The organism is Streptomyces dioscori (assembly GCF_003024195.1).
Taxonomy (GTDB): domain Bacteria; phylum Actinomycetota; class Actinomycetes; order Streptomycetales; family Streptomycetaceae; genus Streptomyces; species Streptomyces dioscori.
The window spans coordinates 227,599-581,910 of the sequence record NZ_KZ679042.1; the positions used below are offsets into that span (position 1 = coordinate 227,599).

Sequence of the window (354,312 nt, forward strand, 5' to 3'; positions counted from 1 at the left end):
AGCCAGGACAGTGGGAGGACTCGGGGGCCCGAGCGTCAGGCCAGGCCTGCCGCGATGGCCCGGCGGACGGCGTCGGGGCGGTCCCGGATACCGGCCTTGGCGAACAGGTTGTTGATATGGGTCTTGACCGTGGCCTCGCTGATGAAGAGCTTCTCGGCGATGGCCCGGTTCGGCAGGCCCTGGCCGATGAAAGTGAGCACTTCGCGTTCGCGCGGGGTCAGGTCCGGCGGAAGTGCCTGGTCCGTGGCCGACGGACGGGCTCGGGCCGTGGCGAGGAGACGGTCCTGGACCTCGCGGTCGAGTACGGACTGTCCCGCGGCGGCGGCGCGGATCGCACGGACGATGTCCTGGCGTCCCGCGTTCTTCGTCAGGTAGCCGCGGGCACCGGCGCCCAGTGCGGCCAGGATCGACTCGTCGTCGGCGAAGGTGGTCAGCACGACCACGGCGACTCGGGGGTGCTCCTCGCTCAGTCGGCGGGTCGTCTCGATGCCGTCCATCACGGGCATGCGCAGGTCCATCAGGACGACGTCCACCGATGCGTCGGCCACGGCGGCGAGCACTTCGGTGCCGTCCGCCGCGGCGGCGACGACCTCGATGCCCTCGGACATGCCGAGCACCGCGGCGAGGGGCTCACGGACGGCGGCCTGGTCGTCGGCGACGATCACCTTCAACCGCTGCGGTTCGTCGGTAGAGTCGTTCATCCCGGGATCACTGCCTCCACCTGCCAGCCGCCTTGGTCGGGGCCCTCGGTGACCGGGCCCGCGGTAATGGTGCCACCCAGCAGGGCGACGCGCTCACGCATCCCGATCAGCCCCATTCCGCTGCCGACGCCCGGGGGCACCTCGGCGGTCGCGGGTCCGTTGCGGATCCTCAGCGTCGTCGACGCGGTGTCGAACGTCAGCTCCACGCCGGCGTCACCTCCCGGGGCGTGCCGGGCTGCGTTGGTCAGCGCCTCCTGGGCGATGCGCAGCAGGTTCTGGGTGACCTGGGGCGGCAGTTCACGGACGGTGCCGGTGACGGTGAGGGCGTCGCGCCGGCCGGAGGACTCGACCATCGCGCTCAGGCTGTCGAGCAGCGGAAGAGAGTCCTCCCGCAGGGCGTGCACCGTCCACTGGGCCTGCTTCAGGCTCTCCTTGACCATGCTGTGTGCCTTGTCGTTCGCCTCGCGGACCTTTTCCAGGTCGCCGGTGTCGATCAGGGCGTCCGCCAGTTCCAACTGCATGTTGATCCCGGCCAACGAGTGTGCCAGTACGTCGTGGACGTCCCGGGCGATGCGGCCGCGTTCGGTGAGGACGGCGGTACGGGCCTCGGCGCGGGCGGCCCGCTCGGCGGACTCGGCGGACGAGAGCATCGCCTCCATGGCGCGCTGTCTGCTGCGGCTGAGGATGCCCGCGACCACCGGAGCACCGATGGTGAGACCGAGGGTCCAGGGCAGTGCCTCATGGCCGGGGCCGAGGCGGAGGTACAGGACTCCGGTGCACAGGAGGCTGGTCAGAGCCGCGAGCGAGAGAGCCTGCTTCAGGGGGAGCCGGTAGCCGATGTGGCCGACGAGGAAGTAGGCGAACAGGTAGCCGGAGCCGGTGCGGCTGACCCCGATCAGGGCGGCGGCGGCCACGACACCCGCGGTCAGCCAGACGAACGCGACGCGCGGCGGAAACCTGGCCTCGGGAAGGTGCCGAGCCAGCAGGGCCACGGAGTTGACCACGAGCAGTGCGCCCACCACCAGACCACGGCCGCTGTAGTCCAACGGCCGGACGGTCACGAACGCGGCGGCCACCACCGCCAGGGTGATGGCCCACTGCAGCCGGGGATCCTGGCGGGGCACGGCCCGCGGGCCCGGCTCCCGGTCGGGGGCCGGCCCGGGGTGCGGGGCACTCACGGATGCGGACACGCCGCGACCATAGCCCACGGTCAGACGGTGCGGTCGAGGGCTGCGGCGGCGGGCCGCGGGCCCACGGGGAGCTGCGGCTCGCGGAGCGCCAGACGGCTCCTGACGAAGATCGTCGCCAGGCGCGTGACCACCTCGGTGAGCGCCATCAGCACGAACGCGGCGACCCAGGCCTCGCTGGTGGTGATGTCGTGGGTGGCGCTGAACCGGCCCACGTCGTCGGCGCCGCCGTGGTCGACCCACACCTGGAATCCCATGCGCGCACCCATGCCGAGCACCCACAGGACCGCCGATATGGCGCCTGCCTTGATGAAGAGGTGCCCGTCGACGCCACGGATCCGGGTGTAGACGCCACCCGCGACACCGAGCGCCGCGCCTGCGCCGACCAGCGCTCCGATCAGCACCAGGTCGTTGCCCGCGACGGGGACGGTGTGCAGGTACTGGGAGGCCACGAAGGCCACGATCCCCAGCGGGATCAGATAGGACCTGAGGTCCAGACGGCCTTCCCGCAACTGCCGGAAGACAACGAGCACGAGGGCGATATCGGTGATCCAGTCGGTGGTGGTCATGCCCTCAAGACTGACGTTTCCGGGCCTGGAACACCTGGACCCACGGGTGGAAGTACGGGTGGAGTTCGGGCTCGCGTCTCCTCCACCCGCGACAAGCGGTGCCCCCGCGGCCGTCCCCGCCCGGAGCGGCGAAGCGCGTCAGTCGTCCTGTTTCCACGAGCCGGTGGGGCGGCCGTCCGTGCAGCGCGCGCGGAGTTCGACCTTGCCCGCGGTGCCCTCGAACTTCACCTCGGCGTGTTCGTCGTCGGGGCCCGGGTCGGCGCTCTTCACTCCGTACCCCTGGGCGGGGGCCCATGAGAGCAGCCGTACGGTCGCCCCTTCGCACACGGCGATGGCCGTGCCGCCGGGAGTGGAGAGTGTCTTTCCTCCACCGGTCCCGCTCCCGGCGGCGGCGGTGGGCGTGGACGAGGAAGTCGGCGTGGAAGCCCCGGTGTCAGGAGTCGCGCTCGGTGTCGCGGTGGCCGGTCCCCCGCCGGGGCCGGACGGCGATGTGGCGCTCGCCGCGTCGAGTTGCTGCTCCACCTGCTCCGAGCTGAGCGTCCCGCCGTCGGAGGAACCGGTGATCCCGTCCCCGATGATCTCGACGGCGGCCAGGCCGGTGAGCGTGGCGGCCACGGCGGCGGCCGTCCAGCCGGCCAGGGCGAGGAACGTACGGGATGGCATGCGTACGACTATGCCCGGGCCGTCGATAAGGCGGGCGCCGGGGAACCCTAAGGGATGGTTAACAGCGCGGACCTGTCCGACTGCTCGGATAGCGTGCCTGCTGTGGTTCACCTCCTCATGGTCGAAGACGACCCGACGATACGGACGCCGTTGCTCCGCGCCCTGCGCGAGCGCGGTCACGCCGTCGCCGCCGCGCACACCGCGATGGGCGGACTGCAGACCGCGCTGGACGAGCGTCCCGATCTCGTGGTGCTCGACCTCGGTCTGCCCGACCTAGACGGCATCGAACTGCTGCGCATGCTGCGGGCGGTCAGTGCTGTCCCGGTGATCATCGCCACGGCCCGGGACGACGAGGCGGAGATCGTCCGGGGGCTCGACGCCGGCGCCGACGACTACGTGGTGAAGCCGTTCACCGCCGCCCAACTGGACGCCCGGATCAGGGCGGTGATGCGGCGCGGCACCAACTCCCGGGAGCCCGCCGCCGCCACCGTCGTGGGCGAACTGCGCATCGACCCGGGCACGCGCGAGGCGAGCCTCGCCGGCACCGTACTCGACCTCACACCCCGCGAGTTCGACCTCCTCCACCATCTCGCCGGCCGGGCGGGGCAGGTCGTCAGCAAGCGGGAACTGCTCACCGAGGTGTGGCGGGTGCCGTACGGAAGCGCCGACAAAACCGTGGACGTACACCTGTCCTGGCTGCGCCGGAAACTCGGCGAGAGCGCGCAGGAACCCCGCTACCTGCACACCGTACGAGGTGTCGGGGTCAGGCTGGCCGCGCCCACGGACCACGTATGAGACGCCGGCTGACCCTGCTCGTCGCGGCGACCATGTGCCTGGCGCTGCTCGCGTTCGTCGTGCCCCTGGCCCTGCTGCTGCGTACGGTCGCGCAGGACCGTGCCACCGTCTCCGCGAGCGCGGACGCGCAGAGTCTCGTCCCGCTGGTGGGGACCGCGGACCCGAAGACCCTGCGCTCCAGCGTCGAGCACGTGGCCGCCACGGCCCGGGGGCCGCTCACCGTCTTCCTCGCCGACGGGTCGGTCCTGGGGACCCCGGTGGCGCGGACCAGCGCAGTACGGCTCGCGGGCCTGGCCGGGGTCAGCCGGACCGTGGAGCGGGCCGACGGACGCGAGATCGTCGTGGCCGTGCTCGGCCGCCCGGACGGTACCGCGGTCATCCGCGCCTTCGTGCCCGCCGCCGAACTGACCCGTGGGGTCACACAGGCCTGGCTGGCACTCGCCGGTCTGGGCCTCGCACTCCTGCTGCTCGGCCTCCTCGTGGCCGACCGCCTCAGCCGCGCCCTGGTGAGCCCCATCTCGGATCTGTCCGCCGTGTCCCACCGGCTCGCACGGGCCGACCTCACGGCCCGCGCCCGCCCCGACGGGCCCCCGGAACTGCGCGAGGTGGCCGGCGCCCTCAACCATCTCGCCGACCGGATCCAGGAACTCCTGCGCGAGGAACGCGAACAGGTCGCGGACCTCTCCCACCGGCTCCGGGCGCCCCTCACCTCCCTGCGACTGGAGGCGGAGTCACTGACCGGAACCGACGCCACCCGGATCACCGCCCGCGTGGACGCCATGGAACGGGCCGTCACCGGCCTCATCAGCCAGGCCCGCCACCGCCCGGAGGCGGACGCGCACGCGCGGTGCGACGCGGCCCCGGCGCTCCGCGAGCGGGTGGCGTTCTGGACCGTACTGGCCGAGGACACCGGGCGGGCCGTCACCCTGGACGTCACGGCGGAGGGCCCACTGCCGGTCGGTGTCCCGGCGGACGAACTCGCCGCCGCCGTGGACGCGTTGCTGGGGAACGTGTTCGCCCACACCCCCGACGGGACCGCGTTCTCCGTCACCCTGTCACCCCGCCCCGGCGGTGGAGCCGTGCTCACGGTGGCGGATGACGGCCCCGGACTGTCCGCGGACCTGGCCCGGCGCGGCGCCAGCCTCGGCGGGTCGACCGGCCTGGGCCTGGACATCGCCCGCCGGGCCGCCCGGTCCAGCGGTGGCCACATGGCCTTGACGACCGGCCGGTCAGGGGGCGCCCACGTGACTCTGGAACTGGGCCCACCGACACCTCCCGCCTCCCCCGCACCTCCCCGATGACCGCCTTAGCGCGCTGTTAGCACTGCCGCAGCGCGGCCCTATCCCGGCCCGCGCGAACCTCTCCTCAACACCAGCACCAGCACTGGCACTGGCACTGGCACTGGCACCAGTTATTCACAGGAGGTTCGCCATGAAGCGCGCATCACTCGTCCTGCTCACGTCGGGAGCACTGGTCGCCGCGATCACCGGTACGGCGTTGGCGGGCGGGAGCGACGACGCGTCGCACTCCCGCACTGCGTCGTCGGCCTCGGCCACCGCATCACCCGGAGCGGCCTCCGACACACCGAGCGCGTCGCCGTCCTCGTCCCGGTCGGGGCCGGAGTCGGAGTCGGAGTCGAAGTCCGTGGCGTCGACCACGGCTCCGACAGCCGACGACGACACGGCCGGACCGGCCACGGCCACGGCGACGCCCATGCACCCGAGTTCGCCGACGGGCAGCCGTCGCGCCGAGCAGATCGCGCTCGCCCACATGGGCGGCGGAACCGTCACCGAGGTCGAGGCCGAGACGGAACACGGCCGCGCGGTGTGGAGCGTGAAGATCCTCAAGAACGGGAGCCGGTACGAGGTCCACGTCGACCGGGGCAGCGGCGAGATCACGCGGTCACGGACCAAGTCCGACGACGACCACGGTGGCGCCCAGGACGGCGGCCGTCACGGTCGCCATGGCAGCCACCACGACTGAGCCCGCCCCTGACGCGTCGGGGCCGTCTCGACGGCCCCGCCACGTGCGTGCGAGCGTGCGGGTGATGCCGGTGGCAATGGTCGTGGCCGGCACCCGGCCCGCGGCGATCAGCGTCGCCGCGAACCGCCGCCGCCAGGGATGCCTGCGTAGTCGCCCCAGTTCCTCGGAACAGGCTGGAACGGTCAGGCGCGCCGCGCGGGAAAGGCATGACAGGCGGGGGGTCGGCCGGGTTCACTGTTCGGGACACGAGTCCGGGGCGAGGGGCCCCGGGACCCGTGGGAGCACCTGCCTCAGGTGCCTGGGACGGCGGGCGCGGCACCTTGAGCGGCGGAGGAACCACCCGCCTCAGCGACGGGAGGTCGCCATGCCCACGCTCTACAAGCCTTTCCGAGGCAGCCATGGAATCAGCCGGGGTTTCACCGGGCGGGACTACCGCACTCAGCACACCGGGGTCGACTACCGCACCCCGAGGCGCACGCCCGTCCTCGCGTCCGCCGCCGGAGTGGTGGTGAGGTCCGTGGACCTGACGGTGTCGTACGGGCGGTACATCATCGTCGCCCACTCCGGCGGGGTGTTCACCCTCTATGCCCACCTGGACGAACGGCAGGCCGGCGAGGGTGTCCGTGTCGCGGCCGGCCAGCGGATCGGACTGTCGGGCAGTACGGGCAGGTCCACGGGTCCGCATCTGCACTTCGAGGTACGGAAGGGACGCAACAGCTCGGCAGCCACGGTGAATCCGGTGCCCCTGCTGAAAGGCAGTCCGCCGACGGCAACGGAGCTGACGGACCCGGCGGAGGTTCCGGAAACTCCGGAGGTTCCGGAGGTCCCGGAAGCCATCGGGACGGCTGTGCTCGCCGCGACCGAGGCCACGCAAGCCACCGGAGCCACCGGAGCCACCGACGAGCCGGACACCCGCGAGGCCGTCGAACCGGGTGAGGTCGACGACCCCGGCGAGGTCAGCGAGCCCGGCGTGGCACCTGACCGGTAGCGGGTGCCCTCCCCTTGCCGATCCCTTGCCCGATCCCCTGTCGATCCCTTGTCGATCCGCCTACCACCGTCCCCGGGCCGTCGCGGGGGTGCGGGCAGGCAGTTCGAGTCCGAGGTTCTCGCGCAGGGTGGTGCCGGTGTAGTCGGGGGCGACGATCTTCCGTTTGCGCAGTTCGTGGAGGAGGCCGTTGACGGCGAAGTCGTGCTGCTGCGGGTCCGCGAGGCCGCCCAGCGTGATCACGTCGAGAACACCTGCCCGGAACCGTTCCTCGACGGCGTCGGCGAGCTGCTCGGGCGTCCCCGCGGCGGCCCAGTGCCCGGTGTCCTGCGCGGCGATGACGAGTTGTCGCAGGGTGTAGCCCTGGCGCGCGTAGCCCGTGAAGATGTCGACGCGGCCCCGGCGGCGGTTCACCGAGGTGATGTCGGGCAGCAGGCTCTCCGGCAGCTTCGCGTCGAGCGGGATCTCGGAGAGGTCGACGCCGCCGCCGAGCATGTCGGCCACCTGGGCACGGCCGCGTTCGAAGTCGATCGACTCCCGCCTCTCGCGTACGAGCCGCTGTGCCTCCGCCTCGGTCGAGCCGTAGGTGGCGTGCAACGAGCTGAAGATCAGGGGCAGTCCGCCGGCCCGTCCGAACCGTTCGGCCTGGCTCCGGATCTTCCGGGTGAAGTCCACCGCGATGTCCAGGGTCGGCAGGGAGGTGAAGACGATCTCGGCGTACCGGGCGCCCAGCGCCTGCCCCGCCTCCGACTGGCCGGCCTGCATCTGTACCGGGCGCCGCTGCGGCAGCGGAGGGATGTTCAGCGGGCCCGCCACGGTGAAGAACGGGCCCGAGTGGTCGATCGGATGCACCCGGTCGCGGTGCAGCACAGCCTTGCCGTCCGCGCCGACGGTCAGCGCGTCTGGTTCCCAGCTGTCCCACAAAGCGTTGACCACCTCCAGGGCCTCCGCGGCGCGCGCGTAGCGCTCCTCGGGGCCGGGCAGGTCGCCGGGGCCGAAGTTCTCCTCTCCGATGGAGGAGGTGACCAGGTTCCAGGCGGCCCGTCCGTTGCTGACGTGGTCGAGGGTGCCGAACAGCCGGGCGAGGTTGTACGGATGGTGGAATGTCGTCGAGACCGTGGCGATCAGGCCGATCCGCGAGGTCACCTGGCTCAGCGCCGAGACGAAGACCAGCGGTTCCTGCGAGCCGATCGGGCCCTGGGCGCCGAAGCTGAGCAGGTCGGCGGTGAACAGGGCGTCGATCCTCGCGGCCTCGGCGAGTCTCGCCACGCGCACGGCGGTGTCCAGCGTCGACCGGGTCGGGTCGACGGCCAGGTCGTAGGTCTCGGACGTGCCGCCCGCTCCGGTCACGGTCTTCAGCGTCCTGGGGCGTTCTGCGCTCACGAATCGTCCATTCCCACCGGTCCGGCGGCGATGCCGATGCCGGTGTCGACGCTTGGGTCGACACCGACGGCGACACCGACACCAGCGCCGGTGACGTCTGAGGGCGGAGGAATTCCGGCGGCGCGCGTGGGCGTCGTCCGGACCTGCCGGACACACCGGATCGAACGCGACCGGGCGAGACTGCGGCAACACGCGATCCACACGGACACATGAGGGCGCGGGGCACGCGGGACACATGGGACATGCGTGCACGCGCGTTTGCCGGAGGAGGGCGGAGGAGGGAGAGAGCCGGAACCGAGGTCGGTCAGCCGAGGTCGGTCCCGGATGATGGGTCAGCTACAGAGCGCGCCATGCGTCCGGCACAGGTCCACGTGCCGACGCTTCGTCCAGACCGGCAGCGTCACCGCGCTGCGGACCGGCCTGACGTGTGACGCCCTCAAGGTGACTCCCGCGCTAGGTGGTTGCGCAATGAACGTACGTTGCGGGGGTGCGTCCTTGTCAAGGGTGCGCCCCCGCGCGCCGCACCCCGTACCCCGGCCCGCACCCCGGCGCCCCACCCCGACGTCCTCGACCGCCCAACTCCCCACGTTGCCAGCACATTTCGCGGAACGATCTTTCCGGGTAACCCCTCCCGCAACAGTCATCGGATGGCTAGTGTCCAGCCGTCCGCTTCACCATCGACCGTCCGCTTCTCCATCGACTCGATCAAGGACGCCCGTGCGACTGATGCATCCCGGCAGACACCGACTGCTGGCCATCGGAACGGCCCTCGTGGCGCTGACGGCAACCCCGTCCGCCGTCGCGGCCGACCTGGACCTGTCCACCCACACCGACAACGTTGCCATATCCGGCGGTGCGGCCACCGCCGCAGGGGCCGAAGCCCGCGGCAAGAGCCACACCGTCACACTGCTGACAGGTGATCAGGTCACCGTCACGCCGGGTGGCGCCGGTCCCGACACCGTCTCCGTGCAGGGGCCGGACGGTCTGCGTGCCGACGCGCGGATCACCCGGCAGGGCGACGACACGTATGTGTACCCGTCGTCCGCCGACACCTATGTCGGCTCCGGTCTGCTCGACCCCGAACTCTTCAACGTGACCCGTCTGTTGGCCGAAGGGTACGGGGACACCCACGCCGACGGTCTGCCTCTCATCGTCAGTTACGCCTCCGCCGCCCGGCGCAAGTCGGATGCGACGTCGTTGCCCGAAGGAGCCACCGGGGCAAGGGCGTTGAGCAGCATCAACAGCACCGCGCTCGTCCAGGACCGTAGCCGGGCGGCAGCCTTCTGGAGCGACCTCACCACGCCCGCGGCCAAGACCGCGACCACGGCCACGACCACGAGCGCCGCCGAAAGCGCCCCGAAGTTGGCCGGCGGCATCCGGAAGGTGTGGCTCGACGGCAAGGTCGAGGCCGAACTCGCGGACAGCACCGCGCAGATCGGCGCGCCCGAGGTCTGGGCGAAGGGCAACACCGGTGCGGGTGTCGACGTCGCCGTCCTGGACACCGGCTACGACACCGGGCATCCGGACCTGAAGGACGTCGTCGACTCGTCGGAGAGCTTCGTACCCGGCGAGGACGTCACGGACCGCAACGGACACGGCACCCACGTGGCGTCGACCATCGCCGGCAGCGGCGCCGCCTCGGAGGGCGGCGTCGAGAGGGGGGTCACGCCGGGCGCGAGGCTGCACGTGGGGAAGGTTCTGAGCGACGCGGGCAACGGTTACGACTCCTGGATCATCAGCGGCATGGAGTGGGCGGCCCGTGACGCCAAGGCCAAGGTCGTGAGCATGAGTCTCGGCTCCAACGGCCCCTCCGACGGCAGTGACCCGATGAGTCAGGCCGTGAACCGTCTCAGCGCCGAGACCGGCACCCTGTTCGCCGTCGCGGCGGGCAACGCCGGACCGTACGACCACACTGTCGCCGCTCCCGGCGCCGCGGACGCCGCGCTCACCGTGGGCGCCGTCGACGCGGACGACACCGTGGCGGAGTTCTCCAGCCGCGGTCCCCGGCTGCGGGACGACGCCCTGAAGCCCGAGATCACCGCGCCGGGCGTCGGCATCCTGGCGGCGCGTTCGCAGTACACGTCGGGGACCGGCTCGTACACGGCGAAAAGCGGTACGTCCATGGCGACACCGCATGTGGCCGGTGCGGCCGCGCTGGTCGCCGCCGCGCATCCCGGCTGGACCGGCTCCGAGATCAAGGACGCGCTGGTCAGCAGGTCGAAGGCCACGCCGGACAACCCGGCCGACGCGGGCGGCAACGGCCGGGTCGACACGGTCGCCGCCACCGAGGGCACGCTGTTCGCCACCGGCACGATCGACGCCGGTATCCACACCACCAGCGAGCCGGGCGAGACCGTCGAGAAGACGGTCACGTGGCGCAACGACGGCGCCGAGCCGGTCACGGTCGACCTGTCCGTGGCCGCCACGGAGACGGCGCCCGCCGGTCTGTTCACCGTCGCCGACAAGCAGCTCGTCGTTCCCGCGGGCGGTTCCGCGTCGACGACCGTGACCACCCACCTCGACCGTGCCGCGAGCGAACAGCGCTACACGGCGCAGCTGACCGCCGAGGCCTCGGGCAGGACGCTGACCAGGTCGCTCCTCGGGGTCAGCACGTACGAGGAACCCTTCCATCTGCGTGTCCATGTGACCGACCGCGCCGGTGCTCCGAGCCCCTCGCTCGTCTTCGTCAACTGGCAGCGGCAGGGCGACGAGTACAGCCAGTCCGCCAACGCGGCCGGCGGCGCCCTCGACGCTCTCGTACGGCCCGGTACCTACACGGTCTGGGTCTGGGCGCCGGTCGAGGGAACGCACGGCGAGTCGTCGCGGGGCCTGGCGCTGCTGAGCGCGCCCACCGTGGAGGTGCGCGGCGACACCGACGTCACGCTCGACGGAACGCGTCTGGTGCAGACCCGTGTGGTGACACCGAGGGCGAGCACGGACAGCGATGTCCGGGTCGACTTCCACCGCACCTTCGGTGACGACTCGCCTCCGGTCGTCGACTCCTGGACGGTCGGCAGCGGGTACGACAGCCTGTGGGCCCTGCCGACCGCGAAGCCCGCCTCGGGCGAACTGACCTACACGGCCCGCTGGCGGATGCAGCAGCCCCTCGTCAGCCTGACCTCCGGAAAGCAGGACTTCGACGACCTGTGGGTCCAGCCCGGATCCGCCGACCCGGCCGAGGGCGACCGCACGCTGCGTGCCGTCCACGCGGGTGCCGGTCTGACGGAGGACTACGAGGGCCTGGACGCCCGGGGCAGGATCGCCGTGGTGAACTACCTCCCGGAGGACGAGGAGGAGGACGGCGGGGACGACAGGGACCTCGCGGTCGGCAAGGCAGCGGCAGCGGCCGCCGACCAGGTGCAGTCCGCCGAAAAGGCCGGCGTCGCGCTGCTGGTGATCGTCAACGACGTCGACGGCAGGCTCCGCGAGCCCGTCCGCAAGACCCCGCTCACCGTCGTGGGCCTGTCCCGCACCGAGGGCACGGCACTGATCGACCGCATCAAGGCGAGCCCGGACGGTTCCGTCGCGATGCGCACGGTCACCCACGCGAAGACGGGCTACCTGTACGACCTCGTGCGTTCCTGGCACGGCACGATCCCCACGAAGCCGACGTACGCGCCGACCGAGCGGCAGCTCGCCCGCGTCGACGTCGACTTCCGCAACGATCCGGCGAAGGAGGTCGACGAGTTCCGCTACGACATCCAGCCCTACCTCGGCGTGAAGATCGGCATGCAGCGGCTGTCCCACTCCGGGGCGCGGCGCACCGACTGGGTGACCTCCGACCGTGAGGTCCGCTGGATGGAGGAGGCGACGACGGCCTTCGCGACGCAGAAGTCCGGCGTGCTCACCTACCCGGCCGGGCGGAGCACGTACGTGCAGTGGTTCGGGCCCGTGCAGCGGCCCCGGGTCAACGTCAGCGAGACGCTGCCGCGGCGCACCGGCGACACCGTCGAGGCGTACGTGCCGGGTTGGGGTGACGGTACGAACGGTCATGTGAGCACGTACGGAACCGGTACCACCTCGCAGCGGACCGAGCTGTACCGGGGCGACACCCTGGTCGCGGGCGGCGACGGCTACTCCGTGGAGGGCCAGGTACCGGCGGCCAGGGCCGGTTACCGCCTGGTGACCACGACGGAGCGCACCGAGGGGTTCCCGTACTCGACCTCCACCCGTACCGAGTGGGGCTTCGTTTCGGGAACTCCCAAGAAGGGCGAGAGCGGTCTGCTGCCGCTGGTGCAGCTCGACTACCTGATCCCGACCGCGGCCGACGGTACGGCCGAGCGGACCGCGTCCGTGCTGGTCACGGCCTCGCATGTGCCGGGGGTCTCCGTCGCCGCGGCCCGGGTCGACAGGGTCGAGGTGTCGTACGACGACGGGCGGAGCTGGCAGCGGGCCTCGCTGTCCACGTCGGCCGAGGGCGCGCTCGCCCATCTCGCCGCTCCGCGGAAGGCCGAGTTCCTCTCGGTGCGGGTCCATGCGTCCGATGCGCGGGGGAACTCCGTCGTGCAGACGATCGTGCGGGTGGTGGGGGTCGGCTGACCTCAGCCGACCGCTTACGGGGTTGCTGCGGCGCCTGATTCCTGGGCGCCGCGGTGGCCCCCTGGGGCGCGGGGTCCTCCGGCGTAGGCCGCCCTCCGGGGCGCGGGGATCCGACGTGCGGCGGCTGCCGGTCGGCGGTGGCTGAGCGCGCCGTTCCCCGCGCCCCTTCCGGGCACTCGTCCCCGGCCGCCCGGAAGAGCCCCCCGGGGCACGGACATCCGACCTGTGGCGGCTGCCGTCGGCGGTGGCTGAGCGCGCCGTTCCCCGCGCCCCTTCCGGGCACTCGTCCCCGGCCGCCCGGAAGAGCCCCCCGGGGCACGGGCATCCGACCTGTAGCGGCTGCCGGTCGGCCGTGGCTGAGCGCGCAGTTCCCCGCGCCCCTTCGGGGCACTCCTCCCTCCCTGGGTCTTGACCGCACGCGGAACCCCCCCCTAAAGTCCTCGCACTTCCGCAGGTACATCGATTAACCACTCGTTAACCGCCTTGGTTGGAGACACCCCGCTGTGCGCTCACCGCTGACTCGGCGCGGCTTCCTCGCCGCCGGTTCCGGCCTCACCGCCGCGACCGCCCTGCCCGCTCTGTCCGGCTGTTCCGCGCTGGCCGCGGCGGACTCCGATCCCGACACGCTCGTCGTCCACAGCCAGCTGGGCACCACCGCGCCGGGATCGCCCACCTATCTGGACTCCCTGGACCGCTTCCGCAAGGAGAACCCGGGGCTCAAGGTCAAGAACCTCGTCAACGGCGACGACCTCGCCCAGGTCTACGAGACCTCCCGGCTGGCCCGTAAGGAGCCGGACGTCGTGATGGTCAACCTCTACGACAAGACCCTGGCCTGGACGGACGTCGGCGCCACGGTCGACGTGAAGGACTACCTGGACGACTGGGGGCTGCGCGAGCGGGTGCTGCCCGTGGCCCTGGACGCCTGGACCGACGGCAAGGGCAGGCTGCGGGCCTTTCCCTACTTCGCCACGAACTGGCCGGTCGCCTACAACCGCTCGCTCCTCGACAAGGCGGGCGTGGACGAGATCCCGGTGACCGGCGACCAGCTGATCGCCGCGGCCCGCAAGCTGCGGGCCAAGGGCATCGGCCCCGTCACCACCGGCGGCAACGACTGGACCGGGCAGAAGCTCCTCGCCCAGGTCATCCAGACCTTCCTCAGCGAGGACGAGGCCCGGCACGTCTACTCCACCGGAGACTTCAGCGGCAGCAGGGGCGCGAAGGAGGGCATCGAGTACTTCGTGGCGCTGCGGGACGCCGGGGTGTTCGTCGACAAGGCGCAGGGGCTGACCTCCGACCTCATGACCACGCAGTACAACACCCAGTCCGCCGCCATCCAGTCGGCGATGTCGTCGGCGCTCGCGAAGGTGCCCGAGCCCGTCGCCCGTCACACGGAGGTGGGTGGCTGGCCGCTCGCGGAGGGTGCCGCGCACAAACTGCCGACGATCCTGCGGACGTACACGCTGATCGGGTTCTGGATCAGTCCGAACGGTACGAAGAAGATCGACGCCGTCGAGAAGTTCCTCCGGTTCATGTACCGCCCCGAGACCGTGTCCCGGTTCATCAAGGAAAGCGGCCGTGACATGGCACTGCGCTCCAGCACGGTCAGTACGGACTTTCCGCTGGTCGCGGCGGCCCAACGGCTGGGGGACGACGTCAGCCAGGTCCTGCTGCCCGATGTGTACGTGCCGCCCGCGGCGACCCAACCGCTGATCACCGCGACCAGTACGTCCTTCACCCGGGGCATCGGCGCCGCCAGGGTCCGCGCCTCGCTCGAAGCCGCGTACCGCTCCGCATGAGCCTCGCCCCGGCCCCTCCCCCGTGTCCCCCGCGTCCCTCGCCCCAGTCCATCGGAGTCACCGCATGACGACGTTGACGCCCACACCGGGCGACACCACGGTCCGCCGCCCCGGCCCGCCGTCCGCCACCGCGGGACGGCGCCCGCGCCGGCAGGGCGGCACCGTCCTCGCCGTGCCGGCCCTGATCTGGTACCTGGTCTTCATGGTCGGGCCGATGGTCGCGATCTTCGTGGTCGCGGCCCTGCACTGGCCCGGCATGCTGCAGCCGGTGTCGTTCGCCGGCCTCGGCAACGTGCGTACGGTCATGGACGACCCGGTCTTCTGGGACGCGGTGCGCAACACCGCCGTCCAGCTCGCCGCCGCCCTGCCGATCATGATCGTGTGCGCGTACATGCTGGGCTACTACGTGGCGCAGAAGCCGCCCGGGCACCGGGTCATCCGCTATCTGCTCTTCATCCCGGGGCTCATCTCGACCCCGGCGAAGGCCATGGTCTTCTACGCCGCTCTCTCCCCGGACGGGCTGGCCAACGGCGCCCTGGAGTCCGTGGGTCTCGGCTCGCTGACGGACGCGTGGCTGGCCTCGCCGTCCACCGCGCTGGCCTGCCTGATCGCGCTGGACGTGTGGGCGGGAATCGGCTTCACGGCCGTCCTGTTCGCGGCCCGGCTCGGCAGCGTGCCCGACGAACTCGGCGAGGCCGCGCAGCTCGACGGCGCCGGGCACTGGCGCACGATGTGGCTCATCCACTTCCCCGTCATCCGCGACTACGTCGGTGTCGTGACGATGCTGCAGTTCCTGTGGACGCTCTTCGGGTCCGCCCAGCACGTCCTCCTGCTCACCCAGGGCGGACCGGGCAGTTCGTCCACCACCCTGTCGTTCCTCGTCTACCAGAAGGCGTTCATCGCGGCCGACCTGGGCTACAGCCAGACCGTCGGCGTCATCCTCTTCCTCGCCGGGCTCGTCGGACTGCTCACCATCCGCCGCGCATTCCGCCAGAACTACTGATCGGAGCCGCTCACCATGAAGCTCGGCAAGCGCTGGCTGCCCGCGCACATCCTGGTGTGGTCCTACGCGGTCCTGCTGATCGTGCCGCTGTACTACTTCCTCGCCTCCGCCTTCAAGACGAACGACGAGATCTTCGCGCACCCCTTCGCCCTGCCCACCTCGTTCGGGTTCGGCAACTTCCGTACCGCCTTCGACAGCGCCGACCTGGGACTCGCCGTCGTCAACTCGACGCTGGTGACGGTCCTGGCCCTCGTACTGACCCTGGGGCTGGCGCTGCCCGCCGCGTTCGCGCTCGCCCGGTCCACCGGCCGGCTCGCGTCGGTCATGGAGAAGGTCTTCTCGCTCGGCTTCCTCATCCCCACCTTCGCCGCGCTCTTCCCGACGTTCCTGCTGGCCGCGGCGACGGGCCTGTTCCACACCCGTACGTTCATGGTGCTGTTCCTGCCCGCGACCGCGATGCCGCTGTCCGTCGTGATCCTGGTGCAGTTCATGCGGACCATCCCCAAGGAGATGGAGGAGGCCGCGCGCATGGACGGCGCGTCCACGTTCGCGGTCCTGCGGCACGTGTACATCCCGATGTGCATGCCCGGCATCGCGACGGTCCTGCTGCTGAACTTCCTGACCTTCTGGAACGAGTACCTGTACTCGCTCGTGATCATCGGGCCCGATCCCGCCCAGCGCACGGTCCAGGTCGCCCTGCCCACCCTGAAGTCGATCACCGGCACCGACTACGGCGTCCTCACCGCGGGCACGGTCCTGACCCTCGTACCGGTGTGGGTCGTCTACACCGTGCTGCAGAAGCGCATGCAGCAGGCGCTCGTCAGCGGGGCGGTGAAGATGTGAGCACGTCGACCGAAGAGTCCGGTACGCCGGACAGGGCAGGGCGGCGGCCCACCATCAAGGCCGTCGCGGCGGCCGCCGGTGTGTCGACCGCCGCCGTCTCCCAGGCCTTCAACGACAAGGGGCGGCTGTCCTCGACGACCCGCCGCCGCATCCTGGACACCGCGCTGGAACTGGGCTGGTCGCCGAGCGCGCCCGCCGCCGCCCTGCGCAGCGCCCGCACGCGCACATTGGCCTTGGTCGTCCGGCGCCCCACCGACGTGCTCGGCGCTGACCCCCATTTCAGCGAGCTGATCACCGGTATAGAGGGCGAACTCGCCCCGCGCGGTTACGGGTTGCTGCTGCACCTGGTCGCGGGCGCGCAGGAGGAGAACGTCCTCTACGAGCGGCTGGCCGCCGAGGGCCGGGTGGACGGCGCGGTACTCACCGACGCGCGTGCCGTCGATCCCCGCCCCGCGCTGCTGGCCCGCCTCGGCCTGCCCGCGGTGCTGCTCGGCGCTCCCGACCGCGCGGCGGCCGTGCCGAGCGTCGGCCTCGGACAGCAGGGCGCCGGCGTCGAGGAGGTCGTCGCCCACCTGCTGAAACTGGGCCACCGGCGTATCGCCTATGTGGCGGGTCCCGAGGAGTTGCAGCACACCAGGCTGCGGCACGGCGCCTTCGACACGGCCCTGCGGGAGGCGGGGGTGCGGCCGGTCGCCGTGCTGCACACCGACTTCTCGGAGGTGTCGGCCGTCGCCGCGACGGTCGCGCTCCTCGACACCGCCGACCGCCCCACGGCCATCGTCTACGCCAACGACTCGATGGCCGTCTGCGGCATGGGCGCCGCCCAGCGCGCGGGCCTGCGCGTGCCCAAGGACCTCTCGGTCGTCGGCTACGACAACCTGCCGCTCGGCCGTTGGCTCCATCCGCGGCTGACCACCGTCGACCAGCAGGTGCAGCGGGTCGGCGCGGCTGCCGCGCGGGTCCTGCTCGCCCGGTGCGGCGAGGACGTCGAGGCCGAGCGGCTCGACGACCGGCCCCGCCTGGTCGTACGCGAGTCGACCGGCCCGGCGCCGCGAAGACCCGCCCCCTGACCCGGCCCCGGCCCCGGCCCCGGCCCCGGTGTGCCGTACGCCCGCACCTGCCACCGCACCACCGATCGATCCGAGAAGGACCATGCGACGCCACAGCGCCCACCTGACCCACGACTCCGCCGTACTGCCCTGGCTCGGCGCCAACTTCTGGTCCCGCACCGGCGGTCCCCTGATGTGGCGCGACTACGACCCCAAGACGGTCCGCGAGGAACTGGAAGTGCTGCGCGAGCACGGTCTGACCATGACGCGCTCCTTCTTCTACTGGCCCGACTTCCACCCCGAGCCGCACCGGATCGACGAGACCCTGTGCGAGCGGTTCGCGGACTTCCTCGACGCCCACACCGAGGCGGGCATGGGCACGGTCCCCACCTTCATCGTCGGACACATGTCCGGCGAGAACTGGGACCCCGTCTGGCGCGGCGGGCGTGACCTGTACGAGGACGTGTGGATGGTCGGCCGCCAGGCCTGGTTCGCCTCGCAGATGACCCGCCGCTTCAAGGACCACCCCGCGGTCACCGGCTGGCTCATCACCAACGAGATGCCGGGCTACGGCCGCGTCTACCAGGAGAACCCGCCCTCCTCCGACGTCGTCACCGCCTGGGCGCAGGCCATGTGCAACGCCGTACGGGCCGCCGGCGGCACCCAGCCCGTCTCCCTCGGGGACGGCGCCTGGGGCATCGAGGTGACCGGCCGCGACAACGGCTTCTCACTCCGCGACACCGCCGAGTACGTCGACTTCGTGGGCCCGCACGTCTACCGCTCGGACACGGACCGGCCCCGCCAGCACTACCGGGCCGCCTTCGAGTGCGAGCTGGCCTCGGTGACACAACAGCCCGTCGTGCTTGAGGAGTTCGGCCTCTCCACCGACACCGTGTCCGCCGAGAACGCCGGGATCTACTACCGGCAGACCCTGCACAACAGCCTGCTCGGCGGCGCCACCGGCTGGATCGCCTGGAACAACACCGACTACGACGACCTGTGGGACCGCTCGCCGTACGACCACCACCCCTTCGAGATGCACTTCGGCATCACGGACAGCGAGGGAGCACCGAAAGCTCCGCTGCTCGAACTCGCCGCCTTCGCCGACGTGTTGGAGGCGGTGGACTTCCCACGCTGCCGCCGGGCCGACACCGACGCCGCCCTGGTCGTGCCCGCGTTCCTGGAGCGCGGCTACCCCTACAGCAGGCCCGCCGACCGACCGCTGATCTTCACCTCGCTGCACCAGGCGTACGTCGCCGCCCGCGCCGCCGACCTGCCCGCCGGACTGGTCCGCGAGGCCGACCACCTCCCCGGCCACGCCAAGCTCTATCTCCTGCCCGCCACAAGGCAGTTGACCGCCCGCACCCGGCGCGAACTGGCCCGCCGCGCTGAGGAGGGGGCGACGGTCTACCTGTCGTTCTGCTCCGGTGAACACCCCGGCACGCGCGGACCGTGGTTCGACGACCTCGACGGCCTGTTCGGGGTCGAGCTGCAACTGTCGTACGGGGTGGCCGAGCCCATCACCGACGACGTGCTGGAGATGACCTTCACCGAGGACTTCGGCCCGCTCGCGGCCGGGGAGACCCTCACCTTCCCGGTGGCGGGCAACGAGGACAGCCGCGCCTATCTGCCGGTGGTCCCGCGCGACGCCCGGGTGGTCGCCGTCGACGGGCACGGCCGCCCCGCCCTCCTCGTGCGCGAGACGGGAAGCGGACGCACGGTCCTCGCGACCTACCCGCTGGAGCACATGGCCGCCCGCACCGCCCGGGTCAACCCCGAGCAGACCCACCGTCTGTACGCGGCGCTCGCCGACCTCGCGGGCGCCGACCGCCCGGTGACCGTCGACAGCCCCTTCGTGGGCGCCGACCTGCTCGTGCACGAGGACGGACGGCGCTTCGTGTGGCTGGTCAGCCAGTCCGCCGAGGAACTGACCGTACGCCCGCGGGCGGTCGGCACCCTGCACGACGTGACGTCCGGCGAGCAGGTGACGGACGTGCGGCTCGCCCCGTACGGGGTCGTCGTCCTGGAGCTGACATGACCGGCCACGTCTACCGGGACCCGGACGCGCCGGTCGAGGACCGGGTCCGGGACCTGCTGGGCCGCATGACCCTTCAGGAGAAGGTGGGCCAGGTCAACCAGCGTCTCTACGGCTGGGACGCCTACGAGCGGACGGCGTCCGGCGAATACCGGCTCACCGACGCCTTCCGGACCGAGGTCGCCGACGGTGACGGCATGGGCGCCCTTTACGGGCTCCAGCGCGCCGACCCCTGGTCGGGGGTCGGGTTCGCGGACGGCATCACGGCGGCCGACGGCGCCCGCGTCTCGGACGACGTGCAGCGGCATGTCGTCGAGAACACCCGCCTGGGTGTCCCGGTGCTGTTCGTGGAGGAGGTACCGCACGGCCACCAGGCCCTCGACGGCACCCTCCTGCCGGTGAACCTCGGCGTGGGCGCCACCTGGGACCCGGACCTGTACGAGGCAGCCGCCGAGGCCGCGGGCGCCGAACTACGGGCCCGCGGGGGCCATGTGGCACTCGTGTCGGCCCTCGACCTGGTGCGCGACCCGCGCTGGGGCCGCGCCGAGGAATGCTTCGGCGAGGACCCGTATCTGGCGGCCCGGTTCACGGAGGCGCTGGTACGCGGCATGCGCAGGGCGGACACCGCTGTCGTCCTCAAACACTTCGCAGGACAGGGCGCGACGATCGGCGGACGCAACAGCGCGGCCACCGAACTCGGGCCCAGGGAACTCCACGAGATCCACCTCGCGGCGGCACGCGCGGGCGTCCGGGCCGGTGCGGCCGGGGTGATGGCCGCGTACAACGAACTCGACGGCCTGCCCTGTGTCGCGAACCGGCCCCTGCTCACCGGGCTGCTGCGCGAGCAATGGGACTACGACGGGATCGTCATGGCGGACGGCGGTGCCATCGACCGGCTGGTCCGTCTCACCGGTGACCCGGTGGCAGCGGGAGCCATGGCATTGTCAGCGGGCTGCGACCTCAGCCTGTGGGACGCCTGCTTCCCGCGGCTGGCCGAAGCCGTCACCCGTGGGCTCGTTCCCGAGGCCACGCTCGACACCGCCGTCGCCCGCGTCCTCACGCTCAAGTTCCGGCTCGGCCTCTTCGAGCGGCCGTACGCGTCCGGGCGCCCCGCTCATGAAACGCCCAATCCCGTCCGGGAGTTGAGCGAGCGGATCGCCAGAGCCTCCGTCGTCCTGCTCGAACACGACGGAGACACCCTGCCGTTGGGCCCGGCCGCTCGGCGGATCGCCGTCCTCGGGCCCGACGCCGACTCCGTACCGCACCAGATCGGGGACTACACCGCGCCCCAGCGGCCCGGGACCGGCGTCACCGTGCTGCAAGGCATCCGCGAAGCCGCCCCCGACGGCGTCGAGGTCACCCATGCCGCCGGGTGCGCGCTGACGGGCGCCGACCTGTCCGCGCTCCCCGAAGCGGTCGCCCTGGCCGCCGCGTCCGAGGTGGCCGTGCTGGTACTGGGCGGTTCCAGCGCCCGCGACGGTGAGACGACGTTCGACGACAACGGGGCCGCGCAGGTCGGTTCCGCCACGCCGAGTGGCATGACCTGCGGCGAGGGCGTCGACCTGGCCGAACTCTCACTGCCCGTCGCACAGTTGCGGCTCATCGACGCCGTGGCCGACACGGGTACACCGGTCGTCGTGGTTCTGGTCCAGGGGCGCCCGCACGCGCTGCCGGACCTCTCCCGCACCGCGGGCGCCGTACTGAGCGCCTGGTATCCGGGGCCGTGGGGTGGACGCGCGGTCGCCGACGTCCTCTTCGGCCGGGCGGAGCCGGAGGGACGGCTCCCCGTGTCGGTGCCGCGCTCGGCGGGCCAGCTGCCCGTCTTCTACAACGGCAAGGACCACCGCTACCGGGGATACGTCGATCAACCGGCCTCCGCCCGACACCCGTTCGGCCACGGCCTGTCGTACACGACGGTGTCCTACGGCGAGCCGAAGCTGTCACGTACGTCCGTGTCCCTGGACGCACCCGCGCTGACGTGCGCGGTCACCGTCACGAACACGGGACGGCGACCGGTGCGCGAGACCGTGCAGTTGTATGTGCGGCGACTGTCGGGCGGCTCCTCATGGCCCAGGACGAGAGAGCTGCGCGGGTTCACCCGGGTCCGGCTCGCCCCGGGCGAGAGCGCGGAAGCCGTGTTCGACGTCGACGCGGACATGCTCGGTTCGGTGACGCGCGACCTCACCGTGGGGGTCGAGGCGGGCGAACTCCTGCTGGAGACCGGCCCGTCGTCGGACAGGACCAGTGGGACACCTCTCACGGTCGGGCCATGAGCTGCCGGCGCACGCGGTACGTGCCTACTCCACGCCTGCCGTGACGTCACCGTTGACGGTGGTGAGCGTCATGCTGCGGTCGTCGTCCTCGTCACCGGTGGGGACGGTGACCGAGGGGCGGCCGTTGTCGGTGGTCGCCGCGATCCGGTAGGCGGGCGCGTCGTGCGGCAGCACGACCCGGACCGAGCCGTTGGTGGTGCGGGCGCCGACGCCGCCCGGCGAAGTGGCGCAGTCGAGCGTCACGTCACCGTTCACCGTCTCGGCGTGCAGGTCGTCGGCGCGCAGGGTGCCCGCGCGTACGGATCCGTTGCGGGTCTCCAGCCGGACGGCGGCGTCCTTCCGGCCGGACCTGGTCACGGTGACGTCGCCGTTGACGGTCGTGAGGTCCAGGGCGGCCGAGACACCGGCCACGTCGATACCGGCGTTACGGGCGGAGACGGTGACGGACGTGCCCTCCGGGACGTTCACTTCCGGCATGCGGTCGCACTCCTGACCGGATCCCCGGCCCGCCTCCTGGCCCGACTCCCGGCCGTCGTCGTCCCGCTTCGGGCACGACAGGTCGAGCACCCAGGTGTCGTCCCGGTGGGACCACTCGTGCCGGATGTGGCCTCCGACGCCGACCCGGTCACCGTCGGCGGGGCGCAGCCGCACCCCGTTGTCGGTGGTGATCACCAGGTCGGCGCCCCGGGCCACGGTGGGCTGGGCCGCGGCTCCCCAGGCGCCCTCGTCGTCGTTCCCGTCGTGGCCTCCGCCGCACGCCGCGACGAGGGGGACCATCGCCATCAGGGCGACCAGGCTCCGTGCGCGCGTCGTTGTCGTTGCGTCCATGCCCGGTCGGTTTCCCCCTGCCCGCGCATCCATGACTCCTGGCGCGCCGCCGAACCGGGGTGTGTCAGGCCACCGCCTCGGCGGCCGCCCCCGCCCGGTCCGCCTCCCCGACGACATGGCGGCGCCGGCCGGGCAGGCCGAGGGTCGGGTTGGCGACGCCCCAGACCGCGCCCTTGCAGACCAACTCCTTGTAGACGGCGGCAAGTCGGCCGGTCAGGGCCGCGTCGACGGCCCGGTCGTCGGCGGTGACGTACTGGATCAGGCCCTCCTTGCGGCCCAGCGAGACGCACTGGTTGTAGTACCGAACCGCCGACTTCCGGAGCTTTCCGCCGGTCAGGCGTGCCGCGATGGTGTCGGCGGCCAGCCACGCGGCGGGGGTGCCCGAGGCGCACGACATCCGCAGCGGCTTGTCGCCGGGGCCCATCGCCATGGCCGCGTCGCCGACGACGTACACCTCCGGGTGGGAGTGCGAGCGCATCGTCCCGTCGACCACGATCTGGCCGGTGCCGGTGGTCTCCAGGGTGGTGGCCCGTGCGATCGGGTGGACCGCGAAGCCGGTCGTCCACACGGTGACCGCGGCGGGGATCGCCCCGCCGTCGGCGGTGGTGATCCGGTCTGCCTCGACTCCGGTAACCGCCGCGTTCTCGTGCACGGTGATGCCGAGGTTGCCGACGACCTTGCGCAGGTGCGCGCGGCCCTTGTCCGAGAGCCGGTCGCCGAGGCCGCCGCGGGCGACGAGGGCGACGGCGAGGTCCGGGCGGCTCTCGGCCAGCTCCGTCGCGGCCTCCACGCCGGTGAGACCGGCGCCGACGACGGCCACGAACTGTCCGGCCTCCAGAGCGGCCAGCCGCTCGCGCAGCCGGAGTGCTCCTGGCCTGCTCGCGATCTCGTGGGCGTGCTCGGCGGTACCGGTGACGCCCTGGTCGTTCCAGCCGCTGCCGAGGGCGTACACGAGGGTGTCGTACGGCAGTTGTTCGGTGCCGGCGGGCTCACCGGGGCCTGCGTTCGCCGGGACGACCGCGACCGTCTTCCGATCGACGTCGACGCCGGTGACCTTCGCGATCCTCAGCTCGACGCCGGTGCCCTCGAACATCTCGCTCAAGGGGCGCGGTGTGAGGTCCTGGCCGACCGCGAGCTGGTGCATCCGGACGCGTTCGACGAAGTCGGGCTCGGCGTTGACGAGGGTGATGGCGACCTCGTCGCGGTGCAGCCGCCTGGCGAGGCGGCCGGCCGCGATGGCTCCGGTGTATCCGGCGCCGAGAACGATGATGCGGTGCTGCATGGCGGTGACTCCTGTCTGGGCGGGTCCGGCCCGTGTCGAGCGCGGTTACGGCCCTTGAACCGGACAGCACGCCGATCCCTGACAGGTACACCGTGTGAAGCAGCTCACATCGGTGTCAGAAGGCGTGGAACAGCGGTTCCCCATGGTCGGCCGCCGCCCACAGCCCGGTCGCCCGCTCCAGCTTGTCGGGGTTGGCCTGGCTGCGGAACGCGGCGATGCCCTCGGCGGTGACCTCCACGCACGTGATGCCGACGACCCTGCCCTCGACGACGGCGACGACGGCGAGGCCGCCGTTCACCGTCGTCAGGTGGATCTCGGCCGACCCGCCGATCAGGGCACGCTTGGCCGGTGCCGGCTTGAACAGGCCCCGCATGAACCTCGCGACCGCGAGGGCGCCCGCGACCGGTGTGGTCCGGGCCGGGATCTTCCCGCCGCCGTCGCCGATCGAGACGACGTCACCGGTGAGCAGCCGTACGAGGGGCTCGGTCCTTCCGGTGGTGGCGGCCGACAGGAACTCCTCGACGATCCGCCGGGCGGCGGCCCCGTCGATCTCGGCGCGGGCCCTGCCGTCGGCGATGTGCCGCTTGGCACGGTGGAAGAGCTGCTGGCTGGCCGCCTCGCCGATGCCGAGGATCTCGGCGATCTCCCGGTGCGGGTAGTCGAAGGCCTCCCGCAGCACGTACACGGCCCGCTCGTTGGGAGACAGCCGCTCCATGAGGGTCAGGACCGCGTACGAGAGCGACTCGCGCTGCTCGGCGGTGCCCGCGGGGCCGAGCATCGGGTCGCCGTCGAGCAGCGGCTCGGGAAGCCACTGGCCGACGTACCGCTCACGCCGTACGCGGGCCGAGGTGAGCTGGTTGAGGCACAGGTTCGTGAGCACCTTCGTCAGCCAGGCCTCCAGGACCTCGATGCGCCCGGTGTCGGCGGCCTGCCACCGCAGGAACGTCTCCTGTACGACGTCCTCGGCCTCGCTCGCCGACCCCAGGAGGCGGTAGGCGATGGCTTCCAGACGAGGCCTCAGCGTCTCGAACCGGTCCACGTCTTCCAGGGTCAGCGGCATGACCCGGATCCTAACCGGCCTGCTACCGCGCGGTGTTGGCCTCCCCCGTGGTGAACCAGACCGTGGCGTCCGGAGGCACGTCGGCCGTCACCGGCTCGGACGCGGCCAGGACATGCGCTCCGGGAGGCAGCGGGACGGGCTGCGCGCCGAGGTTGGCGACGACTTCGACAGAACCGTTGGCGAGGTGCAGGACGTCGTCGTTGCCGGGGTGCGGGATGTTGTCGCCGGGGTGCACGCCGGCGTCGGGAGAGGTCACCCACTTGAGGGTCCCCTCCCCCAGCCGGTACCGGCGGCGCAGGTCCAGCAGGGTGCGGTACAGCTCCAGCGTCGACCCCGGACGGCCCCGCTGCGCGGCCACGGCGTACGAGCCGTAGTCGGACGGCTGGGGAAGCCAGGTGTCGACGTCGGCGGCGGTGCCGAACCCGAAGGCGGGGTCCGCCTCGGTCCACGGCAGGGGCACGCGGCAGCCGTCGCGTCCTCGGATGCGGTGTCCGGACCGTTCCCACACGGGGTCCTGGCGGGCCGCGTCGGGCAGGGCTGTCGCCTCGGGCAGGCCCAGTTCCTCCCCCTGGTACAGATAGGCGGACCCGGGCAGGGCCAGCATCAGCGCGGTGGCCGCTCGTGCCCGGCGCAGTCCCAGCGGCCGGTCGGGCTGCGGGTCGTCGGCGCCCACGCCGTGTTCCAGCTCGACGTGTCCGTCGTACCCGAAGCGGCTCGCGTGCCGCATCACGTCGTGGTTGGACAGCACCCAGGTGGTCGGCGCGCCGACGCCGTCGTTGGCCGCCAGCGACTCGGCGACGACGTTCCGCAGCGGGGTTGCCTGCCAGGGCGTCTCCAGGAAGCGGAAGTTGAAGGCCTGGTGCATCTCGTCGGCGCGGATGATCCGCGCGGCACGCTCCGGCGGCAGCCATGCCTCGGCGCACAGGATGCGCCGGCCGTCGTAGGTGTCCAGCAGCCGGCGCCAGCTCCGGAAGATCTCGTGGATGCCCTCCTGGTCCCACATGGGAGGCATCACGCCGTCGACGGGCTCGATCACCCCGTGGGTCGGCCGGGGCCAGTCGGGCAGCCCCGGGGCCTTGACGAGGGCGTCGCACACGTCGACGCGGAAGCCGTCGACGTCACGGTCGAGCCAGAAGCGGAGCGTCCGCTCGAAGTCGTCCCGGACGGCGGGGTTGTCCCAGTTCCAGTCGGGCTGGGAGGGGTCGAACAGGTGCAGGTACCACTGCCCGGGGCGGCTGTCGGCCTCGGTCACCCTGGTCCAGGCGGGCCCCTCGAACATCGACGTCCAGTCGTTGGGCGGCAGGGAGCCGTCCGGTCCGCGGCCGTCGCGGAAGTGGAACAGGGCCCGCTCGTCGCTGCCGGGGGCGGCGGCCAGCGCGGCACGGAACGCGACGTGCTCCGAGGAGCAGTGGTTGGGCACGAGGTCGACGATGACGCGGATGCTCAACTCGTGTGCGCGTGCCAGGAGTTCGTCGAAGTCGGCGAGCGTGCCGTAGCGCGGGTCCACCGCGCGGTAGTCGGCCACGTCGTAGCCGCCGTCGCGCTGCGGCGAGGGATAGAAGGGGGACAGCCACAGGGCGTCGACGCCGAGGTCCGCCAGGTGGTCGAGCCGGCCGGTGATACCGGGCAGGTCGCCGGTGCCGTCACCGTCGCCGTCGGCGAACGAGCGCGGGTAGATCTGGTAGATGACGGCGGTCCGCCACCAGTCGTCGTCGGCCGCCCCGGACGGCGGACCGGCCTGTGCGGCTACGGCTGCGGGGGTGGAGTCTGCTGTGGTCATAGCAGCGGGGTCTCCTGTGTGTAGATGTCGGGCCGGCGGTCGCCGAGCAGGTCGTTGTGCGGGGAGATGGCCTTGTCGCGGGACAGATGGAGGAAGAGGTCGGCCGCGGCCCGTTGCTCCGAGGCTGTTTCGGAGGTCGCGGTGGGTGGGGCCGTCGTGAGCCAGCCGAACTGGTCGATGACCGCCGTCCCCTGTGTCCATTGCTGTCCGCGCTCGACGCCGCTGCGGTCCGCGCACGCGATGAAGACACCGTTGGCGCGTGCGGCGGACTGGGCCTGGATGATCTCCGCCGGATACTGGCCCGCCGGATGCTCGACCAGCGGCCAGTTGGTCGGAACGGCTATCAGGTCCGCGCCGGCGAGGGCGAGCCGCCGGGGCATCTCCGCGAATTCGAGGTCGTAGCAGATCAGGACACCGATACGGCCGTGGGCCGTGTCGACCACCGGAGGGGTCCGGTCACCGGGGGTGAAGAACAAGGTCTCCCGGTCCCACAGGTGGGTCTTGCGGTAGACGGCCCGCACACCGCTCGCGTCGACCACGGCGGCGCTGTTGTACAGCGCGTCGTCCGTGTCGCCCGTGTCGCCGGTGTCGTCCGCGCGCTGGCAGAAGCCCAGCACGACGACACTCCGCGTACCGGCGAGCACCGCGCTCAGGTCGGCGAAGAAGGGGTCCTCGACGGTGATCGCGGTGGTCCTGGCCTCCTCGGCGGTCTCGAAGACATAGCCGGAGGTGACCAGTTCGGGCAGGACGACGATGTCGGCCCCGTCCGCGAGGGCGCGTCGGACGGCGTCCAGGGCCAGCGCCTTGTTGTGGGTCAGATCGCCGACGCGTGGCGCCAGTTGCTCGCACACGACACGGGTCACCCCGGTCTTCGCGGCGGCGGATGAACGGCCGGCGGTCATTTCACCGCTCCTTCCGTGAGGCCGGAGATCAGGCGCCGTTGCAGGACCGTGTACGCCAGCAGCACCGGAAGGGCCACGAGGACGGCGGCCGCGGCGGTGACCGCGGGGTCGCTGGAGCGGGCGGCCCCGGAGAAGAAGGACAGCGCCAGCGGAACGGTCTGCACCGCCGCGTTGTCGGGGACCAGGATGAGGGCCAGCAGGAACTCGTTCCAGGTGAACAGGAAGAGCACGGTGCCGAGGGTGGTGAGGGCGGGTCCGGCGATGGGCAGCACGACCAGCCGCAGGGTCTGGAACCGGCTGGTGCCGTCGATGCGCGCCGCTTCGAGCAGTTCCTGCGGGACCGAGGCGAAGAACGTACGCATCCAGAGCACCCCGAGCGGGACCGACAGGGCGATCTGCGGAAGGATCAGCGCCCAGTAGGTGTCGATGAGGTTCCAGCCCGCGAGCAGTTCGTAGAGCGGCAGCACGGTGACCTCGTACGGGAGGACGAGTCCGAGCAGGAGCAGGCCCAGGATGACCTTGCCGCCGGGGACGCGCATGGTGGCCAGCGCGTAACCCGCCAGGCTCGCGAGGATCACGGTGACGACCACGACGGTGACGGACACCAGCGCGCTCGACAGGAGGGCGGAGCCGAAGCGGCCCTGGGTCCAGGCCGTCGAGTAGCTGGACAGGGACAGTCCGCCGGAGGAGCCGTCGAACGAGGAGACGACGATCGACACCAGCGGGAAGACGGCGACGACGGCCGCGAGGACGAGCAGCGCGTGCGTGGTGACGCTCTCGGTACGGGCGATCCTCATGGCTGTACCTTCCTGGCCGGCCGGGCGGTAGCGCGTCGCAGGGGGCCGCGGCCCGTGCCGTCGCGTTCCCGCAGGAGGAGCTGTACGGCGACCACGACGGCGAGGATGACCACGGTGAGGACGATGGCCAGGGCGGAGGCCCGGCCGAGCATGCGGTTCTGGAACGCGTCCTGGTAGACGTACAGGCTCGGCACGGTGGTGGAGGTGCCGGGTCCGCCGCGGGTGGTGTTCCAGATGAGGTCGAAGTTGCGCAGGGCGAAGGTCACCGTGAGGATCAGCGCGATCGAGATCTGGGGGCGCAGGGCGGGCAGGGTGATGGAGAAGAACTCCCGCACCGCTCCGGCGCCGTCGAGGCGGGCCGCCTCGTAGGTCGAGCGGTCGATGGCCACGATGCCGCTGAGGAAGAGCACCATGCACAGGCCGTACTCGACCCAGGTGCCGACCACTCCGATCGAGGGCAGCGCGGTGTCGAAGTTCCCGAGCCAGCTCGTCGTGAAGCGGCCGAGGCCCACGGCCCGCAGCACCGCGTTGACCGGGCCGTCCTCGGCGAGGAGGTTCCGCCAGGCGACGGCCACCACGACGCTGGAGAGGATCTGCGGCACGAACAGCACCGCACGGAACAGCGTCAGGCCGTACACGCGGATACGGGACATGGCTCCGGCGAGCAGCAGGCCCACGGCCACCGGCAGGGCGGCGTAGAAGAACAGCAGGACCAGGGAGTGCAGCAGGGCCGCGCGCAGGTCCGGGTCGGTGAAGACGGCCGTGTAGTTGTCGAGGCCGACCGGCGTGCCCTCGGTGAGGCCGTCGTACGCGTAGAACGAGTACCAGACCGAGATGCCGATGGGGTACAGCACGAAGACGGCGAAGAACGCCAGGGCCGGTGCCACGTACAGCAGCGACGACCAGGAGAGGGAGGTCAGGTGGCGGCGCGGCCGGCTGAATCGGCGTATGCCGGCCGGTGTGGGCGCGGTGTCGCGTTCCCGCGCGGGGGCGACGGTGCTCACTCGGACTTCCTCGCCTTCTGCCAGGAGTCCTGGACCGCCTTGGTGAAGGCGGCGCTGCTCGTGCGGCCCGCCATGACCTCCTGGAGCTTGCCGCCCATGACGGAGAGCATGTCGGTGGCGCTCCAGTCGTAGTAGCCGACCTGGGTGCCCGCGGCGATGGTGCGCTTGAGCACGTCGAGGGTCTGGCTCTGCAGACTGTTCGCGCCCTTCACGCCGTCGGTGACGACGGGCAGGCGGCCGGTGTCGAGGATCTCCTGACCGGCCTCGGGGGTGTGGAGGGCCGCGAGGAAGGCGACGGCGGCGGGGGTGGCCTTGGAGGAGGCGGCGATGTGCCACGGCGAGGCGGTGGCTCCGGCGCCGCCTGTGGTGAGGGCGCCGAAGCCGAACTTCTCGGGGTCGAGCTTGGCGCCGTTCCAGGAGCCGCCGACGAAGAACGCGCCCGAGCCCTTGGCGAACCGGGCGATGGCGTCCTCGTTGCTGAGGCCGTCGTAGCCGGAGCCGAAGTAGCCCTTCTTCGCCCAGTCGGCCATGGTGTCGGCCGCCTTCTCGTTGCCGTCGGTGGCGAAGGTGGTGCCCGCCTTGCCGCCGATCCAGTCGCTGATGGAGGCGGGGCTCTGCTCGGTGACGGCGAGGTCGGAGAAGATGTGGGTGGCGGCGTACTGGTCGCTGTTGCCCAGCATGACGGGCTGCTTGCCCGCCGCCTTCACGACCGGCAGGTCCTTCTCCAGGTCGCTCAGGGACCGCGGCGGTTCCAGGTCCAGGGATTTCAGCAGGGCCTTGTTGTAGTAGATGCCCTGGACCTCGCTGATCGGGGACATCCCGTAGAGGTTCCCGTCGCCGAAGGCGGTGCCCGCGCTGTTCCAGCGGGCCGGTGCCAGGGTGCTCGCGCCGGTGCCGGTGAGCCAGCCGTAGGTGGCGGCCACGTCGTCGAGGGGGCGTACGAGCTTGGCCTTGACGAGGGCGCCGTCGACCGCGTACCCGATGTTGCCCTGGAACAGGTCGGGCGGGGTGCTGCCGGAGGCGGCGTTGACGACGGTGGCGATGAGGTCGTCGAAGCTCTTGTAGGTGATGTCGACGGTGACGTTCGGGTACTTCTTCTCGAAGGCCGGGACGACCGACTTCATCAGCGGCTTCTCCGCCTGGTCCGCCCACATCCGCAGGGTGACGTCACCGAGGGCGGCGACCTGCTCGGTGGTCACCGGCTCGGTGATGAAGGACTGCGTCCCGGCGGTGGCGGACTTGCCCGCGCCGGGCGCACTGCACCCGGCGCAGGCTAGGACCGCGGCCAGCGCGACGGCCCCGGCGGTACCCCAGGCACGACGGGGCGCGCCCGCTCTCCCGCCCGCTCTCCCGCCCGCTCTCTCACGGAGTACGCGACGGCGTACCTCACGACGTACGGATTTCATCCGGTGCACCGTTCCTGTGTGGGCCTGTAGTGGTCTGTAATTGCTTGTATTGGGTTCTATTGGTTTGTATGCGTCTTCTTCGGTCTGTACGGACCTGTGCGGGAGGGGTCAGCCGGCGTAGGAGCGCAGGCGGAGGGTGGCCGTGGCCTGGTGGGCGGTCATGCCCTCGCTGGCGGAGATGACCTCCACCGCCTCGGCGAGCGACGGCGTGGCCGCACGGCTGATGCGCTGGTACGTGAGGGGCTTGAGGTAGCGGGAGACGGACAGACCGGCGCTGTGCTTGGCGCCGCCGGCGGTCGGCAGGGTGTGGTTCGTACCGGCCATGCCCTTGTCCGAGTACGCGACCGTGCTCCAGTGGCCGAGGAACAGGGAGCCGTAGTTGCGCAGGGTGTCGTGGTACCAGTCGTCGTCGGCCGTGTGCACCTCCAGGTGCTCCGGGGCGAGTTCGTCCATGACCGCGACCGCGTCCTCCTTGTTGCTCACGAGGATCACGGAGCCGAAGTCGTGCCAGGCGGGTCCGCAGATGTCCTGGGTGGACAGGGTCGGCAGCTGGCGCTCGACGGCGGCGATCACGTCACGGCCGAGCCGCTCGGAGGTGGTGACCAGGGCGGCCGGTGAGTTGGGGCCGTGCTCGGCCTGGCCGAGCAGGTCCGCCGCGACGGCTTCCGCGTCGGCCGTCCCGTCGGCGATGACGGCCACCTCGGAGGGCCCCGCGAGAAGGTCGATGGCGACCGTGCCGAACAACTGCCGCTTGGCTTCGGCGACATAGGCGTTGCCGGCGCCGACGAGCATGTCGACGGGCGCCCGGCCCAGCAGCCCGAAGGCCATGGCCGCGAGTGCCTGGACCCCGCCGATGACGAAGAGGTGGTCGATGCCGGAGAGGTGGGCGGCGTAGGTGACGGCGTCGTTGGCGCGTCCGTCCGGCTGGGGCGGGGTGCAGCCGATCACCGTGGGTACGCCCGCGACCTTGGCCACGCCGACCGTCATGAAGGCGCTGGCGGTGAGCGGGAAGCGGCCCGCGGGAAGGTAGGCCCCGACGGCGGAGACCGGCACGTACCGCTGGCCGACCACCAGGCCGGGGGCGATCTCCTCCTCGAAGTCCGCCAGGTGGTCGCGCTGCAGGATGGCGAAGCGCTGGGTGCGCTCGGCGCCGAGCTCGATCGCCGCCCGCAGGTCCTTCGGCAGCCGGTCGCCGCTGCGCGCTGTCTCCTTCGCGTCCAGCTCGATCGCGCCGTCGGACTGACCGTCGAGGGTGCGTGCGTAACGGCGGACGGCGTCGAGCCCATCGCGCTCGATGTCGGACAGCATGCGGCTGACCGTCTCGATCACCTCGGGGTCGCGCTGGGCGGGCGGAGCGTCGACCGCGGGAGCCTTCAGCAGGGTGTAGCGGTCGGAGAAGCCAGCGGTGAAGCGGGAGCTCAATTTCATACTGCTGAGCCTGAAGGACGGTTTGCCCCGGGACAACCTCGAATTGTCCTCGCCACCCCATAGGGCGCCCCTATGGCAGAGTGGTCGGCATGCCTCCTTCGTCCACTCCGGCGATCACGCTCAACCAGCTGCGCGCCTTCCTGGCCGCCACCCGGCTGGGCACGTTCTCCGCCGCCGCGGCGGAGCTGCGCACGACCCAGCCCTCGGTCTCGGAGCTGATCAAACGCATGGAGGAGCACTACCGGGTGCCGCTGTTCACCCGAGGGGCGCGCCGGCTCGTCCTGACCGCGGCGGGCGAGGAACTGCTCCCCTACGCCGAGCAGGCGGCGGAGGCGGCCGAGGGCGCCGACCGGGCACTGCGCTCCCTCACCTCGCTCGACGGCGGGGTGGCCACCTTCGGCCTGCTGCGCAACGCCGACTACTACCTGCTGTCCGACCTGCTCGAAACGTTCCACGCCCGGCATCCCCGGGTACGGCTGCGGATCGTGGGCCTGAACTCGGTGGAGGTCGCCGAGGCCGTCACCGCCGGGGATCTGGAGGCCGGTCTGGTCGTCCTCCCCATCGACGCCGAGGGCCTCGACATCACGCCCCTCATGCGCGACGAGGTCGTCTACGCCTCGGCGGACCCGGAGCGCACCGCCCGGCCCGTGACCATGACGGACCTCGCCGAGGCGCCGCTGATCCTGTACGACGCCCACTACGGCTGGCGGGACCCCACGCGGCGCCAGCTGGCCGAACGTGCTCAGGTGGAGGGCATCACGCTGTCGCCGGTGGTCGAGGTCGAGCAGGTCGACTCCGCGCTGCACCTGGTCGCCCGGGGCGCGGGCGACACCATCGTGTCCCGGGCGGTCGCGGGCAGCCGTACATTCCCGGAGAACCTGCACACCGTCGGTTTCGCCGACCCGCTGTACGACACCATCGCCGTCGTCCGGCGCCAGGGTGCCGTCCTGTCACCCGCGACCCGGGAGCTGGCCCGGCTGGCCCGCCGGATGCTGCTCGAACACTGACCTGGACATCAGCCTGGACCCCGACTTCGACATCGGCCCGGAGATCGGCCCGAACACGGACCGGGCCCCTGGGGCAGAAGGTGTCCCGTACCGGCCTGTGCGTCGGTGCGCTGTCCGCTGCCCCGGTCCGCCCGCCGTGCGCCGCCGCGCCGGGCACCCGCGCCCCTCTACGGTGTGAGCAGTGGCAGGTACCCGTGCTGACGGCCCGCAGGGTCACCGCGCCGCTCGGCTCCCGGACCCCGGGCCGCTCAAAGGAACAGGCAGAACGGCCGCGAGACGGCCGGGGCCCTCAGATCCTCGCAGCGGACACCGGGGCCCCGGCACATCGTCCTCCCTCGTCCCGGAGCGATTCCCGCTCGCTCCGGCAGGGGAGGACAACCGGCGCGGGGACACCTACGGATGGGGAGCCGCTGTGCCCCCGCGTCGGCACGGCACACCAGCGGGCTTCGGCCTCGCGCTGCCGCCGCCACGGTTCTACGCCGCCAGCGTCTCGTCCTCCTGCGCGACGCCCTCCCGGGTCGCGCGGTACTGCTCGATCAGCAGGTCGGCCGTACGCAGCGCCTCCTCGGCGGTGCGCGAGGCGGTCATGACGCACAGCGTGTAGGTGACGTCCTCCAGAGCACGGCTGGTGCGGCCGGTGGGGCGCACGTCGTGCTCGATCCGCACCTCGGCGAACTGGGCCAGGACCGTACGCAGTTCCTTCTCCGCCGGCACCATCATGGTGATTCCTCTCCCACACACAGCACAGCTCGCATGTGGGCAGACGCCACCGCGAGAATCCGGACTCCATCAGTGGCGTCGTTGTCACTGGGCGACACCGAGCGGTGTCGTGTACACCCCTGGTGCCCCGTCGCGGTGGGTCCATACCTGCTCATCTCCCACTTCCACCGCACGGGTCCGCGGGCGCGGCTCCCGTACGGTGGCGAGCCGTCTCAGTGCTCGCCCCCTCCGTCCGGCAGGATGCCCGTGCGGGTCACATCGGCGTACCACCGCGCGCTGGCCTTCGGGATGCGCCGGCCGGTCGGATAGTCGACGTAGACGGCACCGAAGCGCTTGCTGTAGCCGTAGCCCCACTCGAAGTTGTCCAGCAGGGACCACAGGAAGTAGCCCCGCACGTCGACGCCGTCCTTGATCGCCCGGTGCACCGCGGCCAGATGGCCGCGCAGGTAGGCGATGCGCTCGGGGTCGACCACCTCGCCCTCCGGGTTCACGTAGTCGTCGAACGCCGCCCCGTTCTCGGTGATCATCAGGGGCATGGCGGGGAAGTCCGCCTTCAGCCGCAGCAGCAGGTCGTACAGGCCGCTGGGGTCGACCGCCCAGCCCATCGCGGTGGTGCTGCCCTCCGGACGGTGGAAGGCGACCTCGGCCCCCGGCCAAGGGCTGTGCTCACTCTGCCCGTGTCCGTCGGAGCCGTGGCTGGCCTCACCCGTGGCGGCGGAGACGACGGTGGGCGTGTAGTAGTTGACGCCCAGGAAGTCCAGCGGCTGGTGGATCGCGGCGAGGTCGCCGTCCTGCACGAAGGACCAGTCGGTGAGGCTCGCCGTGTCCTGGAGGAGGTCCTGCGGGTAACGGCCCTCCAGCTGCGGGCCGGTGAAGACACGGTTGGCCAGCGCGTCGATCCGGCGGGCCGCGTCCACGTCCTCGGCGGCCTCGGTCAGCGCCCGGACGTGGTGGATGTTGAGCGTGATGGAGGCCCGCGCGTAGGACGGCAGTTCGGCGCGCAGTGCCTGTACGGCCTTGCCGTGGGCGAGGTTGAGGTGGTGCGCCGCGCGCAGGGCGGCCACCGGGTCGGTGCGGCCGGGGGCGTGCACACCGGAGCCGTAGCCGAGGAAGGCGCTGCACCAGGGCTCGTTGAGGGTGGTCCAGGTCTTCACCCGGTCTCCCAGCGCACGGGCCGCGAGCGTCGCGTAGTCGGCGAACCGGTCGGCGGTGACGCGCTCGGGCCAGCCGCCCGCGTCCTCCAGCTCCTGCGGCAGGTCCCAGTGGTAGAGGGTGACGACCGGTTCGATGCCCTTCTCCAGCAGGGCGTCGGTCAGGGCGCGGTAGAAGTCGAGTCCCTTCTGGACGGCCGGGCCGCGGCCGGTCGGCTGCACCCGCGACCACGACAGGGAGAACCGGTAGGCGCTCACGCCGAGGTCGGCCATGATCTCGACGTCCTCGCGCCAGCGGTGGTAGTGGTCGGTGGCCACGTCACCGGTGTCGCCGTTGCGCACCCTGCCGGGTGTGTGCGAGTAGGTGTCCCAGATCGAGGGGGTGCGGCCGTCCACGGTGGCGGCGCCCTCGATCTGGTAGGCGGCGGTCGCCGTGCCCCAGGTGAAGTTCTGCGGGAACCGGACGGCGGTGGAGTGTTCCGGGGTGGGCGCGACACGTCGGGTAACGGTGGTCACGTGAGTCCTTCCAGAGTGCTGCGGGACGGGAGGGGCGAAGCGGGGGCGCGGGCGCCGGAGGACCCCGGCACCAGGGGAACTGCGGGTCGGTCATCCCTTGACCGCGCCCTGCATGATGCCGCCGACGATCTGACGGCCGAAGACGATGAACATGGCGAGCAGGGGCAGCGTGCCGAGGAGGGCGCCCGCCATGATCAGCGACTGGTCGCGCACGTATCCCGCGCTGAGCTGGGTGAGGGCGACGGGCACCGTCGGATTCGACATGTCGAGCACGATGAAGGGCCAGAAGAAGTCGTTCCAGGCGTGCACGAACGTGATCATGAACAGGACGGCCATGGGAGCCCGGGCGATCGGCAGCACGATGCTCCAGAAGATGCGCAGGGAGTGCGCGCCGTCCACCCGGCCGGCCTCGACTAGTTCGTCGGGCAGCGCCTCGCTGAGGTACTGCCGCATGAAGAACACGCCGACGGCGCTGACGAGCGTGGGGAAGATGACCGCGGGCAGCTGCTGGCCCCAGCCCAGCTCGGTCATCATCATGAACAGCGGGACGACACCGAGTTGGGGCGGCACCATCATCGTGCCGATCACGAGCATCAGCAGGATGTTGCGGCCCTTGAAGCGGAGTTTGGCGAAGGCGAACCCGGCGAGGGTGGCGAACAGCACCGTGGACAGGGCGATCACACCGGCCACGATCAGGCTGTTGAGCATGGCCTTGCCCAGCGCGGCGTCCTGCCAGGCCTTGCCCAGGTTCTCCAGCAGGTGGGGGCCCGGCAGGAACGGCGGGGGCGTCTGGGTGACCCGTGTGTTGTCGGTCGAGGCCGCCACCATCGTCCAGTAGAGCGGGAAGAGGGAGAAGAGCGCCGCGATCCCCAGCAGGATGTAGGCGACGGGGCCCGCGTGGTGCTGGCGTCCGGCACCCGGGTGCCGGAACAGCTGCCGGTTCCGGCCGCCGGGCGGGGCGTTCTTCCGTGTCTTCTTCTGTACGGTCCCGGGGCGCGCGTCCGCCGTCTCGACCGGGATGCTGTCTGTGGTCATGGGGATCTCCCGGTCAGGCCCTGCGCGCCAGGACGCGCTTGACGAGTCGTTGGACGACGAAGAGGACGATGAGCAGCAGGAACATCGCCCAGGCGACCGTGGCGGCCCGGCCCATCTGGTAGTTCTTCCAGCCCTCCTCGTACAGGAGCAGACCCAGCGTCTGGTACTGGTTGTCCGCTCCCCCGGTGATGCCGTTCGGGCCCTGGCCGAAGATCAGGGGCTCACCGAAGAGCTGGGTGGCGCCGATGGTGGACAGCACGATGGTGAACACGATGGTGGAGCGGATCCCGGGGACGGTGACCTTGAGGAACTGCTGCCAGCGCGAGGCGCCGTCGATGGCCGCGGCCTCGTAGCGGTCACGCGGGATCGCCTGCATCGCCGCGAGGTAGAGCAGGGCGTTGTAGCCGGTCCAGCGCCAGATGACGATCGTCGAGATGGCCGTCTGCGCGGCCCACTTGTTGTTCTCGAAGTCGATGTTGTCGATGCCGACCAGGCTCAGCATCCAGTTGATCATGCCGAAGTCGCGTTCGAAGAGCATCGTGAACACGAGGGCCGCGGCGCCCACCGAGGTGGCGTACGGGGTGAGGGCGGCGACGCGGAAGAACGTCGAGCCCCGCAACTGGTAGTTGAGCAGGTGCGCGAGACCGAGCGCCATCAGCAGCTGCGGCACGGTCGACAGGACACCGATGGTGAACGTGTTGAGCAGCGCGTTCCAGAAGCGGTCGTCTTCCCACAGGGCCGTGTAGTTGTCGAAGCCGACCCATTCCATGACGTTCAGGGTCGACAGTTCGACGCGGTGCAGCGAGATCCACGAGGTGTAGACGAGCGGGTAGAAGCTGAAGGCCGCGAAGACGATGAAGAACGGGGCGACGAAGGCGTACGGGGCGCCGCGCACGTCGAGGCGGTGGAGCAGCGTGCTGCGGCGTTCGGCGCCGGCACCGGTCCCGTCCGGCGCGGCGGTGCCGGGCGCACCGTCTGGGGGTGTCGAGGTGGAGATGGCCACCGGAAGGCGTCCTTCCTGGAGGGTGAGCTGGGGGGGGCGGGCAGGGGCCCGGCGGCCCACACGGGCTGTGCCGTGGGACGCCGGGCGGCTGCGGAAGCGGGCAGTGGAGCGGTCAGCGGCGGCCCTGAGGTCAGCCCGCGGCCTTCTCGATGCGCTTGTCCGTCGTCTTCCACGCCTCGTTCGGGCTCTTGCCCTGCGCCTCGATCAAGGTCAGACCCTGCGAGAAGATGTCCTTGATCGTGCCGTCCTTGCGGCCGAGCACCTGCTCGTCGGGGATCTCCTTGGCCGCTGCACCGAAGATCTGCCCGATGGGCGCGCCGGCGAAGTAGTCGGACTTGGCGTCGACCACTTCGGGCATCTCCAGCGCCGTCTGCGACGACGGGAAGTTGCCGATCTCCTTGAACAGGTAGGCCTGCTGCTCGGGAGCGGTCAGCCAGGCCACGAGGTCCTGCGCCTCCTTCTTGACCGGGCTCTTCTCCATCACCCCGAGGAAGGAGCCGCCCCAGTTGGCGCCCTGGGGTGCCTTGGCCACGTCCCACTTGCCCTTGTTCTTGGGTCCGGCCTTCTCACTGATGTGCGCGAGCATCCAGGCCGGGCAGACGGTGGAGGCGAAGGTGCTGTTGGCCAGGCCGGGGTCCCAGCCGGGCTGGAACTGGCGGAGCTTGGCGGTCAGATCGGAGGTGGCCGCCTCGGAGGCCAGCTTCCACGCGTCCTTCACGACGGGGTTCGTCTCGTAGATGAGCTTGCCCTGCTTGTCGTAGAACTGCTGCGAGTTGCCGTAGATCATCGCGTTGAACAGCCCGCTGGAGCTGTCCATGAAGGCGACCTTGTCGTCCTTGGAGTCGGCCTTGAACTTCTTGCCCGCCGCGACGTACTTCGACCAGTCGCCCTCCCACAGCTTGGCGACCTCCTCGCGGTCGGTGGGCAGCCCGGCCTGCTCGAACAGGTCCTTGCGGTAACAGACGGCCATCGGGCCGATGTCGGTCCCCAGGCCGATGACCTTCTTGTCCGAGGTGGTCACCTGGCTCTGCTTCCACGGCAGGAAGTGGTCCGTCCCGGCCGCCCCGGCCAGGTCGACGAACTTGTCCTTCTGCGTGTCGGACAGCTCCTTGGCCCTGCCGATCTCTATGCCCTGGATGTCCTTCAGCCCGCTGCCGGCCGCCAAGTGGGTCTGCAGCGCGGTGTAGTACGTCTGCTCGTCGCCCGCGACGTCCGCCTTGATGACGACATCCGGGTGCTCCTTCATGTACTTGTCGAGCAGACCGGTCTCCTTGAAGCCCATCACGCCGAACAGGCCCATGGTGATGGTCGTCTTGCCGTCCTCCTTCCCCCCACCCGTCCCACCGCTGTCACTGCCTCCGCAGCCCACGACCAGGCCGAGAGCCGACACAACCGATACGGCGGCCACGGCTCGTGTACGCAACTTCTTTCGGACCTTGCCCATTTCGTCCTCCTAGCGGCGGCGCTGACGCACCGGAGTTCGAGCCCCGCGGTCCGCTCCGCAGGCCCGATTTGTCCGGTGGGTACGTTCCCAAACGACGATGGGAACGTGCCCACTCGGTGGCCCAGAGCGTGGCCGCCGTCACAGGGTCCTGTCAAGAAGTTGAAACCACTTCGTTGCCGGAAGATGTCGCGCAGCCGCGTCCGGACCCTTCGGACGCTCCGCGCGGGTCTGGCACAATGCGCAGGTGGCGGCCGTTCGGGCGGCGTGCGGACGAGGAGGCGACATGCGGGGCAGGCAGCGTCCGACCATCAAGACCGTGGCCGCGCGCGCCGGTGTCGGACGCACCACGGTTTCACGAGTCATCAACGGCTCGGAGCTCGTCAGCGAGAAGGCCAGGGCCGCCGTGCTCGCCGCCATCGCCGAGCTGAACTACGTGCCGAACTCGGTCGCCAGGGGCCTGGTGACGAGCCGGACGAACTCCGTGGCCCTGGTGATTCCCGAGTCCGAGAGCAGGCTGGGCTCCGAGCCGTACTTCTCGGCGGTCATCCGCGGAGTCAGCACCGCTCTCGCGAAGACCCGTACACAGCTCCAGCTCGTCCTCGTACGCGACCAGGCGGAACGCGACCAGCTCACCGAGTCCGTGGCGGAACGCCGTGTGGACGGGGTTCTCCTGGTCTCGGTGCACGAGCACGACCCGCTGCCGGGCCTGCTGGAGGACATGGGGCTGCCCACGGTGCTCGCCGGACGCCGCTCCGTCACCGAGTCGCTCAGCCACGTGCACTCCGACAACGCGGGCGGAGCCGCGACGGCCGTCGGCCATCTGCTCGCCCAGGGCCGCCGGACCATCGCCACGATCAGCGGCCCCCTCGACATGGACGTGGCACGCAGCCGCCTCCAGGGGTGGCGTGAGGCACTGGAGAAGGCAGGACACGAAGCCACGGACCGACTCGCGGCCTCCGGCGACTTCACCGAGGAGGGCGGCGAGGCCGCGATGCGTTCACTCCTTGAACAAGTCCCCGCGCTGGACGCCGTGTTCATCGCCTCGGACGTGATGGCCGCGGGCGCGCTGGTGGAGTTGCGCAGGCAACGGCGGAGCGTGCCGGACGACGTGGCGGTGGTCGGCTTCGACGACTCCATCATCGCCCGGCACACCAACCCGCCGCTCACCAGCGTGCGTCAGCCCGTGGAGGAGATCGGCGAGACGATCGCCCGCCTGCTCCTGGAGGAGATCGGCAACCCCGAGGAACCACGCAGGCACGTCGTGCTGCCCACGGAACTTGTCGTGCGCGAATCGTCCTGAGTCCTCGGCCTGTACGAGTCCGTACTGGCCCGTACCGGCCCGTACTGGCCCGTTAGGACCGCGTACTCCGTGCCCGTGCGGTCCGTGCAGGTGCCGTGCGGCCGTGGGCTCCGGGCCCGTGCGGGTGCCCGTGCGACCTGGGGCCGTGCGGGCCGTGTGCTCCCGGCCCGCGCGGTGCATGCCATGAGGCCCGCTACCGCTGCGACAGCAGGTCGGCGTCTCGGCCCGGACGACCGTGCCTGGCCCGTTCGACGAGAGAGACGGCGGCCCTCCCCCACTCGGGATGTGCGAACGCGAACCCGGCCGCGCCCAGCCGGCCCGGCACCACCCGGCGGCTCTTGAGCAGCAGTTCCGTGTCCGAGCGCAGCGCGAACGCCCCCAGTTCGGCCATCCACCGTGTCGCCGGCAGCCCTGCCGGGACACGCCACGCGGTGCGCAGCGCCCGCATGAAGTCGCGGTGCGGAAGGGGCTCCGGCGAGGCGAGGTTCACGGGCCCCTCGATGTCGTCCCGGTCGATCAGGAACTCCACCGCGCGCACGAAGTCCTGGTCGTGGATCCAGGAGACGTACTGCGCGCCGCCCGCCACCGGCCCGCCCAGTCCGAGTCGTACGAGCCGCGACAGCACGTCGAAAACACCGCCCCGGTCCGGACTCATGACCATCGCCGAGCGCAGGGCCACCTTGCGGGTCGCGGGGGTCGGCGCCTCGGCCTGCGCCCGTTCCCAGTTCTTCGCGATCTCGACGCTGTACGCCCAGTGGTCGGGCACGCCGGCCTCCGAGCCGCCGATCGCCCCGGTCGCCTCGTCGTTCGCCGTGTCGAAGCTGTGGGCGTAGACCGTGGCCGTGCTCATCTGCAGCCAGACGCGCGGTGGCCGTGCGGCGGCGGCGATCGCCTCGCCGACCACGCGCGCCGAGTCCACCCGGGAGTCCATCATGGCCCGCAGGTTCTTCTCGGTGTAACGGCAGGAGACGCTGCGTCCGGCCAGGTTGACGACGACGTCGCAGCCGTCGACCGCCTCGGCCCAGGGTCCGAGTGCGGTCCCGTCCCAGCGGAGGTCGTGCGGTCGCGACGGGCTCCGGGTCACCACTGTGACCTCGTGGCCGGCCGCTGTCAGCGCACGGTCGAGTATCGCGCCCACCTGTCCGGTTCCCCCGGGCAGCACTACCTTCATCCGAACCCCCTCGACTTCGTTCGACGACAGCGTATCCCTCATTTTTGAACATGTTCAACTAGGGGGTGGAGGTCGACTGCGGGCATCACGGGCCGCGACCTGCTCGGTTCCTGGTTCCCTGGACTCATGATCTCTGTGACATCGACGCTCGGCGGGGCCCGGGTACGCGTCTTCGCCTGCCAGGGCCGCACATCATGACCGGACCTCAGGGCTCCCCGGCCTCGGGGCAGGTGGCCCCGGGCGCCGCGGGCCAGGTGGCCTCGGGAGCAGCGGACCGGAGGGCCGCGGGCTCCCTCGGCGCCGCGCGGACGGTGCCGCCGCTCGATGCCGAACTGGCCGCCGCTCTCGCCACCTTGGGTGACCTGTCCGAGACCCGGCTCACCGCGGACAACCTCGCCGTCCAGCGGGCGCGGGACACCGCGAGCAGGCCCCGGCCCACCGCGGCCCAGCTACGGGCCGACGGCCGGTTCGCCGTCGAGGAGCTGTGCGTTCCCGGCTCGGAGGGGCGACCGGACGTGACGCTGGTCCACGCGCGGCCCGCCGACGCCACCGGACCTCTGCCGGTCCTCTTCTACCTCCACGGCGGCGGGATGATCATGGGCAACGCCTGGTCCGTCCTGCCGAGGATCCTCCGCGACTGGTCCGGCCCGCTCGGCCTGGCCGTCGTGTCCGTGGAGTACCGGCTCGCCCCGGAGACGCCCTACCCGGGGCCACTGGAGGACTGCCACGCGGGCCTTCTGTGGACCGCCGACCGGGCGGACGCGCTCGGCATCGACGCCGGGCGCATGGTCATCGGGGGCAAGAGCGCCGGAGGCGGGCTCGCCGCGGCCCTGACGCTGCTCAACCGGGACCGGGGTGACGGGCCGGCACCCGTCGGGCAGCTCCTGCTGTGCCCGATGCTCGACGACCGCCTCGACAGCCCCTCCGCCCACCAGTTGACCGGCGTCGGTCCGTGGGACAGAGCCTCGACCGCCGTCGCCTGGCAGGCCTACCTGGGCGACAGGTACGGCGCATCCGACCTGCCGCCGTACGCCGCTCCGGCCCGCGCCACCGATCTCGGCGCACTGCCGCCCACCTACATCGACGTCGGCTCGGCTGAGACCTTCCGCGACGAGAACGTCGACTACGCCCGCGGGATCTGGCAGGCCGGCGGTGACGCCGAACTCCACGTATGGCCCGGCGCGTTCCACGGCTTCGACTCCGTCGCCCCGGGCGCGTCTCTCTCCCGCGCAGCCCGCGACGCCCGGACCCGGTGGCTCGGCCGCACGCTCGGACGGGCCCGTCCGGAACGAGGCGGCGGAGGCAGCACTGTCCCCGCGACGGCGGGCGAGGACGTCCTGCCGGCCTGAGCGGCAGACCGGACGCCGGTGCGTGGCCGGCGCCCGTCACGTGCCGGTGACTCCGTCGATTCCCTCCCGGATGAGATCGGCATGACCGTTGTGACGCGCGTACTCCTCGATCATGTGCACCAGGATCCAGCGCAGCGAGACCCCCTGGTGGCCGACGTGCTCCGCATCCTGTGCGGACAGGCGGCCGGAGTCGTCCAGGGCCGCGTGGGCGATCAGCTCACGACCCCGGGCGATCTCCGCCTGCCAGACGGCCGTCACCTCGGCGAGGCCCCGGTCCGGCTCAAGGGCGAAGCCGTCGTGATTGCCCTGCCCGAAGACAGGCGGCACGTCCTCCCCCGCGAAGACGCGTCGGAACCAGTTGCGCTCCACCTCGGCGAGGTGCTGGACGAGGCCGAGCAGCGTCATCGACGACGGCGCCGCCGCGGCCAGTCGTAACTGGTCGTCCTCCAGGTCCGCGCACTTCAGGGTGAGGGTGGCGCGGTGGAAGTCCAACCACGCTTCCAGCATGGCGCGTTCTCCGGCATGGGTGGGTGGGATGGGCCGTCCGTCGGGTGTCGTCCTCATGGCCACACCCTCGCAGGGCCGGCCGAAGGCACACAGCCTTGTGCCGGTCAGGGAACGAGCGCGACGGCGGCGACCGCCTCACCGCGTCGGCCCGCTCGGCGGCACGGGGGCGCAGAATCCGACGTTCCAGCCGGCCGGGCCGTCCGCCCGGGGACACCGGGGCACCAGGGGCACCGGGGACACGGCAGGCAGCGGTTGTCATCGACCGGCATCGCACGCGAACCTTTATGCCCTGATATGCGCTTTTCCGTGAACCGTCCTAGCCTGGCGGATATCGCTCGGGGCGACGGCCGGTACACCCGGCGGAGGGTGAGCTTCCATGGCTGAGCGACGTATACGGTCCGGTCTGGTCGGCGAGTTGTCGGCCGAGTTCGCGGGCACACTGATCCTCATCCTCTTCGGATGCGGTGTGGTGGCCCAGGTGTCCGCGGGAGGCGCTCTCACGGATCCCGCGGGCGGCCTGGGTGACCACGACAGCATCGCCTGGGCGTGGGGCCTCGGCGTCACCCTGGGGGTCTACGTGGCCGCCAGGCTGAGCGGCGCCCACCTCAACCCCGCGGTGACCGTCGCACTCGCCGCGTTCAAGGGGTTCCCGTGGCGCAAGGTGGCTCCCTACGCGCTGGCCCAGACGGCCGGCGCCTTCGTGGCCGCCCTCCTGGTCCGCTGGAACTACAGCGAGGCACTGGCGAAGGCCGACCCCGGGCACACCATCAAGACGCAGGGCGTGTTCTCGACCCTGCCCGGCAACGGCAACCCCGCGCTCCCGGTCCATGAGTGGGGCGCGTTCCGTGACCAGGTCATCGGCACCGCCATCCTGCTGCTGCTGATCATGGCCATCACGGACATGCTGAACACGCCGCCGGGCGCGAACCTGGGCCCGTTCGTCATCGGCCTGGTCGTGGTCGCGATCGGCATGGCCTGGGGCACGAACGCGGGGTACGCCATCAACCCGGCCCGTGACTTCGGACCACGGCTGGCCAGCTTCTTCACCGGCTACGGCGGAGCGTGGCGGGATCAGTACGGGAACCTGTACTTCTGGGTGCCGATCATCGGCCCGCTGATCGGCGGCCTGCTCGGCGCGGGTCTGTACAAGGTCCTCATCGGCCGCTTCCTGCCGTCCGCGGAACCCGAGCCGCCGGGACGCATCCCGGCATCCAAGGACTGACCGACCGGCCGGAGAGGCGGAAACCCATGGCGGACTTCATCGGCGCGGTGGACCAGGGAACCACCAGCACCCGATTCATGATCTTCGACCACGGCGGCAACGAGGTGGCGAAGCACCAGCTGGAGCACGAACAGATCCTGCCGCGGTCGGGCTGGGTGGAGCACGACCCGGTGGAGATCTGGGAGCGCACCAACTCGGTCATCCAGAACGCCCTGCGCTACGGCGGCCTGACCGCGACCGACCTGGCCGCGATCGGTATCACCAACCAGCGCGAGACCACGGTGGTCTGGGACCCGCGCAACGGCCGCCCGTACTACAACGCCATCGTGTGGCAGGACACCCGCACCGACGGGATCGCGGCGGCCCTGGAGCGTTCGGGGCAGGGCGACGTCATCCGCCGCAAGGCCGGGCTGCCACCGGCCACGTACTTCTCCGGGGGCAAGATCCAGTGGATCCTGGAGAACGTCGACGGTGTGCGCGAGGCGGCGGAGCAGGGTCACGCACTGTTCGGCAACACGGACGCGTGGGTCCTGTGGAACCTCACCGGTGGCCCCGACGGCGGTATCCACGCCACCGACGTGACCAATGCCAGCCGCACCATGCTGATGAACCTGGAGACCCTCGACTGGGACGACGAGCTGCTGGGCTTCTTCGGCGTCCCGCGGGCCATGCTGCCGGCCATCAAGCCCTCGTCGCACCCGGAGGCGTACGGCGTCACGCGTGCCTCCCGGCCGCTGCGCGCGGCCATCCCCATCGGGGGCGTGCTCGGCGACCAGCAGGCGGCGACCGTCGGACAGGTCTGCTTCGCGCCGGGCGAGGCGAAGAACACCTACGGCACGGGTAACTTCCTGTTGCTCAACACCGGCACGGAGCTGGTCCGCTCCGAGCACGGGCTGCTCACCACCGTGGCGTACAGGTTCGGCGACGAGCCGGTGGTCTACGCGCTCGAAGGGTCCATCGCGGTGACCGGCTCCGCCGTGCAGTGGCTGCGCGACCAGATGAAGATCATCAAGACCGCCGCCGAGAGCGAGGATCTCGCCCGCAGCGTCGAGGACAACGGCGGTATGTACTTCGTGCCGGCCTTCTCGGGTCTGTTCGCGCCCTACTGGCGCTCCGACGCGCGCGGGGCGATCGTCGGTCTCGCCCGGTACAACGACAACGCGCACCTGGCACGGGCGACCCTGGAAGCCATCTGCTACCAGAGCCGCGACGTCGTGGACGCGATGGAACAGGACTCCGGAGTCCACCTAGACGTGCTCAAGGTCGACGGCGGGGTCACCGCGAACGACCTCTGCATGCAGATCCAGGCCGACGTCCTCGGCGTCCCCGTGAGCCGTCCCGTCGTCGCCGAGACGACCGCGCTGGGTGCCGCGTACGCGGCGGGGCTCGCCACCGGATTCTGGCGGGACACCGACGAACTGCGCACCCACTGGAACGAGTCGAAGCGCTGGGAGCCGCAGTGGTCCGAGGACCAGCGTGCCGAGGGCTACGACGGGTGGAAGAGGGCCGTGGAACGCACCCTCGACTGGGTGCGCGTCCCCTGACGGCGCGTGTGACGGCGCGTTCGCTGAGCGCGGCATCGGATGTGTCCGGTGCCGCGCTCCGGACTGTGCACGGTGCCCGCTCCGGACTGTCAACGATGCCCCGCTCCGCCGCCGCTGACCCCCGTTGACAGCGGCGACGGGCGAAGCCCCACAACAGGTTCGAATCCGTGTCGAACCTGCGGCTGATCCGGTTGACCGGCCCGGCGTGAAGGGGGGTCCGTTCGCCGGGCCGGCCAACCGGCTGTCCGAAGACTGCAAGAGGGACCTTGTGAAAACCTTGCCGGGCCCTCGGGCATCCCCCGGACCTGCCGGGCGTCCCCGGTCCGGGCCGGGATCACAGGGCGTACCGGAACCATCACCATGACGGCACCACCGGCCCCGCATGTGTGGAATCCTGGGCAAGATCGGGGGAGTTCGTGAAATACAGAGCGGCCGATCGTGGGTGGGGACGTGGATCTTCGATTACTGGGCTCGTTGGAACTGTGGGCCGACGGCCGTCATATCGAGCTGGGACAGCCCAGGCAGCGCATGGTCCTTGCGGCGCTGGCGGCCAACGCGGGCCGGCTGATGACCGTGGACGCCCTGGTGGACCGGGTCTGGGACGACACCCCTCCGGACACGGCCCGTTCGACGCTGTACTCCCATGTGAGCCGCGTCCGGCGCGTGCTGGACGACGCGGCGCGCGGCGAGGACGGGACGGCGGACCATCCGCCGCTCCAACTGGCCCGGGTATCAGGGGGTTACCTTCTGCGGGCGGCGGACGACAGCATCGACCTCCTGCGATTCAGGGCGCTGGTGGGCCGGGCCCGTGGACTGCGTCCGGACGACGCCGAGTGCGGCCGGCTCCTGGCCGACGCCCTCGATCTGTGGCGGGGCTCCCCGCTGGCCGACCTGCCGGGTGCCTGGGCCGAGCGGACCCGGACGGCCTGGCTGAACGAGCGGCTGGAAGCCGCCCTGCAGTGGGCCCGGTCCGAGGCCGCGACGGGACACGCCTCGCAGGCGATCGGCCGGATCCGGGCCCTGTCCGACGAATTCCCCCTGGCCGAACCCCTCGCCGCCCTGCTCGTCAGATCCCTGGCCCAGGCCGGCCGGACCGCCGAGGCCCTGGACCACTACGCCGAGGTCCGCCGCCGGCTCGCCGACGAACTGGGTTCGGTGCCCGGGGTGGAACTGCGCACGGCCTACAAGGAGGCGCTGCGCGACCGCCCCCTGCCCGGCACCGGCACGGAGCCGGGACCCGCTTCGGGCGGCACGCGGACAGCGCCCTCCCGGCCCGCGCAACTGCCCTTCGACGTACGGGCGTTCACGGGCCGTAAGGAACAACTGGACGAACTGTCCCAGCACTTGCTCTCCAGCGGAGAAGGGACCGACGCCACCAACACGGTCGTGGTGTCCGCCGTGTCCGGCACCGCCGGAGTCGGCAAGACCGCCCTCGCCGTCCACTGGTCCCACCGGGTGCGCGAGCAGTTCCCCGACGGCCAGCTCTACGCGGACCTGCGCGGCTACGACACCGACGAGCCGGTGTCCGCGGCCGACGTCCTCACCGGGTTCCTCGTGGCCCTCGGAGTCCCGGGCCCCGAGATCCCGCTGCGTCCCGACGACCGCTCCGCCCGCTACCGCACCGAGCTGAGCGAACGCCGCATGCTCGTCGTGCTCGACAACGCCTCGTCCAGCGAGCAGATACGCCCGCTGCTGCCCGGCGCGACCCGGTGCAGGACCGTCGTGACGAGCAGGGACGTCCTCAGCTCCCTGGTGTCCCTGCACGGCGCCCACCGGCTCGTCCTCGACGTGCTCCCCCCGGCGGACGCCGTACACCTGCTGAGCAGGCTCATCGGCCCCCGGGCCGCAGCCGAGCCCCAGGCCGCGGCCGTCCTAGCCGAGCAGTGCGGACGGCTGCCCCTCGCCCTGCGCATCGCGGCGGAGCTGGCACTCGCCCGTCCCGCGTCGCCCCTGAGCGCCCTCACCGCCGAACTGGACGACCGGCGCAGCCGGCTGGAGCTGCTGGACTCGGACGACGATCCCCGGGCGGCCGTACGCGCCGTCTTCTCCTGGTCCTACGACCGCCTGCCGCCGGAAGCCGCCGCCGCCTTCCGGCTGCTCGGACTGCACCCGGGACCCGATGTGGACGCGTACGCGGCGGCCGCCCTGTGCGGACGACCCGTCGACGAGACCCGGCGGACACTGGACCTGCTGGCCCGCAGCCATCTGATCCAGCCCACCCGCCCCGGCCGCTACGGCATGCACGACCTGCTGCGGGTGTACGCGGCCTGGCAGGCCGAACGGCACGACGGGCCGGCCGACCGCGAGACGGCGCTCGACCGTCTGCTGACCCACTACCTCGCGGCGTCCTGCGCCGCCATGGACGTGCTGTTCCCGGCCGAGAGACATCTGCGGCCCCGGATCCCGGTCCCCCGGACCGAACTGCCGCCGTTTCCCGACGAGGCCCACGCCAAGGAGTGGCTGGCGGCCGAGCACGCCGTGCTCACGGCGGTCACCGCGACGGAGGCCGGGCGTGGCAGGGCCGAGCACGCCGTCGGCCTGTCCACCACCCTGCACCGCCACTTCGACAGCCGCGGGCTCTTCACCGACGCGCTCGTCATCCACGGCAACGCCCTGCGTGCGGCTCGCGCGGCGGGCGACCGGCGCGGCGAGGCCGAGGTACGCACCTGTCTGGGCACCACCCACCGGCGGCTGGCGCAGTACGACGAGGCGGTCCGGCACCATACGGAGTCACTCGCCCTGTGCCGGCGGATCGGGCTGCCGGTGACCGAGGCCCGCAACCTCACCAACCTCGGTGTCCTGCACGAACTGCGCGGACAGTACCGCGAGGCCGCGCAGCGGCACGGCGAGGCGGTCGTCCTCTTCCGGAAGGTCGGGGACATCGGCGGCGAGGCCGACACGCTCAACAACCTCGGCATCGTGCACGAGCTGCTCGACGACTACGAGACCTCGGCGGAACAGCACCGGCAGGCACTCGCCCTCTTCCGTTCCCTCGGTCACGCCTTCGGGGAGGCCAGCGCACTGGGCAATCTCGGCATCGTGCTCTCCCGCCTCGACCAGCACGCGACGGCGGCCGAGCACTTCGAGCAGGCCCTCGCCCTGTTCCGGCGGCTCGGCCACCGCGGGGGCGAGGCGCACGCCCTCAGCAATCTGGGTGACGCCCACCACCGTCTCGGCCACCACCAGGAGGCGGCCACCCGCCAGCGGGCGGCTCTCGCCCTGTTCCAGCGGACCGGGGAGCGGTACGGCGAGACGGGCAGCCTCAACGGTCTCGGCGAGGCCCTGCACGGCTCGGGGCAACCGGACGAGGCCGCGACCGCACACCGCGCGGCCCTCGCACTGGCCATGGAGATCGAGGAGAAGGAGGAGCAGGCCCGCGCCCACATCGGCCTGGCCCGCATCCACCAGGACAGCGACGACCTGGCGACGGCCCGAGGACACTGGCAGGACGCGCTCGCCCTGTACAGCGCCATCGGTTCACCGCGCGCCGCGGGCGTGAGCGAGTCGCTGGCCACCCTGGAGACACGGCAGCAGGAGGACACGCACAGCCCCGACTGCGCCTGAGCCGGTGTCCGCCCTCTCCGTCGTCCGTTGACAGCGGAGAGGGTGCCTCCCACAATGATCAGCATGACCTGGCACTGTTGCGACGCGATGACGGGGCCTCTGCGCGCCCCGAATCGGACCGGGTGCGAACGCTCCGGTCGATAACCGGTTATCTGCTTCACCGCCGAACCGAGCCGTACCACTCTCGCCGCGCCGCAGTCCGGTCGTGCTGGTCATCTCCTCACGTCCCGTGCCTGCCGCCCGACGGCCATCGAGCCATGCGAACGAGGAGCATCTTCATGACGGTCACCATTCCGCAGACGGACGTGCCGCCGCTGCGCGCGGCACACGTGCCGACGGGCGGTATCTACGAGGGCGCCCGTGAGCTGCGGCGCCTGCCCGAGGGCGTGCCCGACCGCCCCTACGGCCTCTTCGAGCTGATACCGCAGGGGAGCACGATCGGGGCCGAGATCCGAGGTCTCGACCTGTCCCGCCCGGTGGGCCCCGCCCTGCGCGAGGAGCTCAACCGGGCCCTGCTGGAGTGGAAGGTGCTCTTCTTCCGCGCCCAGCACCTCACGTCCGAGCAGCAGAGCGGCTTCGCCCGCAACTGGGGTGAGCTGGAGACCAATCCCCTGCTCGCCCGCGGCTCCAGCGCCGACGTGGTGCGCTTCGACAAGGGGGCCGGCGCCACACCGACCTTCGAGAACGTGTGGCACGCGGACGTCACCTTCCGGGAGCGGCCCGCGCTCGGTGCGGTGCTCCAGCTGCGTGAGGTGCCGCCCTTCGGCGGAGACACCATGTGGGCGGACATGGCCGCCGCGTACGACAACCTGTCGCCGGAGGTGAAGGACCGGATCGACGGGGCCACCGCCGTGCACGACTTCATCCCCGGCTTCGCGCGCTTCTACGGGCCCGAGCGGCTCGCCCCGTTCCAGGACGCCTTCCCGCCGGTGGAGCACCCGGTCGTGCGCACGCATCCGGAGACGGGCAGGAAGCTGCTGTTCGTCAACACGTCCTTCACCACCCGTATCACCGGCCTCGCCCGCGAGGAGAGCGATCAGCTGCTGCGCCACCTCGTACAGCAGGCGCATGTTCCGGAGTACCAGGTGCGCTTCCGCTGGCAGGCCGGGGACGTGGCCTTCTGGGACAACCGGGCCACCCAGCACTACGCGGTGAACGACTACGGCTCGCACCGCCGCGTGGCGGAACGCGTCGCCATCGCCGGCGACCGGCCGTACTGAGGCGGGAGGCCGCCCGCGGCGACCACGTCACCCGGCCCCTGGACGAGAACGGTCCAGGGGCCGGAGGTGTGTCTCTTCCCCACTGTTCTTGTCATGCACCTGTACAGATCTTCGGTGTCGTGCTGTCATGCCAACCATCACCCTTTCCAACGTTGTACAGGCTGGGACGGCGAGCCGCCAGCCTTCTCTCCGTACGTGTACGTCCTTGCCCCCGACACCCAAGGAGTCACGATGCGCAGCACCACCCCGGCCCCGCGCCCCTGGACGGTCTGGCTGAGACAGCGGGCGAGGCGGATCACCACCGTGCTCGCCACCCTCGCGCTGGTCTGCACGGCCGCCCTGACCGCCACGGGCACCGTGCAGGCCGCACCGGCCGCGTGGACACCCAAGCCCTCCCCCATGACCACCCCGTGGACCAACCAGGTCTCGGTCGACAATCCGCTGCCGGAGTATCCGCGCCCGCAGCTCACCCGGCCCGACTGGGCCAATCTCAACGGCATCTGGGACTTCGCGGTCACCTCGGCGGACGCGGGCCAGCCCGCGTCGTTCCCCGAGCAGATCCGGGTGCCGTTCGTCGCCGAGTCGGCGCTGTCCGGGATCCAGCGCAAGATCACCCAGAACGACAAGCTCTGGTACAAGCGCACCTTCACGGTCCCGGCGGGCTGGAACGGCCGCCGCGTCCAGCTCAACTTCGGTGCCAGCGACTGGCGTACGACGGTCTGGGTGAACGGCAGCCAGGCCGGCGGCACGCACAGCGGGGGCTACGACTCCTTCTCGTACGACATCACCTCTCTGCTCAACGGCGGCACCAACACGATCGTCGTGTCCGTCTGGGACCCCAGCCAGACGGGCATCGGGGCGGTCGGCAAGCAGCGCATCAACGACGTGGCCCCGCACCCCGGGGGCGGGATCTTCTACACCGCGGCCTCCGGCATCTGGCAGACGGTCTGGCTGGAGCCGACGGCGGCGGCACACGTCACGCGCCTCGACATGGTGCCCGACCTCACGAACAACACCCTCAAGGTCACCGTCAGGGGTGACGGTGTCTCCGGGCAGAGCGCCCGGGTGACCGTGTCCTCCGGCTCGACCACGGTGGGCACCGCGACCGGCGCGGTCGGCAGCACGATCACCGTGGCGATCCCGAATCCGCATCTGTGGACCCCCGAGGATCCGTTCCTGTACGACGTGAAGGCCGATCTGCTCTCCGGTTCGACGGTCGTCGACTCCGTGGGCAGCTACAGCGGGATGCGTTCCGTGGGGATCGCACGGGTCGACGGCGTCCTGCGTCCCGTCCTCAACGGCAAGTTCGTCTTCCAGACCGGCACGCTCGACCAGGGCTACTGGCCGGACGGCATCTACACCGCACCGACCGACGACGCCCTCAAGTACGACCTGCAGAAGCACAAGGACCTCGGCTTCAACATGGTGCGCAAGCACATCAAGGTCGAGCCGCAGCGCTGGTTCTACTGGGCGGACAGGCTCGGGCTGCTGGTCTGGCAGGACATGCCCGCGATGGACACCCGCACCCCCGACAGCGCGGCCCGCACCCAGTGGGAGGCCGAGTACGACCGGATCATCGACCAGCACCGCAGCTCACCGTCGCTGGTGATGTGGGTCGACCAGAACGAGGGCTGGGGGCAGTACGACCAGGCCCGTATCGCCGACCATGTGAAGGCGTACGACCCCTCGCGGCTGGTGAACAACATGAGCGGTATCAACTGCTGCGGCGCGGTCGACGGCGGCAACGGCGACGTCCTGGACCATCACGTCTACGTCGGGCCCGGGACGACCGTGCCCAGTGCCACCCGCGCCGCCGTCCTCGGTGAGTACGGCGGTCTGGGCTTCAAGGTCGCCGGTCACGAGTGGTATCCGGGCGGCGGCTTCAGTTACGAGGACCAGGCGGACCAGGCCCATCTCAACAACCGCTTCGTGGGGCTCCTCGACGCGCTGCGCGAGGTGCGGATGCCCGCCGGACTGTCGGCCTCCGTCTACACGGAGATCACCGACGTGGAGAACGAGGCGAACGGGCTCCTCACCTACGACCGGCAGGTCGTCAAGGTGGACGCGGCCCGTGTGCAGGCCGCCAACCGCGCCCTCATCGACGCCTCGCGCGCCGCGCCCTCCCCCGTCACCCTGCCCACGAACCAGTACAGGTCCCTGCGGGTGACCACCCCCGGCTACACGAACCGCTATCTGCGGCACCGCGACGGGGCCGCCTACACCGATGTGGTCGACGCGAACAGCGCCGCCCTGCTCAAGAGCGACGCCACCTGGAAGGTCGTACCGGGACTCGCCAACAGCGCCTGCTACTCGTTCGAGTCGCGCAACTACCCCGGCCAGTATCTGCGGCACCGTGAGTACCGCGTCTACAAGGAGTCGGGCAGCGGAGCCGTGTTCCAGGCCGACGCGACCTTCTGTGCCGTGCGCGGCGCGAACGGCGCCGTCCGGCTGTCCGCGTCCAACTTCCCCGAGCAGTATCTGCGGCACTACAACGCCGAGTTGTGGCTGGCCACACCGGGCGGCTCCCACGCCTGGGACAACCCCGCCTCCTTCACCGAGGACACCACCTGGGCCGTCGACGCACCCTGGGCCCCCTGACCGCGCGCGAGGGACGGTGACCGCTTCCGGCCACCGTCCCTCGCTCCGCCCGCGCTCACGAGTCCGATTCGGCCGCCCGGTGCGGTGGCGCGGCCGGACGGCGCACGGTCAGACTCTCGACGGCGTACGACATCTCCTTGGTCCCGGCTTCGGGACGCGGGTGGTAACGCCCGGCGCTCACCGAGAGGTTGACGATGAGGTGGGCGTGCCAGTTCTTCCCCACCCCGCGCCGGTCGGCGAAGATCTGTGTGCCGTTGAGCCACCAGATCACCGAGCGGGCGCCGAACTCCACCCGCAGGTCGACATGGCCGCCGGGGCGCACGGCCTCGTCGTGGTGGTAGAGATGCCCGCCGCGCACATGGTTGGAGAACTCCAGCAGATCGGGGTTGTCCGGGTGGTACTCGAACACGTCGATCTCCTGGCCCCCGTCCCGCCAGGTCCAGATGGCCGGCCAGGCTCCGGTCTCGGTGGGCAGACGTACGCGTGTCTCCAGTACGTCCCCCGCACGCAGGAGGAAGTCGTCCTCGCTCCCCTCGGTGGTCAGCAGGCCCGCGTTCCACAGGCCGTCCTTGCGGCGGGTGGCGCGGAACGTGCCGGTACGGGAGTACGCCGGGTCGGAGACCAGGTGGTCCAGTTTGTTGTCGGTCGGATTGACCGGACCGCCCTCGGGATAGGCCCAGGAGCGGCCGGCCACCCACTGCCTTCGCGAACTGAAATCGGCTGTGAAGACGACGTCGGACACAGTCCGGCTCCTTGCGGTGGAGGAACAGGGACACCTGCGCGCAGTCCGTTTCTCCCCGGCCGGCCGGCGCTCATGCGCCGACCGGTCCCACCCGCCGTGCAAACAACCCGCCCGGGTGAACTCCCGGACCGGGCAGGGGTTACCGGGCGGACAAGGGCTGCCGCCCGGTCTCAGGGGCGGGCGGGCCGGCTGCCCCAGTCGAGGCGGAGCACGGCCAGGTCGTCGGAGTGCCGGCCGGCGTTCAGCGCATGGGTCTCCTTGATGAGGAGGTCGACATGGGCGGCCGGGTCCGCCGCAGGCAGCTTCCCTATCAGCGCGAGCAGCCCTTCGACGCCGAGCCGCTCCTCCTTCGTCCCGTTGTGCCCTTCGGTGAGGCCGTCGGTGTAGAGGGTGAGCGCGCCGGTGGCCGGGAGCGGGACGACCGTGGAGGGCCAGCTGTGGACGCCGGGGAAGATACCCAGCGCGATGCCGTGCGCGGCGGTCACCTCCCAGGTCCCCTCAGGTGCGGTGAGGAGGGGTTCGTGGTGCCCGGCGAGGTGGAGGGTCGCGGTGGCGGCCTCCTGGTCGAGGGTGAGCAGGGTGCAGGTCGCGAACAGCTGCTGGCTGCCGCGTTCGGCCATGAGGATGCGTTCCATCAGGTGCAGCAGGTCGTCCCCGCGGTGCCCGCCGAGGACGAGGGAGCGCCAGGCGATGCGCAGGCAGACACCGAGTGCGGCGGCGTCGGGGCCGTGACCGCTGACGTCTCCTACGACGGCGTGCAGCAGCCCGTCGTCCCCTTCGACCACATCGAGGAAGTCCCCGCCGAGCAGGGCCATCGTGGCGCCCGGCAGATAGCGGGACGTCACTCTGACCGTGGACGTGTCGAGGATCGGCTGCGGCAGCAGACCGCGTTCAAGACGGGCGTTCTCCTCCGCCCGCAGCTGCGCGGCCTGGGCCGCGGCGCTCGCACGTTCGGTCTGGCTCCGGTAGACGGCGTAGCGCAGCGTCCGCTGCAGGAGGTCGGCCTCGACCTTTCCCTTGACGAGGTAGTCCTGTGCTCCGGCCGCCATGGCGTCGGTGCCCGCCCGGTCCTCGGACAGCCCGGTCAGGACGATCACCGCGGTGTGCGGGGCGAACCCGCGGACGGCCGTGACCGCGTCGATGCCCGACACGTCGGGCAGGTGCAGATCGAGGAAGATGCAGTCGATCGAGTGGGCGGCCAGCTCGGCGCGGGCCTCGGCCAGCGTGGTCCGGACGGTCAGCTCGAACCCCAGCCCCGTGTCGTGCAGGAGTTCCTCGACGAGCAGCGCGTCGCCCGGATCGTCCTCGATCAGGAGTATGCGGTACATCGGCTTGTCGGAGGCCGCGCCCGGGGCGGCCGTCGTGGGTCCGGTCATCGTGCCTGCTCCGCCTCCGCGCGGGTGGCCTCGGGTGTGATGCCCGCGCCTGGGCTCTCCGGCGGCCGGGGCGCCAGGGTGAAGGTGATGCGGGCGCCGTCGTGGTAGGCCGGGTCGACGGAGATGGTGCCGCCGTGGAACTCGACGATCTTCTTGCACATCGCGAGGCCGATACCGCTGCCCGAGTAGGTGTCCTTGGTGTGCAGCCGCTGGAAGATCACGAAGATCTTGTCGGCGTACTCCGGTGCGATGCCGATGCCGTTGTCGGTGACGGTGAACCGCCACAGGTCGCCTTCCCGCTCCGCCGTGACGTGGATCTTCGGCGTCTCGCCCGGGCGCCGGAACTTGACGGCGTTGCCGATCAGGTTCTGCCAGAGCATGCCCAGTTGGGTGGGGTCCGCGACCAGGGTCGGCAGCGGGTCGTGGGTGATCGTCGCCCCGGCCTCCTCGATGCCGACGCTCATCGTGGACAGGGTCCGTTCCAGCACGTCGTCCAGGTCGACGCTCTGGTGGGCGTTGTGCAGCCGCCCGACCCGGGAGAAGTCGAGCAGGTCGTTGATGAGGATCTGCATGCGGTTCGCCCCATCGACCGCGAAGTCGATGTACTGGTCGGCCCGGCTGTCCAGCTGCCCTCCGTAGCGGCGCTGGAGGAGCTGGGTGAAGCTGGAGACCTTGCGCAGCGGCTCCTGCAGGTCGTGGGAGGCCACGTACGCGAACTGTTCCAGCTCGGCGTTGGAGCGCTGGAGGTCGGCGGTCTGCGCGTCCAGCCGCAGCCGTGTCTCCTCGCTGACGGCCAGTTCCCGGACGAGCCGCCGGCGCATGAAGTCGATCTCGCTGCTCAGCCGCCGGAGGTCCGCGGGACCGGTCGGGGTGATGGGGTGCTCGAAGTCACCTCCGGCGATCGCGCGGGCGTCCGCACCGAGCTGTTCGAGAGGCCTGTTGATGCCGCGCCGCAGCCCCTCGAAGATCAACGCCGTGAGGACGACGATGACCACCGCGATGGCGCTGAACACCCAGTTGCGCAGGGCCATCGTGGACATCAGGTCGTCCCTGGCCTTCACCCGGTCCGCGCGCAGCCGTTCCTGCTGGCCGCTGAGGGCGGTACGAACGTCGTCGAACAGGGCCTTGCCCTCCGCGGCCCGTTCGGTGGCCAGCGGTGAGGGCGAGCCGGACGGCTCGGCGGCGACGGGCCGGGCGATCCTCTCCTGCCACCTCGTCACGGCGTCCTGCACGGCTTTCAGGTCCTTCAGCCGTGCGGGGTCGTCCCGAAGCAGCGTGGCGAGCTGCTTGCGGTTGGCCTCCTGCTCGGTGACCCCCTCCTCGTAGGGGGTGATGAACGCCTTCGTGCCGGTGAGTCCGTAGCCGCGGATCCCGGTCTCCTGGTTGAGGACGGCCGCTTCCAGGCGTATCGAGACGGTCAGCGCGGGCGAGCGCACGTCCACGAGGTCGCTGCTGAGCGTCTCGGTCCGCCCCAGGACGTAGGCGCCCGCCGCCCCCAGCACGGCCAGAACCACCAGGGACGCGGCCACCCCTACACGAAGCCACCGCCTGGTCGTCCACGCGGTAAGCCCTCGCGCACGCGATTGCCTCTCATCGCCGGTCATTCTGCTGGCTCCTCGTCGTGTCTGTCGCCTTGCTTGTTTGGCCAGCACACTTTAGAGGGCGACAACCCTTGTTGTCGCGGGGCACCTCGGGGACCTAGAGTGCCGGGTATGCCAGGCAAGGACTTCGCGCTGCGGATCACTCCGCAGGAGACGGCCACCATCGCGGACGCGACGGTCGGCGATCTCGCGCAGCGCCTCGCCCGCCGGCTGGTGGAAGCCCCGTCGCACCCCGCGTCGGACGACCCGGCACAAGCCCTTGCCCTGCTGCACGTGCTGGATCATCTCAAGCAGGCCGCTGAACGACTCCAGCAGGACGCGGCCGTGTCCGCCGCACGCGCGGGTGCCGGATACCCGCAGATCGGCGCCGCCTGCGGGATGACCCGGCAGGGAGCCCGGCGCCGCTGGCCCGGACTCTTCCACCACTCCCACGAGAAACCCACGGAGCAACCGACCATGACCACCCCCGCCCGCCCCTTCGACGTCCTGCTCGTCGAGGACGACATGGCCGACGCCATGCTCATCGAGGAAGCCCTTTCCGAGCGCGGGGCACGCAATCTCGTCCAGGTCACCGACGGGGTCGCCGCGCTGGAGCACCTGCGGACGCCGGGCACCCCGCGCCCCGACCTCATCGTGCTCGACCTGAACATGCCGCGGATGAACGGCCGCGACCTGCTGAAGGTCCTCAAGACCGATGACGACCTGCAGTCGATCCCGGTGGTCGTCCTGACGACGTCCACCGCTCCGGACGACGTGACGGGCGCGTACAGCAGTCACGCCAACGCCTATGTGACCAAGCCCGTCAACCTCGACGAGTTCGAGCAGGCCGTCCAGAGCATCGACGCCTTCTACCTCGACACCGCCACCCGGCCCCGCCCCTGAACCGCGGGACGCGTCACGACGGCCGTGCCAGCCGTGCGAGCACCGTGCGCACCGCCCTGGACACGGCCTCACGTGAGGCGTCCGTCGGTTCGTCGGTCTCGAAGCCGTGGCGGCCGTGCGGGACGTCGATGATCTCGACCGGGGCGTTCGTCTCCTGCGCCGCGGTCACGAAGTCCCCCACGGTGGCGGCGATCTGCGGTGTCTCCAGGCCCGCCCGGGTGAGGACGACGGGCGGCAGGGTTCCGGCGGCGGCGCGGAGCGCGCCGACCGGGTCGAAGCGGGGGCCGACCGCGCCCCAGCCCGGCAGCGGGGCCAGGATCGGGTAGGTGAGCGCCAGGCAGCGCAGCCACGGCGGAGGCGCGGTGATCCAGTCCGCGGCGAGCAGTCCGGCACCGGAGAAGATCCACAGGGCGATGCGATCCGCGTCGACCCGCGGGTCGGCCCGCAACAGGCCGACGGCCTCCGCCACGTCGTCCGCCGCGCGCGCGTAGTCGGTGAGGCCGTGCAGCCGGTGCTCCACGACGGCACCCACCGCGCCGAGGCTCGCCGTGTATCGGGCGTAGCCGAGGTAGAAGGGCGAGTCGCGCGGCGCCGGGACGAGGTCCGCCGGCACGGGCCCACCGTGCACGAACAGCACCGCGGGCCAGGACTCTTGTGCTTCTTCCGCCGCCCCTGCCTCCCCCGCTTCGGTCTCCGGCAGGTGCAGGTCCACGCGCCCGTCGCGCACCCGCGGACGCTCCGGAGCATCGAGCAGAAACGGCCGGGCGTACGAGGACCTCGCCTCGGGTACGGTCAGCCGGCGCCCCTCGTCGGCCGCCGCGCGGAGCAGTGTCCCGGCCAGTTCGTCCGGGCAGGAGAGCATCGGCCAGTGGCCGGTGGCCAGTTCGAAGAAGCCCACCCTCGGATCGGCCAGTTTCCGCAGATGCGGCGGACCGGTGCGTACCAGCGCCTCGACCAGTTCCACGGTCGTCCCGCCGGCCGTGCACAGGATGCCGGTGGTGGGCACGGCCGCGGCGGCGCCGGTCAGGCGCAGGGGCCGGGTCAGCGTGCGCGCCGGCTGCGGGGCGGCCGACCGGCTCAGCAGGTCCAGGTGCTGTACCGACAGGCCTTCCGTGCTGCCCCAGCGCTGCCATTGCGCCGGCTCCGGCGGCGGGACGGGCCTGGTATCGCCGTTCGCGCGCAGCAGTTCGTGCACCGACGGGTCCGGCACCAGGGTGAGAGCCGTGTCGCCGTCCTGCGGCATCCCGGCGTCCAGGTGCACGACGCGTGCGACCTGCTCGGGGCGGCGGTCCGCCGCGCCCAGGACGGGGTGGACGGCGTAGTCGTGGCCGACCAGTACCACCTCCCCCGGGGGCTCGGGGGAATCGGACAGATCGAGGGAGTCGATCAGCCGGACCACGTCCTCGATGTGCGTCTCCAGATCGGCCTCGGGCTGCCTGCTCAACGACACCGGGTGCGCCTGCGCGCCCGACTCCCGGAGCCGCCCGACGACTTCGCTCCAGATTTGTCCGTCAGTGAACGGGCCGGAGACCAGGACGAACACGGACATCGGTACCTCCAGGGTGGGTTCGGGACGGCCGACCGTCCTGGCCGGCCACCGTCCTGGCTAACCTAGGAACTCCCCCTGAGGGAGGTTCAACCCTTGCCACCCGACATCCCGAGCGGCGTGAGCGGCATCGAGGGCGTCAACGACGTCGACGGCACCCTGAGCATCGGCGAGCTCGCTGCGCTGGCGCGGACCACGGTCAAGACCGTCCGCTTCTACTCCGACCGGGGCCTGCTGCCCGAGGCCTCCCGCAGCGGCGGCGGCCACCGGCGCTACGGTCCCGGGGCGCCGGAGCGGCTGCGCATGATCCGCTCGCTGCGCTCGCTCGGCGTACCCGTCCCGGAGATCGGGCGAATCCTCGACCGCGGCGACACCCTGGAGGCCGTGGTCGCACGCCGGTTGGCCGACCTCGGCAGCGAACTCACCGCCCTGCGCTGGCGCGAGGCCGCACTGCGGGCGGTGCACGACGGCGACCCGGAGCAGCTCGCGGAGCGCCTGGAGCTGATCGGGGCGGTCGGTGTCCCGCCCAGCACCTCGGCCCTCGCGCACTACTGGCGCCGGGTGCTGCCGGTCCGCCTCTCCGCCCGGATGCGCGGTGCCGTCACCGAAGCCGCCGTCCCCGAGCCCTCGGCCGACCCGACTCCGGACCAGGTTTTCGCCTTCGCCCGTCTCCACGCCCTGGCGACGGCCGCCACCGATCACTGCCTCGTGTCCCACCGGCCCGCCACCACCGCACACCCGGACCTGCTCTACGGCGGTCTGCACGAGGCGTATCTCCTGGTGGTCGCCGCCCTGCGGGCCGGCCGCGCTCCCGGCCCGGGTGAGGCACTGGACTGTTACGTCGCCGCCCACGCCCGCGACTCCGGAACCCGGGACAGCCCCGCCTTCCGTCGCGCCCTCACGGTCCGCCTCGCCGCGGCGGACCACCCGGTGATGGCCCGCTACTGGCAGCTGGCGGCGGAGTTGACGCCCCGTCCGACCCTCGGCGGGGCGGACTCCTGGCTCCGTGAGGCGTTGGCCACCGGCGTGGCGGCGGCCTGATCCCCGCGCGCCGTGGTGCGCCGCGGCGTTCTGGAGGAAGCCGACACCGGGGTGGGGGTCATGGACGCGGTCATACGGGCCCATGGACGTCGGACACATGAGCTAACTCTTGTATCGGAAGGCCTGATCCGGCGACAGGCTGGCCGTGGCAAACGTCAACTCCCTAAGATGTAGTTCCTGTTACGGATGCAGCTGGTGCCGATCGAGCCGGGGGAACCATGAACACCGACAGGCCGCTGTCCAAGAAGATCGACGCCACTGTTCCGACCGCCGCCCGCATGTACGACCACTATCTGGGCGGCAAGGACAACTACTCCGCGGACCGCGCGGCCTGCGAAGAACTCGACAAGGTCGTGCCCAGCACCCGTCGGCTGGCTCTCAACAACCGGCGCTTCCTGCAGCGGGTCGTCAGGACACTGGCGACGGACTACGGGATCCGGCAGTTCCTGGACCACGGATCCGGCCTCCCCACCCAGGACAACGTGCACCAGGTCGCCCAGAGCATCGACCCCGACTCACGCGTGGTCTACGTCGACAACGACCCCATGGTGCTCGTCCACGGCCGGGCGCTGCTGGACCAGAACGACCGCACGGCGGTCATCCACGCGGACATGCGGAACACCGAGGAGATCTTCGCCCATCCCGACACCCGGCGTCTGATCGACTTCTCGCAGCCGGTAGCCGCGCTGTTCAACTCGGTCTTCCACTGCATCCCCGACAGTGACACCGACGGCCCGCAGGCCGTGGTGGGGCGCGTCGCCGAGCGGCTCGCACCCGGCAGTTTCATGGTGATCTGCCAACTGGTCAGCGAGGATGCCGAGGTACGGGCCTTCGTCACCGACTTCATGGACCAGGCGACACAGGGCCACTGGGGACGCGTACGCCAGGAGAAGGACGTGGCGGCACTGTTCGACGGCATGGAGATCCTGGAGCCGGGGCTGGTGGAGGTCTCCACCTGGCGCCCCGACACGGAGGTGCAGACGCGTCAGCTCTCCCAGGAATGGATCGAGTTCGGCGGCCTGGGCCGGCTTCCCCAGGTCTGACGACTCGGTCCAACGGCTCGGTCCGACGACTCGGTCCGACGATTCTTGTCCGCCGCGCGCGGGTCACTCGGACCCGTAGCGCTGCTCCATCGTGGTCCCCAGCATCTCCAGGGAGTCGCGCGGTGTCAGCGCCTCGTCGGCCAGCCGGTCGAGCGTGAGGCGGTACTCCTCGGTCTCGTCGCGGTCCTCAAGGAAGTGCGCGCTTCTGATGTGTTCCAGGTAGACGACGTCCGGCAGGTCGAGTCCGCCGAACCGCAGATAGGTGATCGGTATGGCGGGCGCCGAGGCGTTCGTCACGTCCAGCGGCACGATCTGCAGGACGACGTGGGGCCGTTGAGCCATCTCGACGAGGTGGGCGAGCTGCTCACGCATGGCTTCCCGGCTGCCGAGGACACGCAGCAGCACGGACTCGTCGATGATCGCCCACAGTTGCGGGGCGTCCTCGCGATGCAGCAACTGGGCGCGGCGCATCCGCAGTTCGACCCTGCGGTGCACCTCGGCGGCCGGTGCGTTCGGCAGGCCCCGTTCCACCACGGCCCGGGTGTACGCCGGCGTCTGCAGCAGGCCGGGTACGTACTGGATCTCGAAGGTCCGGATGGCGGCGGCCGCCTCCTGCAGGCCGACGAGCCGCTCGAACCATTCGGGCATGAGGCGCTTGTCGTACCGCTGCCACCAGCCCGGCTCGCCGGCCCGGTGCAGCAGTTTGAGGAGCACCGAGCCCTCGTACTCATCGGTGCCGTAGAGCCGTAGCAAGGCGCGTACATCGGTCTCGGTCGGTGGCTTGCGGCCCTTGCCCGACTCGATGCGGGAGAGCTTGGCCCCGCTGAAGCCCAGGGAGCGCGCGGCCTGGTCCTGAGCGAGGCCGGCGTCCTCCCGGAATCCCGAGAGCTGGACGCCGACCAGCATCTTCAGCAGAGTCGGAGCCGGCTCGGCACGCTCCAGATAGGATTCGAGCCGTGCGACGCGCGGCGACTCGGCGACCATCTTCGACTCCCCCGCAATCCGGCACAAGGACGGCAACAGTATCGCACCGGACCGCCCGGCATCCCATCCCCCGTCAGTGGTCGGGGAGTTGGGCGGCCGATCTGCGGCTCACAGCAGGTGGTCGAACTCGCCGTCCTTGGCTCCCGCCAGGAAAGCCGCCAGTTCCGCGGACGTGTAGACGAGCGCGGGCCCCTCAGGATCACGGGAGTTGCGCACGGCGATGCCCCCGTCGATCCGGGCGACCTCGACGCAGTTTCCCTCGGCATTGCTGTGGCGGCTCTTGGTCCAGCTGACGTCCAGCGAGCTGGCCCGTATCCCGTTCTCCACCTGTGGCACCGCTTCTCCTTGCCGTTCCCGTTGTTGCCCTGCGCCGCATCGGTCCGGCAGCCCGGCTGCCATCGACCAAGCGTCTTCGGCCAAACTTCACGCAATTTCGCGTGCAATTGCACGCGACCGTGTTCAGTGTGGATAATAACTGCAGCGCCGACAACCCCAGCCAGGACATTGCGTCCTGACGTCACTTCAGGGAGATGACGTGTTGTCACCTGCGCGTCCGGAGTCCTCGTCGCTGCGGCCGACCGCAGCGCCGGCAGAAGGCCTGGGCAGGTTCACCGGGCTTTTGGCGCGACCGCCTCTGATGGCCGGCGGGGCAGTCGCGTCGGAAGTCGCACACATCCGTGAACAACCGGGGCGCGGTACGTCCCTTCGGATCCCCGCTCCGGACGGATGCGCCGCCCTCGCCAGTCAACCGATACGACACGCCGGAAAGGCCTGACGCCATGCATAGCGTTCCGCCGCAGCAGCCGAGGACCGGGCAGCGAGGGCACGAACTGGCCCGGACAGGAGCGGCGTCGACCACGCCGCTGACCGCCATGAGCCACATCGCGTGGAGCGAGATGCGGGACTCCACGGGCTGCGCCACCGCCATCCCCCTGCTCCTCAGCAGTGTCGCCTGGGGGGACGCGGAGACCGCGGCGGCGGCGCTCAAGGAACTGCGCGAACGGGTCTGCCAGTACGGCTTCGTCGTGGAGCAGGCGACCGCCGCCACGGTCCCCTTCCTCTGGGAACTCGCACAGCTGCCCCAGGTGACGTGCCGGGCGTCGATCCTGCAGCTGCTCAAGAACATCGCCGACACCCGGCAGTGGGAGAGCATCGCGGACGCCTATCCGAAGCTGCTCAACCACCGCGAGAACCCCGCCGCGTGGGAGCGCGCGGCGCGAGAAGCCGTCCATGCCCATCAGGACGCGCTCGACGTGCTGGAGTCCGAGGACGACACGGAGATCGCGCACGCCACGACGGAACTCGCGCGCACGCTGGGCAGACAGACCTGCTGAACGGGCGGCTCGCTCGGCGGTCAGGTGTACTTCCGGGCCGCCTCGCGTCGCTGCCGCTTGCCCAGCGGGGCCTGTGAGAGGTCCTCGGCGGTGGACCGCAGGTTCTTGAAGCCGTATCCGCGTGCCGTCAGCCACGCCTCGGCCGCCGTCTCGGCCCGTTCGCTCGCGTCGAGGATGTCCTCCTCCTCTTCCCCCGTGTCCACGAAGCGGAAGGTGAAGGCGGACCGGGCGGCGATGTCGTAGCTCAGATGCCCTTCCGGGGTGAAGGCCGCGCGCAGCACGTCGTGCTCGGCGGCGTCGGCCAGCAGGGCGGCCCGCTGATCGGCGCCGAGCCCGTCGAAGACGCCTCGAACGGTGATACGGAAGGTACGAGTGCTCATCGGGCGACCTTAACGAGCCGGGCGGGCAGCGCTCCACCGCATTTTCCGAGCGCTGCCCGTGACGTCCGCGGACTCAGGAGGCCTCCACGGCCGCCTTGATGCGCTGTCCGAAAGCAGGGGCGTCCTTGCGCGCCGCGCCACCGGCGAGAGGCAGCAGCAGCTTGCCGATGCCGTGCCCCTCCAGCACGTTGAAGATACGGACACGGGTTCCGCCGCTCGGCGTCGCTTCCAGGTCGTAACCGCCGTCGGCCGCGGTGACCAGGTTCCGCGACCGCTCGCTCCAGCGGATCCTGCTCGGGGAGACGAGTTCGGTGATCTCGAACTCCCGGCCCGTCTTCATACCGGCGTCCTTCACGGTGCTGCGGAAGACCGTGCCGACGGCCGTCGGGCCTTCCGGCTTCTTCTCGATCTTCTGTACACGGGGACTGAACTTCGGATCGTTCGTGCCGTCGGCGAGGAAGGCGAAGACCTCGTCGATCGGACGGTCGATGTCGACAGTGGCCTCGAACTGGGTACCCATGGGCTCTCCCGGGAATGTCGGTGGCCGGCGGCAGGTGGTCGGCGCTGCCGGGGCCGCGGGTCCACACGTCAGAACAGGCGAACCAACCATACGCCGCCGCGCACGACCAGGCAGGCACAACAGGACAGGCATGTCCTTGTCATTTCTCTGGACAGCCGCCGTACGCCGTGCTGTGATGCCGCAAGCCTACTTTCCAACGTTGTACAGCCTCTGTTCCGCCGCTCACGGCCGACGTCCGAGCATCCTCCACGGCAGCCGTCGGTGGCCACTTCCTCTCCCCCAACAGGAAGCAGTGACATGCCGATCAACAGACGCCACCTGCTGCGCACCGGCACCCTCGCGCTCGGTGCGGGCGCACCCCTGATGAACACCGGACCCGTCGCCGCCGCGCCCCGGGCAGCCGCCGCCACATCTCCGGGGACCGCCGGCGCGGCCGCCGAGGTGACCGCCGACGCCTTCCTCCGGCTGAAGCCGGGCAGCATCGTCCCGCGCGGCTGGCTGGCCGGTCAGCTGCGGCTCCAGCTGGACGGACTCTGCGGCCGCCTCACCGAGAAGTCCCACTTCCTGGACTTCGCCACCAGCGGCTGGGTCCACCCCGAGAACAACGCCTGGGAGGAACTGCCGTACTGGCTGCGCGGTTACGTGCCGCTGTCCGTCGCCACCCGGGACACCGCCGCGCTGGACCGGGCGCGGCGCTGGATCGACGCGATCCTCACCACCCAGCAGAGCGACGGCTTCTTCGGGCCGCGCGCACTGCGGACCGCACTCAACGGCGGCCCCGACTTCTGGCCCTTCCTTCCCCTCCTCCAAGCACTGCGCAGCTTCGAGGAGTTCACCGGCGACACCCGTGTCGTGCCCTTCCTCACCCGGTTCCTGCGGTACATGAACACGCAGGGCAAGGGCGCCTTCGACACCAGCTGGGTGTCGCAGCGGTGGGGCGACTGCATGGACATCGCCCTGTGGCTGTATCGCCGGACACCCGAGCCCTTCCTCCTCGACCTGGTCGACAAGATGCACACATGGGGTGCCGACTGGACCGGTGCGCTGCCGAACGCTCACAACGTCAACATCGCGCAGGGGTTCCGCGAACCGGCCCAGTACGCGCAGCGCTCCGGCTCGGCCGACCACACCCGCGCCAGCTATCGCACGTACACGGAACTCCTCGCGGCACACGGCCAGTTCGCCGGTGGCGGCTTCGCCGGTGACGAGAACATCCGTCCCGGTTTCGGCGATCCACGGCAGGGCTTCGAGACCTGCGGGGTCGTCGAGTTCATGGCCAGCCACGAACTGCTCACGCGCGTCACCGGCGACCCCCTGTGGGCCGACCGGTGCGAGGAGCTGGCCTTCAACATGCTGCCCGCGTCCCTGGACCCGGACGGCAAGGGCGTGCACTACGTGACCAGCGCCAACAGCGTCGACCTGGACAACTCCCGCAAGACGCAAGGGCAGTTCCAGAACGGCTTCGCCATGCAGTCCTTCCAGCCCGGCATCGACCAGTACCGCTGCTGCCCGCACAACTACGGCATGGGATGGCCCTACTTCGCCGAGGAACTCTGGCTGGGCACACCGGACGGCGGCCTCGCCGCGGCCATGTACGCCGCCTGCCAGGTCACGACGGAGGTGGCCGGGGGCACCTCCGTCACCGTCACCGAGACCACGGACTATCCGTTCGGCGAGACGGTCGACTTCACCGTCTCCACACCGCGTTCCGTCCGCTTCCCTCTCCTGCTGCGCATACCGGGCTGGTGCGCGGCGCCCCGGCTCCAGGTCAACGGCAAGAGCGTGCCGGCGCGGAGCGGACCGGCCTTCGTACGGGTGGACCGCACCTGGGCCGACGGCGACCGTGTCTCCCTGCGCCTGCCGCAGAGCACGACCGTGCACACCTGGCCCGGAAACCGGGACTCGGTCAGCGTGAGCCACGGTCCGCTCACCTACGCGCTGCGCATCGGTGAGCGATACGTCCGCTACGGCGGCGACACGACCTTCCCCGAGTACGAGGTCCATGCCACGACCCCCTGGAACTACGGGCTGGTGCCCGGCGGAGGTCTGGTGGTGAAGCGCGCTTCGGGGCCGGTGTCCGCCAACCCGTTCACGCAGTCGGCCACTCCCGTCTCGATCACCGCCGACGCACGCCGTGTCCCCGAGTGGATCGCCGACGACGAGCACGTGGTGGCTCCGCTGCAGCAGAGCCCGGCCCGGTCGGCGGGTGCGGTGGAGCAGGTCACGCTGATCCCCATGGGCGCGGCCCGGCTCCGCATCGCGTCGTTCCCGACCGCCTCCCCCGACGGGACACCCTGGCAGCCCGAGGCCCCGTACCGGCGGATCCGTAACAAGCACAGCGGGAAGGTGCTCGCAGTGGACGGCATGTCCACCGAGAACAGCGCCCACGTGGTGCAGTTCGACAACTCGGGGACCGGGGACCATGCCTGGCAGGTCGTGGGCCGGGGTGACGGGTGGTCCCTGATCCGCAACGGCCACAGCGGGAAGGTTTTGGGCGTCGACCTGATGTCGACACAGAACAGCGCGCACGTCGTCCAGTTCGAGGACAACGGCACCGACGACCACCTGTGGCAGTTCGTCGACGCGGGGAGCGGCTGGTTCCTGATCCGCAACAAGCACAGCGGGAAGGTATTGGGCGTGGACGGTATGTCCACCCAGAACAGCGCCCATGTCGTCCAATTCGAGGACAACGGCACCGACGACCACCTGTGGCAGTTCGCCTGACCGGCACACCCGCCGATTCCGAGCGGTTCAAAAGAGAACCGCTCGGCTCCGCGCGCCGTCTTGATGGTCGAGGCGGAACTGAGACGAGAGATGACTCGTGGGGCCGCCGAGGCACATGTGTGTTCACAGGAAAGGCTGTTGAGTGGTGTTAGTGGATCAGAGGACGAGACGGATCAGCTCGATCGCGGGAGCGACGCTGGCGGCGGTCGTGGCTCTCGGAGGATGTTCGAGCGACTCGGACTCCGACTCGAAGAAGAAGTCGAACGCGAGCGCGTCGCCCGCGGCCGACGAGAAGAAGCCGGACTCGGACGCCTCGGCGTCGTCACCGGCCTCGGCCGCCGACCAGTCCACCCCCGAGGGAGCTGTCGCCGCGTGGGTCACCGCGGTCATCAAGCAGCAGCCCAAGGAGGCCTGCCTGGTGATGGCGGAACCGGCCGAGGGCTCGACGCCCGCCAAGGTCGGCAGTGAGGAGACCTGCGGCGACGGCGCGCCCGACCGGAAGCAGATCGACGCGACCGTCAAGCAGCTCGGGGAGTCGTTCACACCCGAGCCGCCCTCCGTGGACCCGAAGGTGGAGGTCGCCAAGGCCGAGGTCACCGGCGACACCGCCGAGTACCCCGCCGACAAGATCACCGTCGACGGACAGACCCTCGAAAAGATCGTCCTGTCCCACTCCACCGGAGTGACGGCGGACCAGCTGGACATCAAGGTCCAGTCCAGCAGGATCGAGGACTCCTGGTACGTGACGAACCTCGACTTCGACATCGGCTAGGACCTGTCGGGCCCACCGTGTGCCCGCCTCATGCCCGCGCCTCCGGTGGCGGGTGCGAGGCGGGCATGCCCGTCTCGTGGAGGCCCCGCGAGGACGGGCGTGCCGCCGAGCCGTGCGGCGGATTCCGTGGGAGCCGGTCCACGACTACGCGATGGCCGATGCGGGAAGGTCGCTTCTGGACAACTGCCCTTCGGAGAAGGAGCACAGGATGCACAACCGGCCCGAAGACATCCCGGCGCAGCCCGAACCGCAGGCGTCGCCTCCACCCGGTTCCACTGCTCCGCCGGCGGACCAGCCGCAGCCGCAGGCACAGGTGCCGCCTCAAGATCAGGCACAAGTGTCGCCTCAGGCACAGGCACACGCACAGGTACCGCCTCAGGCACAAGCACAGGCACACCAGTCGCAGGCCCAGCACCCGCCGTCCTCGCCACCTTCCCCGCCTTCGCCGTCTTCGCCGCCCAGACCCGAGCCCACGATGGTCCCGTACCAGGGCGCACAGCCCCAGAGCGCACAGCCGGCGAACAGCTACGGCTACGGGCCGCCTCCCGCCTTTCCCCCGGCCCAGCAGTACCCGTACGGACCACCACCGGGGTCTCCCCCGCCGCCCGGCGGCAAGGGCACCGCGGGGCGCGCGGTGCTGTGGGCGGCGGTGGGTGCGGTCGTCGCCTCGGCGCTGTGGGCCGGCGGACTCTTCCTCTTCGGCCCGCTCGGCGGTGACCCGGACCTGGCGGGATACCGGGCCAGGGCCAACCTCTGCTCCTCGGTCGACTACGACTCGCTCAGAACCGAGTACACCGAGGAGGACAGCGCGCCCACGCACAACGCGCTGAAGCACAAGGCCATCGATCAGAGCTACTGCAGCATCTCGCTGAAGAAATCCTCGACCTCCTCCTATGCGGACGCGTATCTCTCCGTACAGGTGGATCTCCACAAGGAGACCGACCCCTCCGCCGAGTTCACCGCTCTGTGGTCCGAGTACGGCCAGCGGTACGACGACTACGAGGTGGCGAAGGTGTCCGGCTTCGGTGACGAGGCCTATCTGGTGACCGAGGACACCACGACCGGCTCGGGGGTCGGCGGCAGCCGGGCGGTGATTCTCGCGGTGCGGGACGGCTGGATGACGTACCAGATGAGCTGGAACGTCTACACGACCTCGTACGAGACGAATTCGCCGCCCGAGATAGCCGAGGTCTCGCGGTGGGTGAAGTCCGACACCCGGTCGACCCTGGAGAACCTGCGGTCCGACTGACCGGACGGCGTGCACCATGCGAAGCAGAGTGCTGAACCGGCAGCCCGCGGGGCCTGGTCGCGGCGCCGAGCGCACCGGGCTGCGCGGCGATCCGGGCCCGGCGTTCCGCTCCTGGCGGCCCGGCCCCTTCGCCCGCCTCGCCCAGGCCGGATTCGCCGTCGCCTGCCCCGGCTACCGGCTCAGCGGCGAAGCCGTGCACCCGGCCCAGGTGGACGACCTGTCCGCCGCGCTGGCCTGGCTGCACGTACGGTCCGGTGAACTCGGTCTCGACACCGCCCGAACCGTCCTGTGGGGCGAGTCCGCGGGCGGTCACCTGGCCGCCCTGCTCGCGCTCACCTCCGCCCGCCGCGGCCCCGCCGTCCCGCCCGTGACCGGCTGTGTCACCTGGTACGCCCCCACCGATCTCCTCGCACCCGCCAAGGACCCGGCGGACGGGCACACCTTCGAGGCGATGCTGGTCGGAGGTGCCCCGGCCGACATGCCCGAACGCACCCGGGACGCCAGTCCCGTCCACCATGTCACCGCCGACGCGCCACCCTTCCTCGTCCTGCACGGGACCGAGGACCACATCGTCCCGAGCGACCAGGGCGTACGGCTGGCCGATGCGTTGCGGGAGGCCGGAGTGCCCGCCGACCTGCGGCTGATCGACGGGGCCGATCACCTCTGGCACGGCCTTGCCGAGGCCGAGGTCGAGCGGTGTTTCGCCCTGTCGCTGGATTTCAGCCGGGAGTGCTCCGCCCCTCCGTCCCCCTGACCGCCAGGAGGGGCGGGTTCATCCCTCCGGCCGGGAGGGGCCGGCGGTGTCCGTCCACCCGGCCGACTGCGGCATGAACCTGTTCCCGGCCGCGTGGGCCGCCATGCGGGCGTTGCGGGTCCGCGCCTCGGGGCCGTCCGGCAGGTGGAACTCGTCGCCCGCCCGCGCGGCCCCGGCCTGCACGTTCGTGGCGGTCGCCAGCCGTCGGCGTACGTACCGGTCGAGGGCGTCGGGCACCTCGGCCGGCGTCGCGTCCTTGAGTACGTCGCCGAGCACGGCCGCGTCCATGACGGCCTGGGCCGCGCCCTGGGCCAGGAACGGCACCATCGCATGGGCGCTGTCGCCCAGCAGGGTCACGCGTCCGACGTTCCACCGCTCCAGCGGGGCCCTTGTGTAGATGCCGTAGCGGAGCATCTGCCCGGCTCGTTCCAGGACGCCGAGCACCCGGGAGTCCCAGCCCTCGAACTCGCCCAGTTGCTCGCCCGGTTCGGCCCTCGCGGTCCATGACTCCTGCGTCTGGTCCGCCTCGTCCGCCGTGTGCACGGCCACGACGTTGAGCAGTTCCCCACGACGTACCCAGTAGTGGACGAAGTGGCGGCCCGGTCCCATCCAGACGGCGAGTTCCGGCAGGTCCAGATCGGCCACCTCGGCGGCCGGGAGCAGTGCCCGGTAGGCGGCGGTCTTCGAGAAGAGTGCCTTGTCCGCGCCGAAGAGCCATTGACGGGCCGCGGAGCGGATTCCGTCGGCCGCCACGACCAGGTCGGCGCTCAGGCGTTCGCCGCTCGCCGTGGTGACGTGGGCGGCCCGGTCGTCCTGGTCGATCCCGACGACCGCGGTGTCCAGGCGCACGGAGGCGGACGGCACCGCGGCGGCCAGCGCCTCGTGCAGATCGGCGCGGTGGAGGAGCAGGTAGGGCGCCCCGAACGCGTCCTCGACCTCGTGTCCCAGTCGGTAGCGGCAGACGTCGGTCCCGTCGGACCAGGTGCGGAAGCACACCTCGGAGGGCCGGTACGCCCGCGCGGCGACCTCGTCCAGCAGGCCCAGCCGCCGCAGTACGCGGGTGGCGTTGGGCGCGAGCTGGATACCGGCGCCGATCTCGGTGAACCGCGGTGTCTGCTCGACCAGCGTCACCTCATGGCCGGCCCCGCGCAGGCTCAGCGTCGCCGTCAGTCCGCCGATACCCGCTCCCACGACGATCGCCCTCACGCCAGACCCCCGCCTCGGCCCACTCGTCCACGATGTTCGAAGTGGTCCCATTCAAGCGTCAGTTGACGGCCCGTCATAGGGGAAATTCGTTGGACAACGCACCGGTCGGCGGCGACCGTTGGCGGAATGCAACAGGCAAAGATCTGGGACGCCGCCACCGCGCGGCGCTACGACACGCCCGGCACCGGTATGTTCGCGCCTCAGACGCTGGGGCCGACCGTGGACCGTCTCGCCCACCTCGCGGGGGAAGGGGCGGCTCTTGAGTTCGCCATCGGCACGGGCAGAGTGGCCGTCCCGCTCGCCGAGCGGGGAGTCCCCGTCACCGGCATCGAGCTGTCACCGCCGATGGTGGAGCAACTGCGCGGCAAGGCCGACGAGGCGACGATTCCCGTGGTCATCGGGGACATGGCGACGACCGCCGTGCCGGGTGAGTACAGCCTGGTCTATCTCGTGTTCAACACGATCTCGAACCTCCTCAGCCAGGCGGAGCAGGTCGAGTGCTTCCGCAATGCCGCCCGCCATCTCACACCCGGCGGGCGGTTCGTGATCGAGCTGTGGGTACCCGAGCTGCGCAAGCTCCCGCCGGGGCAGGCGGCCACCGTCTGGCAGGCCAGCTCCGACTACATCGGCCTGGACACGTACGACGTCCTGCGTCAGCACGTCGTCTCGCACCACTTCCGGTTCGACGAGAGCGAGCAGGCGCAGCTGTTCCGCAGTCCGCACCGTTACATCTGGCCGGCCGAGCTCGACCTCATGGCCCAACTGGCCGGTTTCGAAATGGAGTCGAGGCACGCGGACTGGGACGGCACGGAGTTCACCGCCGACTCGCGCTCCCATGTCTCCGTGTACCGGCTCCCGCCGTCCCGGTAGATACCGCATCGCCCCCGTACCGCCCCTGACAGGTGTCAGGGGCGGTACGGCCGGGTTGCCTTCTAGCCTTGCGCGCGTCATGACCGGCGGTCCAGCCGGTTCAGCCGGTCCAGCCGCAAGGAGCTTCATATATCTGCACACCCGTACGGCCGACGACATGCAGAAGAACCCGCACCACGCGGAACCCGGGCCTCAGCAGTGGTTGGAGACGTTGCCCGTCTCGTTGCCCTGAAGCAGTCCGCCCCAGATCCAGTTGTCGTCCGACAGGAGAACCCACTTGTCGTGGTAGACGCCGTTGGCGTTGACGAAGCCGCCTTCGCTCCAGCACACGGCGGTGAGGTTCTGATTCGCCGCGACGGCGTAGGCGATGCTGTAGCCGGTGCTCGGCCCGATCCGCACATTGCCGTTGATCCAGGTCGTGACCGTCTGGGCCTGGACGCCCGCGCTCTGGGAGGTGGACCGCTCGACCGGCCGGTGTTCCGCCGCGAAGGCCGGAGCGGCCATGCCGGCCATCGCCATGACCCCCGCCGCTGCCACGATCATGAGCTTGGTCATCGGCCGCGAACTCTGCTTCTGCATTTCCTTGTCTCCCTCATCTGCACCGGGAGTCCCCCGGGGCGGGTGGCGTCCCTCGTGATCTCAGCGTCGCCTGCCGTGGGCCGGCTCTCCAGCTCTGCGAACTTCTTCGAAACGTCGATGGACACGCCCGCCGTGCGGTATCGGCTTCGGGAGGGACGGTCGGGCCGGCACGGGAGCGTCACGGCACATCGGTACAGGACGGTCGTCGTTCCACAGGAGGTCCTCGTTGGCGGGCAGTCGTCTCTTTCTCGGCCCCCTGGACCAGGTGCACGTCGAGGTGGGGCGAGTCCCCGGTGCCTCTGTCTTCCCCGTGCTGAGCGAGGTGCTGGGCGGCGCACGGCACGGCGTGCCCAGGCGCTGGCGGGACGCGGTCGGTTCCTCCCTCCCGCCCGCGGCGGACACCCTGCGTCCGCTGTTCGGTCCCGGATCCGGCTGGATCCCCGACCTCCTGACGCTGACCGGCGACGTCCGTGCCACGGACATGCGGTCGGTGCTCACCGAGTTGCGGGAGGCCGACGGGCGGAGTCTCGCGGCCGAGGTGGCGCTGCACCACGGCGATGCGGTGCCCCGGGGCTGGCAGCGGGTGCTGGACGACCCCGCGGGGTTCCTCGGCACCTACCTGGACGTGGTGCAGGCGGCCTGGCGGCAGCTCGAACCGCTGTGGGTCCGGGCCGACGCGCTGCTGGGCAAGGAGACGGAACGGGTGGGTTCCGCGGTGGTCAGCCGGAACCTCGACGGGGTGCTGACCGGGCTGAGCCCGAGGATCGGTTACGCGGACGGGGCGCTGGAACTGCCGTCGTGCGGGGTGGAGCGCTTCGAACTGGGCGGCCGGCGCCTGGTGCTGATCCCCGTGGTCTGCGGCACCGCGCCCTCCCTGTACAGCCTCGACCGGGACGACGTGGTGTGGTTCGGTTACCCGTTGCCGGGAGCGGGGCGACTCGGGCCGCCGGAGGTGAGTGCCCCGTGCAAGGACGACCTGGTTCAGTTGCTGGGACCGGTCAGGGCGGGCGTGCTCCGCTCGGTGCAGCCGCCCGCGACGGTCAGTGAACTGGCCCGGCTGCTCAACATGGGCGCCAGCACCATCACCTACCACTGCGAGCAGTTGAAGGCGGCGGGTCTGTTGCAGCGGGAGCGCTACGGCCGGGAGGTGCGCCAGCGGCTGACCGGCCGGGGCGCGGCACTGGTGGACCTGCTCTCCCGGCCCGCCGCGTGACCCCTCCGGGCCGGCTCACGCCTTCAGGGGTTCCTGAGCCGCCAGGGCTTCCCGGACCGCCGGACCGTCAGGGATTCACCAGATGCAGTTGGGTTCCCGAGGCGCGTACGCCCTCGGCCGCGGCGTCGGCCAGCGCGCTGTCCGTGATGATCGTGTCGAAGGCGCTGAGGGCGGCCACCCGGTACTTGCCGAAGGTGCCGAACTTCGAGGAGCCCGCGACGAGCACGGAGGTGCCCGTGCACTCCATGGCCGTCTGTTTGACCTCCACCTTGAGGTCGGAGGGAGTGGTCACACCGCGCAGGAGGTCCCAGGAGCTGGTGCTGATGAAGGCCAGGTCGAGGGCGAGTTGGCGCAGGACGGTGGCGGCGAGCCGGCCGACGCTGGAGCGGTTGGCGGACTCCACCTTCCCGCCGACGTGGATGAGGTCGAGGTGGGGAGCAGCGGCCATCAACTGGTCCACGGTGGTGAAGTCGTTGGTGACGACGGTCAGTGCGGTGTGGTCCACGAGGAAGGGGACCATGGCCGACAGGGTCGTACCCGCGTCGAGGTAGACGGTCATGCCGTCCTCGACCAGGTGCGCGGCCTGGGCGGCCATGGCCTGCTTCTCGGGCTGCTCGATGAGCGTCTTGGCCTGATGGCTGGGTTCGCTCTGCAGATGGCTGGCGATCCGGGCGCCGCCCGGTACGGAGAAGACCTGTCCCTGGCGCTCCAGTTCGGCGATGTCCCGGCGGACGGTCATGTGCGAGACACCGAGGAGCTGGGTGATCTGCTGGACACTGAGCACTCCGTCACGGCGCAGGTGCTTCAGCAACTGCTCACGCCGCTGGTCGGGAATCAGCGGGAGGGAGCGGTCCTCGGCCATCGTCGATGGTCCTTCCTGTCGTCCACCAAGACTGGTCTCACCGGCTCGCCCGTCAGCTGCCGACGAACGTGCTCAGGAGCAATACTCCACCCAGGCTGAGCAGTGACTGCAGGGACAGCATCAGTGTCCAGGTCCGGAAGGTCTGGGACACCGAGAGCTGGAAGTACTCCTTGAAGAGCCAGAAACCCGAGTCGTTGACGTGGGACAGCATCACGGCGCCGGATGCGCTGGCCAGCACCATCAGTTCGGGAGAGAGCCCCGGGTACGCGCCGAGCAGCGGCGCGACGATACCGGTGGCCGCGGCGGTCGCGACCGTCGCCGAGCCCAGGCAGATCCGCAGCAGCGCGGCGACGAGCCAGGCGAGCAGCAGCGGGGGTATCGACCAGTCCACGGCGTAGTCCGAGATGAGCTTGTCGATGCCGGTGGCGGTCAGCATGGCCTTGAGGCCGCCGCCCGCGCCGAGGATCAGGACGATGCCGCCGACCGGGCCCAGGCCCTTGCCCGCCATCTTCTGGAGTTGTCCGAGGCCGAAGCCGGAGCGGACGCCCAGGGCGAAGAAGGCGAACACGACGGCTGCCAGCAGGGACAGCACGGAGGAGTCGCAGGCCTCGAAGAACGCGTACGGCAGGGTGCCCTCGGCCGTGTGGGAGGTGCCGACCGTGCCGATGAGCATGAGGACCGGCGGCAGGAGGACCGTGATGAGCGCCAGGGTGAAGGAGGCGGGCCTGCGCTGGTTCTCGGGCAGCGGCTCGGGTTCGGGTACGGGGCCCTTGTCGAGGTCGGGGGCGGGTCCGAACCAGCGGCTGGCGACCTTGGTGAGCAGCGGCCCGCTGATGACGGCGATCGGGATGCCGATGATCAGGCCGTACATGATGGTCAGGCCGGTGTTGGCGCCGTAGGCGGAGACGGCGAGGGTCGGTGAGGGGTGCGGGGGCAGCAGGCCGTGCGAGATGTAGAGGCCGGCGGCCATCGGCAGTCCGACGTACAGCAGATGGGTGCCGGTGCGCTTGGCGACCGCGTACACCAGCGGTACGAGCATCACGAAGCTGACGTCGAACAGGTGCGGCATGCCGATGAGGAGGGCCGCCGCGGTGATCGCGGTGGGGATCCACTTGACCGGGCGCGCCCCGATGAACACGGTCGCGATGCGGTCGGCGCCGCCGGAGCCCAGCAGGATGCCGCCGAGGATGGTGCCGAGGCCGATGGTGGGGCCGGTGCTCTTGAGCGCGTCGCCGAAGCCGGTCTGGAAGAACTCGACGGTCTTGCCAGGACCGATCCCGGCGGCGAGTCCGAGGCCGAGCGCGGAGATGCTCAGCGCCAGGAAGGGGTGCAGTTTGGCCTTGGTGATCAGCACGATCAGGACGGCGACGGCCGCCACGCCGAGGAGCAGATGCTGGATGTCCGTGTCCATCAGCCGACCCTCCCGGCAGGCGTGGTGTCGGTGGCGCGGGAGGCGCGGGAGGCGCGGCCCAGGGTCCAGGCCGCCAGCAGGTCCTCGTCGGCGTCGGCGAGGTCGGCCAGGCGGATGAGTTCACCTGCGGCGACCGGGCGGGCGAGCGTGCAGTGGGCGGCGAGGTAGAGCGGGGCGACGTCGGCGGGGGTGTCCTCGTCGCGCAGCAGCACTGCCTGTACGTCGGTCACGTCGTGGTGGTGGCCGCCCATGGCCAGGACGGTCCCGGCGGGCAGGTCCTGCTGGGCGCGGCCGGCGAGCGCCGCGTGGGCGCGCGGGTCCGTGCCTCCGGAGGGGCGGTGGTGCAGGACCGCGGACAGCAGGGAGACCGGGGTCTCGACGCCCATGAGGTGGTAGGGCAGGTAGATCGCGGCGTAGCGGCCGTCGCGGCTGACGACATGCCCCTTGCCCCGCAAGGTTTCCCAGGTGACCTGGTCGCCGGTGCGGACCACGACGAACACGCCGCCGGCGAAGGACGCCTCATCGGGCAGCCGCAGCGCGCTGAACACGTCGACGGCTCCGGCGCGGTGGAGCAGTCCGCCGTCCTCGCGCAGGGCGTAGACGTCGGCGAGTTCCGCGATGCGGGCGACCGGGTAGTGCAGGCGCTCGACGTCGGGGCGGAAGCCGGTGTTCGTGGCGACGACGGCCATCTCGCAGTAGTCGGCGGTGGCACCGACCGGCAGCGCGGACACCGCCTGTGCGCGGGCGGCGAGGGTGGCACGCGTGTCGTCGCCGAGGGAGAGGAGCGCGGCGAGTTCCGGCGCGGGAACGGTGGTGTCGAGCTGGGTGACCGTGCCCCGGTCGGGGTCGAGGACGAGGTCGTACTCGCTGGACTTGCCGATGGCCACGATGTCGAGGCCGAGCAGCTCGGCCCAGGTCACGAGGCCGATGAGGTTGGCGGGCTGGTCGCCGTCCGCGGTCGTGTAGACGACACCGTTGTCCTTCGCCAGGTCGGCGAGGTGGAGGCCCGCGACGGAGTCGACCTCCTTGCTGACCATGGCGACGTGCCGGCCGTCGGTGAGCGCCTCGCGTGCCATCGCGTAGCCGTCGGCGGGGCTGCCGGTGGCTTCGACGAGGATGTCCCAGGGGGCGGCGGACAGCAGTGAGCCGCCCTGGACGAGGGCGATGTGCCCGGCCCGCGCGGCGGCGGCCACCTCGTCCGCCGTGGTGCAGACGTCGAGGTCGGAGGCGCTGTATCCGAGCTCCAGGAGCATCGCGTGCAGCCGGGGTACGTCGCGGTCGCACAGGACGGCGGGGTCCAGCCCGGGGATGCGGGGCGTCTGCGCCAGCAGGGTCCGGGCGAAGCCGCCGCCCGCTCCGGACAGTGCGTAGCGCACGGTCCGGCTGCCGGTGTCGGCGAACAGATGGTGCAAGTTCATGGACCCTCCTGGATGACGAGCGCGATGCGCTGCTCGTTAACAAGATGTATCAGCAGATCCCATCCACGTAAAGTCTGTTAACATTTTTTCACAAGCCCTGGTCACGACCACCGGTCACGACCCCTGGTCGCGTCGAACAGGGAACCCGCCCACCCCTCCCAAGGAGCCTGATGCCGACCCTCGGGGCCATCGCCGACGACTTCACCGGAGCAACGGATCTCGCCACGATGCTGGTCGCCCGCGGCTACCGCACCGTGGTGGCCGTCGGCTCCGACAGCATCGCCGACGAATCCGGGCGCACCGCGGTGGACGACGCGGACGCGGTCGTCATTGCGCTCAAATCGCGTACAGCGCCGGTCGCCGAGGCCGTGGGCTCCTCACTCGCCGCGCTGCGCGCCCTGCGGGCGGCCGGCTGCCGGCGCTTCTACTTCAAGTACTGCTCGACCTTCGACTCGACGGCGGAAGGCAACATCGGCCCGGTGGCCGACGCGCTGCTGAACGCGATCGGGGAACGGCGCGCCGTCGTCGTACCGTCGTTCCCGGCCACCGGCCGCACCGTCTATCGCGGCAGGCTCTTCGTCCACGACGAGCTGCTCGACGAGAGCCCGATGCGCCACCATCCGCTCACCCCGATGCGCGACGCGCACGTGGGGCGGCTGCTGACACCGCAGACCACACATCCGGTACGGCTCGTGGGCCTGGACACCGTACGGGCCGGGGCCGCGGCGCTCTCGGCGGCGCTGGACGATCCCTCTCTCGCCGACGCGCTCGTCGTGGTGGACGCCACCGAGGACGAGGATCTGCGCACCATCTCGGCGGCCACCGCGCACCACCCGCTGGTCACCGGCGCCGCGGGACTGGCGCTCGGCCTGACCGGCCCGCGGCCGGGGGCCGCACGCGTGGCAGCCGTCTCGCGTCCCGGCGATCCGGCCGTCGTGCTCTCCGGCAGCGCGTCCTCGGCGACCCGCGCCCAGGTGGCGCACGGCCGCGCCCACCTGCCGCACCGCAAGCTCGACCTCGCCGCGCTGCGGGCCGACTTCGACGCCGCGGTCGACGACCTGGTCGCGTTCGCCCGCTCGTGCTGGGAGCAGGACCCGCAGCGGCCACCCCTCCTCTACGCCGTCGGCGACCTGAGCGACCTGGACGACTCCCCCGCCGCGTCGGCGCTGGTGGAGCGGGCGCTCGCCGCCTGCGCCGCGCGGCTGGTCGCGGCCGGCGCACGACGGCTGCTCGTCGCGGGCGGGGAGACGTCCGGCGCGGTGGTCACCGCGCTCGGCGTACGCACGCTGACCATCGGGTCCCCCATCGCCCCGGGTGTCACCTGGGCCCGCGCCCAGGTGACTGTGCCGACCCAGGACGACGGGCACAACGCCAACGGCCGTACCGAGGACGGCCACCTCGTCGACGTGGCCCTCAAGTCGGGCAACTTCGGCGCCACGGACATCTTCACCGAGGCTTGGAGCGCGCTCGTATGAACGACCCGCGACAGAGCTATCCGCGGACCGAACTCGCGGCCGCGGGCGCCCACCTGGCCGCGCTCGGCCTCAGTCCCGGTTCCTCCGGCAACCTGAGCGTCCGCGAGGACTCCCGGATCTATCTGACCCCCACCGGTACGGACCTGTCCCGCGTCGATCCCGGCGCGCTCAGCGTCCTCGATCTGTCGGGCGCGCACCTCGATGGGCCGAAGCCGTCCAAGGAGTTCCCGCTGCACACCGCGTTCTACCGGCGTGACGCGTCCGCGCGGGCCGTCGTCCATCTGCACTCCCGCCACGCGGCGGCCGTGTCGTGCCTGCCCGCCTGGGGCGAGCACAGCGCCATACCCCCGCTGACGCCGTACTTCGTCATGCGCGTCGGCCAGACTCCCCTGCTGCCCTACGCCGCGCCCGGCGACAGCGGTCAGGCCGACCTCATGGAGTCCCTGCCGTTCCCCTTCCGGGCCGCCCTGCTGCAGAACCACGGCCCGGTCGTCGCGGGCCGCTCGATGTCCCAGGCGGTGGAGTCGGCGGTGGAACTGGAAGAGGTCTCCGCGCTCCTCCTCGCACTCGGCGAACGCGCTCCGCGACTCCTCTCGGCCGAGGAGATCGCACCGCTGGCGCGCAAGTACGGCTCCCCGTGGACCGTGGCGCACTGACCTCGCCGGGCCGCCATGCCGCGGTCACGCTCCGAGCAGCCGGGTTCCGAGCGGCCGGGCTCACCGACCCCGGAGGCGGCGCGACGGGTGCGGCTCCGGTGGGGGCTGGGCGCGCAGTTCCCCGCGCCCCTCGACGCGGCCTTCGCCGTGCGGCGTTGCAGCGTCGGGCGTGTGCGGCTCCGGTGGGGGCCGAGCGCGCCGTTCCCCGCGCCCCTGGCGGGGCGGGCACGCCCGCAGCCCACGGCCCGTCCCTTCGATGCGCTCAGGGCGTGAGAATCCGGTCCTGCTCCGTCGGGGGCGTTCCGCTGTACCAGGGCAGGACCTTTCCGAAGCGGACCAGTTCGCCGTAGTGGTCGGGCTCGACCTGCTCGGCCAGGACCAGGTCGAGCACCGCGCGGGCGGCCCGGGAGGGTGACTGGGCGTGGCTGTAGTCGCTGAACCAGGGGCGCGACGTGGCGGTGTCGACCATGCCGGGGCACACGGACGCGATCAGGGTCCCGTCGGCGCGATCGCCCTCTCGGCGTTCGGCGGCGACCGCGCGGACGGCCGCGACCTGGGCCACCTTGGACGGCACGTTCAACCAGCCCGGCCAGCCCGCTTCTGCGGCGGTTCCGGCGTGGACGGCAGCGCGCCAGGACTCGACGGCGTACTCGACCTCGTCGAGGCTCGCGCCGTCGAACAGGTGGTGCAGCCGCGGGTCGAGGTGGCCGAGGGTGCCCAGGGTGCTGGCCACGACGAGCAACCGCCCGCCCGTACGCAGGACGGGCCCGAAGGAGCGCAGGATCGCGTGCGTGGCGGTGTTGGAGACGTCGATGAACTCGTCGGCCCGCCCGGCCTGTGAGTCCTCGGGCAGCAGTCGGGCGATGGCGTTGGAGATGACGATGTCGACCCCGCCGTGGCGTGTGCTCAGTTCACCGGCGAGGCGGCCTATGGCTTCGCGGTCGGAGACGTCCAGGACCCGGCCCTCCACCCGGCTGCGCGTACCGTCGGCCCGCGCCACCTCACGGGCGGCCTCCGAGACACGCTGCTGACTGCGCCCGGTGAGCAGGACCACGTCCTGCGGGCCCAGACGGGCCGCCAGTCCCTCGACGAGAGCGCGGCCGAGCCCTTGGTTGGCCCCCGTGACGAGGGCGATGCGTGAAGCGGTCATAGGACAACGCTAGGAAGGTCTGCGGCATGCGTCCAACGAGAGTCGCGCACACCTGGTATGCGTATTCCTCATGGACTTCACGCAGGTGTCACTGACCGCACTCCGCGTCTTCCGCGCGGTGGCGGAGCAGGGGACCTTCACCGCGGCGGCGGTGTCGCTCGGCTACACCCACTCGGCCGTTTCCCGGCAGATCGCCTCCGTCGAACGGGCGGCGGGCAAGGAGTTGCTGGAGCGGCGGCGCGACGGGGTGCGGCTGACCGCCGCCGGCCATGTCGTGATGCGTCGGGCGACGGTCGTTCTCGACGAGATCGACGCGACCGCGCGTGAGCTGTCCGGTCTGCCCGGGCAGGCGGGGACCGTCCGACTGGGCTGGTTCCCCAGCGCGGGAGCGGTGCTCCTGCCCGAGGCGCTGTCGGAACTGCGCCGCACCGACCCCGGCCTCCACGTCGTCAGTCGGGAGGGCAGCACCCCAGCTCTGGTACGGGCGCTGCGTGCCGGCAGTCTGGATCTGGCGCTGCTGGCGGCGGCGCCCCCGTTCCGCCCGCCGGACGCGGAGTCGCCTGCACTGGAACTGGAGACCCTCACGGAACGCGCGCTGTGTCTCGCGGTGCCCGCCGCCCATCCGCTGGCTCGCGGCGACCACATCGACGTGACAGCTCTGCGGGGGCAGCGCTGGATCGCCGGATCCGCCGCGGGAGGGGACCGGTTGCTGGGGGTGTGGCCCGGCCTGGACGAGCGTCCCGACATCGCCCACACGGCCCGCGACTGGCTGGCCAAACTGCGACTCGTCGCCGCCGGCTGCGGACTGACCACGGTGCCCGCCTCACTCGCCGCCGCCGCACCGCCGGGAGTACGTGTCCTGCCCGTGCGCGGCGGACCGCAGGAGCAGCGGCGTCTGCTGCTGGCCCGCCTTCCGCATCCGCCGGCCGACCCCGTCACGCGGGTGGCGGCAGCGCTCCGCGCCGCGGCGCGGGCGTGAATCTGGCGCAATCGAGTGTTGCCATTCCGTTTCGACGCGCCGAGCCTGGGTGGCGCGGGAGCGCTCCCACAGCACAGCGAAGCACTCCCGCACCCGGTGCACACACGGTGCACACCCGAAGAGAACTCATCCGAGAGGGGCACACCTTGACTTGTCATGCACGCGCCATACGATCGCGCGCGACCCTCGTCCTGAGCCTGTTCGCCGCCGCGCTGCTCTGTCTGATCCCCTGGAGCGCACCGGCCCACGCCCATGGCTCGGTGGTCGACCCGGCGTCCCGCAACTACGGCTGCTGGCTCCGCTGGGGAAGCGACTTCCAGAATCCCGCCATGGCGCAGGAGGACCCCATGTGCTGGCAGGCCTGGCAGGCGGACCCGAACGCCATGTGGAACTGGAACGGGCTGTACCGCAACGGTTCCGCCGGGAACTTCGAGGCGGTCGTCCCCGACGGGCAGCTGTGCAGCGGCGGCCGGACCGAGGGCGGCCGCTACAACTCCCTCGACACCGTGGGCGCCTGGAGGACGACGGACATCGGCGGCAACTTCACCGTGAAGCTGTACGACCAGGCCAGCCACGGCGCCGACTACTTCCTCGTCTATGTCTCCCGCCAGGGCTTCGACCCCGCAACCCAACCGCTGACCTGGGACGACCTCCAACTGGTCGCCCGGACGGGCACGTACGCCCCCAGTCAGAACTACGCCATCGACGTGAGCACTTCGGGCCTCAGTGGCCGCCATGTCGTCTACACGATCTGGCAGGCGTCGCACATGGACCAGACGTACTTCCTGTGCAGTGATGTGAACTTCCGCTGAGGACGACCGTCCGGGAGTGGCCGCCGCACCCTCACCGCGTCTGCTGCAGCGGCAGGCACAGGTGGAGTTCGTAACCGCCGTCGGCGGCGGGGCCCGCGATGACGGTGCCGCCCAGCAGCTCGGCTCTCTGGCGCAGACCGGCCAGGCCGTGATGGGCCCCGGGCAGCAGCAGGGCGGGCCGGGTGGGCGCGGTGTTGGTGACGGCGGCCCGTACCGTCCCCTCGGCGAGCTGTATACGGATGGCGGCCCTGGCGCCGGGGGCGTGCTTGCGGACATTGGTGAGGGCCTCCTGCACGGTGCGGTAGACGGCGCGCTGGATGGTCGCGGGCAGGGCGTCCGGCAGGTCGGTGTGCAGCTCGGTCTCGATACCGCTGGTGTCGACCAGCCGCTGCAGATCGGCCAGGGACGGCTGCGGGGTCAGTTCCGTGGGGCGGCTGCCGGCGGCGCGCAGCACGCTCACCATGTGCCGCAGTTCCTCCAGGGTCTGCACGCTCAGCCGTCTGATGGTGGCCGCGGCCTCCCGCGCCATCGGTTCCTGGCTGCCCACCTGCAGCGCTCCCGCACGGACCGCGATCAGACTGACCTGGTGGGAGACCACGTCGTGCATCTCCCGGGCCAGTTGCGCGCGCTCCTTGGCCAGCACGCTCTGGGCCAGCAGTTCGCGTCCGTGCTCGCGTGCCTGCGAGATCTCGGCCAGCCGCAGCGACAGTTCACGGCGGGCCTGGACGAGTTGACCGAGGAAGACGGGCGCCGCCGCGGTGGCCAGGCTGTAGGTGACGTTGATCAGGTCGGACGAGTCGGAGAAGTCGGCGAACGTCGGTGAGGGCCACATCCACCAGGTGATGTCACAGGCGGCGAACATCAGTGCGCAGACCACCAGGAGCACCCGGCTGCGGCTCAGCGAGGCGAGCGCGTACAGCGCGGCCAGGGTGGCGAACACCGCGTCGCTGACGAGGGTCGCGGGCAGGGCGCACAGGAAGGCCGGCAGCGGAAGACGGCGGCGCAGCGACAGCGCGGCCGTGGCCAGCAGCGCGGCGGCTCTGCGCTGCGGTTCGTCGTCCTCGATGTGCACCCAGATGTCCAGCAGGGAGATGCCGATGAGCAGGGCGTCCATCACGGGGCCCGGCACGCGCCGGGCCGCGACCCATCTCCGTGGGCGCGTGGCACACTTCGCCCAGTCCTCCGGGTGCGTGGCGGAGTGCGGACGACGTCCCTCGTGCGCGCGGGATTTCACCCTTCCTCCTGGACGCTCGGCGGTTTGAGCAGCCCCGCGCGTTCGGCCAGCAGGGCGGCCTGGACCCGGCTGCCCACGCGGAGTTTGGCCAGTAGGGCACTCACATGATCCTTGACCGTGCCCGTGCTCAGGTGCAGTTGGGCGGCGATGGCGGCGTTGGGCAGCCCTTCCGCGATGAGGATCAGGACGGCCTTCTCGCGTCCGGTGAGCTGGGCGACGCGGCGCAGGGCGGCCTGCTGGGGGCCGTTGTCGAGATAGCCGTTCACGACGGTGCGGGTGATGGAGGAGGACAGCACGACTCCGCCCTGCGCCAGCGTGCGTACCAGCACGGGCAGTTGTACGGGGTCGGTGTCCTTCAGCAGGAAACCGGACGCTCCCGAGCGCAGGGCGGCGGCCACGTACTCGTCCATGTCGAACGTCGTGAGCATCGCCACCACCGGCGCCGCCGGCAGAAGCCGCAACTGGGCCAGCACGCTCAGCCCGTCCACGTCCGGCATCCGGATGTCCAGCAGCACCACGTCGGGCGTCAACCGCCGTGCGGCCGCCACCGCCTGGCCGCCGACGACCGCTCCGACCACCTCGATGTCGTCGGCCGTGGACAGGATGTGCTCGAAGCCCGTGCGGATCAACGCTTCGTCGTCGACCACCAGTACGCGAATCACGTGCGCCCCTATCGACGTGGACCGCTTGAGGTTTCGTACCACGCGGGAGACTGCCCGGGGGTTCCTTCGGTGACGTTTCCGGCTGGGCGACGGAGGGCTTCCAGCCGGTCGGCTGGACGATGGCGGCCACTTGCCGGATGGGCCCGGACCGGTCTGCGACGTCAGCCTGAAACCCATGACACACGACGCGCCTTCAGCCTCCGCACCGGCCCTTCCACCGCCGGTCCCGCGGCCGAGCCGGCCGGCCGGCGTCCCCCTCACGCCTTCAGCCGGCCGGCTCATCGGTCTGGATCTCGCCCGCGGCCTGGCGGTCTTCGGCATGTACGCCGCCCATGTGGGCCCCGAGCCGACCGTGGGCGGGCCGGTGGGCTTCCTCGCCGAGCTGGCCCGCGGCCGGTCCTCCGCCCTGTTCGCGCTGCTCGCCGGATTCTCCCTCGTCCTGATCACCGGCCGCCCGCAACCGCACACCGGCCGGGCCGGACGGCAGGCGGTGGGCCGGATCGTGCTGCGCGCGCTCATCCTGATCGTCATGGGCTACGCGCTCACCGCCCTGGACACCGACGTCGAGGTCATCCTCGCCTTCTACGGGCTGATCTTCCTGCTCGTCCTGCCGCTGTACCGGCTGCACGCCCGTACCCTGGCGCTGCTCGCCGCCGCGAGCGCCCTGCTCATGCCTTTGCTGCTGTACGTGATCCAGCAGGCGATCTACGGCGGCGACTGGGCCGACACGGTCGTCGCGGCGGATCCTCTGGCGCGCGTCAGCGACACCGACGGCCTGCTCGAACTGCTGTTCACCGGCGAGTATCCGGCGCTCACCTGGATGCCGTTCATGATCGCGGGCATGGCGCTCGCCCGCCTCGATCTCGGCCAGGCCCGGACCCGTACCCGGCTGGCCCTGACCGGCGGCGGGCTGGCCGTGCTCGGCTACGGGGGCTCCTGGCTGGCCCTGCACCTCGTCCCGGGCGCCCTCACCACGATCGCCGCGGCCACGGACGGCGGCGGGGCGGCCTCGGCCTGGTGGTCGGACAGCGTCGGCTACCTCATCGACGACACCCCGGCCGTGTGGCTGCTGGTCGGCGCGCCCCACAGCCAGACCACGTTCTCCGTACTGGGCAACACCGGGGCCGCCCTGCTCGTGGTGGCCGCCTGCGTCTCCGTCGCCGCCCGGATGCCGCGTCTGACCCGGCTGGTCCGGCCGGTCGCCGCCGTCGGCATGATCGCGTTGACCGCCTACGTCGCGCACATCCTCGCCGTGTACGAGGTCGGCATGGAGGAGGAGCCCGGTCCGGCCCTGGTCGCGCTGCTCTCCTTCGTCGCGGCGGCCACCCTGCTGGCGACCGTCTGGACGCGGTACTTCCGCCGCGGTCCGCTGGAGTACGTGCTGTACCGCGCCACCCGCATCACGCGTCACATCAGGTAACACCCGTTACAACCGGCCAGGTTCGGCCGGGCCGGGGACGCGACCGGATACGGCGGCCAAGGTGACGGCATCGAAGATCACTCGTTTGACCGTACTGACAGTTCTTCCTCGTCCCCCGAAAGAGCTAAGCGATCATGTTTGTGCGCTGGCAGACACCCTCGGACAGCGACCTGCGTGTGCTCGATGTGCGGCGCGCGGAAGCCGCGCTCATGGAGCACTACGCGCGGCTGGTCCGGCTGGTCTACGTCACCCTCCCCCGCTCGCCGGGCCGCCACCGGCGGGTCCTCGCCGCCCACGGCCTCGTCCAGCGGGCGCTCCCCCACCGCGAGCGCGCCATACCGGCCCGGCGCCGCACGGGCGACAGCCGGGACGCGGCCCCGGACGAGTACGGGGCCCTGCGGACGTCCGTACTGCGGGCGGCCATGGCCCAGGACGCGCGGCGCGGTCCGTTCCCCCGGTCGTGGGGGCGGTGGGCGGGGCGCCCCGCGCTGCCGGCGGTGTGGGGGCTGCGGGTCTTCCCCCAGTCGGGTGGCGCCGAGGAACTGCTGCTGGACCGTGCCCTCGCGCAGGCCGGCTGGCCGGTGCGGGCGGCCGTCGCGCTGCTCGTCCTGGAGAAGCTGTCCGTGGACGAGGCGGCTGCCGTCCTGCGTGACACGGGCGTGGCCGAGCCCGGCGACGCCCTCCGGGCCGCCCGGCTGCTGGTCGACGGGAGCGGCCCGCACCCCTCGGTCACCGGCGGCGGCACAGGTACGGCGGAGACAGCCACCGGAGCTGGGCCGGCGACGGTGACCGGCGGCTCCGGCACCCCCGTGTCCGCCCTGCTCGCGCCGGAGTTCGACCCCTGTCTGCTGCACGCACGGCCGACCGATCTGCTGCGCCGCAGACACCGGATGCGCACGGCCGTGACCGGCGCCCTGCTGGCCGCGTGCGTCGGAGCCGCCTCCCTCTCCCTGACGGGCGACAGCGGTGTCCCCGCCGAGAGCGGAGGCCCATGGACGGCGTCGAAGGCGACGGACGCCGCGCTGCTGCGCCACACGCCCGCCGCCGTCTGGGCGGACACCGCCCGCGTCGACTTCACGGCCTGGCCCGCCCGCGGCGCACGGACCGGCGACCGGGCGCTGCTGGAGCGTGCTCTGCGGGCCTGGTCGGACCCGTCCTGGCGGGGACGGCGGTCACAGGAGGCGGGAGCGGCGTCCACCGGTACGGGCCGGGCGCCGCATCTGCTGTTCGCCGACGACGTCGACGGACGCGCGGTCGTCGTCCTGCACGACGACCTGACCACCGTGCGCTACAGCGAACCGCTGGACGGCGACGGCGCACCCGAGCTGGTGTCCGCCCTCACGGACGGCGCCGGCGTGACGACCGCCGCCGCGGTCGTCGTCTCCCGCACCCCCGAGACCGTCCGGATGCTGCTGGCGCCGTGGATCGCCGAGGCGGGCACCCGCGATCTGCTGGCGCCCGACACGCCCGCCCGGGAGGTGTCCCGTTCCCGCACGGGTCTCACCGAGCCCCTGCCGGTGCCGTCGGCCGGCGGCGACTGCCGTGCCTGGCCCGTCGTGCAACTGCGGTCCTCGACCCGCATCGTGGAGAAGCACGCGTTCCTGCTCACCGACCTCGGCGGTCTCTCACCCGTCCATCTGACCTACATGCCGCCGCCGGAGCCGGGTGAGCGTCCGCGCCCGCCCCGGGAGGCCACCGGCCCTGACGCGCTGCGGGGCTGGGCACGCACCGCCTGCCGGCTGGACGGCATGCGCGGCCAGGGGGTGCGCGCGGTGAACCACTGGGTCTTCGCCCGGCAGGATCTGCCCGAGCGCGCCGGACGGGCCACCTGGGTCTGTGCCCGTGCCGACACCTGGCGCGGCCCCGGCCGCGTGGAGTACCTCTTCCTCGGCCCCGGCACCGGACCCGCCCGCTCCGCCGGTGTCCGCGCGAACACCGCCGAGTGCAGCCGGTTCGGCCAGCACGTGCTGGCCGACGTCGACTGGCGGGCCCCTTCCGGATCCTCGTACCTGCTGGCCGCCGGGAGCAGGTCCGTCGGCAGCATCGAGGCGTCGGGGCCGCTGCGCGCCGAGGCCGACGGACGCTTCCTCGCCGTCCGTGCGCCGAAGAACACCGACGCGAAGGTCGTCGGACAGCTCCCCGAGCGGGCCGAGGTCCGGGCGCCCTGACGCGGCGGGCGCCCGGTCAGCGCTCGTTGCTCAGCTCACTGTTGAGGGCATGGAGGAAGTCGGCGATCGTCTCCAGCTGCTCGGGGGTGAACTTCTGGCGCGCGGCCTCCGTGCTGCGCGCCAGAGGGCTGAAGTACTCACGGGCGAGCGCACGGGCACCCGCGTTGTAGGTGAGGTGGACCACCCTGCGGTCGGCGCTCTCGCGGGTGCGGCTGATGTGTCCCGCGCGTTCGAGCCTGTCCAGGCAGGCCGTGACGGCTCCGGAGGTGAGGTCGAGGCGCTCCCGCAGACGCGAGGGCGTCATCGGCTCCCCGTCGGTCGCCGAGGCGTCCAGGATCGCGGCCAGCGCGTGGACGTCCGTGGCATGCAGCTCGTTGGCCTGGGCAAACGAATGGGCGATCCGGTTGAACTCGCTGTTCAGCGCACGCAGCAGGACGGCGTAGGCCTGGAGATCACTGGCGGGGCCCTCAGGGCGGTCCGAACTGTTGGGCTGCATGGGACAAGGATAATATCTCTCAACGGTTGAGATACTTTCTCTTTGAGATATCTTTGCCCTCGACCCCTGTCTGGCCCCTGTCCTGCGCCACGCCTGTTGGGAAAGCTCTTGAGAAAGTCCATGAACACCGCGCGTCGACCCGCCCGATGGCTGGTCCCCCTTGTGCTCGTCGTCGTCTGGCTCGGTCTCGGCGGGGCGTTCGGCTCCTACGCGGGCAAGCTCGGCGACGTGTCGACGAACGACCAGGCGGCCTTCCTGCCGCAGAACGCCGAGTCGACCAAGGTCATCGAGCAGCAGAAGGCCTTCGCCGAACGGGAGACCCTGCCCGCCGTACTCGTCTGGACCGCCGACGGCGGCGGTGAGGTCTCCACGGCCCAGCAGGACTCCGCGACCCGGATCCTGGAGTCCCTCGCCGACATGGAGGGCGTCGAGAGCAGGCCCTCACCGGCCTTGCGCGCGCAGGACGGAGCCGCGCTGCAGGGCGTGGTCCCGCTGCGCCCGGATCTCGGGGAGAAGCTGACCGAGGTGCTGGACGAACTGGAGCGGGCCGCGGCGGACGTCTCCGGGACCCGCGTCCAGATCGCCGGACCCGCGGCCACGCAGGGGGACCTCGGCGAGGCCTTCGCGGGCATCGACGGGATCCTGCTGGGCGTGGCCCTGGTGGCCGTGCTGCTCATCCTGCTGCTGGTGTACCGCAGCGTCCTGCTGCCCTTCATGATCATCATCAGTGCCGTCTTCGCCCTCGGCATCGCCTGCGCCATCGTCTATGTGCTGGCCGACCACGACATCGTGCGCGTGGACGGCCAGGTGCAGGGCATCCTCTCGATCCTGGTGATCGGCGCCGCCACCGACTACGCCCTCCTGCTGACGGCGCGTTTCCGTGAGGAACTCGCGCGCAGCGACGACCGTTTCCAGGCCGCGTGGAAGGCACTGCGCGACTCCTTCGGCGCGATCACCGCCAGCGCCGCGACCGTGGCCCTGGGGCTGCTCGCCCTGCTGCTCAGCGACCTCACCAACAACCGTGCGCTGGGGCCCGTCGGGGCGATCGGCATCGTGTGCGCCGTACTGACGACCCTGACGTTCCTGCCTGCGGTGCTCGCCCTCATGGGCAAGGTGGCCTTCTGGCCGGCCAAGCCCCGCTCGGCCGACGCGGAGACGGGCGGACACGGCATCTGGCGGCGCGTCGCCCACTGGGTCGACACCCGCCCCCGGCGGCTCTGGATGGCCTCCGCCGCCCTGCTCGTGGCGGGTGCGGCGTTCTTCCCCGCGCTGCAGTCGAAGGGTGTGCCCCTGGACGAGCTGTTCGTCAACGACGCACCGTCCGTCGCGGCGCAGGAGACCCTCGGCAGGCACTTCCCCGGCGGCTCCGGCCAGCCCGTCGTGATCATCGCGGACGCGGACCGGCGTACGGAGGTCACGCGCGCCGCGGCCGCGACGAAGGGGGTCGCCGAGGCGCAGGCGGTGACCTCGTCGGGCCGGCCGGGCGGTGAGCCGCTGGTCAAGGACGGCCGGGTGCGCATCGACGCCGTCCTGGACGCCGCTCCGGACAGCGACTCGGCGAAGGACACGGTGCAGAAGCTGCGCGACCGGCTGCACACGGCCGACGCCGACGCCCTGGTGGGCGGCTACACCGCGCAGCAGTACGACACACAGCGCACCGCGGAGCACGACCGGACCCTCATCATCCCTGTGGTCCTGGCGATCATCCTGCTCATTCTCGTCGTCCTGCTGCGCTGCCTCCTGCTCCCGGTGATCCTGGTGGCCACCGTGGCGTTGAACTACCTCGCCACGCTCGGGATCGCGGGCCTGGTGTTCCGGCACGGCTTCGGCTTCTCCGGGACGGACGCCTCGGTGCCGCTGTACGGGTTCGTGTTCCTCGTGGCGCTCGGCGTCGACTACAACATCTTCCTCATGTCACGCGTGCGGGAGGAGACCCTACAACTGGGCACGCGGCAGGGCATGTTGCGCGGACTGATCGCCACCGGCGGTGTGATCACCTCCGCGGGGGTGGTGCTGGCCGCCACCTTCGCGGCCCTGATCGTCATCCCGCTCGCGTTCCTCGCGCAGATCGCCTTCATCGTCGCCTTCGGCGTACTGCTCGACACGATCGTGGTGCGCTCGCTGCTGGTCCCGGCCCTCGTACGGGACATCGGCCCGGCCGTCTGGTGGCCCGGCCGCCTCGCACGCCGGCCGTAACCGGCGCAGGCGGCGGCTGTCGGGGGCGCGGCGGTCGCGGCCCTCGGGAGCGCGGCCGTCGCGGGCGTCGGAGGCGTCGGCAGCGCGGCCGTCGGAGGCCATGAAGAAGGCAAGGAGTCGTGTGCTCCTTGCCTTCTTCAAGCTATAGCGCACCGGGGGGCTTGCCGCAAGACCCCGGTCGTGGCGCAGAATCACCGGCCGAAGCCGGAAACCACCGGACCGGCTTCGGGGTTTCTACGTAGCTGAGTTGGGGTTTCGATGATTGACGTGATCGTTGTGGGCGCGGGACCGACCGGTCTGATGCTGGCCGGCGAGTTGCGCCTGCACGGTGTGCACGTGGTGGTGCTGGAGAAGCTGACCGAGCCGACCGCGGAGACCCGGGGCCGCGGGCTGCACACGCGCAGCGTCGAGATGATGGATCAGCGCGGGCTGCTGGACCGGTTCCTCGCGGTCAGTGAGAAGTTCCAGGTCGGCGGGTTCTTCGGCGGCATCATGAAACCGTGGCCGGACACGCTGGACACGGCCCACCCGTACGGCCTGTCCACGCTGCAGCCGGTCACCGAGCGGCTGCTCGAAGAGCGGGCCGTCGAACTCGGCACCGAGATCCGGCGCGGCCGTGAAGTGGCCGGGCTGAACCAGGACGAGGACGGCGTGAGCGTCGGACTGACGGACGGTGAGCGTCTTCGTTCGCGCTATCTCGTCGGGTGCGACGGCGGCCGCAGTGTGGTGCGCAAACTGCTCGGCGTGGGCTTTCCCGGCGAGCCCGCCACGGTAGAGACGCTGCTCGGCGACATGGAGCTGACCGCGGACGCCGCCTCGGTCGACGCCGTCGTCGCCGAGGTCCGCAAGACCCAACTGCGGTTCGGCACCATCCCCAACGGGGACGGAACGCACCGCGTCATCGTGCCCGCCGACGGGGTGGCCGAGGAGAAGGCGACCGCGCCGACCCTCGACGAGTTCAGGCAGCGGCTGCGGGACGTCGCGGGCACCGACTTCGGTGTGCACTCGCCGCGCTGGCTGTCCCGGTTCGGTGACGCCACCCGGCAGGCCGAGCGCTACCGGGTCGGGCGGGTGCTGCTGGCGGGCGACGCGGCGCACATCCACCCGCCGACCGGCGGCCAGGGGCTCAACCTCGGTGTCCAGGACGCCTTCAACCTCGGCTGGAAGCTGGCCGCCGCGGTCGACGGCTGGGCGCCGGACGGACTCCTGGACAGCTACCACGACGAACGGCACCCGGTGGGCGCCCGCGTGCTCGACAACACCCGGGCGCAGATCACACTGCTGGGGACGGACGCGGGTGCGGTCGCGCTGCGGGAGCTGTTCTCGAAGCTGATGGACTTCGAGGAGGTGAACCGGTACGTGACCGAGATGATCACCGCGGTCGGGGTCCGCTACGACTTCGGCGAGAGCCACGACGACGGCCACGACCTGCTCGGCCGCCGGATGCGGGACATCGAACTGAAGCGCGGACGCCTCTACTCGCTGATGCACGAAGGCCGCGGTCTGCTGCTCGACCGGACCGGCGGCCTCTCGGTGTCGGGCTGGTCGGACCGGATCGACCACGTCGTCGACGCCGGCGGGCAACTGGACGTACCGGCCGTTCTGTTGCGCCCTGACGGCCATGTGGCCTGGGCAGGCGAGGACCAGCAGGCCCTGCTCGCCCAGCTGCCCAAGTGGTTCGGAAGCGCGGCCGGTTGAGCGTCCCGCGCCACGTCCCGACGGGACCGGGAACGCGACGGTGACCGCGTCAGCGCGTGCCGGGTCCCGTGGGCCCGGTGGGCTGCTCGACGGCCTCGTGTGCCCCGGCGTCTGCGCCGGCACTGACCAGTCCTGTCTCGTAGGCGACGATGACGGCCTGGACACGGTCGCGGAGCCGGAGTTTGGCGAGGATGCGGGCGACATGCGTCTTGACGGTCGTCTCGGCCAGATGGAGGCGGGCGGCCAGTTCGGCGTTGCTCAGCCCCCGGGCCAGCAGCCCGAGGACTTCCACCTCGCGCGGGGTGAGCGGGGCGAGGTCGCGGTGCAGGGCGGCGGTGTCGCTGCCGCGCCGGGTGAACCTCTGCACGAGACGGCGGGTGATGGCGGGTGCCAGGAGAGCGTCGCCGGTACGGACCGTACGGATGGCCGCGGTCAACTGCTCGGGGGTGACGTCCTTGAGGAGAAAGCCACTGGCCCCCGCGGACAGCGCCGCGTAGACGTACCTGTCGAGGTCGAAGGTGGTCAGGATGATGACGCGCGGTGCCCCGGGAGCACCGGGAGCACCGGGAGCACCGGGAGCACCGGGAGCACCGGTGAGGATACGGCGGGTGGCCTCCAGGCCGTCCATCTCGGGCATCCTGACGTCCATCAGCACCACGTCGGGACGTGTACGGCGGACCGCTTCGACCGCCTCGGTTCCGTTGACCGCCTCGGCGACGACGTCGATGCCGTCGGCGCCGAGGATCAGCCGGAATCCCGTACGGACCAGGGTCTGGTCGTCCGCGAGGACCACCCGTAGCGGCTCGGTCACGGTGTCCACGGTGTCTCCAAGGGGACTGTCTCCAGGGGGATCTGGGCCTCCACACGGTAGCCGCCGGTCAGGCGCCGGCCGGTTTCCAGGGTTCCGTCGTGGACGGCGAGGCGTTCGCGGAGGCCTATGAGACCCCGGCCGCTTCCGGCGGTCGCGCCCGTACCCGGCTGTCCACCGGTGTCGGTGACTGCCACCCGGAGCCTCTCCGGTTCGTATGCGACGGTGACGGCGGCGGTGGCGCCGGACGCGTGTTTCACGGTGTTGGTCAGGGCTTCCTGGATCACGCGGTAGGCGGCGAGTTCGAGGCCGGGCGGGAGGGGGCGGGGCGGTCCCGTCACGGTCAGGGAGACGGGCAGTCCGGCGTCCCGGACCCGGCCGACCAGCTTGTCCAGCTGGTCCAGGCCGGGTTGCGGGGCCAGCTCAAGCTCCGCCACCGTGGCGGCCCGGTCCGCACCTCCGTCCGTACCCTTGCGCCCGCCCCCGCCCCCGCCCTCGCCCTCGCCGTCACCCTCGTCCTCGCCTTCGGCGGCCATGGTGAGGAGGCCCATGACATGGCGGAGTTCGGTCATGGCGGCCCGTCCGCCCGCCTCGACGGCGAGCAGCGCCTCGCCGGCCTGCTCCGGCGCGGTCTTCATGATCTTGCGGGCGGCGCCCGCCTGGATGATCATCACGCTGACGTTGTGCGTGACGACGTCGTGCAGTTCACGGGCGATCCTGGCCCGCTCGTGCTCGACCGCCCGGCGCAGCGCGCGGGTCTGTTCGCGTTCCAGGGCGGAGAGCCGGGTGCGGCCCTCGTCGGTCCGGAGTTTCCAGGTCCGCAGGCCGACGGCGGCCACGGCCATGGGGACCAGGATCAGCAGTGCGATGTACTCGTTGGGGACGATCGGGGTCACCGAGTTCCCCGCGGTGCCGACCAGGACGACCGACACCGGCAGTGCCACCAGGGTCGCCACCCGGTACGGGCTGTACACGGCGGCGCTGTAGACGGCGATGACGTACGCGTAGAAGGTCAGCCGCAGAACGCTCTGCGGTGTCGCCAGGGTCGCGGCCGTCACGACGCACAGCACGGCGAGCGGGTAGCGGCGGCGCAGCGCCAGGGCACCCGAGGCGACGGCTGCGAGAGTCACCATCAGGGCCATGCCCGCGGGGCCGGCAGGACGCGGTATGACCCGCACCACGCCGGGTGCGATCTCGCGGATCACGACGTTGTCCGCGTTGTCGATGCCGTAGTAGACCGTGGTGATGCCGAGCACCAGGGCCGTCAGCACGTCGAACTGCCAGGCGCGCCGGGTGGGCCGCAGCCGGGGACCGCTCGGCAGCCGGACGTCGTGGACCGCCCGGCGGGCGGCCTGCCACAGCCGCGCCGGCTGCGTACGCATGTCCGTCACCGGTTCCACGTCCCTCACCGGTTCTGCGTCCCTCACCGGTTCATTGTCGCCGTCGCCCGGATCCGCGGAGTCCGTCCTGATGGTCATTCTCACCGCACCCGATACATCGCCCGCCTACATCGCAGGGATGACCTTCGCAGGCCTCGTCCCAGCGCGGTACCGCATGGGGTTCGGGCGGGCGATGTGTACGGACCGGTCCCGCTCCTAACGTTCACGCAGTCAACTCCCCCAGCGCAAGGAGCATTTCGTGAGCGTGCCGGTGATCGAACTGCGGGAGGTGAGCCGCCGCTACGACGACGGCCCGCCCGCTCTGCACGAGGTGTCGCTGACCGTACGGCCCGGCGAGGCCGTCGCGGTCCTCGGCCCCTCGGGCAGCGGCAAGTCCACGCTGCTCAATCTGATCGCCGGCCTGGACCGGCCCGACACGGGGACCGTCACCGTGGACGGGGTGCGGGTGGATGGGCTGGGCGAAGCCGGATCCGCGCTCTACCGGCGGTCGAAGGTCGGCATGGTCTTCCAGTTCTTCAACCTGCTCGACGATCTGACCGTCACCGACAACGTCGCTCTGCCGGCACGCCTCGCGGGTATGGCCCGCGGCGAGGCGGACCGCCGAGCGGCGGAGCTCCTGGAACTGCTGGGCCTCGACCGGCACGCCCGCGCCCACCCGGGGCGGCTCTCCGGCGGCGAACGGCAACGCGTGGCGGTGGCAAGGGCGTTGATGAACCGGCCGGCACTGCTTCTGGCCGACGAGCCGACCGGGGCCCTGGACACGGCAGCCGGACAGGACGTCAGCAGGCTCCTCCGCGACCTCAACGCCGAGGGTCAGACCCTTGTCGTGGTCACGCACGACCTGGCCCTGGCCCGGTCCTGCACGAACCGTACGGTGCGGATCGCCGACGGCCGGATCGTCGAGGACGTCCGGTCGGACGCCGTCGCGACGGGTGCCGCCACCTTGCGAGCCGTCGCTTCCGGGACCGTCGCTTCCGGGACGGCCGCTTCGGGGACCGCCGCTTCGGAGGCCGGTCGATGAGCGCCCTCGGCAAGGTGGTGCGCTCGGGGGTGCGACGCCGCCGTGTGCAGACGCTGGTGATCGGGCTCGCCACGATGATGGCGGTGGCCGTCTCCGTCCTCGGCGGATCGCTGCTCGTGGTGTCCGGCGCGCCCTTCGACGACGCCTTCGCCAAGCAGCACGGGGCGCATCTCTCCGTGCAGTTCGACGCGGGCAAGGTGAGCGCCGGGCAGTTGGCGGCGTCCGAGGACGCCGAAGGAGTGAGCGGTGCGGCCGGGCCGTTCCGTACGGCGACGGTCACCCCGCGGTCGGACGGAGCGGGCCCCGGCGGGCCGTTGACCGTGGCCGGCCGGAGTGATCCCGGCAAGGACGTGGACGCGGTGGCGCTGTTCGACGGGCGGTGGCCGACCCGATCCGGCGAGATCGCGCTGTCCGCCGATTCCCCGCTCATCCCGACCCTGGGCATGAGGATCGCCTTCCCCGACCTGCCCGGCGGTCCGGAACTGGCGGTGGTCGGCGTGGCCCGCTCGGTCACACGGACCGCCGACGCCTGGGTGGTCCCGTCCCAGATGCCGGCACTGACCGCGCCCGGCAGCGGCGGCCACCAGATGCTCTACCGCTTCACCGACGCGGGCACCGCCGCGCAGGTCACCGCGGGCGGCAGGGCCGTGACCCGGTCCCTGCCGCCCGGGGCGACCCTGGGCCAACAGTCCTGGCTCGCCGTCAAGGAGAGCGCCGAGCGCGAGACCGCCGTCTACGTGCCGTTCCTCATGGCGTTCGGAGCCCTGGGTCTGGTCATGTCGGTGCTGATCGTCGGCAACATCGTCGCGTCGGCCGTCGGCACCGGCACGCGCCGCATCGGCATCCTCAAGGCGGTCGGTTTCACCCCGGCCCAGGTCGTACGGGCTTACGTGGGCCAGGCGCTGGTCCCGGCCGCTGTCGGCACGGCGCTCGGTGTCGTCGTCGGCCATCTGCTCGCCGTCCCCGTCCTGGCCGAGACCGGGGAGGTCTACGGCACCTCGTCCCTGGCCGTCGCCCCCTGGGTCGACATGACGGTGATCGCCGGGGTGCTCGGCCTGGTGGCGGTGACCGCGTGGGCGAGCGCCTGGCGGGCCGGCCGGCTGCGTACGGTCGACGCGCTCGCCACGGGGCGTACCGCCGCGGCGAGGCGCGGCCGGTGGGCGGCCCGCCTCGCCGGACGGCTGCCGGTGCCGCGGCCGGTCGCCCTGGGCCTGGCCCGGCTCTTCGCCCGGCCCGTGCGCGCGCTGGCCATGGGTACGGCGATCCTGTTCGGCACGGTCGCCGTCACCTTCACCGTGGGGATGGGTGCCTCGCTCGGCGAGGTGATGAAGGCGAAGTCCCACGACGTCGCCGATGTGGTCGTGCCCGCGCCCTTGCCCGACATCGGCCTCCAGGGCCCGCCGGGTGCCGCTCGCAGTCCGCAGGGCTCCCGAAGCCCTCAGGACTCCGACGCCGGGAAGGGGCCCGAGGGCGAGGCCGATCCCGCCGCGGTCGCCTCCGCCATCAGGGCCGCCGCCGGAACCGGTGAGTACTACAGCGCCGCGACGGTACGGGCGGCCGTGTCCGGCCTGACCGGCACCGTCGACGTGGTCGCCTTCACCGGCGACGCTTCCTGGGGCGGCTACACGATGGTCTCGGGCCGCTGGTTCGACGGGTCCGGCACCGACGCGCGCACCACTGGCGGGTCCGACACCGGCGGGCGCGGTGACGGCGGATCCGACACCGGCGGGTCCAATGCCGGCGGACGCGGTACCAACGGGTCCGATATCGACGGATCAAATACCGGCGGGTCCGATACGGGCGAGCGCGGTGACGGCCGGCGCGGTGACGGTCGACCCGGTGACGTCCGACCCGGTGACGTCCGGCCCGGTGACGGTCGGCCCGGTGAGGCCGTGGTTCCGACCCCCTTCCTGGACGCCACCGGCACCCGGATCGGCGACACCGTCACCCTCGACGGGCTGGCCGAGCCGGTCACGGTCAGGATCGTCGGTGAGGTCCTCGACCCCCGCAACGACGGCATGCAGGTGTTCACCGACGTCTCGACGCTCACCGGCGCACATCCCGACCTGACGGAGACGAGCCACCACATCGCGGTCGCGTCGGGTACCGAGGTGTCCGGCTATGTCGAGGCGCTGAACAAGGACCTGGCACCGCTGGGCGTCACCGCCCGGACCGGTGGGCTCGGCGCCGGCGGCGACATGGTCGTCACGCTCAACGCGCTGTCCGCGATCCTCACGCTGATGCTGGTCGCCGTCGCCGCGCTCGGCGTGCTCAACGGCGTCCTGCTCGACACCCGCGAGCGCGTCCGGGAGATCGGGATCCACAAGGCGCTCGGCATGACACCCCGGCAGACGGTCACGATGGTCCTCACCTCGGTCGTCGTGACCGGACTGGTCGCGGGCGCCCTGGGCGTGCCGCTCGGCGTGGCCCTGCACGGCCGGGTCCTCCCCGCGATGGGCGCCAGCGTGGGACTCCGCCTCCCCGATTCCGTGATCGCCGTCCACCACGGGGCCGAACTGCTCCCCCTCGTACTCGGCGGCCTGCTCATCGCCGTCCTGGGCGCGCTCCTGCCGGCCGGCTGGGCCGCGAGGGCCCGAACGGCCACGGCTCTGCGCACGGAGTAGGCGCGTCGCGGCGCGAGGTCGCCGGACCTGCCGGGTACGGCCGACCGGGTACGGCCGTGGGGCCGAGCCGTACCGCGCGGATCCTCGTTCCCCACGGATCCGCGATCCGCGATCCGCGATCCGCGATCCGCGATCCGCGATCCGCGATCCGCGGAGAACGTCCCTGGGTCCCCGGGTCCCTGGGTCCCCGGGTCTCCGGGTCTCCGGGTCTCCGGGTCTCCGGGTCTCCGGTCTGCGAGGATGTTTCGTATGGATGTGCGGCATAGGAACCATGTGACGGTTTCCGGGCGGCCAGGCGGGCCCGTGGTGATGCTGGCGCACGGGTTCGGTTGCGACCAGAACATGTGGCGTCTGGTGGTGCCGGCGCTGGAGCGCGACTTCACCGTCGTGCTCTTCGACCACGTGGGCGCGGGGAACTCGGATCTGTCCGCATGGAGTCCGGACCGGTACTCGACGCTCGACGGCTACGTGGAGGACGTACTGGAGCTGTGCCGGGAGCTGGCACTCGGTCCCGTGACGTTCGTGGGGCATTCCGTGAGCGCGATGATGGGTGTGGTGGCCGCCGTCCGGGAGCCCGAGGCGTTCGCCGGGCTCGTCCTCCTTGCACCCTCGCCGCGGTTCGTCGACGACCCCGAGACCGGTTACCGGGGCGGGTTCGACGCCGAGGACATCGATGAGCTGCTGGGATCGCTGGACGCGAACTATCTGGGCTGGTCGGGCGCCATGGCCCCGGTGATCATGGGCAATCCGGAGCGACCGGAACTGGGCGAGGAGCTGACCAACAGTTTCTGCCGCACCGATCCGGACATCGCCCGGGTCTTCGCCCGCGTGACGTTCCTGTCCGACAACCGGGAGGATCTGGCCCTGGTGAAGGTCCCCACCCTGGTGGCCCAGTGCGCCAGTGACGCGATCGCTCCCCGGGAGGTGGGCGAGTTCGTGCACGCCCGGATCCCGGGAAGCCGCCTGGTGACGCTCGACGCCACCGGACACTGCCCGCAGCTCGCCGCTCCGGAGGAGACCACGGCAGCGATCACCTCGTTCGTGGAAGCACTCGCCTGATGGGCACGTCCGGCGACGAGGAAAACGGGGTGGCCGGCCTGGGCCGCCCGGGTGGAACAGGCCAGGTGGCGGGCGGCTGGGGCAACGGCGACCTCGGCTCCTCCGACGACCGTGCGCAGTTCTCCGCGTTGCTGGAGGACAGTGTCGAGGACCTGTACGAGCATGCGCCCTGCGGTTATCTGTCGACCCTGCTGGACGGCAGGATCGCGAAGGTCAACACCACGCTGCTGGACTGGCTGGGCTACGAGCGGGACGACCTGCTGGGCCGCAGGCACTTCTCCGACCTGCTGACCGTGGGCGGGCGGCTCTACCACGAGACCCACTTCGCCCCGCTGCTGGGAATGCAGGGCGAGGTCAGTGGCATCGCCCTGGAACTCAAGGCCGCCGACGGCTCCCGCCTGCCGGTCCTGGTCACCTCGACCGTGCGGACGGGCAGGGACGGGCGGCCACTGCTGATCCGTACCACCCTCTTCGACGCGCGCGACCGCCGCGCCTACGAGACCGAGCTGCTGCGTGCCCGCAAGGAGGCCGAGCGGGAACGCGAACGGCTCCAGCGTTTGGCCGCCACCCTGCAGAAGACATTGCTGCCGCCGACCCTGGCCAACGTTCCTGGGCTGGACGTGTCCGCGTACTACCACATCGCCTCCGTCGACGAGGTCGGCGGCGACTTCTACGACCTGTTCCCGCTGGCCGAGGGCACCTGGGGACTGTTCCTGGGCGATGTGTGCGGCAAGGGGGCCGCCGCGGCGGCCGTCACCTCGCTGACCCGCTACACCCTGCGGGCCGCAGCCGTGTACAACCCCGACCCTGACGCCGTCCTCCGCAACCTCAACACGGTCCTCAACCACGAGTACAACGGCGCCGACCCCCGCTTCTGCACGGTCATCTTCGGGCTGCTGACCCCGGACCCGGACCGGGGCGGCTTCCACATCACCCTGGCCAGTGGCGGGCATCCGCCGGCCCTGCTGATGCGCGCCGACGGCACCACCGACTACCTGCCCACCCCGGGTGGGCAGCTCATCGGTGTCCTGGCCGACGCCCACATCGCCACCACGGCCGTCCGGCTGGCCCCCGGCGACACCCTGCTGCTGCACACCGACGGACTCACCGAGGCCCACGTCAACGCCGTCGACGGCGTCGACCGCTACGGTGACGACGCCCTTCTCGATTTCGCCCGCACGCTGGCTCCCACCACCGCATCGGCCACCGTCGACGCGATCCGCGACCTGCTCGACACCTTCGGCAGTGGAGTGGACGACGACACCGCCGTCCTGGCCATCCATGTGCCCCGACCTCCCAGTGAAGAGCTCCAGTGACGCAGCGCCTGACCCTCCGCACCCGCACCGCTCCCGCCGGAGCGGTCATCGAGCTGGCCGGGGACCTGGACCATCACAGCGCCCCCGAGGTACGCGCCGCGCTGCCGGGGCTCGACCTGCGTCCGGGCCAGCAGCTCGTCCTGGACCTCGGCGACGTCACTTTCTGCGACTCCAGTGGTATCACCGTGCTCATCGCCGCCCGCAACCACGCCCTGACGGCCGGTGCGGGCATCGCCCTGGCCGCCGTCCCCGATCCCGTCAGCCGGATCTTCCGCATCTGCGGCCTGGACCAGGTCTTCCCCGTCCACCCGACGGCCCTGGCCGCCGAAACGGCCTGGCGCCCGACCGCGGGCTGACACCGGGTCCCGGGTGCCGGGCGCACTCCCGGAGGGAGACCGTCCCGCCGGGGCGTAGCGTTCAGCTGGTGCCCGCGTCGTCGCCCGGCGCGAGAAGTCCTCGAAGACGTTCCAGGGCTCCGTCGTCGGGACGGGCGTCCTCCAAAGCCGCAAGAAAAGCCCGTCGGGCCACCGGACCACCCTCGCCGTAGAGGTACCGGGCGATCTCCCGCAGGTGGTCGCGCGCCACGTTGAGGTCCGCGATGGGTGGCAGGCCGACCGAACCCATACGCTGACGCATGTCCAGCAGGATCGACCCGCGGAAACCATGGCTGCCCATGTCCTGCAGGGCTTCCAACGCCTCCACCAGTCCTAGCTCGGCCTCGACGGTGGCGGGATCGGACGTCACAGCGCCCCCGGCAAGGATTCCGACCACCTCATCGAGATCGGCCGGCGTCCATGTCGCGGCAAGGCACCGTGCACGGGCCGCAACGAGCGCGGATCGAAGATTCAAACGAGTGGGGAAGTCGGCTGTGAGGATCCTGAGGTGGCTGACCGCCTCCGGAGTACCGCGACGGCTCAGCGTCGCAGGCAGTGACTCGCGCCAGTCCAGGGCCTCCATCTCCGGAGTCATCGTGTACACGCCGAGCGGACGGCTGCTCCCCTCCTGGGGGAAGACTGCGCTGAGCCATCGGTACAGCGTGCTCAGCCCTGCTTCATCCGCGCAGACCTCGACATGCCCGTGCTCGGAACGCCCACCGCATTTCAGCGCGAGCGCTCTGCTGAAACGATCGGATGCGTCGATCAGTCGCTCCAGTCGTGGCCATGCCTCGAAACCGTCGGCTTCCAGAAGCAACGCAGCGGCAAGCGCGGGAAGATCCATATCTGTGTCAACGCCGTCCTGCTCCACCGCTGACAGGGCTGACTCGACAGCCGACCGTGCGAGCCCGCTGTCCACAGGGAGCAGACGGGTGAGGAGACGGCACCAAGTCTGGATCAGCGCCGCTCGACCGTGCTCCTTCTCGAACGCCGCCGCCGAAACGGACCACGCATCCGCCGCGGGAGCGGAATTGAAGTCGGGAAGCAGTACCGCGGAGAGCGCGGCCAAGGAGTTCTCCCACAGTTCTGTGACCAGGGGCGACCAGTTCGCCTCCACGCGCTCCAGCACGAGCGGCGGAATACCTTCGTTCAGTTGTGCTCTCGCGGCCACAGCCATTGCACGGGCGATCGCTTGCGCATCGTTGGCCAGGGCCCTCTGCAACAGCAGGCTCCATGTGGTGGACGAGGTCACGTACCAGGGATCGGCGATCGCGCCGGCCCACACGCTCCAGCGGTCGGCGTCGAGGTCGTCCAGTCGGTCCTCGCGGTCGAGCAGGATCAACGCAAGCAGACCGGCCCAGGCACGTTTGTCCCGCTTGCCCAGTCCGAGCCATTCATCGGCATGATCGTGCTCACGGCGCAGGAACTCCAGGGCGCAGCCGGGGAGATGGGCGAGTTCGTCCGCCGTGAATACGGCGTAGCCGGGCCAGTCGCGGATGTCGTCTTCAAAGCGCTGCTGACCTCGGCCGGTGTTCGGATCGAACTGCATGTTCCAGAGCAGCAGCCAGAAGGCGTCCGTGTCGTGCAGGCGGGCCCGCTCCAGAAGTCTCCGTTGCGCCGCGATGTGCTTCGCCTTTTCCGGCCACGGCTCCGGAGAGTCGGACCGGTAGCTCATGCGCCACGCTGTGGCCAGTTCACCGTCGATCCGGATGGGCTCGTAGAACCAGCTCAGGTACGGCCAGGCCGGGTTGTCCTGGTTCCGATAAGCGAGTTCGAAGTGTTCTCCGCCCTGTGGAGCGAACAGGAGACCCACCAGCCGGGCGTACACGTCCGCGAGTTCGGGACTGTCGGCGAAGTCGGCCGCGTTCCGAAGAGCCCAGGTGAAGTCATCTGCGCCGAGCAGCATGTGACGATCGCCGTGAGGGTCGTGTTCCTCCGCGAATCCCCGTCGGCGGGGCTCCCATTCACGCACGACGAGCAATGCGAAATAGGGCATGGCCTGTCCCTCGCTCAGGCCGTGGACGAGTAGTGCGTGGGCAAGCGCGTGTCGCAGTTCTCGAACCGCGGTCGGCTCCAGCCCGTCCGGTGTGACCGGGTTGAGGGCGTGCGGGAACTCCACCTTCTCGTGACTCAGTATGTGCACGGTGATGATCCGGGCCAGTTGCGGAAGCATCGATTCGGCGTCGGGGACGCTCAGCGCCCGGTCGACCGTGTCCGATACGAGCCTGCCCTCCGTGAACCTGTGCGTCTTGCCGGAGGCCCCGGCTGCGTCCTCCTGCACGACCCGCGCCAGCCAGGTCACGAGTTGGGGCACTTCCGCATCAGGACAAACTGTGGGCAGAGTAGCGACGAAGGACTCGTACATCCCGTAACGGTCGCTGCTCGGTGGCTCGCTGAGAGCGTCGAGCACGGTCGCCGTGTCGAGGTATCGGGGCCAGAGGAGGCGCAACAGAACACCCCTGAGGTCACGGCCCGGGTCCATCCCCGTTTCCGGTGCGAGCGTCTCCAGCACCGCGCTCAGGGCTGGTGCGGCCAAGGTCTCGTCGCAGACGAAGGCGGCCTTGGCGGCGTGCGCGCGACTGCCTGCGGGCCACCGGGCGTCCGCCGTCACCTTCAGCAGCAGTGGTGCCAGGTCCGGTGAAGGGCACTGCTCCGCGAGCCTCAGCGCCACCTCGACCTTCGCCCGGGTCTCCCAGTCCTCGAAGTCCTTCGGATCCAGCGTGAGCACAGGGGCGAGCTGACGGCCCAGACCGGGATGTCCCAGCACCCAGCGGGTCAGTTCCCAGCGGGCCTCGCCGAATTCGACATCGGCGGCCCTCTCCAGCAGGCGACGGACGATCAGTTCCCTGACATTGTCGGAATCGACAAGTCCGCTGTGCACCGTCAGGCTCTCCGGGTCCGCCGAGGCGAGCCACTGGATACGGTCGGGAGCCAGGGCAACCAGCCACGCGGCGGTCTCCCGGAGCGACACGGGGATGCCCGCCGTCTCCTGATCCGGCGTTCCGACCAGGAACAGTCGGCGGAGTGCGGCGTCGGGGACGGAGCGGGAAATGAGGTGCTGAGCAGCGAGGAACGCGGCGAGCGACGAGTGCCGGAAAGTGGATCTGCGGTTTCCGCTCGCCGTGAACAGCCCCGTGGAGAGCACCTCTTCGATGACGGCCGCGGTCACTTGGAAAGGCTGACAGCCCGAGGTTCTCTCGGTGCCTCCGGCGAGGGTTCCGACGTCCAGGTCGGTCGTGCTCGGTCGCCCTTCCAGCAGGCTTCCGTGCCACAGGGTGCGCCGCCCCGACAACACGAGCCTCGCAGCCATGCGTCCCGCGACTTCCAGACGCTGCTGCCATGTCGTGGCCGGGGCGGACTTGGGGCGCCGGAAGAAGTCGTACTCCTGGGTCAGCAGCCGGACCGCGTCCTCGAAGAGTTCCTTGGCACTGCCTCTGAGCGTGCGACTGACCCGGTACTCACGAACGATGAGTTCCAGGGTGAGAGGCACACTCGCAAGGGCTCCGGCACGCCGGGCGACGAGTTCGGAGATCAGCTGCTCGCCCTCGACGCCGGCGCTGTCGACGAGCGTCACCGCGTCGGCCCGTGACAGCGGGGCGAGGTCCACCAGAGAGCACCTGCCGAAAGCGTGTTGGAGGACACGCGTCAGATCGGGTGGGTAGTCCCCCGTACGACAGGCGACCAGCAGCTTCAGTTTCCCGACGTCCTTGCCCCTCAGCCCCAGCTTGAGGTAGGTGGGCAGGCTGTTGCAGATCTCACTCTCGTCGGCCTGGTCGATCACCACCGTCACGTTTCCCGTGCTCGACGACGGGTTCTGCCCCGCGGCCACGCTCGGCAGCCCGGCGAGGTGCCGGCCCAGGACCATGTCCCAGGTGGCCGCTGTCACATCCGGACCGTCGACCCACACACAGAAATCCGCACCCTCGCCAAGTGCCAAGTCGTCCCACGTCGGCAGCCCCTGCACCAGAGACCTGAACACCGTGCTCTTTCCGGCGCCTGGCTCGCCCAGCAGTACCGTCGCCCCTTCACCCGACACGCCGTCCGGGGTGACAAGCGCACCTGGCACTGCCTCGGCCCCGGGTGGCAGCACCAAGTGCCCGCCGCTCAGGAATCCATCGTTGTCGAGCGGGAACAGGTCCCCGTCGAGCGAACTGTCAGCGCGTACGCGGCACAGCCGTGGGACTTGTACCGTGAAGATTCCGTTCGTCATCACACCAACCGGGCCAGCCGCTCCAGCGCCGCATCGTCAGGACGGGCGAATTCAAGAGCGGCGCGGAGCGCCCTGCGCGCGGCCGGAGGATCCCGGTAGTCGTTCATCCGTCGGACGATCTCGCGCACGTGATCACGGGCCATGGGCAGTTCCGCAGCCATGAACGCATGCGACAGGCCAAGTTCCCTCCCCATGTCGGAGAGAAGGGCCTGCCGAAAATCCGCCTTCGACATGTCGCCGAAGGCCATCAGAGCGTTGACCCAATCAGTGTCCCGCACAACAACCGTCGGGCCAGTGAGAGCGTTTCCCGCGGTTGCCCTCCCGCCCTCTCCTGCCGTCGTCGTGTCGCGCCGTGGGGGCAGGTCCGGTCGCAGGCCGAGAGGGGGCACGGTCTCGTAAGGCTGATCGGTGAGGTAGCGCAGGAGCTTCTCCGCACCGGTGGAATCGATCGGATCGACGGTGTAGTGGGTGACGGTGTGACCACCGAGAAACGCCGGCAGGTCCTCGCGGCTGCCTCCAGGAAGCACAACGCGCAGGATCCGCTTGTACCACGTGGCGAGATCGACATAGACGTAGTTCTTGATCAACCTGGCTTCCCAGGCAACACCTTCCCCGGTTCCAGGCTCCTCCGTCCCCTCAGCACGACGCTTGTAGGCGGGCGAGGCGATGGTCAGCACATAGTCGGCCGCCTCGAACTCCCGTTGCATCCAAGCCGCCCAGTCCTGGGGCTGTTCCGCAGCCGGGCGATCCAGCCGCGCGTCGATGCCGTGCTCACGCAGGAGAATCCACAACGCCCGTACCCCCTCGGCATGCGTACCGCCGTCGGACTCGTGGGCGTAGGAGATGAACACGCGGGGGCCCTCGGCCGGCTCCATGCCGGTGTCCGCCCCTGCTGAAATGTGCGTCATTCTGCGATCCCGTCACCGGCCACCCGTGGTTGCGTGCACACCGCGGCCGGTGTGAACGGCACATGCCGCTGACCTCGCACCACCCCGCAGCATCCCCATCATAGGTAGTGGGTCGCTGCGTCCGAGTCGGCATCTGCGGGGAACCGACCGGTTCGCCGGCCCACGAGTGATGCCACCCGTGGGCCGGCGGTTCACAGGCCGAGGTAGATCCGGCGCACCCGCGTGTCCTGGCTGAGTTCCTCGGAGGTGCCCGTCATGGCGACGCTGCCGTTCTCCATGACCAGGCAGTGACTCGTCGCGCCGAAGGTGAGTTTGGCGTTCTGCTCGACGAGCAGCAGGCTCAGGCCGTCCTCGCGCAGGCGTTTCAGCGCGCTCAGGATCTCCCCGACCAGCTTGGGCGAGAGCCCCATGGACGGTTCGTCGAGGAGGAGGATGCGCGGCCCGGCCATCAGGGCGCGGCCGATGGAGAGCATCTGCTGCTGTCCGCCGGAGAGCGCGCCCGCCAGCCGCCCGCCCATCTCGCCCAGTACAGGGAAGAGTTCGTGCACCTCCGCCAGCGTGGCCCGGGTTCCGGCGTCCCACCGGCGGGCGTACGCGCCGAGCAGCAGGTTCTTCTCCACGGTCAGGCCGGGGAACACATGCCTGCCCTCCGGTACGTAGCCGATGCCGTGCCGGACCATGTCGCGGGCCCGCACCCGGGTCAGGTCGCGCTCGCCCAGGGTGATGCGTCCGCCGCCCCGCGGTACCAGTCCCATCAGGGCCTTGAGCGTGGAGGTCTTGCCCGCGCCGTTGGCGCCGATGATGCCCACCGATGCCCCGGGCGCCACGCTGAAGCTGATGGAGCTGACCGCGCGGACCCCGCCGTAGTGCACGGACAGGCCGTCGACGGCGAGGGTGGCCGGTGTGCCGGGGCCGGGTGCGGTCGTTCGCCGGAACGGGATCGTCCTCATCGGGTCGCCTCCTTCGAAGCGGGAGGGGGTGAAGCGGGAGGAGGCGGGGCGGGTGGAGGCGGGGCGGGTGGATGGTCCGGCGCCGAATCCCCTAGATACGCCTCGATGACCTCGGGCGTGGCCACCACCTCGGCCGGTGTGCCCTCCGCGATGACCCCGCCGCTGGAGAGCACGGTCACGCGCTCGCACAGCGACATGACCAGACCCATGTTGTGCTCGATGAGGACGACCGTCGTGCCGCTGTCCCGGATGGAGCGCACGATGTCGGCGAGTTGCCGTACCTCCTCGCCGTTCAGTCCTGCGGCCGGTTCGTCGAGCAGCAGCAGTCGGGGCCGGGCGGCCATGGCGCGGGCGATCTCGATGCGCCGCTGGATGCCGTAGGGCAGGGAGCCGGGCGCGGCCTCGGCGAAGTCGGCGAGGCCGAAGCGGTCCAGGAGTTCCTGGGCCCGGCGGCGCAGGCGCCGTTCGCGGCGGACGACTCCGGGCTGCCACAGCGCGTACTGCCAGATGGTGTGTGTCTTCGTGCGGTCGAGGGCGACGAGGATGTTCTCCCGGACCGTCAACTGGCCGAACAGGCGCAGGTTCTGGAAGGTGCGGGCCACGCCGAGGAGGGAGAGGGTGTAGGGGCGGGCGGTGGTGGTGGCGCGGCCGGCGAACCGCACCTGGCCCGAGGTGGCCCGGTAGAAGCCGCTGATCACGTTGAACAGGGTGGTCTTGCCGGAGCCGTTGGGGCCCACGATGCCGCGTATCTCGCCGGGGGCGACGGTGAGGGAGACATCGTCCAGGGCACGCAGTCCGCGGAAGTCCTTTGTGACGGATTGGATTTCGAGGAGGGGTACGGCGGCGGAGGCAGGGGACTCGACGGGCTCGTACGGCTGGAAGGGGTGGAGCCGGGCACGGTCCTCGCCCGGCCTCCCCCGCAGTCGCCGCCGGTTCACGAACTCCTTTGCGCGGGAGGGGATTCCGGCGAGTCCGGTCGGGGCGAAGACGACCATGAGGACAACCACCACGCCGTATCCGAGCTGTGCGTAGGTCGAGAAGTCGGAGAGCCACTCGCGGATCAGGGTCAGCCCGATCGCGCCGACCACGCAGCCGACGAGGGAGCGCCGGCCGCCGATGACGACCATGGCGAGCAGGATGAACATGTTGCCGATGGAGAAGGTCTCCGGGGCGACATAGCGGATGAGGCCCGCGTACAGCACTCCGGCCAGTCCCCCGTACAGGCTGGCGAACAGGAACGCGGTCATGCGCAGCAGGGGGATCTCCGCGCCCATGGCGCCCGCGGCCAGGGAGTCGTCGCGCATCGCGCGCAGCCGTCGCCCCAGGTGCGTACGGACGACGAAGAGTCCGAAGCCGAGGCCGACCGCGCAGACCACCAGCTCCAGGTAGTAGTAGAGGTATTCGCTGGAGAGGTCGATGCCGGGCAGGGTGGGCAGCGGGATGCCGGAGATCCCGTCGGCTCCGCCGGTGACGGAGGCGTTGGTGATCCAGTTGATGAAGCCGAGTGCCAGGCCGAGGGTGACGATCCCCAGGTAGTGGGACTGCATGCGCAGGGCGGGGATGCCGACGAACAGGCCCGTCGTCACGGTCGCGAGCACCGCGAGCACGGCCGCCGCCCAGAACCCGTATCCGGAGTCGGTGGTGAGGATGGCGAGGGTGTAGGCGCCGACGCCGAAGAAGGCGACCTGGGCGAGGTTGATCTGCCCGGAGATGCCCATGGCCAGTCCCATGCCGATGGCCAGCAGGGCATAGATGAGGGCGATGTTGACGACGTGGATGGAGTAGCCGCCGAGGCCGTACGGCAGCAGCCAAGCGGCGACGGCCAGGGCTCCGAGGGTTGCGGCACGGAACTTCACGCGCGGCTCACCGTCCTCTCCCCGAAGACACCCATCGGGCGGATCATGATGGCGGCGGTGAAGACCAGGAAGGTCACCAGCACCGAGTAGCCCTGGAAGTGGCCGGCCGCGTAGGAGTCCAGGACGCCGATCGCGAGGCCGCCGACGACCGCGCCGGGGATGGAGCCGAAGCCGCCGAGCATGGCGGCGGCGAAGCCCTTGATGCCGAGGGCACCGCCGAGTGAGGCGTCGACGTACAGCATCGGTCCGACGAGACCGCCCGCGAGCGCGGCGAGGCCCGCGCCGATGGAGAAGGCGAGGGCGTTGCTGCGGCCCACGTCGATGCCGACGGCGGTGGCCGCCTCGTGGTCCATGGCGACGGCCTGCATGGCGGCGCCGCGCTTGGTGCGTGCGAGGAACCAGGCGAGACCCAGCACCGCGAGGGCCGCGACGGCCATCACCAGCAGGTCGTACGTGCGTACGCGCACCCCGAACACATCGAGCGGGGCGGCCGGTACGGGTGAGCGGACCGCCCGTCCGGTGGTGCCCCAGATCAGGATGGCGACGGCCTGGAGGACGATGCCGAAGCCGATCGTGCCGATCAGCATCAGGTCGAAGTCCTTGTTCTCCAGGGGCCGCAGGACTCGCTCGATGACCAGGCCGATCGCCGCGGTGACCGCGATGGCGACGACCATGGCGACGGCGAAGGGCAGTTTGTAGGTCAGGTAGAAGGTGGAGGCGGCGTAGGCGCCGATCATGGCGATGTCGGCGTGCGCGAAGTTGACCAGGCCCATGGTGCGGTAGACCAGGGAGAACCCCATGGCGACCAGGGCGTAGACCGCCCCGAGGCTCAGGCCTCCGACGAGTGTCTGCAGTGTCTCCTGCACTTCGGTGCTCCCGTGTTCCCAGTGCTCCCGATGCCTACTGCTGCGGGACGAGTTCGCCGTCGCGGATGACTCCGATCGTGGTCTTGGTGATGCCGACGCCCGACTCGTCGTACTGGAAGTCGCCGAGGAGACCCTTGTACCGGGTGTCGCGGATGGCGTCCGCGAGTTCCTGGCCGCTCGCGCCGTTGCTGGTCTTCAGCGCGGTGAGCAGGATGTTCGCCCCGTCGTAGGCCTTGGCGCCGTGCAGTTCCGCCTCCTTGCCGTACGCGTCCTGGTACGCGGCGGCGAACTTCTTCGAGGCGGCGCTGACGTCGTTGCTCAGATAGGGCGAGCTGACGATGGTGCCTTCGACGGCGGCCTTGCCCGCGGTGTCGATGAAGACGGGGGTGCCCTGGGGTGCCGCGCCGGCGAAGGGGGCGGTGATGCCCAGGTCCCGGGCCTGCTTGACGATCAGCCCCGCCTCGACCTCCTCCGAGCCGATGAAGATGACCTCCGGCTTCGTGGACCGGATCTTCGTCAGGGCCGCGCTGAACTCCTTCTGGTCGGTGGTAACCACCTGGTCGGTCGACGGGGTCACACCGAGGTCCTTCACGGCTTTCAGGAACGCGTCGTGCTCGCCCTTACCGAACGAGCCGTTGTTCGTGATCATGGCGATCTTCTTGTAACCCTTGTCCTTCACCAGGTGCTGGGCGAGCGTCGAGTCGTAGGTGGTGCTGGTCGGTCCGTTGAGGAAGAGGTACGGGCTCTTCAGCGCGACAAGCCCGTCGGACTGGCCGGAGGTGATGTTCGGGATCTTCGCCTGCTGGAGCACGGGGCCCATGGCGATGGTCACCGCGCTCTCCGCCGTGCCGATCATGGCGACGTACTTGTCGCTGACCAGCCTGCGGGCGATGTTGGTGCCGGTGGTCGGGTCGCCCTGGTCGTCGAAGAGCTTCAGCTGGATCTTGCGGCCGTCGACCCCGCCCTTCTCGTTCCACTCGTCGACGGCGAGCTTGGCGCCCTTGTACTCCCAGTCGCCGAGCGAACTGAGCTGCCCGCTCTGCGCGTTGACGACGGCGACCTTGATGGGTCCTGAGGACGCCTTGGTGTCGTCGTCCGATTCGCCGGGCGCGCTGCACGCGGTGAGGGCGACGGCCAGCGCGGCGGCCGTGCAGACGGCGGTTCGGCGGGTGGTGGCGCGCGTACCGGTGCGTGGTCGTGGGGTGCTGCTGCGGGTCATGGGGTCACCTCGTTGTGAGCGAGCGGTGAACGGACAGGACGGTGTGGGGGGGGTGGCGGTCAGTCGGCGAAGGACCCGCGGTAGATGTCCTTGATGTTCCAGTGGCCCGGCGTCGGCACGGGTTCGTTGACCATCGGTACGTCGATGACGGCGGGCCTGCGCCGGGCGAGCGCGTCGGCGAGGGCCTTGGAGAGGTCGGCGGGAACGGTGACCGTGTGTCCTTCGGCGCCGCAGGACCGCCCGAACGCCGCGAAGTCCGGGCTGTAGGGCAGTCCTTCGGCATCGGTGAACTCGCAACCGTAGGACCGGCCGAACGACGAGGCCTGGAGGTCGGCGATGGTGCCGTGGGCCCGGTTGTTCATCACCACGAAGACGACGGGCAGGCCCTGTTCGACGGCCATCGGCACCGCGGGCAGCTGCGCGCTCATCCCGCCGTCGCCGATGAGCGCGACGACCACGCGGTCCGGCTGGGCCAGTTGCACGCCGACCGCCGCGGCCGGGCCGAAGCCCATGGTCGAGGCTCCGCCGGGGGTGATGAAGCGCCCGCCTTCGGGGAGTTCGTAGCACTGGGCGACGCCGTTCTTGTTCCAGCCGACGTCGGTGACGAGCACCGCGTCGTCGGGCAGCGCGTCGCGCAGGTCGGCGAGGATGCGCTGGGGCCGCAGGGGGAAGGTGTCGCTGCGGCCGTCCTCGCGGGCGGTGTCGAAGACGGCCCGGCGGGCGGCGGCGACGGTCTCACGCAGGCCCTCCCGTGCGAAGGGCTCCGGCCTGGCGGCCCGCACCGCGGCCCCGATGGCTCGGACCGCGTCCCCGACATCGGCCACGGCGCCGATCTTGACGGGATAGTTGCGGCCGATCTCGGCGGGGTCGATGTCGATCTGGATGAGCCTGCTGGGTGGACTGTGCTCGTCCCCGGCCGGGCCGCTCCTGCCGCCGGACGAGCCGTGCCCGTCGCCGGGTGCGCCGGGCCCGTGGCCGGACGAGCCGTGCCGGGCGCCGAAGGTCCAGGTGTACGCCGGGTCCCATGAGCTGGCGTCCGTCTCCGCGAAGCGGGTGGCCAGCGCGAGGACCACATCGGCGCCCCTCGTGTACTCATGGGTGGTCTCCAGGCCCCAGAAGCCGGGCATGCCGAGCAGCAGGGGGTGGCTGTCGGGCAGGACGCCCTTGCCCATCAGGGAGTGCGCGAGCGGGATGTCGAGGTGCTCGGCGAGGGCCGCCAGCGCCTCGCGGGCGGCGGGTTCACGCAGTCCGCCGCCGAAGTAGATCAGCGGGCGTTCGGCGTCCAGCAGTGCTCGGGCGATGCGTTCGGCGGTGCCCCGGTCGAGACCGGGGAGCGCGGCGCCGCCGGGCAGCGGGTACGTGTCGGCGTACTCCTCGACCTGGCGGCTGAGCAGGTCCATCGGGATGTTGACGAGCACGGCCCCGGGCCGGCCGGAGGTCGCGGTCCAGAAGGCCCGCTCGGTCGTACGGGCCAGATCCTGGACGCGGCGCACATGCCAGGTGCGTTTGGTGAGGGGCCGGTAGATGGCGGTCTGGTCGGCGTCCGCGTGGAGGTTGACCTCCTGGTGCGGGTGGCGGCCGGAGTAGTAGGAGGGGATGTCGCCGGAGATGACGATCAGCGGGATCGAGTCGAGTGCGGCGGTGGCCACGCCGGTCACGGCGTTCATCATGCCGGGACCGACGTGCGTGAGCAGGACGCCGGGCTTCCCGGAGGCACGGGCGTAACCGTCGGCGGCGTGTGCGGCGGCCTGCTCGTGGCGGGCGATCACGAAGTGGATCGGGCTGGGGCCGAGCGCGTCCAGCAACGCGATGTTGGTGTGGCCGCAGGTGCCGAAGACGTACTCGACTCCGTACGACTCCAGTTGGGCGACCAGGGCTTCGGCGGCGGTCACGGTCATTCGGTGCTCTCCCCGTCGATGGATGTCGTGTCGCCCCAGACGGACAGGCCGCGGAGCATGAGGGTCTTGACGACCGTGTAGTCGTCGATCATCGAGCGGGGTGTCTCGCGGCCGAAGCCGGAGTCCTTGACCCCGCCGAAGGGGACATGGTCGAGACGGTGGTTGGAGGTGCCGCCGACGATCAGCGCGCCGGTCTCCAGCTCCCGCCAGGCGGTGACGACACGGCCCAGGTCCCGGGTGAACAGCCCTGCCTGCAGCCCGTAACGACTGGCGTTGCAGAGGTCGATGACCGCGCTGAAATCGTCGTACGGGAGCACCGCGACCAGTGCCCCGAAGACCTCGTGGACCACGACCGAGGAGTCCGGCGCGGGGTCCGCCACGACGGTGGGCGCCGCGGTGGCGCCGTCGCGGGTGCCGCCGCGCAGGACGCGGGCGCCGGAGGCGGCGGCCTCGGCGGACCAGCGCACCACGCGTTCGGCGGCTTCCTCGTCAACCATCGAGCCCACGTCGGTGGCCGGGTCGAGCGGGTCGCCGACCTTCAGGGTGTCGACGGCAGCGGTGAAGGCGTCGAGGAACGTGGCGTAGCGGGAGCGGTGGACGTAGACGCGCTGGACGGAGACGCAGCTCTGGCCGGAGTTGCTGTATCCGGTGCGGGCGCACTCCTTGGCGGCCTGCCCGATGTCGGCGTCTTCGCAGACGATGGTGGCGGCGTTCCCGCCCAGTTCGAGGACCAGTCGCTTGGCTCCGGCCGCGCGGGCGACGGCCCGGCCGGTCTCGGCACTCCCGGTGAAGCTGATGACGGCCACCTCGTCGGCCGCGCACAGCACCGCGCCCACCTCGCCGCCGCCGTGCAGCAACTGCACGCCCTGCGGGGGCATACCGGACTCCAGGAGGAGTGCCACGATCGCGGCGGTGGAGGCCGGCGCCTGGGGCGGGGCCTTGACCAGGGTGGTGTTGCCCGCGGCGAAGGACGCGCCGAGTTTGTGCGCGAGGAGGTTCGCGGGGGCGTTGAAGGGGGTGATGGCGAGGGCGACCCCGGCCGGGGCGCGGTAGGTGAAGGCGGTGTTGCCGACGCCGCGTGCCCAGCCGGCGACGGGCAGGGTCTCGCCGCCGATGTGCCGTGCCTCCGCGGCGCACACGGCGAAGGTGTCCGCGACCCGGTCGATCTCGCCGAGCCCGTCCTTGACCGGCTTGCCCAGTTCCAGGGCGAGGAGGCGGGCCAGCCCCTCGCGGTGGGCGGACGCGGCGCGGGATGCTCGGTCCAGGACGTCGGCGCGCAGGGCGGGGGCGAGCCCGGCCACCGTACGGGCCGAGGGGCGGGCCCAGGCCAGGGCGCGGGAGATCTCGTCCCCGGTCGCCGTCGAGGTCCGGCTGACGACATGGCGCAGGTAGGGGCCTGTTCGGGTCGACGCGGGTCCGCTGCCACCCCAGTGGCCGGCGACGTAGGGAGGCGCTTCGGCCACTGCCGCGTCCCTGCCGGCTTTGAGAAGGGAATCGAGCATGAGATCTCCCAGGAAACCGCTCAGTGGTACTGGTGGACTGCTCTGTGGGTCGGCGTGTAACGTACGGGCGCCAACTCGCGGTGACAAGAGGGCCGTTCGAGGAAGTTTCGAAGCAGAGGGGGAAGGCGCGTGAGCGGGACCGACCATGAGGGGGCGGCGGCCGAGGCGACCGGGGTGCGCAGTGTGCGCAGGGCTCTGGACATCCTGGGACTGCTGACCGAGGACCAGCCGACGGTCACGCTGAGGGAGATCGTCGACTCCACCGGCCTGGCCAAGACCACGGTGGTCCGCATGGTGCAGACCCTTGAGCAGTGCGGCCTGCTCTGGGACACCCCGGCCGGCTACACCGCGGGTCCCGGCCTGTGGCGCTGGGCCCATCTCGCGCACACCAGCTGGGAACTGCCCCGCGAGACCCGCAAGTTGATGCGCGAACTGGCCGAGGAGCAGCAGGAGACGGTCAATCTCTTCATGCTGCGCGGCCTGTCCCGCGTCTGCGTGGCCCAGCAGGAGAGCCCGCAGCCGCTGCGTCATGTCGTACGGGTCGGTGACGAACTCCCGCTGTGGGCGGGTGCCTCGTCGAAGATCCTTCTTCGTACGGCTCCCGACTCCCTGCTGCGCCGGATCGCCGCGGGCTCGCCGCACGGCGAGGGGCATGCCAGGCAGTTGCGGGTGTGGGCGGATCTGGCGGCGGAGCGGGGCTTCGCGGTCAGCCGGGGCGAGCGCGACGAAGGGCTGACGGCCGTCGCCGTGCCGGTCGTGGGGCGCAGTGGGGCCGTGGTCGCCTCGCTCTCGCTCAGCGGTCCGAGCCACCGCTTCCCCGAGTCCGTCGTCGAGCGCTTCGCCACCGCGCTCGCCGAGGTCTCCCGGCGGATGTCCGAGCAGGGCTTCGACCACCCGCTCAGCCCGACGAAGTGAACCGACGACTCACAGAACCCGCCGGCCCCGCAGAACGAGCAGAACCCGCTGGACCCGCTCGAACCCGATGGAACCCCTGAACCCGATGGACCCACTGAACCCGATGGACCCGCTCGAACCGCTGTGACCGCAGAAGGAGCCGGTGCATGCCCGAACGACCGCTCTCAGGAATCCGCGTACTCGATCTCACCAATGTGCTCGCAGGGCCGTACTGCAGTTACCACCTCATGCTTCTCGGCGCCGAGGTCGTCAAGGTCGAACAGCCGGGCAGGGGCGACCTCGCACGGAGTCTCGGCCCCGATCCCGAACTGAACCGGTCCGGTATCGGCGCGTCCTTCCTCGCCCAGAACGCCGGCAAACAGTCCCTCGTACTCGACCTCAAGGACCCCGGCGACCGGGCCGACTTCGAGGAGCTGCTGTGCGGCGCGGACGTCCTCCTGGAGAACTTCCGAGCCGGGGTGCTGGCCCGGATGGGGTACGGGGCCGACCGGCTGCGGGACCTGAATCCGCGACTGGTCAGCTGCGCCATCAGCGGCTTCGGGCAGTCGGGGCCGATGAGTGCAGCGCCCGCCTACGACCAGATCATCCAGGGCCTGTCGGGAATGATGAGCATCACCGGTACGACCGACACCGCCCCGCTCAGGGTGGGTTTCCCGGTGTGCGACTCGCTGGGCGGTCTCGGCGCGGCCCTCGCGATCAGCGCGGCCCTGGTCGGACGGGAGAGGACCGGGCAAGGGGCCCGGCTGGACGTCTCCATGCTGGAGGTCTCCCTCTCCGCGATGGGCTGGGCCGTCTCCAACTACCTGGTCAGCGGGGTGGATCCGGAGCCGATGGGTGACCAGAACGCCACCGCGGCGCCTTCGGGGACCTTCGAGACCGCCGACGGGGGGCTGAACATCGCGGCCAACCGGCAGGAGCAGTTCGTCACGCTCTGCCGTCTCGCCGGGCTGCCCCAGCTGATCGACGACCCCAGGTTCGCCGAGCGGGAGGCGCGGAAACGGCACCGCACGGAGCTCAACTCCGAACTCAACGCGGCCCTGCGCCAGAAGACCGCCCTGGAGTGGGAGGCCATGCTGTCCGCGGCCGGGGTCCCGGCGGCCCGCGTCCTGACCGTCCCGGAGGCCGTCGAGCTGGAGCAGCTGGCGCACCGCGGCTTCTTCACGGATCTGCCCTATCCGGACGGCTCCGGCCGCACGCTGAGGGTCAGCGGCAACGGCGTGCTGGTGGACGGCGAGGCGCTGTCGCCGGGCACCCCGCCTCCGCTGCTCGACGAGCACGGCGAGGAGCGGGAACGGCTGATCGCCCGCTGGCGCGCGCACCGCCACGCCGCCGGGGCCCGGGCGTCATGACGGCGGCCGGGCCGCAGGACGGTCTTGTCGCCCAGTGGTGGGCCACCGCCGTCAGCCGGGTCGAGCCGGGCATCATCGAGCTGCGCGAACATCCGGTGCAGGACCTGATCGGCCACGCGACCTTCGTCGAGACGATCTGGCTGATGCTGCGCGGTGAACTCCCCCGGGCCGGGCACGCCGGACTCCTGGAGGCCGCCCTGGTGGCCGGTGTCGACCACGGCCCGCAGGCGCCCTCGATCGCCGCCGCCCGGATGGCCGCCACCTGTGGGGTGGGGCTCAACAGCGCCGTGGCCACCGGCGTGAACATGCTCGGCGATGTGCACGGCGGGGCCGGTCAGCAGTGTGTGGAGTTGCTGAGCGAGATCGTCGAACGGCACGGCGGCCGGGTTGCCGCGCGACCCGGCCCAGAGGCCGAACAGGACACCCGAGAGGCCGAGCCGCCCAGCCGAGATATCGAACAGCCCACCCCGGACGCGGAGTTCGAGCTCGCCGTCGCCGAGGTCGTCGGCGAGTGGCGGGCCCGCTCGCGCTATCTGCCCGGTTTCGGCCACCGTTTCCACCCACGCGATCCGCGCCGCGACCCGCTGCTCGCGCTGGTGGAACGGGCCGTGGCGGACGGCCTGGTGGAGGGCGCCCATCTGCGGGCGGCCCGTGCGGTGGAGGAGCTGCTCAACCGCGGGCGCGAGGGCAGGAAGCCCGTGCCCATGAACATCGACGGCGCGACGGCCGTCATCTACGCCGAACTGGGCTTCGCAGCGCCCCTGGCCCGCGGCCTGTTCGTGCTCAGCCGCAGTGTCGGCATCCTGGCGCACGCCTGGGAGGAGACCGGGCAGGGGCGCCGCAACAAGAGCCCCATGCCGCCGTCCATGGTGCCGGTCCACCTGGTGGCACCAACAGCGCGCCCGTAGGGCCCTGTTGACCCTCAGGTTCGAAAATCCCCGTCGCGTGTCTTGTCATGGACGCACAGCTGTCCCTAGCGTGACCTCCCATCACACGAACCCATTGTGTGGCTCGCACAAACCATCTAGCGGACCTTGATCGAATCGAGGGAACTCGGCGATGGAAAGACGGACCTTCCTCCTGACGGCCGCGGCGGGCAGTGCGGTCGGCGCCTCCACCGCGGCGTCCACCGCGCACGCGGCCCCGGACCTCGCACTCCCGGTCCCCCGGCAGTCCGCCGCGCTGGGCACCACCGGCGCCGACTGGCCCAAGGTCGGCGGCAACTACGGGAACCAGAACCACTCCACGCTCCAGGACATCACCCCGAAGAACATCAAGCGGCTCGGTGGCGCCTGGCACATCAACCTGGAGGGCGGCTCCACCGGCGCGTACCAGCAGTGCACGATCGTCGTGCAGGACGGCGTGCTGTACGTCGAGACCACCCAGCAGAACGTCTTCGCGATCGACGGCAGGACCGGCGAGGTGATCTGGAGGACCAGCCTCGGCACCGAGACCACCAACATGCGGGGCGTCGCCGTCGCCGAGGGCAAGGTCTTCACCATCTCCGGCGCCAACATCGTGTACGCGCTCGACCGGAGGACCGGCGCGATCGTCTGGCAGAAGCCACTCATCGTCGACGACAACGGCGGCGACGACGGCTGCGACAACGACAGCGGCCAGTGCGGCGGCAACAGCGGCGGCCTCGCGGGCGCGGTCGTGCACTGGGACGGCCTGGTCTACATCGGCACGGAGGGCTCGACCGCCGGCGCCCGCGGACGCGGGTACGCGCTGGACGCCCGGACCGGTGACGTCCGGTGGACCTTCTGGGGTCCGCCCGGACCCGGCGAGTACGGGCACGACACCTGGGAGGGCGACTCCTGGAAGACCGGCGGAGCGGTCCCCTGGATCCACCCGGCCGTCGACCCCGAACTCGGCCTCGTCTACTGGACGTTCGGCAACCCCTACCCCCGTACGGACGGGTCCTCGCGCGGCGGCGACAACCTCTTCGCCAACTCGATCGTCGCCATCGACGCCAGGACCGGCAAGCGGCGCTGGCACTTCCAGTCGGTCCACCACGACATCTGGGACGCCGACAACGTCATGGCGCCGGTGCTCGCCGACCTCCTCGTCGACGGCAGGAAGCGCAAGGTCGTCGTCTACGGCTCGAAGACCTGCTGGTACTACATCCTCGACCGCCGCACGGGTGAGGCCGTGCACGGCATGGAGGAGCGGCCGGTCCCCCAGCACACCCTGCAGAAGACCTCCCCCACCCAGCCCTTCCCCGGTGGCGAACCGTTCGTGTCCCCGTACCCGGAGCTGGACAAGACGACCCGGCCCGTCCCCTTCTATCCGACCGGCGGCCTGTACGAGGTCTTCTGGGACCGGGCCACCATCCTCTTCCCGGGAGCGGGCGGCGGCGCCGACTGGGGCTTCCCCTCCTTCAGCCCCCGCACCGGATACGTCTACGTCGGCTACGGGCTCGTCAACTCCTCCTACTCCAACACCCGCGGCGGCCGGGTCAACACCGCCCGGCCCCTCGGCGAGCTGTTCGGCGGCGGCCTGGTCGCGATGGACCCGCGCACCAACACGGTCGCCTGGCGCAAGGAGGGCCCGTGGTCGCTGGCCCACGGCAACGGCATCCTCACCACCGCCGGCCGCCTCCTCTTCCAGGGCCGCCCGGACGGCGTCCTCGAAGCGATGGACGACACCGACGGGAAGACGCTGTGGACCTGGCAGTGCGGCGCCGGAGTCAACACCGTCCCGGTCTCGTACGAGATCGACGGCGAGCAGTACATCGCCGTGCTGGCCGGAGGCAACGGGCTCCCCTTCCCCGACATCCCGCGGGGCGACCACCTCTGGGCGTTCAAGCTCGGCGGCAAGGTGGGCCAGGCTCCCGCGCCCACTCCCCCGGCCCGCCGCAACCAGATCCGTACCGCCGCCGTGAGCGGGACGACGGCACACGACACCGTCACGCTGGGTCGCGTCTGGAACACCTCCACGGGCGCGCCCGCAACCACCGAGAACACGGTCGCCCAGAACGCCATGGCACCCCAGCACCTGACGGTCCCGGCCGGCACCGCCGTCACCTTCACCAACCCCGCCGACAACACCCAGGCCCATGGCGCGGTCGCGTTCTTCGACGCGGAGTTCGACACCGGGCTGCTGATGCCGGGCCAGTCGTACACGTACACCTTCGGCAGGCCCGGCGAGTACTTCTACAACGACCCGGCCTTCCCCCAGTCCACCGGCAAGATCGTCGTCCGGTGAGTCGCCGTCCAGCACATCACCGTTCAGCGGATCGCCGTCCAGGGAGAGGGCCCGTCACCATGACATCCGGAGCACGTGCGGCGCGTACAGCCGTGTCCGTGGTCGCCGCCGTCGGTGCCACGCTCCTCATCGCGCTGGCCGCCTTCTTCGGCCTTCAGCAGCACGGGGACGCGCGGAGCGAGGGCGCATCGGCAGATGGCCGGCATACACGGAGCGCCGAGGAGCTGGGCAGTCCGGACTACGGGGTGTGCCGTGGCGTGAGTGCCAAGTGCTACCACGACTGGGGAAACTTCTCCCCGGGCACCGACGGCTATCGGGTGCTCCTCTACACGCGGACCGCCGGGCCCCGGCATGCCAACCTCGGCCCCGCGCTCGGGGGTGGACTCAACCCTGCGCTCGCCGACAGCAATGTCGTCCAGAAGGCCCTGGTCGAGATGGGCAGGAAGCACGGCTTCACCGTCGACTGGACCGAGGACGTCACACAACTCGCCACACCCGCGCGGCTGTTCCGGTACAACGCCGTCGTCTTCTACTCCACCAGCCGCGACGCCCTCGACGACGCCGCGCAGACCTCCCTCCGCCAGTACATCCGCGGCGGCGGGGGTTTCGCCGGGATCCACAACGCGTTCGGCACGGAGTACAACTGGCCCTGGTACGAGGGTCTGCTGGGCGGCGCCAACTTCTACGACCACGGCCCCGCGCAACCGGGCAAGGTCGTCGTACAGAACCGGCGCGACTCCTCCACCGCCGGGCTGCCGGCCCGCTGGAACTTCTCCGACGAGTGGTACAACCTCGTCCCGGCCCCTTCCAAGGTCCGTGTCCTGGCCACCGTCGACGAGTCCACGCTGGCCGAAGGCGTCACGGGCAATCAGGGGCACCCCGGCCACGGCAGGAACCACCCCGTCGCGTGGTGCCAGTACTACGACGGTGGACGGGCCTGGCTCACCACCCTCGGCCATGACGCCGCGGCCTTCTCGACGGACGGCTCGTTCCCCGGTGCCGAACAGTTCCAGCGCCTGATCCTCGGCGGCATCGAGTCCGCGATGGGCAGGGAGCCGTTCTGCCGGGCGGGCTGACTCACTCCTGAGCGGTACCGGTTGACCCATTCGCCGAATTCCCGTGCATCCTGCAAGGAAAGCGTGGAAGAAGGCGAAGATGAGATCTTCCAAGGATGACGGGATCGTTGCCGACTTCTACGACTTCGAGTCCGCGCTGTCGGACGAGGAACGCAAGATCCTGCTGAAGACACGCGCGTTCATGCACGACGAGGTCAAGCCGCTGGTGAACGAGAACTGGGCCGCGGGCACCTTTCCCAAGGAGCTGATCACCAAGTTCCGGGAGAGCGGTCTGGTGGGGCTGTCGTACGAGGGCTACGGCGAGCACGGTCCCGCGGTGAGCCATCTGCTGACCGGGATGATGGCGCTGGAGATGAGCCGGGTGGACGCGTCGGTCGCCACGTTCTTCGGCGTCCACACCGGCCTCGCCATGTACTCCGTGCACGCCGGTGGCAGCCAGGAGCAGCGGGACCGCTGGCTGCCGGGCATGGCCGCCATGGACACGATCGGGGCCTTCGCCCTGACGGAACCCCTCGACGGCTCCGACGTCGCGGCCGGTATGGGCACCACGGCCGAGCGGCAGGGCGACACCTGGGTCCTCAACGGCGCCAAGCGCTGGATCGGCAACGCCACCTTCGCCGACCACGTCGTGGTCTGGGCGAGGGACCTCGCGGACGACCAGGTCAAGGGGTTCATGGTCGGCAAGGGCACGCCGGGCTTCACCACGGAGAAGATCGCGAACAAGATCTCCCTGCGGATCGTCGAGAACGCCGACATCACCCTGACCGATGTCAGGGTGCCGGAGGCCGACCGGCTCCAGAACGTCGAGTCGTTCCGCGATGTCGCGGAGGTGCTGCGCGCCACCCGCAGCGGCGTCGCCTGGCAGGCGCTGGGCGTGATGATCGGCGCGTACGAGCTGGCGCTCGCCTATGCCACCGAGCGCGAGCAGTTCGGCCGGCCGCTCGCCGGTTTCCAGCTGGTGCAGGACCTGCTGGTCAAGAGTCTCGGCAACATCACCGCCTGCTGGGGCATGCTGCTGCAGCTCGCGCGGCTGCAGGACTCGGGCGTGTTCAAGGACCAGCACTCGTCGCTGGCCAAGGCCCATGTCACGGCACGTATGCGCGAGGTCGTGGGCTGGGCCAGGGAAATCTTCGGCGGCAACGGAATCGTGCTGGACTACGACGTGGCCCGCTTCTTCTCCGACGCGGAGGCCATCTACTCCTTCGAGGGGACCCGGGAGATGAACACGCTGATCGTCGGAAAGGCGGTCACGGGCGAGAGCGCGTTCGTCTGAGGCCTGGTGCCGCAGGTCCCGATGGTCCGAGGCCCGCCCGGCGTCACGGGGCCTGGTGTGAGGACGACGATCTCCTGCCTGTAATACTCGGCTGATGAACCGGAGCATTACAGGCAGGAGTGGCCCGGTCTCGGTGCGCCGGGCCACCGCGCGGGACGCCAAACGGCTCACGCGGCTCGTGCGCGGTTCACGCGCCTACGAGGGCCAGTACGCGGCAATGGTGGCGGGCTACCGGGTCGGCCCGGACTACATCGAGACCCACCGAGTGTTCGTGGCCGTCGCCGCCAACACCGTCATTGACGCCGCGGAGGGACACGAAGGCCAGGTGCTCGGGTTCTACTCCCTGGTCCTCGCCCCGCCGGAACTGGACCTGATGTTCGTCGCCGACCAGGCGCAGGGGCGCGGGGTGGGACGACTGCTTGTGGCGCACATGACGTCCGAGGCACGGGCGGCCGGGCTCGACCGGGTCCGCGTGGTGTCGCATCCTCCCGCCGAGGGTTTCTACCGCAGCGTGGGCGCGGTGCACGTCGGGACCGCGTCGGCGACACCGCCCGCGGTGGTGTGGGACCGGCCCGAGCTGGAGTTCCGGATCCCTACTTGCCAGTAGACTCTTCGGTACTGTCCGGTAACTTCTGCGCCCACGGAGAGAGTGCCCATGCCCCGCACGTTCACCGTCACCCGTAACATCCTGGTCGAGGCGTCACCGTCGACGGTGTACGACCAGGTCAGCCGACTCTCGCAGATGGGCCGCTGGAGCCCCGAGAACCTCGGCGCGACAGTTCCGGGCGGGGACGCGCCGGCCCAGGTCGGCATGGTCTTCGAGGGTCACAACAAGCGCCACGGCTTCCGCTGGACGACCCGCTGCACGGTCACCACCGCTGATCCCGGCAGCCGCCTCGCCTTCCGCGTCCACGCGATCGGAATCCGGCGTCCCCGCCTCAAGGCGCCCATCGCCACGTGGGAGTACCGGTTCGAGGCGGCGGGCGACGGCACCCGGGTGACGGAGACCTGGACCGACGACCGGCGCTCCTGGCCCACACTCGTGGCCAACGCCTTCGACCGCGTCGCCACCGGCGGCAAGACCTTCGCCGTCTTCCAGGTCGGCAACATCGACAGGACCCTGCGCAACCTCAAGCGGGAGCTGGAGGCACCGGCCCACTCCTGAGAAACCTCAGGCGTTCTCGTCACGTGCGGCGCGGTGGCGCAGCCAGAGGGGCAGTGCGTACCAGCACACGGCGAAGTACAGCATCACCCCGGCGACGAGGAACTCCGCGATGAGGCCCGGCAGGACGACACGCAGGATGAGCAGCAGCGTCGAGCCGATGGTGAGGGCGAGCAGGACCATCCCGAACATCATCAGCCGGTGGGCGGTCTCCACCAGCTCGTTCTTCATCCGCTGACCGGACAGGAAGCGGTGGATCGAGACCGGGGCGATGAGGGAACCGGTGGCCGCCGCACCGAGGACGACGGTGACCACGTAGATCGTCCGGTCGATGGTCCCGAGGTCCCGGAACCCGGCGGTGAAGGCCACGCTGAGCAGGAAGCCGAAGAGGATCTGTACGCCGGTCTGCGCGACCCGGGTCTCCTGGAGTATTTCGTTCCAGCGACGGTTCGCCTGTTCTCTCGGCGCCTCCGCGTTCTCTCGGGCGTCCCTGGATTCCGTGACCCTGGATTCCGTGACCCCGGAATCCGAGACCCCGGAGTCCAAGGCCTCGGAGGAGATCGTGGGGGCGGGCGGGTCCGTCACGGCCATGATGTCCTCCACAGGTATGAGCACGAGTCCGGGTACGCGTACCAGTTCGGTGACGGGCCGTGTGCGGCACGCCGGGAAATGCCGGATACCCCGCACGGCCTGCGTCAAGCCCGTTCTCCCTGGGGGCAGTTGGCACACCGGTAAGGCACGGCACCGGGCGGGCCCGCCGGCCGGCCGAGGGGGCCGGTCACTCGTCGCGTGTGGGAGGGCGGCGCGCGGGTATCCGGGCCCTGCCGATCCGCCCGGACCGGCGCCGAACCGACCACGAAAGGCGGCCCCCGTGTCCGCATCCCTGGTGGAGACCGTCGACATCCAGGCCCCCGTTTCCGTCACCTGGGCCCTGTGGAGCGATGTGACGAGGTGGCCGTCCTTCCTCAGTCACGTTCGGCTGGTGGAGCCCCTGGACGAGCGGCGTTTCGCCTGGCAGCTGTCCCTGCCCGGCGCGGACAAGAACTTCGTCGCCGAGCTGGCCGAGGTGATTCCCGAGGAGCGGATCGCCTGGCACACCGTGGAGGGGGTGCACCACGCGGGAGTCGTCACGTTCCATCACCTCAGCGACACGTCGAGCCGCGTCACCCTGCAGATCGAGTACGACCCGAAGGGTTTCGTCGAGCGTCTGGGCGCCCTGACCAATCTGGACTCGGCGCTCGCCAACTACGACCTCGGCGAGTTCCAGAAACTCGCCGAGACCGCCGCGTCGGCCTGACTCCCCCGTCCGGCCCCCGGTCCGGCGCTCCGCCGGCCGGTGTCAGGCGCTGTACTGGTGTGCCGGATAGGTCAGGTATCCGGCGTCGCCGCCCTGGTAGTAGGTCGCCTCGTCGACAGGGGCGATGGGAACCCCCGTGCGCAGGCGTTCCACGAGGTCGGGGTTGGCGATGAAGGCCCGGCCGAAGCTGATGAGGTCGGCGCCCAGGCCGAGCCAGTGGTCGGCGTCCGACCGGCCGGTCTGCTTGGGCCCCATGGGCAGGACCGGGTTCATGACGAGAGTGCCGGGCCAGGCGCGGCGGAGCTCCAGCAGCACCTCTTCGTCCGTGGTCGCCTCGATGTGCACGTACGCCACGTCCAGCCGCGCCAACTCGCCGAGCAGAGCGGTGTACAGCTCCGTGACCTCCTTCTCCTCCACTCCCCAGAAGGTCCCGCCCGGCGAGAGCCGGATGCCGGTGCGCGCGGCGCCGACGGCTTCGACGGTCGCGGACACCGCCTCGACGGCGAACCTGATCCGGTGGGCCACGGAGCCGCCGTAGCCGTCCGTACGCAGGTTGGCGTTGGAGGAGAGGAACTGCGAGATCAGGTAGCCGTTGGCGCCGTGCAGTTCCACGCCGTCGAATCCCGCGTCGACGGCCCGGCGGGCCGCGTCACCGTACGAGCGGGCGTGCTCCGGAATCTCCGCGGTCTCCAGTGCGCGGGGCACCGGCGCGGGCCGGGGCCCCGTCGGTGTGAACACGTCGCCGACCGCGGCCACGGCCGACGGTCCGACCGGCCGCGTGCCCGTGGTGTCGGGGTGCGAGACGCGCCCGCCGTGCATGAGCTGGGCGAAGATCCGTCCGCCGTTGGCGTGCACGGCATCCGTCACCGGCCGCCACGACGCCTGCTGCTCATCGGTGTGGAGGCCCGGTGTACCCGGGTTGGACTGCCCGATCAGGCTGGGCTGGACGCCCTCGGTCACGATCAGACCGGCGCTCGCCCGCTGAGCGTAATAGGTGGCCATCGACGGGGTGGCCAGACCGCCGGCCGCGGCCCTCACCCGGGTCATGGGGGCCATCACCACGCGGTTTGGCAGCGTCAGGGCACCGAGGTCGTAACGCTGGAACAGGCTCGTCACTTGCGAACTCCTTCGCGATCCGCGGCCCGGGTACCGGGCACAGCGGTTACGCTAAAACCTGACATTGACGTCAGGGGCAAGTTCTGTGACCCAGGTAACAGCGGCACGCGGGGAGAGCGGGGACAAGCACATGCGTATCGGAGAGCTCGCCGAACGGGCCGGTGTCAGCGTCCGGTCGCTGCGCTACTACGAGGAGCAGAAGCTGCTCACCAGCACCCGCAGCGCAAGTGGACAACGGCACTACACGGAGTACGAGATCGAACGCGTCAGGTTCATCCAGAACCTCTACGCGGCCGGGCTGTCCAGCCGGACCATCGCCGAGCTGCTCCCCTGCGTCGACTCACCCAGCGAGGAGAACTCGGACGCCGCCCTCGACCGCATGAGCGAGGAACGCGACCGGCTCACCATGCACATCGCGGAACTCGTCCGGACCCGCGACGCCCTCGACCAGCTGATGACGTCGGCCCGGGCCTACCGCGACCAGCTCCAGACGGCTGCGGCGGCCTGCGTCTGACGCTCGCGCGCACCTGCGCACACCTGCACGCCCGCGCGGAACGTCACTTGGACTCGATCCGGCCCAGCGGGGTGGCACCGGGGGGTGCGGCACCTTCGGCGAGCGCCTTGCGCACCGCCGTCCAGCTGTCGTCCTCGATGCCGAGCGCGTGGCGCAGGTAGGCCCAGGTGACCCGCTGCAGCAGGGCGACGCGCTCGGGGTTCTCGTCCGTCGTCTCCTGGACCTCGTATCCGGCGATCCCGCCGAGCGAGTGCTCCGCCCCGAACAGGGTGAGCAGACTCTTGTCACCCGGGCTCAGGAAGTACGGGTCGGCGAGCCACTCGGGCCCCCGGACGGACAGCGGGGAGTCGTCACGGTCCCCGGCGACCACGAGGGCCGGCGTGGTCATGTTCTCGAAGTCCGGGTTCATGAACGGGAAGTGCTCGGCCGCGTACGGCGTCAGGTCGGCGCCGCCCCTCCCCGCAGTGGCGAGCAGCACGCCCGCCTTGATCCGCGCGTCGGAGAGATCGACTTGCTCTTCGCTCACGGGATCCAGGACCCGCAGGCCCAGCAGGTTGCCCGCGGTCTGACCGCCGAAGGAATGTCCGGCCGCGGCGATCCGGGTCCGGTCGAGGCGACCCCGCAGACCTGGAACCGCCGCTTCCAGCAGATCGAGCCGGTCGAGAACCTGCTTCATGTCCTCGACGCGGTGGCGCCAGATCCGCGGCGTACGGGGATCGTCCTGGGCCAGGCCCACCGTGCGGGAGTCGAGGTGGGTCGGCTGGACGACGACGAAGCCGTGGGCGGCCCAGAAGTCGGCCAGCGGGCCGTAGCCGTCGAGCGACGACCCGTAGCCGTGCGAGAGGACGACGACCGGCAGTTCGCTCCCGGTCACCGGGGCGGAGATACGCACCCGGAGGTCTTCGCCTCGGCCTGGCGCTTCCAGCACCACCGGCTTCACCGAGACGACGGGGGTGGGTGCGAGTTCGGATTCGGTTGCGGCTGCGGCTGCGCTTGGTGCAGTCATGGGGATTCCTTCTCCTGACCGTTCGAGGTGCTGACTGTGCGCGGTTGGCCACCGGCTCCCCCACCTGCCATGATGGGGAAACGGGACACTGTCCCGCATTGACTTCGAACATACGGGACAGCGTCCCGTTTAGTAAAGTCGGCGGCGAGAGTCGGCTGTGGGAAGGACGGTGCGGTGAGCGGAAGCGAGCAGGGCGCGGGACGTACGGCACGCCCCAAACGGGCGGACGCGCGCCGCAACGAAGGGGTCCTGCTGGACGCGGCCGCCACGGTCTTCGTCGCGTCGGGTGTCGAGGCGCCCATCCGTGACATCGCGGCCGAGGCAGGCGTCGGGACAGCCACCATCTATCGCCACTTCCCCACTCGGGCGGACCTCATCGTCGCCGTCTACCGGCATCAGGTGGAGGCCCTGGCCGAGGCCGGTCCCGCGCTGCTGGCGTCCGGCCCGCAGCCGTACGCCGCGCTGGCCAGGTGGATCGACCTGTTCGTCGACTTCGTGGTCACCAAGCAGGGGCTCGCCTCCGTGCTGCAGTCCGACGACCCCTGCTACGACCCCCTGCACTCCTACTTCCTTGAGCGCCTTGTGCCCGTGTGCGCCGAACTCCTCGACGCCTCGGCCGCTTCGGGGGAGATCGACCCCGGCATGGATCCGTACGCACTCATGCGCGGCGTCGGCGGGCTCTGTGCGGGCGCGGGCAACAACCCTCGCTACGACGCACGTCGACTGGTGGAGATCCTCGTCGCGGGCCTGCGCCGCCGGCCTTGAGAGCAGCCCATGGGTGATTGCCGATGGGTGACTGCAGTTGGCGATTGGCTCGAAAGCGACTGAGGTCGCCGCCGGCCGGGCCGGGTGGCCTCCGGAAGGGCGTTGTCAGTGGTCTCACCTAGAGTTCTCCGCACTTGATCAGTGAAGTGCGGGGAGGCACATATGGGGTGGGTCACGGCCGGCGATTACGAGGTCGGCCTCGACGGCGGAAAGGTGGTGTGCCGCAACGCCGCGGGACGGCTGTTGAAGTCCGTACCGCCCAAAATCGCGGAGGATCCCGCGGTCATGGGACTGCGGCAGCTCGCCGAGTGGCTGGAGCGGCACGAGCGCCAGTGCCTCACCGACGTCGAGAAGTGGATGGTGCGCTCGCTCCCGGTGCCCTTCGCGGTCATCGCGCGGGTGTGGCCGGATCCCGCCTGGCAGAGTGCGCTCCGTGATCTCGTCGTCACCGGCCCGGACCACGAAGTGGCCGGATTCCTGCGGGACGTCGACCTCGACCGCGGTCTCGGTCTGGTCGACCTCGACGGAGACAGCGTGCGCATCACCCCCGAACTCGTCCACCTCCCCCACCCCGTCCTCCTGGACGACCTGGAGGAACTGCGGGAGTTCGCCGTCGAGATCGGTGTCGAGCAGCGCGCCCAGCAGCTCTTCCGCGAGGTGTGGCACCGTCCCGCGGCCCTCGACGCCGAAGCAACCACCGTGGAGGACTACGCGGGCGGCGCGTTCAAGCAACTGCGCTTCCTGCAGGGCCGGACCACCCAGCACGGCTACCGCGTGCGCGGCGGCAACGCGGTCTGCTCCGTGCGGGAGGACTCGCGCGGCGTCGAGGCCCGCGTCTGGATCGGCGACTACGACAGTTACGAGCAGACCGAGACCGGCCCCCTGATGTGGACGGACGGCGCCGGCAAGGTGCTGAAGCTCGGTCAGGTGGGGCCCGTCGCCTGGTCGGAGGGCATGCGCATGGCGGCCACCCTGTTCGCCGGGCGTGACATCGAGGACGAGGAGCAGGCAGCATGACCACGTACGCGCACACCGACACGGCCGCGCTGCTCGAAGCCGGCGCCGTCCTGCCCCCGGGCACCCACACCGGCGACGACGCCGACACACTCACCGTGCGGACCTACAGCCACCCCGCACTGGACGGCCGGGTGGCCGTCCGTCTCGTACCGGGCACGCTCGGCGAGGCCGAGGACCTGGCTCTGGAGTTCCTCGGTCTGGTCCGTGAGCCGGAGGCGCCCGAGGTCGGGCAGGTCCTCCGCGAGACCCTCGGCTTCCCGGCCTGGGCACTGGTCAACGACCCTGCCAACGGACACCACGCACTGGCGCTGGTCAAGGACGTCGAACGGCTCGCGCGCCAGGCCAAGTCCCGCCCCGGCACGGCCAAGGAGGGCTTCGAGGCGCTCGGCGAGCGGCTCGGCCGGGCCGTGCCGCACTTCCTGCCGACCTTCTACGAGCAGGCCGCGCGGGTCTTCCTCCAGCACGAGAACACGACGTACGGGGCCACCTTCTTCGGCAAGGCCCGCGAGGCCGAGCGGGTGCACGCGCTCACCGTCGACGAGGAGCGGCAGCGTGCCGTGTTCCTGGAGTTCGCCTTCGCCGGGGCGCTGACGGTCAAGGCACTCAAGGAGCATGTGAAGGATCTGGCCCACCGGCTCGACCCTGCCACGGCGTGGGCGCAGTTCCGGCAGCTGTGCGTGGAGCGCTGCGCGGCCGGCATGCCGCCGTACGCGTCGCTGCCGCAGGACGCCCGCGGTCTGATCAAGGCCGCGGGGCTCGACCGGGTGACCGAGGAATGCGCCTTCGTGGCCGACCTGGTCGCCTCACCCGCCGCGGTGCGGGCACCCGCCTCCTTCTGGACCGCGTACCGAGCCACCCTCGCCGTCCTCACCGAGCGGCAACCCGCCGTACGGGCCCGGCTGCTGGAGATCATGCCGACCGGCCTGGGACGCGATGTCGAGAACGACGAGTTCTGGCTGACGCTGCTCACGGAGAGCGGCGCCGACCGCCTCCTCACCGGCGAGGACGGCGTGGGCGAGGCGGGTGCCGCAGGTGCCGCAGGTGCCGCAGGTGCCGCAGGTGCCGCAGGTGCCGCAGGTGCCGCAGGTGCCGCAGGTGCCGCAGGCTATCCGGGTGATGAGGTCGGCGCGGGTGGCGCGGGCGGCTCGGTCGGCGGCAACGTCACGGCCGACGGCGTCGACGCGGCGGACTGGCTCAGCCGCTGGGCCACCCACCGCAAGCACGGCGCCACGGTCAGCGGGCGCTCCCCGCTCACCCTTCAGCTCGTCGAACGGATGGCGCCCCGCCTGCGCGCCGACGGCCGGACCGTGGACCTCTTCACGGGCCGCTGGTACGCGGGTGCCGACCTCGACCTGCTGGACCTGTGCGTGGCGCAGGGCATCCCGCTCGCGATGCCCGCCGCGGACAAGGACGTGCATCTGGCCCTCGACCGCTGGCTCCGCGAGCGCCGGCCCGGTGGCCGCGACCTGGCCGCCACCGCCGCGGACGCACGCTGCCGCCCGCTGCTGCACCGCGCCATCGGGACGCTGGGCAACGACCGGTCGCTCTCCGCCGAACTGCTGACGAGCCTGGCCGACCACCCCGTACTGCACGACGTGCTGCGCGAGTGGCTGGACGACGCGGCCGAGACGTTCGGCGCGTCGACGGGCCTGCCCGGCGCCCGCGCCGCCCTCCAGCGTCTGCGCCCCTTCCGCCCGGTCGCCGCCCGGGTGAGCCCGCGAGCGGTCGCACGCGTCGCGGGCCACGAGATCGCGCCGCTGCTCGGCCGCACCCTGCGGGCCGGCATCCCCGACGAGCTGGGCTGGCCCGCCCTCGACGAGGCGCTGCGGCTCATGGACAACGAGACGGGCCGCAACCAGGACGACCAGCTGCGCCTCACGGAGGCCTGGCCCGCCCTGATCCTCTCCCGCGGCCACAAGGCGGTCGTCGTCGGCCCGGAGGAAGTACTCCTCGACCACGAGGTGCGGCTGCCCGTCGAGCTGGACCGCTGGACGTATCCGCGGTTCCGCTACACCGACGGTGAACTGCTCGTGATGTGGCGGCACGACAACAAGCAGTTCGGCTACTGGTCGGCCCGGCCGTCCGAGGTGTTCACCCTCGGCGGCGAGCAACTGCCGTACTGGTACGGCAGCGAAGCCACGGATCCCTCGCTCCCGCTGTCCGGCGGCGGCCGTGCCACCGGCGGACGCACCCTGCACGCAGGCGACACCGTCCTGCCCGCCGACCGCCCCGTCATCGGTGACGGCACGACGTGCTGGCGCCAGGGCAGGCAGGGGCTGCAGCAGGTCTGGCTGGAGTACGACCCGGCCACCGGAACGCACGGCCGTGCGTCCCTGCCCGCCTTTCTCCGGTCGGGCATCCGTGAGGACACCACGCTCCTGCAGCACCACTGCCAGGTCCTGCCGCTGCAACCCGGCCTCGAACGGAGCCCGTTCGGCACCGACGGCACGGTTCTCGGCCGCTGGGTGCGCTCGGAGGGCACCGGAGCCGAGGCCCGGACGACCACGGGTACGCCGGACGGCCGGACCGTCACCCGGCCGGCGGCCGACGGCCGGCCGGGGGGCTTCCCCCTGGGGGCGCTGCGGCTGCCCGGCGGCGCAGAGCCCGTCGCGGCACAGTTCCACCAGCAGGTCGCACTGTTCGCCGCCGGGGACACCTCGGACTCCGGCGAACTCGGCCGGGTGACACCCGGTCAGGGCGGCGGGGAGTTCGCGGCCGGTACGCGGCTCGTGCCGCCGGTCGCCTTCTGGCACGCGCTGCGCCCCCGTGACGAACGGGCGTCCGCCGTGCTGCGCGCGCTCACCGACAGGACGGCGGCCGAGATCCTGGCCGCCGCGGACCGAGCCCTCGTCAAGCGGCAGGCACAGATCCTCAAAGCCGGTGACACCGTCCTCGGCACCGGCGACGCGGCCAGGACCACCGCCGACGGCAGGCCCGTCGTGGCGTCCGCGGACGACGTCGTCCGGCGTGCCGTGTCCAAGGTCCTGCCCCGCCTCACCGACGAGCGGCTGCTCACCGGTGCGTCCGCCCTGGTCCGTGCGGCGCTCCGCGTCGTCGGGTCGGTCGGCACGTTCGTCGAGCCGCCGGTCGAGCGTCCGCAGGCCGACCGCCGGCGGACCGAGGGCATGTTCCCCGACTACAGTCCCGTGCACGGCGACGACCGGTCCGTACGCACGGCCGTCGACGGCCTCGCCGAGATGTGGGGAGGCTGGGGCAGCGAGTCCCAGTGGACCACTCTGCGCCAGATCCGGTCCGTGAACCATGTCCTGTCCGGACGGCCCGCGGAGGGCAAACCGCTGCCCGACCTCGCCCGGACGGGCGCTGTCGGCGACGGATGGCGGAGCGAGGAACACACGATCCCCGGCATGGGGAGCGCGTGGACGTCCCTGCTCGCCGCGCTGCGGCCGCTGGCCTACCGGGCCGCCATGCCCGTGGCGAGCGAGGCCGAGCGGGAAGCGCTGCTCCTGCTCTTCGAGGCGATCGCCGAAGGGCCGATCGCCGCACCCGGCGGCGCGCTGCGCGAGATCGTGCTGTGCGAGCCGCACACCAGGCAGCAGCGTGTCGGTCAGGTGCTCCGCCGCAAGGGCCGGACCGTGGTCGTCCTCGGCTGCCAGAACGTCGACACCCAGCATTCCCGGGTCAGTTGGCTCGCCCTCGACCACGACCCCTCCGGCGCGTTCGGTGCCGTCGCCCACTTCACCCTGGAGAAGGAGACCCCGGTGGTGCAGGCGTTCCCGGAGAACGGGCTCGCCGCCGTCACCCGGCTGGTCCGGGACAAGGGGGCCGCCCCGTGGCTGCCCGAGGCGCCCGCCGCGTTCGCCGACGCGACCGGCGGCGGCCTGGGCCCCGTCCAGGCCACGGTGCTGCTCGCCGCGCGCCCGCAGAATCCCGAGGCCGACGCCCTCGCGACGATCGGACTCAAGCCCCGGCAACTGGACCTGGGCAACGGCCGTCTGTCGTCACTCGGCCGGAAGGACCGGTCCGCGCTGCTGAGCGCCCTGCTGCCCGAGGACCCCGCGGACCTGTGGACCACCGGCCCCGACACGGCGGCCGCGGGCCGGGTGTGGGCCGAGCGGCTCGGTTCCGTCGTCCGCCTGCCCGAGGACCTCGCGGTCGATCTCGCCGGGCTGCCCGCCGGTTCCGCCGAGTCCGTGCTCAATCCGGGGCTCACCCCCTGGATCAGCCGCACCACGGTGCAGCGCCCGGACAAGGACGGCAACTTCGTCGCGGCGGACCCCGCCGCCCTGCCCGGGGCGCGCGATCTGACCCGCGCGGTGGCCGCGCTGGCCTCACTCGCCTACGCACTGCCGTACGGACACCCGCTGCGCGCGCTCCTGCCCGAGGGCCTCGCCGCCCTGCGGCAGCGCCTCACCGACCCCGAGCTGCTGCTCGGACTCGATGTCATGTGGACGGAGAAGGGCGGTTCGACGGCGGTCGAGCTGCGCAAGGCGTACGGGCTTCCCGCCACCGGGGGCGCCGACGCGTACGGCCTGACACCCGTCGGGGACGCCCTCGCGCTGCGGCCCTGGTACGCCGAGCGCGAGACGGTCCTGCTGCGCCCCGCCGCCCTGACCGGTCCCGACGACGCGGTCATCGGGCTCCTCGCGGGCCTGGTGGGACCGCAGCGAGACGCCGATGTCCAGTCCCTGCGGGCGATCCTCGACGACGAGCTGGCCCACGCGCTGAAGGCCGGCACGGACCCCGAAGGCCCCGCCGGATACGCCCAGGACCCGACCGTCTCCGCTCCCGCACTGGTCGCCGAGGTGGCCGCGGCCCACGGTCTGGGCGAGGACGCGGCGACGCTCTACCTCCAGCTGCTGGCCCTGCCCGATCCGACGGACCGCAACTGCGCCCGCTGGACCGGCTGGAAGCCCACCCGGCTGAAGAAGGCCCGCGCCGAACTGGCCGCCACCGGCCTGGTGGTGGAGGCGAAGCGGCCGCGCGCCGGGCGCACCCTCTTCCTGCCGTGCGGCTGGCGCGACCTCAAGTCCCCCGCCCTGCCGGTGGAGACCTGGAAGGAGAGCCTCTACCCGATACGTGAGAACACGCGTGCCGTGCCGCTCCTCCCGGTGCCCGACCTGTTCGCGCGCGCCTGGCGGCGCGTCCAGGACGGGGACGCGCCCGCCTACGAGCAGCTCACCACCCGCGCCACCCGGAAGGGCCGCCGATGAGCGCCCGCAAGGCGACGCCCCGTCTCCCGATGACCCCGCTGCCCCACCGACCCCACCGGACGGACCACCGATGACCACCACCCTGGCCTCCGCCCCGGGCCGCCAGATCACCCCGCCCGAGGACCGGTACGCCACCGAGCTGGCCTTCCTGGCCGCGTACGACGACGGGCCGCGGCCACCGGCGTGGCGGCTCACGCCCCGCGCCGTCGTCACGTTCGTCATGGGCAGCGACGGCCGGGCCCTGCGGCTGCCCGACGGCGCCCAGGTGCCCGAGGGCGTGCCGCGGCGCCTGGTGGTCGAGGGGAAGTTCGTCGGCGACCGTGCCCTGGTCGAGCGGTGTGTCGTCACGCTCGCCGGTGAGCGCGGGCTGCTGCTCGTCGGCGAGCCCGGCACCGCCAAGTCCATGCTGTCGGAGCTGCTGTCCGCCGCGGTCTGCGGCACCAGCGGCCTGGTCGTACAGGGCACCGCGGGCACGACGGAGGACCAGCTGAAGTACGGCTGGAACTACGCCCTGTTGCTGGCCCAGGGGCCCAGCCGACAGGCCCTGGTGCCGTCGCCCGTCCTGACCGCCATGACCAGGGGGGCCGTCGCCCGGGTCGAGGAGGTCACCCGCTGTCTGCCCGAAGTGCAGGACGCCCTGGTGTCGTTGCTCTCCGAGCGGCGCATCGCCGTGCCCGAACTGGCGGGCACCGAGGACGCCCTGGCCCACGCGGCGCCCGGTTTCACCCTCATCGCGACCGCCAACCTGCGCGACAAGGGCGTCTCCGAGATGTCGGCCGCGCTCAAGCGCCGCTTCAACTTCGAGACGATCGGACCCATCGCGGACCTCGACGCCGAGACCGCGCTCGTCCGCAGTCAGGCCCGTGCCTCGGTCGAGCGGGCCGGGGCACCCTTCAAGGTCGACGACGCCGTGCTGGAAGCGCTCGTCACGGCCTTCCGGGACCTGCGGGAGGGCCGGTCCGCGGAGGGCTGGGAGGTAGAGCGGCCCTCCACGGTGATGAGCACCGCGGAAGCCGTGTCCGTGGCGGGCGCCCTCGGACTCGCCGCCGCCTACTTCCCCGGCGACCGCGATGTCCTCGGCCTGCTGCCGGGGCATCTGCTCGGCGTGGTCCGCAAGGACGACCCCGCCGACGCGGCCCGCCTCCGCGGCTACTGGGACGGTCCTGTCAGGCGCCGCGCCGAGCAGGGCTCCGCCACCTGGCGCACCCTGTGGGACCTGCGCACCGTCCTGGAGGACTGACCACCGTGCCCCTCTCCCCCGAGGAAGCCGTCGCGGCTCTCACCGACCCGGCGGCGCCCTATCTCATCGGCGTACGGCATCACGCGCCCTCACTGGCCGCGGCCGTGCCCGCACTGCTGGACGCGGCCGGGCCGGACGTACTGCTCGTCGAACTCCCCGACGAGATGCAGGAATGGCTGCCGTGGCTCAGCCATGAGGAGACGCGGGCACCGGTCGCCCTCGCCGCCGCTCCCCGCGACGGGGGCGGCGGCCGGGGCCCGGCCTTCTATCCGTTCGCCGACTTCTCTCCCGAACTGGCCGCCGTGCGCTGGGCCGCACGGCACGACGTGCCGGTCGTCGCCTGCGACCTGCCGCTCGCCGACCGGGCGTGGAGCACCGGCCGCGAGGACACGGACCGCCCCTCGGCCCCGCTGCCGACCGGCAGCCCCGTGCCTGCACCTTCGCCTTCGCCTGCTCCGGTGCCGGCACCGGCCATCCAGGCCGCGGCCGCCCACGCCACAGCCGGCCTCGCCGGCGCCCTGCGCGCCCGGTTGACCGGTCGTACCGGTGACGACCTGTGGGACCGCCTCGTCGAGGCCGCCGCCCCGGGGTCACCTCCCGAAGCGCTGCGGCGCGCCGCGCTCCTGACGGGCTGGGCGCTGCGCGAGGAGGCGGCGGCCTCGGGAGGCGTGCCCGCGCTGGACCTTCGACGCGAGGAATGGATGCGCGCCCGGCTGGCCGCCGCCACCGCGAACGGCGAACGGGCCGCCGTGGTGGTCGGCGCCTTCCATGCCCCGGCGCTGACGTCACAGGCGTCCTCGGCCGCACCGGCGCCGCCCGACTCCCCGGTGGCCTCCCCATCACCGGTGCCGTCCGGCTCACCGGTGCCGCCCGGCTCAGGTGCGGGAAGCCCGGCGGCCTCTCCCAAAGGCACCGCCACCGCCGCTCCGGCGGCTTGGACGACCTCGCTCATCCCCTACACCTACGCGCTTCTCGACGAGCGGTCCGGCTATCCGGCGGGGATCCGGGACCCGGAGTGGCAGCATCTGGTGCTGCGCGCGGCAGGCGATCCGGCCGCGCTGGAGGAGTCCCTGACGCGCGCCGCCGTACAGGTCTGTGCCGAACTGCGCTCCATGGGCCATCCGTCGGGCCCCGCCGAGGCCCGGGAGATCAGCCGCCTCGCCGGAGACCTCAGCCGGCTGCGCGGCCTCCCGGCGGCGGGCCGGGGCGAGCTGGTCGAGGCGGTGCAGACGGTCCTCACACAGGGCGAACCGTACGGGCGCGGGCGGGCCGTGGCGCGGGCCATGGAGCGGGTGCTCGTGGGAAAGCGGAGTGGCCGTCCGGCACCCGGCGCGCCCCGCAGCGGCCTGGCTCCGGCGGTGGAGGACGAGTTGGCGGCGCTGCGGCTGCCCGGCCCCGACAGCCAGGGCGGCGACGCCACTCGGGAACTGCGGCTGGACCCGCTCCGTTCCGACCTGGACCGCCGCCGCGAACTGCTGCTGCACCGGCTGACCGTGTGCGGTGTCCCCTATGGAGAGCCCAGGGAATCCGTGGGCGCCGGCGGCACGGAGGCGCTGACCTCGCGCTGGGAGGTGCGCTGGACACCGGCCACCGCGGCCATGCTGACCGCGGCCGGCGTCCGGGGAGTCACCGCCGCGCAGGCCGCCGAAGGTCTGCTGCGTGAACGGCGGCGGGCCGAGCAGGACGACGGCGGTCCCACGGCCGCACAGACCCTGCGGGGGCTCCGGCAGGCGGCGGAGTGCGGCCTGCCGGCCCTCACCGACGAACGTCTCACCGAGGTCCGCGATGTGCTGCCCCGGTCCGCCACGCTGCCGGAACTGCTCGACGCCCTAGCCCTGTTGGACCGGCTGCGGACGGGGCACGTCGCGGGTCTCGACGCCGACGGGGAACGTGACGCCACGGTGGCCGCCGTGGCCGAGTTGCTGACCGCCGCGGCGGTGCGGCAGGTCGACGGCCTCACCGGCTCCGAGGAACCCGCCGACGCACACGCACTGGTCGAACTCGCCCATCGCGCCGACCTGTTGGGGGGTATACGGCTCGTCGACGCGCTCGCCCGGCTGGCCGCCGACGGTTCTCCGCTGATGCGCGGCGCCGCCGGAGCCGTACGGGTGCTCCTCGGACACGAGGATCCGCACGCTCTCGGCGATCGGATCGCCTCCTGGGTCGACGGGGCCGCTGCCCCCGAGTCCAGAGCCGCCCTCACCCATCGTCTCGTCGGCGTACTGACCGCCGCCGGTCCGCTGCTGGAGGCGGCGGCGCCCGCCCTGGAGCCCCTGCTCGACCGGGTGGCCGAGATGCCCGACCGGGACCTGCTCGATCGGCTGCCCGCGCTCCGGGGTGGTTTCGACGCGCTCAGTCCGGCGGCCCGCGACCGGCTGCTCGACATCGTCGAGGAGCGTCTCGCCACCACGCGGCTGAGCGACACGGGGGGCGTCGACCCCGTCGTGCTGGCCACCTGGACCCGCGCGGACCTCGCGGCCCGGGCCGCCCTGCGCACGCTCGGGCTGCTGCCGCCGCCCTCCGCGGACAAGCTCGTACCGCCGACGGAGAACCCCGCACCGCACACGTCCGAGGAAGGTGAGCCCGAGGATCACGTCCTCGGGGCCGCCGACCGCTGGCGGCTCGTGCTCGGCCGCCGTACGGATCAACTGCCGGCCTCGGCTTCGGCGCTGGCGACCGCGCTGGACGAGCTGTACGGCAGCGGACGCGGCGAGGGCAGCAGGGGCGGGCTGAACGGACCGGGCTCGCGCGGCGGCCGCGAGGCCGCGTACCCGGGTGTGCGCGAGTGGTCCGAGGAACTGGCCGCCCTGTTCGGCCCGGGCATCCGGGAGGAGGTGCTGGCGGCCGCCGCCGCGTCGGGCCGCAAGGACGTCCTCGCGGAACTCGATCCGGCGAGCGTGCGGCCCTCCGTCGACCTGCTGCGTACCGTGCTCCGGCACGCGGGAGGACTGCCCGAGGCACGACTGGCCGCGCTGCGCCCCCTGGTCCGCCGGCTGGTCGAGGCACTGACCCGGGAGCTGGCCACGCGGCTGCGTCCCGCGCTGCACGGCACGACCCTGCCGCGCCCCAGCCGACGGCCGGGCGGCGGACTCGATCTGGCCCGCACCCTGCGCGCCAACCTCGCGACGGCACGCCGCGGCCCGGACGGGGCCGTTCAGGTCATTCCGGAGCACCCCGTCTTCCGCTCGCGCGCCAAACGCGCCGCGGACTGGCGGCTGATCCTCGTCACCGACGTGTCCGGGTCCATGGAGGCCTCGACGGTCTGGGCCGCGCTCACGGCGTCGGTCCTGGCGGGCGTGCCGACCCTGTCCACGCACTTCCTGGCCTTCTCCACGGAGGTCATCGACCTCACCGGCCATGTCGACGATCCGCTGTCGCTGCTGCTTGAGGTCAGTGTGGGCGGCGGCACGCACATCGCCGCGGGGCTGCGCCATGCCCGCGAGCTCGTCACCGTGCCGTCCCGCACCCTCGTCGTGGTCGTCAGCGACTTCGAGGAGGGCTATCCCATCGGGGGGCTGCTCGCCGAGGTCCGCAACCTCGTCGGGGCGGGCTGCCATGTCCTGGGCTGCGCGAGTCTCGACGACACCGGCCGCCCCCGGTACTCGACCGGCGTCGCCGGACAGCTCGTCGCCGCGGGCATGCCCGTCGCCGCCCTCAGCCCGCTCGAACTCGCCCGCTGGGTAGGGGAGAAAGTCTCATGAGCCTCGACCTGCCTCCGGTCGCCCCGTCCGTGACCGCCGCGCTCGTGCAGGGGCTCACCCCCCGCCTCCGCAAGCGGCTGGACGCCGGCATCACCAAGCTAGCGGACCGCCCGTGCGTCCGCGACGGCGACACCGTACGGATCGCCGTCGACGACGACACCCACCTCGAACTGCACGCTCCCGGCGGCAGCGTGACCAGCGCGGACGCGATCCGTTGCGGCTGCCTGCTGGCACCGGACTGCCTGCACCGCGCGGCCGCCGCCTCGGCCGCGCCGATCGCCGAGGCGGAAGCCGAAGTCGACTCCGGGTCCGAAACCGACGCCGGGCCCGAAGCCGACTCCAGGTCCGAGACCAAGACCGGACCCAAGCCTGGCCCCAAGGCCGGGTCCGAGACCGGACCCGAGACCGGACCGGATGCTCAGCCGGAGCCGGAGCCTGAGCCGGTGCCGGGCTCCTCGTCCGGCTCGGACACCGGCGCCGGGTCTCCGCCCCGATCGGCCCCTGTACCGGCGGCGGAGTCCGAGACCGTCACCCCCGGGCAGCGCACCGCCGCGCTGGCCATGTACGCCGCCACGGCCGCCGTGCTCGAAGCCGGTACGGACGGGGCCGGGGCCGTGCTGCAGGCGGAGTTGCTGCGCGCCGCGCACACCGCGCGGATCGGTGGGCTGCCCCGGGTCGCCGCGTCTGCGGTCTCCGTGGTCACCCAGCTCCGGGCCGCTCGCAGCGCCGATCCGGCGTACCGCCTCACCGATCTCACCGCGGCTCTCCGTGACGTCCTCATGACGGCCCACCGCCTTCCGGACGCCACCGGTGCCGAACTCGCCGACCTGCGCGGCACCGCACGGCAGCCCTACGTTCCGGACGGGTCCCTGCGGTTGTACGGGCTGTTCTCCGAGCCCGTCCTGACGGCGACCGGTTACGCGGGAGCGGTCACCTGGACGGCCGACGCCGACGGCAGGCTCTGCACGGTCTCCGATGTCGCCCCGGGCGGTTCCGGCCGGGCCGTGGGTGCGGCCGGCCGGGCCGTGCGGGTCGGGGACACGGCTCTCACCCACCGGGAGCTGTCGCGGGCCGGGCTCGCCGTGTCCGGCGCGACCGTCTCCCCGACGGGCCGACTGGGCGCGGGTGCGGGCGTGCGGGCCGTACGTGCGGCGGGCGCCGCCTGGAGCGAGGCCCCTCTCGACCGCCTGTGGCGGGTACCGGTCGCCGAACAGGTGTCACGCGCCCTGACCGGCACCGGCGGGGACGGACTGCTGTTCCTCGATGTGACCCTCACCGGCACGGTCCGCGAGGCCGCGGGCGACTGTCTGCTCGCCGACTGCGACGGCCTGACTCTCCGTCTGGCCGCCGCGCACGACCACCCCGCGCTGCCCTACCGCGACAACCTCCGTCTCCTCGCGACCGCTCCGGGCATCCGCTTGCGCGTCGTCGCCCGCCTCGACCCCTCTCCCGTACCCCGGGCGCTCCTGGTAGCCGCGGAACACCCCGGTGACGCCAGGTCCCATGTCGACCTGGGCCTGGACCGCCTCCAGCACGCGGACCTGCCCGCTCCCGCGACGGACTCCACGGGGCCGGCCGCCGGTTCCTCGCCCGTCCTCCTGGACGAGGCGCCGCTGCATGTGCTGCGACGCCGTGTCCACCAGGCGGCCTCGGCGGGCCGTCGCGTGCTCGCCTTCCCCGGTGACAGCGCCGCCGACAGCCGTCGTCTGAGCCGTAACGGCTTCGCCTGCGCCGGAGACCTCCTCGACGAACTGCACGCGGCTGCCGCGGACCGGTCCCGCGATGTCTTCGGCCGTCTCGTCCCCGCCGACCTCGGCCGGTTCGCCCGAGCCTGGCTCGCGGCGGCCCACTACACCGAGGAGGTGGACCGGTCGCTGTGCGCCGCGGCGTGGGGCGCCTCCTGAGGCGGGCGCCCGGACGGGCCCTTCAGCGTGCCAGGAACTCGGCCAGGCCCGTCAGGAACCGCTCGATGTCCTCCGCGCTGTTGTAGGGGGCGAGGCCGATACGGAGGCCGCCGGTGTCGCCGAGACCGAGACGCCGGGAGGCCTCGATCGCGTAGAAGGACCCCGCCGGAGCGTGGACATCGCGCTCCGCGAGAAAGCTGTACGCCTCCGCCGTGGACCGGCCCTCGAAGGTGAGCAGCACGGTGGGGGTGCGGTCGGCCGCCTTGGAGTGGACCTGGACGCCCGGGAGGGCGGCCAGTCCCTTGTCGAGCTGTGCGCGCAGGGTCTGCTCGTGTGCTTCGAGTGCCGTGAAGGCCGCGGCGAGGCGCTGCCGCCGCGTCCCTGTGGCGTCGGGGTCCAGTCCGGCGAGGAAGTCGACGGCCGCTTCCGTGCCCGCGAGGAACTCATAGGGCAGGGTGCCCAGTTCGAAGCGTTCGGGGACCACGTCGGTGGAGGGCAGGAGCTTGTCCGGCCGCAGTGTCTCCAGCAACTCCGGCCGGGCCGCGAGCACTCCGTGGTGGGGACCGAAGAACTTGTACGGGGAACAGACGAAGAAGTCCGCGCCCAGCTCCTCCAGGTCGACCAGCGTGTGGGCCGCGTGATGGACGCCGTCGACGTAGGTGAGCGCTCCGGCCTCGTGCGCCAGGCCGCAGATCTCGGCGATCGGAGGGCGGGTGCCGATCAGGTTGGAGGCGGCGGTGACGGCCACCAGCCGGGTCCGCGGGGACAGTACGGCACGGATGTCGTCGGCGGTCAGTTCCCCGGTGGCGGGATCGAAGTCGGCCCAGCGCACGGTGGCACCGGCCTGTTCGGCGGCCTGGACCCAGGGGCGGATGTTGGCGTCGTGGTCGAGCCGGGTGACGACCACCTCGTCACCGGGCGACCACGCCTTGGAGAGGGTGCGGGAGAAATCGTAGGTGAGCTGAGTGGCACTGCGGCCGAAGACGATCCCCGTCGGCCGCGCTCCCAGAAGGTCGGCCAGGGCCTGTCGGGTCCTGGTGACGACGGCCTCGGCGTTGCGCTCCCCCGGTGTCATCCGGCCCCGGATCGACAGCGGCTGCCCCATCGCGTCGGCGATCGCCCGGATGACGGGCTGCGGGGACTGGGTGCCGCCGGGGCCGTCGAAGTGGGCGATCCCTGCGCTCAGCGCCGGGAACCGGGCGCGGAGGGCGGTGATGTCGTACGTCACGAATGCTCCTGTCGGTGCCATGCCGGGCGTACCGGCTGTGCTGTGGGCCGGCCCTGCCCGTCGAGCCCGGCCGCCCCTGCATCGTGATCGTTCGCCCCGCCTGCCACAAGGGGCCCCTCCAGAGCCACATTCGGGATATCGATTGATTTTCGATCGACATCAATCGATAATCGATACATGCATCAACTCTTCATTGCCGTACTCCGGGTGGGCATCCTCACGACGGTCGCGGTCGGGCTCTTCGGCCAGATCGTGGTCATTCCGACGACGGCGGCCGACGAGGTCGAGCGTTTCCCGCCCTACGCCCCGTTCGAAACGCCCTATGTGACGCTGGCGATCATCGGCGTCGCCTGTGTCCAGGTCGCCCTCTTCGCGGTGTGGATGCTGCTCGACATGGTCCAGCGTGACGCGATCTTCACGGCGCTGGCCTTCCGCTGGGTCGACATCGTCATCGGGTCCTCGGTCGTGGCGACGCTGCTGGCCGGCGGGGTCGCCGTGCATGTCCTCCTGGCCGACATCCCCACTCCGGACGACGGCATGGAACTGCTCGGAGTCCTCGGGGCCACGGTGATGGCCGTCGCCGTGGGAGCGGCGTTCGCGATGCTCACCGTCATCATGCGAGGACTCCTGCGCAAGGCGACGGACCTGGAGACCGAGATCGCCGCGGTCGTCTGATGCCGATCATCGTCGACCTCGACGTCCAGCTGGCCAGGCACAATCTGTCGGTCGGTGAGTTCGCCGCCGCCGTCGGCATCACGCCCGCCAATATCGCCGTACTCAAGAACGGCCGCGCGAAGGCGGTGCGGTTCACCACCCTCGACGCGATCTGCCGCACGCTCGACTGCCAGCCCGGCGATGTGCTGCGGTGGGTGCCTGACGACGACACCGACACTCAGATGTGATCCGTGCCGGTCCGCGTGAACGCGAACCTTGTGCGTTCCCCATACGTTGTCCTGTTGGGCCGCCCCTGGTCGGCCCAGCCGCGTTCGGCCGGAGTCGGGTGAGGAGGGGCAGGTCATGACAGAGCGAACCCGCGTGGCCTCGCCGACTGCCGGGCACCGGGCTCCCGTCACCGGCGTACTGCTGGCGGCGCTGTTCACGCTCCTCGGCGTACTCGGCCTTCAGGGCAATCCCGCAGCGGCCTCCTACGACGCACTGACCTCGGTCACGGTCGCCGCACACGACAGCCGTGCACTCGCGACGGCAACCGCACCAGCTTCAGCGACAGCGACAGCGACAGCGACAGCCCAAGCCCAAGCCGACACCCGCCAAGCCGACACCCGCACCGGCGTCGACGACACCTGCACCACCGTCTGCGGTCAGCCGCCCCGTGCGGGCCGGGTCACTGCGGGCGAATGGCACGCGTCGCCTCCCGGCGGGGTGCCTGTCCCGCCCGGCCTCGTGGTCCCCCTGGCGAAACCAGGGCTGCCACTGCCGACCGCACTCGGCGCCTTCACTCCTTCACAGCATTCCGAGCAGCACAGCGGGCGCGGCCCGCCGCCTCCGACCGACATCTGACGTCACCAGTCGACAGTCGACAGTCGATCCCCACCGCGCCCGTTCCCCGGGCGCGGTATGCCTGTTGGAGGCACCCTTGACGCGCGCCATCCGCGTGCGGGCGTTCTTCGCCCTGGCCGTTCTGGCCCTTTCTCTCTACGTCACCCTGACCGTCCCGGTCCGCCTCGGGCTCGACCTGCGCGGCGGAACCCAGATCGTCCTGGAGACCCGCGACTCCCCCACCGCCGAAGCCGACTCCGAAGCCACCGACCGCACGGTGGAGGTACTGCGCCACCGCATCGACGCGCTCGGCGTCTCCGAGCCCACCATCGCCCGTTCCGGGGACAACCGGATCATCGTCGAGCTGCCCGGCGTCCAGGACCCGCGCGAAGCCGCCGACGTCCTCGGCCGCACCGCCCAACTGACCTTCCACCCCGTCCTCGGCACAGACCCAGCCACAGAGCCGGGCACAGAGCCGGGCACGGTCGACTCCGACGAGTCCGGTAGTCCCGTACGCCTGGGTCCGTCCGCGCTCACCGGCGCGGACGTCGACAGCGCCGAGGCGCGTGTCGATCCGCAGAGCGGTACCGGCTGGTTCGTCGGCATCGAGTTCAAGGGTGCGGGCGACGCCTGGGCCGAGCTGACCGGCAGGGCCGCGTGTCATCCGGCCGGCGACCCCGCCCGCCGCGTGGCCATCGTCCTCGACGACAAGGTCATCTCCTCCCCGCAGGTCAACTCGTCCGTGGCCTGCCGTACGGGCATCGCCGGAGGGTCCACCCAGATCACCGGTTCGTTCAGCCGGGAGGAGGCCCGCGAACTGGGCCTCCTCATCAACGGCGGAGCCCTGCCGGTACCGGTCGAGACCGTCGAACAACGTACCGTCGGCCCCACCCTGGGCGCCGCGGCCATCGAGGCCAGCGCCTGGGCCGCCGTCGTCGGCACCGCGCTGACCTCGCTGTTCATCATCGCCGTCTACCGGCTCCTCGGCGCCCTCGCCGCCGTGGCGCTGGCCTGTTACGGGGTCATCTCGTACGCGGCCCTGGTCGCACTCGGCGCCACCCTCACCCTCCCGGGGCTCGCGGGGTTCGTCCTGGCCATCGGTATGGCAGTGGACGCCAACGTGCTCGTCTTCGAACGGGCCCGTGAGGAGTACGCGGCCCGCCGCAAGGGCCTGCGTCCGGCCCTCACCGCGGGATTCCGCAATGCCTTCAGTGCCATCGCCGACTCCAACATCACGACCCTCATCGCCGCCGGACTGCTCTTCCTCCTCGCGTCCGGGCCGGTGAGGGGCTTCGGCGTCACCCTGGGCATCGGCGTACTCGCCTCCATGCTCAGCGCCCTGGTCATCACCCGCGTCCTCGCCGACTACGCCGTCGCCCGGCGGTCCGTACGACGGCGTCCCCGGCTCACCGGTATCGCGGACACCGGGCGGGTCCGCGACTGGCTCACCCTGCGCAACCCCGACCTGATGCGGCGCGGACGCACCTGGCTGGCCGCATCCGCCGTCGCCCTCGTCCTGGCCACCTCGGGCATCGCGGTCAAGGGGCTGAACTTCGGCGTGGAGTTCACCGGCGGACGGCTCATGGAGTACGCCGCCTCCGCCCCCGTCGACGCCGACCGCGCCCGTGCGGCCCTGGCCGACGCGGGTCTGCCCGGTGCCGTCGTGCAGACCTCCGGCGACGGCGGTCTCACCGTACGCACCGATCAGCTGAGCAACGCCGAGGCGGCGAAGGTGGACAAGGCGGTCGGCGGGCTCGCGGGCGGTGCCGAGAAGGTACGGGACGAGCTGATCGGCCCCAACCTCGGGGACGAGCTGCGCCGTGGGGCTCTCATCGCCCTAGCCACTGCCCTGGTCGCGCAACTGCTGTATCTCGCGGTCCGCTTCCGGTGGGCCTTCGGGGCGTCCGCGGTCGCGGCGATGGTCCACGACACCCTGATCCTCGTCGGTGTCTTCGCCTGGCTCGGCAAGCCGGTCGACGGAGTCTTCCTCGCCGCATTGCTGACGGTGATCGGCTACTCGGTCAACGACTCCGTCGTCGTCTTCGACCGGATCAGGGAACTGTCGGCCGCCAACCGGACCGACGACCCCGGCAGTCCCAACGGCCCGGACGGCCCAGACGGCCCCGGCGGCCCCCGAAAGAAGGTCCCCTTCCCGGTCCTCGCCAACACGGCGATCCTGCAGACCCTCCCCCGGACCGTCAACACCGGTATGGGAGCCGTCTTCATCCTCGCCGCCCTCACCCTGCTGGGCGGTGACTCCCTGACCGACTTCGCGCTCGCGCTGCTCATCGGCATCGTCGTCGGCACGTACTCCTCGATGTTCACGGCCGCGCCCCTGGCCATCGAACTGCACGCCCGCAGCAACCCGCCGCCGTCCGGCACACAGGAACAGCGCTCGCGGTAGGGACCGGACCGCGCGGTGGCGCCACTGCTATCGTCCTGGCCCACCGAAACGGGCGGGCGGGACGAAGGAGTGCTGCACCATGCGAGTCCTCTTGGTCGGAGCAGGGGGCGTCGGCACCGCGATCACCAGGATCGCGGCCCGTCGCCTCTTCTTCGAGCACATGGCTGTCGCCGACTACGACCTCGCACGGGCGGAGTCGGCCATCGCGGCGCTCGGCGAGGACGGGCACCGGTTCGCGGCGGTGCGGCTCGACGCCTCGGACACCGACGGCGTACGGGCCGCGCTCGCCGAGCACCGCTGCGACGTCCTGCTCAACGCCACCGATCCGCGTTTCGTGCTGCCGCTCTTCGACGCGGCGCTCGCTCATGGCGCGCACTACCTGGACATGGCGATGTCCCTGTCCCGGCCGCATCCGACGCGCCCCTACGAGGAGTGCGGCGTCAAGCTGGGCGACGCGCAGTTCGAGCGGTCCGCCGAGTGGGAGGCGGCGGACCGGCTCGCGCTGGTCGGCATGGGGGTGGAGCCGGGCCTGTCCGACGTGTTCGCCCGCTACGCCGCCGACGTCCTCTTCGACGAGATCGAGGAGATCGGCGTCCGTGACGGCGCAAACCTGGTCGTGGACGGCTACGACTTCGCCCCCACCTTCAGCATCTGGACGACGATCGAGGAATGCCTCAACCCACCGGTCGTCCACGAGGCCGACCGGGGCTGGTTCACCACACCGCCCTTCAGCGAGCCGGAGGTCTTCGACTTCCCGGCGGGCATCGGGCCGGTGGAGTGCGTCAACGTCGAGCACGAGGAAGTCCTGCTGATCCCCCGGTGGTTGAAGGCCGGCCGGGTCACCTTCAAATACGGTCTCGGCGACGAGTTCATCGGCGTCCTGCGGACCCTGCACAAGCTGGGCCTGGACCGCACCGAGCCGGTCACCGTGGACGGCGGCGGGAACAGGGTCGCGGTCTCCCCACGGGACGTCGTCGCCGCCTGTCTCCCCGACCCGGCCGGCCTCGGCGACCGCATGCACGGCAAGACGTGCGCCGGTACGTGGGTCAAGGGCACCAAGGACGGCCGGCCGCGGGAGGTCTACCTCTACCACGTGGTCGACAACCAGTGGTCGATGCGTGAGTACGGCTCCCAGGCCGTGGTCTGGCAGACCGCGATCAACCCCGTGGCGGCCCTCGAACTCATCGCGTCCGGCGCCTGGCACGGCAGCGGAGTGCTCGGCCCCGAGGCGATGCCTCCCCGCCCGTTCCTCGACCTGCTCACGGAGTACGGGTCGCCGTGGAGCATGCGCGAGGAGACCGCTCCCACCGCGGAACCGGACGCTCCATAAGCCTGGGCGGCGCGGCGTCACGCGTTCCGTTCGGCTTCCTGGGCCGCCCGCTCAAGCCTGCTTCGGTACTCCTCCCACCACGCCGAATCACCCGGCGCCATACTGCCGTTGGTCTCGTTCATCCCGACCGCCCCGTCCATGAGTTCGCGGAGGATGTCGGCATGGCCGGCGTGCCGGTGCGTGTCGGCGATCACGCGCACGACGGCGTGATGCAGGGTCACCTCGTTCTTATCGGCCGGCCACCACGGCACCCGGCCGACCGTGTCCAGGGCGAGCGCGTCGATCGTCGCGTCCGCGTGCGCCCAGGCCCGGCGGTAGAGGCCCACGATGTGCTCGCGTGACTCGTCGGCGGTGGCCCACATGTCCGCGTTGGTCTCGGCGTCGGCCTCAAGCCAGGGCAGCGACTCCCCGTACGGCCGTCCGAAGGTGTCGCCGAGGTAGCCCGACTCCACCCCGGCCGCGTGTTTGACCAGGCCCAGGAGGTTGGTGCCGGTCGGCGTCGACGGGCGGCGGACGTCGTACTCCGAGAGCCCTTCGAGCTTCCACAGCAGGGCGTCACGGGCCGACTGCAGGTAGAAGTGCAGGTCGGCCTTGGCAGCGGTCTCGGGAGCGGCCTCGGGATCGGGATCGGGATCGGTGGTCCGGTGACCGGCGGCGGGATCCGATGTGTTCATGGGGCCAAGTCTGCCGCTCTCCCGATGATCGCGGACAGCCCGAACTCGAAGCGTTCGTCGAACGATTGCGCGTCGAGGTGGTGGAGGACCCGATGGAGGGCGGGGTGGGCCGTCCTGGAAACCGCGTTCGCCAGACCGTCGTTCAGGGGAGCGCGGGGCACCGCCTGTTCCTCCTGGGTGAGGCCGAGGGCGAGGTAGATGACCGTCCAGGTGGTCCAGGCGGCGTCCCGGTCGTCGAGACCGCCGTCCAGCAGCGCGGTCACCAGCGCTTCGGCGAAGGCCAGGGTGTGCGGTTCGGCGGTGTACGTGCCGACCACGAGCGCGGCGCCGTCGCGGTGGGCGAGCAGGGCGCGGCGGTAGCGGCGGGCGAGTTCGCGCACGCGGTCGTCCCAGTCGGCGGGAAGCCCGTCCAGCGGAGCCTCGCCGACGACGGCGTCCGCCATCAGCTCCAGCATCCGGGCCTTGGTCTTCACATGCCACAGCACGGTGTTCATGCGTACGCCGAGCCGGTCGGCGACCGCCCGCGTGGACAGCGCGTCCAGGCCCTTCTCCTCCAGCAGGTCCAACGCGGCCCGGACCACCGTCGCGGGGTCCAGCCGAGGGGCGCGGCCCTCACTCACTTGCCTATTGGTCATTGACCTAGTTTACTGCGGGCACGTTATTGGTCAGTGACCTAGGAGGATGCGTGGAACAGCAGGTTGTCATCGCGGGCGGAGGGCCGGTCGGGCTGTGGCTGGCCGCCGAGCTGCGGCGGGGCGGGGTATCGGTCACCGTCGTCGAGGAACGGACCGACGTCGATCAGCGCTCCAAGGCGCTCACCATCCATCCGCGGACCATCGAGATCTTCGCCTCGCGTGAGGTGCACAAGCCCTTCCTCGCGGAGGGGCTGCGAATACCGGCCGGGCATTTCGCCATGCTCGACCACCGGCTCGACTTCAAGGAACTGGACACCCCGTTCCCGTACACGCTCGCGCTGCCCCAGGCCCGTACCGAGGAACTGCTGGAGGAGTACGCGCTCGCGCTCGGTGCCACGATCGTGCGCGGGCACCGCGTCAGCGGGTTCGCCGAGGACACCGGGTCGGTGACCGTGCAGGTGCAGGGGACCGACGGGCCGTACGAGCTGCGGGCGGCGTACCTCGTCGGGTGCGACGGCACCCGCAGTACCGTGCGCACCGCCGCCGGGATCGACTTTCCCGGTACGCCTTCCACGGTTCTGGGCTGGCTCGGCGATGTCGTGCTCGACCGGCCGCCACGACCCGGGTTCGGCGTCTTCGGGCTCCGGGGCGCGCTGATGGTCGCGCCCCTGCCGGGCGGACTGCACCGTCTCGTCGGTATCAGCCCCGACAGCCTCACCACCGAGTCGCCGCAGGACCTCACGCTGGACGAGCTGCGGGCCAAGGCCGTCGCCATCACCGGTGAGGACTACGGGATGCGCGACCCCGTGTGGCTGTCCCGTTTCGGCAACGCCACCCGGCTGGCCGCGGAGTACCGGCGCGGCCGGGTCCTGCTCGCCGGGGACGCCGCCCACCAGCACTTCCCGACCGGAGGCGTCGGTATGAACGTCGGCATCCAGGACGCGCACAACCTCGGCTGGAAGCTCGCCGCGACCCTCGACGGCCGGGCCCCGGACGGTCTGCTCGACAGCTACCACTCCGAGCGTCACCCCGTCGGCGCCCAGCTGATGGAGCACAGTCGCGCCCAGACGGCCCTGATGACCGGTTTCACTCCCGAGGGCATCGATCTGCGGTCGTTCCTCAGCGGGATGATCGCCACGCAGCCGGACTTCGGCAGGGCCCTGTCCGAACGCCTCACCGCGCTCGCCGTCGCCTACCCGGCCCCCGAGACGACCGCCCACCCGCTCACCGGCGGCCGCGCCCCCGACCTGGCCTTCACCGACTCCGGGAGCGGCCTGCACGGGCGGGTGCGCGCGGACGGCTACCTGCTCCTCGACCTGACGGGCGGCGCACCCGTATCCGTATCCGTATCCGTACCCGTACCCGTATCCGTACCTGGTCAAGACGTCCGGCCCGAGGGCGTCCGGCCGGAAGGCGTCCGGCCGGAAGGTGTCCTCGCGGACCGGGCGCGCCCGGGGCTCACCGTGCACACCGCGGCCCTCGACCGGCCCCCGGCCGCCTGGGCCGCGGTACGTGCCGCCCTGATCCGCCCCGACGGCCACGTCGCCTGGGTCGGTACGGACCCGGACGACACCGCGCTGGCCGCCGCCGCGGACCGGGCGCTCGCACTCGTACACGGCCCCGCGGCCGGCTGACCGCGCCCGTCACCGGCGCGGGGCCGCCGCACCACGGAGCCAGCCGCGAGAACGTACGGTCAGTCGCCCACGTACGCCGCGAGGTGTTCGCCCGTGAGGGTGGAGCGGGCGGCGACCAGGTCGGCCGGGGTGCCTTCGAAGACGATCCGGCCGCCGTCGTGGCCCGCGCCGGGGCCGAGGTCGATGATCCAGTCGGCGTGCGCCATGACCGCCTGGTGGTGCTCGACGACGATGACGGACTTGCCGGAGTCGACGAGCCGGTCGAGCAGGCCGAGCAGCTGCTCGACATCGGCGAGGTGGAGGCCGGTGGTCGGCTCGTCGAGGACGTACACCCCGCCCTTGTCGCCCATGTGCGTGGCGAGCTTGAGCCGCTGACGCTCGCCGCCGGAGAGGGTGGTGAGCGGCTGGCCGAGGCTGAGGTAGCCGAGCCCGACATCGGCGAGGCGTACCAGGATGCGGTGCGCGGCCGGGGTGCTCGCCTCGCCGGCGCCGAAGAACTCCACGGCCTCGGTCACCGACATCGCGAGCACCTCACTGATGTCACGGCCCCCGAGGTGGTACTTGAGGACCGCGGCCTGGAACCTCTTCCCCTCGCACTCCTCGCAGGGAGTGGCGACGCCGGCCATCATCGCCAGGTCGGTGTAGACGACGCCCACGCCGTTGCAGGTGGGGCAGGCGCCCTCGGAGTTGGCGCTGAACAGGGCCGGTTTCACGTCGTTGGCCTTGGCGAACGCCTTGCGGATCGGGTCGAGCATGCCGGTGTACGTCGCCGGGTTGCTGCGCCTGGAGCCGCGGATGGCGCCCTGGTCGATCGACACCACGCCCTCGTCGTCGTGGATCGATCCATGGACGAGCGAGCTCTTTCCGGAGCCGGCGACGCCGGTGACGACGGTGAGCACCCCGAGGGGGATGTCCACGTCGACGCCTTGCAGGTTGTGCGCCGTGGCGCCGCGGATCGCCAGCGAGCCGGTGGGCTCGCGCGGCGTCTTCCTGAGGGTGGCCCGGTCGTCGAGGTGGCGGCCGGTGACCGTGTCACTGGCCCGCAGCCCGTCCACGGTGCCCTCGAAGCAGACGGTGCCGCCCGCCGTGCCCGCGCCGGGGCCGAGGTCGACGACGTGGTCGGCGATCGCGATCGTCTGCGGCTTGTGCTCCACGACGAGCACGGTGTTGCCCTTGTCGCGCAGCCGCAGCAGCAGGTCGTTCATCCGCTGGATGTCATGGGGGTGCAGGCCGATGGTGGGTTCGTCGAAGACGTAGGTGATGTCGGTGAGCGAGGACCCGAGGTGGCGGATCATCTTGACGCGCTGCGCCTCGCCGCCCGACAGCGTGCCCGCGGGCCGGTCGAGCGAGAGATAGCCGAGACCGATCTCCACGAACGAGTCGAGGGCCTGCTGCAGCGCGGCGAGCAAGGGGGCCACCGACGGCTCGTCGAGACCGCGGACCCATTCGGCCAGGTCACGGATCTCCATCGCGCAGGCGTCGGCGATGGAGACTGTGCCGATCTTCGACGACCGGGCCCCTTCGCTGAGCCGGGTGCCGTCGCACTCGGGGCAGGTCGCGAAGGTGACCGCCCGGTCCACGAACGCCCGGATGTGCGGCTGCATCGATTCCTTGTCCTTGGACAGGAACGACTTCTGGAACTTCGGGATCAGTCCTTCGTAGGTGAGGTTGACGCCGTTGACCTTGACCTTGAACGGCTCCCCGTAGAGGAAGTCCTGCAGTTGCTTCTTCGTGTACTCGCGGATCGGCTTGTCCGGGTCGACGAGGCCGGACTGGGCGTAGACCTGCACGGTCCACTGGCTGTCGGACTTCCAGCCGGGGATGGTGAACGCGCCCTCGGAGAGGGATTTGGAGTCGTCGTAGAGCCGGCTGAGGTCGATGTCGGAGACCGAGCCCCGGCCCTCGCAGCGCGTACACATGCCGCCGGTGCGGTTGAAGGTCGCCTTCACCGTCTTCTTGGCACCGCGCTCGACGGTGATCGCGCCGCTGGCCCGGACCGAGGCGGTGTTGAAGGAGTACGCGCTGGGCGGGCCGATGTGCGGTGTGCCGAGGCGGCTGAAGAGGATGCGCAGCAGCGCGTTGGCATCGGTGGCGGTGCCCACGGTCGAGCGCGGGTCGGAGCCCATCCGCTGCTGGTCGACGGTGATCACGGTGGTCAGCCCGTCGAGGACGTCGACCTCGGGGCGGGCCAGGGTCGGCATGAAGCCCTGCACGAAGGCGCTGTAGGTCTCGTTGATCATCCGCTGCGACTCGGCGGCGATCGTGTTGAACACCAGTGAGCTCTTGCCCGACCCGGAGACACCGGTGAACACAGTCAGGCGGCGCTTGGGGATCTCGATGCTGACGTCTTTGAGGTTGTTCTCGCGTGCGCCGTGCACGCGGATCAGGTCATGACTGTCGGCGGCGTGCGGCGCGGACGACCGCGTGTCCGTCCTCGGGGCCATGCTCATCATGTCTCCATCTGTTGATCTGTCGCTCTGTCGACCTGTTGACCTGTTGACCTGTTCACCTGCTGCGCCCGCCGGACCGTTCAGCGCCGCTCCTGGATGCGGATCATGTTGCCCGCGGGATCGAGGAAGGCACAGTCCCGGACGCCGTACGGCTGCTGGGCCGGCTCCTGGAGGACCTGGCCGCTGCCCGCCGCCCGTATCCGCTCGAAGGTGGCGTCGAGGTCGGGGGTGGCCAGGAGGATGCCCGCGTACGCGCCCTTCGCCATCATCTCCGCGACGGTCCGGCGCTCGTCCTCGGTGACGCCGGGGTCGGTGACCGGCGGCTCCAGGACGAGGGACGGGCCGGACCGGCCGGCGGCCCCGACCGTGATCCGACGCGTCGCGCCGTGGCCGACGTCGTCGCGGACCTCGAAGCCGAGGGCGTCCCGGTAGAAGGCCAGGGACGCGTCCGGATCGGTGTGCGGGAGGAAGCTCGCGTACAGGGTGACGTCCATGGCAGTCACGCTAGACGCGGCACCCGGGTCGGCGCTTCTCGATTCCTGATCGATCCGGCGCCGCGCGCCCAACCGGCGTCCCTACCTGCCAGGAGTGGTGATGCGGGTGATCGCCTCAAGGGTCAGGGCACGGTCGTGGGGCTCGTTGTCCAGGGCCCGGTGGAGGGTCAGCCCCTCGATCAGGGCGTCGAGTTGGCGTGCGGTGTCCGGGTCGAAGTGCTTCTCCAGATGGGTGCGGCTGCGGCCCATCCACTCATGGGTCAGCTCGCGGTAGACCGGCCGGCGTGCGGCGAGGGTGTACAGCTCCTGGGTGAGGACGAGATCGCGCTGGCTTCCCTCCGACAGCACATGGACCAGGTCCGCCACCGCCTGTCGCGCCTGGTCACGGTCGGCCGGGGCGGCGAGGTGGGCGTCGAAGACGGCGACGATGTGGTCGGCGAAGCGGGTGAACGCGTCCCGGAGCAGCTCGTCCATGCCGCTGAAGTGGTACGTCATCGACCCCAGGGGGACAGCGGCGCGGGCAGCGATCTTCCGGTGGGAGACGCTGGCGATCCCCTCCTCGGCGATGAGGTCGAGGGTCGCGGCGATGATGCGTTCGCGGCGCTGCGGGTCGGTGTGTCCGGTGGCCATGGCGGAAGCCTTCAGAGGGTACGGACCGGGCGGGCGGGGTTGCCGACGGCGACGACACCGGCGGGCACGTCCTTCGTCACCACGGCCCCTGCGCCGATGACGGAGTTGTCTCCGATGGTCACACCGGGCAGCACGATGGCGCCTCCCCCCAGCCACACGTTGTTCCCGATGGTGATCGGCCGGGCGGCCTCCAGCTTGTCGCGCCGGGGCTCGGGCTCCAAGGGGTGGGTGGGGGTGAGCAGTTGGACGTTCGGGCCGATCTGGCAGTCCTCGCCGATGGTGATCGCCGCGACGTCCAGGGCGGTCAGGTTGTAGTTGACGAAGGTGCGCGCGCCGATCGTGATGTTGCTGCCGTAGTCGACGTACAGCGGTGGCCGCAGGTGTACGTCGGGTCCGAGGGAGCCGAGCAGTTCGGCGAGGATCGGGCGGGCCGCCTCGGTGTCTTCGAGATAGGCGGCCTGATAGCGGGCGGCCAGCCGCACGGCTCGCTCGTACCGGCGGACGATCTCCGGGTCGTCGGCGATGTAGTGATCGCCCGCCATCATGCGTTCGAGATTCGTACGGGGATCCTGGGCGAAGTAGTCCGTCGGCATGCGTACGATCGTACACTCGACGTCGGACCGAGGCCCGGGAAACCTGCACGTCGGGGTGGTTACAGGCCCTTGCGGCGCCTGGGCTGCAGCACTCCGGCGAGCAGGAGCACGAGCAGACCGGCGAGGGGCACCACGAGCAGACCCACCCGCAGGCTGGCCGCGTCCGCGACGAGGCCGACGACCGGCGGGGAGAGCAGGAAGCCCAGGCGCATCAGCCAGGAGACGATGGCCAGTCCCGAGCCGGGCTTGAGGCCGGGCAGTTCGTCGGCTTCGTGCATGGCCGCGGGGACCAGGGTCGCCACGCCGAACCCGGCGGCGGCGAACCCGAGAATCGTGCCGGGCACCGTGGGCACGGCCAGCGCCAGGCCCATACCGGCCACGACGATGAGGCCGCCGGCGCGGGCCACCGTGCGCTGGCCGAACTTGTCGACGAGCCGGTCGCCGATGATGCGGCCGACGAACTGGGCCCCGACCAGGGCGATGTAGCCGGAGGCGGCCAGCGTCACGGACGCGGACAGCGAGCCGGACAGGTAGAGCGCGGCCCAGGAACTGCCCGCGTCCTCGACGAGGGTGCCGGCCGTGGCGATGAGCACGAGGGCGGCCAGTACGTACGCGGTACGCCGGCCCGGCGTCGGACGCCCGGTCCGCCGCCCTGCACGGTCGTCGGGACCGGACTTGGACGTCGGGCCCGCCGCCGGCCCGAGGTCCGCCACGGGCTCGGCCCCGGCACCGGCACCGGCCTCGTCCTCGGTCTCGGTCTCGGTCTCGGTCTCGGGGCCGGAAAGGCAGAACCGCAGGGCGACGCACGCGGCCACCGCGAACACCACACCCGAGATCGCCAGATGCTGCCCGCGCGAGAGGTCGAGCGCTATGGCCGCGGCGGCCATGGATCCGCCGGCGACGGCGCCGATGGACCAGATAGCGTGGAAGGAGTTGATGATGGAACGTCCGTAGCGTCGCTGCACGCGCAGTCCGTGGGCGTTCTGCGCCACATCGGTGACCGCGTCCATCGCTCCGGCCAGGAACAGCGCCGCCGCGAAGAGCACGACCGAGTCGGCCAGACCCGCGACGAGGATGCCCGCACCGGTCAGCAGGGTGCCGGCTACCGCCGCCCGCGCCGAACCCATCCGACGGATCACCACTCCCGCGGCGAGACCGGCCGCGATGGCACCGGCCGGGAACGCGGCGACGGCCAGACCGTAGGCCGCGTTCCCTATGCCTAGATCCGCCTTGATCTGCGGATACCTCGGCAGGAGGTTGGCGAACAGGGCTCCGTTGGTGAAGAACAGCACGGCGACGGCCACCCGGGCCTGCCGTTCGGCCGACGCGGGTCGGCGCAGTACGTCAACAGTCATGAGGGTGAGCCTATAGCGGGAGCGTACGAACGTACACTCTCAATATCCGGCAGGTCAGGACACACGGCGGGGCGGGACCGGCATGTGCGCCGGTCCCGCCCCGTCCCGCCTGTGCGCGATCGCCACTGCGCGATCTCTTTCACGCGATCGCTTCCGCGCGTGACCTACTTGCTCGCGGCGAAGCGCATCAGGGCCTGCTCGTCGCCCTGCTTGATCTTCCCGGTCTCGTTGATCACCTGCAGCTTCCAGGCCCCGCCGACCCGGATCGCCTTGGCGACGGCGCAGCCGTTGTCGTTGCTGAGGAGGCTCGGCCAGATGTCCGCGACCTGCTGCGTGCTGCCACCGCTGGCGTCGTACACCTTGAAGCTGATGTTCCGCGCCTTCTGGAAGGAACTGCTCTTCTTGTAGGCGGCGGCGACGAAGACGATCGAGGTGATGTTCGTCGGGACACGGGCGAACTCGACGGTCACCGTCTCGTCGTCACCGGCGCCCTTGCCGGTCTGGTTGTCGCCTGTGTGCACCAACGAGCCGTTGCCCAGCGGGTCCAGGGAGTCCAGACCCGCCAGCCGGACCGGGTCCGAGCCCTGCATGGCGATGGCGATCAGATCGAGGTCCGTGCCGGTCTTCTGGCGCAGCTTGCCGATCAGTCCGCCGCTGGCGCCGACGGTCGGGTCCCAGGACACACCGATCGACAGGTGGGTCACTCCGTCGAGGTCCGCGGGGCCGTCTTCCTTCGTAAGCGTGATCATGCCTGTTCCTCTTGATCGTGAGAATGCCTGTATGCAGTGTGCCTCCCCCGTGTCACACCACATAGCCCGGGACCCACGCGAATCACCAGATCCCCGCCCCGCTCGGGTCACAGGCACCCCGATACGCCCATCGGGCGATCCGTCCCCTCCTCGCGCCCTCGCGCCCTCATTTGACGGCTCACTGCCCCGTCTGGATGTCCCCCCGTGTGGAGGACGCGATCGTCTCGCGGTGGGCGAAGTCGCCCGGGGGGATGCCGGGGTGGTGGCCGAGGCGGGTCGGTGGCTCGGTGGCGGAGGGGTCGAGGGTGAGGCGGGAGACGATGCGGTAGCGGTCGCCGCGGTAGATCGAGTGGACGTATTCGACCGGGCGGCCGGTGGTGTCCGAGGTGAGTCGTTCGAAGAGCAGCGCCGGGGACAGTTCGGGAACGTCGAGCAGTTCGGCCTCGGCACGGGTGACGACGGTCGGCTCGATGGCCTGCACGGCCTCCTGGACGTGTACGCCGTGCTGTTCGCGCAGGTGCTCGTAGAGGTCACCGGCCTCCAGTTCCTGTGCGGACAGGGTGGGGACCAGATCGGCCCTGATGTGCAGATGCTCGATGGCCATGGGGGCGCCGTCGACCAGGCGCAGCCGTGCCACGTAGACGATCTCGGCGGCGGGTGACATCCGGAGTTTGCGGCCCACGCGCGCGCCGGCCGCGAAGGTGGTGAACTCCAGCAGGCGGCTCGACCAGGCGCCGGAGGCCTGAGGTGCCGTCATGCTCTGCCGGCCGGAGACCAGTTCCTGGGTGATCTTCTCGGGTGCGACGAACATGCCCCGGCCGTGCTCGCGGACCAGGAGGCCCGCGGCCACGAGCTCGTCGACCGCCGCGCGCAGGGTCGGGCGGGACACTCCCAGGCGGGCGCACAGGGAGCGCTCGGAGGGGATCGCGTCACCCGGGCTGCGCGACTCGACGAGGTCGAGGACGAAGTCGCGGACCCGCTCCCGTTTCAGCACCGCACCCGATGCGTCTTCCCTCATGCCGCTCCCACCCTCATGCCGCTCCCCCTGATGACGTGCCCCTCATGACGCGCCCTCCACGCTGTGCCCCCACATGTTGCGCCCCTCATGCTGTGCCTCTCCTGCCGTCGTGCGCGACATCCCCCTTACCAGTTGACCAGTTGTCGGGCGCGGCGTCACTCCTGGTCGGGCGAAGTGTAACCGCTGTCTATGGATCGACGCCCGAGTACCGGCCCTTCCGGGCGCCAACAACCCATGCAGCACAAGGGGTTGACGTTCCTGATTGGTCTATGCCAGTTTCATCCCCGCATCGAGAGGTGAGCTGTCCAGTGGGCTTCACTGGTCAGGTGGTCTGCTCATGTCCTCCAGAGGTGAACCGTGAAGCTCCGCTTGTTCGCCGGTGTGTCCGCGCTCGTCGTGACCGCCGGGCTGAGTGCCTGCAGCAGTTCCTCCGACGCCTCCGACGGGAGCACCGCCATCGACGTCTGGCTGATGCGCGACAGCGTCTCGGACCAGTTCCAGAAGGACTTCGTCAAGAGCTTCGAGGCGGCTCACCCCGACATCCAGGTCAAGGTGCAGATCCAGGAGTGGGACGGCATCGGCGAGAAGGTCACGGCGGCCCTCGCCAGCACCGACGCACCCGACGTCATCGAGACCGGCAACACCCAGGTCGCCCAGTTCGCGCAGAGCGGGGGCCTGCTCGACCTCAGCGACAAGGTCGGCGAACTCGGCGGGAAGGACTGGCTCAAGGGCCTCGCCGAGCCCGGCGCCTTCGAGGGCAAGCAGTACGGGATCCCGTACTACGCCGCCAACCGCGTCGTCGTCTACCGCACCGACCTCTTCGAGAAGGCGGGCGTCGACCCGGCCACGATCAGGACCCGTGACCAGTGGACCGCGGCCACCAGGAAGCTCAACACCGGTGGTACGCAGGGCATCTACCTGCCCGGCCAGAACTGGTACACCCTCGCGGGCTTCGTCTGGGACGAGGGCGGCGACCTCGCCACCGAGTCCGGCGGTAAGTGGAAGGGCTCGCTGGACACCCCCGAGGCCGTCCGCGGCATGGAGTTCTACAAGAAGCTGCAGGCACTCGGCAGGGGTCCCAAGGACTCGGACGAGGCGACTCCCCCGCAGGCGGACGTGATGGCCAAGGGGAAGGTCGCCCAGATCATCTCGTCCCCGGGCGGCGCCAAAACGGTCGTCGAGAACAACCCCGCGCTCAAGGACAAGCTCGGCTTCTTCCCGATCCCGGGGAAGACCGCCGACGTGCCCGGCGCCGTCTTCACCGGCGGCTCGGACCTCGTCATCCCCACGGCCTCCGCCAAGCAGGACGCGGCCTACACCTTCGTCAAGGAACTCACCGGCGACACCTGGCAGAAGAAGCTCGCCGTCGCCATGAGCTACGTACCGAACAAGACCACCCTGTCCGGCGCGGTCGCCTCCGATCCGGGCGCCTCGGCGATGGCGGTCGGCGCCGCCGAAGGCCACGCCACACCCAACACTCCCGGCTGGGCCGCCGTCGAGGCCAAGAACCCGATCAAGGACTATCTGACCGCCGTACTCACCGGAGGCGACGCGCGAAAGGAAGCCGCCAAGGCGTCCGAGGCCATCACCACGGCGATGAACTCCGGCACCTGAACCGGCCGGCTCCCGGACCGGTGCCGTACGAGGCGTCCGGCTCCCGCGCCCACCGGCCCCTGAGCCACCTGGCTCCCGCACCGCCAGGCTTCCGAACTCGGCCGATCCCGAACCGGTCGCCCCTCAACCGTCCCCGCACCGGCCGTCCGTGCCGGTGCCGCGCTGGAGGAAGTGTGCCGTGACGGCCGTCCGAGAGCAGACCGCGCACCACCCCCCTCCGAGCGCCGGGCGCCCCCGGCGCTCCCCCGGCCCAGGACCGCGCCGCCCGTCGAAGGACGGCGGGCCCGGCGTCTGGCCGTACGTCCTGATCGCACCCGCCGTCCTCGGCACGCTCTACCTGCTCGTCCATCCGCTGGTCCGCGCGGTGGTGATCTCCCTGCAGGACTTCGGACTGCGCCAGCTCATCCTGGGTGACGCGCGGTTCGTCGGACTCGACAACTACGGGACGCTGCTGGGCGACAGCCGCTTCTGGGAGGTCGTGCGCCGCACCTTCCTCTTCATGGCGGTCAACGTCGTCCTGATCATGGTGCTGTCCACCCTGGTCGCGCTGATGATCGAGCGGCTCGGCCGGTTCGGCCGGTTCGCGGTCCTCAGCTCACTCGTCCTGACCTGGGCGATGCCCGTCATCGCGGCGACCACCGTCTTCCAGTGGCTGTTCCACTCGGAGTTCGGCATCGTCAACGCGGTACTGACCGACCTGGGGTTCACGTCCTTCGACCGCTACGCCTGGTTCGCGCACGGGCCGGCCGCGTTCGCCATCCTGGTCGCGCTCGTCGTGTGGCAGTCCGTGCCGTTCGCGGCGATCACTCTGTACTCGGCCCTCACCACCGTCCCCGTCGAGCTGTACGAGTCGGCGCGGCTCGACGGGGCGTCGGGGGCGCGGATCTTCCGTTCCATCACCTTCCCGGTCGTCCGGCCGATCTTCCTGCTGGTGTTCTCGCTCGAAGTGATCTGGACGTTCAAGGCGTTCGTCCAGATCTGGGTGATGACCAACGGCGGCCCCGGCGACGCGACCACGATCCTGCCCGTGTACGCGGTGCAGACCGCCCTGTCGAGCCAGCGTTACGACCTCGGGTCGGCGGCCTCCATCGTGACCGTCGTGCTGATGTCGGGCGTGCTCGTCCTCTACTTCCGCCAGATGTTCCGCCAGGAGGACGAGCTCGCATGACCACGACGCGCCCCCGTATGCGCCGCATTCCCCTCAACGCCGCCGCCGCCGTCACGGTCGCGCTCTGTCTGTTCCCGGTCTACTGGATGGTCGCGACCGCGTTCACCCCGGCCCGCGACATCCAGTCCGACAGCCCGCGGCTCGTCCCGCGGACATGGACGCTCGACCACTTCCGCACGGCTGTCGGCGCCGACGGCTTCGGTCTGTTCTGGCGCAACAGCCTCCTCGTCACGCTGAGCGCCGTCCTGCTCTCCCTCGTCGTGGCGCTCGGCTCCGCCTACGCGGTGGCGCGGATGCGGTGGAAGGGGCGCCGGCAGTTCATGCTCATGGTCTTCATCGCCCAGATGGCGCCCTGGGAGTCACTGATCATCCCGGTCTACATCATCTCCCGGGACACCGGCATGCTGGACCGGCTGCCGACCCTGACCCTCGTCTATTTCATGATGACCCTGCCCTTCACGGTCATCGTGCTGCGCGGCTTCATCGGCACGATCCCACCGGAGCTGGAGGAGTCCGCGCAGGTCGACGGGTGCACCCGGCTCGGCGCGTTCCGGCACATCGCGTTCCCGCTGCTGGCACCGGGACTCATGGCCACCTCGCTGTTCGGCTACATCACCGCCTGGAACGAGTTCGCCTACGCCAACTTCCTCATCATCAAACAGCAGGACAACCGCACCCTGCCCGTGTGGCTGTCCTCCTTCCAGAACGTCTTCGGCACCGACTGGGGCGCCACCATGGCCGCCTCGACCCTCTTCGCGGCCCCGGCGCTCGTGGTGTTCCTGCTGCTCCAGCGCCATGTCACGTCCGGTTTCGCCGCGGGCGCGGTCAAGGGCTGACCCCCGGCCACTCCCCCACGCGCATTCCCCACGTACTCCCGTGCACCCCCGCCGTACTCAGCTCCGGAGGCGATCCGTGCCCGCACAGCCACCCGCGCCCACCCTCGTCCCCCGCCCGACCGAGGCCGCGTTCCGGCCAGGACACTTCACGCTCGACGCCGACACGGCGCTGCGGATCGGCGAAGGCGCCGAACCCGCCGCGCAACTGCTTCGCACCCTGCTCGCCCCCGCCACCGGGCTGCCCCTGCACCCCTCCCCGGACGGGCGGTTCACCCTGGCGCTCGACCCCGGTTCCGGTGAGCCGGGCGGTGGCGGTGAACTGGGCGGCTTCGGTGGCCTGGGCGAAGAGGGTTACGTCCTCACCGTCGACCCGGACGCCGTGCTGCTGCGCGCCGCACACCCCACCGGTCTGCTCCGCGGCATCCAGACGGTCCGCCAACTCCTGCCCCCGGCCGCCCTGTCGGCGAACCCGCAGCGTGTCACCCGGTGGCTGCTGCCGTGCGCCGACATCACCGACGTCCCGCGTCACCCCTGGCGCGGCGCGATGCTGGACGTGGCACGCCACTTCCAGCCCGTCTCCTATCTGCGCCGGTACGTCGACCTGCTCGCCCTGCACAAGATCAGCGTCTTCCACCTCCACCTCACCGACGACCAGGGCTGGCGCATGCCGATCGCCAGTCACCCCAAGCTCACCGAGATCGGCGGCCACCGCGCCGAGTCCCAGCGGGGCCCGGCCGGCAGCGGCACGTACGACGGGATCCCGCACGGCGGGGCGTACACGCGGGCGGAACTCACCGAGCTGGTCCGGTACGCCACGGCTCGCGGTGTCACCGTCATGCCGGAGATCGAGATGCCCGGGCATGTACGTGCCGCCCTGGCCGCCTATCCCTCCCTGGGCAACCACCCCGAGCGGGCCCTCGACGTGTGGACGCGCTGGGGTGTGTGCGACACCGTCCTCGGCGTCCACGACGAGGTCCTCGACTTCTGCCGCGGTGTCCTCGACGAGGTCATGGACGTCTTCCCGTCGCCGTACATCCACCTCGGCGGCGAGGAGTGCCCTACCGGCGAGTGGACGCACAGTGCCGCCGCACGGGAGCGAGCGGCGGCGGAGGGCCTGTCGGGTCCCGAGGCGCTGCACGGCTGGTTCCTCGGGAAGGTCGGCGAGCACGTCGTCAGGAACGGGCGCAAGCCGGTCGGCTGGGCCGAGACCGGGGCCGAACTGCCCCCCGAGTTCACCGTGATGACCTGGCGCGATCCGGCCCACACCCTGACGGCGGCCCGCCGCGGCCACTCCGTCGTCAACGCGCATCACCGGGCCACCTATCTCGACTACGCCCAGTCCGACGACCCGAAGGAACCGCAGGCCCAGCCGGGAGCCGTCGTCGATCTGCGCGCCGTCCACGACCACGACCCGGTGCCCGAGAAAGCGGACGCGGAGGTAGCCGGGCGGGTGCTCGGCACGCAGGCCCAGCTGTGGACCGAGTTCGTCCCGACGCCCGCGCACATCGAATACCTCACCTATCCGCGGCTGTGCGCCCTCGCGGAGCGCGGCTGGAGCGGCGCCACCGACTGGTCCGACTTCCGGTCCCGGCTCGACGGGCACATGGCCCGGCTGGACGCGCTCGGCGTCCGGCACCACCCCTGACCCCATTCCCTACCCCCACCCCCACCCGTCCCTTCCCCGATCCGCCCCTCCCCCCCCGACCCGTCCGTTTCCGGGAATCACCCCACCTTTCTGGAGAGGAACCACCATGAGATTCGCCAAGAATCGGCTGCGCGCCACCGCCCACACCGCTGTCGCGGTGGCCATGGGCGCCGCCGCGCTCACCGCGCTCCCGTCCCCCGCGAGCGCGGCCGCCGACGGACTGAGCGTCCAGTACCGTACGAGCGCCACCGGATCCGGTGCCGACCAGGCCGAACCGTGGTTCAAGGTGAAGAACACCGGTACCGCGACCGTGCAGTTGAGCAGCGTCAAGGTCCGGTACTACTTCAAGGCCGAGTCGGCGGGCGCGAGCTACCGCTTCGCCTGTTCCTGGGCGGTCACGGGCTGCGCCAACGTCACGGGCACCTTCGGCACGCTCGCCAACCCGACCGCCACGGCCGACCGTTATCTGGAGATCGGCTTCACCTCCGGGGCGGGGTCGCTCGCCCCGGGCGCCGACACGGGCGACCTGCAACTCCGCTTCTACCAGTCGACCTGGGCGTCGCTGAACCAGAGCGACGACTACTCCTTCGGCGCCTCCCAGACGTCCTACGGCGACTGGTCCAAGGTCACCGCGACGCTGGGCGGCACCACCGTGTGGGGCCAGGCGCCCGCGGGCAACGGGCCGACGGATCCGCCCACCGACCCGCCGACCGATCCCCCGGCCGACGCCGCCACGCTGTTCGACGACTTCAACTACAGCGGCCACAGCGACCCGCGGATCTCGGCGAACGGCTGGAACGTACGCTCCAACTCCGGTGGCCCCGGCGTGCCCGGCGCGACCTGGGCACCCGACAAGGTCACCTTCGCCACCACGGGCGGCAACTCCATCATGAACCTGGAGACCTCGACCGCCGGCACCGCGGCGAGCACCAAGCAGACCGAGATCCTCACCAAGGCGACGAAGTTCAAGAACGGCACCTACGCGGCACGGGTCCGGTTCAACGACGCCCCCAAGTACGGCCCGGACGGCGACCGCCTCGTCCAGACGTTCTTCACCATCAACGACCTCAAGGCGCCGCTGGCGGACGACTACTCCGAGTACGACTTCGAGTATTTGCCCAACGGCGGCTGGGGCGAGCCGTCCAACATCCTCTACACGACGTCCTGGGAGACCTACCAGGCCGAGCCGTGGGTGGCCGTCAACGAACACACCGAGTCGAGGCGGAGCTTCAGCGGCTGGCACGACCTGGTACTGACCATCGACAACAACAGCATCAAGTACTACATCGACGGTCAGCTCTTCGGTACGCACGGCTCCGCGTATCTGCCGGAGCGGCCCATGTCGATCAACTTCAACCAGTGGCTGATCGACCTCGCGGGCCAGACCAGCACCACCGCGCGGGCGTACGACCAGCAGGTGGACTACGTCCTGCACGTCAAGGACCAGGTCCTCACGCCCGCGCAGGTCACCACGAGGCTGAACGCCTACCGCAGCGCGGGCACCACCTTCCAGGACACCGTGCCCGGCAGCTGACCGCCCGCCCCTCGTCAGTCGTCAGAAACCGACGTCCGCCGGCCGGTAGGTCGGCGGACGTCGGGCTCTGCTGGCCTGTTCGTAGGTGCCGAGCAAGGGCGTGGCGGCCGCGGCGGTGCCGAGTGCGAGCACGGTGCGGCGTGAGGTGTCGGTCCTGTCCGTTCGGTGCGGCTCCCGGGACGTCATGCACCAGCACGCCAGAGGTGTGGCCGGCGTTTCTCGCTCCGGCTGTCCCCCGCTTCCGTGGTGCGAGCAACCCCCTGCGGCAGCGGGGAACAGCCGGAGCAACCCTCTGCCGTGATTCCGCGCGTTTCCCAGTAGCCCCTCCGGACCGCGCCCCACCGGCACTCGTCCGAACGGCCGAGGTGTCGCTCCCCCGTCCTCCCACCGCAGTCAACCGTTCGTCGACTCCGGTCGCCGACCGTCTCAACGAAAGGTTGAGCCGACCGTGCCGCCGGACTCGACCGGATGTGTACGGGGGAAATCGACCGGCTGATCGATGACATGCGCCAGAAGGGCTGAAATACTGAACCCCAGCAGTTTTCGGCCGCGCTTTCCGAAACAGCGCGGAATTCACGCCGGTCTCTCCATGCAGCAGCACGTCGCGCAGCACTCAACGGGGGAACAGCTTGCGGATCAACATTCTGGGACCAGTGTCCATCAGCATGAACGGCAAGCATCACACCATACGTGCCAACAAGGTACGGGCATTTCTCGCCCTTCTCGCGCTGGAGGCCGGCCGGGCCGTATCGAATGAGGACCTGGCGGAAGAACTGTGGTCCGGGCATCTGGTGGGCAACACCCGAAATGCCTTACAGGCGCATGCGACCCGGCTGCGCAAAGTGATCGTCGGCTCCGCCGAGCAGCGCCAGGGCGCCACCGTCCTGCGGGCCGTGCACAACGGCTACCTTCTCGAAGTGCCGCCCGAGTGCGTCGACAGCAACAGGTTTCTCGGCCTGGCCGCGCGAGGGGCCGCCGAGCTGCCGGTCCGCCCGGAACGCTCGCTTGAGCTCCTGCAGCAGGCCCTCGGGCTCTGGCAGGGACCCGCGCTGCTCGACGCCGGTGACGGACTGCGGGCCCGCGGCGCGGCCGCCCTTCTCGACGAACGCCGGCTCACGGCCTGGGAGAACCTGGTCAGCGCCTATCTGGCCGTGGGGGACGACGCGGGCGCTATCGCGGAACTTCGCCAGCTCGTCGCCCGGTACCCGCTGCGCGAGCGGTTCTGCGAACTGCTCATGCTGGCGCTGTACCGGACCGGCCGGCAGGGCGAGGCCCTGGATCTGTTCCAGTGGGCCAGAAGGCGGCTGGACGAGGAGCTGGGAGTCCGGCCGGGCGCGCTGCTCCAGCGCCGCCACACGGAGATCCTCGCCCAGGACCCGTCACTGACGCTCCCCTCCGCGGTCATCCCCGGCCGGCGGGAGCCCGCGGCCGCCAGAACCTGACGCGTGCGGAACCGCACCTTCCGTGCGGTGTGAAATTCCCCCTCCGGGATCCCCCGGAATTCTCTGGGATTCAGTGTTCTCCGATGTTCCGCTCTCGCGGAATTCTTGCACCGTCGGCCGGGCCAACCAGCGGGAGTGTTCAGACATCATGCGGTTCGATTCGGCGGAACCCGTGGCGATCGTGGGTATCGCCGCCCTGTATCCGGGTGTGCAGGGCCCCGAAGAGTATTGGCAGTTGGTCAACGGGGAATATCCCGTCACGACGGCCTCACGTGCGGCGGCGGGCCTCGACGACGTGGAAGTGGACGTCGCCCGGTTCGGAATTCCCCCGGCCCAGGCACGCTCCATGGCCCGCATGCAGATTCTCATGCTGGAGGCCGCACGGCAGTGCCTGGCGGACGCGGGGCACCCCGGGCGCGCGCTGCCCGTTGAGCGAACGGATGTCATCACCGGCACCTGCTTCGGCCTGGACCGCCAGCACGCCAACGCGCTGCGCGTCGAGGCGATCCGCCATGTCCGTGAGGTCGAACGCGCGGCTCTCTCCGCGGGCGCCGACTCCGGCAGTGCGCAGCGGGCCGCCGAGGAACTGCGGCTGCTCCTGGCCGGGCGCCTGCACGGTTCCCCGCACGACCGGGTCGGGGAGATGGCGAGCACGATCCCGGCGCGTATCGCGACGGCCTTCAAGTTCCACGGCAGGACGCTGGCCGTGGAGTCCGCGGACGCGACCTCGTACGCGGGTGTCGCCCAGGCCGTGCTCAATCTCCGCGGCGGGCTGTCGGACGCGGTGCTCGTCGTCACCGGGCAGCGCCGGGAGAGCCCGCTGTTCGCCAGGGCGCTCGACGCGAAGGGGCTCACCTCCACCGCGACCCGTCCCTTCGCGGCGGACGGCTCCGGCTCCGGTTTCGTGCTCGGCGAAGGCGTCGGGGCGCTCCTGCTCAAGCGCCTGTCCACCGCCGTGGGCGACGGTGACCGGATCTACGCCACGATCCTCGACTGCTCGCTGCGCCACGACGCCCGCCCGGGTCCGTTCGCCGCCTCGCCGTCCGTGGGGCTTCGCCACTCGACGGCCGCCGGCTCCCTGCGTGCGGCGGCGGTGCGCCCGGAGACCGTCCAGTACGTCGAGTGTGTCGGATCCGGTGTCGCCCACGAGGTCCGCGCGGAGCTGGCGGCGCTCGCCGCGCTCCACGAGGGCGCCGCCGCCGGGTCCGTGGCCGTCGGAAGTGTGAAGGACCGGCTCGGACACACCTTCGCCAACGCGGGTGTCGCCGCTCTCAGCAAGGTCGCCCTCGCGTTGCACCACCGCAGGATCCCGCCCCAGCTGGAGCCGGGCGACGCGGCGGAGTTCGCCCGCTCCGGCACACCTCTGCGGCACTCCGACGCGGGCCGGCCATGGCCCCCGGGCAAGGAGGGCAGCCCCCGTCGGGCGACCGTGCACGGCACCTCCCTCACCGGCACGCTCTGCCACCTCGTACTCGAAGAACACGTGGGACCCGTACACGTAGGACCGGACGGGCCGGCGGGACTCGTACGCGAAGGGCGTGCCGGGACGCACCCGCACGGCCCGACGCCGATCGGCGAGGCCGTGTGCCCGACGCGGCAGGCCCGGCTGACGCGGCTGCCCGGAGACGGCCCCGCGGCCCGGTACGCGGTTGGGGGCACGGCGTCGGACACCGAGCCGATCGCCGTGGTGGGGCTCGCGGGGTGGTTCGCCGACTCGCCCGACGCGGAGAGCTTCTGGCAGGCCGTACGGTCGGGCGTCAGCAGGATCGGCCCGGTGCCGGAGACCGTCCTCGACCGTGACCTGTACTACGCCCCGGGTGCGCTCAGCCTCACCCACAGCTACACCGACCAGGGCGGTCACACGACGCCGCCGACCGCACCCCCGCCCGGTCTGCGGATCTCTCCCTCGCGCCATGCCGCCATGGACGTCGCGCAGCGTCTGGCCCTCGATGTCGCCGCACAGCTCCTCGCCGGACGCGGCACGATCACGGCTGACGGCACGGGTGGCTGGGGCGGCCGGAACGGCCGGGGGCTGGTCGCCGTCGGCAGCAACCTCGGCCTGTCCCGTGAACGCCGCCTGAACGCCGAGGCGTCGCTGCAGGATCTTGAGGACACGGTCGCCCGTCTCGACGCCCTCGGCGGTCTGTCCCCGCTGCAGCGGAAGTCGCTCCTCACGTCCCTGCGCGAGCACATGGGCCCGGCGGACGAGGGCGTACCGCCGGATCTGCTCGACGGCTGCCTGGCCAGCGGGATCGCCGCTCTCGTCGCCAACGAGTACGGGCTCGACGCGGTCCCCCTCGCCGTGGAGGCGGCGTGCGCCTCCTCCCTCGCGGCGATCGATGTGGCGGTCACCGCGCTCCGCGCGGGGGCCGCCGACTACGCGATCGCCGGCGGCGTCGAACTGGCCTGCAACGCCCGGGACATGGTCCTGTGCTCCGCGCTCGGACTGCTGTCGCACAGCAGGAGCGCGCCGTTCGACGCGGGCGCCGACGGCTTCACGCCGGGCGACGGCTGCGGTCTGTTCCTGCTCAAGCGCCACGGGGACGCGTTGCGCGACGGCGACGAGATCCTCGGGCTCGTCCGGGGCATCGGAGCGTCCAACGACGCCAAGTCCCTGATCGCGCCCGATGTCGCGGGACAGACCCGCGCCATGGAACGGGCCTTCGCACAGGTCGACTTCGCCCCCTCCGCGGTCGACTACCTGGAGGCGCACGGCACCGGCACCAAGGTGGGTGACCGGGTGGAGATCGCCGCCGTCGCGAAGGTCTACGGCGGGTCCCGGCGCGCCCGTCCGCTGGAGATCGGATCGGCGAAGTCGTTCTACGGCCACACCTTCGCCGCCGCCGGGAGCGCCGGGCTGCTGCGCACGCTGCTCGCGATGCGGGCGCGGACACTGCCGCCCAACACGAACCTGCACACCCTCAACCCGGCGCTCGACCTGGCCGCCGTTCCCGCCGTGGTCCCCACCGAGCCCTCTGTGTGGCGCAGGCAGCCCGGGCGGCCGAGGCGTGCTGCCGTGAGTTCGTTCGGCACGGGCGGCATCAACTATCACGTACTCGTCGAGGAGCACGAAGAGCACATGGAGCGGACGCGACCCGTGGAACACCTGGACGGCGCACGATGAACTTCGAGTTGGACCCGGACGTCGAGGAGATGCGCACCATGACGGTGGCGTTCGCCCGGCGCGAGCTGGACGGCCGGCATCAGGCGGCCGGCGGGCACGAGGGCGCCGGCGTGCCCTTCGACGCCGACGAGTTCCGCAGGCGCTGGCTCCTCGCGGGCAAGCAGGGTGTGGTCGGTGGCGTCGTCCCGGTCGAGTACGGCGGCAGCGGCCTGGACGCGGTCGCCGCGTCAGCGGTCATGGAGGCCCTCGGGTACGGCTCCTCCGACACGGGCTTCGCCTTCTCCGTCGCGGCGCACCTGTTCGCGTCCCTGATGCCGGTCGTGGAGTTCGGTACGGAGGAGCAGAAGCGGCGTCTGCTGCCGGCGCTCTGCTCGGGGGAGCGCATCGCGGCGCATGCCATCACGGAGCCCGAGGCGGGTTCGGACGCGCTGAACCTGCGTACGCGTGCCGAGTCGCGGGGCGACCACTACGTGCTGCACGGCAGCAAATGCTTCACCACGAACGCGCCGGTCGCCGATGTGTTCGTCGTCCAGGCGGCGACCGAGCCGGGCCGTGGCTTCTTCGGTCTGACGGCGTTCGTCGTCGAGGCGGACACACCCGGTCTCACAGTGGGGCCGCCCTACGCCAAGGTCGGCCTGCGGGGCTCCCCGACGGCCGATGTGCACTTCGACGGGTGCGTGGTGCCCTCGGCAAATGTGCTCGGGGCCCGGGGCGCGGGAGCGAGCGTGTTCTCCTCGTCCATGAAGTGGGAGCGCACCTGCCTCTTCGCCGCCTACCTCGGCGCCATGCGGCGCGTCCTGGAGTCGACGGTCGCATACGCGGGAGAACGCGAGCAGTTCGGCGCCCCCATCGGCAGTTTTCAGGCCGTGAGTCATCGCCTCGTCGACATGACCCTGCGGCTGGAGTCCGCCCGTCTCCTGCTCTACAAGGCCGCGTGGGGGCTGGCGCGGGGCTCCGAGGACGAGGTGGGTCCCGCGCTGGCGAAGCTGGCCGTCAGCGAGGCCGCCGTGCAGTTGGGGCTCGACGCGATCCAGGTGCGCGGGGCACTCGGCGTCCTCGAAGGGGAGGCCGAGACGCTGTTGCGTGACGCGCTCCCCGCACGGATCTTCTCCGGCACCAACGAGATCCAGAAGAACAACATCGCCCGCGCGCTGGGCCTGAGCGGTAACCGGCGCCGCGCCGGGCGACGCTGATCCACCAATTGCAGTCGCTGATCCGCCGATTGCTCCGGCAACCACTCGTCGGGCCGGTCACCTCGGCCGGCCCGGAACGGAGTACACCATGACGATCATCATTCACCGTATCCGGCTGCTCGACGGTGTGGCACCGGACCGCTTCGAGACCTGGGTGCGGGACGTCGACTACGCCACGTGCCCCGAGCTGCCCAGTGTCCTGTCGTTCAGCGTCCAGCGGACGGCTGGCCCGGCCGCGGAAGGACACGCGGCCGCCGAGCCCCCCGTCTACGTCGAAATCATCGAGGTATCGAGCCTCGCGGACTTCGAGCACGACATGCAGAGCCCGCCCTTTCAAAAGCTGGTCTCCGACTTCGACCAGATGGCCGAGGTCGTGTCCGAGACGGTGGGCGACCGTATCGGAGACGGCTATCGCGCGTGAATAGCGTATGGGCCGTCGGCGTCGAAAGGCGTATTGATTTGCAGTCGTCAGCTCCGGCCCGAGTCCTTTGAATTCTGTTCAATGGCCGCCATGAGTCCGGTCTCGTAGGCGACGGCCACGGCCTGGGCGCGACTTCCGACACCCAGTTTCCTCAGCAAATGGTGAACGTGGGAGCGAACAGTCGCTGTGGAAACCGATAGTTTCTCCGCTATCTCCGCGTTGGACTTTCCCTGTGTGAGCAGGGCGATCACCTCGGTCTCCCGTGGCGTCAGGGAGGGCACGACGCTCGCGGCGAGCGCGGAGGCATGGCGCTGCGGGAGATGGTCGAGGCTTCTGCGGGCCGCCTCGGGGATGACCATCGCACTGCCCGCACTGACCGTCCGCAGGACATGGATCAGCTCGTCGGCGGAGGTGTCGGGGGCGAGGACGGCACGGACCCCGAGACGCAGGATCTCGATCGAACGGCTGGCGTTCTCGGCCTTCGTGATGTGGACGACCTTGGTCAGTGCCGCGAGAGCGGTCAGCTCCCGCTTGTTCTCGATGGTCAGAGCGGGGGCCACCACCACGGTGACGTCCGGCGCGGAGTCGGCGGCGGCTGCTTCCGAATCCGTCCCCGTCGAGTAACCGATGACAGCGATGTCGGGCTGCTGGTCGAGGAGGGCCCGCATACCGGCACCCACGATCGATCCCTCACAGCAGACCAGCACCCGGATGCCGCGGCCGGCACCGCCACCTGGGGCAGTGTGGTGCGCCGGCGAAACCGACCAGTCGTCCCGCACGGCTCGGTGTCCCGACCTCCGCCGGTGGACGCTCATCGCTCGGTGATCAGGTAGGTCGTCCACGCGAAACGATGAGTGGCATTGAGGCCCGTTCGCCGAGAGCAGTGCAAGGTTCGTTCCTCCCCCGAGATTGACGCGACCCTGCGTGTTCCAGGAGACCCTCGCTGCTTATCGGTCTCGCAACATCGAGGCCGCATGGCATATGCAGGGTAACACAAGAGACACACGATCACGGCTCTCGGAGGATCTCATGGAGTTTTACCACCGAGTAACCTCATGCCTTATCTGTCCGGTATTTGGTGGCTGGTTCTGACAACGCCCGGAGGAATTTCACGGGACCTTTGGGTGACGTGTCGGATCGTGGTCGGACGGCGGTCGGACGACAGTCAGATCGTGCGTACGGCATGGGCTCCTATCCGGCGTGGTGACCGCGGGAAATCTGTGAGAGGGCGCCCCAATCTGCTCACGAAGAAGGTCCGGCCGGGCAGTCCCAGCCGGTCCTGCAGCTCCTTTCGTACGTCGTCGTGCTGCAGGACGACACTGACGGGGTGCAGCGCGAGTCCCGCCTCCGTGGCCCGCAGCCAGTACTCGGCCAGCCGGGCTCCGCCGCGGACGGTGGCCTCGACACCGGGGGACGTGTCGGTGAGACCCATGGCGACGACGACCGGCGTCGGCCGTACGACGCGGGCGAGTTGGCGGGCGAGCACCCGGTGGTAGCCCGCGTGGCGGAGCACGCTCATCGTGGTGGGAGCCAGCGCGAGGCGCAGGGCGTGGCGCCGGGGCGCCGACAGCGGCCCGAAGAGCTGGCTGAGAGGGAAGCCGTCGCCGCGCGCCCGGGCCTCGGCCTCGTCGCGGCGCACGAACGAGTACGTCTCGCGCCAGGCCTGCCGGTGGCTGAAGTCGCGTCCTCCGTGGCGGGCCACGAGGCCGGCGAAGGCCGCGCGCTCACTGTCGGCCACGAGATGCCGGACGGTGACCTCCGCGCCCTCCGCGACACCGGTCGACGGGGCGGACAGGGCGTCCAGGACGGCTGGTTCGACCGCGTCGGGGCGGTAGGGCGCGCGGTTGGTCCGCCGGGCCAGGGCGGTGCGGCGGAGTTCGGCGAGCGAACCGGCCGGCTCGTCCGTGCGGCGCAGCCGGACCGCGCACAGGGGCGACCACGACACCGGCCAGGTGCCCCCGAGAGGGCGACCGGTGTCGTACGCCCCGCCCGTCCGTCCGCCGGTGGGCGGTTCGACGAAGCGGATACGGTCCGTCGACCAGCCCTGGAGGGCCAGGGAGCGCAACAGGACCTGGAGGTACGCGCCACAGCTGGCCAGCATCTCGACGGCGTGCGCGGGCAGGGAGGTGAGTTCGCGCTCCCGGTCGAGGGCCAGGATCACGTACTCGTCCGTGTCACGTCCCTCGGTCCCCCGTACCCCAGAGGTGCTGTCGGAGGCTTCGGGGCCGTCGGCGGGAGCCTCGTCGACGAGCCGTTCCACCGCCCGGCGCGCGCCACGGCCGGTGGGCCAGGCGACCCCCCAGGGCTGGCAGTTGTGCGACGACGGGCCGAGCGCGGCGATGTCGGCCGCTTCGCGCAGAGCGTGTTCGAAGGACGCCCGGCGTTCCGCGGAGGGCGGCCGGGGTGTCGAGGCGGGCGAGCTGGTCACGGGGTCCGTTCTCCTCACTGCCACACGAGTCCTTTCACTGCCGGACGAGGGTCACTGCCACACGAGTGCCAGGGCGTATCCGTCGACTTCGCGGGCCCAGCTGTCGAAGCGGGAACCGTCGGCCTCGGGGGCGTGCCGGCGCAGTTCCGGCCCGGCCCGCCAGGCGAACCGGCCGTCGGGCCACCACTGGGTGAGCCGCACCTCACGGCTGTCCACCCGCAGGCCGAAGCCGAAGTGTTTGAGCACCGCCTCCTTGCAGGCCCATCGCAGGGGCAGCGGCATGGCGCCCACTCCCCCGAGGCGGGGATCCGCCGCGATCTCCGGGGGATGCGTGAGCAGTTCCGCGAGCGGTGGTGGCACCTGGCGGCTGCGCTCGACGTCGATCCCGACGGCACGCGGCCCGCAGACGGCGACGGCGAAGTCCACCGAGTGGGACAGACCGACCTCCACGCGGGCGTCGACGACGGGCTTTCCGGCGCGGAGGCCGTCCAGGACGACACCTACCGTGATGTCGCGAGGGTGCACAGAGGTGCCGGCGTGCCGCCGCTGATAGGCGCATACGCTGTGCTTGATGGCCAGGCGTCCTGCCAGCCACTCCAGGCGCCTTTTGACGAGGCGCAGTTGTGCCGCCTGCTGGAGCTCGTCGTCGCTCAGGTGCCGGGCGCCGATCGTCGCGCGGTCCGTCTCGTCGCGTGCGCGCAGCCAGGCGATCGACACCACGGCGAGGGTCAGGGGGCCGCGGGCGTGAGTGACGTACAGGGGGCGCGCGGGGTCGAGCGCCATGCTGTCGTCGAGGCTGCGGGCCGCGGCACGGTCCGGCGGGGCGGTCGTCATCGCCGGGCCTTCAGCGCTCCACGCGCGGGGGCAGCAGGAACGGGTAGGTGCGGCGTCTGATCCGGTGGTGCCAGAAGCGGTCGGCCTGCCGCAGCCGCTGGATGAGCTCCCACATCCGGGCGTCGTCCCGGTAGTAGGCGGCCACCTCCTCCACGGTGATCGGCCGGGACAGGCGGGCGTTGGCCTGTTCGAGGAACGCCGGTACGAGTTCGTGGAGCCGTTCCTTGTACAGGTTGCCGAGGAAGTCCAGCAGGACACCGCGGGTCTCGTAGAACTTGTCGAAGATCGACTTGGTCATCGAGACCCGCACGGCGTCGCGCAGGAACCAGGGCAGCGAGCTGAAGAAGAGCCGGACGTCCAGCCGTTCGCGGTTGCGGGCGTCCCGCATGAGAGGCGTCGTGACATCGATGTACACCAGCTCACCGCCGACATCCATCCAGTTGTTGGCCTGCGCGTCCAGACCGAGAGTGGGCTCCACGGCACGCTCGACGCGGTCGAGGAACCGGGAGAAGAAGTCCTTGATCCAGATGTCGTCCTCGGTGTGCAGCAGCCTGGAACAGAGCCGGTGCGCGGGCAGTTCGCGCTGCACGCAGTAGGCCGTGATCCGCCCCGACGGCAGCCGCGTGTGCCACAGCTCGGTGTCGGCGACGTCGAGACCGTTGTCCCCGAGCCTCCTCAGATATTCGCGCAGGCTCTCCTCGTACCGTTCGAAGCGTCCGCCGTCGGGAAACACCGGCAGCCGCTTGCACGCGAAGGCGCCGTCACCGCTCTCCAGCCGCAGCACCAGGCTGACTTCGCCGTAGCCGAGCACGTCGAGGGCACTGTCGTCCCTGGTCCTGAGCGCGGCTCGAACCCGGTCTTCGAGCTGCGCGAGTTCGTCGTGCGGAACGGTGAAGGACATGGCATGACCCTTAGCTCTGGTTGTCCGTCCTGGCCCGCGAGGTGGCCGCGGCGGACGGGGACGGTGTGCGCCGGCGCCGCACGAGGAGGTGGATGGCCGCGGCGAAGAACGCGGCGTCGAGCACGAGGATCTGCGGCACGCTGCTGACGAGGATGACGACCAGGCAGACCAGCATGAGCAGTTGGCCGTAGAGGGCGGCGACGACCAGATACCGGTCGAGGATCAGGACGACCCCGCTGACGACCATCGCCGCCGCGACGAACACGGTGACGCCGGTGGGGTGTTCGGCGAGCCAGTCGGTGAAGGGACCGAGGACGGCGACACCGTCGTTGCCGTCCGCGGCTCCGTCGAGGCGCTCTTCGACGGACTCGATCTCCGGGAAGAACTTGCCGATGCCGGCGATGACGTAGAGGACGCCCACTATGCGCTGGAGGATCAGGTCTCGTTTGGTCACCCGATGGAGTCTTCCGGTGTCGTGGCCTGGCGGCCGGGGCTTTTTCGGACGAGATCCACTGCTGCCGCGATCCGGTGTCGGTGTGCACGCCGGTTCAGACGGCCCGGTGTTCGCGTGTACGGCGGTTCAGGCGGCCGTGATCACCAGGACCGCGTTCTGGCCGCCGAAACCGAACGAGTTGCTCACCGCGACCTCCACCTTCCGTTCCCGGGGCGACCCGGCGACGATGTCCAACTCGACCTCGGGGTCCTGCCGTTCGAGGTTGGCGGTCGGGGGGATGGTGCCGTTCTCGACGGTCAGCACGGTCAGCGCGGCCTCGATCGCTCCGGCTGCGCCCAGGGTGTGGCCGGTCACCCCCTTGGTGGAGGTGACCGCGGGTCCTTCACCGAGCAGCCCTCGCAGCACCTTGGCCTCCGCCGCGTCGTTGAGCGGTGTCGAGGTGCCGTGGGCGTTGACATGGTCGACCTCGTCGGGTGTGACGCCCGCTCCCGACAGGGCCGTGCGCAACGCCAGCAGAACCCCCGCGCCCTCGGGGTCGGGGGCGGTCATGTGGTACGCGTCGGCGGAGGCCCCGTACCCGGCGATCCTCGCCCGGACCGTCGCCCGGCGCGCCCGTGCGTCCGCCTCGCGTTCGAGGACGAGCATGCCGCTGCCCTCGCCGATGACGAACCCGTCGCGGTCCGCGTCGAAGGGGCGCGATGCGGCGGACGGTGCGTCGAGTCTCCTGGACAGCGCGCCCATCTGCGCGAAGCCCGTCACCATCAGGGGGCTGACCCCGGCCTCGGCGCCGCCCGTGACGACCACGTCGCAGCTTCCGTCGCGCAGGAGTTGCAGGGCCGTACCGATCGCCGTGGCACCTGAGGCGCAGGCCGTCGCCGTGACCAGATTCGGGCCCTTGGCGTGCAGGTCCATCGCCAGGTGCCCGGCGGCCATGTTGGGCACGAGCATGGGGATCAGCAGGGCGGAGACCGCTTCCGGTCCCTTCTCCAGCATCCGCCGGTGCTGGGTCTCCCAGGTCGCCACTCCCCCGAGGCCGCATCCGACGACGACGCCGACGCGGGCTCCGTCCCAGGTGCCGGGGTCGAGGCCGGCGTCGGCGACCGCCTCGCGTGCCGCGGTGATGCACAGCTGGCTGAAGCGGTCGTGTGCGAGGGAGCTGCGCCGGCCGACGTGCTCGCGTGCGGAGAAGCCGGGCACCGTGCAGGAGATGTCCACGGGGAGTCCGGCCAGCGAGGGGTCCGTGGCCGCCGGGGACCGGCCCGCGCACACACCCTTCCAGGTGTCGTCGGCGCCGATGCCGGCCGAGGTGACCAGGCCGACACCCGTCACGGCGACGGGTGGCAGCCTGCCGTCCCTCACACTCATGCGTCCCTCACACTCATGCGTACCTCACGCTCATGTGCACCTCTCGCTCATGCGATGCGACCCGCCGTTCCGGCGCCCCCACGGCGCCCCCACGGCACCGCTGCGTCACTTCGCCATCGAGTGTGGGCTGCGGGACTGACCGCCCGCTGACCGATGACTGACCGCGCGCTGACGGTCCGGCACCCAACGCCGGAGGTGCACTGCGTCAGTCATCGGTCAGTGCCTCGTCAGCGATCGGTCAGCCCCTCGGACCAGACTCGGCCCGGACATCGCACATGACCATCCGGACATCGCACATGACCGCCCCGGACATCACCCATGACCACCCGGAACACATGACCCCGGTACCGCATGCCCGTCCGCACCACTTGGATCTCCGGAACACCTGGCCGTCCGGAAGACGAGGAGCACTCGCGTGGTTGCACGTCTTCGCGACCGACCGGCACCGCGACACCTCACCGGTGACCGCCTCGGCCGGCCGGGCCAGGACGGTGTCCGGTGAGCCGGGCCGCCGTACTGACGGGGGTCGGCAGCTGCCTGCCGCCCCGGGCCGTCCCGAACGACGAACTGGCCGCCGGGCTGGACAGTTCCGGGGAATGGATCCGCTCACGCACCGGTATCGAGCAGCGGTACTTCGCGGAGCAGGGCACGGCGACCTCCGATCTGGCCGTCGGGGCGGGCGAGAGAGCCCTGAAGAGCGCCGGCGTCTCCACCGTGGACACGGTGCTCGTCGCGACGACCACCCCGGACCGCCCCTGTCCCGCGACCGCCCCCGTGGTGGCCGCCCGGCTCGGGATGAGGGGAACGGCCGCCTACGACGTGTCCGCCGTCTGCACCGGATTCGTGTACGGGCTGGCGACCGCGGCGGGGCTCATCGCCGCGGGCGTCGCGGACCGTGTACTGGTGATCGGCGCGGAGACGTTCTCCACGCTGCTCGATCCCGAGGACCGGTCCACGGCCGTGATCTTCGGCGACGGCGCCGGAGCGGTCGTACTGCGCTCGGGCGATCCGGCGGAGCCCGGCGCGCTCGGCCCGTTCGACCTGGGCAGCGACGGCGACGGCGAGGACCTGATCACCGTGCCCGCGGGCGGTTCACGTCAGCGCCTGTCCGGACTGGCACCGGCGGCCGGCGAACAGTACTTCGCCATGTCGGGCAAGGAGGTCTTCCGGCACGCGGTACTGCGGATGACCGGATCGGCCCGCACGGTTCTCGACCGGGCGGGCTGGCGGGCGCGGGACGTCGACCATCTGGTGAGCCACCAGGCGAATCTCCGGATCACCAACCATGTCGCCGACGACCTCGGGATCCCCCGCGCCCGCTGTGTCAGCAACATCGCCGAGGTCGGCAACACCGCGGCGGCCTCCATCCCGCTCGCTCTCGACCAGGCGCACACCGAAGGTGTGTTGCGGCCGGGCGGGCGGACGCTGCTCACCGCGTTCGGCGGCGGGCTCACCTGGGGGTCCGCGGTACTGACCTGGCCGGACCTGGACCCGGCCCGCGCGTGAGCATCAGAACCAGCACGGAATACCAGCACCAAGGCGAGGGCCAGGGCCAGTGGACGGCACCAACAGGAGCGCGCGTACGAGCACGAGCGAAGGAGCACACGGCATGAGCGTGATGTACGGCAGGCTGGTCGATCTGCTGGTCGACCGTTTCGAGGTGGACCGTGCGGAGATCGGCCCTGACACCACGTTCGAGGACCTCGACATGGACTCGCTGTTCCTCGTCGAGCTGCTTCTCGTCATCCAGTCCGATTTCGGCGTCCATGTCAGTGACGACGCCGCGTCTCCCGGGGACACGGTCACACAGGTCGCCGACCTGATCGAGCGCCTCGCGTCCGCCGAGGTCCCCACCGGGCCGTGACCAGGCCGCGGCCAGAGGGCAGCCAGGCCAGAGTCCGCCGGAAACCGAGTCGAGGACGACCATGAGCACCCAGCAGTCAATCATCAACTACATCGCCGGTGTGTGGCTCGACGGTGACACCGAGGGCCTCGACGCGCAGGTCCCCCTCGCCGAGCTCAACATCATCGACTCGGCCGGGATCTTCGACCTCGTGCACTACATGCAGGACGACTTCCGTATCACCGTCCCGCTGCAGGAGATCTCCCCGGCGAACTTCCGGACGGTCGACACGATGGCAGCGCTGGTCGAGCGGCTGCGGCGAGAGGGGGAGACCGTCCGATGACGAACGCCACCGGGGACAGGCAGGACAGCCACGACCGGCAGACCGGACAGCACAGGCAGCACGGGCAGGAGGGGCAGGACAGCGGCAGCGTCCGGAGTCAGGTCGTCGACATCATCGCCTCACGGACGCTGTACGACGAGTCCTACCTCCTGCCCGACAGTCATTTCGAGGCGGAACTCGGTATCGACTCGGTCATCTTCGAATCGATCCTGGCCTCGGTGAAGGAGCAGTTCGCGCTGGTGGCGCCACTGCCGTCCGGCCTCGTGACGGTCGGCGACCTCGTCCGCGCGGTCGAGCGGGCCTGTCAGGCCTCCGGTACCGCCGTTCCCCGGCCGGTGGACACCGCACCGGGCGGCTCCGGCTCGCTCCTGGAGACGGTCGTCACCACCACCATGCGGCACACCCAGTACCAGCGCGGTCAACTGGCGCCCGGCGCCGACTTCGAGAGCGAGCTGGGCATCGACTCGGTGCTCCTGGCCTCGATCGTGGCCGACGCCGCGCGTGAGCTCGGACTTCCAGCCGGCCTGGCGGGCACCGTCACCGCGACGTCCCTGGACGAGCTGGTGGAGGCCCTGCGCCCGTACCACGAGGACGCGCGACGGGTGGATCGGGCACCCACCGGCCCCGGGGGTGCGGCACGGATCCCGGACGAACGAATCCTGGGCGAGCGAATCCCGGACGAACGAATTACGGACGAGCGCGCCGTGGACGCACGCGCCCAGGACGAAAGCGCCGCGGTGGAACACGCCGCGGACGGGCATGCCGCGGACGATCCGGGCACGGCCTGGGACGGCCGCTCCATGAAGGACTTCGTGGAGGAGCGTGACAGCGATCTCTTCGCCAAGACCCGCAGTTTCGGCAGGTATCTGCGGCGGCGCGAGGCCGAACGCCTCTACTGGTACGGCATGCCGTTGCACTCCCGCTGCTCGAACCGGGCCGTCATCTTCGACGAACTGGAGGGCCGCGAACGCGAGTTCCTGATGTTCGCGTCGAACAACTACCTGGGTCTGGCCAACCACCCCAAGGTGATCGAGGCGATCTGCGACGCCACGCAGCGGTACGGGGCCACCCACACCGGCTCCCGGTTCATCGGCGGGACCAACATGCTCCACAAGGAACTGGAGCGGCGCCTCGCCGCCTTCAAACAGCGGCCGGCCTGCATCGTCTATCCAGGTGGCTACGCGGCGAACATCGGCGCGATCTCCGCCCTGGTCAAGAGCTACGACACCGTCGTCGTCGACAAGCTGAACCATATGAGCATCGTCGACGGCGCCCGGCTCTCGGGCGCCACCCGCAGGATCTACCAGCACAACGACATGGCGGACCTGGAACGCATCCTGAAGCGCTGCGACGAGGCGCCCGGCGGCAAACTCGTCGTGGCCGACGGTGTGTTCAGCATGCACGGCGACATCTGCGACCTGCCCGAGATCGTCCGCCTGGCCAAGGAGCACGGCGCCAGGGTCATGATCGACGACGCGCACTCGACCGGCGTACTCGGCAGGCGCGGCTCGGGAACGGCCGAGCACTTCGGCCTCAAGGGCGAGGTGGACCTGGAACTGGGCACGATGAGCAAGACACTCGCGGGCATGGGCGGGTTCGTCGTCGGCGACGAGGAGGTCGTCGAGTACCTCCGCTTCTACTCGAATTCGTACGTCTTCGCCGCGAACATTCCCGCGGGTGTCGCCGCCGGGCTGATCGCGTCCATCGACGTCATCGAGTCGGAACCCGAGCGGATCACGAAGCTGTGGCACAACATCCGTCTGCTGCGGAGCCAGTTGGCGGACGCCGGTTTCGATCTGGAGAACACCCGCAGCGCGATCCTTCCCCTGGTCATCGGCGACGAGCGCAAGGCGATGGAGATGGGCCGCGCGGTCCGGGCGAGAGGGCTCTACTGCCAGACCGTGGTGTTCCCGGGCGTACCGCTCGGTGACGCGCGCCTGCGGGTCAGCGTCACCTCGGAACACACCCCCGAGGACCTGGAGACCGCTGCGGGCATCTTCGTCGAGGCCGGCCGCGAGGTCGGTGTCCTGCCGTCGGCGGGGTGAGGCGACGATGACGGACACAGCACTGACGCGGACACCGCACGGCCGAGATTCCTCAGCGACCGGCTCCGGCGTCTCGCCGAACGACTGCGACGACACCTCGCTGATCCGGTTGCCGCGGTCGCTGTCCCGGGAACAGGCGGCCCGGCCCGCGTTCGTCGGCGACAGGACTGTCACGTACGGCCAGTTGGCGGCGGACGTCACCGCCGTCGCGTCCGGTCTGCTCGGGCTCGGCACGGCGATCGGTGACCGGGTGGCGATCTGGATGGACAAGACGCCACGCTACGCCGAGGCGATTCTCGGGACCCTGCAAGCCGGTTGCGCCTATGTCCCCCTCGACGGTGGCCAGCCGGCCGCACGCGTGGAGCACATCCTCACGGACTGCGAGCCCGTGGCCCTTTTCACCGACCACCGGCACCTGGAACTGCTGGCGGACCGTGAACTGCCCGCCTCCGTACGGGCGATCGTGGTGGCGGACGCCACCGGCCAGGAATCGAACGGGACCACGTCGAGGCCCATGGCCCCCGTCCGGCCGTGGGCCGACTTCGCCGCGGCGGCAGGAGACGCGACGGCTGGAGGCGCGATAGCTGGAAACGCGATGGCTGGAGGCGCGTCGGCAGGACAGAGGGCGGCTCACGTCGAGGTCCCGCCCGCCCCGGATCGCGACGACCTCGCCGCGGTCCTCTACACCTCCGGCTCGACCGGTACGCCGAAGGGGGTGCGGATCTCCTACCGGAACCTGGCGAACTTCATCCGCTGGGCCCGTACCGAACTGACCGTGGGGCCGGACGACGTGTTCGCCAACCACGCCTCCTTCAACTTCGACCTGTCGACCTTCGACCTCTTCACCGCGCTGTCGGTGGGCGCCGGTGTCTGGATCGTCGCCGACGACCAGGCACGCGACGTCGCGGCACTGGCCGGGGGAATCCGCGAGTACGGCGTCACGGTGTGGTACTCCGTGCCCTCCGTGCTGAACCTGCTGACCCGCGCGGGCGCACTCACCCCGGAAACGGTACGCACCCTGCGGTACGTCCTCTTCGCCGGCGAGGTGTATCCGATCGGGCAGCTGCGTTCCCTGGCGGCCCTGCTGCCCGGGGAGACGGCGCTCTACAACCTGTACGGGCCCACCGAGACCAACGTCTGCACCTACCACCGGGTCCGTGCGGAGGACCTTGCCCGGGACGAACCCGTGCCGATCGGCACCCCGGTGCCCGGCGCCCGCGTGTCCGTCGTGAACGAGGACGGACGCACGCTGCACGGGTCCGACGCGTTCGGCGAGTTGATCGTGGAGGGTGACTGCGTCACGCCCGGCTACTGGCGAGGGGCGTCACACCCGGCCGACCTGGGAGACGTTGCCGCCGGACACAGGAAAGGCCGCCACGCCACCGGTGACCTGGTGAGCTACGAGGGAGCCGGCCTCGTCTACCGCGGGCGCCGGGACCGGATGGTCAAACTCCACGGCTATCGGGTGGAATTGGGCGAGATCGAGGCCACGGCGCTCAAGCATCCGGCCGTCGCGTCCGCCGCCGTGGTGGTCGACACAGCGGGCACGGAGCCACGGATCGCCCTCTACTACACGCTCGGTACGGACGCCCGCAGGCCGAACCTCATCGAGATCAAGCGGCACTGCGCACAGCACCTGCCCCGCTACATGCTGCCCCAACTGGCCGTCTGCCTCGATGAACTGCCCCACAACGCCAACGGCAAGACCGACCACCACCGCCTGGGCAGTGGGACGGCCGGGTCTGTCCGGCACTCGCAGGCCGTGCCCGGCAAATGACGGAGACGCTCATGAACCAGGATCCCCACAAGACCCCCTGGCAGCCCTGGCAGGGGAAAGAGCCGAAGACCGTCGCCGGGCTGCTGCGCCGCCATCTCGAAGACCGTCCGGACGCGCTCGCCTACCGATTCCTCACCGGAACCGATCCGGGCCGCGCCGACGACGGCAGCGCCGGAGAGACAGGAGGGGCGGGAAAGGCAGGAGAGACGGGACAGGCGGGACAAGCAGGAAAAGCAGGACGGTCGGGCGAGGCGGAACAGGGCACGTCATGGAACTACCGGGAGCTCGACCTCCGCACCCGGGCCGTCGCCGCACTCCTGCAGCGCGAAGGCCTCACCGGCAAACCCGTCCTGCTGCTCCACCCCCCGGGGCTCGACTACATCGCTGGCTTCCTCGGCTGCCTGTACGCCGGAGCCATCGCCGTACCCGCCTACCCGCCGGACACCCGGCGCTTCGGCCAGACCATGCCCCGTCTCGCGGCCATCGCCCGGGACTCCGGCGCCACCCACGCCCTCACGACCGGGGCCCTGTCGCGCTTCGCGGCCACGAAACGACGCGAGATGGACTCGCTCGGGCTCGCCGGCCTGCGCTGGCTGGCGCTGTCCGGGCTGGGCACGGCGGGCGCCGACGACTGGCATGAGCCGTCCGTCGGGACCGATGCGACGGCCTTCCTCCAGTACACGTCCGGCTCGACCTCGTCCCCCAAGGGCGTCATGGTCAGCAACGGCAACCTGCTGCACAACCTCCGTTCGATCCACCGCAGGCTGGAGCACGACGCCGGATCGGGCATGGTGTCCTGGCTGCCCCCGTACCACGACATGGGTCTCATCGGCGGCATCCTCACCCCCTTGTACGGCGGGTTTCCGGCTCACCTCATGTCCGCGATGTCCTTCGTACGACAGCCGCTGCTGTGGCTGGAGACGCTGTCGCGGACCAGGGCGTCCACCAGCGTGGCCCCCAACTTCGGCTTCGAGCACTGCGTACGCCGGATCACGGACGAGCAGCGGGACAGCCTGGACCTGAGCCACTGGAGGCTGGCGCTGAACGGCGCCGAGCCGGTACGCGCCGACACGCTCGACCTGTTCACCGAACGGTTCGCGCCCTGCGGCTTCGAGCGCCGTGCCCTGCTGCCCTGCTACGGCCTCGCCGAGGCGACGCTGATGGTGACGGGGGTCGGCGCGCACGAACCCCCGCCGGTCGGCGCGTTCGCGTCCGCCGCGCTGGGCACGGGGATCGCCAGGTCCGTACCCGACAAAGCCGTACCCGAAGGACCCGAAGGACCCGAAGGACCCGCAGTAACCGAGTCGCGGGGTGAGCGGGCGGTCCGGCTGGTCGGATGCGGACCCGCCGTCGACGGGGTGGATGTCGCGATCATCGACCCCGACACCCGACGGCGGATCGGCTCCGAGGGTCACGTCGGTGAGATCTGGATCGCGGGCGGGAGCGTGGCGCACGGCTATTGGGGCCGCCCCGAGACCAGCGAGGCCACCTTCCGGGCCCGTATCGAAGGCGAAGGACCGGCACCCTTCCTGCGCACCGGCGATCTCGGCTTCCTGAAGGGCGGCCACCTCCACGTCGTCGGCCGTATCAAGGACGTCGTCATCGTGCAGGGCCGCAACCACTACCCGCAGGACGTCGAACTCACCGTGGAACGAGCCGACGAGACGGTCCGGGCGGGGTCGGGCGCGGCCTTCTCGGTCGAGATCGACGGCGCCGAGGGACTCGTCGTCGTGCACGAGGTCGAGAGCAGGCGCCTCGACGGGGCGCAGGCGCTCCTGGCGAAGCTGCGCACGGCGATCGCCGAGGAGCACGACGTGGCACCCCACGCCGTCGTCCTCCTCAAGAGGTCGACGGTCCACAGGACGACCAGCGGAAAGATCCAACGGCAGGCGTGCAAGCGGGACTTCCTCGGACTCGGGCTCACCGTGGTGGCGGCCAGCGTCACGAGGGACCTGACGACACCCCTTACCGCCCCGGCCGGGGACCTCGACGGCCTGTCCACCGCCGCGCGCCGGCAGCGGGTGGTCGACGCGGTCACCGAGGTCCTGACGGGTGTCCCGGCGACGCCCGACGCGCCGGACGTCACCGGCTGGACGTTCCTCGAACTCGACCTCGACTACCCGGCGCTCCTCACCGCCGTACGCGTCCTGGAGGAGCGGCTCGGCACCAGGATCCCCGTGGGGGCGCTGCTGGTACGCCCGAGGGTCGACACCCTGATCAGCCTGTTTCTCGGTGAGGAGCCCGGGGAGCAGCCGCCCGCCAGGGAGCAGTCGGCCGAGCTGTGGGACGCGGAGGCCGTGGAGGCCTGGCTGGTCGAGGAGGTGGCGACACGCCTCGGCCTGTCCGCCGCCTCGGTCGACGTCACCAGGCCGCTGGCCTCGTTGGGCCTGGACTCGAAGCAGGCCGTGGCCATCCTCGCGGAACTCGGCGCGCGGACCGGGCGCGAGATGAGCACAGGCACCGCTTTCGAGCATCCGACCATCCGGGCCGTCGCGGCCCATGTGGGTACCGCCGAGCGTTCGGCGGGCCCGGCGGGCCCGGCGGTGACGACGGCGGTGACAACGGCGGCAACACCTCAACTCCAGGCGCTGTCAGCGCCGTTGCCGTCGGCGTCGGCGTCGCGGCAACCGTCACCACCGCAGGACACCGGGCCCGAACCCATCGCCATCATTGGCATGGGGTGCCGTTTCCCGGGCGCCCCGGACCCGGACAGCTACTGGCGGCTCCTGGTTGACGGACGCGACGCGATCACCGGGGTCCCGGCCGGCCGTTGGGCCACCGAGCAGGTGGACGCACCCGCGTTCGGCGGCTTCATCGATCGCGTGGACGAGTTCGACGCCCGCTTCTTCGGCCTGTCGGCCAGGGAAGCGGCACGGATGGACCCCCAGCAGCGGCTGCTCCTGGAGACGGCCTGGCAGACCGTGGAGGACGCGGGCCTCGATCCGACCGGGCTGGCGGGCAGCGCGACCGGCGTGTTCGTAGGCATCAGCAGCCATGACTACTCCGAGCTGCAGATGAGCCGCCTGGAGACGATCGACGTCCACGCGGCGACCGGCAACGCGCACTCCATCGCGGCGAACCGGCTGTCGTACACCCTCGATCTGCGCGGTCCGAGTCTCGCGGTGGACACCGCGTGCTCGTCGTCGCTGCTGGCGGTGCATCTCGCCTGCGAGAGCATGCGGCGCGGTGAGTGCGACACGGCCCTGGCCGGCGGGGTCAACCTGCTGATCTCGCCGGGCCTCTCGGTGGCGTTCGCCCAGGGCAACATGCTCTCCCCCGACGGACAGTGCCGTACGTTCGACGACGCGGCGAACGGTTACGTACGCGGTGAGGGCGTCGGCCTCGTCCTCCTCAAGCCGCTCTCCGCCGCGCTCGCCGACGGCGACCCGGTCCACGCGGTGATCCGCGGCTCGGCCACCGCCCACGGCGGCAGGAGCAACGGCCTGACGGCGCCGAGGGGTTCGGCCCAGCGGTCCGTGATCGAACGCGCCCTGGACCAGGCAGGCCTGAGCGGTCCGGACATCGACTACGTCGAGGCGCACGGCACCGGCACCTCACTCGGCGACCCCGTCGAATGGGAGGGCCTGGCAGCCGCCTACGGAAGTGGCCGAGCCGAGGGCGGCCCCTGCCTGGTGGGTTCGGTCAAGACCAACATCGGACACCTGGAGTCGGCCGCGGGCATCGCCGGACTCATCAAGGCGGCCCTCGTCGTACGGCACCGCCAGGTCCCGCCGACGCTCCATCTGCGGACCCCGAACCGCCGTCTCGCCTGGGACGGCGCCGGGCTCGACGTGCCGACCCGGCTCACCGGCCTGCCGGACACGGGCAGCGTACGGGCAGGTGTCAGCTCGTTCGGGTTCGGCGGGGCGAACGCACACGTGGTGCTCGAATCGGCCCCCGAGCCGGATCCGATCGACGCGGTGGCCCCGAAGCGGCCCACGCACGCCCTGTGCCTGTCGGCGCACACACCCACGGCCCTCACCGCGCTCGCCCAGCGCTGGCGCACACACCTGGCCGCCCACCCCGACGCGGAACTCGCGGACCTGTGCCACACCGCCAACACCGGCCGGGCCCGGCTCGCCTTCCGGGCGGTCGTCACCGGCGGTTCCCAGGAGGCGTTCGACACCGCGCTCGACGTCTTGGCCCGCGGCGGACCATCGACCGCCGTGGTGCGCGGGCGGGCCCGGCCGGGCCGCGCGCCGAAGGTCGCGTTCCTCTTCAGCGGTCAGGGAACGCAGTACACGGGCATGGGCAAGGGCCTGTACGACACCCACAGCGGGTTCGCCCGGACCCTGGACGCCGCCGACCGCGTCCTGCGCCCGCACCTCGGTGTCCCGCTGACGGAACTGCTGTTCGGGGAGGGGAGCGCCGACCGGCTGGCGAGCACCCGGTACTGCCAGGCCGCGCTGGTGGCTCTGGAGGTCGCGCTCGCCGAGCTGTGGATCTCGCTGGGTGTGCGGCCCACCGCTCTGCTCGGGCACAGCATCGGGGCGTACGGCGCCGCCTGTGTCGCCGGGGTGATGTCCCTGGAGGACGCCCTGACGCTGGCCGTGGTGCGGGGCAGGCACATGGCCGAGCAGCCGGGCGAGGGCGCGATGATCGCCTGCGCCGGGGACGCGGAGGCGATCCGCGCCGAGGCCGCCGTCGAAGACTCCGTCGCGGTCGCCGCCGTCAACGCCCCCGGGCATCTCGTCCTGTCCGGGCCCCGTACGGAGATCGACCGGGTACGAGCGCGGCTGGAGAGCCGGTCGGTCGTCGTCAGGCCGCTGACGGTGTCGCACGCCTTCCACTCCCCGCTGATGGCGGGTGCGGCCGAGCCGCTGCGTGCCGCGGCGGACGGTGTCGCGTTCCGGCGGCCGGAGATCCCCTGGGTCTTCGACGCGACGGGCGAGCCGGTCACCGGGCCGGTCGGGGCCGAGGACTGGGCGCGGCACATGCTGGGTCCGGTGCGTTTCGCCGACGGTTTCTCCGCACTGCGTCACCTCGGCTGCGATGCCTTCGTGGAGATCGGCCCGCATCCGACCCTGCTCAACATGGCACGCACCATGACCACTTCGGACGACGAGGAGTCGGTGCTGTGGCTGCCCTCGCTGCGCCGCGCACGCGGCGGCCCCGCGGGTGACGGGGACTGGCAGACGCTTCTCCAGTCGCTCGGCCGACTGCACTGCGCGGGCGGGCCGGTGAACTGGGCCGCGCTGGACGAGGGTTCGCGCAGGCCGCGGATCCCGGTACCGCACGCGGTGCTCGAAGGGCAGCGCTACTGGTTCTCGGCGCAATCGTCGACGACGTCGGAGGGCGGTGGCGCGCAGGACGGCATCGCTGATCCCAGTCCGGCACCGCAGCCCGCCCCGGCCGCCGCCCTCGTCACTACGGCCGCGGGCACCCCGGCCGCTCCAGCGGCTCCAGCCGCTCCCGTCCTTCCGACACCTCCGGCCCCTCCGACCCCTCCCGCCCCTCCGGCCTCCGACGGAGACGGGATCCGCAACGAGGTGGTCGACCAGGTGGCCCGCGCCTGCGCCTTCCTGCCCGAGCAGATCCCCCTGGACGCACGCCTGGGCGCGGACCTCGGTTTCGACTCGCTGATGCGCACCGAACTCGAACGCGCCCTCGCCCGCCGCTTCCCCGAGCAGCTGGACAGGTACCGCGAGTCGGTGCCCGAGGACCCGACCGTCGGCCAGCTCGTGGCCCTGCTGGACACCGGTGACCGGACGCCACCGGTCCACGGGAACAGCACTCCCCCGCCCGCGGTCGCGGGCCCCCCGGTGCGGCAGGAGCGCGAGTTCGAGGAGTGGGCCGAGTACGCCGAACTGCAGGGCCGTCTCCGCCAGACCACGACGAGCGGCGCCAACCCGTACGGCCGGATCCACGAGGGTCACAATTCCGGCCGCGTCTCCATGGACGGCCGCCCTGTCATCAACTTCTCCTCCTTCAACTACCTCGCGCTGTCGCACCATCCGCGGGTACGCAGGGCCGCGCAGGAGGCCATCGACCGGTACGGCACCTCCAGTTCGGCCACGCCCCTGCTGTTCGGCGAGACGCCGCTGCACCATGAACTGGACGCCGAGATCGCCTCGTTCCTCGGCACGGAGGCCGCGATCGTCTTCGCCGGCGGCCACGCGACGAACGTGGCGACCATCGGGCATCTCTTCGGCCCCGAGGACCTGGTCCTGCACGACGAGTGGATCCACGACAGCGCGCTGCGCGGCTGCATGCTCTCGGGTGCGCGGCGCCGGCCCTTCCCCCACAACGACTGGCGCGCGCTTGACTCGATCCTGGGCACACTGCGCTCGCAGCACCGGCGGGCCCTGGTCCTCATCGAGGGCGCGTACAGCCAGGACGGTGACCTCCCCGATCTGCGCAGGTTCATCGACGTGAAGAAGCGCCACGGCGCGATGCTGATGATCGACGAGGCGCACTCGATCGGTGTCCTCGGGCGTACGGGCCGGGGCATCGGCGAGTACTTCGGCGTCGACCGCCGTGACGTCGATCTGTGGATGGGCACGCTCAGCAAGGCGCTCGGCAGCCTCGGTGGCTACATCGCGGCCCGCGGACCGATCATCGAGTACCTCAGGTTCACCGCTCCGCTGCACATCTTCAGCACCGGTATCTCACCGGCGAACACCGCCGCCGCCCTGGAGGCGATCCGGGTCGTCAGGGACGAGCCGCAGCGCGTGGCCCGGGTGCGGCGGCTCGCCGAGCACTTCCGCGACTCGGCCCGTGCGCGCGGCTTCGACATCGGTGTGTCCCGTGCCTCGGCGGTGATCCCGGTCGTCATCGGCGACTGGGAGAAGACGATGGCGCTCTCCAACGCCCTGCTGGAACGGGGCGTGAACGTCATGCCGATCGGCTATCCGGCCGTCGCCCGCGACGAGTGCCGGCTGCGCTTCTTCGTCACCGCGGACCACACCGAAGCAGACCTGGAACACTCCCTCGATCTCCTGGGACGAGCCATGGCGGAACACACCCACACACCCCCCTCGCCCTCACCCTCCCCCGCGGAGCACCTGGCCGCAGCCTCACACCCCACCGCTCCCGCCGCTCATCCTGCCCCTGCCCCTGGGCCGTCGGGCGACTCCGTCGCGGACGTCCTCGTCACCGGCGCGAGCGGTTTCATCGGCGGCCATCTGACGCGCCGGCTGACCGAACACGGCCACCGCGTACGGGTGTTGGTGCGCGAGGGCAGCGACCGTGCCGCCTTCGCGGGCCTGGACGTCGAGGTGGCGACCGGTGACCTGAGCGACCCGGAGAGCCTGCGCCGCGCCGCGTCGGGCGTCCGGCACGTCTACAACTGTGCGGGCCTGTCGGCCGACTGGGGCCCGTGGGAGGAGTTCAGGCGGATCAACGTCGACGGCAGCCGCAACCTCGTGGAGGCCGCCCATCACGCGGGGACCGTGGAGCGTCTGCTCCACCTCAGCACCACCGACGTGTACGGCTATCCGGTCACCCCCTGCGACGAGAGCGCGGAGCCCAGGGACATCGGGCTGCCCTACAACCGCAGCAAGGTCCTGGGAGAGCGTGCGGTGCGGCAGGCCGCCGAGCGGACCGGGCTGCCGGTCACCGTCGTACGGCCGGTGTCGGTCTACGGGCCGCGCAGCAAGGACTTCGTGATCGAGATCGCGACGCTGCTGCTGAGCCGGCAGATGGTCTACGTCCGCGGGGGCGCCGTACCGGCGGGTCTCGTCTACGTGGGCAACCTCGTCGACGGAATGATCGCGGCCTGCGCGTCGGACACGGCGGCCGGCAGGGCGTACAACATGCGGGACCCCGATCCGACGACCTGGCGGGAGTACGTGGAGGCACTGGCCCGCGGTCTGGGCGTGAAGCCGCCCGCGTTCAGCCTGCCGACGCCGGTGGCGCGGGGCGTGGCCACGGTGTCCGAGAGGCTCTACGGCGCCCTGGGGATCAAGTCCCGGCCCGTGCTCACCCGTCATGCCGTCCATCTCTTCGACCGTGATCAGTCCTACGCCATCGACCGGGCGCGCGACGACTTCGGGTTCAAGAGCGAGGTGGGCTTCGAGGAGGGCATCGAGCTGACGCTGGCCTGGCTGGACTCGCCGGAGGGCCGCGCACTCGTCAGCCGCTGAACCCGACCGAGAGGATCCACGTGCACACGATCGAGCGGCCGGCGGCAAGGGGCCCGTCGGCTCCGCGACCACTCGCTGCCGGGTGGTTCCCCGGCTTCAACCCGAGCACGGACACCGCTGGAGCCACGGCCACGGCCACGGCCACTGCTACAGCCACGGCTGCGCGTGCCGGGGGCCGCACCGCCCCGCTGCGTCTCGTCTGCCTTCCGTACGCGGGCGGCACGCCGTCCGTCCACCGGAACTGGGCGGCACACCTCGGCGACGACGTGCACGTCGTTCCCGTACTCCTGCCCGGCCGGGGACTGCGCTCGCGGGAGACGCCGTACACCGACCTGGGCGCTCTGGTCGCGGACCTCGCCGACGCGCTGATCGAGCACGAACTCGCCCAGGACTACGCGCTGTTCGGGCACAGCATGGGAGCGCTGCTCGCCTACGAGGTGGCCCGTGAGCTGCGGGACCGCGGGCTGCCCGAGCCGGCACATCTCTTCGTGTCGGGCAGCAAGGCACCGCACCTGTACGGCGATCGCCGCGACCACCTGCTCTCCGACGCGGATCTGCGGCAGCTGGTACGCGATCTCGGAGGCCTGGGCGCCGACGACACCATCGGCAGCTCGTACCTGGAGCGGCGGCTGCCGGTGCTGCGCGCCGACCTCACTGTCTGCGAGACCTACCGCTGGACCCCGCGCCGCCCTCTGAGCTGCCCGATGACCGCCTTCTCCGCCACCGGTGACCCGATCGCGTCCGCGCACGAGATGGAGGCCTGGCGCGTCCACACCCGGGGCTCGCTCCTGCGCCACCACGTGGAGGGCGATCACTTCTTCCTCAACGGCCCGTCCAGGCCGTACCTCCTGCGCGAGATCCGTGCCGAACTCGACCGCCACCTCGCCCGCCGCCTCGACCGCCTCGACCGCCTCGACCGCCCAATGTGAAGAGGGAACCCTCATGGATCTACTGAGCCTGGCCAGGACCGTCAAGGACCGGGTGGAGGCACCGATCACGGACGCGCTGGCCGTGGCGAAGGTCGTCACGGACCCGCGGACCCCCTTGTTGCTGGCGCTCTCCACGGTGGTGGTCACCCCCCTGTACCGGGCGGCCTTCCTGGCGTCCGCCTCGGGCTCGGGTGTGCTCCAGTGCCTGGCCGTCCGGCCCTGCGACCTGGACAGCCTGGTCGAGTACCTGGAGGTGCCCCAGGACCGGGAGCGGCTGCGCGTCTGGCTCGACGCCGGTGTCCGCCTGGGTGAACTCGACGTGCGCGAGGGGTGTTACCGCCTGCGGAGCACTCTGGCCAAGATCCTGGCCCGGGCGGGCAACGACGCGGTGGCCGCCGCCCTCGAAGAGATCATGCGCTTCCATGTGCCGGCGCTGCTGGACGCGCCCCGGATGCTCAAGGAGGGCCGTCGCTTCTCCCTCGGCGACCAGGACGGTACGGTCATCGCCCGTTCCTCCCTGGCGCTGCAGGGCATGGTGCAGGAAGCGATCGACCGCCACCTGGAGCGCGCCACCCCGGTCCGGCTGCTGGAGATCGGCTGCGGGACGGGGGCGTACGTCCGTCACTCCGCACGGCTCAATCCCCGCCTGACCGCCCTCGCGGTCGACCTCCAGCCGGACGTCGCTCTGCGGGCCGCCGCCAACATGGCCGAGTGGGGGCTGACCGACCGCGTGGAGACCCGCCAGGGTGATCTGCGCACCCTCGAACTCCAGCCCCAGTTCGATCTCGTCACCCTGCACAACAACATCTACTACTTCCCCGAGGCCGAGCGGGTCGAGGTGCTGGAGCGGGCCCGCTCCTTCCTGGCGCCCGGCGGCCGGCTGCTCCTCACCTCGTCGTGCCAGGGCGGCGGGAACGCCGGGCTCGACGTGCTCAACCTCTGGTTCGAGTACGCCGACTTCGGTGGTCCGCTGCCCCGGGAGGGCGAACTGGTCGCCCAGCTGGAGAAGGCGGGGTTCACGGACGTCCGGGCCGCCGGGATCGTCCCCACACAGCCGTTCCGCGTGTTCACCGCGGCCAACGGCTCCCACAGCGTCAACGGCAGCCACGGCACTCACGGCATCCACGTTCAGGCCTGACGGGCCAGGAGACCTCATCATGGACACACGCACGGCAAGCACTCCGGCCCCCGCCTCCTCCCCCGGCTCCTCCCCCACCCCCTCTCCCGCCTCCCTCGTGGTCGTGCTCGGTCGCACGACGGGCCTCGGCAGCGAGACGCTGGGCGGCAAGGCAGCCCGGCTGAGCGAGATGATCGAGGCGGGGCTGCCCGTCCCGCCCGCGTTCTGCCTCACCACCGGGCTGTTCGACCTGTTCCTGCGCGAGACGGGCCTCGGCGCGGAGATCCGGGCCGCCGAGGCGCGCGACGCGGACCCCGGGGCCGTCCGTGAGCTGATCACGGCCCGGGAGATACCCGAGCCCCTCACCCGTGCGATCGTCGCCGCCTACGAAGAGTTGGGCAGGCCCCGGGTCGCGGTCCGTTCGTCGGCCTGTCGGGAGGACTCCGCCGCCCAGTCCTTCGCGGGCCAGCACGACACCGTCCTCGACGTGTCGGGCGACCAGGACCTGCTCGACGCGGTCAAGGTCTGCTGGGCCTCCCTGTGGTCGGACCGCGCGGCCGCCTACCGCGACGGGTCGGGTCCCGCGGGCTCCATCGCCGTGGTCGTGCAGGAGATGGTCCAGGCGGACGTCAGCGGGGTGCTGTTCACCGTCGACCCCGTCGGCGCACGGCCCAACCGCCTTGTCGTGGAGGCCTGTTGCGGTCTCGGCGAGGGGCTGGTCTCCGGGCGGGTGTCCAGCGACTTCTTCGTGGTCGACGACCGCACGCTGGAGGTGATCGAGGAGCATGTGCGGTACAAGGTGACCAAGTGCGCGCCCCTCACCCCGGGCCGGATCGGTATGACGAAGGTCGACGCCGCCGACCGCAACGCGCCCTGTCTGACCAGGGAGCAGCTGGGTGTGCTCGCCGGCCTCGCGGTGGAGGTCCGTTCGCACTACGGCACCGAGCAGGACATCGAGTGGGCCATGCGCGACGGGGAACTGCACCTCCTCCAGGCCAGGCCCGTCACCACGCGCCCCCCGGACAGGGCGACGGCGGACGGGGAGCGCAGCCCGTATCTCAGGCGGCAGAGCGACCCCGTGCAGCACGGCACGCTCTGGTCGCGGATGGACATCGGCGAGATCTTCGTCGGGCTGATGTCACCTCTTGGTCTGAGTTTCGCGCAGTACTACCAGCGCCATGTGCACGGGGACTGCGCCGCCGCGCTCGGGGTGCGGGACACCGGTGACGTGGGCCTGCAGATGGGCTTCTTCCAGGGGCATGTGTACTTGAACATCTCCTACACCGCCTATCTGCTCGGGCAGTGTCTGCCCACCCGCGACCAGCGCCACTTCACCAAGCGCTTCGTCAGCGAGGAGGTCGACCTCGCCGCGTACAGGAACCCGTTCGGGACGTTTCCCGGGGGTGTGGAGGATCTGCTCTCGACCGTGCACTGGGTGCAGGCCACGGCCACCGAGATGCTGATCATGAAGCAGCGCGCCGAGGAGATGGCCGGCTCGCGGCTCTACGAGTTCGACCGCGCCCGGCAGCTCGACCTGACGCGGATGAGCCGCCGGGAACTCGACGCCGAACTGACCCGCTACCTTGGCTACTTCCACGACGCGCACGTCGGCTACATGCCGTACTACATCAACGCGTTCGGGTTCTACGGCATCCTCACCGAGCTGTGCGCGAGCTGGCTCGGCGCAGACGGCGACAATCTGCAGAACCGCATCAAGACCGACATGTCGAGCCTGCGGACCGTCGCGTCCGCGCAGGAGATCTGGGGGGTGGCCCAGGCGGCGAAGGCCAGGCCCAGCGTACTGAAGATCATCGACGAGGCTCCCCTCGACGAGATCGAGGAACGGCTGCGCGGCGACGCCGAGGGCCGGGCGTTCTGGGACGCGCAGGTGGAGCCTTTCCTGCGCGCCAACGGCACCCGGGGACGCCAGGAGATGGAGCTCACCCATCCGCGCTGGATCGACGACCCCTCGTACATCTTCCAGATGATCCGCCGCTACGCCGCCGACGGGATCTCCGTGGACGACCTCATGGGACGCAGCCGGGCCCACGTAGAGGGCGACGGCCGGGCGGTCCTGGAGAAGCTGCCGCTGCACAAACGCAAGGTCCTGGAGACCGTCATCTCCATGTACAGCCTGTGCAGCGAGCTGCGCGAGACCACCCGCATGTCGATGATCACCTCGATCTGGCTGGTCAGGAACGTCGTGTACGAGGTGGGCAGGCGGCTCGTCGCGGAAGGGGTCCTGCACTCGCTGGACGAGGTCGCCTTCCTCGAATTCGAGGACGTACGGGCCTACTTGGCCGGCACCGCCACGGAACGTGAGGCGTTCTCCCGGGCCGAGCTGGACGAGCGGCGGCGCCGGCACGAGTACCACAACCGGCTGCCCGAGCCGCCGCTCACGTTCGTCGGTGAGCACGACATCACCCAGGCGGTGCGGCCGGCCGCCGACGGGACCCGGCTCGAAGGACTGGGCTCCAGCCCGGGGCGGATCATGGGCCGCGCGCGGATCGTGGAGGACCTGGTCTGGCAGGCGGACGAGTTCCAGCCCGGCGAGGTCCTCGTCACCCGTTACACGGACGCGTCCTGGACACCGCTCTTCGCCATCGCCGGCGCGGTGGTCACCGACATCGGTTCGATGCTCTCCCACAGCTCGATCGTGTCGCGGGAGTTCAACGTGCCGTCCGTGGTCAACACCAAGCACGCCACGCAGCGCATCAACACGGGCGACCTGATCGTCGTCGACGGCGACACGGGTGTCGTGGAGGTCGTCGAAGGCTGACCACTCCGCCCCGTCCGTCAGCGAACAGTGCCGCTCCCGTGGAGCGGTCACCCCCAGGAAGGCAGCGAGATGATCCCCAATCAGTGGTACCCGATCCTCCAGACCGGTGACATCAAACGCGACAAACCCACCGGCGTACGACGCATGGGCGAGGAGCTGGTGCTCTGGCGCGACCTCGGCGGCACCCTCGTGTGCCAGAGCGCGCGATGCCCGCACAAGGGCGCCAACATCTCCGAGGGCCGGCTCAAGGGCAACACGGTCGAGTGCCCGTACCACGGCTTCCGTTACGACGCCGAGGGCACCTGCAAGGTCGTCCCCGCGCTCGGTGCGAACGCCCGGATCCCCCAGTCGCTCCAGCTGAAGACCTACCCGGTGCGCGAGCAGCACGGGCTGGTGTGGCTGTGGTGGGGCGAGGCACGCGAACAGCTCCCGGAGATCGAGCTGCCCCACGAACTCGTGGGCAACCCGCGCCCGTACGAGACGATCTCCTGGACGCGGCCGGTCCACTACACGCGGTACATCGAGAGCCTTCTTGAGTTCTACCACGTGACCTTCGTGCACCGGGATCACTGGACGAACAACATCGACTACACGTTCATGTACGGCACCGCGCGCAATCTGTGGATGGACGGCCGGGAGCGCTACCTCGCCGCGAACAAGATCGTCAATCATGAGGTCGAGGTCGACGGCACCACCATCCGTTCCACCTTCGACCAGTGCGAGGAGGCGAACCCCGCCAACAGCTCGCACTTCGACCTCATCTACCAGGCGCCGGGACTGACCCACGTCAAGACCGGTCTGCTGGAGATCACGACCTGGCTCACGCCGATCGACGACGAGAACACCCTGGCGATCATGCGCCTGTACGAGTACCCGCAGTTGCGGACCATGGTGCCCATCAAGCCACTCAGGCCCTGGGTGTTGCGCGCCTCGCTCCTGATGGAGAAGCTCGTCCAGGACCCCCAGGACGTGGGCATCATGCTCCGGCAGGAGCCCAAGGTCAGTGAGCGCGGCGTGAACAAGTTCATCGCCGTGGACGAGATGAACGCCAAGTTCCTGCAGATGCGGGACCGGCTGAAGGCCGAGGCGTCGGCGGGGGCGCAGGTCGAGGCCGATACGAAGGCAGCCCCTACGGAAAGCGCGGAGACCCCTGTGGCACGGACCGCCGAGACACTTCCCGCGACCAACGGAAGCGGGAAGGGAAGCGCGAACGCCAACGGCAACAGCAACAGCAACGGATCGAAGGGCGCGCACGCCACCCGCAGGAAGCGGACCGGGCCGACGGACCGTGAGGACGGCCTGTCGAAGGCCCGTTCCTGATGTACGGCGGGTACGACGCCTCGACTAGACCCAAGATCCTGGTGACCACGTGCAACACGCTGGCCGTGGCGGCCGCCGGGTGGTTCCTGTTCGCCGGCACCGACCGGGTCGATGCCGAAGCGCTGCGCAGGGGGCTGCTGTTCGCCCTTTCGGCGGTCTACCTGCTGCGCTTCGTCGCCACGACCTTCGTCATGCTGAAGAGGAGCATGGAGTGGTCCGAGGCCGCCACCGTGGGCGTCTGGGTCGTCGTCATCCACGGCACGATGGCGTACCTGGGCGGCACCAACTCCGCTTCCGTGGGCGTGGTCACCTGGCTCGGGGTGCTGCTGTACCTGGTGGGTTCATACCTCAACACGGGCTCGGAGTACCAGCGCAAGCTGTGGAAGCGAGCACCGGAGCACAAGGGCAAGCTCTACACCGAGGGCCTCTTCAGGTACTCCATGCACATCAACTACTTCGGTGACGTCGTGCTCTTCACCGGATTCGCCCTGGTGACGGGCAGCCCCTGGGCCCTGGTCATCCCGGCGGTCATGGCGTGCATGTTCTCGTTCATGAACATCCCCATGCTCGACAAGTACCTGGCCGAGCGGTACGGGACAGCGTTCGACGAGTACGCGAAGAAGACGGCCAAGCTGGTCCCCTTCGTCTACTGACTCGGCCATGGACCGGCAAGACATCGAACGGCACACCGCACGACGCAGGAGGAGGAGCGCATGGCCGAGGCGGGCGACGAACGGTCCGGGAGTGCGGAGGAGCGGGTGAGCCCGGCCGAGTTGTTCACGGAAGTGATCGCCCAGGGTCTGCTGACTCTCGCGCGGGGCCGCGACCTCCTCGACCGGTGTCTCACCGAGGAGCAGGCGGTCGACGACTTCGGCTTCGACCCCGAACTCACGGACGACCTGATCCTCGCCCCCTTCCGGCCCCTGTACGAGAAGTACTTCCGGGTGACGGTGGAGGGCCTGGAGAACGTGCCGGACGAGGGCGGCGCCCTGGTGGTGGCCAACCACTCGGGCACGCTCCCGCTGGACGCGCTGATGCTGCAGGTAGCTCTGCGCGACCGTCATCCCGCCCATCGCGCGCTGCGGCTGCTGGCCGCGGACCTGGTGTTCGACCTGCCCGTGCTGCGCACGCTGGCCCGCCGGGCCGGGCACACCCAGGCCCGTATGGACAACGCGCTGCGGCTGCTGGAGCGCGGTGAACTGGTCGGCGTGATGCCGGAGGGCTACAAGGGCCTGGGCAAGCCCTTCGGCGAGCGGTACCGGCTGCGGCGCTTCGGCCGGGGCGGCTTCGCGGCCGCCGCCCTGCGCACGGGGACACCGATCGTGCCGTGCGCCGTCGTGGGCGCCGAGGAGATCTACCCGATGGTCGCCGACGCGCGCCCCGTGGCCAGGCTCCTTCGGCTGCCGTATTTTCCGATCACCCCCACGTTCCCTCTGCTCGGACCGCTCGGCGCCGTTCCCCTGCCGACGAAGTGGACGATCCGTTTCGGTACGCCCCTGCCGACCGCCCCCTACGCGCAGGACTCGCTGGACGACCCGATGTTCGTCCACAAGATCTCCGACGAGGTCCGGGACACCGTCCAGGACATGCTCACCGAGATGGTCAGCGAACGCCGCTCGCTGTTCGGGTAGGCCTGGCGTCGGGCACGCTCAGACACGGCAGACGCGTGCAGACGCATACAGACACGCTCAGGCGCGTACAGGCTCCTTCACGCGGGCCCTGAGCGGAAGGTGCGTCGGTAGGTGTCCGGCGGTACGCCGAGCGTGTGGTTGAAGTGGCGGCGCAGCGTGGTGGCGGTACCCATTCCGGTGGCCTCCGCGATGGCCTCGACACCGCTGTCGGTGGTCTCCAGCAACTCCTGGGCGCGCCGGATGCGTTGGGACAGCAGCCACTGCAGCGGGGTGGTGCCGGTCGCCGCCCTGAAGTGGCGGCCGAGGTGGCGCGAACTCATGCCCGCCCGGCGAGCCAGGTCGTCCACGGTCAGCGGCTGGTCGAGGCGTTCGATCACCCAGGGCAGCAGGGCGGCGAGCGGGTGGTCGTCCCGGGCGGGTACGGGCGCGGCGACGAACTGGGCCTGGCCGCCGGCCCGGTGGGGCGGTACGACCAGACGGCGGGCCACCGCGTTGGCGACCGCCGAACCGTGGTCGCGGCGGACGAGATGGAGGCACAGGTCCATCGCGGCGGCCTTGCCCGCGGAGGTGAGCACGCTGCCGTTGTCCACGTAGAGCACGTCCGGGTCGACCTGTACGCGGGGGTGGCGGGCGGCGAGCACGTCGGTGTGCGCCCAGTGCGTGGTGGCGCGCCTGCCGTCCAGCAGCCCGGCGGCGGCGAGCACGAAGGCGCCCGTGCACAGGGAGGCCACCCGCGCCCCCGCCTCGTGGGCCGCGCGCACCGCGTCGACGAGTTCGACGGGCGGGTCCTCGTCGACGTCGGCCCGGGCCGGGACGAGGACCGTGTCGGCGTGCGGCAGCCGGTCGAGCCCGTGGTCGGGCTCCAGCCGGAACCGGCCGACCCGTACGGCGGCGGACCCGCAGATCTCGACGTCGTACCAGGGGACGTCCACACCCGCCGGGGCGCTGCCGAACACCTCGCAGGCCACCGACAGTTCGAAGTGCAGCATTCCCTCGGTGGCGACCACCGCGACAGACCTCATGTCCGTAATTGTACGCAGCATGTCGTTCCGGACACTCACGAGCAGGCACCGGCGCCCGACAGGATGATCGCAGCGGATCCCGAGCGGGTCCGCGGCAGATCCGAACAGCCGATCCGAACAGCGGATCCGGGCGACAGAACCTGACGGACCTTTGAGCACGGGGAGCAGCAGTCATGACATCCAGTCCGGGGCAGACGGTGGCGGTGTACGGCGCGTACGGGCACACCGGGCGGTTCGTGGTGGCGGAGCTGCTGGCGCGCGGGTTCGTGCCGGTGCTCTCCGGCCGGGACGCGGAGAAGCTGCGGGCGCCGGCGGCGACCCGTCCCGGGCTGGACGTCAGGCCCGCGTCGGTCGACGATCCGGCCGCGCTCGACCGCGCCCTGGCCGGTACGGCGGCGGTGATCAACTGTGCGGGCCCGTTCACCACCACGGCCGCCCCCGTCATCGAGGCGGCCCTGCGCGCCGGGATCCCGTACGTCGACGTGGCGGCCGAGATCGAGGCGAACGCCGACACGCTCGCGCACTTCGACGACCGTGCCCGCGCCGCCGGAACCGTCATCGTGCCCGCGATGGCCTTCTACGGCGGGCTCGGCGATCTGCTGGTGACCGCGGCCATGGGTGACTGGACCGCGGCCGACGAGGCACACATCGCCTACGGGCTGAGCGGCTGGCACCCGACCGCAGGGACGCGTGTCGCGGGCGCGGCCGTCCAGGCGCGGCGCGACGGGCAGCGCGTCCGCTTCCGCAAGGGGAGCCTTGAGTACCACCGGGACGAGCTGCCCACCCTCGACTGGGACTTTCCCGCGCCGCTGGGCACGCGGGCCGTCATCGGGGAGTTCACGATGGCCGATGTCGTCACCGTCCCCAGTCACCTGGCCATCCCCGAGGTGCGCACCTACATGACCACCGAGGCGGCCGGCGACCTGGCCGCCCCGGACACCCCGGCGCCCACCGCCGTCGACGGGAGCGGGCGGTCCGCGCAGACCTTCCTCGTCGATGTAGTCGTACGCTCCGGCAGTACCGAACGCCGTGCCACGGCCTCGGGCCAGGACATCTACGCCGTCACCGCGCCCCTCGCCGTGGAGGCCGTCCACCGTGTCCTCGACGGACGGACAGGCAGGACGGGTGTCGCCTTCGCCGGTGCTGTCTTCGACGCCCCCGACTTCCTCGACGCGCTCGCCCCGCACATCACGTACTCGACGACAAAGTAGCGTCCGGCGAAGGGGTGTGGGGCGGCAACTACCCACCGGCGTACACCGGTTGGCTCTATGCATAGGGTGTGGGCTGCGACAGCCGCCCGCACCGGTGCGGCGGTCACGCACGAGAACGCAGTCGAGGGGAAGACCGCCGTCCGATGAACCAGATCCTGTTTGCCGGGGCCATAGGCCTGTTCCTGACACTCGGCGGCACACCACTGCTGATCAAACTGCTGGCCCGCAAGGGCTACGGCCAGTTCATCCGTGACGACGGACCCCGCGGCCACCACGGCAAGCGCGGCACACCCACCATGGGCGGCATCGCCTTCATCCTGGCCACCCTCGCCGCGTACGCCCTGACCAAGGTCATCACCGGTGAGCCGCCGACCTTCCCCGGCGTCCTGGTGCTGTTCCTGATGGCGGGCATGGGTGTCGTCGGCTTCCTCGACGACTACATCAAGATCGTGAAGCGGCGTTCGCTGGGGCTGCGGGCCGGTGCCAAGATGGCGGGCCAGCTGATCGTCGGCGTCCTGTTCGCCGTCCTGGCCATCCGCTTCGCCGACGACCGCGGACTGACTCCCGCCTCGCTGAAGCTGTCGTTCGTGACCGACTTCGGCTGGACCATCGGGCCCGTGCTGTTCGTCGTTTGGGCCCTGTTCATGATCCTGGCCATGTCCAACGGGGTGAACCTGACCGACGGACTGGACGGGCTCGCCACCGGCGCCTCGGCGATGGTCCTCGCCGGCTACACCTTCATCGGCCTGTGGCAGTTCCAGAACTCGTGCGCCAACGCGATGAACCTCACCGACCCCGGCTCCTGCATCGAGGTACGCGATCCGCTCGACCTGGCCGTTGTCGCCTCCGCGCTGATGGGTGCCTGCATCGGGTTCCTCTGGTGGAACACCTCACCCGCCAAGATCTTCATGGGTGACACCGGTTCGCTCGCCCTGGGCGGTGCGCTGGCGGGTCTGGCCATCTGCTCCCGCACCCAGCTGCTGCTCGCCCTGCTGGGCGGGCTCTTCGTCCTGATCACCCTGTCCGTGGTGATCCAGGTCGGCTCGTTCAAGCTGACCGGCAAGCGGGTCTTCAAGATGGCGCCGCTGCAGCACCACTTCGAGCTCAAGGGCTGGTCCGAGGTCCTGGTCGTGGTCCGCTTCTGGACCATCCAGGGGATCTGCGTGATCCTCGGGATCGGCGTGTTCTACGCGGGCTGGGTGGCGGGCTGAGCCCATGCCGACCTGTCCGGGTGCCGAAAGGCGCGGCGCCCCCGATTCTCCGTGCGTCGACCGGCGCCTGGGCTAACCTCCGGGGGTGAGCACCGGACGGGAAGACCCGCAGACCGAGCGGTGGCTGGCGGACACCCGGGCGTCCTACGACGCCGACGCCACCAATTACGCGGACGAGACACGCAACCTCCTGGCCGAACTGCCGCCCGAGCAGGAGGTCATGGCGCTGTTCGCCGAGTCGGTGCGGGCGGCGGGCGGCGGGCCCGTCGCGGACGTGGGGTGCGGACCCGGAAGGATCACCGCCCACCTGAGGGACCTCGGCGTGGACGCCTTCGGTATCGACCTGTCACCCCGGATGATCGAGGTGGCTCGGAATGAGCACCCCGGCGTACGGTTCGAGGTGGGGTCGATGACACAACTCGGCCTCGCCGACGGCTCCTTGGCGGCCCTGCTCGCCTGGTACTCGATCATGCACGTCCCCGATGAGGCGATCGGCGGGGTACTCACCGGCTTCCATCGGGTGCTGCGCCCCGGCGGCCTGCTGCTCCTGGGTTTCCACGCCGCCGGCACCTCACCGCCCAAGGCGCAGGACGACGACGAAGCCTGGCCGGAGGCCTACGGCCGCCTCCGCCGCCCGAGCCAGGTGGCCGCCTGGCTCGCCGGGACGGGCTTCACGGTGGAAACCCACCCCACGATCACATCAGCGGCACGCACACTCGGCGGAGTACTGCTGGCGCGCCGCCATGTGCCTACTTCACATGGCCGGTGAAGACGGCGGTCTCCGATTCGTAGTCGGGTGCGACCTCCACCTGTAAGTACTTCTGGTCCTCGGGGAGTTCGCAGGCCCAGACGACGGAGAGGGAGCGCCCGGCGAGGATGCGGGTCTCGGGGAGCCCGTCGAGCCCCTCGTCGAAGATGGCGTCACCCTCCTTGCCCTCGTCGCCGTAGGCGCAGTTGACGCTGAGCTCGTCGGCGTTGACGCTCGCGTCGGACCCGTTCACGATCTTGATGGTGAACTTGGCGTACGGCGTGTTCCCCGGGGAGGCGTAGTCGCTCGACGTGCCCCGCGAGAACTTCGACAGGCTGACCTCCACGTCGTTCTCGTAGGAGACCGGTTCGCTGAGGCCGTGGACGTCGTCGCCGGACTCCTCGGCGACCGGTTCGGTGCCGCCGTCGGCCACCGCGGGCGCGTCGTCGGCCGGCGCGACCTCGGTGACCGTGACGGTCGGGCCCGGCCGGGCCGCGCCGTCACGGCTGCCGCTCACCGCGATGCCCGTGGCGACGACGGCGACGACGACCGCAGCCGCGGAGCCCATGACGACCGCGTTCGAGGGGTTCTTCTTCCTCACGGGTGGCTCGGGCAGCGGCGGAGGCGGGAGGCCCGGCATGAGCGGCGGTGTCGACTCATGGCTCATGTGTCCCCCTGTGTGACGCTGCCGAGGCCTGCATCATGACGTTGCGAGCGGGACTTGTGGACCCTCTGTGGCCAAATAGTTCTCATGATGCGCGAGCACTGTCCGATTCCCGCACCATGAGGCCGTCGACGGCGGATCAGGACCCGGCCAACCGACGTGCCAGGTACGGCGCCGTCACACTCCGGCGTGCTGTCGCCACCTTCGCCGGAGGGCCTTCGGCGATCACCCGGCCGCCCGCGTCCCCGCCGCCGGGCCCCAGGTCGATGACCCAATCGGCGGTGGCGATCGTGTCCAGGTCGTGTTCGACCAGGACGACCGTGTTGCCCGCGTCGACGAGCCGGTGCAACTGCCGCAGCAGCAGGGCGATGTCGGCGGGGTGGAGTCCGGCCGTCGGCTCGTCGAGAAGGTAGAGCGCGTGGCCGCGACGGGCCCGCTGCAACTCCGTGGACAGCTTGATGCGCTGGGCCTCGCCGCCGCTGAGTTCCGTCGCGGGCTGCCCCAGCCTCAGATATCCCAGCCCCACTTCCCGCAGTGTCTCCAGGCTCCGTGCGGCGGCCGGGAGGTCGGCGAGGAACCCGGCGGCCTCGTCCACGGGCATGGCCAGCACGTCGGCGATGTGCGCTCCCCTGTAGGTGACTTCGAGCGTCTCGGCGTCGTAGCGCGCGCCGTGGCAGGCCGGGCACGGGGCGTACGTGCCGGGCAGGAACAGCAGCTCGACCTCGACGAACCCCTCGCCCTGGCAGGTGTCGCAGCGGCCCTCCGCGACGTTGAAGGAGAACCGCCCCGCCGAGTACCCGCGCTCCCGTGCCTCGTCGGTCGCCGCGTACAGCTTGCGGACCGCGTCGAACATGCCCGTGTACGTGGCCAGGTTGGAGCGGGGTGTCCGGCCGATGGGCCGCTGGTCGACCCGTACCAGCCGGTCGAAGGAGTCGAGCCCCGACGCGTCCCGCAGGTCGACCTCCAGCTCCGCGTCCTCCCCGTCGCTGTCGTCCGGGCCCTGGCCGAGGTGACGGCGTACGACCTCGGCGAGCACCTGGGTCACCAGGGTCGACTTCCCGGATCCGGACACACCTGTCACGGCTGTCAGCACCTGCAGAGGGATGTCGACCGAGACGTCCCGCAGGTTGTGCCGCGAGACGCCGCTCAGGCGCAGCCGGCCCCTCGGCCTGCGCGGGCGGTGCTCGACCGGCGGCGCGTGTCCGAACAGATGGCGGCCGGTGGCGGACTCGGCGACCGCTTCGAGGCCGGGCACCGGGCCGCTGTACAGGACGCGTCCGCCGCCCTCGCCCGCCTCGGGGCCGATGTCCACCACCCAGTCCGCCCGTCGCACGACGTCCATGTCGTGCTCCACGACGAAGAGCGAGTTGCCGGACGCCTTGAGCCGGTCCAGCACGTCGAGCAGGGGCTCCGCGTCGGCGGGGTGCAGCCCGGCGGAGGGCTCGTCGAGGACGTAGACGACGCCGAACAGTCCGGAACGGAGCTGGGTGGCGATGCGCAGCCGTTGCGCCTCGCCGGGCGACAGCGTCGTCGAGCGGCGTCCAAGGCCGAGGTAGCCGAGGCCGAGCCCGAGCAGGACCTCGATCCGGGCGACCAGGTCCGCGCAGATCCGTACCGCGACCTCGCCGGTCTCTCCGTCCGGGTCCGTCGCGGTGGCCGCCTCCGCCCCGGGCATTTCGGCGACGGGCCGCAGCAGGGCGACGACCTCGGTGAGGGGCAGCGCGTTCACCTCGGCGATCGAGCGTCCCGCGAAGGTCACGGCCAGGGCCTCCCGCCGCAGCCCGCTGCCCTCGCACTCCGGGCAGGGCACACTCCGCACGAAGCGCATCGCCCGTTCCCGCATCCGCTCGCTCTTGGAGTCGGCGAGGACGTGCATGACATGGGCGCGGGCGCTCCAGAACTTCCCGTGGTAGCCGTAGTCGATGCGGTCGGCCTCCGGCTCGATCAGGACGGACGGCTGTTCGTCGGTGTGCAGCAACCAGTCGCGGTCCTTCTTCCTGAGCCGGCGCCACGGCTTGTCGATGTCGATGCCCAGACCGCTCACGACGCTGCGCAGGTTGGCGCCCTGCCAGGCACCGGGCCAGGCCGCGATGGCACCGTCGCGGATGCTCAGGGAGGGGTCCGGTACGAGCAGGTCGTCGGCCACGTCGATGACGGCCCCGAGGCCGTGGCACCGCGTACAGGCACCGGCGGCGGTGTTGGGTGAGAACGCCTCGGCGGGCAGCCGCGGGACCCCGGGCGGGTGGGTGCCGGCGCGGGAGTACAGGATGCGCAGCAGGTTGCTCAGCGTGGTGAGCGTGCCGACCGTGGACCGCGAGCTGGGGGCACCGTGCCGCTGCTGCAGGGCGACGGCCGGCGGCAGCCCGGAGATCTCCTGGACGTGCGGGGCGCCGACCTGCTGGAGCAGCCGCCGGGCGTAGGGCGCGACGGACTCGAAGTACCGCCGCTGGGCCTCGGCGTAGAGCGTGCCGAAGGCCAGCGAGGACTTGCCGGACCCGGAGATCCCGGTGAAGGCGACCATCGCGTCGCGGGGAACATCCACGTCGACGTTCTTGAGATTGTGCTCACTGGCACCTGTGACGTGCACGAACGGGTCGGACGCAGCACGCTCCACAACCCCTCCTCACCGGCGGGCTCGACCCCCACACCTCCACCCTGACCCTCCTGCCCCACTTCAGCACCCGGGGGAGGAACCGGGGCGCAGCCCCGTTCCTCCAGGGGCGCGGGGAACTGCGCGACCAGCCCCCACCGAACCCGCACCCAACCGCCGACCCAACCCCCGCACCCCCCGGCAAGGGGCACCGCTTGCCCGCTGAGGTACCTACTAGGTACCATCCGACCATGCCGTCCTTGAACATCACCTACAGCGACGAGGAGATGCAGGAACTGCGCGCCGCAGCCGCAGCCGCAGGCACCTCCCTCAAGCAGTACGTCCACGACCTCTCCCTGCGCGAACGCCAGCGCCAGCAGTTCGTGCGCTACGCCGTCTCCTGGGGCGAGCTGCAGCGCGCGGAGTTCGACGAGGCGTTCCCGGACGAGATCCCGCCGGCCGGCCGCCACCAGGGAGCCGAAGCCGCCTGATGCTCCATGTCGACATCGCCTGGCTGCTCGACATCCAGGAGCAGGCCGTTCCCGAGGACGTGACGGTCGGGGACTACTCGGCCCTGGTGGCCGCGGTCGCCCGCCACAAGACCCGTATCCCCCGCCCGGGGATCGCCTCGCAGGACGCGTCCTGGCGGGCGGCGGCGCTCCTGCACACGATCGTCCGGCTGGAACCCCTGCCGTACCGGAACTCGCTGTACGCATGCCAGGTCGCCGTCGCCTACATGCACACCTCCGCCGAGGGCATCGATCCGCCCTACGGGGCGCTGGTGGAGCTGGTGCGCGACATACAGGCCCGCAAGGCCACGGTCTACCAGGCCGCCGACCGGATCCGCACCTGGCGCATCTGACGCCGGACGGCCCGCTCCGACGCCGGACGGACCGACCGTAGCGGCCCTGGCAGCAGGCGAAGGCCGCCCGGTGAGCAGCGGGGAGGCATCTCACCGGGCGGCCCCTGTGCATGACGTCAGACGCAGCCCGCGGGAAGGGGCCGGGACACGTCGTCGATCAAGGCCTCGTGGGCGGCCTTCACCCGCTTCACATCGGGCTTGACGACCGCACGGTCGTACGTGATCAGCCCGTTCAGCTCGCCCTCGACGTCCGCGATCTGGGTGTACACCGCGCCGTTGCCGCCCTTGCAGGCCAGCGCGTGCACCTCGGCGAGCTTGGTGAGGTAGTCGTCGGTGTACGTGGCCGGGTCGACGTCGACATAGGACTGCTGCACAGACCAGGCATGTCCGGGCACGGCGAGTCCGAGACCGCCGTACTCCCCCATGACCAGGGCCCGTCTGCCGTCCGGACGCGGTGGCAGTGCCGGGCTCGGATAGCCGTGCTCGTCCATGATGTCGCCCGTACCGCCGTCGGCGCCGAGGTTGAGGCCCGACTGGTTGTTGACCAGGCGCGTCGGGTCCCAGGCCTTGGCCTGTTCGGCGATGCGGCCCACGTCGTACTGGCCCCATCCTTCGTTGAAAGTGACCCACATGACGATCGACGGGCTGCTGATGTGCTCGTCGATCATCTGCTTCATCTCGCGCTCGTAGGTGGCGCGGGCGGTGGCGGACGGGTTCACGCCCGCCGTCATGGCCGGCATGTCCTGCCACACCAGCAGGCCGAGCTTGTCGGCCCAGTAGAACCACCGGTCGGGTTCGACCTTGATGTGCTTGCGGACCGAGTTGAAGCCCATGGCCTTGTGCATCTTCAGGTCGTAGGCAAGGGCCTTGTCGCTCGGCGCGGTGTGCAGGCCGTCCGGCCAGAAGCCCTGGTCGAGGGTGGCCATCATGAAGACCGGCTTGCCGTTGAGGACGGTACGAGGGGTCCCCTCGACGTTCTCCACGGCGATGGACCGCATACCGAAGTAACTCTCGACGCGGTCGGAGCCGACGGCGACCTTCAGGTCGTAGAGGAACGGGTCGTCCGGCGACCACAGCCGCGCGTCACGGATCTTCAGGGTGAGCGGGCTGCCCGTGCGGCCGGAGACGGTGGCCACCTTGCGCTTGCCCTCGTACGCCGTCGCGGTGACCGGCACTCCGTCGCGTACTCCCTTCGGCGCGACCGTCAGCGTGCCGGCGGGCACGTCCGGGGTGAGCGCGAGCGAGTCGACGTGGTCGGCGGCGACGGGCTCCATCCACACGGTCTGCCAGATACCGGAGGACGGCGTGTACCAGATGCCGCTCGGGTCTAGGCGCTGCTTGCCGATCGGCGGGTTCTCGCCGTTCGCGGCGTCCGTGGGGTCGTAGACGCCGACGATCAGTTCCTGGGTGCGGCCCGGCTTGAGGGCGTCGGTGACATCGGCGCTGAACTTGTCGTAGCCGCCCTGGTGGTCGGCGACCTTCGTGCCGTTGACGTAGACCTCGGAACGCCAGTCGACCGCACCGAAGTTGAGCCGCAGGCGCTGCTTCGAGCCGATCTTCCAGTCCTTCGGGACGGTGAAGGTGCGGCGGTACCACATCCGGTCCTCGTGCCGTTCGATGCCCGACAGCTGCGACTCGACGGGGTACGGGACGAGGATCTTCTCGGCGAGCTTCTTCCCCACCGGAGGCTGCTCCCCCGCCTCGGCGGCGGCGAACTGCCAGCTGCCGTTGAGGTTCCGCCAGTTGTCGCGGGTCAGCTGCGGCCTCGGGTACTCGCGGTGCGCGTTGGCCGGGGTGACGTCCTTGCCCCACTTGGTGCTGAGCTGGTGGGTCGAGCGGTTGGTGCCGCTGCTCCAGAAGGGCTTGACAACGTTGCCGTCCTGGGCGGAGAGGCCCCCTGCTCCGTCGTAGCGCACATCGGCGCTGCCGCGCGCGGTGCCCGTCTTGTTGCCGACCACGGGTTCCTTGAGCGCGATCAGCAGGGACTTGGAGTCCGTGGGGTCGAGCTTGATGCGGCCGAGCGGCCAGGTCGCCCCGCCGATGACGGCGTCCAGGTGGTCGATCAGGTCGGCCGGGGGCGCCTTGAGTTCCTGCGCGAAGTCGAGCCGAAGGGTGCGGCCGTCCCTGAGCACGGTGGTGGCGATGGCCCCGTCGTAGTCGTAGCCCGCGGGCAGCAGGAACGCCGACTGCGGGATCGCGGTCTTGGTGCCGCCGGGCGGGGTCCAGCGCAGATGGAGGTTGGAGCCTCCGTAGTGCTCGAAGTACTCGACCTTGATGTCATAGGCCGTGCCCGCGGTCAGCTGGACCGGTTCCGCGGTCTGTTCGCGGTCCCAGTCGTCGACCCAGTGGTCGATGGTGAGTTTCCCGTCGACCCAGAGACGGAAGCCGTTGTCCCCGATGATCGAGAAGGTGGTGGGGCCGGTCTTCTCGGGCACGATCCGGCCGGTCCAGCGCACGCTGACGTCGTCGGACTTCCCGGTCGCCGCCCGCAGTCGGGACTCCAGATTGTCGAAGTCGAGCTGCGCGTCCATCCCGGTGGCCTTGAGCTCGTGGAAATCGAAGGCGCCGGGGGCGGACTGGGTGTAGTACTCCCCCTTGAGGCCGTGGACCTCGACAGGGTCCTCCACAGCTGTCGCGACCGGTGCGGCGGCCAGTCCCGCGGCCCCGAGTAACACCGCGAGGAGCAGGGCGAGTCGTTGTCTGAGTTGTATGCGTGATCTGAGCGGTACGAGTGACTTGAGTGAGGTGATGCGCACGAATCCTCCTAGGGAGCTTCTGACGAATCCCCGCGGCGTCGGGACACCCGGTCTCCCGGCGGTGTCACGACCCCCTGTCCCGGCGGTGTCACGACGCCCGGCACGCGTCCCCCGTCCGGGGGCCGGCGTCACCGGGCCCGGTCGGGGGTCCCACGCCCTTCAGGCAGTGCGGAAGCACCGAACGCCACTCCCCCGCGGAGGCCCACCGGAAGCCACCCGGGGCGGTGTCCGCAGAGTTCCGCCTGCCCCGCGGTCCGGGTGGACGACGGGGCTCTGCGGACACGTCCTAGGGTGAGGAAGGGTGGCGGCTCGGAGCTTCAGTCTGTACAACGTTGGAAGCAGAGGCAGTTGGCATGAGAGCACGGGCTCCCACCCGCTGTCCAGGTTCATGACACAGCTCCGGTCGCGGAGTTCCCGTCGATGCCGAGGAGAACCCTTGCGGGTCAGCCTGAAGGACGTGGCCGAACGGGCCGGCGTCTCGATCAAGACCGTTTCCAACGTCGTGAACAACTATCCGCACATCACCCCAGCGATGCGCGCCAAGGTCCAGGAGGCGATCGACGAGCTCGGCTACCGGCCGAACCTCACCGCACGGCATTTGCGCAAAGGCCGTACGGGCATCATCGCGCTGGCCGTCCCCGAGCTGGGCAACCCCTATTTCGCCGAGCTGGCGGGCGCGGTGATCGACGCCGCCGCCGAGCACGAGTTCACGGTCCTGCTCGACCACACACGGGGCGAACGTCAGCAGGAACTGCTGGTCAGCCAGGGTTTCCGGGCCCGGGTGATCGACGGTCTGATCCTCAGTCCGCTGGAGCTGGAGGCCGAGGACCTGCAGGGCCGGGCCGACGACGTACCCCTGGTGCTGCTCGGCGAGCGCGAGTACGGTCTGCCCTTCGACCACATCGCGATCGACAACGTCGCCGCCGCCAGGGCGGCGGTGCGCCATCTGCTCGACCGCGGCCGGACCCGGATCGCCTACCTCGGTGTGCGTACGGACTCCGCGAACCGTCCCGCCCATCTGCGGCTCGACGGCTGGCGTGCGGAGCTGGCGGCGGCGGGCCTCACCCCCGACGAGGACCTGATCGTGCCCGTCGGCGGCTGGGACCGGGACGACGGCGCCCGGGCCATGGCCGAGCTGCTGGACGCGGGGCACCGGCCCGACGCGGTCTTCGCCTTCAACGACCTCATCGCGATCGGCGCCATGCGGGTGCTGCACGAGCGCGGGCTCCGGGTGCCGTGGGACATCGCCGTGGTCGGCTTCGACGACATCGCCGAGAGCCGGTTCGGGGCCGTTTCGCTGACCACCATCGCGCCGGACAAGCAGGCGATCGCCCGGCTCGCGGTGGCCTCCCTGCTGCGCAGTCTTTCCGGCCGCCAGGACCCCGGCGGACGGGAACTCACGGCGGAGTTCCGGCTGGTGGAGCGGGAGAGCACCCTCGGACGGCGCTGACGGCAGGTCGAACGAATCGGTCGAGATTTCGGACGGAGGGGTTTACACGACCTCTCCAACGATGTAAAAACCTCCCCTGAACGCCGTGCACGCCGTATCGACCGTCAAGTGCCGAACTACCCGGGAGCGCTCTCAGCTCCAGGGCCGCGCCGTTTGGGGATCTCCATGAAGTCGACCGCATCTTCTCGTCGCACCACCGCTCGCGCTCTCCTCGCCACCGGCATCCTCACGAGCCTGGCACTCACCGGATGCACCAAGTCCGAGGACTCCTCCGACGACAAGGCCACCGAGCAGCAGGCCGACGCAGGTCAGGAGGTCGCCTCGCCGAGTGCCGGCTCCGGGCCCTCCTGCACCATCGACACGTTCGGGGGCGAGAAGCTCGATCTCAAGAACGCCACGGTCGGTTTCTCGCAGTCCGAGAAGGAGGCAAACCCCTTCCGGATCGCCGAGACCGCCTCGATCGAGGCGGAGGCGAAGAAGCGCGGCATCAAGCTCCTCACCGCCAACGCCCAGTCGCAGTTCTCCAAGCAGATCAGCGACGTCCAGGACCTCATCGCCAAGGGCGCCGACGTGCTGGTGATCGCCCCGCTCAACTCGGACGGCTGGGAGCCGGTGCTGAAGACGGCGGCGGCCAAGCACATCCCGATCGTCACGGTCGACCGCAAGATCAACGCGGAGGCCTGCAAGGACTATGTGAGCTTCATCGGCTCCGACTTCGTGGAGCAGGGCAAGCGGGCCGCCGACCAGATGATCGAGGCGACCGGCGGCAAGGGCGAGATCGCGATCCTGCTCGGCGCGGCGGGCAACAACGTCACCACGGAACGCACCAAGGGCTTCGTGGACCAGATCAAGGCGGAGGCCCCCGGCCTCAAGGTGGTCTTCCAGCAGACCGGCGAGTTCGCCCGCGAGAAGGGCCAGTCGGTCACCGAGAACCTCATCCAGTCCAAGCCCGGCATCAAGGGCATCTACGCCGAGAACGACGAGATGGGCCTCGGCGCCGTCAACGCCCTCAAGGGCGCGGGCAAGAAGGCCGGCGACGTGAAGATCGTGACCATCGACGGCACGCGCAACGCCGTCCAGGGCATCGTGGACGGCTGGATCAGCGGTGTGGTCGAGTCCAACCCGCGCTTCGGTCCGCTCGCCTTCCAGACCCTCGACAGCTTCACCAAGGGCGACGAGGTCGCGCAGGACATCGTCATCAAGGACACCGAGTACACCGAGGCCAACGCCGAGTCGGACATCGCCAAGGCCTACTGAGATGCTCTCCGTCACTGGCGTGTCCAAGCTCTTCCCCGGCGTGAAGGCGTTGTCCGACGTGGACTTCACCGCCCGCGCCGGGGAGGTGCACGCCCTCGTCGGCGAGAACGGCGCGGGCAAGTCGACCCTGATCAAAGTACTCACCGGCGTCTACCAGCCGGACACCGGCGAGGTCGTCCACAACGGCTCACCGGTCCGCTTCACGACCCCCCTGCAGGCCCAGCAGGCGGGCATCTCCACCATCTACCAGGAGGTCAACCTCGTCCCGCTGATGAGCGTGGCGCGCAACCTCCTGCTCGGCCGTGAACCGCGCGGCCGGCTCGGTCTCATCGACTTCCGCCGTATGCACCGGGAGGCCGACGAGGCCCTGCGGGGCCTCGGCATCCGGGTCGACGTGAGCCGTCCGCTGCGTGAACTGGGCGTCGGCGCCCAGCAGATGGTGGCCCTCGCACGGGCCGTCGCCATCGACGCCCGTGTCGTGATCATGGACGAGCCCACCTCCTCGCTCGAACCGCGCGAGGTGCGCACCCTGTTCGACGTGATCGGCATGCTCCGCGAGCGCGGCATCGCCGTGGTCTACGTCAGCCACCGCATGGACGAGCTGTACGAGATCTGCGACGCCGTCACCGTGCTGCGTGACGGCCGGGTGGTGCACACCGGACGGCTCGCCGACCTCGACCGGCTGCGGCTGGTCTCCCTGATGCTGGGCCGGGAGATCGGCGAGGTCCGCAGCGAAGGCCTGACCAAGTTCACCGGCTCGCACCAGGCGGCGGCCGAACCGGTGCTGCGCGCCGAGGGACTGACGATCCGTCACCAGTTGCACGACGTGTCGCTCGCCATCCGTCCGGGCGAGGTGGTGGGTCTCGGCGGACTCCTCGGCTCGGGTCGCAGTGAGACCGCGAGGGCGATCGCGGGCGCGCTGCCGACCGACTCCGGCCGGGTGTCGGTCGGCGGCGCGGCCGTGCGGACCGGTTCCACACCGGCCGCGATCCGCGCCGGCATCAGCCTGCTGCCGGAGGACCGCAAGGCCGAGGGCATCTCGCCCGGCCTCTCGGTGCGGGAGAACATCGCGCTGGCCGCCCTCCCCGGGCTCTCCCGGTTCGGTCTGGTGGACAACGCCCGTGTCGACAAGGTCGTCGACATGTTCGTCAAGCGGCTGCGCATCAAGTCCGCGGGGCCGCACCAGAAGGTCGGTGAGCTCTCCGGCGGCAACCAGCAGAAGGTGCTGCTGGCCCGCTGGCTCGCCATGCACCCGAAGGTGCTGCTCCTCGACGAGCCCACCCGGGGCATCGACGTGGGGGCCAAGGCGGAAGTGCAGTCCCTCATCGACGAACTCGCCGAGGAGGGGCTCGCCGTGCTGCTGATCTCCTCCGACACCGAGGAGCTGATCGAGGGCAGCGACCGGATCATCGTCCTCAAGGACGGGGTGGTGGTCGACGAGCTGACCGGCGACGCCGTCACCGAGGACGCGCTGATGCGCGCCATCGCCGCCGAGCCCTCGGCTCCCTCCGAACCGGCGGATCTCCCGGCATCACCGGACCTCCCGGCATCGCCGGACCTCTCGAAGAACGTGAAATCCGCTGGGAGCGCCCATGACTGACCTGACGCTGATCCGCGGTCAGGTGGACCGCGAGCGGCTGCTGCGCCTGCTCCAGGAGTACGGCGTCTACGCGGGCGTCGTGGCTCTGCTCGTCTTCAACTTCGTCTTCACCTCGAACTTCGTCTCGGCGGAGAACTTCCGCACCCAGGCCGTGCAGGTCGCGCCGGTCCTGATCGTGGCGCTCGGCATGGCGCTGGCGATCGGCACCGAGGGCGTCGACCTGTCGGTGGGCTCGGTGATGGCCCTGTCCACCTCGCTGCTGTCCCTGTACCTCGGCTACGGCCCGTGGCTCGCCGTTCTCATGGCGGTGGCGGGCGGCATCGTGATCGGCCTGGCGAACGGTTCACTGATCGCCTTCCTCGGCGTCCAGCCGATCGTCGCCACCCTGGCCCTCATGGTCGCCGGCCGCGGGATCGCGTTGGTGCTGCTCCCGCAGCTGGAGGACGTACGCGATCCGGGAATGGCCTCGCTCGGCTCCGGTGACGTGCTGGGGGTGCCGTACCTCGTCCTCATCGCGGCGGGCCTGGCGCTGCTGGTGGCCTTCGTGGTGCGCCGCACGACCTTCGGGCGGCAGCTGCTCGCCGTCGGCGACAGCAGGCCCGCGGCACGCCTCGCGGGACTGCCGGTGCGCCGGGTCCTCATCGTGGTGTACGCGTGCTCCGGCGCGCTGGCCGCGGTGGCGGGTGTCCTCGCCACCGCCCGGCTGACGGCCAGCGATCCCACCTCGCTGGGCAACCTCATGGAACTGTCGGCGATCACGGCGGTGGTCGTCGGCGGCACTCCCCTGTCCGGGGGCCGTGTACGCATCGGCGGCACGGTCGCCGGGGCCGTGCTGATCCAGCTGCTGACCACCACGCTCATCAAGCACGACCTGCAACCGTCGTGGACGCAGATGGCCCAGGCCGTGGTGATCATCGCCGCCGTCTACGCGGCCCGTGAACGGGGGAAGCGATGACCACCGGGACCACAGAGGCCGACATGCGGCCGGCCCCAGTCCACCAGGAGCCCGACAAGATCGACGCCCCCACCCGCGCCGAACGCTTCAGCGCCCTCGCCCAGCAGCACGGCGCCCTGGTCACCCTCCTGGTGGCCATGGTGGCGGCGTCACTGAGCTTCGACACCTTCCTGACCGGTGACAACCTGGAGAACATGGCGCTGTCCTCGGCCTTCCTGGCCGTGGTCGCGCTCGGCATGACGTTCGTCATCGTCACCGGTGGCATCGACCTGTCGGTCGGCTCGCTCTTCGCCCTAGGCGGGGTGCTGGCGGCCTGGGGCTCGCAGTACGGCACGGCGGTGGCCCTGCTGCTCCCGCTCGCGGTGTGCGGGCTGATCGGGGTCGTCAACGGCCTGCTCATCGCCCGGTCGGGACTGGCCCCCTTCATCGTCACCCTGGCCGCCATGCTCGGGGCGCGCGGCATCCTGCTGGCGATCACCGACGAGGGCTCGAAGACCTACCTCGTCGACAAGGACTCGTTCTTCGCGACCCTCGGGCAGGGCTCGCTGCTCGGCATCGGCGTACCGATCTGGATCACGGTGGCCCTGTTCGTCCTCGGCGCCGTCGTCCTGCGCCTCACCAGATTCGGTCAGTACGTGTACGCGGTCGGCGGCAACGAGGACGCGGCGGCCCTGATGGGCGCCCCCGTGGCCCGTACGAAGATCACCGTGTACGCCCTGTCGGGACTGTGCGCCGGTCTCGCGGGCGCGCTCAACGCGGCCTGGCTGGTGTCGGGCGTGACGATCCTCGGGTCAGGCATGGAGCTGGAGGCCATCTCGGCGGTCGTCATCGGCGGCACCCTGCTCTCCGGCGGCTTCGGTTTCGTCAGCGGTTCCCTGGTCGGTGTGCTCCTGCTCAAGGTGATCCAGAACGTCATCAACCAGATCGGCTCCCTGGACTCCGCGTACCAGCAGGTGGTCAGCGGTGCCTTCCTCGCCGTGGTCGTGGTGGCCCAGACCTGGCTGGGGCGCAGGCGCCGGGTGCTGTGAACCGGCCCCGTCCGGGCGGCGTCGCTGCCGCCCGGCCGGGGCCGAGGCATGTCACGTGCGCCATGGTCCTCACCGTCCTGTCCCAGGGCCGCGCGGCAGAGCCGCGCGGCGTACGCGCAAACCCTCTCGGCCACCGGGTGTCCACCCGCTGTTCCAGGGCATTCGGAACCGCGGGGGGAGTTGTCGGCCTCCGCCTTCCCGGCATTCTGCGTCGCCGTCACCGGTGACCCTTATGAGAGGCTTTGTCACGTGCGTACCGTGGGAGTGGAAGAAGAACTTCTCCTGGTCGATCCCGAGACCGGAGAACCACAGGCGCTGTCCGCCGCGGTACTGGCTCGCGCCGCCAGGGACGATCCGTCGGAGGAGACGTTCGAGAAGGAGCTGCACACCCAGCAGCTCGAATTCGCCACCGCCCCGCAGGCGGACATGACTCAACTCGGCGCGGAGATCGTCCGGTGCCGCAAGGAGGCGGCGCGGGTCGCGGGGGACATCGGAGCCACCGTCGTCGCGCTCGCCACCTCGCCCCTGCCGGTCAGCCCTTCGGTCAGCATGAATGCCCGGTACCAGTGGATGGTCGAGGAGTTCGGCCTGCCCGCTCAGGAGCAGCTGGTCTGCGGCTGCCACATCCATGTGTCGGTGGAGTCCGACGACGAGGGCGCCGCGGTGCTCGACCGCATCCGCCCCTGGCTGTCCGTGCTGACCGCGCTCAGCACGAACTCCCCTTTCTGGCAGGGCAAGGACAGCGTCTACAGCAGCTACCGGAGCCGGGTGTGGATGCGCTGGCCGATGGCCGGCCCCACGGAACTCTTCGGTTCGGCCGACGCCTACCACCGGCGGATCGACGACATGGTGGCCACGGGGGTGCTGAAGGACCGGGGCATGGTCTATTACGACGCGCGGATCGCCGAGCGGTACCCCACCGTCGAGATCCGGGTGTCGGACGTCTGCCTGGAGGCGAGCACCGCGACCCTGCTGGCCACCCTCACCCGTGGACTCGTCGAGACCGCGGCCCGCGAGTGGCGTGCGGGAACCGCCCCGGCGGCACACCCCGTGGAACTGCTGCGCCTGGCCGCCTGGCGGGCCGCACGGTCGGGGCTTGAGGAGGACCTGCTGCACCCCTTGACCATGCGGCCGGCGCCTGCCGGGGACGTGGTGCGCGCGCTGCTGGAACACGTCGGCCCCGCTCTGGACGACAGCGGTGACACCGACCCTGTGCACAAGGCCGCGACGGACCTGCTGCGTGACGGCAACGGCGCCCGGGTCCAGCGCGAGATCCTGGAGCGGACCGGCAGCCTGGGTGACGTGGTCAGGGAGTGCGTGCGGCGCACGCAGACCTGAGAGCACATCGACCGCACCGGCCACCGACGGATCGTGTGTGGCCGGTGCGGTCGGTTCACGGCACGGTCAGTGCACGGGCTCCGGGGTGGGCCCGTCGTCGAGGAAGCCCCCCGACTGGTGCTGCCAGAGCTTGGCGTAGGCGCCGGCGGAGGCGAGCAGTTCCTGGTGGGTGCCCTGTTCGACGATGCGTCCACGGTCGAGGACGACGAGCCGGTCCATGGTGGCGACCGTGCTGAGCCGGTGCGCCACGACGAGCGCCGTCCGTCCTTCCATGAGCCTCCACAGCGCTTCCTGGACCAGGACCTCGCTCTCGGAGTCCAGCGCGCTGGTGGCCTCGTCGAGGAGCAGGATCGGCGCGTCACGAAGGATCGCCCGGGCGAGCGCGACCCGCTGGCGCTGTCCGCCCGACAGCTTGACCCCGCGCTCGCCCACCATGGTGTCGAAGCCCTGCGGCAGGGCGTCGGCGAACTCCGTGACGTGCGCGATCTCGGCCGCACGCCGGATCTCCCGGTCCGTGGCGTCCGGCCGGGCGAAGGCGATGTTGTCCCGCAGCGAACGGTGGAACATCGCCGGATCCTGCGGCACATAGGCGATGAGGCTGCGCAGCTCGGCCTGGCGCAGCCTGCTGATGTCCTGTCCCCCGATCAGGATCCGGCCGGCGTCGAGGTCCGTCATCCTCAGCAGCAGCCTGCTGAGTGTGGTCTTGCCGCCGCCGGACCGGCCGACGAGACCGATCTTCGTGCCGCTGGGCACCGCCAGTTCGAGTCCCTGGAAGAGGGGTCCCGCCCCCGCGTGGGCGAAGGTCACCTCCTCGAAGTGGACGTCGGCGGCCTGGGACAGCAGCGGCTCCGGAGGCACCGGGTCCAGCACGGTCGGCGGCAGCAGCAGCAGTTCGGTGAACTGCCCCGCCTCCGTCATCGAACTCTCCAGACGGCGGTACACCTGATTGAACTCGAACATGATCCGCGTCGCGTTCGAGTAGTACGTGAAGGCCACCACGACCGCCTCCACACCGTGTCCGCTGCCCGCGAGGGCGACCGCGAGCAACAGGCCCAGCGCGTTGGTGAGTACGGACATGGGTGCGACGAGTGTGTCGATGCGCAGGTTGCCGTAGTCCCACGCCCGCAGGGTGAGCCGCCTCGACTCGGCGACCCGGGAACGGTGTTCGGCGGCTTCGCGCTCCTCGGCCGCGAACGCGCGGACCGTGTCCATGTTCATCAGGCTGTCGGCGACATGGCCGGACACCCGTGCGATCGCCTCCTCGCGCCGGTCGACCAGGGCCTGCCGGCGGCGGATCAGCGGCACCACGCACAGCGCGGTCAGCACGAGCATCGTCAACAGGCCGACGACGAGCAGAGGTTCGTACCGCCAGAGGATCACCGATCCGAACGCGAGAGGCACCACGCGTCCCACGACCTGGAACGTCAGTGTGTCGACGAACTCCTCGAACCGGGAGGCGAAGCTCAGCACCCGCTTGGTCAGCGACCCGGCGAAGTTGTCGTGGAAGAAGGCCGCGTCCTTGGCGAACAGCTCGTCCATGCCGATCACGTACAGGTTCTCGATGCCGCGCGCGGCAAGCCGGTTCAGGCAGTGCAGGCCCAGCCGCCACAGCGCTTCCCCGAGCAGCAGGACGCCGGCGAAACCGAGGACGTAAGGGAGTGCGGCGGTGACCGTGATGCCGCCTTCGGTGGCGATCCTGGCGACGAGTTTCGCGACGATGAGCGGCGCGATGTAGTTGATGCCGATGTTGCCCATGGCGGGCAGCAGCATGGCCGGTACGGAGAACAGCCGTAACCGGGCCAGCTCCCGTCCGTAGTGACGAAGTGCCAGGAGCACCGCGCCCCTGCGTGGTTGGACCCTGCGTGTGTCAGGCGATCCCATCCCACCCCCGAGTGGTGTCAAGGCGGCCCGTCGCCCGTTCCTCCGGTGAATCGCCGTTGCGGCACGCCGACAACAGGTGTGAGTACGGGTGGGCCGGTACGGGAATTGTCCCGCGTCAACACCCGCCGAGTCCAAGTGTTTTGCGGCTCGTACACCCATACGCATGTGCGAAGTCGGTGACCGCGTTCCCCTTCCGTCAACGGCGCGCCACAGCCCTCACACCTCGCGGGAGGCACACCTGCAGATGCGGGCATACAGTGCGAACGAGGGTCCGTACGGCTACGAGTGGGGGATACGACGTGGTGCGCACACTTGTCATCGGTGGCGGGATCGCCGGCACGGCTGCCGCGCTGGCTCTGCACAAGGCGGGTTCGGACGTCACCGTTCACGAGGCCCATCCCGACTCGGCCGAGGACATCGGGGCGTTCCTCACCCTCGCGAGCAACGGCATGCGGGCCCTCGCCCAGCTCGACGCCGCCGCCGCGGTCACCGCGGTCGGCTTCCCGCTGCGTTCGATGCGCGTCCTCGACGACACCGGCGCCACGGTGGCCCATGTGCCGCTCGGCGAGGCCGGTGACCCGCTCCTGCGGTACCGGTGCCTGCACCGGGGCGAACTCGCCGCCGCGCTGCAGGCGGAGGCCGCACGCCGGGGCATCGGCATCCGGCACGGAGCACGTCTCGCGTCCGTCCGGCACACTCCGGACGCGGTCACCGCGCACTTCACCGACGGCAGCACCGCGACCGGTGACCTGCTCGTCGCGGCGGACGGACTGAACTCCGTCGTACGACAGGGGTTCGCCCCTGATGTGCGGCCCCGTCACGCGGGACAGCGTGTCTTCTACGGCTACACCGACGACGCGCTCCTGGCCGAGGAGAACGCCGGGGAGAGCGAGCGCATCACCATGGTGCGGGGCAGCGGGACCGCCTTCGGCTACGCGGTGTCGCCGGCCGGGGAGACGTACTGGTTCGCGCGCGTGCCCGGTGAACCCCTGACCGCCGAGGAGATCGCCCACGGCACACCCGGCCACTGGCGCGAGCAGCTCCTGCCGCTGCTGCGCAAGGACACCACCCCTGCCGCGGGTGTCGTCGCGGCCACCACCGACCGCCTCATGGTCACCGACGCCACGGAGATCCCCACCGGTACGCCCTGGCGCTCCGGCCGCGTCCTGACCATCGGTGACGCGGCCCACGCGGCCTCCCCCGCGACCGGACAGGGTGCCTCGATGGCCCTGGAGGACGCGGTCGTCCTCGCGAAGTCCCTGCGCGACGCACCCGGCACCGAGGCCGCGCTGTCCCTGTACGAGTCACTGCGCCGCCCCCGCGTCGAGGAGAACGTCACCGTCAGCGGAAACATCTCACGGGGCACTCCCCCGTCGCCCCGTCCCGGCCGGGGCGCCCCCGCGTCACGGCCGGGCGATGACGACCTCGTCCGGCACCTGGACTGGCACACCGACCTCTGGACCGAGTGCGGGAGCAACACACCTGGATCGCCGTCTGACCAGTAGGCACATGACACACACCAGGAACAGCCCGTTCCCCACATGCGTAGTATCTCTACACTGGCGCAAAGCGCGCAGTTGAGTCCTTCGGACGGACCAGCCCTGACAGACACCACCCCGCTCTCCACCCGCACACGGACGTGCAGCCCCCATTCGCACATGTGTCGGCGGACCGAGAAAGGCTCCACTCATGTCTGAGAACCAGATCTCCACCACGGAACTCACCTCGCAGTACATCGCACAGGTGACCAACGACCTGGAGCGCAACGGCAAGGAGCAGGAGCGCATCGCGACGGACATCGCGGCTCTGCAGGAGCAGTTGCTGGCTCTGCAGCACGACCACTCGGTGCTGGTGAACATGCACCAGGCGCTCGGTGGTACGAGCCCCGTCGCCGGGTCCACCCCCGCGGTGCCCTCCGTACCGAGTCAGTCCTCCGCCCGGACCAAGCAGCCCAGGACGGCCAAGGAGGTCAAGCAGGTCAAGGAGGCCAGGGCCACCAAGCCGAAGAAGGCGGCTGCCACGAGCACGAAGAAGGCCGAGGCCAAGAAGCCCGAGACCGGCGGGAGCGGCAAGGCCGCGGCCAAGGCACCGAAGACAACCGCTCAGCCGAGCCTCGTCGATCTGATCCGCGGCCACCTCGAAGCGCAGAACGAGCCGCGCTCCGCCGCCGAGGTCACCACCGCGCTCACCGCGGCCCACCCGGAGCGCACCATCAAGACCACCGTCGTGCGCACCACCCTCGAAAACCTGGTCGCCCGCAGCAGCGCCCACCGCAACAAGCAGGGCTCCTCGGTCTTCTACACCGCCGCCACCGACACCAAGGCCGAGCCCGCCGCGGCGGCCAACTGACCTTCCTCGTCGGCGCACTGCCCCGAGGCCACCGGCACGCTCAGTGGCGTTCGTTCGCGTACGCCATTGCGTGCCGGGGCCGCCGACGGCCGAGGTGTCCGCGGTCGGTCATGTCACGGTCGGACGGGCCGGGTGCAGGTGGGTGAACTCGTCGGCGAGCATGCCCATCATGACCACGTCGTGATGCCGGCCGGCGAAGAACACCTGGTCGCGCAGCCGCCCCTCCTCGACGAAACCGAGTCTGCGTTGCAGTGTCAGCGACGCCTCGTTGTGCGCGAAGACCCGCGCCTGGCACTTGTGGAAGCGCCGCTCGTCGAACATGTAACGCAGCAGCAGTGTCGCGGCCTCTGTCGCATATCCCCTGCGCCGGTGCTCCGTGCCCAGCGAGATGCCGTACTCGAACCAGCCCGCGCGCGCGTCGGCGTGATGCGAACCGACCACACCCACCGGCTGTCCCGTCTCGACGGCCTCGATCAGCAGGATGAAGCGGTCGCTGTCGGGGGCGGCGAGCGCCAGTTCCTTCGCGCGGGCACGATGGCCCTCGGCGGAGCGGGGAGCCTGCACCAGGTCGCCGAGGCGCTCCTCGTCCGCCTCGAAGCGCATGAGCGCCGTCCAGTCGTCGGGCTCGACACCACGCAGCCGTACTCGCTCACCGGTCCAGAAGGATGTCATCCCCCATTGGAGCACGCCCGGTCCGAAGGCCAGGCCGGGGCCGTTGTCAGTGGTGGCAGGCAGGATGACCCTCATGACCTCACCAGTTGCAGTGATCGTGGATGCCGTCGCCTACGCACAGGCCGTCGAGGACGCCGTGAAGGCGTCGGCCGCCTACTACACGGGCGGCACCTCGCCGATGGACGACGACACCTACGACCGGCTCGTGCGCGCCATCACCGACTGGGAGGCCGAGCACCCCGACGAGGTGCTGCCCGGCTCGCCGAGCGGGAAGGTCGCCGGCGGCGCGGTGGACGGCGACGTGCCGCACACGGTGGCGATGCTCAGTCTGGACAACGTGTTCTCGGCCGAGGAGTTCACCGCCTGGACGGCGTCGCTGGCCCGGCGCGTGGGCCATGACGTGGAGCGGTTCAGCGTCGAACCGAAGCTCGACGGCCTGGCGATCGCCGCCCGGTACACCGCCGGCCGCCTGGAGCGGCTGATCACCCGCGGGGACGGGACGGCCGGGGAGGACGTCTCGCACGCGATCGGCACCGTCGAGGGCCTGCCCGAGGTACTGGCCGAGCCCGTGACGGTGGAGGTGCGGGGTGAAGTCCTGATGACCACGGCCCAGTTCGAGCACGCCAACGAGGTGCGCACGGCGCACGGCGGACAGCCGTTCGCGAACCCGCGCGGCGCCTCGGCAGGCACCCTGAGAGCCAAGGAGCGTGCCTACACCGTGCTGATGACGTTCTTCGGTTACGGGCTGCTGCCCCTGCCGGACACGGACGCCGAGCAGGCCGGGCGGCTGCACGAGCTGTCCCACAGCGAACTGATGGACCGCGCCGCGGAACTCGGGGTGAACACCACCGCGGGCACCGCCGTGCCCAGTACCACCGCCGCGACGGCCGAGCAGGTCCTGGCCCGGGTGCAGGAGATCGCAGCGCTGCGCGCCGCGCTGCCGTTCGGTATCGACGGGATCGTCGTCAAGGCGGATCTGGCCGCCGACCAGCAGGCCGCCGGTTCGGGTTCGCGCGCCCCGCGCTGGGCCATCGCCTACAAGCTGCCGGCTGTGGAGAAGATCACCCGGCTCCTTGAGGTCGAGTGGAACGTGGGCCGCACCGGCATCATCGCGCCGCGCGCCGTCCTCGAACCGGTCGTCATCGACGGGGCCACCATCACCTACGCCACCCTCCACAACCCGGCCGACATCACCCGGCGCGACCTGCGCCTGGGCGACCATGTCATGGTCCACCGCGCCGGTGACGTCATCCCCCGTATCGAAGCCCCCGTCGCCCATCTGCGCACGGGGGACGAACAGCCCATCGTCTTCCCCGAGGTGTGTCCGCGGTGCGGCAGCGGCATCGACACCGGTGAGCAGCGCTGGCGCTGCGAGAACGGCCGCAACTGCCACCTGGTCGCCTCCCTCTCGTACGCGGCCGGCCGTGATCAGCTCGACATCGAGGGTCTCGGTCACACCCGCGTCGTGCAGCTCGTCGAGGCGAAGCTGGTGGCCGATCTCGCGGATCTGTTCACCCTCACCCGCGATCAGCTGCTGGGCCTGGAGCGGATGGGTGGGACGAGCACCGACAACCTCCTGGCGGCGCTCACCACGGCCAAGGGGCGTCCGCTGTCACGGGTGTTGTGCGCCCTCGGCGTACGGGGCACGGGGCGGTCGATGTCCCGGCGCATCGCCCGTCACTTCGCCACGATGGACCACGTCCGCGCGGCCGACGCAGCGTCGATGCAGCAGGTCGACGGCATCGGCACGGAGAAGGCCCCGTCCATCGTCGCCGAACTCGCCGAGCTGGCCCCGCTCATCGACAAGCTGATCGCCGCCGGGGTGAACATGACCGAGCCGGGTGCCACTCCCCCGAGCGCTGCGACGGCCGAGGGCTCCGAGGGGGCCTCGGGCAGCTCCCAGGGCTCCGAGGGCTCGGCCGGTTCAGGGGGTCAAGAGGGTTCCGCGGGTACGGAGGGGGCGGCGCCGGCGGGCGGGCCGCTGGCCGGGATGACGGTGGTGGTGACCGGCGCGATGACCGGCGTACTGGAGAAGCTCAGCCGCAACCAGATGAACGAACTGATCGAACGGGCCGGAGGCCGCTCCTCCTCCAGCGTCTCCAAGAAGACCACCCTGGTGGTGGCGGGAGAGGGCGCCGGATCCAAGCGCGCCAAGGCCGAGACCCTCGGCATCCGGCTGGCCACCCCCGACGAGTTCGCCGAGCTCGTCACCGACCACCTCGAACAGCCCGCCCAGTAGTTCACCCCCGGCCGACCGTGCTCCGCACGCTCCCGGCCGGGGTCGCTGGCGCAGGACCGGGCCGCCGTGACAGGCTCTGCGTCGCTCGTGAACAGGCTGTTGGTGAGGGGAAATCCGTGGACACGCAGACGTGGGACGCACTGGTCGCATCGATGAAGAACGCGTACACCGCGGATCTGGCTCAAGGGAGGGCGCCTCGCCCGGTCATCATGCCGCTGGTCCGCGGCGAACTGGTCGGGCTCGTCTGGCTCCGCCCGGCCAAGACCGGCGAGGACGCCATGACCGCGATCGTCGAGCTCTCGAACGTCGCCGCGGCGGCGGGCGCGGACGAGGTCGTGCTCGCCTGGGACACCCAGAACGTCGCGACCGAATGCGGGCTTCCGGTCATCGGCCCGGCACCCTGCCTGAATCTGGTGCACGCCACGAAGGACGGCCACGTACTGCATCAGTTCCCCTGCACGCACCAGCCCGTGAAGGCCACGCCCGAGGGGCCGACCATGCCCGAAGGCTCGGGCACGGTCGAGGGTCCGGGCACGGTCGAGCCCTTGTGGCTGCCCGCCCCCGCGCCGCAGCCCGGTGGCGAGCTCGCCCCGCCGCTCCAGGCCGCCCTCACCTACTCCTTCACCCCCCTCGACCTCGACCACCCCTCCCCCTTCGGTGTCACCGTCCTCCTCATGGAGGACGACGGCTACGCCGTGCACCTCACCGACAGCTTCGCCCTGTGACCCAGGTGCCCCACCAGGCTGTCTGCGCTGTCCGCACCGGGTTCTGGGCAAGAGCGGAGGCGGGTTGCCGTTGTGGTCTCCCCGAGGCGGGGTATACGGAGCTGTGCACGGACCGCACCACCGCCCCCGGCCCAGGAGTAGAGCCATGGCAGGCATCATGAACAAGATCAAGCAGTTCGCCCGGAGCCCGCAGGGACGGCGCACCATCGAGCAGGCACGCCGCGCCTCCGCCGATCCGCGTCGCCGGGCCCAGGCCCAGCGACTGCTGGGCAAGCTGCGCGGACGACGCTGACCTCGACCGAGCGGGCCCGTTCCCGACTCCCGGACAACGAGAAGACCCCACCCGAAGAACTTCGGGTGGGGTCTTTCCTGAGCGCCGGGCAGGCCTTGCACCTGCATTTCCCCGCAGGAAGCGGGGCGTCTTTCCTTGGACCACCGACGCGAGACGGGCCCGTACTTGGCGGCTCGCTCAAGATCGAGTCTAGCAGCATTCCCGGCTCGCTCTGCACACCCGTGCGACAGGGAAGCGTGAAGGCCGTGAAGGCCTGGAACACATTCTCCGTTTGCCGAACGCAGAGCCGGATACCCGGTGTTCATGGCTGGAGCGAACAACAAAACCACGAACGGACAGTCGCCCACCGCGCATGCGCGAGCGGCGAAGACCACCGTGACCGAAGGTGCCACGGCGCCCGCGAAGGAGTCACAGAAGGCCGCCACCGAGGCGGTGAAGAACGCCGGGGACGCTGCCGGGGCCGTCGGCCGTGGCAGCAGGGAAGCCCTGGTGAACCTCGGCGGAGTCGCGTCGCAGAAGGCCAAGGAAACGGCCAGGACGGTGCAGGGCGGGGTCTCCACGGCCGCTCAGCAGACGGTCGGGAAGGCCGGCGTCGTCTGGACCCTCCTGAAGGCCAGGAAGGTCGTGGCGGCCGGCGCCGGCGCGGGGACCGCGGCTGTGGTCCTCTGCTCCTACACCGTGGGCCGGCGTGCCGGTCTGCGGCAGCGAGGCCCGCTTTCCCGTCTCAGCGGCGGTCGTCTCTGAGCGACAGGACGCCGCCAAGGCACCTGCTCGCAGGCCCGTCGGAGCTTCTGCTCCGGCGGGCCTGTCGGCGTGCGGCCGTCCCGCCCTGCCTCCCCCGGTGCGAACGGATCGCCGCCGGAACCTGATCACCGTGCTGTGCGTCGTTACGGGCACGTCAGGTTCATGTTCATGGCGAGGGGTTCATGGCATGGGGTTCATGGCGTGCGGCGGCGAGCGGTTCCGGAGCGGATGCCGGATCCACGGACAGATACGGGTGGGGCTTGGTGGAGCGCACGGCGGACGGCAGCACGGCGACGGGGACGAAGGGCGCCGCCGAGCCCGGCCGACGGCATCGCAGGTTCTCCTGGCGACACCTCGCCCGGCGGTCGTGGGGCAGGGACGCGGACGGCCGGTCGCCCTGGACGCGTGGGCGTGTGCTCGCGACGCTCGCCGTACTGACCGCAGTCCTGCTGGCCTTCCCCTCGGTGGTACCCAACACGGTGGGCCGCCTCGGCAGCCTGCTGGAGACGTTTCTGCCCTGGCTCGGCCTGGCCGTACCGCTGTTGCTGGTGCTCGCACTGCTGCGCCGCTCGGCGACCGCGCTGGTGGCCCTGCTGCTGCCTGTGGCCGTCTGGGGACAGGCCTTCGGCGGGCGGCTCCTGCCGGAGGATCCCGGCGCGCACGACCTCACGGCGGTCCAGCACAACGTCAGTGACGTGAACACCGATCCCGCGGGCACCGCCGCCGCCCTGATCGTGGGCGCACCGGATCTCGTCGCCCTGGAAGAGCTGACCCTTGCCGCACTTCCGGCTTACGAGAAGGCCCTGGCGGGCGACTACCCCCACCATGCGGTCGAGGGAACGGTCGGGCTGTGGTCGAGGTACCCCCTGTCGGACGTGCGCCGCGTGGACATCAGGCCGGCGTCGATCGAGGAAGGGTGGAGCCGCGGACTGCGGTCCACGGCTCGCACTCCGTGGGGCGACATCGCGGTGTACGTCGCCCATCTGCCCTCGGTCCGCCTCGGCTGGAGCGGTCTCGGTTCCGGTCCGCGGGACGAGAGCGCAGGGCTGCTGGGGGCGGCCCTCGCCGCCGAGGAGCTGGACAGGGTGATACTGCTCGGTGACCTCAACAGCACCCTGGACGACCGGGGTCTGGACCCGGTGACCTCACGAATGGACCGGATGGGCTCAGCTGGGCAGGCTTTCGCCTTCAGCTGGCCGGCTTCCTTCCCGGTCTCCCGGATCGACCAGGTCCTGGCCCGCTCGGCCACCGTGTCGCACGTGCGCACCCTGCCCGCCACCGGCAGCGACCACCTCCCTGTCGCCGCAGACATCAGGCTCGACCGCGACTCCGACGACGCGCCGCGGACTCCCTGACACTCCTCCCCCGCGCGGCACTCCTCCCCGCCCGCATCCCTCCCTACGTCTGCTGCAGCGGCTCGTACGCCTCCGCGCCGACGCCGAACGTCCAAGCCACGCCCTCGCGGGCCGTGCGGGTCGTCGGCGGCACCCTCAGCCAGTAGGTGCGGCTCGTACCGTCCGGTTCCGGGGTGGAGTTGACGACCTCGACCATCACCACGTCCTCGTCACCGACGAGTTGCACCCGCCACAGCACGCCCGTCTCGTCGCGGTGGACGGGGACCGCGCCGGACTCGTCCAGATAGCGGTCGTAGCCGTAGTACTCCAGCATCACGCGGCGCAGTTCGGCGTTCTCCTCGCCGCGGATCCGCTCGGGGGTCAGTCTGGTCAGCTCGTCGAGGAAGTCACGGGGGACGGGCATTCCGCGCCACGCGTACAGCTCGAACCCGTCCGCGTAACCCAGGGCCGGGCCGTCCCCGCGGTCCAGGCGTCCGGCTTCGTCGCGGTGCAGCGTCAGGGGGCGTTCGCTGACGACCGCCGCCTTCTCGTAGGGCCACCACCAGCCGGCGTGGCGTGCCACCGCGGCCAGACCGTCCAGGGGGCTCTCGTCCCCGGAGTCGAACGCGCACAGCCAGGCCGCGTCATGCTGCCCCAGTGCCGCGTCCAGCAGAAGGAGGCGCACCTGGGTCTCCTCGGCCCGGTCTCCGGCGACTTCGTCGACGATGCCCGCCCGCACCCGGTCGGTCAGGGTGCGGGTCGACTCCCACAGGCCCGCTCCCGTGGCACGCCAGTGGCCGCTCCACCCCTGTGGACCCAGTTCCGCGTGCAGCCGTGCCCGCTCGGCGGCCCAGGGGGCGCCCAGCACGGCGTCACGGACACTCGCCCCGAAGGTGTCCGGCTCCGGGGCGTCCGGACGGGCCGCCGCCATGAGTGTCCGTACCGCCTCGCGCGGGGAGCGTGTCCATACGATCCGCTCCGGTTCGGCCAGACCTGCCCGCCGGTAGGCGAGCCGTACACCCTCCTCGGCCGCCGCCCGATCCCCCGGCCCCGTCGCCGCCGCCGTCGCCCGCCAACCGCCCTGCTCCATCAACGCCGTTCCTCTCCCCGAGTACCGTTCCGGACCGCACCCCGTGCCGCCCGATCCTGCTTCGCACGGTCCTGCACCGCGCAGTCCTGCTTCGCGCTCTCCGCGCGCCCGATGTGTGTCAGTCGTCAGTCGGCGACTATGCGCACCGAGCCCGGCACGTACTCCCGCTGCCGGATCACCCTGTACCAGCCTTTCGGGAGGGAGATCGCCGCGTGCTCCTCGTGGACGACACGGGCGCCGTCGGGCACGTGCAGCAGCATCGGCCCGAACAGACCGGCCTCGCGGACGAGCCGACCGGGGCCGACCACCGCATGGGCGTGGCCGGTGACTTCGCCGAGTGCCAGGACGAGCCTGCCGCGGCCGTCACGTGGCTCGGACGCCGCGTCGGCCGCCTGCTCCGGCACCGCGCTCTCGGCCAGCGCCACGATCAGGACGTCTCCTTGCCGGTACATGGGTCTCCTCCCGCTGCGGCACACCGTGTGCCATGGGAACGACCGTAGAGGCGACCACTGACAATCGCCCTCGACCGCAGGTCACACGGCCTGTGCCGGGTACGGGGCGGCGCGGGAGGACCCCTGATCCATGCGTTGTCAGTGGGACTTGGTAGAACTCCGGTACCTGGATGCGGTCGGCGCGCGCCGGGATCAGGACCCACGACTGCCGATCCACCGACCTCAGTACGAAGGAGCAGGCGCGCACATGACCATCGGTGACCACTTCCAGGAGTTCCACGGGCTGCCGGCCTTCAACTTCCCGGGCGTCGACGACCCGAAGCCCGACCCGTCCTCGCTTCCGTCGCCGGAGTCCGTGGCCTGGCACATCGCGGTGAACTCCTACGACTCCGACGAGCAGTGGGAGGAGGCCTTCGGCCGTTTCCTGGCGGCCGTCGACACCGAGCGGGTACGGGCGATCGTCGTGGGCGCGTGGAGCGACGTGTACGACTCCGCTCCCGACGAGGTGGTCAAGGCGCTGGTGGCGGCCCGCGACCGACTGCCCTCGCTGCGCGCGCTGTTCGTCGGTGACATCGTGATGGAGGAGGCGGAGATCTCCTGGATCACGCAGGGCGACATGGGTCCGCTCCTCGAAGCCTTCCCCGGTCTGGAGGAGTTCGGGGTCCGCGGCGGCAACGGACTGGTCTTCCCCGCCGCCCGTCATGAGCGGCTGCGGAAGCTGACCGTCGAGAGCGGCGGGCTGCCCGTCGAAGTGGTGCGGGCCATCGCCGCGAGCGACCTGCCCGCCCTCGTCGAACTCGACCTGTGGCTCGGCACCTCCGAGTACGGCGGCGACTGCGACATCGCCGACCTGGAACCCTTCTTCGCGGGCACAAGACTGCCCGCCCTCAAGCGGCTCGCCCTGCACAACAGCGAGATCCAGGACGCCATCTGCTCCGCCCTCGCGGCGGCTCCCGTGGTGGCGCGCCTGGAGGAACTGGACGTGTCCATGGGCGTGCTCACCGACGACGGCGCGACGGCTCTGCTGACGGGCCAGCCGCTGACGCACCTCAAGCAGCTCGACCTGCACCACAACTACCTCAGCCCCGCCCTGCGCACCCGGCTGCTGGAGACCCTCGAACCCGCGGGTGTGGAGGTCGACGTCGACGAGGACGACGCCGAGTCCGACGAGGACGACGACGGCGAGGTCTGGCGTTTCGTCGCGGTGGGCGAGTAGCGCGCCGCGAAGTCAGGACCAGGGAGGGGGAACGGCATGGGCCGTACGGGATCGGCGGACGCACCGCCGAAGTGGGTGGTCGTCGCCAACGGGGACAACCGCAGGGCGGGGCTCTTCGGCGCGGCCGCCGAGGCCGCGGGCCAGGGCACACCCCGGGTCGTCGAGTGGCTCGACGTCCTGCGCGACGGCGGACACACCTTCACCGACGACGAGATGGTGCGCCTCGACTCCCCGGGTGAGAGCGCCGACGTGGACGCCCTGCTGCGGGGCGTGGACGATCCGACACGGGTGGAGGGTTCCGCGCGGTGGTATGCGCGGTTCCTCGCCTGTGTGGCCTCGCTGCGCGGCGGAGTGCGGCTCGACGACCCGGCGGAGCTGGCCGTGCTGTTCGACAAACGGCTGTGTCACGACCGGCTCGCCCGCGCGGACGTGCCGGTGCCGCCGTCCCCGACGTCCGGTGCCGGCCTTGCGCCGGTCCGGGGGTGGTCGGACGTACGGGACATGATGGCGGCGGCGGGCATGCGGCGCGCGTTCGTCAAGCTCGCCCACGGCTCGTCCGCCTCCGGGGTCCTGGCCGTCGAGACCGCCGCCTCGGGCCGGATCCGTGCGACGACCTCGGTGGAGCGCGCCGAGAACGGCCGTCTGTACAACTCACTGCGGGTGCGCCGTTACACGTCGGAGCCGGAGATCGCCGCGATCGTCGACACCCTGGCTCCCGACGGACTGCATGTCGAACGGTGGCTGCCGAAGGCCTCCCTCGGCGGCCGGTCGGCGGATCTGCGCATCGTGGTGGTGGCCGGCCGGGCCACCCACGCCGTGGTCCGCACCAGCCGTTCGCCCCTGACCAATCTCCATCTGGGCGGGGCGCGTGGCGATCTGGCGGCCGTGCGCGCGCTGGCGGGTGACCGGTGGGCCACGGCCGTCGAGGTGAGCGAGCGGGCCGCCGCCTGCTTCCCCGGCACGCTGTGTGTCGGTGTCGACCTGCTGCCCGCCCTCGGCTGGCGCCGCTTCGCCGTCGGCGAGGTCAACGCGTTCGGCGACCTGCTCCCCCGCCTCACCGGCCTGCCGGGCAGCGGGGCGGAGGGTCAGGACACGTACGCGGCGCAGATCGCCGCGGCGGGCTCCTTCCGCCGCGGCCCGCGCCCCGCCACCGCCTCCCCTGCCGGGGAGCCCGGCCCGTCCGCGCCACCGCACGACCTGCCAAGGACAGCCCATGCCACAGCCTGACCCCGTACCGCCCTCGGGCGACCGCACCGACTTCATGCCCGGTACGTCCGCCGTCGCACCGGACATGAACGAGGTCGTGGGCCGGGACGATCTGCTTCTCCTCACCCTGGACACCCTCCGGCACGACGTGGCGGTGGAGCTCGCGGCGGCCGGCCGCCTGCCCCACCTCACCGCCCATCTCCCGGCCGGCACCTGGGAGAAGCGGCACGCGCCGGGGAACTTCACCTACGCCTCCCACCAGGCGATGTTCGCCGGTTTCCTGCCCACGCCCGCCGGGCCCGGACCGCATCCGCGCCTCTTCGCGGCCCGGTTCGCGGGCAGCGAGACGACGGCGGACGGCACGTTCGTCTTCGAGACCCCGGACATCGTGTCCGCCCTGGCCGCGCACGGCTACCGCACGGTGTGCATCGGCGGCGTCGGCTTCTTCAACAAACAGGGCGCCCTCGGCGACGTACTGCCCGGCTACTTCCAGGAGAGCCACTGGGAGCCCGAGTTCTCCGTGGCCTCACCGACCTCCTTCGAGGCACAGGTGGCACAGGCCGAGAAGACCGTCGCCGAGCTGCCGCCGGACCAGCGGCTGTTCCTCTTCCTGAACGCCTCCGCGCTGCACCAGCCGAACTGGTTCCACCTCCCCGGCGCGACCCGGGAGGCGGGCGACAGCCGTCTGACGCACGCCGCGGCGCTGGAGTACATCGACCGTCACGTGGGGCGGCTGTTCAGCGCGATGAGTTCGCGCCGCCGCTGCTTCGCGATCGTCTGCTCCGACCACGGCACCGCCTACGGGGACGACGGCTACACCGGCCACCGCCTCGGCCACGAATCCGTGTGGACCGTGCCCTACGGCCACTTCTTCCTGGAGCCGCCCGCATGACCGTCGTCACCTCCGCGGGCGCCACTGCGGCCGCCTCCGTCGCCGTGCCGCGCCCCTATCAGAGCTATACGTACGCGTATCCGCACAAGACCGCCTACCGGCCGCTCGCCCCGCAGCCGCGGCTCGCGGACCTGTGGGCCGGCGAGTCCCGGCAGGCACTCTCGCTGTACCTGCACATCCCGTTCTGCGAGATCCGCTGCGGCTTCTGCAACCTCTTCACCCGCATCGGCGCCCCGGACGGGCTGACGGGCCGCTATCTGGACGCCTTGGAGCGCCAGGCAGCCGCCGTCCGCGAGGCGCTGGGCGACGAGGAGCCGCCGCGGTTCGCCAACGCGGCGTTCGGCGGCGGGACCCCGACCTATCTGGAGGCCGCCGAGCTGGAGCGGCTGTGCGACATCGCCGAACGGGAGACGGGCGTCGACCTGCGGGCCGTTCCCCTGTCCGTGGAGGCGTCCCCGTCCACCGCCACCGCGGACCGGCTGGCCGTCCTGGCGGAACGGGGCACCACGCGCCTGAGCCTCGGCGTGCAGAGCTTCGTCGAGGAGGAGTCCCGCGCCGCCGTACGCCCGCAGCGCAGAAGCGACGTCGAGGCGGCGCTGACCCGCATCCGCGAGGCCGCGATCCCGGTGCTGAACATCGACCTGATCTACGGCATCGACGGCCAGACGGCGGCCAGTTGGCGGTACTCCCTCGACGCGGCCCTGTCCTGGCGCCCCGAGGAGATCTACCTCTACCCCCTCTACATACGTCCGCTCACCGGTCTCGGCCGCCACACGGACCGGCTCACAGCGGACCGGGAGTGGGACGGGGAGCGGCTGCGCCGCTACCGGGAGGGGCGCGACCATCTGCTCTCCCACGGGTACGAGCAGGTGTCGATGCGGATGTTCCGGCGGGCCGACGCTCCGCCGCAGGGGCCGGACGACTACGCGTGCCAGACCGACGGCATGATCGGCCTGGGCTGCGGCGCGCGCTCGTACACCTCGCGGCTGCACTACTCCTTCGACTACGCGGTGTCGATGCGGGAGATCCGCGGCATCATCGACGACTACACCGCCACCGAGGACTTCTCCCGCGCCCTGCACGGCAGGTGGGTGGACGAGGACGAGGCACGGCGCCGGCATCTGCTGCAGTCGCTGCTCCAGGCGGAGGGCCTGCCCGTCGCGGACTACCGTCTGCGGTTCGGTACGGACCCGTACGACGACTTCCCAGCGGAGCTGGACGCCCTCGCCGACCGCGGCTGGCTGGACGCCACCACACGGCCCGAGCTGCTGCGTCTCTCCGCCGAGGGGCTCGCGCACTCGGACGCCATCGGCCCCGAGCTGTTCTCGCCGGCCGTGCGCGAGGCCATGGCCGCCTACGAGACGAAGTGAGCGCCGATGGACCTCACCCTGCTGTACCGCGGCCCTCTTTCCTCCTGCGACTACGACTGCCCGTACTGCCCGTTCGCGAAGCGCCGGGACTCCACCGCCCAGCTGCGCGCCGACCGCGCGGCACTTGAGCGCTTCAGCGCGTGGGCGCACGAGCAGCGGCAGGACCGTCTCTCGGTGCTGTTCACCCCGTGGGGCGAGGGGCTGGTGCGTTCCTGGTACCGCCGCGCCCTCGTGGAACTGTCGAACCAGCCACACATTCAACGGGTCGCGATCCAGACCAATCTGAGCTGCCGTACCGACTGGCTGAGGGAGGCGGATCCCGACACCGTCGCCCTGTGGTGCACCTACCACCCCGGACAGACGCCGTACGAACGCTTCCTGGCCAAGACACACGCCCTGGCCGGCCTCGGTATCCGTTTCAGTGTCGGAATCGTCGGCGTGCCCGACCACTTGGAGCACACGCGACGGCTGCGTACGGAACTGCCGCGTCACGTCTACCTGTGGGTGAACGCCGCCGAAGGACACACCTACACGGACGCTGAGGCCGCCGAGTGGACCGGCCTGGACCCGCTCTTCCCGTTCAGCCGCCATCCGCACCGTTCCGCGGGCATGCCGTGCCGCACGGGTGAGTCGGTCCTGTCGGTCGACGGTGAGGGGACGGTCCGCCGCTGCCATTTCGTGCGCACCGAACTGGGCAACCTCTACGACGGCTCCTACCGTGCCGCGCTCGGCCCCCGGCCCTGCCCCAAGGCCCTGTGCGACTGCCACATCGGATACGTCCACCTGGAGACACTGCCGCTGTACGACGTCTTCGCGGGCGGCATCCTGGAACGTGTACCACCCACCCTCCCCGACCGCCCGCTGCTCCCCCTCATCTCCACAACTGGGCACGGCTGACGGCCAGTCGACTGGCTCACCGTCAAGCCTCACCTCTCGGCCGCGGACGGCGCGGACGGCAGGACACCTGACCGCGTCGGCGAACCACCGGTCGGCGACCGGGATGGCCTCCGCGGGTGTTTGACCCGCGCAGATCGGCTCCGCAACAGCGGGAGTGTGTCAGCCGGGCACGCCGTGCACGAGACTGGGAGGCGAGACCGTGACCGGTGAGCGCACACCGCCACTCATCGGCACGGTCCCGCCCCGCCGGACACGGCACGCCCGAAAGGAACCACCGCATGATCATCTTTGGCACCAAGGGATACCTCTACCAGCTGGCGATACTGACCCTGGTCTGCGGCCAGTGCGGCAATCCCGCCGCGCACACGCTCAGCAAGCGCGTCACGAAGTTCACCCTGTTCTTCATCCCGCTGTTCCCCGTCTCGACGAAGTACGCGACCCAGTGCACGTTCTGCGGCGCACAGCAGAAGATCGGCAAGGAGCAGGCGGAGCAGTTGCAGGTGCAGGGCGCGAGCGGCCAGGCTCCCGGTCACCAGCCGCAGCAGCAGCCCTACCAGGGCTGACCCGGCCCCGGGTACTCGCTGCAAGCCCTGGTCGGTGACCCCGCACGGCCGTGGCTGGTCACGACCAACCGGTCCGGCGCCGACCGGCTGGCCTGGGACTGGGCCTGGGACTGGGGACGCGGCACGCCTGTCCGGCCCTGACCGCGCCCCTGGCGCCCGACCGATCTTCCTGGCCCATAGGGCTTCGCGGGGATCGCGGAGAGGGAATACTGGGCTGGAAACGACGACACTCCAGGGGTGGTCAGCGTGGACAGAGCGTGGGAGGCGGACCCGCCGGACGTGTCGTCCGCGCGGTCCACGGGCACCCTCCAGGTGCGCCCACTGGCGGACCGGACGGGCTGGCAGGCCGCGGGCGAGGTCAGTCTGGCCACGCGAACAGCCTGGGAACGGGCGCTGGACCGGCTGGCCCTGGAGGATGTGGAGGTGTGCCACTTGGAACTCTCAGGGGTCACCTTCGTCGACGTCGCCGGTGTCTCCGCCCTCGCGGTGGCGGTTCAAGGTCTTCCCGAAGGACGTCGCATCATGATCGAACAGCCGCCTGCCGCCGTGGGACGGGTTCTGGACATGTTCTGGCCCGACCTGCCGGGCGTCGAGGTGGTGGCGCGATGACGGCCCCGCCCGCCGAGCCGTTCGTGCATCCCGCCCTCTTCTACCGGGGCGAGCAGGAGTACGTGGACGGCACCGTGCCGTTCGTCCGGGAGGGTCTGGCGGCCGGCGAACCGGTGGCGGTCGCCGTGCCCGGACCGAAGCTGGACGTCTTGCGCTCCGCCCTGGGAGACGCCGCGACGGACGTACGTTTCATCGACATGACGCAGGCGGGGCGCAATCCCGGGCGGATCATCCCCAAGGTGCTGCGCGTGTTCGCCGACGCTCACCCGAAGGCGCGGGTCCGGATCATCGGCGAGCCGATCTGGCCCGATCGCACCGGCGTGGAGTATCCGGCCTGCGTGCAGCACGAGGCGCTGATCAACTCCGCGTTCGAGGGGCGGGACGCGACGATCCTGTGTCCGTACGACGAGGCGGGGCTCAGCGAGCAGGTTCTGAGCGACGCGTACGCGACCCATCCGGTCGTGATCTCCGACGGCCGGTGGCTGGACAGTCCGTCCTACGCGCCCGAGCGGGTGGTCGAGCGGTACAACGAGCCCTTGGCGATCGTGGAGGGGGCGGAGGGGTACGTCTTCGGGGCGGACGAGCTGCCTGCGGCCCGGTGCTTCGTGGCCGAGCGGGCCGCGCGGTTCGGTCTGTCCGGCGTCCGGCTGGACGACCTCGCGCTGGTCGTGGCCGAGCTGACCACCAACAGCGTCGTGCACGGGGGTGGTTCGGGCACGGTGTATGTGTGGGGTGAGGGTGGGCAGGTGGTGTGCGAGGTGCGGGACGAAGGGGAGCTGAAGGATGCGCTTGCCGGTCGGCGCCCGTCGCCTCCGGCGCAGTTGGGTGGGCGGGGGTTGTTGTTGGTGAACTACCTCATGGATCTGGTGCGGGTTCGTACGGGGGTTGAGGGTACGGTCGTTCGCTGTTACGTCGACGTCTGAGAGGTCGCCCACCGGGGTGGCTTCGAGGGTGCGTTCGCGGGTGCGGGTTCGTTGTGGCTGGGTGCGCAGTTCCCCGCGCCCCTGGGTGGATCGGGCCCTGGCTTCATCAGTGGCGCAGCCCAAGCGTGCTTTCGCGGGTGCGGGTTCGTTGTGGCTGGGTGCGCAGTTCCCCGCGCCCCTGGGTGGGGCGGGCCCTGGCTTGATGGGTGGCGCAGCCCGAGTGGAGGTGTTCGCTCAGGTCAGGGGTGGAAGAAGTTCGTCAATGATCTGGTCAGTTCTTCCGGGGCCTGCTCTGCTACGTGGTGGCCCGAGTCGATTCCATGGCCTGTCACGTCGGGGGCCCAGTCGGCCCAGATCTTCAGCGGGTCGCCGTACAGGTCCTCCAGGTCGTCCCGGAGTGACCACAGGGCCAGTGCGGGACACCTGATGCGTGTGCCGGCGGCCCGGTCGGCCTCCTCGTGGCCCCTGTCGATGGTCAGCCCTGCCCGGTAGTCCTCCAGCATGGCCCGGACCACGTCCGGGTTCCGCGTGGCCGCGCGCCACTCGTCGTGGTTCTCCTGTCCCATGACCTTCGGGTCGCCGTGGTACCAGCTGTCCGGATCGGCGTTGATGACGCGCTCCGGGGTGTCCGGCTGCGCGAAGAAGAACCAGTGCCACCACTGGGTGGCGAACTTCGCGGTCATACGGGAGAGGTGCTCGCTGAGAGGCAGACAGTCGATCAGCGCCACGCGTTGGACCGCCTCGGGGTGGTCGAGCGCCAGACGCAGCGCGACAGCGCCCCCGCGGTCGTGCCCGGCCAGCATGAACCGCTCATGACCGAGGTGGCGCATGACCGCCACCACGTCCTGTGCGACGGCCCGCTTGGCGTAGCCCGCGTGGTCGGCGGTGAACGCCGGACCACGCGAGCGGCCGTATCCCCGCAGGTCGGGGCAGACGACGGTGAAGCCGCGCTCGACCAGCCCGGGAGCGACCCGGTGCCAGGTCGCCGAGGTCCGGGGGTGGCCGTGCAGCAGGACGACGGGCGGCCCCTCACCGCCGTGGCGGACGAAGGCGGACGACTCCTTGAGCCGGACCACCTCGGATGCGAAGCCTTCGAACATCGGTCCGCCTCTCGGTCGGCTCGTCCTGCTGCGTCGACTCGTCCTGCCGCGTCGGCTCGTCCTGCCGCTCAGGTCAGGTCCCGGCGCGGTCAGCCGGGGGTGATGCGGCCACGCCAGGAACCGGACGCGCCGCCGCCCTGCTCGATGTACTCCTTGAAGCGCCTCATGTCACCCTTGACCCGGCGGTCGATCGTCCCGGTCAGGTCGGCGGCCTTCTCGGCCGCGCCGGTCGGCTCCACGTCCATCACGAGCTGGACCCGCGTACGGGTGTCGTCCAGCCGCTGGAAGCTGACCGTGCCCTTCTGCTTGGTGTCACCGCTGGTGGTGCGCCAGGTGATCCGCTCGTCAGGGAACTGGTCGACGATCTCCGTGTCGAACTCGCGCTTCACCCCACCGATCTTGGTGGTCCAGTGGCTGTGGCTGTCGTCGACCTGCCTGATCTCCTCGACGCCCTCCATGAACTGCGGGAATTCCTCGAACTGGGTCCACTGGTTGTAGGCGACGCTGACGGGGACCTCGACCTCGACCGCTTCCTTGACCGTGCTCATCAGGTGGCTCCTTTCCACGTGGATCTCGTTACGGCGCGGCGGGTACCCGATGAGCGTTCTCCTACGACTCGACGGAGCGACTGCTTCCGGTCGGCTGTCGCCGGCGCCGGTCCGCGCATGGCCGGGGCGGGTCGGGATACCCGGCCCCCATGTCAAGGACACCGAAATCCGAGCAGCAGACTCCGGGCCCGGCGGAGCACGTGGAGGAACGGGCACCGGACAAGCTCCACGAGTTGCCGAAGCGGTCCTGGCTGGCCGTCCTCAAAGGCACGGTCAAGGAGTTCCAGGACGACGAGCTCGCCGACAGGGCCGCGGCGCTGACGTACTACGGGGTGCTCTCGCTGTTCCCGGCGCTGCTGCTCCTGGTGTCGCTCCTGGGCATCGCCGGGAAGTCGGCGACCCAGGAGGTCCTGGACAACCTCAAGAAGCTGACTCCCGGTTCCGCACGGGACATCATCAGCGACGCGGTGACGCAGTTGCAGGGCCGGGGCGGCATCGGTTCCGTCATGGCCGTGGTCGGTGTCGTGCTCGCCGTGTGGTCGGCCTCCGGTTATGTGGCGGCCTTCATCCGCTCCGCCAACGCCGTCTACGACATGCCGGAGGGGCGCCCTGTCTGGAAGGTGCTGCCCATCCGTGTGGGCGTGACCGTCGTGCTCCTGGTGCTGGCGGTGATCAGCGCGCTGATCGTGGTGTTCACCGGCGGTCTGGCCCGCGAGGCGGGCGGCGCGCTGGGGATCGGCGACACGGCGCTCACGGTGTGGTCGATCGCGAAGTGGCCGGTACTGGTCGTACTCGTCACGGTCATGATCGCCCTGCTGTACTGGGCGACTCCGAACGTGAAGGGCCGCGGCTTCAAGTGGATCACTCCCGGTAGCGTGCTGGCCCTGCTGATCTGGCTGATCGCCTCGGCCGGGTTCGCGTTCTACGTGGCCAACTTCGGCTCGTACAACAAGACCTACGGCACGCTCGCCGGTGTCATCGTCTTCCTGGTCTGGCTGTGGATCAGCAATATCGCGATCCTGCTCGGGCTGGAGTTCGACTCCGAGATGGCTCGGCAGCGCGCCATCGCGGGTGGTCTGCCGGACACCGAGGAGCCCTATGTGCCGCCGCGGGACACCCGCGCCTGGAGCGACGAGGAGCAGCGCCGGATGGAATGACGGCCGCACGGGAGGACGGGCCGCACGGAACGGGGGACGGAACGGGGAACGGAACTAGGGCGTCGGCCGGTCATCCGGCTGTGCCCGCGAGTTCGGCGACGGCCGCCACGGCCCGGTCCAGTTCGGCGTGGGTGTTGTAGTAGTGCGGTGAGAGGCGCACCAGGGGGTGGACGTCCCGCACCTCCGTGTCGAACTGGGTGTGTTCGGGGACGGTCGTGCTCACGTTGATCCCCTGCCGGGTGAGCGCCGCGGCCACGTCCGCGGTGGGTACACCGTCGACCTTCGTGGTCACGATGGCGCACCGGACCCGGCCGAGGTCGTACGTGGTGACGCCGGGCAGGGCGTCGAGAGCATCGCGCAGATACGCGCCGAGGGCGAGGGCCCGTTCCCCGATCGGGTCCATGCCCAGGTCCAGTGCCTGGCGGACGGCCTCTCCCAGCCCCAGGACATTGGCGTAGCTCGCTTCCCAGCTCTCGAAGCGCCGGGCGCCGGCATGCCAGGTGAAGCCCCGCTCGCCGTCCCAGGTGGCCGCCTCGATGTCGCTGACGAACGGGTCGAGGTAGTCCAGGGCCTCGCGGCGGACCCACAGGAAGCCGGTGCCGCGCGGGCCCCGCAGGAACTTGCGGCCGGTGGCGCTGAGCATGTCGCAGCCGATGCGGGTGACGTCCACGGGGAACTGCCCGACGGACTGGGTGGCGTCGAGCAGGAACGGTACACCGGCGGCTCGCGCGATCCGGCCGATCTCGTGGGCAGGGTTGACCAGGCCGCCGCTGGTGGGGATGTGGGTGACGCCGATGAGCCGGGTGCGCTCGTCGATCAGCTCGGTCAGCGCCGCGGTGTCGAGTTGGCCGTACTCGTCGTCGGGGACCACCACGACCTCGGCGCCGGCCCGCCGGGCGGTCTGCAGATACGCCAGTACGCTGCTGCCGTACTCCGCCCGGCCGGTGAGGATGCGGTCGCCCGGCTTGAAGGTCATCGAGTAGAAGGCGGCGTTCCACGCGTGCGTGGAGTTGTCGAAGAGCGCGATCTCGTCGGGCCGGCCGCCCACCAGCCGGGCGAGGTCCGTGCGGGTGGCGTCGATGCGTTCCTGTTCCTGGCGGGCGGCCTCGTAGCCGCCGATGTCCGCCTCCAGTTCCAGGTGGGACGTCATCGTCGCGAGGGTCCGCCGGGAGAGCAGTCCGGCCCCCGCGTTGTTGAGGTGCACCCGGTGCGTGGTGCCCGGCGTGTCCGCGCGGAGCGCCTCGATGTCCAGGCCGGGGTGTTCCGCACTGCTGCCTTCCACGCTGCTGCTTCGCACGCTGCTGTCCTCCACGGTGCCGTGTCCCACGCCGGTGTGTTCCATGCCGGTGTGTTTCCATCCGCCCGGCCTTCGTATGCCTCCCCCGCGCTCCCCGGCTCCGGAGACGGCTCCGGAGAAGGGCGACTGGTTCCGCGTCACGGGCCGACACAAATGATCAGCCCGCGGTGAGGCTCTTTGTGCCCGGGTCCGGCCGGAGGTCAGACGGCGACGCCATGACCGTTTTCATGTCCTGACGTCGGCACCCCGCCCTGCAAACGTCTCCTCCAGGACACCCCGCCCGCGAACAGCGCCGGAAAGAAGTCGTGTCCGACGGGTTGCCGAGTAGTTGATTCATTACTTAAATCAACACCTGAACTAAGCGTCACCGCACTGGTATCGGGTTCCCCACCGCACTGGTCCGGGTTCCCCCCGCCCGCTCCTCACCCTCCACACCCGCACGGAGTCAACGTATGAGACGTCAACGTCTGCGACTCAGATCCCTGGGGTTCGCGCTCGCCACAGCAGCTGGGCTGATCGCCGTTCCCGCCCAGCTCCCGGCCGCCGCGGCCCAAGCTCCCCTCTCCCCCGACAGAGCCGCCGCCTCCCCGGCCGACGGCAACTCCAGGGCCGCCGCCGCCTGTTCGACCGCCAACGCCGCCCAGGGCAAGCCGGCCACCGCGTCCTCCACGGAGAACGGGGGCACCCCCGCCGCGTCCGCCTTCGACGGCAACACGGGCACCCGCTGGTCCAGCCAGGCTTCCGACCCCCAGTGGGTACGGGTCGACCTCGGCTCGGTCCAGGACATCTGCAAGGTCGACCTCAACTGGGAGGCCGCCTACGGCAAGGACTTCACCATCCAGACCTCGGCCAACGGCCAGGACTGGACGACACTGAAGTCCGTCACCAACGGCACGGGCGGCACCGCCTCCTACGACGTCAGCGGCTCGGGCCGCTATGTCCGGATCAACGGGACGGCCCGCGGCACCGGTTACGGCTACTCGCTGTGGGAGGTCGCGGTGCACACCGGCACCGGCGGCGGCACCCCGCCCGTCGAGGGCGGCGGCGATCTCGGTCCCAACGTCATCGTCGTGGACCCGAGCACACCGAATCTGCAGGCCAAGTTCGACCAGGTCTTCACCCAGCAGGAGTCCAACCAGTTCGGCTCGGGCCGCTACCAGTTCCTGATGAAGCCGGGCACCTACAACGGCATCAACGCGCAACTGGGCTTCTACACCTCGATCTCCGGGCTCGGTCTCAACCCCGACGACGTGAAGATCAACGGTGACATCACCGTGGACGCGGGCTGGTTCAACGGCAACGCCACCCAGAACTTCTGGCGTTCGGCGGAGAACCTGTCGATCAGGCCCGTCAACGGCACCAACCGCTGGGCGGTGGCCCAGGCGGCGCCGTTCCGCCGGATCCATGTCGAGGGCGGTCTCAACCTCGCACCGGCGGGCTACGGCTGGGCGTCCGGCGGCTACATCGCCGACTCGAAGATCGACGGCACGGTCGGTCCGTACTCGCAGCAGCAGTGGTACACCCGCGAGAGCTCGGTCGGCGGCTGGACCAACGGCGTGTGGAACATGACGTTCTCCGGTGTGCAGGGCGCCCCGGCGACGAACTTCGACACCGGTCCGTACACGACGCTGGACACCACGCCGATCTCGCGCGAGAAGCCGTTCCTGTACCTGGACGGCAACGACTACAAGGTGTTCGTGCCCGCCAAGCGCACCAACGCCCGCGGTGTGTCCTGGCCGGCGAACGCGGGCGGCACCTCGCTCCCGCTCAGCCAGTTCTACGTCGTGAAGCCCGGCGCGACGGCCGCCACCATCAACGCGGCACTGGCCCAGGGCCTGAACCTGCTGTTCACGCCCGGCGTCTACCACCTCAACCAGACGATCAACGTGAACCGTGCCAACACCGTCGTCCTCGGACTCGGCCTCGCCACGATCATCCCCGACAACGGCGTGGACGCGATGCATGTCGCCGATGTCGACGGGGTCCGGCTTGCGGGCTTCCTCATCGACGCCGGTGCCACCAAGTCCGACACCCTGCTCCAGGTCGGAGCGCCCGGCTCCTCGGCCGACCACGCCGCCAACCCGACCACCGTGCAGGACGTGTTCGTCCGGATCGGCGGGGCAGGACCCGGCCTGGCCACCCACTCCATGGTCGTCAACAGCGACGACGCCATCATCGACCACACGTGGATCTGGCGGGCCGACCACGGCGCCGGCGTCGGCTGGGAGACCAACCGCGCCGACTACGGGCTTGAGGTCAACGGCGACGACGTCCTCGCCACGGGCCTGTTCGTCGAGCACTTCAACAAGTACGACGTGGTGTGGAGCGGCGAACGCGGCCGGACGATCTTCTTCCAGAACGAGAAGGCCTACGACGTGCCGAACTCCGCCGCCATCACCCATGACGGCATCGTCGGGTACGCCGCCTACAAGGTGGCCGACAGCGTCAACACCCATGAGGCCTGGGGCCTGGGCAGCTACTGCAACTTCACGTCCGACTCGACGATCGTCCAGCACCACGGGTTCCAGGTGCCGGTGAAGTCGGGCGTCAAGCTGCACAGCATCCAGGTGATCTCACTGGGAGGGAAGGGTCAGTACGCGCACGTCGTGAACAACACGGGTGCGCCGACCTCGGGATCCGACACCATCCCGTCGAAGATCACCAGCTTCCCGTGACAGCCGGCTGAAAGCGTCCGCGGCCCGTCCTCCCATCGGGAGGGCGGGCCGCGTGCGGAGCGAGATCATCGACCGTTTATCATATGAGCACCGCCTAGCTCGAAAGATAAACCTGTGACTGTCAATGACGACTCGTTCACCCGTTGGAAGAACCGCGAGGAGATCGCGGAGTCGATGATCCCGATCATCGGGAAGCTGCACCGCGAGCGGGACGTCACCGTCCTGCTGCACAGCCGCTCCTTGGTGAACAAGTCGGTGGTCAGCATCCTCAAGACCCACCGGTTCGCCCGGCAGATCACCGGAGTGGAGCTGTCGGTCACCGAGACCCTGCCCTATCTGCAGGCTCTGACCACGCTCGACCTCGGCCCCTCCCAGATCGACATCGGGATGCTCGCCGCCACGCACCGCAGCGACGACCGCGGCCTCACCGTCGAGGCCTTCACCGCCGAGGCCGTCGCCGGCGCCACGGGCGCCGACAAGATCGAGAGCCGCTCGGGCCGCGATGTCGTCCTGTACGGTTTCGGCCGCATCGGGCGCCTGGTCGCCCGCCTGCTCATCGAGAAGGCGGGTTCCGGGAACGGCCTGCGCCTGCGTGCCGTCGTCGTCCGCCGGAGCGGTGGCAGCCGGGCCGCCGACGATCTCGTGAAGCGTGCCTCGCTGCTGCGCCGCGACTCGATCCACGGCCAGTTCCAGGGCACGATCACCGTCGACGAGGCGAGCAGCACGATCTTCGCCAACGGCAACGCGATCAAGGTGATCTACGCGAACGACCCCTCCGAGGTCGACTACACGGCGTACGGCATCAAGGACGCCGTCCTCATCGACAACACCGGCATCTGGCGCGACCGCGAGGGCCTGTCGCAGCATCTGCGCCCCGGCATCGACAAGGTCGTGCTGACCGCGCCGGGCAAGGGTGACGTGCCGAACATCGTGCACGGTGTCAACCACGACATGATCAAGCCGGACGAGCGGATCCTGTCCTGCGCGTCCTGCACCACGAACGCGATCGTCCCGCCGCTGAAGGCGATGGCCGACGAGTACGGCGTGCTGCGCGGGCACGTGGAGACCGTCCACTCGTTCACCAACGACCAGAACCTGCTGGACAACTACCACAAGGCCGACCGTCGTGGCCGCTCGGCGCCGCTCAACATGGTGATCACCGAGACGGGCGCGGCCTCCGCCGTGGCCAAGGCGCTGCCCGACCTCGACGCGCCGATCACCGGCAGCTCGATCCGCGTCCCGGTGCCGGACGTCTCGATCGCGATCCTCAGCCTGCGGCTCGGCCGCGAGACGACCCGCGAGGAGGTCCTCGACCACCTGCGGAACGTGTCGCTGACCTCACCGCTGAAGCGGCAGATCGACTTCACCACCGCCCCCGACGCGGTCTCCAGCGACTTCATGGGCTCGCGCCACGCCTCGATCGTCGACGCGGGCGCCACCAAGGTCGACGGCGACAACGCGATCCTCTACCTCTGGTACGACAACGAGTTCGGCTACTCCTGCCAGGTCGTCCGGGTCGTCCAGCATGTGACGGGCGTCGAGTACCCGACGTATCCGGCGCCCGCGGTCTGACCGCACCCGGGTGCCCCGGGATTCCTTCCCGGGGCACCCGGCAGCCGCACTATGACGCGGTCGAGCGGAAGGTCCAGCTGCCGGAGCCGACCTCGTACACCGCCTCGCCCTGCTCCGTACGCACCGGACGTATCCCGGCGGGCGCGGTGGCCCTGCCGCCGAACAGGGGCACATGCACCTCCGCCGTGCTCCCCGCCGGCACGTCCACGGTGAGGCGGAACCGGCCGCCGTCCCGCTTCCACCCGGTCCGCGCGACCCCGTACGGAGTGCGGTACGAGCCGGTCGCCGAGGTCAGGTCGCCCTCGACGGCCGGGTCGATGAGGAGTTCGGAGTAACCGACCGAGCCGGCGGTCTGGCCGATGCCCGCGACCCGGGTGGTGAACCAGGAGTCGATGGCGCCGAGCATGAAGTGGTTCTGCGACTGGCCGGGTCCGCCGTCCCAGGACTCGCCGAGCGTGGTGTTGCCGGCGCGCACCTGGTAGCCGTAGCTCGGGCTGGTCGTCTGCGTGGCTATCTTGTGGACGATGTCGTCGCGGCCGTTGGCCGACAGGACGCGGAACGCGGCGGGCAGCGAGATCTCGCCGAGGGTCAGGTGGTAGTCCGCGTTCTCGACGGCGCCGGTGAAGTGGCCGAGCAGCCGGTCCTTCTCCCCCGCCGGGTACGCGCCCATGTCGAGGGCTAGGGCCTCGGCGCCCTGTCCTCCGCCGCCGAAGGTGCCCGTGGCGGAGTCGTAGTACTTGGCGGCCAGGGCGGTGGCACTCGCGTCGGCCTTCGCCCGGTAGGTGTCGGCCGCTTCCTGGTCACCGAGGACGGCTGCCGTGCTGCTGAGCGCGTCGAGCACCCGCCAGTAGCCGTAGGTGCCCGCGACCGCGCGCGGGAAGGTGCGGTCCGGGGTGAACCAGTCGCCGAGCCCGTAGTCGAGGATGCCGCCGGTGACCTGTGTCTGGAGGAAGTCCGCGTACTGCCGCATCCGCGGGTAGTACGTGGCCATCGTGTCCCGGTCCCCGTAGGTCGTGTAGAGCTGCCAGGGGACGAGGACGAACGCGCCGCCCCAGTTGGAGTCGTTGCGGTAGGCGCCGGGCAGACTCGTGTACTCGGGCACGGTGCTGGGGATCAGCCCGTCCGTGGTCTGCGCGTCGGCCATGTCACGCACGATCTTGCGCAGGTAGGAGCGCATGTCGTAGTTGCCCGCGAGTGCCGGGAACACGAGCTGGTTCTGCTCCAGCCAGCCCAGTTTCTCCCGGCTGGGGCAGTCGGTGAGGACACTCATCATGTTGCCCTCGATGGCCCGCCGGATCAGCGAGTGGATGTCGTTGACGAGCGGGTCGGAGCTGCTGAAGTCACCGGCCGAGGTGTTGTCGGTGCGCAGCACCTTGCCGCGTACGGTCACGGTCGCGCCCTCGGGGACGCCCCTCAACTCCAGGTAGCGGAAGCCGTGGTAGCTGAAGCGCGGGTGCCAGGTCTCGGTGCGGGCGCCCCGGGTGGTGTAGCTGTCCCACAGGGGTGAGCCCACATTGCTGATGGACTGGAAGGCGTGCCCGTCCTTGAGGCTTTCGGCCGGGTGGACACGGACGGCCGTGCCCGCGGGCGCGCTGACGGTGATCTCGGGCCAGCCGGCGATGTTGCGGCCCAGGTCGAACACCCTGCTGCCGGCGGCGCCTTCGACCTCCTTGCCCTTGAGGGTCTCGACGACTCTGATGGGTTCGGTCTCGCGGGCGCTGAGCACGGCGGGTTTCTCGGCCGTGCCGGGGCCGGCCACGGTGACGGCCTTGTCCCAGCCCCGGCGGTCACCGCTCGGCTCGTCCCAGTGGGCACTCTCGCGGCGGGCGTCGTAGTCCTCGCCGCCGTACCAGTTGGAGGAGGTGGTGGGTCCGAGGGTGGTCCGCCAGTCGTCGCCGCTGGTGACGGTACGGACGCTGCCGTCGGCCAGGGTCACTTCAAGTCGGGCGATCAGCTTGGGGTCGCTGAGGTTGCCGTACAGCTTGCGGTAGCGGTCGGCGGTGCTGACGACGTTGGACATGCCGTTGCCGAGGGCCACACCGAGGGTGTTGGCGCCGGCCCTCAGGCGGTCGGTGACGTCGTAGGTGGCGTACTGGACGCGTTCCGCGTAGTCGGTGTTGGCGGGCTCCAGGACGGCGTCGCCCACCGGTTCGCCGTTGAGGGTCGCGTCGTAGATGCCCAGTCCCCCGATGTACAGGCGGGCGCTGCGCACCTTCTTGGGGAGCTTGAAGTCGTCTGTGAGCAGGGGCAGTCCGGCCGGGAGATAGGGCTCGGGAGCCTTCTGCCCGTCCACGTCGGCGAGCGCGGCGAACGGCCCTGTGGCACTGTCGCCGCTCGAAAGGGCGTAGTCCACGGGGAAGTTGGGGACGCGGCCGTCCGCGGTGAGGACGTCGGCGCGCGGATACAGGGCCACCTCGTCGAAGGTCTTCGCCGCCTTGAGGTCGAGGGTGAGGACCACGGGTGTGCCGGAGACGTCGGCGCCGGTGTGGGCGGCGCTCGCGTAGCCGGCGGCCGTCTGCAGGGCGCTGTTGGGGAGACCGTCGACGGCGAGGGCCGGCTCCCAGGTCTTGCGCAGGGTGTTGGTCTCGGAGGCGGTCACCGCGGCGCCGCGGGCGAGGCCGGTGGCGGAGGTCGCGGAGTCACGCACGTCGATCTCGCCGAGCTGCACGCGCCAGGTGCGCTCGGGGAAGGCCTCCTCCAGGGGCAGACCCAGCTTGGTGACGTCCAGCCGTACGTAACGGGCCGTGGTGCGGGGGACCTTGACGACGACGGGCTCGACCGTGCGCTCGCTCAGCCGCCAGTCAGGGTGTGTGATCCACCGGGCGTCGCCGCCGGTGTTCCAGTCCGACTGCCGGGTCAGCCCGGTCTCGAAGACGGCGGTGTCGCTCCAGCCGGAGTCGCGCGACCCGTGCGAGGACCAGAGCATGACCCGCCAGTACACGCGGTCGCGGGAGCCCAGCTTCTTCCCCGCGTAGGTGGTCTCGGGCACCGTGGAGCGGACCTTGCCCGAGTCCCACAGGTCGGGCCTGCCGCGGCGCAGCAGCTCCGGCGAACTGGCCGCCTGGACGCGGTAGGCGGCCTGGCGGGTGTTCGTGGCGCGGGCCTCGGTCTCCCAGCTGAGCTCGGGTGTCGTGTCGTCGATGCCCAGGGCCTGGCTCAGGTGCTGGGTGCGCAGTCGGTCGGGGGTGATGGTGGCGCTGTTTCCGGTGGTGGCGTCGGCGGTGACGGCGCCGGCGAGCACGGTGGCGAACGCGGTCAGTCCGGCGAAGAGTACGGGTACGGGCCGCCGGTGTCCGCTGCGGGGGCGCGGTCGCGAACGGGGTCTGGGCATGAGGGCTCCATGAAGTGCGTGCGGGGGAGGTTCGAGGGGTCAGTCGCGGGTGAGGTCGACGGTGAGGTGGCGTCGGAAGCGCAGGGTCACCGGGCCGAGCAGCCCGGACGGCAGGGGCTTGTTGCGCTCGTTGGAGAGCGTGTTGGCGACGCGGACGGCGAGGGAGTTGCGGCCGGGCTTCACCAGGCGGGTGATGTCGACGGTCCATGGCGCCCACAGCAGCGGCGGGAGCGCGGTGCCGTTGAGGGTGACGGCCGCCACGTCACGGACGTCGCCGAGGTCGAGCAGGACGCGGCGCCCGTCGAGGAGCGCGCGCTCGACGTCGAGGTCCTTGGTGTACGTGCCGCTGCCGGAGAAGAGCCGGTCGTGTTCGACCCAGCTGCCCAGGGGCCCGGTGACCGGGGTGGATCCTTCGCGTTCCAGGGTGAGGGTCCAGTCGCCGTCCACGGTGACCGGGGCGAGGGGGTCATCGGTGCGGGCCGCGCCCCGGTACGTACGGGTGCCGTCGGTGCCGGTGAACCGGTGGCTGCCGGGCGCCGTGGCCTCCACGGTCGCCCGCAGGCCCTTCCCGTGCCGCTCGACCGCGAGGACGGGCAGCGGGGAGGCCGTCAGGTGCGGGACCGCCCGTGCGTCGTGGCGCACGACGACGATCCGGGTCTGGTACGGCTCCAGGGTCAGGGGCAGTTGGATGCCGTTCTTGCCGCTCCGGTGGACGGGCACGGTGCCGGTGCTGCCCGTCGCGGGGTCCCACAGCTCGGGAACGCCGGTGGCCGGCAGGGTCGCGGTCGTCCCGACGTACTCGCCGCCCTCGTTGTTGACGATGAAGGCGGTGTCCTCGCCGCGGTGGACCCGTATGACGCGTACCGCGTCCTGAGCCGGCTCCAGCACCGCCGCGGCGACCCCTGCCTCATGGGTCGCGTCGCGCAGGCCCTCCACGTCGGCGACCCGTACAACGTGCCCGCGGCCGACCGGTCGGCGGCCGGGGAGCCGCTCGCCGAACAGGTCGGTCATGGCGCGGGCCAGGGACCGGTCCTTGTGGGCCGCCTCCTCGGCGGGCAGGGTGCCGACGGCCACGACGGTACCGCCGGCCCGCGCGAACTCCGCGAGGACACGTATAGAGGCCACGTCCAGGGTGGGTGTCACGGGCACCACCACCAGGTCGTAGCGGGCCGCGCCCACGGTCAGCCGGCCGGCGCGGACGTCGGCGTGGGCGAGCAGGTCCGGGTCACCGCTGAGGGCGCCCTCGTGGACGAGGTCGAAGTCGACCTGGGCCCGCTCCAGCGCGTAGGCGGTGTCGGACAGCGCGCCGTCGACGTCGCCCTGCCGGTCGGTGCCGGTCCACTGCTCGGCGGCGCGCTGCGGCTGCAGTACGGCGGTACGGGCCCCGGACGTGCCCCGTCCGGCCTCCATCACGCGGCCGATCCACTCGGCGAGCGGCCGCATCGCCCACCACCAGGGGGCACGCGGACCGAACGGCGGCGGGAAGTAGACGCGGACCTCGTCGGTCCACAGGGCGTGCAGGACGGTCAGGTTGACACCCCGGGCGGCCTGCGCGCCGACGGTGGTGTGCACGAACCCGGGCGTGACCTGCCAGCCCATGTTGCCGAACATCTCCAACAGGGCGCGCTCCCGGCCCATTTGATGCGCGACGGACACCGGGTTACGGGGGATCATGGTGGGCTCACCGGCCACGTACTCGGCGGTGATGATGTCCCCGCCGGGCACATGCGCCCACTGGTTGACCTTGTGCAGGTCTCCGGTGGAGGGGATGCGTTTGGCCGGGGACGTCTCGTCGTAGAGCGGGTTGGTGATGAGGGCGACGTCGCGCTGCTCGTACCAGCGGGCCTGCTTCTGGAAGGAGCGGGCGAAGCGGTTGGACACGGCCTGCCAGTAGCGGCCCCGGGCGATCCGGCCGTCGCGGCCCAGGTCGTCGAAGGCGGCGGCGTAGGCGACACCCGGCTCGACGTCCACCGCGCGCAGTGCCTTGTCGAGGGTGGGCGACCAGGGCAGGCGCTTGAAGTGTGCCTCGGCCGAGGCGAAGAACGGCTCGTCGTCCCAGAAGCCGGGGATGACCGTACCGAAGTAGCGGCGGAAACGGCGGTGGTACTCGCCCGGGACGATGTCGAGGAACAGTTCCACGGGCTCGTCGTCGAGCAGGTCGACGTAACTGCGGCTGTAGCCCTGGCTGTCGTCGACGAGCGGGGAGCCGCCGAACAGGTCGAGCTGCCAGCGGCCCGCCGGGACCTGCCAGGCGTGCGAGCCGCTCAACCGGCCTGTCAGGTCGACGACTTCGGTGGCTTCGGCGGCGCCCACGGGGCGGGCCGCGGCGGCGACGGCCGTGGCGTCGGCGGCGAGTCGGGCGCGCTCGGGGAAGTCCCCCGCGTCGGCCGGGTCGTCGAAGGCCGTGGTGTGCAGCGAGGTGCCGTCGGCGCCCGTGACCGTGAAGGTGTCCCACAGGGAGCGCTGGTCGGCGACGGCCCGTACGCCCGCCCCGCCGGTCGCGTACCGGTCGTCGGTGACCGTGCCCTTGTCCTTGCCGTCGAGGGTGACGGACAGGGTGCCCGCGCGGACGGTGACGGCCACCGTGTGGAACTTGGTCTTGTTGAAGCCGTCGGTGCGGGTGCTGCGCAGCAGTTCGACGGGGTCCGCCGCGCGTGCGAGACGCAGGACGGTGACGACTCCGGTCTGGTCGAAGGTGACGGCGTACCCGTCGAGTCCGTCGGCCGAGGCGCGGACGACGAGACCGGCCGCGGTGTGGTCGGCCTTGGCGCTGGCGGTGACGGTGTAGTCCGTCCAGCCCTCGCCGCCGCGCAGTACGGCGGCGCCGTCGAGCACGGCCGCGTCGGCGACCAGTTGTCCGGCGGCCACGCCCACCCCGCTGCTGCGGCGCAGGTCGACGGTGGCGGGGCCCTCGACGACGGTGGTCGAGCGCCAGAGTGCCTTCAGGCGAAGTTCGGGCCGCGGCTTGTACGTACGGGAGCCGACCGTGCCGCCCTTGACGATGTACTCCCCCGCGCGGCCGCTGGGGAAGTGGTCGTCGTTGAACAGCCACACCCGCATACCGGTGCGTTCGGCGGTGCGCAGTACGTGGCCGACGATGTCGAACCATTCCTCGGTGAAGAACACCGGCTGCATCTCGGCGTTGTCGAACGGGAAGAGCACCACCTCGTACATGCCCTTGTCCCGCAGGTCCGCCATCTGCCGGTCGACGAGTTCGGGGGTGACGGGCCCGTTCCAGTACCAGTAGACGGTCGGTCTGCTGTCCCGTCGGGGATCGGCGAAGTGCCGTGCGGAGAAGGCGTGTTGGGCGTCGGCGGCCGTACCGGCGGTGCCCGTGGCCGCCTTGTCGGCGGCGAGGGCGGCGTCGGGCAGGCCGACCGCGAGAACGGTGCCCGCGGCACCGGCCGCGGCCACGAAACGGCGTCTGGACAGGTCGTCGTGAGACATGTGGGACATGGTTGAACTCCTGCGTGAACGGCGGGCACGGGGGCGCCCGCCGGGCGGAACGGTGTACTGGGGAATCCGGGTGATCGGGTGGATGAGGGGGGCCGGTGCCCGGTGGAGCACCGGAGACGGCGGGTCAGCCGGCTGCCAGGCGTGCCACGTCGGACGCGCTCAGGGCCCGGTTGTGCAGACGGAAGTCACGGACCGCGCCGTGCAGATACGGATGGGTGGTGTTCTGGGAGCGGCCCAGGTAGTTGCGGGTGCTCGCGCCGAGCAGGAGCGGGCTCGCGACCAGGGCGTCGTTGCGTCCCGCCTCGACACCGTCGAGGTAGAGGACACCGGTGCCGCCGCCGAGGGTGAGGGCCACATGGACCCACTGGCCGACGGGGAGCGGGCCGCCCGCGTCGATGACGTCCTCCGACTCCATGCCGGCGATCTTCAGGGCGGCGCGGGCGCGCCGGGCTCCGGTGGTCGCGGCCAGGAACAGGTAGGTGTCCTTGTGGTAGCCCAGGTCGAAGACGCGGGCGGAGGCGGTCAGGGTGTCCACGCGGACCCGGACACTGACGGTCAGCTCGTCGAGTCCGCTGGGCAGCCCGGCCGGCAGGACGACATGGGCGCCCTTCCCGTCCAGGAACACGGACCGCACGCCGCCGACTGCTGCTTCTGCTTCTGTCCAGGTGGCGCCCGACGCGAGCGCCGCGTCGGCGAAGGTGCGGGTACGGTCGGCCGCCGAGGTGCCGGTCCCTTCGTCGAAGGGGTAGCGCGCGATGTCACGTTCGCGTGCCGGTCGCGGCTGCACGGCCCAGTAGACGTTGTAACGCTGGTGGTGCACCTCGTGGAACGGGCGCAGTGACACCTGACGCCCGTCGGCGAGAGCGGTGAACGCCCTGCCGCCGCCGGACACCGGACGCAGGGTCTCGGGCCGGATCGCGGGGAGGGTGGCGAGCGCGGTGTCGCCGTACTCCCCCGCGAGGACCAGGGGCCCGTACGAGACTGCCTTCACCTGCGGGTTGTCGGGGGCGGCCGTCCAGACGGGCCGTCGGGGCAGCACAAGTTCCACGGTGTCCCCGGCGCGCCAGTGCCGTTCCACGGCGGCGTACGTGCCCGGCTTCAGCCGGCCCGGGAAGGGGCGGCCGTTGACCTCAAGCCGGGGTTCCCGGCCGCCGTCCGCGACCCAGGCGGGGACCCGCAGCCGCAGTGTGAAGCGGGCGTCTCCCCGGGTGACGGTGAGGCGGGTGCGGTCGGCCGTGGGGTATTCGGTGTCCTGACGTATCGTCACACCGGCCTCCCGCCACCGTAGTTCGGAGGGAATGAACAGGTTGACGTAGAGCGAGGGGCCGCGGGAGTCACGCGTACGGAAGTAGATGCTGTCGGCGAACTTGGTGTGGGTCTCCAGACCGGAGCCGTGGTCGCAGGAGAAGTTGTCGTAGTCCCCGCTGTAACTGCCGGGCGCCGAACCGAGACCGCCCTTGGGCTGCCGCTCCGAACCCGCCCACAGCCCGGTGTAGTACGTGACGAACCCGTGCGCGGAGTCGGGATCCTGCTCCCCGAGCAGCTGGTTGCAGAGGGTCCACTCGTAGTGGTCCATGTACGCCGAGCGGGAGGGGCGGTGCAGGAACAGGTGCCGGCCGAGCTTGAGCATGTTGTAGCTGTTGCAGTTCTCGCAGGTCACCTCGGACAGGCGGCTCACGATCTCGCCGGGCGGCCCGAACAGCTCCTGGTTGGAGTTGCCCCCGATGGCGTACGAATGGTCCCGCACGACTGTCGTCCAGAAGTGGTCGGCGATGTCGAGGTAGCGTCTCTCCCCCGTGGCCTCGTAGCTCGGGACCGCTCCCACGATCTTGGCTATCTCGGTGTTGGCGTGGCGGCCCGCTAGTTCGTCCCGTCCCGCGGCCAGCGGGGCGTACAGCTCCTCGTGGTCGAAGCGCCGGGCGGTCCGCAGGTGCGCCGGGTCGCCCGTCACCAGATGGAGGCGGGCGAGTACGTCGTTCATACCGCCGAACTCGACCTTCAGCACCGTCTGCATCCGCTCGGCGGAGAGCGGCGCGGTGCGGGCGTCCGCCCAGGCCGCCATGTCCAGCAGCACGTCCAACGCCTGCTGGTCACCGGCCAGTTCGTACTGGTCCAGCAGCCCCGCCATGATCTTGTGGAGGGTGTAGTACGGGGCCCAGGGCTTACCGCCCGCCTCCAGCTGGTCGAAGACGGACTCGGGGAACGCGGACAGATATCCGGCGCGGTACCCGGCCGCCGGGGCCGCCCGCTGGCACTCGGCGAGTGCCGACACCAGGGAACGGGCCTTGGCCGCGTAGGCGTCGTCACCGGTGTTGGCGTACGCCTGGGCCAGCGCGCTGAGCAGATGTCCGGTGGTGTGGCCGCGCAGCTGGATGCCCGGCGCCTCCCAGCCGCCACAGGGTTCGGCGGTGGAGGGCAGTCCCACGTTCAGCCGGAAGGTGTGCAGCAGCCTGTCGGTGTCGACGAAGAGCAGATACGCGCAGGTGCGCCGCATGTTGGCGAGGAACGGGCTCTCCAGCAGCCGGACGTCGGACAGCCGGAAGGCGGTGAGGACCGGCCGCGGTCCGGCCGTCGCGGCCGCGGCCTCTTCCGGAGCGAGCTGCGCGAGAGAGGTGGCTGCGGCCGCCGCGGACGCGGCGGCCAGGATCTGGCGGCGGGACGGGCGAGGCATGTCGTGCGGTGCGGGCAAGACGCCGTGCTCCTTCCGGGCAGGGGACGTACCAGACGGAAAGCAGGGGTGGCGGACCAAGGAGAGTTGAATCGTTTTATGTCGTCCGCGGGAGACGGTAAGTGTGCACACCACATGCGTCAAGGGTTCGCACACGAAGGGATGTTGACAGGGTCACACCCTCCGATTTGAATCGTTCAAAGTGATCAAGAAAGCTTTGTGGGCAGGCGTGGCGGATTCCTGGGACGGCGTGATCACCACGCGGCAGAATGGCGGGGACGACGGTTGGGTGCCGCCACGGCGGCCGCAGACGCCCAGGACCGGCGCGGGGAGTCCGCGTGGGTCCGGAAGCGTCCGGGAGAGGAAAGACATGAGTGAGAACCAGGCCCCGTCCAGCGGTTCCGGGAGGCTCAACACCGGCGTGGCGCACAACGCCCGGGTCTGGAACTACTGGATCGGCGGCAAGGACAACTACGAGGTCGACCAGGCCGTCGGCGACCAGGTCGCCGGAATGTTCCCGGTGATCCGCGATGTGGCCCGCGCCGACCGGGAGTTCCTGGGACGCGCGGTCCGCCATCTGGTCGAGGAGCGCGGGGTACGGCAGTTCCTCGACATCGGCACCGGTCTGCCGACCCTGGACAACACGCACGAGATAGCTCAGCGGTCCGCGCCCGACGCGCGCATCGTGTACGTCGACAACGACCCGATCGTGCTGGCCCACGCGCGGACCCTGCTGACCAGCACGCGTGAGGGCGCCACCGACTACATCGACGCCGACGTCCACCACCCCGAGGGCATCATCGAGCGCGCCTCGGCGACCCTGGACCTCGACCGGCCCGTCGCGGTGATGATGCTGGGCATCCTCAACTTCGTCCTCGACACCCACAAGGCCCAGGACATCGTGCGCCAGGTCCTGGCGGCGGTCCCCTCCGGCAGCTACCTGGTCCTCACGCATCCCACCACCGACCCCGACCTCGGCGGCGAGGGCAACGTGGCGGCGATGACGTTCTGGAACGAGAACGCCACCCCGCCGATCACCGCCCGCACCCGCGCGGAGGTCACCGCCTTCTTCGACGGTCTGGAGTTCCTCGCACCGGGCCTGGTCTCCTGCACGCACTGGCACCCCGGCACCGGCTCCCCCGTGACGGTTCCGCAGTTCGGCGCGGTGGCCGTGAAGCCCTGACGGCCGGGCGCCCGCCCGGGGCGGAGGCGGCGCCGAAGGGCGGGAACGCCGAGTGGCGGGGGTGAACGCGGGGCATGAGGATGCATTCGCGGGAGGTCCTCACCCTGCGGGCCCGCCCAGATGGAGGAGTGCACATGTCCAAGCCGCCGCTTCCGCCCGAGGCCGTCGAACTGCTGAGCCGTCCGAACGCGGCCGTCATCGCCACAGTGCGTTCGGACGGTGCTCCCGTGTCCACACCCACCTGGTACCTGTGGGAGGACGACCGCGCGCTGATCAGCATGGACCTGGGCCGGGTGCGCCTGAAACACCTGCGCCGCGACCCCCGGGTGACCCTCACCGTCCTCGACGGGGACGACTGGTACACCCATGTCACCCTCTTGGGCCAGGTGACGGACATGAAGGACGACGAGGGCCTGGTCGACATCGACCGCGTCTCCCGGCACTACACCGGAGAGGCCTACCCCGACCGCGTCCGCGACCGGGTCAGCGCCTTCATCGAGGTCGACCGGTGGCACGGCTGGGGCGCCCTGAAGGACAGCGACCAGTCGGGCTAGGACGCGCGGTTCGGGGGCGCGGGGACCGGCGGCCCCCAGCCACGCATGGACGCCGCCTCAGGGGCGCGGGGAACTGCGCGACCAGCCACGGACGGCGGTCACTCTCCGAACGTGCCCCAGACACCCCGTGCAGGCCTCACAGGACAGTCACCGCCTCCCGGGACGGCACCCACCGCAGGTGCACGGTCTGCGCGGACCCCCCGGCCCGTAGCAGCGAGAGCCGTGGGCGGACGGCGTCGGTGCGCGCGCTCGGCGGCTTGCGGGCACCGGCCCGGTACGGGAGCGGCCACTGGCCGGCACTGTCCCGGTACTCCTGCTCGGCCGCCGCGTGCAGGGTCCAGTGCGGATCGTAGAGATGGGTGCGGCCGAGGGCGCACAGGTCGGCGCGGCCGGCGAGGAGGATCGAGTTCACGTCGTCGTAGGACGCGATGGCGCCGACCGCGATGACGGCCGTGCCGGTGGCCGCGGCGACCTCGTGGCGGATGCGGTCGGCGAACGGCGTCTGGTACGAGCGGCCGTACGCGGGGCGCTCGTCCTTGGTGACCTGCCCGGAGGAGACGTCGATGGCGTCCGCGCCGTGGGCGATGAAGGCGCGGGCGATCTCCACGGCGTCGTGCTCGGTGTTGCCGTCCGGAACCCAGTCCGTCGCGGAGATCCGTACGATCAGCGGCCGCTCGGCGGGCCAGGCGGCGCGGACGGCGTCGAAGACCTCCAGGGGGAACCGGAGCCGGTTCCGCAGCGGACCGCCGTACTCGTCGGTGCGCTGGTTCGCCGTCGGCGACAGGAACGAGGACAGCAAATAGCCGTGGGCGCAGTGGAGTTCCAGCAGGTCGAACCCCGCTTCGGCGCCGCGGCGGGCGGCGGCGACGAAGTCGGCGACGAGGGCGTCCAGGTCGGCGCGGTCCAGCTCGCGGGGGACGGCCGATCCGGGGCCGTACGGCAGCGGCGAGGGGCCGACGGGCTGCCAGTTGCCGTCCGGCAGCGGGTCGTCCATGCCCTCCCACATGATCCGGGTGGAGCCCTTGCGGCCGGAGTGACCGAGCTGGAGCCCGATCCGGGCGGTGCTGCGCTCGTGCACGAAGGACACGATCCGCGCCCACGACTCGCGCTGTTCGTCGCTCCACAGTCCCGTGCAGCCGGGCGTGATGCGGCCCTCGGGCGAGACACACACCATCTCCGTCATGACCAGTCCTGCGCCGCCCATCGCCTTCGACCCGAGGTGGACGAGGTGGAAGTCGCCGGGTACGCCGTCGACGGCCGAGTACATGTCCATCGGGGACACGATCACCCGGTTCTTCAGCTCCAGCTCCCCGAGCCGAAAGGGCTGGAACATCGCCGGAGCGGTCTCCGGCAGGCCCTGCGACGCCGCGAAGGCCGCGTCGACCCGGTCGGCGAACTCACTGTCGCGGGTGCGTAGGTTGTCGTACGTGATGCGGCGGGACCGGGTCAGCAGGTTGAAGCAGAACTGGGTCGGCTCCTGGTGGGCGTACATGCCGATGTTCTCGAACCACTCCAGGGAGGCCTGGGCGGCCCGCTGCGTGGACTCCACAACAGGGCGTCTCTCCACCTCGTACGCCTCCAACGCACTCTCGGTATCGGGGTGTTCGTGCAGACACGCGGCGAGGGCGAGGGAGTCCTCCATCGCCAGTTTGGTGCCCGATCCGATCGAGAAGTGCGCGGTGTGCGCGGCATCCCCGACGAGGACGAGATTGTCGTGGTGCCAGCGTTCGTTGCGTACGGTGGTGAAGCCGAGCCACTTCGAGTTGTTGGCGAACACCCGGTGTCCGGCCAGTTCCTCGGCGAAGAGCCCGCGGACGCGCTCCACGGCCCGCTCGTCGGAGGCACCCGGCGCGAAGACGGTCTCCTCGGTGGCGTCGAAGCCGGCCCGGCGCCACACGTCCTCGTGCATCTCGACGATGAAGGTGGAGCCGGTCGCGGAGTAGGGGTAGCCGTGCACCTGCATGGTCCCCCACTCCGTCTGCTTGACGAAGAACTGGAAGGCCTCGAAGACCCGGTCGGTGCCGAGCCACATGTATTTGTTGTGCCGCTGGTCGAGCGTGGGACGGAAGGTGTCCTGATGGGCGGCCCTGACCTGCGAGTTGACCCCGTCCGCGCCCACCACGAGGTCGTACGAGGCACGCAGGAGGCCGGTGTCGGGGGCAGCCGTGGAGAAGCGGACGCGCACACCGAGGTCGTGGCAGCGGCGCTGCAGCAGTCCGAGCAGTTCCCGGCGGCCCATCGCGGCGAAGCCCTGGCCGCCCACGGTGTGCGTACGGCCCCGGTAGTGGATGTCGATGTCGGTCCAGCGCGCGAAGCGGCGGGCCATCGCGTCGGCGAACTCGCGGTCCGCGTTCTCGATGCCGCCGAGCGTCTCGTCGGAGAACACCACACCGAACCCGAAGGTGTCGTCCGGGGCGTTGCGCTCCCACACGGTGATCTCATGGGACGGGTCGAGCTGTTTCATGAGAGCGGCGAAGTAGAGGCCGCCGGGGCCACCGCCAACGATCGCGATCTTCACGGGGGTTCCTCTTTCAGTGCTCGCCGGCGGCCGTACCGGCCTGTTCGTCCTCGACGGCCGCGCGGAGTGCGAAACGCTGCAGTTTGCCGCTGGCGTTGCGCGGCAGGGACGCGCGGAACCGCACGTCCCGTGGGTACTTGTAGGGCGCGATGACCTGCTTGACGTGGTCCTGGATCTCCTTGGCCTTGGCGGCGTCAGCGCTCACACCGTCCCGCAGGACGACGAAGGCGCAGACCACCTCGCCGCGTTCGGCGTCGCTGCGGCCGACCACGGCGCACTCCAGGACGTCGGGGTGGGTGTCTATGGCGGCCTCGACCTCGGGGCCGCCGATGTTGTAGCCGGAGGAGACGATCATGTTGTCGCCGCGGGCGTGGTAGTGGAAGTAGCCGTCCTCGTCGCGGTGGAAGACGTCACCGGTGACGTTCCAGCCGTTCACGACGTAGTCCTTCTGGCGTTCGTCGTCGAGGTAGCGGCAGCCGACCGGGCCGATGACGCCCAGCCTGCCCGGCTCGCCGGGGCCCAGTTCCGTGCCGTCGGGGCCGAGGATCGTGGCGCGGAAGCCCGGCACCGGTTTTCCGGTGGCGCCGGGCCGGATGTCGTCACCGGCTGCCGAGATGAAGATGTGCAGCAGTTCGGTGGCGCCGATCCCGTCGACGACCCGCAGTCCGATGCGGTCGCGCAACTGCTCCCAGGTGCCGACGGGTATGTGTTCGCCGGCCGAGACCCCGACACGCAGTCCGGCGAGCTGCTGTTCGCGCCCCTCGCGCAGGATCGCCTTGTACGCCGTGGGCGCCGTCGCGAGCACGGTGACGCCCTGCCGCTCGACGAGGTCCGCCATGCCCGGCGGGGTCACGGCCTCCGTCAGCAGCGCGCAGGCGCCGGCGCGCAGCGGGAAGACGACGAGCATGCCCAGGCCGAAGGTGAAGGCGAAGGGGGCGCTGCAGGCGACCAGGTCGTCCGGGAGCAGCCGCAGCACCTGGCGGCCGAAGGTGTCGTCGATGGCCAGGACGTCCCGGTGGCAGTGCATGGTGATCTTCGGGGTGCCGGTGCTGCCGGAGGTGGGCGCGAGGAGGGCCACGTCGTCGGCTGCGGTGTCCACGGCGGTGAACTCGCCGGACTTCGCCGAGGCACGGGCCACGAGGTCGCCCGGCCCGCCGCCGCCGAACTCGACGACCTGCAGCGAGGGCAGCACGGTGTCGCGTACGGCGTGGACGTCCTCGGCGCAGCGGTGGTCGACCAGGGCGAGCGCGGGCAGGGTCCGTTCGGCGACCGGGGCGATCTCGCGGGCGCGCAGCGCGGCCATGACGGTGACGACGACTCCCCCGGCCTTGAGCACACCGAGCCAGCTCGCCACGGTCCACGGGGTGTTGGGTGAGCGCAGCAGAACCCGCTGTCCCGGGACCAGGCCGAGGTCCTCGGTGAGCACCTGGGCGACCTGATTGGCGCGGGTCCTCAACTGCCCGTAGGTCCAGGTCTCCCCGGCCGGGGTGCGCAGCGCCGGGCGGTCGGCGCCGAACACCGACGTGGGGCGGTCGATGAGTTCGGAGGCGGCGTTGAGGCGTTCCGGGTGACGCAGCTCGGGCGTGGCGAACTCGATGGTCGGCCACAGGTGCGCGGGCGGGAGATGGTCGCGGGCGAAGGTGTCCTCGTACGCCGAGGACGACGGCGGCCGGGAGGAGGACGGAGGTGGGGAGGGGCGAGGTGGGAGCGGTGGCGGAAGAGTCAACGGAGGAGTCCTTCCGGGAGCCCGTCGGTGCCGGGCGGGGCCGCTCGGTACCGGACGAGGCCGCTCGGGACGAGGCCGGGCCGTACCGGGCGGCGGATCAGGCGGGCCGGATCATGCCCTCCTGGACGACGGTGGCCAGGTGGCGGTGGTCGCGGGTGAAGAAGCGGCCGGTGCCCAGTCCGCGGCCCGCGTCGGCGGCGACCGCTTCCTGGACGTAGAGGAGCCAGTCGCCGACCGGCCCGGTGCGGTGGAACCACATGGCGTGGTCGAGACTCGCGGTGACGAGCCCGGGGTCGGCCCAGGCCAGGTCAAGGACGCGCAGGACGGGTTCGAGGATCGTGTAGTCGCAGACGTACGCCAACGCGGCCAGGTCCCGTTGGGCTCCGGTCAGTCCCTCGACGGTACGCAGCCTGTCGAACGGCCGCACCCAGAGCGCCTGTTGCGGCAGCCGTTTGTCCTCGACGGTGAGGTACACCGGGCCGGGCACGTGCCGCATGTCGAAGCTGCGGCCGGCGGACCAGTAGGCCTTCGACTCGTCGGTCATCGAGCCGCCGCTGCGCTCTTCGAGGTACGCCGCCGAACTGGGCAGGTCCTCCGGGTCGGGGACGACCTCCGCGAACTCCGCGTGGAAGGTGCCGCCGAGCTCCCCCGCGGCGAAGTTGGCGAGGCAGACGTAGAGCGGCTTGCCGTTCTGGTAGCCGCGCACCTGCCGGGTGCTGTAGCCGCGGCCGTCGCGCAGCACCTCCACCTCGTAGCGCACCTGGGCGCCGATGTCGGCGGGGCGCAGGAAATAGCTGTGCATCGAGTGCAGGGTCTTGGCGTCGGTCACCGACCGCATCGCCGCCGCTGCCGCCGCCGCGACCAGGTCGCCGCCGTACGCCTTGGGCCAGGGGCAGGGCTGGGTGACGGCGGTGAAGGCCAGGTCGAAGTGTTCGGGCGGGGTGGGTGTGAGGGCGACGGCGTCGGTGAAGAAGGCCGAGGTCGGCGGCGTACCGCTGGATGTGGATCCTTGACCCGGCGTCATCGGTCGAGCCAGTCGCGCAGGTCGGCGTCGGGTACGTCGGTCAGGTTGACGACGATGTTCTCCGGCGTCCGGGTGGTCATCCAGGTCAGTGGTTCGTTGCGGGAGAGGTTGCACTCGATGTGCGGCATGAACGGCGGGACGAAGACCCAGTCGCCCTCCGACATGTCGACGTAGTCCTCGAACTTCTCGCCGAAGTAGATGCGGGCCCGCCCTGACAGGACGTAGCCGCCGGTCTCGGCCTCGCCGTGGTGGTGGGTGACCGAGCGGTAGCCGGGTTCGTTGCTGACCTTGCCGAACCACAGCTTCGTGGCGGGGGTGTGCTGGATGCTGACGCCCGAGATCCGGACGGCCCCGCCGGAGTCGGCGGTGTTCCCGCTCTCCGATCCGGCGCGCGTCACCACGGGAGCGACGATCCCGCTGGGCAGCCGGTACATCGAGGCGTCACCCTCCAGGCGGTACTTGCTGAGGTCGGGCTCCATGGGGGCTGGCTCCGTTCCGGTCGTGCGGCTTCGGGAGCGGGTGATCGGGGCTGATCGGTGAGTGATCGGTGGGTGATCGGTGGCGCGGTTCGTGTGGTATCTCGTTTTTTTCACGACCGTCATTTATTGTCAATACAGCACGCCGGACGCGACCGGAGGCGACCCGTCCGACCGGCGGGGCCGCCGTCCCTGAACCCACGGAGGCCACGTGACTCACATCGCCGTGAATCCGGGAGCGCTGCCGACGCCCCGTGGCTACTCGCACGGAACGCTCGCGGGGAACACACTCCATCTGGGCGGGCAGACCGCCCTCGACGCCGACATGAAGATCGTTCCGGGTGGGATCGTCGAGCAGTTCCGGCAGGCGTTCGGGAACGTCCTGACGACGCTGCGCGAGGTGGGCGGGGAGCCGGGGGATCTGGTGAGCGTGACCATCTACCTCACCGACATCCCCGACTACCAGGCGCACGGCAAGGAGATCGGGAGGGTGTGGCGGGAGCTTGCGGGGCCGGTCTATCCGGCGATGGCGGGGATCGGCTGCGCGGCGCTGTGGCAGCCGGAGGCGATGATCGAGATCATGGGCGTTGCCGTGATCCCGGACGACCGCGTGGGGCTCCGCCCGTAACCCCCACCGTCCTGAACCCGCGGCACGGCTTCCCACCCGTCAAAGACTGCGCAGTTCCCCGCGCCCCCAAAAACCCGGGCCCACCCCCAGCCCCAAAGGGACGCGAGGAACTGCGCGCCCAGCCCCCACCGCCCGGCCACTTTCAGGGGCGCGAGGAACTGCGCGGCCAGCCCCCACCGGCCCGCAGACGAGAAGCAACTCCGCGCGCCCGGCCGCTTTTAGGGGCGCGGGGAACTGCGCGATCAGCCCCCACCGGCCCGCAGGCGAGAAGCAACTCCGCACCCCCGGCGCCCTCAAGGGGCGCGGGGAACTGCGCGACCGGCCCCACCGCCCCCAACGACCCGCACACGAAGATCACCCCGCAAAGCCAACCGCGTTGTTAACGTTCGCGGATGTCTGAATCCTCACGCGACACCGCGGCCGGCGCAGGCTGGGACAGCACGGAACGCGGCGCGTACACGCACCTGATGCCGCGACGGACGGAGAAGCTGTCCTGGGTGAACCCCAAAACCCTGTGGCCCGCCCGGAACGGCACCCTCGCCTCCCTCTTCGGCGACCCGACGGCCCACACCCGAAGCCGCTGGGTGGAGCAGCGGACGGCCGCCGGCGCACCGGCCGACAAGGTCGTGAGACGCGACACCACGGACCACTTCTCCTTCATGGTCATCGGAGACACCGGCGAGGGCGACGACCCGCAGTACGCCGTCGTGCCGGGCTTCCTGAAGGCAGGTCACGACACGGAGTTCGCCGTACTCGCCAGCGACGTGATCTACCCGGTCGGCGCCACCGACGACTACGGCACGAAGTTCTTCCGCCCGTACCAGGACTACCAGGCGCCGATCTACGCGATACCCGGCAACCACGACTGGTACGAGGACCTGGACGGTTTCATGCGCGTCTTCTGCGACGCACCGCCCCTCGCACCACCACCTCCGCCCCGCCGCCTGTCGTCGGCCTGGTGGCGCTCACTGCTGTGGCACAAGCCCCGCGCCCCCGACGAACAACGCCTGGCGGAGGCGAGGAAGTTGCGCTCGGCTCCCGCTCAACGGGCCGTCCAGCCGGGCCCGTACTGGGCCGTCGACGCGGGCCCGGTGCGGATCATAGGCATCGACACCGGACTGCTCGGAACCGTGGACGCCGAGCAGGGCCGCTGGCTCCGCGAGGTCTCCACGGGCGACACCCCCAAGATCCTCGTCACCGGCTCCCCCCTGTACGTGGACGCCGAGCACCACCCCTGCCCCATCGACGGCGGCGGCACGGTCGACGACATCGTGCGCGATCCCGCCCATCACTACGTGGCCGCGATAGGCGGCGACATCCACAACTACCAGCGCTACCCGGTGACGGTGGACGGCCGCACCATCCAGTACGTGGTCGCCGGTGGCGGCGGGGCCTTCATGCACGCCACCCACACCATGCCGCGCGTCTCCGTCGCCGGTGTCACCGAGGGCGACTTCCGCTGCTATCCGCTGCGCGGCGACTCGCTGGCCTTCTACAGCCGCCTCTACGGGCGCCGACTGCGTATGCGGCGCTTCTTCACGCTCACCGAGGACCAGGCGACCGCCGTCGTCTCCGAACGTCTCGGCATCCCCCCGACCCGGGCCCAGGCCGGGTCGACCCGTGTCACCCGGCGCACCCGCCTCGTCGCGAGCCTGCTGGGCGCGGGCGGCCGCCCCGACCGCACCTCGCGCCTGCGCCTGCCGGTGCGCAAGGCCTACACCCGGCTCTTCTCGCCGGGGTCGGCGACGTACAGTCCGCCGTTCTTCAAGTGCTTCCTGCGCCTGGACGTCACCCCGGACTCCGTCCGCCTGCGCTGCTTCTCGGCGACCGGGAACCTGCCGCAGGAACTCGATCCGCCCGTCGAGGACGAGGTGCTCATCCCCCTGAGGTGACGCGGCACGACGGGCCGTCGGGGGCGAACCCGGCCTGCAGGTCGGCCGCCCGTGGGCACCCTGGTCGACTCCGACACAGCATCTCCCCCTCGGTACGGGGTCATTCGGGGCCTCCGCGTCTATTCTGGGGTCGCATGAAGGGGGCAGAGGGCAACGGGGGGACCGGTGAACTGCCGGAGTCCAGTGCGTCGTTCGGCCCGCTCGTGGTCTCCTCGCCGATTCTGCGGGCCGCACACGTCGTCCTGCCCGAGGAGAGTCCCGACCCGGTGCTGCTGCCGTCGATCACCCTGCTGGACCGGACGGCGTCCCACGGCGGCGACCGCGAAGAACTGCCCCTGCCGTCGGGGCGACTGCTCGCCGGGCAGTACCGGCTCATCCGGCCGCTGGGCTACGGCGGGATGGGCGAGGTCTATCTCGCGCTCGACACCAAGGTCGACAACCGCGAGGTCGCCATCAAGATCCTCCACCCGCAGCAGGCGGCGGCCTCGTCGGGCGCCCTGGCCCAGGAGCGGCGGGCCCTGGTCGATCTCAGCCACGGCGACATCATCCGCGTCTTCAACTACGGACACCATCCGGAGGTAGGCGACTTCCTCGTCCTGCAGTACGTGGACGGCCTCACGCTGGAAGAGGTACGGGCACGGGTCCAGGTGAACCCGGACGAGTTCGGCGGCGGTCGCTTCCACGAGTTCGTACTCGCCTACGGGGTGAGGATCCTGGCCGCTCTCGGGCATCTGCACGCCGACCGGCCCGGCAAGGTCTACGGCGACCTCAAGCCGGACAACGTGATGCACGACGGCACCGCCACGAAGATCATCGATGTGGGGAGCGTCCGCTCCGCCGGGCTGCCCGGCCACACCACGGAGGGCTTCCGGGCCCCGACCGTCGGCCCACGCGGCCAGTCGACCGGCCAGGACGACCTGTTCAGCCTCGGGGAGACCCTGCGGAGGCTGAGCGGTCTGGGGCGCTGCCCCGGTGACCTGGCCGAGCTGGCCCGCCTGGACATGATCGGTCCGCCGGCCGGCACCCGGGAGTCACCGGGCACGGACGACACGCCCCGCCACCCCGGGACGCTCCCCATGACGGCGCCTCCTCCCCACGGACTCGGCCTGGTCTCGCTCGCCCGGGTACTGCACCGCGCCACCCGCGCCGAACGCGCCGAACGGTTCGCCACCGCGCGCGAGATGGAGGAACAACTGCGCGGTGTGTTCCGGGAGTTGCGGTCGCTGCGGACCGGAGTGGAGACCTTCGAGCCCTCCCCCCTCTTCTTCCAGTCGCCGTACGCGCTCGACGCGGCCCTCGGTTCGGCACCGCCCGTCACCCGGTGGGCCGCCCCCGACGCGCCCGCCCCCTACGCACCGCCGTCGCCCGCCGAGGTCGCCAGCCGGCTGCCCGTACCCCGGCCCGATCCGCAGGACCTCCATCACGCCGAACTCAGCAGGCTGGCCGACGCGGCTCCCGAGGCGCTGCTGCAGCACACCGGGGACTGGCGGGACTCGCCGGAGGTCCTGCTGCTGCGCTGCCGTCTGCGGTTGCGCAGCGCGGGGAGCGGCACCTCGGCCGCCCGACGAGAACTGCGGTCCGCCGAGACCCTGATCGGCGCCGAACTCGCCCCGCACGACTGGCGGCTCGACTGGCACCGCGGACTGCTCGCGCTCGGCCAGGACCGGGTCGGGGCGGCCCGGCGCCACTTCGACGAGGTGTTCGCGGCGATCCCGGGCGAGTACGCGCCGAAGCTGGCCCTCGGCTACTGCGCCGAGCGCCTCGGCCGCTGGCAGGAGGCACTGACGTTCTACGAGGCGGTCCGGCTGCGCAATCCGTCCCTCGGCAGTGCCGCGTTCGGCGCGGCGCGGGCCCGTCTCGCGCTGGGCGGGGAGCCCGCGTGGGACGACGCCGTACGGGCCCTGGACGCGGTGCCGCAGCACTCACGGCACCGGACCGCCGCGCGGACGGCCGCCGTACGCGTCGGCGTCGAGCACGCGCGCACCGCCGAGCGTCCGGACGAGGCGGCCGACCGGCTCCGGGAGGTGCTGGCGAGGCTGGCCCGGCTGTTCCACGCGCACGGGCTGACGGACGAGCAGGCCCGGGTCCGTATGACGGCGGAGGTGTGGGAGGCGGTACGGGGAGCCCTCGGCCGGGGCGCGATCGACGCGGCGGGGCTGGCCGGGCTCGCCGCGGGGGCCGACGCGCGGCTGGGGCTTCCCTCCGACGAACCCGGGCTGCGCAGGGAGCTCTCCCGTCTCTATGTCACCCTCGCGCACCAGGCGGCCCGTTCCGCCGTCGCCGAGGACGGGGCCGTCGCCGAGACCCTGCTGGACCGTGCCTACGCGGTCCGCCCGCTCGCCTTCCGGCACCATCGGGACAGCCCGTGGCTCGGAAAGCGGGCGACGGCCTGGCTGCGGACGATCGCCCATACGCCGTCGCAGACATCGCAGACATCGCAGACATCGCATGCGTCCCAGACGTCCCAGACGTCGCAGAGGCCGCCTCAAGGATTCCCGGAGCCTGAGGAGCCGCAGGAGTCACAGAGATCGCAGGGGCCGCAGGGGCCGCAGGGGCCGCAGGGGCCGCAGGGGGAGAACGTCCGGACGGCCCGCGAGTGACCGGTGCGGTACGACGCGGACGTACGGCCGGGGTCGCGGGTGCCGCCGCGCCGCCCGAAACCCCACGGCCCGCAGGTCCGCGCCGGGCCGCGCGGGGAGCCGTGGCCGTCGTCGCCGAACTCGCCCGCCGGCTCTGGCGCTTCCTGTGGCCCTCGCCCGCCGGCCGCCGCAACCGCGCGTTCCTGCGGGACCGGCTCATCGCGCTGCCCCTGCTCTTCGTGGTGGCGTTCGGCACGCTCGGGTGGGCCTACCTGGACGTACGGGACGACTCGGCGTATCTGCGTGACCGGCTGGCGCCCGCGCTGGTCGGCCTCGCGAACGCCAAGGCGTCCCTGTTCATCGCGCAGGGGGAGGCCGAGAAGAACCTCGCCGAGGCGGGGGCGGCCGACCTCGGCGGCCTCAGCGAGCGGTACCGCACCCGGGTGGCGCGGGCCACGCAGAGCCTCAACCAGGTCACCCGCAGCGGAGCCCTGACCGTGGCCGAGGAGCAGGAGTTGCGTGTGGTGTCCGCGCTGGTCGTCGACTACACAGGATGGATCGGCCGGGCGCAGATCCACGCGAACGACGCCGTGCTGCGGGACGCCGAACTGACCTACGCGCGCAGCATGCTCTGTTCGCAACCGGTCGCCGCCGCGGACCGGCAGGACCGCTACCCGCCGTGTCCGCCGTCGACCGGTTCCGGCGCGACCTCGATCGTGGACCGCGTCACAGGGATGGAGCGGGAGTTGCGCGAGCGGCTCGCGGAACGGGCCGCCTGGGGCGGGGGCGTGCTCACCGCGGCCGTGGTCTGCGGCCTCGCCCTCGTGCTGCTCGCCGTCGGGCTCTGGCGCACCGTGGTGTTCCTGCGCCGCCGCTTCCGGATCCGGCTCAGCGTTCCGCTGGCGGCAGCCGCCCTGCCGCTGCTCGCCGTACCGCTCCTCGCGGCCGACGCGCTGCTCGCGCAGAACGCCCAGGCACGGTCCGCGCCCCTGGCCGACGCGCTCGCCGAGCGGACCTCCCCGCAGACGGAGACGATCGCCGAGGAACGCCCCTTCGACGGCCCCGACCCCCACGCCATCGAGGTACTGGAGACCCGGATCGACGAGACGCTGTCCGACGGCAGGCTCCCCTTTCTCGACGGAGTCGCGCCCTTCGTCCTCCCCGCCGGTCTGCTCGCCGCCGGTCTCGTCGGCGGCACCCTGCACGCGTACCGCCGCGAATATCTCGTCGTCGCCCGCCCGGGAGCCGTCTCATGACCCGCCGACCGACCGCCCTGCGCGGGATGCGTGTCCTGCTCGGAATGCGTGTCCTGCGGGGGCTACGGGCGCTGCGTGTCCTGATGGCCGGATGTCTGCTCGTCCTGGTCCCCGGCTGCGCCTCGGACACCCCGGACCCCCTCGTCGTCCTGGGCCCGTGGACCGGCAAGGAGGGCGAAGCCTTCGAGGCCGCGCTCCAGCGGCTCGACGACGGGACCGGCAGGACGTACACCTACGAGGGCACCCGGTCCCTGCGCGAGACCCTCGTCTCGCAGCTGGAGGCGGACACTCCGCCGGACGTGGCGGTCCTCAACAGCATCGGCGAACTCACCGAGTACGCCCGCCGCGGCAAGCTGAAGCCGCTCGCCGCGCCGACCCGCGAGCGCGCCTTCTCCCCCTGGGCGCCGGAACTCCTGGTCGACGGCAGCCGCAGTACCTACTGGGTACCGCTGAAAGTCGACCTGAAGAGCCTGGTGTGGAGCAAGAAGGGCACGCCGAGCGACGATCCGACGTGGTGCGTGGGGCTCGCCTCGCAGGCCACCTCGGGCTGGCCCGGCACGGACTGGATCGAGGACATCCTGCTCCACCAGGCGGGTACCGACCCCTACGAGAAATGGGCCACGAGCAGGCTCAGCTGGCGCGACCCGGACGTCGTACGGGCGTGGACGACCTGGGCGCGGCTCCTCGACGGCCGCACCGAGGACTCCGTCGAACAGTCGCTGACCACGTCGTACGAGGGCACGTCCGGACCGGCCGGTCCCCGCGGACTGCTGAACTCCCCCGGCTTCGAGTGCACCCACGAACACCAGAGCGCCTTCATCCGGTACGTGTACGCGGGCGACGACATCCGGGTGGAGCCGTCGGCCCGGTTCCTGGGCGGGCGGGCCGAGAACCGGGACACGTTCGAGGTCGCCGGTGACATGGCGGCCGTCTTCAGCGACGACCCGGACGCACAGGAACTGGTCGAGCGGCTGTCGAGCCCGGCCGGGCGGGAGCGGTGGCGGGCCGAGGCGGACCCGGCGGTGCGTCCGCTGTTCCCGGACACGAAGGGACTGCCTCCCACCGAGTCCGCGAACACCGTCGAGCAGGAGATCGACGGCCTGCTCAACTCGACGGCCCGCACCCTGTGTTTCGACGCCTCGGACGTGATGCCGCCCGAACTGCGGGACGCCTTCCACCGGGCGGTCCTGGAGTTCTTCCGCGACCCCGCGAAGAAGCGTCTCGACTCGCTGCTGCAGCAGTTGGAGACCATCCGGGTCCAGGTGGACGAGGACGCGGACGACGCCCGCTCGTTCCGGCCGCCCGAGGACGTCTGCGCCGGACCCGGCGGCTGAATCCCGTACGCCGGTGGTACGCCCTCGGCCGGCTCCCGGTGCGGAGGAGCCGGCCGAGGGGACCTGGCCGGAGCTCGTCGGGTCAGGCTCTGCGGGCCAGGCGCTTCAGGCTCTCAGGAGGCGGGGCACTCCTTCCATGCCAGGTGGTAGATGGTGCTGAGTTCACCGTCCGTCGAGTCCATGGTCATGAAGCTGGTGCTGCTGGGAGCCGACGTGCCCGCGCTGACGCGGAGTTCGGTGTTGATGTTGAAGTTGCGCTGGACACCGCAGGGCGCCCAGACCAGTTGGGCCCATTCCGTGGTGTCCGTGGCCTGCCAGTTGTCGTCGTAGGGGCCTCTGAAGGGGTGCGTGATGGAGGCCGTGTTCGACGATCCCTGGAAGTAGTACGAGGCCTTCTGGGTGCTGCTGGCCCCCGACTTGAGCGAGGCGAAGCCGCGGTAGTCCGCGCTGGCGATGGCGTAGGTGAAGCCTCCGGGCACGGCGACGATCAGGTTGAGCTGGCAGTTCTTGCGGAACGCGGTGGGATCGGAGTTGCCTCCGACCTGGGCGAGGTAGTCGCTGTACGTCACCGTGAAGGCGGTGTTGTCGGGAGACACTGCGACGGCGGCGGTGCCCTGGGGACAGCCGGAGCCGTTCACCGTGGCGACCTTGATGACGATCTTGTCCGGGGGCGGGTCGACGATCCCCGTGGACGGGTCGTGCGCGGGCAGTGCGGTGGCGAACAGAGCGGCGATCGCGCCGCTCATCAGCAGTCCACCGGTCATGGTGCTCCAATCCGTTGCGTCGGTGTTCCGGCGGCGGGGAGCGTGCCCCGCCGCGAAATGGGGGGTGCGGCCTCCCCGTGCGGGGGCCGTCGCGGACCAGGTGCTTGGGATCAGACGATCGGACGATCAGGCGGGGAGCGGTGGAGCGTCAGGACGCATGGATGGTCATGAACATGTCAATCAATCAACTACACGTCCGCCACCCGGAGGCGTACCGGGACCCGACCCTGTGAAGGTTCAATGAAGGGGCTGTGAAGGCCGGGAGCGATCGCATCGTACGTAGCCCGGCCGGGACGGGCCAGGGCGAACTCCGGCCATTTGTGCACGACCGCCGGCGGGTACGCCGACGGCCGCGCGCGCGTCCGGCCGGTCAGCCCTCGTACTCCGTCAGGTCGATCGTGTACAGCCGGAGGTCGTGTCCGTGGACCGGGTCCTGTACGGCACCCTCCATCGTCATGCCGAGCTTCTCCAGTACGTTCGCGGAGGCGCTGTCGCCCGGCCGGGGCGCGGCCACGACCCGGTCGATGCCCCGGTCCTGGAGCGCGAACTCAAGCGCGGCGTGGGCGGCCTCCGACGCGTACCCCTGTCCCCAGTAGACCCGTCCGAGCCGCCAGGTGAGGGCGATCCGGTCCGCGATCTCGGGCGGGGAGTCGGGGACGTACAGGCCGACGGCTCCGGCGAGTTCTCCCGAGCCGAGGAGTTCGACGGCGAAGACCCCGAAACCCTCGTCGTCCCACTCCTCCTCCCACGCCTCGATCTCCTCCGCGGTCTCCTCCAGGGACCGCGGCCGGCCGTCACCGATCCACTGCATCACCGTCGGGTCGGCGTGGATCTCGGACAGGGGCACGAGGTCGTCGTCCTGCCAGCGGCGCAGCAGGAGGCGGGGGGTACGGATGTCGTTCATGCCCCCATCTTGTCGACAGGCGGGCGTGAGTGCGAAATCCCCGGGGACCGCGGGCCTGCCCGCGCCCCTGCCGGGACACCGTGCCGCTGTGCGACGCCGCTGTGCGACCGCCCGCTGCGTGCACCGCTGCCACGTCGGGCGCTGCACGCCGCGCCCGCGCGAGCCCGGCGGGACACCGTCGCTGCCCGGGTGCGCCCGGCTGCGGGAGCGGCGAGAGACCGTCGCCTGCCGGGCGAACCGGCCGCACGACCGGCAGGTCTAGCGCGCGAGCCAGATGATCAGGGCGACGACGATCGCGGCCAGCAGCAGCGCTGCCGGGAGGGCTCGCTTCAGGACGGCGCCGCGGGCCACGCTCATCAGGTTCAGGGGTTGCACCGCCGCCGGGGCGGGCGGCGTGGACGCGGGGCGGACCCCGTTCGGCACGGGGGTGGCGGGAGCTGCCGGGCTCGCCGGACCAGCCTTCTGGGTGTCTCCGCTCGTGGCGGTGTCCGCTGCGGGGCCGTCCACCGCGGTGGCGCCAGGGGCCGGGGCCGCAGCGGCCGGTATCGCGGCCGCCGGGCCGGTGTCCGCCCTCGCCGTGGCCGATCCGTCCGCGGCACCAGACGTTGCCGCGGGCGCGGGCACCTGCGTCTGTGATGCGCCGGTGCCGGCCGCGGCCCGGCGCCGGTCCGCCGCGAGCTGTCCCTCCAGGTTGTCGACGAACTGGGTCAGCAGCCGTCCGCTGATCTCCTCGATCATCCCCTTGCCGAACTGCGCGACCCGCCCCGTGATCGTGAGGCGGGTGTCCACGGTGACCCGCGTCCCGGTGCCGTCCGGGACGAGGCGGGCGGTGACGCGGGCGTCGGCGTTGCCCTGCCCCCGGGTGTCACGGCCGCGCGCGTGCAGCACCGCCGTACGTCCGGCCTCGTCCTTTTCCTCGAAGGAGACGACCCCCTTGTACTGAACGGTCATGGGTCCGACCTTGACCTTCACGACACCGTTGTACGCGTCGCCGTCCACGCCGGTGAGCTGGGCACCCGGCATACAGGGAGCGATCCGCTCCACGTCGGTCAGCAGGTCCCAGGCCTCGTCGGGCGGCAGGTTCACTCGGAACTCGTTGGTGAAGTCCATGACGGACACACGATGGGCGCGGCCCGCCGGACCGTCAACACGCTCTTCAGTCTTTGCTTAAGACGCCGGGCGGCCCGTTGGGCGGTCGCGGCGGACGTCAGCTCCAGATCGTGACGTGGACCGGCGGACGGAACTCGTTCATGGGAACCCCGTTGGACCGCGTCAGCACCGCCTGCGTCGCGGCCGGTGTCGTCACGAAGCGGCACAGCGCGGCGGCCGTGGTCGAGCGGCGTTCACCGGTGAGCGCGCTCGCGTACAGCATGCCGCCCAGCCGGGCGCCCGTGACGTCGAGCCGGATCAGCGACCCGCGCCGCAGGTCGTCGCGGACGACGTGCAGGAAGGCGACCGACAGACCGGCCCCGGCGGCCACCGCGTTGAGCGAGGCCGTGACGCTGGGGAAGGCTTTCGCGCCGGTCGCCTCGACTCCGATGTGGGCGAGGAACGCCCCGGACAGGGTGTCGGGGTCGAGCCCGGCCGGGCCCAGCAGCCATGGTTCGTGGGCCAGTTGGGCGGGGCCCAGCCGTTGCCGGTGTCTCAGCGGATGGTCCGGCGCGGCGACGACGGCCAGCTGGAAGCGCAGGAACGGTATCGACTCGACGGCCGGTGCCGGATGCGGCGCCGGCCCGATCGTGACGTCGGCACGCCGGTCGCGGAGCAGGTCGCCGAAGACCGCCACCGGCACGGCGAGGGTCTCCACGTCCAGGTCGGGCTGCCTGCGCCCGAAGGACGTGAGCAGTGCGGGGAGCACCTGTTCCACACCGGCCTCGGTGGACGCCACGCGCAGATGAGCGGTGCCGGAACTCGCCTGGCGGACCCGGTGCCGGGTCTCCTCCGCGAGGCCGACGATCTCGGCGGCGCCCGCGGCCAGCCTGCTCCCGCCCGGGGTGAGGCTGATCCCGCCGGCGGCCCGGATGAAGAGCACGTCGCCCAGTTCGCGGCGGAGTACGGCGACCGCTCCGGAGACGGCGGCCTCGGTGACTCCGAGCGACTGGGCCGCACCTTTCACGGAACCCAGTCGGGCCACTGTGACGAATGCGCGCAGCTGAGTCAGCGTCATGTCCGCCATTACAGCGGCTGTCCGGCCGGTAGGACCCGTTCCGTCGGCAGCCGACTTAAGCATTCGCTTGAGTCGCCGTTGACCGGCCCGTACGACCGCGCGATCGTTCCCCCGGACCGGCCGTCGGACCCGCGGGGCACCGGCGCGGTCCTCAAGGGGAGGGAGCGTGCCGTGCAGGTACCCGCTTCGTTCGACTACCGGCGTGCGACGAGCGTGGCCGAGGCGCTGGAGCTGTTGCGGCGCTACGGCGAGGAGGCGCGGGTCGTGGCCGGCGGACACAGCCTGCTGCCGATGATGAAGCTGCGCCTCGCCGGACCCGAACTGCTCGTCGACATCAACGACCTGCACGAACTCGACCACATCGAGCAGGCCGGGGACGAGTTGCGCATCGGCGCGCTCACCCGGCACCGCACCCTTCTGGAGTCACCGCTGGTCGGCCGGTGCTTCCCCATCGTCCACGACGCGGAGAAGGTGATCGCCGACCCGCCGGTCCGCAACCGGGGCACGATCGGCGGCTCCCTGTGCCAGGCGGACCCGTCGGAGGACCTGTCGGCGGTGTGCGGGGCGCTGCACGCGCGGGTCGTGATCCGCGGGGAGGGCGGTGAACGGGTCGTGCCCATGGCCGACTTCCACCAGGGCCCGTACGAGACCGCGGTGGGCGTCGGCGAGATGCTGGTCCAAGTGCGGATCCCGGTCCTGCCGGGGGCGGGCAGCGCGTACGAGAAGGTCGAGCGCAAGTCGGGTGACTGGGCCGTCGCCGCCGCCGGGGTCGCCCTGACCCTGCGCGAGGGGCGGATCGCCGACGCGGGCGTGGGTCTGGCGGCGGTGGGCGCGGGCGCGCTGAACCTCGACGCGGTCCAGGAGCTGCTGAACGGCCGCGAACCGTCCGAGGCACTGTACGAGGAGGCGGGCCGGCTGGCCTCCGCACACTGTTCGCCGGTCACCGACGGCCGGGGCAGCGCCGAGTACAAACGGCATCTGGCCGGCGAACTCACCAGGCGGGCCCTGCGGCGGTCCGTCGCAAGGGCACGGACCGCCCAGGGCACCACAGGGGAGGCGTGAGACATATGCGGATCACCGTCAACGTCAACGGTGAGGACCGGACCCGGGAGGTCGAACCCCGCCATCTGCTCGTGCGCTTCCTCCGCGACGACCTGGAGCTGACGGGCACGCACTGGGGGTGCGACACCAGCAACTGCGGCACCTGCGTGGTGCTGATGGACGGCGAGCCCGTGAAGAGCTGCACGGTCCTCGCGGTGATGGCGGCCGGTCATGAGATCCGTACGGTCGAGGACCTGGCGGACGGCGACCGGCTCGACCCCGTGCAGCAGGGGTTCATCGAACAGCACGGCCTGCAGTGCGGGTTCTGCACCCCGGGCATGATGCTGACCGGCCGGGCGCTCCTCGACCGCAATCCGGACCCGTCCGACCAGGAGATCCGTGAGGCCATCTCCGGCCAGCTCTGCCGGTGCACCGGCTATCTCAACATCGTCAGGTCCATCCAGTGGGCGGCCAGGGAACAGGCCGCCGTGGCCGCCCCGGAAGCCCCGGCAACAGCAACAGCGACGGGGGGTCGGGCATGACCGCCGTCGACGAACCCCCGGTGACACCGCAGGAGCAGGGACAGGAACACGGACAGGCGCACGAGCGCCCCATCGGCTTCGGGCGGATGAAGCGCAAGGAGGACCCCCGCTTCGTCCGCGGCAAGGGCCGCTACGTCGATGATATCCAGCTGCCCGGCATGCTGCACGGCGCGGTTCTGCGCAGCCCGTTCGCGCACGCCCGCATCCTCTCCGTGGACACGTCCGCCGCCGAGGCGCACCCCAAGGTGAAAGCGGTGATCACCGGGGAGACCCTGGCCGGTCTGGGCCTGGCCTGGATGCCGACCCTGTCGATGGACACGCAGGCCGTGCTCGCCACCGACAAGGTCCGCTTCCAGGGCCAGGAGGTCGCGTTCGTCGTCGCCGAGGACCACTACGCGGCGCGCGACGCGATCGAACTGATCGACGTCGAGTACGAGCCGCTGGACCCGGTCGTCAACGCCCGGCACGCCCTCGCCCCCGAGGCCCCCGTCATCCGGGACGACCTGGAGGGGCGTACGGACAACCACGTCTTCGACTGGGAGGCGGGTGACAGCGCGGCCACCGAGGAGGTGTTCGCGCGGGCCGACGTCGTCGTGGAGCAGACCATGCTCTATCCGCGGGTCCACCCCGCTCCACTGGAGACCTGCGGCGCGGTCGCCTCGATGGACCCGGTGGACGGCAAGCTGACCCTCTGGTCGACCACCCAGGCCCCGCACGCCCACCGCACGCTCTACGCGATGGTGGCGGGCATCCCCGAGCACAAGATCCGGGTGGTGGCCCCCGACATCGGCGGCGGTTTCGGCAACAAGGTCGGCATCTATCCGGGGTACGTCTGCGCGATCGTCGGATCGATCGTCACCGGGCGGCCGGTGAAGTGGATGGAGGACCGCTCCGAGAACCTGATGAGCACGTCCTTCGCCCGCGACTACCACATGGCCGGCGAGATCGCGGCGACGCGGGAGGGGAGGATCCTGGGCGTACGGGTCAAGGTCCTCGCCGACCACGGTGCCTTCAACTCCACGGCGCAGCCCACCAAGTACCCGGCGGGCTTCTTCCACATCTTCACCGGCTCGTACGACATCGAGGCCGCGCACTGCCGGGTCACGGGCGTCTACACCAACAAGGCGCCCGGCGGTGTCGCGTACGCCTGCTCGTTCCGGGTCACCGAGGCGGTCTATCTCATCGAGCGCCTGGTGGACTGCCTGGCCGACGAACTGGGCGCGGATCCAGCCGAGTTGAGGATGCGCAATCTGCTGCGGCCGGAGCAGTTCCCGTACGAGAACAAGACCGGCTGGACGTACGACTCCGGTGACTACCCCGCCTGTCTGCGCAAGGCCATGGATCTCGTGGGGTACGAGGAGCTGCGCAAGGAGCAGAGCGAGAAGCGGGCCCGGGGCGAACTCATGGGCGTCGGGCTGTCGTTCTTCACCGAGACGGTCGGCGCCGGGCCCCGCAAGCACATGGACATCCTCGGTCTCGGCATGGCGGACGGCTGCGAGCTGCGCGTCCATCCGACGGGCAAGGCGGTCGTCCGGCTGAGCGTGCAGACACAAGGGCAGGGGCACGAGACGACGTTCGCGCAGATCGTCGCGGAGGAACTGGGCATCCCGCCCGAGGACATCGACGTCGTGCACGGCGACACCGACCGGACGCCCTTCGGACTCGGCACGTACGGCAGCCGCTCCACGCCGGTGTCGGGCGCCGCGGCGGCCGTGGTGGCGCGCAAGGTGCGGGACAAGGCGCGGATCGTCGCGGGCGCCATGCTGGAGGTCGCGCCGGACGATCTCGCCTGGACGAAGGGCCGTTGGTCGGTCAAGGGCGATCCCGCGATGACCAGGACCATCCAGGAGATCGCGCTCGCCGCGCACGGTTCGCTGGAGCTGCCGGACGGCGTGGAGGGCCATCTGGAGGCGACGACCGTCTACAACCCGCCCGAGATGACGTACCCGTTCGGCGCGTACGTCTGCGTGGTCGACGTCGATCCCGGTACGGGCTCGGTGAAGGTGCGGCGGTTCGTGGCGGTGGACGACTGCGGGACCCGTATCAATCCGATGATCATCGAGGGGCAGGTGCACGGCGGGCTCGCCGACGGCATCGGCATGGCGCTGATGGAGATCATCGGCTTCGACGAGGACGGCAACTGTCTCTCCGGGTCCTTCATGGACTATCTGCTGCCGACCGCGCTGGAGGTGCCCGCCTGGGAGCTGGACCACACCGTCACGCCGTCCCCGCACCATCCGTTCGGGGCGAAGGGCATCGGCGAGTCCGCGACGGTCGGTTCACCGCCGGCCGTCGTCAACGCGGTCCTCGACGCCATCGGCGTACGCCATGCCGACATGCCGCTGACGCCGAGCCGGGTGTGGCAGGCGCTGCAGGGCGGCGAGGTGGAGGCACCGCAATGAGCCGCGTCGTCCCACCGCCTCCTGGAGCGCTGGAGGCCCGCATGGCCGACCTGACGGGACGCCGCGTGCCGTTCGTGAAGGCCACCGTCGTACGGGCCCGCCGCCCGGCGAGCGCGCGGCCGGGCGACACCGCGCTGGTCCTCGCGGACGGCCGGATCGAGGGTTTCGTCGGAGGGGTCTGCGCGGAGGCGACCGTACGGGTCCAGGCGCTGCGGACCCTGCGCAGTGGCGAGTCCCTGCTGCTGCGCATCTCGCCGGAGGAGACGGCGGACGGCACCGGGGAACCGGTCGTCGAGGAGGGCGCGGTCAGCGTCCGCAATCCTTGTCTGTCCGGTGGCGAGCTGGAGATCTTCCTGGAACCCCTGCGGCCCGCGCCGCGTGTCGTGGTGTTCGGTGAGTCCCCCATCGCCCGCGCCGTCCTCGCTTTCGGTCCGGCGCTCGGTTACGCGATCACGTCGGTGTCCGGCGCCGACGCGCTCGGCGCGCGGGCCCCGGCCGGCACGAGGGCTCTGGTGATCGCCTCCCACGGCCGCGACGAGGAACGGGTCCTGCTGGCGGCGGTACGGGCCGGTGTGCCGTACATCGGGCTCGTCGCCAGTCCCCGGCGCGGGGCGGCCGTGCTGGCCGGGCTCGCCCACGAGCTGGACGAGGAGCAGCGGGCCCGCGTCCGCACGCCGGCGGGCCTGTGGATCGGGGCCCGTACGCCGGGCGAGATCGCGCTGTCGATCCTGGCGGAGGTGGTGCGGGAGGTGCTCTCGCCCTCGCCGCCGTCGCCGCCGGCTGAAGCGGCTGAGGCAGCTGAGGCGGCTGAAGCGGCTGAGGCGGTCGTTCCGGTGACCGTCGTCGACCCGGTGTGCGGGATGGATGTCGTCGCCACCGAGGCCGGAACGCCCTTCTCGGACGCGGGTGGCGGCCGTCGACGATGGTTCTGCTGCCCCTCCTGCCGCGAGGCGTACGAGAAGGACCCCGCCCGCTACGCGCAGAGGCAGACGCGGGCGCAGCCGGAGGCCGGGGCTTCGTGAGCGAGTACGTCGAGCGCGCTCTGCCGGGGGTCGGGAGTCTGCGCGCCGCGTTGGACGCCCTGGGCTACCTCGCCGACGACGGCCTGGTCACCGCCCTCTTCCTGGCGCTGCGCCTGCCCCAGCCGCTGCTGCTTGAGGGCGAGGCGGGCGTCGGCAAGACCGAGGCGGCGAAGTCGGTGGCGGCGATCCTGGGCAGCCCGCTGATCCGGCTGCAGTGCTATGACGGCCTGGACGCGGCCGAGGCGCTGTACGAGTGGAACCATCCGCGCCAGCTGCTCGGCATCCGGCTCGCCGAGGCACGGCACGAACAGATCGGCGAGGACGACCTGTTCAGCGAGGCGTATCTGCTGCGGCGGCCCGTGCTCGCCGCGCTCAGCCATCCCGGCCCGGCGCCCGCCGTCCTGCTCATCGACGAGATCGACCGCGCCGACGACGACTTCGAGGCGTTCCTGCTGGAGGTGCTGGCCGAGGCCGCCGTCACCATTCCGGAGCTGGGCACCGTACGGGCCGAGGTGCCGCCCGTCGTGCTGCTCACCTCCAACCGCACGCGTGACCTCCACGACGCGCTCAAGCGCCGGTGCCTGTACCACTGGATCGACTATCCGGAGACCGAACGGCTCATCGAGATCGTGCGCCGCCGGGTGCCCGGCACATCGCGCGAGCTGGCGGTCGCGGTGGCGGCGGCCGTACGGCGGCTGCGGTCGCTGGAGTTGCAGAAGGCGCCCGGCATCGCCGAGACCATCGACTGGATCTCCGCGCTGGAACTGCTCGGCGTGGACGTCCTGGACGCGGGGATCGCCGGAAGCACCCTCGGCTCGCTCCTCAAGTACCGGGAGGACCAGGAGTCGGTGCGCGAACGCGGTCTGGACTGGCTGGTCGCGGGCCACCGGCCGTGACGGCGGTGCAGGTTCCGCTCTTCGACCGGGCCGAGTTCGGTGTCCGGCTGGGCGCGGAACTGCGCGGCGCCGGGGTGGCGGTGACTCCGGAGCGGTCGGTGCGGTTCCTGGAGGCGATGCGTCTGCTGCCGCCGGTGGACCGTGCGGCGCTGTACTGGGCGGCGCGGCTGGCCTTCGTGACGGGGCGCGAACAGATCGGCGCGTTCGACCGGGTCTTCGACAGCGTCTTCGGGGGCCTGCCGCGTTCTGTGTCGCTGTCCGTGCGCCAGGACCGCGGGCGGCCCGTGCCGGGGGCGGGCGTCGAGCCTGATCCCGTGGGCGGTCGGGCCCCGGTGCCGCCCCGGGCCGCCGGTCGGGACGCCGTCGCCGCGATCGTGCCGGGCGGCGCGCTCGACGCGATGCCGGACCGCGACCGTACCCGCGGACCCGGCGGGGACCGGCGGACCGAGGCGCTGCCGACCGTGGGCAGTGCGGCCGAGGTTCTCCGGCACAAGGACTTCGCCGCTCTCGACGCCGGTGAACTGGCCGAGGTGGAGCGGCTGCTCGCCCTGCTGGTGCTGCGGACGCCGTCGCGCCGGGGTCGCCGGCAGGAGACCGGCCAGCGGGGGCGCCGCGTCGATCTGCGCCGCACCCTGCGCGCCGGACAGCGCACGGGGGGTGAGGTGCTGTCCCTGGCCCGAAGCCGCGACCGGCTCAGGCGGCGACGGCTGGTGCTGCTGTGCGACGTCTCCCGCTCCATGGAACCGTACATACGGGCCTACCTGCGGCTCTTTCCGCGTGCCGCGGCCGGGGGCGCGGCGGAGGCGTTCGTCTTCGCGACCCGGCTCACCCGGCTCACCCCGGTGCTGCGGCACACCGGTCCGTCCGGCGTGGACGCGGCGCTGCGCCGGGTGGGCGGCGCGGCCTCCGACTGGTCGGGCGGCACCCGGATCGGCCATGCGCTGGCGGAGTTCACCAACCGGTACGGCCGTCGGGGCATGGCGCGGGGCGCGGTGGTGGTGGTCTTCTCCGACGGGTGGGAGGGCGAGGATCCCGGTGCGGTCGGGCGTGAGATGTCCCGGCTCGCGCGGCTCGCCCATCGGATCGTCTGGGTCAACCCGCGCAGGGCGGCGCCGGGTTACGCCCCGCGCACCGGCGGAATGGCCGCCGCACTCCCCCACTGCGACGCGTTCGTGAGCGGACACAGTCTGGTGGCACTCACCGAGGTGATCGAGGCGATCGCGGACGACGGGAACCGACGGGTCCGCCGACGGTGAGCCGCGCCGCCGATGTCCCGCCGGTCCACCCCGGGCCTCCCGGGCTCAGGGTTTGCGTGCGACGCCGCCCAGCGCGATCACGTCGGCGGCGGTGCGGGCCTCCCCCGCGTCGGGGCGCCAGTCGTCGATGGGCACCACACCCGGGGCGAGCAGCTCCAGTCCCTCGAAGAATCCGGCCAGTTGCTGCGGGCTGCGCAGGTGGTACGGCGCCGCGCCGCTCTCGTTGTAGAGACGGGTGGCCTCGGCGTTGGCCTTGTTGGTGTCCACGCTGTCGTTGAACGCGAAGTAGCTGCCGGAGGGGAGCGCCGCCATCAGCGAGGCGACGATGCGGCGGGCTTCGTCGTAGTCGGCGATGTGTCCGCTGACCTGCATCAGCGTCAGCGCGACCGGCCGTGTGAGGTCGAGGGTCCTCGACGCTTCCCGCAGGACGGTCGCGGGGTCGTGCAGGTCGGCGTCGACGTAGTCCGTCGCCCCCTGTGGTGTGCTGGTCAGCAGCACCCGGGCATGGGTAAGGACCAAGGGGTCGTTGTCCACGTAGACGACGCGTGCCTCGGGAGCCACCCGCTGGGCGATCTCGTGGGTGTTGTCGACCGTCGGCAGTCCGGTGCCGACGTCGAGGAACTGCCGGATCCCGGCCTCGCCCGCCAGATGGCGCACGGCCCGGCCGAGGAAGGCCCGTGAGCCGCGGGCGAGGTCGGTGATGCCGCCGAAGACCTCGCGGAACGCGTCACCCGCCGCGTGGTCGACGGGGTAGTTGTCCTTGCCGCCGAGCCAGTAGTTCCAGATCCGGGCCGAATGCGGCACCGTCGAGTCGATCTTCGCCAACGCCGCTTTGTCGGGGGTGGACGAGTCCTGAGTCACCGGCAACCTCCTTGAGGACAAGCATCGTTGGTCGTGGAGTATGTCAGTGCTCCGGGCCCGGCGGACCTGTCCCGTACGGCGGGCCGTCGACCGGCAGGTGCCCCTCGATCAGTGACAGGCCGAGCGGAGTCAGGGTGTGGCGTGCGGTGTCGGCGACCCCGTGCGTGGCGATCAGACCGGTGCCCCGCAGAACGGCGGTGTGTGCGCTCGCCGATGCCGGCGACATGCCGAGCCGCCGCGCGATGTCTCCCTCCGTCGTTCCGCCGGACAGGGCGATCTCCTCCAGCACGGACGCCCGGGCCCGTCCCAGCAGCCGGGCCAGCGCCGACCGGCCCGGCCGTTCGGGTCCGGTGAGCAGGTGCAGGCCGCGGTTGGCCGGATAGACGAGGACGGGTGTCAGCTCCTCGTCGAGCAGGGTGATGGGCCTTCGCCAGCAGAAGTACGAGGGAATCAGGCGCAGTCCCCTGCCCCGGAGCCGGAGCTGCTGGTCGAGGGGGTAGTCCACCGTCAGCACCGGTGCCTCCCAGCGGGCCGCCGGGCCGAGGCCACCGAGCAGTCCCTCGGCTCCGCCGTCCAGGAAGTCGCGGGCGCGCAGGGCCCGGTCGGCCTCGGTCACCGCGCGGATGCGGTCCCAGCGGCGGGCGAGCACCCGGTCGTGGTAGCGGTTCAGGGCGCTGCCGAGCCGGCCGAGCGTCTCCAGGTCGCCTTCCGCCAGCAGCCGTGTCCAGGAGGGTGTCCGGCGGCGGACGGCGAGCTGTGCGAGGTCGGCCCGCAGCTGCCCGCGGCCGGTGCTGAGCACGGCGTCGACGACGGAACGCACGTCGGGGGCACCGGCCGGGGTGAGGAAGTCGGGCGAGTAGCCGCGGGGCGGCGCCAGCGCGAGCAGCATGCGCGCCGAGGGGTCGAGGCGGGTCAGGGTCTCGGACCTCCACGGGCCGAAGACCACATGATCGGCGGGGCCGCCGAGGGCGTGCAGGCTCAGCAGGATCTCCCAGGCCGGATCCGGCTCCTGGGCGATGCGGATCCGGCTCAGATCCGCCATGGAGAAATGTATGTGGAGCACGGATGATCCCCCCGAGTCACGGAGCTCCTGACGCGGGAGCAGGATCTCACGGCCACGGCGTCGGCCCGGGGTTCCGGTCGTGCACGGTCCGGTCACGAACTCAATGAACGTAATGATCAAGCCATGGGTTTTCGCCGCGCCCCTCCTTAGCATCGGCCCCGTCGCGCAACGGTGCGCCGACGAGGAGAGGGAGAGCACGTCATGGACAGGAAGAGGCCGAGCACGTCGGAGATGCGGGGCGGGTCCGGTTTCCTCCGGCGCCGCCGGGCGGCGGTGGCCGCCGGCATCGCGGGAATCCTCCTCGGCACACTCTCCGGGCCGGCCTCCGCGACGACGGCCAGGGCCGCGAGCGCACCGGCGGCCGTGGAGTGCCCGGCGAATCTCGCCGGGAAGGCCACCTGCTACACCGGCCGGGACACCGACGGCGCCTATTACGCGATCGCCGTCCCGAAAAACTGGAACAGATCCCTCGTCGTGCACGCGCACGGCGGCCCCGACCTCGGCGCGGAGTCCGACCCGGAGCGCAGCACCGGTGACCTGGAGCGCTGGTCGGTGATGGTGGACGAGGGCTACGCGTGGGCCGGCTCGTCGTACCGTCGCGGTGGATACGGAACCCGGATGGCGGCCGCCGACACGGAGAAGGTGCGCCGGCTGTTCGTCGAGGAGTTCGGCAAGCCGAAGCGGACGTATGTGCACGGCCAGTCCTGGGGCGGCGATGTCGCCGCGAAGGTCGTGGAGACATACGGCGCCGGGAAGCACGGCCCGTACGACGGGGCTCTGCTCACCAACGGTGTCCTCGGCGGCGGGTCGCGCGGCTACGACTACCGCGTGGATCTGCGCGTGGTCTACCAGTACTACTGCCAGAACCATCCCCGTCCCACCGAGGTGCAGTACCCGCTGTGGGAGGGGCTGCGGGAGGGCTCGACCATGACGTCCGCCGGGCTCGGCGCGCGGCTGCAGGAGTGCACCGGGTTCGAGTCCGCGCCGCAGGACCGGACCGCCGCGCAGCAGCGCAACCTGGACGACATCCTCGGCGTCACGGGGGTGCCCGAGCGCACGCTGGAGTCGCATCTGCGGTTCGCCACCTTCACCTTCCGCGACATCGTGCACAACCGGCTCGGCGGCCGTAATCCGTTCAGCAACCAGGGCGTGCGCTACTCCGGGTCCCATGACGACAAGGCCCTCAACGCGGGCGTCGAGCGCTTCTCCGCCGACCCCACCGCCGTGCGCGACCTCTCGTACGACAGTGATCTGACGGGCAAGGTCGACATCCCGGTGCTCACGCTCCACGCGATCGACGACCCGACGGCGTTCGTCGAGCACGAGTCGGCGTACCGGGACAGCCTGCGGGGCGCGGGCCGGGAGCGGAACCTCGTGCAGACCTTCTCCCGGGAGAGCGAGCACAGCGGGCTGAGCGACTCCGAGTACGCCACGTCGATCGCGGCGCTGGACTCCTGGGTGCGCACCGGCAGGAAGCCCACGCCGAAGTCGGTCGCGGCGTCCTGCCCCGCCTTCGACGCCGACCACGGCACCGGCTGCTTCTACGACCCGGGCTTCCGGCCGGGCTCGTACGCCTCGAAGGTCAACGCCCGTCCGGGCGGTCTGCGGTGGCCGGCCATGACGTCCGGCCAGGAGAAGGCCTGGAGCCGGATCGACGGTGTGGGTATCGCTCCCTGAGCAACCTGTCCACCCCTTACACCCCCGGTACACCCCCGTAGGTCCTGCGCGTGCGCCCGCGCGGCCCCCGGTCGGCCGTGGTCGCCCTCCGGATCCCGTGGGGAACGCGGCGTTGCGCGCCGGGCCGAATTCCATCGGCCCGGCGCGCGCTTGTCTCGGTACGTCCTCCGGTCAGCCGGCCGGTCAGTCAGTCAGTAGGCCGGTCAGTCAGTAGGCAGCGGTTCCAGACGGCCGTCCAGCCATTCCCGCCATTGCCTCGCGCGGGGAGCCGGACCCACTTCCATGGGCCGTCCCTCCCAGCCGGCCACCGGACGGATTCCGTGCAGGGCGTTCACCAGCCACACCTCGCGGCCGGCCAGCTGGTCCAGGGTCCGTTCGCGGTGGGCCAGCTGGATCCCGCCGCGCAGGGCGTGCTCCTGGACGATGCCCGTGGTGACACCGGCCAGGACCGGCAGCCGCGGCGGGGGCAGGCACAGGACGTCGTCCTCCCACCACAGGACGCTGGAGGTGGCCGCCTCCAGCACCGCGCCGGACGGGGCGATCAGCACCGCCTCCTGCGCGCCCTGTCCGGCGGCCCGCTGCCGGACCCGGGCCAGGACGTCCAGGTCCGGTCCCTTGCGGCGGGGCACGGTGCGCGGATCGGGCTGGCCCGCCGCCCACACCCGTACGTCCGGGGCGAGGGGCGGGGCGTGCCTCAGGAGCAGTCTCAGCTGAAGGGAGCCGGCCACCAGCTCGACGCGCGGGAACCAGGATCCCGTGCGGGGCAGCGCCGCCGTCATGTCCCGCCAGAACTCGGTCAGTTGTGGGAGAGATGGCCCTCCGCAGTCGCCGCAGGCCCGCAGGAACCGCTCCCGGTGCCGGTCGAGGCCGCGCACCTGTCCGTCCCTGAGCAGCCAGGAGTCCGCGACCAGCAGCTGTGTGTCGGCCGCGAGACCCGCGATCAGCCCGTGGCCGGGCACCCACGCCAACAGTCCTTCTGCGGTTGCCGGTTGTGTCATCAAAGAATCTCTCCTCTCAGTACACCCGTCAGTACGTCCGCCGACGCGCCGGGATTCATCTCGGCGGTCATCGGCAGGTCCGCGAAGCGCCACTGCCGCGGTTCCGCCGGCTCGGTCAGGAAGCGGATACCGAGTGCCCCACCGGCTACGATGCCCCATGCCACCCATCTGCCACCGACCGCCGGCCACCGTCCAGTTGAGCATCGGAGCCGGAGTATCGACGGCTGGACATGCCGATGGTGATCATGCCTTTCGTGGTGCCCGAAGGCTGCTGCCCCGCGTGTTCGCCGCGTGTTCGCTCTTCCTGGCGGTGGCGTGTACCGCCACATCCTCCGGCGAGGACGGCGGCGGCAGCGCGGCGTCCTGTGCGTTCGCGGTCCAGTTCCGCGGTGAGCTCTACACGCGGGTGAAGCACGCGGACTTCACCGTGAGCGACGCGTTGGGCAGCAGCCGTCGGACCCTGTGCGATGACACGGGCTCGGACCCGTCATCCGGCACGATCGGCACAGTCGGCACAGTCGGTACGGAGACGTACACGACGTACCGGATCGAGGAGCTGGACGCGGGGACGGCCGTCGCCGTGCGGGACACTCCCGCCAACGCCGGCCGCCGGGACGGACTCAACCTCTACGTCCTGCAGCTCGACGGCGGGCCGCCGGACGACGCGAAAAGGTTCCTCGACGAGAACCGGTAGCGGCAGCGGCAGCGGTCGCACAGCGGCCCGTCGCAGATGAGGCCCGTGGCCTACCGCGACCGCGGCGCCCCCGCGCTGTCCCGCACCACGAGCCGCGTCGGCACCAGCGTCGTGCCGTGCTCCGGGGTGTCCTGGCCCATCTGCCGCAGCACACCCTCGACGCAGCGCCGCCCCACCTCGGCGAAGTCCTGGTGGACGGTGGTCAGGGGCGGCAGGAAGGAGCCCGCCTCCGGGATGTCGTCGAAGCCGATCACGCTGACGTCGTCGGGCACGTACCGGCCCCGTTCGTGCAGCGCCCGCAGCAGGCCCAGCGCCATCTGGTCGTTGGCGGCGAACACCGCGGTGCAGTCCGGCTGTCCGGCCAGTTCGAGGCCTGCCCGGTAGCCGGACTCGGCCGACCAGTCGCCCCGTACCAGCGGGGGCGTGGCGCGGCCCGCCCCGGTGAGTTCCGCGCGCCAGGCGTCGGCCCGGCGCTGGGCCGCGAAGGACTCCTCGGGGCCCGCCAGGTGCCAGACCGTCTCGTGGCCGAGGCCGAGCAGGTACCGGACGGCGTCCCGGCTGCCGCCCGCCTGGTCGGTGTCGACGACCGTGTACCGGTCACCGGCGTCCGAGTCCGCGACCACGACCTTGATGTGGGGCGGCAGGGAGAGGGTCACCGCGTCGAGGAGGTGCACCTCCAGGATGACGATGACGGCGTCGACGGCCAGCTCCCCCAGCCGGGAGAACGCTCCGCGCACCTCGTCCTGGGTGGGCACGGCGACGGGCAGCAGCGTCACGGCGTAGCCCTCGTGCGCGGCGGAGGTGGCGATCGCCTCCAGGGTGCGGACGTTACCGGTGGTCGAAAGGCCGAAAGTGATCACGCCTATGGTGCGGAACTCGCCACGCTTGAGGGCGCGGGCGGCGCTGTTGGGCCGGTAGCCCAGCTCGCGCATGGCCTCCAGCACCTGCTGACGGGTCTCCTCGTTCACCCCCGCGTAACCGTTGGAGACACGCGAGACGGTCTGCGAGGAGACGCCCGCCAGCCGGGCCACGTCCGCCATGGAGGCGCTCGGTGCCCGGCGGGAAGCCCGTTTCCTGGTACGCGCCGCGGCCTGCGGCCTGCTCGCCGAGGCGCTGTCCGCTGTGTCCACCCGTCCCCCTCGTCGTGTCCTGCGTCGTGCGGAACCGTAGTTTCCTCAAATGACCCTTGACCACCGTCAACGGGGCAGTGTAGACATGCCGCCATCAGATGTTTACGTAAACATAACAGGCCACGGGCCTTCGAGGGCCTTCGTGTTTACGCAAACATCATCGGCGCAGGGACGCCGGGTTTTCGCGAGAGGGACGAGCGAGGAACGACATGACGACGCTACAACCGCCGGCGGCCGCCAAGCCGCGGAAGTCACGGCCTCCGGCACAGGGTGACCGCCGCTCATGGACGGGGTGGGGTTTCATCGGTCCCTTCGTGGCCGTGTTCGCCCTCGTCTTCCTGGCACCGATCGCGTACTCGATCTATCTCAGCCTGTTCCGGGACCAGTTGATCGGCGGCACGCAGTTCGTCGGCTTCGACAACTACCAGCAGGCGCTGCAGGACGAGCGGTTCTGGGACTCGCTCGGCCGGGTCTCGCTCTTCCTCGCCGTCCAGGTACCGATCATGCTCTTCATCGGCCTGCTGATCGCCCTGGCGCTGGACAGCGGCCGGCTCTACGGCACGGACTTCTTCCGCATCACGATCTTCCTGCCGTACGCCGTGCCCGCCGTGGTCGCCACCCTCATGTGGGGCTTCATGTACGGCACCAAGTACGGGCTGGTGGGTGACATCAACAGCGCGTTCGGCGTCACCCTGCCCGACCCGCTCTCCAGCGACCTGGTGCTGGCCTCCATCGGCAACATCGTGACCTGGGAGTTCATCGGCTACAACATGCTGATCTTCTACTCCGCGCTGAAGGTCATCCCGAACTCCCTCTACGAGGCCGCGGAGATCGACGGCGCCGGACAGTTCCGGGTCATCACCGCCATCAAGCTCCCCGCGATCCGCGGCGCCCTCGTGATCGCGACGATCTTCTCGATCATCGGCAGCTTCCAGCTCTTCAACGAGCCGAGCATCCTGCGGCCGCTGGCCCGCAACGCCATCACGACCGACTTCACCCCGAACTTCTACACGTACTCGCTGTCCTTCAACGGCCAGCAGCACAACTACTCCGCGGCGGTCGCCATCATCATGGGGCTGATCACCATGGTCATCGCCTACGTCGTGCAGCTTCGCGGCATGCGCAAGGGAGCGTGACCAGCAATGAGCAGCATGAGCGGCACGAGCAGTTCCGCCACCTCCGCCTCCCCGTCCGCGTCCGTTCCGGCCACCGGTACGACCAAGGGTGTGCCCCGGCTGCGCAAGCGGCGTGAGCACTCCGCGGGGCGCCCGAAGCGCAGCGTCCTACTGACCGTGCTCACCGGTCTGATCCTGGTCTACACCGTGGTGCCCCTGATCTGGCTGGTCATCAGCGCGACCAAGACCCAGGAAGGGCTCGCCGACTCGTCCGGACTGTGGTTCGCCGACGACTTCGCCCTGTGGTCCAACATCCGCGACACGTTCACGTACCACGACGGCATCTTCGTCCGATGGCTGCTGAACACACTGCTGTACGTAGGACTCGGGGCGGGCGGCGCCACCTTCCTGGCGATCCTGGGCGGTTACGCGCTGGCCAAGTTCAACTTCCCCGGCAAGCGCGGGGTGTTCGCCGTGGTCATCGGTGCCGTCGCCGTGCCGGGCACCGCGCTCGCGGTGCCGACCTTCCTGATGTTCAGCAAGATGGGACTGACCGACACCCCGTGGGCGGTCATCATCCCCTCGCTGGTCTCGCCCTTCGGTCTGTATCTGATGTGGGTCTTCGCCACCGAGGCGATCCCCGTCGAACTGCTGGAGGCCGCGCGGATCGACGGGGCGGGCGAGGCGCGCACCTTCTTCACGGTCGCCCTGCCGCTGCTCGCTCCCGGCATCGTGACCGTCCTGCTCTTCACGACGGTCGCGACCTGGAACAACTACTTCCTGCCGCTGATCATGCTGAAGGACCCGGACTGGTACCCGCTGACCCTGGGTCTTGACGCCTGGAACAACCAGGCCCAGACGATCGGCGGCGACGTGATCTTCAACCTGGTGATCACCGGTTCGCTGCTCACCATCGTGCCGCTGATCGCCGCGTTCCTGCTGCTGCAGAAGTACTGGCAGTCGGGCCTCGCCGCCGGAAGCGTCAAGGAATGACCCGCCCACAGGCCACCACCCCCCTGAGCCGCACCTCCACCCTCACCCTGTCCCACCCACGAAGAAGTGGAAGCATCTCCATGCGCAGAACGACCAGCCGCCTGATGCGCGGCCTCGCCGTCCTCTCCGTCCTCGCCCTGGGCGCGACCGCCTGCGGTGGCTCCGACGACGACAGCTCCGGCTCGAAGCCGGTCTCCGCCGGTGACGTCCAGGCAGCCCTCAAGAAGGGTGGCTCGGTCACGGTCTGGGCCTGGGAGCCCACGCTGAAGACGGTCGCCGCCGACTTCCAGAAGAAGTACCCCAAGGTCAAGATCAACCTGGTCGCCGAGCGGTCGGGCGACAAGCACTACACCGCGCTGTCGAACGCCATCTCGGCCGAGAAGGGCGTCCCCGACGTCGCGCAGGTCGAGTACTTCGCGCTGGGTCAGTACGCCCTCACCAAGGGCCTCAGCGACCTGGCCCCTTACGGCGCCGACAAGCTGAAGTCCAAGTACACCGCCGGTCCGTGGAACGCCGTGACCCAGGGCAGTGACAAGGTCTGGGGCCTGCCGATGGACTCGGGCCCCATGGCGCTGTACTACAACAAGAAGGTCTTCGACAAGTACAAGATCGCGGTGCCGACCACCTGGGACGAGTACGTCGAGGCGGCCCGCAAGCTGCACAAGGCCGACCCGAAGGTCTACATCGCCAACGACGCCGGCGACGCGGGCTTCACCACCAGCATGCTGTGGCAGGCCGGTTCACGCCCGTACAAGGTCGACGGCACCAAGGTGAGCGTCGACTTCTCCGACGCGGGCGCCAAGAAGTTCACCGACACCTGGCAGAAGCTGATCGACGAGAAGCTGGTCGCGCCGATCAACGGCTGGACCGACGACTGGTACAAGGGCCTCGGCGACGGCACCATCGCCACCCTCGCCAGCGGTGCCTGGATGCCCGCCAACTTCGTCACCGGCGTCCCGAACGCCGCCGGTGACTGGCGCGCGGCCCCCATGCCGGCCTGGACCAAGGGCGACAAGGCGAGCGCGGAGAACGGCGGCAGCTCGCTGACCCTGCCCGAGCTCGGCAAGAACAAGGAACTGGCCTACGCCTTCGTCGAGTACGCCAACTCCGGCGCCGGTGTGCAGAGCCGAGTCAAGGAGGGCGCCTTCCCGGCTACCAACGCGGAGCTTCAGGCGGACTCGTTCCTCAACACCGAGTTCGAGTACTTCGGCGGCCAGAAGGCCAACGAGATCTTCGCGGACTCCGCCGCCAACGTCGCGGACGACTGGTCGTACCTGCCCTTCCAGCAGTACGCCAACTCGATCTTCAACGACACCGTCGGCAAGGCCTACGTCGGCAACACCAAGCTCACCGACGGCCTGAAGTCCTGGCAGGACGCCTCCGTCAAGTACGGCAAGGAGCAGGGCTTCACCGTCGAGTAGACGAGCCCAGCCCCCGACGCCTCCCCCAGGTCCTGCCGTCGCGTTCCCGTCCGCCGGGAACGCGACGGCGGGACCCAGTGAAACCCCGGAAGGACCACGATGATCTCCACCCTCCTGTCCCAGCTGGACGGGCCGGACGGTGACCGCACCCCGCGACTCGCGTACGGCGCCGACTACAACCCCGAGCAGTGGCCTCGCGAGGTGTGGGAGGAGGACGTCCGGCTGATGCAGGAGGCCGGCGTCAACCTGGTGTCCGTGGGGATCTTCTCCTGGGCCCGCATCCAGCCGGACCGGGACCAGTGGGACTTCGCCTGGCTCGACGAGGTCATGGACCTCCTGCACGCGGGCGGCATCGGCGTCGACCTGGCCACCGCCACCGCCTCCCCGCCGCCCTGGCTCACCACCGCGCACCCGGAGATCCTGCCGGTGACCGCCTCCGGCGAGACGGTGTGGCCGGGGGCGCGCCAGCACTGGCGCCCCACCTCGCCCGTCTTCCGCGACCACGCGCTGCGCCTGGTACGGACGATCGCCGAGCGGTACGCGAACCACCCGGCGCTGGTGGCCTGGCACGTCTCGAACGAGCTGGGCTGCCACAACATCTACGACTACTCGGACGACGCGGCCCACGCCTTCCGCGACTGGCTGCGCGCCCGCTACACCACCCTCGACGCCCTCAACCACGCCTGGGGCACGGCGTTCTGGTCGCAGCGGTACAGCGACTGGGGGCAGATCCTGCCGCCCCGGCTGGCCGGCTCCCATCCCAATCCCACACAGCAGCTCGACTTCAAGCGCTTCTCCTCCGACGCGCTGAAGGAGTACCTGATCGCGGAGCGGGAGGTGCTGCGGGAGATCACGCCGAGTGTGCCGGTCACCACCAACTTCATGGTGATGGGCAACACCAAGGGCATGAACTACCCCGACTGGGCGGGCGAGATCGACTTCGTCTCCAACGACCACTACGTCCACCCGGGCCCGCAGGACCGCGACGAGCTGTCCTTCTCCGCCAACCTCACCAGCGGGATAGCGGGCGGACAGCCGTGGTTCCTGATGGAGCACTCCACCAGCGCGGTCAACTGGCAGCCCGTCAACGTGGCCAAGCGGCCCGGCGACCTGGCCCGCGACTCGCTGCTGCATGTCGGGCACGGCGCCGACGCCGTCTGCTTCTTCCAGTGGCGCCAGTCGGCCGCGGGCGCCGAGAAGTACCACTCGGCGATGGTGCCGCACGCCGGCGCCGACAGCGAGGTCTTCCGCGCGGTCGTCGAGCTGGGGCAGACCCTCAAGGCGCTGGCACCGGTCGCGGGCTCCGAGCGCGAACCTGCCCGCGTGGGCATCGTGTACGACTGGGATTCGTGGTGGGCGAGCGAGCAGGACTCGCACCCCTCCGCGCTCCTCGACTACCGCCAGGAGGCCCTGGACTGGTACTCGGCGCTGCACACCCTCGGCGTCCGCGCCGACGTCGTGACCACCACGACCGACCTGGACCGGTACGACGTCCTGATCACCCCGGTACTGCATGTGGTCCCGGCCCCGCTCGCCAAGGAGCTCACGCGGTACGCGGAGGCCGGCGGCCACCTCGTCACCACGTACTTCTCGGGCGTGGTCGACGAGAACGACCACATCTGGCTCGGCGGTCACCCCGGCGCCCTGCGGGAACTGCTCGGTATCCGCATCGAGGAGTTCGGGCCGCTGCTCGACGGTGACTCCGTCGAGCTGGACGGCGACGCCACGGGCACCCTGTGGACCGACCGGATCGACGTCACCGACCCCTCGGTCGACGTGCTGGCCCACTACCGCAGCGGTGCGTACGCCGGGCGGCCCGCCGTCACCCGCCGTGCCGTGGGCCAGGGCTCGGCCGCGTACGTCTCCACGCGGCTCGGTGCCGAAGGGCTCGCCGGGCTGCTGCCCGCGCTGCTCGGACCCGCGGGCGTCGAGAGCGAACTGCCCGCCGACGCACGGGGATCGGTCGAACAGACCGTTCGCCGCGGGCCCGGCGGCCGCTTCCTGTTCCTGGTCAACCGGACCGACGAGGACGTGGCCCTGACGGGTCTCGCCGGAGAGGTCCTGGTCGGCGGCACCGGCACCGGCGGCGGTCTCGTCCTGGGGCCGAGGGGCGTCGCCGTACTGCACCAGCGCACGGCCTGAGCACGCCGGACCGGGTGCCCGACGACCGGCACTCCGAGCACCCGGTCCTCCCCGCACGACGGAATCCTCGGACGGCACCGCGTCCGTCCGGGGGCGTTCCCTCCTGCCCGACGGGCGGGAGGTCCACCGCGCAGCGACCCACACCTCAGTTGGGAGCACACGATGGCACGCCGTACCCGCAGCAGACGTCTCCTCGGAGCCGCCGGACTCACCGCGCTGGCCACCGGGGCCGCCCTCACCCTGGCGCCCCCGTCCACCGCGCAGGCCCCGGCGGCGGACACCCCGTCGGTCACCGTCCGGCCCGACCCCTCGTACGAACAGCAGAAGTTCGAGGGCTGGGGCACCAGCCTGGTCTGGTTCGCCAACGTGACCGGCAGCTATCCGAAGGAGATACGCGAGAAGCTCGCGAAGCTCCTCTTCGGGGACGACGGGCTGGCGCTGAACATCGCCCGGTACAACATCGGCGGTGGCAACGCCCCGGACGTCAAGGACTATCTGCGGGCCGGTGGTGCGGTGGAGGGCTGGTGGCAGGCGCCGGCCGGCACCACCCGCGAGGACACCGACTGGTGGAGCGCCGACGACCCGGCCGACTGGAACAAGGACGCCGACGCCACCCAGCGCTGGTGGGTCGACCGGATCAAGGACGACATCGACCACTGGGAGACCTTCAGCAACTCCCCGCCCTGGTTCATGACGAAGAGCGGCTATGTGTCCGGCGGCTTCGACGCCACCGAGGACCAGCTCAAGACGGAGTCCGTCGACGACTTCGCCGCCTATCTGGCGGGTGCCACCAGGCGGCTTGAGAAGGCCGAGGGCATCGAGGTCGACACGATCGACCCGTTCAACGAGCCCAACACCAACTACTGGAGCACCCGGCTGGGCGCCGACGGCGAGCCCGTCGGCGGCCGTCAGGAAGGGGCGCACATCGGCCCCGAGCTCCAGCAGAAGGTGATCGCCGCCCTGGCCCCGGCGCTGAAGAAGGCGAAGGCCAAGGCGGAGATCTCGGCGATGGACGAGACGAACCCGTCCATCTTCGCGACGAACTGGAACACCTACCCGCAGGAAGTGCGTGACCTGGTGGGCCAGTTGAACGTCCACACCTACGGCACCGGCCAGCGCACCACCGTACGGGACCTGGCGAAGGCGGCCGACAAGCCGCTGTGGCAGAGCGAGGTCGAGGGCGACTGGGGCGACGGGCAGAGCTTCACGGACATGCGTCCGGGCCTCGGCCTCGCCCAGCGCATCGTCGACGACCTGCGGGAACTGGAGCCCAAGGCCTGGGTGTTCTGGCAGCCCGTCGAGGACTACGACAACATGAAGCCGGGCGGCGAGTCCGCCAAGGGCGGCAACTGGGGCAGCATCCAGCTCTCGTTCAGCTGCACCTCGAAGGACACTCTGAAGTCGTGCCCGATCTACACGAACACCAAGTTCGACACGGCCCGCAACTTCACGCACTACATCAAGCCCGGTGACCGCCTGATCAAGACGGACGACACGTCCAGCGCCGCCGCCGTCGCCAAGAAGGGCGACCGGGCGACGGTGGTCCACGTCAACAGCACCACCGAGGCCCGTACGGTCACGGTCGATCTGTCGAAGTTCGGCAAGGTCGGCCGCGACGCCACCGTCACCCCCGTGGTGACCAGCGCCGACGGCAAGCTGGAGCGCCGCGAGGCCGTCAAGGTGAGCGACCGCAGGGCCACCGTCACCGTGCCCGCCCAGTCGGTGACCTCCTTCCTGGTCAAGGGCGTCTCGGGGGTCGCCAAGGACGCCGCCGAACTGCGCAAGGGCCGCTCCTACGCGCTGACCGGCGTCCAGAGCGGCAAGGCGCTCACCGTCGCCGACAACGGCACGGGCCTCGTCATCAGGAGCGCGACCGCCGACGCGCCTGGTCAGCAGTGGAAGCTGCGCCAGATCTCCGGCGACACCGGAAACCGGCAGCGGTACGTGTTCAGCAACCCCGTGGAGGGCAAGCGGCTGGCCGTCCGTGACGGCGCCCCGGTGCTGGAGGCGGACACCGGCCCACGAGACAGGGCCACCCAGTGGATCATGTCGTCGACCGGAGACGGCACCTGGACCCTCGTCAACGCGGCCACCGGACGGCTCCTCGAAGTCGGCGGCCAGGCCACGAACGAGGGCGCGGCCGTGACGCTGTGGACACCCAACTCCGGCGCCAACCAGCGCTGGAAGGTCACGGAGGTGTCCAACCCCGCGGGCTAGCCGCCGCGTTGCGCGTGATCCCGTTCCCTACGATGGCCGGGTGACCAGTGACACCGCGTCGGAGCCGGGCATCGCAGCCGGCTCCGACGCCGACGCGCGTACAGAGACCGTGCAGCCGGAGCCCGGCGTCTGGGCGGAGCGGTTGCGCCGGTTCGGGTTCGTGGCGCGCCCGCGCACCGACACCCGGGACGTCCTCGTCCCGCCGTTCCCGGAACCCGGCACCCGCTTCGGCGAAGCCCTCGGTCTCGGCCCGGTGGCGGCGCACCGGGTCGCGCGGGCGACGGGCTGGCTGGGCCCGCTCCTGGTGGCCGTCCTCGCGGGAGCGATCCGCTTCTGGAATCTGGGCCGCCCCCGAGGCCTCGTCTTCGACGAGACGTACTACGCCAAGGACGCGTGGTCACTGCTCCGGCTCGGTTACGAGGGCACCTGGCCGGACCGCAAGGTCGCCGACCCGCAGGTTCTCGCGGACCCTCAGGTGATCCCGCTCTCCGACGCCGGGGCGTTCGTCGCGCATCCGCCGCTGGGCAAGTGGGTGATCGCCGTCGGCGAGTGGATGTTCGGCTTCGACCCGTTCGGCTGGCGCTTCATGGTGGCGCTGCTCGGCACGCTGTCGGTGCTGATGCTGTGCCGGATCGGCCGCCGGCTGTTCCGCTCGACGGCGCTCGGCTGTCTGGCCGGACTGCTGTTGGCCCTGGACGGCCTGCACTTCGTGATGAGCCGCATGGCGCTGCTCGACCTCGTCGTCATGTTCTTCGTGCTGGCGGCGTTCGGGGCCCTCCTCATCGACCGGGACCGGGCGCGGGCCCGTCTCGCGGCGAGTCTGCCCGTGGACGAGGACGGCTTCGCGGGCCCCGACGCGTACACGGCCGAGCAGACGGGCACGGGTGTACGGCCATGGCGTTTCGCGGCCGGGCTCCTCCTCGGTCTGGCCGCCGCCTGCAAGTGGAACGGCCTCTACTTCCTGGCGTTCTTCATGGTCATGACCCTGCTGTGGGACGTCGGCTCACGCCGTGTCGCCGGGGCCCATCGGCCGTACCTCACCGTTCTGCACAGGGATGCCGGCTGGTCGGTGCTCTCCGTGGTGCCGGTTGCCGTGGCCGGCTATCTCGCCACCTGGACCGGCTGGTTCCTGTCCGACGGGGGCTACGGGCGGCACTGGGCGGAGGGCCGCGGGGGTCCGTGGTCGTGGATCCCGGCCTCCCTGCGCAGCCTGTGGCACTACGAGAGCCGGGTCTACGACTTCAACGTGGGGCTCAGCTCACCGCACCGGTACGAGTCGAATCCCTGGAGCTGGCTGGTCCAGGGGCGTCCGGTGGCGTACCACTACGAGACGGACTTCGTCCAGGACGGCTGCCGCACGGCCTCGGGCTGCTCCCAGGAGGTCCTCGCGCTGGGCACCCCGCTGCTGTGGTGGTCCGCGTGTCTGGCGCTGCTGTATCTGCTCTTCCGGTGGGCCATGCGCCGCGACTGGCGGGCGGGGGCCGTGCTGTGCGCGGTGGCCGCGGGTTATCTGCCGTGGTTCCAGTACCAGGACCGTACGGTCTTCGCCTTCTACGCGGTCGTCTTCGTGCCGTATCTGTGCCTGGCGGTCGCGATGGCGGCGGGCGCGCTGGTGGGGCCTCCGGGGACGGACGGCAGGCGCCGCACGCTGGGCACGGTCGCCGTGGGCGCCGTGGTGCTGCTGATCGTATGGAACTTCGTCTACTTCTTCCCGATCTACACGGGGGCGACGATCCCGTACCCCGACTGGCACTCCAGGATGTGGTTCGACACCTGGATATGACCGGTCAGACGGTCAAGCGGCCAGGGGCAGGCGGTCCACGACGCGCGGACCGCACGGCGACGGGAAGTCGCCATGCGGTCCGTTCTCATGCTGTGTGCGAGCCTTGGCGGTGTCTCGCACCTCACCGCCTGCGGCTCCTGCTCCCCCACCCGGTGCCCACCCCGGCGACGTGCAGCGCCAGCACCGTCAGACCGATGAGCATCACGTTCGTCGATGTGAAAGTGTCATTGGTCGAGATGTCCGCGGCGTTGATCAGGAACGCGATGAAGAACAGGACTGCAGCTGCTATGCCGAGCACGGATTCTCCTCTTTCCGGTCACGGGACGGGAGCGGCTCCCGTCCCCGACCTCCGTGTGCCCCGGCCCGGCCGAATCAGACGCGTGAATCAGCGGCGGCCCGGCACCCATGAGTCGGTCCGATCGTGGTACTCGCCGATCACACAGGAATCATCAGAGACCACTGCGTTCCGGTTCACCTACCATCCCCACCGGACCCGGACGAGTAGACCCCTCGCCGACGGGAAGCAGCAGCGGTGGAAGCACAGGATCAGCACAGCCCTGTGGGGAGTGGGCTGGGGAAGGCGCAATGGCGACCGAGCCGCGTTGGGACGACAAACTGCCTTCTGAGGAGATGTACACCCGGACGACCACCTTCCCGGGCGAGCTGCCCAATGTGACGGGCGCGCGACTCGCCGCGGAGGAGTTCCTCCTTGCGCTCACGCGCACCTCACCACCGGCCGCACCCGAGCACTGGGACGACATCCTGCTGGTCGTCACGGAGCTGGCGGCCAATGTGGTGCAGTACGCGCCGGGCCCGTTCGAGCTGCGCCTGCGGCGTACGTTCGACGGCGTGCACGTGACCATGCGCGACACCAGCACGACTCCGCCGGCGCCCCGCCCGTTCCATCCCGGCCGGGGTGACGGGGGTGTCGGCTGGCATCTGATCCACACGCTGTGCGACCAGGTGAGCGTGGTGGTGACCGACAAGGGCAAGGACATCCACGTGTTCCTGCCGTGGTGAGGACCGCCGCCCGGAAGTACGCAACTCCGGAAGCACGCGACTCAGGACGGCCTCGGACGGAAATCGTCCGAGGCCGTCGGCGTGGGGGTGGCCGTGCCGGTGAGGTGCCGGTGACGTCCTTCAGACGAGCGGCACCAGCACGCTGACGGTCTTGCCGCCGCCCGGACGCAGGTCGACGGCGATGTCACGGGCCAGCCGGATGATGACCGGCCAGCCGTAACCGTTGCCGTGGTGCTTCGTCGGCAGGCTTCCCGCGCCGAAGGCGGCGGCGGGGACGACGTCACTGTTGTCGTGCACGGCCAGCCGCACACCCTCCGGCGTGGGCGTCACCTCGAACCCGGCCAGCCCGCCCCCGTGCCGGACGGCGTTCGCCGCCAGCTCCGAGACGACCAGTGAGAGATCGATGAGCGCCGCCTCGGTCGCCGTGCGGTCGGCGTTGTTCCACTGTTCGAGCACCACGTCGCGTGCGTACGCGCGGGCCGTCGCCGCGGTCGTGACGGGGGCCGGCGCCGTCGCCGCGGTCGTGACCGGGGCGGCGGCCGGGGCTGGGCTCGGGCCCGGGGCCCATGACGTCACCTCTGGCGGACTGGCCGCGGACGCGAGGGCGGTCGTGTCGGTTCGGTCCATATGCGTCGTGTCCCTGCACTCTGGTTCTTCGATGCCCGGTGCCGGTCCGGAGCCGTCGAGCGGCTGCGCGGACCGGTCACCGTCCCCGGCATCGCCATCACCTGCGCCTCGTCGCGGGGACGAGTGGCTGCGCGGTCCTGATCGGCGTCATCGCTGTCTCCTCGGTCCGCGCCCCTTCGGGATCCGCCTTCCCGCTGGATCCCCATCCATTGCAGCAGACGCGTCACGCCGGCTCAGGACGTGGTCGTCCGTCGTGGCGGCAGGCCCCGGTAGTAGTGGCCGACTCCGGAGAGATACCCGGGGTCCAGCGTCTCGCGGTCGGTCCTGAACCGGGGCGCGGCCTTGACCTCGTCCTCGGTGCACGCCACCTTGATCTCCTGGGCCTCCGGGTCGATGGAGGTGACCAGGCCCACGGGGATCAGAACACTCCTGCCGAACACCCAGCCACCGGTGTCGACGATCAGATGCCGCATCCCGGATTCGTCCACCTGCCGGTCCACGTGCCCGATGGTCCCGTCGGACGCCGCGACCGTGAACCCCGTGAGCAGCAGTCCCTCCGCGTATCCGCTGGCCGGTGCGTACGACCAGATTCTGTCGGTGGTCACGTCGCTGCTTCCTTCCCATGGTCGAGTTGCGAACGGAGCACCGCGGCCGGTGTGCGCCGCCCGCCGTCCTCCTGGGGCAGCCAATACCCTCCTGCCGGGTCCGCATTCCCGGCGATTTTCGCGCGGCGCCCTCGTGGGGCCCGCGGGGGCCGTGCCGCACACGGTCGGCAAAAGGACGCGCGGCGGCTCGCTACGAGAAAGGCGCACCGCCGTGAAAAGAGCAGGCGTACCACCAGGGAAGCAGGGAACCAGAAGCCCTGGAGGTTGATAACAATGGTTCCCATCATTCTTGTTCTTCTGCTCGCTCTTCTCCTTTTCGGTGCGGGTTTCGCGCTCAAGGCGCTGTGGTGGATCGCGGTCATCGTGCTGGTCGTCTGGCTGCTCGGCTTCGTGGTGCGTCCGACCGCCTCCGGTGGCCGCCGCGGACGCTGGTACCGCTGGTAGGAGGGCCGCGAGCGCTCGGACACCGGCCGTCGCGCCCACCATCTCGCACAGCGAACTCCCAGGAAGGAAAAAGGAATGACGTCGTCCCGAACCGAACCCAAGTACACCGTTCCCGGACTCAGCGTCCAGGACGGCGGGAAGCTTATCGAACTGCTCCGTCTGCGGCTGCACGCACTCAATGACCTCTCGCTCACGCTGAAGCACATTCACTGGAATGTGGTAGGCCCGCATTTCATCGCCATCCACGAAATGCTCGACCCGCAGGTCGACCGGGTCCGTGCCATGGCTGACGACACCGCGGAGCGGGTCTCGGCGCTGGGCGGGGTACCCGTGGGGACTCCCGGCGCCCTCGTCGCCGAGCGGACCTGGGACGACTACGACGTCGGGCGCGCGGACGCGATCGCCCATCTCGGCGCCCTCGACCTGGTCTACACGGGCATCGTCGAGAGCCACCGCGCCGCGCTGGCCGAGGTCGGCAAGTTCGACCCGGTGACGGAGGACCTCCTCATCGAGCAGCTGCGCTCCCTCGAACAGTTCCAGTGGTTCGTGCGCGCGCACCTCGAAAGCTCCGGTGGTGACCTCGCCACGGCGGGCACCCACACCGAGACCGAGGCGGCACGCTCGGCGCACGAGGACGGGGCCCGATAGCAGGCCTTGCGACACGAAAGGGGCCCGGATCCATGACGGATCCGGGCCCCTTCGCGTGCTTCGGCCTGTCTTCGCATGCGTCGTCGGTTTGCCTTCGCGTGCTTCGGTCTGCCGCTCCGCGTGCCTCAGACGCGGGAGACGTAGCTGCGGATCGTCGTGCCGGTGTCGCCGGTGTGCAGGCGCACCAGATCCGAGAGGTAGTGCACGAGCAGCAGGCCCCGGCCGCCGATCTGGCCGGCGGGTGCGGGGCGGCGGCCCGCGAGGGGGTCGGCCAGCCGCCCGAAGTCCTGTACCTGGCAGACGATCTGCTCGTTCTCCGCCCACAGGCGCAGCGTCCCCGTGCCACCCGCGTGCACGACGCTGTTCGTGGTCAGTTCGGCGACGACCAGGGCCAGATCCTGCAGACGGACCGTGCTCATCCCCCGCTCCCGCGCCTGAGCGAGTGCGAAGTCACGGGCGGCCGGCAGCGTTTGTGCGTCATAGCGGAAGGTCGCCGCGCCGGGCAGGGCGGACAGCGGTTCGTTGCAGCGCGCGAGCACCCTTTCGGGGTCGTACGCCGCACTGGGCCGCTCACGTCCCCCGGTGATGAGGACGGGGTGGGTGGCATGGGCGTCGGCGAGCACGTCCCTGGGCAGGGACCGGGCGTCGTACGGGCACAGGATGGTGACCTCACGGCCGCGGAACGCCTCGTTGATGAGGGCCTCGTGCTGGACGCAGGCGGGGTACTCCACGACGGTGCGGCCGGGCCAGATCGGCTCGCCGATGATCCGGACGCGGACGCCCGGCCGGGCGTCCGCGAAAGCCCGCAGCACCGACGGGATGATCCGGCCGGGGTTGCGGCCTGCCGACGTCATGTCGACGAGGTGCACCGCCTGGGCCGCCGGGCCAAGTGCCGCCTCGATCAGTTCGAGCCGCGCGGCGGGCGCGGCCACCGCCACGGGCTCTCCGGCCGTCAGCCCTTCCCGTATGAACGGAACCGTGCCGCCCAAGTACTCCCGGTCGTCACGGTAGAAGAGCGCGGGGTGCACGAAGGGCGCGCCGGTGGTCGGCTCGGTGGCCGTCGTGGTCACGTCGGCGCTCCTGTCGGCGGCGTGCGCCGGGTGTGCCGCCAGCCGGACGGTTCGCGTCGGTTCGCCGTCGTCCGACGGCGGCATCGACGACGAATTGTCCTTGCTGTCCCTCAGGTACACCGGTCTCACCCCGGGGCCCACCCTACGCCGTCGCACGGACGTTCCCTCGTCACTCAAGTGTGTCCCATGCACACAGCGGGCCGGTCGCACCAGGGTGCGACCGGCCCGAAGGGTGGGTCGAGGGATGGGTCGAGGGATGGGTCGAGGGGGTGGTCGAGGGGGTGGGTTATGCGACGGCCTCATCCACGCCATGGACCTCGCCCGCGTCACGGACCCGGCCCACGTCACGGACCTCGGCGGAACCGGGCGCGGCGGGCCGCAGGGGCAGCGGCGTCAGTGAACCCTCCGCGGCGGCGATGTGGCTGCGCGCCTTCTTCAGTGCCAGGTCCACGTCCCGGGTGCCGGTCGACACGCAGAGGGTGTAGGCGAGGTCCTGCACCCGCTGGCCCGCCTTCACCGCGCCGCTCCCGGCCTGGTGCGCGACGAGTGCCTCGTACTCCCCCACGAGCTTGCGCAGGGTCGCGGGGTGGGGCATCAGCATCCGGTTCTCTCCTTGATCACCTAATCGTGGGTCCACGGCGGGCTCAGGGGGTTCGGCGGGTTCGGCAGGTTCGGGAGTACCGGCCGGGGCGGCGCGTGCGTCGTCGGGACCGTGGTGCCGCGTCACGCGGCTCCCGTCCTGCCGTCGGCGTCCCCGCGGCCGGGGCGGGCCTGGGCGCCCAGCGCCTCGTCCCGCACCCGTGCGCAGCTGCGGGTGATGAGCCGGGAGACGTGCATCTGGGAGATGCCGAGCTGGTCGGCTATGCGGTTCTGTGTCATGTCCTCGAAGAAGCGCATGTACAGGATGTTCCGCTCGCGCTCCGGCAGCCGGCGCAGTCCTTCTTTCGCGGCTTCGCGGTCGACGACCATGTCGTAGGAGGAGTCGGGGGCGCCCAGGGTGTCCGCGAGGCTGTAGTTGTCGTCGGCGGACGACAGTTCGGCGTCGAGGGACAGGGTGCTGAAGCTCTCCATCGCCTCCATCCCCGCGCTCACCTCGTCCTCCGTCAGCCCGGCGTGCACCGCGATCTCGGCCGTCGTCGGCTCGGGGGCGCCGGGGTTCATCGTGAGGTCGCGGCGGGCGATCCGCACCTTGTTCCGCAGCTCCTGGACCCGGCGGGGCACCCGCAGCGCCCACATGCGGTCCCGGAAGTGCCGCTTGACCTCACCGGTGATGGTGGGCACCGCGTAACTCTCGAACGCCCCGCGCGAGGGGTCGAAGCGGTCTATCGCCTTCACCAGGCCGACGGCCGCGACCTGCCGCAGGTCCTCGATGTTCTCGCCGCGGTCGCGGAAACGGCCGGCGATGCGGTGGGCCATCGGCAGCCAGGCCTTCGCCAACTCGTCGCGGACGGCGTCCCGCTCGGGCCCCTCCTCCAGAGCGGCCAGCCGGGCGAAGTCGGTCGCCGAATCAGGAGCGTCGTCGTGCGGGTGCCTCGACGCGGCGGTCCGGGCCGAGGGACCCGGCGCGGTCGTCGTCGCGGTGGACATGGACCGCGCCTCGGCAGGTACGGACTCCTCCGGGCTGTTTATCGACAAGTCGATGCTCATGCGGATTCGCTCCTGAACAAGTGGCGTGCGAGGGGATGCCGCAGGGACGATGACTTCCGGGGATCCCGGAGGGCCACCGCAGTCGGCTGAGCCGTTCCTGCGGGCGTGCCTCCGGTCCGAAGCACGAATTCCGCCTGCCCTTGCTTCCGGAGAGGAAACACCCCGTCTCGAAATCGACGGCACGTCACGGTGGCGGCACGGCGTCCCTCCTCGCGTCGAAGGGCGTACGGCCCACCGGTGCGTACCGCCCACCCGCGTGCGCCGTCGGCGGCCGGCCCGTGCGAGAGTTCTCCGGCGCTCGTGCGAGAGTTCTCCGACAAGGACCGACCGTGTCGGAGCGTCGACTTCTGGCCAGATCCTCAGTGGTCCTGATCTCTTTCGGGATTGGGTGGCATGACCCGCGAGAACCAGGGCACACGGCGTGTGTCATCAACAGCGACGGTGAGTGGGGTGGGCGGCATGGCAGCCGTGACGGCAGACGGGGCGACGGCCACGGCGCGGGAGGCCGGGACGACGAGCGAGACGGAACTGCCTCTCATCGAGGACCCGTCACGTGTCAGGCCGAAGGACGCCCGCGAGCTGTCGCGGCAGTTCTTCGACCGGCTTGCCGTGCTGGAGGAAGGCACCCACGAATACCAGTACGCCCGCAACACCCTGATCGAGATGAACCTCTCCCTCGTCCGGTACGCGGCCTCCCGCTTCCGCGGCCGGGGCGACTCGATGGAGGACATCGTCCAGGTCGGCACCATCGGGCTGATCAAGGCCATCGACCGGTTCGAGCTGACGCGCGAGGTGGAGTTCACCTCCTTCGCCGTTCCCTACATCGTCGGCGAGATCAAGCGCTTCTTCCGTGACACGAGCTGGGCCGTCCATGTGCCGCGGCGGCTGCAGGAGGCCCGGGTCGAGCTGGCGAAGGCCACGGAGGAACTGCGGACGCGGCTGGGCCGTGCCCCCACGACCGCCGAGCTGTCCCACCTCATGTCGCTGCCCGAGGCGGAGGTCATCGAGGCCCGCAAGGCGGCGAACTGCTACAACTCCTCGTCGCTCGACGCGGCTCTGACCTCCGACAACGGTTCGCACGGCGAGTCCGTCCTGGCGGACTTCATCGGCGAGGACGACCGGTCGCTGGAACTCGTGGAGGACCTGCACTCGCTGGCGCCGCTGGTCGCCGAGCTCGACGAGCGCGAGCGCCGCATCATCCACCTGCGGTTCGTGGAGGAGCGCACCCAGGCCGAGATCGGCGAACTGCTCGGTATCTCCCAGATGCACGTGTCGCGTCTGATCAGCCGCATCATCAAGCGGCTCCGCGCCGGTCTGCTCGACCCCTCGGTGGCCTGACACCCCCAAGCCCCCCCCGACCGGCATCCCCCCGCCGGTGACCGAGCCCGCCGTCGAGGTCCTCACGAGCCCCCGCTCACCGGACCGCGACGGCGGGCTCGGTCGTGTGGTCCACCGGTCGTGAACCCCGCCGGACGTAGGCCCCGCCGGTCGTGGACCCCGCCGACCGTAAGATCCGCGGGCCGCAGGACCCGCGGTCAGGGGTCCGTCGGCCGCGGCCTGTGATCCGTCGTATGGGGGCGCCGCGTCTCCCTCGTCACAGCACCCTCAGACTTCCCGGACACCCCTCTGGCCTCGGCTTGTCCCCGCCTTGGGCCCGCCTTGTCCTCGGCTTGGCGATTTTGGCACCACACTTTGTTCACAACCTCACTTACGGGTTAGCCTGCGGCGTATTTCCTCGTCAGGCGGTCCCGTGCCACAGGATGTCCGACGAGGACGTGGTCCGGCAGTGGGCCTGTTGTTCCGAGTCCCTTTCGCACAGGTTGCACAGGGACCTAAGAGGCATGGAACGAGGGTGCGCATGACCAGCCAGACGACCGACACAGTCGACCGCACGCCGGGCGACCAGGAGCTGCGACAGCTGCTGGCCGGCCTCACGGCCGTACGGGACGGCGACTTCGGTACCCGTCTGCCGGACGACGGGGACGGACTTCTGGGCGACATCGCCACCGTCTTCAACGGCATGGTCGACCAGTTGTCCGTGTTCACGTCCGAGGTCACCCGCGTCGCACGCGAGGTCGGCACCGAAGGCACCCTCGGCGGCCAGGCGGAGGTACCGGGCGTCTCCGGGACCTGGGCCGATCTCACCGACTCGGTCAACGCCATGTCGGGCAACCTCACGACCCAGGTCCGCGACATCGCCCAGGTGGCGACCGCGGTGGCCAAGGGCGACCTGTCGCAGAAGATCGACGTGCCGGCCCGGGGCGAGATCCTTCAGCTCAAGGAGACCGTCAACACGATGGTCGACCAGCTGTCCGCCTTCGCCGACGAGGTCACCCGCGTCGCCCGCGAGGTCGGCAGCGAGGGACGCCTCGGCGGCCAGGCCCAGGTGCCCGGCGTCGGCGGTGTCTGGCGCGATCTGACCGACTCCGTCAACCTGATGGCGGGCAACCTCACCGCGCAGGTCCGCAACGTCGCCCAGGTGACGACCGCGGTCGCCAGGGGCGACCTGTCACAGAAGATCACCGTGGACGCCCGGGGCGAGATCCTCGAACTCAAGAACACCATCAACATCATGGTGGACCAGCTGTCCGCCTTCGCCGACGAAGTCACCCGCGTCGCCCGCGAGGTCGGCACCGAGGGCCGGCTCGGCGGCCAGGCGGACGTCAAGGGCGTCAAGGGCACGTGGCGCGACCTCACCGACTCGGTGAACTTCATGGCGGGCAACCTCACCGCGCAGGTCCGCAACGTCGCCCAGGTGGCCACCGCGGTCGCCAGGGGCGACCTGTCACAGAAGATCACCGTGGACGCCCGGGGCGAGATCCTCGCCCTGAAGGAGACCCTCAACACGATGGTGGACCAGCTGTCCGCCTTCGCCGACGAGGTCACCCGCGTCGCCCGCGAGGTCGGCACCGCGGGCAACCTGGGCGGACAGGCCACCGTCCGCGGGGTCTCGGGCACCTGGAAGGACCTCACCGACAACGTCAACGTGATGGCGTCGAACCTGACGGGCCAGGTCCGCTCGATCGCCCAGGTCGCCACGGCCGTGGCCCGCGGCGACCTCAGCCAGAAGATCACCGTCGAGGCCAAGGGTGAGGTCGCCGCCCTGGCGGACGTCATCAACACGATGGTCGACACGCTGTCCGCGTTCGCCGACGAGGTCACGCGCGTGGCCCGCGAGGTCGGCACCGAGGGACGGCTCGGCGGCCAGGCCCAGGTGCCGAACGTGGCGGGCACCTGGAAGGACCTCACCGACAACGTCAACTCGATGGCCAACAACCTCACCGGCCAGGTGCGCAACATCGCCCTGGTGACGACGGCGGTGGCCAAGGGCGACCTGTCCAAGAAGATCGACGTCGACGCCCGGGGCGAGATCCTCGAACTCAAGACGACCATCAACACGATGGTCGACCAGCTCTCCGCCTTCGCCGCGGAGGTCACCCGCGTCGCCCGCGAGGTCGGCAGCGAGGGACGCCTCGGCGGCCAGGCCGAGGTGGAGGGCGTCTCCGGCACCTGGAAGCGCCTGACCGAGAACGTCAACGAACTCGCGGGCAACCTGACCCGGCAGGTCCGCGCGATCGCCGAGGTCACCAGCGCCGTCGCCGAGGGCGACCTGACCCGCTCGATCACCGTCGAGGCCTCCGGCGAGGTCGCCGAGCTCAAGGACAACATCAACTCCATGGTGGAGTCCCTGCGCGAGACCACGCGGGCCAACCAGGAGCAGGACTGGCTCAAGACCAACCTGGCGCGGGCCTCCGGCCTCATGCAGGGCCACCGGGACCTGTCCGTGGTGGCCGAGCTCATCATGGACGAGCTCGCACCCCTCGCCTCCGCGCAGTACGGGGCCTTCTACCTCGCGGAGGAGACCGGCAACGGCAGCGAGCTGCGGCTCGTCGGCTCGTACGGCTATCCCGACGAGGACGACCGGCCCGACCGCATCCCCTTCGGCCGCTCGCTGGTCGGCCAGGCCGCGCGCAGCCGGCGTGCCATCACCGTCGACGAGCTGCCGCCGAACTACGTGTCCATCTCCTCGGGGCTCGGCCGGACGGTGCCGACCGCCCTGGTGGTGCTGCCCATCATGGTCGAGGACCAGGTGCTCGGCGTCATCGAGCTGGCCTCGGTCACCCGCTTCACCCAGATCCACCTGGACTTCCTGGGACAGCTGATGGAGACCATCGGCGTCAACGTCAACACCATCGTCGCCAACGCCCGTACCGACGAACTGCTCGACGAGTCCCAGCGGCTGACCGCCGAACTGCAGGCCCGCTCCGAGGAGTTGCAGGTCCAGCAGGACGAGCTGCAGCGTTCGAACGAGGAGCTGGAGGACAAGGCCTCGCTGCTGGCCGCGCAGAACAGCGACATCGAGGCGAAGAACCTGCAGATCGAGCAGGCGCGCCAGGAGCTGGAGACCCGGGCCCAGCAGCTGTCACTGGCCTCCAAGTACAAGTCGGAGTTCCTGGCGAACATGAGCCACGAACTGCGTACCCCGCTGAACAGTTTGCTGATCCTCGCCCAGCTGCTGGCTCAGAACCCGTCCCGCAACCTCACCCCGAAGCAGGTCGAGTACGCGGGCATCATCCACTCGGCGGGCTCCGACCTGCTGCAGCTGATCAACGACATCCTCGACCTGTCGAAGGTCGAGGCCGGGAAGATGGACGTCAGCCCCGAGGTCGTGCCGCTGCGCCAGCTCCTGGAGTACGTCGAGGCGACCTTCCGGCCGATGACGACCCAGAAGAGCCTCGACTTCACCGTGCGTACCGCGCCCGGCGCGCCCGCCGACCTGCTCACCGACGACTCCCGGCTGCGTCAGGTCCTGCGCAACCTGCTGTCGAACGCGGTCAAGTTCACCGAGCACGGCGGCGTCGAGCTGCGGATCGAACCGGCGGCCGACCACGAGGTGCCCAGCGGGGTGTTCCGCGGCGGCACCATCGTCGCCTTCCGCGTGCAGGACACCGGGATCGGGATCCCCGAGCAGCATCTGGAGACCATCTTCGGCGCCTTCCAGCAGGCGGACGGCACCACGAGCCGCAAGTACGGTGGCACCGGTCTCGGCCTGTCCATCACCCGTGAGATCGCCCATCTGCTCGGCGGGGCCGTCACCGTGGACAGCACACCCGGCCGGGGCAGCACGTTCACGCTGTTCCTGCCCGTGGCGCGCCCCGACTTCGAGAACCTGGTGATCGGCGACCGCGTGCTGGAGCCCGCGCCGGACGCGTCCTTCACGCAGGAACCCGCGGCGAACACCCCGGCCCCGGGTCCGGCCGGACCCGCCAAACGCCGACGACGCCGCCTGCTCGTCGTCGAGGAGCGGCAGCGCGGACTGCTGACCCTCGTCGCGGAGAGCGCGGTCTCGGACGTCACCCGCGGCCAGGACGCCGGTGACCCGCGCGGCACGGTCGACGTCATCACCGCCTCCGGAGCGCACGAGGCGGCGAGCGCGCTGGCCGCGGGTCCCTGCCACTGCGTCGTTCTCGAACTGGGCATGCCCGGCGGCGAGGCGCCCCGCTTCCTGGACGCGATGCAGGGCGACTCCGCCCTCGCGAACGTTCCGGTGCTCGTCCACAGCGGCCACCGCGCGGACCTGGCGCAGGAGCAGGAACTCCAGGCCCGCTCCGGCACCCGGGCCCTGGAGTTCCTGTCGAGCCTCGACGAACTGCGGGAGCGCATCGCCCTGCACCTGTCGGCCGAGGAACTGGGGGACGTGCCGTCCCTGGCCCGCGTGGAGGAGCAGCAGTCAGGTGCGCCCCGGGCCGTCGAGGACGCCTTCGTCGGCCGTACGGTCCTGGTGGTCGACGACGACGCGCGCAACCTCTTCGCGCTGAGCGGGATCCTGGAACTCCAGGGATTCCACGTGCTGCACGCGGACAACGGCCGCAAGGGCATCGAGACGCTGGTCAACCACCCCGACATCGCCCTCGTCCTGATGGACGTGATGATGCCGGAGATGGACGGCTACGCCGCCACGGCCGAGATCCGCAGGATGCCCCAGTACGCGACGCTTCCCATCATCGCCGTCACGGCGAAGGCGATGCCCGGCGACCGGGAGAAGTCGCTCGCTTCCGGAGCCAGTGACTACGTCACCAAGCCGGTCGACACCGAGGACCTCATCGCCTGCGTCCGCCGTTGGCTGCCTGCGTGAGCGACCGCGCCCGGCCGTGTGCGCGCACCGGCCGGGCACAGGTCCCCGCGAACCGCCCCCATGGGCATCCCCGCCGAGGAGCTAGGGCATCGTGAGCCTTCCAGAAGAACACCCTGATCCGGCCGACGAGACCGGCGACGCCGTCCTCGACGACGCCGCGAGCACAGACGTAGAGGTACGCGCGGACGTACCGGTGGACGAGCAGAGCGCCCTCACCACCAACTACCCCGTGGGCAGGCTGGCCGCGACGGTGGAACGGCTGCGCCGCGAGGTGCGGGCCGCCCAGGCCGAGGCCGACGGGCGGGCCCTGATCGAACTCGCCAAGGGCATCCTGGTCGAGCGGCTGGGCTGCGGTCCGGCCCAGGCCGCCCGCCAGCTCGCCGAGCTGGCCGAACAGGCGAAGGTGACACCGCTCGAACTCGCCGTCGACGTCATCAACCAGTCCGCCCGCGACCGGCTGTCGGACGTGACCGGCGCCTTCCTCGCCGGGGCGAAGGGCGACGAGAGCCCGTCGGCCCCGCGCGCGGGGAGCGAGCGCTCCGCCGCGGTCCGGCTGCGGGAGGCCGAGAGCGGCGCGCTGGCGGCTCCCGACACGCAGGCCGTCGCGGACTCGCTCCTCCAGCACGCGCTGACCCCGCTCGGCGCGGTGGGTGTGGCCATCTGGACCGCCGGGACCGACGGTTCGCTGACGCTCGCGGGCAGCGCCGGGTTCTCCCCCGCGGAGGCCGGGCGCTGGCGCTATGTGCCCCCCGGGGTGGTGACGGTGGCCCGTACGAGTCTCACCGCGCGCACGGGACAGTGGATCGGCTCCCTCGCGGAGACCGGCCTCCCCTCCGTCGGCCAGCACCACTACCCCGACGGAGGGAGGGCCGCCCTGCCCGCCGGCACCGGCGGACGGGTCCACGGTGTCCTCGAAGTCGTCTGGCCCACTCCCCTGGAACCGCAGTCGCCCCAGGTGATCCGCCAGGTCGAGGCGCTGGCGGAACTGTGCGCCCACACCCTGGAGACGTACGCGTTCGTGCACGGCGGCGACACCGTCAGTGAGCCCCGTGTCCTGCCGGACGCCGCCGAACTGGTGGACCTGGCCGACGGACTGCACGATCCCGCGCTGGTCCTCGTCCCCTACGTCGACGACGGACATCTCGTCGACTTCCACATCCATCACGTCAACAGCCGTTTCCTGGATCCGGCCGGCCGGCCGCGCGGCCTCATCAGCGGCTCCCTGCTCCTTGAGGCCTACCCGATGGCCGCCGGGGAGAGCGAACTGTTCCAGCGGGTCGAGCGCGTCTACGCCACCGGGGAGCCGTTCCGCGCCCAGCGGATGAACCTCACGGCCCTGGTCGACCAGGTGACGCTGGCGACCGTGGCCGACATCAGCATCAGCCGCCACGGCAGCAGCGTGCTGCTGATCTGGCGTATCGAGGACGAGACGGCACGGCTGGCGAGCCTGCTCCAGCACGCCCAGCGCCTGGGCCGCATCGGCGGCTTCGAGGAGAACCTGCTCACGGGCGAGATCACCTGGAACGGCCAGCTCTTCAGTCTGTACGGCAGATCGCCGGCGAGCGGTCCCGTGCCGCTGGAGGAGCTGGCCCTGCACGCCCACCCGGACGACGCCGTCGCCATCGGCCGTTTCCTGCGCACCCTGCTCCACCACCGCCGCCCGGCCGCCGCGGCCTTCCGGCTCCAGCGTCCCGACGAGGTGACCCGCCACATCCGCGTGGTGGCGGAGCCGGTGCTCGACGCCGACGGCCGGCCGTTCGTCCTGCGCGGGGCCTACCAGGACATCTCGGCCCAGCACTGGACGGAGGTCGCGCTGGCCGCCACGCGTGACCAGCTCGCCCACACCGAGCAGCAGGCGACCGAACGCAACCGGCTGACGCTGCAGTTGCAGCACGCCATCATGCCCCCGACCCAGGCACCGCTGCAGGCCCCCCGGCTCGACGTGGCCGTCCGCTACCGGCCCGCCGAGACCGAACAGCTCGTGGGCGGCGACTGGTACGACGCGGTCGTGCTGCCGTCCGGTCTGGTGCTGCTGTGCGTGGGTGACGTGGCCGGGCACGGCATAGAGGCCGCGACGAGCATGGTCGTGCTGCGCAACGCCCTGCGCGGGCTCGCGGTGACCGGGGCGGGCCCCGGCCAGCTGCTGACCTGGCTCAACAGCGTGGCGCACCATCTCACGGGCTCCATCACCGCCACCGCGGTCTGCGGCATCTACGACCCGGACAGCCGGACGCTGCGCTGGGCCAGGGCCGGTCATCTGCCGCCCGTACTGGTGCGGGACGCCGAAGCGGTGTCCCTGCCGCTCCTCAAGGGCCTGCTGCTGGGTGCCGTGCCCGATGTGGCGTACGCCGAGGACGAGGTGCAACTGGCGGCCGACGACACGCTGTTGATGTACACGGACGGCCTGATCGAGCGGCGGGACCGCACGATGGAGGAGTCCATGACGCAACTGCTCACGACGGTCCGCACCGCGCCGTGCACACTCGACCAGCAGTTGGACCGGCTCCTCACCTACAGCAGGTCGGACACCGACGACGACACCTGCATCGTGGGCATCCGCGTGTCGTAGTCCCTTCGGCGACCATGAACGAAAACGATCCGCATGCGGGGGCGCAGGCGGGGTAGACGCGCGGGCATGTGCGACGAGAGACACAGACCCGCTGGTGAGGCCACTGCCTGCGCGTGCCTCGGAAAAACGCCGACGAGAGCTTGATCACGTCGTGTGTGCCGTCGTCGACGGCATCGAATGCGCGTACGGGGGTAGCTGCCCCAGACCGTCATGACTTTGTGGGAGGTACTTGTGTCCATAGCCCAGAACCCGTTGTCCGTAGAGGTCTCCCTGCCTCGCGAGGACGTCGTGCTGCTCACGGTCGAGGGACATCTGGACATCGACACCGCGACGGGACTCCAGCACCATCTGGCGAACCAGTTCCAGCACGGTCGTCGTCACTTCCTGCTGGACCTCGCGGCCGTTCCCTTCATGGACTCGTCCGGTATGAACATCATCATCAGGGCGTACCAGCAGACGCGGGAGCTCGACGGGAGCGTGCACATCATCGCGCCGACCCCGCCCGTGCGGCGGATCCTCGACCTCACCGGGGTGAGCATCACCGTGCCCGTGTCCAACAACGTCGAGGACTCGCTCGCGCTCGTGGACAAGCAGCAGGGCAGCGACTCCGCCTGAACCCCGACACACGCTCCGCCCTCGGGGGACGGCGGGGCACAGTCACGTACGACAGTTGTCGTGTGACAACCTTTGACCAAGGCAAGGACATTGAGCAGTGCTGGGCCGGGCGCCCGCCGGGAGCCATCCCCGGACGCGGACCTCACGACCTTCCACCCTGCTGTGATCGCCGCCCTGCCGGCGCGCGACGCGAGCAGTTCCGCCCGGCCCGTGGGGGACGACACCGCCGTCGCCGCACCGGGCCCCACCCCCGTCGGACCGCACACCATGATTCGTACCTGGCACATCTCCACCGCCCCCGACGCCGCACGGGCCCGTGTCGACACGGCACGCCTGGCCGCCGCGCACGGGGTGTCCGGCATGGAGCGGGCCCGTCTGACGGCCGCACTCGGCGCGGAGCTGCGGCAGTGCCTCACACGGGGCGGCACCTGGCGACTCGATCTGCGGGCGGCCACGGACCCGCCCGAGGACGGTCTGCTGCGGGCCGTCGTGACCTCGTGCGACGACACGGACGACGAGGGACGGCCGCCGTGGCACATGACGGTCGCCTGCGGCGAGGGCGTGCCCGCGGCGGACGCCGAACCCGTGGCGGACGACCAGGAGACCCTGGCCGATGCGCTGCTGGGCGCCGACGAGGACACGGCCCTGGTGCTGGAGCGGCTCGGCGAGCAGGAGGACCTGGTCACCTTCCACCGGGAGGAACTGGAGCAGACGAATCAGGGCGTACTGGCCCTGCACGCGGAGCTGGACGCGGCCGGCCAGGCCCAGCTGGACCTCCTGGCCGCCGAGCGGAAGGCGCGCGGTGAGGCGGAGGCCGCCCGCCGCAGACTGACGTTCCTGGCCGACGCGAGCGCGGTACTGACGGCCTCGCTCAACCACGACGAGGTCGTCCGCCGGCTGGAGAGCCTGCTGGTTCCGGAGTACGCCGGCAGTGTCGACGTATGGCTCTTCGACGCGGACGACGAGGATCGCGTGAACGCGCCACGTCCGGCCGCCGCCGTGGTCGCTGCCCGCACCGGGCGCCCGCAGTACGCCGCCGATCATCCCGGCGACCTCCCCGGTGTCGACGACCACCCCTCCGCGGCGCCGCTTCCCGCGGCGCCCCTGCTGTGCATTCCGCTGGGGACCAGACGGACACCGCAAGGGGTTTTGATCCTCACGCCGCCGGCCGCCCGGTGGGACGCCGACGACGTCGTCATGCTGATCGAACTCACCCGCCGGGCCGGTGTGGCGATCGACAACGCCCGGCGCTTCGAGCACAACCGGGACATCGCCGAGACCCTGCAGCGGGCCCTGCTCACGGATCTGCCCACCACCCCGGGACTGCATCTGGCCGCGCGCTATCTGCCGGCCACCCACGGACTGAACATCGGCGGCGACTGGTACGACGCGTTCCGCCAGCCCGACGGCAGCCTCATCACCGTCATCGGCGACGTGACCGGGCACGGACTGCACGCCGCCGTCATGATGAGCCAGCTGCGCACGGCGCTGCGCGCGTACGCCGTCGACGGCGGCACCCCCGGCCAGCTCCTCACCAAGCTGCACATCTTCCTGCACCACCTGCAGCCCGAGCTGTACGCCACCGCCGTCATCGCCCGCTTCCACCCCGACGACCCGACCCTCACCTGGGCCGCGGCGGGCCATCCGCCGCCCGTGCTGCGGACCCCCGACGGACAGGTGCACACGCTCGACGCGAAGCCCGGTGCGATGCTCGGCATCCCGCTGCAGCAGGTGATCCAGGACCACACCGTGACCCTCACGCCCGGTTCGACCCTGGCGCTCTACACGGACGGACTGGTCGAGCGCCGCGCCCAGGGCATCGACCCGGGCATCGAGCGGCTCGCGGCGGCGCTCGGCACCTTCCGTTCCGCGGACCTCGACGCCGATCTGGACGCCTCGGCCGACAGTCTGCTGCATCCGCTGCTGGCCGATTCCGAGCGGGACGACGACGTGTGTCTGCTGCTGTGCCATCTGCACAGCCGGGCGGCGGAGCTGGCGAAGACCCCCACCCGGCTGGCTTTCTGAGCTGCCCCGCCGGGACCGTCCCGACCGGGCCGCCTCAGCTCGGCCGTGGCGGCTGCGGGCGTACGAGGGTGTGGGCCCGGTGGAAGGCGCGCAGGCCCTGTTGCAGAGAGGCCCGCTCCCCCGGGGTCATCACCGCGAGGACACCGGTGAGGCTCAGGGAGCGGTGCTCGGTGACGTCGGCCAGGAGCCGCCGCCCCTGCGAGGTGACCACGAGCTGCACCTCGCGGCGGCTGTGCGGCTGTACCGTCCGCCGCAGCAGTCCGGCGGCTTCGAGGCGGCCGCACAGTCGGCTCGCGGTGGGCAGCGCGATGCCCAGGTGCTCGGCGAGGGCGGTGAGGTTGAGTTCCGGCAGTCTTCGGACGGTCTGCAGCGCGAGCAGTTGCCGGGTGGGCAGCCGGGGCGGGGCGTCGGCCGCCGCCCCGAACCACAGCGTCACCAGGCTCTCCACCGCGTCGAAGACGTGATCGGCGAGCGTGTCCGGTGGGTGGCCGGCTCGCTGCGGGCGATCCGGCACGGGAGTGGTCACACGCACTTCTCTTTCAGTTCTCTCGGTCGACTCCGGCCAGGACAGGGGTCGTTCATGTCGGCCCTACCCGAACATCCGGACCGTACACAGCCCGCGCTCCCCCGATGCCCGGCCGGCCGGGACGCCCCGTGACCGCGAACGGCCCGGTCCTTCCCCTCCCGCGTGCGTGAAACGGGAGGGGGAGGACCGGGCTGTCTCCGGCGACCGTCCGGTCAGCCGGTGGCCAGGGCGCCCTTGAGCACGGCGATCGCCTGGCTGATGGCGGCCTCGGCGGCGTGGGTCTCGCGCAGGGCGTTGAGCATCACGAAGTCGTGGATGATGCCCTGGTAGCGGACCGCGGTGACGGGCACGCCGGCCTCGCGCAGCTTGTTGGCGTAGGCCTCGCCCTCGTCGCGCAGGACGTCGGCCTCGCCGGTGACGACGAGGGCCGGCGGCAGTCCGGTGAGCTGCTCGGTGGTGGCGCGCAGCGGGGAAGCGGTGATCTCGGCGCGCTGCTTCTCGTCGGTCGTGTACTGGTCCCAGAACCACTGCATGCCGTCGCGGCGCAGGAAGTAGCCCTCGGCGAACTGGTGGTAGGAGCCGGTGTCGAAGGAGGCGTCGGTGACCGGGTAGAACAGCACCTGCTGGACGAGCGCGACGTCGCCGCGCTCCTTGGCCATGAGGGTGAGGGCGGCGGCCATGTTGCCGCCGACGGAGTCGCCCACCACCGCGACGCGGGAGGCGTCGAGGCCGTGGTCGGCGCCGGTGGTGGCGACCCACTGGGCGACGGTGTAGTTCTGCTCGATGGCGACGGGGTAGCGCGCCTCGGGCGAGAGGTCGTACTCGGGGAAGACGACCGCTGCGTTCGCGCCGACGGCCAGTTCGCGCACCAGGCGGTCGTGGGTGTGGGCGTTGCCGAAGACCCAGCCTGCGCCGTGGATGTAGACGATGACCGGGAGGGTGCCGGTCGCTCCCGCGGGGCGCACGATCCGGGTGCGGACCTCGCCGGTGGGGCCGCCGGGGACGGTGATCCATTCCTCATCGGTCGCCGGCTTGGCGATCTCGCCCGACTGGACCTCGTCGACGGCCTTGCGGCCCTCGGCCGGGCCGAGGTCGAACAGGTAGGGCGGGTTGGCGGTCGCCTGGACGAAGGCCGCGGCGGCGGGCTCCAGGACGGGGCGGACACCGGTTGTGTCGGTCATGACGATCTCCTCGGATCTGGTGCCGTGGGCACGCTCCTCGCGGGCTTCGCCGGGAGCGGGGGCATGACCAGAACAGTAGCTCACGACTCAGTCGTGCACAACTCATTAGGGCGCGATACGATCGGGGAGACTCGATGGCACGCTCGGCGATAGGGTGGGGATCACCGAGGCAGATCGAGGCAGATCACCGAGTACGGAGGTACGCCGTGAGCACCGCCGGAGCCGAATCGACGCAGGGGGCTGCGTCCGCGTCGCCGCAGGGGGGTTCGCTCCTACTGGAGGACCAGCTCTGCTTCGCCCTGTACGCGGCCTCCCGGGCGGTCACCGCCCGCTACCGCCCCCTGCTGGACGAGCTGGGACTGACCTATCCGCAGTACCTGGTGATGCTCGCCCTGTGGGAACAGGACTCGATCTCCGTACGCGACCTGGGCACGGCCCTCCAGCTGGAGTCCAGCACCCTGTCACCGCTCCTCAAGCGCCTGGAGGCGAACGGGCTGCTGCGGCGCGAGCGCCGGGCGGAGGACGAGCGCTCGGTCGCCCTGCACCTCACCGAGGCGGGGATGCGCCTCCAGGACCGGGCGAACACGGTCCCCCTGGCGATGGGCGACGCGATGTCCCTGACCCCCGAACAGGACGCCACAGCCAAACACTTGCTCCGCCTGCTCACCACAAACGTCAGCACCACTTAGGACCACCCCCCAGACGCCACGAGGAAGGCAGGGGCGCAGCCCGCCTTCCAGGGGCGCGAGGAACTGCGCGACCAGCCCCCACCGAACCCGCAGCCACCCGACAGGCCGGGGCGCAGCCCCGCCCCAAAGGGGCGCGGGGAACTGCGCGACCGGCCCCCACCGGACCCGCAGCCGACCACCACCCCCTCAAGCCCCCACCCCACACACCAACCAATCGCGCCACAAGCATTGACGCACCCCCCTCGCCTACCTATGTTCTGGCCGACCCCACGGACGTGGTTCGGCATTTCGAACACTGCGAGCTTCACCGGTCACCCGCCGAAGCAAACCCCCACGCAGAGACGAGGAACGCATGACACCCGCCCTCCCCAGACGCACCCTCCTCCAGGCAACCCTGCTGGCAGCCGCCACCCCCGCGCTGCCCCACCCCGTCGGCGGCGCCCACGCCGCGGCCGCCACACTGCCCGCACCCGCGGAACTGCCCGCACCCGCCGCCTGGACACTCCGGCCGTTCGAACTCAAGGACGTGAAACTCGGCGAGGGCCTCTTCGCCACGAAACGCCGGCTCATGCTCGACCACGGCCGCGGCTACGACGTGAACCGGCTGCTTCAGGTCTTCCGCGCCAACGCCGGCCTCTCCACCGGCGGCGCGGTGGCCCCGGGCGGCTGGGAGGGCCTGGACGGCGAGGCCAACGGCAACCTCCGCGGCCACTACACCGGCCACTTCCTGAGCATGCTGTCGCAGGCGTACGCGAGCACCGGCGAGCAGGCGTACGCGGACAGGATACGGACCATGCTCGGAGCGCTCACCGACGTGCGCGCGGCCCTGCGCAAGGACCCGGCCGTACTGAGCGCCGCCGGCAGGTTCGGCACCGCCGCGGAGAACGTACGCGGCTCCTACCAGTACGTCAGTCTGCCGGCCACCGTGCTGAACGGCTCCGCCGCGATCACCCTGTCCGCCTGGGTCAGGCCCACCCACAGCGCCGACTGGACCCGGGTCTTCGACTTCGGCGACAACACCACCCGGTACATGTACCTGGCCACCCGCAACGCAGCCGGCGTACCGCGCTTCGCCCTCACGACCGCCGGGCCCGGCGCGGAACAGGGCCTCGACGGCACCGCCGCACTCCCGATCGGCCGGTGGAGCCACCTCGCGGTCACGCTCTCGGGCGGCACCGGCACCCTCTACGTCAACGGCGCCCAGGTGGCCCGGAACACCTCGATGACCCTCGACCCGTCGTCGCTGGGCACCCCCACGAACAACTGGCTGGGCCGTTCGAACTTCGACGACCCCGTGTTCGCGGGCGCCTTCGACGAGTTCAACGTGTGGTCGCGGGCGCTGACCGCCGCCGAGATCACGTCCCTGCAGAGCAGTCGTGCCGCCGCCTCCGCCGCGGGCCGCGGCACCCTGGCCTCGTACGCCTTCGACGAGACCGACGGCGGGACCTTCACCGACGCGTCGGGCCGCGGGCTGACCGCCACGCTGCGCAGGACCTGGGGCGGCCCGAGTCACCCCGGGTTCCTCGCCGCGTACCCGGAGACGCAGTTCATCGATCTGGAGACGCGGACCACCTCCGACTACACCAAGGTGTGGGCGCCCTACTACACAGCGCACAAGATCCTCAGAGGGCTGCTGGACGCCCACCTCGCCACGGACGACGCCCGGGCGCTCGATCTGGCGGCGGGCATGTGCGACTGGATGTACTCCCGCCTCTCCAAGCTGCCCGACGCCACGCTTCAGCGGATGTGGGCCCTCTTCTCCAGCGGCGAGTTCGGGGGCATCGTGGAGGCGGTCGTCGACCTGTACGCGTTCACCGGCAAGGCCGAACACCTCGCGCTGGCCCGGCTGTTCGACCTCGACAAGCTCATCGACGCGTGCGCCGCGAACACGGACACGCTCGACGGGCTGCACGCCAACCAGCACATCCCGATCTTCACCGGCCTGGTCCGGCTGTACGACGCGACGGGCGAGACGCGCTATCTCACCGCGGCGAAGAACTTCTGGGGCATGGTCGTCCCGCACCGGATGTTCGGCATCGGCGGCACGAGTTCGGCGGAGTTCTTCAGGGCCCGCGGGATCGTGGCGGGGACGATCAGCGAGACCAGCGCCGAGACGTGCTGCGCGCACAACCTGCTCAAGCTCAGCCGGCTGCTGTTCCTGCACGAGCAGGACCCGAAGTACATGGACTACTACGAGCGGGCCCTCTACAACCAGGTCCTCGGCTCGAAGCAGGACACGGCCGACGCGGAAAAACCCCTGGTCACCTACTTCGTCGGTCTCACGCCCGGCCATGTCCGGGACTACACGCCCAAGCAGGGCACCACCTGCTGCGAGGGCACGGGCATGGAGAGCGCCACCAAGTACCAGGACTCGGTGTACTTCAGGAAGGCGGACGGGAGCGCGCTGTACGTCAACCTGTACAGCCCGACCACCCTGACCTGGGCCGAGAAGGGTGTCACCGTCACCCAGAGGACGGACTATCCGAGGGAGCAGGGGTCCACGCTCACCGTCGGCGGCGGCAGCGCGGCGTTCGAACTGCGGCTGCGGGTGCCGTCCTGGGCGACGAGCGGTTTCAAGGTGACGGTCAACGGCGCCGCGGTGAGCGGGACTCCGGTCACCGGAACCTACTTCGCCGTCTCCCGCACCTGGCGGAGCGGTGACGTCGTCCGCGTCGCCATCCCCTTCCGCGCCCGTGTCGAGAAGACCCCCGACGACCCCGGACTCCAGGCCCTGTTCTACGGTCCGGTCAACCTCGTCGCCCGCAACAGCGCCACGAGCCAGCTCCGGTTCGGGCTCCACCGCAACGCGGCCCTCTCCGGAGACCTGCTGCCGAGCTTCACCCCGGTGTCCGGCAAACCGCTCCATCACACCCTGGACGGCACGGAGTTCGCCCCGTTCTTCGAGGGCACCGAGGATCCCACGCACGCCTACTTCCGGCGTTACGAGCCCAAGGTCGTCCTCGGCGCCACCGACTCGGGCGTCACCAACCCGGCCCGGAGCGACGGCACGACCCTCCTCGACGAGATCTGGTCCGCCGCCCCCTTCACCGGCAAGGCCGCACTGGTCGCCCATGTCCAGAACACCGTGACCTCCTGGGTCGCGGCGGGTCTCCTGAGCCGACCCGACGGCGAGAAGGTGGTGACCACGGCACAGAACGCCTCGTACGTGTCCTGACGCGCCCGGGACGCCCTGGGGAAGGACGCGAGACGCACGTCACATTCCCCCATGTCACACTGCGCGCGCCGTTCGCGTCATGACTGTGCAACTCCCTACCACGACAGAGGAGCACATCATGGAAGCCCGTCTGAACCTCATGGGCAGCCCGGCCGCGGCCACGTTCGTCAAGCATCTCTCCTCGGCGGGCAAGGTCGTCTCCGACTCGGGGCTGCCGACCCTGACGCAGGAGCTGGTGAAGATCCGCGCGAGCCAGATCAACGGCTGCGGTTTCTGCACCGACATGCACACCAAGGAGGCCACCGCCGCGGGCGAGACCGCGACCCGGCTCAACCTCATTGCGGCCTGGCGTGAGGCCAAGGTCTTCACCGAGGCCGAGCGCGCCGCGCTGGAACTGGCCGAGCAGGGCACCCGTATCGCCGACGCGGCCGGCGGCGTCACGGACGAGGCCTGGGAGAACGCCGCCAAGCACTACGACGAGCAGCAGCTGGGCGGCCTGGTGTTCCTGATCTCCCTCATCAACGCCTTCAACCGGGCGAACGTCATCGTCCAGCAGCCCGCCGGGGACTACCGCGTCGGCCAGTTCGCCTAACCGGCAGGCACCACCACGCCGGTCGTGTACCGGCTCACGCGTCGGCCGCCGCGTACACCCGGCGGCCGTCGACGAAGGTCTGCAGGACGCGGGTGGCGGCGATCTCCTCGGGGGGTCCGGCGAAGGGGTCGCGGTCCAGGACCACGAGGTCGGCCAGTCCGCCCACGCCGATACTGCCCGTGACGTCGTCGAGGTGGTTGGCGTGGGCGCTGCCCGCGGTGTACGCGGCGAGGGCGGCGCCCAGGTCGAGTCGCTGGCCGGGCAGGAAGGCAGGGGTCCCCTCGGGCGCGTCGGGGGCGATCCGGTTGACGGCGACATGGATGGCGGCGAGGGGGTCGGGGCTGCTGACCGGCCAGTCGCTGCCCGCGGCGAGGGTCGCCCCGGCCCGCAGAAGGTCCCCGAACGGGTACTGCCACGCGGCCCGTTCGGGGCCGAGGAACGGGATGGTGAGGTCGTCCATCTGCGGTTCGTGCGCGGCCCACAGCGCCTGCAGGTTGACACTCGCCCCGAGCTCCCGGAAACGCGGCACGTCGTCGGGGTGCACGACCTGGAGGTGTGCGAGGTGGTGGCGGGTGTCGCGCCATCCGTTGGCCGTGCGGGCCGCCTCCACGGCGTCCAGTGCCTCCCGTACGGCCCGGTCGCCGAGCGCGTGGAAGTGCACCTGGAAGTCGAGCGCGTCGAGTTCGGTGACGTACTTCTTCAGCTCGGCCGGCTCGACGAAGCTGATCCCGGAGTTGTCTGAGGCGCACCCGCAGCGGGTCAGGTACGGGCCGAGCAGCGCGGCGGTGTGGTTCTCCGCGATGCCGTCCTGCATGACCTTGACGCTGGTGGCGCGGAACCGCCCGCGGCTCGACTCCGCCCGGCGGGCGACGAGTTCGGGAATCTGCTCGGCGCCCCTGGCCCGGTCCCACCACAGCGCCCCGACGACCCGGGCGGTGAGGAGACCGCGGTCGGCCGCCGCGTGATAGGCGGGCGTCGGATCGATCATGTTGGCGTACGTGCCGACGATGGCGTCCTGCCAGGCCGTGACACCGTACGAGTGCAGCACGGCCTGCGCCCGGAGCAGCGCGGCGAGTTGTTCGTCGGGCGTGGGGGCGGGCAGCAGGCGGCCCACGAGGTGTGCCGCGCCCTCCTGGAGCATGCCGGTGGGGTTGCCGTCGGCGTCCCGCTCGATGCGTCCGTCGGCCGGGTCGGGGGTGCGGGCGTCGATACCGGCCCGTCGCAGGGCGAGGGAGTTGACCCACACACCGTGGTGGTCGCGGTTGGGCAGGAACACCGGCCGGTCGGGGACGACCGAGTCGAGCAGCGCGGCGGTGGGCGTACCGCCGGGGAAGGCCTCCATGGACCAGCCGCCGCCGGTGATCCACTCGGCGTCGGGGTGGTCGTCCGCGTAGGCCTTCACCCGCCGCAGGTACTCCCGCGGGTCGACGGTGTCGTTGAGGTGGCACAGGCCCAGTTCGGTGCCCGCGCCCAGGGGGTGGACGTGGGCGTCCTGGAAGCCGGGCAGCAGGAGTCGTCCGGCGAGGTCGACGACCTCGGTGCCGCGGCCGATCAGTTCGTGGACCTCGTGGTGGCCGACGGCGGCGATCCGGCCGTCGCGCACGGCCACGGCGGTGGCCCGGCTGCGTGCCGCGTCGACGGTGTGCACGGGTCCGCCGGTGAGGACGAGGTCGGCGGCCTGGGGGTGGGACATGGGTTCAGCGCTCCTGAGGGGAAGGGGGTCAAACGGCCGTGCGGTCCATGGGGAGGGAGAGGGCGTCGGCGTCCGTGCCGCGTCCGGTGGTGAAGTACGGGGAGCGGCGGACGTACTTGGCGACGGCCGCCATGACGAGGCCGCTCAGCACGATGGTGACGGGCAGGGAGAGCATGAACCAGCCGTTGTCGGGGCTGAGTTCGATGTGGTCGCTCATGGTCAGGTAGGAGTAGGCGAGATAGCCGCCGAGGCCGAGCAGGATCAGCCCGGAGACGGCCGGGACGCCGACGGCGAGCAGGGCCTCGCGCGGGCCCTCGCGGCGGGCGGCGCGGAAGCGGACGGCGCAGGCGAGTGCGGTGAGGCCGTAGTAGAGGGCGACGACCAGGCCGATGGCGTTGACCGCGGCGAGCAGCATGTCGCTCAGTTTGGGGATGGCCATGGCGAGCAGGGCGATGGCGGTCGCGATCGACATGACGACCACGGTTCCGGCGGCGGGGGTGCCGTACTTGGGGTGGATGCGGGTCCACAGCGGGCCCATCGTGCGGTCGCGGCCCATGGCGAGCAGGCCGCGGGCGGTGGGGATGACGGAGGACTGGACGGAGGCGACAGCGGAGAACATCAGGGCGAGCAGCGGGAGGCTGGCCCAGGGTTCGGCGGCGAGCTTGGCACCCAGGTACGGGAGGGCCTGCGGGCCGTTGGCGATGAGTTCGGGCAGGCTCATCTCCCGCTGGAAGGCGACCGAGGCGAAGAGGAACAGCCCGAGCATGGCGAACAGGGCGATGAAGCCGCCGCGGGCCGAGTCGCCGGGGCTGCGGGTCTCCTCGGTGACGCTGAAGGCCGCGTCCCAGCCCCAGAAGAAGAACACCGCGAGGACCATGCCCTGGGCGAAGGCCGTGCCGCCGGCGATCTCGAAGGGGTTGAACCACGACCAGGAGAAGTCCTGGTGGCCGGTGACCAGGGCCCAGGTGCAGAAGACCAGCAGGACGGCGTACTCGAAGACCAGCAGGCCGAACTGGAGCCGGGTCGCGGCCCGCACCCCGGTGATCGCGAGGACGGTGACCCCGGCGAGGACCACCAGACCGACGACCGTGCTCGCGGCGGTGGACGTCGGGTCGAGGGCGATCCCGGCGAGGGAGTCCAGACCCGCCTTGTTGGCGAAGATCAGCACGACCGAGCCGGTCACCGCGCTGGTGTAGCCGAGGAAGATGACCGACCCCACGAGTGTCACCCAGCCGGCCAGGAAGCCGGGCCAGGGGCCCAGCGACTTGCCGACCCAGGTGTAGCCGTTGCCGCAGTTGGGCTCCGAGCGGTTGAGGCGGGCGAAGGCGGTGGCGATGCCGAGGACGGGCAGGAACGCCAGCAGCAGGAGGGCCGGGGCCTGGAGCCCGACGATCGTGCCGATGGCGCCCATGCCGATGGCGATGCTCGTGGTGGCCGCGGTGCTGGAGGCGGCGATGGCGACACCGTCGATCACGCCGAGGGAGCGCCGCAGTTCCGTCGGCGGACGCTCCGGGACGGCCTGGCCTGGGGCGTCCTGACCAGGGGCGTTCCGACCTGGGGTGAGAGACATCAGGGCTCCTCACGGGGAGGGAGAGGGACGGGGAGGAAGAGCCGTGTGGGGGTGCGATGGATGGAACAGCGTCCGCACACTTTGCGTCAATGCCGTTGACATAAGGCGGCGGCCGGCCGTTCACTGAAGCTGCGGCGATCCATCGGCAGGTACGCACAGCGGTGGCGCCCGTACCGCGGTCCCCCGGCGCGAGAGGAATCACCCGTCATGCCCACCCGCGCCCCACAGGAACGCCGGCGGCGGCGCCCCACCGCGGCAGGTGTCCTGCTCTCCAGGGAACTGATCACCGAGACCGCGCTGCGCCTCATCGGCGAACACGGTCAGGAGGCGCTGAGCGTGCGCCGCCTCGGGGCGGCCCTGGGCTGCGATCCAAGTGCGCTCTACCGCTACTTCCGCAACACCGACGAACTGCTGCTGGCCGTCTCCGACCGGATCATCGGGGACGCCATGACCGGGTTCGTGCCCGGTCCCGACTGGGTGGCCTCGCTGCGTGAGATGGCACTGCGGGTGCGCGACGGATACCTCGCCCATCCACGGGCCGCCGCCATGGCCTCGTACCGCATCACGCGTCGGGAGAACGAGTTCCGTGCCGTGGAGACCGGCGTGGGTCTGCTGCTGTCCGCCGGTTTTCCGCCCGCTCATGCCGTGCGGCTCTATCTGGCCTTCATCGACACGGTCCTCGGCCACGCGGCCCTGGACGCCGCGTGCCAGGCGCTCCCCCGGGAGCGACGCGAGGCCGACGAGCAGGCGTGGACGTCGGCCTACCGGTCGGTCGACCCGGAGTCCTATCCGGCGCTGAGCGAGGTGCGGGACGAGCTGTACGCCATGGCAGGCAGCTCTTTCGAACTGGCCGTGGACCTGCTGCTCGACTCCCTGGCGGCACGGGCCGCGGCCCTCCGCGTACGGACGTGACAGGGTCACCCTGACGATCAGGTCATCCGCACGATCACGTCATCCGCACGATCACGTCATCCGCATGAAACGGAGCCCGTATGACGACGGACAGAGGTACGCGGATCGAGGTCAGGCCGGCCGCCGGCCACATCGGCGCCGAGATCAGCGGTGTCGATCTGGCGCAGGACCTGGACGACACGGTGGTCGCGGAGATCCGGGCGGCGATGCTGCGCTGGAAGGTGGTGTTCTTCCGCGGACAGCACCTGGACCACGCCTCGCACGTGGCGTTCGCCCGCCGGTTCGGCGAGCCGGTCCGGCTGCGCAGGCGCGGCAGCGCGTCACCCGCCGGCGTCCCGGAGATCGAGACGACGGCCGACCGGCTGGAACTCGGCGGGCGGTACGGCATGGAGCACGACGAGTGGCTGCGCAGGCGCCGCCACTCGCTGCTGCGCGGCTGGCACTGCGACCACGGCGCCCGCGTCGATCCGCCGGCGGCGACGATCCTGCGCGCCGAGACCATGCCCCCGTACGGCGGCGACACCACCTGGTCGAACCTGGCCGCCGCCTACGCCGGTCTCTCGGCCCCGCTGCGCGGCTTCCTCGACGGGCTGCGTGCCGAGCACCGCCTCGGGGTCGGCTACCAGACCCGGCCCGGCGAGGACGCGTACGCACGGCATCTGCTGGACCGGCAGATCGCCACCGAGCATCCGCTGGTGCGGGTGCATCCCGAGACGGGCGAGCGCGTGCTGTTCGTCAACGGCTACTACGTCGAGCAGATCCTCGGGCTGTCCCGGATGGAGAGCGCGCCTCTGCTGGAGATGCTGGTGGGGCAGGCGACACGGCCCGAGTACACCGTGCGGTTCCGCTGGGAGCCGGGGAGCGTGGCCTTCTGGGACAACCGGGCCACCATCCACCTGGCCCCGAGCGACACCACGCAGGTCGACCATCCGCGCGTCATGCACCGGGTGATGCTCGCGGGCGAGGTCCCCGTCGGTGTGGACGGCAGGCCCTCGGAACCCGTCGTGGGGAGCGAACCAGGGGTCTGGTGAGGGCCTTTCGGGGCGGTCGCCCAGGTGTCGTGGTTGCGACATGTCCCACCTGTGCCACCGGAATCGAGTGACATGACATTCCGTGCCACCGGATTCTGTCCAGCGCATGAACTTCTCTGTGCGTACGACGGAAGGCACGGCACTGATGAGACGGATTCGCCTGCTGGCGGCGATATCGACAGGACTCGCCCTGGCTGCCGGCGCGGTGGCGCCGGTGGCCGCTCGCGGCGGTACGGGGCCCACGGCGACGGCGGCGGCCGACGTTCCCGCGCCGAAGAGCCTCGGCACCGTACGCCTGATCACCGGTGATCGGGTGACCGTGGCCGCCGACTCCGAGGGACGGCGGACCGCCTCGGTCACGCCCGGCCCCGGCCGGCGGCACATCCTCTTCCGGACCTACGAGCAGGACGGGCGGCTGACAGTCCTGCCGTCCGACGCCGGGGACCTGGTCTCCGCGGGACGCCTGGACCGGGGTCTGTTCGACGTGGGCGCGCTGCTCGCCCAGCGCTACGACGAGGCCCACAGCGACGCGCTTCCGCTGATCGTGGCAGGCGCGGAGGGCGCGGCCGGGTCCGCGGTCCGGCGGCTGACCTCGCTCGCCGAGGACGGGTCGCCGGTCCGCCGCCTGGACAGCATCGGGGCGCGGTCGGTGCGGGTCGCGGAGGACGACCTCGGCCGGTTCTGGAAGCAACTGGCCACGGAGGCAGGCACGGTGAGCACGGCACGGGCCGCCGACGCACCCCGGGTGTGGCTCGACGGCCGGGTGAACGCCACGCTGGACCGCAGCGTCCCGCAGATCGGCGCGCCCGCCGTGTGGCAGGCCGGTCAGCGGGGCGAGTCCGTCAAGGTCGCCGTGCTGGACACCGGCGCGGACCAGTCGCACCCGGATCTCGCCGGGCGGATCTCCGAGGCCAAGGACTTCTCCGGCAGTTCCGGTACGGGGGACGCCTTCGGGCACGGCACGCATGTCGCGTCCATCGTCGGCGGCAGCGGAGCCGCGTCCGCCGGCGGCAAGGGCGGCAAGGGTGTCGCGCCGGGCGCCGACCTGCTCGTCGGCAAGGTGCTCGGCGACGACGGCTACGGCAGCGAGTCCCAGGTGATCGCCGGCATGGAGTGGGCGGCGGCCTCGGGCGCCAAGGTCGTCAACATGAGCCTGGGCTCGGACAGTCCGAGCGACGGCACGGACCCGATGAGCCTCGCGCTGAACGAACTCACCGAGCGCACGGGCACGTTGTTCGTCGTCGCGGCGGGCAACAGCGGCGAGCAGGGCATGAGCACCATCGGCTCCCCCGGCGCCGCGGACGCGGCCCTCACCGTCGGCGCCGTCGACCGGGCCGGCGCGCTCGCCCCGTTCTCCAGCCGCGGCCCGCGCTCCGGTGACGACGCGGTCAAGCCCGACGTGACGGCGCCCGGCGTCGGCATCGTGGCGGCCCGCGCGGCCGGCACGACCATGGGCGACCCGGTCGACGCACAGCACGTGGCGGCCTCCGGTACGTCGATGGCGGCCCCGCACGTGGCGGGCGCCGCCGCGCTGCTCGCCCAACGGCATCCCTACTGGAGCGCGGCGCAGTTGAAGGACGCGCTGGTCAGCACGGCCCGAACGGCCGCGGGCCAGGAGGTCACCGAGCAGGGCGGCGGTCTCATCGACGTGGCCGCGGCGGCGCTGGGTCCGGTCACCGCCACGGGGACCGTGGCCCTGGGCCCGTTCCAGACCGGTGGCGGCGAGCCTCGTACGACGAAGCTGACCTACACCAACACCTCGGGCGCCGATGTCACGCTGGCGCTCGGCCTCCGGCTGGCCACCGCGGGCGGGCGCACACCGTCCGAAGGGGCGGTGAAGCTCGGCTCCGGTTCGGTGCGCGTGCCCGCGGGCGCCACCGCCGAGGTTCCGCTGACGGTCGATCCGGGCCGGGTGGAGCGGGGCGACTACTACGGGTACGTGACCGCGGCCTCCGCCGACGGGAAGGTCACCGTGCACACCACGGTCAGCCTGGCCGTGCAGGGGCCGGTCCACCGGCTCACCGTCAGGACCGTCGACCTCAAGGGCAAGCAGATCGAGGCGCTGCCGACGATCTGGGGCACCGACGGCTTCGTGGGCTACACCGATCCGGGCAGCGCCACCGAGCCGGCCGTCGCCGAGGTCGAGGAGGGCACCTACCAGTTGGACCACTCGTCCCTGGACACGGTCTCCGACGGACAGGAACTGCGGCACGTGGTCCTGCCCGAGGTGAAGGTCACCAAGGACATGTCCGTCACGCTCGACGAGCGCAGGACGACCCTGGTCGACATCCGTACGCCCCGGCCGGCCGAGCAGCGCGGCATCCTCAGCTACCAGACGTACCGGAAGATCGACGGGCACAGCCTGATCCAGGGGACGATGTACTTCGACCTCGGCAAGCGGCTGTACGTGAGTCCGACCTCCGCGGTCACCGACGGCACCTTCGAGTTCGCCTCGCGCTGGCAGCTCGTCGCACCGCTCCTCGACATGGCGGTGTCGGGCGGCAAGGGCGCCGAGGAGACGCCGGACGCCTACTACATGCCCTCCTCGCCGCTCTTCGACGAGAAGGCGACCGCCGGGAAGGGAGCGCGCCTGACCGCGGTCGCCGCGGGGGACGCCGCCGCGCCGGTCTTCGCGGGGGCTCGCGGGAAGCTCGCGGTCCTCACCAACGAACAGAACGTCAATGAGCGGGAGTTGGCGGAGAAGGCGGCAGCGGCGGGGGTTCGCGGCATCGTGCTGGTCCACTTCAGCGACATCGCGTGGACCCGCTGGCACCCGGAGGGCGACCGCTGGGGCGTACCGACCGTCCGGATCGGCGCGAAGGCGGGAGCGGCCCTGCTGAAGCGGATCGGCAAGGGACGGACCACGGTGGACTTCACCGGCACGGCCCGCAGCCCGTACCTGTACGACGTCATGCAGGTGTCGTCGCAGCGCGTCCCCGAGAAGGTCGTGCACACGGTGTCCGAGCGCAACAGCGCGGTGGTGACGGCCAGGTACGCCGACAACGGCGGCGCGCGGTGGGCCGCCGAGCAGCGCTTCGCGCGGCGGCCGTACCAGGACACGGCGTGGCTGCAGTACACGCGGTATGTGCCGACCGGCTTCGACCGGACCGAGTACGTGAGCTCCGGTGACACGCAGTGGAAGCACTTCGTGCACCACGAAACCACGTTCGACGTGGACACCCCGCTGGTCGTCGGCATGGCGGACGCCGCGCGCACCTACCGGGCGGGCGAGCGGACGGCCGACACCTGGCAGGGGGCCGTCGTCAGGCCGTCGATCCCGCGCGGCACCACGGCTCCGTCCGTGCGCTCGGGTGACGTACTGAGCCTGCGCATACCGGAGTTCACCGACTCGCAGGCGGGTCACCGGTCGCGGCTGCTCGAAGGGGGCGGCGGCATCGGCACCTCGGGCGGGGCGAAGGCGGCGCAGGGCGACTCGGCCGCCGCAGTGCTGTATCGCGACGGCCGGCAGGTCGCGGAGGCCGACGGCGGGTACGCGGACTTCGAGGTCCCGTCCGGCGCGGCCGACTACCGGCTGGACCTCACGACCTCGCGCGTGTCCGGCGAGTGGGTGTACGGGACCGGCACGGAGACGTCCTGGTCGTTCCGCTCGGGCACCACGGGAGCGGCGACGGCCCTGCCGCTGCTCCAGCTCGACTACGACGTCCCGGTCGACGCGTACAACGCCGTCCGCTCCGGCCGTACGCACTCGGTCGGACTGTCGGTCCGCGCCCAGGACGGGCTCGCCGTACCGCGCGGGGTGAGTGTCCAGGTGGAGGCGTCGTACGACGGCGGCGCGAGCTGGAGCCGGGCGACGGTGAAGGACCGCGGGCACAACACGTTCGAGGCGACCGTCAAGAAGCCGTCGCGGGTACGCGGTGACGCGTACGTGACACTGAGAGTGACGGCTCGCGACGCGGCGGGTGGCTCCGTGCGGCAGACCGTGCAACGCGCCTACCTGCACCGCGGATAGCCGCTCGCACATGTCACGGGGTGAGCGGGGCAAGGACTGCCCCGCTCACCCTCACCGCCTGTAACACCCGTGGAGTACGGTGTCCGATCAGTGGAACCGGCCGGTCTCGGGGAGGGCGCCATGACGCTGGAGGCTGCAGGGGTGTCGGACGCCGAGGAGTCCGTCTACCGGCATCTGGTGACGGCGGGCCAGGCGTCGGCGGGTGAGGTCGCCGCCCGCACCGGGCTGAGTCCGGCAGAGGCCGAGGCGGTCCTCGACGCGCTGGCCGTCAAAGGCATGGCGAGCCACACCGACATGCTCCCCCGGCACTTCCGCGCCACTCCCCCGGACGTGGCGCTGATCCCCCGGCTGAAGCGGAACGCCGACGCGCTCGATCTCGCCCGCGCCGAGGCCACGAGCCTGCTGCAGGTGTACCGCGACACGATGCGCCGGCGCGACGCGGGCGAGCTGATCGAGGTCATCACGGGCGCCGAGGCACTGCGCCAGCATCTGCGGCAGATCCAGGCGAGCGCCCAGGACGAGATGCTGTGGTTCTGCAAGGCGCAGTACGTGGCGATGCCGTCGGGCAGCAACAGTTCGGAGTTCGAGGCGCTGGCGCGTGGTGTGCGCTACCGGGTGCTGTACGAGAAGGCGTTCTTCGACGACGAGGGAGCCGTTGACAACGTTGTTGCGGGGGTGCGCGCCGGGGAGACCGCCCGTGCGGTGCCGCATCTGCCGCTGCGCCTCGCGGTCGCGGACCGGGCCATCGCGGTCTGCCCGCTCGTGCCGGGCGGCCCCCAGGGCAACCCGGACGAGCCCACCGCCGCCCTCGTACGGGACAGCAACCTGCTCGCCGCTCTCGTCGCCCTGTTCGAGCGCTACTGGGAGGACGCCGTCCCACTGGACGTCGACGACTCGGGCGCGGTCGCCGGGACGGACGGGGTCGGCGGTCCCGATCCGCTGTCCACGGTCGACCGGCGGCTGCTCGCCCTGCTGGTGGCCGGGGTCACCGACAAGGCGGTGGCGACCCAACTGGGCCTGAGCCGACGCACGGTGCAGCGGCACATCCAGCGCATGATGGAACTGGCCGGTGCGGCGACCCGGATGCAACTGGCCTGGCAGGCCGCGCGCCGGGGCTGGCTGTGACGGACGTCCGCCGGAGCGGACCGTAGGGCGAGAAGTGGCCAAAGTGGCCGATGAAGGCCGTGTTGCCACCGCGTAAAGGCCCATGTGATCCACTGCGCGCCGCGCTGCTCACGACGGACAGCCGCTGACCGTATTCCGGACAATGATCTCCGCAGTGGTGACACGCACCTCTCCCGCTGAAACGATCCAGCGACCGCACGGTCATCTCCCACCCCCCTCTCCCGCCGGAGCACCCTGCCCTCGGCGGCAGACCTGACGCGCCGTCACCAGACGGCCGCACACCAGGAGTTGCAGCAGTGACGGACAACCTCCGTACGACCGGGACGGCGACCCCGTCCCCCGGTCCCGTGCCATCCCGCCGACGCACCCTCGCGCGCTCGCGCACGACGGCGATCGCGGTCGTCGCGCTGGGCGCGCTTCTCGGCTCGGCACTCCCCGCCTGGAGCGCAGAACCCCGGGCCGACCGCGCCACCCGCACCGACAAGGCTCCCCCGCAGATCGAGGCGGAGCCCAGACCCGGCGCGAGGACGGTCGGACTCTCCCCCGCGCAACGCGAGAAGCTGCTCGCCGCGGCGGCCGACTCCCGTACGGCCACGGCTCGTTCGCTGAAGCTGGGTGGGCGGGAGAAGCTGATACCGAAGGACGTCGTCAAGGACGCCGACGGAACCGTGCACACCCGCTACGAGCGTACGTTCGCCGGGCTGCCCGTCCTCGGCGGTGACCTGGTGGTCCACGAGCGCGGCGGGACCCGCAGCGTCTCCAGGTCGTCCCCGGCGACGATCTCGGTACCGACGACCAAGGCCTCCGTACCGGCCGCGAAGGCCCGGAGGTCGGCTCTGGCGGCTGCCGAGTCGCAGAAGACCGACGAGGCGACGGCCGAAGGGGCCCCGCGGCTCGTCGTCTGGGCGGGCGAGGACAAAGCCGAACCCGTGCTCGCCTGGGAGAGCGTCGTCGACGGCGTTCAGCAGGACGGGACTCCGAGCAGCCTGCGGGTGGTGACCGACGCCGGGAGCGGTGCGCGGCTGGGCAGCTTCGAGCAGATCCACGCCGGTGAAGGAGTGAGCCAGTACAGCGGGACCGTACAGGTCGGCTCCGTGCGTGACGGCGACCTCTACCGGCTGACCGATCCGCAGCGCGGCGGTCACACGACGTACGACATCAGTGCGGGCGGCAACGGCTCACCACTGACGGATGACAACGATGTCTGGGGTGACGGGACACCCGCCGACCGGCAGACGGCCGCCGTGGACGCCGCCTACGGGGCGCAGAAGACCTGGGACTTCTACCACGACCGGTTCGGCCGCAACGGCATAGCCGACGACGGTGTGGGCGCCCGCTCCCGGGTGCACTACGGCAAGGGGTACGCCAACGCCTTCTGGGACGACCTCTGCTTCTGCATGACGTACGGCGACGGCCTGGACGACGCCCGGCCGCTCACCGAACTCGACATCGCCGCCCACGAGATGACGCACGGCGTCACCTCCGCGACCGCGGACCTCGTCTACTCCGGTGAGTCGGGCGGCCTCAACGAGGCCACCAGCGACATCATGGGCACCGCGGTGGAGTTCTTCGCCGACAGCGCCGAGGACGTGCCGGACTACCGGATCGGCGAACTGGCCGACGTGCGCGGCACCGGGAAGCCCCTGCGGTACATGGACCAGCCCTCCAAGGACGCCTCCGCGAAGGGCACTTCGCAGGACCACTGGACCGCGCAGACCCGCAAGCTCGACCCGCACTTCAGCTCCGGTGTGGGCAACCACTTCTTCTACCTGCTCGCCGAGGGCAGCGGCGAGAAGACCGTCGAGGGCGTCGCCTACGACAGCCCCACCTACGACGGGCTGCCGGTCGCGGGCCTGGGCCTGCACAACGCCACCAACGTCTGGTACCGGGCCCTGACCCGCTACATGACCAGCACCACCGACTACGCGGGCGCCCGCACCGCCACGCTCCAGGCGGCGGCCGACCTGTTCGGCACGACCAGCGACGCGTACGAGGCGGTCGGCAACGCCTGGGCCGCCGTCAACGTCGGCCCGCGGTACGTCAACCACATCGCCGCGGCGACGCCCTCAGCCCGGGACTCCGCGGTGGGCCAGCCGGTCAGCCGCGCGTTCGGGGCGACGAGCACCCGGCCCGGCGCGCTGACCTACTCCGCCACCGGCCTGCCGGACGGCCTGTCCGTCGACCCCGTCACCGGACTGGTCTCCGGCACCCCGACGGCGGCTGGCTCCTTCCCCGCCGCCGTCAGCATCAGGAACTCCGCCGCGGAGACCCGCACCCTGTCCTTCACCTGGAAGGTCCTGGCCTCCGGCGGCGACCACTTCGTCAACCCCGACCGCTTCGACATCCCCAACTGGCGCACCATCGAGTCACCGATCGTCGTCACCGGCCGCGAGGGCAACGCCTCCAGCGACCTCAAGGTCACCGTCGACCTGGTGCACGACTTCATCGGCGGCCAGGTCATCCACCTGGTCGGCGAGGACGGCACGGTGCTGCTCGTGAAGGACTTCGTCTGGGACACGGGTTCCGAACTGCACGCGACGTTCACGGTCGACGCGTCGGCGCTCCCGGCCGACGGCACGTGGAGACTGCGCGTCACGGACAACACACCCGGCATCTTCACGGTGGACCCGGGTTACCTGGACACCTGGAGCCTCACGTTCTGAGCCCCGGCCCGCCAGGGCGACGGCCGCCGCGTGCGCCGTGCGGAGCGGGCCGGGTGTGCTGACGGCCCCGCGTTCGTCGACTGCGGCCCCGGTGGGGGCTTGTCGCGCAGTTCCCCGCGCCCCTTACGGGGCCTGGCCCGTCGCATGATTCTGCGGGCCGGTGGAGGTTGCCCGCGCCGTTCCCCGCGCCCCTGGAGGGCGAAAGGCAGGGGCGCAGCCCCTGCCTTTCAGGGGCGCGGGGAACTGCGCGGCCCGCCCCCGCCGGGGCCGCACCCGACGTATCGGTTCCCGGACCGGAGTGCGGCGGCCGTGGAAGCAGTTCATCGGCCGACCGACACCCGTGGAACGCCCGCCGGCACGGCACGCCCCCGCACCCACCCGTACAGCACCAGCGAGCACACCGCCGCGAACGCGCACCACGTCGAGATGAACTCCGCCTTCCACAGCGCCCAGCAGGTCGCCGCCCCCACGGTCACCAGGATGCCCAGGACGCGCAGATGCCGGTCGCCGGAGAGGAGCAGTGAGCCGATCGTGGCCAGGAGGTAGCCCGCGACGAGCAGTTCCGAGGCGGGCAGGGAGACGGCGTAGCCGACGGTGTGGCCGCGGATCTCCGCCGTCACACCGTGCGTGGCGAGACAGTACGAGAGCACGGCCGCGGTGACGATTCCCGCGACGAGCGGGATCATCAGCCGTCGCCGCGCGTTCGGCGGCGCCACGCACAGCACGGCCACCGGCACCCATACCGCGAGCAGCGGCAGGGCGATCGCCGCCCAGGCCACGGTGGCGGGGCCCGAACCCCCGCCGGAGCGCCAGACCAGGGACTCGACGATCTGGTGGCCGCCCAGGATCAGGGGCAGCGCGGCCATCGGCAGATCGGCCGCCCTGCGGGTCCGCGCCACGCAGGCCACCCCCACGGCGGCGATGCCGCAGCCCGCCACGAGATCGGCCGTCGCACTGAAGCACATCGCGCCACCAGGGGTTCGTGTCGAGTTCGAGTGGGTTCCGTGTCACCGGATTCGGGCTTGCCATGCTGACGCTACGGTCCGGGCCGCCGGACGCCGTGTCCGGTGCATCCATTCGGCCCCCTGCCCGGCGCGCGGAGACGTTGCCGCAGCAGTAAGCGCTCTCTATGATCAGGCGTGATGGATTCGGAAAGCGCCCTCGACGACTCCTACTTCGACCACTGCCCCTGGGACTTCGGCCCGCGCGCCTCCCCCGCGCAACGGGACGCCCAGGCCGCGCACCAGAAGCGCCTGACGGACAGCGGCGCGAGCATCGGCGCGCACTGCTTCGTCTCTCCCGCCGCCGGCGTCTTCACCGACACGCTGCGGCTCGGCGAGAACTCGTACATCGCCGGGCACGCCTACGTCACCGGCGAGGTGATCACCGGCGCCGACTGCACGGTCAATCCGTACGCCACCGTGCGGGGCCGGATCGCGCTGGGGGACGGCGTGCGGATCGGCGCCCACAGTTCGCTGCTCGGTTTCAACCACGGGTTCGGGCCCGACCGGCCCGTGCACCGGCAGCCCCTCACCAGCAGGGGCATCACCGTCGGCGACGACGTGTGGATCGGGTCGAACGTCGTCGTCCTGGACGGGGTGACCATCGGCGACCACTGCGTGGTGGGCGCGGGAGCGGTGGTGACCAAAGATCTGCCGCCCTGGTCGGTCGCCGCGGGCAATCCGGCGCGCAGGCTGCGCGACCGGCGCGAGACCGGCCCCGCCCGGCGCGGGACGGCGCAGGGCGGTGACGGACTCGGGGACGCGGTCGCCCGGTTCGCGGACCGGGCCCGTTCGCAGGCCGCCGGCCTCCTCGCGCGTGCCTGGGACACCGACGCGGGCCGGTACCGCGACCGGCCCGGCGCCCCGCTGACCGTCCGCGCCCACTGCGACGCCGTGGAGATCGCCGATCTGCTCCTCGGCACGCCTCCGCCGCAGTTGTCCGCCGCCGAGCACGCCGAGCGGCTGCGCGCGCTGCAGGATCCGGCCGAGGGGATGGTGCCCGAACTCGCGGACGACGGCGGCCCCGGTCTGCTGCCCGCCCGCGCGGCGGACGGCTGGATCGACGACGGCGCCGCCGAGTACCACGTGCTGTCCGTGGGGTACGCGCTGGAGCTGCTGGGCTCCCGCTTCGCCCATCCGGTCCGCCCCGTGGAGCGCATGACGGCCGGCCAGTTGGTCGCCCGCCTGGAGGCGCTGCCGTGGCGGACGCGGGCGTGGACGGCCGGTGCCTGGGTGGACTGCTGGGCGACCGGTGCGCACCACAACCTCGGGCTCGGCGCCGCGGCGGGCGAACCGGGCGCCCTGGAGGCGCTGTTCGGCTGGCTGAGCACGCGGGTGGATCCGTGGACCGGGATGTGGGGCGGGGCGTCCTCGCCGGCCGAGGGCCGACTGCAGCTCGTCAACGGCCACTACCGGCTCACGCGCGGCTCGTTCGCCCAGTTCGGGCTCCGGCTGCCGTACCCGGAGCGGGTGGTGGACACCGTGCTCGACCACGGCGGGGATCCGCGCTGGTTCGCCGCGGGCCGCCAGAACGCGTGCAACGTACTGGACGTGGCCCACCCGCTGTGGCTCGCCGGGCGGCAGAGCTGCCACCGGTCGGCCGAGGCTCGGGCGTGGGCCGCGGAGCAGCTGGCGTACGCGCTGGAGCAGTGGCGGGACGGAACCGGCTTCGGCTTCGGCCCGCCGGGCGAGGGCGGTTCGGGGCCCGGCCGGGAACCCGGTCTCCAGGGCACCGAGATGTGGCTGGCCATCGTGTGGCTGCTGTCCGATCTGGTGGGAGTGGCGGACCGGCTGGGCTACCGGCCGCGTGGCGTCCACCGCCCCGAGGCCGCCCGCTCACCCGCGCCGGGGCCGCCCGCTCATCCCGTCCCCGTCGACAACACGCTGTAGTAGAAGCTGTGGTCCGAGTTGACCGTCCGGCGCGTGCCGGTGCAGTGCCAGCGCCCTGACGCGCCCCGGCCCCAGCTGAACAGGTAGTCGATCTTGCGGCCGTCGTCGTAGGTCGGCCGGGTGTACGACGGTCCGGTCTCGCGGAGGCCGCTCGCCTCGCTGCCGTTGCCGCTGTACAGGACATCGAGTTCCGGCGCGTCGGGCGGTGCGTTCAGGTCGCCCGCCAGGACGACGGGGCCCGCGGCGCCGAGCCGGTGGACACCGTCCGGCTTCCACTCGTCGTGGATGAACTCGGTCTGCGCCTGCCGTTCCCCGTCCTTGCTGCCGCCGACGGTCAGATGCGTGCTGCACGCCGTGACCGGTGGCCCCGCCGGGTCCGGTCGGCCCGCGGGGCGCACGACCGCACAGATGATGCCCCGCTCGCCGCTCCTGCCGTCCGGGTTGGGCAGCAGCGCCGGCGGCAGGATCCTGGCGGCCGAGTGGAACAGGACGGTGTTGCCGTACGGCTGGCCGTCGGCGCATTTCGTACCGGTGTCGACGAAAGCGCTGCGCAGGCCCAACTCCCTTGCGAACCGCTCCCCTTGGGTCTTGCAGACTTCCTGGAGGCCGATGAACAGCCACCGGTCGACGTCGCCGAGGGTGAGGTCCCGGACGGCGTCGGCCTCGTCCCTGATCCAGTCACCGGCGTCGCCCCGGTGGCCGACGTTCCCGTAGATGTTGAACGTACCGACGTGGAGGTCCCGGGCGGTGTCCGGTGCGTGGGCGGTGTGCGGTGCGGAGGCGGCGGCCTCCGGCGCGGCGCCGCTTCTCGCGGGGAGCGCCACCAGTACGCACAGGAAGGCCGTCACGATCGCCCTGGCCGCGCCGCGTCTCCTCACAGGACTCGTACGGCGCGTCGTCATGACGCGACCGTACCCTCGCCGGGGCCCAACCAGTCGGGCGCGAGCGGCAGTTGTGACTGAAGAGTCCTCCCGTGGCGGTCGGCCCGGTGACGGTGCGTGGCGGTCGGAGTCAGCGGCGCCGGAACACCGTGATCGAGTGCCCGACGTCGTCGATCGGCGTACTGGTGTCGAGCAGCGCGGCCAGCCGCCCGTCCGCCTTCGCCACCGCGGAGTCGGACACCACCAGCAGTCCGTGCACCTCACCGAGGGGAGCCCTGAGCGGGTCGGACGCGTTGATCCCGTAGTACGAGGGCACGCCCGCGCCCTTGTAGACCAGCCAGACGCGCTCACCGGGATGGCGCCGGTCCAGGTGGTCCGCGAGGCGGCCCAGATCCTGGCCCCAGTCGACGTTCGAGTCGTGCAGCCGCTGATGCGTCTTCGACGGTCCGCCGAACGCCTCGTTGGAGTACGGCAGGTAGTACGGGTAGGTGCGCAGCGAGCTGACCGCCACGAAGCAGACCAGTGCCGCCGTCGCCCAGTGGACCGGTCGGCGCCGCAGGAGGGTCACTCCGGCGGCGGCGACCGCCAGCAGCATCGGCATGAACACGGCATAGCGCACGCCGAGATCCCGGGCGCCGTGCATGGAGATGGCGAGGAGTACGGCGGCGGGGACGAGCACGTACGGAACGGCGGGGCGCAGTCGGCGTACGGCGAGCATCGCGGCCGAGCCCGCGGTCCACAGGGCGAGCATGCCGAGCGGGGTCTTCACCAGGAGCGCGGCGGGCAGGTAGTACCAGAGCGAGCCCTCGTAGAGCCGCCCGAACAGGAAGCCCTGCCAGATGTCGTACTCGAAGCCGAACTGGATGCGCATGCCGTCGCGGTAGGCCTCGGGGAACGGCAGCCAGGCCGCGATCCGGCCGCGCGCGCCGCGGATGTCCGGCACGTTGTCGGGGGCGGCCCAGCGCATCCGCGGGTCGACGACAAGATAGGCGGCCCATACGACGGCGACCGCGATCAGCGCCATACCGACGGCGGTCGCCGCCCCGTACGCGAGGAGGCGGATCCGGGCGCGGGCGTCGAGCGCCGGGAGCTGTGGCCGCTCGTCGGGTTCGGGGACCCGGGGCCGCGCGTCCGGGGCCGGTGTCCGGGGCCCCGCGTCGAGGGCCGGTGTCCGGTGGGCGTGCCAGAACGACAGGACGCCCAGCAGCGTCAGTACCGGGATCACCGGCAGCACGCTCATCTTGGTGGCCGCCGCCGCGCCCAGGGCCACGCCGGCGAGCGGGAGGCACAGGAGCGGTCGCCGCCGGGCCCGCCACAGCAGCCACAGGGCCGTGAGCAGGAAGCCGGTCGCGGGCACGTCGAGCGTGGCCAGCGAACCGTTGGCGATGACGTCCGGCGAGAACGCGTACAGGGCCAGCGCCACGAGGCCGCCGGGCGGGCCGGTGAGGTCGCGGGCGAAGGCGAGGACGACCAGCCCGAACAGCAGTGTCAGGACGATCACCGGAAGGCGTGCGTACAGCATCAGGCGGGCGGGGTCGTTGCCCGACTCGTACAGGACGTGCCGGCCGAGTGCCGTCTGGCTTCCGACGAAGTCCGCGTCGAGGCGCGCGTCGGTGAACACCAGGCCGGACGCGATGATCAGCTTGCCCAGGGGCGGGTGTTCGGGGTTGTAACGGAAGCTGCGTTCCTTGAGGTACACCTCGGCCGAGGCCACGTACACGGGTTCGTCGATGGTGGGGGTCTGCTCGACGGCGGTGGTGACCATCGCGACCGCCATCTCGGCCAGGAGCGCGACGACGACCAGCGCGTACAGCCAGCGTCGGCGCCGCGCCGACCGGACAGACCGCAGCAATCCGCCGAAGCGGCCCGGCCGTTCGCCTTCGGCCGCCGGTCCGGACGGGCGGGGGGCGGTGGGCCCGTCACCCCTCGGGCGGGTGACCTGCGGCGCGCTCATGCGGCACAGCTTTCCACCAACCCTCCTCGTATGTGACGTTCTTGGGCCGGTTGAGCGACAAGTGTTGGGCGCTCCGTAACCGTTGTGACCTCTGGGGCCTCTTGGCACGCGAGTGAAAATCCGCGACTCTGAACTGCACATGTCACAAAGTCACATGTCGCAAAGTCACATGCCACAAAGGGCGTTGGCCTGCACGGGGCCGATGAGGAGGACACCTGTGAACGGCAGACCGGCATCGAAGTTCCGCGGATCCCGGCGTCTGGGCCGGAAGTCGCTCGGCGTACTGGCGGGCGCCGCGGCTCTGGTCCTCGTATTCCCGGCCACCGCCCTGGCGGCGCCGCCCCCCGCGCTGCCCGCGAACGCGGACGCGCTCGACTCGACGTTCCAGCCCACCTACGACTACGACACGGACGGCTGCTACGCCACGTCGGCCATCGGCCCCGACGGGACGGTCAACGGCGGGCTCAACCCGAGCGGCGCCGTGAACGGCCAGTGCCGTGACGCGTCCGACCTCGACAGCGTCAACACCTACTCGCGCTCCAAGTGCAACAACGGCTGGTGCGCGATCGTCTACGGGTCCTACTTCGAGAAGGACCAGGCCGTGGCCGGCAGCGGGCTCGGCGGACACCGCCACGACTGGGAGCATGTCGTGGTGTGGGTGCAGAACAACGAGGCCCAGTACGTCTCGACGTCCAACCACGGTTCGTTCACGGTCCACAACCGCTCGGCGATCCGCTGGGACGGGACACACGCCAAGGTCGTCTACCACAAGGACGGGATCAGCACGCACTGCTTCCGTGCCGCGACCGCGGGCGACGAGCCGCCGGAGAACCACAAGGGGACCTGGCAGCGGCCCCCGCTGGTCGGCTGGAACGGCTACCCGGGCAGCCTGCGGTCCACGCTGACCTCGTACAACTTCGGGAGTGCGACGCTCGGCATCAAGGACAGCACGTTCAACTCGCACCTCTCGTCGGCGAAGCCGTCGGGGATCGCGTTCGACCCCAACGCGTGATCGACCCCACCGCGTGATCGGCGTCAGCGCCTGACCGGCGTCCGACCATGCGTCAGGTACGAGGTGCTGACCGGCCGTCGGGACGGTCGGCCAGCACCTCGGCGGCGAAGGCCGCGACGTCCTGGACGAGCCGTTCCGGCTCCTCCCAGTACAGGGCATGACCCGCGCCCTCGTACACGACGAGCCTCGCGTCGTAGAGCGTGTCGAGGATCCGCTGCTGGTCGGCGCGGGGCAGGATGCCGTCGGCGTCGCCCCAGAGGACGAGCGCGGGGACGAGAATTCCCTTCAGGGTGGCCGCCAGGTCCGTCTCCAGCAGCCCGCGCAGGGTCTCCCGCCACACCCGCGCGGGCACTTTCAGGTTCTCCTCGGCGATCGTCGCGAGGAGTCCCCGCCCGAGCGGGCGGGCCGTGAGCCCGGCGAGCAGCTCCTCGACGAAGGCACGCGGCACGGGGTCGACCAGGTCCTTGACCTGCTCCCCCAGCGCGACGGCGGGCGGCTTGTCGGCGAGGGTGGCCGGGACGCCCGCCAGGACCAGACCCGCCACCCGGTCGGGATGGCTGCCCGCGACCAGCCGCGCGGCCACGCCACCGCTCGACGCGCCGACCAGGACGGCCCGGCGGATGCCCGTGGCGTCTAGAAATTCCACCAGGTCGGCGGCGAAGTCGTCCGGGCTGTAGCCGTCGGGGGGCCGTTCGGCGTCGCCGTGGCCGCGCTGGGTGGGGGCGTACCCGTGCAGGGCGGCGGGGAGCTGTCTGAGCAGCGGCTCGAACGCCCACCAGGAGTCCGCGAGGCCGTGCACGAAGACGACGGGGGCGCCCTCCGGATACCCCGCTTCCGCGTACGGGAGGACGAGTCCGCTCCTCAAGCGGGCGGCCTTCACCGCGATCGTGCTCACGGCGGCCCTCCTGACGTCGGTCGGCCCCCTCGCACACCGACCACGGGGCGGCGCGACGATCTCCTTCATCGTAATGACGGGTACCGCGGACCGCCCCTCCAGAGAGCTTGCCGCCTTCAATTCCTTGCGGACTCCGGACGATTGTCGGCCTTCTTTGCTTCACATCTTGACGCGCTTGGTTCAGACCTTTAGGTTCACCGATCGCCGAGATTCCACGAATGCGCTCATCGTTCATGTCTGTGAACACGCTGTCGGTGAACACGTTCATGTACGCCGTCTTCTCACCCCCACCCCCCACGCACAGGAGAATCCGTGTTCGGATCGTCAGGATCACCGGTCGGATCACCGAGGTCGCCCAGATCACCGGGCCGCCGGATACCCACCCTGCTCACCACCTTCGCCCTGGTGGCGTCGGCGGCGGGCGCCGTGGCGGCGGCCCCTCCCGCACCACGGGCCGAGCAGGCCGCGGCCGCCCTCCCCACGGGCTGGGCCACCGTCGTCAACGCGGGCAGCGGCAAGTGCGTCGACGCCCGGGGCGCCGGAACGGCCGACGGCACCGCCGTCCAGCAGTACGCGTGCAACAGCAGCCAGGCCCAGCAGTGGCAGCTGCGCGACACCTCCGACGGGCGGGTACGGGTCGACAACCGCGCCGACGCCACCAAGACCTGGGACGTCGCCGACGTGTCGGTCGCCGACGGCGCGGCCGTGCAGCTGTGGACGTACGGCGGCGGGACGAACCAGCAGTGGCAGCCCGTCGCTGACGCCTCCGGGACGACCTATCACTTCGTGAACCGCAACAGCGGCAAGTGCCTCGACGTGCCGAGCGCGTCGACCGCCGACGGTGTCCAGCTCCAGCAGTGGACCTGCAACGGCTCCGCGGCCCAGTCCTTCCGCGTCGACGCCGTCGACGTCCAGCAGCCGCCCGGCACCCCGGACCTGGGCCCGAACGTCACGGTGTTCGACCCGTCCACCCCGGCCGCCACCATCCAGAACAGCCTGAACGCGGCTTTCGCGCAGCAGGAGACCAACCAGTTCGGCACGGCCCGCAAGGCCTTCCTCTTCAAGCCGGGCACCTACGACGCGAACGCCAACGTCGGCTTCTACACCCAGGTCGCGGGTCTGGGCCTCTCCCCCGACGACGTCACCATCCGCGGCGCGGTGCACGCCGAGGCCGACTGGTTCCAGGGCAACGCCACCCAGAACTTCTGGCGTTCGGCGGAGAACCTGTCCGTGACACCGACCTCCGGCACCGACCGCTGGGCCGTCTCGCAGGCGGCCCCGTACCGCCGCATGCATCTGCGCGGCAACCTCCAGCTGGACGACGGCGGCTGGTCCAGCGGCGGCTACATGGCCGACACGAAGATCGACGGGCAGGTCAGGTCGGGCTCGCAGCAGCAGTGGCTCTCGCGGAACACCGAGTGGTCCAGCTGGACGGGCTCGAACTGGAACATGGTCTTCGTCGGCGCACAGAACGCCCCCGCGAACACCTTCCCCAGTCCCCCGTACACCACGGTCGACCGGGCGCCCGTCACCCGTGAGAAGCCCTTCCTGTACGTCGACGCGGCCGGCGCGTACAAGGTGTTCGTCCCCGCCGTACGCACCGACTCGCGCGGCACCACCTGGGCGGCCGGCACCCCGGCGGGCACCTCGCTGCCCCTGTCGGACTTCTTCGTCGTCAAGCCCGGCGCGACCGCGGCACAGATGAACGACGCTCTCGCGCAGGGCAAGAACCTGCTGGTCACCCCTGGTGTCTACCACCTCAACCAGACGCTGAAGGTGACCCGCCCCGACACCGTCGTGCTCGGCCTCGGCCTGGCGACGCTCATCCCGGACAACGGCGTGACGGCGATGACGGTCGCGGACGTGGACGGCATCAAGCTCGCCGGGATCCTCTTCGACGCCGGGACCACCAACTCGGCGCAGCTCCTGGAGATGGGCCCGGGCGGCTCGTCCGCCGACCACGGCGCGAACCCCAGCTCCCTGCACGACGTGTTCTTCCGGATCGGCGGCGCGGCCGTCGGCAAGGCCACCACCAGTCTCACCGTCAACAGCGACGACGTCATCGGCGACCATCTGTGGATCTGGCGCGCCGACCACGGCAACGGCGTCGGCTGGAACACCAACACCGCCGACACCGGACTCGTGGTCAACGGCGACGACGTCACCATGTACGGCCTGTTCGTCGAGCACTACCAGAAGCACCAGACGATCTGGAACGGCAACGGCGGGCGCACGTACTTCTACCAGAACGAGATGCCCTACGACCCGCCCAACCAGGCGGCCTGGATGAACGGCTCCACGCAGGGCTACGCCGCCTACAAGGTCGCCAACTCCGTGACCAGCCACCAGGTGTACGGCTTCGGCAGCTACTGCTACTTCAACGTGAACCCGGCCGTCACCGCCGAACACGCCATCGAGGCACCGAACTCGGCGAACGTGCGCTTCCGCAGCATGGTGACGGTCTCGCTCGGCGGCACCGGCACGATCCGCCACGTCGTCAACGACCGCGGCGGGCCGTCCAACTCCACCACCAACGTGGCCAACCTCGTCAGCCACCCGTGACGGCGCGCACCCACAACGAGTCGACGTACAGGAAGGGGCACATCATGAACGGCATCAGAACGTCCGCGCCGGCGCGCATCGCCCTGCAGGTGCTCGTGCTGCTGGCCACCCTGCTGGGACTGGCGGCGCCACCCGCCCACGCGACACCGGACACGGCGGCGAAGGCGGCGCCCTTCAAGGTGCTCGCCCTCTACAGCGGTACGTGGGACGCCGCGCACATCAGCTTCACCCGCGAGGCCAACCAGTGGTTCCCCGCCCGCGCCGCCGAGAACGGCTTCACCTACACGGCGAGCACCAACTGGAACCTGCTGGCCGACGGGGGCGTCGACGCGTACCAGGTCGTCCTCTTCCTCGACGACCTGCCGCAGAGCGCCGCCCAGCGGACCGGCTTCGAGCGCTACATGCGCGCGGGCGGCGGCTGGCTGGGCTTCCACGTCTCCGCCTTCACGACCGAGGCGCAGCAATGGCCCTGGTACCACCAGCAGTTCCTCGGCAGCGGCAATTTCAAGTCGAACACCTGGGGGCCGACGTCGGCCACTCTGCGGGTGGAGGACCGTACACACGCCTCGACAAGGAACCTGCCCGCCACCTTCGCGTCGTCGGTCAACGAGTGGTACAGCTGGTCGAACGACCTACGGCGCAATCCGGACATCAAGATCCTGGCCTCCATCGACCAGAGCAGCTTCCCGGTGGGCACCGATCCGAACCAGACCTGGTACAGCGGCTACTACCCGGTTCTGTGGACCAACACCCAGTACCGGATGCTCTACGCGAACGTCGGTCACAACGCGATGGACTACGCGACGAACACCCCGCTGTCGTCCACCTTCGCCAGTGCCTCCCAGAACCGTTTTCTGCTCGACGGACTGAAGTGGCTCGGTGGCGCAGCGCAACGAGATCAGGACAGGTCGATCGTCCGTTCGTGACCCAACTCCCGCCGTCGTGGGCTAGATTTCGAACGCCCTCGATTCCGGACTCCATCGGAGGGGCGCTCTGAGGAGATTCTGGAGCGGCACATGCACCCCTTGGAAGTATCCAGACAGGCCTCGCCCCTGATGCAGGGCGGGCTCGCGGACAGTCTCTTCGAGACAGCCGAACGCGATCCCTTCCTGCCGCAACTGGCACGCCGCTCCGACACCTCTCCCGCAGCCTGGTCGCAGGTCACCGCGATCGAGCTGCGGGACCAGGTGCTGGACGTGGCACGGGGCTTCATCGCGGCCGGGATCTTCCCCGGCCACCGCGTGGCCGTCATGGCACGCACCCGCTACGAGTGGACCGTGCTCAGCTACGCCCTGTGGACGGTGGGCGCCGAGATCGTCCCGATCTATCCGACCTCCTCGCACGAGCAGGTCGCGTGGATCCTCCGGGACGCGGGCTGCGTCGCCGTGGTGGTGGAGGACGAGCAGGGCATCATGACGGTCGGCTCGGTGTGCGCCACGCTGCCGTCCCTGCGGCACGTCTGGCAGCTCGACGCCGGGGCGCTCACGGATCTGGCCGAGGCGGGCCTGTCGGTACCGGTCACCACCGTCGAGTCGATGCGCCGGATCGTGCTGCCGGACTCGACGGCCGTCATCGCCTACACCTCGGGCACCACGGGACACCCCAAGGGCTGCGCGCTGAGCCACAGCAGCCTGGCGAGCCCCTGCGACACCCTGCTGGCCGGCTGGGGGCACACCGCGGCGCCCCCCGGGCAGCAGCCCGCGGTCCTGGCCTTCCTGCCCTTCTCCCACGTGTACGGCCTGATGATCCAAGGGCTGTGCATGCGCGGCGGGATCCTCATGGGCCACGAGCCGGACCTGCGCGCGGAGACCCTGGCCGAGGCCCTGCTGTCGTTCCGGCCCACGTATCTGTACGCAGTGCCGTACGTCTTCGAGAAGCTGTACAAGAATTTCCTCCGCAAGGCCGAGGAGGCGGGCAAGGGCGCCCTGTTCGAGCGTGCCGTGCGGACCGCGCAGGACTTCGCCGCGGCGGCCGAGCGGCAGCGGCTGGGCACGGGCGCGGGCCCCGGCTTCGAACTGCGGCTGCAGCATGCCGTCTACGACAAGACGGTGTTCCGCAAGCTGCGCGCGGCCCTGGGCGGCAGGGTGTGCGGTGCCGTCTCGGGCGGCTCCCCCCTCAACCGTGAACTGGCCCTGTTCTACTCGGGGATCGGGATCTTCGTCCACGACGGGTACGGGCTCACGGAGACGAGCGGCGGCATCACGGCGCAGCCCGTCGGCCGCGAGAAGTTCGGCACCGTGGGACAACCGCTGCCCGACACGGAGATCCATGTGGCCGACGACGGGGAGATCCTCGTCCGGGGGCCCTCGGTGTTCCAGGGCTACGTCAACGACGAGGAGGGCAACCGGGCCGCGCTCCACAACGGCTGGCTGGCCACCGGGGACATCGGGCAGCTCGACAGCGAGGGCTATCTGAGCATCACCGGCCGCAAGAAGGACATCGTCATCACGAGCGGCGGCAAGAGTGTCGCCCCCGCGGCTCTCGAAGAGCGCCTGCGGGTCCATCCGCTGGTCCACCAGGCGGTCGTCGTGGGGGACAACCGGCCCTGTGTGGGGGCCCTGATCACTCTCGATCCCGAGTACCTCGCCCACTGGCGCTCGGTGCACGCCGTGCCGGGCGACGCCCACGACCGCGAACTGCGCGAGGAGCACGCCCTGCGGGAGGAGATCAACCGCGCGGTCGGCGCGGCCAACTCCACCGTGTCGCGCTCGGAGTCCATCCGCGTCTACCGGGTGCTGCCCGAGGCGTTCGACCTGGCCAACGGGCTGCTCACCCCGTCGATGAAGCTGCGCAGGGACGCCATCGCGGAGCGGTACGCGGCCGAGATCGAGGCGATGTACCAGTCCTCGTCGCGCACTCCCCGCGCTCTGCCGCCCGCGCCCACCACCGACCCCTTCAGCTGGGACGAGACGGACAACGTCTTCGGGTGATCCGGCGCCACCACGTCGTGATCCCATGGACCGCGTCCGCACAGCGAGCCTGGGGAGACACATGCGACGAGTACAGGGTGCCCGCTGGTCGGCGCGGGCCGCGACGGCGGCAGCGGTCGCACTGCTGACGTGCACCGCCGCCTGCGGAGGCACGGAGACCGGCAGCGGCTCCCCCACCCCGTCCGGGCCGCGCTCCTCGGCGTCGCACGCCCGCTTCGTCGAGGACATCCCGTGGGCCGACGGCGGTCGTGTCGGCATGTACTACGCGGCCGGGCGCGGCCTCATGGAGCAGCACCAGGACACCGCGGGCGGACCGTGGAGCAAGCCGCGACTGGTGTACGCGACCGAGGGCGACGCCTGCCGGAGCATCACGCTCAAGGCCTTCCGCGACACGGTCACGGCGATCGCGAACTGGGGTGTGTACTGCGCGGACGGCGAACCGCCGACGGAGTCGGTCGCGGCGGTCGGTACGCGGGACCTGGCGACCTGGGACACCAGGGCGACCGAGGACTTCGACGGCTGGGAGAAGGCCACGCCCGTGGCCGGCACCGAGGACCTGCTGTTCACGAGAACGTCCACCGAGTGGCTGACACGGCTGCGCTGGAGCCCGGCGGGCGGCTTCGGCGAGGTGCGGAACATCCGCCGCTAGGGCCCGCTTCAGGGCTGTGCCGACCGACTCCGGCCTCGCCTCATGACCGGGCGCCCGGAAATTTGTGTGGTGCGCGCTTCTTGACGCCTCTTGATCGGGCGACTTACTTTCGCAGCGTCGCAGCGATTAAAACGTTTCAACTCCCCCGGGCCCTTCAGGGGGTCCTCTTTGTGCTGCCCTCCAAGCCTCAAGCTCCAAGAGTGGACAAGAACCATGAACGACCACACCGCAGTTCCACGGGCGGGTCTCCCGCGCCGTACCGTCCTCGCCGCGGCGGCGGCCACGGCTGCCGCCGCCGGCGTCGTCGACTGGGCGGCGCCCGGCAGCGCCTCGGCCGCGGCCCGGACCGCCACCGCGGGAGCCACCGGCTCCTCCTCCCTGCGTTTCGCCGAGCCGGGCCGCGCGGTGCGCCCGAAGTTCCGCTGGTGGTGGCCCGACGCTCTGGTGCAGCCGGACGAGATCAGACGCGAGATCGACCAGATCGCCGACGCGGGCTTCGGCGGCGCCGAGATAGCCGCCGTCCACCACAGCGTCAGCGACACCTCCTCCCTGGACACGGCCCGCCACGGCTGGGGAACCGCCGCCTGGGTCGCGGGAGTCGAGGCCGCGCTGAGCCAGGCCGCCCGGCGCGGTCTCACCGTGGATCTCACCGTCGGGCCCAGCTGGCCCGCCGCCGTACCCGGCATCACCCCCGACAGCGACGCGGCCGTCAAGGAACTCGCCCACGGAGCGGCCACCCTGGCCCCGGGCGCCACGTTCTCCGGCCCCGTCCCGAAGCCCGTGCACGAGGCCGCGTCGGGCGTCACCGCGCAGCGGCTGCTCCTCGTCCAGGCCGCCCGGGTGAACACCGCGAACTCCACCCGCAAGGAGACCGGCCTCGACCTGGACTCGGTCCGCGATCTCACCTCCACCGTCGCCGACGGCGCCCTGGACTGGACCGCGCCCGACGACGGCACCTGGGTGGTGATCTCGTACTGGGTGCGCGGCTCCGGCCAGACCCCGGAGGCGGGACCGCACACCGACCCGCCCGCCTACGTCGTCGACCACTTCAGCGCGGCGGGCACGCGCGCGGTGACCGACTTCTGGGAGAAGCACATCCTCACGAAGTCCGTCCGCCGGCTGCTGAAGGTGTCCGGCGGCGCGCTTTTCGAGGACTCCATCGAGCTGGAGACCGACGGACTGCAGTGGACATCAGCCCTGCCCGACGCGTTCCGCGAGCACACCGGACGCTCCCTGCTGCCGCTGCTGCCCGCCCTGGTCCTGGACAACAGCAACCAGGTGTACGCCTTCGAGGCCGCCGTCACCCGCCAGATCCGGCACGACTTCTGGGAGACGGTCTCCACCCTCTTCAACAAGCACCACGTCACGGCGCTGCGCACCTGGGCGCACTCGCTCGGACTCCAACTGCGGTCCCAGCCCTACGGGTTGCAGACCGACGCCATCGCCACGGCCGCGATCCTCGACATCGCGGAAGGTGAGTCGCTGGGCTTCAAGAACCTCGACGACTACCGCTGCCTGGCCGGCGGCCGTGACATGGCGGGGCACACGGTGCTCTCGTGCGAGGCGGGCGCGTACACGGGCGGCGCGTACAGCACCACATGGCAGAAGTTCCTGCGCACGATGGGCGGCGCCTACGCCGCCGGAGTCAACCAGACGGTCGTCCACGGCTTCTCCTACGCCGAGTTCCCCGGCGTCAACTGGCCGGGATACGCGGCCTTCACCCCGTACAAGGGTGTGGCCGGGTACGGCGAGTCCTGGGGTCCCCGGCATCCCACCTGGAAGCACGTCCCGGACGTCTCCGGCTACCTCGGCCGGGTCCACCAGGTGCTGCAGACCGGCAAGGCCAGGGCGGACGTGGCGGTGTTCCGGCAGACCGGCTACACGGCCACCGGCATCGGCGCGTCCTGGTTCACCTCGACGGGCATCACGCTCGGCTGGAGCCACCAGTTCCTCAGCGGCCCGCTCCTCGACCTGCCGTCCGCCGTCGTGCGCAAGGGACGGCTCGCACCGGACGGCCCCGCGTACAAGGCCCTGTTCGTCGAGGGCGACTTCTTCTACGGGTCCACGGTGACGCTCGCCCTGCGGGACGCGCGCGCCCTGCTGCGGTTCAGCCGCGCCGGACTGCCGATCGTGCTGCTCGGCGCCTGGGACACGGTGGTGCCGCCCGGCGTCCCGGACACCGGCGAGAGCGAAGAACTGCGTTCCGTGGTGAAGGAGTTGCTGGCCCGGCCGCTGGTCCGCACGGTCACCGACAAGACCCTGGTCGGCGACGCGCTCACCTCGCTCGGAGTGCGGCCCGACGTCACGTACGCGAACGCCTCGACGCTTCTCAACGCCCACCGGGTGGCCGACGGGGTCGACTACTACTACCTGTGCAACGGCAAGCACGCCGAGACGGTCAAGCCGGCGGTCGCCGCGATCGACCACGAGGTCACCCTGCGCCGCACCACGGCCAAGGGTGTGCCGTACCTGCTGGACCCGTGGACCGGGAAGGCGGAGCGCGTCGCCCGCTACACGGAGGACGGCGACGCGGTGACCGTACGGGTGACGCTGCAGCCCGCGGAGACCCTGATCGTGGCGATCGGCAGGCCGGGGCTCTTCGGTGACCGCAACGGCTCCCGCCCGTACGCCGTCGACAGTGAGGCCGAGGAGGTGCGCTTCACCGACGCCGGTCTCACCGTGCGTGCCACGGCGGCGGGTACGTACCGGACCTCGCTCTCCAAGGGACGCGCCGTCAGCGCCACGCTGAAGGACATCCCGGAGCCGACGGAACTGACGTCGTGGAACCTGCGTGTCCAGGACTGGCGGCCGGGTGCCTCGGCCACCAGAACGACTGTCGTCGAGCACGAGGTGACGCTGGACGCGCTGGTGCCCTGGTCGCAGATCCCCGAGCTGGCGGACGTCTCCGGCATCGGCCGCTACCGCACCACCTTCACCCTCGGCCGCGGCTGGACCGGCGGACACGGCGCGCGTCTTGAGCTGGGCTCGGTCACGGACACCTGCCGGGTGACGGTCAACGGCCACCGGCTCGACCCGGTCGACCAGATCCACCCCGTGGTGGACCTCGGCGACCTGCTCGAACGCGGCACGAACACCATCGAGGTCGAGGTGGCCACCCCGCTCGCCAACCGCCTGCGCGTCAGCGACCCCGCGGTGTACGGCGGTCTGGCCCGGGCGGCATACGGGCTGCTGGGGCCGGTCCGGCTGGTCCCGTACGGGGAGGCCCGGATCGCCTGACCGGGTCCACGGCCGACCGGACGCCGTACCTACGGCATCCGGTCGGCCGGGCCCTGCGGAACAGACCGTTCGGCCCGCGACCGCCTGGGCGGTCGCGGGCCGAACGGTCTGTCGTCACTCGACCGTCGTCACTCGCCCGTCGTGACTGAGCCGCCGTCACTCCGTCGCCGCGCCCACGAGCGGCCCTTCGGGCGCAGGAGCCGCCAGGGCCGGAACGGGCAGTTCGCGGGGCGTGCGCCGGGATTCGCGCAGGCTGGGCGCGGGGGCGGTCGGGACCAGCGGGGAGCGTTCCATGGCGCGGGCCCGGCGGGAGAACCAGACGATCCGTCCGCCACTGCCCGTGGCACAGCACCCCCAGCCGTCGCTCAGCGCGGCGACGTGCGCCAGCCAGCCCCGCGTCGCGGCCTCCGGGTGGGACTTCCCGTCGATGTCCGCGATCGCGGTGATGAGGTGCTGGCCGTTCCACCACATCTCAAGCGTGGTGTTCTTGTCCGTCGCGTGCGCGTCGATCGTCCGCAGCAGCAGCTCCGCGCAGTGACAGACGGGCTCGACGAGGTTCTCCAGGTTCCAGTACCGGAGGTGGGCGGCCAGAATGCGCCTGACCTGATCGACCCGCTCCGGACTGACCTCCACGTCGAGGTGGTAGTAGCAGGGGACTACGGTCTTCATCGTCGTTGGCTCCTCACCGGCAACCGGCGAAGCTCTCGCTCCTCCTCGCCCCGGTGGGGGCCGAGCTCTGAATGCAGAGCGTGAGCAGTGATCGCTTCTGAGTCATTCCCAGAGTGCGAGCGGTACTCCATTCGTGCAACCCGAGCGGCGGACCAATGTCGTTGAAACGACAACAGGACGTTGAGTGGCCGCGCGTGCACCATGAGTGAGGGTGTCGGCCGCCGTAGTCGGTCGATACCTCCGCGTGCACGGTCATCACGCACATCCGGGCGAACCGTGCGCATCCGAGGGAATGGAAGGTGACCAGTGAGATGCTGCTGCCTGCCAAGGACGAGGTCGCCAGGCTGCTGGAGCTGTACCGGGCCTGGGAACGCATGATGCTCGCGGCCCCCGCCGACCACGGCGCGCGAGGCAGTTTCGAGGACACGGGCTACACGCTCTGCGTCCTCATGGGCAAACGCTGCGCACGTGAGGCCGTGCACGCAGCCGAACGCTACTTGTCGGCCACTTCGGCCCGGCGCCGCGAACGGGCCGGTCACAGCCCGCCGATCGGCGCGCTTCCGGGGCATCCCGACCAGCTCGCGGTGAGCCCCGCGACCTAGGAAAGAGCCCTCCGACCCGTGGGCGACCACGGACCTGGACCAGGACATCGACGACGGAGATGAATCACATGACCGAGAACCCGGCCGGCGGCCGCATCCCCCCAGTCGGCCGCACGACCGTCGTTCAGATCGGCCGCGTCCCCGTCGTCGACGTCCGTCCGGCCGTCGACCGCGGCAACCGCCCCACGAAGGCGGTGGTGGGCGAGACCTTCCAGGTCAGCGCCACCCTGTTCGGCGAGGGCCACGACGTGGTCGCCGCGAACGTCGTGCTGTGCGGCCCCGACGGGCGCACCGGCCCGTGGACTCCCCTGCGGGAGCTGGCCCCCGGTACGGACCGCTGGGGCGCCGATGTCACGCCCACGGCGGTGGGCGAGTGGACCTACTGGGTGGAGGCGTGGTCGGACCCGGTGTCCGCCTGGCGCCGGTCGGCCCGCATAAAGGTCCCGGCCGGCATCGATGTGGGCCTGGTGCTGGAGGAAGGCGCCGAGTTGTACGAGCGGGCCGCCTCCGGAGTGCCGCGCGACGCCGGCCGAGCGGCGGTCCTGGCCGCCGCGGACGCCCTTCGCGACGACGACCGGCCCCCGTCCGCGCGTCTTGCCGCCGCCCTGACCCCGGACGTGGACACGGCACTCGCCGGGCACCCCCTGCGGGAGCGGATCACCCATTCGGACCCGCTCCCCCTTTTGGTGGAGCGGGAGCGGGCGCTGTTCGGTTCCTGGTACGAGTTCTTCCCGCGCTCGGAGGGCGCGGTGGTCGAGCCCGGGAAACCACCGGTCAGCGGTACGTTCGCGACGGCGGCCCGGCGGCTGCCCGCGATCGCCGGGATGGGCTTCGACGTCGTCTATCTGCCACCGATCCACCCCATCGGTACGACCTTCCGCAAGGGGCCCAACAACAACCTCTCGGCGAACCGCGAGGATGTCGGCGTCCCCTGGGCGATCGGGTCACCGGAGGGCGGGCACGACGCCATTCACCCCGATCTCGGCACGATCGACGACTTCGACGCGTTCGTACGCACCGCGACCTCCCTGCACCTCGAAGTCGCCCTCGATTTCGCGCTCCAGTGCTCACCCGACCACCTGTGGGTGGAGAAGCACCCGGAATGGTTCCAGCACCGCGCGGACGGCACGATCGCCTATGCGGAGAACCCGCCGAAGAAGTACCAGGACATCTATCCGATCGCCTTCGACGAGGACATGCCGGGCCTGGTCGAGGAGACCCTCGGCATTCTGCGGTTCTGGATGAGTCACGGGGTGCGCATCTTCCGCGTGGACAATCCGCATACGAAGCCGGTCATGTTCTGGGAAGAGGTGATCGGGGAGATCAATCGCACCGATCCCGATGTGATCTTCCTGGCCGAGGCGTTCACCCGCCCGGCGATGATGCACACGCTCGGCGCGATCGGTTTTCAGCAGTCCTATACATACTTCACCTGGCGCAACACCAAAGAGGAACTGACCGAATACCTCACCGAACTGTCCGGTGACGCGGCGGCCCATATGCGGCCCAACTTCTTCGTCAACACCCCCGACATCCTCCCGGAGTTCCTGCAGCACGGCGGCCGGCCCGCGTTCGAGATCCGGGCCGTGCTGGCGGCGACACTCTCGCCCACCTGGGGGATGTACGCGGGATACGAGCTGTGCGAGAACACCGCGGCGAGAGCCGGTACCGAGGACTATCTCGACTCGGAGAAATACCAGCTACGGCCGCGGGACTGGGAATCCGCCGAGCGGGCGGGCACATCCCTCGCACCGCTCATCGGTTCGCTGAACAGGATCCGGCGGGAACACCCCGCACTGCGCCGGCTCCGGAACATCCACTTCCACCAGGCCGACAACGACTCCGTGATCGCCTACAGCAAGCGCGAGGGCACGGACACGGTTCTGGTGGTCGTGAACCTCGACCCCCACCACACCCAGGAAGCCACCATCTCGTTGGACATGCCACGACTC

Annotated in this window: 270 protein-coding genes and 1 pseudogene; 160 read left to right on the top strand and 111 right to left on the bottom strand. The window is 71.0% G+C overall.

The window, feature by feature from the left end:
* Window positions 1-35 precede the first annotated feature (35 nt).
* From C6Y14_RS14945 to C6Y14_RS14960, 4 genes are all read right to left on the bottom strand, one after another.
* Window positions 36-701, bottom strand: coding sequence for a response regulator (locus tag C6Y14_RS14945; RefSeq protein WP_107017142.1), 666 nt, complete (start codon window positions 699-701; stop codon window positions 36-38).
* Window positions 698-1,909: a sensor histidine kinase gene (locus tag C6Y14_RS14950; RefSeq protein WP_107017143.1), complete on the bottom strand. Its 1,212-nt coding sequence runs from the start codon at window positions 1,907-1,909 to the stop codon at window positions 698-700. The genes C6Y14_RS14945 and C6Y14_RS14950 overlap by 4 nt, the downstream gene beginning before the upstream one ends.
* Before the next feature lie 2 nt (window positions 1,910-1,911).
* The gene (locus C6Y14_RS14955; RefSeq protein ID WP_107017144.1) at window positions 1,912-2,457 is read right to left on the bottom strand and encodes a hypothetical protein; all 546 of its coding nucleotides are present in this window, start codon (window positions 2,455-2,457) and stop codon (window positions 1,912-1,914) included.
* Window positions 2,458-2,595: 138 nt separating this feature from the next.
* Window positions 2,596-3,120 (bottom strand): septum formation initiator, encoded by a 525-nt coding sequence (locus tag C6Y14_RS14960; RefSeq protein WP_107017145.1) that lies wholly within the window; start codon window positions 3,118-3,120, stop codon window positions 2,596-2,598.
* Between the two features lie 102 nt (window positions 3,121-3,222).
* Between C6Y14_RS14960 and C6Y14_RS14965 the strand changes: the two genes are divergently transcribed.
* Both C6Y14_RS14965 and C6Y14_RS14970 read left to right on the top strand, forming a co-directional pair.
* Window positions 3,223-3,915 (top strand): response regulator transcription factor, encoded by a 693-nt coding sequence (locus tag C6Y14_RS14965; protein ID WP_107017146.1) that lies wholly within the window; start codon window positions 3,223-3,225, stop codon window positions 3,913-3,915.
* Window positions 3,912-5,216: a sensor histidine kinase gene (locus tag C6Y14_RS14970; protein WP_107017147.1), complete on the top strand. Its 1,305-nt coding sequence runs from the start codon at window positions 3,912-3,914 to the stop codon at window positions 5,214-5,216. The genes C6Y14_RS14965 and C6Y14_RS14970 overlap by 4 nt, the downstream gene beginning before the upstream one ends.
* 114 nt (window positions 5,217-5,330) lie before the next feature.
* Here C6Y14_RS14970 and C6Y14_RS44100 read toward each other — a convergent pair whose 3' ends face one another.
* Window positions 5,331-5,630, bottom strand: a complete 300-nt coding sequence (locus C6Y14_RS44100) for a hypothetical protein (RefSeq protein WP_159074254.1) — start codon at window positions 5,628-5,630, stop codon at window positions 5,331-5,333.
* Here C6Y14_RS44100 and C6Y14_RS44105 point away from each other — a divergent pair.
* Both C6Y14_RS44105 and C6Y14_RS45700 read left to right on the top strand, forming a co-directional pair.
* Window positions 5,629-5,898 (top strand): PepSY domain-containing protein, encoded by a 270-nt coding sequence (locus C6Y14_RS44105; RefSeq protein ID WP_159074255.1) that lies wholly within the window; start codon window positions 5,629-5,631, stop codon window positions 5,896-5,898. The genes C6Y14_RS44100 and C6Y14_RS44105 overlap by 2 nt on opposite strands.
* 364 nt (window positions 5,899-6,262) lie before the next feature.
* Window positions 6,263-6,886: a M23 family metallopeptidase gene (locus tag C6Y14_RS45700; protein WP_159074256.1), complete on the top strand. Its 624-nt coding sequence runs from the start codon at window positions 6,263-6,265 to the stop codon at window positions 6,884-6,886.
* 60 nt (window positions 6,887-6,946) lie between these two features.
* On the opposite strand, the gene C6Y14_RS14985 is transcribed toward C6Y14_RS45700, so the two are convergent.
* Window positions 6,947-8,266 (bottom strand): NtaA/DmoA family FMN-dependent monooxygenase, encoded by a 1,320-nt coding sequence (locus tag C6Y14_RS14985; RefSeq protein WP_107017150.1) that lies wholly within the window; start codon window positions 8,264-8,266, stop codon window positions 6,947-6,949.
* A 726-nt stretch (window positions 8,267-8,992) separates the two neighbouring features.
* Here C6Y14_RS14985 and C6Y14_RS14990 point away from each other — a divergent pair.
* From C6Y14_RS14990 to C6Y14_RS15020, 7 genes are all read left to right on the top strand, one after another.
* A complete protein-coding gene (locus tag C6Y14_RS14990) occupies window positions 8,993-12,805 on the top strand; it encodes a S8 family peptidase (protein WP_225891088.1) in 3,813 nt (1,270 codons plus the stop codon).
* 503 nt (window positions 12,806-13,308) lie between these two features.
* Complete coding sequence (locus tag C6Y14_RS14995) at window positions 13,309-14,601, top strand: ABC transporter substrate-binding protein (protein WP_107017151.1); 1,293 nt, start codon at window positions 13,309-13,311, stop codon at window positions 14,599-14,601.
* Window positions 14,602-14,665: 64 nt separating this feature from the next.
* The gene (locus C6Y14_RS15000) at window positions 14,666-15,604 is read left to right on the top strand and encodes a carbohydrate ABC transporter permease (protein WP_107017152.1); all 939 of its coding nucleotides are present in this window, start codon (window positions 14,666-14,668) and stop codon (window positions 15,602-15,604) included.
* A gap of 15 nt (window positions 15,605-15,619) precedes the next feature.
* Complete coding sequence (locus C6Y14_RS15005) at window positions 15,620-16,447, top strand: carbohydrate ABC transporter permease (RefSeq protein ID WP_107017153.1); 828 nt, start codon at window positions 15,620-15,622, stop codon at window positions 16,445-16,447.
* Entirely contained in the window at window positions 16,444-17,517 is a 1,074-nt protein-coding gene (locus tag C6Y14_RS15010; protein ID WP_107017154.1) for a LacI family DNA-binding transcriptional regulator, read from the top strand. Before C6Y14_RS15005 ends, C6Y14_RS15010 begins: the two co-directional genes overlap by 4 nt.
* An 82-nt stretch (window positions 17,518-17,599) precedes the next feature.
* On the top strand, window positions 17,600-19,534 hold the full coding sequence (locus C6Y14_RS15015) for a glycoside hydrolase 5 family protein (RefSeq protein ID WP_107017155.1): 1,935 nt from the start codon (window positions 17,600-17,602) through the stop codon (window positions 19,532-19,534).
* Entirely contained in the window at window positions 19,531-21,804 is a 2,274-nt protein-coding gene (locus C6Y14_RS15020; RefSeq protein WP_107017156.1) for a glycoside hydrolase family 3 N-terminal domain-containing protein, read from the top strand. The genes C6Y14_RS15015 and C6Y14_RS15020 overlap by 4 nt, the downstream gene beginning before the upstream one ends.
* Before the next feature lie 24 nt (window positions 21,805-21,828).
* Here the strand turns inward: C6Y14_RS15020 and C6Y14_RS15025 are convergent, their stop codons facing one another.
* The 9 genes from C6Y14_RS15025 to hisD all read right to left on the bottom strand — a co-directional run bounded on the left by C6Y14_RS15025 (window position 21,829) and on the right by hisD (window position 32,291).
* Complete coding sequence (locus C6Y14_RS15025; protein ID WP_107017157.1) at window positions 21,829-22,632, bottom strand: DUF4097 family beta strand repeat-containing protein; 804 nt, start codon at window positions 22,630-22,632, stop codon at window positions 21,829-21,831.
* Window positions 22,633-22,696: 64 nt separating this feature from the next.
* Complete coding sequence (locus C6Y14_RS15030; RefSeq protein WP_107017158.1) at window positions 22,697-23,914, bottom strand: NAD(P)/FAD-dependent oxidoreductase; 1,218 nt, start codon at window positions 23,912-23,914, stop codon at window positions 22,697-22,699.
* Between the two features lie 115 nt (window positions 23,915-24,029).
* The gene (gene sigJ, locus C6Y14_RS15035) at window positions 24,030-24,974 is read right to left on the bottom strand and encodes an RNA polymerase sigma factor SigJ (protein WP_107017159.1); all 945 of its coding nucleotides are present in this window, start codon (window positions 24,972-24,974) and stop codon (window positions 24,030-24,032) included.
* Window positions 24,975-24,996: 22 nt separating this feature from the next.
* Entirely contained in the window at window positions 24,997-26,754 is a 1,758-nt protein-coding gene (locus C6Y14_RS15040) for a glycoside hydrolase family 13 protein (protein WP_107017160.1), read from the bottom strand.
* Window positions 26,751-27,656: a nitrilase-related carbon-nitrogen hydrolase gene (locus C6Y14_RS15045; RefSeq protein ID WP_107017161.1), complete on the bottom strand. Its 906-nt coding sequence runs from the start codon at window positions 27,654-27,656 to the stop codon at window positions 26,751-26,753. Before C6Y14_RS15045 ends, C6Y14_RS15040 begins: the two co-directional genes overlap by 4 nt.
* Complete coding sequence (locus C6Y14_RS15050) at window positions 27,653-28,453, bottom strand: carbohydrate ABC transporter permease (protein ID WP_107017162.1); 801 nt, start codon at window positions 28,451-28,453, stop codon at window positions 27,653-27,655. The genes C6Y14_RS15045 and C6Y14_RS15050 overlap by 4 nt, the downstream gene beginning before the upstream one ends.
* Window positions 28,450-29,457 (bottom strand): carbohydrate ABC transporter permease, encoded by a 1,008-nt coding sequence (locus C6Y14_RS15055; RefSeq protein ID WP_225891089.1) that lies wholly within the window; start codon window positions 29,455-29,457, stop codon window positions 28,450-28,452. Before C6Y14_RS15055 ends, C6Y14_RS15050 begins: the two co-directional genes overlap by 4 nt.
* The gene (locus C6Y14_RS15060) at window positions 29,454-30,863 is read right to left on the bottom strand and encodes an ABC transporter substrate-binding protein (RefSeq protein ID WP_107017163.1); all 1,410 of its coding nucleotides are present in this window, start codon (window positions 30,861-30,863) and stop codon (window positions 29,454-29,456) included. Before C6Y14_RS15060 ends, C6Y14_RS15055 begins: the two co-directional genes overlap by 4 nt.
* Window positions 30,864-30,971: 108 nt before the next feature.
* Complete coding sequence (gene hisD, locus C6Y14_RS15065; RefSeq protein ID WP_107017164.1) at window positions 30,972-32,291, bottom strand: histidinol dehydrogenase; 1,320 nt, start codon at window positions 32,289-32,291, stop codon at window positions 30,972-30,974.
* An 89-nt stretch (window positions 32,292-32,380) separates the two neighbouring features.
* On the opposite strand from hisD, the gene C6Y14_RS15070 reads away from it, so the two are divergent.
* Entirely contained in the window at window positions 32,381-33,298 is a 918-nt protein-coding gene (locus C6Y14_RS15070; protein ID WP_107017165.1) for a LysR family transcriptional regulator, read from the top strand.
* A gap of 474 nt (window positions 33,299-33,772) precedes the next feature.
* On the opposite strand, the gene C6Y14_RS15075 is transcribed toward C6Y14_RS15070, so the two are convergent.
* From C6Y14_RS15075 to C6Y14_RS15095, 5 genes are all read right to left on the bottom strand, one after another.
* Entirely contained in the window at window positions 33,773-34,018 is a 246-nt protein-coding gene (locus C6Y14_RS15075; protein ID WP_107017166.1) for a DUF5133 domain-containing protein, read from the bottom strand.
* Window positions 34,019-34,230: 212 nt separating this feature from the next.
* Window positions 34,231-35,685: a GH1 family beta-glucosidase gene (locus tag C6Y14_RS15080; protein WP_107017167.1), complete on the bottom strand. Its 1,455-nt coding sequence runs from the start codon at window positions 35,683-35,685 to the stop codon at window positions 34,231-34,233.
* A 90-nt stretch (window positions 35,686-35,775) separates the two neighbouring features.
* Window positions 35,776-36,720, bottom strand: a complete 945-nt coding sequence (locus C6Y14_RS15085; RefSeq protein ID WP_107017168.1) for a carbohydrate ABC transporter permease — start codon at window positions 36,718-36,720, stop codon at window positions 35,776-35,778.
* Window positions 36,721-36,733: 13 nt separating this feature from the next.
* Window positions 36,734-37,723 carry a carbohydrate ABC transporter permease gene (locus C6Y14_RS15090; protein ID WP_107017169.1) on the bottom strand — a complete coding sequence of 330 codons (990 nt, stop codon included), beginning with the start codon at window positions 37,721-37,723 and terminating at the stop codon, window positions 36,734-36,736.
* Window positions 37,724-37,853: 130 nt separating this feature from the next.
* On the bottom strand, window positions 37,854-39,167 hold the full coding sequence (locus tag C6Y14_RS15095) for an ABC transporter substrate-binding protein (protein WP_107017170.1): 1,314 nt from the start codon (window positions 39,165-39,167) through the stop codon (window positions 37,854-37,856).
* A 283-nt stretch (window positions 39,168-39,450) separates the two neighbouring features.
* Between C6Y14_RS15095 and C6Y14_RS15100 the strand changes: the two genes are divergently transcribed.
* Window positions 39,451-40,467 carry a LacI family DNA-binding transcriptional regulator gene (locus tag C6Y14_RS15100; RefSeq protein ID WP_107017171.1) on the top strand — a complete coding sequence of 339 codons (1,017 nt, stop codon included), beginning with the start codon at window positions 39,451-39,453 and terminating at the stop codon, window positions 40,465-40,467.
* A gap of 193 nt (window positions 40,468-40,660) precedes the next feature.
* Here C6Y14_RS15100 and C6Y14_RS15105 read toward each other — a convergent pair whose 3' ends face one another.
* The gene (locus C6Y14_RS15105; protein ID WP_107017172.1) at window positions 40,661-41,638 is read right to left on the bottom strand and encodes a TIGR01777 family oxidoreductase; all 978 of its coding nucleotides are present in this window, start codon (window positions 41,636-41,638) and stop codon (window positions 40,661-40,663) included.
* A gap of 194 nt (window positions 41,639-41,832) precedes the next feature.
* Here C6Y14_RS15105 and C6Y14_RS15110 point away from each other — a divergent pair, with 194 nt between their 5' ends.
* Entirely contained in the window at window positions 41,833-42,987 is a 1,155-nt protein-coding gene (locus C6Y14_RS15110) for an alpha/beta hydrolase (RefSeq protein WP_107017173.1), read from the top strand.
* Window positions 42,988-43,023: 36 nt separating this feature from the next.
* Here the strand turns inward: C6Y14_RS15110 and C6Y14_RS15115 are convergent, their stop codons facing one another.
* The gene (locus tag C6Y14_RS15115) at window positions 43,024-43,551 is read right to left on the bottom strand and encodes a DinB family protein (RefSeq protein ID WP_107017174.1); all 528 of its coding nucleotides are present in this window, start codon (window positions 43,549-43,551) and stop codon (window positions 43,024-43,026) included.
* Window positions 43,552-43,870: 319 nt separating this feature from the next.
* Here C6Y14_RS15115 and C6Y14_RS15120 point away from each other — a divergent pair, with 319 nt between their 5' ends.
* The 5 genes from C6Y14_RS15120 (at window position 43,871) to C6Y14_RS15140 (ending at window position 53,642) form a co-directional block, all read left to right on the top strand.
* Window positions 43,871-44,716: an MIP/aquaporin family protein gene (locus tag C6Y14_RS15120; protein ID WP_107017175.1), complete on the top strand. Its 846-nt coding sequence runs from the start codon at window positions 43,871-43,873 to the stop codon at window positions 44,714-44,716.
* Between the two features lie 26 nt (window positions 44,717-44,742).
* A complete protein-coding gene (glpK, locus tag C6Y14_RS15125) occupies window positions 44,743-46,260 on the top strand; it encodes a glycerol kinase GlpK (RefSeq protein WP_107017176.1) in 1,518 nt (505 codons plus the stop codon).
* A gap of 450 nt (window positions 46,261-46,710) precedes the next feature.
* Window positions 46,711-49,824, top strand: coding sequence for an AfsR/SARP family transcriptional regulator (locus tag C6Y14_RS15130; protein WP_225891090.1), 3,114 nt, complete (start codon window positions 46,711-46,713; stop codon window positions 49,822-49,824).
* A gap of 278 nt (window positions 49,825-50,102) precedes the next feature.
* The gene (locus tag C6Y14_RS15135; RefSeq protein ID WP_107017177.1) at window positions 50,103-51,044 is read left to right on the top strand and encodes a TauD/TfdA dioxygenase family protein; all 942 of its coding nucleotides are present in this window, start codon (window positions 50,103-50,105) and stop codon (window positions 51,042-51,044) included.
* 231 nt (window positions 51,045-51,275) lie between these two features.
* Window positions 51,276-53,642, top strand: coding sequence for an AbfB domain-containing protein (locus C6Y14_RS15140; protein ID WP_107017178.1), 2,367 nt, complete (start codon window positions 51,276-51,278; stop codon window positions 53,640-53,642).
* Between the two features lie 55 nt (window positions 53,643-53,697).
* Here C6Y14_RS15140 and C6Y14_RS15145 read toward each other — a convergent pair whose 3' ends face one another.
* From C6Y14_RS15145 to C6Y14_RS15155, 3 genes are all read right to left on the bottom strand, one after another.
* Entirely contained in the window at window positions 53,698-54,384 is a 687-nt protein-coding gene (locus tag C6Y14_RS15145; RefSeq protein WP_107017179.1) for a LamG domain-containing protein, read from the bottom strand.
* A 170-nt stretch (window positions 54,385-54,554) separates the two neighbouring features.
* On the bottom strand, window positions 54,555-55,760 hold the full coding sequence (locus C6Y14_RS15150) for a PP2C family protein-serine/threonine phosphatase (RefSeq protein ID WP_107017180.1): 1,206 nt from the start codon (window positions 55,758-55,760) through the stop codon (window positions 54,555-54,557).
* Entirely contained in the window at window positions 55,757-57,364 is a 1,608-nt protein-coding gene (locus C6Y14_RS15155; protein WP_107017181.1) for a sensor histidine kinase, read from the bottom strand. The genes C6Y14_RS15150 and C6Y14_RS15155 overlap by 4 nt, the downstream gene beginning before the upstream one ends.
* A 108-nt stretch (window positions 57,365-57,472) precedes the next feature.
* On the opposite strand from C6Y14_RS15155, the gene C6Y14_RS15160 reads away from it, so the two are divergent.
* Window positions 57,473-58,243 carry a response regulator gene (locus C6Y14_RS15160; protein WP_199854741.1) on the top strand — a complete coding sequence of 257 codons (771 nt, stop codon included), beginning with the start codon at window positions 57,473-57,475 and terminating at the stop codon, window positions 58,241-58,243.
* Window positions 58,244-58,256: 13 nt separating this feature from the next.
* On the opposite strand, the gene C6Y14_RS15165 is transcribed toward C6Y14_RS15160, so the two are convergent.
* Entirely contained in the window at window positions 58,257-59,792 is a 1,536-nt protein-coding gene (locus C6Y14_RS15165; RefSeq protein WP_107017182.1) for an alpha/beta hydrolase, read from the bottom strand.
* 93 nt (window positions 59,793-59,885) lie between these two features.
* Between C6Y14_RS15165 and C6Y14_RS15170 the strand changes: the two genes are divergently transcribed.
* Together C6Y14_RS15170 and C6Y14_RS15175 are read left to right on the top strand one after the other, a co-directional pair.
* A complete protein-coding gene (locus C6Y14_RS15170) occupies window positions 59,886-60,830 on the top strand; it encodes a MerR family transcriptional regulator (protein WP_225891091.1) in 945 nt (314 codons plus the stop codon).
* Window positions 60,831-61,048: 218 nt separating this feature from the next.
* Window positions 61,049-61,873 carry an SAM-dependent methyltransferase gene (locus tag C6Y14_RS15175; protein WP_107017183.1) on the top strand — a complete coding sequence of 275 codons (825 nt, stop codon included), beginning with the start codon at window positions 61,049-61,051 and terminating at the stop codon, window positions 61,871-61,873.
* 63 nt (window positions 61,874-61,936) lie between these two features.
* On the opposite strand, the gene C6Y14_RS15180 is transcribed toward C6Y14_RS15175, so the two are convergent.
* Together C6Y14_RS15180 and C6Y14_RS15185 are read right to left on the bottom strand one after the other, a co-directional pair.
* Complete coding sequence (locus C6Y14_RS15180) at window positions 61,937-62,857, bottom strand: helix-turn-helix domain-containing protein (protein ID WP_107017184.1); 921 nt, start codon at window positions 62,855-62,857, stop codon at window positions 61,937-61,939.
* 108 nt (window positions 62,858-62,965) lie between these two features.
* The gene (locus C6Y14_RS15185) at window positions 62,966-63,193 is read right to left on the bottom strand and encodes a DUF397 domain-containing protein (protein WP_107017185.1); all 228 of its coding nucleotides are present in this window, start codon (window positions 63,191-63,193) and stop codon (window positions 62,966-62,968) included.
* 443 nt (window positions 63,194-63,636) lie between these two features.
* Here C6Y14_RS15185 and C6Y14_RS15190 point away from each other — a divergent pair, with 443 nt between their 5' ends.
* The gene (locus C6Y14_RS15190) at window positions 63,637-64,191 is read left to right on the top strand and encodes a hypothetical protein (RefSeq protein ID WP_107017186.1); all 555 of its coding nucleotides are present in this window, start codon (window positions 63,637-63,639) and stop codon (window positions 64,189-64,191) included.
* Between the two features lie 20 nt (window positions 64,192-64,211).
* Here the strand turns inward: C6Y14_RS15190 and C6Y14_RS15195 are convergent, their stop codons facing one another.
* A complete protein-coding gene (locus tag C6Y14_RS15195) occupies window positions 64,212-64,571 on the bottom strand; it encodes a DUF6204 family protein (RefSeq protein WP_107017187.1) in 360 nt (119 codons plus the stop codon).
* Between the two features lie 73 nt (window positions 64,572-64,644).
* Window positions 64,645-65,091, bottom strand: coding sequence for an SRPBCC family protein (locus tag C6Y14_RS15200; RefSeq protein ID WP_107017188.1), 447 nt, complete (start codon window positions 65,089-65,091; stop codon window positions 64,645-64,647).
* A 297-nt stretch (window positions 65,092-65,388) separates the two neighbouring features.
* On the opposite strand from C6Y14_RS15200, the gene C6Y14_RS15205 reads away from it, so the two are divergent.
* The 4 genes from C6Y14_RS15205 to C6Y14_RS15225 all read left to right on the top strand — a co-directional run bounded on the left by C6Y14_RS15205 (window position 65,389) and on the right by C6Y14_RS15225 (window position 70,590).
* Window positions 65,389-67,815 carry a beta-L-arabinofuranosidase domain-containing protein gene (locus tag C6Y14_RS15205; RefSeq protein ID WP_107017189.1) on the top strand — a complete coding sequence of 809 codons (2,427 nt, stop codon included), beginning with the start codon at window positions 65,389-65,391 and terminating at the stop codon, window positions 67,813-67,815.
* A gap of 151 nt (window positions 67,816-67,966) precedes the next feature.
* Window positions 67,967-68,587, top strand: a complete 621-nt coding sequence (locus C6Y14_RS44115) for a hypothetical protein (protein WP_159074257.1) — start codon at window positions 67,967-67,969, stop codon at window positions 68,585-68,587.
* Between the two features lie 475 nt (window positions 68,588-69,062).
* On the top strand, window positions 69,063-69,836 hold the full coding sequence (locus tag C6Y14_RS44525; RefSeq protein ID WP_225891092.1) for a hypothetical protein: 774 nt from the start codon (window positions 69,063-69,065) through the stop codon (window positions 69,834-69,836).
* A 16-nt stretch (window positions 69,837-69,852) separates the two neighbouring features.
* A complete protein-coding gene (locus C6Y14_RS15225; protein ID WP_107017192.1) occupies window positions 69,853-70,590 on the top strand; it encodes an alpha/beta hydrolase in 738 nt (245 codons plus the stop codon).
* Window positions 70,591-70,608: 18 nt separating this feature from the next.
* Here C6Y14_RS15225 and C6Y14_RS15230 read toward each other — a convergent pair whose 3' ends face one another.
* Complete coding sequence (locus C6Y14_RS15230; RefSeq protein ID WP_107017193.1) at window positions 70,609-71,796, bottom strand: FAD-dependent monooxygenase; 1,188 nt, start codon at window positions 71,794-71,796, stop codon at window positions 70,609-70,611.
* 126 nt (window positions 71,797-71,922) lie between these two features.
* On the opposite strand from C6Y14_RS15230, the gene C6Y14_RS15235 reads away from it, so the two are divergent.
* Window positions 71,923-72,666, top strand: a complete 744-nt coding sequence (locus C6Y14_RS15235; protein WP_107017194.1) for a class I SAM-dependent DNA methyltransferase — start codon at window positions 71,923-71,925, stop codon at window positions 72,664-72,666.
* 192 nt (window positions 72,667-72,858) lie between these two features.
* Here the strand turns inward: C6Y14_RS15235 and C6Y14_RS15240 are convergent, their stop codons facing one another.
* Window positions 72,859-73,245, bottom strand: coding sequence for a hypothetical protein (locus C6Y14_RS15240; protein WP_107017195.1), 387 nt, complete (start codon window positions 73,243-73,245; stop codon window positions 72,859-72,861).
* Window positions 73,246-73,471: 226 nt separating this feature from the next.
* On the opposite strand from C6Y14_RS15240, the gene C6Y14_RS15245 reads away from it, so the two are divergent.
* Window positions 73,472-74,458: an ArsR/SmtB family transcription factor gene (locus tag C6Y14_RS15245; RefSeq protein WP_107017196.1), complete on the top strand. Its 987-nt coding sequence runs from the start codon at window positions 73,472-73,474 to the stop codon at window positions 74,456-74,458.
* A 67-nt stretch (window positions 74,459-74,525) separates the two neighbouring features.
* Here the strand turns inward: C6Y14_RS15245 and C6Y14_RS15250 are convergent, their stop codons facing one another.
* Genes C6Y14_RS15250 through C6Y14_RS15260 form a run of 3 tightly spaced genes read right to left on the bottom strand, consistent with a single transcriptional unit; the run spans window position 74,526 to window position 78,149 of the window.
* The gene (locus C6Y14_RS15250) at window positions 74,526-75,320 is read right to left on the bottom strand and encodes a DeoR/GlpR family DNA-binding transcription regulator (protein WP_107017197.1); all 795 of its coding nucleotides are present in this window, start codon (window positions 75,318-75,320) and stop codon (window positions 74,526-74,528) included.
* Between the two features lie 52 nt (window positions 75,321-75,372).
* On the bottom strand, window positions 75,373-76,731 hold the full coding sequence (locus C6Y14_RS15255; protein ID WP_107017198.1) for a GntT/GntP/DsdX family permease: 1,359 nt from the start codon (window positions 76,729-76,731) through the stop codon (window positions 75,373-75,375).
* Window positions 76,731-78,149, bottom strand: a complete 1,419-nt coding sequence (locus tag C6Y14_RS15260; protein WP_107017199.1) for a homoserine dehydrogenase — start codon at window positions 78,147-78,149, stop codon at window positions 76,731-76,733. The genes C6Y14_RS15255 and C6Y14_RS15260 overlap by 1 nt, the downstream gene beginning before the upstream one ends.
* A 170-nt stretch (window positions 78,150-78,319) precedes the next feature.
* On the opposite strand from C6Y14_RS15260, the gene otnK reads away from it, so the two are divergent.
* Complete coding sequence (otnK, locus tag C6Y14_RS15265) at window positions 78,320-79,624, top strand: 3-oxo-tetronate kinase (protein WP_107017200.1); 1,305 nt, start codon at window positions 78,320-78,322, stop codon at window positions 79,622-79,624.
* A complete protein-coding gene (locus C6Y14_RS15270; RefSeq protein ID WP_107017201.1) occupies window positions 79,621-80,280 on the top strand; it encodes a class II aldolase/adducin family protein in 660 nt (219 codons plus the stop codon). The genes otnK and C6Y14_RS15270 overlap by 4 nt, the downstream gene beginning before the upstream one ends.
* A 262-nt stretch (window positions 80,281-80,542) precedes the next feature.
* Here the strand turns inward: C6Y14_RS15270 and C6Y14_RS15280 are convergent, their stop codons facing one another.
* The gene (locus C6Y14_RS15280; protein WP_107017203.1) at window positions 80,543-81,430 is read right to left on the bottom strand and encodes an SDR family NAD(P)-dependent oxidoreductase; all 888 of its coding nucleotides are present in this window, start codon (window positions 81,428-81,430) and stop codon (window positions 80,543-80,545) included.
* A gap of 70 nt (window positions 81,431-81,500) precedes the next feature.
* On the opposite strand from C6Y14_RS15280, the gene C6Y14_RS15285 reads away from it, so the two are divergent.
* Together C6Y14_RS15285 and C6Y14_RS15290 are read left to right on the top strand one after the other, a co-directional pair.
* Window positions 81,501-82,409, top strand: coding sequence for a LysR family transcriptional regulator (locus C6Y14_RS15285; RefSeq protein WP_107017204.1), 909 nt, complete (start codon window positions 81,501-81,503; stop codon window positions 82,407-82,409).
* Between the two features lie 146 nt (window positions 82,410-82,555).
* Window positions 82,556-83,221: a lytic polysaccharide monooxygenase auxiliary activity family 9 protein gene (locus C6Y14_RS15290; protein ID WP_199854743.1), complete on the top strand. Its 666-nt coding sequence runs from the start codon at window positions 82,556-82,558 to the stop codon at window positions 83,219-83,221.
* A gap of 31 nt (window positions 83,222-83,252) precedes the next feature.
* On the opposite strand, the gene C6Y14_RS15295 is transcribed toward C6Y14_RS15290, so the two are convergent.
* Window positions 83,253-84,335 (bottom strand): sensor histidine kinase, encoded by a 1,083-nt coding sequence (locus C6Y14_RS15295; protein WP_107017205.1) that lies wholly within the window; start codon window positions 84,333-84,335, stop codon window positions 83,253-83,255.
* A 116-nt stretch (window positions 84,336-84,451) separates the two neighbouring features.
* Window positions 84,452-85,117: a response regulator gene (locus C6Y14_RS15300; RefSeq protein ID WP_107017397.1), complete on the bottom strand. Its 666-nt coding sequence runs from the start codon at window positions 85,115-85,117 to the stop codon at window positions 84,452-84,454.
* A gap of 175 nt (window positions 85,118-85,292) precedes the next feature.
* On the opposite strand from C6Y14_RS15300, the gene C6Y14_RS15305 reads away from it, so the two are divergent.
* Complete coding sequence (locus C6Y14_RS15305; protein ID WP_107017206.1) at window positions 85,293-86,537, top strand: DUF418 domain-containing protein; 1,245 nt, start codon at window positions 85,293-85,295, stop codon at window positions 86,535-86,537.
* A 134-nt stretch (window positions 86,538-86,671) separates the two neighbouring features.
* The gene (locus C6Y14_RS15310) at window positions 86,672-88,705 is read left to right on the top strand and encodes a hypothetical protein (RefSeq protein WP_107017207.1); all 2,034 of its coding nucleotides are present in this window, start codon (window positions 86,672-86,674) and stop codon (window positions 88,703-88,705) included.
* 16 nt (window positions 88,706-88,721) lie between these two features.
* On the opposite strand, the gene C6Y14_RS15315 is transcribed toward C6Y14_RS15310, so the two are convergent.
* Window positions 88,722-89,201: a MarR family winged helix-turn-helix transcriptional regulator gene (locus tag C6Y14_RS15315; protein WP_107017208.1), complete on the bottom strand. Its 480-nt coding sequence runs from the start codon at window positions 89,199-89,201 to the stop codon at window positions 88,722-88,724.
* 120 nt (window positions 89,202-89,321) lie between these two features.
* Here C6Y14_RS15315 and C6Y14_RS15320 point away from each other — a divergent pair, with 120 nt between their 5' ends.
* Window positions 89,322-91,397, top strand: a complete 2,076-nt coding sequence (locus tag C6Y14_RS15320; protein ID WP_107017209.1) for an MMPL family transporter — start codon at window positions 89,322-89,324, stop codon at window positions 91,395-91,397.
* A gap of 258 nt (window positions 91,398-91,655) precedes the next feature.
* Window positions 91,656-93,095, top strand: a complete 1,440-nt coding sequence (gene rox, locus C6Y14_RS15325; protein WP_107017210.1) for a rifampin monooxygenase — start codon at window positions 91,656-91,658, stop codon at window positions 93,093-93,095.
* A gap of 49 nt (window positions 93,096-93,144) precedes the next feature.
* Here the strand turns inward: rox and C6Y14_RS15330 are convergent, their stop codons facing one another.
* Window positions 93,145-93,906, bottom strand: a complete 762-nt coding sequence (locus C6Y14_RS15330; protein WP_107017398.1) for a response regulator — start codon at window positions 93,904-93,906, stop codon at window positions 93,145-93,147.
* Complete coding sequence (locus tag C6Y14_RS15335) at window positions 93,903-95,285, bottom strand: sensor histidine kinase (protein WP_107017399.1); 1,383 nt, start codon at window positions 95,283-95,285, stop codon at window positions 93,903-93,905. The genes C6Y14_RS15330 and C6Y14_RS15335 overlap by 4 nt, the downstream gene beginning before the upstream one ends.
* Before the next feature lie 256 nt (window positions 95,286-95,541).
* Between C6Y14_RS15335 and C6Y14_RS15340 the strand changes: the two genes are divergently transcribed.
* From C6Y14_RS15340 to C6Y14_RS15370, 5 genes are all read left to right on the top strand, one after another.
* Window positions 95,542-96,324 carry an ABC transporter ATP-binding protein gene (locus tag C6Y14_RS15340; protein WP_107017211.1) on the top strand — a complete coding sequence of 261 codons (783 nt, stop codon included), beginning with the start codon at window positions 95,542-95,544 and terminating at the stop codon, window positions 96,322-96,324.
* On the top strand, window positions 96,321-98,948 hold the full coding sequence (locus C6Y14_RS45030; protein ID WP_225891093.1) for an ABC transporter permease: 2,628 nt from the start codon (window positions 96,321-96,323) through the stop codon (window positions 98,946-98,948). The genes C6Y14_RS15340 and C6Y14_RS45030 overlap by 4 nt, the downstream gene beginning before the upstream one ends.
* Before the next feature lie 249 nt (window positions 98,949-99,197).
* Window positions 99,198-100,007 carry an alpha/beta fold hydrolase gene (locus C6Y14_RS15360; RefSeq protein ID WP_107017212.1) on the top strand — a complete coding sequence of 270 codons (810 nt, stop codon included), beginning with the start codon at window positions 99,198-99,200 and terminating at the stop codon, window positions 100,005-100,007.
* Complete coding sequence (locus tag C6Y14_RS15365) at window positions 100,007-101,323, top strand: PP2C family protein-serine/threonine phosphatase (protein WP_107017213.1); 1,317 nt, start codon at window positions 100,007-100,009, stop codon at window positions 101,321-101,323. The genes C6Y14_RS15360 and C6Y14_RS15365 overlap by 1 nt, the downstream gene beginning before the upstream one ends.
* A complete protein-coding gene (locus tag C6Y14_RS15370) occupies window positions 101,320-101,679 on the top strand; it encodes an STAS domain-containing protein (RefSeq protein WP_107017214.1) in 360 nt (119 codons plus the stop codon). The genes C6Y14_RS15365 and C6Y14_RS15370 overlap by 4 nt, the downstream gene beginning before the upstream one ends.
* 61 nt (window positions 101,680-101,740) lie before the next feature.
* Here the strand turns inward: C6Y14_RS15370 and C6Y14_RS15375 are convergent, their stop codons facing one another.
* The 8 genes from C6Y14_RS15375 to C6Y14_RS15410 all read right to left on the bottom strand — a co-directional run bounded on the left by C6Y14_RS15375 (window position 101,741) and on the right by C6Y14_RS15410 (window position 115,106).
* Window positions 101,741-105,907 (bottom strand): NACHT domain-containing protein, encoded by a 4,167-nt coding sequence (locus C6Y14_RS15375; protein WP_107017215.1) that lies wholly within the window; start codon window positions 105,905-105,907, stop codon window positions 101,741-101,743.
* A complete protein-coding gene (locus C6Y14_RS15380; RefSeq protein ID WP_107017216.1) occupies window positions 105,907-106,815 on the bottom strand; it encodes an effector-associated domain 2-containing protein in 909 nt (302 codons plus the stop codon). The genes C6Y14_RS15375 and C6Y14_RS15380 overlap by 1 nt, the downstream gene beginning before the upstream one ends.
* 191 nt (window positions 106,816-107,006) lie before the next feature.
* On the bottom strand, window positions 107,007-107,765 hold the full coding sequence (locus C6Y14_RS15385; RefSeq protein WP_107017217.1) for an ABC transporter ATP-binding protein: 759 nt from the start codon (window positions 107,763-107,765) through the stop codon (window positions 107,007-107,009).
* Window positions 107,762-109,621, bottom strand: a complete 1,860-nt coding sequence (locus C6Y14_RS15390; protein ID WP_107017218.1) for a branched-chain amino acid ABC transporter ATP-binding protein/permease — start codon at window positions 109,619-109,621, stop codon at window positions 107,762-107,764. The genes C6Y14_RS15385 and C6Y14_RS15390 overlap by 4 nt, the downstream gene beginning before the upstream one ends.
* Window positions 109,618-110,487: a branched-chain amino acid ABC transporter permease gene (locus tag C6Y14_RS15395; protein ID WP_107017219.1), complete on the bottom strand. Its 870-nt coding sequence runs from the start codon at window positions 110,485-110,487 to the stop codon at window positions 109,618-109,620. The genes C6Y14_RS15390 and C6Y14_RS15395 overlap by 4 nt, the downstream gene beginning before the upstream one ends.
* Before the next feature lie 34 nt (window positions 110,488-110,521).
* Window positions 110,522-111,706 (bottom strand): ABC transporter substrate-binding protein, encoded by a 1,185-nt coding sequence (locus C6Y14_RS15400; RefSeq protein WP_107017220.1) that lies wholly within the window; start codon window positions 111,704-111,706, stop codon window positions 110,522-110,524.
* A 59-nt stretch (window positions 111,707-111,765) separates the two neighbouring features.
* The gene (locus C6Y14_RS15405) at window positions 111,766-113,604 is read right to left on the bottom strand and encodes a thiamine pyrophosphate-binding protein (RefSeq protein WP_107017221.1); all 1,839 of its coding nucleotides are present in this window, start codon (window positions 113,602-113,604) and stop codon (window positions 111,766-111,768) included.
* Window positions 113,601-115,106: an aldehyde dehydrogenase family protein gene (locus C6Y14_RS15410; RefSeq protein WP_159074258.1), complete on the bottom strand. Its 1,506-nt coding sequence runs from the start codon at window positions 115,104-115,106 to the stop codon at window positions 113,601-113,603. Before C6Y14_RS15410 ends, C6Y14_RS15405 begins: the two co-directional genes overlap by 4 nt.
* Before the next feature lie 129 nt (window positions 115,107-115,235).
* Between C6Y14_RS15410 and C6Y14_RS15415 the strand changes: the two genes are divergently transcribed.
* From C6Y14_RS15415 to C6Y14_RS15450, 8 genes are all read left to right on the top strand, one after another.
* Window positions 115,236-116,021 carry an IclR family transcriptional regulator gene (locus C6Y14_RS15415; protein WP_225891094.1) on the top strand — a complete coding sequence of 262 codons (786 nt, stop codon included), beginning with the start codon at window positions 115,236-115,238 and terminating at the stop codon, window positions 116,019-116,021.
* 146 nt (window positions 116,022-116,167) lie between these two features.
* Window positions 116,168-117,370 (top strand): CaiB/BaiF CoA transferase family protein, encoded by a 1,203-nt coding sequence (locus C6Y14_RS15420; protein ID WP_107017224.1) that lies wholly within the window; start codon window positions 116,168-116,170, stop codon window positions 117,368-117,370.
* Window positions 117,367-118,278 (top strand): citryl-CoA lyase, encoded by a 912-nt coding sequence (locus tag C6Y14_RS15425; protein ID WP_107017225.1) that lies wholly within the window; start codon window positions 117,367-117,369, stop codon window positions 118,276-118,278. The genes C6Y14_RS15420 and C6Y14_RS15425 overlap by 4 nt, the downstream gene beginning before the upstream one ends.
* 151 nt (window positions 118,279-118,429) lie before the next feature.
* Entirely contained in the window at window positions 118,430-120,577 is a 2,148-nt protein-coding gene (locus C6Y14_RS15430; protein ID WP_107017226.1) for an outer membrane protein assembly factor BamB family protein, read from the top strand.
* A 59-nt stretch (window positions 120,578-120,636) separates the two neighbouring features.
* Entirely contained in the window at window positions 120,637-121,653 is a 1,017-nt protein-coding gene (locus C6Y14_RS15435) for a ThuA domain-containing protein (protein ID WP_107017227.1), read from the top strand.
* Window positions 121,654-121,732: 79 nt separating this feature from the next.
* Window positions 121,733-122,926 carry an acyl-CoA dehydrogenase family protein gene (locus C6Y14_RS15440; RefSeq protein ID WP_107017228.1) on the top strand — a complete coding sequence of 398 codons (1,194 nt, stop codon included), beginning with the start codon at window positions 121,733-121,735 and terminating at the stop codon, window positions 122,924-122,926.
* A gap of 94 nt (window positions 122,927-123,020) precedes the next feature.
* The gene (locus tag C6Y14_RS15445) at window positions 123,021-123,533 is read left to right on the top strand and encodes a GNAT family N-acetyltransferase (RefSeq protein ID WP_107017229.1); all 513 of its coding nucleotides are present in this window, start codon (window positions 123,021-123,023) and stop codon (window positions 123,531-123,533) included.
* 48 nt (window positions 123,534-123,581) lie between these two features.
* Entirely contained in the window at window positions 123,582-124,091 is a 510-nt protein-coding gene (locus tag C6Y14_RS15450) for an SRPBCC family protein (protein ID WP_107017230.1), read from the top strand.
* Between the two features lie 6 nt (window positions 124,092-124,097).
* Here C6Y14_RS15450 and C6Y14_RS15455 read toward each other — a convergent pair whose 3' ends face one another.
* A complete protein-coding gene (locus C6Y14_RS15455) occupies window positions 124,098-124,787 on the bottom strand; it encodes a DUF6328 family protein (protein WP_225891095.1) in 690 nt (229 codons plus the stop codon).
* 172 nt (window positions 124,788-124,959) lie between these two features.
* Here C6Y14_RS15455 and C6Y14_RS15460 point away from each other — a divergent pair, with 172 nt between their 5' ends.
* Window positions 124,960-125,385, top strand: coding sequence for an SRPBCC family protein (locus C6Y14_RS15460; RefSeq protein ID WP_107017231.1), 426 nt, complete (start codon window positions 124,960-124,962; stop codon window positions 125,383-125,385).
* A gap of 42 nt (window positions 125,386-125,427) precedes the next feature.
* Here C6Y14_RS15460 and C6Y14_RS15465 read toward each other — a convergent pair whose 3' ends face one another.
* Window positions 125,428-126,501, bottom strand: a complete 1,074-nt coding sequence (locus tag C6Y14_RS15465) for an alkene reductase (protein ID WP_107017232.1) — start codon at window positions 126,499-126,501, stop codon at window positions 125,428-125,430.
* Between the two features lie 130 nt (window positions 126,502-126,631).
* Here C6Y14_RS15465 and C6Y14_RS15470 point away from each other — a divergent pair, with 130 nt between their 5' ends.
* Window positions 126,632-127,015, top strand: coding sequence for a MerR family transcriptional regulator (locus tag C6Y14_RS15470; RefSeq protein ID WP_107017233.1), 384 nt, complete (start codon window positions 126,632-126,634; stop codon window positions 127,013-127,015).
* Window positions 127,016-127,058: 43 nt separating this feature from the next.
* Here C6Y14_RS15470 and C6Y14_RS15475 read toward each other — a convergent pair whose 3' ends face one another.
* Entirely contained in the window at window positions 127,059-128,021 is a 963-nt protein-coding gene (locus C6Y14_RS15475) for an alpha/beta hydrolase family protein (protein ID WP_107017234.1), read from the bottom strand.
* Between the two features lie 174 nt (window positions 128,022-128,195).
* On the opposite strand from C6Y14_RS15475, the gene C6Y14_RS15480 reads away from it, so the two are divergent.
* The 6 genes from C6Y14_RS15480 to C6Y14_RS15510 all read left to right on the top strand — a co-directional run bounded on the left by C6Y14_RS15480 (window position 128,196) and on the right by C6Y14_RS15510 (window position 141,819).
* The gene (locus tag C6Y14_RS15480; RefSeq protein WP_107017235.1) at window positions 128,196-128,786 is read left to right on the top strand and encodes a TetR/AcrR family transcriptional regulator; all 591 of its coding nucleotides are present in this window, start codon (window positions 128,196-128,198) and stop codon (window positions 128,784-128,786) included.
* A 162-nt stretch (window positions 128,787-128,948) separates the two neighbouring features.
* Window positions 128,949-129,803, top strand: coding sequence for a DUF4132 domain-containing protein (locus C6Y14_RS15485; RefSeq protein WP_107017236.1), 855 nt, complete (start codon window positions 128,949-128,951; stop codon window positions 129,801-129,803).
* A complete protein-coding gene (locus tag C6Y14_RS15495) occupies window positions 129,800-134,974 on the top strand; it encodes a hypothetical protein (RefSeq protein WP_225891096.1) in 5,175 nt (1,724 codons plus the stop codon). Before C6Y14_RS15485 ends, C6Y14_RS15495 begins: the two co-directional genes overlap by 4 nt.
* A 70-nt stretch (window positions 134,975-135,044) precedes the next feature.
* The gene (locus C6Y14_RS15500; protein WP_107017237.1) at window positions 135,045-136,214 is read left to right on the top strand and encodes an ATP-binding protein; all 1,170 of its coding nucleotides are present in this window, start codon (window positions 135,045-135,047) and stop codon (window positions 136,212-136,214) included.
* Between the two features lie 5 nt (window positions 136,215-136,219).
* Entirely contained in the window at window positions 136,220-139,915 is a 3,696-nt protein-coding gene (locus C6Y14_RS15505) for a vWA domain-containing protein (protein WP_199854744.1), read from the top strand.
* Entirely contained in the window at window positions 139,912-141,819 is a 1,908-nt protein-coding gene (locus tag C6Y14_RS15510) for a hypothetical protein (RefSeq protein ID WP_107017239.1), read from the top strand. The genes C6Y14_RS15505 and C6Y14_RS15510 overlap by 4 nt, the downstream gene beginning before the upstream one ends.
* 22 nt (window positions 141,820-141,841) lie before the next feature.
* Here C6Y14_RS15510 and C6Y14_RS15515 read toward each other — a convergent pair whose 3' ends face one another.
* Complete coding sequence (locus tag C6Y14_RS15515) at window positions 141,842-143,047, bottom strand: cysteine desulfurase-like protein (protein WP_107017240.1); 1,206 nt, start codon at window positions 143,045-143,047, stop codon at window positions 141,842-141,844.
* A gap of 177 nt (window positions 143,048-143,224) precedes the next feature.
* Here C6Y14_RS15515 and C6Y14_RS15520 point away from each other — a divergent pair, with 177 nt between their 5' ends.
* The 5 genes from C6Y14_RS15520 (at window position 143,225) to C6Y14_RS15535 (ending at window position 148,278) form a co-directional block, all read left to right on the top strand.
* Window positions 143,225-143,722: a DUF2975 domain-containing protein gene (locus tag C6Y14_RS15520; RefSeq protein WP_107017241.1), complete on the top strand. Its 498-nt coding sequence runs from the start codon at window positions 143,225-143,227 to the stop codon at window positions 143,720-143,722.
* The gene (locus tag C6Y14_RS15525) at window positions 143,722-143,949 is read left to right on the top strand and encodes a helix-turn-helix domain-containing protein (protein ID WP_107017242.1); all 228 of its coding nucleotides are present in this window, start codon (window positions 143,722-143,724) and stop codon (window positions 143,947-143,949) included. The genes C6Y14_RS15520 and C6Y14_RS15525 overlap by 1 nt, the downstream gene beginning before the upstream one ends.
* 115 nt (window positions 143,950-144,064) lie before the next feature.
* Window positions 144,065-144,565, top strand: a complete 501-nt coding sequence (locus C6Y14_RS44120) for a hypothetical protein (protein ID WP_159074259.1) — start codon at window positions 144,065-144,067, stop codon at window positions 144,563-144,565.
* Between the two features lie 76 nt (window positions 144,566-144,641).
* Window positions 144,642-146,948, top strand: coding sequence for a protein translocase subunit SecD (gene secD / locus C6Y14_RS15530; protein WP_107017243.1), 2,307 nt, complete (start codon window positions 144,642-144,644; stop codon window positions 146,946-146,948).
* 79 nt (window positions 146,949-147,027) lie between these two features.
* Entirely contained in the window at window positions 147,028-148,278 is a 1,251-nt protein-coding gene (locus C6Y14_RS15535) for a saccharopine dehydrogenase family protein (RefSeq protein ID WP_107017244.1), read from the top strand.
* Between the two features lie 17 nt (window positions 148,279-148,295).
* On the opposite strand, the gene C6Y14_RS15540 is transcribed toward C6Y14_RS15535, so the two are convergent.
* Window positions 148,296-148,952, bottom strand: coding sequence for a DinB family protein (locus tag C6Y14_RS15540; RefSeq protein ID WP_107017245.1), 657 nt, complete (start codon window positions 148,950-148,952; stop codon window positions 148,296-148,298).
* Window positions 148,949-149,587: a TetR/AcrR family transcriptional regulator C-terminal domain-containing protein gene (locus tag C6Y14_RS15545; protein WP_107017246.1), complete on the bottom strand. Its 639-nt coding sequence runs from the start codon at window positions 149,585-149,587 to the stop codon at window positions 148,949-148,951. The genes C6Y14_RS15540 and C6Y14_RS15545 overlap by 4 nt, the downstream gene beginning before the upstream one ends.
* A 50-nt stretch (window positions 149,588-149,637) precedes the next feature.
* On the opposite strand from C6Y14_RS15545, the gene C6Y14_RS15550 reads away from it, so the two are divergent.
* Window positions 149,638-151,221 (top strand): FAD-dependent monooxygenase, encoded by a 1,584-nt coding sequence (locus C6Y14_RS15550; RefSeq protein ID WP_107017247.1) that lies wholly within the window; start codon window positions 149,638-149,640, stop codon window positions 151,219-151,221.
* 59 nt (window positions 151,222-151,280) lie between these two features.
* Here C6Y14_RS15550 and C6Y14_RS15555 read toward each other — a convergent pair whose 3' ends face one another.
* The 7 genes from C6Y14_RS15555 to C6Y14_RS15585 all read right to left on the bottom strand — a co-directional run bounded on the left by C6Y14_RS15555 (window position 151,281) and on the right by C6Y14_RS15585 (window position 158,510).
* A complete protein-coding gene (locus tag C6Y14_RS15555) occupies window positions 151,281-153,671 on the bottom strand; it encodes an ATP-binding cassette domain-containing protein (RefSeq protein WP_107017248.1) in 2,391 nt (796 codons plus the stop codon).
* 80 nt (window positions 153,672-153,751) lie between these two features.
* Complete coding sequence (locus C6Y14_RS15560) at window positions 153,752-154,165, bottom strand: VOC family protein (RefSeq protein ID WP_107017249.1); 414 nt, start codon at window positions 154,163-154,165, stop codon at window positions 153,752-153,754.
* Between the two features lie 81 nt (window positions 154,166-154,246).
* On the bottom strand, window positions 154,247-154,795 hold the full coding sequence (locus C6Y14_RS15565) for a TetR/AcrR family transcriptional regulator (protein WP_107017250.1): 549 nt from the start codon (window positions 154,793-154,795) through the stop codon (window positions 154,247-154,249).
* An 11-nt stretch (window positions 154,796-154,806) separates the two neighbouring features.
* A complete protein-coding gene (locus C6Y14_RS15570) occupies window positions 154,807-155,388 on the bottom strand; it encodes a sugar O-acetyltransferase (protein WP_107017251.1) in 582 nt (193 codons plus the stop codon).
* Window positions 155,389-155,447: 59 nt separating this feature from the next.
* Window positions 155,448-156,743, bottom strand: a complete 1,296-nt coding sequence (locus C6Y14_RS15575) for an MFS transporter (protein WP_107017252.1) — start codon at window positions 156,741-156,743, stop codon at window positions 155,448-155,450.
* A 164-nt stretch (window positions 156,744-156,907) separates the two neighbouring features.
* Window positions 156,908-157,492 (bottom strand): TerD family protein, encoded by a 585-nt coding sequence (locus C6Y14_RS15580; protein ID WP_107017253.1) that lies wholly within the window; start codon window positions 157,490-157,492, stop codon window positions 156,908-156,910.
* 178 nt (window positions 157,493-157,670) lie between these two features.
* Window positions 157,671-158,510, bottom strand: coding sequence for a GntR family transcriptional regulator (locus C6Y14_RS15585; protein WP_107017254.1), 840 nt, complete (start codon window positions 158,508-158,510; stop codon window positions 157,671-157,673).
* A gap of 357 nt (window positions 158,511-158,867) precedes the next feature.
* On the opposite strand from C6Y14_RS15585, the gene C6Y14_RS15590 reads away from it, so the two are divergent.
* The 5 genes from C6Y14_RS15590 to C6Y14_RS15610 all read left to right on the top strand — a co-directional run bounded on the left by C6Y14_RS15590 (window position 158,868) and on the right by C6Y14_RS15610 (window position 165,307).
* Window positions 158,868-160,124 carry an extracellular solute-binding protein gene (locus tag C6Y14_RS15590; protein ID WP_107017255.1) on the top strand — a complete coding sequence of 419 codons (1,257 nt, stop codon included), beginning with the start codon at window positions 158,868-158,870 and terminating at the stop codon, window positions 160,122-160,124.
* 178 nt (window positions 160,125-160,302) lie between these two features.
* Window positions 160,303-161,292 carry a carbohydrate ABC transporter permease gene (locus C6Y14_RS15595; RefSeq protein ID WP_107017256.1) on the top strand — a complete coding sequence of 330 codons (990 nt, stop codon included), beginning with the start codon at window positions 160,303-160,305 and terminating at the stop codon, window positions 161,290-161,292.
* Window positions 161,289-162,128, top strand: a complete 840-nt coding sequence (locus tag C6Y14_RS15600) for a carbohydrate ABC transporter permease (RefSeq protein WP_107017257.1) — start codon at window positions 161,289-161,291, stop codon at window positions 162,126-162,128. Before C6Y14_RS15595 ends, C6Y14_RS15600 begins: the two co-directional genes overlap by 4 nt.
* Window positions 162,129-162,204: 76 nt before the next feature.
* Window positions 162,205-163,773: a beta-N-acetylhexosaminidase gene (locus C6Y14_RS15605; RefSeq protein WP_107017258.1), complete on the top strand. Its 1,569-nt coding sequence runs from the start codon at window positions 162,205-162,207 to the stop codon at window positions 163,771-163,773.
* Between the two features lie 106 nt (window positions 163,774-163,879).
* Window positions 163,880-165,307 carry a cellulose binding domain-containing protein gene (locus C6Y14_RS15610; protein ID WP_107017259.1) on the top strand — a complete coding sequence of 476 codons (1,428 nt, stop codon included), beginning with the start codon at window positions 163,880-163,882 and terminating at the stop codon, window positions 165,305-165,307.
* Between the two features lie 21 nt (window positions 165,308-165,328).
* Here the strand turns inward: C6Y14_RS15610 and C6Y14_RS44125 are convergent, their stop codons facing one another.
* Entirely contained in the window at window positions 165,329-165,493 is a 165-nt protein-coding gene (locus tag C6Y14_RS44125) for a hypothetical protein (RefSeq protein WP_159074260.1), read from the bottom strand.
* A 467-nt stretch (window positions 165,494-165,960) separates the two neighbouring features.
* Between C6Y14_RS44125 and C6Y14_RS15615 the strand changes: the two genes are divergently transcribed.
* The 4 genes from C6Y14_RS15615 to C6Y14_RS15630 all read left to right on the top strand — a co-directional run bounded on the left by C6Y14_RS15615 (window position 165,961) and on the right by C6Y14_RS15630 (window position 171,487).
* Complete coding sequence (locus tag C6Y14_RS15615) at window positions 165,961-166,749, top strand: AfsR/SARP family transcriptional regulator (protein WP_225891097.1); 789 nt, start codon at window positions 165,961-165,963, stop codon at window positions 166,747-166,749.
* A gap of 148 nt (window positions 166,750-166,897) precedes the next feature.
* Window positions 166,898-169,873, top strand: a complete 2,976-nt coding sequence (locus tag C6Y14_RS15620) for a beta-ketoacyl [acyl carrier protein] synthase domain-containing protein (RefSeq protein ID WP_107017260.1) — start codon at window positions 166,898-166,900, stop codon at window positions 169,871-169,873.
* Window positions 169,870-171,066, top strand: a complete 1,197-nt coding sequence (redW, locus tag C6Y14_RS15625) for an L-prolyl-[peptidyl-carrier protein] dehydrogenase (RefSeq protein ID WP_107017261.1) — start codon at window positions 169,870-169,872, stop codon at window positions 171,064-171,066. The genes C6Y14_RS15620 and redW overlap by 4 nt, the downstream gene beginning before the upstream one ends.
* 88 nt (window positions 171,067-171,154) lie before the next feature.
* A complete protein-coding gene (locus tag C6Y14_RS15630) occupies window positions 171,155-171,487 on the top strand; it encodes a RedY protein (RefSeq protein ID WP_107017262.1) in 333 nt (110 codons plus the stop codon).
* A gap of 47 nt (window positions 171,488-171,534) precedes the next feature.
* Here C6Y14_RS15630 and C6Y14_RS15635 read toward each other — a convergent pair whose 3' ends face one another.
* From C6Y14_RS15635 to C6Y14_RS15660, 6 genes are all read right to left on the bottom strand, one after another.
* A complete protein-coding gene (locus C6Y14_RS15635) occupies window positions 171,535-172,167 on the bottom strand; it encodes a response regulator transcription factor (protein ID WP_225891098.1) in 633 nt (210 codons plus the stop codon).
* A 485-nt stretch (window positions 172,168-172,652) separates the two neighbouring features.
* Window positions 172,653-173,915 (bottom strand): nitroreductase family protein, encoded by a 1,263-nt coding sequence (locus C6Y14_RS15640; RefSeq protein ID WP_225891099.1) that lies wholly within the window; start codon window positions 173,913-173,915, stop codon window positions 172,653-172,655.
* A 51-nt stretch (window positions 173,916-173,966) separates the two neighbouring features.
* The gene (locus C6Y14_RS15645) at window positions 173,967-174,749 is read right to left on the bottom strand and encodes a 4'-phosphopantetheinyl transferase family protein (protein WP_107017264.1); all 783 of its coding nucleotides are present in this window, start codon (window positions 174,747-174,749) and stop codon (window positions 173,967-173,969) included.
* Between the two features lie 10 nt (window positions 174,750-174,759).
* The gene (locus C6Y14_RS15650) at window positions 174,760-175,650 is read right to left on the bottom strand and encodes a DUF6206 family protein (RefSeq protein WP_107017265.1); all 891 of its coding nucleotides are present in this window, start codon (window positions 175,648-175,650) and stop codon (window positions 174,760-174,762) included.
* A gap of 10 nt (window positions 175,651-175,660) precedes the next feature.
* Window positions 175,661-176,104: a DUF6041 domain-containing protein gene (locus tag C6Y14_RS15655; protein WP_107017266.1), complete on the bottom strand. Its 444-nt coding sequence runs from the start codon at window positions 176,102-176,104 to the stop codon at window positions 175,661-175,663.
* Window positions 176,105-176,230: 126 nt separating this feature from the next.
* Window positions 176,231-177,469 carry a beta-ketoacyl-[acyl-carrier-protein] synthase family protein gene (locus C6Y14_RS15660; protein WP_107017267.1) on the bottom strand — a complete coding sequence of 413 codons (1,239 nt, stop codon included), beginning with the start codon at window positions 177,467-177,469 and terminating at the stop codon, window positions 176,231-176,233.
* A 498-nt stretch (window positions 177,470-177,967) separates the two neighbouring features.
* Between C6Y14_RS15660 and C6Y14_RS15665 the strand changes: the two genes are divergently transcribed.
* From C6Y14_RS15665 to C6Y14_RS15720, 12 genes are all read left to right on the top strand, one after another.
* On the top strand, window positions 177,968-178,975 hold the full coding sequence (locus C6Y14_RS15665) for a beta-ketoacyl-ACP synthase III (protein ID WP_107017268.1): 1,008 nt from the start codon (window positions 177,968-177,970) through the stop codon (window positions 178,973-178,975).
* 103 nt (window positions 178,976-179,078) lie between these two features.
* Window positions 179,079-179,333: an acyl carrier protein gene (locus tag C6Y14_RS15670; protein WP_107017269.1), complete on the top strand. Its 255-nt coding sequence runs from the start codon at window positions 179,079-179,081 to the stop codon at window positions 179,331-179,333.
* A 61-nt stretch (window positions 179,334-179,394) separates the two neighbouring features.
* Window positions 179,395-179,655 (top strand): acyl carrier protein, encoded by a 261-nt coding sequence (locus C6Y14_RS15675; protein ID WP_107017270.1) that lies wholly within the window; start codon window positions 179,395-179,397, stop codon window positions 179,653-179,655.
* Complete coding sequence (locus C6Y14_RS15680; protein ID WP_107017271.1) at window positions 179,652-181,700, top strand: aminotransferase class I/II-fold pyridoxal phosphate-dependent enzyme; 2,049 nt, start codon at window positions 179,652-179,654, stop codon at window positions 181,698-181,700. Before C6Y14_RS15675 ends, C6Y14_RS15680 begins: the two co-directional genes overlap by 4 nt.
* Before the next feature lie 7 nt (window positions 181,701-181,707).
* Window positions 181,708-183,477: an amino acid adenylation domain-containing protein gene (locus C6Y14_RS15685; protein ID WP_107017272.1), complete on the top strand. Its 1,770-nt coding sequence runs from the start codon at window positions 181,708-181,710 to the stop codon at window positions 183,475-183,477.
* 11 nt (window positions 183,478-183,488) lie between these two features.
* The gene (locus tag C6Y14_RS15690; protein ID WP_107017273.1) at window positions 183,489-191,561 is read left to right on the top strand and encodes a type I polyketide synthase; all 8,073 of its coding nucleotides are present in this window, start codon (window positions 183,489-183,491) and stop codon (window positions 191,559-191,561) included.
* 20 nt (window positions 191,562-191,581) lie between these two features.
* A complete protein-coding gene (locus C6Y14_RS15695; RefSeq protein ID WP_225891100.1) occupies window positions 191,582-192,490 on the top strand; it encodes a thioesterase II family protein in 909 nt (302 codons plus the stop codon).
* Between the two features lie 13 nt (window positions 192,491-192,503).
* Window positions 192,504-193,628, top strand: a complete 1,125-nt coding sequence (locus C6Y14_RS15700) for an SAM-dependent methyltransferase (RefSeq protein ID WP_107017274.1) — start codon at window positions 192,504-192,506, stop codon at window positions 193,626-193,628.
* A 19-nt stretch (window positions 193,629-193,647) separates the two neighbouring features.
* Window positions 193,648-196,386: a PEP/pyruvate-binding domain-containing protein gene (locus C6Y14_RS15705; protein ID WP_107017275.1), complete on the top strand. Its 2,739-nt coding sequence runs from the start codon at window positions 193,648-193,650 to the stop codon at window positions 196,384-196,386.
* Window positions 196,387-196,455: 69 nt separating this feature from the next.
* Window positions 196,456-197,706, top strand: coding sequence for an aromatic ring-hydroxylating oxygenase subunit alpha (locus C6Y14_RS15710; RefSeq protein WP_107017276.1), 1,251 nt, complete (start codon window positions 196,456-196,458; stop codon window positions 197,704-197,706).
* A 41-nt stretch (window positions 197,707-197,747) separates the two neighbouring features.
* Window positions 197,748-198,359, top strand: coding sequence for a DUF1295 domain-containing protein (locus tag C6Y14_RS15715; protein WP_225891101.1), 612 nt, complete (start codon window positions 197,748-197,750; stop codon window positions 198,357-198,359).
* Window positions 198,360-198,419: 60 nt separating this feature from the next.
* On the top strand, window positions 198,420-199,337 hold the full coding sequence (locus C6Y14_RS15720; RefSeq protein ID WP_107017278.1) for a lysophospholipid acyltransferase family protein: 918 nt from the start codon (window positions 198,420-198,422) through the stop codon (window positions 199,335-199,337).
* A gap of 77 nt (window positions 199,338-199,414) precedes the next feature.
* Here C6Y14_RS15720 and C6Y14_RS15725 read toward each other — a convergent pair whose 3' ends face one another.
* The gene (locus C6Y14_RS15725) at window positions 199,415-200,359 is read right to left on the bottom strand and encodes a helix-turn-helix domain-containing protein (RefSeq protein ID WP_107017279.1); all 945 of its coding nucleotides are present in this window, start codon (window positions 200,357-200,359) and stop codon (window positions 199,415-199,417) included.
* A 173-nt stretch (window positions 200,360-200,532) separates the two neighbouring features.
* Here C6Y14_RS15725 and C6Y14_RS15730 point away from each other — a divergent pair, with 173 nt between their 5' ends.
* From C6Y14_RS15730 to C6Y14_RS15740, 3 genes are all read left to right on the top strand, one after another.
* Window positions 200,533-201,570, top strand: a complete 1,038-nt coding sequence (locus C6Y14_RS15730; protein WP_107017280.1) for a saccharopine dehydrogenase family protein — start codon at window positions 200,533-200,535, stop codon at window positions 201,568-201,570.
* A gap of 143 nt (window positions 201,571-201,713) precedes the next feature.
* Window positions 201,714-202,781, top strand: a complete 1,068-nt coding sequence (gene mraY, locus C6Y14_RS15735) for a phospho-N-acetylmuramoyl-pentapeptide-transferase (protein ID WP_107017281.1) — start codon at window positions 201,714-201,716, stop codon at window positions 202,779-202,781.
* A gap of 85 nt (window positions 202,782-202,866) precedes the next feature.
* The gene (locus C6Y14_RS15740) at window positions 202,867-203,550 is read left to right on the top strand and encodes a class I SAM-dependent methyltransferase (protein WP_107017282.1); all 684 of its coding nucleotides are present in this window, start codon (window positions 202,867-202,869) and stop codon (window positions 203,548-203,550) included.
* Here C6Y14_RS15740 and C6Y14_RS15745 read toward each other — a convergent pair.
* Together C6Y14_RS15745 and uvrA are read right to left on the bottom strand one after the other, a co-directional pair.
* Window positions 203,531-204,196, bottom strand: a complete 666-nt coding sequence (locus tag C6Y14_RS15745) for a hypothetical protein (protein ID WP_107017283.1) — start codon at window positions 204,194-204,196, stop codon at window positions 203,531-203,533. The genes C6Y14_RS15740 and C6Y14_RS15745 overlap by 20 nt on opposite strands.
* A gap of 136 nt (window positions 204,197-204,332) precedes the next feature.
* Window positions 204,333-206,807 carry an excinuclease ABC subunit UvrA gene (gene uvrA / locus C6Y14_RS15750; RefSeq protein ID WP_107017284.1) on the bottom strand — a complete coding sequence of 825 codons (2,475 nt, stop codon included), beginning with the start codon at window positions 206,805-206,807 and terminating at the stop codon, window positions 204,333-204,335.
* A gap of 227 nt (window positions 206,808-207,034) precedes the next feature.
* Between uvrA and C6Y14_RS15755 the strand changes: the two genes are divergently transcribed.
* Window positions 207,035-207,274, top strand: a complete 240-nt coding sequence (locus tag C6Y14_RS15755) for a hypothetical protein (RefSeq protein WP_107017285.1) — start codon at window positions 207,035-207,037, stop codon at window positions 207,272-207,274.
* On the top strand, window positions 207,271-207,645 hold the full coding sequence (locus C6Y14_RS15760) for a toxin Doc (protein ID WP_107017286.1): 375 nt from the start codon (window positions 207,271-207,273) through the stop codon (window positions 207,643-207,645). The genes C6Y14_RS15755 and C6Y14_RS15760 overlap by 4 nt, the downstream gene beginning before the upstream one ends.
* Window positions 207,646-207,761: 116 nt before the next feature.
* Here the strand turns inward: C6Y14_RS15760 and C6Y14_RS15765 are convergent, their stop codons facing one another.
* Window positions 207,762-210,401, bottom strand: a complete 2,640-nt coding sequence (locus C6Y14_RS15765) for a PA14 domain-containing protein (protein WP_318658056.1) — start codon at window positions 210,399-210,401, stop codon at window positions 207,762-207,764.
* Window positions 210,402-210,837: 436 nt separating this feature from the next.
* Between C6Y14_RS15765 and C6Y14_RS15770 the strand changes: the two genes are divergently transcribed.
* The 6 genes from C6Y14_RS15770 (at window position 210,838) to C6Y14_RS15795 (ending at window position 218,029) form a co-directional block, all read left to right on the top strand.
* Window positions 210,838-211,851: a LacI family DNA-binding transcriptional regulator gene (locus C6Y14_RS15770; RefSeq protein ID WP_107017287.1), complete on the top strand. Its 1,014-nt coding sequence runs from the start codon at window positions 210,838-210,840 to the stop codon at window positions 211,849-211,851.
* 165 nt (window positions 211,852-212,016) lie between these two features.
* A complete protein-coding gene (locus C6Y14_RS15775) occupies window positions 212,017-213,108 on the top strand; it encodes an ABC transporter substrate-binding protein (RefSeq protein ID WP_107017288.1) in 1,092 nt (363 codons plus the stop codon).
* Between the two features lies 1 nt (window position 213,109).
* Window positions 213,110-214,708 (top strand): sugar ABC transporter ATP-binding protein, encoded by a 1,599-nt coding sequence (locus C6Y14_RS15780; RefSeq protein WP_107017289.1) that lies wholly within the window; start codon window positions 213,110-213,112, stop codon window positions 214,706-214,708.
* Entirely contained in the window at window positions 214,701-215,663 is a 963-nt protein-coding gene (locus tag C6Y14_RS15785; RefSeq protein WP_107017290.1) for an ABC transporter permease, read from the top strand. Before C6Y14_RS15780 ends, C6Y14_RS15785 begins: the two co-directional genes overlap by 8 nt.
* Before the next feature lie 23 nt (window positions 215,664-215,686).
* Window positions 215,687-216,691 (top strand): ABC transporter permease, encoded by a 1,005-nt coding sequence (locus C6Y14_RS15790; RefSeq protein ID WP_107017404.1) that lies wholly within the window; start codon window positions 215,687-215,689, stop codon window positions 216,689-216,691.
* Window positions 216,692-216,940: 249 nt separating this feature from the next.
* The gene (locus C6Y14_RS15795; protein ID WP_107017291.1) at window positions 216,941-218,029 is read left to right on the top strand and encodes a glutamate--cysteine ligase 2; all 1,089 of its coding nucleotides are present in this window, start codon (window positions 216,941-216,943) and stop codon (window positions 218,027-218,029) included.
* 66 nt (window positions 218,030-218,095) lie between these two features.
* On the opposite strand, the gene C6Y14_RS15800 is transcribed toward C6Y14_RS15795, so the two are convergent.
* Window positions 218,096-219,910: an ABC transporter ATP-binding protein gene (locus C6Y14_RS15800; RefSeq protein ID WP_107017292.1), complete on the bottom strand. Its 1,815-nt coding sequence runs from the start codon at window positions 219,908-219,910 to the stop codon at window positions 218,096-218,098.
* Between the two features lie 299 nt (window positions 219,911-220,209).
* Between C6Y14_RS15800 and C6Y14_RS15805 the strand changes: the two genes are divergently transcribed.
* Window positions 220,210-221,415 (top strand): FAD-dependent oxidoreductase, encoded by a 1,206-nt coding sequence (locus tag C6Y14_RS15805; RefSeq protein ID WP_107017293.1) that lies wholly within the window; start codon window positions 220,210-220,212, stop codon window positions 221,413-221,415.
* Between the two features lie 184 nt (window positions 221,416-221,599).
* Window positions 221,600-222,259, top strand: coding sequence for a hypothetical protein (locus C6Y14_RS15810; protein WP_107017294.1), 660 nt, complete (start codon window positions 221,600-221,602; stop codon window positions 222,257-222,259).
* A 108-nt stretch (window positions 222,260-222,367) separates the two neighbouring features.
* On the opposite strand, the gene C6Y14_RS15815 is transcribed toward C6Y14_RS15810, so the two are convergent.
* A complete protein-coding gene (locus C6Y14_RS15815; RefSeq protein WP_107017405.1) occupies window positions 222,368-222,931 on the bottom strand; it encodes a GNAT family N-acetyltransferase in 564 nt (187 codons plus the stop codon).
* A gap of 73 nt (window positions 222,932-223,004) precedes the next feature.
* Here C6Y14_RS15815 and ligA point away from each other — a divergent pair, with 73 nt between their 5' ends.
* From ligA to C6Y14_RS15835, 5 genes are all read left to right on the top strand, one after another.
* Window positions 223,005-225,170 (top strand): NAD-dependent DNA ligase LigA, encoded by a 2,166-nt coding sequence (gene ligA / locus C6Y14_RS15820; protein ID WP_199854745.1) that lies wholly within the window; start codon window positions 223,005-223,007, stop codon window positions 225,168-225,170.
* Between the two features lie 116 nt (window positions 225,171-225,286).
* Window positions 225,287-225,895 carry a hypothetical protein gene (locus C6Y14_RS15825; RefSeq protein WP_107017296.1) on the top strand — a complete coding sequence of 203 codons (609 nt, stop codon included), beginning with the start codon at window positions 225,287-225,289 and terminating at the stop codon, window positions 225,893-225,895.
* A gap of 145 nt (window positions 225,896-226,040) precedes the next feature.
* The gene (locus C6Y14_RS44530; protein WP_189767551.1) at window positions 226,041-226,187 is read left to right on the top strand and encodes a hypothetical protein; all 147 of its coding nucleotides are present in this window, start codon (window positions 226,041-226,043) and stop codon (window positions 226,185-226,187) included.
* 303 nt (window positions 226,188-226,490) lie between these two features.
* Window positions 226,491-226,931 (top strand): hypothetical protein, encoded by a 441-nt coding sequence (locus C6Y14_RS15830; RefSeq protein WP_159074261.1) that lies wholly within the window; start codon window positions 226,491-226,493, stop codon window positions 226,929-226,931.
* 413 nt (window positions 226,932-227,344) lie between these two features.
* A complete protein-coding gene (locus C6Y14_RS15835) occupies window positions 227,345-228,286 on the top strand; it encodes an endonuclease/exonuclease/phosphatase family protein (RefSeq protein WP_225891121.1) in 942 nt (313 codons plus the stop codon).
* Window positions 228,287-228,329: 43 nt separating this feature from the next.
* On the opposite strand, the gene C6Y14_RS15840 is transcribed toward C6Y14_RS15835, so the two are convergent.
* Together C6Y14_RS15840 and C6Y14_RS15845 are read right to left on the bottom strand one after the other, a co-directional pair.
* A complete protein-coding gene (locus C6Y14_RS15840) occupies window positions 228,330-229,355 on the bottom strand; it encodes a DUF6745 domain-containing protein (RefSeq protein WP_199854746.1) in 1,026 nt (341 codons plus the stop codon).
* Window positions 229,356-229,480: 125 nt separating this feature from the next.
* On the bottom strand, window positions 229,481-229,807 hold the full coding sequence (locus C6Y14_RS15845; protein ID WP_107017300.1) for a hypothetical protein: 327 nt from the start codon (window positions 229,805-229,807) through the stop codon (window positions 229,481-229,483).
* 247 nt (window positions 229,808-230,054) lie between these two features.
* On the opposite strand from C6Y14_RS15845, the gene C6Y14_RS15850 reads away from it, so the two are divergent.
* From C6Y14_RS15850 to C6Y14_RS15890, 8 genes are all read left to right on the top strand, one after another.
* On the top strand, window positions 230,055-231,023 hold the full coding sequence (locus C6Y14_RS15850) for an STM4015 family protein (RefSeq protein WP_107017301.1): 969 nt from the start codon (window positions 230,055-230,057) through the stop codon (window positions 231,021-231,023).
* Between the two features lie 36 nt (window positions 231,024-231,059).
* Window positions 231,060-232,250, top strand: a complete 1,191-nt coding sequence (locus tag C6Y14_RS15855; protein WP_107017302.1) for an STM4014 family protein — start codon at window positions 231,060-231,062, stop codon at window positions 232,248-232,250.
* Between the two features lie 64 nt (window positions 232,251-232,314).
* Window positions 232,315-233,121 (top strand): STM4013/SEN3800 family hydrolase, encoded by an 807-nt coding sequence (locus tag C6Y14_RS15860; protein ID WP_107017406.1) that lies wholly within the window; start codon window positions 232,315-232,317, stop codon window positions 233,119-233,121.
* Entirely contained in the window at window positions 233,118-234,491 is a 1,374-nt protein-coding gene (locus C6Y14_RS15865; protein WP_107017303.1) for an STM4012 family radical SAM protein, read from the top strand. The genes C6Y14_RS15860 and C6Y14_RS15865 overlap by 4 nt, the downstream gene beginning before the upstream one ends.
* A gap of 6 nt (window positions 234,492-234,497) precedes the next feature.
* On the top strand, window positions 234,498-235,388 hold the full coding sequence (locus C6Y14_RS15870) for an STM4011 family radical SAM protein (protein WP_107017304.1): 891 nt from the start codon (window positions 234,498-234,500) through the stop codon (window positions 235,386-235,388).
* Window positions 235,389-235,666: 278 nt separating this feature from the next.
* Window positions 235,667-235,951, top strand: a complete 285-nt coding sequence (locus C6Y14_RS15875) for a zinc-ribbon domain-containing protein (protein WP_107017305.1) — start codon at window positions 235,667-235,669, stop codon at window positions 235,949-235,951.
* Between the two features lie 246 nt (window positions 235,952-236,197).
* The gene (locus C6Y14_RS15885; protein WP_225891102.1) at window positions 236,198-236,560 is read left to right on the top strand and encodes an STAS domain-containing protein; all 363 of its coding nucleotides are present in this window, start codon (window positions 236,198-236,200) and stop codon (window positions 236,558-236,560) included.
* Window positions 236,557-237,483 (top strand): anti-sigma factor RsbA family regulatory protein, encoded by a 927-nt coding sequence (locus C6Y14_RS15890; protein ID WP_107017306.1) that lies wholly within the window; start codon window positions 236,557-236,559, stop codon window positions 237,481-237,483. Before C6Y14_RS15885 ends, C6Y14_RS15890 begins: the two co-directional genes overlap by 4 nt.
* A 239-nt stretch (window positions 237,484-237,722) precedes the next feature.
* On the opposite strand, the gene C6Y14_RS15895 is transcribed toward C6Y14_RS15890, so the two are convergent.
* Both C6Y14_RS15895 and C6Y14_RS15900 read right to left on the bottom strand, forming a co-directional pair.
* Complete coding sequence (locus C6Y14_RS15895; RefSeq protein WP_107017307.1) at window positions 237,723-238,583, bottom strand: alpha/beta fold hydrolase; 861 nt, start codon at window positions 238,581-238,583, stop codon at window positions 237,723-237,725.
* An 89-nt stretch (window positions 238,584-238,672) separates the two neighbouring features.
* Window positions 238,673-239,131 carry an SRPBCC family protein gene (locus C6Y14_RS15900; protein ID WP_107017308.1) on the bottom strand — a complete coding sequence of 153 codons (459 nt, stop codon included), beginning with the start codon at window positions 239,129-239,131 and terminating at the stop codon, window positions 238,673-238,675.
* A gap of 149 nt (window positions 239,132-239,280) precedes the next feature.
* Between C6Y14_RS15900 and C6Y14_RS15905 the strand changes: the two genes are divergently transcribed.
* Window positions 239,281-240,288 carry a YihY/virulence factor BrkB family protein gene (locus tag C6Y14_RS15905; protein WP_107017309.1) on the top strand — a complete coding sequence of 336 codons (1,008 nt, stop codon included), beginning with the start codon at window positions 239,281-239,283 and terminating at the stop codon, window positions 240,286-240,288.
* Between the two features lie 70 nt (window positions 240,289-240,358).
* On the opposite strand, the gene C6Y14_RS15910 is transcribed toward C6Y14_RS15905, so the two are convergent.
* On the bottom strand, window positions 240,359-241,630 hold the full coding sequence (locus C6Y14_RS15910; protein WP_107017310.1) for an aminotransferase class V-fold PLP-dependent enzyme: 1,272 nt from the start codon (window positions 241,628-241,630) through the stop codon (window positions 240,359-240,361).
* A 407-nt stretch (window positions 241,631-242,037) separates the two neighbouring features.
* On the opposite strand from C6Y14_RS15910, the gene C6Y14_RS15915 reads away from it, so the two are divergent.
* Together C6Y14_RS15915 and C6Y14_RS15920 are read left to right on the top strand one after the other, a co-directional pair.
* Window positions 242,038-244,260, top strand: coding sequence for a discoidin domain-containing protein (locus C6Y14_RS15915; RefSeq protein WP_404828794.1), 2,223 nt, complete (start codon window positions 242,038-242,040; stop codon window positions 244,258-244,260).
* Between the two features lie 114 nt (window positions 244,261-244,374).
* Entirely contained in the window at window positions 244,375-245,832 is a 1,458-nt protein-coding gene (locus C6Y14_RS15920; RefSeq protein WP_107017311.1) for a glyceraldehyde-3-phosphate dehydrogenase, read from the top strand.
* Window positions 245,833-245,881: 49 nt separating this feature from the next.
* Here C6Y14_RS15920 and C6Y14_RS15925 read toward each other — a convergent pair whose 3' ends face one another.
* The 3 genes from C6Y14_RS15925 to C6Y14_RS15935 form a co-directional block, all read right to left on the bottom strand.
* Entirely contained in the window at window positions 245,882-249,163 is a 3,282-nt protein-coding gene (locus tag C6Y14_RS15925) for a family 78 glycoside hydrolase catalytic domain (protein ID WP_107017312.1), read from the bottom strand.
* Window positions 249,164-249,202: 39 nt separating this feature from the next.
* The gene (locus C6Y14_RS15930; protein WP_225891103.1) at window positions 249,203-252,619 is read right to left on the bottom strand and encodes a glycosyl hydrolase; all 3,417 of its coding nucleotides are present in this window, start codon (window positions 252,617-252,619) and stop codon (window positions 249,203-249,205) included.
* 124 nt (window positions 252,620-252,743) lie between these two features.
* Window positions 252,744-255,308 (bottom strand): glycoside hydrolase family 127 protein, encoded by a 2,565-nt coding sequence (locus C6Y14_RS15935; RefSeq protein ID WP_107017313.1) that lies wholly within the window; start codon window positions 255,306-255,308, stop codon window positions 252,744-252,746.
* Window positions 255,309-255,657: 349 nt separating this feature from the next.
* Between C6Y14_RS15935 and C6Y14_RS15940 the strand changes: the two genes are divergently transcribed.
* Complete coding sequence (locus C6Y14_RS15940) at window positions 255,658-256,470, top strand: SAM-dependent methyltransferase (RefSeq protein WP_107017314.1); 813 nt, start codon at window positions 255,658-255,660, stop codon at window positions 256,468-256,470.
* Window positions 256,471-256,604: 134 nt separating this feature from the next.
* A complete protein-coding gene (locus C6Y14_RS15945; RefSeq protein ID WP_107017315.1) occupies window positions 256,605-257,024 on the top strand; it encodes a PPOX class F420-dependent oxidoreductase in 420 nt (139 codons plus the stop codon).
* Between the two features lie 136 nt (window positions 257,025-257,160).
* Here C6Y14_RS15945 and C6Y14_RS15950 read toward each other — a convergent pair whose 3' ends face one another.
* From C6Y14_RS15950 to C6Y14_RS15965, 4 genes are all read right to left on the bottom strand, one after another.
* Complete coding sequence (locus tag C6Y14_RS15950; RefSeq protein ID WP_107017316.1) at window positions 257,161-259,542, bottom strand: bifunctional salicylyl-CoA 5-hydroxylase/oxidoreductase; 2,382 nt, start codon at window positions 259,540-259,542, stop codon at window positions 257,161-257,163.
* A gap of 13 nt (window positions 259,543-259,555) precedes the next feature.
* Window positions 259,556-261,268, bottom strand: coding sequence for an AMP-binding protein (locus tag C6Y14_RS15955; protein ID WP_107017317.1), 1,713 nt, complete (start codon window positions 261,266-261,268; stop codon window positions 259,556-259,558).
* A 97-nt stretch (window positions 261,269-261,365) separates the two neighbouring features.
* The gene (locus C6Y14_RS15960; protein WP_107017318.1) at window positions 261,366-262,292 is read right to left on the bottom strand and encodes an acyl-CoA thioesterase; all 927 of its coding nucleotides are present in this window, start codon (window positions 262,290-262,292) and stop codon (window positions 261,366-261,368) included.
* Complete coding sequence (locus C6Y14_RS15965; protein WP_107017319.1) at window positions 262,289-262,771, bottom strand: cupin domain-containing protein; 483 nt, start codon at window positions 262,769-262,771, stop codon at window positions 262,289-262,291. Before C6Y14_RS15965 ends, C6Y14_RS15960 begins: the two co-directional genes overlap by 4 nt.
* 208 nt (window positions 262,772-262,979) lie before the next feature.
* Here C6Y14_RS15965 and C6Y14_RS15970 point away from each other — a divergent pair, with 208 nt between their 5' ends.
* The 5 genes from C6Y14_RS15970 (at window position 262,980) to C6Y14_RS15990 (ending at window position 270,457) form a co-directional block, all read left to right on the top strand.
* Window positions 262,980-263,396 (top strand): RidA family protein, encoded by a 417-nt coding sequence (locus tag C6Y14_RS15970; protein ID WP_107017320.1) that lies wholly within the window; start codon window positions 262,980-262,982, stop codon window positions 263,394-263,396.
* A 392-nt stretch (window positions 263,397-263,788) separates the two neighbouring features.
* Window positions 263,789-265,288 (top strand): metallophosphoesterase family protein, encoded by a 1,500-nt coding sequence (locus C6Y14_RS15975; protein WP_107017321.1) that lies wholly within the window; start codon window positions 263,789-263,791, stop codon window positions 265,286-265,288.
* 134 nt (window positions 265,289-265,422) lie between these two features.
* Window positions 265,423-267,888, top strand: a complete 2,466-nt coding sequence (locus C6Y14_RS15980) for a serine/threonine protein kinase (protein WP_107017322.1) — start codon at window positions 265,423-265,425, stop codon at window positions 267,886-267,888.
* Window positions 267,889-267,989: 101 nt separating this feature from the next.
* Window positions 267,990-269,123: a hypothetical protein gene (locus C6Y14_RS15985; protein WP_107017323.1), complete on the top strand. Its 1,134-nt coding sequence runs from the start codon at window positions 267,990-267,992 to the stop codon at window positions 269,121-269,123.
* Entirely contained in the window at window positions 269,120-270,457 is a 1,338-nt protein-coding gene (locus tag C6Y14_RS15990) for a type 2 periplasmic-binding domain-containing protein (protein WP_225891104.1), read from the top strand. Before C6Y14_RS15985 ends, C6Y14_RS15990 begins: the two co-directional genes overlap by 4 nt.
* Before the next feature lie 113 nt (window positions 270,458-270,570).
* On the opposite strand, the gene C6Y14_RS15995 is transcribed toward C6Y14_RS15990, so the two are convergent.
* The 4 genes from C6Y14_RS15995 to C6Y14_RS16010 form a co-directional block, all read right to left on the bottom strand.
* Window positions 270,571-271,221, bottom strand: a complete 651-nt coding sequence (locus C6Y14_RS15995) for a DUF4360 domain-containing protein (RefSeq protein WP_107017324.1) — start codon at window positions 271,219-271,221, stop codon at window positions 270,571-270,573.
* Window positions 271,222-271,591: 370 nt separating this feature from the next.
* Complete coding sequence (locus C6Y14_RS16000; protein WP_107017325.1) at window positions 271,592-272,125, bottom strand: GNAT family N-acetyltransferase; 534 nt, start codon at window positions 272,123-272,125, stop codon at window positions 271,592-271,594.
* 258 nt (window positions 272,126-272,383) lie between these two features.
* Complete coding sequence (locus C6Y14_RS16005; protein ID WP_107017411.1) at window positions 272,384-273,235, bottom strand: SRPBCC family protein; 852 nt, start codon at window positions 273,233-273,235, stop codon at window positions 272,384-272,386.
* A gap of 97 nt (window positions 273,236-273,332) precedes the next feature.
* Complete coding sequence (locus C6Y14_RS16010) at window positions 273,333-274,292, bottom strand: LysR family transcriptional regulator (protein ID WP_159074262.1); 960 nt, start codon at window positions 274,290-274,292, stop codon at window positions 273,333-273,335.
* A 171-nt stretch (window positions 274,293-274,463) separates the two neighbouring features.
* On the opposite strand from C6Y14_RS16010, the gene C6Y14_RS16015 reads away from it, so the two are divergent.
* From C6Y14_RS16015 to C6Y14_RS16040, 6 genes are read left to right on the top strand one after another with little or no spacing between them, the layout of a single operon-like run.
* Window positions 274,464-275,354: an FAD binding domain-containing protein gene (locus C6Y14_RS16015; RefSeq protein WP_107017412.1), complete on the top strand. Its 891-nt coding sequence runs from the start codon at window positions 274,464-274,466 to the stop codon at window positions 275,352-275,354.
* A gap of 5 nt (window positions 275,355-275,359) precedes the next feature.
* Window positions 275,360-275,875, top strand: coding sequence for a (2Fe-2S)-binding protein (locus tag C6Y14_RS16020; RefSeq protein ID WP_107017327.1), 516 nt, complete (start codon window positions 275,360-275,362; stop codon window positions 275,873-275,875).
* Window positions 275,872-278,277: an aerobic carbon-monoxide dehydrogenase large subunit gene (locus C6Y14_RS16025; RefSeq protein WP_225891105.1), complete on the top strand. Its 2,406-nt coding sequence runs from the start codon at window positions 275,872-275,874 to the stop codon at window positions 278,275-278,277. Before C6Y14_RS16020 ends, C6Y14_RS16025 begins: the two co-directional genes overlap by 4 nt.
* Window positions 278,274-279,299 carry an XdhC family protein gene (locus tag C6Y14_RS16030; protein ID WP_107017328.1) on the top strand — a complete coding sequence of 342 codons (1,026 nt, stop codon included), beginning with the start codon at window positions 278,274-278,276 and terminating at the stop codon, window positions 279,297-279,299. The genes C6Y14_RS16025 and C6Y14_RS16030 overlap by 4 nt, the downstream gene beginning before the upstream one ends.
* Window positions 279,296-280,195, top strand: coding sequence for an AAA family ATPase (locus C6Y14_RS16035; protein ID WP_225891106.1), 900 nt, complete (start codon window positions 279,296-279,298; stop codon window positions 280,193-280,195). The genes C6Y14_RS16030 and C6Y14_RS16035 overlap by 4 nt, the downstream gene beginning before the upstream one ends.
* Entirely contained in the window at window positions 280,192-281,451 is a 1,260-nt protein-coding gene (locus C6Y14_RS16040; RefSeq protein WP_225891107.1) for a vWA domain-containing protein, read from the top strand. The genes C6Y14_RS16035 and C6Y14_RS16040 overlap by 4 nt, the downstream gene beginning before the upstream one ends.
* A 45-nt stretch (window positions 281,452-281,496) precedes the next feature.
* On the opposite strand, the gene C6Y14_RS16045 is transcribed toward C6Y14_RS16040, so the two are convergent.
* Together C6Y14_RS16045 and C6Y14_RS16050 are read right to left on the bottom strand one after the other, a co-directional pair.
* Window positions 281,497-282,312: an SAM-dependent methyltransferase gene (locus C6Y14_RS16045; protein ID WP_107017330.1), complete on the bottom strand. Its 816-nt coding sequence runs from the start codon at window positions 282,310-282,312 to the stop codon at window positions 281,497-281,499.
* Between the two features lie 43 nt (window positions 282,313-282,355).
* Window positions 282,356-283,354 (bottom strand): MarR family transcriptional regulator, encoded by a 999-nt coding sequence (locus C6Y14_RS16050; RefSeq protein ID WP_225891108.1) that lies wholly within the window; start codon window positions 283,352-283,354, stop codon window positions 282,356-282,358.
* Between the two features lie 222 nt (window positions 283,355-283,576).
* Here C6Y14_RS16050 and C6Y14_RS16055 point away from each other — a divergent pair, with 222 nt between their 5' ends.
* Window positions 283,577-285,052: a hypothetical protein gene (locus tag C6Y14_RS16055; RefSeq protein WP_225891109.1), complete on the top strand. Its 1,476-nt coding sequence runs from the start codon at window positions 283,577-283,579 to the stop codon at window positions 285,050-285,052.
* A gap of 203 nt (window positions 285,053-285,255) precedes the next feature.
* On the opposite strand, the gene C6Y14_RS16060 is transcribed toward C6Y14_RS16055, so the two are convergent.
* Both C6Y14_RS16060 and C6Y14_RS44130 read right to left on the bottom strand, forming a co-directional pair.
* A complete protein-coding gene (locus C6Y14_RS16060; protein ID WP_107017332.1) occupies window positions 285,256-286,050 on the bottom strand; it encodes an aminotransferase class IV in 795 nt (264 codons plus the stop codon).
* The gene (locus C6Y14_RS44130) at window positions 286,050-286,214 is read right to left on the bottom strand and encodes a hypothetical protein (RefSeq protein WP_159074263.1); all 165 of its coding nucleotides are present in this window, start codon (window positions 286,212-286,214) and stop codon (window positions 286,050-286,052) included. Before C6Y14_RS44130 ends, C6Y14_RS16060 begins: the two co-directional genes overlap by 1 nt.
* 116 nt (window positions 286,215-286,330) lie before the next feature.
* Here C6Y14_RS44130 and C6Y14_RS16065 point away from each other — a divergent pair, with 116 nt between their 5' ends.
* Window positions 286,331-286,744 (top strand): DUF6281 family protein, encoded by a 414-nt coding sequence (locus C6Y14_RS16065; RefSeq protein ID WP_107017333.1) that lies wholly within the window; start codon window positions 286,331-286,333, stop codon window positions 286,742-286,744.
* 50 nt (window positions 286,745-286,794) lie between these two features.
* On the opposite strand, the gene C6Y14_RS16070 is transcribed toward C6Y14_RS16065, so the two are convergent.
* Window positions 286,795-287,874: a LacI family DNA-binding transcriptional regulator gene (locus C6Y14_RS16070; protein WP_404828795.1), complete on the bottom strand. Its 1,080-nt coding sequence runs from the start codon at window positions 287,872-287,874 to the stop codon at window positions 286,795-286,797.
* Between the two features lie 209 nt (window positions 287,875-288,083).
* On the opposite strand from C6Y14_RS16070, the gene C6Y14_RS16075 reads away from it, so the two are divergent.
* The 6 genes from C6Y14_RS16075 (at window position 288,084) to C6Y14_RS16100 (ending at window position 297,545) form a co-directional block, all read left to right on the top strand.
* Window positions 288,084-289,010: a carbohydrate ABC transporter permease gene (locus tag C6Y14_RS16075; RefSeq protein WP_107017335.1), complete on the top strand. Its 927-nt coding sequence runs from the start codon at window positions 288,084-288,086 to the stop codon at window positions 289,008-289,010.
* Between the two features lie 15 nt (window positions 289,011-289,025).
* A complete protein-coding gene (locus C6Y14_RS16080; protein WP_107017416.1) occupies window positions 289,026-289,982 on the top strand; it encodes a carbohydrate ABC transporter permease in 957 nt (318 codons plus the stop codon).
* Window positions 289,983-290,062: 80 nt separating this feature from the next.
* Window positions 290,063-291,403 (top strand): ABC transporter substrate-binding protein, encoded by a 1,341-nt coding sequence (locus tag C6Y14_RS16085; protein ID WP_107017336.1) that lies wholly within the window; start codon window positions 290,063-290,065, stop codon window positions 291,401-291,403.
* 99 nt (window positions 291,404-291,502) lie between these two features.
* Window positions 291,503-293,545: a beta-galactosidase gene (locus tag C6Y14_RS16090; RefSeq protein ID WP_107017337.1), complete on the top strand. Its 2,043-nt coding sequence runs from the start codon at window positions 291,503-291,505 to the stop codon at window positions 293,543-293,545.
* Window positions 293,546-293,707: 162 nt separating this feature from the next.
* Complete coding sequence (locus C6Y14_RS16095; RefSeq protein WP_107017338.1) at window positions 293,708-295,762, top strand: glycoside hydrolase; 2,055 nt, start codon at window positions 293,708-293,710, stop codon at window positions 295,760-295,762.
* Between the two features lie 40 nt (window positions 295,763-295,802).
* Window positions 295,803-297,545: a dolichyl-phosphate-mannose--protein mannosyltransferase gene (locus C6Y14_RS16100; RefSeq protein ID WP_107017339.1), complete on the top strand. Its 1,743-nt coding sequence runs from the start codon at window positions 295,803-295,805 to the stop codon at window positions 297,543-297,545.
* A gap of 121 nt (window positions 297,546-297,666) precedes the next feature.
* On the opposite strand, the gene C6Y14_RS44535 is transcribed toward C6Y14_RS16100, so the two are convergent.
* Window positions 297,667-297,843: a hypothetical protein gene (locus C6Y14_RS44535; RefSeq protein ID WP_189767463.1), complete on the bottom strand. Its 177-nt coding sequence runs from the start codon at window positions 297,841-297,843 to the stop codon at window positions 297,667-297,669.
* A gap of 287 nt (window positions 297,844-298,130) precedes the next feature.
* Here C6Y14_RS44535 and C6Y14_RS16105 point away from each other — a divergent pair, with 287 nt between their 5' ends.
* Window positions 298,131-298,565 carry an ATP-binding protein gene (locus tag C6Y14_RS16105; protein ID WP_107017340.1) on the top strand — a complete coding sequence of 145 codons (435 nt, stop codon included), beginning with the start codon at window positions 298,131-298,133 and terminating at the stop codon, window positions 298,563-298,565.
* A 120-nt stretch (window positions 298,566-298,685) separates the two neighbouring features.
* Here C6Y14_RS16105 and C6Y14_RS16110 read toward each other — a convergent pair whose 3' ends face one another.
* Together C6Y14_RS16110 and C6Y14_RS16115 are read right to left on the bottom strand one after the other, a co-directional pair.
* Window positions 298,686-299,192 (bottom strand): ATP-binding protein, encoded by a 507-nt coding sequence (locus C6Y14_RS16110; protein ID WP_107017341.1) that lies wholly within the window; start codon window positions 299,190-299,192, stop codon window positions 298,686-298,688.
* 233 nt (window positions 299,193-299,425) lie between these two features.
* Window positions 299,426-299,797: a hypothetical protein gene (locus C6Y14_RS16115; RefSeq protein ID WP_107017342.1), complete on the bottom strand. Its 372-nt coding sequence runs from the start codon at window positions 299,795-299,797 to the stop codon at window positions 299,426-299,428.
* 273 nt (window positions 299,798-300,070) lie between these two features.
* Between C6Y14_RS16115 and C6Y14_RS16120 the strand changes: the two genes are divergently transcribed.
* Window positions 300,071-300,241 (top strand): hydrophobic protein, encoded by a 171-nt coding sequence (locus C6Y14_RS16120; protein WP_107017343.1) that lies wholly within the window; start codon window positions 300,071-300,073, stop codon window positions 300,239-300,241.
* 75 nt (window positions 300,242-300,316) lie between these two features.
* Window positions 300,317-300,889 (top strand): Dps family protein, encoded by a 573-nt coding sequence (locus C6Y14_RS16125; RefSeq protein WP_107017344.1) that lies wholly within the window; start codon window positions 300,317-300,319, stop codon window positions 300,887-300,889.
* A gap of 125 nt (window positions 300,890-301,014) precedes the next feature.
* Here the strand turns inward: C6Y14_RS16125 and C6Y14_RS16130 are convergent, their stop codons facing one another.
* The 3 genes from C6Y14_RS16130 to C6Y14_RS16140 all read right to left on the bottom strand — a co-directional run bounded on the left by C6Y14_RS16130 (window position 301,015) and on the right by C6Y14_RS16140 (window position 303,546).
* Window positions 301,015-302,088, bottom strand: coding sequence for an anti-sigma factor RsbA family regulatory protein (locus C6Y14_RS16130; protein ID WP_225891111.1), 1,074 nt, complete (start codon window positions 302,086-302,088; stop codon window positions 301,015-301,017).
* Window positions 302,089-302,245: 157 nt separating this feature from the next.
* Complete coding sequence (locus tag C6Y14_RS16135; protein WP_107017346.1) at window positions 302,246-302,560, bottom strand: DUF5133 domain-containing protein; 315 nt, start codon at window positions 302,558-302,560, stop codon at window positions 302,246-302,248.
* 122 nt (window positions 302,561-302,682) lie between these two features.
* On the bottom strand, window positions 302,683-303,546 hold the full coding sequence (locus C6Y14_RS16140) for a SigB/SigF/SigG family RNA polymerase sigma factor (RefSeq protein ID WP_107017417.1): 864 nt from the start codon (window positions 303,544-303,546) through the stop codon (window positions 302,683-302,685).
* A 519-nt stretch (window positions 303,547-304,065) separates the two neighbouring features.
* On the opposite strand from C6Y14_RS16140, the gene C6Y14_RS16145 reads away from it, so the two are divergent.
* The 5 genes from C6Y14_RS16145 to C6Y14_RS16165 all read left to right on the top strand — a co-directional run bounded on the left by C6Y14_RS16145 (window position 304,066) and on the right by C6Y14_RS16165 (window position 314,951).
* The gene (locus C6Y14_RS16145) at window positions 304,066-304,944 is read left to right on the top strand and encodes an RNA polymerase sigma factor SigF (protein ID WP_107017418.1); all 879 of its coding nucleotides are present in this window, start codon (window positions 304,066-304,068) and stop codon (window positions 304,942-304,944) included.
* A 520-nt stretch (window positions 304,945-305,464) separates the two neighbouring features.
* On the top strand, window positions 305,465-309,742 hold the full coding sequence (locus tag C6Y14_RS16150; protein ID WP_107017347.1) for a HAMP domain-containing protein: 4,278 nt from the start codon (window positions 305,465-305,467) through the stop codon (window positions 309,740-309,742).
* Between the two features lie 193 nt (window positions 309,743-309,935).
* On the top strand, window positions 309,936-312,311 hold the full coding sequence (locus C6Y14_RS16155; RefSeq protein ID WP_199854755.1) for a SpoIIE family protein phosphatase: 2,376 nt from the start codon (window positions 309,936-309,938) through the stop codon (window positions 312,309-312,311).
* A gap of 231 nt (window positions 312,312-312,542) precedes the next feature.
* The gene (locus C6Y14_RS16160; RefSeq protein ID WP_107017349.1) at window positions 312,543-312,926 is read left to right on the top strand and encodes an STAS domain-containing protein; all 384 of its coding nucleotides are present in this window, start codon (window positions 312,543-312,545) and stop codon (window positions 312,924-312,926) included.
* A 267-nt stretch (window positions 312,927-313,193) separates the two neighbouring features.
* Complete coding sequence (locus tag C6Y14_RS16165) at window positions 313,194-314,951, top strand: PP2C family protein-serine/threonine phosphatase (protein WP_107017419.1); 1,758 nt, start codon at window positions 313,194-313,196, stop codon at window positions 314,949-314,951.
* A gap of 34 nt (window positions 314,952-314,985) precedes the next feature.
* Here the strand turns inward: C6Y14_RS16165 and C6Y14_RS16170 are convergent, their stop codons facing one another.
* Window positions 314,986-315,477, bottom strand: a complete 492-nt coding sequence (locus C6Y14_RS16170; RefSeq protein WP_225891112.1) for a MarR family winged helix-turn-helix transcriptional regulator — start codon at window positions 315,475-315,477, stop codon at window positions 314,986-314,988.
* Window positions 315,478-315,689: 212 nt separating this feature from the next.
* On the bottom strand, window positions 315,690-316,658 hold the full coding sequence (locus C6Y14_RS16175; protein WP_107017350.1) for an alpha/beta hydrolase: 969 nt from the start codon (window positions 316,656-316,658) through the stop codon (window positions 315,690-315,692).
* A gap of 206 nt (window positions 316,659-316,864) precedes the next feature.
* Here C6Y14_RS16175 and C6Y14_RS16180 point away from each other — a divergent pair, with 206 nt between their 5' ends.
* The 3 genes from C6Y14_RS16180 (at window position 316,865) to C6Y14_RS16190 (ending at window position 321,114) form a co-directional block, all read left to right on the top strand.
* Window positions 316,865-317,347 carry a MarR family winged helix-turn-helix transcriptional regulator gene (locus tag C6Y14_RS16180; protein ID WP_225891113.1) on the top strand — a complete coding sequence of 161 codons (483 nt, stop codon included), beginning with the start codon at window positions 316,865-316,867 and terminating at the stop codon, window positions 317,345-317,347.
* Window positions 317,348-317,699: 352 nt separating this feature from the next.
* The gene (locus tag C6Y14_RS16185; RefSeq protein ID WP_107017352.1) at window positions 317,700-320,522 is read left to right on the top strand and encodes a beta-L-arabinofuranosidase domain-containing protein; all 2,823 of its coding nucleotides are present in this window, start codon (window positions 317,700-317,702) and stop codon (window positions 320,520-320,522) included.
* A gap of 118 nt (window positions 320,523-320,640) precedes the next feature.
* Window positions 320,641-321,114, top strand: coding sequence for a carboxymuconolactone decarboxylase family protein (locus C6Y14_RS16190; protein ID WP_107017353.1), 474 nt, complete (start codon window positions 320,641-320,643; stop codon window positions 321,112-321,114).
* 34 nt (window positions 321,115-321,148) lie between these two features.
* On the opposite strand, the gene C6Y14_RS16195 is transcribed toward C6Y14_RS16190, so the two are convergent.
* Together C6Y14_RS16195 and C6Y14_RS16200 are read right to left on the bottom strand one after the other, a co-directional pair.
* On the bottom strand, window positions 321,149-322,807 hold the full coding sequence (locus C6Y14_RS16195) for an amidohydrolase (protein WP_107017354.1): 1,659 nt from the start codon (window positions 322,805-322,807) through the stop codon (window positions 321,149-321,151).
* Between the two features lie 28 nt (window positions 322,808-322,835).
* Entirely contained in the window at window positions 322,836-324,377 is a 1,542-nt protein-coding gene (locus C6Y14_RS16200) for an APC family permease (RefSeq protein WP_107017355.1), read from the bottom strand.
* A gap of 207 nt (window positions 324,378-324,584) precedes the next feature.
* Here C6Y14_RS16200 and C6Y14_RS16205 point away from each other — a divergent pair, with 207 nt between their 5' ends.
* The 5 genes from C6Y14_RS16205 to C6Y14_RS16225 all read left to right on the top strand — a co-directional run bounded on the left by C6Y14_RS16205 (window position 324,585) and on the right by C6Y14_RS16225 (window position 334,078).
* Window positions 324,585-325,289 carry a TetR/AcrR family transcriptional regulator gene (locus C6Y14_RS16205; protein WP_107017356.1) on the top strand — a complete coding sequence of 235 codons (705 nt, stop codon included), beginning with the start codon at window positions 324,585-324,587 and terminating at the stop codon, window positions 325,287-325,289.
* 80 nt (window positions 325,290-325,369) lie between these two features.
* Complete coding sequence (locus C6Y14_RS16210) at window positions 325,370-326,320, top strand: TauD/TfdA dioxygenase family protein (RefSeq protein WP_107017357.1); 951 nt, start codon at window positions 325,370-325,372, stop codon at window positions 326,318-326,320.
* A gap of 145 nt (window positions 326,321-326,465) precedes the next feature.
* Window positions 326,466-330,290 (top strand): S8 family serine peptidase, encoded by a 3,825-nt coding sequence (locus C6Y14_RS16215; protein WP_107017421.1) that lies wholly within the window; start codon window positions 326,466-326,468, stop codon window positions 330,288-330,290.
* Between the two features lie 120 nt (window positions 330,291-330,410).
* The gene (locus tag C6Y14_RS16220; RefSeq protein ID WP_107017422.1) at window positions 330,411-331,415 is read left to right on the top strand and encodes a helix-turn-helix transcriptional regulator; all 1,005 of its coding nucleotides are present in this window, start codon (window positions 330,411-330,413) and stop codon (window positions 331,413-331,415) included.
* Window positions 331,416-331,711: 296 nt separating this feature from the next.
* The gene (locus tag C6Y14_RS16225) at window positions 331,712-334,078 is read left to right on the top strand and encodes a M4 family metallopeptidase (protein WP_107017358.1); all 2,367 of its coding nucleotides are present in this window, start codon (window positions 331,712-331,714) and stop codon (window positions 334,076-334,078) included.
* A gap of 320 nt (window positions 334,079-334,398) precedes the next feature.
* On the opposite strand, the gene C6Y14_RS16230 is transcribed toward C6Y14_RS16225, so the two are convergent.
* Window positions 334,399-335,043, bottom strand: coding sequence for a DUF6629 family protein (locus C6Y14_RS16230; RefSeq protein WP_107017359.1), 645 nt, complete (start codon window positions 335,041-335,043; stop codon window positions 334,399-334,401).
* 177 nt (window positions 335,044-335,220) lie between these two features.
* Here C6Y14_RS16230 and C6Y14_RS16235 point away from each other — a divergent pair, with 177 nt between their 5' ends.
* Window positions 335,221-336,969: an acyltransferase gene (locus C6Y14_RS16235; protein ID WP_107017360.1), complete on the top strand. Its 1,749-nt coding sequence runs from the start codon at window positions 335,221-335,223 to the stop codon at window positions 336,967-336,969.
* Here the strand turns inward: C6Y14_RS16235 and C6Y14_RS16240 are convergent.
* A complete protein-coding gene (locus C6Y14_RS16240) occupies window positions 336,939-337,871 on the bottom strand; it encodes an endonuclease/exonuclease/phosphatase family protein (RefSeq protein ID WP_159074264.1) in 933 nt (310 codons plus the stop codon). The two genes, C6Y14_RS16235 and C6Y14_RS16240, sit on opposite strands and share 31 nt — an antisense overlap.
* 109 nt (window positions 337,872-337,980) lie before the next feature.
* Window positions 337,981-339,804, bottom strand: a complete 1,824-nt coding sequence (locus tag C6Y14_RS16245; protein ID WP_107017362.1) for a phospholipid carrier-dependent glycosyltransferase — start codon at window positions 339,802-339,804, stop codon at window positions 337,981-337,983.
* A 202-nt stretch (window positions 339,805-340,006) separates the two neighbouring features.
* Between C6Y14_RS16245 and C6Y14_RS16250 the strand changes: the two genes are divergently transcribed.
* Complete coding sequence (locus C6Y14_RS16250; RefSeq protein ID WP_107017363.1) at window positions 340,007-340,816, top strand: NPP1 family protein; 810 nt, start codon at window positions 340,007-340,009, stop codon at window positions 340,814-340,816.
* A gap of 52 nt (window positions 340,817-340,868) precedes the next feature.
* Here the strand turns inward: C6Y14_RS16250 and C6Y14_RS16255 are convergent, their stop codons facing one another.
* Window positions 340,869-341,711 carry an alpha/beta fold hydrolase gene (locus C6Y14_RS16255; RefSeq protein ID WP_159074265.1) on the bottom strand — a complete coding sequence of 281 codons (843 nt, stop codon included), beginning with the start codon at window positions 341,709-341,711 and terminating at the stop codon, window positions 340,869-340,871.
* A 384-nt stretch (window positions 341,712-342,095) separates the two neighbouring features.
* Here C6Y14_RS16255 and C6Y14_RS16260 point away from each other — a divergent pair, with 384 nt between their 5' ends.
* From C6Y14_RS16260 to C6Y14_RS16280, 5 genes and pseudogenes are all read left to right on the top strand, one after another.
* Window positions 342,096-344,273, top strand: coding sequence for an RICIN domain-containing protein (locus C6Y14_RS16260; RefSeq protein WP_404828797.1), 2,178 nt, complete (start codon window positions 342,096-342,098; stop codon window positions 344,271-344,273).
* 44 nt (window positions 344,274-344,317) lie between these two features.
* A pseudogene (locus tag C6Y14_RS16265) lies at window positions 344,318-345,160 on the top strand (ThuA domain-containing protein); the annotation flags it as partial.
* Window positions 345,161-345,289: 129 nt separating this feature from the next.
* The gene (locus tag C6Y14_RS16270; RefSeq protein WP_225891114.1) at window positions 345,290-347,203 is read left to right on the top strand and encodes an AMP-dependent synthetase/ligase; all 1,914 of its coding nucleotides are present in this window, start codon (window positions 345,290-345,292) and stop codon (window positions 347,201-347,203) included.
* Window positions 347,204-347,264: 61 nt separating this feature from the next.
* Window positions 347,265-347,852: a hypothetical protein gene (locus C6Y14_RS16275; protein WP_107017366.1), complete on the top strand. Its 588-nt coding sequence runs from the start codon at window positions 347,265-347,267 to the stop codon at window positions 347,850-347,852.
* Between the two features lie 213 nt (window positions 347,853-348,065).
* A complete protein-coding gene (locus C6Y14_RS16280) occupies window positions 348,066-351,089 on the top strand; it encodes a glycosyl hydrolase (protein WP_107017367.1) in 3,024 nt (1,007 codons plus the stop codon).
* A 156-nt stretch (window positions 351,090-351,245) separates the two neighbouring features.
* On the opposite strand, the gene C6Y14_RS16285 is transcribed toward C6Y14_RS16280, so the two are convergent.
* The gene (locus C6Y14_RS16285) at window positions 351,246-351,758 is read right to left on the bottom strand and encodes a pep a2 (protein WP_107017368.1); all 513 of its coding nucleotides are present in this window, start codon (window positions 351,756-351,758) and stop codon (window positions 351,246-351,248) included.
* Between the two features lie 311 nt (window positions 351,759-352,069).
* Between C6Y14_RS16285 and C6Y14_RS16290 the strand changes: the two genes are divergently transcribed.
* Together C6Y14_RS16290 and C6Y14_RS16295 are read left to right on the top strand one after the other, a co-directional pair.
* On the top strand, window positions 352,070-352,360 hold the full coding sequence (locus tag C6Y14_RS16290) for a DUF5133 domain-containing protein (protein WP_107017425.1): 291 nt from the start codon (window positions 352,070-352,072) through the stop codon (window positions 352,358-352,360).
* Between the two features lie 68 nt (window positions 352,361-352,428).
* Window positions 352,429-354,312 (top strand): alpha-1,4-glucan--maltose-1-phosphate maltosyltransferase (locus tag C6Y14_RS16295; RefSeq protein ID WP_199854748.1); only part of this gene is annotated, 1,884 nt, incomplete at its 3' end.

Excerpts from the sequence above, each read along its gene's own strand:
- C6Y14_RS14945 (WP_107017142.1), bottom strand. The coding sequence starts at position 701 with ATGAACGACTCTACCGACGAACCGCAGCGGTTGAAGGTGATCGTCGCC.
- C6Y14_RS14955 (WP_107017144.1), bottom strand. The coding sequence starts at position 2,457 with ATGACCACCACCGACTGGATCACCGATATCGCCCTCGTGCTCGTTGTC.
- C6Y14_RS14960 (WP_107017145.1), bottom strand. The coding sequence starts at position 3,120 with ATGCCATCCCGTACGTTCCTCGCCCTGGCCGGCTGGACGGCCGCCGCC.
- C6Y14_RS14970 (WP_107017147.1), top strand. The coding sequence starts at position 3,912 with ATGAGACGCCGGCTGACCCTGCTCGTCGCGGCGACCATGTGCCTGGCG.
- C6Y14_RS44105 (WP_159074255.1), top strand. The coding sequence starts at position 5,629 with ATGCACCCGAGTTCGCCGACGGGCAGCCGTCGCGCCGAGCAGATCGCG.
- C6Y14_RS44100 (WP_159074254.1), bottom strand. The coding sequence starts at position 5,630 with ATGGGCGTCGCCGTGGCCGTGGCCGGTCCGGCCGTGTCGTCGTCGGCT.
- C6Y14_RS45700 (WP_159074256.1), top strand. The coding sequence starts at position 6,263 with ATGCCCACGCTCTACAAGCCTTTCCGAGGCAGCCATGGAATCAGCCGG.
- C6Y14_RS14990 (WP_225891088.1), top strand. The coding sequence starts at position 8,993 with ATGCATCCCGGCAGACACCGACTGCTGGCCATCGGAACGGCCCTCGTG.
- C6Y14_RS15000 (WP_107017152.1), top strand. The coding sequence starts at position 14,666 with ATGACGACGTTGACGCCCACACCGGGCGACACCACGGTCCGCCGCCCC.
- C6Y14_RS15005 (WP_107017153.1), top strand. The coding sequence starts at position 15,620 with ATGAAGCTCGGCAAGCGCTGGCTGCCCGCGCACATCCTGGTGTGGTCC.
- C6Y14_RS15015 (WP_107017155.1), top strand. The coding sequence starts at position 17,600 with ATGCGACGCCACAGCGCCCACCTGACCCACGACTCCGCCGTACTGCCC.
- C6Y14_RS15020 (WP_107017156.1), top strand. The coding sequence starts at position 19,531 with ATGACCGGCCACGTCTACCGGGACCCGGACGCGCCGGTCGAGGACCGG.
- C6Y14_RS15025 (WP_107017157.1), bottom strand. The coding sequence starts at position 22,632 with ATGGACGCAACGACAACGACGCGCGCACGGAGCCTGGTCGCCCTGATG.
- C6Y14_RS15030 (WP_107017158.1), bottom strand. The coding sequence starts at position 23,914 with ATGCAGCACCGCATCATCGTTCTCGGCGCCGGATACACCGGAGCCATC.
- sigJ (WP_107017159.1), bottom strand. The coding sequence starts at position 24,974 with ATGCCGCTGACCCTGGAAGACGTGGACCGGTTCGAGACGCTGAGGCCT.
- C6Y14_RS15040 (WP_107017160.1), bottom strand. The coding sequence starts at position 26,754 with ATGACCACAGCAGACTCCACCCCCGCAGCCGTAGCCGCACAGGCCGGT.
- C6Y14_RS15045 (WP_107017161.1), bottom strand. The coding sequence starts at position 27,656 with ATGACCGCCGGCCGTTCATCCGCCGCCGCGAAGACCGGGGTGACCCGT.
- C6Y14_RS15050 (WP_107017162.1), bottom strand. The coding sequence starts at position 28,453 with ATGAGGATCGCCCGTACCGAGAGCGTCACCACGCACGCGCTGCTCGTC.
- C6Y14_RS15060 (WP_107017163.1), bottom strand. The coding sequence starts at position 30,863 with ATGAAATCCGTACGTCGTGAGGTACGCCGTCGCGTACTCCGTGAGAGA.
- hisD (WP_107017164.1), bottom strand. The coding sequence starts at position 32,291 with ATGAAATTGAGCTCCCGCTTCACCGCTGGCTTCTCCGACCGCTACACC.
- C6Y14_RS15070 (WP_107017165.1), top strand. The coding sequence starts at position 32,381 with ATGCCTCCTTCGTCCACTCCGGCGATCACGCTCAACCAGCTGCGCGCC.
- C6Y14_RS15075 (WP_107017166.1), bottom strand. The coding sequence starts at position 34,018 with ATGATGGTGCCGGCGGAGAAGGAACTGCGTACGGTCCTGGCCCAGTTC.
- C6Y14_RS15085 (WP_107017168.1), bottom strand. The coding sequence starts at position 36,720 with ATGACCACAGACAGCATCCCGGTCGAGACGGCGGACGCGCGCCCCGGG.
- C6Y14_RS15095 (WP_107017170.1), bottom strand. The coding sequence starts at position 39,167 with ATGGGCAAGGTCCGAAAGAAGTTGCGTACACGAGCCGTGGCCGCCGTA.
- C6Y14_RS15100 (WP_107017171.1), top strand. The coding sequence starts at position 39,451 with ATGCGGGGCAGGCAGCGTCCGACCATCAAGACCGTGGCCGCGCGCGCC.
- C6Y14_RS15105 (WP_107017172.1), bottom strand. The coding sequence starts at position 41,638 with ATGAAGGTAGTGCTGCCCGGGGGAACCGGACAGGTGGGCGCGATACTC.
- C6Y14_RS15110 (WP_107017173.1), top strand. The coding sequence starts at position 41,833 with ATGACCGGACCTCAGGGCTCCCCGGCCTCGGGGCAGGTGGCCCCGGGC.
- C6Y14_RS15115 (WP_107017174.1), bottom strand. The coding sequence starts at position 43,551 with ATGAGGACGACACCCGACGGACGGCCCATCCCACCCACCCATGCCGGA.
- C6Y14_RS15120 (WP_107017175.1), top strand. The coding sequence starts at position 43,871 with ATGGCTGAGCGACGTATACGGTCCGGTCTGGTCGGCGAGTTGTCGGCC.
- glpK (WP_107017176.1), top strand. The coding sequence starts at position 44,743 with ATGGCGGACTTCATCGGCGCGGTGGACCAGGGAACCACCAGCACCCGA.
- C6Y14_RS15135 (WP_107017177.1), top strand. The coding sequence starts at position 50,103 with ATGACGGTCACCATTCCGCAGACGGACGTGCCGCCGCTGCGCGCGGCA.
- C6Y14_RS15140 (WP_107017178.1), top strand. The coding sequence starts at position 51,276 with ATGCGCAGCACCACCCCGGCCCCGCGCCCCTGGACGGTCTGGCTGAGA.
- C6Y14_RS15150 (WP_107017180.1), bottom strand. The coding sequence starts at position 55,760 with ATGACCGGACCCACGACGGCCGCCCCGGGCGCGGCCTCCGACAAGCCG.
- C6Y14_RS15155 (WP_107017181.1), bottom strand. The coding sequence starts at position 57,364 with ATGACCGGCGATGAGAGGCAATCGCGTGCGCGAGGGCTTACCGCGTGG.
- C6Y14_RS15160 (WP_199854741.1), top strand. The coding sequence starts at position 57,473 with ATGCCAGGCAAGGACTTCGCGCTGCGGATCACTCCGCAGGAGACGGCC.
- C6Y14_RS15165 (WP_107017182.1), bottom strand. The coding sequence starts at position 59,792 with ATGTCCGTGTTCGTCCTGGTCTCCGGCCCGTTCACTGACGGACAAATC.
- C6Y14_RS15175 (WP_107017183.1), top strand. The coding sequence starts at position 61,049 with ATGAACACCGACAGGCCGCTGTCCAAGAAGATCGACGCCACTGTTCCG.
- C6Y14_RS15180 (WP_107017184.1), bottom strand. The coding sequence starts at position 62,857 with ATGGTCGCCGAGTCGCCGCGCGTCGCACGGCTCGAATCCTATCTGGAG.
- C6Y14_RS15190 (WP_107017186.1), top strand. The coding sequence starts at position 63,637 with ATGCATAGCGTTCCGCCGCAGCAGCCGAGGACCGGGCAGCGAGGGCAC.
- C6Y14_RS15195 (WP_107017187.1), bottom strand. The coding sequence starts at position 64,571 with ATGAGCACTCGTACCTTCCGTATCACCGTTCGAGGCGTCTTCGACGGG.
- C6Y14_RS15200 (WP_107017188.1), bottom strand. The coding sequence starts at position 65,091 with ATGGGTACCCAGTTCGAGGCCACTGTCGACATCGACCGTCCGATCGAC.
- C6Y14_RS15205 (WP_107017189.1), top strand. The coding sequence starts at position 65,389 with ATGCCGATCAACAGACGCCACCTGCTGCGCACCGGCACCCTCGCGCTC.
- C6Y14_RS44525 (WP_225891092.1), top strand. The coding sequence starts at position 69,063 with ATGGTCCCGTACCAGGGCGCACAGCCCCAGAGCGCACAGCCGGCGAAC.
- C6Y14_RS15225 (WP_107017192.1), top strand. The coding sequence starts at position 69,853 with ATGCGAAGCAGAGTGCTGAACCGGCAGCCCGCGGGGCCTGGTCGCGGC.
- C6Y14_RS15235 (WP_107017194.1), top strand. The coding sequence starts at position 71,923 with ATGCAACAGGCAAAGATCTGGGACGCCGCCACCGCGCGGCGCTACGAC.
- C6Y14_RS15240 (WP_107017195.1), bottom strand. The coding sequence starts at position 73,245 with ATGCAGAAGCAGAGTTCGCGGCCGATGACCAAGCTCATGATCGTGGCA.
- C6Y14_RS15250 (WP_107017197.1), bottom strand. The coding sequence starts at position 75,320 with ATGGCCGAGGACCGCTCCCTCCCGCTGATTCCCGACCAGCGGCGTGAG.
- C6Y14_RS15255 (WP_107017198.1), bottom strand. The coding sequence starts at position 76,731 with ATGGACACGGACATCCAGCATCTGCTCCTCGGCGTGGCGGCCGTCGCC.
- C6Y14_RS15260 (WP_107017199.1), bottom strand. The coding sequence starts at position 78,149 with ATGAACTTGCACCATCTGTTCGCCGACACCGGCAGCCGGACCGTGCGC.
- otnK (WP_107017200.1), top strand. The coding sequence starts at position 78,320 with ATGCCGACCCTCGGGGCCATCGCCGACGACTTCACCGGAGCAACGGAT.
- C6Y14_RS15270 (WP_107017201.1), top strand. The coding sequence starts at position 79,621 with ATGAACGACCCGCGACAGAGCTATCCGCGGACCGAACTCGCGGCCGCG.
- C6Y14_RS15280 (WP_107017203.1), bottom strand. The coding sequence starts at position 81,430 with ATGACCGCTTCACGCATCGCCCTCGTCACGGGGGCCAACCAAGGGCTC.
- C6Y14_RS15285 (WP_107017204.1), top strand. The coding sequence starts at position 81,501 with ATGGACTTCACGCAGGTGTCACTGACCGCACTCCGCGTCTTCCGCGCG.
- C6Y14_RS15295 (WP_107017205.1), bottom strand. The coding sequence starts at position 84,335 with ATGGACGCCCTGCTCATCGGCATCTCCCTGCTGGACATCTGGGTGCAC.
- C6Y14_RS15305 (WP_107017206.1), top strand. The coding sequence starts at position 85,293 with ATGACACACGACGCGCCTTCAGCCTCCGCACCGGCCCTTCCACCGCCG.
- C6Y14_RS15310 (WP_107017207.1), top strand. The coding sequence starts at position 86,672 with ATGTTTGTGCGCTGGCAGACACCCTCGGACAGCGACCTGCGTGTGCTC.
- C6Y14_RS15315 (WP_107017208.1), bottom strand. The coding sequence starts at position 89,201 with ATGCAGCCCAACAGTTCGGACCGCCCTGAGGGCCCCGCCAGTGATCTC.
- C6Y14_RS15320 (WP_107017209.1), top strand. The coding sequence starts at position 89,322 with ATGAACACCGCGCGTCGACCCGCCCGATGGCTGGTCCCCCTTGTGCTC.
- rox (WP_107017210.1), top strand. The coding sequence starts at position 91,656 with ATGATTGACGTGATCGTTGTGGGCGCGGGACCGACCGGTCTGATGCTG.
- C6Y14_RS15335 (WP_107017399.1), bottom strand. The coding sequence starts at position 95,285 with ATGCGTACGCAGCCGGCGCGGCTGTGGCAGGCCGCCCGCCGGGCGGTC.
- C6Y14_RS45030 (WP_225891093.1), top strand. The coding sequence starts at position 96,321 with ATGAGCGCCCTCGGCAAGGTGGTGCGCTCGGGGGTGCGACGCCGCCGT.
- C6Y14_RS15360 (WP_107017212.1), top strand. The coding sequence starts at position 99,198 with ATGGATGTGCGGCATAGGAACCATGTGACGGTTTCCGGGCGGCCAGGC.
- C6Y14_RS15365 (WP_107017213.1), top strand. The coding sequence starts at position 100,007 with ATGGGCACGTCCGGCGACGAGGAAAACGGGGTGGCCGGCCTGGGCCGC.
- C6Y14_RS15375 (WP_107017215.1), bottom strand. The coding sequence starts at position 105,907 with ATGACGAACGGAATCTTCACGGTACAAGTCCCACGGCTGTGCCGCGTA.
- C6Y14_RS15380 (WP_107017216.1), bottom strand. The coding sequence starts at position 106,815 with ATGACGCACATTTCAGCAGGGGCGGACACCGGCATGGAGCCGGCCGAG.
- C6Y14_RS15385 (WP_107017217.1), bottom strand. The coding sequence starts at position 107,765 with ATGAGGACGATCCCGTTCCGGCGAACGACCGCACCCGGCCCCGGCACA.
- C6Y14_RS15400 (WP_107017220.1), bottom strand. The coding sequence starts at position 111,706 with ATGACCCGCAGCAGCACCCCACGACCACGCACCGGTACGCGCGCCACC.
- C6Y14_RS15405 (WP_107017221.1), bottom strand. The coding sequence starts at position 113,604 with ATGACCGTGACCGCCGCCGAAGCCCTGGTCGCCCAACTGGAGTCGTAC.
- C6Y14_RS15410 (WP_159074258.1), bottom strand. The coding sequence starts at position 115,106 with ATGCTCGATTCCCTTCTCAAAGCCGGCAGGGACGCGGCAGTGGCCGAA.
- C6Y14_RS15420 (WP_107017224.1), top strand. The coding sequence starts at position 116,168 with ATGCCCGAACGACCGCTCTCAGGAATCCGCGTACTCGATCTCACCAAT.
- C6Y14_RS15425 (WP_107017225.1), top strand. The coding sequence starts at position 117,367 with ATGACGGCGGCCGGGCCGCAGGACGGTCTTGTCGCCCAGTGGTGGGCC.
- C6Y14_RS15430 (WP_107017226.1), top strand. The coding sequence starts at position 118,430 with ATGGAAAGACGGACCTTCCTCCTGACGGCCGCGGCGGGCAGTGCGGTC.
- C6Y14_RS15435 (WP_107017227.1), top strand. The coding sequence starts at position 120,637 with ATGACATCCGGAGCACGTGCGGCGCGTACAGCCGTGTCCGTGGTCGCC.
- C6Y14_RS15440 (WP_107017228.1), top strand. The coding sequence starts at position 121,733 with ATGAGATCTTCCAAGGATGACGGGATCGTTGCCGACTTCTACGACTTC.
- C6Y14_RS15445 (WP_107017229.1), top strand. The coding sequence starts at position 123,021 with ATGAACCGGAGCATTACAGGCAGGAGTGGCCCGGTCTCGGTGCGCCGG.
- C6Y14_RS15450 (WP_107017230.1), top strand. The coding sequence starts at position 123,582 with ATGCCCCGCACGTTCACCGTCACCCGTAACATCCTGGTCGAGGCGTCA.
- C6Y14_RS15470 (WP_107017233.1), top strand. The coding sequence starts at position 126,632 with ATGCGTATCGGAGAGCTCGCCGAACGGGCCGGTGTCAGCGTCCGGTCG.
- C6Y14_RS15475 (WP_107017234.1), bottom strand. The coding sequence starts at position 128,021 with ATGACTGCACCAAGCGCAGCCGCAGCCGCAACCGAATCCGAACTCGCA.
- C6Y14_RS15485 (WP_107017236.1), top strand. The coding sequence starts at position 128,949 with ATGGGGTGGGTCACGGCCGGCGATTACGAGGTCGGCCTCGACGGCGGA.
- C6Y14_RS15495 (WP_225891096.1), top strand. The coding sequence starts at position 129,800 with ATGACCACGTACGCGCACACCGACACGGCCGCGCTGCTCGAAGCCGGC.
- C6Y14_RS15500 (WP_107017237.1), top strand. The coding sequence starts at position 135,045 with ATGACCACCACCCTGGCCTCCGCCCCGGGCCGCCAGATCACCCCGCCC.
- C6Y14_RS15510 (WP_107017239.1), top strand. The coding sequence starts at position 139,912 with ATGAGCCTCGACCTGCCTCCGGTCGCCCCGTCCGTGACCGCCGCGCTC.
- C6Y14_RS15520 (WP_107017241.1), top strand. The coding sequence starts at position 143,225 with ATGCATCAACTCTTCATTGCCGTACTCCGGGTGGGCATCCTCACGACG.
- C6Y14_RS15525 (WP_107017242.1), top strand. The coding sequence starts at position 143,722 with ATGCCGATCATCGTCGACCTCGACGTCCAGCTGGCCAGGCACAATCTG.
- C6Y14_RS44120 (WP_159074259.1), top strand. The coding sequence starts at position 144,065 with ATGACAGAGCGAACCCGCGTGGCCTCGCCGACTGCCGGGCACCGGGCT.
- C6Y14_RS15535 (WP_107017244.1), top strand. The coding sequence starts at position 147,028 with ATGCGAGTCCTCTTGGTCGGAGCAGGGGGCGTCGGCACCGCGATCACC.
- C6Y14_RS15540 (WP_107017245.1), bottom strand. The coding sequence starts at position 148,952 with ATGAACACATCGGATCCCGCCGCCGGTCACCGGACCACCGATCCCGAT.
- C6Y14_RS15545 (WP_107017246.1), bottom strand. The coding sequence starts at position 149,587 with ATGACCAATAGGCAAGTGAGTGAGGGCCGCGCCCCTCGGCTGGACCCC.
- C6Y14_RS15555 (WP_107017248.1), bottom strand. The coding sequence starts at position 153,671 with ATGAGCATGGCCCCGAGGACGGACACGCGGTCGTCCGCGCCGCACGCC.
- C6Y14_RS15560 (WP_107017249.1), bottom strand. The coding sequence starts at position 154,165 with ATGGACGTCACCCTGTACGCGAGCTTCCTCCCGCACACCGATCCGGAC.
- C6Y14_RS15565 (WP_107017250.1), bottom strand. The coding sequence starts at position 154,795 with ATGGCCACCGGACACACCGACCCGCAGCGCCGCGAACGCATCATCGCC.
- C6Y14_RS15570 (WP_107017251.1), bottom strand. The coding sequence starts at position 155,388 with ATGCCGACGGACTACTTCGCCCAGGATCCCCGTACGAATCTCGAACGC.
- C6Y14_RS15575 (WP_107017252.1), bottom strand. The coding sequence starts at position 156,743 with ATGACTGTTGACGTACTGCGCCGACCCGCGTCGGCCGAACGGCAGGCC.
- C6Y14_RS15580 (WP_107017253.1), bottom strand. The coding sequence starts at position 157,492 with ATGATCACGCTTACGAAGGAAGACGGCCCCGCGGACCTCGACGGAGTG.
- C6Y14_RS15585 (WP_107017254.1), bottom strand. The coding sequence starts at position 158,510 with ATGAGGGAAGACGCATCGGGTGCGGTGCTGAAACGGGAGCGGGTCCGC.
- C6Y14_RS15600 (WP_107017257.1), top strand. The coding sequence starts at position 161,289 with ATGACCACGACGCGCCCCCGTATGCGCCGCATTCCCCTCAACGCCGCC.
- C6Y14_RS15610 (WP_107017259.1), top strand. The coding sequence starts at position 163,880 with ATGAGATTCGCCAAGAATCGGCTGCGCGCCACCGCCCACACCGCTGTC.
- C6Y14_RS44125 (WP_159074260.1), bottom strand. The coding sequence starts at position 165,493 with ATGACGTCCCGGGAGCCGCACCGAACGGACAGGACCGACACCTCACGC.
- C6Y14_RS15620 (WP_107017260.1), top strand. The coding sequence starts at position 166,898 with ATGCGGTTCGATTCGGCGGAACCCGTGGCGATCGTGGGTATCGCCGCC.
- redW (WP_107017261.1), top strand. The coding sequence starts at position 169,870 with ATGAACTTCGAGTTGGACCCGGACGTCGAGGAGATGCGCACCATGACG.
- C6Y14_RS15630 (WP_107017262.1), top strand. The coding sequence starts at position 171,155 with ATGACGATCATCATTCACCGTATCCGGCTGCTCGACGGTGTGGCACCG.
- C6Y14_RS15645 (WP_107017264.1), bottom strand. The coding sequence starts at position 174,749 with ATGACGACCGCCCCGCCGGACCGTGCCGCGGCCCGCAGCCTCGACGAC.
- C6Y14_RS15650 (WP_107017265.1), bottom strand. The coding sequence starts at position 175,650 with ATGTCCTTCACCGTTCCGCACGACGAACTCGCGCAGCTCGAAGACCGG.
- C6Y14_RS15660 (WP_107017267.1), bottom strand. The coding sequence starts at position 177,469 with ATGAGTGTGAGGGACGGCAGGCTGCCACCCGTCGCCGTGACGGGTGTC.
- C6Y14_RS15670 (WP_107017269.1), top strand. The coding sequence starts at position 179,079 with ATGAGCGTGATGTACGGCAGGCTGGTCGATCTGCTGGTCGACCGTTTC.
- C6Y14_RS15675 (WP_107017270.1), top strand. The coding sequence starts at position 179,395 with ATGAGCACCCAGCAGTCAATCATCAACTACATCGCCGGTGTGTGGCTC.
- C6Y14_RS15680 (WP_107017271.1), top strand. The coding sequence starts at position 179,652 with ATGACGAACGCCACCGGGGACAGGCAGGACAGCCACGACCGGCAGACC.
- C6Y14_RS15685 (WP_107017272.1), top strand. The coding sequence starts at position 181,708 with ATGACGGACACAGCACTGACGCGGACACCGCACGGCCGAGATTCCTCA.
- C6Y14_RS15690 (WP_107017273.1), top strand. The coding sequence starts at position 183,489 with ATGAACCAGGATCCCCACAAGACCCCCTGGCAGCCCTGGCAGGGGAAA.
- C6Y14_RS15700 (WP_107017274.1), top strand. The coding sequence starts at position 192,504 with ATGGATCTACTGAGCCTGGCCAGGACCGTCAAGGACCGGGTGGAGGCA.
- C6Y14_RS15705 (WP_107017275.1), top strand. The coding sequence starts at position 193,648 with ATGGACACACGCACGGCAAGCACTCCGGCCCCCGCCTCCTCCCCCGGC.
- C6Y14_RS15710 (WP_107017276.1), top strand. The coding sequence starts at position 196,456 with ATGATCCCCAATCAGTGGTACCCGATCCTCCAGACCGGTGACATCAAA.
- C6Y14_RS15720 (WP_107017278.1), top strand. The coding sequence starts at position 198,420 with ATGGCCGAGGCGGGCGACGAACGGTCCGGGAGTGCGGAGGAGCGGGTG.
- C6Y14_RS15725 (WP_107017279.1), bottom strand. The coding sequence starts at position 200,359 with ATGAGGTCTGTCGCGGTGGTCGCCACCGAGGGAATGCTGCACTTCGAA.
- C6Y14_RS15730 (WP_107017280.1), top strand. The coding sequence starts at position 200,533 with ATGACATCCAGTCCGGGGCAGACGGTGGCGGTGTACGGCGCGTACGGG.
- mraY (WP_107017281.1), top strand. The coding sequence starts at position 201,714 with ATGAACCAGATCCTGTTTGCCGGGGCCATAGGCCTGTTCCTGACACTC.
- C6Y14_RS15745 (WP_107017283.1), bottom strand. The coding sequence starts at position 204,196 with ATGAGCCATGAGTCGACACCGCCGCTCATGCCGGGCCTCCCGCCTCCG.
- C6Y14_RS15755 (WP_107017285.1), top strand. The coding sequence starts at position 207,035 with ATGCCGTCCTTGAACATCACCTACAGCGACGAGGAGATGCAGGAACTG.
- C6Y14_RS15775 (WP_107017288.1), top strand. The coding sequence starts at position 212,017 with ATGAAGTCGACCGCATCTTCTCGTCGCACCACCGCTCGCGCTCTCCTC.
- C6Y14_RS15780 (WP_107017289.1), top strand. The coding sequence starts at position 213,110 with ATGCTCTCCGTCACTGGCGTGTCCAAGCTCTTCCCCGGCGTGAAGGCG.
- C6Y14_RS15785 (WP_107017290.1), top strand. The coding sequence starts at position 214,701 with ATGACTGACCTGACGCTGATCCGCGGTCAGGTGGACCGCGAGCGGCTG.
- C6Y14_RS15790 (WP_107017404.1), top strand. The coding sequence starts at position 215,687 with ATGCGGCCGGCCCCAGTCCACCAGGAGCCCGACAAGATCGACGCCCCC.
- C6Y14_RS15800 (WP_107017292.1), bottom strand. The coding sequence starts at position 219,910 with ATGGGATCGCCTGACACACGCAGGGTCCAACCACGCAGGGGCGCGGTG.
- C6Y14_RS15810 (WP_107017294.1), top strand. The coding sequence starts at position 221,600 with ATGTCTGAGAACCAGATCTCCACCACGGAACTCACCTCGCAGTACATC.
- C6Y14_RS15815 (WP_107017405.1), bottom strand. The coding sequence starts at position 222,931 with ATGACATCCTTCTGGACCGGTGAGCGAGTACGGCTGCGTGGTGTCGAG.
- ligA (WP_199854745.1), top strand. The coding sequence starts at position 223,005 with ATGACCTCACCAGTTGCAGTGATCGTGGATGCCGTCGCCTACGCACAG.
- C6Y14_RS44530 (WP_189767551.1), top strand. The coding sequence starts at position 226,041 with ATGGCAGGCATCATGAACAAGATCAAGCAGTTCGCCCGGAGCCCGCAG.
- C6Y14_RS15830 (WP_159074261.1), top strand. The coding sequence starts at position 226,491 with ATGGCTGGAGCGAACAACAAAACCACGAACGGACAGTCGCCCACCGCG.
- C6Y14_RS15840 (WP_199854746.1), bottom strand. The coding sequence starts at position 229,355 with ATGGAGCAGGGCGGTTGGCGGGCGACGGCGGCGGCGACGGGGCCGGGG.
- C6Y14_RS15845 (WP_107017300.1), bottom strand. The coding sequence starts at position 229,807 with ATGTACCGGCAAGGAGACGTCCTGATCGTGGCGCTGGCCGAGAGCGCG.
- C6Y14_RS15850 (WP_107017301.1), top strand. The coding sequence starts at position 230,055 with ATGACCATCGGTGACCACTTCCAGGAGTTCCACGGGCTGCCGGCCTTC.
- C6Y14_RS15855 (WP_107017302.1), top strand. The coding sequence starts at position 231,060 with ATGGGCCGTACGGGATCGGCGGACGCACCGCCGAAGTGGGTGGTCGTC.
- C6Y14_RS15860 (WP_107017406.1), top strand. The coding sequence starts at position 232,315 with ATGAACGAGGTCGTGGGCCGGGACGATCTGCTTCTCCTCACCCTGGAC.
- C6Y14_RS15865 (WP_107017303.1), top strand. The coding sequence starts at position 233,118 with ATGACCGTCGTCACCTCCGCGGGCGCCACTGCGGCCGCCTCCGTCGCC.
- C6Y14_RS15870 (WP_107017304.1), top strand. The coding sequence starts at position 234,498 with ATGGACCTCACCCTGCTGTACCGCGGCCCTCTTTCCTCCTGCGACTAC.
- C6Y14_RS15875 (WP_107017305.1), top strand. The coding sequence starts at position 235,667 with ATGATCATCTTTGGCACCAAGGGATACCTCTACCAGCTGGCGATACTG.
- C6Y14_RS15890 (WP_107017306.1), top strand. The coding sequence starts at position 236,557 with ATGACGGCCCCGCCCGCCGAGCCGTTCGTGCATCCCGCCCTCTTCTAC.
- C6Y14_RS15895 (WP_107017307.1), bottom strand. The coding sequence starts at position 238,583 with ATGTTCGAAGGCTTCGCATCCGAGGTGGTCCGGCTCAAGGAGTCGTCC.
- C6Y14_RS15900 (WP_107017308.1), bottom strand. The coding sequence starts at position 239,131 with ATGAGCACGGTCAAGGAAGCGGTCGAGGTCGAGGTCCCCGTCAGCGTC.
- C6Y14_RS15905 (WP_107017309.1), top strand. The coding sequence starts at position 239,281 with ATGTCAAGGACACCGAAATCCGAGCAGCAGACTCCGGGCCCGGCGGAG.
- C6Y14_RS15910 (WP_107017310.1), bottom strand. The coding sequence starts at position 241,630 with ATGGAACACACCGGCGTGGGACACGGCACCGTGGAGGACAGCAGCGTG.
- C6Y14_RS15915 (WP_404828794.1), top strand. The coding sequence starts at position 242,038 with ATGAGACGTCAACGTCTGCGACTCAGATCCCTGGGGTTCGCGCTCGCC.
- C6Y14_RS15925 (WP_107017312.1), bottom strand. The coding sequence starts at position 249,163 with ATGCCCAGACCCCGTTCGCGACCGCGCCCCCGCAGCGGACACCGGCGG.
- C6Y14_RS15930 (WP_225891103.1), bottom strand. The coding sequence starts at position 252,619 with ATGTCCCACATGTCTCACGACGACCTGTCCAGACGCCGTTTCGTGGCC.
- C6Y14_RS15940 (WP_107017314.1), top strand. The coding sequence starts at position 255,658 with ATGAGTGAGAACCAGGCCCCGTCCAGCGGTTCCGGGAGGCTCAACACC.
- C6Y14_RS15945 (WP_107017315.1), top strand. The coding sequence starts at position 256,605 with ATGTCCAAGCCGCCGCTTCCGCCCGAGGCCGTCGAACTGCTGAGCCGT.
- C6Y14_RS15960 (WP_107017318.1), bottom strand. The coding sequence starts at position 262,292 with ATGACGCCGGGTCAAGGATCCACATCCAGCGGTACGCCGCCGACCTCG.
- C6Y14_RS15965 (WP_107017319.1), bottom strand. The coding sequence starts at position 262,771 with ATGGAGCCCGACCTCAGCAAGTACCGCCTGGAGGGTGACGCCTCGATG.
- C6Y14_RS15975 (WP_107017321.1), top strand. The coding sequence starts at position 263,789 with ATGTCTGAATCCTCACGCGACACCGCGGCCGGCGCAGGCTGGGACAGC.
- C6Y14_RS15980 (WP_107017322.1), top strand. The coding sequence starts at position 265,423 with ATGAAGGGGGCAGAGGGCAACGGGGGGACCGGTGAACTGCCGGAGTCC.
- C6Y14_RS15990 (WP_225891104.1), top strand. The coding sequence starts at position 269,120 with ATGACCCGCCGACCGACCGCCCTGCGCGGGATGCGTGTCCTGCTCGGA.
- C6Y14_RS15995 (WP_107017324.1), bottom strand. The coding sequence starts at position 271,221 with ATGACCGGTGGACTGCTGATGAGCGGCGCGATCGCCGCTCTGTTCGCC.
- C6Y14_RS16000 (WP_107017325.1), bottom strand. The coding sequence starts at position 272,125 with ATGAACGACATCCGTACCCCCCGCCTCCTGCTGCGCCGCTGGCAGGAC.
- C6Y14_RS16005 (WP_107017411.1), bottom strand. The coding sequence starts at position 273,235 with ATGGACTTCACCAACGAGTTCCGAGTGAACCTGCCGCCCGACGAGGCC.
- C6Y14_RS16010 (WP_159074262.1), bottom strand. The coding sequence starts at position 274,292 with ATGACGCTGACTCAGCTGCGCGCATTCGTCACAGTGGCCCGACTGGGT.
- C6Y14_RS16020 (WP_107017327.1), top strand. The coding sequence starts at position 275,360 with ATGCGGATCACCGTCAACGTCAACGGTGAGGACCGGACCCGGGAGGTC.
- C6Y14_RS16025 (WP_225891105.1), top strand. The coding sequence starts at position 275,872 with ATGACCGCCGTCGACGAACCCCCGGTGACACCGCAGGAGCAGGGACAG.
- C6Y14_RS16030 (WP_107017328.1), top strand. The coding sequence starts at position 278,274 with ATGAGCCGCGTCGTCCCACCGCCTCCTGGAGCGCTGGAGGCCCGCATG.
- C6Y14_RS16050 (WP_225891108.1), bottom strand. The coding sequence starts at position 283,354 with ATGGCGGATCTGAGCCGGATCCGCATCGCCCAGGAGCCGGATCCGGCC.
- C6Y14_RS16055 (WP_225891109.1), top strand. The coding sequence starts at position 283,577 with ATGGACAGGAAGAGGCCGAGCACGTCGGAGATGCGGGGCGGGTCCGGT.
- C6Y14_RS16060 (WP_107017332.1), bottom strand. The coding sequence starts at position 286,050 with ATGACACAACCGGCAACCGCAGAAGGACTGTTGGCGTGGGTGCCCGGC.
- C6Y14_RS16075 (WP_107017335.1), top strand. The coding sequence starts at position 288,084 with ATGACGACGCTACAACCGCCGGCGGCCGCCAAGCCGCGGAAGTCACGG.
- C6Y14_RS16080 (WP_107017416.1), top strand. The coding sequence starts at position 289,026 with ATGAGCGGCACGAGCAGTTCCGCCACCTCCGCCTCCCCGTCCGCGTCC.
- C6Y14_RS16085 (WP_107017336.1), top strand. The coding sequence starts at position 290,063 with ATGCGCAGAACGACCAGCCGCCTGATGCGCGGCCTCGCCGTCCTCTCC.
- C6Y14_RS16090 (WP_107017337.1), top strand. The coding sequence starts at position 291,503 with ATGATCTCCACCCTCCTGTCCCAGCTGGACGGGCCGGACGGTGACCGC.
- C6Y14_RS16095 (WP_107017338.1), top strand. The coding sequence starts at position 293,708 with ATGGCACGCCGTACCCGCAGCAGACGTCTCCTCGGAGCCGCCGGACTC.
- C6Y14_RS16105 (WP_107017340.1), top strand. The coding sequence starts at position 298,131 with ATGGCGACCGAGCCGCGTTGGGACGACAAACTGCCTTCTGAGGAGATG.
- C6Y14_RS16110 (WP_107017341.1), bottom strand. The coding sequence starts at position 299,192 with ATGGACCGAACCGACACGACCGCCCTCGCGTCCGCGGCCAGTCCGCCA.
- C6Y14_RS16120 (WP_107017343.1), top strand. The coding sequence starts at position 300,071 with ATGGTTCCCATCATTCTTGTTCTTCTGCTCGCTCTTCTCCTTTTCGGT.
- C6Y14_RS16125 (WP_107017344.1), top strand. The coding sequence starts at position 300,317 with ATGACGTCGTCCCGAACCGAACCCAAGTACACCGTTCCCGGACTCAGC.
- C6Y14_RS16135 (WP_107017346.1), bottom strand. The coding sequence starts at position 302,560 with ATGCTGATGCCCCACCCCGCGACCCTGCGCAAGCTCGTGGGGGAGTAC.
- C6Y14_RS16140 (WP_107017417.1), bottom strand. The coding sequence starts at position 303,546 with ATGTCCACCGCGACGACGACCGCGCCGGGTCCCTCGGCCCGGACCGCC.
- C6Y14_RS16145 (WP_107017418.1), top strand. The coding sequence starts at position 304,066 with ATGGCAGCCGTGACGGCAGACGGGGCGACGGCCACGGCGCGGGAGGCC.
- C6Y14_RS16150 (WP_107017347.1), top strand. The coding sequence starts at position 305,465 with ATGACCAGCCAGACGACCGACACAGTCGACCGCACGCCGGGCGACCAG.
- C6Y14_RS16165 (WP_107017419.1), top strand. The coding sequence starts at position 313,194 with ATGATTCGTACCTGGCACATCTCCACCGCCCCCGACGCCGCACGGGCC.
- C6Y14_RS16175 (WP_107017350.1), bottom strand. The coding sequence starts at position 316,658 with ATGACCGACACAACCGGTGTCCGCCCCGTCCTGGAGCCCGCCGCCGCG.
- C6Y14_RS16185 (WP_107017352.1), top strand. The coding sequence starts at position 317,700 with ATGACACCCGCCCTCCCCAGACGCACCCTCCTCCAGGCAACCCTGCTG.
- C6Y14_RS16190 (WP_107017353.1), top strand. The coding sequence starts at position 320,641 with ATGGAAGCCCGTCTGAACCTCATGGGCAGCCCGGCCGCGGCCACGTTC.
- C6Y14_RS16195 (WP_107017354.1), bottom strand. The coding sequence starts at position 322,807 with ATGTCCCACCCCCAGGCCGCCGACCTCGTCCTCACCGGCGGACCCGTG.
- C6Y14_RS16200 (WP_107017355.1), bottom strand. The coding sequence starts at position 324,377 with ATGTCTCTCACCCCAGGTCGGAACGCCCCTGGTCAGGACGCCCCAGGC.
- C6Y14_RS16205 (WP_107017356.1), top strand. The coding sequence starts at position 324,585 with ATGCCCACCCGCGCCCCACAGGAACGCCGGCGGCGGCGCCCCACCGCG.
- C6Y14_RS16210 (WP_107017357.1), top strand. The coding sequence starts at position 325,370 with ATGACGACGGACAGAGGTACGCGGATCGAGGTCAGGCCGGCCGCCGGC.
- C6Y14_RS16215 (WP_107017421.1), top strand. The coding sequence starts at position 326,466 with ATGAGACGGATTCGCCTGCTGGCGGCGATATCGACAGGACTCGCCCTG.
- C6Y14_RS16220 (WP_107017422.1), top strand. The coding sequence starts at position 330,411 with ATGACGCTGGAGGCTGCAGGGGTGTCGGACGCCGAGGAGTCCGTCTAC.
- C6Y14_RS16230 (WP_107017359.1), bottom strand. The coding sequence starts at position 335,043 with ATGTGCTTCAGTGCGACGGCCGATCTCGTGGCGGGCTGCGGCATCGCC.
- C6Y14_RS16235 (WP_107017360.1), top strand. The coding sequence starts at position 335,221 with ATGGATTCGGAAAGCGCCCTCGACGACTCCTACTTCGACCACTGCCCC.
- C6Y14_RS16240 (WP_159074264.1), bottom strand. The coding sequence starts at position 337,871 with ATGACGACGCGCCGTACGAGTCCTGTGAGGAGACGCGGCGCGGCCAGG.
- C6Y14_RS16245 (WP_107017362.1), bottom strand. The coding sequence starts at position 339,804 with ATGAGCGCGCCGCAGGTCACCCGCCCGAGGGGTGACGGGCCCACCGCC.
- C6Y14_RS16250 (WP_107017363.1), top strand. The coding sequence starts at position 340,007 with ATGAGGAGGACACCTGTGAACGGCAGACCGGCATCGAAGTTCCGCGGA.
- C6Y14_RS16270 (WP_225891114.1), top strand. The coding sequence starts at position 345,290 with ATGCACCCCTTGGAAGTATCCAGACAGGCCTCGCCCCTGATGCAGGGC.
- C6Y14_RS16275 (WP_107017366.1), top strand. The coding sequence starts at position 347,265 with ATGCGACGAGTACAGGGTGCCCGCTGGTCGGCGCGGGCCGCGACGGCG.
- C6Y14_RS16280 (WP_107017367.1), top strand. The coding sequence starts at position 348,066 with ATGAACGACCACACCGCAGTTCCACGGGCGGGTCTCCCGCGCCGTACC.
- C6Y14_RS16285 (WP_107017368.1), bottom strand. The coding sequence starts at position 351,758 with ATGAAGACCGTAGTCCCCTGCTACTACCACCTCGACGTGGAGGTCAGT.
- C6Y14_RS16290 (WP_107017425.1), top strand. The coding sequence starts at position 352,070 with ATGCTGCTGCCTGCCAAGGACGAGGTCGCCAGGCTGCTGGAGCTGTAC.